This is a genomic window from Mucilaginibacter defluvii, assembly GCF_039543225.1.
GTDB classification, from domain to species: Bacteria; Bacteroidota; Bacteroidia; order Sphingobacteriales; family Sphingobacteriaceae; genus Mucilaginibacter; species Mucilaginibacter defluvii.
The window spans coordinates 1959108-2384554 of the sequence record NZ_BAABJI010000002.1 but is presented as its reverse complement, the minus strand read 5'-3'; the positions used below and the strand labels follow the sequence as shown (position 1 = coordinate 2384554).

General features: G+C 44.5%; 381 protein-coding genes, 8 tRNA genes and 1 riboswitch (1 of these 390 only partly in view). Of the genes, 236 read left to right on the top strand and 153 right to left on the bottom strand.

The genetic code is table 11. The features are described from left to right. The first annotated feature begins 151 nt into the window (after positions 1 to 151). Genes ABD960_RS16870 through ABD960_RS16860 form a run of 3 tightly spaced genes read left to right on the top strand, consistent with a single transcriptional unit; the run spans position 152 to position 3826 of the window. Positions 152 to 1870 (top strand): carbamoyltransferase family protein, encoded by a 1719-nt coding sequence (locus ABD960_RS16870; RefSeq protein ID WP_345332786.1) that lies wholly within the window; start codon positions 152 to 154, stop codon positions 1868 to 1870. After that, entirely contained in the window at positions 1867 to 2838 is a 972-nt protein-coding gene (locus ABD960_RS16865) for a glycosyltransferase family 2 protein (protein ID WP_345332783.1), read from the top strand. The genes ABD960_RS16870 and ABD960_RS16865 overlap by 4 nt, the downstream gene beginning before the upstream one ends. 4 nt (positions 2839 to 2842) lie before the next feature. After that, complete coding sequence (locus ABD960_RS16860) at positions 2843 to 3826, top strand: glycosyltransferase family 9 protein (RefSeq protein ID WP_345332780.1); 984 nt, start codon at positions 2843 to 2845, stop codon at positions 3824 to 3826. 10 nt (positions 3827 to 3836) lie between these two features. Here the strand turns inward: ABD960_RS16860 and ABD960_RS16855 are convergent, their stop codons facing one another. Then, a complete protein-coding gene (locus tag ABD960_RS16855) occupies positions 3837 to 4799 on the bottom strand; it encodes an SDR family oxidoreductase (RefSeq protein ID WP_345332778.1) in 963 nt (320 codons plus the stop codon). Between the two features lie 249 nt (positions 4800 to 5048). Between ABD960_RS16855 and ABD960_RS16850 the strand changes: the two genes are divergently transcribed. The 5 genes from ABD960_RS16850 to ABD960_RS16830 all read left to right on the top strand — a co-directional run bounded on the left by ABD960_RS16850 (position 5049) and on the right by ABD960_RS16830 (position 12389). Next, the gene (locus tag ABD960_RS16850; RefSeq protein WP_345332775.1) at positions 5049 to 5603 is read left to right on the top strand and encodes an RNA polymerase sigma-70 factor; all 555 of its coding nucleotides are present in this window, start codon (positions 5049 to 5051) and stop codon (positions 5601 to 5603) included. Between the two features lie 40 nt (positions 5604 to 5643). Further along, positions 5644 to 6705 carry a FecR domain-containing protein gene (locus ABD960_RS16845; protein ID WP_345332773.1) on the top strand — a complete coding sequence of 354 codons (1062 nt, stop codon included), beginning with the start codon at positions 5644 to 5646 and terminating at the stop codon, positions 6703 to 6705. Positions 6706 to 6731: 26 nt separating this feature from the next. Continuing rightward, positions 6732 to 9737 (top strand): SusC/RagA family TonB-linked outer membrane protein, encoded by a 3006-nt coding sequence (locus ABD960_RS16840; RefSeq protein WP_345332771.1) that lies wholly within the window; start codon positions 6732 to 6734, stop codon positions 9735 to 9737. Between the two features lie 12 nt (positions 9738 to 9749). Further along, complete coding sequence (locus tag ABD960_RS16835; protein ID WP_345332768.1) at positions 9750 to 11342, top strand: RagB/SusD family nutrient uptake outer membrane protein; 1593 nt, start codon at positions 9750 to 9752, stop codon at positions 11340 to 11342. Positions 11343 to 11408: 66 nt separating this feature from the next. Next, entirely contained in the window at positions 11409 to 12389 is a 981-nt protein-coding gene (locus ABD960_RS16830) for a metallophosphoesterase (protein ID WP_345332766.1), read from the top strand. Between the two features lie 85 nt (positions 12390 to 12474). Here the strand turns inward: ABD960_RS16830 and ABD960_RS16825 are convergent, their stop codons facing one another. Next, positions 12475 to 13014, bottom strand: coding sequence for a lipocalin family protein (locus tag ABD960_RS16825; protein WP_345332764.1), 540 nt, complete (start codon positions 13012 to 13014; stop codon positions 12475 to 12477). A gap of 276 nt (positions 13015 to 13290) precedes the next feature. Continuing rightward, the gene (locus ABD960_RS16820; protein WP_345332762.1) at positions 13291 to 14535 is read right to left on the bottom strand and encodes a cation:proton antiporter; all 1245 of its coding nucleotides are present in this window, start codon (positions 14533 to 14535) and stop codon (positions 13291 to 13293) included. 235 nt (positions 14536 to 14770) lie between these two features. On the opposite strand from ABD960_RS16820, the gene ABD960_RS16815 reads away from it, so the two are divergent. Further along, complete coding sequence (locus ABD960_RS16815) at positions 14771 to 16306, top strand: PAS domain-containing sensor histidine kinase (RefSeq protein WP_345332760.1); 1536 nt, start codon at positions 14771 to 14773, stop codon at positions 16304 to 16306. A gap of 7 nt (positions 16307 to 16313) precedes the next feature. Further along, positions 16314 to 16685 carry a response regulator gene (locus ABD960_RS16810; protein WP_345332758.1) on the top strand — a complete coding sequence of 124 codons (372 nt, stop codon included), beginning with the start codon at positions 16314 to 16316 and terminating at the stop codon, positions 16683 to 16685. 10 nt (positions 16686 to 16695) lie between these two features. Here ABD960_RS16810 and ABD960_RS16805 read toward each other — a convergent pair whose 3' ends face one another. Continuing rightward, positions 16696 to 17943: an arsenic transporter gene (locus tag ABD960_RS16805; protein WP_345332755.1), complete on the bottom strand. Its 1248-nt coding sequence runs from the start codon at positions 17941 to 17943 to the stop codon at positions 16696 to 16698. A gap of 178 nt (positions 17944 to 18121) precedes the next feature. Beyond that, positions 18122 to 18769 (bottom strand): flavin reductase family protein, encoded by a 648-nt coding sequence (locus ABD960_RS16800; protein WP_345332753.1) that lies wholly within the window; start codon positions 18767 to 18769, stop codon positions 18122 to 18124. Between the two features lie 143 nt (positions 18770 to 18912). Between ABD960_RS16800 and ABD960_RS16795 the strand changes: the two genes are divergently transcribed. Further along, on the top strand, positions 18913 to 19977 hold the full coding sequence (locus ABD960_RS16795) for a GNAT family N-acetyltransferase (protein WP_345332750.1): 1065 nt from the start codon (positions 18913 to 18915) through the stop codon (positions 19975 to 19977). Positions 19978 to 20003: 26 nt separating this feature from the next. Further along, positions 20004 to 20741, top strand: coding sequence for a hypothetical protein (locus ABD960_RS16790; RefSeq protein WP_345332747.1), 738 nt, complete (start codon positions 20004 to 20006; stop codon positions 20739 to 20741). A gap of 17 nt (positions 20742 to 20758) precedes the next feature. Here the strand turns inward: ABD960_RS16790 and ABD960_RS16785 are convergent, their stop codons facing one another. The 3 genes from ABD960_RS16785 to ABD960_RS16775 form a co-directional block, all read right to left on the bottom strand. Beyond that, a complete protein-coding gene (locus tag ABD960_RS16785) occupies positions 20759 to 21367 on the bottom strand; it encodes a DinB family protein (RefSeq protein WP_345332745.1) in 609 nt (202 codons plus the stop codon). Between the two features lie 98 nt (positions 21368 to 21465). Next, positions 21466 to 22380: a helix-turn-helix domain-containing protein gene (locus tag ABD960_RS16780; protein ID WP_345332742.1), complete on the bottom strand. Its 915-nt coding sequence runs from the start codon at positions 22378 to 22380 to the stop codon at positions 21466 to 21468. A gap of 61 nt (positions 22381 to 22441) precedes the next feature. Further along, positions 22442 to 23443 (bottom strand): aldo/keto reductase, encoded by a 1002-nt coding sequence (locus ABD960_RS16775; RefSeq protein ID WP_345332739.1) that lies wholly within the window; start codon positions 23441 to 23443, stop codon positions 22442 to 22444. Positions 23444 to 23628: 185 nt separating this feature from the next. On the opposite strand from ABD960_RS16775, the gene ABD960_RS16770 reads away from it, so the two are divergent. The 7 genes from ABD960_RS16770 (at position 23629) to ABD960_RS16740 (ending at position 33778) form a co-directional block, all read left to right on the top strand. Continuing rightward, positions 23629 to 24651, top strand: a complete 1023-nt coding sequence (locus ABD960_RS16770; protein WP_345332737.1) for a sensor histidine kinase — start codon at positions 23629 to 23631, stop codon at positions 24649 to 24651. Next, a complete protein-coding gene (locus ABD960_RS16765; protein ID WP_345332735.1) occupies positions 24648 to 25409 on the top strand; it encodes a LytR/AlgR family response regulator transcription factor in 762 nt (253 codons plus the stop codon). Before ABD960_RS16770 ends, ABD960_RS16765 begins: the two co-directional genes overlap by 4 nt. 196 nt (positions 25410 to 25605) lie before the next feature. Beyond that, positions 25606 to 26943: a TolC family protein gene (locus tag ABD960_RS16760; protein WP_345332732.1), complete on the top strand. Its 1338-nt coding sequence runs from the start codon at positions 25606 to 25608 to the stop codon at positions 26941 to 26943. A gap of 5 nt (positions 26944 to 26948) precedes the next feature. Beyond that, positions 26949 to 28007, top strand: coding sequence for an efflux RND transporter periplasmic adaptor subunit (locus tag ABD960_RS16755; RefSeq protein WP_345332729.1), 1059 nt, complete (start codon positions 26949 to 26951; stop codon positions 28005 to 28007). A gap of 10 nt (positions 28008 to 28017) precedes the next feature. Continuing rightward, positions 28018 to 31143 (top strand): efflux RND transporter permease subunit, encoded by a 3126-nt coding sequence (locus ABD960_RS16750; protein WP_345332726.1) that lies wholly within the window; start codon positions 28018 to 28020, stop codon positions 31141 to 31143. A 100-nt stretch (positions 31144 to 31243) separates the two neighbouring features. Beyond that, on the top strand, positions 31244 to 32266 hold the full coding sequence (locus ABD960_RS16745; protein ID WP_345332723.1) for a DUF6268 family outer membrane beta-barrel protein: 1023 nt from the start codon (positions 31244 to 31246) through the stop codon (positions 32264 to 32266). A gap of 210 nt (positions 32267 to 32476) precedes the next feature. Then, entirely contained in the window at positions 32477 to 33778 is a 1302-nt protein-coding gene (locus tag ABD960_RS16740) for a DEAD/DEAH box helicase (protein ID WP_345332720.1), read from the top strand. A 9-nt stretch (positions 33779 to 33787) separates the two neighbouring features. On the opposite strand, the gene ABD960_RS16735 is transcribed toward ABD960_RS16740, so the two are convergent. Then, complete coding sequence (locus ABD960_RS16735) at positions 33788 to 34015, bottom strand: VF530 family protein (RefSeq protein WP_345332717.1); 228 nt, start codon at positions 34013 to 34015, stop codon at positions 33788 to 33790. Between the two features lie 329 nt (positions 34016 to 34344). Between ABD960_RS16735 and ABD960_RS16730 the strand changes: the two genes are divergently transcribed. Beyond that, the gene (locus tag ABD960_RS16730) at positions 34345 to 35022 is read left to right on the top strand and encodes a MarR family winged helix-turn-helix transcriptional regulator (RefSeq protein WP_345332715.1); all 678 of its coding nucleotides are present in this window, start codon (positions 34345 to 34347) and stop codon (positions 35020 to 35022) included. 168 nt (positions 35023 to 35190) lie between these two features. Here ABD960_RS16730 and ABD960_RS16725 read toward each other — a convergent pair whose 3' ends face one another. Then, positions 35191 to 35994 (bottom strand): alpha/beta fold hydrolase, encoded by an 804-nt coding sequence (locus tag ABD960_RS16725; RefSeq protein ID WP_345332713.1) that lies wholly within the window; start codon positions 35992 to 35994, stop codon positions 35191 to 35193. A gap of 21 nt (positions 35995 to 36015) precedes the next feature. Next, positions 36016 to 37197, bottom strand: coding sequence for an FAD-dependent monooxygenase (locus ABD960_RS16720; protein ID WP_345332710.1), 1182 nt, complete (start codon positions 37195 to 37197; stop codon positions 36016 to 36018). Positions 37198 to 37683: 486 nt separating this feature from the next. Between ABD960_RS16720 and ABD960_RS16715 the strand changes: the two genes are divergently transcribed. The 4 genes from ABD960_RS16715 (at position 37684) to ABD960_RS16700 (ending at position 43838) form a co-directional block, all read left to right on the top strand. After that, positions 37684 to 38031 carry a hypothetical protein gene (locus tag ABD960_RS16715; RefSeq protein WP_345332707.1) on the top strand — a complete coding sequence of 116 codons (348 nt, stop codon included), beginning with the start codon at positions 37684 to 37686 and terminating at the stop codon, positions 38029 to 38031. Beyond that, positions 38028 to 40535, top strand: coding sequence for a 3-keto-alpha-glucoside-1,2-lyase-like domain-containing protein (locus tag ABD960_RS16710; protein ID WP_345332705.1), 2508 nt, complete (start codon positions 38028 to 38030; stop codon positions 40533 to 40535). The genes ABD960_RS16715 and ABD960_RS16710 overlap by 4 nt, the downstream gene beginning before the upstream one ends. 200 nt (positions 40536 to 40735) lie before the next feature. Next, positions 40736 to 42778: a glycoside hydrolase family 127 protein gene (locus ABD960_RS16705; RefSeq protein ID WP_345332702.1), complete on the top strand. Its 2043-nt coding sequence runs from the start codon at positions 40736 to 40738 to the stop codon at positions 42776 to 42778. Between the two features lie 190 nt (positions 42779 to 42968). Beyond that, complete coding sequence (locus tag ABD960_RS16700) at positions 42969 to 43838, top strand: AraC family transcriptional regulator (protein WP_345332700.1); 870 nt, start codon at positions 42969 to 42971, stop codon at positions 43836 to 43838. A 546-nt stretch (positions 43839 to 44384) separates the two neighbouring features. Here the strand turns inward: ABD960_RS16700 and ABD960_RS21030 are convergent. From ABD960_RS21030 to arr, 20 genes are all read right to left on the bottom strand, one after another. Then, positions 44385 to 44600 carry an Arm DNA-binding domain-containing protein gene (locus ABD960_RS21030; protein ID WP_425563476.1) on the bottom strand — a complete coding sequence of 72 codons (216 nt, stop codon included), beginning with the start codon at positions 44598 to 44600 and terminating at the stop codon, positions 44385 to 44387. 687 nt (positions 44601 to 45287) lie between these two features. Continuing rightward, entirely contained in the window at positions 45288 to 46148 is an 861-nt protein-coding gene (locus tag ABD960_RS16695) for an SDR family oxidoreductase (RefSeq protein WP_345332698.1), read from the bottom strand. A gap of 79 nt (positions 46149 to 46227) precedes the next feature. Further along, positions 46228 to 46797 carry a Crp/Fnr family transcriptional regulator gene (locus ABD960_RS16690; protein WP_345332696.1) on the bottom strand — a complete coding sequence of 190 codons (570 nt, stop codon included), beginning with the start codon at positions 46795 to 46797 and terminating at the stop codon, positions 46228 to 46230. Positions 46798 to 46913: 116 nt separating this feature from the next. Further along, complete coding sequence (locus ABD960_RS16685; RefSeq protein ID WP_345332693.1) at positions 46914 to 47741, bottom strand: NAD-dependent epimerase/dehydratase family protein; 828 nt, start codon at positions 47739 to 47741, stop codon at positions 46914 to 46916. A gap of 63 nt (positions 47742 to 47804) precedes the next feature. Then, on the bottom strand, positions 47805 to 48269 hold the full coding sequence (locus ABD960_RS16680) for a helix-turn-helix domain-containing protein (protein WP_345332690.1): 465 nt from the start codon (positions 48267 to 48269) through the stop codon (positions 47805 to 47807). A 44-nt stretch (positions 48270 to 48313) separates the two neighbouring features. After that, on the bottom strand, positions 48314 to 48658 hold the full coding sequence (locus ABD960_RS16675; RefSeq protein ID WP_345332687.1) for a hypothetical protein: 345 nt from the start codon (positions 48656 to 48658) through the stop codon (positions 48314 to 48316). A 43-nt stretch (positions 48659 to 48701) separates the two neighbouring features. Continuing rightward, positions 48702 to 49481, bottom strand: coding sequence for a helix-turn-helix domain-containing protein (locus tag ABD960_RS16670; protein ID WP_345332684.1), 780 nt, complete (start codon positions 49479 to 49481; stop codon positions 48702 to 48704). A 20-nt stretch (positions 49482 to 49501) separates the two neighbouring features. Next, on the bottom strand, positions 49502 to 49855 hold the full coding sequence (locus tag ABD960_RS16665; protein ID WP_345332682.1) for a hypothetical protein: 354 nt from the start codon (positions 49853 to 49855) through the stop codon (positions 49502 to 49504). Position 49856: 1 nt separating this feature from the next. Continuing rightward, positions 49857 to 50900 carry an SDR family oxidoreductase gene (locus ABD960_RS16660; RefSeq protein WP_345332680.1) on the bottom strand — a complete coding sequence of 348 codons (1044 nt, stop codon included), beginning with the start codon at positions 50898 to 50900 and terminating at the stop codon, positions 49857 to 49859. A gap of 177 nt (positions 50901 to 51077) precedes the next feature. Then, positions 51078 to 51986 (bottom strand): helix-turn-helix domain-containing protein, encoded by a 909-nt coding sequence (locus tag ABD960_RS16655; protein ID WP_345332677.1) that lies wholly within the window; start codon positions 51984 to 51986, stop codon positions 51078 to 51080. 6 nt (positions 51987 to 51992) lie between these two features. Beyond that, the gene (locus ABD960_RS16650) at positions 51993 to 52349 is read right to left on the bottom strand and encodes a hypothetical protein (protein ID WP_345332675.1); all 357 of its coding nucleotides are present in this window, start codon (positions 52347 to 52349) and stop codon (positions 51993 to 51995) included. A gap of 220 nt (positions 52350 to 52569) precedes the next feature. Next, positions 52570 to 53004: a DUF2147 domain-containing protein gene (locus ABD960_RS16645; RefSeq protein WP_345332672.1), complete on the bottom strand. Its 435-nt coding sequence runs from the start codon at positions 53002 to 53004 to the stop codon at positions 52570 to 52572. A 71-nt stretch (positions 53005 to 53075) separates the two neighbouring features. Further along, on the bottom strand, positions 53076 to 54059 hold the full coding sequence (locus ABD960_RS16640) for an SDR family oxidoreductase (protein WP_345332669.1): 984 nt from the start codon (positions 54057 to 54059) through the stop codon (positions 53076 to 53078). Between the two features lie 60 nt (positions 54060 to 54119). Further along, positions 54120 to 55163 carry a DUF6268 family outer membrane beta-barrel protein gene (locus ABD960_RS16635; RefSeq protein WP_345332666.1) on the bottom strand — a complete coding sequence of 348 codons (1044 nt, stop codon included), beginning with the start codon at positions 55161 to 55163 and terminating at the stop codon, positions 54120 to 54122. Positions 55164 to 55187: 24 nt separating this feature from the next. Next, on the bottom strand, positions 55188 to 55709 hold the full coding sequence (locus ABD960_RS16630) for a hypothetical protein (protein WP_345332664.1): 522 nt from the start codon (positions 55707 to 55709) through the stop codon (positions 55188 to 55190). Positions 55710 to 55815: 106 nt separating this feature from the next. After that, complete coding sequence (locus ABD960_RS16625; protein WP_345332661.1) at positions 55816 to 57132, bottom strand: MFS transporter; 1317 nt, start codon at positions 57130 to 57132, stop codon at positions 55816 to 55818. Between the two features lie 40 nt (positions 57133 to 57172). Beyond that, a complete protein-coding gene (locus ABD960_RS16620) occupies positions 57173 to 57949 on the bottom strand; it encodes an SDR family oxidoreductase (RefSeq protein ID WP_345332658.1) in 777 nt (258 codons plus the stop codon). Positions 57950 to 58040: 91 nt separating this feature from the next. Then, positions 58041 to 58970: a helix-turn-helix domain-containing protein gene (locus tag ABD960_RS16615; protein WP_345332656.1), complete on the bottom strand. Its 930-nt coding sequence runs from the start codon at positions 58968 to 58970 to the stop codon at positions 58041 to 58043. Between the two features lie 164 nt (positions 58971 to 59134). Continuing rightward, positions 59135 to 59593, bottom strand: a complete 459-nt coding sequence (locus ABD960_RS16610; protein ID WP_345332653.1) for a hypothetical protein — start codon at positions 59591 to 59593, stop codon at positions 59135 to 59137. A 150-nt stretch (positions 59594 to 59743) separates the two neighbouring features. Beyond that, positions 59744 to 60142, bottom strand: a complete 399-nt coding sequence (gene arr, locus ABD960_RS16605; RefSeq protein WP_345332855.1) for an NAD(+)--rifampin ADP-ribosyltransferase — start codon at positions 60140 to 60142, stop codon at positions 59744 to 59746. Between the two features lie 659 nt (positions 60143 to 60801). Here arr and ABD960_RS16600 point away from each other — a divergent pair. The 5 genes from ABD960_RS16600 (at position 60802) to ABD960_RS16580 (ending at position 68080) form a co-directional block, all read left to right on the top strand. After that, positions 60802 to 61293, top strand: a complete 492-nt coding sequence (locus ABD960_RS16600) for a GNAT family N-acetyltransferase (protein WP_345332650.1) — start codon at positions 60802 to 60804, stop codon at positions 61291 to 61293. A 176-nt stretch (positions 61294 to 61469) separates the two neighbouring features. Beyond that, positions 61470 to 63911: a PAS domain-containing protein gene (locus ABD960_RS16595; protein WP_345332648.1), complete on the top strand. Its 2442-nt coding sequence runs from the start codon at positions 61470 to 61472 to the stop codon at positions 63909 to 63911. A gap of 510 nt (positions 63912 to 64421) precedes the next feature. Continuing rightward, positions 64422 to 65906, top strand: coding sequence for a sensor histidine kinase (locus tag ABD960_RS16590; RefSeq protein WP_345332646.1), 1485 nt, complete (start codon positions 64422 to 64424; stop codon positions 65904 to 65906). Next, positions 65903 to 67405, top strand: a complete 1503-nt coding sequence (locus ABD960_RS16585) for a TlpA family protein disulfide reductase (protein WP_345332643.1) — start codon at positions 65903 to 65905, stop codon at positions 67403 to 67405. The genes ABD960_RS16590 and ABD960_RS16585 overlap by 4 nt, the downstream gene beginning before the upstream one ends. Next, entirely contained in the window at positions 67406 to 68080 is a 675-nt protein-coding gene (locus tag ABD960_RS16580; RefSeq protein WP_345332640.1) for a LytR/AlgR family response regulator transcription factor, read from the top strand. Positions 68081 to 69690: 1610 nt separating this feature from the next. Here ABD960_RS16580 and ABD960_RS21025 read toward each other — a convergent pair. Together ABD960_RS21025 and ABD960_RS16575 are read right to left on the bottom strand one after the other, a co-directional pair. Continuing rightward, on the bottom strand, positions 69691 to 69834 hold the full coding sequence (locus ABD960_RS21025) for an Arm DNA-binding domain-containing protein (RefSeq protein ID WP_425563475.1): 144 nt from the start codon (positions 69832 to 69834) through the stop codon (positions 69691 to 69693). A 721-nt stretch (positions 69835 to 70555) separates the two neighbouring features. Then, on the bottom strand, positions 70556 to 71620 hold the full coding sequence (locus tag ABD960_RS16575) for a helix-turn-helix transcriptional regulator (protein WP_345332637.1): 1065 nt from the start codon (positions 71618 to 71620) through the stop codon (positions 70556 to 70558). A 162-nt stretch (positions 71621 to 71782) separates the two neighbouring features. On the opposite strand from ABD960_RS16575, the gene ABD960_RS16570 reads away from it, so the two are divergent. The 11 genes from ABD960_RS16570 (at position 71783) to ABD960_RS16520 (ending at position 84317) form a co-directional block, all read left to right on the top strand. Next, entirely contained in the window at positions 71783 to 73210 is a 1428-nt protein-coding gene (locus ABD960_RS16570) for a 3' terminal RNA ribose 2'-O-methyltransferase Hen1 (protein ID WP_345332635.1), read from the top strand. A 17-nt stretch (positions 73211 to 73227) separates the two neighbouring features. Beyond that, on the top strand, positions 73228 to 75789 hold the full coding sequence (locus ABD960_RS16565; RefSeq protein ID WP_345332632.1) for a polynucleotide kinase-phosphatase: 2562 nt from the start codon (positions 73228 to 73230) through the stop codon (positions 75787 to 75789). A gap of 17 nt (positions 75790 to 75806) precedes the next feature. Continuing rightward, the gene (locus ABD960_RS16560; RefSeq protein ID WP_345332629.1) at positions 75807 to 76562 is read left to right on the top strand and encodes a nucleotidyltransferase domain-containing protein; all 756 of its coding nucleotides are present in this window, start codon (positions 75807 to 75809) and stop codon (positions 76560 to 76562) included. Beyond that, on the top strand, positions 76559 to 77629 hold the full coding sequence (locus ABD960_RS16555; RefSeq protein ID WP_345332626.1) for a DNA polymerase beta superfamily protein: 1071 nt from the start codon (positions 76559 to 76561) through the stop codon (positions 77627 to 77629). The genes ABD960_RS16560 and ABD960_RS16555 overlap by 4 nt, the downstream gene beginning before the upstream one ends. 382 nt (positions 77630 to 78011) lie before the next feature. Continuing rightward, positions 78012 to 78365: an S-adenosylmethionine decarboxylase family protein gene (locus tag ABD960_RS16550; RefSeq protein WP_345332624.1), complete on the top strand. Its 354-nt coding sequence runs from the start codon at positions 78012 to 78014 to the stop codon at positions 78363 to 78365. Between the two features lie 3 nt (positions 78366 to 78368). Beyond that, a complete protein-coding gene (locus tag ABD960_RS16545) occupies positions 78369 to 79691 on the top strand; it encodes a DUF4178 domain-containing protein (RefSeq protein ID WP_345332621.1) in 1323 nt (440 codons plus the stop codon). Continuing rightward, the gene (locus ABD960_RS16540) at positions 79691 to 79861 is read left to right on the top strand and encodes a hypothetical protein (protein ID WP_345332619.1); all 171 of its coding nucleotides are present in this window, start codon (positions 79691 to 79693) and stop codon (positions 79859 to 79861) included. Before ABD960_RS16545 ends, ABD960_RS16540 begins: the two co-directional genes overlap by 1 nt. A 10-nt stretch (positions 79862 to 79871) precedes the next feature. Beyond that, on the top strand, positions 79872 to 80096 hold the full coding sequence (locus ABD960_RS16535; protein WP_345332617.1) for a DUF350 domain-containing protein: 225 nt from the start codon (positions 79872 to 79874) through the stop codon (positions 80094 to 80096). Position 80097: 1 nt separating this feature from the next. Beyond that, positions 80098 to 81606 carry a polyamine aminopropyltransferase gene (locus ABD960_RS16530; protein ID WP_345332614.1) on the top strand — a complete coding sequence of 503 codons (1509 nt, stop codon included), beginning with the start codon at positions 80098 to 80100 and terminating at the stop codon, positions 81604 to 81606. Next, a complete protein-coding gene (locus tag ABD960_RS16525; protein WP_345332612.1) occupies positions 81584 to 83266 on the top strand; it encodes an FAD-dependent oxidoreductase in 1683 nt (560 codons plus the stop codon). The genes ABD960_RS16530 and ABD960_RS16525 overlap by 23 nt, the downstream gene beginning before the upstream one ends. Positions 83267 to 83336: 70 nt before the next feature. After that, complete coding sequence (locus ABD960_RS16520; protein ID WP_345332609.1) at positions 83337 to 84317, top strand: hypothetical protein; 981 nt, start codon at positions 83337 to 83339, stop codon at positions 84315 to 84317. Between the two features lie 261 nt (positions 84318 to 84578). Here ABD960_RS16520 and ABD960_RS16515 read toward each other — a convergent pair whose 3' ends face one another. Further along, positions 84579 to 85445 carry a hypothetical protein gene (locus ABD960_RS16515; RefSeq protein ID WP_345332607.1) on the bottom strand — a complete coding sequence of 289 codons (867 nt, stop codon included), beginning with the start codon at positions 85443 to 85445 and terminating at the stop codon, positions 84579 to 84581. Positions 85446 to 85842: 397 nt separating this feature from the next. Between ABD960_RS16515 and ABD960_RS16510 the strand changes: the two genes are divergently transcribed. The 5 genes from ABD960_RS16510 to ABD960_RS16490 all read left to right on the top strand — a co-directional run bounded on the left by ABD960_RS16510 (position 85843) and on the right by ABD960_RS16490 (position 92820). Beyond that, on the top strand, positions 85843 to 87633 hold the full coding sequence (locus tag ABD960_RS16510) for an ATP-dependent nuclease (protein ID WP_345332604.1): 1791 nt from the start codon (positions 85843 to 85845) through the stop codon (positions 87631 to 87633). Between the two features lie 516 nt (positions 87634 to 88149). Next, positions 88150 to 88506, top strand: a complete 357-nt coding sequence (locus ABD960_RS16505) for a MobC family plasmid mobilization relaxosome protein (protein WP_345332601.1) — start codon at positions 88150 to 88152, stop codon at positions 88504 to 88506. Then, the gene (locus ABD960_RS16500; RefSeq protein ID WP_345332598.1) at positions 88481 to 89821 is read left to right on the top strand and encodes a relaxase/mobilization nuclease domain-containing protein; all 1341 of its coding nucleotides are present in this window, start codon (positions 88481 to 88483) and stop codon (positions 89819 to 89821) included. Before ABD960_RS16505 ends, ABD960_RS16500 begins: the two co-directional genes overlap by 26 nt. A 688-nt stretch (positions 89822 to 90509) precedes the next feature. Next, positions 90510 to 91319 (top strand): SDR family oxidoreductase, encoded by an 810-nt coding sequence (locus ABD960_RS16495; protein WP_345332595.1) that lies wholly within the window; start codon positions 90510 to 90512, stop codon positions 91317 to 91319. A gap of 151 nt (positions 91320 to 91470) precedes the next feature. Then, complete coding sequence (locus ABD960_RS16490) at positions 91471 to 92820, top strand: glycosyltransferase (protein WP_345332593.1); 1350 nt, start codon at positions 91471 to 91473, stop codon at positions 92818 to 92820. A 473-nt stretch (positions 92821 to 93293) separates the two neighbouring features. On the opposite strand, the gene ABD960_RS16485 is transcribed toward ABD960_RS16490, so the two are convergent. From ABD960_RS16485 to ABD960_RS16475, 3 genes are read right to left on the bottom strand one after another with little or no spacing between them, the layout of a single operon-like run. Continuing rightward, the gene (locus tag ABD960_RS16485; protein WP_345332590.1) at positions 93294 to 93998 is read right to left on the bottom strand and encodes a TonB-dependent receptor domain-containing protein; all 705 of its coding nucleotides are present in this window, start codon (positions 93996 to 93998) and stop codon (positions 93294 to 93296) included. Positions 93999 to 94000: 2 nt separating this feature from the next. After that, on the bottom strand, positions 94001 to 95275 hold the full coding sequence (locus ABD960_RS16480; protein WP_345332588.1) for a hypothetical protein: 1275 nt from the start codon (positions 95273 to 95275) through the stop codon (positions 94001 to 94003). Further along, positions 95269 to 95967, bottom strand: coding sequence for a carboxypeptidase-like regulatory domain-containing protein (locus ABD960_RS16475; protein ID WP_345332585.1), 699 nt, complete (start codon positions 95965 to 95967; stop codon positions 95269 to 95271). The genes ABD960_RS16480 and ABD960_RS16475 overlap by 7 nt, the downstream gene beginning before the upstream one ends. 202 nt (positions 95968 to 96169) lie before the next feature. Between ABD960_RS16475 and ABD960_RS16470 the strand changes: the two genes are divergently transcribed. From ABD960_RS16470 to ABD960_RS16450, 5 genes are all read left to right on the top strand, one after another. Next, entirely contained in the window at positions 96170 to 97195 is a 1026-nt protein-coding gene (locus ABD960_RS16470) for a carotenoid biosynthesis protein (RefSeq protein ID WP_345332582.1), read from the top strand. A 144-nt stretch (positions 97196 to 97339) separates the two neighbouring features. Then, complete coding sequence (locus tag ABD960_RS16465) at positions 97340 to 97870, top strand: isoprenylcysteine carboxylmethyltransferase family protein (protein ID WP_345332579.1); 531 nt, start codon at positions 97340 to 97342, stop codon at positions 97868 to 97870. 22 nt (positions 97871 to 97892) lie between these two features. Next, positions 97893 to 98873, top strand: a complete 981-nt coding sequence (locus tag ABD960_RS16460) for an EamA family transporter (protein WP_345332577.1) — start codon at positions 97893 to 97895, stop codon at positions 98871 to 98873. 110 nt (positions 98874 to 98983) lie between these two features. Beyond that, complete coding sequence (locus ABD960_RS16455) at positions 98984 to 99538, top strand: hypothetical protein (RefSeq protein WP_345332575.1); 555 nt, start codon at positions 98984 to 98986, stop codon at positions 99536 to 99538. Positions 99539 to 99626: 88 nt separating this feature from the next. Then, on the top strand, positions 99627 to 100865 hold the full coding sequence (locus tag ABD960_RS16450) for an MFS transporter (RefSeq protein WP_345332573.1): 1239 nt from the start codon (positions 99627 to 99629) through the stop codon (positions 100863 to 100865). 351 nt (positions 100866 to 101216) lie between these two features. Here ABD960_RS16450 and ABD960_RS16445 read toward each other — a convergent pair whose 3' ends face one another. The 3 genes from ABD960_RS16445 to ABD960_RS16435 all read right to left on the bottom strand — a co-directional run bounded on the left by ABD960_RS16445 (position 101217) and on the right by ABD960_RS16435 (position 103640). Continuing rightward, positions 101217 to 101990 carry a DUF5602 domain-containing protein gene (locus ABD960_RS16445; RefSeq protein ID WP_345332570.1) on the bottom strand — a complete coding sequence of 258 codons (774 nt, stop codon included), beginning with the start codon at positions 101988 to 101990 and terminating at the stop codon, positions 101217 to 101219. Positions 101991 to 102008: 18 nt separating this feature from the next. Continuing rightward, positions 102009 to 102779: a glycosyltransferase family 61 protein gene (locus ABD960_RS16440; protein WP_345332567.1), complete on the bottom strand. Its 771-nt coding sequence runs from the start codon at positions 102777 to 102779 to the stop codon at positions 102009 to 102011. Positions 102780 to 103259: 480 nt separating this feature from the next. Further along, positions 103260 to 103640 (bottom strand): phosphatase PAP2 family protein, encoded by a 381-nt coding sequence (locus tag ABD960_RS16435; protein ID WP_345332565.1) that lies wholly within the window; start codon positions 103638 to 103640, stop codon positions 103260 to 103262. A gap of 196 nt (positions 103641 to 103836) precedes the next feature. Here ABD960_RS16435 and ABD960_RS16430 point away from each other — a divergent pair, with 196 nt between their 5' ends. The 4 genes from ABD960_RS16430 to ABD960_RS16415 all read left to right on the top strand — a co-directional run bounded on the left by ABD960_RS16430 (position 103837) and on the right by ABD960_RS16415 (position 108652). Beyond that, entirely contained in the window at positions 103837 to 104175 is a 339-nt protein-coding gene (locus ABD960_RS16430) for a hypothetical protein (protein ID WP_345332563.1), read from the top strand. 59 nt (positions 104176 to 104234) lie between these two features. Continuing rightward, on the top strand, positions 104235 to 104654 hold the full coding sequence (locus ABD960_RS16425) for a hypothetical protein (RefSeq protein ID WP_345332560.1): 420 nt from the start codon (positions 104235 to 104237) through the stop codon (positions 104652 to 104654). Positions 104655 to 104954: 300 nt separating this feature from the next. After that, on the top strand, positions 104955 to 108002 hold the full coding sequence (locus ABD960_RS16420; protein ID WP_345332558.1) for a sensor histidine kinase: 3048 nt from the start codon (positions 104955 to 104957) through the stop codon (positions 108000 to 108002). Positions 108003 to 108010: 8 nt separating this feature from the next. After that, on the top strand, positions 108011 to 108652 hold the full coding sequence (locus ABD960_RS16415) for a response regulator (protein WP_345332555.1): 642 nt from the start codon (positions 108011 to 108013) through the stop codon (positions 108650 to 108652). Between the two features lie 99 nt (positions 108653 to 108751). Here the strand turns inward: ABD960_RS16415 and ABD960_RS16410 are convergent, their stop codons facing one another. Then, positions 108752 to 109201, bottom strand: a complete 450-nt coding sequence (locus ABD960_RS16410) for a cupin domain-containing protein (protein ID WP_345332552.1) — start codon at positions 109199 to 109201, stop codon at positions 108752 to 108754. Positions 109202 to 109348: 147 nt separating this feature from the next. Here ABD960_RS16410 and ABD960_RS16405 point away from each other — a divergent pair, with 147 nt between their 5' ends. Beyond that, the gene (locus ABD960_RS16405; protein WP_345332550.1) at positions 109349 to 109939 is read left to right on the top strand and encodes a c-type cytochrome; all 591 of its coding nucleotides are present in this window, start codon (positions 109349 to 109351) and stop codon (positions 109937 to 109939) included. An 81-nt stretch (positions 109940 to 110020) separates the two neighbouring features. Here ABD960_RS16405 and ABD960_RS16400 read toward each other — a convergent pair whose 3' ends face one another. Next, a complete protein-coding gene (locus ABD960_RS16400; RefSeq protein ID WP_345332548.1) occupies positions 110021 to 110278 on the bottom strand; it encodes a hypothetical protein in 258 nt (85 codons plus the stop codon). A gap of 217 nt (positions 110279 to 110495) precedes the next feature. Here ABD960_RS16400 and ABD960_RS16395 point away from each other — a divergent pair, with 217 nt between their 5' ends. Together ABD960_RS16395 and ABD960_RS16390 are read left to right on the top strand one after the other, a co-directional pair. Next, positions 110496 to 111362, top strand: coding sequence for a glycoside hydrolase family 16 protein (locus tag ABD960_RS16395; RefSeq protein WP_345332546.1), 867 nt, complete (start codon positions 110496 to 110498; stop codon positions 111360 to 111362). 125 nt (positions 111363 to 111487) lie between these two features. Further along, on the top strand, positions 111488 to 112132 hold the full coding sequence (locus ABD960_RS16390) for an isochorismatase family protein (RefSeq protein ID WP_345332544.1): 645 nt from the start codon (positions 111488 to 111490) through the stop codon (positions 112130 to 112132). A gap of 171 nt (positions 112133 to 112303) precedes the next feature. Here ABD960_RS16390 and ABD960_RS16385 read toward each other — a convergent pair whose 3' ends face one another. After that, entirely contained in the window at positions 112304 to 112735 is a 432-nt protein-coding gene (locus tag ABD960_RS16385) for a helix-turn-helix transcriptional regulator (RefSeq protein WP_345332542.1), read from the bottom strand. A gap of 193 nt (positions 112736 to 112928) precedes the next feature. Here ABD960_RS16385 and ABD960_RS16380 point away from each other — a divergent pair, with 193 nt between their 5' ends. Further along, a complete protein-coding gene (locus ABD960_RS16380) occupies positions 112929 to 114380 on the top strand; it encodes a HEPN domain-containing protein (protein ID WP_345332539.1) in 1452 nt (483 codons plus the stop codon). Positions 114381 to 115070: 690 nt separating this feature from the next. Here the strand turns inward: ABD960_RS16380 and ABD960_RS16375 are convergent. Next, positions 115071 to 115343: a helix-turn-helix domain-containing protein gene (locus ABD960_RS16375; protein ID WP_345332536.1), complete on the bottom strand. Its 273-nt coding sequence runs from the start codon at positions 115341 to 115343 to the stop codon at positions 115071 to 115073. Positions 115344 to 115987: 644 nt separating this feature from the next. On the opposite strand from ABD960_RS16375, the gene ABD960_RS21020 reads away from it, so the two are divergent. The 5 genes from ABD960_RS21020 to ABD960_RS16355 are packed head-to-tail and all read left to right on the top strand — an operon-like array spanning position 115988 to position 118362. Beyond that, positions 115988 to 116434 carry an Arm DNA-binding domain-containing protein gene (locus tag ABD960_RS21020; RefSeq protein ID WP_425563474.1) on the top strand — a complete coding sequence of 149 codons (447 nt, stop codon included), beginning with the start codon at positions 115988 to 115990 and terminating at the stop codon, positions 116432 to 116434. Then, the gene (locus tag ABD960_RS16370) at positions 116356 to 117156 is read left to right on the top strand and encodes a site-specific integrase (protein WP_425563473.1); all 801 of its coding nucleotides are present in this window, start codon (positions 116356 to 116358) and stop codon (positions 117154 to 117156) included. Before ABD960_RS21020 ends, ABD960_RS16370 begins: the two co-directional genes overlap by 79 nt. A gap of 45 nt (positions 117157 to 117201) precedes the next feature. Continuing rightward, complete coding sequence (locus tag ABD960_RS16365) at positions 117202 to 117699, top strand: helix-turn-helix transcriptional regulator (protein WP_345332530.1); 498 nt, start codon at positions 117202 to 117204, stop codon at positions 117697 to 117699. A 1-nt stretch (position 117700) separates the two neighbouring features. Beyond that, a complete protein-coding gene (locus ABD960_RS16360; protein ID WP_345332527.1) occupies positions 117701 to 118081 on the top strand; it encodes a nucleotidyl transferase AbiEii/AbiGii toxin family protein in 381 nt (126 codons plus the stop codon). Then, a complete protein-coding gene (locus ABD960_RS16355; protein ID WP_345332524.1) occupies positions 118060 to 118362 on the top strand; it encodes a nucleotidyl transferase AbiEii/AbiGii toxin family protein in 303 nt (100 codons plus the stop codon). Before ABD960_RS16360 ends, ABD960_RS16355 begins: the two co-directional genes overlap by 22 nt. A 172-nt stretch (positions 118363 to 118534) precedes the next feature. Here the strand turns inward: ABD960_RS16355 and ABD960_RS16350 are convergent, their stop codons facing one another. The 3 genes from ABD960_RS16350 to ABD960_RS16340 all read right to left on the bottom strand — a co-directional run bounded on the left by ABD960_RS16350 (position 118535) and on the right by ABD960_RS16340 (position 120138). After that, positions 118535 to 119521, bottom strand: a complete 987-nt coding sequence (locus tag ABD960_RS16350; protein WP_345332521.1) for a site-specific integrase — start codon at positions 119519 to 119521, stop codon at positions 118535 to 118537. Next, positions 119497 to 119772, bottom strand: coding sequence for a hypothetical protein (locus ABD960_RS16345; protein WP_345332518.1), 276 nt, complete (start codon positions 119770 to 119772; stop codon positions 119497 to 119499). Before ABD960_RS16345 ends, ABD960_RS16350 begins: the two co-directional genes overlap by 25 nt. Before the next feature lie 291 nt (positions 119773 to 120063). After that, a tRNA-Val gene (locus ABD960_RS16340) sits at positions 120064 to 120138 on the bottom strand. A gap of 634 nt (positions 120139 to 120772) precedes the next feature. On the opposite strand from ABD960_RS16340, the gene ABD960_RS16335 reads away from it, so the two are divergent. Continuing rightward, positions 120773 to 121006 carry a hypothetical protein gene (locus ABD960_RS16335; RefSeq protein WP_232177416.1) on the top strand — a complete coding sequence of 78 codons (234 nt, stop codon included), beginning with the start codon at positions 120773 to 120775 and terminating at the stop codon, positions 121004 to 121006. A 38-nt stretch (positions 121007 to 121044) separates the two neighbouring features. Here the strand turns inward: ABD960_RS16335 and recO are convergent, their stop codons facing one another. Then, positions 121045 to 121770: a DNA repair protein RecO gene (recO, locus tag ABD960_RS16330; RefSeq protein ID WP_345332512.1), complete on the bottom strand. Its 726-nt coding sequence runs from the start codon at positions 121768 to 121770 to the stop codon at positions 121045 to 121047. Then, positions 121760 to 122128 carry a diacylglycerol kinase family protein gene (locus ABD960_RS16325; protein WP_345332509.1) on the bottom strand — a complete coding sequence of 123 codons (369 nt, stop codon included), beginning with the start codon at positions 122126 to 122128 and terminating at the stop codon, positions 121760 to 121762. Before ABD960_RS16325 ends, recO begins: the two co-directional genes overlap by 11 nt. 104 nt (positions 122129 to 122232) lie before the next feature. Here ABD960_RS16325 and ileS point away from each other — a divergent pair, with 104 nt between their 5' ends. The 4 genes from ileS to ABD960_RS16305 all read left to right on the top strand — a co-directional run bounded on the left by ileS (position 122233) and on the right by ABD960_RS16305 (position 127035). After that, positions 122233 to 125634 carry an isoleucine--tRNA ligase gene (gene ileS, locus ABD960_RS16320; protein ID WP_345332505.1) on the top strand — a complete coding sequence of 1134 codons (3402 nt, stop codon included), beginning with the start codon at positions 122233 to 122235 and terminating at the stop codon, positions 125632 to 125634. Beyond that, positions 125634 to 126020, top strand: a complete 387-nt coding sequence (locus ABD960_RS16315; RefSeq protein WP_345332502.1) for a TraR/DksA family transcriptional regulator — start codon at positions 125634 to 125636, stop codon at positions 126018 to 126020. Before ileS ends, ABD960_RS16315 begins: the two co-directional genes overlap by 1 nt. Then, a complete protein-coding gene (locus ABD960_RS16310) occupies positions 126020 to 126625 on the top strand; it encodes a lipoprotein signal peptidase (protein ID WP_345332499.1) in 606 nt (201 codons plus the stop codon). Before ABD960_RS16315 ends, ABD960_RS16310 begins: the two co-directional genes overlap by 1 nt. Positions 126626 to 126714: 89 nt before the next feature. Continuing rightward, on the top strand, positions 126715 to 127035 hold the full coding sequence (locus ABD960_RS16305; RefSeq protein ID WP_345332496.1) for a GNAT family N-acetyltransferase: 321 nt from the start codon (positions 126715 to 126717) through the stop codon (positions 127033 to 127035). 1 nt (position 127036) lies between these two features. Here ABD960_RS16305 and ABD960_RS16300 read toward each other — a convergent pair whose 3' ends face one another. The 8 genes from ABD960_RS16300 to ABD960_RS16265 all read right to left on the bottom strand — a co-directional run bounded on the left by ABD960_RS16300 (position 127037) and on the right by ABD960_RS16265 (position 136385). Next, the gene (locus ABD960_RS16300) at positions 127037 to 129526 is read right to left on the bottom strand and encodes an AsmA family protein (protein WP_345332493.1); all 2490 of its coding nucleotides are present in this window, start codon (positions 129524 to 129526) and stop codon (positions 127037 to 127039) included. An 81-nt stretch (positions 129527 to 129607) separates the two neighbouring features. Further along, the gene (locus ABD960_RS16295) at positions 129608 to 130957 is read right to left on the bottom strand and encodes an alkaline phosphatase family protein (protein ID WP_345332491.1); all 1350 of its coding nucleotides are present in this window, start codon (positions 130955 to 130957) and stop codon (positions 129608 to 129610) included. Between the two features lie 12 nt (positions 130958 to 130969). After that, complete coding sequence (gene eboE, locus ABD960_RS16290) at positions 130970 to 132175, bottom strand: metabolite traffic protein EboE (RefSeq protein ID WP_345332489.1); 1206 nt, start codon at positions 132173 to 132175, stop codon at positions 130970 to 130972. 13 nt (positions 132176 to 132188) lie between these two features. Continuing rightward, positions 132189 to 133352 (bottom strand): 3-dehydroquinate synthase, encoded by a 1164-nt coding sequence (locus ABD960_RS16285; protein ID WP_345332487.1) that lies wholly within the window; start codon positions 133350 to 133352, stop codon positions 132189 to 132191. Positions 133353 to 133387: 35 nt separating this feature from the next. Continuing rightward, the gene (gene eboC / locus ABD960_RS16280; protein WP_345332485.1) at positions 133388 to 134284 is read right to left on the bottom strand and encodes a UbiA-like protein EboC; all 897 of its coding nucleotides are present in this window, start codon (positions 134282 to 134284) and stop codon (positions 133388 to 133390) included. A gap of 5 nt (positions 134285 to 134289) precedes the next feature. Then, positions 134290 to 135270: a TatD family hydrolase gene (locus ABD960_RS16275; protein ID WP_345332483.1), complete on the bottom strand. Its 981-nt coding sequence runs from the start codon at positions 135268 to 135270 to the stop codon at positions 134290 to 134292. A gap of 6 nt (positions 135271 to 135276) precedes the next feature. Continuing rightward, positions 135277 to 136014 (bottom strand): EboA domain-containing protein, encoded by a 738-nt coding sequence (locus tag ABD960_RS16270; RefSeq protein WP_345332481.1) that lies wholly within the window; start codon positions 136012 to 136014, stop codon positions 135277 to 135279. A gap of 5 nt (positions 136015 to 136019) precedes the next feature. Continuing rightward, positions 136020 to 136385, bottom strand: a complete 366-nt coding sequence (locus ABD960_RS16265) for a transmembrane 220 family protein (RefSeq protein WP_345332479.1) — start codon at positions 136383 to 136385, stop codon at positions 136020 to 136022. Positions 136386 to 136516: 131 nt separating this feature from the next. On the opposite strand from ABD960_RS16265, the gene bla reads away from it, so the two are divergent. Together bla and ABD960_RS16255 are read left to right on the top strand one after the other, a co-directional pair. After that, positions 136517 to 137392 carry a subclass B3 metallo-beta-lactamase gene (gene bla, locus ABD960_RS16260; RefSeq protein WP_345332476.1) on the top strand — a complete coding sequence of 292 codons (876 nt, stop codon included), beginning with the start codon at positions 136517 to 136519 and terminating at the stop codon, positions 137390 to 137392. A gap of 134 nt (positions 137393 to 137526) precedes the next feature. Beyond that, positions 137527 to 138159 (top strand): NAD(P)H-dependent oxidoreductase, encoded by a 633-nt coding sequence (locus tag ABD960_RS16255; RefSeq protein ID WP_345332473.1) that lies wholly within the window; start codon positions 137527 to 137529, stop codon positions 138157 to 138159. Positions 138160 to 138231: 72 nt separating this feature from the next. On the opposite strand, the gene ABD960_RS16250 is transcribed toward ABD960_RS16255, so the two are convergent. The 7 genes from ABD960_RS16250 to metK form a co-directional block, all read right to left on the bottom strand. Further along, positions 138232 to 138759, bottom strand: coding sequence for an OmpA family protein (locus ABD960_RS16250; protein WP_345332470.1), 528 nt, complete (start codon positions 138757 to 138759; stop codon positions 138232 to 138234). A 96-nt stretch (positions 138760 to 138855) separates the two neighbouring features. After that, positions 138856 to 139815 (bottom strand): PorP/SprF family type IX secretion system membrane protein, encoded by a 960-nt coding sequence (locus ABD960_RS16245; RefSeq protein WP_345332466.1) that lies wholly within the window; start codon positions 139813 to 139815, stop codon positions 138856 to 138858. Positions 139816 to 139945: 130 nt separating this feature from the next. Next, positions 139946 to 140506, bottom strand: a complete 561-nt coding sequence (locus tag ABD960_RS16240) for an NUDIX domain-containing protein (RefSeq protein WP_345332463.1) — start codon at positions 140504 to 140506, stop codon at positions 139946 to 139948. A gap of 62 nt (positions 140507 to 140568) precedes the next feature. Continuing rightward, a complete protein-coding gene (locus ABD960_RS16235) occupies positions 140569 to 140871 on the bottom strand; it encodes a DUF3817 domain-containing protein (RefSeq protein ID WP_345332461.1) in 303 nt (100 codons plus the stop codon). 7 nt (positions 140872 to 140878) lie between these two features. Then, positions 140879 to 141343: a hypothetical protein gene (locus ABD960_RS16230; protein WP_345332459.1), complete on the bottom strand. Its 465-nt coding sequence runs from the start codon at positions 141341 to 141343 to the stop codon at positions 140879 to 140881. Positions 141344 to 141410: 67 nt separating this feature from the next. After that, positions 141411 to 142307: an AraC family transcriptional regulator gene (locus tag ABD960_RS16225; protein ID WP_345332455.1), complete on the bottom strand. Its 897-nt coding sequence runs from the start codon at positions 142305 to 142307 to the stop codon at positions 141411 to 141413. 74 nt (positions 142308 to 142381) lie between these two features. Then, positions 142382 to 143632: a methionine adenosyltransferase gene (gene metK, locus ABD960_RS16220; RefSeq protein ID WP_345332452.1), complete on the bottom strand. Its 1251-nt coding sequence runs from the start codon at positions 143630 to 143632 to the stop codon at positions 142382 to 142384. A 213-nt stretch (positions 143633 to 143845) separates the two neighbouring features. Here metK and ABD960_RS16215 point away from each other — a divergent pair, with 213 nt between their 5' ends. The 27 genes from ABD960_RS16215 (at position 143846) to ABD960_RS16085 (ending at position 168700) form a co-directional block, all read left to right on the top strand. After that, the gene (locus ABD960_RS16215) at positions 143846 to 144793 is read left to right on the top strand and encodes a diacylglycerol/lipid kinase family protein (RefSeq protein WP_345332450.1); all 948 of its coding nucleotides are present in this window, start codon (positions 143846 to 143848) and stop codon (positions 144791 to 144793) included. 50 nt (positions 144794 to 144843) lie between these two features. Then, a complete protein-coding gene (locus tag ABD960_RS16210; RefSeq protein ID WP_345332449.1) occupies positions 144844 to 145185 on the top strand; it encodes a translation initiation factor in 342 nt (113 codons plus the stop codon). A 430-nt stretch (positions 145186 to 145615) separates the two neighbouring features. Then, entirely contained in the window at positions 145616 to 146443 is an 828-nt protein-coding gene (locus ABD960_RS16205) for a MotA/TolQ/ExbB proton channel family protein (protein ID WP_345332447.1), read from the top strand. Between the two features lie 90 nt (positions 146444 to 146533). Then, a complete protein-coding gene (locus ABD960_RS16200) occupies positions 146534 to 147148 on the top strand; it encodes an ExbD/TolR family protein (RefSeq protein WP_345332444.1) in 615 nt (204 codons plus the stop codon). A gap of 5 nt (positions 147149 to 147153) precedes the next feature. Beyond that, positions 147154 to 147687, top strand: coding sequence for an ExbD/TolR family protein (locus ABD960_RS16195; RefSeq protein ID WP_345332441.1), 534 nt, complete (start codon positions 147154 to 147156; stop codon positions 147685 to 147687). A 36-nt stretch (positions 147688 to 147723) separates the two neighbouring features. Beyond that, complete coding sequence (locus tag ABD960_RS16190) at positions 147724 to 148551, top strand: energy transducer TonB (RefSeq protein WP_345332438.1); 828 nt, start codon at positions 147724 to 147726, stop codon at positions 148549 to 148551. Between the two features lie 275 nt (positions 148552 to 148826). Then, on the top strand, positions 148827 to 149699 hold the full coding sequence (locus tag ABD960_RS16185) for a PstS family phosphate ABC transporter substrate-binding protein (protein ID WP_345332436.1): 873 nt from the start codon (positions 148827 to 148829) through the stop codon (positions 149697 to 149699). Between the two features lie 15 nt (positions 149700 to 149714). Further along, positions 149715 to 151388, top strand: a complete 1674-nt coding sequence (locus ABD960_RS16180) for a tetratricopeptide repeat protein (protein WP_345332433.1) — start codon at positions 149715 to 149717, stop codon at positions 151386 to 151388. A gap of 85 nt (positions 151389 to 151473) precedes the next feature. Continuing rightward, complete coding sequence (locus tag ABD960_RS16175) at positions 151474 to 151845, top strand: NADH-quinone oxidoreductase subunit A (RefSeq protein ID WP_232177359.1); 372 nt, start codon at positions 151474 to 151476, stop codon at positions 151843 to 151845. A gap of 122 nt (positions 151846 to 151967) precedes the next feature. Next, a complete protein-coding gene (locus ABD960_RS16170; protein ID WP_232177357.1) occupies positions 151968 to 152510 on the top strand; it encodes an NADH-quinone oxidoreductase subunit B in 543 nt (180 codons plus the stop codon). Next, the gene (locus tag ABD960_RS16165) at positions 152510 to 153013 is read left to right on the top strand and encodes an NADH-quinone oxidoreductase subunit C (protein ID WP_345332428.1); all 504 of its coding nucleotides are present in this window, start codon (positions 152510 to 152512) and stop codon (positions 153011 to 153013) included. The genes ABD960_RS16170 and ABD960_RS16165 overlap by 1 nt, the downstream gene beginning before the upstream one ends. 5 nt (positions 153014 to 153018) lie before the next feature. Then, positions 153019 to 154230 carry an NADH-quinone oxidoreductase subunit D gene (locus tag ABD960_RS16160; protein WP_345332426.1) on the top strand — a complete coding sequence of 404 codons (1212 nt, stop codon included), beginning with the start codon at positions 153019 to 153021 and terminating at the stop codon, positions 154228 to 154230. Further along, complete coding sequence (locus ABD960_RS16155) at positions 154223 to 154750, top strand: NADH-quinone oxidoreductase subunit NuoE family protein (protein ID WP_345332423.1); 528 nt, start codon at positions 154223 to 154225, stop codon at positions 154748 to 154750. Before ABD960_RS16160 ends, ABD960_RS16155 begins: the two co-directional genes overlap by 8 nt. Continuing rightward, a complete protein-coding gene (gene nuoF / locus ABD960_RS16150) occupies positions 154750 to 156114 on the top strand; it encodes an NADH-quinone oxidoreductase subunit NuoF (protein WP_345332420.1) in 1365 nt (454 codons plus the stop codon). Before ABD960_RS16155 ends, nuoF begins: the two co-directional genes overlap by 1 nt. A 153-nt stretch (positions 156115 to 156267) precedes the next feature. After that, positions 156268 to 157260 carry an NADH-quinone oxidoreductase subunit G gene (locus ABD960_RS16145; RefSeq protein WP_228950839.1) on the top strand — a complete coding sequence of 331 codons (993 nt, stop codon included), beginning with the start codon at positions 156268 to 156270 and terminating at the stop codon, positions 157258 to 157260. Beyond that, entirely contained in the window at positions 157261 to 158322 is a 1062-nt protein-coding gene (gene nuoH, locus ABD960_RS16140) for an NADH-quinone oxidoreductase subunit NuoH (protein ID WP_345332416.1), read from the top strand. 16 nt (positions 158323 to 158338) lie between these two features. Continuing rightward, a complete protein-coding gene (locus tag ABD960_RS16135; protein WP_345332413.1) occupies positions 158339 to 158836 on the top strand; it encodes a NuoI/complex I 23 kDa subunit family protein in 498 nt (165 codons plus the stop codon). Positions 158837 to 158897: 61 nt separating this feature from the next. Further along, positions 158898 to 159401, top strand: coding sequence for an NADH-quinone oxidoreductase subunit J family protein (locus ABD960_RS16130; protein WP_345332409.1), 504 nt, complete (start codon positions 158898 to 158900; stop codon positions 159399 to 159401). Then, entirely contained in the window at positions 159401 to 159730 is a 330-nt protein-coding gene (gene nuoK / locus ABD960_RS16125; RefSeq protein ID WP_232177342.1) for an NADH-quinone oxidoreductase subunit NuoK, read from the top strand. Before ABD960_RS16130 ends, nuoK begins: the two co-directional genes overlap by 1 nt. A 150-nt stretch (positions 159731 to 159880) precedes the next feature. Beyond that, positions 159881 to 161791, top strand: a complete 1911-nt coding sequence (nuoL, locus tag ABD960_RS16120; RefSeq protein ID WP_345332404.1) for an NADH-quinone oxidoreductase subunit L — start codon at positions 159881 to 159883, stop codon at positions 161789 to 161791. 25 nt (positions 161792 to 161816) lie between these two features. Further along, the gene (locus tag ABD960_RS16115) at positions 161817 to 163286 is read left to right on the top strand and encodes a complex I subunit 4 family protein (RefSeq protein ID WP_345332400.1); all 1470 of its coding nucleotides are present in this window, start codon (positions 161817 to 161819) and stop codon (positions 163284 to 163286) included. 28 nt (positions 163287 to 163314) lie between these two features. Continuing rightward, positions 163315 to 164694, top strand: coding sequence for an NADH-quinone oxidoreductase subunit N (locus ABD960_RS16110; RefSeq protein ID WP_345332397.1), 1380 nt, complete (start codon positions 163315 to 163317; stop codon positions 164692 to 164694). 58 nt (positions 164695 to 164752) lie between these two features. Further along, on the top strand, positions 164753 to 165424 hold the full coding sequence (locus ABD960_RS16105; protein WP_345332394.1) for a DedA family protein: 672 nt from the start codon (positions 164753 to 164755) through the stop codon (positions 165422 to 165424). Beyond that, on the top strand, positions 165425 to 165970 hold the full coding sequence (locus ABD960_RS16100) for an inorganic diphosphatase (RefSeq protein WP_232177332.1): 546 nt from the start codon (positions 165425 to 165427) through the stop codon (positions 165968 to 165970). Positions 165971 to 165977: 7 nt separating this feature from the next. Further along, on the top strand, positions 165978 to 167321 hold the full coding sequence (locus tag ABD960_RS16095) for a hemolysin family protein (protein ID WP_345332388.1): 1344 nt from the start codon (positions 165978 to 165980) through the stop codon (positions 167319 to 167321). 9 nt (positions 167322 to 167330) lie between these two features. Continuing rightward, positions 167331 to 168041, top strand: a complete 711-nt coding sequence (locus ABD960_RS16090; RefSeq protein WP_345332385.1) for a 16S rRNA (uracil(1498)-N(3))-methyltransferase — start codon at positions 167331 to 167333, stop codon at positions 168039 to 168041. Continuing rightward, positions 168038 to 168700, top strand: a complete 663-nt coding sequence (locus tag ABD960_RS16085; RefSeq protein WP_345332382.1) for a DUF4159 domain-containing protein — start codon at positions 168038 to 168040, stop codon at positions 168698 to 168700. The genes ABD960_RS16090 and ABD960_RS16085 overlap by 4 nt, the downstream gene beginning before the upstream one ends. 325 nt (positions 168701 to 169025) lie before the next feature. Here ABD960_RS16085 and ABD960_RS16080 read toward each other — a convergent pair whose 3' ends face one another. Continuing rightward, entirely contained in the window at positions 169026 to 170636 is a 1611-nt protein-coding gene (locus ABD960_RS16080; protein ID WP_345332379.1) for an SUMF1/EgtB/PvdO family nonheme iron enzyme, read from the bottom strand. Positions 170637 to 170852: 216 nt separating this feature from the next. Here ABD960_RS16080 and porV point away from each other — a divergent pair, with 216 nt between their 5' ends. Together porV and ispF are read left to right on the top strand one after the other, a co-directional pair. Next, complete coding sequence (porV, locus tag ABD960_RS16075) at positions 170853 to 172004, top strand: type IX secretion system outer membrane channel protein PorV (RefSeq protein ID WP_345332377.1); 1152 nt, start codon at positions 170853 to 170855, stop codon at positions 172002 to 172004. A gap of 2 nt (positions 172005 to 172006) precedes the next feature. Next, positions 172007 to 172489: a 2-C-methyl-D-erythritol 2,4-cyclodiphosphate synthase gene (gene ispF / locus ABD960_RS16070; protein ID WP_345332374.1), complete on the top strand. Its 483-nt coding sequence runs from the start codon at positions 172007 to 172009 to the stop codon at positions 172487 to 172489. A 70-nt stretch (positions 172490 to 172559) separates the two neighbouring features. On the opposite strand, the gene der is transcribed toward ispF, so the two are convergent. Further along, entirely contained in the window at positions 172560 to 173861 is a 1302-nt protein-coding gene (gene der / locus ABD960_RS16065) for a ribosome biogenesis GTPase Der (protein WP_345332371.1), read from the bottom strand. Positions 173862 to 174031: 170 nt separating this feature from the next. Continuing rightward, positions 174032 to 174907, bottom strand: coding sequence for a GTPase Era (era, locus tag ABD960_RS16060; protein WP_345332369.1), 876 nt, complete (start codon positions 174905 to 174907; stop codon positions 174032 to 174034). Between the two features lie 141 nt (positions 174908 to 175048). On the opposite strand from era, the gene ABD960_RS16055 reads away from it, so the two are divergent. Further along, positions 175049 to 175121: transfer RNA gene (locus ABD960_RS16055), tRNA-Met, on the top strand. 106 nt (positions 175122 to 175227) lie between these two features. After that, positions 175228 to 175300: transfer RNA gene (locus tag ABD960_RS16050), tRNA-Met, on the top strand. Here ABD960_RS16050 and ABD960_RS16045 read toward each other — a convergent pair. The 4 genes from ABD960_RS16045 to ABD960_RS16030 form a co-directional block, all read right to left on the bottom strand. Next, entirely contained in the window at positions 175260 to 176813 is a 1554-nt protein-coding gene (locus tag ABD960_RS16045; RefSeq protein ID WP_345332853.1) for a recombinase family protein, read from the bottom strand. The genes ABD960_RS16050 and ABD960_RS16045 overlap by 41 nt on opposite strands. Then, positions 176800 to 177003, bottom strand: coding sequence for a hypothetical protein (locus tag ABD960_RS16040; RefSeq protein WP_345332367.1), 204 nt, complete (start codon positions 177001 to 177003; stop codon positions 176800 to 176802). The genes ABD960_RS16045 and ABD960_RS16040 overlap by 14 nt, the downstream gene beginning before the upstream one ends. A 679-nt stretch (positions 177004 to 177682) precedes the next feature. Next, positions 177683 to 178141 (bottom strand): HEPN domain-containing protein, encoded by a 459-nt coding sequence (locus ABD960_RS16035; protein ID WP_345332364.1) that lies wholly within the window; start codon positions 178139 to 178141, stop codon positions 177683 to 177685. Continuing rightward, positions 178134 to 179180 carry a hypothetical protein gene (locus ABD960_RS16030; protein ID WP_345332362.1) on the bottom strand — a complete coding sequence of 349 codons (1047 nt, stop codon included), beginning with the start codon at positions 179178 to 179180 and terminating at the stop codon, positions 178134 to 178136. Before ABD960_RS16030 ends, ABD960_RS16035 begins: the two co-directional genes overlap by 8 nt. Before the next feature lie 193 nt (positions 179181 to 179373). Here ABD960_RS16030 and ABD960_RS16025 point away from each other — a divergent pair, with 193 nt between their 5' ends. Beyond that, entirely contained in the window at positions 179374 to 179799 is a 426-nt protein-coding gene (locus tag ABD960_RS16025; RefSeq protein WP_345332360.1) for a helix-turn-helix transcriptional regulator, read from the top strand. 23 nt (positions 179800 to 179822) lie between these two features. Here ABD960_RS16025 and ABD960_RS16020 read toward each other — a convergent pair whose 3' ends face one another. The 4 genes from ABD960_RS16020 to ABD960_RS16005 all read right to left on the bottom strand — a co-directional run bounded on the left by ABD960_RS16020 (position 179823) and on the right by ABD960_RS16005 (position 183534). Continuing rightward, positions 179823 to 180878 (bottom strand): hypothetical protein, encoded by a 1056-nt coding sequence (locus ABD960_RS16020; RefSeq protein WP_345332358.1) that lies wholly within the window; start codon positions 180876 to 180878, stop codon positions 179823 to 179825. Next, entirely contained in the window at positions 180875 to 181771 is an 897-nt protein-coding gene (locus ABD960_RS16015; protein WP_345332355.1) for a tyrosine-type recombinase/integrase, read from the bottom strand. Before ABD960_RS16015 ends, ABD960_RS16020 begins: the two co-directional genes overlap by 4 nt. 219 nt (positions 181772 to 181990) lie before the next feature. Then, positions 181991 to 183202: a relaxase/mobilization nuclease domain-containing protein gene (locus ABD960_RS16010; protein ID WP_345332352.1), complete on the bottom strand. Its 1212-nt coding sequence runs from the start codon at positions 183200 to 183202 to the stop codon at positions 181991 to 181993. After that, entirely contained in the window at positions 183199 to 183534 is a 336-nt protein-coding gene (locus ABD960_RS16005; protein ID WP_345332349.1) for a plasmid mobilization protein, read from the bottom strand. Before ABD960_RS16005 ends, ABD960_RS16010 begins: the two co-directional genes overlap by 4 nt. Before the next feature lie 719 nt (positions 183535 to 184253). Between ABD960_RS16005 and ABD960_RS16000 the strand changes: the two genes are divergently transcribed. After that, positions 184254 to 184622, top strand: coding sequence for a hypothetical protein (locus ABD960_RS16000; RefSeq protein ID WP_345332346.1), 369 nt, complete (start codon positions 184254 to 184256; stop codon positions 184620 to 184622). Further along, positions 184615 to 185505 carry a putative phage abortive infection protein gene (locus tag ABD960_RS15995; protein ID WP_345332343.1) on the top strand — a complete coding sequence of 297 codons (891 nt, stop codon included), beginning with the start codon at positions 184615 to 184617 and terminating at the stop codon, positions 185503 to 185505. Before ABD960_RS16000 ends, ABD960_RS15995 begins: the two co-directional genes overlap by 8 nt. 399 nt (positions 185506 to 185904) lie before the next feature. Here ABD960_RS15995 and ABD960_RS15990 read toward each other — a convergent pair whose 3' ends face one another. The 3 genes from ABD960_RS15990 to ABD960_RS15980 are packed head-to-tail and all read right to left on the bottom strand — an operon-like array spanning position 185905 to position 188138. Continuing rightward, on the bottom strand, positions 185905 to 186342 hold the full coding sequence (locus ABD960_RS15990) for a ubiquitination-like system serine protease family protein (protein ID WP_345332341.1): 438 nt from the start codon (positions 186340 to 186342) through the stop codon (positions 185905 to 185907). Next, positions 186323 to 187501 (bottom strand): ThiF family adenylyltransferase, encoded by a 1179-nt coding sequence (locus ABD960_RS15985; protein ID WP_345332338.1) that lies wholly within the window; start codon positions 187499 to 187501, stop codon positions 186323 to 186325. Before ABD960_RS15985 ends, ABD960_RS15990 begins: the two co-directional genes overlap by 20 nt. Next, positions 187476 to 188138, bottom strand: coding sequence for a multiubiquitin domain-containing protein (locus ABD960_RS15980; RefSeq protein WP_345332335.1), 663 nt, complete (start codon positions 188136 to 188138; stop codon positions 187476 to 187478). Before ABD960_RS15980 ends, ABD960_RS15985 begins: the two co-directional genes overlap by 26 nt. Positions 188139 to 188636: 498 nt before the next feature. Here ABD960_RS15980 and ABD960_RS15975 point away from each other — a divergent pair, with 498 nt between their 5' ends. Genes ABD960_RS15975 through ABD960_RS15960 form a run of 4 tightly spaced genes read left to right on the top strand, consistent with a single transcriptional unit; the run spans position 188637 to position 192532 of the window. After that, entirely contained in the window at positions 188637 to 188993 is a 357-nt protein-coding gene (locus ABD960_RS15975) for a helix-turn-helix transcriptional regulator (protein ID WP_345332333.1), read from the top strand. A gap of 4 nt (positions 188994 to 188997) precedes the next feature. Beyond that, a complete protein-coding gene (locus ABD960_RS15970) occupies positions 188998 to 189519 on the top strand; it encodes an ImmA/IrrE family metallo-endopeptidase (protein WP_345332331.1) in 522 nt (173 codons plus the stop codon). Positions 189520 to 189540: 21 nt separating this feature from the next. Then, entirely contained in the window at positions 189541 to 190623 is a 1083-nt protein-coding gene (locus ABD960_RS15965; protein ID WP_345332329.1) for a DEAD/DEAH box helicase, read from the top strand. 1 nt (position 190624) lies between these two features. Further along, on the top strand, positions 190625 to 192532 hold the full coding sequence (locus tag ABD960_RS15960) for a hypothetical protein (protein ID WP_345332326.1): 1908 nt from the start codon (positions 190625 to 190627) through the stop codon (positions 192530 to 192532). Positions 192533 to 192601: 69 nt separating this feature from the next. On the opposite strand, the gene ABD960_RS15955 is transcribed toward ABD960_RS15960, so the two are convergent. Genes ABD960_RS15955 through ABD960_RS15935 form a run of 5 tightly spaced genes read right to left on the bottom strand, consistent with a single transcriptional unit; the run spans position 192602 to position 200432 of the window. Then, on the bottom strand, positions 192602 to 195703 hold the full coding sequence (locus ABD960_RS15955) for a type I restriction endonuclease subunit R (RefSeq protein WP_345332324.1): 3102 nt from the start codon (positions 195701 to 195703) through the stop codon (positions 192602 to 192604). 5 nt (positions 195704 to 195708) lie between these two features. Beyond that, positions 195709 to 196758, bottom strand: a complete 1050-nt coding sequence (locus ABD960_RS15950) for a hypothetical protein (RefSeq protein WP_345332321.1) — start codon at positions 196756 to 196758, stop codon at positions 195709 to 195711. Then, a complete protein-coding gene (locus ABD960_RS15945; protein ID WP_345332318.1) occupies positions 196748 to 197989 on the bottom strand; it encodes a restriction endonuclease subunit S in 1242 nt (413 codons plus the stop codon). Before ABD960_RS15945 ends, ABD960_RS15950 begins: the two co-directional genes overlap by 11 nt. Further along, positions 197979 to 199520, bottom strand: a complete 1542-nt coding sequence (locus tag ABD960_RS15940; protein WP_345332315.1) for a class I SAM-dependent DNA methyltransferase — start codon at positions 199518 to 199520, stop codon at positions 197979 to 197981. Before ABD960_RS15940 ends, ABD960_RS15945 begins: the two co-directional genes overlap by 11 nt. Positions 199521 to 199523: 3 nt before the next feature. Beyond that, positions 199524 to 200432 (bottom strand): DUF5655 domain-containing protein, encoded by a 909-nt coding sequence (locus tag ABD960_RS15935; protein ID WP_345332313.1) that lies wholly within the window; start codon positions 200430 to 200432, stop codon positions 199524 to 199526. Positions 200433 to 201268: 836 nt separating this feature from the next. On the opposite strand from ABD960_RS15935, the gene ABD960_RS15930 reads away from it, so the two are divergent. Beyond that, positions 201269 to 202018, top strand: a complete 750-nt coding sequence (locus tag ABD960_RS15930; protein WP_345332310.1) for a hypothetical protein — start codon at positions 201269 to 201271, stop codon at positions 202016 to 202018. A 209-nt stretch (positions 202019 to 202227) separates the two neighbouring features. Here the strand turns inward: ABD960_RS15930 and ABD960_RS15925 are convergent, their stop codons facing one another. Further along, positions 202228 to 202605: a winged helix-turn-helix transcriptional regulator gene (locus ABD960_RS15925; RefSeq protein WP_345332308.1), complete on the bottom strand. Its 378-nt coding sequence runs from the start codon at positions 202603 to 202605 to the stop codon at positions 202228 to 202230. A gap of 126 nt (positions 202606 to 202731) precedes the next feature. On the opposite strand from ABD960_RS15925, the gene ABD960_RS15920 reads away from it, so the two are divergent. From ABD960_RS15920 to ABD960_RS15905, 4 genes are all read left to right on the top strand, one after another. Then, on the top strand, positions 202732 to 203526 hold the full coding sequence (locus ABD960_RS15920) for an SDR family oxidoreductase (protein WP_345332305.1): 795 nt from the start codon (positions 202732 to 202734) through the stop codon (positions 203524 to 203526). A 17-nt stretch (positions 203527 to 203543) separates the two neighbouring features. Continuing rightward, positions 203544 to 203867, top strand: a complete 324-nt coding sequence (locus ABD960_RS15915) for a nuclear transport factor 2 family protein (RefSeq protein ID WP_345332303.1) — start codon at positions 203544 to 203546, stop codon at positions 203865 to 203867. Positions 203868 to 204064: 197 nt separating this feature from the next. Beyond that, on the top strand, positions 204065 to 204412 hold the full coding sequence (locus ABD960_RS15910) for a DUF1330 domain-containing protein (RefSeq protein WP_345332301.1): 348 nt from the start codon (positions 204065 to 204067) through the stop codon (positions 204410 to 204412). A gap of 46 nt (positions 204413 to 204458) precedes the next feature. Further along, on the top strand, positions 204459 to 205004 hold the full coding sequence (locus ABD960_RS15905; protein ID WP_345332298.1) for a Crp/Fnr family transcriptional regulator: 546 nt from the start codon (positions 204459 to 204461) through the stop codon (positions 205002 to 205004). A 1-nt stretch (position 205005) separates the two neighbouring features. On the opposite strand, the gene ABD960_RS15900 is transcribed toward ABD960_RS15905, so the two are convergent. Continuing rightward, positions 205006 to 206118, bottom strand: coding sequence for an acyltransferase family protein (locus tag ABD960_RS15900; protein WP_345332296.1), 1113 nt, complete (start codon positions 206116 to 206118; stop codon positions 205006 to 205008). Between the two features lie 691 nt (positions 206119 to 206809). Here ABD960_RS15900 and ABD960_RS15895 point away from each other — a divergent pair. Next, the gene (locus ABD960_RS15895; protein ID WP_345332293.1) at positions 206810 to 207091 is read left to right on the top strand and encodes a hypothetical protein; all 282 of its coding nucleotides are present in this window, start codon (positions 206810 to 206812) and stop codon (positions 207089 to 207091) included. Between the two features lie 100 nt (positions 207092 to 207191). On the opposite strand, the gene ABD960_RS15890 is transcribed toward ABD960_RS15895, so the two are convergent. Next, complete coding sequence (locus ABD960_RS15890) at positions 207192 to 208712, bottom strand: family 43 glycosylhydrolase (protein WP_345332290.1); 1521 nt, start codon at positions 208710 to 208712, stop codon at positions 207192 to 207194. A gap of 194 nt (positions 208713 to 208906) precedes the next feature. Between ABD960_RS15890 and uvrB the strand changes: the two genes are divergently transcribed. The 6 genes from uvrB (at position 208907) to ABD960_RS15860 (ending at position 215065) form a co-directional block, all read left to right on the top strand. Continuing rightward, positions 208907 to 210940, top strand: coding sequence for an excinuclease ABC subunit UvrB (uvrB, locus tag ABD960_RS15885; protein WP_345332288.1), 2034 nt, complete (start codon positions 208907 to 208909; stop codon positions 210938 to 210940). 48 nt (positions 210941 to 210988) lie between these two features. Further along, the gene (locus ABD960_RS15880; protein WP_345332286.1) at positions 210989 to 211450 is read left to right on the top strand and encodes a hypothetical protein; all 462 of its coding nucleotides are present in this window, start codon (positions 210989 to 210991) and stop codon (positions 211448 to 211450) included. Next, entirely contained in the window at positions 211407 to 211871 is a 465-nt protein-coding gene (locus ABD960_RS15875; protein ID WP_345332283.1) for a hypothetical protein, read from the top strand. Before ABD960_RS15880 ends, ABD960_RS15875 begins: the two co-directional genes overlap by 44 nt. 89 nt (positions 211872 to 211960) lie before the next feature. Further along, entirely contained in the window at positions 211961 to 212218 is a 258-nt protein-coding gene (locus tag ABD960_RS15870) for a DUF4834 family protein (RefSeq protein ID WP_345332281.1), read from the top strand. Positions 212219 to 212221: 3 nt separating this feature from the next. Next, positions 212222 to 212518 carry a hypothetical protein gene (locus ABD960_RS15865; RefSeq protein ID WP_345332278.1) on the top strand — a complete coding sequence of 99 codons (297 nt, stop codon included), beginning with the start codon at positions 212222 to 212224 and terminating at the stop codon, positions 212516 to 212518. A gap of 78 nt (positions 212519 to 212596) precedes the next feature. After that, positions 212597 to 215065: a YfhO family protein gene (locus tag ABD960_RS15860; protein WP_345332275.1), complete on the top strand. Its 2469-nt coding sequence runs from the start codon at positions 212597 to 212599 to the stop codon at positions 215063 to 215065. A 77-nt stretch (positions 215066 to 215142) separates the two neighbouring features. Here ABD960_RS15860 and ABD960_RS15855 read toward each other — a convergent pair whose 3' ends face one another. Genes ABD960_RS15855 through murQ form a run of 3 tightly spaced genes read right to left on the bottom strand, consistent with a single transcriptional unit; the run spans position 215143 to position 217334 of the window. After that, positions 215143 to 215883, bottom strand: a complete 741-nt coding sequence (locus tag ABD960_RS15855; RefSeq protein ID WP_345332272.1) for a Bax inhibitor-1/YccA family protein — start codon at positions 215881 to 215883, stop codon at positions 215143 to 215145. 54 nt (positions 215884 to 215937) lie between these two features. After that, positions 215938 to 216504, bottom strand: coding sequence for a hypothetical protein (locus ABD960_RS15850; RefSeq protein ID WP_345332270.1), 567 nt, complete (start codon positions 216502 to 216504; stop codon positions 215938 to 215940). A gap of 23 nt (positions 216505 to 216527) precedes the next feature. Next, positions 216528 to 217334 (bottom strand): N-acetylmuramic acid 6-phosphate etherase, encoded by an 807-nt coding sequence (murQ, locus tag ABD960_RS15845; RefSeq protein ID WP_345332268.1) that lies wholly within the window; start codon positions 217332 to 217334, stop codon positions 216528 to 216530. A gap of 108 nt (positions 217335 to 217442) precedes the next feature. Between murQ and ABD960_RS15840 the strand changes: the two genes are divergently transcribed. From ABD960_RS15840 to ABD960_RS15820, 5 genes are all read left to right on the top strand, one after another. Next, positions 217443 to 219047: a S41 family peptidase gene (locus ABD960_RS15840; protein ID WP_345332266.1), complete on the top strand. Its 1605-nt coding sequence runs from the start codon at positions 217443 to 217445 to the stop codon at positions 219045 to 219047. A gap of 40 nt (positions 219048 to 219087) precedes the next feature. After that, a riboswitch (SAM riboswitch) is annotated at positions 219088 to 219198 on the top strand. A gap of 200 nt (positions 219199 to 219398) precedes the next feature. Next, positions 219399 to 223073, top strand: coding sequence for a methionine synthase (metH, locus tag ABD960_RS15835; protein WP_345332264.1), 3675 nt, complete (start codon positions 219399 to 219401; stop codon positions 223071 to 223073). Positions 223074 to 223164: 91 nt separating this feature from the next. After that, the gene (metF, locus tag ABD960_RS15830; protein WP_345332262.1) at positions 223165 to 224121 is read left to right on the top strand and encodes a methylenetetrahydrofolate reductase [NAD(P)H]; all 957 of its coding nucleotides are present in this window, start codon (positions 223165 to 223167) and stop codon (positions 224119 to 224121) included. A 41-nt stretch (positions 224122 to 224162) separates the two neighbouring features. Then, positions 224163 to 225425 carry a hypothetical protein gene (locus ABD960_RS15825; RefSeq protein WP_345332260.1) on the top strand — a complete coding sequence of 421 codons (1263 nt, stop codon included), beginning with the start codon at positions 224163 to 224165 and terminating at the stop codon, positions 225423 to 225425. A 20-nt stretch (positions 225426 to 225445) separates the two neighbouring features. Then, the gene (locus ABD960_RS15820) at positions 225446 to 226672 is read left to right on the top strand and encodes a hypothetical protein (protein ID WP_345332258.1); all 1227 of its coding nucleotides are present in this window, start codon (positions 225446 to 225448) and stop codon (positions 226670 to 226672) included. Positions 226673 to 226695: 23 nt separating this feature from the next. On the opposite strand, the gene ABD960_RS15815 is transcribed toward ABD960_RS15820, so the two are convergent. Next, positions 226696 to 227301 carry an HAD family hydrolase gene (locus tag ABD960_RS15815; RefSeq protein ID WP_345332256.1) on the bottom strand — a complete coding sequence of 202 codons (606 nt, stop codon included), beginning with the start codon at positions 227299 to 227301 and terminating at the stop codon, positions 226696 to 226698. A gap of 118 nt (positions 227302 to 227419) precedes the next feature. Here ABD960_RS15815 and ABD960_RS15810 point away from each other — a divergent pair, with 118 nt between their 5' ends. Continuing rightward, positions 227420 to 229042: an NADP-dependent glyceraldehyde-3-phosphate dehydrogenase gene (locus ABD960_RS15810; RefSeq protein ID WP_345332254.1), complete on the top strand. Its 1623-nt coding sequence runs from the start codon at positions 227420 to 227422 to the stop codon at positions 229040 to 229042. A 202-nt stretch (positions 229043 to 229244) separates the two neighbouring features. After that, a complete protein-coding gene (locus ABD960_RS15805; protein ID WP_345332252.1) occupies positions 229245 to 230930 on the top strand; it encodes a sodium:solute symporter family transporter in 1686 nt (561 codons plus the stop codon). A gap of 55 nt (positions 230931 to 230985) precedes the next feature. On the opposite strand, the gene ABD960_RS15800 is transcribed toward ABD960_RS15805, so the two are convergent. The 4 genes from ABD960_RS15800 to ABD960_RS15785 all read right to left on the bottom strand — a co-directional run bounded on the left by ABD960_RS15800 (position 230986) and on the right by ABD960_RS15785 (position 238164). Further along, on the bottom strand, positions 230986 to 232680 hold the full coding sequence (locus ABD960_RS15800) for a sodium:solute symporter family transporter (RefSeq protein WP_345332250.1): 1695 nt from the start codon (positions 232678 to 232680) through the stop codon (positions 230986 to 230988). Positions 232681 to 232791: 111 nt separating this feature from the next. Next, on the bottom strand, positions 232792 to 232998 hold the full coding sequence (locus ABD960_RS15795; RefSeq protein WP_345332248.1) for a hypothetical protein: 207 nt from the start codon (positions 232996 to 232998) through the stop codon (positions 232792 to 232794). A gap of 112 nt (positions 232999 to 233110) precedes the next feature. Further along, a complete protein-coding gene (locus tag ABD960_RS15790; protein ID WP_345332246.1) occupies positions 233111 to 235516 on the bottom strand; it encodes an ABC transporter permease in 2406 nt (801 codons plus the stop codon). 149 nt (positions 235517 to 235665) lie between these two features. Then, positions 235666 to 238164, bottom strand: coding sequence for a PIG-L family deacetylase (locus ABD960_RS15785; protein ID WP_345332244.1), 2499 nt, complete (start codon positions 238162 to 238164; stop codon positions 235666 to 235668). Positions 238165 to 238358: 194 nt separating this feature from the next. Here ABD960_RS15785 and ABD960_RS15780 point away from each other — a divergent pair, with 194 nt between their 5' ends. The 4 genes from ABD960_RS15780 to ABD960_RS15765 are packed head-to-tail and all read left to right on the top strand — an operon-like array spanning position 238359 to position 242966. Next, positions 238359 to 238991 (top strand): TetR/AcrR family transcriptional regulator, encoded by a 633-nt coding sequence (locus ABD960_RS15780; protein WP_345332242.1) that lies wholly within the window; start codon positions 238359 to 238361, stop codon positions 238989 to 238991. Further along, positions 238988 to 240346, top strand: coding sequence for a TolC family protein (locus tag ABD960_RS15775; protein ID WP_345332240.1), 1359 nt, complete (start codon positions 238988 to 238990; stop codon positions 240344 to 240346). The genes ABD960_RS15780 and ABD960_RS15775 overlap by 4 nt, the downstream gene beginning before the upstream one ends. Positions 240347 to 240365: 19 nt before the next feature. Beyond that, entirely contained in the window at positions 240366 to 241418 is a 1053-nt protein-coding gene (locus tag ABD960_RS15770) for an HlyD family secretion protein (protein WP_345332238.1), read from the top strand. Between the two features lie 6 nt (positions 241419 to 241424). Then, positions 241425 to 242966: a DHA2 family efflux MFS transporter permease subunit gene (locus ABD960_RS15765; protein ID WP_345332236.1), complete on the top strand. Its 1542-nt coding sequence runs from the start codon at positions 241425 to 241427 to the stop codon at positions 242964 to 242966. 259 nt (positions 242967 to 243225) lie between these two features. Here ABD960_RS15765 and ABD960_RS15760 read toward each other — a convergent pair whose 3' ends face one another. From ABD960_RS15760 to ABD960_RS15740, 5 genes are all read right to left on the bottom strand, one after another. Continuing rightward, complete coding sequence (locus ABD960_RS15760) at positions 243226 to 243810, bottom strand: carboxymuconolactone decarboxylase family protein (RefSeq protein ID WP_345332234.1); 585 nt, start codon at positions 243808 to 243810, stop codon at positions 243226 to 243228. Between the two features lie 81 nt (positions 243811 to 243891). Further along, the gene (locus tag ABD960_RS15755; RefSeq protein ID WP_345332232.1) at positions 243892 to 244437 is read right to left on the bottom strand and encodes a peroxiredoxin; all 546 of its coding nucleotides are present in this window, start codon (positions 244435 to 244437) and stop codon (positions 243892 to 243894) included. A gap of 115 nt (positions 244438 to 244552) precedes the next feature. Continuing rightward, the gene (locus tag ABD960_RS15750; RefSeq protein ID WP_345332230.1) at positions 244553 to 245407 is read right to left on the bottom strand and encodes a DUF2911 domain-containing protein; all 855 of its coding nucleotides are present in this window, start codon (positions 245405 to 245407) and stop codon (positions 244553 to 244555) included. Between the two features lie 328 nt (positions 245408 to 245735). Continuing rightward, complete coding sequence (locus tag ABD960_RS15745; RefSeq protein ID WP_345332228.1) at positions 245736 to 246236, bottom strand: anti-sigma factor family protein; 501 nt, start codon at positions 246234 to 246236, stop codon at positions 245736 to 245738. Beyond that, entirely contained in the window at positions 246233 to 246814 is a 582-nt protein-coding gene (locus tag ABD960_RS15740) for an RNA polymerase sigma factor (RefSeq protein WP_345332226.1), read from the bottom strand. Before ABD960_RS15740 ends, ABD960_RS15745 begins: the two co-directional genes overlap by 4 nt. A gap of 280 nt (positions 246815 to 247094) precedes the next feature. Here ABD960_RS15740 and ABD960_RS15735 point away from each other — a divergent pair, with 280 nt between their 5' ends. After that, positions 247095 to 247439, top strand: coding sequence for a DUF6249 domain-containing protein (locus ABD960_RS15735; protein ID WP_345332224.1), 345 nt, complete (start codon positions 247095 to 247097; stop codon positions 247437 to 247439). 121 nt (positions 247440 to 247560) lie between these two features. Beyond that, on the top strand, positions 247561 to 248247 hold the full coding sequence (locus ABD960_RS15730) for a hypothetical protein (RefSeq protein ID WP_345332221.1): 687 nt from the start codon (positions 247561 to 247563) through the stop codon (positions 248245 to 248247). Here ABD960_RS15730 and ABD960_RS15725 read toward each other — a convergent pair. Beyond that, entirely contained in the window at positions 248244 to 248762 is a 519-nt protein-coding gene (locus tag ABD960_RS15725; RefSeq protein ID WP_345332219.1) for a DinB family protein, read from the bottom strand. The two genes, ABD960_RS15730 and ABD960_RS15725, sit on opposite strands and share 4 nt — an antisense overlap. Continuing rightward, the gene (locus tag ABD960_RS15720; protein WP_345332217.1) at positions 248740 to 249948 is read right to left on the bottom strand and encodes a sensor histidine kinase; all 1209 of its coding nucleotides are present in this window, start codon (positions 249946 to 249948) and stop codon (positions 248740 to 248742) included. The genes ABD960_RS15725 and ABD960_RS15720 overlap by 23 nt, the downstream gene beginning before the upstream one ends. 136 nt (positions 249949 to 250084) lie before the next feature. Between ABD960_RS15720 and gltX the strand changes: the two genes are divergently transcribed. The 5 genes from gltX (at position 250085) to ABD960_RS15695 (ending at position 256990) form a co-directional block, all read left to right on the top strand. Beyond that, positions 250085 to 251605 carry a glutamate--tRNA ligase gene (gene gltX / locus ABD960_RS15715; RefSeq protein WP_345332215.1) on the top strand — a complete coding sequence of 507 codons (1521 nt, stop codon included), beginning with the start codon at positions 250085 to 250087 and terminating at the stop codon, positions 251603 to 251605. A 152-nt stretch (positions 251606 to 251757) separates the two neighbouring features. Further along, complete coding sequence (lptB, locus tag ABD960_RS15710; RefSeq protein ID WP_345332213.1) at positions 251758 to 252498, top strand: LPS export ABC transporter ATP-binding protein; 741 nt, start codon at positions 251758 to 251760, stop codon at positions 252496 to 252498. Between the two features lie 16 nt (positions 252499 to 252514). Further along, entirely contained in the window at positions 252515 to 254032 is a 1518-nt protein-coding gene (locus ABD960_RS15705) for a GH3 auxin-responsive promoter family protein (protein WP_345332211.1), read from the top strand. Positions 254033 to 254232: 200 nt separating this feature from the next. Then, a complete protein-coding gene (locus ABD960_RS15700) occupies positions 254233 to 255612 on the top strand; it encodes a M20/M25/M40 family metallo-hydrolase (protein WP_345332209.1) in 1380 nt (459 codons plus the stop codon). An 88-nt stretch (positions 255613 to 255700) separates the two neighbouring features. Continuing rightward, complete coding sequence (locus ABD960_RS15695; RefSeq protein ID WP_345332206.1) at positions 255701 to 256990, top strand: MFS transporter; 1290 nt, start codon at positions 255701 to 255703, stop codon at positions 256988 to 256990. Here ABD960_RS15695 and ABD960_RS15690 read toward each other — a convergent pair. From ABD960_RS15690 to ABD960_RS15680, 3 genes are read right to left on the bottom strand one after another with little or no spacing between them, the layout of a single operon-like run. Then, positions 256983 to 257786: an ABC transporter permease gene (locus tag ABD960_RS15690; RefSeq protein ID WP_345332204.1), complete on the bottom strand. Its 804-nt coding sequence runs from the start codon at positions 257784 to 257786 to the stop codon at positions 256983 to 256985. The two genes, ABD960_RS15695 and ABD960_RS15690, sit on opposite strands and share 8 nt — an antisense overlap. Before the next feature lie 14 nt (positions 257787 to 257800). Beyond that, positions 257801 to 258700 (bottom strand): ABC transporter ATP-binding protein, encoded by a 900-nt coding sequence (locus tag ABD960_RS15685; protein ID WP_345332202.1) that lies wholly within the window; start codon positions 258698 to 258700, stop codon positions 257801 to 257803. After that, complete coding sequence (locus tag ABD960_RS15680; RefSeq protein WP_232177091.1) at positions 258694 to 258909, bottom strand: hypothetical protein; 216 nt, start codon at positions 258907 to 258909, stop codon at positions 258694 to 258696. The genes ABD960_RS15685 and ABD960_RS15680 overlap by 7 nt, the downstream gene beginning before the upstream one ends. A 241-nt stretch (positions 258910 to 259150) precedes the next feature. On the opposite strand from ABD960_RS15680, the gene ABD960_RS15675 reads away from it, so the two are divergent. Then, the gene (locus ABD960_RS15675; protein ID WP_345332198.1) at positions 259151 to 260164 is read left to right on the top strand and encodes a sensor histidine kinase; all 1014 of its coding nucleotides are present in this window, start codon (positions 259151 to 259153) and stop codon (positions 260162 to 260164) included. A gap of 36 nt (positions 260165 to 260200) precedes the next feature. On the opposite strand, the gene ABD960_RS15670 is transcribed toward ABD960_RS15675, so the two are convergent. Continuing rightward, the gene (locus ABD960_RS15670; RefSeq protein ID WP_345332196.1) at positions 260201 to 260479 is read right to left on the bottom strand and encodes a hypothetical protein; all 279 of its coding nucleotides are present in this window, start codon (positions 260477 to 260479) and stop codon (positions 260201 to 260203) included. A 156-nt stretch (positions 260480 to 260635) separates the two neighbouring features. Between ABD960_RS15670 and ABD960_RS15665 the strand changes: the two genes are divergently transcribed. Beyond that, positions 260636 to 261373 (top strand): LytR/AlgR family response regulator transcription factor, encoded by a 738-nt coding sequence (locus tag ABD960_RS15665; protein WP_345332194.1) that lies wholly within the window; start codon positions 260636 to 260638, stop codon positions 261371 to 261373. 58 nt (positions 261374 to 261431) lie between these two features. On the opposite strand, the gene ABD960_RS15660 is transcribed toward ABD960_RS15665, so the two are convergent. Both ABD960_RS15660 and ABD960_RS15655 read right to left on the bottom strand, forming a co-directional pair. Then, complete coding sequence (locus ABD960_RS15660) at positions 261432 to 262163, bottom strand: lysophospholipid acyltransferase family protein (protein WP_345332193.1); 732 nt, start codon at positions 262161 to 262163, stop codon at positions 261432 to 261434. 191 nt (positions 262164 to 262354) lie between these two features. Beyond that, positions 262355 to 262780 carry an SRPBCC family protein gene (locus ABD960_RS15655; RefSeq protein WP_345332191.1) on the bottom strand — a complete coding sequence of 142 codons (426 nt, stop codon included), beginning with the start codon at positions 262778 to 262780 and terminating at the stop codon, positions 262355 to 262357. Between the two features lie 264 nt (positions 262781 to 263044). Here ABD960_RS15655 and ABD960_RS15650 point away from each other — a divergent pair, with 264 nt between their 5' ends. The 6 genes from ABD960_RS15650 to ABD960_RS15625 all read left to right on the top strand — a co-directional run bounded on the left by ABD960_RS15650 (position 263045) and on the right by ABD960_RS15625 (position 273877). Further along, the gene (locus ABD960_RS15650; protein WP_345332188.1) at positions 263045 to 266299 is read left to right on the top strand and encodes a SusC/RagA family TonB-linked outer membrane protein; all 3255 of its coding nucleotides are present in this window, start codon (positions 263045 to 263047) and stop codon (positions 266297 to 266299) included. Between the two features lie 19 nt (positions 266300 to 266318). Then, complete coding sequence (locus ABD960_RS15645; protein ID WP_345332186.1) at positions 266319 to 268184, top strand: RagB/SusD family nutrient uptake outer membrane protein; 1866 nt, start codon at positions 266319 to 266321, stop codon at positions 268182 to 268184. Positions 268185 to 268204: 20 nt separating this feature from the next. Next, on the top strand, positions 268205 to 268903 hold the full coding sequence (locus tag ABD960_RS15640) for a DUF3823 domain-containing protein (protein ID WP_345332183.1): 699 nt from the start codon (positions 268205 to 268207) through the stop codon (positions 268901 to 268903). A gap of 87 nt (positions 268904 to 268990) precedes the next feature. Beyond that, positions 268991 to 270832, top strand: a complete 1842-nt coding sequence (locus ABD960_RS15635) for a glycoside hydrolase family 2 protein (protein WP_345332181.1) — start codon at positions 268991 to 268993, stop codon at positions 270830 to 270832. A 6-nt stretch (positions 270833 to 270838) separates the two neighbouring features. Further along, positions 270839 to 271855, top strand: coding sequence for a family 43 glycosylhydrolase (locus tag ABD960_RS15630; RefSeq protein ID WP_345332178.1), 1017 nt, complete (start codon positions 270839 to 270841; stop codon positions 271853 to 271855). Between the two features lie 12 nt (positions 271856 to 271867). After that, complete coding sequence (locus tag ABD960_RS15625) at positions 271868 to 273877, top strand: beta-L-arabinofuranosidase domain-containing protein (RefSeq protein ID WP_345332174.1); 2010 nt, start codon at positions 271868 to 271870, stop codon at positions 273875 to 273877. A 49-nt stretch (positions 273878 to 273926) separates the two neighbouring features. Here ABD960_RS15625 and ABD960_RS15620 read toward each other — a convergent pair whose 3' ends face one another. Further along, positions 273927 to 274931, bottom strand: a complete 1005-nt coding sequence (locus tag ABD960_RS15620; protein ID WP_345332171.1) for a LacI family DNA-binding transcriptional regulator — start codon at positions 274929 to 274931, stop codon at positions 273927 to 273929. Between the two features lie 167 nt (positions 274932 to 275098). Between ABD960_RS15620 and ABD960_RS15615 the strand changes: the two genes are divergently transcribed. Together ABD960_RS15615 and ABD960_RS15610 are read left to right on the top strand one after the other, a co-directional pair. Further along, the gene (locus tag ABD960_RS15615) at positions 275099 to 276247 is read left to right on the top strand and encodes a formylglycine-generating enzyme family protein (RefSeq protein ID WP_345332169.1); all 1149 of its coding nucleotides are present in this window, start codon (positions 275099 to 275101) and stop codon (positions 276245 to 276247) included. Between the two features lie 30 nt (positions 276248 to 276277). Beyond that, the gene (locus tag ABD960_RS15610) at positions 276278 to 277966 is read left to right on the top strand and encodes an arylsulfatase (RefSeq protein WP_345332167.1); all 1689 of its coding nucleotides are present in this window, start codon (positions 276278 to 276280) and stop codon (positions 277964 to 277966) included. 58 nt (positions 277967 to 278024) lie between these two features. On the opposite strand, the gene can is transcribed toward ABD960_RS15610, so the two are convergent. From can to ABD960_RS15595, 3 genes are all read right to left on the bottom strand, one after another. Next, positions 278025 to 278696: a carbonate dehydratase gene (can, locus tag ABD960_RS15605; RefSeq protein WP_345332165.1), complete on the bottom strand. Its 672-nt coding sequence runs from the start codon at positions 278694 to 278696 to the stop codon at positions 278025 to 278027. A 245-nt stretch (positions 278697 to 278941) separates the two neighbouring features. Next, positions 278942 to 280549, bottom strand: coding sequence for a SulP family inorganic anion transporter (locus tag ABD960_RS15600; protein WP_345332163.1), 1608 nt, complete (start codon positions 280547 to 280549; stop codon positions 278942 to 278944). A gap of 93 nt (positions 280550 to 280642) precedes the next feature. Further along, positions 280643 to 280972, bottom strand: a complete 330-nt coding sequence (locus tag ABD960_RS15595; protein WP_345332161.1) for a hypothetical protein — start codon at positions 280970 to 280972, stop codon at positions 280643 to 280645. 172 nt (positions 280973 to 281144) lie between these two features. Here ABD960_RS15595 and lpxK point away from each other — a divergent pair, with 172 nt between their 5' ends. From lpxK to ABD960_RS15580, 3 genes are read left to right on the top strand one after another with little or no spacing between them, the layout of a single operon-like run. After that, positions 281145 to 282206 carry a tetraacyldisaccharide 4'-kinase gene (lpxK, locus tag ABD960_RS15590; RefSeq protein WP_345332159.1) on the top strand — a complete coding sequence of 354 codons (1062 nt, stop codon included), beginning with the start codon at positions 281145 to 281147 and terminating at the stop codon, positions 282204 to 282206. Beyond that, positions 282169 to 282984, top strand: coding sequence for a purine-nucleoside phosphorylase (locus ABD960_RS15585; RefSeq protein ID WP_345332157.1), 816 nt, complete (start codon positions 282169 to 282171; stop codon positions 282982 to 282984). The genes lpxK and ABD960_RS15585 overlap by 38 nt, the downstream gene beginning before the upstream one ends. Further along, positions 282984 to 285092 (top strand): putative porin, encoded by a 2109-nt coding sequence (locus tag ABD960_RS15580; protein WP_345332155.1) that lies wholly within the window; start codon positions 282984 to 282986, stop codon positions 285090 to 285092. Before ABD960_RS15585 ends, ABD960_RS15580 begins: the two co-directional genes overlap by 1 nt. 96 nt (positions 285093 to 285188) lie before the next feature. On the opposite strand, the gene ABD960_RS15575 is transcribed toward ABD960_RS15580, so the two are convergent. Continuing rightward, positions 285189 to 286370: an asparagine synthetase B gene (locus tag ABD960_RS15575; RefSeq protein WP_345332851.1), complete on the bottom strand. Its 1182-nt coding sequence runs from the start codon at positions 286368 to 286370 to the stop codon at positions 285189 to 285191. 347 nt (positions 286371 to 286717) lie between these two features. Between ABD960_RS15575 and ABD960_RS15570 the strand changes: the two genes are divergently transcribed. Further along, a complete protein-coding gene (locus ABD960_RS15570) occupies positions 286718 to 287179 on the top strand; it encodes a peptidylprolyl isomerase (RefSeq protein ID WP_232177070.1) in 462 nt (153 codons plus the stop codon). Between the two features lie 100 nt (positions 287180 to 287279). Then, the gene (locus ABD960_RS15565) at positions 287280 to 287786 is read left to right on the top strand and encodes a DUF5606 family protein (RefSeq protein ID WP_345332152.1); all 507 of its coding nucleotides are present in this window, start codon (positions 287280 to 287282) and stop codon (positions 287784 to 287786) included. Positions 287787 to 287840: 54 nt separating this feature from the next. On the opposite strand, the gene ABD960_RS15560 is transcribed toward ABD960_RS15565, so the two are convergent. Further along, positions 287841 to 288761: a cation diffusion facilitator family transporter gene (locus tag ABD960_RS15560; protein WP_345332150.1), complete on the bottom strand. Its 921-nt coding sequence runs from the start codon at positions 288759 to 288761 to the stop codon at positions 287841 to 287843. 70 nt (positions 288762 to 288831) lie between these two features. Next, positions 288832 to 289305 carry a 23S rRNA (pseudouridine(1915)-N(3))-methyltransferase RlmH gene (gene rlmH / locus ABD960_RS15555; RefSeq protein WP_345332148.1) on the bottom strand — a complete coding sequence of 158 codons (474 nt, stop codon included), beginning with the start codon at positions 289303 to 289305 and terminating at the stop codon, positions 288832 to 288834. A 63-nt stretch (positions 289306 to 289368) separates the two neighbouring features. Here rlmH and ABD960_RS15550 point away from each other — a divergent pair, with 63 nt between their 5' ends. Then, a complete protein-coding gene (locus tag ABD960_RS15550; RefSeq protein WP_345332147.1) occupies positions 289369 to 291171 on the top strand; it encodes a MutS-related protein in 1803 nt (600 codons plus the stop codon). A 153-nt stretch (positions 291172 to 291324) separates the two neighbouring features. On the opposite strand, the gene leuS is transcribed toward ABD960_RS15550, so the two are convergent. After that, complete coding sequence (gene leuS, locus ABD960_RS15545; RefSeq protein ID WP_345332145.1) at positions 291325 to 294126, bottom strand: leucine--tRNA ligase; 2802 nt, start codon at positions 294124 to 294126, stop codon at positions 291325 to 291327. Between the two features lie 121 nt (positions 294127 to 294247). Between leuS and ABD960_RS15540 the strand changes: the two genes are divergently transcribed. Then, positions 294248 to 294412 carry a hypothetical protein gene (locus ABD960_RS15540; protein ID WP_345332143.1) on the top strand — a complete coding sequence of 55 codons (165 nt, stop codon included), beginning with the start codon at positions 294248 to 294250 and terminating at the stop codon, positions 294410 to 294412. 281 nt (positions 294413 to 294693) lie between these two features. On the opposite strand, the gene folP is transcribed toward ABD960_RS15540, so the two are convergent. Further along, positions 294694 to 295548 (bottom strand): dihydropteroate synthase, encoded by an 855-nt coding sequence (folP, locus tag ABD960_RS15535; RefSeq protein ID WP_345332141.1) that lies wholly within the window; start codon positions 295546 to 295548, stop codon positions 294694 to 294696. A gap of 154 nt (positions 295549 to 295702) precedes the next feature. On the opposite strand from folP, the gene ABD960_RS15530 reads away from it, so the two are divergent. From ABD960_RS15530 to ABD960_RS15465, 14 genes are all read left to right on the top strand, one after another. Beyond that, positions 295703 to 296260 (top strand): DUF1599 domain-containing protein, encoded by a 558-nt coding sequence (locus ABD960_RS15530; RefSeq protein ID WP_345332139.1) that lies wholly within the window; start codon positions 295703 to 295705, stop codon positions 296258 to 296260. Beyond that, entirely contained in the window at positions 296257 to 297405 is a 1149-nt protein-coding gene (locus tag ABD960_RS15525; RefSeq protein WP_345332137.1) for a BT_3928 family protein, read from the top strand. The genes ABD960_RS15530 and ABD960_RS15525 overlap by 4 nt, the downstream gene beginning before the upstream one ends. A gap of 5 nt (positions 297406 to 297410) precedes the next feature. Beyond that, positions 297411 to 298469 (top strand): ABC transporter permease, encoded by a 1059-nt coding sequence (locus ABD960_RS15520; protein ID WP_345332135.1) that lies wholly within the window; start codon positions 297411 to 297413, stop codon positions 298467 to 298469. 21 nt (positions 298470 to 298490) lie between these two features. After that, positions 298491 to 299030 carry a shikimate kinase gene (locus ABD960_RS15515; protein ID WP_345332133.1) on the top strand — a complete coding sequence of 180 codons (540 nt, stop codon included), beginning with the start codon at positions 298491 to 298493 and terminating at the stop codon, positions 299028 to 299030. A gap of 57 nt (positions 299031 to 299087) precedes the next feature. Beyond that, complete coding sequence (locus ABD960_RS15510) at positions 299088 to 299399, top strand: hypothetical protein (protein ID WP_345332131.1); 312 nt, start codon at positions 299088 to 299090, stop codon at positions 299397 to 299399. A 111-nt stretch (positions 299400 to 299510) separates the two neighbouring features. Further along, positions 299511 to 301070: an alpha,alpha-trehalase TreF gene (treF, locus tag ABD960_RS15505; RefSeq protein WP_345332129.1), complete on the top strand. Its 1560-nt coding sequence runs from the start codon at positions 299511 to 299513 to the stop codon at positions 301068 to 301070. Between the two features lie 229 nt (positions 301071 to 301299). Continuing rightward, positions 301300 to 303300: a transketolase gene (gene tkt / locus ABD960_RS15500; protein WP_345332127.1), complete on the top strand. Its 2001-nt coding sequence runs from the start codon at positions 301300 to 301302 to the stop codon at positions 303298 to 303300. 5 nt (positions 303301 to 303305) lie between these two features. Then, positions 303306 to 303752 carry an RpiB/LacA/LacB family sugar-phosphate isomerase gene (locus ABD960_RS15495; protein WP_345332125.1) on the top strand — a complete coding sequence of 149 codons (447 nt, stop codon included), beginning with the start codon at positions 303306 to 303308 and terminating at the stop codon, positions 303750 to 303752. A gap of 5 nt (positions 303753 to 303757) precedes the next feature. Beyond that, the gene (gene tal / locus ABD960_RS15490; protein WP_345332123.1) at positions 303758 to 304885 is read left to right on the top strand and encodes a transaldolase; all 1128 of its coding nucleotides are present in this window, start codon (positions 303758 to 303760) and stop codon (positions 304883 to 304885) included. After that, positions 304882 to 305505 carry an HAD family hydrolase gene (locus ABD960_RS15485; RefSeq protein WP_345332121.1) on the top strand — a complete coding sequence of 208 codons (624 nt, stop codon included), beginning with the start codon at positions 304882 to 304884 and terminating at the stop codon, positions 305503 to 305505. Before tal ends, ABD960_RS15485 begins: the two co-directional genes overlap by 4 nt. Before the next feature lie 31 nt (positions 305506 to 305536). After that, positions 305537 to 306946 carry an NADP-dependent phosphogluconate dehydrogenase gene (gndA, locus tag ABD960_RS15480; RefSeq protein WP_345332119.1) on the top strand — a complete coding sequence of 470 codons (1410 nt, stop codon included), beginning with the start codon at positions 305537 to 305539 and terminating at the stop codon, positions 306944 to 306946. Between the two features lie 35 nt (positions 306947 to 306981). Continuing rightward, positions 306982 to 308508, top strand: a complete 1527-nt coding sequence (gene zwf, locus ABD960_RS15475) for a glucose-6-phosphate dehydrogenase (protein ID WP_345332117.1) — start codon at positions 306982 to 306984, stop codon at positions 308506 to 308508. Position 308509: 1 nt separating this feature from the next. Beyond that, the gene (gene pgl / locus ABD960_RS15470; protein WP_345332115.1) at positions 308510 to 309253 is read left to right on the top strand and encodes a 6-phosphogluconolactonase; all 744 of its coding nucleotides are present in this window, start codon (positions 308510 to 308512) and stop codon (positions 309251 to 309253) included. Between the two features lie 18 nt (positions 309254 to 309271). After that, positions 309272 to 310267 (top strand): ROK family protein, encoded by a 996-nt coding sequence (locus ABD960_RS15465; RefSeq protein ID WP_345332113.1) that lies wholly within the window; start codon positions 309272 to 309274, stop codon positions 310265 to 310267. Here the strand turns inward: ABD960_RS15465 and ABD960_RS15460 are convergent. Next, a complete protein-coding gene (locus ABD960_RS15460; RefSeq protein ID WP_345332111.1) occupies positions 310228 to 312834 on the bottom strand; it encodes an MGH1-like glycoside hydrolase domain-containing protein in 2607 nt (868 codons plus the stop codon). The two genes, ABD960_RS15465 and ABD960_RS15460, sit on opposite strands and share 40 nt — an antisense overlap. A gap of 161 nt (positions 312835 to 312995) precedes the next feature. Between ABD960_RS15460 and ABD960_RS15455 the strand changes: the two genes are divergently transcribed. The 11 genes from ABD960_RS15455 (at position 312996) to ABD960_RS15405 (ending at position 326086) form a co-directional block, all read left to right on the top strand. Continuing rightward, positions 312996 to 313586: a TetR/AcrR family transcriptional regulator gene (locus tag ABD960_RS15455; protein WP_345332109.1), complete on the top strand. Its 591-nt coding sequence runs from the start codon at positions 312996 to 312998 to the stop codon at positions 313584 to 313586. Positions 313587 to 313674: 88 nt separating this feature from the next. Continuing rightward, entirely contained in the window at positions 313675 to 314844 is a 1170-nt protein-coding gene (locus ABD960_RS15450; RefSeq protein ID WP_345332107.1) for an efflux RND transporter periplasmic adaptor subunit, read from the top strand. A gap of 54 nt (positions 314845 to 314898) precedes the next feature. Next, on the top strand, positions 314899 to 318057 hold the full coding sequence (locus ABD960_RS15445) for an efflux RND transporter permease subunit (protein WP_345332105.1): 3159 nt from the start codon (positions 314899 to 314901) through the stop codon (positions 318055 to 318057). Positions 318058 to 318103: 46 nt separating this feature from the next. After that, positions 318104 to 319519, top strand: a complete 1416-nt coding sequence (locus tag ABD960_RS15440; RefSeq protein WP_345332103.1) for an efflux transporter outer membrane subunit — start codon at positions 318104 to 318106, stop codon at positions 319517 to 319519. A gap of 154 nt (positions 319520 to 319673) precedes the next feature. After that, entirely contained in the window at positions 319674 to 322238 is a 2565-nt protein-coding gene (locus ABD960_RS15435) for a DUF5686 and carboxypeptidase-like regulatory domain-containing protein (protein WP_345332101.1), read from the top strand. Positions 322239 to 322337: 99 nt separating this feature from the next. Then, positions 322338 to 322670, top strand: coding sequence for an ArsR/SmtB family transcription factor (locus ABD960_RS15430; protein WP_345332099.1), 333 nt, complete (start codon positions 322338 to 322340; stop codon positions 322668 to 322670). A gap of 59 nt (positions 322671 to 322729) precedes the next feature. Further along, positions 322730 to 323248 (top strand): DUF6428 family protein, encoded by a 519-nt coding sequence (locus ABD960_RS15425; RefSeq protein WP_345332097.1) that lies wholly within the window; start codon positions 322730 to 322732, stop codon positions 323246 to 323248. A gap of 14 nt (positions 323249 to 323262) precedes the next feature. After that, on the top strand, positions 323263 to 323682 hold the full coding sequence (locus ABD960_RS15420; protein WP_345332095.1) for an arsenate reductase ArsC: 420 nt from the start codon (positions 323263 to 323265) through the stop codon (positions 323680 to 323682). 2 nt (positions 323683 to 323684) lie between these two features. Next, positions 323685 to 324743: an ACR3 family arsenite efflux transporter gene (arsB, locus tag ABD960_RS15415; protein ID WP_345332093.1), complete on the top strand. Its 1059-nt coding sequence runs from the start codon at positions 323685 to 323687 to the stop codon at positions 324741 to 324743. 37 nt (positions 324744 to 324780) lie between these two features. Continuing rightward, the gene (locus ABD960_RS15410) at positions 324781 to 325377 is read left to right on the top strand and encodes a TetR/AcrR family transcriptional regulator (protein ID WP_345332091.1); all 597 of its coding nucleotides are present in this window, start codon (positions 324781 to 324783) and stop codon (positions 325375 to 325377) included. A gap of 97 nt (positions 325378 to 325474) precedes the next feature. Beyond that, a complete protein-coding gene (locus tag ABD960_RS15405) occupies positions 325475 to 326086 on the top strand; it encodes a TetR/AcrR family transcriptional regulator (RefSeq protein ID WP_345332089.1) in 612 nt (203 codons plus the stop codon). A 22-nt stretch (positions 326087 to 326108) separates the two neighbouring features. Here the strand turns inward: ABD960_RS15405 and ABD960_RS15400 are convergent, their stop codons facing one another. Beyond that, positions 326109 to 327509, bottom strand: coding sequence for an aminopeptidase P family protein (locus ABD960_RS15400; RefSeq protein WP_345332087.1), 1401 nt, complete (start codon positions 327507 to 327509; stop codon positions 326109 to 326111). 192 nt (positions 327510 to 327701) lie between these two features. On the opposite strand from ABD960_RS15400, the gene ABD960_RS15395 reads away from it, so the two are divergent. From ABD960_RS15395 to ABD960_RS15375, 5 genes are all read left to right on the top strand, one after another. Next, on the top strand, positions 327702 to 328793 hold the full coding sequence (locus ABD960_RS15395; RefSeq protein WP_345332085.1) for a GAF domain-containing protein: 1092 nt from the start codon (positions 327702 to 327704) through the stop codon (positions 328791 to 328793). 195 nt (positions 328794 to 328988) lie between these two features. Next, positions 328989 to 329062: transfer RNA gene (locus ABD960_RS15390), tRNA-Pro, on the top strand. A 12-nt stretch (positions 329063 to 329074) separates the two neighbouring features. Next, a tRNA-Ile gene (locus ABD960_RS15385) sits at positions 329075 to 329147 on the top strand. 9 nt (positions 329148 to 329156) lie between these two features. Further along, positions 329157 to 329228, top strand: a tRNA-Cys gene (locus ABD960_RS15380). Positions 329229 to 329239: 11 nt separating this feature from the next. After that, a tRNA-Gln gene (locus ABD960_RS15375) sits at positions 329240 to 329310 on the top strand. 92 nt (positions 329311 to 329402) lie between these two features. Here ABD960_RS15375 and ABD960_RS15370 read toward each other — a convergent pair. Next, positions 329403 to 330521, bottom strand: a complete 1119-nt coding sequence (locus tag ABD960_RS15370) for an acyltransferase family protein (protein WP_345332083.1) — start codon at positions 330519 to 330521, stop codon at positions 329403 to 329405. A gap of 355 nt (positions 330522 to 330876) precedes the next feature. On the opposite strand from ABD960_RS15370, the gene ABD960_RS15365 reads away from it, so the two are divergent. The 13 genes from ABD960_RS15365 to ABD960_RS15305 all read left to right on the top strand — a co-directional run bounded on the left by ABD960_RS15365 (position 330877) and on the right by ABD960_RS15305 (position 344801). Beyond that, positions 330877 to 331596, top strand: a complete 720-nt coding sequence (locus ABD960_RS15365) for an LOG family protein (protein WP_345332081.1) — start codon at positions 330877 to 330879, stop codon at positions 331594 to 331596. A 98-nt stretch (positions 331597 to 331694) separates the two neighbouring features. After that, positions 331695 to 333128 carry a L,D-transpeptidase family protein gene (locus ABD960_RS15360; protein WP_345332079.1) on the top strand — a complete coding sequence of 478 codons (1434 nt, stop codon included), beginning with the start codon at positions 331695 to 331697 and terminating at the stop codon, positions 333126 to 333128. Positions 333129 to 333149: 21 nt separating this feature from the next. After that, on the top strand, positions 333150 to 334019 hold the full coding sequence (locus ABD960_RS15355; protein WP_345332077.1) for a universal stress protein: 870 nt from the start codon (positions 333150 to 333152) through the stop codon (positions 334017 to 334019). A gap of 113 nt (positions 334020 to 334132) precedes the next feature. Beyond that, positions 334133 to 336517 (top strand): heavy metal translocating P-type ATPase, encoded by a 2385-nt coding sequence (locus ABD960_RS15350; RefSeq protein ID WP_345332075.1) that lies wholly within the window; start codon positions 334133 to 334135, stop codon positions 336515 to 336517. Further along, positions 336514 to 336675 carry a cbb3-type cytochrome oxidase assembly protein CcoS gene (ccoS, locus tag ABD960_RS15345; RefSeq protein WP_345332073.1) on the top strand — a complete coding sequence of 54 codons (162 nt, stop codon included), beginning with the start codon at positions 336514 to 336516 and terminating at the stop codon, positions 336673 to 336675. Before ABD960_RS15350 ends, ccoS begins: the two co-directional genes overlap by 4 nt. A 95-nt stretch (positions 336676 to 336770) precedes the next feature. After that, positions 336771 to 338903, top strand: a complete 2133-nt coding sequence (gene ccoN, locus ABD960_RS15340) for a cytochrome-c oxidase, cbb3-type subunit I (RefSeq protein WP_345332071.1) — start codon at positions 336771 to 336773, stop codon at positions 338901 to 338903. Between the two features lie 5 nt (positions 338904 to 338908). Continuing rightward, positions 338909 to 339100 carry a hypothetical protein gene (locus tag ABD960_RS15335; protein WP_345332070.1) on the top strand — a complete coding sequence of 64 codons (192 nt, stop codon included), beginning with the start codon at positions 338909 to 338911 and terminating at the stop codon, positions 339098 to 339100. Beyond that, entirely contained in the window at positions 339097 to 339990 is an 894-nt protein-coding gene (locus ABD960_RS15330) for a cbb3-type cytochrome c oxidase N-terminal domain-containing protein (RefSeq protein WP_345332068.1), read from the top strand. The genes ABD960_RS15335 and ABD960_RS15330 overlap by 4 nt, the downstream gene beginning before the upstream one ends. Before the next feature lie 11 nt (positions 339991 to 340001). Continuing rightward, a complete protein-coding gene (ccoG, locus tag ABD960_RS15325; RefSeq protein WP_345332066.1) occupies positions 340002 to 341393 on the top strand; it encodes a cytochrome c oxidase accessory protein CcoG in 1392 nt (463 codons plus the stop codon). Beyond that, positions 341380 to 341820, top strand: coding sequence for a FixH family protein (locus ABD960_RS15320; RefSeq protein ID WP_345332064.1), 441 nt, complete (start codon positions 341380 to 341382; stop codon positions 341818 to 341820). The genes ccoG and ABD960_RS15320 overlap by 14 nt, the downstream gene beginning before the upstream one ends. Beyond that, positions 341817 to 342503 (top strand): sulfite exporter TauE/SafE family protein, encoded by a 687-nt coding sequence (locus ABD960_RS15315; RefSeq protein WP_345332062.1) that lies wholly within the window; start codon positions 341817 to 341819, stop codon positions 342501 to 342503. Before ABD960_RS15320 ends, ABD960_RS15315 begins: the two co-directional genes overlap by 4 nt. A gap of 96 nt (positions 342504 to 342599) precedes the next feature. Then, positions 342600 to 342947 (top strand): hypothetical protein, encoded by a 348-nt coding sequence (locus ABD960_RS15310; protein WP_345332060.1) that lies wholly within the window; start codon positions 342600 to 342602, stop codon positions 342945 to 342947. 78 nt (positions 342948 to 343025) lie between these two features. Continuing rightward, on the top strand, positions 343026 to 344801 hold the full coding sequence (locus ABD960_RS15305) for a hypothetical protein (RefSeq protein WP_345332058.1): 1776 nt from the start codon (positions 343026 to 343028) through the stop codon (positions 344799 to 344801). A 71-nt stretch (positions 344802 to 344872) separates the two neighbouring features. Here the strand turns inward: ABD960_RS15305 and hemN are convergent, their stop codons facing one another. The 8 genes from hemN to ABD960_RS15265 form a co-directional block, all read right to left on the bottom strand. After that, entirely contained in the window at positions 344873 to 346240 is a 1368-nt protein-coding gene (gene hemN, locus ABD960_RS15300) for an oxygen-independent coproporphyrinogen III oxidase (protein WP_345332056.1), read from the bottom strand. A gap of 13 nt (positions 346241 to 346253) precedes the next feature. Continuing rightward, positions 346254 to 347282 (bottom strand): 2-hydroxyacid dehydrogenase, encoded by a 1029-nt coding sequence (locus ABD960_RS15295; protein ID WP_345332054.1) that lies wholly within the window; start codon positions 347280 to 347282, stop codon positions 346254 to 346256. Between the two features lie 80 nt (positions 347283 to 347362). Further along, positions 347363 to 348412 (bottom strand): response regulator, encoded by a 1050-nt coding sequence (locus ABD960_RS15290; protein WP_345332052.1) that lies wholly within the window; start codon positions 348410 to 348412, stop codon positions 347363 to 347365. After that, entirely contained in the window at positions 348409 to 349599 is a 1191-nt protein-coding gene (locus tag ABD960_RS15285; RefSeq protein ID WP_345332050.1) for a PAS domain-containing sensor histidine kinase, read from the bottom strand. Before ABD960_RS15285 ends, ABD960_RS15290 begins: the two co-directional genes overlap by 4 nt. A 115-nt stretch (positions 349600 to 349714) precedes the next feature. Continuing rightward, positions 349715 to 350641 (bottom strand): AraC family transcriptional regulator, encoded by a 927-nt coding sequence (locus tag ABD960_RS15280; protein WP_345332048.1) that lies wholly within the window; start codon positions 350639 to 350641, stop codon positions 349715 to 349717. Between the two features lie 684 nt (positions 350642 to 351325). Beyond that, positions 351326 to 351901: an outer membrane beta-barrel protein gene (locus ABD960_RS15275; RefSeq protein ID WP_345332046.1), complete on the bottom strand. Its 576-nt coding sequence runs from the start codon at positions 351899 to 351901 to the stop codon at positions 351326 to 351328. 302 nt (positions 351902 to 352203) lie between these two features. After that, positions 352204 to 353757 carry a right-handed parallel beta-helix repeat-containing protein gene (locus ABD960_RS15270; protein ID WP_345332044.1) on the bottom strand — a complete coding sequence of 518 codons (1554 nt, stop codon included), beginning with the start codon at positions 353755 to 353757 and terminating at the stop codon, positions 352204 to 352206. Between the two features lie 33 nt (positions 353758 to 353790). Next, positions 353791 to 355428 carry a glycoside hydrolase family 31 protein gene (locus tag ABD960_RS15265; RefSeq protein WP_345332042.1) on the bottom strand — a complete coding sequence of 546 codons (1638 nt, stop codon included), beginning with the start codon at positions 355426 to 355428 and terminating at the stop codon, positions 353791 to 353793. A gap of 291 nt (positions 355429 to 355719) precedes the next feature. Here ABD960_RS15265 and ABD960_RS15260 point away from each other — a divergent pair, with 291 nt between their 5' ends. After that, the gene (locus tag ABD960_RS15260) at positions 355720 to 357963 is read left to right on the top strand and encodes a GH92 family glycosyl hydrolase (RefSeq protein ID WP_345332040.1); all 2244 of its coding nucleotides are present in this window, start codon (positions 355720 to 355722) and stop codon (positions 357961 to 357963) included. A gap of 71 nt (positions 357964 to 358034) precedes the next feature. Here the strand turns inward: ABD960_RS15260 and ABD960_RS15255 are convergent, their stop codons facing one another. Then, on the bottom strand, positions 358035 to 358601 hold the full coding sequence (locus ABD960_RS15255; RefSeq protein ID WP_345332038.1) for a porin family protein: 567 nt from the start codon (positions 358599 to 358601) through the stop codon (positions 358035 to 358037). A gap of 181 nt (positions 358602 to 358782) precedes the next feature. Then, a complete protein-coding gene (locus tag ABD960_RS15250) occupies positions 358783 to 359178 on the bottom strand; it encodes a hypothetical protein (protein ID WP_345332036.1) in 396 nt (131 codons plus the stop codon). A gap of 229 nt (positions 359179 to 359407) precedes the next feature. On the opposite strand from ABD960_RS15250, the gene ABD960_RS15245 reads away from it, so the two are divergent. After that, a complete protein-coding gene (locus ABD960_RS15245; protein WP_345332034.1) occupies positions 359408 to 360232 on the top strand; it encodes a M12 family metallopeptidase in 825 nt (274 codons plus the stop codon). A 64-nt stretch (positions 360233 to 360296) separates the two neighbouring features. On the opposite strand, the gene ABD960_RS15240 is transcribed toward ABD960_RS15245, so the two are convergent. The 5 genes from ABD960_RS15240 to ABD960_RS15220 all read right to left on the bottom strand — a co-directional run bounded on the left by ABD960_RS15240 (position 360297) and on the right by ABD960_RS15220 (position 364722). Next, a complete protein-coding gene (locus ABD960_RS15240; protein WP_345332032.1) occupies positions 360297 to 360977 on the bottom strand; it encodes a PKD domain-containing protein in 681 nt (226 codons plus the stop codon). Between the two features lie 128 nt (positions 360978 to 361105). After that, entirely contained in the window at positions 361106 to 362152 is a 1047-nt protein-coding gene (locus tag ABD960_RS15235) for a hypothetical protein (protein WP_345332030.1), read from the bottom strand. A gap of 63 nt (positions 362153 to 362215) precedes the next feature. Beyond that, a complete protein-coding gene (locus ABD960_RS15230; RefSeq protein ID WP_345332028.1) occupies positions 362216 to 363103 on the bottom strand; it encodes a class I SAM-dependent methyltransferase in 888 nt (295 codons plus the stop codon). Positions 363104 to 363241: 138 nt separating this feature from the next. Beyond that, a complete protein-coding gene (locus ABD960_RS15225; RefSeq protein ID WP_345332026.1) occupies positions 363242 to 363994 on the bottom strand; it encodes an ABC transporter ATP-binding protein in 753 nt (250 codons plus the stop codon). Next, a complete protein-coding gene (locus tag ABD960_RS15220) occupies positions 363991 to 364722 on the bottom strand; it encodes an MlaE family ABC transporter permease (protein ID WP_345332024.1) in 732 nt (243 codons plus the stop codon). The genes ABD960_RS15225 and ABD960_RS15220 overlap by 4 nt, the downstream gene beginning before the upstream one ends. A gap of 204 nt (positions 364723 to 364926) precedes the next feature. Between ABD960_RS15220 and ABD960_RS15215 the strand changes: the two genes are divergently transcribed. After that, entirely contained in the window at positions 364927 to 365409 is a 483-nt protein-coding gene (locus ABD960_RS15215; protein ID WP_345332022.1) for a hypothetical protein, read from the top strand. A gap of 234 nt (positions 365410 to 365643) precedes the next feature. After that, complete coding sequence (locus ABD960_RS15210; protein WP_345332020.1) at positions 365644 to 366405, top strand: universal stress protein; 762 nt, start codon at positions 365644 to 365646, stop codon at positions 366403 to 366405. 1 nt (position 366406) lies between these two features. Here the strand turns inward: ABD960_RS15210 and ABD960_RS15205 are convergent, their stop codons facing one another. Together ABD960_RS15205 and ABD960_RS15200 are read right to left on the bottom strand one after the other, a co-directional pair. Then, the gene (locus ABD960_RS15205; RefSeq protein ID WP_345332018.1) at positions 366407 to 367291 is read right to left on the bottom strand and encodes a PfkB family carbohydrate kinase; all 885 of its coding nucleotides are present in this window, start codon (positions 367289 to 367291) and stop codon (positions 366407 to 366409) included. A 26-nt stretch (positions 367292 to 367317) separates the two neighbouring features. Beyond that, positions 367318 to 367839 (bottom strand): hypothetical protein, encoded by a 522-nt coding sequence (locus ABD960_RS15200; RefSeq protein WP_345332016.1) that lies wholly within the window; start codon positions 367837 to 367839, stop codon positions 367318 to 367320. A gap of 143 nt (positions 367840 to 367982) precedes the next feature. Between ABD960_RS15200 and ABD960_RS15195 the strand changes: the two genes are divergently transcribed. The 18 genes from ABD960_RS15195 (at position 367983) to ABD960_RS15110 (ending at position 391526) form a co-directional block, all read left to right on the top strand. Continuing rightward, on the top strand, positions 367983 to 368687 hold the full coding sequence (locus tag ABD960_RS15195) for an SDR family oxidoreductase (RefSeq protein WP_345332014.1): 705 nt from the start codon (positions 367983 to 367985) through the stop codon (positions 368685 to 368687). Positions 368688 to 368709: 22 nt separating this feature from the next. Next, the gene (locus ABD960_RS15190) at positions 368710 to 369306 is read left to right on the top strand and encodes a PspC domain-containing protein (protein ID WP_345332012.1); all 597 of its coding nucleotides are present in this window, start codon (positions 368710 to 368712) and stop codon (positions 369304 to 369306) included. Between the two features lie 3 nt (positions 369307 to 369309). Continuing rightward, positions 369310 to 370314: a LiaF transmembrane domain-containing protein gene (locus ABD960_RS15185; protein ID WP_345332010.1), complete on the top strand. Its 1005-nt coding sequence runs from the start codon at positions 369310 to 369312 to the stop codon at positions 370312 to 370314. Between the two features lie 73 nt (positions 370315 to 370387). Then, positions 370388 to 370843, top strand: a complete 456-nt coding sequence (locus ABD960_RS15180; protein WP_345332008.1) for an RDD family protein — start codon at positions 370388 to 370390, stop codon at positions 370841 to 370843. A gap of 67 nt (positions 370844 to 370910) precedes the next feature. Next, positions 370911 to 371207 carry an acylphosphatase gene (locus ABD960_RS15175; RefSeq protein ID WP_345332006.1) on the top strand — a complete coding sequence of 99 codons (297 nt, stop codon included), beginning with the start codon at positions 370911 to 370913 and terminating at the stop codon, positions 371205 to 371207. Between the two features lie 12 nt (positions 371208 to 371219). After that, positions 371220 to 372722 carry a lipopolysaccharide biosynthesis protein gene (locus ABD960_RS15170; RefSeq protein WP_345332004.1) on the top strand — a complete coding sequence of 501 codons (1503 nt, stop codon included), beginning with the start codon at positions 371220 to 371222 and terminating at the stop codon, positions 372720 to 372722. Further along, the gene (dut, locus tag ABD960_RS15165) at positions 372719 to 373153 is read left to right on the top strand and encodes a dUTP diphosphatase (protein WP_345332002.1); all 435 of its coding nucleotides are present in this window, start codon (positions 372719 to 372721) and stop codon (positions 373151 to 373153) included. Before ABD960_RS15170 ends, dut begins: the two co-directional genes overlap by 4 nt. 10 nt (positions 373154 to 373163) lie before the next feature. Further along, on the top strand, positions 373164 to 374894 hold the full coding sequence (locus ABD960_RS15160; protein WP_345332000.1) for a tetratricopeptide repeat protein: 1731 nt from the start codon (positions 373164 to 373166) through the stop codon (positions 374892 to 374894). After that, positions 374872 to 375669, top strand: coding sequence for a lipoprotein insertase outer membrane protein LolB1 (lolB1, locus tag ABD960_RS15155; RefSeq protein ID WP_345331998.1), 798 nt, complete (start codon positions 374872 to 374874; stop codon positions 375667 to 375669). The genes ABD960_RS15160 and lolB1 overlap by 23 nt, the downstream gene beginning before the upstream one ends. Positions 375670 to 375686: 17 nt before the next feature. Further along, positions 375687 to 376994: a murein hydrolase activator EnvC family protein gene (locus tag ABD960_RS15150; protein WP_345331996.1), complete on the top strand. Its 1308-nt coding sequence runs from the start codon at positions 375687 to 375689 to the stop codon at positions 376992 to 376994. 54 nt (positions 376995 to 377048) lie between these two features. Further along, positions 377049 to 377474, top strand: coding sequence for a Sec-independent protein translocase subunit TatA/TatB (locus tag ABD960_RS15145; protein WP_345331994.1), 426 nt, complete (start codon positions 377049 to 377051; stop codon positions 377472 to 377474). A 40-nt stretch (positions 377475 to 377514) separates the two neighbouring features. Continuing rightward, positions 377515 to 377715, top strand: a complete 201-nt coding sequence (locus tag ABD960_RS15140; RefSeq protein WP_232176893.1) for a Sec-independent protein translocase subunit TatA/TatB — start codon at positions 377515 to 377517, stop codon at positions 377713 to 377715. A gap of 99 nt (positions 377716 to 377814) precedes the next feature. After that, positions 377815 to 379236: an Asp-tRNA(Asn)/Glu-tRNA(Gln) amidotransferase subunit GatA gene (gene gatA / locus ABD960_RS15135; protein ID WP_345331990.1), complete on the top strand. Its 1422-nt coding sequence runs from the start codon at positions 377815 to 377817 to the stop codon at positions 379234 to 379236. Between the two features lie 66 nt (positions 379237 to 379302). After that, positions 379303 to 380709: a lytic transglycosylase domain-containing protein gene (locus ABD960_RS15130; RefSeq protein WP_345331988.1), complete on the top strand. Its 1407-nt coding sequence runs from the start codon at positions 379303 to 379305 to the stop codon at positions 380707 to 380709. A gap of 94 nt (positions 380710 to 380803) precedes the next feature. Beyond that, a complete protein-coding gene (locus ABD960_RS15125) occupies positions 380804 to 383107 on the top strand; it encodes an NADP-dependent malic enzyme (protein WP_345332849.1) in 2304 nt (767 codons plus the stop codon). Beyond that, positions 383108 to 383689, top strand: a complete 582-nt coding sequence (ruvA, locus tag ABD960_RS15120) for a Holliday junction branch migration protein RuvA (RefSeq protein ID WP_345331986.1) — start codon at positions 383108 to 383110, stop codon at positions 383687 to 383689. It begins immediately after the preceding gene. Positions 383690 to 383835: 146 nt separating this feature from the next. Then, entirely contained in the window at positions 383836 to 390855 is a 7020-nt protein-coding gene (sov, locus tag ABD960_RS15115) for a T9SS outer membrane translocon Sov/SprA (protein ID WP_345331984.1), read from the top strand. Between the two features lie 65 nt (positions 390856 to 390920). Further along, positions 390921 to 391526: a hypothetical protein gene (locus ABD960_RS15110; RefSeq protein ID WP_345331983.1), complete on the top strand. Its 606-nt coding sequence runs from the start codon at positions 390921 to 390923 to the stop codon at positions 391524 to 391526. 56 nt (positions 391527 to 391582) lie between these two features. On the opposite strand, the gene infB is transcribed toward ABD960_RS15110, so the two are convergent. The 5 genes from infB to ABD960_RS15085 form a co-directional block, all read right to left on the bottom strand. After that, positions 391583 to 394498: a translation initiation factor IF-2 gene (gene infB / locus ABD960_RS15105; protein ID WP_345331982.1), complete on the bottom strand. Its 2916-nt coding sequence runs from the start codon at positions 394496 to 394498 to the stop codon at positions 391583 to 391585. A gap of 63 nt (positions 394499 to 394561) precedes the next feature. Beyond that, complete coding sequence (gene nusA, locus ABD960_RS15100) at positions 394562 to 395797, bottom strand: transcription termination factor NusA (protein WP_345331981.1); 1236 nt, start codon at positions 395795 to 395797, stop codon at positions 394562 to 394564. Positions 395798 to 395801: 4 nt separating this feature from the next. Further along, entirely contained in the window at positions 395802 to 396266 is a 465-nt protein-coding gene (gene rimP, locus ABD960_RS15095; RefSeq protein ID WP_345331980.1) for a ribosome assembly cofactor RimP, read from the bottom strand. A gap of 107 nt (positions 396267 to 396373) precedes the next feature. Continuing rightward, positions 396374 to 396787 (bottom strand): hypothetical protein, encoded by a 414-nt coding sequence (locus ABD960_RS15090; RefSeq protein ID WP_345331979.1) that lies wholly within the window; start codon positions 396785 to 396787, stop codon positions 396374 to 396376. A 5-nt stretch (positions 396788 to 396792) separates the two neighbouring features. Next, positions 396793 to 398607, bottom strand: coding sequence for an FAD-dependent oxidoreductase (locus tag ABD960_RS15085; protein WP_345331978.1), 1815 nt, complete (start codon positions 398605 to 398607; stop codon positions 396793 to 396795). A gap of 83 nt (positions 398608 to 398690) precedes the next feature. Here ABD960_RS15085 and ABD960_RS15080 point away from each other — a divergent pair, with 83 nt between their 5' ends. Further along, on the top strand, positions 398691 to 399425 hold the full coding sequence (locus ABD960_RS15080; protein WP_345331977.1) for a YfiT family bacillithiol transferase: 735 nt from the start codon (positions 398691 to 398693) through the stop codon (positions 399423 to 399425). Here ABD960_RS15080 and ABD960_RS15075 read toward each other — a convergent pair. The 5 genes from ABD960_RS15075 to ABD960_RS15055 form a co-directional block, all read right to left on the bottom strand. Continuing rightward, the gene (locus tag ABD960_RS15075; protein WP_345331976.1) at positions 399310 to 400110 is read right to left on the bottom strand and encodes a hypothetical protein; all 801 of its coding nucleotides are present in this window, start codon (positions 400108 to 400110) and stop codon (positions 399310 to 399312) included. The two genes, ABD960_RS15080 and ABD960_RS15075, sit on opposite strands and share 116 nt — an antisense overlap. A 559-nt stretch (positions 400111 to 400669) precedes the next feature. Next, positions 400670 to 401167, bottom strand: coding sequence for a heavy-metal-associated domain-containing protein (locus ABD960_RS15070; protein WP_345331975.1), 498 nt, complete (start codon positions 401165 to 401167; stop codon positions 400670 to 400672). 84 nt (positions 401168 to 401251) lie between these two features. Continuing rightward, a complete protein-coding gene (locus ABD960_RS15065) occupies positions 401252 to 401647 on the bottom strand; it encodes an HYC_CC_PP family protein (RefSeq protein WP_345331974.1) in 396 nt (131 codons plus the stop codon). A gap of 90 nt (positions 401648 to 401737) precedes the next feature. Then, the gene (gene prfA, locus ABD960_RS15060; protein WP_345331973.1) at positions 401738 to 402811 is read right to left on the bottom strand and encodes a peptide chain release factor 1; all 1074 of its coding nucleotides are present in this window, start codon (positions 402809 to 402811) and stop codon (positions 401738 to 401740) included. A 94-nt stretch (positions 402812 to 402905) separates the two neighbouring features. Next, positions 402906 to 403670 carry a UDP-2,3-diacylglucosamine diphosphatase gene (locus ABD960_RS15055; RefSeq protein ID WP_345331972.1) on the bottom strand — a complete coding sequence of 255 codons (765 nt, stop codon included), beginning with the start codon at positions 403668 to 403670 and terminating at the stop codon, positions 402906 to 402908. Positions 403671 to 403829: 159 nt separating this feature from the next. Here ABD960_RS15055 and ABD960_RS15050 point away from each other — a divergent pair, with 159 nt between their 5' ends. The 7 genes from ABD960_RS15050 to ABD960_RS15020 all read left to right on the top strand — a co-directional run bounded on the left by ABD960_RS15050 (position 403830) and on the right by ABD960_RS15020 (position 409569). Beyond that, positions 403830 to 404708, top strand: coding sequence for an FAD:protein FMN transferase (locus ABD960_RS15050; RefSeq protein WP_345331971.1), 879 nt, complete (start codon positions 403830 to 403832; stop codon positions 404706 to 404708). Between the two features lie 137 nt (positions 404709 to 404845). Then, complete coding sequence (locus ABD960_RS15045; protein ID WP_345331970.1) at positions 404846 to 405181, top strand: hypothetical protein; 336 nt, start codon at positions 404846 to 404848, stop codon at positions 405179 to 405181. A gap of 14 nt (positions 405182 to 405195) precedes the next feature. Beyond that, positions 405196 to 406071, top strand: coding sequence for a hypothetical protein (locus ABD960_RS15040; protein ID WP_345331969.1), 876 nt, complete (start codon positions 405196 to 405198; stop codon positions 406069 to 406071). 5 nt (positions 406072 to 406076) lie between these two features. Beyond that, entirely contained in the window at positions 406077 to 406760 is a 684-nt protein-coding gene (locus tag ABD960_RS15035; protein ID WP_345331968.1) for a response regulator transcription factor, read from the top strand. 11 nt (positions 406761 to 406771) lie between these two features. Further along, positions 406772 to 408097 (top strand): sensor histidine kinase, encoded by a 1326-nt coding sequence (locus ABD960_RS15030; protein ID WP_345331967.1) that lies wholly within the window; start codon positions 406772 to 406774, stop codon positions 408095 to 408097. A 208-nt stretch (positions 408098 to 408305) separates the two neighbouring features. Beyond that, on the top strand, positions 408306 to 408986 hold the full coding sequence (locus ABD960_RS15025) for a YiaD family glycine zipper/OmpA-like lipoprotein (RefSeq protein ID WP_345331966.1): 681 nt from the start codon (positions 408306 to 408308) through the stop codon (positions 408984 to 408986). A gap of 145 nt (positions 408987 to 409131) precedes the next feature. Beyond that, positions 409132 to 409569, top strand: a complete 438-nt coding sequence (locus tag ABD960_RS15020; protein ID WP_345331965.1) for a hypothetical protein — start codon at positions 409132 to 409134, stop codon at positions 409567 to 409569. 107 nt (positions 409570 to 409676) lie between these two features. On the opposite strand, the gene pdeM is transcribed toward ABD960_RS15020, so the two are convergent. Next, a complete protein-coding gene (pdeM, locus tag ABD960_RS15015; protein WP_345331964.1) occupies positions 409677 to 410342 on the bottom strand; it encodes a ligase-associated DNA damage response endonuclease PdeM in 666 nt (221 codons plus the stop codon). 75 nt (positions 410343 to 410417) lie between these two features. Then, entirely contained in the window at positions 410418 to 412154 is a 1737-nt protein-coding gene (locus tag ABD960_RS15010; RefSeq protein WP_345331963.1) for a thiamine pyrophosphate-dependent enzyme, read from the bottom strand. Between the two features lie 589 nt (positions 412155 to 412743). On the opposite strand from ABD960_RS15010, the gene ABD960_RS15005 reads away from it, so the two are divergent. The 3 genes from ABD960_RS15005 to ABD960_RS14995 are packed head-to-tail and all read left to right on the top strand — an operon-like array spanning position 412744 to position 414960. Further along, positions 412744 to 413232, top strand: a complete 489-nt coding sequence (locus ABD960_RS15005; RefSeq protein WP_345331962.1) for a cytidine deaminase — start codon at positions 412744 to 412746, stop codon at positions 413230 to 413232. 3 nt (positions 413233 to 413235) lie between these two features. Beyond that, a complete protein-coding gene (locus ABD960_RS15000; RefSeq protein ID WP_345331961.1) occupies positions 413236 to 413895 on the top strand; it encodes a GDSL-type esterase/lipase family protein in 660 nt (219 codons plus the stop codon). Positions 413896 to 413910: 15 nt separating this feature from the next. Next, positions 413911 to 414960 carry a sialidase family protein gene (locus ABD960_RS14995; protein WP_345331960.1) on the top strand — a complete coding sequence of 350 codons (1050 nt, stop codon included), beginning with the start codon at positions 413911 to 413913 and terminating at the stop codon, positions 414958 to 414960. Between the two features lie 18 nt (positions 414961 to 414978). Here ABD960_RS14995 and ABD960_RS14990 read toward each other — a convergent pair whose 3' ends face one another. After that, positions 414979 to 415629 (bottom strand): metal-dependent transcriptional regulator, encoded by a 651-nt coding sequence (locus ABD960_RS14990; protein ID WP_345331959.1) that lies wholly within the window; start codon positions 415627 to 415629, stop codon positions 414979 to 414981. A gap of 118 nt (positions 415630 to 415747) precedes the next feature. Between ABD960_RS14990 and ABD960_RS14985 the strand changes: the two genes are divergently transcribed. From ABD960_RS14985 to ABD960_RS14975, 3 genes are all read left to right on the top strand, one after another. Next, positions 415748 to 418201: a TonB-dependent receptor gene (locus ABD960_RS14985; RefSeq protein ID WP_345331958.1), complete on the top strand. Its 2454-nt coding sequence runs from the start codon at positions 415748 to 415750 to the stop codon at positions 418199 to 418201. 83 nt (positions 418202 to 418284) lie between these two features. Continuing rightward, entirely contained in the window at positions 418285 to 418806 is a 522-nt protein-coding gene (locus tag ABD960_RS14980; protein ID WP_345331957.1) for a protease, read from the top strand. A gap of 107 nt (positions 418807 to 418913) precedes the next feature. Continuing rightward, complete coding sequence (locus ABD960_RS14975) at positions 418914 to 421160, top strand: Tex family protein (protein ID WP_345331956.1); 2247 nt, start codon at positions 418914 to 418916, stop codon at positions 421158 to 421160. Between the two features lie 5 nt (positions 421161 to 421165). On the opposite strand, the gene ABD960_RS14970 is transcribed toward ABD960_RS14975, so the two are convergent. Further along, the gene (locus ABD960_RS14970; protein WP_345331955.1) at positions 421166 to 421642 is read right to left on the bottom strand and encodes an Lrp/AsnC ligand binding domain-containing protein; all 477 of its coding nucleotides are present in this window, start codon (positions 421640 to 421642) and stop codon (positions 421166 to 421168) included. Positions 421643 to 421794: 152 nt separating this feature from the next. Between ABD960_RS14970 and ABD960_RS14965 the strand changes: the two genes are divergently transcribed. Further along, positions 421795 to 421906, top strand: a tRNA-Asp gene (locus ABD960_RS14965). Between the two features lie 428 nt (positions 421907 to 422334). On the opposite strand, the gene ABD960_RS14960 is transcribed toward ABD960_RS14965, so the two are convergent. The 3 genes from ABD960_RS14960 to ABD960_RS14950 all read right to left on the bottom strand — a co-directional run bounded on the left by ABD960_RS14960 (position 422335) and on the right by ABD960_RS14950 (position 425296). Further along, the gene (locus tag ABD960_RS14960; protein WP_345331954.1) at positions 422335 to 423354 is read right to left on the bottom strand and encodes an LLM class flavin-dependent oxidoreductase; all 1020 of its coding nucleotides are present in this window, start codon (positions 423352 to 423354) and stop codon (positions 422335 to 422337) included. A gap of 85 nt (positions 423355 to 423439) precedes the next feature. Continuing rightward, on the bottom strand, positions 423440 to 424120 hold the full coding sequence (locus ABD960_RS14955; protein WP_345331953.1) for a hypothetical protein: 681 nt from the start codon (positions 424118 to 424120) through the stop codon (positions 423440 to 423442). 120 nt (positions 424121 to 424240) lie between these two features. Then, positions 424241 to 425296 carry a pyruvate dehydrogenase complex E1 component subunit beta gene (locus ABD960_RS14950; protein WP_345332846.1) on the bottom strand — a complete coding sequence of 352 codons (1056 nt, stop codon included), beginning with the start codon at positions 425294 to 425296 and terminating at the stop codon, positions 424241 to 424243. A gap of 69 nt (positions 425297 to 425365) precedes the next feature. On the opposite strand from ABD960_RS14950, the gene ABD960_RS14945 reads away from it, so the two are divergent. Next, on the top strand, positions 425366 to 425447 hold the beginning of the coding sequence (locus tag ABD960_RS14945) for a DUF4153 domain-containing protein (protein WP_345331952.1). 1802 nt of this gene lie beyond the right edge of the window; only the first 82 of its 1884 coding nucleotides appear in the window; its start codon is at positions 425366 to 425368; the stop codon falls past the right edge of the window.

The window sequence follows — 425447 nt, the reverse complement described above, 5'->3', positions numbered from 1 at the left end:
TATTGTACAATACCGGCTTTTGCTTTTAATATATTTTTATAATAAATTAATAATAATTAAAATTTTTAAATTAAAATATAAACAAGGCGTTCAATTTATTGTAATAGTATAACATCTAACAAAAGTTAAACATCAATTACACTTTATCGCAATGTATGTACTGGGCATCAATGCTGTATTTCACGACTCGGCTGCGTGTATCATAAAAGACGGTATTTTATTAGCCGCTACCGAGGAGGAGCGCTTTACTCATTTTAAGCATGGCAAAAGGCCTGTTCCGTTTTCAACATGGGAGCTGCCTTTTCATGCTATAGATTATTGCCTTAAAATAGCAGGCATTCACATTAACGATGTTGACCACATTGCTTATTCGTTTGATCCTTATTTGCTGATAGGCGAAAAATACCGTGGCAAATCAACCATCGAGATACCTTTTGAAGAAGGTTCGTCAGCATTAGACGACGATTTTCGCAACGTATGGGATCCTTTGTTCCTGTCGTCAATCATCAATGCGCCGGGCCAGTTACGCGATGGCTATCCGCATCATTTGCAAAAACGCTTTATAGGCTGCAATATTCAGCGCGATAAATGGCACTTTGTAGAACATCACGTATCGCACGCGGCAAGCGCGTTCAATTGTTCGCCATACGCTAACGCTGCCGTAATGACGGTTGACGGCCGTGGGGAGCTGGCTACTACCACTTACAACGTTGGTGCCGGGCAGCAGCTCAACCGCATCGGGCAGGTAAATATGCCGCACTCGTTAGGTTTGTTGTATGAGGATGTAACTACACACCTGGGTTTCCTGCACTCCTCTGACGAATATAAGGTAATGGCGCTGGCATCATACGGTAAACCTGAGTTTGTCAATGATTTTAGGGAGATTGTTCAAATAGGAGAAAAAGGTCAATATACCATCAACAATCAAAATTTGGAGGAACGTTTTGGCCCGAAACGCTTACGCCATGAGGAATTTACGTCGTTCCATTTCAATATTGCGCATTCGCTGCAATTGGTTATTGAAGAAAGCATGCTTGAGCTTACCGGCTGGCTGCAAAAAGAAACGCAGGAAGAAAACCTTTGTCTTGCAGGTGGTGTGGCGCTTAACTGCGTAGCCAATGCCCGCATTCGCGACAGGGGAGCTTTTAAAAATGTTTGGGTACAACCGGCTTCGGGCGATGATGGTACCGCATTAGGTGCAGCCCTTTGGGTAGATGCGCAACAGCGTAACACCAACGAGCGCAGCTTTGAAATGACGCACTGCTATTGGGGGCCTGAATATACTGATGAAGAGATTGAAAAGTCAATGAAATTGTGGAAGGTACCGTACCGCAAACTGAATAATATTGCCGAAGAAACCGCCGATATTTTGGCGCAGGATAAAATTATCGGCTGGTACCAGGGGCGTATGGAATTTGGTCCGCGTGCATTAGGGAGCCGTTCTATATTGGCATCACCTATCAATCCGCAAATGCAGGCGAGACTAAATGAAGTGAAGGACCGTGAGGATTTCAGGCCGGTAGCGCCTGTGGTGCTGGAAGAAAAGGCCGCCGAATGGTTTGAGAATGCCCGTTACTCACCGTTTATGTTATTTATTTATGATGTTAAGCCCGATAAAGCCGACAAGATACCTGCTGTAAGGCACACTGATGGTACGGCCCGTATACAAACCATCAATGACAATCAGCATAAAAATTATTACGATCTGTTAAAGGCCTTTGAGCGTAAAACCGGTGTGCCGGTATTGGTTAACACCTCGTTCAATACACTCGGCAAGCCCATTGTTTGCACCCCGCGCGACGCCATCGAATGCTTCTGGACATCGCCTTTTGACGCATTGATTATCGGATCATTTGTAATCGAAAAATGAGCATAGCTATATCTGTAATAATTCCCACCTATAAACGCACCCAGTTATTGGTGCGCTGCCTTAAAGCGTTGTTACAGCAGCGTTTTGAGAAGGACAGGTATGAGATTATTGTGGTAAGCGATGGCCCTGACGATGAGACCCAACGCATATTTAACGGATTTGCCGGGTATGAATATCCGGCGTTGCGCTACTTACCGCTGTCTACAAAGAAAGGACCTGCCGCCGCGCGTAACTGCGGTTGGCTGAATGCTAAAGGATCTATTATTGCTTTTACGGATGATGATTGCGTGCCGGATATTCATTGGCTTGATCAGTTATACCAACATTTAAAGGATCAGGAATACGCCGCCATTACCGGTAAGGTGATAGTCCCGGTGAACAAGCGCCCTACAGATTTTGAAAAAAATACCGCAGGCCTGCAGTTTGCTGATTTTATTACGGCTAACTGCGCCTGCACCAAAGCCGCACTGGTTAAAACCGGCGGTTTTGATGAGGATTTCAGCATGGCCTGGCGGGAAGATAGCGATCTTGAGTTTAAGCTCATTGCTAACCACATTCCGGTAACGCGCGTAAATACAGCAATAGTAACCCATCCCGTAAGGCATGCCGCGTGGGGTGTAAGCATCCGCGAGCAAAAAAAGACCATGTTTAACGCTTTGCTATATAAAAAATATCCTGGGTTGTATCGCCAAAAAATACAGCCTGCACCACCGGTATTGTATTATGGCATCATAACCGCCGTTTTAGTAATGCTGGCGGGAGTGTTATTAACCGATACCTTAATGGCACTGGCAGGCGCTGCCATGTGGCTGGTGCTTACCCTTTATTTTATTTACAAGCGGTTGCAAACAACCAGCCTGGCGCTAGCCCATGTTGCCGAAATGATTGTTACCTCTTTGGTAATTCCGTTTGCATCCATATACTGGCAATGGTATGGCGCCGTTAAATACCGTGTATTATTTATATGAATTAATGAAGTTACCAGTAACCGAAATAAAGAGCATTGCCATATTCAGGGCGCTTCAATTGGGCGATATGTTATGCGCTGTACCGGCCTTCAGGGCGCTGCGCGCGGCATATCCGCAGGCCAAGATCACATTGGTAGGTTTGCCCTGGGGCAAATCATTCACCCAGCGGTTTCATAAATATTTTGACGATTTTATCCATTTCCCGGGCTATCCGGGTTTACCCGAGCAAAAGTTTGAACCGGTTGATTTTACCGGCTTTTTAGCCGAAATGCAAGTGCGCGAGTTTGATCTGGCCATTCAAATGCAGGGTAATGGGTCTGTTGTTAACCCGATGGTTGAATTATTTGGTGCCCGGTATACGGCCGGATATAAAATTGACGGGCATTACGCGCCGGGCAACAGTTTGTTTATGCTCTATCCGGACGAAGGCCATGAAATTGAGCGCCATGTAAAGCTGATGGAATTTTTAGGCATCCCATCGCAAGGTACCTCGCTTGAATTTCCGCTGACTGCCGATGATGAAAGTGCTTTCGCTCAGTTAAACCTGAATATCGAACCACAAAAATACATTTGCGTGCATCCGGGTTCGCGCGGTTCCTGGCGTCAGTGGCCCGTACAATACTTCGCTGCCCTGGCTGATTATTGCGCCGAGCAAGGTTATAAAGTAGTAATTACCGGAACAGCCGAGGAGCAGGAGATAATTGACCAGGTAAAGGAGCATATGCGCACCGACGCTATTGATCTGGCAGGCAAAACCAGTATGGGCGCTGTAGCTGTGTTGATTAAAGATGCCGCCATGCTCATATCAAATTGTACGGGCGTATCACACATCGCGTCGGCGTTTAAAACACCAAGTATCGTGATCAGTATGGATGGCGAACCGCAAAGGTGGGGGCCGCTTGACAGCCGCATTCACCGAACTATCGACTGGCTGCAAAATCCCGATTTTCATTTAGTGTTCAGAGAAACAGTAGAAATGGTGGCCTGAGCCGCCATTTCTACTTTCGGAGTAATAGCCAGGTGGCCGCGAAACCGGCTAAAGCCGCGCCCGCTATCAGGTTTCGTTTTTGTTTTGGAGCCATAGGCAAATTAAATCCCCCGTGTATGCCGGTACCAAAATCAACGGTGTTATAGGTATTACCATCTGTTAAAGCCACATCATCAGCAACCTTAAAATACCTGCGCATTACCCACCCGGTAATGTTGGCGGTGGCTTCGGGGGCTATGGCATGGGCAAACTTTAGTAACAACGAAGTGCCGCCTACATAGGTGTTTGATTTTGGCTGATTGCTCAACTGAACCATGGCTCGCGCTACTTTAACCGGATCGTAAACAGGTGGAGCAGGTTTTAGCATTTTACCGGTATAGTTGGCGGCGTGGTATATGCCCGGGGTATCTAAAAACGCGGGAAACAGGTCACAAACGTGGATACCAGGCCATGCTTTCAGTTCCGCTTTTAGTGATTCTGAAAATCCCCTCAAGCCAAATTTGCTTGCCGTGTAGCCTGCTCCGTAGGGTACAGGCAAGTATCCGCCTATGGATATATTGTTGATGATGGTGCCATAGCCCTGCGCTTTAAAAACCGGCAGTACGGCATGCGCGCCGTTCATGTAACCAATTAAATTGGTGCGGATGATCTGCTCATGCGTTTCCATTGGGGTAACATCAAAATCACCTGCGCCAAGTACGCCGGCGTTATTGATCCACACATCTACATGCCCGTAATGATCATTGGCCTTATTTGCCAGATTGATCATCGCTTTGGTATCGGTAACATCAGTAACCACTACCAGGGCTTTGGCGCCCAACGCGCGGCATTCATCGGCCACTTTTTCTAAGGCATTTTCGTTTCGCGCGGCCAATACCAATTGCGTTTTATAGGTTGCAAATTCCAGTGCGGCTGCCGCACCTACACCACTTGAGGCACCGGTTATTATTACTACTTTTCGTGACGTTTTCATAATCAATCATTCATTTTAACTATCACAACCCGCCGGTTTTCATTATTGCAGATTAGTTGTGATATTTGTTTCGATATTTTAACATGTGGCGGTAAAAACGGTTTCCTTTTGATGGATAATTATTAAGCCGCAACCATATCATCAAGCCTGAATTATATTACTGTAGTAACCAATTATAATCGCGTGAATTAATGATTACCTAACAAACAGGTAGCACGCAAGTAATACTTATCTGAAAATTTTGCACTGATGGAAAATGTGCACGCAATTAAGCTGGGTTGTATTACCACTTTTAAGATGATATACTACCAGTATCATCAAAAAATTTATGCTTATATCGCCCATAAAACCTCGTCAACCTACCTGGCCGAAGAGGTTACTCAACTCACGTTTATCAAGTTTTGGGAAAAGCGGCATCTCATTTCTGAGGTGTATGATTTAGATGTGCAATTGTTTCGCATTGCGCGTACGGCCATGATCGATGAATTGCGTAAAGATGCGGTTCGCAATAACATGATCAATGAATTGGAGCGCGATTTCAATCAGCCGGTTGATGATAAACTTTCCGACAAAGAAACACTTAAGCAGGTGCACAATGCCATCGAACTATTACCACCCACGCGTAAAATGGTATTTAAACTAAGCCGGTTCAATCATTTCACCAATGCCGAAATTGCGGAGATGCTGTCCATATCTACCAAGACAGTTGAAAACCACATTACGCTCGCAATAAAGCAACTCCGTAAGGCCGCCCTAAGCGTTGCAGTAACTGTGTTATTAGATGCATTGTTAAATAATTGTTAAGCATTAGGGGTTAAGTGCGCGGCTCCCGTATTGGGAGTATATGCATCCAACCGACGAACTTATACGGAAGTATTTTAACAGGCAGTGCACTGCTGAAGAAGCCGAACAGGTTTATCAGTATTTACAGCGGCACCCCGAAATAATTGAGCGTTTGCTCAGCGAGAAGGAGTGGACGCAGTTTGACGGCGGCAAACACCCTCATCCGCAAAAGTCGGCACAAATGCTGGATGCCGTACTCGTTCAAATTGAACATCAGCCCGTACCCGGAAAAAAATCGTTCAGGTTATGGCGGTACGTAAGTGTGGCGGCAAGCCTGCTGTTATTTGCCGGTCTCTTTATATTTCAGTTAACGTGGCCTATACCGGTAAGCAAACATTATGTATCAGTTCCGGCACGTGTAGTAAACTGGCAAAACACTACAAACCACGGAAACCGTGTTCAGCATATTTTGCTTGATGATGGATCTGACGTTGCTTTGTACCCGGGTTCATCTGTAAAATACAAGCTGCCGTTTAAAAGCCGTACACGCGATATTTACCTTACCGGTGTAGCAAAGTTTAAAGTAGCAAAGGACAAAACGCGGCCCTTCACCGTATTTTCAGGCGAGGTAGCCACCACCGCGCTCGGGACAGTTTTTACCATAACCGCATGGCCTGCCGAGCAGATTACTAAGGTCAAGTTGCACTCGGGTAAAGTCAGGGTTATTAACACAAATAATAAGTTTAAGCCGCAATACCTGCTGCCGGGTAAACAATTGGTGTTTAATAAAACAACCGGTGATGTAACCTTAAAGCGCTTGGATGAAAATCCGGTTATCAATAAACCGGCTGTTGTTGCAGGCTCGGTAAAAATCAGCGGAGACACGCTGCGGTTTATGAACCAGCCTTTGCCCAATGTATTCAGCAAGCTACAGGAGTTATACGGTATTTCTATCACCGTTAACGTCGATTTGAAAAAATACCGGTTTACCGGCGATTTCAACATGGCTGCCGACTCGCTGCCATCAATGCTTACCACCATCGGTACGCTCAATAAACTTACTATAAGTAAAGCGGATACTGCTTACATCATAACGCCTCAAAATCTTAAAAAGAAAAAATAATTATTCAACACGTAAACCAACTTACTATGCTCAAAAACTACAAATTACGCTTTAAGGTGAGCCTGAAAACAGCGATGCTGCTTTTAGCCTGCCTGGTAAGCTTTGCAACCGCCCGTGCGCAAACCGCGCCGTCGGCTACCGGTATCGTTAAAGATTCAACCGGGGTAGCGTTACCCGGCGTAACGGTTAACGCCCAAAACATCTCATCAGGTAAAGCCATCAGCTCGGTTACTGATAAGGATGGTATGTTTAATATCAATAACCTCGAAAACGGAGGAAATTACAGCTTTACCTTCACTTATGTAGGTTACTTAAGCAAAACCTTAACCGGGTATACGGCTACCGCCGGCAATAAAATATCGCTTGCCGTGGTGCTTAAAGAGGGCGCAACCGCGCTTTCGCAGGTAGTGGTAACCGGTTACGGCCGCTCGAGCAAAGCCGAGGTTACGGGCGCCATTACTTCGGTACAGGCAGAGGATTTTAACCGCGGGGTGATCAGTTCTCCGGCGCAATTACTACAGGGTAAAGTAGCGGGACTTAACGTTACCCGCAGCGGTAACCCTAACGAAACCGGTGCCATTATTTTGCGTGGCCCATCAACATTACGTAGCGGCGCGCAGGAACCATTTTATGTAATTGATGGTGTGCCTGGTGCTTCAATAGCCTTGCTGGCACCTGAGGATATCATGACGATGGATGTGTTGAAAGACGCGTCATCAACGGCTATTTACGGTTCTCGCGCAGCCAATGGCGTTATCATGGTAACCACACGTAAGGCAAAACCTGGCGAGCCCCGTTTAAGCTACAGCGCGTATGCCGGCTTTGAAAAGGTATCAAACCAGATTGAAGTATTAAGCGGCGACGAATTGCGCAAATACCTGGCGGATAACAACCGTAGCCTTAACCCGGTTGACAATAACGAAGGTGCTAACACGGATTGGCAGAAGGAACTTACCCGTAGTGCTTTTTCGCATAACCACAACCTGTCGTTAAGCGGTAACAGTGGTAAAACAGCATATAACGTAAGCATGAACTACCTGAAAAATCAGGGTATCATCAAGGATTCGGAACTGGAACGCTTTATACTTCGTGCCAATATTGATCAGAAATATTTTAACGACCGCCTGCGCCTGAATGTATCAGCGGTGAACAGCGTTACTTCAACCAGTAACATACCTAACGAGGTTTACCTGAATATGCTTACTTATTTGCCTACGGTTAATGTGAGGCAACCCGACGGCAGCTTTACTGAAAACTTTACGCGTACCCGCGGTTACCTAAACCCGGTATCGTTAGTTGAAAATTCAATGTTGGATGGTAAAGTAAAAACCTTTTTGGGTAACGCTATGGCAGAGGCTAAGTTGTTTGATGGCTTGAAGTATACCTTAAGCGTGTCGTACCAGGATGAGCAGAACAACAATAATACCTATTATACCCGTGCATCGGGCCTGGCGCAAGGTTATAACGGTTATGCCTTACGCAATAGCTATACAAATAACAAAAAGGTATTGGAGTCATTTTTTAATTATGACAAAGCCTTTGGGGATCATGATGTGAAATTACTGGCTGGTTACTCATGGCAGGAGGATAGAAATAACGATGGTTTTAGTACCTCAAACAGAAATTTTGTTACCGATGTGCTTGGCTATCAGAATTTAGGTTTAGGTGATCCGTTAAGCGGCGTTGTGCCTGACTATAACACGCTGCAGCCTATCTCTACTTTAAGGTTGATATCTTTTTACGGAAGGGCGCAGTATAATTATAAGTATAAATATCTTTTCCAGGCATCTCTTCGTCGCGACGGTTCTTCGGCGTTTGGTATCAACAACAGATGGGGTTACTTCCCGGCTGTATCGCTCGGATGGAACATCAGCAAAGAAAGCTTTATGGAAAATGTGCGTTTTGTAAATGACCTAAAGCTTCGCGCCGGCTACGGAAGTTCCGGTAACACACAGGGCTTTAATGCATTTACCCGTTGGTTTTTATACCGGGCAGCGTCAAGGTTTTATTATAATGGCAGATATATCAACGCTATCGGTCCGTACCAGAATGATAACCCGGATCTTAAATGGGAACGTACTAATATGGCCAACATAGGTGTTGACTTTGCTTTATTCAATAACATATTAACCGGTTCGGTTGATGTTTATGATAAACGCACAAAGGATTTGATATGGGATTATCCGGTATCTACTACTCAATACTATGTGCCTTACTTAACAGCTAATGCCGGCGAAGTAAGCAACAAAGGTGTTGAGGTAATATTAACTGCTAAACCTTTCAGCGGTAAAAACTTTAAATGGACAACAACACTTAACTTCTCACATAACACAAATAAGCTGGTATCGCTATCTAATGATGTATTTACATTGCCATATGTTCGTACAGCATTTTTAGGTGGTAAAGGCCAGTCCGCCAATCCATCGCAAATTGTACAGGAGGGTAGTCCGATAGGGTCATTCCTGCTAGCCCGTTATGCCGGTAAAGACGCAAATGGCATATCGCAATTTTATAAGGCTGATGGCACTATAAGTAACCAACCGCCGGTTGTGGCCGATTTTTCAGTAGCCGGCAGTGCGCAACCTAAACTGCTATATGGTTGGAACAACAGTCTTGTTTACAAAGATTTTGACTTCAGCTTCTTTTTACGCGGCGTTTACGGAAATAAGGTGCTTAATGCCACGCTTGCTAATCTAAACAGCCCATCAGATGCGACTAACGTTAACATCCCCAAGTTTACCTTGGGCGAAACTCCTACAGATAATAATGCATACATTCTTTCAGATAGATATCTGGAAAGCGGATCATATCTGCGCTTAGATAATGCCACGTTGGGGTATACTTTAAAGCTGAAAACAAACGCTGTTAAAAGCCTTCGTTTTTATGCAACCGGCAATAACCTGTTCATCATAACCAATTACAGAGGTATTGATCCTGAAATAAATATTGGTGGCCAGACGCCGGGTATTGATAACAATAATTTTTATCCAAAAACACAATCATACCTGTTAGGCATGACAGTAAATTTTTAAACAGCAATAAACATGAAAAAAATATATGTATTTACCGCGCTATTAGCTGTTGCTATTACCGGTTGTAAGTTGGATACAGAAGTTGAATCAGAGTTAACCCGCGACAACTTTCCGCAAAACCCGGAAAGTTACATCGCTGCAACCGGCCCGGTTTACACGCAGTTGCGCTCCATTTACGCGGTAGATTACTGGCGCATGCAGGAGTTATCAACAGATGAAGCCATCATCCCAGCCCGTGATGGTAACTATGACGATGGCGGGCAGTACCGTTTTCTGCACCTCCATACCTGGGGGCCTGATCACCCGAACGTTCGATCTAACTGGGAGTGGGGTTTTGGTGGTATAAACACCTGCAACCGTGTATTGAATTTATTTGCGGCTACTCCCGAAAGTGATACCAAGCGCCAGGTAATGGCTGAGATGCGTACTATGCGCGCCCTTTATTATTTTTTTATGATGGATTTATACGGAAACATACCCCTGATAACAAGTTTTCCGGTTACAAGTCCGCCTAAAACGACAGCACGTGCTGAGATATTTGCTTTTATTGAGAAGGAGTTGAAAGAAGCGATCCCTAACCTGAGTACTACAGCCGGGCAGTTAAACTACGGCCGCCCAACCAAGTGGATGGCGTTTACCCTATTAGAAAAATTATATTTGAACGCTCAGTACTACACGGGCCAGTCTAAATATACTGAAACCGTTGCCATGGCTGATAGTGTTTTAAACGGCGCGAAAAGTATTTACTCTTTAGATGCCGATTACATGACCTTATTCGCGCCTAACAATGGCCCGCAAATAAAGGAGACCATATTCGCCATTCCGTATGATCCGAACGTGGCCGAGGGTAATCACTTTACTCGATTTGGCTTGCATACCGCCTTACAGGCTAAATACAGTATCCCCTTCCGCCCGAGTATCGCGTTGAGCACCATTAAAGATTTTTATGAGAAATTTAACCTTGCCGGCGACGTGCGTAATACTACCTGGCTGGCCGGTAAGCAATATGAAAATAATGGCTCGCCGGTAATCATTAAATCAACCAAAAAAGGTGTTGATGCGAGTTATACAGGCGCTGATGGTTCGGCAGCGGTTGATTACCATCTGGATTTTACGCCCGAAATGCCATTGGTGCGGCCCGCTACCATGGATGTTGGTAACGATGAATTAGGTAAAGCAAGAGGTGTGCGCTCTATCAAATTTTACCCGGATCCGAATGCTAACTCAAGCACCCGTTATCAGGGTAACGATATGCCGGTGCTAAGGCTGGCCGATGTGATGATGATGAAAGCCGAAGCTATTTTGAGGGGGGCAACTGCAACCACCGTAAACGGCGAACTGCAAACGCCTGATGTATTGGTGAATAAAATACGCGCCCGTGCCAAAGCTCCGCTGGTAAGCGGCATTACGCTCGATCAATTGCTTGACGAACGTGGACGTGAATTTGCCTGGGAAGGCTGGCGCCGTAATGATTTAATACGTTTTGGTAAGTTTGAAGCTGCCTGGGGCTTTAAAACCAATACCGATGTAAATAAACGTATTTACCCGGTACCAACCAGCGAAAAGGCGCTTAACCCTAACCTGGTACAAAATCCCGGTTATTAATTAAATTAAATATTTAAATTATAGCCCTGCTGCATTGTAGCGGGGCTATTATATTTCAGGTAGTTTATGAAGATAAAATTATGCGTTGTGTTGCTTGCCTTAGCCGGTCAGGCGTTGTGCCAAACTAAAGATTATAAGGCCGAATATATAAAAGGTTACCGTGGTGGCCATATTAAAGGGCAGGAGAGTGTTGACGGCGCCCTTGAATTTGCAGCCGTTGGCGATTTTGGCCGCGGAGGCGAATATTTTCAGAAGGATATGGCAGCTAACCTGGCCAAAGCGGTAACCGGTGTAAATGCCGAATTTATTGTTGCTACAGGTGATAATATTTACCCCGACGGGGTGCAAAGTGTGCACGATCCGCTTTGGAACCTATCATTTGAGAATGTTTTCTACCAGTACCCGCTGCACCGCCCCTGGTATGCCGTGCTGGGTAATCATGATTATCATCAAAACCCGCAGGCCGAGGTGGATTATTCGCAGGTAAGCGGCCGCTGGAATATGCCTGCGCGGTATTACTCATTTAAACGCCGTGTAGGCAAAAATGCTGAGGCTTTGTTTGTATTTATTGATACCAACCCGCTGGAGCCATCATCGTATAAAAGCGCATACCGCGACGAACTGATAAAGCAGGATAGTGCCAAACAAAAGCAATGGCTTGAAACGGTTTTGGCTGATACCAGCTCAACCATCAAATGGAAGATAGTTATTGGTCATCATCCGTTATATACAGCCGGTAACCGGGCACTTAACAAGCCGGAGATGCGCTACTCACTCGAGGGTTTGTTTGAGAAGTATAATGTAAATGTATACCTATCCGGCCACGAGCATCATTTACAGTATTATCATCCGCCGCAAAAATTTACCCACCACTTTATTTCAGGCGCGGGCAGCGAAGCCAATGAAGAGCTGATACCACGCGGCCCGGTTGATTTCTTTGCACCCATTCAAGGCTTCATGATTTTTTCCCTCACTGATAAGTCATTACTCATGCAGGCTATTGACCGCAAGGGCAAGGTTTTAAAAAAGATATCTATCAGCAATTAAGATTATATAAAGTCCGGCAAGGATGAGCGTTGGTACGCGCACCATGCCGGACTTTCCTTCCAGATCAACGAGGCGATATTTCGTCTTACTGTTTTGTCCAAACCAGCTTATCCGTATCATAACCCAGTGCCCTGGCTTTTTCCAGGTAGTTTTGCTTCACCGCCTCGGGCATTGTTTTCTCGCGCGATAGCAGCCAAAGGTACTTGAGGTTATTACCTGCAATCAGCGCATATTGATAATCCGGATCGATAGCTATTATATTATAACCGGCATAAATCGGGCCGAAGAATGATACCTTTAATCTGCCCTCGGTTGGCTCGCCCGCTGGTTTGGCTTTACCTATGCTTTGTTTCCACTTGCCATCTTTGGTTTTGTAACCTTTATTATCAACGCGGATGGTTTCGTCATCAATTAACGAATAGGTGGCGGTAACCTGTTCCAAGCCCTTCTCAAACTTAAAATCCATACGTGCAATTTCGTACCAGGTACCCAGGTATTTGTTTTTATTAAAAGGCGTAACCGCCCGGGCACCTTTCGGTATTGATACGCATGACGAAAGGCTAAGCGCTATTGCGGCTGCCGCCGCACCGGCTAAGCCGAGTATAATGAAGTGTTTGTTTTTCATAGATCCGTTTAATGGTGTGATCTATATAAAACCCTTGTAACTTAAATATGTGTGATGAATGGCGAAAATCATCGTTTGTTATTGATAAAAGCTAAGTTAACCGCTTGTAGTATGCGTTAAGCTCATGGCTTTTAATAACTGCTGGGTTTTGGTGTTTTTTTATGCTCGAGCTTTTAACACGTGCAGCGTGGGGGCCTTGGGTTAGCGTTAATGCCATCGATGTTTATGATCATATACGTAACACCGTTTATTATTATATTGATCTTTGCCGTTGAACTATCCCGGGTTTTTTACCAGCATATTGATAAACTTATTAAGCGTGAGCCCCTGTACAACTATAGAGAATACCACAATTACAAACCCGGCTGTAAGTATCAACGGTTTGTAGGGTGAATCAGGTAGCGAGAGGGCAAGCGCTACCGAAATGCCACCCCGTAAACCGCCCCAGGTAAGTATTGCTACACTGCTATATTGAAGGGAAAGCGTTCGCCGTAAAAAAGCTATTGGTAGCACAATGCTGAGCGCACGTGCGGCAAGTAGTATAACAATAGCCGCTACGCCGATGAGCAAATAATCTGGCCGAACTGCTATAGATACCAGTTGCAGGCCAATTAATACAAAAAGTACCGTGTTGAGCAATTCATCAGCCAGCGACCATATGCGCTCCAGGTTTTCACTATGGCTTATAGATTCGTGCTGATTAAAGCTGTGGCTACCTATAAGCAGACCCGCGGCTACTACAGCCAACGGCGCCGAAACATGGAATATACCTGCTATCGCCGCTATGCTAAGCACCAACGTAACCGATATCATTACGATGGTTTGAAAATCCTGTATTAACCGCATCATGCGGTAGGCGGCTAAGCCCAGTATACCACCCAGCAGCAATCCGCCAAAAACTTCCTGACCAAAAAGTTTGGCTGCCTCTGTGACCGAAAAATTCTTTTCAGGGATGCTGGCCACTTCCGAAAAGCTGACGAACAGCACGATGCCGATGCCATCATTAAATAGTGACTCGCCGGAGATGATAGTTTTTAACCTTTCGGGCATTTTTGATTTGGTGAGCAATGCGGCTACAGCAACAGCATCAGTTGGTGATATCAGCGCGCCAAATACCAGGCAATAAATAAATGGTATATCCATACTGCACAAATGCAGTAGCCCATAAAACAAGCCGGCAAAAATTATGGTTGAAAGTATAACACCTATAGTGCTGATCAGCAGTACACCGCGCAGGTTTTCACGTAATTTGTTAACATCAAAATGCAGTGCGCTGGCAAAAAGTAAAAAGCCCAGCATTACATCCAGCAGCGTTTTTGAAAAATCAATGGAATTGGTAAGTTCCAGTATAAACTTGGTGAAACCGGACACAGCCGATCCGGCTACTACCGTAATGAAAGCGGCTACAATGGCTAAAACCATCACCCCGATAACGCCGGGGAGTTTTATCCAGCGGGCGTTTATAAAACTAAAAATTGTACTGATTGCTAACAGAGCGGTAATAATAATGATTAAATCCATAGCCGTTTTATTAAGGGAAAACCAGCTCACTTTAACTGCAAACCAGTATTTTATAAGCGCATTAAGCGCAGTTTTGTTTAAAGTTTTGCGGATTGCCGGAATTTAAGTGCCTCTGGCGCAGTCGCAGATAAGATGGAATAATCATACTGGAACGTTTTTTGATATTGATGCACAAACCAGCAGTTGGGCAAACACTTATTCCTAAACTCGCATCTGGGAATATTATTTGTCGAATATGGAAAATACGTTTAAAGCCGATCAGTTACCCCGCGATTCAGATAATTCAATAAGCCTCACGCTTATTAAAGCGGCATTAGATGCCAGCGTATCAGGTATTATCATAACTGATAACCAATTGCCCGACAATCCCATTATTTATTGTAACAGCTCATTTGAGAAGATGACCGGTTACGAAAAGAATGATATTATTGGACACAATTGTCGGTTTTTGCAGGCAGATGACCGGCAGCAGCCTGAACGGGAAAAATTACGGGAGGCTGTTAAAAACGGGCAAAACGTATCGGTAGAGATAAGGAATTACCGCAAGGATGGCGAACTGTTTTGGAATGAACTTTACGTATCGCCCATAAAATCGCCAGAGGGTAAGGTTACCCATTTTGTAGGCGTACAGCATAATGTTACCCGGCGCAAAAAAGCCGAAGAGGATCTGCGGCACGAAAAGCGGTTGCGCGAAGAAAAGATAGCGGAGCGTACTGATGAATTAAACGCCAGCAGGGAGTATTTGCAAAGTATAGTTCAAACAGTAAGGGAGAGTTTGCTGGTGCTTGATCCGGGCCTGAAAGTAGTCAGTGCGAATCAGCATTTTTTAAACACTTTCAAGGTAAGTCTTTCCGAAACCGAGGATAAAAGCCTTTATGATCTGGGTAACGGGCAATGGAACATACCTAAGCTTAAAGAGCTGTTAGAAAAAATATTGCCTACAAATAACCCGGTGCTCGATTTTGAAGTGGAACACAATTTTCCGCACATCGGCAAAAAGCTGATGCTGCTGAACGCGCACAGGATAGAGTTGGAAGGGGAGTATAAGGACCGCATACTTTTAGCTATAGAAGATATTACCGAACGTCGGGCAATTGAGCAACGCAAAGACGATTTCTTGTCCGTTGCCAGCCATGAACTAAAAACGCCTTTAACCACTATTAAGGGCTACATCCAGATTATGGAGCGTCTGCTGCCACCTGAGTCAAGCGAAAAGTTGAAGGATATCATCAAAAAAACAGCAAGGCATGCCGATAAGCTTAATAATTTGATACAGGAGTTGTTAGAAGTATCGCGCATTCAAACCGGCAACATCACCCTGGTTAAAGAAGAGTTTGATTTGGACGAAATGGTGACTGAAATGGTTGACAGCCTGCAGGCGGCATCATCCAACCACTGCATTCGCGTTAGCGGAAAAACCGGAATAAAATACCGCGGCGATGAATCGCAACTGAGCCAGGTGGTGAGTAACCTGCTGTCAAACGCGATAAAATATTCTCCGGATTCTACAAGTATTGATGTGCATCTGGCAGTGTTGGGCGATTATGTAAAATTTTCGGTTACTGATTACGGGCTGGGCATTAGTCCGGCCGATCAGAAAAAGATATTCGAGCGTTTCTACCGTTCGTCAGAAACGCAAAAAAGCTTTCCGGGCATGGGTATTGGGCTTTATATATGCGAGCAGATCATCAAAAACCATGGCGGCGGCCTTTGGGTTGACAGTGAGTACGGAAAAGGATCGACCTTTAATTTTACGCTCCCCCTGAATTAATTGGACTATGAAGAAAAAGATACTTATTTGTGACGATGACGAAGGCATTCTGGAAATGCTGGAAATGGTGCTCGAAGCGGAGGAATACGAAGTAACCACTGAGCAAAATAGTTTAAAGGTGTTTGACAGGATGGCGAAGGTACAACCCGATATACTGATACTTGATCTGTGGATGCCCGTGCTTTCAGGCGATCAGATCATCTCGAAAGTACGTTCAACATCTGCGTATGCACATTTGCCTGTGCTTATAATATCAGCCAGCCGCGATGGCGCTGAGATTGCCAAAAATGCCGGTGCGAGCGCTTACCTGGCCAAACCTTTTGATATTGGCGATTTTATGGACGCAGTAGATAAACTGAATACGCAATCAGCTGCTTAGTTAAGTTTAATTAGATATAAGGCAATAGTAATAATATCACCAGCATGGGCAGCAGCATAACGAACAGGCCTGTCTTTAAAAACTGTGCGGCACTTATGGTAACGCCCTCGCGGCGCAAAGCCTGCAACCACAGTATGGTTGCAAGCGAACCTGTAACCGAAAGGTTGGGGCCAAGGTCAATGCCAATCAGCATAGCTTTTCTTACTAAATCAGGTATCACAGCGGTTTGTGCAATCTCGCCAGCTATTAATCCGGCAGGTAAATTATTCATCAGGTTGCAGGCTATGCCAATTATTCCGCCGGTAGCTATTGCCGCGTTGTTAACGTTTTGCTTCGCGGCGGTTGCAAGTACGGTAGCCAGGTGAAGCGTAATGCCGGTTTGTGTTAGCCCTTCAACTATTATGAACAATCCGGCCACCAGTATTAACACGCTCCATGATACGTGGCCAAAAGCTTTCAGGATTGATTTTTTATCGATGATGCTGATGATTACTGTACATAGAAAACCTGTAATAAAAGTAGGCCAGCCAAGCGGAACAGAATAGGCTGAGCAGATAAGCAACACAAATACTGTAAATATGATGCCGTAAAGCGCCAGTCTGCCGGTTGTGCTCAAGGCAACTACCGGGCTATCGGTGCTAAATCTTTCTGATAAAGCTTTCCGTTGCGAGAGCTTCAGGATAAAATAAGTGAGGGCGATAACGATAACTGAAGGCAGCAGGAATTGCGCGAACCAACTGCCCAATGACGGTAACCGGGTTTGATATATCACCAGGTTTGCCGGGTTTGATATGGGTAAAACAAACGATGCGGCGTTGGCAATAAAAGCGCAGATCAACAAGTATGGCAAATTATTTTTTACGTCTGATGCCCGGGTGGCGGCTATTACGGCAGGGGTTAACACTACCGCGGTTGCATCATTTGACAGGAGCGCCGTTACGACGACACCCGACAGAAAGATCAAAAGAAACAGCCGGTTTGCCGAACCTCGCGATGCTTTTACAGCATGGGCTGCTATCCAGTCGAATAACTTCTCCTCGCGGGCGGCTTCTGAGAGTAGCATCATTCCCGCTAAAAACAGGTAAACACCTGTCCCCTTTTCAACCCCGGCAATAGCTGCTTTGACCGGTATAAGCCCGAAGATTAGGAGCAGGGAAGCGCCGCTTGTTGCCCAAACAGCTTCAGGTAATTTAAACGGCCTGATGATGACACCGGCTATGGCTAACAGCGAAATAAACCAGATAAGGTAATTGTTCATGCTTTAATAACAGGTAATGATCAGCCCGCGTATCTGTCTAAAAAAAATCAGGGCCTCTAACGAAGCCCTGAAACTCATAATCATTATTTCTAATGAGTGCGGAACGGCTAAATCTGGCATCGGACGTATCTAAAAATACATAAACTGATTTGTATCGAAAATGTTGCAGGCGAAGTGGTTATTTCTGGTCAAAATTTAAGCTTTGCGGCGTAGTGCCGGGCTTGGCATAAGTAAGCCGCTCTAAAAGCCGGGGCAACAAGTAACTGTCCAGCCCGGAGCCTGCAACGGTTTGGGCGCTGATATGATCAATGCTGCCATCCGGCTGAATTACGTGGTCATCAACTATAATACGTGTTATTTTACCGATTACGATAGTTGTTCCGTTCAGCGGTACATCCATAATTTCGGCAAGTTCCAGGCCGATCTTTATGGTTGATTCGGCTACGAAAGGCGGTTTAAAGCCATCCTGATAATAAGCGGTGAAGCCACATTCCTCAAATTCAGAAACACCGGAAGGGTAACTTGCGCTGGTTTGGTGCGCGTTACGGTAGGTGTCGGTTTGTACGTTGCTGAGCGTATACTTGCCAACGTTGCGGATGTTATTCAAACTATCGTTATGTGGCCAAACCGGGCGGATAACCATACCCAAAAGCGGCGGGTTAGAGCCAAGATGAAAAACCGAACTTACAATGCATAAATTTGGTTTGCCCTCGCTGCTGATGGTACCTAAAAGGTTCAGCGGTTTATAGCCGCTTACGCTGTTCATCAGCGCGGTGCGGTAAGGCTTATCCATATCCGCTATTTGTTGGGCGTTAATTACCTTCATGTTTTAATATCTGTATCGCATCCCGGTGTTTCATTTACCTCGCGGATGAAATGGCTGAACAAATCTGCGCCCGGCAATGTTTGTTTACTATGTTTTGATGTGTGTTAACTTTGTCAGCTAATCTTAATCAGCAAACCCATATCATGGATGATATAACAATTACCAGGGCAAACCCTAATGATGTATATACCTTGCAGCAAATAGGCCGGCAAACGTTTGCCGAGACTTTTACAAATAGTAATAGCAAAAAAACCATTGCCTTATACCTTGATGAGAGCTTTGCAGTAGATAAACTTACCCGCGAAATAAGCAATGAAGATTCACAATTTTATTTTGCTTCGCATAAAAGCGAGGTAATAGGTTACTTAAAGCTCAATACCGGAAACGCCCAAACAGAGCCTGAAGATATTTCCGCGCTTGAGATAGAACGTATTTATGTACTCGCGGCTTATCATGGCAAAAAGGTAGGGCAATTGTTGTATAACAAAGCCATGCAGGTTGCCGATGAACTGAAATGCAATTATGTATGGCTCGGCGTTTGGGAGAAAAATTCGCGGGCCATCCACTTTTACGAGAAAAACGGCTTTGTGCCTTTTAATAAGCATATATTCAGATTAGGCGGCGAGGAGCAGACCGATATCATGATGAAAAAGGCACTGAAAGCCAATATTAACCTGCAGCCCTTGCTCGAGAAAGAAAAGATTATACTCTACCCTTTAAAGCAGGATGATTTCGGATTGCTTTATGACGTAGCTGCTGATCCGGCTATATGGGCGCAGCACCCTAATAAGGACAGGTGGAAGGAAGATGTTTTCCGCAACTTTTTCGAAGGCGCATTGCAAAGCGGCGGTGCTTTTCGTGTAGTTGATAAAGCCACGGGCAATACCATTGGCAGCACCCGCTTTTACGATTATAATGAGTATGACAATAGCATATTTATAGGCTATACCTTTTACGCTACCGCATACTGGGGCAAAGGCATTAACGGGCAGGTAAAGACCTTAATGCTGGATTATGCTTTTCAATTTGCAGAAAGCGTGTTTTTCCACATAGGCGCACAGAACATCCGTTCGCAAATAGCCATTGGCCGCCTCGGCGCCGTTAAAACCGGTGAGCAGGAAGTATGTTACTTTGGTGAGGCGCCTAAGCAAAACTTTGTTTACCGTATAACCGGGGCAGAGTGGCTGGCCAAAAAAGATAAAGCTTAAAGCCGCAGGATATTGAACTTATACCGATGAAGATGATCAGACTTGCTACCGTATGCTTACTGCTTTTAAGTGCTGTTGCCTGCAAACAAAAGGCAGGTAATAACACCGGCATTAACGCTACAGATACGGTTAAAAAAGCAATAATAAAGCCGGATTCGTCACCTAAAGAAAATACAACCCGACAGAAAAAAGATGTCAACGCAAAGTTTTTGACATACAATGATGATGGAGATTACTATTTACTTTTAGCGCAGCATGGCGACAGTACAATATCATTTATAAATGATGATGCAGACCGCAGCCTAAACCGCGGCGACTCCATTAAGATTTTTTGGAAAGATGATACCATCACCATGGCCGGGGATGATGAAATGCCTGTTAGCGCAAAACGGATCACCTCGATCCGGAAAATTGCCGACGGGCCGGTAACCCTATTCAAAAAAAGCTATGGCAGGCAGATGAAATATACCTGGGCGCCTGAAGAAAACTTTTCAGATTATTATCTCGACAAAATTTATAAGCTGGTAGAGTACTATTTGGCTACCACTAAAACAGAGCTGCTGCTTCGCTCCATAAAAGCGAAGGAAGCCATAAATTATTCCCTCGAATCGCAGGAACGCGACGGCCGGCGGTATACCATGATCGGCATAGCTGTACCCGGCACGCACGGCAGCAACATCGTACAATGGCTGTATGTTGATGACGAGACGAGTCAGCTATTTGAATACGATCTGGGCAATGATAAATTGATGCCGGTGAGATAGCGGTTCAAACACCCCCGCTATTTTTTAGGAAATGCCGGGTTCGCCATTACTTCCTTTATTTGTGATGTATGCCTTTTGCTATGCGCGGCTATCAGTAAAATCAGCTGCTGCGCATCGTAAGTGCCTAAAGGCAATGTTGATACGTGGTTGCGCAAATTATCTTCCGAAGCGCTTTGCATAAAGGCGATCAGTTTTTCACGGTTCTCTTTAAACGCAGCGATCGCTTCGGGCACTGTTTTATAAGGCGAGTTGGCCGGCTCAAGCGCGGCGAATGTTTTTGCTTTGTGAGAACGGTCTTCAACGGCTTTAACCAGGGCCGAGTCAGTCGATTTTATATTTGCCCTTAGTGCCGGGTTAGCAGGTGCTTTCAAGGCGCCATCCACCATTGCCCAAAGCTCTTTTTCAGACGCGGCAATATGTTTTATACACTCCTCAATGCTCCATGCGCTGTCGGGCTTAAAGCTTAGTTGCGCCTTACTTAACCCTTTTACGGAATTTAGTACATCCGTTTCAGTTTGTTTGAGATAATTAATCGCGAAAGTTTTGTTTTTTGATGCATTTGGTTGCGCCAGGCATGCAAATGTGCATAACCACAGGAGCGACAGGAAGGTGATGGTGCTTTTCATATACCAAACATACATCATATCAACCGCCGGCGTGCGGTGTTAACAGGACGAGTTAAAGGGTAAATCGCGACAGGCGCGGCAGCGTCAGCAACCTCGGGTCAGTTAAGTGATTGCCGGTAAACAAGCGGCGTTTTATTTGTTTTGCGCCTGAAGAGTTTATTGAATGATTGCGGATAATCAAACCCCAGCATATAAGCTATCTCGGCAACGGTGAGGTTGCTGCTTATAAGCAAAGTTTTTGCCTTTTCAAGCAAATGATCCTGGATATATTGTTGCGCGCTGCGGCCCGAAACGCTTCGGAGCAGGTCGCTTAAGTACTTAGGGGATCGGTTAAGCCGTTCGGCCAGGTAGGCAACGGTAGGTACGCCCTGCGCAACAAGCAGGTTATCATCATTAAAATAGACATTTAACAGGTTCTCTACTTCGCTAACCAAATTGTGATGTGCTGTTTTGCGTGTTTGAAATTGCCGCAGGTAAAAGCGCTGGCTGTAATGCAGCAGCAGTTCCAGTTGCGAAATGAGCACCTCTTGCGTCAGTCCGTCAATAGATGTCTGCAGTTCCTGCCGGATGTTATCGGCTATGCCGTTCATCAGGGTTTCTTCTTTCTCTGAGAGGAAAAGCGCCTCATTAATAGCATAGGAGAAAAAATTGTAACCTTCGATTTTTCGCGCCAGCGGATGTCCCTTCAAAAAATCTGGATGAAAGACCACGCACCAGCCTTCCAGCCGGTGATTTTCGGGTACTGACGCCACTATTTGCCCGGGTGAAAAGAAGGACATCAGCCCTTCATCATAGTCATAATAGCCCTGGCCGTATTTTACCTTACCCTGCACCTTCTTTTTAAGTGAAATGCAATAAACGTTAAGCATTAACGTGCGGTAACGCTTATCAGGGTTATGCTTTACATCTTCCATGCGGAAAACATCAATCAACGGATGTTCAGGCCCCGGCAACGAAAGCACACGGCGATGATCGGTAATGGAATTAACCTCGTATGCTTTATAATGATCCATGAATGGTAAATTTAGTTAATAAACCGCAGGATATGCATAAACATATCCCGCTGTAAAATAATTATCGGTCAATGCCCGCCATTGAGTTGGCATCGTAACGGTCGCCGGTGCTGGTGCCTAATGGTACAATTGATTCCAGTCGGTCAATCTCCCGGGCGCTTAAGACAATATCAGCCGCGGCAATATTTTGTTCGACGTATTTAACACGTTTAGTACCCGGTATAGGCACGTGCCCCTTTGCTAACACCCAGGCAATGGCCAGTTGTGAAGGGGTAACGTTCTTTTCGGCAGCTATGTCGTTAATGGCATTTACCAGCTCCAGGTTTTTATAGAACTGGTCTCCCTGGAAACGCGGAATGTTTCTCCGGAAATCATCTGCCGCGAAATCATCCGGGCTTTTCAGGTCGCCGGTCAGGAAACCCCTGCCCAGCGGAGAGTAGGCGATCAGGCTGATGCCAAGTTCTGCTAACGTATCGGTTATGCCGGCCGCTTCCACGTCGCGTTCAAATAACGAATATTCTGTTTGTACAGCGGTTAACGGATGTACCGCGTGTGCCTTGCGTATAGTGGCTGATGACACTTCGGAAAGGCCAATATACTTTATTTTCCCTTCTTTTACCAGTTCGGCCATGGCTTCAACCGTTTCCTCTATCGGGGTGTTGGGGTCAATCCTGTGCAGGTAATACAGGTCGATATGGTCCGTATTCAAATTTTTAAGCGAGCGTTCGGCTGCTTTTTTAACGTAAGCTTTTGATCCGTTGTAATTCCAGGTAAGTTGCTCGTTATCATCAACCTCGTACCCGAACTTGGTGGCGATTATATATTTATCACGCTGGCCGCTGATGGCTTTGGCGATCAGTCTTTCATTCAATAAGGGCCCGTATAAATCGGCCGTGTCTAAAAAGTTACCGCCCAATTCAAGCGAACGATGTATAGTCGAGATGGCTTCAGCTTCGTTGGCTTTCCCATAAATGTCCCAGCCGTTCAAAGAGGTCATGCCCATACAGCCCAGGCCTATTTGCGGCACCGTTAACCCCTGGCTACCTAAATTAACTGTTTTCATAATTCGTATCTGTTTATGGTACAAAGTTCTGCCATCTTTCATGCATCAATGTGTCCATAAAGCGGATTGTAGTATCCAATCTGGCGGAAAGAATAACTTTTCGATCGCTGTCCATTTCATTACATAATTTGTCCAAAATGAGTATGATAGTGGCCATCAGTTTGTATTTATAATATCTTTACCTAATGTTCAAAAGCTACTTTTTTAAATGGTACTTTATCCTTACCGGAGTATTGACCAGTGCTACCATGCTGGCGTTGCTGCTTCGTAACGAGCGATTGTACGATGTACGGTGGTGGGAATATCTGCTATATGTATGCCAGCTTGGCTTAACGCTTTTGGTTTGCTGGCTTATACAAGGTTATTTTTTGTTGAATGAGCATAAATGGATTAATGCACGGTTTAAGCATGTGGTTGGTATTTTTTTAGCTTCTTTACTTACTGCTATTTTCGCTTACATCTATTACCTGATTTTTCCTTTAAGTAAGCTTAATGATACACAAGTTGGGTATAATTCCGCGTCTGATTTCGCTATCCATTACATCGGGGCTTTTTTGGCCAGCCTGATATCGTACGTGGTATTTTATAGCGTATACACCAACAGCGCGCTGCAAAACACACGTCTGCAAAACGAGATATTGGAGCAGGCTCATCTGCGGGCGCAGCTACTGTCGTTGCAACAGCAGATCAGCCCGCACTTTCTGTTCAACTCGTTAAGTACCTTAAAAACTTTAACGAGTGAAAAACCGACCAAGGACTATATTATACAGCTATCAGCCGTTTACCGTTATGTGCTGAATTATAACCGGCATTATTTAACCCCGCTGAAAGAGGAGTTGGGTTTTATCCGCTCGTACCTTTATATCATGACGACGCGGTACGAGGAGTCGTTACAGGTGAGTATAAACGTTCCGGATGAGTTTTTAGAACTAATGATACCCCCGCTATCTGTACAATTGCTGATCGAGAATGCCATCAAGCATAATTCCGTTTCGGCAGAGCGGCCCCTGCAAATTAATATTCAGGTAAACGATACTCCCGCGCTGGTTATCACCAATAACCTGCAGCTTAAAAAAGTACCTGAAGAGGGCACCGGTACAGGCATCAATAATATACGCGAACGCTACAAACTGCTGATGCAAAAAACCGTTGAGGTTGATAATAACAAAGAGCGATTTAGCGTAACCTTACCGCTGCTGAGATCATGAAAGTAATTATTATTGAAGATGAGATAAAAACAGCCCGTGAGCTGGAACGCATGTTGCAAAATCTGGATGATGCCATACAGATAGGGGCTACACTTACTTCGGTTGCGGCGGCTATTGCCTGGTTAAAAGGGAACCCTGCGCCTGAGCTTATTTTTTCTGACATTCAATTAGGTGATGGTTTAAGCTTCGAGATATTTCGGGAGGTAAAAACCGAGGCGCCTGTAATTTTTTGTACCGCTTTTGATGAATATGCCATCCGAGCTTTCGAGTCAAACAGTATTGACTACCTGTTAAAGCCGGTTGAAGAGGAAACACTGGCCCGCAGCCTCGAAAAATATGCCCGTTTTAAAGAACACCTGATCGCAAGCGCCACTTACACGCAAAACCTGAACCGGGTGCTTAATCAAATGGACCCAGCGTACAAGCAGAACTTGTTAGTACACTACCGCGATCAGATCATCCCCGTAAAAGTTTCGGATATCCATTTTATTTATGCTTCAGGCAGATCGGTACAGATTTATGTTGGTAATGATAAAAGCTACCCCGTGCAATACACCATTGAGCAGCTTGAACTGATGCTTAACCCGGCGCAATTTTTCAGGGCTAACCGGCAATTTATCATCAATCGGAATACGGTACAAAATATTGAGCATTATTTTAACCGGAAGCTTTATGTTGTACCGGAGATTGCACCACCGGAAAAGATCATCATAGGCAAGGTAAAGGCACAATCTTTCCTCAAATGGATTGAGCAATAGCGCGTTGTTGGCGTCCTGCGTTAAAAAAAGAACAAAACTGATTGCGCCCGGCATTGTAGTAGTTCATGGTGTCCATTTCATTTACGTTTTTGTCCATTTCATTCGCCCGTAAGCCGTTCTGTAAAAAAAGGCGATAGTTTTGCAGCAAAATGTTCAGGAATGCCCGCAACAGGCAGGCACTTGTAATTGATGCAGCATGACGAAAAAAAATATTTTACTCGCTTTAATCTGCTTCTTACCGCTTCAATTGCTCGCGCAGCAATTATGGAGTTTAAAAGAATGCCTTGATTATGGTTTAAAAAACAACCGGAGTAATACCGTTTACGAAAATGAAAAGCGGGCCGCCGATGCGCAGGCTAAAGAAGCTTTGGCAGATTACCTCCCCAAGGTAAGTGTTACCGGCACCCTGGATGATAACCTGAAGGTGCAGCAATCCATCATCCCGGCAGGTATATTTGGCCCGGAGCCGCTGCGTGTAGCTTTTACGCAAAAGTATAACACAAACGGGGTAGCACAGCTCGATCAGACCATTTACGATCAGTCGCTGCTTACCGGTTTAAAGGCTAATAAATTTAACCGGCAGCAAGCCGAACTAAACCTGCAGCAAAACCAGGAACTGATCATTTACAACATCAGCAATGCCTACTACCAGATATTTGTGTACCGCGAGCAGTTGCGTTTGCTGCGGGAGAATTTGCAAACGTACCGTAAACAGATGGATATTACCGGCTTGCAAGTGCAAAAAGGCGTCACCCTGAAAAAGGACCTCGACAAGGTAACGGTTAATTATAATAATGCCGTTTCGCAAATAAGGGTTGCCGAGAGCAGCCTTACCTTATCTGAAAATCAGCTGAAGTACAACATGGGATATCCTATTAACGGGCAGCTTTTAATTGATTCTACTAACCGCGCGGATATTACTGTTCCGGCAGATCTGAATACCAACAATCAGCAGTTCGCTGCTACCAACCGTACTGATTACCGCCTCTCAGAAATCAATGCCAAGTTACTGGATATCGATCAGCAGCGCATAAAGGCCGGCGCATTGCCTAAGCTAACCGGTTATGCCCGCTATGGCGCAGTGGGTTTCGGTAGCTCGCTCGGCCCGGCTTTAACTGATTTGAACCCTTATTCGGCTATCGGTATAAAACTCACTATACCGCTGTTTGATTTTTTTAAACGCAACGCGCAGGTGTCGCAGGCAAAATATAAAAGCCTTAACGCTGCCGAAAACCTGAAATTGGATGAAGGCAAATATCAGTTAGAATATGAAAATGCACGCACCAAGCTAATTAAAGCCCAAAGTAACCTGGAAAGCGATAAACGTAACATTGAACTGGCGCAATCGGTGTTTCGTACCACCGACCTGCAATTTCAAAAAGGCGTTACCGACCTCACTGATTGGCTGAACGCGCAGAACTCCATAAAAGAAGCACAAAACAACTACCTCAATTCGCTATACAGCTTTTACCAGGCACGCCTGGATATGGAGAAAGCAGGCGGCACTTTAAAAACCTTTTACAACGGATTATAACCTATATGAAACGTAAATACATCATCGGCCTTATTGTACTTGTTTTGTTAGCGCTGATCGTTTTCAGGCTTGCATCAAACAAAAAGGCACTTAACGAAAAAAATAAACCTGTACAGGATAGCGTAGTGCGCATACCGGTTAAAGTAGCGCAGGCTAAGGAACTATTACAGGCAATAAACCTGGTTAAAACGGGCTCGCTGGCACCTTTTAAGGAAGCGCAGGTACTATCAACCACCAATGGCACTATACAGCAGTTGCGTTTTAACCTGGGCGACCATGTTACCGAAGGGCAGGTGTTGGCGGTGATGGATACCCGTATTGCACAGCTTGACCTGCAAAAAGCGCAAAGCAACGCGGCCAAACTGCGCCGCGACCTGGAAACCTATACCGAACTGTTACAGGGGCAGGCCGCGACCCAGGAAAAGGTGAACGAAATCAATCAGAATTACCTGGACGCGGTGAACCAGGTAAACCAGATAAAAAAGCAAATTGCCGATGCGGCCGTAAAGGCACCCACCAGCGGTACCATTTCTGAAAAACTGGTAGAACAAGGGGTGTACGCTAACACCGGTACGCAGATCGCAACAATCGTTAATCTGTCGCAGGCTAAGGTGCAGATAAATCTTACCGAGGCAGAGGTATACCAGGTAAAGCAGGGCCAAGCGGTTAAGATCAGTACTGACGTTAATCCGGACAATGTATTCATGGGCAAAATCACTTTTATAAGTCCGCAGGCGGATGAAACGCACAACTACCGTGTTGAGGTTACCGCTACAAATAATGAAAACAACCCGCTACGCTCCGGAACATTTGTTACTGCTGATTTTTCAAGAAAAACAACGCAAAACGTACTGTTTATTCCGAGGGATGCCATTACACAAAGCGTAAAGGACGCCTCGGTATATGTAGTTGAAAACAATGTAGCGCATTTGAAACCAGTACGAACCGGTATTGAACAAAATGGTATGATACAGATCATCAGCGGCATCAAGGCCGGTGAAACCGTTGTTACATCCGGACAGATAAATTTAAAAGACGGCTCTCCGGTATCTATCTCAAAATAATACAGTAACCATGTCAATAACAGAAATAGCCGTTAAACGGCCCCTGCTAATCATTGTAATATTTACGGTGCTGTTTATTTTCGGTGCGCGGTCATACTTCAGCCTTAACTATAACCTGCTGCCCAAAATAGAGGTGCCAACGGTATCCGTGAGCACGATCTATCCCGGAGCCGCGGCTGCCGAGGTGGAAACATCGGTAACAAAAAAACTGGAAGACGCCTTTTCATCGGTAGAAGGCCTGGATAAAATTAATTCTACTTCTCAGGAAGGATTTTCGAGCGTGGTTATACAACTAAAGGCAGGTACGGATATAGATGAGGCCGAGCGGAATATACAGCGCAAGGCCGATCAGATACAGAACGAACTGCCTGACAATATTGACAAGCCGATTGTAAACAAAATAAACCTGGAAGATGCCCCCGTTATAAAGGCCGGGGTTACATCTAAGCAATCACCCAAAGAATTGTATGATTTTGTTGACAAGCAACTATTGCCATTGCTGCAAAACGTAGCCGGGGTTGGCCAGGTTAATATCATCGGCGGAGATGAGCGCGAGATACAGGTTAACATCGATCAGGATAAAATGAAGGCCTATGGCCTGGGAATAGCGCAATTAACCAATGCCATTAACAATGCCAACCAGTCGTTTCCTGCGGGCAGTATTGAAACGCAGAACGAACAGCAATCCATTCGTTTTGATGCCAATGTTACTACAACTGAGCAAATACGTAACCTTATTGTTCAGCAACGGCCTGGTGGCGGTAGTGTTTATGTAAGGGATGTTGCCGAGGTGGTAGATGCTACTTCAAAAACAACTGCTATAAACCATATTAATGGCATACCTTCTATTGGTGTACAGATAATCAAGCAAACCGATGCCAACGCCGTAGATGTGAGCGAACTGGTAAAAAAGGAGTTTGCGCAGATTGAGACGCAGTACAAAAACGCGGGATTAAAGTTCACCGTATCGTCAGATCAAAGTGTTTACACCCTTAAATCTGCCGACGCGGTAATGGAAGACCTGGGCCTTGCCGTTGTAATTGTAGGCATTGTAATGCTTGCATTTCTGCACAGTTTCCGCAGTTCCATGTTTGTGCTGGTGGCATTGCCATCGTCCATCATCCCCACCTTTATTGCCATGTACGCCCTGGGCTTTTCGCTTAACCTGATGACGCTGATGGCTATGTCGCTGGTGGTAGGTATTTTAGTTGATGATTCCATTGTGGTGCTCGAAAACATCTACCGTCACCTCGAAATGGGTTCGGATAAAGAAAAAGCCGCGCTTGAGGGACGCTCCGAAATTGGCTTTACCGCTCTGGCCATTACCCTGGTTGACGTTGTAGTGTTCCTGCCCATCTCTTTTGCCGGTGGTATCATCGGTTCGTTGCTGCAGGAGTTCTCGCTGGTGGTAGTTTTTTCAACGCTGATGAGCTTATTCGTGTCATTCACGGTAACACCGATGCTTGCTTCTAAATTTGGTAAAATTGAGGAGCTCAATAAGAACACGCTATGGGGGCGGTTGAATTTAGGTTTCGAACATTTTATTGATGTATTGAAAGAGGACTATGCCAAACTGCTAAAAGTTGTTCTGGTTAAAAAGCGCTGGTTATTGTCGGGAGTGATGGTGTTGATTATCGGATCCATAGCCTTAGTGCCCACTGGTTTTATCGGCGCAGCGTTCATTCCATCTGCCGATCAGGGCGAGCTGCTCATTAACCTTGAACTTGCGCCCTCAGCATCTATCTACCAAACCAATATGGTTACCCAGGAAGCTGAAAAGATGATTATGAAGCAGCCGGAAGTTACCCGGGTTTTCTCAAGCATTGGTTTTGTGAGCGGTAGTGTGGCCGGTACATCAAACAACAGCAACCTGGCCGAAATTACCGTGACCATGGTTGATAAAAAGGAGCGTAAAGTTACTGCCGAGGAGTTTGGCGGTATTTTACAAAAAAAATTAAGTGCGGTTATCCCGGGTGTAAAAGTAACGTCGGCGCCAACATCCATTACCGGCGGGCCTAACCAGGCGCCTATCCAGATTGCTGTAAAAGGTGTTGACCTTAAAAAGGTAAGGCAGGTGGCCGAAGATTATAAAAAAATTGTAGCTACTGTGCCGGGCACCCGCTTTGTTGAGCTTTCTGTTAAAGACCAGAAACCCCAGGTAGAGGTAAATCTGAACCGGGATAAGATGACCTTGTTAGGTATTGATGCCAGCCAGGTAGGCGCGGCTTTGCAAAACGCCTTTTCAGGTAATGATAACGGTAAGTTTAAGGAGAATGGCAATGAGTACGATATTCTGATTAGTTTAGATAAATATGACCGGTCGGACATTAATAATGTGCGCAACCTGGCTTTTACCAATGCTAACGGACAAACATTTGTTTTAAGCCAGTTTGCCGATGTTAAAGAAGGCCTGGGCGAAAGCGCGCTTCAGCGTATTGACAGGTTGGGCTCAATCACCGTAAATTCTTACGTGGCCGGCAGGCCATCGGGCTCGGTTACTGATGACATAAAGAAGAAACTAACGCAGGTAAAACTGCCGGAGGGCGTATCGGTAGAGTTTTTAGGTGATGCCAAGAACCAGGCCGATGCTTTTGGAAGCTTGTTTTTTGCCCTGGGCGTTGCTATTGTACTGGTTTATCTCATCATGGTGGCTTTGTATGAAAATGCCGTTTATCCCTTTGTGGTACTGTTCTCTATACCGGTTGCATTGGTAGGGGCATTGCTGGCGCTGGCGCTTACTATGCAAACGCTTAATATTTTCTCATTAATAGGGGTAATTATGCTGTTGGGTTTGGTTGCTAAAAACGCAATTCTGATAGTAGATTTTACCAACCAGCTTAAAGCCGAAGGCCGCCCGGTTAAAGAGGCCCTGGTTGAGGCAGGTAAAGAAAGGTTACGGCCGATATTAATGACCACCCTGGCCATGATATTGGGTATGCTGCCCATAGCCATAGCCAGCGGATCGGGCGCCGAAATAAAAAACGGCATGGCCTGGGTTATCATCGGCGGCCTTACCAGCTCCATGGTACTCACGCTTTTTGTTGTACCGGCTATGTACCTTATTATCGAGAATCTTTTGCTCCGGTTTAAAAAGAAGAAACCCGATAACGGGCAATTACTTTTAGAAGCCCATTAATTAACAATTTAATATTAACAGCTGACGCATGTGCCTGCGGAAAAAAATAACCGTAGGCCTGCACATGGCTACGCTTTGACCTTTTTTGCCACAACTCACAATGGAAATTCAACGCTTTCTGCTCATCATTTTTGCCTGTCTCATTTTTAAACCGTCACTTGCGCAATCGCCTGAAGAGGCGGTGATGAAACGAAAGATCGACTCGATAAAACTCGCGGCTTTGGCAGACTATGCCACCAAATATCCAATGCTAAGGCAGGGAGCATTCGCGGTTGATATGATAGGCAGCCGGCGCGTAAAGGGCGAACTTAATGGCAGTGATCTGTTTGAAGGAAAGACAAGTGTTACCAGGATACGCTCGAATTTCACTATCCCGCTAGTACAGTTTGGTAAAAACGTAGTTACCGGAACCATTAGCTACCAGCAAATTCATTTTGCAACAAGTGAGGTTAAAAGCTATCAACCTGCTTTTGCCGCTGTTGATCAAAGCCTGAACAAACAGACCGTTGGTTTTACTGTATCGTTTACCCGGCTGGATAGTTTGTTTAATCGTCCGATCAGCTATTCAGGTAGTTTGTCTGGATTGACAAATGAGTTCTCGTCAATTAAAAGGCTTAATTATATCGGTAACGTCATTTACTCGCTTAGCAGAACGCCTACCTCATCATGGGCGGTTGGCCTTGCCGTAGTTGTCGATCCTTCATCGGTTGCGCCGGTTGTGCCTTTTGTAAGTTACTGGCATCATTACAAAAACAGCAACCTCGATTTGTTTATTGATATGCCGAGCCGTATCGCGCTCAGAAAACAACTGTCCAGCAAAAGCTGGGCATCCGTAGGCAGCGAACTTGGTGGTAACCTTTATTTTTTTGACATCAAGCAGGCATCGCTGCCGGAAAATTCCGTTTACTCTACTATTGATTTGCGAACCGGCCTTACATTGGAGTACATGCTGACAAAAAAGATTGTTGTTGGTGTCAGCGGCGGAATGTATACCCTGGCCCGCTCCACCATGTTTGAACATAACGCCAAAACTAGCGATTACTTTTTCAAAACTAATGGCGGAACGGTTCCTTATTTAACCGTAAGTATGTCGCTTTTGCCTTTCATTAAAAGCTGGAAATAAGTATATGTGAGTAGAATGAATTTAGCTTGAGTTTCAAACTGTGTACAGGACTTTGTTCATAGTTGATTACTTTTGCGCTAAGTAATCGCTATATATAACAAGCTAATTTGATGTCTTCATTTGATATTTAAATCAAATTAGGCAATTAACTACTAAAGCGCCTTAAAATGGATAAATTTGTCACCTCCTCCGGGATTTTAAATAAAAGGTATGGCGTGGTCAGATAAATTTAAACTTAAAAAAGGATTGGTACAAGCTTTAAACGAAGCGGGTTTTACAGCTCCTAAAAAAATTCAGCAGAAAACACTGGCACGTATCAACGGCGGCCAGGATGTGATAGCTGTTGGCCCTGAAGGTTGCGGCAAAACCACTACCTATATATTAGCCGCGCTTAGCAAATTTAACTATACGCCGGATGGCGTGCCGAAGGTTTTGATATTAGTACCTGATAAAGAGAAAGTAGAAGAGGTTATTGCGAAGATCGGCCAGCTCAACAAAAACAAAACGCTTTCGATAGTGCCGCTGTATGTTACCCCCGGTACCGAAGCCCAGATGGACGCCTTGGCAGATGGTGCCGATATAGTAGTTGCCACGCCCGACAGGGCACGTGCTATTTACCTTAAGCTTGGCCTTGATGTAAATAAAATTGAGTTGCTGGTTATTGATGATGCTGAACTGATTGTTAAGCAAGGTTTGCAGTTACCGGTTACTGAACTGGCCGATAGCATTCCTAAATGCCAGCACCTTGTTTTTACTGAGGTGTTGCATGAGCGTTTAAACAAAATGATAGCACCTTTTATGAAGCAACCGGCCATTGTAGAGGTAGAAGAAATAGGCGAGCCGCAGTTTAATACACACCCGCAGATGCTATACCTGCTGCCTAATTTTGGCACCAAGGTAAATTTGCTAAACCTGTTTATTCAGGATGAAGAGCTGTTTACTAAAGTAGTGCTTTTTGTAAACACGCGCCTAACGGCTGAGAAATTATACAAAGGCCTACATGATAAAAAAAGTACGGTTGCTTTATTAAACCCATGGTTACCGGGTGTGGATGGCTTTACATCGTTGCCTGAGTTTAAAAATGCCCAGACTCGTGTACTGATCGTGGTCAATGACGCAGAACAGGAATCAGATCTGCGTGATATTCCATTCCTTATTCATTTTGAATTACCGGTTGAAAAGGAAACTTACATTCGCCGGATGATTAGTGACGCACCGGATGTTGAAAATGAAACCATGGCCATAACGTTCGCCACAGACCTTGAACTATCCGCGGTAAAAAAAATTGAGCAAGCTACCGGCCAGAAAATTCTGTCCGGAGAATTGCCGGAAGATCTGATTATTGAAACGGAACGCAGAATTACCGGTTCTGCTGAAAGAAAGGACGCCTTGGCAAAGGCGGATGATAATGCGCCCGGAGCCGCTTTTCACGAGAAGAAGGCAAGTAATGCTAAAACCTATAATTACAGGGCAGGCTTAAAAGCCAAAATGAATAAAAAGAAGAACCATTAGCAGGCTATGCTATTTAGTATCAAACGAGGTGGAGACGTAAAGGTCTTCCACCTTTTTTCTTGCCCAGTCGGTTTTACGGAGAAACTTGAGGCTTGAGTTGATGCTCGGGTTATCGTTAAAGCAATTTATGCGAATGCGGGCTCCCAGTTGAGGCCAGCCATAATGCGCCACCAGTTCGTTTAAAATACTTTCTAAGGTTTTACCATGAAGGGGATTATTTGCTTGTTGTTGCTTCACTTTTTATTATTTGAGCGCGTATCACCCGGTTTTTCCCATGTAAACGTTTACTTACATTCTATCGGGTGTCAGGGTGTAAAGTTCAAATAATTTTCCATACAATCGTAAGCTTTAATCAATACAGCAATATGGTCAAATTAAAACCAACCTGAACAATGCTGAAAAATGTCGATCAGTCATCAAATACGGATGAACTTTTTGTTGTAAGGATTTAAGTTTAACAAAGTTACTCAGCAAATCAAGTTGAGGCCGCCGTTAAAAACGTTAAACACCGATAATGTGGGTATCAGTAATTGAGCGATTAAATATATTTGCTATATTTTTGGTTTATGGATAGGAAAGAGATGTTATTGAGGCTGGTTTCAAACTTTTGTGATTATGAAGAGCAAAATACTTCAGGAGCCGAGCTTTCTTTTTCTGATTTCATTGGTTACCTCAATGCACAATATAATGCTGATACAAGGCCGCTCCGCGATGTTGCCGGACCGGAAGAGGCATGGTTACAGGAAGATCGCACTACCAATATAGAGATCTCTGTACTTTTCATTTTTCTTTACCGGTATGCGGTTTTTTACGGTAAAAAAGCGCTTGATGATAGTCCGCTTGCAACGCTTGACGAATTTTCATTTATGATTGTTTTGATGACTTACAAGCAACTGTCAAAAACGGAACTGATTAACAAACTGATCATTGAAAAAACATCGGGTATTGAGGTCATTAAAAGATTGGTTAAGAGCGGCATGCTTGAGGAACAGAAAAACCCTCATGATAAACGTAGCATTTTAGTAGCGCTTACGCCCAAAGGCAAGCGAACGGTTACAGACCTGCTGCCTAAGATGAAGTTGGTTGGCGAAGCGGTTATCGGTAACTTGTCGGAACTTGAAGTAGCATCCCTATCATATCTACTTAGAAAGCTTGACCATTTTCATAATGAGAATTATACCCAGCACCGGGAAACAGGATTAGAAGAAATTCTGGAAGTGAGAAGCAAAAAGATTAAGGATTAAAAAAGCTCGTGATTTCCCGCACAAAAAAGGCCTTAAATCGGGAATTGCTTAACGCTTCAATAGGCACCTAGAAACGTTATAACAATTTTATTAGTGCAATAATATATAGTAGTCTCAACTTGTTTCTGACAGTTGGATTTTTTAAACTTTAAATATAAAACTGATCAATTAGTGCTGCAAAAAATGGATCAAACGCTCATTTACTTTTTCGGCCGAATCAACGTTAACCATGTGCCTTCCGCCGGGAATGACGAAGTGTTTAGCTCTTGGCAATTGATGTTCCAAAGCTTTCATCGCTTCTGAAGCCGGGTCATCGCCACCGCTGATCATGAGTATGGGCGACCTGATCTCGCTCAGATCACCGGTCAGGTCGACGCCGCTGACGCTGTCAAGAACTGTCGCAACAGATCTGCCGTCACTCATCGCGGCATTGCCGAGGAAAATCTGGAAGGTTTGCACCCCAAGAGCTGACGATGAAAAGGCATCATTAACCAACATTTTCCAACCTTCATTAAACCATTTGGTGGTTCCTGGCCCGCTAGTTAGTTTTTCCTTCCACGCGGGTAAAAACTTTTTAAAAGCTTCGGTATCCGTATTCCATGACGAATTGATCAGAACGGCTTTTTTTACTCGTTGCGTTCTGTTAACAGCTGCCTTTAGCGTAATCATACCGCCCATTGAAAGGCCAACAAAATTCGCGTCAGATATTTCGAGCGCGTCAAGCAGTCCCCATACATCTTTTACAAGGTCCTTCAATGTGATCTCATCGCTTGTGAGTTTGGTAGCTCCGTGACCGGCGATATCCGGAATTATTACCCTGAAACCGGCATTTACAAGTGCGGAGGTCTGAAAGATAAAGTCGCGCCCTGATCCACCCGTGCTATGCAACAGCACCACTGGCGTGCCACGGCCAAAATCTACATAAAAAATATCCCGGCCGTTTACGTTCTTAAAGTTAGTTGTATTTTCCATTGTTATTTGATCTGATTGTACTTATTTGTATTCCGGCAGTTCAAAGTCATCCTCGTCATTTTTTTCTGAGGTGAATAATCCGGCGATCGTTTGAAACGCTTTGGACGCGATTATCGATTCCAATTTATTAATCAGGTATACACCTAACTCGCTTGATGGATAAGCGAGCTTAATGAAACCGGTAGGGAGTTTTTGAGTCTTCTCTACATAGCCTCTTAATTTTTTATCATACGCCTGAAATGCCGCTTCATGATCGGTATTCACGCTTAATTCTTTAGCCAGTATGTACGCGCCGATCATGGCCAACGCCGTGCCTTTACCTGTAAGCGGCGTTGGGCAGTAAGCTGCGTCTCCTACTAATGCTACCCGTCCCTTGTACCATTTGGGCATCCTTACTTGTGTTACGGAGTCTAAGTAAACGTCGTTGCTCTCTTTCAGGTCGTTAATTATTCTTTTACTTTCCCAGCCCGCATCAGCAAAAACCTTTTCCAGTAAAACTTTTTTTTCTTGCTGGGTTAGCCTGCCGTATTGGCGGTCGGGAGACAGAAAATTTAGCGATGCCCTTGTTGTGCCCTTGTTATCCGGGCGGAGTAAGATATTCCTTGATTTGGATGCCAGGTACCACCTTGCCCAATCTGAATCAGTGGGGTCTTTGCGTATGGTAACATAGCTGGTATAAATTCCCAGGTATTTCAGTTCAGCCTCGTCAGTAAAAACGCATTCCCTTGTCGCCGAGCGTTGTCCGTCTGCACCAAACACCAGTGCAAAATCTTCCTGCTTACCGCTTTTAAAGATTACATGAACTTTATCGCCTTCATCCGCTATCTTCTCTATCTCGTCCCCAAAACGATACTCCACATGGTCTTTGGTATGATTATATAAGATGTTGACCAGGTCGCCCCTCAGTATTTCCATGTTGGTAGTCATCCCACCCAACTGGCCTTTTTCAAAAGTAGCTACGAAATTATTGTCTGGATCCACGAAATGGGTGCCGGCCTCACCGGTACCTGATTTTTCGATCTCCTCATAAATCCCCATTTTTTTTGTGACCTCTTTCGCGGCCCCTTTGACGTCGATATTTTGACCGCCCAGTCGTAGTTCTTTAGCGCGTTCAACAATGGTTACCTTGTAACCGGCTTTGTTGAGCCAGTAGGCCAGGGTTGGGCCAGCTATGCTGGCCCCGGAAATGAGTGCGTTTTTCATAGGTAGAAATTTTGATATCTTTTTAATTCAGAAAAGGTTATTAAAACATAACCCAATCATAAAAATGGTTATACTTATATGTATTCGTAATTTAAAATAAAATAATAGTACGAAAACATAATAAAATACGAATTGTTTTAAACTTGCATATTTTAATAGTATCGAAGATGATTTTGAACAAATTGATACTGCAATTATTTATGAAACCGAAATGTCTACTTAATCATGTCAAATTTGTTCAAGTTTTTGTTAATTGAGTATCAGGCCTTGTACTTGAATTCCGTCATTTTTGTATTCCTGCTTTTATAAATTCAAGGTGTTTTGTAAAATTTTAAATGGCATATCATAAGCAATTAAAACGAAACTTGACGGTACATTAGCTGCTCTGACTAATACATTGCCAATTAAACATTAAATCATATCTCACCGATTGATATACATCTTTGTATGAAATTAACCCTTAAATCGCTGCTTATTTTACGCTTAATGATCGGGCGCGATATTTACAAAAAGGACAATGAAAACCGGCCTTATCACGAACAGGGAAAACAGTTACAGATCGCAAAGCCACAGGACGCGGTTGCAGAGGGTATAATTTTAATCCCGGAAGACAGGCGAAACCAAGGTGTTGTTACTGCGATGGACATTGTAGAAAATGTCAGTCTGCCCAGCTTGGCCGATCATGCTTCGTACGGTTTAATCCGCCGGCGCAAGGAAATTGAATTGGCGTCAAAAACCGGTGCCGATCTGCATATTAAAGCGCCGGCATTGCAAACACAACTGATCAATCTCAGCGGAGGAAACCAACAAAAAATTCTCTGTTTCTTTTTATGACACGCAAACTTTTAGCGATACTGCTTGCCTTGTTCTCAGTCAACATGGCTTATGCGCAATCAAATAAAATTGATGTTGACGCAGCAACTGTTTTAAATAAAATACCTTCAACGCTTTATGGCTCATGTATTGAGGACGTAAACCACGAAATTTATGGTGGATTGTATGGTCAGCTGCTTATGGGCGAAAGTTTTGAAGAGCCTGCATCAGCTGTAAACTACACGTATTGGAAAAAATCGGGTGGATATTGGGCAGCCGATTACGAATACAGCAATCCGGGTATTTCCATAGTGCCGGGGCGCCGCACCCGGAGGATGGTTGCCAGAAACGACCTGGATGTTGAACCTGATGGAAGCGCCCGGTTGATTTACGATGCAAGGGAGATCAATAACGGTAGTATTGACGTCGATATGCTGTTGTTGCAGGAAAGAGGGCGTGGGGCAAGCGTTTACGTGCGGACATCAAAAGTGGGCATAGGAGAGAATTCGCTAAACGGCTACGAAATCAGGCTAAACAGAGAGTCGGGTAAGCTGCAATTGCTGAAGCACAGGTGGAATGAGGAGTTGCTAGCCGAGAAAAGCGTCCGTTTTTCAGGTGATGGCTGGAACCATCTGAGCATCGTATTTAAAGGCAATGTTATTTATGTAGCGCTTAACGCTGAAAAACAAGTAATTAATTTTATGGATACCAATTTGCCGTTAACAACCGGAAAGGTGGCTTTGGGTACCGCGGGCTCGCCTGTACGTTTCAGAAACGTAACAGTGGCCGCCGATGGAAGCAGAGAAACGCTTTCGCTTACATATCCTGCCGATCAAAAAGTAAGCGACCGCTGGGATGCTTTACAAAGTAAAACAGTTAATGCAAAGTTTACACTTGAGCAGGATGGGGCTTACAACGGTAAGGCTGCACAATCGGTTGAAATTATTTCAGGAACGGGTAGGGCGGGTGTTTCAAACCGGGGCTTAAACCGGTGGGGAGTATCTGTAGTGAAAAATGAAGTTTTAACCGGCACCTGCCACTTTCAAACCCCTGATGGTACTTTACCGGTAACACTGGCGTTAGAAAGCGCTGACGGAAAAACGGTTTATGCACGCCAGGAAATACTTGTTAACGGGGCAAACTGGAATAGTTACAAATTCTCGCTAAAACCAATCGGCACAGACACAAATGCCAGGTTTTCCATTTTTTTTGAGCGGAAAGGAAAACTGAATATCGACCAGGTGACCTTATTCCAATCCGGCGAAAGAAGCTACAAAGGCTTACCCCTACGGGCTGACATCGGCAATGCGATCGTATCAGAAGGCCTTACCTTTTTGCGTTATGCCGGTACAATGGTTAACGCGCATGGTTACCGTTTTAAAAAGATGATTGGCGAGCGAAGTTTAAGGCCGCCTTTTACGGGCCATTGGAACGAGTACAGCAGCAACGGCTTCGGAATTGAAGATTTTATTCAGTTTTGTGAAGCCGCTAAAATTACTTCGGCTTTTGCCATCAATATTGAAGAAACGGCTGATGATGCCGCCGATATGGTTGAATATTTAAACGGCGATGAAACTACCGCATGGGGCAAAAAACGCGCTCAAAACGGGCATCCTAAACCTTACGCAGTTAAATATATTGAAATTGGCAATGAGGAAATTCTTTTTGAAGGAGATAATGAAAGGGTAACAGACCATTACATCGAGCGTTTTTTGGTGCTCTACGATGCTATTCATCATAAAGATCCATCCATAAACGTGGTGTGTTCTGCCTGGTGGCGCCCCGACTCAAAAAATACTGAAAAGGTTTTCAAAGCGCTGGATGGTAAAGCCGCTTACTGGGACTATCATGTTGGCGGCGATGACCCAAAATCAGGCTTAGAAGTGGATAAGCAACTCACAAGAATGAAACAGCTTTTTCAAACCTGGAATCCGGATACGAAAATGAAATGCGCAATTTTTGAAGAGAATGGCGGGCTACACAACATGAGCCGAGCCTTGGGGCATGCCACCAATTTAAACGCGGTTAGAAGGCATGGCGACTTTCTTTTAACCTCTTGCCCGGCAAATGCCCTGCAACCTTACCTGCAAAATGATAATGGCTGGGATCAGGGGCAGATTTTCTTTACCCCGAAGCAGGTGTGGGGTATGCCGCCGTGTCATGTTCAGCAGTTGGCTTCAAAAAATCATCTGCCATTGCGTGTGAAAGATAAAGTTGAAGGAAACCTGGATGTAACATCAACCAAGAGAGAGGATGGTAAAACATTGATTTTGCATGTGGTCAATATTGACACGACAGAAAAATTGACCGAATTATCACTGAATAACTTTGCCGGGCTGAAAAATGAAGCCGAAGTATGGACGATCAGCGGAGCATTAAAAGATGAAAATACGCCCGGAAATCCGGCAGCTGTTTCGGCTAAAAGCGCTTCTGCCAGTATAAATGGTAATAAGATGAGCTATAGGTTTCCGGCTAACTCCTATACGGTTATAAAATTTCAAAGAGATAAGTCGAATTCCCAGTGATAGTAAAATAAAAATAATGCTTTGGTGCGGCGAATAAAAATAAAGCCTTATTTGATAAAACATGTCAAGCCAGTACAATAAAAAGGCAATACGGTGCAAAAATAGTATCAGTTTTCAATCTACATTTTAATTTCAATTAAAAGTATTGCGGGCGGTTGTTGTTCAGCTACTTGCATCTAAATTTCAAGAAATATCAGCTTATGACTTTTTTTAACCGCCTTTTGGCCGTGTCTGTTGGCTTTGCCAGTTTATTTTCTTATAATTCTTTTGCACAACCGGTAAAGCGAATTGTACACCCGCTCGAATTTTCTCAGGTAAAAATAGATGACGGCTTTTGGAGCCCTAAGTTAAAGGTATGGACAAAAGTAACGGTTTACGATGTATTTGATAAACTGGAAGGGCATTATGAGCCGGACCGTCCGGATATTATTGCCGAAAAGAAGAAATTAGGTCGTACGCGTAACGCGTTTATGAATTTTGACCTTGTTGCTCAAGGAAAAAAAAACATTGGCGTTCATGACGGTCCGCCATGGTATGACGGGCTTGTTTACGAAACGATCAGGGGAGCGGCAGATTTGCTTGCAGAGCACCCGGATCCGGAGTTGGAAAAGAAAATAGACGGATATATTGACCGCATAGCTGCTGCGCAGAATGCGGACCCGGATGGGTATCTGAATACCTATACCACACTTACTTATACAAACAAGCGGTGGGGCGCTAACGGCGGGAATGACAGGTGGCAGCATGATCTGTACAATGCCGGAATGCTGGTTGAAGCAGCTGTGCACTACTACAAGGCAACCGGTAAAACCAAATTGCTTGACGTAGCGGTAAGGTTTAGTAATTATATGGCGAAGGAGATGGGTCCGAGCCCTAAGAAAAATATTATTCCCGGTCATGGTGGGCCGGAAGAGGCGCTGATCAAGCTTTACTGGCTGTTTAAGGAAAAACCGGAACTTAAAAAGAAAATGTCTGTTAAGGTTGATGAGAAGGAATATTTCCGGCTGGCCAAGTTCTGGATTGAAAATCGCGGTATTCACAGTGACCCGGACGGCAGCAATAAGAGAGAAAATTTGGGTGCCTACAACCAGGATAGCGTTCAGGTATTTGATCAGCCAACTATTGAAGGGCATGCCGTAAGGGCAACATTATTAGCAACCGGCGTGGCATCAGCTGCGCTTGAAAGTAAGGACCCGCGGTATATACAAACAGCTAACCGGTTTTGGGATAACATGGCCGGAAAAAAGATGTTTATTACAGGGGGGGAAGGGGCCATTTCATATGATGAGAAGTTTGGACCTGACTACTATCTTCCTGAATCTGCATACGGTGAAACGTGTGCGGCTATAAGCGCCGGTTTTTTTAGTACCCGGATGAATGAACTGGAAGGCGATGGAAAATACATTGATGAGTTTGAAAGGGTGCTTTACAATAATTTTCTTTCGGGCGTTTCGCTTTCGGGCGATCATTTTTTCTATGAAAACCCGCTGATAGGCAACGGTAATAAGCGCTGGGCATGGCATGATTGCCCTTGCTGCCCGCCTATGATTTTAAAAATGATCGGCATATTACCGCAGTATATCTATGGCGACGATGGAGAACAGCTTTACGTCAATCTGTTTATAGGCAGCGAGGCTGATCTGAAAATTAAGGGCCAGCAGGTGATGATCAAGCAAACAACCGGTTATCCTTGGAAAGGAAATGTTCGCCTGGAAATAAACCCGCAAGGGAACAAGAGCTTCGCTATTAAAGTGCGCATCCCGGGATGGGCCGAAAAAAAAGAAAATGCTTACGATCTGTACCACTCAAATGTAGACGGAAAACCAATGCTAAAAGTTAATGGTACACTTGTACCACTAACAACAACCGACGGATATGCCACGATAACACGCAAGTGGAAAAAAGGCGACGTGGTTGAATTAAGCTTGCCAATGGCGCCTCGCCTGGTTAGCCCTAATGAGGCAGTTAAAACCATAGAAAATAAGTTGTCAATAGCCTCGGGGCCGATAGTTTACGGCTTTGAAACTATTGATAATCCTGATCTGGGTGATTATAGATTAAATCCGGGTATCCCGTTAACGTTAACTTATAAGCCCGCGCTCCTGAACGGTGTTAACGTAATTAGCGGGCAGCTAACGGGTAAGCAAGGGAAACCCGTTAATTTCACTGCCATCCCATTTTTTGCATTGGGTAACAGGGAGCCGGGGTCGCCCTACAGAATTTGGCTACAGCAAAAAAACTGAACGGAAGGGCAAAGTGAGTGAAAACTACTTTGCAGTTGATAGGCATGCAAGGCTGTAGTTTTACGGCGACAGCCTTTTTAATTCATTTTGATTATTAAGTACCTTTTGCGATAAAGGCGACAAAAGCTGACAGGTTTGATATAACTTCTTTATTTCTTAATTTTAAATACGCTATTCATATTTGGCTGTTATGAGGGTATTCCGGGAAAATATTGTTAATGCCGAAAACTTGATCGTTATAAAAGAGGAATCATTCCCGTATAATGAGTTCCCGTTTCATAACCATCCCGAATATGAAATAATATTTATTATGGAGAGCAGCGGCCGAAGGATTGTTGGCGATAGCATCACCGAGTTTTCAGCGGTTGACCTGTGTATGTTTGGGAGCAACCTGCCTCATACATTTTACACCAAGGGCTTAAGCGCTGATAAGGAAGCCGTGAAACAGGTAGTTATTCAATTCCATGAAAATTTTCTTGGCCCCGGTTTTTTTGAAAGGCCAACCTTTGCAGGTATAAAAGATTTATTTTCACGTTCAGCACGTGGTATTGTATTTGGCGACGAAACAATAGCAAACCTGAGCGTCATTATCCAAAAGCTTGTTTATAAAGATCCGGCCGGCCAGATTATAGGCCTGTTAAACATATTACACGCTTTGTCGCAAGCGTCAGATATTACACTGTTAAGCAGTCCCGGTTTTGTTAATCAGATCAATTCCTCTGAATCCACAAGAATGGGGAATGTATATGATTATGTATTGCAAAATTTTAAGCGGGAAATTTCTTTAGACGAAGTGGCAACGATTGCTTATTTATCCCCGGCTGCGTTTTGCCGGTATTTTAAAAAGTTTACCCGGAAAACCTTATCAGAATTTATCCTCGACCTGCGCATAGGGTATGCCTGCAAGTTATTGCAGAGCCAGAGCTATCCGGGTATCTCTTGGGTGAGTGTAGAGTCCGGCTTTAACAATATTTCGTATTTCAACCGCAAATTTAAAGTTCTTAAAGGCGAAACGCCTATGCAGTATAAGCGGCGTTTTGCCATGAAAAAGGCCTGGTAGTTTGCCTTTCTGATTTCATTCTTCATTTAAACCTTCGGGCACCAAAGTGCTTGCCGAAAGGCAATATCTCCAATTTATACAAAAGCAATTGTAATCCGCCTCGCAGAGAAAATCAGGATTTATTTATCCTTAATTAACTCGGGTATTGCATAAATGTCCGGTTGATTGGCTCAACCTCGTCAGATCGGTTCAAAACTTGGTTAATCATGTGTTAATAACGCGGTGCTTATTAAGAGACTTTTGGTAAAAAACCCGCTTCTTTTTTAATCGGAATAAAACGACGGACGACGTACCTGCAATGAGTTTACGCATGCGGTAAACGTCATCTTTGATGTTTGTAATCAAATGCAATTACTTATCTGGTTTTATTTAGCGGAGTTGAAATGGCCGGTTTTTAACTGATCATCAACCTTTAAATACTTCTACCGGCTTAAAACGGATCTTTTTTAATTAAACTTTGTGTTGATTTGCGATAGTAAGGCGTGCTGTTATAAAAACATGCCGCCTGAAACTTCTATCCGCTGAGCATTTACCCATCGGTTATCTTCAGAAAGTAAGGAGGCAATCATTTCTGTTTAAAAGTTGAGCGTTCGGATGAGAGGGTGAAACATTAAGCTGCTCCTTGTTCCAAAACTTTTCTTTAATAAATACGCCAGTGTTAACAGTACTTGTTGTGCGGTTGTAAGTAATTATGATTTGAACAGCGTAAGTGCCATCGGATTTTACTCGCCTGGTATCAAGCAATACTTTGTAAGTAACCATTATGTTTGTATTGTGGCTGCCTGTTTGTGCAAACAGTGTGTAAACAAATCACATATGGGTTGCGCTTTTCTAAACCTTTTAAGATAGGTACTAAAACAAAAAGCCCTTCAGAGATACTCTGAAGGCTTTTATGTGGGAGCAACAGGATTCGAACCTGTTTATGTAAATGACTTAATTTCAAATCAATACGACCTCCTTGTTATCAGAGGTAGTCGGCCGGGTAACACGCCTTAACGACATTAATCAAATATATGTTTATTGCTATTATTTAACTAAAATTCTTTTCACTTTTCGTTCGCTTAGCGCGAATGAAAGGTCCGGTTGCTTGGCGTGCACTGGGGATCAACTGCGATCAAAACGTAATTTACTTAGGTCATCTTCCGCCATCTCAGTTAATATCACCCTTACATCAGTTTTCAAAAGGTAAAGGTGGAGCAATTAGATCGGTATCGCCGAAGCGGAAGCTGTTTTTGCTGCCAAAAATCGGACACTTCCAAAAGGTACTAATAGGGTTTAAGTAGCTGAAGCAGCGAATAATACTTTTGGCTTTCTTCCAACTTTACATTCGACCATTTGCTAAAGCAATAAGGGTTTTTAGAGTAAACCTTATCACACAGGGCTTGGTGCAAACCAAAAAAAAACGGCAGTAGCGTTCGCCACTGTCGTTCGCATAAATCTCTCTTCGACTTACAACAGCTCACCCATTCCAAACACTGTCAAGCCTTTGGCAAATTGTTCGGTTATGGCCTGGTTGGCGGCATCAATGTATTGCCCGGTTATGGGGTCAACCACAGTGCGTAACGGACGCGTGCCTTTAGCAGTGTCGATCAATTGAACGATCGCGTCGGCAACCTGCTGCGGGCTGGGATTCTTAGCTTGCATTTCAGCGGTCAGCGCAGCCACCATTTTGTTGGGTATTTCTGCAATAGCGCCATAACCCTCAAATACCCCCTGGTCAGATGCGGGGTTGTTCTTTTGCTGCATTTCTGTAGGAAAAGCACCAGGTTCCACAATGGCCACATCGATGCCTAAACGCTTTACCTCATAATGCAGGCCTTCACTTATGCCTTCCAGTGCAAATTTGGAAGCTGCATAAATAGTAGCGAAGGGGAACGATACCCGCCCAAAGCCGCTGGACACGTTAATGATCAGTCCATCGGCCTGCTTGCGCATGGCGGGCAGCACCTGTTTTGTCAACCGCCACGGAGCATAAACATTGATATCAAAAGTGGTGTGCACATCAGCGATGGTAAAGCTCTCCGCTACACCGGTCATGCCGTAGCCGGCATTGTTAACCAGCACATCAATAGTGCCTTCCTTAGCTAAAATAGTTTCAACAGCCTGCTTAACGCTTTCGTCGTCGGTCAGGGTGACGTCCAAAACGGTTACGTTCTCCACAACTCCAAGTGCCGCGGCTTTGTCGGCATTGCGGCCATTTGTATCGCGCATGGTAGCGTACACCTTGTGCCCTAAGGCGGCTACGCTATGGGCGGTAAGCCATCCAAAACCACTGTTAGTTCCGGTTATCAATACGATCTTTTTGCTCATCTTTTTAAATTGTTTAAATGAATAAGCAAATGTTGAGAATGCTTACAACATAACTTTTACCATTTGGTAAAAAGTAATCTCAACGAATATTTTTTCGGATACGGCTCAGCGATTGCTGGGTAATCCCCAAGTAGGAGGCCACGTAAGAAAGCGGAATGCGGTTGGTGAGGTTGGGGAATGCCTCAATAAATGAAAGGTAACGCGTGGTTGCATCTTCAGACACCAGGGACCCGCGCCGTTCCATAGCCAGCATCAGACATTTTTTTACCATGTTGGCCTTCGTCATATCCCAGCCCACAATGGTATTGGATATATCGTCCCAATCTTTTTTATTAAAAACAAGCACTTTGCAGTTGGTAACCGCCTGTACATATTCGGATGCGACGATCTGTGACTCGAACTTCTCGTTATCAACCACGAAATTGCCTTCGTCAACAAAATAATTAGTGATCTCTTCTCCTTTGTTGTTATAATAACAAAAGCGGAACACGCCTTCCAGCACAAATGCCACATAGCGGGGCACCTTCCCGGCTTCGGACAGGTAATCGTCTTTTTTGAGTTCAAGCATTTTCACCTTGCTCAGCAAAAAGTCGATCTGTTGTTTGTTGAGGTCACCAAATTGCAGGATAAGATTGATCATGTCTTCCATCCGGTAAAGATAGCGTACTGCGCAAAGCAGTTATTTACCATTTGGTAAAAAATGATGTGCATCGGAGAATAAACGCATAAAGCCCCTGCAATATAAGGGGCTGTTATCCTGTAGTTTCAGAGCAGGTTTTCCTGCGCCGCCTGATAGATGGTCCGCACTGAAGCCTGAAAGCCCAAACTGCGGGCCAGCGATGCATCGGCATGCAGGTACCACGGGTTAGTCAGCGGCTCGGCGGATGGGGCCATCGGCTGGCCAATAAGCTGTAACAGTTCGTATAAGGTCGTTGGCGCCTCATCTGCGATATTGACCACCCGGCCATCCATGGTGCCTTGCAAAGCCAGGTTGACAGCGGTATATATATCACGATGGTGGACGGTGCTCATACGCATAGCCGGATGAAAATTGGCAGCAACTATATGTTTCGGCAATTCTTCCAGGTGGCCGTCACCATCCCCGTAAACAAACGGGAAGCGAAGAACCGACCAGTTCAGCCCGCTTTCGCGTAGTTTCTTTTCCGCAGCCACTTTACTGGCCGGATAGGCGTGCTGCGGATTGAGCGCATCATCCTCACGGCCGGGATGCGGATTGCTTTTGTCATATACATGGCTGGTGCTTGCAAAAATGAAGCGGGCATCCGGAGCAGTAATCTTTACAGCATCAATCAGGTTGCGCGTACCTTCCAGGTTGCTTTTCCAGATCAGTTCCGTGTCCGGTGAACGGAACACCGCTGCCAGGTGAATGACTGCCTTTACATCTCTAACCGCTGCTTCCAGGGACGCAGGATCGAACAGGTTACCCTCTACAGCTGTTACTCCAGAAGCCACTTTTTTGCCTCGTACCAATGCAGCACACTCACATCCTGCTTCAACAAGGCGGGGCAAAAGCCTTGAACCCACCAGACCGGTTGCACCAGTTACTAATATTTTACCAAATTGTCTTTCCATAATTAATTTATTTTAGACAAAGGTGGGGCTAATGCGATGATAAGGTTCGGACAAAAACCGCTTTTACAAGGACAAATCCTGATAAAAGCCGGCTATCGTTTTACCGGTTATTTTTTTAAACAAACGCGAAAAATAACTCGGGTCGTTAAAGCCGAGCTCAAATGCCAGTTCTTTTACCGATGTAGTTTGGTTATGATATATTCTGCGCCTGGCTTCGGTAATCAGGCGGTCCGTAATAAATTCCTTAGGTGAAAGGCCTGATTGCTGTTTCACGACCCTGTACAAACAATCTGTGCTTACGGCCAGCTTTGCTGCAATCTCCGTTATGGCAGGCTGATCAGTAAGATGTTCGTCCACAAATAGCTTGAAACCTAAAAATGTATCGAGTCCTTCCAGAGTGCGTTTTTTTTCCGATGCAAAATAAGCGGTATTAATTTCTGTAAGCAGGCTGTTCAGGTACGCCAGGACCAGTTCCGGATCAGTATCAGCAGTGCGCAGCAGCTCATGTAAAGTTTTATATGCGTTCAAAAGCCTTCGGGCTGCATCGTGCTGAAAACTTATTTTTTGCCGGTTCAAGGGGTTAAGCAAAAAGGGGAACTTTTTCGGCAACCGGGATAGGCACTTATCGTCAAACCCAGCTTATAATAGTTTGCGTCATGACCGGCTGAAGCCAGTTGCCTGATCTGGTGGGGCAAGGCAAATAGTAGCTCATTTTTACTTACCGCTATCGTTACTCCATCAATAATTTCCTGGCTGCTTCCTTCCAGCACAAACAGAAAGAAATAGTAAGGCAGCCGCTGGGCAGAACTGTATTGGGCTGCTGACTCCGGCGACAGGCGCCCGAACTCGGGAGAGACAACACGTATAGGGAGGATTTTGTTCTGGCTCAGGTTTTCGGGGAAAGTGTTGCTACGCATAATTCCTAATGATCCTTATTAGGCGAAGTTAACCAATTTGCCCTTATCTACGTGCTAAAAGCGTGGTGGGAGTTACACCAAACTCTTTCTTAAACGCCACAGAAAAATGCGATAAGGATTCAAAACCGAGGTCAAGATAAATTTCAGAAGGTTTCCTGCCTTGGTTTTGCACAAGAATGTGGGCCTCATGCAAACGCTTGCGCACCAGCCAACGGCTTGGGGATTCCTTAAATACCGATTTAAAGTCGCGCTTGAATGCAGAAAGGCTCCTCCCGGTGAGCAAAGCGAACCGTTCGAGGCTGACATTGAACCTAAATTTCCGGTTCATATACGCTTCCAAGTTAATTTTTTGCGGGATATCGAAATTAAAGAATATACAGGTAAGATCAGGCTGAAGCCTCAGCAGGATGATCAGGAGTTCCTCATACTTGATATCTTCGAAAGCGGCATCCAGTTCCATCGCACCCCTGTAATAAGGTTTTACCGATTGGATAAAGCTGTCGATCAATCCACTATTAGGCAGTTCTATAATAGCATGGTCGAATGAAAATGCTACTGCGCTGCTTTGGTGCTTTTGCTGAAACTCGCGGAGAAACTCCTCGTCAAAACAAAAGAGTATCGGCTCAAAATCTTCCGTTGTACTGTTGAGTATGAATTTAACCAGGTGGTTCCTACGGGCTATACAGCAATCCCCGGACCTGAAGGTATACGTTTCATTGCCGTCAAAAAAGCTGACGCTACCATTGAGAATATATAAAAACAGGTGGTCGGGAACGAACTGTTCTTTCAGTATATTACGCTCTACCTGGTTTATCGCTCTCATCTTTATCGTATTCAATATTGCTAAACCGTTTCGCCTTTAAAAGGATGCCCTAAATAGATCAGCAACAAAGGCATAATCAAAAAGGGTACTTCTATCAACGCGAACTTAAAATTGCCTGCCTTCAGTGCCAGGGACATCATAAGGACGAGCTGTAGGGCCCGTAGCGTATTTCCCCAAAAGAATGTTCTAGGGAAAAGAATCAAAATGGCCGTGGTAATCGCCCAAAAGCCAATTATCATGCGCGTTGTATCCGTTATGCCCAGGGCCGACATCATACGGATGTATTCCTCGGATGGTTTCTTGAATGCACGGCTACCATGGCTGATACCCAAATATAAGGATATCAGCAGTAATGCCCCACTTGCTATCTTCATCTTATTTCGCGTTAATGAGGTTATATTTGGCCATGCTGTCCACCGAGGCCAGCAGCGTATCTTTCTGTGAGGCAATAGGGTGCCAGCCTAAAACTGTCCTGGCTTTTTGATTGCTTACGTTCCGGTTCATCCGGATGAACAACAATGCTTCTTTAGCCTGATCATTGAACAATGCCCCTAATCTAAGTATCCAGGTCGGTAGTCGCCTTGTAGCAACCAGTCCTGAAACACCCGGTCGTTCTTTTTTCAATAATGCTGCAATTTCAGGCAATGAAATTTGTCCGTCTGCACTGGCAATGAAGCGTTGCCCTTTAGCCTCTGGGCTTAGCATTGCCCGAATATGCAGATCTGCCACGTCCCTGACATCTATTACGTTCAGCGCAATATCTGGAATGGCTTTCATCGATCCGTACAGCAGGTTTTTAAGCAAGTGAAAGCTACCGCTGATATGTGCGTCGAGCGTTGGCCCCCATATGGCAACGGCATTGATAGTAACAAATTCCAGCCCACCACCTTCAGATCTTATGAAATCCCAGGCAGCACTTTCGGCCAATGTTTTTGACTTTTCGTAAACCGATAACCCCTTTGCTGTCGTATCTGTCCAGTCCGATTCGGTGGTTTCCCTGCTTTTATCGGTTTGCGTAAAGCCGACGGCACCGAAATTGGAAGTCATGACTACCCGCTGTACACCGGCGCGCTTCGCAAACTTCAGGATACGTAAGATACCTTCCACCGCGGGCCGGATGGCTTCCTGCTCATTTTTAGGCTTCTCAAAGAACACCGGTGATGCTACGCTCAACACATAGCGGCAGCCTTCCATCACCTTTTGCCAGTTATCATCTGTAGTCAGTTCTGCTACCGCAAATGAGAGGTGATCGATAGCCGCCACACCCTGGTCTATCAGCGTCTTTTTCAATTCCGTTGTGCTTGCCAGGTTGCGGACCGTTGTCCTTACCCGGTAGCCCTTTTGTAACAATTGCAGTATAACCTGCCGGGCCACGAAACCTGTCCCGCCTGTTACTAAAACAGTTGCTTTGTCTTCCATTGTTTAAGATTAAAATAGACAACAAAGGTCCGGGTAAAAATAAATGGGAGGTTTTCTGAAAAGTCCAATTTGCTTTATTGAACGGGCCAGGTATCAGCGTTCAAAATAATTTTTTCTGTTTGCAATGTATGACCGACGCTTGCTTTAGGGCCACTTTACCAAACTAGTCAGCGTATCTTAGTTGAAGGACTGCCGAAAATTCAACGGACTTTGTTTTGTCTTGCTCTTAAATAATTTATTAAACGATTGAGGATGTTCAAATCCTAATTGATAAGCGATCTCGCTTACAGACATCCGGGTGGTAGACAATTTTTCTTTCGCCTTCTCGATCAGTTTCTCGTGGATGATCTGTTGCATAGTCTGGCCGGTCAGTTGTTTCAGCAAGCTGCTTAAATACTTGGCGGAGATGTTTAGTGCATCCGCAAAGTATTGTACAGTTGGTAGCCCTTTCGCCAGCAGCGCTTCGTTCTTCAGATACGTTGTTAAAAGCACTTCCACCTGATCTAAGATTTGATGGTTCGTGATCTTTCGGGTAATGAACTGTCGCTGGTAAAAACGTTCAGCGTAGTTGAGTAAGGTTTCCAGATGAGAGATGATAATGTCCTGGCTGAACTTATCTATATTGCCAGCATATTCCGTTTTGATATTTTTGACCAATTCGTTGATCAACACTTCTTCCTTATCCGAGAGAAATAGGGCTTCATGGGTGGCGTAACTGAAGTACTCGTATCGCCTGATCTTGGTAGCAAGTGATGTGTTCCATAGAAAATCCGGGTGTACAAAAAGCATCCAGCCTTGTAAATTGGAAGGTACGCCGTTCTCTTCCCCACGCAGGACCTGGCCTGGAGACATAAAAGCCATGAGCCCTTCGTCAAAGTCGTATTTCTGTTGCCCGTAATGTAAGCCATCACAGCCTCTTTTCATGGATATCACATATAAGTCGAATATGACCGCGTCTATATCGGTATCATTTCGCAGACCTTTTAAATCCACGATACTGATCAGCGGGTGATGAGGTTTAGGAAGTCCCATCAAACGGTGTATTTCTGTGACGGAACTGATCCGGTAGGGCTTGCTGTTAGCCATGAGCTTTTATTTAAATTTAAACGGATACTTCAGCCATATCATGATCAATGGCATGACTAAAAATGGGATCTCTATCAACGCCATGCGATAGTTACCGGCCCGCAGTGCAAATCCCATGATCATAACGATCAGGAATGCATTTAGCATATTGCCTAAAAAGTAGGTGCCGGGCAGAAGCAACAGTACGCCGACCGCTACTCCAACAGCAGCCAGATATGGAATGAACGTTTCCTTGATCCCAAAACTTTCCATCATTTTAACCGACTCCGGATTGTTTTTGTAATGCATCGTATCCCAGGCGTGTTTAAAGCTAAGGCTTACCGAAATAAGCAGCAGTACTGCGGAAATAATATTTTTTAACATGATTGATTAAGGACAAAAGTGTTCATGATATAACCAGCGATTATGGCTATCGGCACGCCAATGATTGCGCTTGTCAGAGCTCTTCTGGCCTTAACCGGATATGCCTTTCTGTGCCTGAAATATAGGAAGAAACCTATTGGAGGAAGGGCATTGGAAACAATGAACCAAAACCGCGACAGTTGATCTTTATTGTCTTTCATGAGTATTGATCTTAAAACTATTATTGAACTCTTTTCCATTTAAATGATTTGCCCATCAGGGGGATGCCTTTGTAGCCGCGGGTCTCCAGGTCATTCGGGCCTTTCAATTTACCTTTAAAGCCATAGGTGTTCCCATCCTGTACGCTATACAGTTTACCTTCCACGTATTCACCGTCCTGATAGACCAGACCGGTGATATGGGTAAGGCCTTGCACGGGCCTGCTACGGAGCTTTTCATTGGGATTTTTAACATCCTTCTTTGATGTTTTGCCGTCTGCTTCAAACATTTCCTTAGACCACAAGAGTTTAGCGGAGTAGGTATTGCCGACTTTAAACATCTCGATCTTGTAATCCTCACATTGCCATACGCCGGTGATCTGATCCGCAGGTAATTTCTGGGCTAATGACGCCAATGATAAGAGCAGTGCAAACACTGCTAAAATTGTTTTTTTCATAAATGATCGTTTATTGTTGATTTTTCAATTTTTTGATTTTCAAATTCTTTGTGCTTAACTTGATCTGCCTGTTAAAATGCCACCTTAGCTAATTCTTGCGATATCTTCCATAATTTTGCAGCAGTATTTACATCTTGTGCCTGTGCAGGTATTTTCGCAATGGCTGGATACCCCCGGGTTTCCATCATTTTGTCTGGTCCATAATACAAACCTCCTTTGGCCTCCGGAGAGGTCGCTGCATATAATGTTGGCAAGGCCCCTTGTGCAGATGGCTGGAACAAAAACGGAAGAAGAGTTCTCATCATCCCTGCAACACTCCATCGCCCCGCGCCGGTAATCAACAGATTGGTCCGGGAAACACCCGGATGGGCAGCGACACTCATGATACCCCAACCGTGCTTTTCACTTTGTCGCTGAAGTTCCAAAGCAAACATCAGGTTCGCAAGTTTTGACTGACTATATGCTTTCCCTGGAGCATAAGAAGATCTTGATTGGAGGTCATCGAAATTGATCATCCCTTCACGATTTGCAATACTTGAAACGGTAACAACGCGTGCACCTGGTGATTTGCGTAACAGTGGAAGAAGCTGAGCTGTCAATGCAACGTGACCGATATGGTTTGTCCCGAACTGCAACTCAAAGCCATCGGCCGTTTCTAGTCGTTTTGGTGGTGTCATTACTCCTGCATTATTTATCAGGAGATCGATGGCATGCCCTTTTGCGATCATTCCGGAAGCAAAGGCTTTGATCGAGGACAGGTCCGCAAGATCTATTTTTTCAAAACTTACTTTTGCGTTCCTGTTAACTCTTTGAATCTTAGCAATTGACTCAGCGCCTTTTTGTGCGTTACGCCCCATCATGATCACACTCCATCCTGCCGATGATAGCGCTAATGCATCTTCATATCCAATACCTTCTGTACTACCAGTAATCAGCGCCACACCATTGTTCCTAAAAGGAATCTGAGATGCTGTCCAATTTTTAGTTCTGTTTTGCATTTTAGATCTTTTTTGTATTGCAAAGTTCAGAAGTTGGAAGCAGGCAGATGTATCCAAAAGTCGCGAGGTTGTAGTAAAAAGGAAGATTGGCTGCTTTTATGACAGGAAGGGCGAAACCTACTTCTTCGGCTTAGCAAATGGGTTAAAGGAAAATCCGATGTTCACGTAAGGTGCCGCGTCAGCCCTGCCTTCCCAGGTATAATCAGTGAACGAACGGTCTTTCTCAAATGTCCTGGCATACGGATATAGACGAACGCCGGCGCGTAAAGAAAGGGTAATGCTTCCCGGTAAAATGTGCTCATAAAGCAACCCGGTGTTCACATCAACCTGGCGATACTGATAGGTTGTGCGGTTCTCGTCAAGGTCGTTCAGAAAAAAGGTCGTTTGCGGGTCCAGTTCCCAACCTGCGGAAAGCCTGCCATTGCCAAACATTTTTTTTCGCAGGTAGGCATACCGTGGCAGAAAGATATCCGCCGTCAGGCTTTCATTGAACTTATGCTCCAGCAGGAATGTAGGGATCACGCGGATGAATGTACCCGGATCGGTGGTATACAGAATTCCCACATTGATCTTTGTCCTGTTGTTTGCTTTGAGAACTATAGCGCCGGTAAACAGCCCGCGAACCCTCTCCAGCGAACGTTCACTCCAATCAACATTAATACTCCCGCTGTAGATGACGGTCTTGCCAAAGAGTTTAGAGAAGTAGGTCAAGTTCAGACCTTCTGTATGATAATGAAGGTCCCTGCTGACCGTCTGTGATGTAGCGGCTGTGGATTCCGGAAAGTTATATTCGGCCGAAACATACCGGTAAAAACCGTTGACTTGGACTAACCACCGCCTGTTTTGAAAAAGATTGATGTTGGCGCTTGCACTCAGTTGTGAGTACTTGGTAAACTCTCCATCCGGAAGGTCCTGGCCTCTGAGGGTAGACGAGGAATTATAATTGCCATATTGCTTGTAGTCTATGCTGAACGGCCTGCGTTCGGCGAACTTATCCACGACATATTCAACGGCTTTTTTAGGTAGGCTATCCTGGCTTTGCGCTTTGATAGTTAGCGGCAGCATAGCAATTACCATAAAGCCGGTCAGTGTTTGAATAAGGGTTAGAACTTTTCGTATGCTATGAAAAGTGCCATAAATTGAAAAATTGTGATCGAACATAATTGTTGAGTTTAATGGTATATATTATTGTTTATTAGGACTGAGTTTGATCCTGGCCAGCATGTCGATGCCGCAGGTAGTCAGGCGGACATAGCGTATCGGTGACCTGACAATATTTATTTGTTGCAGGTTAATTTTGATGGCGATATGGATGATCTGGAAAATGTAGGTCCGCACCAGATCGTACCTGTAGCGATAGGTCGACTCCAGGCTGGCGCATAGCTTATCAAAAATTGGCGCCAGGGTCAGCATCTCCTCTTCATCCAATTCAATGCTTATGGGATCGCCCGCTCTGAAAAGATCGATGGCTTCGAAATTGCACCAAACGCCTTTATCAAAAAAAGCCTCTTTAAACGAGGTGATGTAACCCATATCCTGGTCTACCCATTCCAGATCATCCGATTTGCAAAAGACAAGGGTTGGACGCACCGCTAAGGCTGTGCTCACTTTCAGATAGATATAAAACGTATCCTCATAGGGAAGCAACCTGCCTCTTCCACTTTGGCCCGACGGCCACCATACGGCATCAAATTGATCGCTTTCCATTTTTGAAGTATTACAAGGTATGTAGCCGGGATCAGGCAATAGCAGTCCACCCGGCCTTACCATCCGTTATTGCAAACCCGCAGGTTTGTGTTAGTTAATTTTTGTGTTACTTAATGAGTGAGAGGTGATTGTCGGTATCGTTATAGGTGTACCTTGCTGTTGCAGATAAGTGTTCCCTGATCTTTTTGCTGGCAATGAATAAAGCAATGCTGCTCAGGGCACCGGCAACAGGAACAACCATCAATCCCCAGCGCAAACCGTTTGCTTCATACGCCGTACTAACCCCGTCACTGATAACCCCCACGAGCAGCGGCGATAGTGCCGGGCCCAACAGCCCGGAAGCGATCATCAGCAGACTGGAAGACAGCGCGTGTTTCCCGGGACCGGCTATCAGATGGCCTGCACTGAATGCAAAGGGCAGCAGGAACGCAAAAGCCAGCATAACGGGCACAAAAAGCGCAATGGACATCCAGCCTTCGGGCGCCAGGAGCCCTGCAACCGTTGTAAGTGCCGCAATACTGAAAACAACGGCTGGCGGGTGTAGTAAACGGTTTGCCCCACGTTTTACCGCGCTGTCAAATAACCGGCCACCGACCACTGTGCCGATGATGCCCATTAGCCCTTGCAGCAAGCCGAAAGATAGTCCCACCTGGCTGGCGCTCAGCCCATGTGTGCGTATCAGGAAAGGAGCAGCAAAGGCATAAAACGGGGCAGCGGCAAAACCCAGGAAGTTCGCGCCAATAAACATCCACAGGAACGCCGGTTTTGACAGCAGCCCACGCCCGGCGGAAAAGATGTTTTCCGTCTGATCTACTGGTTTTACAGCAATCGCCGTCTTAGCTGTAAACGCCAGGATAAGGATAACCAGTAGCAGCCCAACACCTCCCGCAGCAAATAGTGCTACGCGCCAGCCGATATGATCACTCGCCCAGCCACCAACACCAAACCCTATCATCGTCCCCAGAGGGATGCCCATTGAATAGATGCCGAGCGCACGGCCGTGGCGATGTTCAGGAATATTGCCTGCGATCAGCGCATGGCTGGCGGGGGTTCCTCCGGCTTCTCCCAGGGCCACCCCAAAGCGTGAAAGCGCCATCGTCAGGAAACCAACCGACAGACCTCCAAGCCCGGTCATCAGGCTCCAGATGAGTACACACCAGAGCAGAACCTGCCTGGATGCGCCGCGGTCGGCCAAACGGGCCAGCGGCAGGGACGCCAGTGAATAGATCACAGCAAAGGCGATCCCGTTGATCAGCCCCAGCTGCGTATCACTGAGGTGTAATTCTCTTTTAATGGATTCCGCAAGAATAAAGGGTAATATGCGATCGATCTGGCTGAAGGCGCTTACCAAAAATAAGGAGATGATGAAAGCCCCGCTGCGCCAATGGCTCAACTGAGTTGTTGAAATCGTTTGATCGTTCATAGCCATGAGTTTGATTGTGATAGAATTCTTTCAAAGAAGATTATTTGCCTGACATGGCTTGCTCGCCGGTTTTGGTCGCTTGTGAAAGCAAGAATTTAGGAGCGAGTCTGCTGAGAATGCGCATGATCTTGGCACTGCCGGGAAAGATCTCGTTCCGATTGCTCATCATCCCCTTGATCGCTTCATCCACTATTTTTTCAGGAGAAACTAACATTCTGGTATTTACTTCGGCGCCATTCCGAAACTTGGCATTCAAAGGGGTTGTAGAGCCCGGCGCGATCAGTTCGAATACTTTGACGCCAGTAGATCTGAGCTGTACCCGTAAGCATTGGGTGAAGGATCGCAGTCCTGATTTGCTGGCGCTATAGATAGGAGCAATTGGAAATGCACCCAGGGCGATACCCGAGGTGACATTCAGGATAGCAGCGTCCTTTTGGTTTTTGAGATGCGGTAGAAATTCCTGGACCATACGAATAGGTCCCATCAGGTTGATCTCTATTTCGCGGGTGATATCATACAGATCGTGTTCATCTTGAAGTGCGATCTTCCGCATTTCCCCGGCATTGTTGATGAGCATATTCAGCTCGGGAAATCTTTTAGTGGCCTCCTCAAACAAAGCGCTGATGTCGTCAACCTTGCTGACATCGCTCTTTATGGTGTGTATACCGGGAAGAATTTGCTTCGTTTCCTCGAGTTTCTGTTCGTTCCTGCCGGTAATGATCACGGTATTGCCCTTGTCGAGTAACCTTCGGGCAAACTCAAAACCAAAGCCGCTGGTTCCGCCGGTGATCAGGATGGTGTTCTTGCTTAATTCCATGTTCTATTCATTTGATAGAACAAAATTGGCAAGAACGGATCACAAGGCCTTTGCGAGAATCAAAACAATGTTTGCAAAAACGAAACCATTTTTAATTTCTAAAGGCTAATGGAGAAGTGTCAGTCTGTTTCTTGAAAAAGTTTGAGAAATGGGCAACCTCTTCAAATCCTAAACTAAGGGCAATCTCGGACACGTTCCATTCCGTCTGCCTGAGCAATATCTTGGCTTCCTGAATGATCCGGTTACTGATCAGGTTCCTGGTTGTCTGCCCGGTCTGTTGTTTCAGCACCCGGTTCAGGTAGTTGACATGGATAGACAACTGATCGGCATAGTCTTTAGGTGTCCGTAATTGGAGTCCCTGAAAAGGTGAAGCAATGGGAAACTGGCGCTCTAGAAGTTCGGCGAATAAGGAGGACACCCGTGCCGCGGCGTTGTGCTCCTGGTAGAGGTCGGTAGCAGGCTGCAACTTTTGGCCGTAATGGATCAGCTCCAATAAATAGTTGCGTATCAGGTCATACTTATAAGCATAATCGGAATTGATCTCTTTATGCATCTTTCTGAAGATCGTTTTGATCTCTTCCTTTTCCTGCTCGTTGATATGGAAGCAGGGATAGCCCCCAGGCTTAAATATGGGCAGTTCATCAAGGACAACACCGCTTTTGGACTGCGCCAGGAAATCAGCGCTGAAAAGGCAGAAATAGCCACGCTGGTCCATGTCCTTTGCGATCCAATTATAAGGCACCTTCGGAGTAGTAAACATCAGTGCCTGCGTCTCGATATCAATTACCTTGTCGGCGTATTCCGCACGGTTGCGCCCGTCGATCAGGTTGATCTTATAATAAGCACGCCGGTTGTAGGTCATATTAGGCTTAACCTTGACCAGCTTAGCCAACTCACTTACATCGAATACATTGAAATGGCCTATTTCTTTGGTGAGCCCATGTGGTAGTAATTGGCTGATGTCTTTATTCAGATTATCGGCAGCTGTCTTATAAAAACCTTCAAGGGTCGTGATTTCCATATTTATCAATTTGCAATAATCAAATATAATTATTCTATGGATATTCTGATCTTGTTAGGGAACTTCTGAACACTGATGGCGAAAGTTTAGTCGTGGTCTTTAAGCGTTTCCTTAATAATTAAGCGTGTGCAATCCTAAACTATTCTAATATCAATGGCGTGATTTCATTTTTTTAAAACATAGAGGTCTTCGCTGGCAACCGGCTTACCCTTAAAGGTCACCTCACTGATGTCCCAGGGATGGCAGGCGTCCGCCGGCTGACTTAACTTAAAGGTCAATGTATCAGGTGCCATAGCGGCAATGCGAACAAGGATCGTATCTCTTGTCTTAATGCTTGGATAAATAATGAACCCTTGTCTGGTAGAGTTGATAAGCCGAATGACCGGGATCGAATCCTTTTCACCCGTGTAATTCTCTGGAAAAAGCTTGAGTTCGGACGGCTTATATTTTGCAGATGCACCAAAGAACAGATCTGCATTCGTAGCCCCGTCCTTGATCTGGAAGGGAAATGCCGTAACAGCAGGGTCACAACCTATCGGAGCTTCGTCTGTCTTTTTCAGACATCCAGATAGTAGAAAAGTGACCGTTATCACCGACGCGAATTGAACAAGCAAGTTTTTCATAGGAATTTACTTTAGATGCATACGCTATATATGACGGATGTTATTGCTGCTTTGCTACATCAGGCATAATCTATTTTAGCTTCGGTCCAAGGTAAGCTCGACTTACTTTGGCGCTATGTTGAATGAACGGTTCATTGCAATGTCGCAGGATCAATTAATGATCTCACCTCTGTTGTTAGCCAGCTTTTCACGCCATTGCTGTAATTGTTCGGGCGATTGCCTTACCCATTCGATCATCTCACCAATGATCTTCAATGGTTCTTTCGTTCGGTAAGAACGGGTCGGGTTTCCGGGAAATTTTTTGTTAGTAACGTTCGGGTCATCCTCAAAACTTCCGGTCGGCTCAACGATATAGACACGTTCCGGTCCGTCACCCTTTGCTAAGGCCGCAGCCAAGCCCGCACCATTGATCAGGGCGGTGAAGTAGATGTGATTCATTACGAGTTCTGCCTGGTAGTTGGACATGCGGCCGGTAATCAATAGATCCCCCTCCTTTAGGTTTGCCTTTGTACCATGGTAAAAGGGTCCTTTATCAGCTGGCTTGTTCACCGACGCTGCCGCTAACTCAAGTTGCGTTCTTGCGTTATCAAAGTCGCCCAATACTTCGTAACATTCAGCCATATTGGAATAGAGCGCTGGCAATGCGCTTTGGACAGCATCGATATCGATCTTCAAAGCCAACTTTAATGCACTTTCATACCACATCAATTTGTCAGCCTGGGTTGACTGACGCCGGGCAACGTACCAGGCAGCTATAAACTTTTCAAAGTCGTTTGTTGCTTCGCTCCAAGCCTGAAAAAACAGATCAAGCGCCTTTTGCAGATCGCCGGCTTCTTCCATTTGCATGCCCTGCATACACAACTGTACAATATGATTATGGGGATTAAATTCCATTACTGTTCACTTAAAAATGTTTTTGTATCTCGAAAATAGTCCGCTTAACCGGTAACGGAGAAGGAATTCCAGTATATTTTTTACTGCGTACCAAGCGCTTGATCTTTGCGTTATCCTACAAATACCTTCCGTTTGGGATCATGCTTTTTCATAGTTTTCCTATAGAAAAATGCGGTTCGCCGTGATCATATTCAGTTAATGAAATAATTTTAAGAGATTTGGTCCCGACGATGCGGATGGCGGCCAATACCGCTATTACTGGTAATTAAAATATCACGTGTAAACGGTCCAAAATATCGCGTAAAAATTTAAACATGATACTTAAAGAATACTCGAACGATAAGATCATGCTAAGGCAATTGTCGATAGATGATGCCAATTTCCTTTATGACATTTATTCTCACCCTCAACTGACTGCAAATTTTGAAGAAAGTCCCTTCCTGCCTGATGAAACGCCTACAGCTTTTACAGAGCGGATCGTTTCGCTGTGTGCGTGTATTTTTACGATAAGGTTATCTCACAAAAGTCACCGGATCATCGGGGATTGTGCCCTGCATCACTGGAATAAAGAGACTAAAGAGATAGTTATCGGTGGATCATTATTTCCTGAATATTGGGGCAAGGGTATCATGCGATCAGCCTTTGAGATCCTAACCAATATTGCGAAAGAGGAATTCAGTGTGCAAATTTTGCTCGGCCCAACAAAAACAAGAAACGTAAAGGCGATAAGATTGGTTGAAAAGATGGGTTTCAAAAAATATAAAGTAGATGAAAATGATACCGTAATGCGGAAATTTTTATTATGACCCCAAAAAACGTTGACACCCGAACGGATAAATGATCAAGCATTCGGTGGCATCGAAGAAGACAGCTATTTCTGGGTGAATCCCGTAATTTGCAGTTAAAGCCACTGTGTGGATGCCATAACGAAACAATGATGCCTTTTTTGTAGTTTAGTCATGACTTACCAAGCTCCTACTGCATGTTACTTTCCGGAGAAAAAGACTTACAGAAAACAATACTTACTGCGCCTATCGGTATCTGTATTTTGAATGCCGAGACCTTTGTTGCTGAATTATTAAATGACAAATTTTTGGAAGTCGCCGGGATCCCCCGCGAAGCCATCCTGGGGCACTGGTTCTGGGAACCATTTGCAGAATACAGGCATCTTTATGAGGACGTGCTGAGCAATGTCGTCCGAACCGGACATCCTTTCCAGGCAGACGATGTGTCCATCCGAATAATGCGAAACGGTATTGAAGAAGAAGTCATAGTTTCTTTTTTGTACGTTCCTGTAAGTGGTGATGACGGTAAGGTCACCAAAGTCGCTGTATGGGTGCAGGAAAATACGCAGCAGGTCAAAGCCAGGCAGGAAATTCATCGCCTGAACGAAGAACTTTGGAGATCTAATGAGACGCTGGCAGCGAGCAATGTCCGCCTGCAGGAATCAGAGACCCATTTCAAACGCCTGGTCGAGCAGGCCCCTGTTGCTATCCTTGTCTTTAAAGGTGCCGATATGGTCATCGACCAGGCCAACCGGGCGATGCTGGAATTGCTGGGTAAAGATGCAGCGATCATTGGCATGCCATTACTGGAAGGCCTGCCCGAGATCAAAGGCGCACCGGCCGTTGAGCAGCTTTTCCAGGTCTACCGGACCGGTGAAGCCATTGACGGCCAGGAAGAGGCCGTGCCGATCCTTACCAACGGCGAAGTGAGGACCCGTTACTTTAATTTCAGCTACCGCCCCCTTTTAGCTGACGGGCAGGTGATCGGGGTAATGGATGTCGCTGTGGAGGTCACCACGCAGGTGCTTGCTCGTGAACAGGCAGATCAACAGAAACGGGTTTATGAAACGATCACTTCCGGCACGCCGGACCTGATGTATGTCTGGGACCTGGAATATAAATTCACTTACGTCAACAAGGCGCTGTTAACCATGTGGGGCAAGACCTGGGATACGGCTGTCGGAAAGGGACTGCGCGAGAACGGCTATGAGGAATGGCATGCAGCGATGCACGAGCGGGAAATCGACCAGGTGGTGGCCACCAAAAAGCCGGTACGGGGCGAAGTGGCATTTCCGCACGCCGTGCTTGGTAAACGGATATATGATTACATCCTCATCCCGGTGATCGGCGAAAATGGAGAGGTAGAAGCCGTTGCCGGCACGACCCGCGACGTCACCGATCGAAAGCATATGGAGCAGGAACTCACCAAAACCAGCGATGAGTTGCAGGCGATCAACGAGGAACTGGCCGCAACGAACGAGGAACTGGCCTCTGCTAATGAAGAGTTGACCTCGGCTAACGAAGAGCTTTCGGCGACGAACAATGAACTGGCTACGGTCAATCAGGCCTTAGCAGATGCACAGGTGCTCATTGAAGAGAAGCAAACAGCCTTAAAACTAGCCATTGAAGCCGCTAATTTTGGGACATGGTTCATCCATTCAGTTACCCGGGAATTTATAACCGACGCGCGTCTGAAAGAACTTTTTGGCTACTATCCCGACGAAGACCTGTCGATCGAACAGGCGCTGGCCCAGATCACCGATGAGTACAGGGGATTTGTCTCCGATAAGTTGGAGAAAGCGATCTATCAGGGCGGGGACTACGATGTCACATACCCGGTGGTCGGCCTGCACGATAACCGCTTGCGCTGGCTGCGGGCTATCGGCAACCTAAAGGCAGATCCTTCAGGTAGCTTTTCCGCTTTCACCGGCGTAGTGATGGATGTGACCGAACAACACGCTAATGAACAGCGCAAGAACGATTTTATCGGTATGGTCAGCCACGAGCTGAAAACGCCGCTGACCTCATTGTCTGGTATGATCCAGGTTTCGGCATCCAAGCTCAAGAACAGCGACGACCGCTTTTTAGCCGGCGTAATGGAAAGCGCAAGTAAACAGGTCAAGCGGATGGGAAATATGATCAATGGGTTCTTAAACATTTCCCGACTGGAATCGGCTAAGCTTTTAATTGACAAGACAACTTTTGATCTTTGTGAACTGATCACGGAGGTAGCTGGGGAAACCCAACTGGTCACATCTTCACATACCATACATACCCACAACTGCGAACATATTACCGTCCATGCCGATCATGACAAGATCGCTTCAGTGCTGACCAACCTGTTAAGCAATGCGGTCAAATATTCGCCGAAGGGTACCGTCGTTCAGATCGCCTGTCGCGTCATGGAAGGCGAGGTGCAGGTCAGTGTTAAAGATGAAGGGCCGGGTTTAAATGCTGCGGACAAGGAAAAAGTATTTGACCGTTATTTTAGGGTGGAAAGCGCAGCATCCAGGCATATTTCCGGTTTCGGGATCGGGCTTTACTTGAGCTCGGAGATCATCAAAAGGCATAACGGGCAGATATGGGTGGAAAGCGAACCTGGAAAAGGTGCAACCTTTTATTTTACGTTGCCGTTGTAACGGCTCTGAAATAATTTCTTTTGGCTGATCTCAATCAGGGAAATGCCTTCTAAAATTTGATAAAACGTTTTAATAAAATTTGCTTATAAAGTGCAAACTTGGACGGGACCGCTCCATCTTAAATTTTAAACCTTATATTCAACGAGTTAATTTCTCGCAATCATTTGTTAACCGTTGTGTTAACCGAATAATTTGCTCTCTATTAATTGAGATTATGTTGATTCTAATATAAGAAATATTTGATAGAATATGGAGTTTATTCAGGCTTAAGTTGCTGTAAAAATAAGATTCCATAATTACATTTTTGACGAGTTCAATCTCGCTACGGAATAGTGGAATTTACTGGACTTTTCTCGAAGTATTTTTTGATAGAGTTACGTTAGTTGGCTTTTTAACAACAGAGTACATCCATTAATCGATGTTAGACCGTGAAATTATATTTCGTCACATTTTTCAGCACTTCCGTCACATTTATTTTCTAAGCAGGCAAGGCAAACGTAAGCTTGCAGCATGAAAATTAAACACGCTGAAATTTTTATTACGACAATGCTAATGCTGATCTGTATTTATCAGCCCATTAATATCACTATACTTTACTACAGTCAACCTGATTTTGCAGGAAATTTCGGTGCCGAATTTCGGTCGCATGGACTGTATTTTGACATTCTTATCAATTATTTTATACCCGAAGTTTGCTGGTATTTGTGCTTATACTTGTCATTTTTATATGCAGCCACAGGTTTGCCAAACCGTTTAATTAACGAGAGGAAAGTTGGCAAGGCGATATTAACCGTTCTGCCGGTTTTTATTGTGGTATGGATAGCGCTGGTATTTATCAGCTGGTATAAAGAGCCTTACAAAAGCACCGTTGTAATGACGGCGATATTCGAACAGTTTAAAACAACTGTGAATATTTTCGGATTGCTGGCAGCATACCAGGTGATTAAACGCGTAGTTTCTTGGTATCAAACAAATCATCAATCCAATCTTTCGCGAGATAAAAAACTCATTTATAACGATATATTTTATTTCATATTCTTCTGGCTGCTGTTACTGGTACCGGCAGTGTTGTTTCATGTAACCGACGCGGTTGGCTTTTTCTTTTTGCTGATAGTACCGGGGGCTTTCATTAATCATGCGGTTTTAGTGCATTGGTTACTTAAAAGCAAATTAAAAAGCCCACTATTCTGGACGCAACTGTTCATTGTTTCCTTATTAGTTAGCGCTCCGCTTATAGGCATTTTTACTTTCAAGGGTACTAACGGCGGCAATAACTGGCCGGCTATGTTTATGGCATTTTGCCTGGGGCAGCAATTACTGATTGTTCCGCTGTCATTAGCTGTGCATTCGCATCGTAAAAGCCGTGAAACCGAATTGAGTGATTTGCGCAGCGGACTGAGTACTTCAACGGCCAACCTGCAATTTCTACGGTCGCAAATAAACCCGCATTTCCTGTTCAACGCGCTGAATACACTGTATGGCACCGCGCTTAGCGAACAGGCCGAAAAAACAGGCGAAGGCATACAGAAACTGGGCGACATGATGCGCTTTATGCTGCACGAAAATACACAGGACAAAATAGCGCTTAGCCGCGAGCTCGATTACCTGAAAAATTATATTGACTTGCAAAACCTGCGTATCTCCACATCGCCCGTTATCAGCATCGATGTTGCCATACCCGACATTGAAGGCTACTACCAGGTAGCGCCCATGTTGCTGATACCTTTTGTAGAGAACGCTTATAAGCACGGTATCAGCCTTCGCGAACGCTCATGGATCAATATCAGCGTAAGTCTTAGCAACGATGAATTACAGCTTGATGTGTACAACAGCGTCCACGCGCATTCGTCTATCGACCCTGAGCGTGAACGCTCAGGCATCGGGCTGGAAAATGTGAAACAACGGCTGCATCATCTGTACCCGCAACGGCACGAACTGGTGATACGCCAAACCACAAAAGAATTTTTTATCCACCTAACCATAAAATTACTATGAAAAAACTAATAATACTTTGCCTTGTACTGTTAACCGCCTTTAACTGCATGGCCCAGTTCAGGCTCAGCGGCAGCGTACCCGGCGCGGCCGGGGCCGATTCCATTACTATTAACATACCGTTCGTATATGGTTATTATCGCGAAAATAACATCATCATTAATGTTGATAATAAAGGGAATTTCAGCAAGCTGATTGATGTGTCTGAACAAAAGTTTGCTACGTTTGAATATCATGGCATAAAAACTACGTTGCTGCTTACACCTGGTAAAGCGGTATCCTTCCGCATCAATTTAAGAGATACTGTTTTGAGCCATTTTAAAGGGAGCGCCTCAGTTGAGAACCAGTTGCTGTATGAACTAAAAATGGATGAAATACCATTTTTTGGCAAAGGTTTCGGGAAAGATAACCCTTTTGCAAAATACAGTAACGAAGACCAACAGGAAAGGGTGATTAAGCCATGGTTTGCTATCCGTGATGAAAAACTCGCTAAAATAAACGCCGCGAAAATACCCCCGGCCACAAAAGCGCTGATTGCACAGGAAGTAAAATCTGAAGCCATAGTACAGTTAGTGCACTTTGGCCGCTCAACCGGTAAAAACAGGGAAACCCTTGCCCAATTTTTTCTGACGATTTATGAACATGTCTCCATGACGCCCGAAGTTTTTCCGGCAGGGCCGATGTTTTACCAAATGGCCAACGCTAATGGAGCGCGGATGGAAGGGGAGACATACCTGCAAATTGAGGCCGACAAAGCCACCGGCAAAAAAAGCGTACTAAAATATTATAATATTACAGCTGACAGCGGAATAAACCTTGCAAAAAGAAATGGAACTATGTTTTTGCATTGGTTACCCGTACGCAACACTTATGATAAACGGGTAGCCGAATCGTGGCTTGCACAGGCCATTGTAGTTCAATGTTATGAAAAAGATATAACATACACTTTACCGCTAATGAACGAGATGACGACGAATTTCCCGAATAGTAAATATCTGCCTAAACTTACAGGTATGGTAAACAATCTGCGCGCTGCGCTGGCCGCCAACCAGGGTAACGGTGATATTCATATTATTGACGGGTTTGAAAAAATGACCTCTATCAATCAGGTGATAGCATCGCTTAAAGGCAAAGTGGTATACCTGGACGTTTGGGGTACTTGGTGCGGGCCTTGTAAAGAAGAAATTAAACACAACCCGGCGCTGAAACAACATTTTAAAGGCAAGGATGTTGTTTTTGTATACATGGATATGGACAATGATATTCAAGATAAGCGATGGCGTGAATTTATTGCCGTAAATGGTATAACGGGCTACCATTTACGTAAAAATAATGAACAGATTTTACTATTTTGGGAGGAATTGCTGCCCGGCCAAAAAGATAAACAGAATTTCTATCCTACATATTTTATATTTGACAAAAACGGCAAGCTTGTTGAACCCCTGGCCAAACGGCCAAGTGACGGCGTTGAACTTTACCGCCAGATTGAAAAATACCTGTAAATGTTAAAAGCCATAGCTATTGATGATGAGCCCTTTGCCCTCGAGGTGATACGATCGCACGCGGGCAAAGTGCCATTTTTGCAGATGAATGGCTATTTTACCAATCCGTTTGAGGCGATAGATTACCTGGCAAAGAACAGCGTACAGCTGCTGTTTCTGGATATTAAAATGCCCGACATTACCGGGATGGAACTGATGCAAAGCCTGAAGCAAAAGCCCATGGTGATATTTACTACCGCCTATGCCGAACACGCCGTGCAAAGCTATGAGCTTGACGCGGTTGATTACCTGCTTAAGCCATTCGCTTTCCCCCGGTTTTTGAAAGCCTGCCATAAAGCGAACGACCAATTGAAGCACCAACACGAAACGATTATACCTAACCATATTTTTATCCGATCGGGATATGAGCAAATACGCCTGATGTTTGATGAGGTCTTGTACCTCGAGAGTGCGGGCAATTATATGCGCTTTGTACTGAGTGACGACCGCGCCATATTATCGCGCCTCACAATGACTGACGCGATTGCACTATTACCGTCTGACCAATTTATCCGCGTGCACCGCTCATTCATAATAAACCGGCTTAAAGTACAACGTGCCGAACGCCACCAGTTGCACCTTGGAGCACAGGTAATCCCTCTGTCAGCAGCGTATACACGTACTTTTAAGCTATAATCCATGAATCCTCAGGGATGCTTTCTCAATACATGTAATCCGACCGTTTAAAGACCTTACCGCCATTTTGCAAGATTTACTTGCTTTTGCATTTTGAATAAACGGTTCGAACACCAAAGGGTTCACGAAGTCAAGGAGAACCCCATGGGACTTTCTTCGAACCAATTTATTGCGAATTCAAGAGAGTTAAGCCATCTGTTTGAAATGGTTCGTGTCCAGTTTGGGATTTATTTACGGCACAAGGCTACGTGCTCGAACCGCCCATAACGCGAAAACCTTTGTTTTCAGCAGGAAGTTAATTAAGAATTATACGATTGTAACCTATCATTCACTCCTAAAGGTCGGACTGTTTAAAGGCCAAAATTAACTTTGAAAAGCCAATCTAATAGGTATCTTATTTAGATACTCGATTTAAATTGTAACCATTGCCCAATTTTTCGTATTCGTAACCTACTGAAATTGAATGCTCTGTTTCGTCTTTTAGAATAATAAAAGTTTGATAAAAAAGTATAGGTTGTTCTATAAAATAAGGATTGGCCACATACTTTAATTTTAGTTGTGTTATGTTTTTCAAGGAAGTGCAACAATGGCATTTTAGGCAGAAAGTGTGCTGATGTCTCAAATTTGTTGTTTCCCGTTTCAAAAATGATGAATAAATTACAATATTTTTGATCGCCTTACCATTAATACAAATGTAACGGTAGACCATAACAGTGCTTCCATTGGGGAGAATGTTAATTTTACTATATGGAACGCTTATATTAAATATAAGCTTCTTAAAGATAAAAGCACAGAATTGAAATTTTCAGCTTTAGATTTACTTCATCAAAATTCTAGCGTTATTAATTATGCTGGTGGTAATTATATCACAAGAGGAAATCAATCAGTATTGCGGCGATATTTTATGGTATCTCTTTCATACTACCCAAGATTTTTTGGTAAAAAATAGAAGCTAAAAGCCACAAGTATAGTTCTGATGACAATGAGGACACCGATGCAACTAGTAATAAATAAAATCGTTTGTGAAAAACGATGATACTACAGCAGCAAGTTAAGTTACAACCATATTGATCAGTCGATTGATGTGATAAATTATAGCGCAATCAAGACAATTCGTACTTATATTCAATTGTTTTCAATAGTCTTCAAATTATTAAGAAGGTGGTTCGAAAAAGTCCAATGAGGTTTCACACTTTATGAAGAACCCCATTGGACTTTTTCGAACCACCTCATTTTAAATTTGCAACAATTTGCCGCTACTTTTTAATTGGTTCGAGTCCTATTCGGGCTCGCTTAGAAAGGTAGCCCCGACAGGACTAAACTCGAACCATTTCATGGTTGATATGCAACAACTCGTTACTAACTGTTAATAGTTTGATCTTGCTTCGGGCTATTTAATCACGTAGCCCTTACTGGTTCTGGAACTATTTTCTGCAAAATTTAAGAGCTTTCGCATTTTAAATAGTTGGTTCGAGACCATTAAGGTGCTGTTAATATAGCTCCCTAACGGGCGATTCGGAAGCCCGCCAACCCGAAAGGGAAGAAACAGAAGCCTGTCACCGACCTGGGCCGTTGCCAGTTGGAGAAGCTTGCTATAAAACTTGAAACTGTTAAGCATGAACAGGAATATCTGTTAAAAATACTCCTGTGTTGAAGGTAGTATTCTTCCTGTCGTGGATAATTCTGATCATCACTGAATAGGTGCCATCTGATTTGGCTCGTCTTGTATCTAACAAGATTTTGTAGGTAACCATAGGGTTTGAGTTTCTTGGTCACCTCATGCGCTAACGTTGTGCGAACAATGCGCGAACATTCTGAAAGGATAAAGGCGTTTTACAAAACCTTCATTCAACAAAAAAGCCCCTCAGACTTCTCTGAAGGGCTTTATATTGTGGGAGCAACAGGATTCGAACCTTCTGCTGTATATAGCTAATTATCAATACAATTCAATTTTCAAAAAAGACTTGGTACTCAGTTTGGTACTTAGTTTTGCTTGACATTCAAATATAATGAAAATACTATGTTTAGATAGAATCGTCCGCGTTTTTGAGTAATTTAGTTTGAAATGTTGTGTTCTTATCCATTCGAGAAAGTTGAATAAATAAGGATAGTTAGTATATGAAAGTTTAAATTCTGTCAGACTTGCTTTGGCACTACTTGACTGCTAAGTTCAAAGATGGACGGAACCGTATCGGCTTAACATTTTAACCTTATATTCAACGAGTTATATTTCTCTCAATCATCTGTTAACCGTTGTGTTAACCGAATATTTTGCTGTCAATTAATCGAGTTTATATAGATACCAAAATAACAAATTAAGTCCTAACGACCAAATTTATTATGCTTTCGCTTTGTTTCCCAAAATGATTATTACTGTTAAATTCGGTATTGAATATCTTCTAACCGAGCTACCATATAACAATTATTTCGCTGCTTGATACGTGCCAATGCTAGTTTACTTCGTTTGCTAAACACTTAAGTAGTGAGGTCTTCGGGCCTAACTTGAGAAGCCACCATTGATTGTTCCTGCAAATGATACCGGTCAAGCGTTTTTTGCAGTTGCGCTTTTAATTGCTTGACTAGGATTCTCGGACGAAGAACTTTGATTTTCGAACCAAACCCTAATAGTTCTCGTTCTAACTCGAAATTAAGGATCACTTTGATACTAAAAACCTTACCCTCATTTTCTTCACCTAATAGCTTTTGCGTATGATGCAGCGGCTTGGTTATTACATAAGGTGCGTTGGCATTATCGATCCAGAAAACTACTTCACAATCACGTTGTCCAGGGGATTTAGTAACGCCGATCACATCATTGTAATAAATAGTCAAGTCTATAATTCTATTCTCCCTATATTTTTCATCATGCTCTTCTATGGATCGTATCCGGTCAAGCGCAAGGTTTAACAGATGCCCTCTGTTTTTATGCGGTACTCCCAACACAAACCAGCGGTTGCGGTATTCCTTTAACAAATAAGCACTAAAACAAAATGTACTGGCTTCCCGTGCTTTGAAAGATTGGTAGGTTAAGCAAAGCGTTTTCTTAGCCACGATGGCCTTACGGATACCTTCAATGTATTCTAATCCTTTTAAGTTATTATTTTTTTCAAAGTCGATCACCGGCGGACTATGCGTTTTTTGAGAATAGATCTTGTCTTCCAGCTTACTCACCATTTCGTTCAGATCTGTAAAATGGTTAAAGCCTTTAAATTGCTTCAGCAAACCGGATACTTCGCTTAGTACCTGCATGTCTTGCTGGCTGATAGGACTGTTGGTGATGCTGTAATTTTTGTCAGCATAGGTATAATATTTCCGGTCCACCACAATAATGGGCGCCTCATAACCCAATTTGTTACTGCGCATCATTTCAATATCCGCTTGTACAGACCGTCGGCTCACGCCCTTATCGATGCCCTCAAATTCATACAAGGCATCCGAGCAGGCATCTATCAGATCATCAAGCGTCCATTTACGGTAATGGTTCTGTAAGCAGTTGTCTATGGTACGATAGCGGATAAGAGCGTTACGGTTAACAGGCATCGGAAAATATTTTAATAAATATGGTAATTATTTTTTCACTGCGCAAAAAGGCTGCGCACTTGCGCCTCAGCTTTGTGGTGTTGAAAGCGTGCATTGCTAATAAAGAGGGCATGCACGCCACATTGATGAGAATAATTATTTTAACGGTTTAAACTTAAACTAATGTTACTAACCATATCTACTACACACTTCCCGGCTGATGATCTGAGCTATTTATTGCACAAGCATCCGGGTAAAATTCAATCAGTTGATATATCGGCAGGCAAAGTGCATATTTTTTACCCTGAAGTAAACCAGCTTAAATGCACAGCCGCTTTATTGCTGGATATTGACCCTGTGGGATTGGTAAGAAGCGCCGGTCCTAAAGGCAACGATTTTGCGCTGGAGCAATATGTTAACGACAGACCATACGTGGCAAGTTCTTTTATGAGTGCTGCTATTGCCAAAGCCTATTCATCGGCCCTTAATGGCAGATGTAAGGATAAACCGGAACTGGGAGATGTAGCCATGCACTTTACTGTCAAATTATCTGTATTACCGGTAAAGGGTGGCGAGGATATACTAAGATCATTGTTTGAGCCCTTGGGTTACCAGGTGAGTGCCACACAACATCCGCTTGACCCAGCTTTTCCTGAATGGGGCAATAGCCGATACTTTACAGTGGAGTTAAGCAACAGGCTTACTTTACAGCAACTGCTTTCACACTTGTACGTGCTTATACCTGTATGCGATAACGACAAGCATTATTGGGTTAACCAGGAAGAAGTGGAGAAGTTATTTGCCAAGGGTAAAGACTGGCTGGAGATGCATCCGGCTAAAGAAATAATAGTTCGCAGGTATTTAAAAAACCAACGGTCGCTGGCTAATCAGGCTTTGGGTATATTATTAAGCAAGGATGAGGCTGAAGAAGCAGTAGAAAATGAAACTACGACCGAAATAGCTACAGATGTTGAAGAGCCGCAATTACGAATACACGAATTACGCTTGCACGCGGCTAAAGATGAGCTGTTGTTGGCCGGTGCTAAGCGGGTTGCCGATTTAGGTTATGGTGAAGGTAAGCTCATTAAGCTGTTATTAGCTGAAAAGCAGTTTGAGTTTGTTTTGGGCATGGATGTTAGTTATCGTTCCCTGGAGATCGCTAAAGAAAGATTGAAGCTTGAACGCTTGCCGGAAAAACAATTGCAAAGAGTAAGGTTGATTCAAGGCTCATTAACATACAGGGACAAACGGCTGGATGGCTTTGATGGAGCTGCATTGGTCGAAGTGATAGAACATCTGGATGAGCCCCGGTTAGCTGCACTGGAAAGATCGGTATTTGAGTTTGCGAAACCTACCACTATAGTCATTACCACGCCTAATGCTGAATACAACGTTCGTTTTGCAGATTACCAGGAAGGTAAAATGCGCCATAACGATCACCGCTTTGAGTGGACAAGAAAGGAGTTTGAAAGCTGGGGTACTGATCTGGCCGTAAAATACAATTACAACGTGATCTTTAAACCAGTTGGAGAAGTTGACCCCGAAGTTGGCGCATTAAGCCAGATGGCAGTATTTAGCCGCCGCGATGTGACAGTTGAAAAATTAGTGTAATCATTAAAAAAGAAATAATGTCAACTAATAAAACTATACAAATACCCGAATTATCTTTAGTGGTACTTATAGGCGCTACCGGATCGGGAAAATCCTCATTTGCAAAAAAACATTTCAAGGCCACGGAGATCGTATCTTCAGATACTTGTAGAGCCATTGTAAGTGATGACGAGAACAATCAATCGGCATCTGCAGATGCTTTTGCACTGGCCAGATATATTGCCGGTATACGATTAAAGAATGGGCTGGTAACCGTAATAGATGCCACCAATGTGCAGGAAGAAGCCCGTAAAGATTGGGTAAAACTGGCAAGGGAATACCATTGCCTGCCGGTGGCCATTATACTGAATATGCCCGAAAAGGTTTGCGCGCAGCGTAACGCTTTACGGCCCGACCGCAACTTCGGCGCACATGTGATTCCGCAGCACATCTCGCAATTAAAACGAAGCTTTAAAAAGTTGAAACATGAAGGCTTTCGCCATATCATTGAGTTACGCTCGCCAGAGGAAGTTGATGCGATAACCGGTATTGTACGTGATCCTTTATACAACAACAAAAAGGAAGAAACAGGACCATTTGATATCATTGGCGACGTACATGGTTGCTACGACGAACTTACCGAGCTATTAGCAAACTTAGGCTACAGTAACAACGGAGAAACATGGGCTCATCCACACGGACGGAAGGCTGTATTTGCCGGTGACCTGGTTGATCGCGGACCTAAAACGCCCGAAGTATTAAAGTTGGTTATGAGTATGACTGCTACGGGAAATGCTTATTGTGTTCCCGGCAACCACGATATTAAGCTGATGCGCTGGCTGAGCGGCAAGAACGTGCAGGCTAAACACGGTTTACAGGAATCCATTGATCAGTTAAGTGTAGAAACACAAGAGTTCAGGGATCAGGCCAGGAAGTTTTTAGATGGGCTCATCAGTCATTATGTATTTGATAATGGGAAGTTGGTTGTTGCCCATGCAGGGCTGAAAGAGAGTATGCAAGGGCGCGGTTCCGGCGCGGTGCGTGAGTTTTGCCTGTACGGAGAAACTACCGGTGAGATAGATGAATTTGGTTTACCTGTTAGGCTTAACTGGGCGGCTGAATATAAAGGTAGGGCCATGGTGGTTTACGGGCATACGCCTGTTCCTAAAGCGCAGTGGCTCAATAACACTATCGACATAGACACCGGCTGTGTGTTTGGCGGATCATTAACTGCCTTGCGCTATCCTGAACGCGAATTGGTTGCGGTAAAAGCGGCTAAAGTTTACTGTGAGCCGGTAAGACCTTTGCAGCATAGTAAAGACAAAATGGCCAACTTAACCATACAACAGGAAAACGACAATGTGTTGGACATAGCTGAGTTTACCGGGAAACAGATTGTAGAAACGCGCTTAGGGAGCAACATCACCATAAGGGAAGAAAACGCGATTGCAGCATTAGAATTGATGAGCCGGTTTGCTATCAATCCCAAATGGCTGATTTATTTGCCGCCTACGATGAGCCCGTCGAAAACCAGCATGCTGGACGATTATTTGGAGTTTCCGACCGAAGCTTTTGACTATTACAAAACAGCCGGAATAAGTAAAGTGGTATGCCAGGAAAAGCACATGGGTTCGAGGGCGGTAGTCATCGTGGGTAAAAATGAAGAAGCTATCAGCAAGGCATTTGGTATTACAGGTGAAGGCATAGGTACGGTTTATACCCGTACAGGTCGCGCCTTCTTCAACGACAAAGTAACCGAACAGGCGTTGTTAGCACGTTTGAATGCGGCGCTCATCACTTCAGGATTTTATGATACTTTTCATACAGATTGGGTTTGTTTAGATACGGAACTAATGCCGTGGAGCGCTAAAGCGCAAGCCTTACTACAAACGCAATATGCGGCTGTAGGCAGCGCGGCAAGGCACGCCCTGAACGATGTAATAGATGCGCTGAAACAATTAACTCAAAGAGATGCAAACGGAGAAGCGCTGTTAGCCGAATACAGCGAGAGGCAAAAAGAAAGTAAGCAGTTTATTACTGCATATCAGCAGTATTGCTGGCCAGTAAACAGCCTGGACGATTATAAACTGGCGCCATTCCACATCTTAGCTTCCGAAAGCAAACTTTGGACAAGCGAGAACCATGAGTGGCATATGGAGCAGATTAAAAAGGTTTGCGAGGCAGATCCGGGAATATTGTTAGCTACGCCTTACAAAATAGTAGAACTAAATAATGAAGCAAGCATTAATGAGGCAACCGAATGGTGGTTAGCTTTAACCGATAAAGGCGGAGAAGGAATGGTGGTTAAGCCTTATAACTTTATTGAAAGAGACGGTAAAGGATTGATACAGCCAGCTATCAAGATCAGGGGAAAAGAGTATTTACGGATCATTTATGGCCCGGAATACACTGCTCCTGAAAACATCATCCGCCTAAAGTCACGCGGATTAAATGCCAAAAGAGGATTAGCCATGCGCGAGTTTGCTTTGGGCATAGAAGGCTTGCAGCGCTTTACTGATAAAGAACCGTTAAGGCGTGTGCATCAATGTGTATTTGGGGTACTGGCTATGGAAAGTGAGCCGGTAGATCCAAGACTATAAATGAATAATTTACGAACATGAAAGAGATCATCCTGCAAAAGTTAGCGGAACTTGAGCAATCGGAAAATATAAGGATACTGTACGCTTGCGAATCGGGCAGTCGGGCATGGGGCTTTGCCTCGCCCGATAGTGACTTTGATGTTCGTTTTATTTACGCCCGGAATGTCAACCATTATCTGAGCATTGCAGAAATGCCAGATGTGGTTGGCCTCCCGGTTAACGAGGTATTGGATATCGGCGGCTGGGATTTGAAGAAAGCTTTAAAGCTGTTTCTCAAATCTAATGGCCCTTTATATGAGTGGCTGCAATCTCCTATCGTTTATCATCAGGATAATATTTTTACTAATGAACTACGAGGCTTAATGCCGGCGTATTTTTCGTTACGTTCAGGTGGCAATCATTATTTATCCATGGCTAACAATACGCTTAGGGATGATCTGCAGAGCGACATTGTAAAGCTGAAGCGTTACTTTTATGCGCTGCGACCTGCCTTGGCCTGCCAATGGATAGTAGAAAAACAGACAGTGCCTCCAATGGAGTTTGATAAACTGCGGGTATTGATAAGCGATCAAAAAGTTCAAAAGAGCATAGATGATTTGCTGGATCAAAAGAAAACAGCAGATGAAAAGGCGTTCATAAAGCCAGTTGCATTGCTTAACGAGTGGTTAACTGATATCCTGAATAATTGCCAGGAACAAATGCCGCTTATGCCATCAGATAAAAAAGATGCGGATGAATTGAATGAAGTTTTTAGAAAGTATTTAAAGCCATGACTTACGAGCAGCTAAAGCAGCAAAAGCAGCTGATATTATTAGATTGTGTTAGCGGCAGCACGGCTTATAACCTGAATGTGGCTGGCTCTGACATCGATAAGAAAGGGATATTTATTATGCCTCAAAAGCAGTTATATGGTTTTGAGCGGCAAGATCAAATAGCTAATGCATCTAACGATGAAGTTTATTTTGAGGTAGGCCGTTTCCTGGAACTGCTAACGAAGAACAACCCTAACATACTGGAATTGTTAAGCACACCAAAGGAGCATGTGTTATTTCGTCACCCATTAATAGATTTGATCAAACCTGTGGATTTTCTGTCGAAACTTTGCCTGGAAACATTCGCAGGATATGCTCAAACACAGATCAGAAAAGCCCGAGGATTAAATAAAAAGATAAACAAACCGCTAGACGCCGAACGTAAATCTGTACTAGATTTTTGCTTTGTGATCTACAATAATGGCAGTATCCCGTTAAAAGAATGGCTAAAAAAACATGGCTTCAGCCAGGAAGAATGTGGCTTAGTGAATCTGGATCATTTTAGAAACGTTTACTTGCTGTACCATCAATCGCAGTTAACAGTGGGGCGGCTTAAAGGAATTTCATCTGGCCCGGATGCTGATGACGTGCAATTAAGTTCTATACCTAAAGAAGTAGGAAATATTGCCGTGATGAACTTTAATAAGGATAGTTATTCTATTTACTGCCGTGAATATAAGGAGTATGTGGAATGGCAAGAGAAGCGGAACGAACAACGATATCAAAGTACATTATCACATGGCAAAAGTTATGATGCCAAGAATATGATGCACACCTTTCGGCTTTTGAGCATGGCTGAAGAAATTGCCTTGTATCAACGGGTAGTCGTCAAACGCGGTGACCGTGATTTTCTGCTTAAAATTCGCAGTGGGGAGTTTGAATTCGATGATCTAATGCAGATGGTCGAAGATAAGATGGAAAAGATTACAGACTTATATAACAAAGCTGATTTGCCTGACAATCCGGATGTTGAAAAAACTGATGAATTATTAGTTCGAATACGAACTGAATTCTATCAGAGTGATTAGACCTTACTGGACACTTCTCGGATTACTTCCTTAGAGATTTACGCCAATTTGCATTTTAGATTTTGGTTCGAACACCAAAGGGTTCTCTTTGGCTTCGTGAACCCCATTGGACTTTCTTCGAACCACCTCATTTTAAATTTGCAACAATTTGCCGCTTCTCTTTAGTTGGTTCGAGTCCTATTCGGGCTCGCTGTGAACGGTAGCCCCAACAGGACTAAACTCGAACCATTTGAAGGAAGATTTACAGGCACTCTCACTTAGTTATGGTCTATCTCGTTGAGAAGACATTTTGATGTTCTACTAAGAATATCCCAATAACATCTAACTTCAATATAATGATGTAAGAATTGAATTAATTCATATTTTTGAGGTATATACTAAAATGCCTTATCAACCCGGATTACATATTTTAGCTGAATTTACTACAGCAAAAACCGAGTACCTCTCGGCATGCTCACCATGCAGGTTTTTGTTTAATAAACTGATAGATAAACTGTCTCTAAGCAAGGTCGGCGAGGTTTATCACGAGTTTGACGGCGGCGGCTTTACGGCTGTAATCTGCTTAACAGAATCGCATTTGTCAATACATACCTGGCCCGAATTTGGGCTGGCAACCTTTGATATTTTTCTGTCGAATTATCAGAAAGACAACTCGGATAAAGTGAAACAATTTTATGCGGAAGTGTTGGCCTTTTTTGACGGTGTGGAACACCAAAAAAACGAAATAACCAGGTAACAGATGGCAACAACTAACTTGAAAGCTTTTCCTGAGCCTGAAGAAGTGTCTTGCCCAAATTGCCGTAAGATACGGACATTGTATGATCCCGCCGGAAGTGAGTTTTATGTTTGTACCTCCTGTCAATCATTTAACCGGTTTATCACTGATACTACAGCCCTTACGCAAAAGCAGGCTAATAAAATAACTATCCAGCCGGTTATACCCTTGGGCAGCGAAGGGGTATTAAAAGGTATCCCCTTTAAGATTATCGCGTTTCTTCAAAAAAAGGAAAAAGATACTATATATGGCTGGCGCGAATATATATTATACAATTATGAAAAGGGTTATGCAACGCTGGCCGAATACGACGGGCATTGGAATTTTGTAGCCGGAAAGGAGTTTTATCCGGAGCTTGATAAATTAGGAAAGAACAATTGGAACTTTATTGAATACAACAACATAGAGTATGGGCTGTTTAATAAATACACGGCTGTTGTAACTAACCTGATAGGGGAATTTGATTGGGACCCGTTACACGAAAAAATTAAGACTGCTGAGTTCGTTGCCCCGCCCTTTATAATCTTCAAGGAGCAGGATAAACCCGGTACCAGTTTGGCTGACCATTACTTGGGTGAATATACCGAGCCGGCGGAAATTGCTACAGCGTTTAATATAGACGTAAAGCTATTCCCCGAGAAAATTGGTATTGGCGCCAACCAGTTTTCAAAACATTATAGCCGATGGTACACCGTGTCGCGGTTTACAGGTATATTAATCGCGCTGCTGCTTATAATTCAGGTAATATCCATGACCATGAAGCCCGAGAATGTAGTTATGGATGAAACTTTCAGTATTGCACGCGATACTACTAAAACCGGCGATGACTTTAAGCCTTTTGCCACACCGGCGTTTAATATTGATGAAAAATCGGCAGCTGTCGAGTTCGACATTGAATCTTTTGTTGATAACAACTGGCTTGAAGCGACCATAGTACTGGTGAACGAAAAATCAAATCAAACATGGGAGGTAACTGAGGGAATAGAATATTATCACGGATATGAAGGTGGCGAAAGCTGGAGCGAAGGTTCGCAAAACGCTACTGTTCTGCTTTCTTCCATTCCCCAGGGTAAATATCATTTAAATATATATCCGGCGTCAGGTAACCCATTAGAAAACAGTTTGCGGATAAGGATCACTACTAATATAGCCACATGGATGAACTTTATCATCACCTGCCTGGTACTTTGCCTGTATCCACTTTATTGCTGGTACCGGATGAGGAATTATGAAAAACAGCGCTGGTTGAACAGCGATTATTCACCTTATGAGGAGGGCGGAGAATAATGGAATTTAAAACTATACGGTTTTACGTGGTTATTGCCTTGCTGATTGTAGGCTATTTTGCGTATGCCCGTTATACCGGTTTGGTATACTGGGAAAGCAGAGTGGAGAAAAACACCGATAACAGTAACAGCCACACAAGTAGCGGCGGAAGAAGATTTTATCATAAATAAACTAAATATCATGAGCTTACACGAATTAATCAATTTCAAGTACATAGTGGCCTCGATAGTATACTCGGTAATAGGCATCCTTATATTATTGATCGCCTTTTGGATCATTGAAAAAATCACTCCTGAAAATTTATGGAAAGAGATTATTGAAAAACATAACATTGCATTAGCCATTGTATGCGCATCATTTATGATAGCGGTGGCTATTATCATCAGCTCTGCAATACACGGTTAATATGAATAAAAAGCTGCATGTATTGCTGCTGCTGTCGGTTTTTGTTGTAGCCACCTGCGGGTTAATATACGAACTGATTGCCGGGACGCTTGCCAGTTACCTGTTGGGCGATTCGGTGACGCAGTTCTCAACCATTATTGGCGCGTATCTTTTTTCCATGGGTATTGGTTCATGGATATCTAAGTATTTTGAAAAGAATATTGTATACTGGTTTATCCAGTTAGAGATACTGGTAGGTATAGTTGGCGGCACCAGCTCAACCATTTTATTTTTGGTATTTGAAAATGCCGCTTCGTTCCGCATTATTTTATACAGCCTGGTCGGCATAACAGGCATATTGGTGGGGCTTGAAATCCCTCTGTTAATGCGCATCCTGAAAGACAGGTATGAGTTTAAAGATCTTGTTTCAAGGGTTTTTACCTTCGACTATATCGGCGCATTACTCGCATCATTAGTCTTCCCGCTGCTGCTGATACCCTACCTTGGCCTTGTAAAAACATCGTACCTGGTTGGTATTTTAAATGTTACGGTGGCCCTTATAGTTTGTATTAACTTTAAAAACGAAGTAAAGGCAGCCGGTTACTTACAAACCAGCGCTATTATAAGTATTTTGGGTTTGCTGATAGGTTTTGTCTATGCCAACACCATTACCAGTTATGCCGAGAGCATGACGTATAGTGATACCATCATTTACTCAAAAAGCACATCCTATCAGCGTATTGTACTTACTAAAAAAGGCAAAGTACTGCGCCTGTTTCTTAATGGTAATCTACAGTTCAGTTCTGATGATGAATACCGCTATCACGAAGCTTTGGTACATCCCGGTTTGCAGGCATTGCCCAATGCTAAGAACGTCCTTGTAATGGGTGGTGGCGATGGTCTAGCCGTTCGGGAAATATTACGTTACCCGCAAGTACGTTCGATTACACTTGTCGATCTTGATAAAGGTATGACTGCGTTGTTTAAATCGAATACCATGCTTTTGAACCTTAACAAAAGATCGTTATTATCGCCTAAAGTAAAAGTTACTAATGCTGATGCTTTTAGCTGGATACGTAAGCAAAACAGGAAATTCGATTTTATTGTCATAGATTTTCCCGATCCATCAAATTTTTCGGTAGGTAAATTATATACCAACACATTTTATAGCTTGGTAAAAAGCATATTGGCGCCCAATGGCATTATGGTAGTACAATCAACCTCGCCGTACGTAGCGCCCAAGTCATTCTGGACAGTTGATAAAACATTGCACTCGGTAGGTTTGCATACCATTCCATACCACAATTACGTCCCTTCATTTGGCGATTGGGGTTATATAATGGCCACAGAAAACCATACCTATAAAAAGCCCACCCGGTACTTACCTGGTATGCGCTTTATTTCAGTGGGCAGCCTTAATCAAATGCTGTATTTTCCGCATGATATGGCCCGAGTTGAGACAGAGGTTAATAAACTGAACAACCAGGTACTGGTAAAGTATTTTGAGGATGAGTGGGCCGCGGTACTATAAGAAAAAAGATTTGCTTGAAAGCATCAGCCGCAGATCCTTTCTTTTGAAGGCTGGCCTTGTTACATCAGGTATTCTGCTAACCGGCTGTCTTAAAAAAATCAAACCTGGTAATAGATATGAACATATCAAGGGTAGCTTAAGAGGCCCTAATGCGAAAGCTGGACATGTTCTGCGTGATAAAACGCCGCTGCCTGAACCGACAGCGGTGCGTCAAATTAAAACGCTTATTATAGGGAGCGGTATTTCCGGCTTATCTGCCGCGCGCTGGCTAAAGAAGCATGGGCACCACGATTTTGAACTAGTTGAGCTGGAAGATCATATGGGTGGTAATTCTCATTGTGGCAATAATGCTGTTTCATCTTATCCGCTGGGAGCACATTACATTACCATAGCGAATAACGACGACAGTTTGCTATTGGATTTTTTGCAGGACATCGGCGTTATAACCCATTATGAAAATGCCCAGCCTGTTTACAACGATTATTACTTGTGTTTTGACCCTGAAGAGCGGCTGCTTATTAACGGGCAATGGCAGGAGGGTTTAGTGCCTGATTTTGGTATTGGAGATAATGACCGGGAACAAATCAAAAAGTTCTTTACGCTAATAAATGAATTGAAAAAATCAAAGGGCGAAGACGGAAAATTTGGTTTTGATATTCCATTGGATAATAGTTCAACTGATCAGAAATACCGGCAACTGGATAAAATATCATTTAAAGCATATCTAACACAAAATGGATATACCTCGCCCTACCTGCTTTGGTATTTAAATTATTGCTGTAAAGACGACTACGGGCAAAAAGCCGATGACGTATCTGCCTGGGCAGGCCTACATTATTTTGCCGCACGACGCGGCACCGCAGCAAATGCTGAAGAAAACGCGGTACTTACCTGGCCTGAAGGTAATGGCTGGCTGATGAATATCCTTGCCCGCGATGTGAAAGAGCATATACATATAGGGACGATGTGTTCCCAAATATCACTCAAAAGCGGAGGAGGAATTTCTGCAGAAATTTTAGATATTAAGAAGAATATCACCTACACCATTGAGGCAGAAAAAGTAATTATGGCAAGCCCGCAATTTGTTAATCAAAAAATATTCGCAGGTAGTGAGAAGCGTCAGTTGGACCTGAATAAGCTTAATTACTCGCCCTGGTTCGTAGCAAATATTACGGTAAATGATTTGCCGCAAAATAAAGGGGCTGGTTTATGCTGGGACAATGTTGCTTACAACATGGCATCGGTAGGTTATGTGAATGCTAGTCATCAGCATGTAAATAATATCGAAAAGAAAAGAGTAATTACTTATTACCTGCCGCTTTGCGACTACGAGCCACGTATTGCCCGGCTGGCCGCTTATACGCGCACCTATCAGCAATGGCTGGATATTATAATACCCGAGTTGGAGTATATGCATCCTGGTATAACCCCCTGCATTGAGCAGGTAGATGGCTGGGTATGGGGCCATGGTATGATATCGCCTCAGATAAACTACATTTGGGGTGCCGATCGAAAAAATGCGCAGCAAGCTGTTAATGACAGCCTGTTTTTTGCACATACCGATCTGAGTGGTATATCTATATTTGAAGAAGCATTTCACCAGGGAATAAAAGCGGCAAATGATGTTTTAGCAAGCTATGAACAACACGGCAACAAATAAGCAACCATGGCTTCATTCAACAATAACCGATAGTGTTTTCATACTATCACCACCCTTTATTGCTTTATTGTTGGTTGTATTATTCCCACAGCAGCTGCAAATTTCATCAACCCTGCCGGTAGTGTACTGGCTGGTACTTATTGTGTTTATTGATGTTGCGCATGTATATAGCACCCTGTACCGCACTTATTTTAATCCGGATAAATCATTACGGCGCGGGTTGTTATTAACCGTCCCGCTTATATGTTATGTTGTAGGTGTTGTATTGCATAGCTTTGATGCGATAGCCTTTTGGCGTGTGCTGGCATACCTGGCAGTATATCATTTTATTAGGCAACAATATGGTTTTATGCGCCTGTATTCGCGCAAGGAGAGCAGCGGATACTATGCCATGCTTATTGATAAGATAGCCATATATACTGCAACTATTTACCCGATACTATACTGGCATGCCGAGGGCAACAGGCAATTCAATTGGTTTGTTGAGAATGATTTTTTTATTTTACCCGCTTTGGGCTGGCTGCTTGATATCGGCAATTGCTTATATATCGTAATTATATTAGCATACTTAATTAAAGAAGTAGTTTTATATAACCGAACAAGGCAATTTAACTTACCACGTAACATTCTTATTGCGGGCACATTCCTGTCGTGGTATTTCGGTATCATTTATTTTAATGGCGATCTGGCATTCACAACCCTCAATGTTATATCGCATGGTATTCCGTATATGGCCCTTATCTGGATAGCAGAAAGGAAAAAACCTAACCCAAGCGCTCGTGGTAAAAACGTATTATGGCGGGCAATTTTCAATAAATATGGTCTGCTTTACTTTTTAACAGTACTGGTAGTGTTGGCCTACCTTGAAGAGGGTTTATGGGACGGACTGGTTTGGAAAGAGCATAAAAGCATTTTCCAGGTATTTAATCAGCTGCCCAAAGTTGAAGATAAACAGTTATTATCACTAATTGTACCACTGTTGGCGTTGCCCCAATCTACTCATTATGTATTGGATGGGTTTATCTGGAAAAACAGGTCAGCTAAAATTTAAATAAATACTTAGAAGGGCTCATCCCGACTATTGCTTTAAGTTTAAATAGTTCGATCCTGTTCCGCGCTACACATTGTAAAAGCCGTCAGTAGAGTGGAGGCTTTTATCATTATAGTTAATGTTTATCATTTCAGACACAGATTGATCATACCTTCGTGAAGGTTAAAAGGTGTTAAAACTTCAATTTCCTTAATTGATTTTATAGTAATCTGTTTTGCTTTCCGATTAAAGATAAATACCTATGTTCCGGTATCGAAATATTTATGCCTCCTTACTTTTTCGCCCTTGGTATAAATTACCAATAACTTCAAAATCCTTCGAATCAAAAGAATTTATAACAGGAAAGGATTTTTCTTTACCGATTCCCCAAGGCCATAATGGATTAGAGCGGTTCTCGCTTGCATGAGCATCGTAAAAGAACTGGAGCATTAGCAAGCCACTGTCCACTATTTTAAAGATCTGATCCATAAAATAATCTTTATAAAATTCGGTGCGGTCAATTGATTTTTGATGGATGATATTGTGACGTAGTTTTTCTAAGGACTTAAAATTACTCCAAAACTTTTCGGACTCAATCTTCCGCGTTTTATAGATCACCGTAAGAATGTTTGCCAATTTATCATTCAGAGAAATCCAACGCTCGATAGCCGTTTTATTGTAAATCTCTGTTATTCCTTTATTTTTAATGTGTACCTCATACTTATAATCATCGGGTATACTTAAATTGACAAAAGATTCGACTGCAGTATAAGCAAAAACTACAGCGATTTGAATTAACTCAATGTAGTTTGCTGCTTCTTTAGATTTTTCCTGTAGAAATTTCTTTTTATCAATTTTCGCGTTGGTTACTGAATGATCATGAAGTTTGGGGTCGATAGCGGAGGTATAGAGCTCTTTGGCCTGATCCCGATATTTTTGGGAAATAGAAAGAAGCATTCCTACATTGTTTGGTGCAAAGAATTCGAAGGGATTTTTTGAGTAAGGAATTATATCTAATTCTTGAAGCACCATAGATCCAACCTCCACCCCATTTTCTAGCTTTCGATGCCATACTGGTTTGTTGATACGGGTATCAAAGACATCATATTGTTCAGGGTGAATACAATACACTAGTTGGTTCTTGCTCATTTGGTAAAGTTATAAAAAGCGATGGATACGTCTGTAGGTTACAACGTAGGGAAATCTATTCAGTAATCTAAAAAGCTACTTTCCTTAAGTCTGCTAACAAATAGTTCGAGAAATGCCCAGTTTGGGCTATTTAAATAACTAGACCTTACTGGCATTTATCGAATTACTTTCTGGTAAGCCTAAGCAACTTGCTTTCTAACTACTCGGTTCGAACATCGACAGGATCATGAGGTCAGCACTTTAGTAGGGAAAACCCAAAGAGATTCTACCCGACCATCTCACATATAGTTTGCAACAGCTAGCCACAACTTTTTATATTATTAGTTTGGGGCAAGACGAATTGAAAAAATGATGGAAATGTCTGTATATTAGAACTCTTCTAAACCTGTTAATTTGAATGGTAACAATCACAGCAGTTAAGTTTACTAATTACAAAACGTTCAAAAAATTCTCCGTTTCACTTACTGATTTCAACATTATTGTAGGCCCAAATAATGCTGGTAAATCCACTGTGATTGGCGCTTTGAAGTTGCTTTCTGAAGGTATCAAAAAAGCAAATGCCAAAAAGCCAAATCCAATTAGAGACATTGATGACAAATTAGTATTTGGATATGAACTTGACTTAAGCCAAGCTCCTATCGCGACTGAGAACGTTTTTTATAATTACGACGATACAACTCCTGCCATCATTAGGTTTACCTTGTCTAATAATGCATTCATTACGATATTTTTCCCATCTGTTGGTAGTTGTTTAATGTATGTAGAATCAGAAGAATTTGCTATCAGGTCTCCAAAAGATTTCAAGCAATACGTGTCTATAAATATTGGTTTCGTCCCTATTCTCTCACCTGTGGAAAACCATGAACAATTATTTCAAAAGGAAGCGGCACGTTTAGCCATTAGTTCGCCAAAGGCGTCAAGGAATTTCAGAAATATTTGGTTTCACTACGGTGACGATTTCGATGAGTTTAAGGAGTTAATTAATTCTACTTGGCCGGGTATGGACATTCAAAGACCTGAGCCTGATTTTACTCAAACTCCGACGGTGTTAAACATGTTTTGTCCAGAAGATCGCATTCTTAGAGAAATTTTTTGGGCTGGTTATGGTTTTCAAATCTGGTGTCAAATGTTGACCTATATAATCAAGAATAAGGATGCAACATTATTTATTATTGATGAACCGGATATCTATCTTCACTCAGATTTACAAAGACAATTGTTAGGGATTTTGAAGGAACTTGGTCCAGCCATTGTGATTGCCACTCACTCGACTGAAATAATCACTGAAGCAGACCTTAGTGACATTTTAATCATTAATAAAACTTTTGCGTCTGCACGACGAATCAAAGATCCATCACAATTGAGAGAGCTTTTCAAAGTCTTAGGTTCAAGTTTGAATCCAGTGTTGACGCAAATTGCGAAAACAAAAAGAGTACTATTTGTAGAAGGTAAAGACTTTGCTATTTTATCAAAATTGGCTAGAATATTAGGTTTCAAAGATGTCGCGAATAGAACACATTTTGCAGTAGTTCCAGTTGAGGGTTTCAATCCAGCTAAATTAAGATCATTTAAGGAGGGAATTGAGAAAACAATGGGCTATCCTATTGTTTCTGCCGTAATTTTTGATCGAGACTACAGATCGGACAATGAAGTTATACATGAGCTAAACGATTTAAATCGTGGAAATTTCTTTGCTCATATTCATTCCTTTAAGGAATTGGAGAACATATTATTAATTCCAGCTGCTATTCAAAAAGCCATCGAAAAAAAAATTAAGAACTCCAACGAGCGAACTGGCGATTGTAAGACCTTTGATATTGGGATGAATGAATTGTTGACAACTCTTACAGACGAATTTAAGTCAAATATCTTCGGCCAGCTGTCCTCTCATCAATTAAAATTTGAAAGATCAAACAATAAAGGAGTCGATGATTCTTCGATGCTGCAGCAAATAAATAGAACCTTTGATGATAAATGGAAGTCTTTAGATGATCGATTAAAGATGGTTCCGGGTAAAGAGTTTATAACAGCGATTAATAAGTATTTACAAGAAAACTATCAAATTAGCCTAACTCATTCTAACATAGTTGATCAAATTAGCAAACAGATGCTGTCAACGGAAATAGTTGCCCTAATGACCCAGTTGAATGAATTGAGACGTCAGCATTCAAATGATGAAGATACCTAAATTTCAATCCTTCTTATCCATAAGCGCTTGTGCGAAACTCTTTATTAGGTTAATCTACTAAAAACGTGTTAATAGCTATAAGAAATCTAATTCACTTTAAACTCAGTAGAAATTGCGGAGAGCTTTATAACACACGATAAGATTGTTTTGTCTTCGGCAATTCAAATGAAAGGCAAGCTTATAACAAATGATGAGGAAATAAGAACTTATGTCGAAGCAACAAGAGCTGTCGAAATCGTTTTTTAAAATCGCAACTACCTAAATGTTAAAGTGTGCATTTTTTATGTAGTGTTTGCTGCCGCCTTTTTGCTTATAAAGCAAAGCAAGCCATGTTTTGGGCTGCCCAAAACGTCTTGCCGGGGTACCCGGACCCGATCTACCTCACTTCGTTCCGCATATCAAAACTGTATAATGCTATTCAAACCGCTTTTTAGCCTGTAACAAACAAGCTGCCTGATGCGCTTAATAATTACGGCGATGTTTGTAGTAACGTCGCAGCGATAGCATTTAGAGAACATGGCACGACCAAAGGTATCGGAAGAAAACAAACGAACGTACAAGATAACTATCCGGCTGAACAGCCGGGAGCGGCTTCGCATTGAGGAAGCAGCCAAAAGTTACGGAATATCGACCTACCGGCTGGTACGTGATAAATTATTAAAAGGCAAATTTCCCGAACCAAAGATTGCTAAAACAGATATCGGGGTTTACATCGAACTGAAGCGGATCGGGAACAACATCAACCAGCTTGCGAAACACGCCAATTCTGGCAAGTTTCCGCTGGACGTACGATCATCGCTATTGCAGCTCCGTGAGCAGCAGCAACTCATCTTAAAACTTTTATTGTATGATAGCGAGTCAAAAGATCGGTAAAAGCTTCATGGGGGCTTTTCGATACAATGAAAAAAAAGCGCATAACCCGGATAAAAGCAAACGGGCTATACTGCTGGACAGCAATTTTACGGCTGTTGACCATTGGGGAATTCAGCGTGAAGTGGAAATAGTTAAAAGCCTGCGGCCCTCGCTTAACCGTTATGTGTACCATACCAGCCTAAATTTCCACAAAGATGACCGCCTTGACAACAAAACACTATTGGCGATTGCGCACGAATACCTGTTAGCTAACGGTTTCGGCGATAACCAGTATATGATCTACCGCCATTTTGATGCTGATCACCCACACTTACACCTCTTAGTTAATCGAATTCGTTTCGATGGCAGCGTTGTTTCAGATAGCAATAACTACCGGAAAAGTGAGGCGATAATTAGGAAGCTGGAAGAACGCTATAATCTCGTAACGGTAGAATCAGCACATTGTGTAACCAGTAAGCGGCACAGCAGTAAATCCACAAATTTAAATAACTATAAAAAGAGCGATCACGGTAACATGCATATTGGTCATCGCGATAATCATTTATCTGTTGAACCGGGTAGCGATCTACCGACGGACAGATATAACATTGAAACATTATATCAAGATAACAATCTATCTCTTGAACGACGCAACTTAATAACCAGGCGTGCGCCAACAAAGGATGAACTGGAAATGATAAACCGGACCGGCTTGGCATCTGAAAAGCTTTTGCTCCAGGAGAAGCTATCGCTTTTACTGCCCGCCCGCCGCGTCAGCATACAGGAGATCATCGAGCGTTGCGAGCGGTATGGCATCTCATTGCTATTCAACCAGGCATCAACGGGCAGGGTAAGCGGCATTACCTATTTCCACAACGAGTTTAAGATACGCGGACAGGCATTGGGTAACCGCTTCAAATGGAATGAGATATTAAAACACATTGACTATGAACAAGGCAGAGACAGCGCGGCGATTAGCGCAGCAAACGATAGGACAAGAGCAAAGTACGACCATCGGCAACCCGCAGCAACCTTCGGCAATGGACACCGCATTGAACGACTTCCTGCAAACGATAAAGGAACTCACAGAAAAGACGGCTATCACCCAACCGCTTTTGCGGGAGATCATACAGCGGCAGGAAACGATAGAACGGGAGTTGAAGAAAAGCAAAGCCAATCACCGGGTGCTGATTTACATCATAGTATTGACAGCCATCCTGAATCTTATAGGCTGGATACTGCTTTGAACATTAGTATCAGCGACGATGTGGATGATGAGGCAATTTATGGAAGAGATCGGCATAGGCAGAAAAAGGCAAGAATTAATAGAAGATAACAAAAAAGATATGTTAGCTCTTACTACTTTAAATATCGACTTAGTTTTACTACATACCAATGGGGTAGTTGAAATAAACGCTATTATCTGTTTTTAATTCAATGTGGGCAGGAATACTCAGTTGATTTTAAACGGACGCAATCTGTTAATTTTTGGAGCGGAGTCGCTGGAGCAAATTGAAAGGAGCATTTCATTTAAACATTTGGCTGGTCGGATGAATGGGAGGCGCAATTGCAACAGGCTAAAGCAGATTTTCCTGCTGTTACCTATAAATAATTGATGTCCGCAATTGTAAATTCAAGGGAGGCGATGTTAAACATTGCCTTCTTTGTTTTAACGAAAACCGTCTATAAAGTTTTCTGCCAATATTATCTTATTGATGGGGTCAAATGGGAAGAATATAGTCAAAAACATCGCCGGAACATCGTCTAGAGGATGATCAACTTTTTAGGCTGGTAATTTACAATCAAGTCATCTCGTAGATATTTATTTTGCCCATATTCAAAGCAAGGTTTTATTACCTAAGCCAAGAATTTCGTTCTATCATGTCAATATATTTTATAGAATTAAGTTAGAAAAACCCCCAATTTCGGTTACTACAAATCTCCCTTTCAGCAATCAATTTTGCATGGCATTTGACAGCCGTATATGGTAATACGGTTTGGCAATATGCATAAATCACTTTATAATGAGAAAAATTGTATTACTAACCGGAGCTTCTTCCGGTATCGGGTTGGCCTGCGCTAATAAGTTGAGTCAGGAGGGATATAGGGTCTATGGTAGTTCAAGAGAAGTGGAAAGTCTACAGGATGTGCACTTCAGGCCAATTGAATTAAATGTGACGGACGACAGATCTGTATCTGAAGCCTGCGATTATATTTTAGATATTGAGGGGAGAATAGACATTCTTATTAATAATGCAGGTAACGGCGTTGCCGGACCCGCTTATCAAATGCCTATCGCTTTAGCAAAAAAACAATTTGAAGTAAATTTTTTTGGCGCGGTCAGGATGTGCAACGCTGTACTGCCAGGTATGATTGCCAGAAACGAGGGGCTTATTGTTAACATTGGTTCGCTAGCAGGGCTGTTTGGGCTACCTTATCAAAGCATGTATAGCGCCTCAAAATTCGCAATTGAAGGTTTTTCTCAAAGTCTGAGAATGGAGCTGCGCAATACTGGTGTAAACGTCACAGTTATTAATCCCGGTGATTTCCGCTCCTCTTTCAGTCAAAACCGAGACAAATGTTCTTTTTCAATTAAAAATGAGAATCTGCAGCAGGAGTACGAGGCGGCTTTAAAAAGCATGGAAAGGGATGAAATGATAGCGCCGTATCCTGATCAATTGGCCGAACGACTGCTTCAAATATTAAATGCTGAAAAGCCCAAGCATAGGTATTTGGTCGGACAGTTAGGTCAAACCATTGTCCCCACCCTTAAGCGAGTTCTGCCATGCTCGGTTTTTGAAAAATTAATGAACCGTCATTACGGCATCAAGTAGACCTGTAATCAATGGTAAACCTTTAACATTGATAATGAAATTAACGGCCGGATAATTAGGTAAATAGGTGATTATTTTCCCCTGAACCGGTTAGGTATTGCCCGAAGAGCTAACGGTAATTTTGGTTGGACAATTAAGAAAGAATTAACTTATGAACAACCAATTGAAAATGTTTTTAAAAGGGCGGAAAATTTTGTTCGCCACAGTACCCGCTGATGGTCATATTAACCCGCTTACAGGCCTTGCCAAGTTCCTTCAGGAGGAAGCGGAATGCGATGTTAGATGGTACACAGCTTCGATTTACGAACAAAAGATGAACAGGCTCGGTATCCCTCACTATCCCTTTGCGAAAGCAAGGGAAATAACCGGCGAAAACTTGTTGGAAGCACTTCCGGAGAGGGAGTTGATTACTGATCCAATCAAAAAAATAAACTTCGATATGATCCACATCTTTGGTGAGCGCGGTCCGGAGTATTACCAGGAAATCAAAGATATCTACGAGAATTTTCCATTTGAGATCATGGTAGCAGATAATCTTTTTACGGGCATTCCATTTGTCAAAAACCTGATGAATATACCGGTTATCGCTATAGGTATTATACCGTTAATAGAAAGGTCAGCAGATGTTGCACCGTATGGTAGCGGCCTGTACCCGCCAACGACCATTGAAGAGTGCGAAAATAATGCAAAGATGTACGCTTCTTTTGGTGAGATGATGCAAGAGTCTACACATGTATTTGATACTATTCTTGCCGCACATGGTTTAGAAGCGCCGGAGGGTGGTATTGGAGATAAACTATTGCAAACATCAGATGCTTACCTTCAAATTGGCGTCCCATCATTCGAATATCCAAGACAGAATTTGGGAAAGAACATTCAATTTATCGGTGCATTAATGCCCTATCTTAAAAAAACCGGTAGTGCTACCTGGGCCGACGAACGTTTAAATACCTACAAAGAGGTGATCCTGGTAACGCAAGGCACAGTGGAAAGGGATATAAACAAATTAATAGTACCTACACTCGACGCATTTGCTGGAAGCAACATTCTTGTTGTGGCTACTACCGGCGGTAATGGTACCGCAGAATTGCGTGAAAGGTTCAACGCACCAAATCTAATCATTGAAGATTATATACCTTTCCAGGATATTATGCCTTATTCAGATGTTTTTGTGACGAATGGCGGATACAGTGGTACCTTGCTGGGGATTCAGCATCAGTTGCCTGTTGTTGCAGCGGGTATACACGAAGGTAAAAATGAAGTATGTGCTCGGATCGGCTATTTCGAATACGGTATTAACCTGCAAACAGATACGCCTACTGCCGATGCCATACGAACGGCCGTAGAAGAGGTGCTGAACAATGATAAATACAGGAAAAATGTGAGTAAGCTACTCGAAGACTTTAAGTCTTATCCTTCTGAGACACTATGTGCTGAAGCGATTGCCAAATTACTTTATACGAAATCGTCAAATAGCCAAAAATCAGCAGTTCTAAATTAAGTGTAATTACCAGTTCAAAAACTACAAAAGCCTTCCACAGAAGGCTTTTGTAGTTTAGTAGAATTCATCTGTCAACAAAGGATGATGTGGCGACGTTTCTTATTTAAAAAGGCTTCTGCATGATTTAGCACACGGCATCTCATGCCATAAATCCACGGTTTAGAATAGGTTTTTCTGACATGATGCTGTTCATATCATGCCAACTACTTAAAGCTTTTATGATAGTGAAATTCCGACGCTTTTACACCCATTATGGAATAATAGGCTAAGCGTCATCATGTAAATCTCATGATGACGCCTTAAATGTTGTTAAACGTTATAACCAAAGGATATATAGTAGACAGCACCAACTGCCGGATTGCCATAAGCCGTATAGTAGTATTTGTTTAATATATTTGAACCAGCAAGTTTAACAACGGATTTAATTGTTGGTATCTTATAATTTACCTGACCATCTAAGGTTCCAAAACTATTTACCTTCCCGGCTGCGAAAGGTGTTGCCCAATCAAAACCATTTTGCCACCTGAAATGGAGGTCATCCCCACATTTTTAAAAAGATCCGGTTTGCTAATACCTAAATTTAGCCGGAATTTTGGGGTATTGAAACCGTATTCATTTGCGAGACGAGCAGGGAGATGGCTGATGTCGTTATAGGACAAATTGCCCTTTAATAGGTAACCTCTATGCCGGTAGTCAATCCCGGCAGCCGCACCATAAGTCTTTACGTCACCGGGAACATTGACCGGAACGTTATATGCTATAAAATCATCACTTCGGCGCTGGTAGACGCTGGTTTCTGAAATGAAGTTATGGTAAATCGAATAATAAGCATAAGCATCAAGTAGTAGATCGTCGGAAATTAAAATTTTGTCGCCGGCTTCAAACAACTGTATACTTTCAGGCTGCACCCCATTCAGGGAAAATTGATGAGTTTTTAAAATGGACACATCGGGCTTACCCACCGCCAGTGAGCGTTGATAGAGATAGTAACTATCAGCTGTAAATGGCTTGTTGTCATAAAGGTCATATTTTATGATCATCTCAGGTAGCCCGCCTATCATACGGAATGACCCTCCACCGGCCGCCAGGTCCAAATATTGGTTTTGGTTGGTCGGATTTCGGTAGCCTGTTTGGTAGGAGAAACGGAGATGATGGGCAGCTGATAAACGGTATACCATTGTTAATCTCGGAGTAAATCTTCCTTTAAAATTCTCATTTTTATCATAACGCCCGGCAAAGTCATCTTTAAGCGGTTGTCAAGAAAGCCTCGGTCTGCAATGATAAAAGCTCCGAACTCACCGGTGTTCAGGCTACGGTCGGCATCATCAAATATCGTCCCTGCCGATCTTAGCTGGTATGCCCGATAGGAACCGCCTGCCTGAAGCCCTATCGTTTTGGACATGAGATCAGAAAAATCGTAGAACCATTCATAATGATAAAGATTGGATTTGTCGTTGAAGCGAGCGCCATTGCCTGAGCTTATTGTGTTGTCGCGAATCTTATCCTTTGCTACCTTAAATGAAGAATCACCTGTACGCAGCCAGCCATCGTCGGCTGCTGCCCTCGCTGCTGCGTGGGCTTGCGCTTCGTTGGTTCCCGGTGTTAAGCGTGCAGCAATAAAGTTGCCGACATATTCAGGAAACCATTGTTGAGAGGGTTTGGCGGTTTCATTAAGATAGCTTGCCAATATGGAAGTAACGTAAGAATCGCCGGAGCGCTCTCTTGTGGTGTAAGCTCTAACATAAAACCGATCACCTTTGAGTTCTAATTTGTACTGACCTACAGTGAAGTTGGTAAGTGCATAACGGTCGGAACCCGTATACATAGTTGAGCCTTTTCCCCATATCGCTTCGGCAACCGCCTGAATGTTTCTGCTCAGATTGTAATACAAAGCACCTGTTGTCTTGAAGGATTGTGCGTTACCGTCAGCCAGGTTTTCTTCTTTATACCCCGTTCTTGATATTGATTGGTCCGGCAAAAGACCCGGTAGATTCAAACCTGCGTAAAATGCAGCCGTTTGCGGGTTGTTTTTCAGGAACATATTGATCACGTCACGAGAAGGTACCTTACCACCGTTCGCTTCCTTGTATTCTTTGATAAAACTTGTTTCACCAAAGCTTACTACCGCTTGTGCTACATTTTTCATATTTTGGCTAATCTCATCACCATAAACATTTACGCCGTCATAATTCGGGTTAGATTGTCTGTCGCCTTTCTTTATGCTTCTTCCTACGCGATCAAAATTTTGTTCGTTACCGGCTATCCAGTCGTTGGCCCGTAAAAAAGAGTACGTCGCCTTTATCCCAAATTTGTTGTTCCAGCTTTTTGCAATCCGGAGATCTGCCTGATAGTAAGGTTTTACGCTGGAAAGCGGGTCATTGATGTGATTAATGCCGCTTGAATATTGAAAGCTGATGCTTGGGTATCTGAATGGATCTTTAGATTTGATCAGCAAAGTTCCGTTAGTGCCTCCCGCACCATAAAGAACAGATGCCGCTCCCGGCAGTAGCTCAGCACTTTCAATATCGAGGTCGGAAAGGCCGGCGATTTTCCAACTGCAAAATTCAACCCTGGTACCATGTTATCCATCCCGTCAACAAATTGATTAAAACGGTGGTTGGCGTCGGTCGCGAAACCACGTGTACTAACCGAGCGGAACGTGATGCTTTGGGTATTCATATCGACACCTTTCAAATATTGTAAGGCATCATAGAATCCAGTGCCAGGTATATCTTTTATAGCAGAACCATTGACCTTTTCAATGGTTACAGGCGATTCCAGTATTCGTTCAGGGACACGCGACGCTGATATTATAACTTCACGCCCCATGACGGACTTCCCCTCAAGAAAAATATTGATCAACGAATCCCCTGAACGAAAGTCCTTCTTGGAAATTAGGTAACTGATAGCGGATACGCTGATTGATCCGTAAGGATTTTTGGTGTCCATTATCAGACTGAATTTTCCATATTTATCTGTTGCTGTAGAAAAGCCGCCAGTTTCCAGGGTAACTGAAGCGCCAATCACGGGGTCTCCTGTTGTCTTATCGCTTACTTGACCATGTAAACGCACATTTTGAGCAGATGCGGTGGTAATTGCCAATCCCACTAGTGAAAGCATCACTGCGTTGCGTAATTTTTTTTTCATTGTTTGTTGCTTTTTTGGCAAACATAGCCGTCGAATGATTGGGCTTGGCTCCCCTAAACCGGGTACTCTCTTTAGGTAAATTCCGTATACGTATGGAGTGAAAAGTGGTGCCTCAGTGCCCACTTTTGGGGATGATGGCAATCGCCCGGCGTGCCTATCTTCGGCCAAAAGACCAGCAAAATATTGGGGTGAATAATTCAGCATGGCGCAACTAAACAGAACAGATATCATAGCATTCACGGCCCTGTCGCTTGACGCTAATCAACATCAAGGATTGCCTTACGGCATCCCGCCATGGTGGTGCTACTCCATTGCGGAAGTCAGTATGTTTACTTTGTTTTTTATGTGCCTGGTACACGCCAGTGGAAAAGGTCTTCGTGACGTCATGTATCTTACCGGCGGGCTTGTATTCGGTATTTTATTGGAGTATCTGGAGGTGATGCTTGGCAACTATCGTTATGGAACTTTTGCCTTAATGATCGGCAATGCTCCGTTTCAGGTGCCGCTTTGTATCGGTGCCGGATGGGGTATTATCATGTATACAGCACGACTGTATACAGATCATATACAACTTCCTCTACTCGGCGCGGCAGCTGCGGACACGCTGATAGCGCTTTGTATAGATATTAGCATGGATGTCGTGGCCTACCGTACGCATATGTGGCATTGGGATTGGACGCCCATGCAGTTAAATCCTTTGACAGCACAATGGTTCGGTATACCCTTTGGTAATTTTGTTGGCTGGCAAGTGGTTGTTTTCAGCTATTCATCACTTAGTAGGTACTTTGAAAATCGCATCTGTAAACGAGGAAGCTGGAGCTGTAGTTATGTCTGGATAGCTTTAATATCAGTATGCTGTTCTATCACTGTGCTGTTTTTTTCAACAGGCGCTTTTCATTGGTTAAGTAAACATGTGCGGTTTTTATCAGTCCACCGCTTTATTGGCATTACTCTTATGCTGTTTGCTTTGGTCGTTAATAGCTGGCAAAAGCGCTTGGTGCCCCAAACATCATTACCCAAAATTACTATGTGGGTGCCTGGATGGTTCCACTTATATTTCCTTAGTTGCTTTTTTGTGTTGGGTTTTTACCGTGAAAATATTTGGATGACGGTTGCTGCAATTGCCAACGGGCTTACCGGATGCGTTTTTCATTTGCATTTAAGAAAGCTGACAAAAAACGTTGAAGGGCTGGTTGATCACCCATTACCTGATAAAAAAGAAATCTAAGGTTCAATATTTCGGGACAGGTAATCACCATTTTCAGGTAAGCGTACAACATATATGGGGATTGGTCCACTTTCATGATCACGCGAACTTTGTATCAGTAAGCCCTTGTTTCAAATCGAAAAAGGGTTAGATAAATAGCGTGTTATGAACACTTTTCTCTTCACCACTTTTTTTGCTGCTATTTCGTTCAGGATCGCATCAATGATCATTTCGATTATAAATGAACGCCGCTTATTATCCTTAGGTGCCCGTGAGTTCGATCAGCGTAATTCAAGGAGATTAATTTTCCTGCATCTTCTGTTTTATATAGTCTGCGCTTTTGACGGCTGGTATACTGGCCACTTCCTCGAAACAAACATTGGGTTGGCTGGACTGTGTCTATATTGCTTTTCTATAATAGCGCTTTACTACGTTATATACACCCTGGGCCATATATGGACAGTTAAGCTGATTATAGCACCCGAATATCTTCATCACCTAAACACAGGAAGATTCTTTCGCTTTTTCAGGCATCCCAACTATTATTTGAGCGTAATACCCGAGTTGATAGCAATAGCCATGATCTTTCATGCCTATTGGTCATTTTTAGCTGTTTTCCCTTTATACATGGCAACCCTCATTACACGCATCAGACGGGAGGAGAATGTGATGAAGCAATTTTTTCCTAATTACTGAGCGTTAGCTAACATCATTTGACATGAAAAAGATCAAAACTGTATTAGCGTTTGGTGGCATATACTTTATTTGGGGAACCACATTTCTTGCTATTGCTTACGGGCTTAGAGGTTTCCCGCCATTTATACTTTCATCTATACGCTTTCTCGCTGCTGGGTTGTTGCTGATGGCCTATCAGTTACTACGGGGGGAGCGACCCTTTTCCATAATTGATTGGCTAAAAAACGCAGTTTCGGGAATTTTGATCTTAAGTTTCGGAACAGGACTATTGGCTTGGGGCGAGCAATATATCAGTTCAACAGAAGGTTGTATCATCCAGGCCGCCGCTCCTTTTATATTTATTGCAGCAGACAGGCCGCAATGGAAAACGCATTTCTCAAACAAGAAGATTATTGCCGGACTGGTAATAGGTTTTATCGGTTTGGTATTATTTCTGAGCGGCGGTTTGTTAGCGTCCGGAGCAGTGAGCCACGCAAAATTAATCGGTTCGGCAATGGTAATTGTCAGCTTATTCTTTTGGGTAGGCGGGTCACTTTTTACTAAGAAGCAACCAGCAGCTTATTCAATTGCTACGAACACCGCCCAGCAGTTAATTTGTGCAGGAATTTTCAGCTTGCTGTTGGCTACGGGCAATGGTGAATTTAAATCGTTCAAAGCTTTTCGAGTACCTGACCAGGCCTGGTACGGGCTGGGATATCTGATCTTGTTCGGTTCATTAATGGCTTATTTCTCCTACCAATACCTGTTATCGGTTGAGCGACCGGTTATCGTCAGCACGCATACTTATATCAACCCTTTAGTCGCGGTGTTTGCCGGATGGCTACTTGCCGGGGAAAAGATTACAGCACTTCAAGTTGCCGGCCTCATAATTACACTTGCCGGTGTTTTTATTACCAATATGGACAAATACAAGTCCAAAAAGAAATCTCCAAAATCGGTCGTGGTCAACATCAAGGGTCGCAAACATTCACTTCGGCTGATTACTTCCGAGACTAACCGTTAAATAGATTGATCAGATGCTTAACATCGGTCATGTATACCCGATGTTCGGGGATTTCCTTCATGGTCTTGCCAATGGATATTTGGAAAATACAATCCACTTAAAACATAACAATGAAACTAGTTAAGATCACCGTTATCCTCTATCTAACTTTATTTGGCGGTTTAACAAAAGCAAAGTGCCAGTACCTTATTCAGCTTACTGAAAAAGCAGTTAACCCCAAAGACTTCAAGAGCAATCAGAATCTCACTTTAACCTACTACGACAAGCACCTCGCTTATTACAGCGATACTATTTTACAAATCCGGTGCAAGAATTTTATAAACGACCTGTCTGCGGTGTGCAACTTTCTTGAAAGAAAATATGCCGGCCAGGAAAATACCAGTCGTGTACACGTGGTTTGCATGATGAAGAAAGACGGAGACAGGTGCTTCCAGCTATTTGCTGAAAACTTAGCGGGAAGAAAAGTATTGGTTCAGCCACTACCTGGGGCCGATGATGACGAAATCTTTTGCGATCTGGTTGCAGGAGTAATCGCACTAAATGAGCCACAACTGTACGGCACAATGGATGTGATAAGGCCTGTTGTTTTACACAACAGCGTTGAGAATATCGTCAAAGAGGTACTCATTACGAAAAAGCTAAGGTACAAGGGTCGTATCGATTAATACCCAATCGCTAAGAAACCTACAAGGTCAATTATCAACAATTACTTACCAATAGCGGTAACACGAACCGTGATTATACCAATTTAAAATGCAGTTACAAAAGACTAATTTACTCAGCAGCGGAATTCCGTTTGCAGCTATTCTTCTTGCCGCACTGGGCTATTTTGTAGATGTTTATGACTTGCTGCTATTTAGCATCATACGCGTTAACAGCCTTCAATCACTTGGACTCACTGAAAAACAGATCACTGAAAAGGGTATTGTTTTACTCAATATGCAAATGACAGGACTGATGATTGGAGGTGTGCTGTGGGGCATATTAGGCGATAAAAAAGGACGGCTCACCGTCTTGTTCGGCTCCATATTTATCTACTCGGCTGCAAATATTGCTAACGGCTTTGTCAGTACGGTCGAGGCATACGCCCTATGTCGATTTATTGCGGGTTTGGGTCTTGCAGGTGAGTTGGGCGCAGGCATAACTTTGGTTGCCGAGTTAATGCCCGCAAGATACCGTGGTTACGCTACTTGCTTTGTCGCCGTGATCGGTATCAGCGGGGCTGTGGTGGCTTTTTTTACCGCGAAGCTGTTTGACTGGCGTATGTCCTATTACATAGGCGGAGCGCTTGGAGTAGTACTGTTACTCATGCGTATTAGTGTCGCCGAGTCAGCAATGTTTGTAGAGGCGCGAGGCAAAGATGTCAAACGGGGCAGCGTCCTCATGATAATCGGTGAAAGGAAGCGATTGCTGAAATACGTTCGCTGTATCCTGATAGGCTTGCCCCTGTGGTATGTTGTCGGGGTTTTAATTTCCCTGTCGCCTGAATTTGGTAAGGCACTTAAGGTAAACGGTATAGTGAACGCAGGTATCGCTGTCGCATTATGCTATGGCGGGTCAGTACTTGGCGGAACCCTCAGTGGTTTGATCAGTCAATACCTTCAAAGCCGCATTAAGGCGGCTATCGCTTTTACCTTGCTATCAGGTGCTACTGTGATTGTGTTTTTTGCACAGCGGCAGATTTCATTATACGCATTTTATACCATTACAGCACTTATGGGTATAGCGTCTGGCTACTGGGCGTTGTTTGTTACCATGGTAACCGAACAATTTGGTACCAATGTCAGGGCAACCGTATCTACAACCGTACCCAACTTTGTGAGGGGTGCGGTAGTGCCGATGATGTTATTGCTTAACTTTTCTACCCAATTTTTCAACTCCCTGGTTGCCGCAGGAATCTTGGTTGGAGTGATCTGCTTCGGCCTGGCCCTATTGTCGCTCGCCAGGCTCAAAGACACTTTCTGGCAAAATCTGAACTACCTGGAAAAATAATTGGCAAGCAGCTGTCTCTCTACCAATAGTTAACATCAATTTAAGTACTGCTTATTTATATGAAACTACTCCGTTGGTTAAAGACTAATTTAGCGCCTGTTTTGAAGGAGCTTTGGCGCGATTCAGGCTGGTTCCGCTAAGTTCAAATATAGTAAGTACGATAGCATCATAAGTCCATGCCGGCCGTAACGGTACTGTAAACCTCTATAATCATACATTTTCGGGTGTGTATATTATGCAGCATGGGTACGCTATATTTATTGTATCAATCATTTATCAACCGAGTAAAAAACAAGAAAGCGCCGGCCATTGGCCGAGCGCTTCCCTCTCAATTATATTCAGGTTTGGTGTTTATTGTTGGCGCAACTTCAGGTCATTAAGACTGATAGTATATTCGCGGCGGTCTTTTTGCCATTCAATGGCATATTGCTGCGGCACAAGCGCGATTTGCTGAATTTTAGCACCTTGAGCAATAGGTAAGGTCACGTTAGGCTTGGTCTTCAAATAATCCAACGCGATCATCGGTTCTAAAAAGATAAACTTGCCGTTGTATGAGCCATAAATAAACGTTTTTTCGAACTTCTTTCCATGAAATTCAGCGGCGGTGGTATCTGCCCAATGTTTGCCCATCTTTGGTTCATTGGCGCCGGGTATGTAGTTCTTAGGTATAAATTGAGCTGCAGGCAATATATCAATCTTAGGGTCGGTTTCGCTAGTGCCTATAGCGTCTTTTTCGCTTTCGGATATCATGTAATAATGCACGTCAAAATGCGGTACATTATAAACACCCTCTGGGCCATGCCCATGAACGGTATAATCAAAAGATATATGGTTAATAATAGACTTATTATCGGCGGGCATAGGGAGTACGTAAGCCGTGTTATGCTCAGGTAAGCCGCTCAGTGCATCTTCGGTAAAGTTAAAGCCGATCTCGGCCGGGCTGCCATCAGCATTTTTTACAATATATGATCGCGCCTGGCCATTGCCTACCTTAACAAAACTGCCATAGCTTATGCTGGTTGCAGGTGTTTGATTCGAATTATCATCTTTGCTGCACGCTGCTAAAAGCAGCAAGGCGCTGCCCATTGTAAGGGTTTTGAGTTGTTTTAAAAATCGCTTATTCATTATCAAATAATTAAAAGTTTATTTCTTTAACGCTACTGGTTCGCTGTAAATCAAATCATCCAGTACTACAAGGTCTTTTTGGGGGCCATCCTGTATGTTTGGTGCGAGGGCGGTATTGCCTGAGGTGATCTTTATACGGGTGATTTTATATTTATGAGTGTGTAACCCCACAAATGAAAAACCTTTATTGGCTACCGATGCCTTGTAGCGGCCAAGTAATTTGTCGTCCTGGTAAGCATCAATGTAGGTCGACTCCGCATGATCCACATCGGCAAAGATGACCCCGAACGAAGTTACATACGCCGGCGTGTTAGTACCCGGAAGCATGAAAATTATCTCGCTTACGTTGGTGCCTTTTGGAGAAAATAGTTTTGCCTTACTGAACGCCTTGAACTGACTTTTGAAAGTGGTATCTATTTCAGCAAAGTTTGTTTCGCTAACAAGTAGTGAGGTATTTGCAGGTTGGTATATCAGGCCGCGTTTTCTACCGTCGGGTGCATCCTTCTCGGTAGCGTTAAAAAAAGTAGCCGGAAACGCTTTTGGGCTGGTAAAATCAGCAGGTACGCCATCCCAATTGATTTCGCGGCGCCCGCCGTTTGTTATCGGAGTACTATTTAACGGATTGCCCGCATGTTCACGGAATTGGTTTATCTTACCTATTATGGCCGCACTATCTCCCGAAGCAGATGTTACTTCTATAGCTACATCCATGTCTTTGCCCGGAGACTGAGCATCATCGTTTTCCTTGTCGCAACCTGCCAGCATAAATGCACAAGCTGCAATCATCATTGTTTTTTTAGATATTGACTTCATATGAATTTAATTATGAAGCAAAAGTGCCCCTCCTAAGCTTGTGAAAAAATCACCTAATACGTGTAATGTATCCCCGCGTTTCGTAATTAAATAATCGGTCAATCGCCATAATAATAGCAGTCAAGGGCAATAACGATTATTTTTTACTCCCCAGAGATAGCATACAGCTAACCCATCTAGTTCAAGTAACAGCCCGGGCCAGGTATAACCAGGTTTGTATATAGTCAGCATAATGCGAAACAAAGTGCCGCTAGTATATGAAGGGCCGGAATGTACGGCAACCATAAACTTCATACGTTCACTCCGCAGGTAGTCGTTTCTTTTTGAATGTTAATTGCATGATGATACACTATACATCCAACAACCAGCAAAGTGCTTCGAATAGTTTGTGCGCTCCGCCCTACAAATAGTATTATCTTGTTTCCTGTATCTTTCTTTATAAGCTCTTTAGTAAAGTTATTTGCAGGGTTTTATAGCACGGCACTTATGGTAGAAGAAACATACCGGTAAAAGCAATAACAAGCCAAGCACTGCACCCCCTACAACATCGGTGAACCAATGTGCACCCACATATATTCGTGCTATTGGTACGGTCAAAATCATGAATATGCCAACCAACCAGACTGTTGACTTAGTGAGAAAGCTCATGCGTGACAGGTAGCAAGTAAGGAAAATATTGAAGCCAAAAAAGAGTATAACCATTACTACTGTACTGCTGGGATAACTCGCCGAACCGTTTTCTATCAGTATCCGCGCGTATTCGCTTTGCGGACGTAAACGATATATCCATAGTTTGATAAGTGAAGCGACTAAACCACCCACAAGGGGAAATAACATCAAGACCGATTCAAACCGGTAGCCATGGCAGTAATAAACTAAAGCGGTTAACGCTACAAGAACTATAAAGGGTAATGTGCGACCATTAAAACTGATGCAACTCATAACTTGGTCAAAAAAAACGGAGGTTCTGTGTTGGATAATCCGCGTCACCCAAAGGTCAAGTGAATTTAACGGATGATCCCTGACAAATACTGTGAGTAAAAGGAAAAAGGCAGCAATCAACGTGAGTGAAAGTAAAAAGGTAAGCGTGGTTGGAGAGGGAATGCGCATAAGTCGTTTTCTTTTAAGCCCGTTATACAAAAAGGCAACCGGCTGTGAATACAGGCAAACTTACCGGCTCACTTTATGCTCTACTATTACCTCTTTTGTTGTTACACTCACCAACAGCGGGCATCATGCTGGTATAATTTGGCTTTTTATAGGTTTCAGTGCAGCGCCCTGCATCACCTTAAACGGTAGTAATACGCACAGTTTTGGTTATGTTTTCTCAACAAATGGCAGGGTATTTTTGCCACGCAAACCGGGCAATTAATTAACTAATAACATTGAAGCAGGTATCATCATTAAATCCGGTACGCAATTATTAACAATATGAAATTAAAAGTATTTAAGGCCTCAATACTTGTAGGGCTGTTGACCTTTCAGTGGGCCCATGCCCAATCCGTAAAAGACACGACCAGTCACATTGTAAGCCCGGTTTACGATGGCCTGGCCATTATCGAAAAAATCCATCCTGTAGTGATTCATAACCATGAATCTTCGTCAGGAAATTACACTAAACGCTGCTTTAACAGGTTGAGCTTTTTAAATGACGAGATCAAGCGTGTATGTCCGTCACTTATGATAACAGAAACTAAAATGGTGCCTTCAGGTAAAAATAACTTTCGAAGTGTGACAATAGAACGGGTAGATACAGAGCAACTGTTACCCATACTTGTAAATGCAGTACAAGAACTTCAAAGAATAATTAAAACAAACAAACAGTACAGCACTTCCGAATCGCCTCGTTGATATAAATAATTTCACCTTTCAGGCAACTTTAAAAAAGAAGGGGACGTAATCGATTATATAAATCCAGGTGGGAATTCATATCCCCAAATTTGGGGAGATGAATTGGCAGTTAATGGGGGGCTAGGCAAAGGATAATTAAGTATTTTCGCGAATGGTTTTGTAATCAGTGAGTTGCATCTTCTATCAAAGCACTAAGGCACGCTGATAAGCTTACCTCCAAACCAGGGGTGTTATAAAGAAATGAATTGCAGAGCTGCCATAACAATAACCTTGTATTCGATAGTCTTCCTACTCCGGGGGATGGCTTTCGGTATAACGCCGGATATTTTCTTTAAAAAAATCGGTGTAGAACAGGGGCTTTCCCACCGTAAAGTAAATTGCATTATTCAGGACCGCAGAGGATTTCTCTGGTTTGGGACAGATGACGGCCTGAACCGCTTTGATGGCAAGTATTTTGTCAGCTTTCGTTATCAGCATCATAACAAAGGTTGTATTTCCGGAAACATCATCAGTGACATCTACGAGGACAAAGACGGGCTGCTCTGGATTGCTACGCAGGATGGTGGAATGTCCCGATACGATTACCGGCTACCCGCAGCCCGGCAGTTCAAGCAATTTCGACATAATCCGCACAACCCTGACGGTATACCTGAAAATACGATCAATAAAATTGCTGAGGATGCCTCCGGTAATCTTTGGCTTGGTACGAGCAGCCACTTCACAGTCAGGTTTAATAAGAAAACCGAGCGCTTTGATATACCGGTGAAAAAAGGAACCCGCTGCGTATATGCGTTAGCGATGACTGACCATGACACCTTGCTTATCGGTCGTGCAGGCGGTGGGTTGATGAAGATAAATACCCGTACCTTGGAAGTCAATACCAATCCCAAGTACGATGACCTTTATGCAAAACTTCCACATGTTACAATCACTACCATCTTTAAGGATCAAGGCAACAACATATGGCTTGGCTCATGGGACAAGGCAGTATATCGCTTGGATGCTGCAACTGGCGAAGAACAAGTTATCGGCCGGCAACTTCATCAGAAAAGTATACCGCCCGATGACTACGTGTCTTTCGCAAACAGTGGTGATAGCGGTATCTGGATGGCCGGAAAGAATACCGGCCTGGTACGCTATGAACCACGCACACAAAACATAACACGCTACCGGCACGAAGATGCAGAAGAAGGAAGCATTGCTGACGATCATGTTAACGTAGTATACCGGGACTTCAAAGGTGTGCTTTGGGTGGGTACCAATAATGGTATCAGTATGTATAATCCGCTATTTAAACCTTTTGTACAATATCAGTTACCTGATGCGGCCACAGATGTAATTACATATGATTTCTATCAGTTAGACAATGGCCGGCTATTAATTGGAACCAGCAATGGCTTGTATTATAAACATGAAAAAACCGGGAAGCTGACCCACTTACCGTTGAAATACAGGGGACAGCGCTTAGCTGTTACGAAGTTTTATATGGACGTTGATCAGCGTTTTTACATCGGCACCGACTATACACTTTTTCGATTTGATCCGTATGAACTAAAACTCTGGCCACTGCCTCACACCGACGAAGATCCGGTAATGAAAAAACTTATCAGTTCAAGGATTGTGTCCATCGTACGTGATACCCTGGAACATCATCCTGTCCTGTGGGTATCTCCTTACGGACATTTTCTTGCCTATTACGATCTGCATGATCAAAGATGGGTTTCCAGGGCAGATTCTGGCAGGACCATACTCAAACGATACAATATCGCAGATAATCTGATCCGTAAAATTATAAAAGACAGGAAGGGCAACCTGCTTCTTGCGACTTTCAAAACAGGTATGGGCTTGTTTGAAGGCGGGAAAAAACCCATTCGTTATTTTATGAATGATACGGAGAACAGATATACGTTAAGCAGCAATGATGTATTTGACATTCAGGAAGACTACAGTGGTAACTTATGGGTGAGCACCTTCGGTGGAGGGGTGAATTTTTACAGCTACAGAAGACATAAATTTTATCATTTGTCAGAATCAAGTAACCTTACCGAAGGAATGCAACTGGATCAGCAGGATAACCTGTGGATGCTCTGTAACGGTCACATACATAAGTATGACCCGTTGACTCGGGTTTATAGTTGTTATGATCTTCCTCGCCTGCAACATACAGGGGGGGTTACAGGCTATATTTTCAGAGACAGGCAAGGGACATTCTATGCGGCAGGTGTAAATTATTATATCACCTTCAGGCCAGAGGCAGTGGCAAAAATACGGCCGGACCCCATGATCTATTTCACGGACTTCCGGGTGCATAATAAGTCTTTTAACCAGTTCCTTTATCAGAAAAAGGTGGAACTTAATTATACAGAGAACCAGATCAGCATTGAGTATGCAGCGCCTGAATATAGCGGTGATAATCTTCAATACGCCTATATGCTTGAAGGATTTGACAAGGATTGGGTTATAGCCGGAAAAAAGAATATTGCTGAATATGCTAATTTAAAGGGGGGGAATTATAAATTCAAGGTACGGGCAACCAACTGGAAGGGATCTTTTACTGAAAAGCAAAGCGAGATATTTATCATTATTACACCGCCTTACTGGCAGCGATCTTGGTTTTTCATACTGATGATCTTCCTTGTCGGCGGACTGATCTACCTTATTTATCGTTATCGAATAAATGTGCTCCTTGAGCAGCAGGCAATAAGAAATGGTATTGCCCAGGACCTTCATGATCAGGTTGGTGCAACTTTAAGTAGTATTTCACTTTACAGTGAGGTAGCCCGTAAACACCAGGAACACGGTAACCAAACACAGTTAAACCAGGTGCTCAATATCATCAGCAATACGGCAAATGAAATGGTTTCGGAAATGGGCGATATTGTTTGGGCCATCAATCCCGGAAACGATCATATTGAAAGTGTATTTAACCGGATACGGCAGTACGCTGAACCACTATGTGCTGTAAAAAAAATAGACTTCAAATTAAGGTATGATCCGGGTATTGTTTCCGGCACCGTGGATATGCGGGTGCGCAAAAATTTGTATCTCATCATTAAGGAAGGTATCAACAACGCTATAAAACACTCACAATGCCGGCACCTGATGGTTAGTCTGTTACGCAACGGTGAGATAGTTGAATTGATGATATGCGATGATGGCATTGGCTTCAATTTGGAACAGGCGCTTATTCAAAATTCGGGGATGAACGGTAATGGAGTTAAAAATATATGGAGCCGTGCCGAAGATATGAAAGCGGATATTAAAATTGATTCCGGGCGCAGTGCCGGAACGAGCATCTGCATTTGTTTCAATACCATACGTTGTAAATCCTTTAAAGCAATAAAATAATAAAGCCCATGAGTATCAAGGTCGCTATTTTTGATGATAATAAGAATATACGCAACAGTATTGTTCTTTTACTGAACACTGATCCGGAATTTGAACTGGTAGGTACATTTACAGATGCCAAGAACTGTGTAGAAAAAGTGTTGTCATGCCGTCCGGATGTAGTTCTTATGGATATTGAAATGCCAGGCGTCAACGGTATAGAAGCAGTAAAAATGCTGCGGCAGGAAGTGCCGAACATTTCGGTGATCATTCAAACTGTTTTTGAGGACGAGGACAGGATATTTGATTCATTGAAAGCGGGTGCATCAGGGTACATCCTCAAAACCTGTTTAAAAGATCTTGGCAATGCTATCCGGGAAACAGTAGCAGGTGGATCCCCCATGACACCGTGGGTAGCCCGCAAGGTGCTTAATATGATTTATAATTCAAAGGAATCTAAGCGGGCACCTAACATGGAATACAACCTTACTGTGAAAGAAAAAGAGGTGCTTACACATATTGTAAATGGTTTAAGTTATAAGATGATTGGCGGGGAAATGAACATCAGCTATGAAACAGTACGCAGCCACGTCAAAAAAATATATGAAAAATTACACGTTGCCTCTCTTACTGAGGCAGTGGCGAAGGCCATCAATCAACAGATCGTTTAATCTAGTACCTGTTAGCCAGACAACAGGCCACACCATTGTTGATGCAGCGGTGTGACCCGTTATTACTCCGATGAAGCTCATTTAACACCTATTAAAGAACTACAACGGTGATCCCGGAGGACCAATGGTCTCGTCGCCTAAAGCAGTTGAAAGGCTATTGAATATTTCCATATTAGCCGCTTTGACCGGTGCTCCGTCTTGTATAGTACCTGCAAAGCCGGCTGCCCGAATTACTTCGGCAAATCCTGCCGGTGCGAACACGGTGATAATATGAGCAGGTTCATCACCCGTAGCTATCAGCGCGTGGGGCATTCCTTTAGGTATGGTATAACCTTCGCCCGCTTGCAGTAGTATTGTACCTGTAGGGGTCTGAATACTTAACTCGCCTTTTATAACATACTCTGTTTCGATATATTGGTGATGGATGTGCGGAGGTGTTTTTATACCAGGTGGCACATAGCCAGCAACCAGGTCATACGTACCGTTTGTATCGGTACCGCTGGCAATAATTTTGCGATGAATGCCTAACAGCCAAAAGTTTTGATCCATGAGTTTTTGCTTTCAAATATCGGCGGGCTTTTAATATGCAGATATCCCCTAATGTGGTGATTGTTAGTAAAAAGCGGGGATTGCCCGGCCGGAGAAAGCCTGCTTATTTTGCACCCGTTCCGGTCAAGTTCGGAGTAATAAAAATATATGAAAACAACGATTTATCTGTTCGTGCCCGCATTAGTGCTGGTTGTAGCCATGCTGTACGCCTGTGGCGAACCCGCAAAGGGCAATAATGAACAAACGGCTGTGAGTGCTTACCCTGACAGCATTGTAAAAAAAGGCGAATATCTGGTCACGATAATGGGCTGCAATGATTGTCATTCGCCGAAGCAAATGGGGCCTAAAGGTCCGGAATTGGTGCCTGGCCGCATGCTGTCGGGGTACCGGGAAAGCCAGCCCTTACCTGATTTCCCGGCTGATGCATTAAAAAAAGGCTTTGTTGTAGTTGGAGGCGACATGACGATAGCGGCAGGGCCCTGGGGAATATCATTTGCAGCCAACCTTACACCCGACGAAACCGGCATAGGTAACTGGACCGAGGCTCAATTTAAAAATGCCCTTACGCATGGCAAATATAAAGGCCTTGACGGTGGCCGTCCACTTATGCCGCCAATGCCCTGGCAAAACTATACCCGCATGCGAAATGATGATGTAAAAGCGGTGTTTGCCTATCTTAAATCTATACCGGCGGTAAAAAATTTAGTACCTGCTTATCGCCCTGCAAAACGGTCCTGAATTAATAGCCGCATTACTCTTATCAAAGCATAAAAGCCGCGGTATTAACCGCGGCTTTTATCGTAATAAATGTTCTAAATGCTAAAGTTCTACCCAGTAATTTCGGGTAGTTATTTCACCCCTGCTGTGTGCTGCAACCAGAAAATCGGCGGTTTGACCTTTTTCGGGCCTTTCGTTGTCGGATATCTTAATGTTTATTTTGTGTGGCTTTTCATCTGAAGTAAAATCCTGTAGGATTTCCTCTATCTTGTTACATATGGCTCCAATATCAGTAGCCTGCGGCTGACCTTGTGCTCCAGTTTGCGCATCTATAGTCATCTGTAATGTTAGTCCTTTCATATTTTTTTTTAGTACAAAGAACCGTCAAATATACAGGCTTTTAAATCCCCGAAAGCGGTCGGTTACATCCCCGTTTAATGTATGCGCTAACTTGGTACACTTAAACATTTTAGGGGAATTAATTACCAGATAATGGTGATGTGGGCGGCCAGAACTTACTTGTTCATTTGTACATGCTAACAACCTGCAGGTGTAAGGCGTAATTAAATCTTATAATATGCAAACTATCAATTATCAAAAACTTAAACTCATGGCTGTAGTAGCCATGGCTGTCGCCACGCTATCTTCTTGCCGTAAGGACGTTGCCAATCATCAGGTGACAGATGAAGCCGGCTCAAGGGAACGCCAAACGAAAACTGCAGCCAACGGTGGCTACGAAATAATTTGGGCAGACGATTTCGAAAACGGGCTCGATTCTACGAAATGGACGATAAGCACGGGAAGTCCGGCCATTCGTCACGAATTGCAGGCATATGCAAAATCCAACGTTAGGGTTAGCAATGGGTTTCTTGTGCTTACAGCAGAAAAGAAGGCCACAGATGGGCAACAATACATGTCAGGAAAAATCAGCACATCAAACAAGTTCACTACACGTTATGGACGTATTGAAGCGCGGCTTAAAGTACCTAACGCGCTGGGCCTGGCGGCTGAATTCAGCATGTTTGGACAAACACCTGACGGTACGGGTATACCCGAAAGCGGTGAAATTGACATCATGCAGCACATTAACCGTGAAAGGCAGGTTTTAGGTGGTATACAATGGGCAAATGAGGGGCACGCTATTTATCGAGGAAACTCCCCGGACGGTTATTATTTCGATTATCATATTTACGCCGTGGAGTGGGATCCGCAGGAGATACGTTGGTATATAGATGGAAAGCAATACTTTAAGGCAAACATTGCCGATGGTATAAATGGAACCGACGAATTCCACAAGCCGTTTTTCATCAACTTTAATCTCGCGGTTGGTGGAGATCTGGCGGGTATGACCATCGATCGTAACCTTCCTACCAGCATGGTGATTGATTATGTGAAGGTGTTTCGTTTGATAGCACCTGATTCAAGAAACCATATAACCGCATAATATGTATGCTGCTTAAATGTGCTGTTTGGTATTAAGGATAAGCTGCTCACCTATTGTGTGAGCAGCTTGTTTATAAATCAGCTGTGAGCGGTCAGTTACAAGTATTTAATAGACGTACTAACATCATGAACAAGCTACAAACACAATCTTACAATTTCACAAATCTTGCAGATCCTACAGACGCTGCCTTCCTCTTCATTGATCATCAAAGTGGATTTTTACAGACGATTACGCACGTTTCATTAGCGGAACTCCGGAATAATGTACGCACCCTTGCTAAGCTTGCTAATACAGTGAAGGCTCCGGTGATCTTAACGGGGATTGACCCTTCAGGGGCTAGCGGGCCGATAATTCCTGAAATTATGATTGAAGCGCCGGATGCTATTTTGGTTGAACGGGCATTCGAAATCAATGCCTGGAACAACCAGGATTTCATTAACGCAGTGAAGGCTACAGGAAGAAGAACCTTGGTAATTAGCGGTATTTGGACGAGTGTTTGTGCTACTTTCCCGGCGTTATCTGCATTAGATGATGGATACACTGTATATGCGGTGGCCGATGCTTGCGGGGATATAAGCCTCCAGGCGCATGAAACAGCTGTTAAGCGCTGGCAGCAGGCGGGTATCATACCTGTAAGCGTGAATAGCATTGCGGCGGAAATGCAACAAACCTGGAACAGAGATGACGCAAATACATTCAGAAATATGTATGCCGCCATTGCACCACATTACCGTGCGCTTATTGAATCGCTCGAAGGCTTTAATACTTGATAGCCTATCAATGAGTAAACTAAAATTCTAAAGATGATTCCAATGCCCCAACTGCATTTAACTGTTTGGGGCATTGGTTATTTTGCAAAGATTTTTCTTGACATTATAATTCACTTGGAAAAGTGATCAGTTTTTAGACTTTATTAGAAATTTATCTATTTACGTTGCAAATCAAGCGCCCTTACCCTTGTAAATCTCCAGCTTTTCACGTTCGCTTTCAAGCAAACGCTCTAATAGAACGATTTTTTCATCGTATAGTTCAACGATTTTTTCAATAGGATTGAAACTACAATGGTAATTCATAACTGCAACCGACGTAGCACCACTGTTTGAGCCGTCATAATTATTTTGAATATTGTAAACTGCCTTTTCTTCGTCGAAGTTTTTAATCGCTTCAACAGGCACTTTCAAAATGGCCGCTACTTGTGCAAGTATATCTTCCTCGATAGTTTCTTTTGCTTCCAGCAGGGAAACCCTTTTTTGGCTCCAGTCTTCGCCCAACTCGAAAGCAAGCGCTTCCTGCTTCAGCCCCAGCATTTCGCGAAAGCGTTTAACGTTGCGGCCATGGTGGATTTGGTTGGGTTTTTCTGCTGTTGTGCTCATCGGGTATAAACGTAAGGCTTAAACAAATATAGTAAAAAATGCCCTTTTTGCCTATTGCGGCTTAAAGGACTATCGCAAAACTAATTTATCCCAGTGCCATTCTTCGATAGAATATTCAGGAATAGTTTAGAAAACACCTGCTTTTGAAATTTGATAGGCTTGCCAATACAGACAGGCATTAAACTCAAATTCTATGCAAGCAGATAAGCAGAATGATTGGGGCAGCCCCATAAAATACCTTACCCTGAAAGAGATCGGCGACCCGGTGGCAGCCATGGACGCATTCTTCGACGATGACTGGCTGCCCGACCAAATGGCTCGTTTAAAGTCATGGCGGGAGGCAATATTCAGTAAGACCTATTATACCGACAGAAACGGCAATCCCGGCAGCCTGTTAAGTTTCCACGAATCGAACATCAGTCTGGTTGAAGCCGCGTGGGTGCTTTGGAAACGCGGCCAGACTATCGGAGTGATAAACGCAGAGCTTATTCCCAGCGAACGTGATACATGGCGGGATTACCCGCAAAACCTGAGCGAAGCGGAACTGTGTGACCCGTTTTCGGTTATCGGCAAAATCTTTAACAAATACAGCCTGCCGGACTACCGGGTTCAGCTATATGAATGGCTGGAACATGGCCTGTCCCGTATCAGCGGCGAAGGCTGGGTCGTTACAGGTGATTTCATTGCCGTTTACGAGAACCTGCAGAAACTGTATTCGGCTTCATGGCTGATCTACCAGCGTAGCAAAGCGGTACCGCACTTAAAGAATAGCGGCGGCTTTGAGGTAACTGCCGAACAAGTTACCGAAATAACAAGCAATCAAGCGAACGGCGTAACCCTATACCAGTTGAATACTGTAATCCCATTGGTCTATAACGATATACTCAAAGAAGTAGTTAATATAATACTGAATAAGGTGCCGACCGTGCAAGCCATCATCTATCTTGGCGTGAGACCGGATTTCGCTGATAAGATATTTCTGTTGGTGTTGACATCAGACGATGAGCAGCGGCAGGCACAGCATCTTAATGGCAACATCGAACAGAGTTGTGAAGCAATCGCGAAGGTGACTGTGTTGGTACATTACGCCAGCGCTTTTAATACTGCTGTTGCCAAAGGCAACCCTTTTTTCTGCCGGTCATTATCATCCCCTATAATCTATTTATCGGGTGGTCTGCTGTTGCCGGTGCCTCCCGTTGCGAAAGCTTCTCCGGATGCCTTAAAGCAGGCCGACTACTGGCACCGCTGGTACCAGCAGGGCAAACAGTTCTATGATACCGCCGATTGGTGCATCCGGCAAAAATCGGCTAATGCAGCGCTGTTCCTCTTGCACCAATCAACTGAATGTTTATTGGTCGCTATCGTCCGTGTGGCACTTGGTTACGAGATCAATAGTCATAATCTTTCGCGACTGCTCGCCATCACGGAAATGTTCACTATGGATTTTACTGGCGTATTCAATCTTGAAGATGCGAACGACAAGGAGCTGTATCAGGTCTTAAAGAATGCTTATATCGATGTGCGGTACAGTGACAACTATGCCGCCAATAATGCAACGACAGCAGCGGTAAAAACTAAAGTACAGCAGCTTATTGAAACGACTCAGCGCATTTACAATAAATTCCTGTTGACAACCGATCTGTAGCTGAACTGTAATTAGTTTGCGGTTGCGGCAAGCTACGGCTCTCCAGCGCATACGTGCAGGGCAATTGTAGCCAGCCTCACCGCTTTTGCAGTAATACCGTTCGTACCTCTCCGTATAACTGCTTCGTCAGTTACATGGTTACTCTGTTCTGTGATAACAAGATACTGACTTGCGGTATATTTCAATTGTAGGCACAGGGAGCCACAAAAACGTAGCGTAACGATCAGTGAAGAACATAACGTTCTGCAGAATCGCTTTGGTGACAAATCCTATGACTGGTCATTATATTTTACAACCTGTGAGAGTGCCATTGAGAAGCATGCAATTAAATCTGTTAAGAGAAGGAACTTACTTTTTTTGCAATTCGCGATTTGCGAATTGGTCTATATTACTATCTCCCGGTATGATTAAAGGCATGCCGGCTGCGCACAGCGCACCGGTGTTAAGTGCAAAAACGTGATTGTGGTTGCCAAGGAATCTGAAGGTCTTTGCATTCCATCGCTTTTACAAAATTAGCAACGCAGGAAACTCGTAAAGGGTATATGAATGGCACAGATCGTACTGTTACCTTCCGCTGCGCCACCCTTGACAAGTTCCCTGCTTACGCTTCCGGTTGTTTAAGCGTTGTAATGCCTCGTTGTATGGACTGCCTTGGATGAAAATGCGGGCTTACCCGGGCCGGTTTCATGATTACTGTTTCCCCTTTTGCCTTCCCTCCAGTAGCTTTAATATGTCTTCCTGTTTATAGTAAAGGATGCCGCCGATCTTAGTGTAGGAAAGGGTGCCGTTCACACGCAGGGTTTGCAGGGTACCAGGCGATATCCTGAGCATGTTCTTTACCTGGTAGCTTTTGAGCCATTTCTTGGGTTCTGGGGTATTGCCGCCCAACACTTGTTCTATCTTCTGGAAGAGCCGCTGCTCGAACGCTTCCAGATCTTCTTTGGTGATGATTTCTGTTGCCATAGTTTTAATTTTTTTCAAAGCTAAAGCGTGTCAGAATTTATTATTCGGTAGTTCTTCGTACTACCGAACGATTTATTTTTTGACCTCAAAAGGGTATAAACGGGGTGTTTTGAATGTAATTCGAGCCTAAATAGGTGAGAATACCGAAAACGTTCAATTTTTTCGGTAGTTGTTCGGTAGTACGAAAAAGTTAAATCGATCATATACCGGGATAAATTAGAACGCTGCCGTTTTTTTATCCTGACTCCGGACGGTATGTTCGCCGAAAACAATTCATTGTGACCCCGAACGATCTGCTTACAAAACAGGATTTAGAGAAATTCAAAAAGGAACTGTTTGACCTGCTCACCCTTAACAGAATCAAGACAAGCCAGCACCCAAAAATAGCTGCGCAGCAAGGATGTCCGTGAGCTGTTAAATATCTCCAACGGTACGCTACACCATCTTCGGGTTACCGGCGCGTTGGCTGCCCGCAAAATGGGGAGTATTTATTTTTACAGCGCGGAAGACATTGACAAGGAACTGAACAAGGCTGAAAAAAAAAGCCCGAAGAGCTGATCGAGGTTAAAAGAGGTGTCCCTTTCAGTGTTCTTTTTTATCCAAAGTCAAGGCCGGGACAGGTAAAGCCGCAGCGTCCTATTTACATGCGTATTACAGTAGACGGCCTGCGTACAGAATGGTCGACCGGGCGACATTGTGATCCGGCAGAATGGGACAAGCATACCAAACGGGTACGTGGGACCAAAGAACAGGCCCGCTCCATCAACAGCTGGCTGGATGTATTATACTCCCGGGCGCACGCCTGCAGGCAGGAACTCTATCTTGCGGGAAAGCGTTTCACCCCACAGCACATCCGCAAAATGATGCAGGGGGAAGAGCTGGAACCACCGAAAATGCTGTCGGACGTCTGGAACTACCATACCAACCAGATCGCTGGCCTGCTGGGCAAAGGTTACACACCGGCAACACTACAAAAGTACAGGTCAGTGTTCCGAATCCTACGAAGTTCCTTTTGTCGCGGAACAAGCAGGACGATATCAAACTGGACGATATCGACTTCCAGCTGGTCAGGGATTTCGATTATTACCTGAAGACAGAACATAAGGTAAAAATCAACACCGCCGTGCAGATTGTAAAAAAGCTAAGAACGGTAATGAAGCTTGCCAACGAGATCAGCTGGGTCAAGCGCAATCCCTTTGCCGCCTACCGGGCAAAAAAGGAAGAAGTCCACCGGGAGTTTCTGACCACCGTGGAACTGAACGACCTGGCGGTAAAAAAACTGAAAAAGCGGCTGGTGTTAACGCGTGATCTTTTTCTTTTCAGCTGTTATACAGGCCTGTCGTACTCCGATATCGTCAGCTTGAAAGCGAAGGACATCCGCAAAGGAGAGGACGGCGGCATCTGGCTGGAAACGCACCGGATCAAGAACAACAACCGCGTGCGTGTGCCCCTGCTGTCGCCAGCGCTCCGTTTGATCGAGCATTATAAAAAATATCCGCGCATATTGGACGAAGATTTTCTGCTGCCGAAGATCAGTAATGCGAGGGCGAACTATTACTTAAAAGAAATCATGAAAGAGATGGGCTGGACGAAGTGGCTCACGTTCCATTGCGCAAGACATACCTTCGCGACAACGGTTACGCTGACCAACGGCGTTCCCATTGAAACCGTCGGACAAATGCTTGGCCATATAGAATATCCGGTCTACGCAGATCTATGCACGTGTGACCGATACCAAGGTCAGCCAGGATATGAAGCCCCTGAAAAAAAAATTTGCCCGGCAGGAGTTGACATTGACACAAAAGGAAGATAATTTAAATAAACTTTTTTAGATAAACAAAATTGTTTATTTTAGAGCATGCGAAATATTTTTGAAAGTTATTATGGGATACATCCGGGAAGAGTATTGGAAAGGGAGCTGAAGAAAAGGCACTTAAAAAAAGGCCCTTTTGCCATATCCATTGGTGAATATCCACAGGTGATCAACGAGGTGACAAAAGCCAGGCGCGGTTTATCGCCGCTGCTTTCGCTTAAGATAGATCAGGCGCTAGGATTGGAGAATGGCGCTTTTTATCTGTTACAAGCGCATTACGACATTGACCAGGCTCAGAAAAGATTAAATAAGCAGGATGCGCCCGCATTCCGCAAGGAATTGTTTTGGGATACTGACATGAAAAAGATCGACTGGTCGATACAATATAAAGCGGTTATACAACGGGTATTCGAGAGAGGGAATGAAGACGAAAAACAAGCCGCTTTAAATTATTATGGTAAAGATAAGATCCTGGAAGTGACTGGAAGAGACAATATAGAGGGCAATTCTTTAAAAATTATGGCTCACACACAACCTGATTGATATGCTTTACTGGAATACCGTGTCGCCGGCTTTAAAAAACAATCTCCTTACAATCATGCAAGGACAACCATTTAATGAGTTTCGATTGGTTGGTGGCACTGCCCTAAGTTTATATTGGGGACATCGGATGTCAATTGATATCGATTTATTTACCGATGCACCATACGGCAGCGTTGACTTTACTTCAATTGAAGCTTATCTGAAGCAGACTTTTCGCTTTGTTCAAGGCGATTTCGGTGCCAACCCGGCTATAGGCAAATCTTACCTGATTGGTGACAAAGAAAATGAGCTGATAAGCTGGATGTTTACTATTCGATGGATCCTTTTTTATGGCCATCCAATATGGTGGAAGCGGTACGAATGGCAACAGTGGAGGAAATAATTGCGATGAAAGTGGATGTTGTTCAACGAGGGGGAAGAAAGAAAGACTTTTGGGATTTACATCAGGCCATGCGGATTTATACGATTGACCAAATGATAAGCCTGCATCAGCAGCGCTATGAATGGACGCATAACAGCGAGTTGATAAAACGTAACTTTATTGACTTTTCATTGGCTGATAATGACTTTGACCCTATCGCTTTGACTAATAATGAGTGGATTTTTATCAAAGAGGATATAGTCGCTGCGATTGACCCTCCACGAAGAAGGCGTGGGCGCTAGCTTGTTAAGATTATGAAATACAAATTGGATGGTCCCGTTTAATATAGCAAGCATTATATGGAAAGCCTTATATCGCTGTAGTTAACTTAAAATCCATGAACCAGGCATCGTTATTTTAATTTTAAGCGAAGAACTAAAATAAGCAAGAAGCTTATTTTAGTTCCTAATGCATTTATTCAACTTGCTTCAGTTTGCCTCTAAGTCGCATCATATCCTCGCTTATTTTTTTATCCAGCACCCTTGCATAAATTTGCGTAGTGGCAAGCTTAGTATGGCCAAGCATCTTACTGACCGTTTCTATGGGTACACCATTAGAGAGCGTAATAGTCGTGGCGAAAGTATGACGCGCAACGTGAAAAGTAAGGTTTTTTTGAATTCCCGCATGGTCTGCTATTTCCTTTAAGTAGCTGTTCAGCTTTTGATTGGAAATAATGGGAAAGATGGTTCCGTTCGCTTCCGCGCGTATATTGTTTCTGTAACGCTCAATTATTTGCATAGCTTTTGGTAAGATAGGTGTGTTTACCGGAACCAAAGTCTTTTGGCGAAAGGTTTTGATCCATCGCTCTCCGTTTGACCCGACGACAATGTTTTCCGGTTTCAGATTCACCATATCCACATATGCGAGTCCGGTGTAGCATGAGAAGATGAAGATGTCTTTGACAATATTTAGGCGTTCTATGTCGAACTCTTTCGTTTCAATAGCATTCAGTTCCCATTCATTCAAAAACTCTTTGTCTACTTTTTTACGGCTCATTTTGAAGCCAACGAAAGGATTGGCAGGAAGCCAATTTAGATTCACTGCTAGATTAACCATCTTTTTAAGCCGGATCAGGTGTTTGAGAACACCGTTAGTATCCATTGGCTTCTGATGATCCTTCGGCTTATGGTTATATAAAAACAGTTCGAAGTCGGCGATGAATTTGTAATTTAAATCGCATAGATTGATGTTGTCGCTGTTAAACTTTTGATCGAAGAATTTGACAAGGTACCGCTGGGTTACGTAATAGTGCTTCATTGTGCCCTGACTGAGCAATGTATTCGCTTGCTCGTTATGATAGGTAATCAAATCTTTGAATGTTATCTTTTTTTCTTCTTTAACATTTCCCAAAAAAGCATCCCGTAATGTTTCTATGGTTATCCTGTGACCTTTAATCTCCAATTGCCGGTAATGTTCCCTGATAATAAGACGAACGTCATCCAGATATTCGTTGATCTTTCTGCCTTGCCTCGTGATTTTTTGCCGCACCCATTGGAAATATCCCAATGTAGAAGATCAACAACAACGCCTTTAAGCGCCAAATAGCATTTTGTGCCATTTACCGTTAGTCCTAAATAAACCGGTGCCTTGCCGTTTTTTTCCCTTTCTACACGCACTTTAAAGTGAATGCTCAATCTGTTTGTTGTTTTCATGCTTAATTTGTTTTGATACGTTTTCTATTCAGTCGGCATCAGGCATCGAAATGAGCCTTAAAATACCGTATCAAACAGACCCAAAAAGCACCAAAATTATTGATTTAAAAGATTGTAAATCAACATTTTACATACTAACTGAGTACCACAAATGTAAGCAACCTGACTTGGTACTCACTTTGGTGTCATAAACATTGAGAAACTTTAAATTGAATTGATATGGGTTTAAACAAAAAACCCTGCAAATCAGCTGATTTACAGGGTTTTGGTGGTTTCTGATGATCCACTTAGTGGGAGCAACAGGATTCGAACCTGTGACCCTCTGCTTGTAAGGCAGATGCTCTGAACCAGCTGAGCTATGCTCCCTTTTGTTTTGGTTCGCTTTAGTAGCGTTCCTTTGTTTTGGGACTGCAAACATAGGGCGTTTTTTTATTTTTTCAAAAATATTTTTTCAAAAAATATTTACTCGTTGATTGCCAGCATATTATTTTTTCGATCCCAATTTTCAATATTGATAAGTTATAGCATTTAGCGATTGAAATGGACGCAAATCATATTTACGCTTTAAAATGTTGAAAAGCTGATTTGTGTGGAAAACTATATTATTTTATCTTTTTTTAAGATTTTTGCAAAAAAAACTTAAAAAAATTGGTGATTATTACGAAAAGTTGATTTTAAAAGCCATAAAAAGGATATTTGAAAAATATTAATCAAAAAAGATGACTTTTTTGTGCTTTGTGTGTTAAATACATGTTAAAACTCAAATAAAAATTAGTTTTTTTCAATTCCTAAAATGTATATTTGATCCGTATAATTTATCGTCCTAACACAATACGTTCTTTATGGTAAATTTTATGAGGTCAGTTAATATATGAAAGAGAAAGTTGCTGCTTTCTCTTTTTTTATGCGAAAGCAATTTATGTGTTTGAACATTTATAATTTCCGATTTTGATTAAACATATCGGCTATTTCAGGCGTTAACAGTAAAAAACCAATAGTTATGACTGATATCACACCAGCCGAAAAAGACGGCAGATACCATTTTACCATTTCCTACTCCGAGCGTGAACTGTCATGCGAGGTGGAAAAAGAGCAGGATATATTGCGTGTTACCATCGATAAAACATTGCATTCTGATCTCAAGATCAATAAGGACGGCTCAGTAGAGCAGGTGCAGGGAGCGCCAATACCTGCTTCAACCATTGAATACATCAAAAAGAGGGTGCTGGGCTAGATCTTTACTGTGTTGATTTTCGGGTTTATTCCCGGAAATCAACTTAATACTTCTTCCAGTATCTCGTTCGATTTAATGTTGCCGAAACCTTCAACATGCAACGCGTAATATTCCAGTATTTTATCTATCAGATAGCGCCGCTCCGAATTGTCAATCTTTAGTTGCTCCGGTTTGGCAATGTTGATTTTCAACAGGATGGCAAAGTTTTGTGTGTGCGGGGCAGAAAGGTATAGCGTACTTTCAGGCTTCCAGTTGGTAAATACGCCGTTCTTCATGTCAAAATATGCTGAGCTATCCGCATTGGCTCTGTCCGGATAAAAGCCCAGGTATCGCGTAAGCTGCACCAGAAAAAGCAGATGGAAATTAGCCAGGCCAGACGTTTGGTGGTCCAACCATTCAATAGCGTTAAATATAAAACCGAATAATTGCTCATCCGGCGATTGTTGCCTTACAGCCTTATACAGCACTTCGTTCAAAAAAATGGCGATGCAGCTTTTAATAACATCATAAGGGATAGTTTGCAAAACCGGCGTCGCTTTTAGTTCTGATATGCGCTGTACGCTGCCGTTATTTTTGTGGTAAACTACCATATCAACCAAATGCAGCGGCTGCAGCATGTTGCGTGGTATTTTGGCCTTCGGTTTTTTTACGCCGTTGATGATGTAAGATTGCAGGCCGAATTTTTCCGTAAAAATTTGCACAATTACACTACTTTCGCTGTAATCGGTCGTCCTGAAAATTATGCCCCGGGTTTTATGCAGCATGTGTAGCCAGTAAATATAATTTGGGCAAAAATATGATCGCCCCGGTAATAACGGCAAATACGGCGGCAATAACTACGCATCCCGCGCTTATATCCTTCACATGTCCGGCTTTGGTGTTGTATTCGGGCGAAGCCAGGTCGGTAAGCAATTCAATGGCGGTGTTCAGCATTTCTGTAATAATAACCAGGGTTATCGTCAACGATATCCACAACCATTCGCCGGCGTTAACGCCTAAAAGCAGGCCCAATGCGACAGCTGTAACAGTAGCGCCAATGTGAATCCTGAAATTCAGTTGCGTAGCATACGCATAACTTATCCCCTTAAAAGCGTAACCAAAGCTGCGTATAACCTTTTTCATGTAAAAACGAACTACTTAATAGCTATTTAACCTGTAATGTATAACTTTCTAAACTAAAAATTCCGTATTTTTGCAACCTCTAAAAATTGAGGTAGAACACATTGATGTACAACGAATATAAACAGTTAAACTTATCCGAAACAGGTAAACAGATATTGGAGTTTTGGAAAGAGAACAACATATTTGAAAAAAGTATCAGCAGCCGCCCTGCCGATAACCCGTATACTTTTTATGAAGGCCCGCCATCAGCCAACGGTATGCCCGGCATTCACCACGTAATGGCACGCTCAATTAAAGATATTTTTTGCCGGTACAAAACCCTGAAGGGCTACCGCGTAGAGCGTAAAGGTGGTTGGGATACCCATGGCCTTCCTATCGAGCTGGCGGTTGAAAAATCATTGGGCATCACTAAAGATGATATTGGCAAAAGTATTTCGGTAGAGGATTACAACGAGGCCTGCCGTAAGGAAGTGATGCGTTATACCGACATTTGGAACGACCTTACTCTTAAAATGGGTTATTGGGTAGATCTGAATGACCCCTACATCACCTATAAAAACGAGTATATAGAATCGTTATGGTGGATACTGAAGCAGCTGTACAATAAAGGCTGGTTGTATAAAGGTTATACCGTGCAGCCATATTCACCAAAATCGGGCACCGGCTTGAGCTCGCATGAGCTGAACCAGCCGGGTACCTATAAAATGGTGAAAGATACCACCATCACCGCTCAGTTTTTTCTGAAGAATGATCAGCAGCATCCGCTGATGTCGTCACTATTCAGCAAGCCGGGTGAAGAAACCGCTATTTTAGCCTGGACGACTACACCATGGACGCTTCCATCAAACTGCGCCCTGGCTGTTGGCGAGGATATTGAATATGTAAAGATCGCTACTTTAAACCCTTATACCTTTAAACCGGTAAGCGTGGTGCTGGCCAAGGCTTTGGTAAGCAAATATTTTAAGCCGGAAGGAGAGAACGCCTCTTTTGACGATTATAAAGAAGGCGACAAGGTAATTCCGTGGAGTTTTGAAACTTCGTTTAAAGGTTCTGATCTTATCGGCCTGCGCTATCACCAGTTGATGCCGTATGTAACCAATGCCGACCTGGAGCAGAACGCTTTCCGCGTTATTCCGGCTGATTTTGTAACTACAGGTGATGGTACCGGTATTGTGCACACCGCATCAGTATTTGGTGCGGATGACTTCAGGGCCTGTAAAGAGAATAATGTACCATCAGTAATGGTGCTGGATGAAACAGGCAAGGAAGTACCGCTGGTAAACAAGCAAGGCCGCTTTGTTGATGAAGTGACTGACTTTGCCGGCCGATATGTAAAAGAAGAATACTACAGCAAGGAAGAGCGCGAGGAGCCAGGATTTAAACCGACTGACGTGCTTATATCCATCAAGCTGAAAGAAGATAACAAGGCGTTCAACGTACAGAAATATGAGCACAGCTATCCGCACTCGTGGCGTACGGACGAACCGATTTTGTATTACCCATTAGACAGCTGGTTTATTAAAACCACCGCCGTTAAGGATAAACTGGTTGGCCTGAACAAAACCATCAACTGGAAGCCGGAATCAACCGGTACCGGGCGTTTTGGCAACTGGCTGGAAAACCTGGTAGACTGGAACCTTTCGCGTTCGCGTTACTGGGGTACTCCGCTGCCTATATGGCGCGAAGAGAACGGCAGCGAAGAAAAATGCATCGGCTCGATAGAGGAACTAAACCAGGAAATAGAAAGATCTATCGCTGCGGGGCACATGCCTCAAGGCTTTAAGCTGGATGATATGCACCGCCCTTATGTTGACGATGTGGTATTAACGTCATCAACCGGTAACAAAATGCTGCGCGAGCCGGATCTGATTGATGTTTGGTTTGACTCAGGCGCTATGCCTTACGCGCAATGGCATTTTCCGTTCGAGAATAAGGACGAGTTTAAAAACGCTTATCCGGCTGATTTTATAGCCGAAGGTGTTGACCAAACCCGCGGCTGGTTCTTTACCCTGCATGCCATAGCGGTAATGCTAAGCGAAAGCAGCGACGAGATCAAAGCCATAAACGAGGCGGTTGGCAATGCAGGTATCGCGTTTAAAAACGTTGTATCAAACGGTTTGGTGCTCGATAAGAATGGCAACAAAATGTCAAAGCGTTTAGGTAATGCTACCGACCCTTTCGAAACAATTGAAAAATACAGTGCCGATGCCACCCGCTGGTACATGATCAGCAATGCATCGCCCTGGGATAACCTGAAGTTTAACATTGAGGGTTTGGATGAGGTGCGCCGTAAATTCTTCGGTACGTTATACAACACTTATTCATTCTTCGCGCTGTATGCCAACATAGATAAGTTTACTTACAGTGAGCCTGAAATAGCATTAAGCGAAAGGCCGGAGATTGACCGCTGGATCATATCGCTATTAAATACCTTAACCAAAGAGGTTGATGAGTTTTATGCTGACTTTGAGCCCACCCGTGCTACACGTGCCATACAGGATTTTGTTGACGCGCATTTTAGCAACTGGTACATCCGTTTAAGCCGCAGGCGTTTCTGGAAATCAGAAAACTCTGAGGATAAATTATCGGCCTACCAAACGCTTTACACTTGCCTGGTAACCATAGCCAAACTGATATCGCCGGTAGCGCCGTTCTTTGCGGAGCGTTTGTATAACGATTTGAACAAGGTTACCGGTAAAGAGCAATTTGAATCGGTGCACCTGGCTTATTTTCCTGAATACAACGCCAAGCTGGTGAACAAGGAGCTGGAAGAACGCATGCAGCTGGCGCAGGATGTATCATCGCTGGTACTGTCGTTGCGTAAAAAGATCAGCATTAACGTGCGCCAACCTTTGAGCAAGATATTATTGCCGATACTGGACAGGAACTTTGAGCATCAGGTAGAGCAGGTTAAAGAGCTGATACTTTCTGAGACGAATATCAAAAATATTGAATATATTACCGACGCTGCCGGGTTTATTAAAAAGAAGATAAAGCCTAACTTTAAAGCATTAGGCCCTAAAGCGGGTAAACACATGAAAGCCGTTGCCGATGCAATTGTTAACCTGGATCAGCAGGCGTTGGCGAAGTTTGAACAGGAAGGCAAAACAACTTTTGAGATCAACGGTTCGGTTTTTGAGATCGCGGTAACCGATGTTGAGATCATTGCCGAGGACGTACCGGGCTGGCAGGTTGCAAATTTAGGCAAACTAACCGTTGCTTTAGATGTTACAGTGACTGACGAACTGAAGAAGGAAGGTATATCGCGCGAGCTGATAAACCGGATCCAAAACCTCCGCAAGAGCAAGGATTTTGAAGTGACCGATAAAATTAACGTGCGCATCAAGACTGACAGTACCGCGCTTACCGATGCCGTGAACGCTAATATGGCGTACATAAAGGCCGAGATACTTGCTGATACCATTGTGTTTGACAATGAGCTGAGCGAAGGGGAGTTGACAACTATTGACGAAAACGAATTATTGATTTCTATAAGTAAAATATAATGGCAAACGAAACCACAAAGACCAGATATTCTGACGCGGAACTACAGGAATTCAAAGAGATTATACTTGAAAAAATGCGTACCGCTAAGGAAGAGCTTAACGCCCTTGCTTCATCATTAAGTTCTCCAAACGCTAACGGTACTGATGACACTGCAGGTACTTACAAAACTTTAGAAGATGGCTCGGCTACTTTAGAAAAAGAGCAGATAAACCAGCTTGCTGCAAGGCAAAAAAAGTTTATTGAGCAGCTTGATGCCGCACTGGTACGTATTGAAAACAAAACTTACGGTGTTTGCCGCGAAACCGGCAAGCTGATTCAGAAAGAGCGTTTGCGCGCTGTGCCGCATACAACGCTTAGCATGGAAGCTAAACTTCGACAGAATTAATGAAGGCATCGTACGTTAAACCTTTCCTTGTTGCCACGTTAGTGGTATTGGCCGACCAGGCAATCAAGATCTGGGTGAAGACCAATATGTACATTGGCGAGGAGATTCACTTTTTAGGTGACCGGGGCATGCTGCGCTTTATCGAAAATAACGGTATGGCGTTTGGCATGGAGCTGGGTGGAGAAATGGGTAAGCTTGCTTTAACCCTCTTCCGTATTGTAGCGGTTATAGCCATCGGTTACGGCTTGGTATATTTAATTAAGCATAAAAACCACCGCGGCCTTATTATGAATGTGGCCCTGATATTAGCCGGCGCACTGGGTAATATTATCGACTGTGTTTTTTACGGCAAGGTTTTTAATTATGCCCCCTGGTTTCACGGCCGTGTGGTTGACATGTTCTATTTCCCTTTAATCAGGGGTAACTTTCCGCAGTGGTTCCCGGTATGGGGTGGTGAGGACTTTGAGTTCTTCCGCCCGATATTTAACCTTGCCGATGCTGCAATATCAGTAGGTGTTATTATGATTCTGATATTCCAAAAGCGTTATTTTAAACAGGAAACGCCCGAACCGGTGAGCACTAACAGCGAAGTTGTAGAGGAGTAAAAAAACATTTTATATAAACAGAACAGGCCTTGCTAAAAATGCAAGGCCTGTTCTGTTTAATGCATACAAGCCTTGCTTTTCAGCGTAACATGCTTAAATTTGATTACACCAACACATCTGCTATGTCATCATACACCGATATCGAACTCATTAACAACGAGCCTATCCACAATTTTGAACTGCATGTTGACGGGCACCGCGCTTTTGTTGACTACCTGAAAAAGAACGATAAGTATTACCTCATACATACCGAAGTTCCGCAGGAACTGGAAGGTAAGGGTATAGCGTCAGCGCTGGTTGAAAAGGTTTTTGAATATATAGAGCAGCACAACAGTAAGATTGTGCCACTATGCGTTTATGTACAAAGCTTTTTAAAAAGGCACACGGAATGGAACAGGGTAGTAGCCTGATCTATTTAGCTTCTTTCTCTTTGTTGTCCTCGTCGTCTTTATCCTTGTCTTTCTTACGGTTTTTGTTCAGTTTGATCTTGATCTTGCCGTCGTCGCCGTCAGTTGCCAGCAGGTGCAGCACAATGCCCTTCATGCGTTTTTTACGTCGCTCTTCCGGATCGGTTATTTTGTAATCGTCCTTAGGGTTACGCAAGGGCACCTCAATGGCAATGTTTGTACCCGTACCCAGTGAGTAAACACCTGCTAAGTCGATATTTAATACGCTCGAACTGATCTGCATCGGCCGGATGTTAATCTTTTCGCCCCGCAGATCAAACGTGCCGTTCAGCTGTTGAAAGGTAATGTTATCCAGATCGCGGAACGGGAACGCAAATTTACCCACACTTTTTATGGGCGCGAATGATTTTAAAGCGCCATTTTTAAGATCAAAGGCCAGAGTGCCAAACATTGATCGTGGTACCAAGCTACCGTCATTAGTAATACGCCCGGTTACACTTGCGTTTGAAGATAAGTAACCGGTAAGGTTTTTATTGGTAAGGCTGCTTAGCCCAAAGTTATCAAACGAGTAAAAGAAGGTGCTGATATTTACATTGTACACCTTGCTTTTAATATCGAATGAATTGTATGGGCCGTTTTGTGTTACATGCCCGCTGATATTAAGTGAGCCACCCGCATGTTTAAGGCTGATGCTGTTAATGGTAACGCCATTGTCGGTAAGTTCGGCACTGGCAATGGCATCCGTCGCCAAAAATTTCTTGTAATATACCTTTTCAACCAGCATGTGCAGCTCGGCACTGGCTTTTTCAAAAACGTCATTTAACTGGTCGGCCAGGTTGCCGTTGTTGGTGCGCTTTACAGGCTTTTTGCGCACGTTGACCTTTTTATTTAAAAAGCTCAAAAACTCGCCCAGGTACATTTGCGGACTGCGCACATACCAGGTCAGCACCATCTTTTCCGGGTCTTTATAATACAGGTTCAAAAAGTTTTTTACCCGTCCATCCATATTCACAATACTGCGCCCGCTTTGCAAACGAATGTTTTTGAAAAGCAAATCGTTATCAGTAAAGTATAATGACAAGGAAGAGTTTTTGAAATTAAGGCCACGCGGCACATACGTCAGGTCGGCATTCTTTACATTGATGGCTCCTCTGAATACAGGTTTATTAAGCTGATAATCTACAATATCTGCCTTATAATGTAAATTCAGGTCGGCAGTACCTTTATTAAATCTAAGCGGATCACCATCAAACACATTGTTCAGCTTAGCCACATCAAACTTTGAGCGGAATGCTCCCGAGGCTATTGGCTTAATTAGGTTTACAATGGTAGCCGTATCCATAGTAAAAGGCATTCCCTTATAATTGCCGGTAAAATTGTATAAGCCGATGGCTGAATTTTCGTCGCCTAACTCTTTAGCCTTTTCGTAGCCATTAGTAAACATGCCGTTAAAACTGCAATTATTCATTACACCGCCCGGTGTTTTTAATGTAGCATCACTAACCTTACAGCGTACGTTAATGGCCGGATCACCGCCACCGCCAAAATCACCAACCAATGATGTAGTCACTTCCAATGGTTTTGATATAGCAAACATATTAAGCTTGGCTGAAATGTTAGGAGCCAGCAGGTCGGCTGCGTGTTTCCACAGCAGTTCATCAACCTTTATGTTGATCGTGAATTTAACCGGATCTTTAGCCGTTTCAAACTTTGCACCGATGATAAAAGGGTCTTCACCAATATTTAAAGTGTTGGGTGCTACATTTATAACGCCATCCTTTTCAGTGTACTGAATATCGAACGGTCCGCGCAATTGTTTGTCCTTTAAAAAGCTACCCCGTTTGGTGTTAAAGGCCAGGCTTTTTACTTTGGTATCCAGGTTAATCTTAGCTTTCCAGCCCTCGCTCGGATAGTCAACTTTACCTTTTAGGGAGTTGACGTAAAAACTAAATAATTTGTTGGCTTTTTGATTGTTAAGCGCAAAGGCTACGTTATTCAGGTCAATCCGTTTAATGATTGCCGCCGCACCTTCATCGTCATCTTTTTCTTTTTTAACATCCTCAGGTTTAGGCTTGCCTTTTTTAAACACTGCGGTATTGCTATAGCCGGTGCTATCAGTAAAAAAGTCTATTGAGGCATTGTTTATGCTGATTTTCTGAATATTAACGCTGCCGCCAATCAGTGACAAGGCGTTTACTGCCACTTCAACATCGCCCGCCTGTAGCAGCGTATGCTTATGCTTTTGCCATTGATTATCTTTCAGGGATACATTCTTTAATGACACTGCAACATTAGGAAACGCCGAAAAAAAAGTTGGGTCGAGCTCACCAATTACCAGCTTGCCATCAATGCTTTTATTAACGGTTTGGGTAATAAGCGTTAAAACCTTTTGCTTGTTAAAGGTGATATAAAGGGTGGCGGCAATAAATAAAAGCAATATAAGCGCTATTATTCCGCCCGCTACTTTCAGGGTGATTTTAAACCATTTAGGCATATATTCAGGTGATTAGAAAATATTACACCTTGTAAATGCAAAAGGTATTCCAATCAACCTGCCTAAACCATTCAGGAATGCTTACTGCTTCAGATGCTGCCAGATGATATCGAAAACATCGGGCGCGTTTACAGTGCCTTGCACAGCGCTGTCGGTTATCAAAACCGGCTTGAACTCATTAGCAACATTAACCCTGCCATGCGAACCTTTGATCAGCGTGGCATCCAACGGTATCACATCCATCACGTAGCGGAAACCGGCTTTTTTTCGCAGCAGTTTATAACCGGCGCGAGCCTTTGAGGTCATGAACATTTCAACGGGATCATACCCCGGCTTCTTGTGAATATCAACAACCCGGGCATAGTCGGGCGCTACAGCATCATCCAGCCAAAAATAGTAGGTAAACCAGCTATCCTTATCGGCCATTACCACGAGGTCACCGGCGCGTTCATGGTCAATATGGTATTTGGCCTGTTCCTCACGGTCAAGCACCAGTTCAACGCCTTTAACCGATTTAATGAGGCTTTTTACCTTTTCAGTAACCGACGGATCATTAATATAGATATGCGCGATCTGATGATCAGCCACGGCAAACGCTTTTGATGCGCCCGCGTCCAGTAGTTCCAAGCCACACTCAACGCGTATGCCCAACATATCGTGCTGGCGCAGCAGGCGATTTAAATGTATAGGATTATTTACGGGGGCGATGCCGTATTCAGATAGCAGGATGATCTTCGCGCCTTTCTTTTCGTAAAAAGTAACCAGGTCTTTTACTACCTCATCTATTTCCTTTAATTCAGGGGCGATCTTCGCGGTATCAGGTCCGAACTTTTGCAGGCAGTAATCCAGATGCGGCAGGTAGATTAGTGTAAGGGTAGGGTTATGCAGGTCATCGGTATGCATGGATGCATCGGCTATCCAGCGGGTTGATTTAATATTAGCACCCGGTCCCCAGAATTGAAACAGCGGGAACTGGCCCAGCTTGGTTTGTAATACATCGCGCAGTTCGGCCGGGTGCGAATAGCAATCGGGCATTTTACGGCCATCCGCCAAATAATTAGGGCGGGGCGTAACAGAATAATCGGCATTAGAGTACATATTGTACCACCAAAACATCATGGAGGTGGTGAAGGATGGGTCTTCCTTTTTGGCTTTGTCCCATATCTTTTCACCGTTAACCAGTTTGTTCGATTGTTTCCAGAATTTTATTTCGCTATCTACACGGTCATACCAGCCGTTGCCTACAATGCCGTTATCTGCTGGCCACTTGCCGGTTAGGTAAGCCGATTGTGCCGCTGTGGTAACCGCGGGTAAAAGCGGCTCAATGGTAGTGAGGTTTTTTTTAGCGATGTATTGTTTCAGGAAAGGGGTATGCTCGCCTATAACCGAGGTAGAGAGGCCAACAATATCAATAACAACCGTTTTATTCATAAGTACGATGTATTAAATGCTTAGTTTGTTTTTTACCCAGACCAGTTCGCGACTGATAGATTGTGCCATGGGTACTTTTAATTCCTGTGGCAATACGCCCCATGTATAAGTTTCAGCTTCAAGGTGTTTGGTGAATGGTTTGTTCTTCCAGATTTCCAGCACCTCGCTTATGTCACTTTGGGTTGATTGCAGCAGGCCAAAATCTTCCAGAAATATTGGCACGTGAAAATGCGCGCGCCATTCTGCGGCGTCATCTTTCAGCAGCAGGGCATCTGTCAGGTCAGGGTAGCGGGCAAGTTGCCCGTCATGCAACCGGGCAATTACCTGGTGCAGGTAGGTGGGCTCATCAAATTTGGCAAACTCATCTAATATGGCTTGTTTGTTATCCGGTTCGCCTGTAAAGGTTGCCTTGAGGGCAGCGCTGATCTGTATCTTGCCCGTAACAATGCCTTTAGCCTCTAATTCATCTATCACAGCCTGATGCGGCTCGTAACCAATGGCGAAGTGGCAAACATCATAACATAAGGTGATATGTCGCTTTATCAGTGCTTCGGCTTCATGGGCTAACAGGTCGCGCTTCTCCGCAAAATGGGAAATGCCATGAGGCAGCAAAACATGCTCGTACCAATCGATAAATTCACGGCCGGTTTCAAGCACACCGTCAGGCTCCGGTTCAATATCCAGGTGCAGTAAAATACCCGTTTGCTCATAAATGTTGCTTAACTCCTCGGCCACCAACAATATTTTTTTTGTGGCGACAAGTTTGGCATCTTCCATTTCAACGCCGGTATCAAACCAATGCTTGTAGCTTAATGGCGAGGTAGATATACCACCTTCCATACCCTCGGGGATCAATGCGGTTAGAATATGGAATAAACGCAGCGTGTAGGCCAAACGTTCCGTTGTTGTCCAATCGGGTGCGTGTACCTGGTCTTTCACCACCGTATCATGAAAGCCGCCGTACGGAAAGCCGTTCATGGTAAATACGTATGCATTATTATCAAACAGCCATTGCTTAAATTGATGCATATTATCGCCCATCAATATCTCCACACTGGCCTGGTTTGATAACCGCAGGCCGATACCCATTGGCTTGTTAGGAGATAACTGCGCCTTAACCTCCGGAAAGTTTTGTTTTAAGGCAGCGAAATGATCGGCCCAGCTCTCGCCGGGATGTATGTTGGTGCAGTAGGTTAAATCCGCGTTATTGATCTGCATAGGTAGATAACGTTTATTGCAACTGGTGTTGCTGGGTATCTGTTAAAATATGGCCGGCCTGTTCAAGCAGGGCGGCATCCATTTCGTGAACTTCCTGCCCCTGGCCTATAGCGGTAAGCAGCATAATGGTAAGCTGTCCGCCCAGGTGTTCCCTGAACTCCTCGAGGCCATTCAATATCGGGCTATTGCCCTCGTCGTTTACCTGCAATAGCGGATGGGTAACCTCAAAGCCTAAATTAAGCAGCAGTTGAATTACCCTTTGGCTTTCAGCCGATGTAAGGCGACCTGAAAGGTTTGAATAAACCGTATCCAACGCTATGCCCATGGCAACGGCTTCGCCGTGCCTTACCTCAAAATTGCTCAGATACTCCAGCTTATGGGCACTCCAGTGGCCAAAATCCAGCGGGCGCGATGAGCCGCTCTCGAACGGGTCGGCACCGGCAATATGCTCCATGTGCAGCTTGGCGCAGCGCCAAACCAGTTGGTTCATTATGGTCATGTCGCGCTCAACCAGGGCTTGCGCGTTGGCTTCTATCCAGTTAAAAAAGTCAGCATCCTTTATAAGGGCCACCTTAATGGCTTCGGATATGCCCGAACGCCAGTCGCGATCGCTAAGCGTTGTCAAAAACTGCTCATCGTTAAACACCGCTACCGGCGGAACGAACGTGCCCAGAAAATTCTTTTTATTAAAGTAATTGATACCGTTTTTTACGCCGATGCCCGAGTCGTTTTGCGAGAGCACCGTAGTAGGTATGCGGATATGCTTAATGCCACGGTGTGATATCGCGGCGGCATAACCCACCATATCCAGCACCGAACCGCCGCCAATGGCCGCTATATACGAGTGACGGTCGATGCCGTAAGTATTTACCGCTTCAACCACCTGGTCGAAATAAGTGGTATCATTTTTTACCTGCTCGCCACCGGGAATGATCAGGATATGATCAACCAGTTTTACAGTGTTGTTAGCGGCAAAATAGGCTTTGATGTTCGCTGTTAATTGCGGATGCGCTTCGGCCACACCCTGGTCAATCACAAAAAATATTTTACGTTGTACGGCAGTGTTTATCTGCGACAAAAAGTAGTTAAAGATGCTATTGCCGGCCTCAAAAAGCCCGGCGGTGAAAAGTACTTTATATTCAAATTTTACAGTGAACGACTGTTTTAAATGCTCCATTACAGCTCCGAATCAAAAACGTTAAAAATAAAAAATCAGGTGACGGCGAATATTTTTGCCAGCCACATGGATAAGGGTAGCAAGCAGGCTATCAATAAAGCTACGAAAAATGTGCTGAATGTTGCCGCCCACGCCGCATCCATCAGGATGAGCGATATTACACCTGCCTTTACGGCCGCGCCTATATTTTTACCAACCGGTTGTTGAATAGCCTTTAATAACGGACGGAAAATCATCCAGATGAAAGGTATCAGAAAAACCGAGGTTAATAATAGCGTTCCGTTACGGTAACCAAAATAGGCGATAATACCTGCTACAATGCCGTATAAGCCAGACGCGATGTACAAATTGCCCTTGCTGCCCCCATGCACCTCCCCACGACTGATCATAGTAATACAGAATATGTAGATGATGGGCACCACGGCCAGCATATACCAATGCTGCAAAACATCAGGCAATATGCTGATGCCTAACAGCAGGTTTAAGCCACGGCAAAGCCCCATATTAAGCGGCCCGAAAAAAGGGTGGTGTTTGCTGATCCTGTTATAAAGCAAAGCGAAAAACGCAATGCCCACAGCTAACATACCCGACAGGCTTCCGCAAACAACAGCGGCTGCAATACCTGTTATAAGTAACACACTACCTAATGTTGCGGCAGATGCCTTGCTGATAATGCCGCTTGGTATGGCGCGCTCGGGGCGTTCAATTTTATCAAGTTCGGCATCAAAAACATCGTTAAATACGATGCCGCCGCCATATAGGCAGGCGGTTGAAAAGCATAGCAGCAGTGTGGTTGACAGATAGCCCTGCATCATAAAAGCGCCCGAATCGGCAAAAATACCGGTGATGGCTATGCCTGCCAGCACATCAGCTACCGAAGTAACTATGTTGGCAGGGCGCATCATGCGCAGGTAACTGATGGTTTTACTCAAAACAATTAACTGATTATGATGGACGATTTATCTACCCTTGGCTGCTGGCCGCCGCGTAAAATACTGTTACCTTCAAATTTGGCGCTTTGGTCAATGTTTACGCCAAAGTCAGCCTCGTCAATTTGTCCGCTTTGGGCAAATGCGGTTATGGCGTTGCGGTACGTTACCAATTCAATATCTTCGGCACTGATGCCGTTCAGTTTCATTAACGCGGCAGTTTTTGGTACAGCCAGCGGATCGCTGATGCCCCAATCGGCAGCAGAATTGATCATGATGCGTTCAGAACCATATTGCTTTACCACTTCAACCATGCGCTGGTTGCCCATTTTTGTGAAAGGGTAAATGGTAAATGCCGCCCAAAAACCACGATCGAGCACTTCTTTCACCGTTTCCTCATTATTATGGTCGATGATAACGGTGTAGGGGTCGAGGCCATGCTCCAAAGCGATATCCATGCTACGTTGCGTGCCATGTTTTTTATCACGGTGCGGGGTGTGTACCTGTACAGGCAAACCAGCTTCTTTAGCCAGATCCAGTTGCAGGCGGTAATATTTTTCTTCGGCAGCGGTTTGGTCGTCAAAGCCGATCTCGCCAACGCCAACCACGCCATCTTTATAAACAAACAGTGGTAGTATCTCCATCACCTGCTCGGCCAAAGCCTCATTGTTAGCCTCACGAGAGTTCAGGCCGATGGTGCAATAATGCTTTATACCGAATTGCGATGAACGGAAACGCTCCCAACCAACAAGGCTGCTATAATAATCTCTAAAGCTATCTATCCCCGTGCGTGGCTGACCCAACCAAAATGCAGGCTCTATCAAGGCTACTACACCGGCATCCGCCATGGCCTGGTAATCATCCGTAGTGCGCGATGTCATGTGCACATGCGGATCAAAAAACTTCATGCCTTTAACGGCGCTTATATCAAATGCCTCGGGTTTTTGGCCCGGTAGCGGTTTATCTTCAAATGAATGGCTGCAGCACATAATCTGTCAATTTATTGTGTTAATAGTACTATATTGTTGTTTAACGGCGTTCACAATGCCGGCATCGGTAAACGGCGAAGCCAGATGCCAAAGCTCGGGCACAACGCTACGGCCTGCGGCACCGCGCTCACGGGCAAAATCCATCAGTATGCGGGCAAGTTCGGGGTTGTTGCGCTCGTTAAGGCCGGTTATCAAATCCAGTTGCTTGTCGGTAAAAATGGCTTTCATCACCAGTTGATTCCAGGCGGCTTCGGGCAGGTATTCGGCCGGGTAGGGGTTATAGTACATAATAGCCTCAAGCACGCTGCCAATATTGCTGCGGATACCCTCGGCACAACGTTTTACCCATAGCTCGGGATATGCCAGTATGGGTAGCGCTGAATACAAGGCCACCAACTCATTCATCTCGGCTGCTAAAAACAGATTCTCTATCACGGCGAAATATCGCTCTTGGTCAATAGCGTCAGCCTGCAACATCAGGTACACTCGTCCAAGCCGGTCGGCCGTCCAGCCCTCAATGGTAAAACCTGGGCGTATGGTATTTAGTTGTTCTGCCTGTTCAGGCGCAATATGGATGAGGCCCTTACCCGTTTTACGGGGCATCATGGCAAAGGTCGCATTAAATGAGGCTGTGTTGGTTATATCGCCTTGCTGGCTAAGCCAGGCCCAGGCATCAGTAGTAATATTATTTTGAATAATGGTGGCAAGCTCACCCTGCAACGCTTCTCTATCGTACCCAAACATATTTGTTAAACAGCCAAAAAGTTAATTAATAAAGCCCCGGCAATAATCAGCAGCCCAAAAAACTCACGTGTTTTTTCGATGTAAGGCTTTTCGGCCTGCATGCTTTCAACCAGGCTTGGTTTGTTGTATTTGCTTATCCAATCGCGTACGCCGTCTTTCTGAAAAAACAGCAGCGCCGCGTAAACGAGGTAGAATGCAATCAGCAGCAAATAAATAGATGGGTAATACGTGCCCGCGGCCGCAAGCCCGCAACAGGCGGCAGCGCTCAGGTAAATAGGTACCCACAAGTACCAATCGACATCGTTGAAATTGAGATAAGCAAAGCCAATAAAAGCAATGCAGAATATTATGTTCAATATTATTAAAAGCATACTCAAATGGGGGAACCGATAACGTTTAAATTAAAATGCTATTATCGATTGCAATAAAGCTAAATTATAGAATATTAAGTTTTCCCAATGTAATTATTCATAAATGTTACAAGGCCTTGTATCTTTGGAGCATGCAACGCTACCTATCTAAATTCATCCGTCTAACATTGTTTTTTACCGTAATTTTTACCGCAGCTAACGCACAAAAAGTTGTTGAACCTACGGATGTGCCGGCGGAGTGGTCAAAACCGTACCAGCCCTTCCGGATAGCCGGTAACTTATATTACGTAGGTACTTACGATTTAGCGAGTTACCTGATCGTTACGCCTAAAGGTAATATCCTGATCAACACCGGGCTGGCTAATTCTGCCGGAATCATTAAACAAAACGTTGAAAAACTTGGCTTTAAGTTTAAGGATATTAAAATATTGCTCACTACCCAGGCGCACTACGACCATATGGGTGCCATGGCAGCTATAAAAAAGCAAACCGGCGCTAAAATGATGGTCGACGAAGCCGATGCGCAGGTAGTTGCCGATGGCGGCAGCAGTGATTATGCTTTAGGCAATGGCGTGAGTACCTATGCACCTGTGAAAGCTGATAAGTTATTACACAACCAAGATAGTATTGTACTTGGTGGCACTAAACTGGTAATGCTGCACCACCCCGGGCATACTAAGGGCTCGTGCAGTTATTTGTTTAATGTAAAGGATGCCGTGCGTACCTACCGCGTGCTGATTGCCAATATGCCAAGCATTGTTATTGAAAAGGCTTTTGACGAGGTTGCCGCTTATCCCGAGATTGAGAAGGATTACGCTTACACTTTTGACGCTATGAAAAAGCTGACTTTTGATATATGGTTATCATCGCATGCCAGTCAGTTTGATCTGCAAACCAAGCATAAGCCGGGCGATACCTATAACCCTGAAGCTTATATTGACCGCAAAGGTTATGATGAAGCACTCGCCGATTTGGAGAAGGAATTTGAAGGCAAACGTAAAAGATAATAATGGGTGCTTTTTGCCTCTTCGACGTTTAACACATCTCTTTAATTATCAAGCGTTATATATATAAATGTTTGTTTTATGACAAAATTAAATGTTTAACCATTTAATTTTGCGTATCATAGACAAAATTTATTATGAGCTTGATTGAAGATCTAAACTGGCGCTATGCCACTAAAAAAATGAACGGAGCTGTTGTTCCGCAAGATAAACTGGATTATATATTGGAGGCTGCCCGTTTGGCACCATCATCATCAGGGTTACAGCCTTACAGGATTATTGTAGTATCCGATAAAGACGTGCTGGAAAAAATTAAAGGTATCGCTTTTGATCAAAGCCAGATTGTTGACTGCTCACACCTGTTGGTTTTCGCTGCCTGGGATGGTTATACTTATGAGAAAATTGGTGAGGTGTTTAAACGTACAACACAAGAGCGTGGATTACCGGATGATGCTATGAGCGCTTATCATGATAGGTTATGGAGTATGTATGAGCCGCTTGGCCAGCAATTTCACACTAGTCATGCCGCTAAGCAAGCTTACATAGCCTTAGGCATTGCAGTATCTGCAGCCGCCGAGCAACGTGTTGATGCCACGCCAATGGAAGGCTTTATTCCTGAAAAGCTCGATGAAATTTTAGGCCTGGCCGAAAAAGGGTTGAAAAGTGCCGCTATATTACCGCTTGGATACCGCGACGAAGCTAACGATTGGTTGGTGAACCAAAAAAAGGTACGTACACCAAAAGAGGAATTTGTTATCGAGGTAAAATAAACTCCTTAATAAATAACAAAAAATGAGCGCTTATAATTATAAGCGCTCATTTTTTGTTATAGGGTATAATTATTATTGTTTTTTGATCTCCACCCTGCGGTTAAGCGCGCGGCTGGCCTCGTCAGTATTGTTTGAGATCGGCTTGCTCTCACCATAACCCTTTACCGTTAGCCTGTCGGCACTAACGCCGCTGTTGGTTAGGTAAGTTTTTACGGCGTTAGCACGTTCAACCGAAAGGTCCATATTGTGTTTTTCGGAGCCTTCAGCAGATGAGTGGCCATCCAGCATAAATTTTACCGAATCATCTTTTTTCATCTCAGCTACGGCTTTATCAAGCAGCGCGTATGAATCGGTTTTTAATATGCCCGAGTTAAACTCGAACTGAATATTGCTAAAGTTGTAGTTAGGCGCTGCCGGTGGAGGTGGCGGAGCCGGGGTTTCCTCTTTAACCGGTGGCGGTGGCGGAGGTGTAGCCGGAGCTGCAGCCGGTGGTTTTGGCGGCGGCGGCGCTACAACGGCTTTCTTTGATTTACAGGCCGGCATTGCTGCTACCGAAGCGGCAATAAGCAACATGCTGCCATATTGTTTTAGTGACTTCATTTTTCAAAAAAATAGTTTAAAGTTGAAAACGGGTTTTATACGGCATTTATTGCCGTGGCCGAAGTTAAAGGTTTTGCGCAAAGTATGTATAAACCGCTAAAAACTTCTTTGCGGGCATTTTACGCTATAGGTATTGTTAAGCAAAATGCCAATTACAATTTCGTGCGAGCCGCGGCTGACGGTGTTAAGGTTAGAGGTCGTGATATCGTACGAATAACCGACGTTAATAAGTGAGCTCAGGTTAAACCCAGCCAATATGCCAAACGAGTCGTTTCTGCGATAGGAACCGCCTATCCAAAAATCATCCCTGAAAGCAAGCTTCATATTTACATCATAAGTCGTCGGTGCAGGATCAATAACTTTTACCAGGAAGGAGGGCATTAGCGTAAGGTCATCGGTCATGTAAAGTTTCAATCCGCCTGTAAGCAAAAAATGCGGTACGCTTTTGCTTTGGTTATAGTTGGTTGAAAATATACTTTGTGATAACACCTGCTGTACCGAAATGCCCGTGTAATAGTTAGGGCCATATAGTAGTGCGCCTACCGTAACATCGGGGCTCCATTTGCTGTTGTTGCCGTTATTCAGGGCGGGGTCAATCGGGTTTTCAACGGTTATGGCTGAAGTATTGATGGCATACTGGCTTACGCCCGCGGTTAAGCCAACAGCCAGATTGGAGGTTGGTGACAAGCCCAAGTGGTAGGCATAACTGCCCGCTATGGTGTTTTGAGATATGAGACCAGCTTTATCTGTAATAACCTGCAAACCCACGCCATGGTGCGGTTCGGCAGCCATGTAAGTACGGAGGTAAGAGCGCTCGTTTGGGTTGCCGCTTCCGGCACCACCGTTTAAAAAATTTTCGCCTATTGGCGCATTTATGGTGAAATAAGTAGTTTTGGGAGCTCCTTCAAGGCCCGTCCACTGACTACGATGCCCGAGCTTGAGGTCGATATAGTTTTCGATACCCGCAAATGCAGGATTAACAAGGTAATTATTGAATGGGTATTGCGTATACTGTGGTTTTTGCTGCGCCTGCAGGTTTACCGTTGCAATAAGCAAAATGCCGGTTAATAGCCGGAATAAGTGTTTTGATAAAGCCGACAAGCAGTTTAACTGAAAATTGGTAAATAAAAGGTGTTGACCAATTTAGCAATTTATACTTGATGCCTGCAAATTATCCAACAGTTTGTTACAAAGTACCTTCAAACATCATCAGTTTAATTTTTAAAACTGCTGCTACCGTCATACTATCGGTTATTTCACCGCGGCAAACCATCTGGTAAACATCCTCGAAGGGCAGTTTTTTTATTACCAGTTGTTCGGTTTCTTCGGGCTCTGGTTCAAACTGTTCCAGGTTGCGGGCAAGGTATATAATGGCCAGTTCGTCGCTTACTGAGTTTGAGAGGTGCATCCGCTGTATCTCGATCCATTCAGATGCTTTTAGCCCGGTTTCTTCCAACAGTTCCCGCTTAGCCGAATCAAGCGGATCGATACCGATAGGGCCACCACCTTCGGGCATCTCCCAGCTGTATTGTTCTAACGGAAAACGGTACTGGCCTACCAGGTAAGTGTTTCCGTCGGCATCAAGCGGTAAAACGCCTATAGCCAGGTTTTTAAAGCTCACTTTACCATAAATACCCGGATTGCCGGCCGGGTTAAGCACTTTATACTCGGTAACATTAATCCAGGGGTTATCGTATTTTTCGTGTTCCCCGGTTATCGTCCAAGGGTTTAGGGTAGGGTTTGTCATTAAGGGTAAATATACGCCATTATGCCTTTAACCCCACAAACCATGTTAATGATAGCATTAATTTAATAGCGGCTCAATATCTTTTTATCTACATAAAAGGTACCGAAAGGTATAATGCAGGCTAACAAAACTTTCCAGGTGGTCTCGCTGAATTTCCAGCGCAGCTCAATACCCGCGCTAATGGTGTTCACTACAAACAGTAAAAACAACACACCATGCACCGGGCCTATTGCCTTAACCCACGATGGATCGTTAAAAATGTATTTAACAGGCATGGCTATAAAAACCAGTGCAATTAACGACAGGCCTTCAAGCAGAGCAAGCAGCCTTAAACGGCCAATGTTTGTATTTAATTGTTTAAGCATAATTTTATTAAAATGTACGTAAAAACGGGCGTTGTGCCAATGGCGAAAAAGGCCAGGGTATACTAATAAAAATAATAAGCAGTGCAATGATGAACCAAATGGCCATCGTCTTAAATTTTTGCTCGTCAGTTTTGCAGCGCTTGGCTACTGATGAGCCGATGGTGATTAAAACAACGGCAACCGTCATCATCCCGATATGTATTATGCCGAAAAATAAATAGGGCAACTGCTTTACCGCCTCGTGGTAATGCTGCCTGAAATAGAGCACAAACGGACTGTTAAAATACAATACGAAACCAATAGCCAGCTGCACATGCGCTATGGTAGCGGTTATGTGACGCACTTTGTCATCGCTGCGGGTAAAGTGCCGCCCGGAGAGCCAGCCTCGCAACGCGTTAAATATGGCATAAACTAAGGAAGCTAAAACCAGCCAGCGCGTAACGGAATGGAGAAAAATTAATATGGCGTACATAAGCAAAATTTACGGCAGCAAATTTCAGGATTGCAGCATCAGTTGGATAGGATACATCAAGCCATTATTAGCACTTATCAATCGTGCGGTAGGCTGAAGGGGTAATGCCTTCATGCCGTTTAAACAAGCGGGTAAAATACGACGGATCATCCAGCCCTAAGGCATGTGATATCTCGCTTACCGTATAATTGGTTTGTATCAACAGCACTCTTGCCTCGGCAATAATGGCCTCATCTATCCATGCCGATGGCGATTTTTGTGTGGCGTTTTTAACAATTTTGTTTAAATGGTTAGGGGAGATGCTGAGCATTTCTGCGTAATCAGCGACCCGTTTATCGATGCGGAATTTTGCAAAAACCAGCTCCTTAAATTTATTGATAAGAATGTTTGATTGCACATTCCCGTTTGCTAACAAGGGAACGTATGCCCTGTTTATTTCGCTGAGCAAGCTTAAAAGGTAAGGCTGCAATACATCAATGTTACGGAGTTTGTTTTTACTATATTCAATTACCAGGCGTCGGAATAACTGACCTATATAACCACCTGTTTCGGCATCAGGCTCAATCAGCGGATTACCCCATACCTTTAAAAATTCAAAGCTGTGCAGTAATTCGGCACTGCCAAATTTTGCCGTGATCAAACCGTCGCTAAAGTTGCAGATAAATCCTTTGTTAACATCACCGGTTGCAAATGAAAATACCTGCCCGGCGGCAACCACCAGCATTTGGTTAGGGCCGATGGTATAATTGGTATTGCCTACGCCCATACGGGCTTCGCCTTCGGTAATATATAATATGGAGTGCGATGTAGCACGTGATGCCGGTACCGGGCGTTTCAGGTGACAGTACATATCCTCAACAGGCAGAACAAAAAAGTCTCCCGCAAGGGCTTTCATCTCCTCAGCCGGCATAAAGCGTGATGTAAATGCCAGTGGGTTATATGTATTTATTTTGTTTAATCCCATATGCTACGGTATAAAACAAAAATAGCGGCGGGTAACACCCACCGCTATCACTATAAAATTTTATTGCAGGTAAATTACAGTCCGAAGGCTGTTTTTACCGCGTCAACATGGTCAAGTTTTTCCCAGGTAAACAGCTCAACCTCTTTAGTTACCGAATTGCCATCGTGGCTAATGAAGGTTTTGCTAACGGTTTTGCTCTCCTTGCCAAAGTGGCCGTAGGCCGCTGTTTCGCTATATATCGGGTTACGCAGTTTAAAACGGGTTTCAATGGCGTAAGGGCGCATATCAAAAATAGCTTTAACTTTTTTGGCGATCTCGCCATCATTTAAGCCAACTTTGCTGGTTCCGTAAGTGTTTACGTAAATACCCATAGGTTGCGCCACACCAATAGCGTATGATACTTGTACCAGTACCTCACTGCAAACACCAGCTGCTACAAGGTTTTTGGCGATGTGGCGGGTGGCGTAAGCCGCAGAGCGGTCAACCTTTGACGGATCTTTGCCTGAAAAAGCACCACCACCGTGAGCGCCTTTACCGCCATAGGTATCAACTATGATTTTGCGGCCGGTTAAACCGGTATCGCCATGCGGGCCGCCGATAACGAATTTGCCTGTAGGGTTAATGTGGAACTTGATGCCATCATTAAACAGGTGCGCGTATTTAGGGTACTTGGCTTTAACCCGCGGAATTAAAATACCAATGATATCCTCGCGTATTTTGGCCAGCATGGCTTCTTCGCTGTCAAAATCATCATGCTGGGTTGATATTACGATGGAGTCGATACGTATTGGCTGGTTATCGTCACTATATTCCAGCGTTACCTGCGATTTTGCATCAGGCCTTAAATATTTTATTTCATTGTTTTCGCGACGGATAGCGGCAAGCTCGATCAGTAAAGCATGAGCCAGATCAAGCGCTAAAGGCATGTAGTTGTCGGTTTCGCTGGTAGCATAGCCAAACATCATACCCTGATCACCCGCGCCCTGGTCTTCTTTGTTCTGGCGCTCAACGCCCTGGTTAATATCCGGCGATTGCTCGTGAATAGCCGAGAATACACCGCATGAATTACCATCAAACATGTACTCACCCTTCGTATAGCCAATCTGGTTAATTACGTCGCGCGCAATTTTCTGTACATCAAGATAAGCTTTTGATTTAACCTCGCCGGCAAGTACTACCTGGCCTGTAGTTACCAGGGTTTCGCAGGCAACCTTTGATTCGGCATCAAAAGCCAGGAATTGATCGATCAGCGCGTCTGATATCTGGTCAGCAACTTTATCAGGGTGTCCTTCTGATACGGATTCTGAAGTGAATAAGTATGGCATAAAAATCTTTAAATTAAAATATGTATAACCGGAAAGAGGGGGCGATAAAAAAGAAACACGGTAAAAAAAGGAGCAAACTTTAGCACTTTATTTACGTGGTTGCAATTCGCCGCGCTGAGGCAGCTTAAATCAGTCCACTTTCGGGCGGCTAAAATAAAACAATTTTTACAAAGCCGAAAATAACTTACTTTTGACCCGCTTAAACACAGGTGATTGAAAAAGAAAGTTTTATTTATTGTAAACCCGGTTTCGGGCGGTAAAAGTAAGGATGGGGTGCCGAAACTGATAGGCAATTACCTGGATACAGCGCAGTTTGACGCCACATTTAACTTTAGCCAAGGCGTAACCCATGCGCGAGAGCTGGCTAAACAAGCTATTGTAAATTACGATGTAGTTGTAGCCGTAGGCGGCGATGGCACGGTTAACGAGGTAGCTTCAGCTATAGTAAACAGCAATACAGCTTTGGGTATAATCCCATTCGGATCGGGCAATGGCCTGGCCCGTTTTTTAGGTATACCCATGAATGTACGCGGAGCCGTGGAAACCTTTAATAAAATGAGGCTGGAAACTATTGACTCGGCTTTGTTTAACGGACAGCCATTCTTCAACATGGCCGGTTTAGGGTTTGACGCGCACATCAGTAACGTTTTTTCTCAAGGTAAAAACGCAAAAAAGCGCGGGTTTTACAGTTATTTAAAATCATCAGTACAGGAAATACTGAATTATAAATCGCACGCTTACCATATTAATATCGATGGTAAGGAGTACGATCGGGAAGCCTTTATGCTGAGTTTCGCCAATTCATCGCAGTTTGGCAACAACGCCCATGTTTCGCCCAAAGCATCCGTGCAGGATGGCATGCTGGATGTGTGCGTAGTTAAGCCGTTCCCTTTATACCGCTTTCCGGAGATGGCTTTGCGTATGTTCAATAAAACAGCCGATAAATCAGCATATGTAGAAATAATCCGTGGCAGGCACATACGGGTAATCCGTAAAAATAACGGCCCCGCACACCTTGATGGCGAGCCACAATTAATTGGTACCAACGTTGAAATAAATATTATACCACACTCGTTAAATGTAATAGTGGGCGAGGGCTTTGAGCGCGGCGAGGATACCAAAAACGCATGGGGCAGTTTAGTTGCCAGTGATAACGATTAGCCGGTGAGCCACGTATTATTCGGCTATTATTAATATTTAACCTTACATATATGTCCAGGAAGAACCAAAAGTATACCGGGGTTGTATATTCTACCGATCCGGGTTTCCAATATAGCGGGGATGCGAATGATGACAAGGAAACGCCCGCTCCGCAACAACAAAATCTAAAAATACATCTCGACCGTAAAGGCGGCGGCAAATTGGTTACTCGTATAGCGGGGTTTGCCGGGCTTAATGAGGATTTAGAGGCTTTAGGTAAAAAGCTCAAAACCAAATGCGGCGTTGGCGGCTCGGCAAAAGATGGCGAAATATTAATTCAGGGAGATTTTAGGGATAAGGTAATGGATATATTAATTGCCGATGGTTACAAGGCCAAAAAGGCGGGCGGCTAACCGTTTTATGCCATCGATTGCAATTTTGTTAAAAAAAGATATTATTTGTTTTTAAAGCGCTAAACGTAGTAGTTATAATTAATTTCTTAGTTAATATACTAATTATCAATAGTCAACGTATATAATTATTACTTGAAAGCGGGTAAATCACCCAAAATCTATCAGTTTAGTTACATACTTTTTGTAGGATAATTTTTGCTATTATTGAAAAAAATAATTTTCATTGTAAAAAATTATAGTTGTAACAAACAATATTTGGTGTTGCAAACGTTATTACATTCCGCTGATGTTTCAGGCGAAATGTTAAATTATTATTAAGAATAGTCGATTTTGATTTTTTTCCGTTGTGAAAATTTTAATTTTGTTATTCGCTTAGCAGGCATATTAAACATAAAAAATAAACATAAACTAAAAACTAAATTTTACTGTAATGGCTAACGTACCATCAAAACCAAGTACTCCTGTTAAAAAAGAAAGCTCAAGCTCATCGGGCATTTTCGCAACACTGGCAATTCCGTTGTGTATTGTTGTTGCTATCTGTATATTTATTTTCATACTGGGTGATGGCAGTCACTACAAAGGCGGTAACCCTGATAACGATCCGGTGGATATCTATGGTACAGTTCACAAAGGTGGTCCTATCGTACCGGTGATCATCAGCTTCCTGTTGATGGTTATCGTGTTCTCTATCGAGCGTTTCATCGTTATCGGTAAAGCTTCAGGTTCAGGCAATGTTGATGCCTTCGTTCGTAAAGTACAAGGTTTCCTTAACGCTGGTAACATCGAAGCCGCAAGCGCTGAATGCGACAAGCAAAAAGGTTCTGTAGCTAACGTTATCAAATCAGGCCTGAAAAAATACCGCGAAGTTGAGGCTGATCCAAGCATGGATAGCGAACAAAAAGCTTTAGCTATTCAAAAAGATATTGAAGAGGCTACTGCACTTGAAATGCCAATGCTTGAGCAAAACCTTACTATCATTGCTACCCTGGTATCAATCGGTACACTTGTGGGTCTGTTAGGTACGGTTGTTGGTATGATCGGTGCGTTCGCTGAGCTTGCATCATCAGGCGCTCCAAACCAGTCAGCTCTTTCAACACACATTTCTGAGGCCTTGATCAATACGGCATTAGGTATCAGTACCTCTGCGCTTTCGATCATCATGTACAACGTGTTTACCTCAAAAATTGATAAATTGACTTACGCTATTGACGAGACTGGTTTCAGCATCGTTCAAACGTTCGCGTCATCACACAGATAATAAATATTTAGCGCTTAGTTTCGGCTGGCCTCAGTCAGCCGAAATGTTTAATAAATAACAACAAGCCTTAATATTTAACAGATTAAAATTATGCCAAAAGTAAAAGTTGCACGAAAAAGTACATCGATAGACATGACCGCAATGTGTGATGTGGCGTTTCTATTGCTTACCTTTTTCATATTGACCGCGAAGCCTCGTATCGAGGATCCAGTTCCCGTGGATGTTCCGGGCTCAGTGAAGGACATAAAGCTACCCGAAGAAAACATAGCGGTTATCACCGTAGGTGAAAAAAAGGCTTTCTTCAGCGTAGAAGGTAACGATGTACGCAAAGCGGTTTTAGAGCAGATGGGTGGGCTTTACAATATCCAGTTTACCCCTCAGGAAATGAATAAGTTTGCCGCATTACCTGTGTTTGGAGTGCCAATTCAATCATTAAAGCAGTTTTTAGCTTTGGATGTTGAACAAAGGCAACGCTATCCGCAGCCTGGCATCCCGCGCGATTCAGTTAGCGATGAGCTTTTTAACTGGATCAGGGAATCACGTAAAGCGGTAAAAGCTTTGCACAACCAGGAAATGCGTGTGTCTATCAAAGGCGACAGTAAAGAAGAATATCCAACAATTAAGGATGTTATTGCCATACTGCAGCGCCAAAAAGTTAATAAATTTAGTTTAATAACATCCCTTAGAGGAGCATCAAAAGATTAAGATAGATGGCAGAATTAGATACCTCCGGCGGGGGTGGGAAAAAAGGTGGAAAGGTAAGAAGTAAAAAGCAATCAACCCGCGTTGACTTAACAGCGATGGTGGATTTGGCTTTCCTTCTGATCACTTTCTTCATCATGACGACCACCCTGTCAAAACCAAAGGCGATGGACGTTGCCATGCCGGATAAGGACGAAAAGCAGGATAATCAGCTTGATGTAGCTGCATCGCGTACCATGACTTTACTTTTAGGTAAAGACAATAAGCTGATGTGGTATATCGGTGAGCCTGGCAAAACAGCTCCTGAAGTTGAAGGTTACGGTAAAAAAGGTCTGCGCCAAACCCTGCTTGATAAGAGCAAGGAGGTGCAGGAAAAAACCGGTAAGTTCATGTTCGTGATCATTAAACCAAGTAATAAATCAGTTTATAAAAACATGGTTGACGCGCTTGACGAAATTGCGATCACTAACATTCAATCGTACGGTTTTGCCGAAATTTTACCTGTAGAAACGAAACTGTTACAAGAACAGGGTTTATATTAATTAACTGTTTAATACATTAAAGTAAAGCCTAAAATAATGTTAGGATCAAAATTAGATATATTAAAACAGGAATGGATTGATGTAGTATTCAGCGATCGTAATAAAGCATACGGTGCCTATGAATTAAGAAAGTCTAACTCGAAACGTACGGGGCAGGCGCTATTAATAGGCATTACGGTGTTTGTGGTTGTCGTGTCAATGCCTACTATCATCAATAAGATAAAAGGGTTCATTCCGAAAGCGCCGGAGAAGGTTAAAATAACCGATGTGGTGCTTACCCCTCCGCCACCGGTGGATCAAACTAAAAAACCACCTCCGCCGGCACCTGAGCCGCCGAAACCGAAGGTTGACCAGATAAAATTTCCGCCTCCGGTGGTAAAGCCTGACGACCAGGTAGTGGAAAAAGATCCGCCAACTGTTAAGGAGCTTGAGGTTGCTGACCCTGGTCAGAAAGACCAGAAAGGTGACCCGAACGCCGAAATACGTATTGACGAGCCGGTAGGTAACTCTGACGTAAAACAGGTGATTGAGAGCGACCCGAACGAGATATTTACCGCGGTTGAAACCCAGCCCGCTTTTCCGGGTGGTTTAGCTGCTTTCGGTAACTATCTGACCAAAAACATCCGTTACCCGGCAGTTGCCCGCGAAAACAACGTTCAAGGCCGTGTGTTCGTGCAGTTCGTTGTTGAACGAGACGGATCATTAACTGATATTACGGTATTGCGTGGTATTGGTAGCGGTTGCGACGAAGAAGCTGTGCGTGTATTAAAAAAATCACCGAAATGGACCCCTGGTATCCAGAATGGCCGTCCGGTACGTGTACAATACACCGTTCCAATCGCGTTTAACTTAGCAAGCGAATAATTGCATATAAATGTCATTTAATTCAAATTCAAAGCAAAAATCGCCCAAAAGGCGATTTTTGCTTATTTTAGGGGTTATTACGTTCATAAGCGTTACTGCGCTTGGGCTAATGATCATGTTTTGGGATGCCATGAATTTGCCCTTGGCCGATTGGCAACGGTATTTGTGTGGCGCCTTTTTTATTTTTTATGGGATACTCAGGTTTTCACGTTTATTAAAAAAGGATGATGACGAAAGCTAATATTAAGTTCAGTTGCTTATGTGGGATCGTATTTTTGTTAACAGCCTGCGGGTCAGGTACTGATAAGGCGACCAAGCCGCTTGACGGATTCGCCGAAGGGGAAATCAAAGTATTGGCCGATGAGTCGTTCGAGCCCATTGTGGCTGAAGAGCAGGTGGTGTTTGAAAGTTTATATAGCAAAGCCAAGCTGGATATACACTACATGTCAGAAAATGAGCTGCTCAACCTTTTTTTAAACGACAGCATAAGCGTGGCCATTATGTCGCGCGAGCTTACGCCGGTTGAAAAAAAAATATTTGACGAGCGTAAATTACCGCCCGATGTTAACAAGTTCGCTGTAGACGCAGTAGCATTAATCGTCAGTAAAAAATCGGCCGATACGCTTATCACCGTATCTGAAATAAAAAAAATGTTGAACGGGGGTACTAAAACCGACCAAAACATCGTTTTTGATAATCCGAACTCCAGTATAGTACGGTACCTGAAAAACTTATCAGGCAATAAAGATCTTAAACAAAAGAATATTTATGCCCTCAAATCAAACAAAGAGGTTATCAAATATGTAAGTGAACATGAGGGCGCGATAGGAATAGTTGGTTTCAGTTGGTTAAATGATCCCGATGATGACTATGCCCCGTACGTACGCAAAGTGCAGATTATGGGTGTGCGCGATGATACTAACAAAAAGTACTCTAACGATTACTTTAAACCATCACAGACTTCGCTTGTCTTAAAACAGTACCCGCTAAGCAGAGAGCTGTATATATTAAACAGTACCGGCAGGGTAGGATTGGGCACGGGATTTGCATCATTTTTGGCAAGCGAACGAGGACAGCGTATAATACTGAAGTCGGGCTTATTGCCTGATTCAATCCCGCGCAGGGAAATAAACATAAAGAAAGAGTAAATTAAAATTAATTAGATGAAAGAGATCAGTAAAATTGCCACCGCAGCATTACCACTGATGCTTATGGGTTCATCAGTTTTTTCGCAAAGTTTAGACGACGCCAAAAAAGCTATTGACGCCGAGCAGTATCAGAAAGCAAAATCAATGCTTAAAAACCTTACCCAAACTCAGGCCGATAAGGATGAGAACTATTTTTACCTGGGTTGGGTGTATATATTGCAGGATTATCCTGATTCAGCTAAGGCCGTGTTTACACAAGGCATAGCTAAAAACCCCAAATCAGCGTTAAATTATGCCGGTTTGGGCGCTGTAGCCCGTTTAGAGAAAAACTCCGCGGGCGCTACTACTAATTTTAATCAGGCCATCAGCCAGGCCGGTAAAAACAGCACGCCGTATTTGTACGTAGGTGAAGCCTATTTACTCGATCCGGCTGATGCTAAAGCTGCCGCCGATGTTTTGGCCAAAGGTAAAGCCGTTAACGCTAAAGATGCCGCTTTGCTGGTTGAGTTAGGTAACGCAAACCGTTTGCTGGTAAAAAGCAGCGATGCTTTAACCAATTATCAAGAAGCTTTGGCTGTCGATCCAAAATCAGCCGCTGCTACCGTTGCTAAGGGCGTGCTTTGGAGATATGCTAATAACTTTGAGCAATCAGAAGCTGAATATAAAGCTGCGTTAGCCATTAACCCTAACTACGGTCCTGCTTACCGTGAGTGGGCGGAAACTGACCTGCGTTGGGCGTTTAATGACCCCAAAATGGCATCGGTTAAAGTTAAAGAAGGCGTTGAGAACTATAAAAAATACCTGAGCTTAACTGACCGTTCTATAGAATCGCGTATGCGTTATGCCGACTTTTTATTAGCAGCAGGTGATTATCCGACATTACAGGCTGAAGTTGCTGAATTAGAAAAGCTTCCTGGCGCTAACACGAATCTTAAAATCTATCGTTATAAAGCCTATGCTGCTTACGAGAATAAGGATTACCCAGCCGCATTAGCCGGTATGAAAAAATTCATGGCCGAAGCTGGTGAAAAACGTATTATACCGCGCGATTATTTGTATTTAGGGCGTATTCAAATTGCTTCAGGAGATGATTCATCAGGTATCAATAACCTGAAGAAAGCGGTAGAGTTAGACACTACGCAGGCAGAGCTTTATGCCGAAATTGCTAAAACTCTTTACCAAAAGAAAAAGTATGTTGAAGCCGGTGACGCTTATAACGAGTTCACCCAAAAAGGTGGTCGCGCTGTTAAACTTACCGATTATTTTTATGAGGGTTTAAGTTACTATTTTGGTTACGACGCTAAAAAAGGTAACGAAGAAGTGTTGACTAAAGCCGATAGCGCGTTTAGCTATATCATTCAGAAAACTGCTAATCAGCCGTTTGCTGATGCGTATCTTTACCGTGCACGTGTAAACGAGATGAAGGAAAAAGACCGTAACAACATAGTAGGTTACGCTAAACCTTTCTACGAAAAATATATTGAGGTAGTAACTGCTAAAGGTGCTCCTGATGATAAAGCCAAAAAAGGCTTAAGTGAAGCTTATGTTTACTTAGGCAACTACGCTGCTTACAAAGAAAAGGATAACGCCAAGGCTACTGAAAACTTTACTAAAGCCAGAGAGTTGGATCCAACCAATAAATCGGTATTAGCATTTTTCTCTAAAAAGGGCGGAGCAACCGGTAAATAACCGGAGCTCAAACCATAAAAACTATTAAAGGTCTCATTAAAAAATGAGACCTTTTTTATTTGAAACCCATCATTATATTTGCAATATGGAAGCACAAAGTTTACCGATCAACTTCTTGCCTATCATTTTTCAAATGGTAGTGGCACTTGGTTTTGTATTTACCACCATGTTTGTAACCCACAAAATTGGCCCTAAACGCAAAACCAATGATAAGCTTACGCCCTTTGAGTCAGGTATAGAAGTAGTAGGTAACGCGCGTACGCCTATTTCCATCAAATACTTCCTGGTAGCCATTCTGTTTGTGCTGTTTGATGTTGAGGTGATCTTTATGTACCCATGGGCTATAAACTTTAAAGAGCTGGGCAAAACCGGCATGATCGAGATGTTTATTTTCATGGGCACCTTACTGCTCGGCTTTATCTACATTATCCGCAAACGCGCCCTTGAGTGGGATTGAGTTTAGATTGATTCTAAATACCTCATACGTAGCCTTTCTGGTGGTTTTAGCTGGTATTTTATTATAAATTTGTGGTGTAAGGCGGTCTTTTTGCCTGCAAGCCTAAGTTTATAATTTGATTCATGAGTGATATTCAAATAGTTAACGCCCCTCCGGGTGTTGAAGGTTCAGGGTTCTTTGCTACATCGCTTGATAAAGCTATCGGGTTGGCCCGTTCACACTCGTTATGGCCCCTTCCGTTCGCCACATCATGCTGCGGCATTGAGTTTATGGCTACAATGGGCTCACATTATGACCTTTCCCGTTTCGGTGCCGAGCGTTTAAGCTTTTCGCCACGCCAGGCCGACCTGCTGATGGTGATGGGTACCATATCTAAAAAAATGGCCCCGGTACTGCGCCAGGTGTACCTGCAAATGGCTGAACCTCGTTGGGTGATGGCCGTAGGTGCATGCGCTTCAAGCGGTGGTATATTTGATACTTATTCGGTATTGCAGGGTATTGACGAGGTGATACCCGTTGATGTTTATGTGCCTGGTTGCCCGCCACGCCCCGAAGCCATTATTGATGGTTTTATGAATATTCAGAAACTGGTACAAACCGAGTCGCTGCGCCGCCGTAACGAACCGAAGTACCAGGAACTTTTAGCTAAATACGGAATTCAGTAATGGGTAAAATAACCAATCAGGAAGTTTTAGATAAGATAGCCGCTAAGTTTGGCGACCAGGTAAGCGTAATTGGCGAACCACATAGTTTGCTTACTGTTGAAACCGGCCGCGAGCAGATCATCGATCTGCTGACTTTTTTAAAGAATGATGCTACGCTGCAATTTATTTTTTTAACAGACATTACGGCTATCCACTATCCTGAACAGGAAAAACCTATCGGCATTATATATCATCTGCACAGCTTGGTAAATAATGTACGCATCCGCATAAAGGTATTTGTGGCCGATGGTGATGTGCACATGCCAACCGCTACGGTGTTATGGGATGGTGCTAACTGGATGGAACGCGAAACCTACGACTTTTTTGGCGTTGTGTTTGACGGCCACCCCGACCTGCGCCGCATACTAAATGTTGACGATATGACGGTTTTCCCGATGCGTAAGGAGTACCCATTGGAAGACCCGAACCGTGTAGATAAGAAAGATTACTTTTTTGGAAGATAATAAGCATGCAGAATCCTCCTGTATTTTTTGATAACGATCCGCAGAGCGAACTCTCAACCCTTAACCTGGGGCCAACGCACCCGGCTACGCATGGCGTTTTTCAAAACGTGTTGCAAATGGACGGTGAGCGCATTGTAAGCGGCGTATCAACCATTGGCTATATACATCGCGCGTTTGAAAAAATTGCCGAGCACAGGCCATTTTACCAGATCACCCCGCTTACCGACAGGCTGAACTATTGCTCATCACCTATAAATAACATGGGCTGGCACATGACGGTTGAAAAGCTGGCCGGTATTACCACGCCTAAGCGTGTGGACTACATGCGCGTGATCATCATGGAACTTGCCCGTATTGCCGACCACATTATTTGTAATGGTGTATTGGGCGTTGATACCGGCGCTTTCACAGGCTTTTTGTACATGATGGAATACCGTGAGGAGATCTACGAAATCTATGAGGAGATCTGCGGTTCGCGCCTTACTACTAATATTGGCCGTATAGGCGGGTTTGAACGCAACTTTAATACCATCGCGTTTAACAAGATCCGCAAGTTTGTAAAAGCATTTCCGGCGGTATTAAAGGAGTTTGAGAATCTATTTAACCGCAACCGTATATTTATTGACCGTACCAAAGGCGTTGCCCCGGTAACTGCCGAAACGGCGCTAAGCTACAGCTGGAGCGGCCCTTTATTGCGTGCTACCGGTATTGACTACGACGTGCGCGTCATGGAGCCTTACTCATCGTATGAGGAATTTGATTTCGAGATTCCGGTAGGTGAAAACGGCGATGTTTACAGCCGCTTTTTGGTACGTAACGAAGAGATGAAGCAAAGCCTGCGCATTATTGAGCAAGCTTTAAACAAGATAGAAAAGGAACCTGCGGATATATTCCATGCCAACGTGCCGGAATTTTACCTGCCTCCCAAAGAGGAAGTGTATAACAACATGGAAGCTTTGATCTACCACTTTAAAATAGTGATGGGTGAGGTAGAAACGCCGGTTACCGAGGTATATCACGCGGTTGAAGGCGCTAACGGCGAGTTGGGTTTTTACCTGGTTAACGATGGTGGCCGCTCGCCTTACCGTTTGCACTTCCGCAGGCCGAGCTTTATAAATTACCAGATGTACGCGCCCATGAGCCAGGGCATGTTACTGTCTGACGCGATAATTAACATGAGTAGTTTAAACGTTATAGCGGGAGAATTAGATGCTTAGGGTTGAAGATACCGAGCAGGCACCTGTTGAGTTTTCAGCAGCGCTGATCGCTAAGTTTGATGATATAAAAAGCCGTTATCCGGAAGGAAAGCAAAAATCGGCCTTGCTGCCTATTTTGCACGAAACACAGGCCGAGTTTGGCTGGTTGAGCACCCCTGCCATGGATAAGGTAGCCGCTTACCTGGATATTTTACCTATTGAGGTTTATGAGGTGGCTACATTTTACACCATGTACTTTATGCGCCCGCAAGGCAAATATGTACTGGAGGTTTGCCGTACAGGCCCTTGCTGCCTGGTAGGTGCCGAAAAAATAATGGATTATATTGAGCAGCAGTTAGGTGTTAAAGAAGGCGAAGTTACTGCCGACGGTTTATTTAGCTGGAGAGGAGTGGAGTGTTTGGCAGCTTGCGGCTTTGGCCCGGTACTGCAAATAGGCCCTGAATATACCTTTTACGAGAACCTGACCACCCAATCGGTTGATACTTTAATAGCGGACTTGAAAGCAAAGGCAAATAACTAATGGGACGCAAATTATTATTAGAACATATTAACGTACCCGGCATCAACACGCTGGAGGTATACCGCCAAAAGGGCGGTTACGCCGCTGTTGAAAAAGCGCTGAAAACACTGACTCCTGACGAGGTTGTGGAGGAAGTAAAAAAATCGGGCTTGCGTGGCCGTGGTGGTGCAGGTTTTCCTACCGGGATGAAGTGGAGTTTTTTGGCCAAGCCTGAAGGCGTGCCCCGTTACCTGGTTTGTAATGCCGATGAATCAGAACCCGGTACTTTTAAAGACCGTTACCTGATGACGTACATCCCTCACTTATTAATTGAGGGAATGATTGCGGCCAGTTACGCCCTTGGTGCCAATACATCATACATCTACGTTCGCGGCGAAATGATGCCGCAGATACGCATACTGGAAAGAGCCATTGCCGAAGCTAAAAACGCGGGCTTATTAGGCAAAAATATATTCGGTACCGGTTACAATCTGGAGCTGTACGTGCAGCCCGGGGGCGGTGCCTACATCTGCGGTGAAGAAACCGCTCTGCTGGAATCATTGGAAGGTAAGCGTGGTAACCCGCGTATTAAGCCGCCATTCCCGGCTATCGCGGGTTTGTATGGTTGCCCAACGGTGGTTAATAACGTGGAATCAATTGCTGCCGTAGTGCCAATTATCAACGAGGGTGGCGACGAGTATGCCAAAATAGGCATCGGCCGCAGTACAGGCACTAAACTGATCTCGGCATCGGGCAACCTTAAAAAGCCGGGTGTTTATGAAATTGAGCTGGGCGTACCGGTTGAAGAATTTATTTACAGCGATGAATATTGCGGCGGTATAGCCAACGGCAAACGCCTTAAAGCGGTAGTAGCGGGCGGTTCATCAGTGCCGATATTACCAGCTAACCTGATCTTAAAAACCATCAACAACGAAGCAAGGCTGATGAGCTATGAGTCATTGTCTGACGGTGGTTTTGCTACCGGCTCCATGATGGGTTCGGGTGGTTTTATTGCCTTTGATGAAGATCAGTGCATTGTACGTAACACCTGGAATTTCTCCCGTTTTTACCACCACGAAAGCTGCGGACAATGTTCGCCATGCCGTGAAGGTACAGGCTGGATGGAAAAGGTTTTGCACCGCCTGGAATATGGCCACGGCAAAATGAGCGATATGGATTTGCTGGTTGATGTCTCTAAAAAAATTGAAGGTAATACGATTTGTCCGCTGGGTGACGCGGCAGCCTGGCCGGTAGCCAGTGCCATACGCCACTTTAGGGATGAGTTTGAGTGGCATGTTACCAATGCTGCCGAAGCTACATCACGCAATTACGGTTTGGCTAACTATGCCGATCCGTTGCCGAAGGTGGAAAAGGCGGAAGCATAACAAGGATTAAAAAGGTTGTCCCCCTGAGCCTGTCGAAGGGATAAACGCCGGACAGAGTCGGCCAATGCTTCGACAAGCTCAACAAGACAAGGAAATAAAGAAAAAGTCTTAAAAGTCCATCATCAATGAGATGGGGATTTGTGAGGAATAAAAATGAAAGTAACGATAGACGGAATCACTGTTGACGTAGAACCCGGAACAAGCATCCTGAATGCCGCGAGGCAGATAGGTGGCGATATTGTTCCGCCTGCTATGTGTTATTACTCAAAGCTTGAGGGCAGCGGCGGTAAATGCCGTACCTGTTTGGTTAAGGTAAGCAAAGGCTCTGAAAAAGACCCACGCCCTATGCCCAAGCTGGTAGCATCATGCCGTACCACGGTAATGGATGGCATGGAGGTGCAAAACATTACTTCGCCTGAGGTTATTGAAGCGCGTAAAGGCGTAGTAGAGATGCTGCTGATCAACCACCCGCTGGATTGCCCGGTGTGCGACCAGGCCGGAGAATGCCACCTGCAGGATCTGGGTTATGAGCATGGCGCCGCAAAAACCCGTTACGAGTTTGACCGCCGTACGTTTGAAAAGATTGACATTGGCGATAAGATACAATTGCACATGACGCGCTGCATACTTTGCTACCGCTGCGTGTTCACGGCTGACCAGATTACCAATACCCGCCTGCACGGTATACTTAACCGTGGCGATCACTCTGAAATATCTACCTATATACAAAAAGCGGTTGATAACGATTTTTCAGGAAACGTGATTGATGTGTGCCCGGTAGGCGCGTTAACCGATAAAACCTTCCGTTTCAAAAATAGGGTATGGTTTACCAAGCCGGTTGAAGCACACCGCGATTGCGATAAATGCTGTGGAAAGGTAACGCTTTGGTACAAAGGTGAGGACGTGATCAGGGTAACAGGCCGTAAAGATGTTTATGGTGAGGTAGAGGAATTTATTTGCAACACCTGCCGTTTTGATAAAAAGAAAACAGCCGACTGGACAATAGAAGGCCCACGCAAGGTATCGCATAAATCAGTGATTAGCGCTAACCATTACGAAACCATGAAGCCGCTGCCGGTGGTAAAAACTAACCCGCTGTTGCAGGAAGCCAATAAAGAACAATTTGAACGCGAAACACGCCTGTAAATGGAATTGACAGACATTATAGTAAAGTTTATACTAATCGTAATTGTATTTGCTATCAGCCTGGTGGTAGCCATGTACTCTACTTATGCCGAGCGTAAAATAGCCGCCTTTTTTCAGGATCGGGTGGGCCCTAACCGTGCCGGTCCGTTCGGTATGTTACAACCACTGGCTGATGGTGCCAAAATGTTTTTAAAGGAGGAGATCATCCCCACAAGGGCAAGCGGATTACTGTTTATCGTAGGGCCATCGCTAGCAATATTAACGGCCTGTATTGGTTCGGCGGTTATTCCATGGGGGCAAAAGCTTACCATCGGTTCAACGATAATTGATCTGCAGGTTACTGATATTAACGTGGGCATCCTGTACATTTTTGGTGTGGTATCATTAGGTGTTTACGGCATCATGATAGGTGGCTGGGCATCAAATAATAAATACTCACTGCTGGGCGCTATCCGTGCGGCATCACAAAATATCAGCTACGAAATTTCAATGGGGCTTTCTATTATCGCCCTATTACTGGTAACCGGCTCGTTAAGCCTACGCGAGATCGCGGAGCAGCAACATAGCTTTTGGCAAGGTGGTTTACCCTGGGAGGGTGGCTGGTTTACCTGGAACTTTTTTAAGCAGCCGCTGGGTTTCATGATCTTCATCGTATGTGCTTTTGCCGAAACTAACCGTACCCCATTTGACTTACCGGAATGCGAAACGGAGCTGGTAGGTGGTTATCATACCGAATATTCATCCATGAAACTGGGCTTTTACCTATTTGCCGAATACATCAACATGTTCGTTTCGTCAGCAGTAATGGCTACACTTTATTTTGGCGGTTACAATTTTCCGTTTATGGATAGCCTGGGCCTGTCGGCCAACTGGATCGCCATTATTGGTGTGATCGTGCTGTTTGCTAAAATATTCGCGTTCATCTTCTTCTTCATGTGGATTCGCTGGACCATCCCGCGTTTCCGTTACGATCAATTGATGAACCTGGGCTGGAAAACCCTGATACCGTTGGCCATTGCCAATATTGTGATAACAGGTATTGTTGTTACGCTTTTAAATTAATGTGGAGTTTGTATAAATGGAATCATTAAGCAATAGAAAAAAAGTACTTGAAGTAAAGCCGCTCAATATTTGGGAGCGCGCTTATTTGCCTGCTATTTTTAAAGGGCTGGCAATTACGATGAAGCACTTTTTTAAGAAACCGGTGACCATCAAATACCCGGAGCAAAAACGTGAGTTCTCTGAAAACTTCAGGGGTATGCACTCGCTAAAGCGTGATGAGGATGGTCGTGAGCGTTGTACAGCCTGTGGTTTGTGCGCGCTATCATGCCCGGCAGAGGCTATCACCATGACGGCTGCCGAACGCCAGAAAGGTGAGGAGAACCTTTATCGTGAAGAAAAGTACGCTGCCGTTTACGAGATCAATATGCTGCGCTGTATTTTTTGCGGATTATGCGAGGAGGCCTGCCCTAAAGAAGCTATCTACCTGGATGGTGATATTGTACCGGCCGATTACCTGCGCAAGGATTTTATTTATGGTAAGGATAAATTAGTGGAAGCGCCCTTAAACCAATAAAAAGAAGTTTTATACCTTAGCCTGCGGATTACGGCGGGCAAGGTGTTTTTCAATACTAAACATGAGTACATTTTACTTCATCGCATTCCTGTCCATATTTTTTGCGATACTGGTTATTACAGCACGTAACCCCGTGCACAGTATATTATACCTGGTATTAACCTTTTTTACGTTCACTGTACATTACATTTTGTTGAACGCGCAATTTTTGGCCATTGTGAATTTTATTGTTTACATGGGGGCCATACTGGTACTTTTCCTGTACACGCTCATGCTCATGAACCTGAACAAGGATAATGAGCCCATGAAATCAAACATCGTAAAAATAGCGGCCGTGTTTGGCGGCGGCTGCCTGCTGGTAACCGTTGTGGCATCGCTAAAAACAATGGCGGTGTCTCAGCCGGTAGTACTGCAAAACCCTGACCTCGGTTTGGTAAAAAACCTGGGCAAGGTGCTGTTTAATGAGTTTTTATTGCCGTTCGAGGTATCGTCGCTACTGCTGCTGTCAGCAATGGTGGGCGCTGTTCTGTTGGCAACCAAGGATAAACAACCTAAAACAATCTGATGGAAAGCTTTACTAACGCTATACAATCAGTGCCGCTTAACCATTATATTTTGTTAAGCGCCATCATATTTACCATAGGGGTAATTGGCGTATTACTGCGCCGCAATGCCATCATCATTTTTATGTCGGTTGAGCTGATGCTTAACGCGGTTAACCTGCTGCTTACCGCATTCTCGGTGTACCGGGGTGATGCTGCAGGGCAGGTGTTCGTATTTTTTATTATGGCGCTGGCCGCTGCCGAGGTAGCTATCGGGCTGGCCATCATCGTAATGATCTACCGTAACACCAACTCACTGGATATTAATGTGCTGAACAGGCTGAAATGGTAATAGCCCCTCCCGGCCTCCCCTAAAGGGGAGGAGATACGAGGTTAGTATTAGAATAAATATAATTGAACTAAGATATACGTCATTGCGAGGTACGAAGCAATCTCCGGATAAGCGAACTCCACAAATGACAGTTAAGAGATACACTTAAACATGGACAAATACATCTGGCTTATTCCTTTACTACCGTTAGCCGGTTTTGTTATAAACGGGCTTGGGCGTAATGCTTTGCCTAAAAATTTAATCGGCGCTATCGGCAGCCTGTTGGTGCTGGTATCATTTGGGTTAAGCGTGACTACCTTTTTCCAGATCAAGTCATCAGGTGTACCTATTAATGTGGAACTGTACAATTGGTTCACGGTAGGCAACCTGAATGTATCGTTCGCTTTTCTGATCGACCAATTGAGCGCCATTATGCTGCTCATCATCACGGGTGTAGGCTTTTTGATCCATTTATATTCTATCGGCTATATGCACCATGATAAAGGCTTTGGTAAGTTTTTCGCTTACTTAAACTTATTCGTGTTTTTTATGCTGTTGCTGGTAATGGGCTCCAACTACTTGGTTATGTTTATCGGCTGGGAAGGCGTGGGCTTGTGCTCATACCTACTGATCGGTTTCTGGTTCAATAACCCAAGCTATGCCGATGCCGCTAAAAAAGCGTTTGTAATGAACCGCATTGGCGATTTGGGTTTCCTAATCGCAGTGTTCCTGATATTCAATACGTTTGGCAGCATCAGCTTCGCGGATGTATTCAGCAAGGCTGCTGCCATGCAGTCGGGTGATAGTACCATTCTACTAATTACGTTGCTGCTGTTTGTAGGCGCTACCGGCAAATCGGCACAAATACCCTTATTTACCTGGCTGCCAGACGCGATGGCCGGTCCAACCCCAGTATCGGCGCTGATTCACGCCGCGACAATGGTTACTGCAGGTATCTATATGATAGCCCGCTCAAATATTTTGTTTACGCTGGCGCCGGTGACTTTAGAAGTCATCTCTATTGTTGGTATGGCAACCGCTGCATTCGCCGCGCTTATAGCCCTTACACAAACCGATATAAAAAAGGTACTGGCTTATTCAACCGTATCGCAATTGGGTTATATGTTTTTAGGTTTAGGCGTTGGTGCTTATACCGGTGCTTTTTTCCACGTGTTAACGCACGCTTTCTTCAAAGCATTGTTGTTCCTTGGTGCCGGTTCGGTTATCCACGGCATGAGCAACGAGCAGGATATGCGTAAAATGGGCGGATTGCGCGGGAAACTACCGGTTACGTTTTACACCATGCTTATTGGTACTATCGCTATAGCGGGTATACCGCCGTTCGCGGGTTTCTTTTCAAAGGACGAAATACTGGCGCATGCTTTTGAGCATAGCACCACATTATATGTTTTAGGCGTTATCACTGCAGGGTTAACCTCATTCTATATGTTCCGTATGATGTTTCTTACGTTCTACGGAAAATTCCGCGGCACGCATGAACAGGAGCACCATTTGCATGAGTCACCCGCTACCATGACCATCCCGCTTATAGTATTAGCTATCCTTTCAATAGTAGGTGGGTTTATCGGCGTGCCTGAAGTATTGGGCGGTCACCATGAACTGGGCGCATTTCTGGCACCGGTTTTTGAGCCATCAGCAAAACTTACCGGCGAGGCGCATCATCTGTCGCACAACATCGAGTATATCTTGATGGGGGTGTCAGTTGGTGCGGCTTTAATTGCATTGCTGTATGCGTATACTAAGTATTTAAGCGGTAAGCATGTTCCGGTTGCTGATAACGAGGAACGCCATGTGCTGGCAAAACTGTCATACCATAAATTCTATGTTGATGAGTTATATGACTTCCTGGTTCGCCGTCCATTGGATGCTCTTTCGGTATTCTTTTACAAGGTTGTTGATCTGCTGGGTATTGATGGCCTGGTAAACGGCCTCGGCAAAGGCTCAGTTGAAGCAAGTAAAGGCCTGCGCCTGTTGCAAACGGGCAATGTAGGTTTCTATATATTTATGATGGTTATAGGTATTGTGGCAGTGCTGCTATACGGTTACACCTTAATTAATTAAAAAACGCAAGCGTTAAGTTGATAAAATGACGGTTAGTATTCTACTTTTTTTACCTGTAATTGCCGCTGTAATTACCGCCTTTATTAAAAATGGCGCGGCCAAGCATGTGGCGTTATTTTTTGCTGTTGCCGAGCTGGCTGTAGCGTTATTGCTTTTAACCCGTTTTGTGCCTGATGCTTCTGTACAGTTCAGCGTTAGCTATCCCTGGTTACCTAAATTTGGTATTTATTTTACGGCAGGTATTGATGGCATTAGCATGATTATGGTGTTACTCACCACCGTACTTGTTCCGCTTATTATACTCACTACGTATCAGCATCAATATAAAAACGCAGGTGCTTTTTATGCGCTTATCCTGTTTATGCAAGCTGGTATGTTAACAGTATTCACTGCGCTTAACGGCTTTTTATTTTATGTGGGCTGGGAAGCGGCATTGATACCCATCTACTTTATCTGCGGTTTGTGGGGCGGCGAAAACCGCATTCGTATCACTATCAAGTTCTTTATTTACACCTTCGCGGGTTCGCTGTTCATGCTGTTAGGCCTTATCTATTTGTACATGCACAGTCCGGCAAAAACATACGAGCTGAGCAATTTAACCAGTATGGGTTTAACTAACCTGCAGCAGGCCTGGTTATTCTGGGCGTTCTTTATTGCTTTTGCAATCAAAATGCCGGTATTCCCATTCCATACCTGGCAGCCTGATACCTATACCGTATCGCCATCAGCCGGCACTATGTTGCTTTCGGGTATTATGTTAAAAATGGGTATATACGGCGTTATCCGCTGGTTGCTGCCTAACGTGCCAGTAGGCTTTTTAATATGGCAGAACATCGTGATCATATTAGCGGTGATCGGTATTGTTTATGCCTCGCTGATTGCGTTTAATCAAAAAGATGGTAAACGCCTGGTGGCATATTCATCAATAGCACACGTTGGTCTAATAGCGGCGGGCATCTTTGCATACAATACCCAGGGTATGCAAGGCGCATTGATCCAAATGATAAACCACGGTGTTAACGTAGTCGGGTTGTTCTTTGTGTGGGACATCATCAGCCGCAGGTTAAACACGCGCGATATCAGTTTGATGGGCGGCATTGCCAAGGTGGCGCCTCAGTTTGCTATAGCATTTTTGATTATCACCCTCGGAACAGTTGCCCTGCCATTAACCAATGGTTTTATCGGTGAGTTTTTATTGTTAAAGGCGGTATTTAATTACAATATATGGATAGCTGCTGTTGCTGGCTTGACCATCATATTCGGAGCGGTGTATATGCTGCGCATGTACAAGCAGGTAATGCATGGCGAAACCAATGAATTGACTGCCCTGTTTACGGATATTACAGGTACCGAAAAACTGGTTTTAGGAATTATATGTACGCTCATCATTGTGTTGGGCGTATATCCGCAACCATTATTACACATATCCGAAGCAGCAGTTAACACCCTGCTTGCCGATATTAGTCAGAAAGTATCGGCAATGACGAGTAAGTAATTTAGAATTTAGAGTTTCAAATTATAAGATGACCACCTTAATAATAATATCTGTTTTAGCCCTTGTGGTTTTATACTTAGGACTTTTCAAGGCGAACAATGTAATATTACCGGTAACGGTGTTAGTACTGCTTTCGGCTTTTTGCACAGCAGCGGCCGAATGGAATACTAACGCTCAGCCTATATTTTCGGGCATGATGTTGTTTGACAGGTTCGCTGTTGCCTTCTCTGGGATCACCATACTTTCCACAATATTGATTTTACTGCTTTCAAAAGGTTACTTTGAAAAGATTAGCAGCCACGTGGCAGAGTATTACGCTATTATATTATTTGCTTTGGCAGGTATCATCGTAATGGTATCATTCCACAATATGGTGATGCTGTTTATCGGTATCGAGATCATGTCCGTAAGTTTATATATTCTGGCAGGTATCCGTAAAAACGACTTTGCATCCAACGAGGCAGCTTTAAAATATTTCCTGATGGGAGCCTTTTCAACCGGTTTCCTGTTGTTTGGTATAACGTTGATCTACGGCGCTTCAGGTTCATTCAACCTGGAAGCGATCCGCAATTATGTTATTGAAAACCCGAGACAGATCAGTCCGCTGTTTTATACCGGCCTGTTGCTGGTTATAGTAGGTATGTGCTTCAAGGTGGGTGCCGCGCCTTTTCATTTCTGGACTCCGGACGTATACGAAGGCGCACCTACGCTGATTACCACCTTTATGTCGACCGTGGTGAAAACAGCCGGGTTCGCCGCATTCCTGCGTTTGTTTTCTGCATGCTTCGCCACCCTGTCTGATTTTTGGACGCCAGTGTTATTGGGTATCACTATTCTTACACTATTTATAGGCAATATAACTGCCCTTTATCAGCAGAGCTTTAAGCGTATGCTGGCATTTTCCAGCATCTCGCATGCCGGTTACCTGCTGTTTGCTATCGTAGCATTGGGCTCGGCGTCTGCAAGCTCCGTATTTGTTTACGCGTCGGCTTACTCGGTAGCCTCAATCATCGCTTTCGCCGCGTTAATACTGGTGCACCGCCAAAGCGGTTCAGATAGTTTTGACAGCTTTAACGGGCTGGCCTCAAAAAATCCGTTTTTGGCGTTTACGCTAACCGTAGCCATGTTATCATTGGCAGGTATTCCTTTAACCGCGGGCTTCATCGGTAAATTTTTTATGTTTTCTGAAGCATTGAATAAATACCAGATATGGCTGGTGGTGCTTGCGGTTGTTAACGCCATAATCAGTATCTTCTATTATTTCAGGGTTATTATAGCGATGTATTTCCGTACAACCGACAGGAGCGAGGTAGCCGTACCGGCTTACTATACCTTTGTTTTGGGCTTATCTGCGGTAATCACTATCGTGATAGGGGTTTATCCGGCGTTGATATCTGATCTGATTTGATAACAAAACAGGCCGTCACAACTTCAGATAATTATTTGTAGTTTTATGGCCTAACCGCATGGAAAACATTTGGGATAACCTGCAAAGTTTAACTGATGCCAATACCATAATCGGTTTTGGCTTTTACGTTTTACTTGTAGTGGTTTTTGCCGAAACGGGCCTGTTCTTCGGTTTCTTTCTGCCCGGCGATTACCTGTTGTTTATGGCAGGTATATTTTGCGCGGCGGGTAAGTTACCTGTTGATATCAGCATGCTGGTTTTATCATTGGCAATTGCGGGTATTTTAGGCAACTACGTAGGCTACTGGTTTGGCTACCGAACGGGGCCTTTATTGTACAAACGCAAGGATTCATGGTTCTTTAAAAAGCGTTATGTAAAGGTTGCCGAGGATTTTTATCATAAATATGGCGGTACTGCGCTTATTTTAGGCAGATTTTTTCCGATAATCAGAACTTTTGCGCCTATCTTTGCAGGAGTTGTTAAGGTAAGTTTTAAACAGTTCACCCTATACAATATAACGGGCAGCGTTTTATGGGTGAGCACACTTACATTGGCAGGTTATTTTTTAGGCAGGAATTATCCTGAAATAGAAAATTATTTGCAGTATGTTATTTTAGCATTCCTGGTAATAACAACGGCCCCCCTGATATTTGCTTTCGTGAAAAAGAAACTTATTAGCGGTAAAAGCGTTAAAGAAAACGAAATTGATAATAAAGATATACAAGAATAAATGAGTACTCAACACCCATGGCACCAGGTATCAGCTGGTAAAAATGTTCCGGAAGTAGTAAGCGCGATCATCGAGATACCAAAAGGCTCGAAAGCGAAATACGAAATAGATAAAGATTCAGGTTTGTTAAAGCTTGACCGTGTACTGTTTTCATCAGTAATGTACCCTGCTAATTACGGCTTTATTCCACAAACTTATTGTGATGATAAAGATCCGCTGGATATATTGGTAATTTGCTCTGTTGACGTTTACCCGATGTCGATCATCGAGGCTAAAGTTATCGGTGTAATGCACATGGTTGATAATGGCGAGCAGGATGACAAGATCATAGCCGTTGCCGCTAACGATATGTCGGTAAACTACATCAACGATATTTCTGAACTGCCGCCGCATACTATGAAAGAGATCGTTCGTTTCTTCCAGGATTACAAAACCCTTGAAGGCAAAAACGTAACCATCGAAAAATGGCTTGGCGTAAGTTATGCACATAAGGTAATAACGGAAAGCATTGAGCTTTACCAGAGTACCTTTCCTGTTTACCAATAATTAATACATGGACCCCGGACTCGAACTTGAAATTAGCGGTTTTAAAATAATCTTTACCTTTTTCCTGGTATTGTTAAACGGATTTTTTGTTGCAGCAGAATTTGCAATGGTAAGAGTCCGTGGTTCACAAATTGAAATAAAAGCTAAGTCAGGCAGCCAGGCGGCAAAAGTAGCCCGTGGCATTATGCACAATCTCGATGGTTACTTAGCAGCCACACAGTTAGGTATTACCTTAGCTTCTTTAGGTTTAGGCTGGGCCGGTGAATCAGTAATGACGGCTGTAATGTTAAACCTCTTTTCGTGGTTAGGCTTCACCATTACTTCATCCTGGATCATTAATTCGAGCCATGTAGCTGCTTTTGCTATAATTACAATATTGCATATAGTTTTTGGTGAACTTGCGCCCAAATCGTTAGCAATACAAAAATCGGTTCGCACGGTAATGGCTATATCATGGCCGTTAAGATTTTTTTACGTTTTCTTCAGGCCATTGATATGGCTGCTTAATGGCTTCGCTAATTTTATACTGCGTTTGTTAGGTATTATAACAGTACATGGCGAAAGCCATCACAGCTCTGAAGAATTACAATACCTGCTTGAACAAGGCAAGGAGTCAGGCGCCTTGGATAGTAATGAGCATGAGCTGATCCAGAATGTGTTCGAGTTTAACGAGCGTGTGGTTAAGAACATCATGGTGCCCCGTACCAAAATATCAGGTATCGATATTGAGACAGATCGTCAGGAACTACTCGAAACCCTTATTGAAGAAGGTTACTCACGCATGCCGGTGTACGAGGAAGTGATTGACAAGATTGTGGGCATTGTTCACACCAAAGATATATTGCCCTTGCTGGTGAAGGGTGAGGATATCAACCTTAAGGAAATTATACGTAAGCCATACTTTGTTCCGGAAACCAAGAAGATCAATGATCTGATGGCCGAGCTGCAGCAAAAGCGTATGCAAATAGCCATTGTGCTCGACGAGTTTGGCGGTACCGCCGGTATGGTTACACTTGAGGACATCGTAGAGGAGCTGGTAGGAGAGATACAGGACGAGTACGACGAAGAAAAACCTATAGTTGAGGAAGTGAACGAACGGGAATTTATTGTAAATGCCCTTGCTTCTATATACGATGTTAACGAACACTTGCCGCATGATTTGCCTGAGGACGGCGATTATGATACGGTTTCAGGCTGGCTGGGCGACTTGTTTGGTAAAATACCGGATGTGGGCGAACAGAAAGAAGCGAATGGCTATAACATCACCGTACTCAAAAAATCCGACCAGAACATTGAGTCGGTAAAGCTTGAACTGCTGATAAATGATGAAGATACCGTAGATTTGCATTAATTTGCGTCTATGCATCTGTTCTATACACCCGATATTCAGCCTTCGGTAAAGCAATACTTTTTAAACGAAGAGGAAAGCAAGCATTGCGCACGTGTGCTACGTCTTAACGTTGGCGATGAGATACAGTTGATTGATGGCCGGGGCGGGTTTTATGTAGCCCGTATTAAGGATGCACACCCTAAGCGTACCATACTGGATATAGTTTCGGTAAACGAAAAATACCAGCAGCGCAATCATTACCTGCATATCGCGGTAGCTCCCACAAAGAATATTGAGCGGCTGGAATGGTTCCTTGAGAAAGCCACAGAAATAGGAATTGATGAAATATCGCTCATCATCTGCCAGCGCTCCGAGCGTAAAGAAGCACGGGTTGACCGGCTTAACCGCATCATTACTTCAGCAGTAAAGCAATCCATCAAAGCCTATCACCCGGTTTTAAATGAGCCCATTCCTTTTGCTAAATTCATCTCCGCTGGATTAAGCGGACATGGTTTTATTGCGCACTGTAACCCCGGCGCTAAAGCGTCGCTTAAGTCGGTACTTGAAACCGGTAGTAAAAACACCATCCTGATTGGCCCGGAAGGTGACTTTACCGAAAACGAGGTGGTTGCCGCTTTAAATGCCGGTTATAAAGCCATAACTTTAGGTGAGAGCCGCCTGCGTACCGAGACGGCTGCTTTAGAAGCCTGCTTTGAGGTGAACTTTTTGAACCGACTATGAAAAAGGGATTGCTATGGTTGGGTGTTATAAGTGGTGTGGCATTGCTTGCAGCTTTTAACGCGCCTACTTATAAAATAGGGCGTGTAAAGTATAACGGTGGCGGCGATTGGTATGGCGACCGTACAGCTTTGCAAAACCTCATCAAATTTTGCAACACAAATCTTAAAACCAATTTTCAGGCTGAAGAGGAAATTGTAGAAGTAGGTAGTGCGCAATTGTTTGATTACCCCTTCGTATTCCTGACCGGGCACGGCAACGTGATCTTTTCGGCACAGGAAGCACAAAACATGCGCAAATATTTAACCGGCGGCGGCTTTTTGCATATTGATGATAATTACGGGCTTGACAAATTTATCCGTCCGCAAATGAAAAAGGTTTTCCCCGAGCTGGATTTTGTAGAGTTGCCCTTAAATCACCCGGTATTTCACCAGAAATATGAACTGCCTAACGGCTTGCCTAAGGTACATGAACACGACAATAAAAGACCGCAGGCATTCGGCCTGATCTACAAAGGCAAACTTGTGTGTTTTTACTCCTACGAAAGCGATTTAGGCAACGGCTGGGAGGATTATGGAACGTACCCCGGCGATAGCCAGGAAACGCGCCTGAAAGCGCTTAAAATGGGCGCTAACCTGGTGCAGTATGCCTTCACTAAGTAGATACCGCTACGTTACAATTATAAAGGTTGCCATTTCAAACCGTATTAAGAAACCTCTCTATCATACTACTCAGAGTGATTAATACTTAAAGTAGAAATCTCTCATATTCGAGTTTCCGGCCTTTTAATTTTCGGGTAGCACTAAAAAAAATACTAACGTTATAAGAAAATTAAACAGCCGGTGATTTTTGTTTCTTTTGATCACTCAGAAGAAATTGAGGACAAGTAACGAATGTTAACCAATACTCGTATAAAGAAATTTAGGTTTCATAAAACAGAGAAAGCCGCAATTACTCGCGGCTTTTCTGTTTTATCTCTTCAAGATATTATCTCGAATTTTTTGGTTTTTTAACCCTGATGTGTGGTTTGCCTTGCGGATTGATCTCAGGCGCGCCAACCATCGTCATGGCGCAGCGGAAGCCAACTTCGGCGCTCGAATTGTCCTGATCCATAAAGCGGCGGGTTGCTGGGTTTAACCAGTAGGCCATATCGTTCCACGAGCCGCCTTTGTAAACCTTTGAGCGGTTGCTTACCAATGTAGTAGTGCCATATAAGGCAGCATCAACGGTATCTATATAATCGCGATAGTCGTTTGTGTAGGGTTTGCCCGCTATGGAGCTTGGCGTAGCGGTAGCTGTAACGCCCGTGCTATCGGTTGCGGCAGGTGCCTGTGCGTCGCCTGTACTGTTTTGCGCATTACCGCCTTGTTGCAAGGCGATAAACTCGCTGTATTTCATTTTGCGGTTTGATTTCGCCGGGTCCTTTATCGGCCTGCCGTATTTATCCTTAGCATAAACACCCTTTGTCGGATCGGCCATACGTTTGTTGGTAAACTCGTTACCACGGAAAGGGTTAAAATCCTCCACGTCTTCAAATGACATTTGGCGATAAGTATCCGCCACCCATTCGTTTACGTTGCCCGCCATGTTGTATAAACCAAAATCATTGGGTTCGTATGAACGTACCGGCGCGGTAATGTCAGCCTTATCATTCAGGTAACCACCAACACCGGCGTTATCGCCGTTACCACGTTTAAAGTTAGCCAGCATTAAGCCACGGGTAGCTTTTTTGGGAGAACGGACGCCGAGGCCATTCCATGGGTAAACTTTACCATCATTTATGTTTTCAAATTCGGTGTTACCTGCAAGCGAAAGCGCGGCGTATTCCCACTCCGCTTCAGATGGTAAACGATAGCCCTGTTTTAGTATACCATCTTCCATACGTACCGGGCGTACTGCTTTTGTTCCCTGCGCGTTCGGATTTAGGTCGGGCATCATTTTTTTACCATCTATGCCCGGGCCACGGTATTGGTTGTTAGTATAAATATCGGTGTTAAAAGGCTCTTTACCTTTACGGGCGGCATTGTCTTTCCAATTAGCCAAATAGCCGCGTTCGCGTAAAATATTTTCGTTTGTACGGTCGGTACGCCATGCACAGTAATCCTGTGCCTGCTCCCAGGTAACACCTACAACCGGATAATCCTGAAAAGCCGGGTGCCTTAGGTAGTTATCAACATAAGGTTCGTTGTATGATAGTGGCCTGCGCCAAACCAGTGTATCTGGCGTTGCATTGTAATAAAGCTCCCGATCGTCAGGGAAAGTGATATTTATCCAGTGCAGGTAATCCAGCCAATCCTGGTTAGATACCTCAGTTTCGTCCATATAAAAAGATGGTACTGTAACCCGGCGCCTGGTGTTATTATTATCAAACATCACGTCCTGATCGGCACTGCCGCCCATTACAAACGTACCACCCTCAATAGGCACCAGCCCGGGGCCGGGGCTTGGGTGGGTTTGCCTGAAACGCATATAACCGCCGTTGGATCTGTCGTTATAAACAAGGCCTGTTTTTTGCGACCGCTGTTTTTTTGAGCAGCCTGCCACGGCCACACCCAACATTAGTAACGCCAAAGCAGTTCTTGTAAAAGTTATCTTCATGTTATTTTAAGCAATTATCAAGTGGTAAAAGTAACAACTTCACCATCTAATACAATAATGAAGTTGGTTTTGTTTCCCGCTTTTTTAACGTAAATAAGGCCAATTTAGTTACAACCTATTTAAAGCTATTACGTATTATCATTTGTTTGTTTTTTGATGATACCCCCGGCATCAAAATTTATATATTTGACAATTAACAATCACCCACCCAGCTAAATGAAGCTTAGTTTATTCAGAGCATCGGTTTACGCAGCACTTTTGTTGCCAGGAATGGCGTATGCGCAAACCAATTTAAATGGTAGTACAGGCTCAGCCATCCGCACGGAGGTGCCGTTTCTGAACATTACGCCCGACTCGCGTTCAGGCGCTATGGGTGATGCCGGCGTTGCTTTATCGCCCGATGCTAATGCCACCTACTGGAACCCGTCAAAACTTGCTTTTTTAGAGGAAAACCACACGGTTTCATTATCATACAGCCCCTGGCTACGCCGCCTGGTGCCTGATGTAAGCTTGTCTTACCTAAGCTACGCGCACAAACTGGACGACCGGAATAGCATCGGTGCTTCTCTGCGTTATTTTAACCTGGGCGCTATATCTTTAGCTGATGAAAGCGGCACTAACCAGGGATTGTACACGCCTAACGAGTTTGCTATTGACGGATCATTCGCGCGTAAGTTCGGCGATAACCTTTCATTAGGCTTAACCCTGAGCTACATTCGCTCCAACCTGTCAAATGTTTCATTCGTGTCAGGCTCGGGGCAAACTTCGCGTGCGGCTAACGCGGTGGCTGCGGGTGTTTCTATGTATTATAAAAATCCCACACAGCAATTTGGCAAGGATGCCTTGTTCGCGTTCGGGGCTAACATATCCAACATTGGTACCAAAATAGGCTATACCGATAACGGCCCGCGCTACTTTCTACCCACCAACATGAAGCTGGGCATAGCCAATACCTGGTATTTAGATGAAACCAACGAACTTACCTTTGCTTTTGATGTGAACAAATTGCTGGTGCCAACAACTACCGTAAATCCGGACGGCAGCGTTAATAATGGCGACGACGTATCGGTGCCGGCTGGTATCTTTCAATCGTTTACGGATGCGCCCGGTGGCTTTAGCGAGGAGATTAAAGAGATCACCGTATCGCCGGCTTTAGAGTATTGGTACAATAAACAGTTCGCTTTGCGCACGGGTTACTTTTATGAAGCTGCCTCAAAGGGGGGCCGTAAATACCTTTCAATGGGGGTGGGGTTCAAGTACCAGGATTTTACGTTTGATTTCTCATACCTCGCGGCAAACCAGCAAAACAGCGCGCTGGCAAATACGCTGCGTTTCACATTATCTGCTAACTTTGGCGGCAAAAAATAATTGTGGCTAAAATTAAAGTAGGTTTCGGGTTTGATGTTCACCAGCTGCGTGAGCAACATCCGTTTGTTTTGGGTGGAGTAAAGTTAGATCATCATGCAGGCGCTTACGGGCACTCTGATGCCGATGTGATGCTGCACGCCATTTGCGATGCACTGTTGGGCGCAGCCAACCTGCGCGATATCGGGTTTCATTTTTCTAACAAAGACGACCGCTGGAAAGGCATCAGCAGCCTGATACTGCTGCAGCACGTGGTTAAATTACTGGCGGACAAAGGCTGGGCAATAGGTAATATAGATGCCATGGTATGTTTAGAGGCACCCAAAATAAACCCGCACATACCGGCCATGCAAAAAAACATAGCCGAAGCTGCAGGTATCAGCGAGGATGATATATCAATAAAAGCGACAACTAACGAGCAACTGGGCTTTATTGGCCGTGAAGAAGGGGTGGTAGCTTACGCTGTTTGTTTGATAGAGAAGATATAAGATAGTTAGACAATATAAAACAGAAAAGGCGCTTATTGAGCGCCTTTGTTTTTATACGAACATAAAATGTTTATTTCTGCCTGAACCATACCTGTACCGGTGCGCCAGAGAAATCAAAGTTTTCGCGCAGTTTGTTTTCAATAAACCTGTAGTATGGTTCCTTTACATACTGCGGCAGGTTGCAAAAGAATGCGAACATAGGCGACACGCCGTTAATCTGCGTAGCATATTTAATTTTTACATACTTACCCTTAATTGAAGGCGGCGGGAAATTTTCGATTATCGGCAGCATCACATCATTCAGTTTTGAGGTTGATATTTTGCGGGCCCTGTTTTCATAAACCTTATTAGCTACATCAATCACCTTAAGTACGCGTTGTTTTTCGGTAACAGAAGTGAAAATGATGGGCACATCGGTAAACGGCGCTATTTTTTGCTTGATCTGCTCCTCAAATACCTTAACGGTTTTGCTGTTCTTCTCAATCAAATCCCATTTATTTACCACGATGACGATGCCTTTCTTGTTCTTTTCGGCCAGGTGGAAAATATTGATGTCCTGGGCTTCCAAACCCTCAACGGCATCAACCATCAGGATCACCACATCAGCCTCTTCAAGGGCTTTGATGGTACGCATTACCGAGTAAAATTCAATGTTCTCCTTAACCTTGGTTTTTTTACGCAAACCGGCGGTGTCTATCAGCATAAAATCGTGCCCGTACTGGTTATAGCGGATGTGTATCGAATCGCGGGTGGTGCCGGCTATCGGTGTAACTATATTGCGTTGTTCGCCAAGCAAGGCATTAATGATGGATGATTTACCCACGTTAGGACGGCCAACTATGGCATATCTCGGCAAGCTGTTTTCTTCCGGCAGTTCGTCGTCAAAGTGTTTAATTACTTCGTCCAGCAGTTCGCCGGTGCCTGATCCCGTCATGGATGAAATGTTGTAGATCTCGCCCAGGCCAAGACTGTAAAATATCGTCGCGTCCGACTGTAGCATGGTGTTATCTACCTTGTTAACAACCACAAATACAGGTTTATTGCCTTTGCGTAACAAGGTTGCGATCTCGTCGTCAAGGTCGGTTACGCCGGTGGTAACATCAACCATAAAAATAATTACGGTAGCCTCTTCAATGGCTATTACCACCTGCTCGCGTATGGCGGCTTCAAATACGTCTTCTGACCGGGCTACATAGCCACCGGTATCAATCACGGTGAACGTGCGGTCGGTCCACTCAGCTACACCGTAGTGCCTGTCGCGCGTAACGCCGCTAAAATCGTCAACAATAGCCTTACGGGTTTCTGTTAAACGGTTATAAAGGGTTGACTTGCCAACGTTGGGCCTGCCTACTATAGCTACTATATTACTCATTCTGTTTTTAGATTATAGATTTGAGATATGAGATTTGAGACAAAATAAGTTAAACAATATCTTATCTCAAACTAATAGCTAAATCCCTTATTTAATTGCAGATGTTGATTTTGAGAGCTTAAAGATCAATAATCTAAAATCTCATATCTAACATCTCAAATCTTAATTATTTATTCGTATCCAAATTTCTTTAAATAGTTCTTTTTGCTGCGCCAGTCGGGTATAACCTTTACAAACATTTCCAGGAATACCTTGCGCTGAAAAAATTCTTCCATATCCAGGCGGGCATATTTGCCTACTATCTTCAGCATTTCACCGTTTTTGCCGATCAGGATATTCTTTTGAGAATCGCGTTCCACAATAATTTCGGCACTGATGCGGTGGAGTGTTTCGCCCTCAACAAATGCCGTTACAATTACTTCGGTGCTGTATGGTATTTCCTTTTTATATTGTTTAAATACCTGGGCGCGTATCATTTCGGATGCGAAAAAACGGTCGTTACGGTCAGTCAATGCATCTTTTTCGTAATAGGGCGGATGCTCGGGCAGGTGCTCTAATATGAAATCCATAATGGCCTTCAGGTTATGCTCATGCAGGGCTGATATAGCGAAAACGGCTTTAGGGTTAAGTTTTTGCTGCCAGTATTCAACCTTTTGTTTAACAACTTCGGCGTCGGACTGATCGATTTTATTGATTAATACAGCCAGTGGCGCCAATGATCCCTGCAGTTTTCTAACCACATCATCCTCATCGTGTTTCTCATTAATATCAGTAACCAGGAGTATCAGGTCGGCGTCTACTATAGATCCTTCTACCTGGTGCATCATGCTTTCGTGCAGGGCGTAATGCGGTTTAATAATACCCGGCGTGTCTGAAAACACGATCTGGTAATCATCCGTATTAACAATACCCAAAATACGATGGCGTGTGGTTTGCGCCTTTGGGGTGATGATAGACATTTTTTCGCCAACGAGGTGGTTCATCAGCGTTGATTTACCTGCGTTGGGTTTACCTATAATGCTAACAAAACCTGCCCTGTGACTCATAAAAACTTTTTTAAAATATTTTTGGACTGCAAAGAAACGAATTATATCTTTGCAGTCCAATTCAAAACAAATCTTAATTTTGATTTAGGTATTGAAAAGGCTTTTTCGGGGTTATGGCGAAAAAGAAAATAAGCACAATAGTGCGGGATGGAGCAGTTGGTAGCTCGTCGGGCTCATAACCCGAAGGTCATAGGTTCGAGTCCTGTTCCCGCTACCTAAAAATTAGAGGCCTTAAGTATTAACCACTTAAGGCCTTAATTTTCAAATCAGAAAACATTACGGAGTTATGCCCGTTATGTATGATACCAAAAACAAAATAGTGCGGGATGGAGCAGTTGGTAGCTCGTCGGGCTCATAACCCGAAGGTCATAGGTTCGAGTCCTGTTCCCGCTACCGAAGCGGACAAGCTTGAGAAATCAAGTTTTGTCCGCTTTTTTGTTTCATCTAACTTGCTGTTTATCAAATAGATTAAGCGAGCTGCCTCGTTGACTTTAGCGGTTCGATATTCATTTCCGTCAAAACACAGTTTTTCAGGGTACATCGAACCAATCAATTGCCGCTTCTTTGATGTATCTCCCTCTAAATAACGGACTTGTAGCGATTTTAAGGCAATTAAAGCCTTGTCAAGACACTCCTCAAGGTCATACGCCGGTTTGCTGAAATCTGTTAGTTTACTTTCCAATGTCAACAATTTCCTCTCGCATTCATCTTTGATGGATTTGTAATCTACGGTGTCTATTGCATCATCAAGCAACAGCCTTCGCGCCTTAGTAAGCCTGTCATTCTCCAATTGTATTTTGGCAAGCAATTCCTTCCGCTCCCCGGACTGCGAACCGTTTTGCTGGGTAAATAAGTCTTTTACGACCAATCTGAACACTTCCGCAACACCCTGCCTTGGCACGTAACGCTGTAACTCTGTAACAAAAGAACTATTCACATCCTGAGCTTTGTATCTTACACCACAACTGCTTTCGCAATGATAATAATAGTAATAATTGTTGCGCCCTTTCGAGCCGCTGCCAGTTAGTAGTTTACCGCATGACGGGCAAATCAGGAAGCCGCGCAATGGCAAGCTATCAACTGTCGTCATTTTAACGAGTTGGATGCGCTGCCTGCCATCGAGTACATCCTGCACCTGTTGAAAAAGCCTTTCCGATATTATAGCCTCATGCTGCCCATCGACCAACCGCCTAGGTTCGTCACGGTAAGCAGGAACGACAATTTTACCACAATAGGTATAGTTCCTCAACAAATGATAAAAATGGCTCTTACTGCACTGAAAGTCTTCGCTAACCAGCTTTTGCCTTATGCTGTCAACGTGGTGTATTCCTTTTGCCATTTCCTCGAAAGCCCACTTGACTATTGATGCTTGCGGCTCCCTTGGTATGATACTCTTTTTCCCATCTAAGGTGCGGTTGACATAACCATACGGAGCTGTAGTGAGGTATCGGCCTTCCTTACGTGCACGGCGCATACCGTAGAAGGTATTTAGCGCCCTTCGGTCATTTTCGACTTCAGGCGCTGCAAGATAAAAAGCAAGCATCATTTTGTTTTCCGGGATAGATAAGTCAAGCGGTTGTTCAACTGCTTGCGGTTCGATACCCACCTTTCTCAGAACGTTAATCATTTGATAGGCATCACCGGCGTTGCGGCTAAACCTATCCCATTTAGTGAACAGCAGTAAGTCGGCGGTGCGCCTTTTTTCTTTTTTATAAGCAGCGAGCATTTTTGACCATGCAGGACGGTTAAAAGTTTTTGCGGAGTAATCCTCGTAAATAACGTTTATAACGGTTATCTGCTGTATGCTGCAATATTTACGCAATACTTCTTCCTGGCTGCGGATTGAGTAACCTTTATCGGCTTGCTCATCGGTACTTACTCTAACATATAGATCAGCTTGTTTCATTTGTTTGCTCCTTCGTTGTTTCTTGTTGCTTGTTTTTAAAATATTGATCGACACTCAGCTTGCCTAAAAAGTACAGGAAGTCCAATATCTGTGTAGCTTGTTCTTCTGTTACTTCGTAACCTTGTTCTCTAAGCAGCTTGATAGCCTGCTCTGTTGTTACATTCCTCTTTTCGCACGATTCAAACTTCATTAATTAATCCTTAAACACGTTCCGTCTGATCGGGCCGACAAACCGCTTGCAAACGATGAAACGCACCGCCCGACGATAACGGGCGGGTACTGCGCGGTACCTGCCGCCGCTGGAGTCGAACGCTTGCCGTTCTTGCCAGCAGATAGCAAAGCCCATCATCGAAAGGAAATACCACGCGCACTAAGTATCGCCTTTACGCCCTGAAGGGCTCATAGTATGGTATTCTCATCGCTTAAACAACCGGGAGAGCAAGCAGGATAAACTGTCAAGGGTGGCGAATTTAGATGCAACTCAATCGCCATTCACATGCCCTTGACTATTTTTCCTGCGGAGCTAATTTTGTGTCCGCGATAGGATACCGTCAAACACAACAGTACAAAACAGGAGCAAGAATAGGTAGCAGGTTTAGTGGTAAGATATTACCGTAGGTTATAGAGAATGTCACATAAAACAGTTATGTAAACCATGGAACAGCCGGACAATATCGCTATAACCGCAAATCAGTAAGGCCTGTTATCACAGAACGGTATAACTATGTAACTGACAAAGCAGTTATACGAGAGGTACGAAACGTATTACTGCAAAGGCGGCGAGGCTGGCTACGGCTGGCCTGCGCGTATGCGCTGGAGAGCCGTAGCTTGCCGGAACCGCGAACTAATAATAGTTCAAGCCATGTATGCTACAGATCGGCTGTCAACAGGAATTTATTATAAATGCGCTTAGTCAGTTCAATAAGCTGATATACTTTCGTTTTTACCGCTGCTGCCTTCGCATTGTTGGCGGCATAGTTGTCCCTATACCGCACATCGATATAAGCATTCTTTAACACCTGAAACAGCTCCTCGTCCTTCGCATCTTCAAGATTAAATACGCCAGTAAAATCCGTAGTGAACATCTCCGTGATAGCGAGCAGTCGTGATAGGTTATGATTATTGATCTCGTAGCCAAGCACAACCCGGATGATAGCGACCAATAAACATTCTGCTGATTGGTGCAGCAGAAACAGCGCTGCATTAGTTGATTTTTGTTTAAGGCACCAATCAGCGGTATTGTAAAACTCTTTACCTTGCTGATACCAGCGATTCCAGTATTCTGCGTGTTTAAAGCCGTCAGAAAAGCAATCGGCAATGCTATGCACTGGCAAGCAACCCGCCCGATAAATAGATTACAGGGCAGGATAATACCTGACAAAAGAAAAAATTACCTTTCGCCACGGCAGTTTTAAAAGCGCCTGCGTAATGGACTAACACGGTCACCTTAGCAATTGCTTCACAACTTTGTTCGATGATACTATTGAGGTGCTGTGCCTGCCGCTGTTCATCGTCCGAAGTCAACACCAACAGGAATAGCTTATCAGCCGAATCCGGCCTCACGCCAAGATAGATAATGGCTTGCACTGTGGGCACCTTGTTCTGAATAACGCTAACTAAGTCTCTAAGTACATCGTTACAGATGGTTGGGATTACAGTGTTCAAACGATATAGCGATATTTCGCTCGGGTGTTCTTTTGCTATTTCGTTAGCCTGCTCTGTAGCTATCCCGTTCGGCTGCTCAACAATTATAGCGTTAATCTGTTCGGCAGTTACATTGTGATCCTTCTTATCCTTTAGGTGTGGCACCACCTTGCTGCGCTGATAGATCAGCCATGACGCCGAATACAGTTTTTGCAGGTTCTCGAAAATGGCGATGAAATCACCTGTAACGACCCAACCTTCGCCGCTAATACATGATAAACCATGTTCCAGCCATTCATATAGCTGAACCCGGTAGTCCGGCAGGCTGTATTTGCTAAAGATGTGGCCGATAACCGAAAACGGGTCACATAGTTCCGCGTCGCTCAGGTTTTGTGGATAATCCCGCCATATGTCACGCTCACCTGGAATAAGGTCTGCGGTTATCACTCCAACATTTTCGCCACGTTTCCACAGCACCCATGCCGCTTCGATCAGACTGATATTTGATTCGTGAAAACTTAACAGGCTGCCGGGATTGCCGTTCCTGTCAGTATAATAGGTCTTACTGAATATAGCCTCCCGCCATGACGCTAAGCGAGCCAATTGGTCGGGCAACCAGTCATCGTCGAAGAATGCGTCCATGGCAGTTACCGGGTCGCCGATCTCTTTCAGGGTAAGGTATTTTATGGGGCTGCCCCAATCATTTTGCTTATCTGCTTGCATAGAATTTGAGTTTAATGCCTGTCTGTATTGGCAAGCCTATCAAATTTCAAAAGCAAGTGTTTTCTAAACTATTCCTGAATATTCTATCGAAGAATGGCACTGGGATAAATTAGTTTTGCGATAGTCCTTTAAGCCGCAATAGGCAAAAAGGGCATTTTTTACTATATTTGTTTAAGCCTTACATTTATACCCGATGAGCACAACAGCAGAAAAACCCAACCAAATCCACCATGGCCGCAACGTTAAACGCTTTCGCGAAATGCTGGGGCTGAAGCAGGAAGCGCTTGCTTTCGAGTTGGGCGAAGACTGGAGCCAAAAAAGGGTTTCCCTGCTGGAAGCAAAAGAAACCATCGAGGAAGAATTACTGGCGCAAGTAGCGGCTATCTTGAAAGTGCCTGTTGAAGCTATAAAGAACTTCGACGAGGAAAAGGCGATTAACAATATTCAAAACAACTATGATAATTCTGTTATACATGGTGGACCCAGCGTAAATTATGGTTGTACTTTCAATCCCATCGAAAAGATTGTGGAACTTTACGACGAAAAAATTGCACTGTTAGAGCGTCTGCTTGCAAGTGAACGTGAAAAGATGGAGTTTTTCAAAGGAAAAGACGCTTAGAGCCCCACATATTGCACACAATACTATAGTTCGCTTTTATCACTCGGTAGTAACCAATCATCCTCAGAGTCGTTCAGCGGATCAATCCAATCAGCTTTCTGATGTGCCCACCGAAACCATTCATCGTTTGGATGCTCCATCGCGCCTATATATTCACGAAGTAGTTGCGCTTTTTTCCAAAGTTTCGCTTCAGACAGTAACTGTTTAATATCTCTTAATTCCTGTCGCCTTCGTGTTTCGCGTTCCGCTTGTGCTTTGCGCTCTTTTTCCCAAGCTATCTGCCATAATCTTGTTTTCTCCTGGTACTCCTCTTCCTGCTTAGCGACCAGCTCCAACTTCGCCAAAATCTTTGGTAGCTGGTCTTCCAAGTTTCTCGTCTTTAAATCCTGCCATTCTGCTCTGAGCCTGCCGTCAAGTTTAAAAGCCAGTTTACCGTTGGGCAGCCATTCAAAATCCTGGTAAGGTTTATGAGTTATCTTGTGCCTGGTGGTCTTTTCGCGGAAACATACCTTTAAGGATGTATCCCGAATGATGATATAGCAACCGGAAGCATTTGATTCAAACCGGTGCCTTCGGGCGCGAATCAATTTGATTAAGGTGTCCATAAATCGAAGCGCCCTTGTGATATTTACAGGTGCAACACGAATATCCAGCTCGCCTGTTGCTGTTACAGCCATTCCGGGATGATTTACATCTGTCTTTTTGTATAAGCTTTCCTTTGCTGCGATAATTAAAGGGTCAGGATTGCTTAACCTGTTCGGAACCCTGAAAGGCAGTTTTTCCTTTGCAATTTGCTTGGTTAACAAATCCAATTCGGAAACTTTTTTGACGGGTTGTTCCGGTGGTCGTTCTTCCAGATCGACATATGGTTGGCCTTTGCATTTTAGCGGTAAAGCTGGTTTCTTTAATTGTTGCCCGGCATATGTCTTAGCCCAATGTCCTGCTTTCGGTATGGGAATATTTAAGCGCAAACAGGCTTTACGAAGCCCCACATCCGATATGGCATATTGTTTAGCTATCTCTGTCATCGGCTTTTCCCAAACCAGCCGGTAAAGATCTTCCCTTTCTAATCGTATCATAATACAGGTGCTGCTTCGCGCATTTCCTCGGTGTTAAACTCGCCCAAACTTCTGAGATATTTTAATGTAACCGTTACCGATGAATGCCCCATCATCTTTTGAACGAGATAAACATCTTTCGTCCTGCGGAATACATCTATAGCGGCGGAATGCCTGAAAGAGTAAAGCGTTTGATTGGGATAGATCAGGCCGTAATTCAGCAAACCCTTCTTTTGCCTGCTCCACTGCTTACTGAAGTAAGCTTCGTTAAAGGGTGTCTTGCACAGGCTGAAAATATTATCATCCCGCTTTATGCCGTCCAATACCGGTTCTAATTCTTGCCTTACATAATCAGGCACGTAAACGACCCGCACCTTACCGCCCTTATTTTCATCGCCCGCCAAATGAATTTCTGTATTACCTGCTTTGAAGTGTTTTTTAGTCAGCAGGCGTATTTCTTCATGCGGACGGAGAAAGCAACCGTAGGTTAGCAAGCAGCAAAGATATAAATTGTCATGGTTTGCCTTAACGAAATTCAGGATCGGCTTCAACTGCTCTTTTTCATAAGCCAGGTTAAGTTTGGCCTTTATCCTTCTCGGCTCCGTTCTTTTAACCGTCAGCAGTTTTTCGTCGATCAGCCTGGCGGCAGTATTAAAAAGGACGCTTAGTTCCCGGCGCTTGTTCATATAGTGGGTGCTTGACGAATCGTAGCGATGCAGAAACGCTTCTATCTGCGCGGTCGTTAAATCCCGGATCGGAATTTCCCGCCCTTCGTCACCTAAGAAAAGCATAAAATGATTGTAAAGGTGTCGAAGGTTGTCCTTGTGCTTTCGGCTCAGGTCAGATGTCATTTTCTTTTCAAGGGCCTGCCGGAAAAGCGACCCTACGGATTGATCATGGTTTGTTTCTTTCATCAGGTAAAAATCACCGTTACAGGGCTAAACAGGCAGCTAATTCCGCGAATTCCTTCTCGCGAAAGAATAAGTATTCCGTTACCTCACTTCAGTAGCCGACAGCGCGTAGGACGGCAAAATAGGGGAACAATCATGTTCTATGCAATACTGAATAGGGATATTGCAGAAGCAAGTGCGGATAATTTACTACCAGAGGAACAAGTTAAGGCGATAGCGTCACTATCGCCTGTTAGTTCTGGCCTTTCGCTGCCTTTGGCGGTCTTTCCCATAAATCGCCTCGTCATCCACGTCGTCGCTAATACTGATGTTCAAAGCAGTGTCCAGCCTATCAAATTCAGGATGGCTGTCAGCCCTATGAAGTAAATCTGCACTCGGTGATTGGCTTTGCTTTTCTTCAATTCCCGTTCTATCGATTCCTGCCGCTGTATGATCTCCCGCAAAAGCGGCTGGTTGATAGCCGTCTTTTCGGTCAGTTCCTTTATCGTTTGCAGGAAGTCCTTCAATGCGGTGTCCATTGCCGATGTTTGCTGCGGGTTCCCGCTGGCCGTACTTTGCTCTTGTCCTATCGTTTGCTGCGCTAATCGCCGCGCTGTCTCTGCCTTGTTCATAGTCGATGTGTTTTAATATCTCATTCCATTTAAAGCGGTTCCCCAATGCCTGTCCGCGTATCTTGAAATCGTTGTGGAAATAGGTAATGCCGCTTACCCTGCCTGTCGATGCCTGGTTAAAAAGCAAAGAAATGCCATGCCGCTCGCAACGCTCAATAAACTCCTGTATGCTGATACGGCGGGATGGCAGTAAAAGCGATAGCTTCTCCTGGAGTAAAAGCTTTTCAGATACGCCGCCAGTCCTCTCCATCATTTCCAGTTCACCCTTAGTCGGTGCTTTTAAAGGGCGTTTATTTTTGGAGATGATGTTGCCTGGGTTTTTAGTTCTGCCATTATTCAGTTCAGTCGATTGCCCGATATGCGGCTCTACCGTTATAAGGTTATACTGCTGTTCCAGTTCCCTTAGTATGGCTTCGCTCTTTTTGAAGTTTTGGCTGTCGGAAACAACGGTACCGTCAAAACGGATGCGGTTTACCAATAAATGAAGGTGTAAATGGTCGGCATCATTATGCCTGAAAATAAAATACTGATTGTCATCGTAACCACTTTTGCGTAAATAATCATGCGCTATAGCTAACAACTGTTTATTTTCCAGCACGTCTTCTTTAGCAAAGTTCAGGCTGGTATGATAAACGTACCTGTTCAGAGCAGGCCGGAAGCTGCGCACCAAATCCACTTCCTGTTTGATAATACGTAAATCAGCAGATGCGAAATTTGTGTCGAGTATGGTTGCCCGTTTGCTCTTATCAGGATGTATTACCTTATTCAAGTTATACTGCAAAGCACCCATAAAACTTTTACCGATCTTTTGGCTGGCTATCAATTGAGCAATATTTTAATGATGAGCTGTAGTTGTTCGGATAAGTCACGCAAAGCTGAACTTATACCGAAAGGAAACCGGCCGGAATTGGTCTGCCTGGCAAGCTGATTGATATTGGTGCCGATCTTTTTCAGTTCGACGTATGTGTCGATGTCGATACGAGCCAACTTGGGCTCAGGTGCGCGCCCTTTGAGTAGTTTCTCCCGCACATACAAGTAGTTGGACAGACCTGCCGCTTTTGCGGCTTGCTGTACTTGTAAGCGCTCAATGGCAGTTAACCGGATTGTTATCCTGAATATTCGCTTCTCGTCTTTATGTACTGTCGGCCTTGCCATAAACTTTATTTATGGCGGCAAATGTTACTACTTTATTTAAGATTTTTTCGGTAGTTACTCGTACTGACGAACGATTTATTTTAAAGCTGTATTAGCACTTCAGGAGTGTAACAGGAAGACAAGCAACCACAGAATGAACAGTCCAATCGCCGCTTTATCGTTCGTCGTCAAATTTTTCATATGGTGGTATATTGATTTAATCGCAATTGTCTTTTCAAGATACATAAGTTCCCGTTATTTAGTTACAAAGCTACAAATAGCTTTTCTTCTGAACTAAGCCCAATGAAATCTGTGCATTCAAGTGCTATGTTATATGCTGAACATAGTGAAGTATATCGGGTTCGGGTGTCCCGACAAGACGTTTTGGGCTGCCCAAAACATGGCTTGCTTTATTAACTTTATTAAACTTTAGCTGGTGTTGTTTAAAAGCAGCAAATATTCGGCTCAATTCTATAAAGAACGTAATTCGCATAATAATATGAGTACGCTACAGCTGCCTGGCGACAAGCAGTTGCTGCATTCTTTATTACAGATATCAACTCAAATTGTATATTTAATTTGACGGCTAAAATATTTCTATCATAGTTCTAATTCGTCTACAATCAATGTGTCATCTTTTATATATTTAATACGAGATGATTCATGGAGTATTTTTAGTTGCTACAGAGACTGCATTATGACCGAAATTTGTATCTTCGGGCAACCTGAATCTGAAAGCTATGGTGTTTTTTTTTGTACGGGCATGGGTGTGGTTACGCCGTAACCCAATTCTTTTTATCGCATTGCTCATTACCCTTGCCGGTCTCATTATCGGAGGAATGTTCTTTTACCGTTTGACGAAGAGCTATACAGTATGGGGCTCCGGTGAGGTCGAAGTAACTAAGACAGGGGCGGTAGGAGATTTTATCGCGGGAGTGGTTGGCACCCTGTTTTCGCTGGCTGGCTTTGTTATGGTATTGCTCACTTACCGAGAACAGAAGATTGCGACAGAAAAGGATAAAAAGGAGGCCCGGATCTTTACGCTGATACAGATCCACGTCGATAACTCGAACCATATCAGCTACAACAACCCTTACCGCAATGGCTAAAGTACCTAACCACCAGGGCAAGGTCACGTTCGAGTTTATCCTCACACAGTTCGAAACCTGCATTCATGACCTTCGGCCATTCTTCCAGTTGTTTACGTATGAAAAGATATGCTTGCCAGCGGAAACTGCGAAGATAGGCTGTATTTTAAAACAGCGTCCGGACATCAAACCCTTACAACTAATCCTTTGCGATATAGCTTACTCGGTGGTTTTTTTCGGCCTAAACAAGTGGGATCGTGAAGCCATCAAAAATCTATATCAGTCGGTATACCACCCTATGTTTCTTAAGTACGTACTTGATTATTTAAGCCGTAAACCGCACCGAGATTCCGAAGAGTATAATCAATGGCGTGAGCTTCAATTTCCTCTGCGCACAGCTTACTTAGAGCAGTTGACAGCAAACATGGCTGAAAATGCTGACCATTTAAATGTATTTAGCGAAACATTAGATCGGGACAGTAAATTTCGACACCTTTCGTTCAGTCGTCCTTATAAATTTTATGGCGGACACCAGTTCAAGCTCGGGCACTACTACCGACATCTGTTTCAAACAGTCAAATACATCAACGAACAGTCAATCTTTTCATACCCAGAAAAATATGAGTATAGCAAAACACTTCGCGCACAATTGTCAACACCGGAGCAATATCTTCTTCTCTTCAACAGCATATCACGGATCGGCAGGGACTGGGAACTCAACAAACTGGTTGCAGACGCTACCTGTATCGATGAACAACTCATCACCAAATACAACTTGGTCAGGAACGTTCCCTCCGTAACTTTTTTGGATTTTCTAGATATGAGAGACTATTATCCGTTGGTCACTTTTGAATTTCAGCCGGAGCCGGAAGGCAGAGATAAGCTCGAAAAAAAGTACCATTAACCAACACCCACGTTCGAGGTACGCAAGATAGTTAATCGCAATGTTAATAAGTAAATGGCACCGATGCATTGACTACCCGTCATGATAAAGAGCACCATTTTTTTCAGAGCATCTTGGCAGTTTTGAATACGTAAAATCGCAGGTTAAACTATTCCTTAGTCACACAACTACATGCTCAATGTTATAAACCATGCGAGCGTCAGTTAAGCCGCGCCAATATGGCACGGCTTACTAACACAAATGTCTTATGTTATTTAGACTTCTTTACGGTCTGAACATAAGTCGTTTTTGGACTTCTTTTAACTTGGGTGTTACTAACGAACCTCCCGGTTATCGCACTCTTATTTACCTTTGTTGCTTTACTCACGGTTAATACCTCCTTTCTCTTTCTTAAGTATTTCAAAAATTAAAAAAGCTGAAGAATGATTTGAAGCGTTGAAAACGCGACTTTTTCTTCTTCTTGCTCTTCATAGTAATACCCCCTTTTGTTTTCGCCGAAACCTCGCCGAAATATTTGTCTTTGCGCCTGCGCTCGTCTGCTCTTCCACTTGCCACTTTTTCGTCGCTCCAGTTTCCAGAATATTTGACCTTGTTATCTATGATCCAGTAATGGGACCGGCATTCAAAGTTCCAGTTCCCAATAGAAGGGCTCAAAGAGATTGTCTTGCCATTAAACTTCAGCTGCCAATCTACAGGCGAGATGGGTGTTACAACCTCATTGCCACAGCCACATACACACAAGTGCATGGCTGTGCAATAAGGGATCGAAACATACAGTATGTTCGGTTCCATAACATCAGGGACGTGCTCGACGAATTTATGATGTAGCGTCATCATTGATTATTTTTGAAGTTGTTACCAGGTACGATGAATGATGTTCTCCGCCGACATCTGCATAGATGCCGCTAAGTTTTTTCCACTTGATCACCGCTAACATGGCGTTCATCGCATTAAGCTCGGCGATCTGGATATTGGTCGCATACTCGTTATCATCATCATCAGTGCCAGGTAGTTTACCTGACAAGTGATCATGCTTTTCTGGAGTTGCTGTGGTAACCCTTAGCGTACCTATCAAACGTTCATCAACAATATTTACACCCAGGCCAACATCAATAAAGTTGACATTCATTCCAACAAGGTGTTCTGTGATCAACTTACGTGGCCTGCTCTTATCAATAGCAATGAATACATGTGTCATATTATTGAGTTCATCAACATTTCTAGCGTCTACATAGTAGCAATGTTTTATGATGTGCTTGTGCATGCGTGAGTATATTTCAGCGTAATATTCCACTTTGTTCAATTGCTGATCAAGTTGCTCAATAGAGGCGGCTCCCGGGGATCTGAACGCATTATGCTGCAAAAGAACATCGCCATCGTAAATGTGTATCTCGCCCACTGGAGTTTTGGCCAACATATCTAAAATATAAGCACCGGTACCGCCCAGGCCAATGATAGCTACTTTTTGCCCCTCTAATCTGGCGTTGATTTGCAAGATCTCGGCTCTGCTCGAGTTTGTATCAACATATTGAAAAACGGAACCTTCAGCAACAACAGGTACTACTTTAAATGTTTTAGCAGTTACTTGGTCATCAATCGCTTGTGCTGGCCCGGATATTACCCTTATATATGTAGTCAACTTTTCATAATAGTCGGGGTAGCCGTTAGCCGGTTTGTTTGAGAAGAGATGATTAGTGGTTACACCTTCCCGGATCAACATTATAGGGTTGCTATTTTTTATCGCCGTAATTTCACTTCCATCCTGGTTGCACGGATTTTCCCCCATAAAATAAATGATATGCGGGGGATTGGGTGCCGTAGTGGTGGGATTTGCAAGTGTTAGCTGACTTACCAAGGTGCCGTATTTAATCTCCAACTTGTTGTTCAAATAGGGTACATGGTGGATAATTAAATATCCACCATGTACTTCTACTTCATAGCCTTCGTCTCTAAGACGTTTGAGATCGGGGCTATGATTGATTAGTTGCAGAGACATCGAAATTCATCTTATCTTTAACGAGTACAACTGATCCCTTCACCATAGAGCCTTCGGGTTTTGGTTCTGGCCCGCCGCTATAGTTTACGGTATAAACCTTCTGCGGATTCGGGTCATAACTACCAAAGGCTAAAATAACCACTTCTTCAAAAGTGACTGTTCTTTTCGCCCATGGCTTGCGGCGTGTATTAACTAAAATAACGACACTGAACGGTTTGGAGATGAAATGCTCTTTGCCCGGCAGCGCAAGGTCGACCTGTCTGCCATCAACAATCAACTCGTCCTCATAAGGTTCGGGCACTTTTAAAAACAATTCATCGGTTCCCGGTACCTTACCAAGCTCTCTGATTTTCTCTGCAGAGATGTACTGCTCATATGAGAAGAACGGCTCACCGTTAATAGTGAATTTTAGTTTATCTTCAACGTAAAAGTGCTCAACATCTGTGCGCGCCAGGTCGACCTGTTCGTCATTCTTGATTAGGTCGGGCTCATATCCCTCTTGTACAGCGAGGTACATTTTAATGTGTAACGGAATCCCTGCCAGCTTTTTCAAAGCGGCACCGGTCATAAATTGTTCAAAAGTTTCAAATCGCTTGTTGTCTATATAGAACACCAAGGCTTCTTTATTTTTTTTCATCTTGTTTCTAAATTTGTAATACCAAAAATTTTAAGGTGCTGCTTATCATTTCGGCAGCACGCCGGATCGTATCCGGTAGTAAATCAGCTTTTTTAAATCGTTTTTATTTAAAGTTCAACCTTTCAGGCCCAGAAAAACGGCTTAAACGCCTTAAATTTTGGTTTAGAACCTATCGAGAGCTTGCAGAATTGCAAAAAAGAAAGTAAGTTTGATCACCACAATCTGTACTTACTTAGGAGCCAAGAAGCTTTTAAGGCTATTGGTCTTTTTTGAATTTACATGCCAGGTAGTTTCTGCCTGGTTTTTTTATATCCTTTCCTCCGGGACAAATATAACTCCATATTTTCAAAATGCAAGGTTTTAACGTAATTAATTTTTTTGTATAGTTTTATAAAACAAAATGTTAAATTTTGCTAAGTTTTATAAAAATATGATGTAAAGTATCATAAACATTTTTTATCTTTGTCTAATTATTTACATTTGCTAATAATTTTAGTAATGGAGCTGCCGAGTATAGAGGATTTCTACAATGAGTTAGGTGAGAAAATTAAGGTTGAAAGATTGCGCCAGCGCATTAGCCAAGAAGAACTTGCTGAATATCTTAATCTTACAAGGTCGTCCATTATTAATTTGGAGAAAGGCAGACACAGGCCATCAGTGTATCAAATTCTTCAAATAGCGGCCATGTTAAATATCGAATACATCAAACTTATCCCTGTAACATTAAAAGTTGATAAAAACACAACTACTAATGAACAGTTGAAAGAAAAAGTACAATCGGAGCTTGACCCTAATGAATTTGATCACAAAGACAAAAATGCTGTGTTAGACTTTCTGTCGTTATTAAACAAGTAAAGTTATGTCAGTAAACATCAAATTAATAAACAGCCGGGTAAATGCCATACTCAAGTCACTGCCCGAACTCAAACTACCCATTGACGTGAAAGCTATTGCGAAGTCGCTTGGCCTTAACGTCATGGAATATGATCTAGGCGATGGGGTCTCAGGTTTGCTCGCCATACAAGAAGGCGTTGGTACCATTGGTATAAATCCTACCGAAGCACCCGTTCGCATCAGATATACTATCGCTCACGAGATCGGGCACTTTGATCTTCACCGGGACAAAAGTGACCTGTTCGTCGACAAACAGATGATTTACCGAAGTGTTAGTTCTGGTGATACACCTGAAAAGCAGCAGATGGAGCAAGAAGCGAATGTTTTTGCCTCCGCGCTACTTATGCCAAGCAATTTGTTGAGAAAAGAAGTGGAGAAAGCAAAGCTTGACCTGGCCAGTGGCGATGCTATAGAAGCACTGGCAAGAAAATTTGATGTTAGTACCACTGCTATGGCTATCAGGATCTCAAGCCTTGGACTGATTTGACGCTCAATTATAACGTTACGCATGCCACGAGAAAAATGGTTGATCGACCCCAGTGAATTAGATGAATTCCAACGAAAGATCCGTGGATTGAGTATTAATGAAAGCTATGTGATTAAGGGTTGTCCAGGAAGTGGAAAAACACTGCTGGCGTTATACCGGGCATTGGACATCTATATTGAGTCGCTTGCAGAGGACGAGGACGATCCTGCAAGCTTCACCCTGGTGGTTTATACCAAGGCGTTGAAAGGATTTTTGCGGTCTGGGATCATTGAACTTAAAATACCGATACACCAGATAATACACTTTGATAAATGGGATGGCGCAGATGTCGATTACATCATCGTAGATGAGGCGCAGGATTTTACACAAAGCGAAATCGATGAGCTATCTAATGCCAGTATGAAATCCATCATGCTTTACGGAGATAGTGAGCAGCAGCTTTACAAAGAGAAAAAGAATAAGGAAACAGAAGTTTACGAAAGTACGCTTACCATAGAGCAAATCGCTGACCATCTTAAATTAGATCATTTCGAGTTACTGAAAAACTATCGTCTACCTAATACAATTGCCGCGCTCGCTGAACATATATCAGCAGACAAAACCCTAGAAGCGAAATGTGTCAAAACCGGCATGGATAAACCGAGGTTGAAGAAATTTGTCGACTGGAAAAAAGAACTTGATTACATTATGAATGAGATCAAGACACGCAACTATACGGATGTAGCGATCCTTGTTCCGTTTACGCATCGGGGTAAGGCGCCCAAAAATAATTATCACCGAAACATACCAGATGTAAACGGGTATTTCGATGAAAAAGGCTTTGCGCATGAATATAAAGTGAGTTCTTATGGCGAAAATGGATTAGAGATCGATTTTGAGTCCAACCTCCCTAAATTGTTGACCTACCACGCCTCTAAGGGCCTACAGTTCGAAACGGTGTTTATCCCGTTCTGTGATTATCCGGGACATGATGATTGGTTCATCGAACGCTACCAAGCCGCTTTGTTCGTCGGGTTGACACGCAGTTACAGGAATTTATATATCACCCATTCAGACGGAATAACACCGTTCTTCGACGGGTTATCACCATCAAAATATCAGTAATATGGCACATTATTATTACCCGTTATCGACCAGAGATTTCGCTTTTGAAAATATATTTTCAAGTGAATCGGTTTCGCCTGCCAGTTACTATGCAAAGAGAGCATTCGGGTTCGACTATTTTCCTGTCTTGCCGGCCGTGAATAACGACGAGGCAATTTTGCTTTTTAGCAAACCGCCGGCTTACGAGGATCCGAACAACGCTAAATTCATTTTAAAGATAGCGGAAGGCGCGCTCAACCCGGCTGAGCTTGTGTTCATTGCTGAAGGTGTTTTTGCTTATTATAATACGATATATTTAGACAAAGGGTTAGCTAGTATTTTATTCTTTTCGGCAAAGGACATCAGAATGGCGATATTAAAAGCGAACACCTCTCTTCCAACGAAAGTTGCCGAGAAATATATTGCTTCATTTGAGATCATTAGCAATGCCGACTGCCGCGTCTTTCCGCCTGTCCTACCTGGTGTGGTCAGAACAGATGAGGATGCCTCCTTAAAGATCATCTTGGATAAACGGTTCAATCATTTTAAAGGCTTTATTTATGGCTTAGTGATCGGTCATATCGCGAACGACCGAAAAAAAGAGAGGGGTCTAAAAATGCGCTTTCAGGAGATAACCAATGCTTTTGCCGAGTTGAAAAGCCGTATCGATAGTCAGCAAACCGTCAAAGGCAAAGGAGAAATTCATCTATATATTGAAAAACTATTTAGGGCGGTAAACATAGCGGAAATAGAACACGACCAGTTCCAGTATGGCAGCGATGTTGACGAGGATTTGCTAGTTGAATATCTATTAAGTAAACTTTCAAGGTTAAAAACTGCAAAAGATGTAAATCATTACCTTGATATCGTCATCAGCAACGATGAACTGTTGGGCAGTTCAAACTATAAAACCATTCTTGATGACTATCTACTTAACCGTCGTTCTAGCGTGGGGCACTTTATAGAGCTAAGACGGAATATTCAGCAGTTCATTGATGTTTTCCAGTCAGCCACGAGATCTGTTCACAGCGCTGATGAAATCAACAATCGGATCAAGCTATTGCTGAAAAATACGGCTGATACCCATCAGGAACAATTATCTGCACGAACTTATGATCTTAGGTTGGACCTGACCAGCATTTCTTATGACATCGTTGAAAATAAAGTTACATTCAATATGAGCCAGAGCTATCTAAACGCCACGCCGGACAATGAATTTACTTTCATCATCAATGCCATCTTAAAATTCGCCAAGTCTAATAAAGGTCCAGCAAGAAAAGAGATGATCTTGAAGATCGTGGAAGAGGTAGGGAGTAGCTACACGAAGGGCGGTAAGGAGACTTTATTGTACCAATATCTTGAGAACAGGATAGATGTCTATTCTTTGGAGAAAGCATCAAACCTTATAATGAAAAATTTTGTAGCATTCACTTTTAACCCGGATAGCCTGGAAAAGCTGGATGACTTTCTGATGAGTAAGTCAGTTGAAGAGCGCTGGATGGCATATACTTTCTGGGGCGCCTATAACGGGTTCGCTAATATTAGCCGAAATTACACGGCAGATATTTTTAGCTCACAAAATCTCGAATTGCAAGAACAGATAGATCAATATTTAAGACAATTTATTTTAACTGTGGTTAACACTAAACCTTCTGTTAGCGACACGATAAAGGTGGTTGAAGTTGCTGACCCGGTATTAGTAATTCCTGATCAAGCGGGACTAGAGGATAGCTTGGTCGGGTTTTTTAATCTACAGGTAGCTAATCATTACAAGCTTAGTCTGGAGGAGTTCGCTCAAGTTGTAAAGCTAACACAGCAAAAAGATTTTCAGGACGAGCTAAAATCAAAATATCAGATTGCAAAAAAAGAATCGTTAAAGCTTTTCAATGCAGTCAAAAAATATTTTGACCCCAATGCGTTGTTTCGTTAAAACGAGTTTAGTGAATAATTCGTTGTCTGCCGTTTGGGTTTCGATACTTTTAATTATCTAATAAGCATTTTAATTCACATTGGAAAGGGCGTCGCCAATAAGTTTTGCTTGTTCCAAAATTGTTTTAATTGCTTGCTCTTGCTTTTCTGGAGGGTATCCGTATTTTTTTAAAATCCGTTTTATCATAACACGCATCTTGGCTTGAACACTTTCTTTCTTTTCCCAATCAATTGTAACAGAGCTTTTTACACTGGCGACTAATTCGCGTGCAATAGATTTTAAAACCTCATCACCTAAAATTTGTACAGCACTATCACTGACTTCCAAAGCGTCATAAAATGCCAGTTCTCTAAAATCCAGATTTAAACTTTCACCTCTCTTATCAGCTTCTTTAATTTGCTTGGCAAGTCGAATAAGTTCATCAATGATTTCAGCTGCTGTGAGAGCATTATTTTGATAGCGTTTTATCGCGTCAGCAAGCATTTCTGAAAACTTTTTACTCTGAATAATATTTTTTTTAGATCGTGATTTAATTTCATCGTTCAGCAGACGTTTCAACAGTTCTAAAGCGAGGTTCTTTCGAGGCATGTCCTTCACTTCAGCCATAAATTCGTCAGAAAGAATGTTAAGCCCGGATATTTCAGGATTTTGTAATCCGGCAGCTTGGAAGATGTCAACTACTTCAGTTGATATTAAAGCGTCTGAAATTATTTGCCTTATAGCAGTCTCGACTTCCTCGTCACTTCTCCTTTTACTACTTTCCCTTAGCTTAGAAATTCTTGCTTTAATCGCCTGAAAAAAGCTCAAATCGTCTCTTATGGCCAGAGCTTTGGGATGTGGTACGGATATAGCAAATGCTTTAGAAAGGTTTGATACATTCGTGCTGAACCGTTCTTGTCCTTTATCCAATTTTAAAATAAAGTCGGTGGCATCTAACAAGAAGGTTAGTTTTTCTCTTGGTTGTAAATCGAAGAAATGTTTGTATTCGAAGCCATGAAACAAGTCTACCACAACTCCATATAGTTCCTCCATCTTCGCCACTGCTTCTTCCTGGTCGAACTCAATTTTTCCTTTGCCACCACTTGACGTATAAATGTTTAGTGCTCTTTTTAGGTCCTGCGCAATTCCTAAATAGTCGACAATTAGTCCACCTTCTTTGTCTTTAAAAACCCGATTCACCCTTGCAATAGCCTGCATAAGGTTATGGCCGGTCATAGGTTTATCTACATACAAAGTATGTAAACAAGGTGCGTCGAACCCCGTTAACCACATATCACGAACCAATACAAGTTTTAACGGATCGCTCGAGTCTCGCAATCTATCCCCAATGGCTTTTCTTCTTGGCTTGTTTCGTATATGTTCCTGCCAATCCAATGGGTCAGATGAAGAACCTGTCATTATCACCTTGATAACACCTTTGTCATCATCGCCGCTGTACCACTCTGGACGGATTTTAACAATTTCATCATGCAAAGCCACACAAATTCTGCGGCTCATGTTAACAATCATTCCCTTACCATCAAAAGCTTCACAACGTTGTTCAAAGTGTTTTACTAAGTCGGCAGCAACTTGCTTTAGCCGTTTATCGCTACCAACAATAGCTTCTTGTTGTGTCCACTTGGCAAACCGCTGCTGCCTTTCTGTAAGCTCATCTTCTTCAGTTACTTCTTCTATTCTTTGGTCTATAACCTCTTGCTCTTCAGGGGCCAGTTCGATTTTTGCTAAACGACTTTCATAAAAAATTCTTACAGTTGCACCATCTTCAACCGCTTGTTGTATATCATATATGTCTACATATTCGCCAAAAATTGCTTTAGTATTTTTGTCTTCACTTTCAATAGGTGTTCCGGTGAAGCCAATAAAAGAAGCATTAGGTAAAGCATCGCGCATATGCCTGGCATAACCGTCTATAAAATCATACTGACTTCGATGCGCTTCATCTGCAATTACCACGATATTTCTTCGGTCAGATAGCTTTGGATAAGTTGCACCTTTCTCTTCGGGCATGAATTTTTGTATAGTTGTGAAAACCACACCACCAGACGCAACTGAAAGCAGACTTTGTAAATGGCTGCGGCTTTCTGCCTGTACTGGTGTCTGCCGTATTAATTGCTGGCAATTGCTGAAGGTTTCAAATAACTGCTGATCTAAGTCATTACGGTCTGTTAAAACAACTATAGTAGGATTGTTCAATTGTGGAGTTACTACCATTTTACCGGCATAAAACACCATACTCAAACTCTTACCACTGCCTTGTGTATGCCATACCACGCCAGCTCGTTGGTCTCCGGAAAGTGATGACGCTTTTACCGTTGACTGAATTGCTTTATTTACAGCGTAGTACTGATGATAGGCTGCTATCTTCTTTACCGTTTTGTCTTTCGTTTTTTCAAAGACAATAAAGTAGCGCAATAAATCTATTAGCGTTTTTTTATTGAGCATTCCACTGAAAACCACATCCATTTCAACATTTCCGCTTGATGAAGGAAAGATGGTTGTCTGGTATTTTTCTTCAGGTTCGGAAAATGTGTTTTCAAACTGTGCCTCCGGAGTTTTCCAGCCACTAAATCTGCTATAATCGCTGGTTATGGTGCCCGCCTTAGCAAACCATCCATCTGTAACTATTAAAAAGCTATTATAATTGAATAATGTTGGTATTGCTTGCTTATATGTTTGAAGCTGATTGTATGCCGCCTTTAAATCGGCTTTTTCGTTGATTGCATTTTTTATTTCTATAACTACTAAAGGCAAGCCATTGACAAATACAATAATATCCGGCCGCTTATTGTCATGATTTTCAACAATTGTAAGCTGGTTAACTGCGGTGAAATCGTTGTTTTCGCAATTCTGGAAATCAATCAACCAAACTTTAAAGGTTTTAATTTGGTCGCCATCTCTACCTTTTACGTCAACGCCTTCGGTCATGAGTTTATGAATTGCCTCGTTGTTGGCCAATAAATTGGTGAAAGGAACTCTCGCCACATTTCTTGCCGCTTCTTCTCGTATATCGGCAGGAATTTCAGGATTAATTTTATCAATAGCCGCTTGCAAACGGTTGGTTAAAACCACTTCATTGTAAGCCCGCTCAATGCTTGCACCATTTAGTATCTCGTAGCCTTGCTTTTGCAAAGTTTGAAGAGCCATTTGTTCTATTTCTTCTTCTGTTAACATGGTCATTATGGCACAATTAAATTGATTAACGTTGCTTGTTCTGCATCAAAGCGAGCTTGCAAATGATCAAATGAAATTTCATCACGTTTAGTAATTGGCTCAAACCAATATTTACCTTCTTTTTTGCCTTTGAAAAAGCTCAAATAGGTCTCTCTACCTACTCCGTCTTTCAGAAAATGTAGGAAAGGCGAAAGACTGAAAATTTCATTATCCCATTTTATAAAAAGTTGCTCTTGTCCAAGACCTAATACAAAAGCCTGATTATTTGCAAAGTCAAAATCACCAAATTCCTTGTTCAGATAGTGTCCGTTAAATTCTTCGCATCTGCATCTTACAGCAAAACTTTCAAATCTTAAAATTTTGCATTCTGCTAAAAACTCTGTCATCATCAACATTTCTTTGAAAAGTGGAATGACTTGTAAAAGTTCTGCTTCAGCTTCTTCTCTTGTCGGTGCAGTATGATGCGAGATATCATTTCTTATGTCTTGCAAAGCCAAAAGTTTGTCCAACAAATTAGGCACTATTTCTTCACACTTTAAACCTAATCCATTGGCCCTGGAGTATTCAACAACTGCTTTTAGGTTTTGAATTTTGGGTTTTAGTGCATCAGAAATCAGGCGGTCGGTATGGAAGTTTCTATAAATAGGACCTGTTGAGCTTGTGCCAACCAAAATCTGTGAAGCTTTAAGGTCAATTCCTTTGTGGCGTATTTCACCCCAAACAATCGCATACAGAACAAATGCAATAGACTCCCAAGTGTCTTTCAGGTGCAATAGTTTTCTAACCGGGTCTGATGCTCCCTCACCTTTTTCAGAAAGTCTGAAATTGTAAGCTATGCAAGATGGATACTGATTGTAAACCATATCTTTCAACCGCTCATATTCTATATCTTGAAATTCTTGGTAAGCTTCAACATAGCCTATCGGCTCCATTTCAAAAAGAACGCGACTCGGGTAAAACATCACGCCTGCAATGTCAATCTGACCCGCCTCATCTAACGACTCGTTAAATCGTAAAAATTGCGGATCTTCATATGGAGTTACATTAATAGCCATTTACTTTTATTTCACCCGACATAAGTTTTGGCAATAAAGAATTTCTAGTTGCCGCTAATTGTTGATTTTCAATTATTTTATGAAATCTGGTTTCCAAGATTGGCCTAACTGTCTTTTCAAAACTTTTTAAAATTTCATCATCAGGAATTAATATTTCTAACTCAAAGAGATCTGTTGGTTTGATCCGCTGATGACTATTACTCGTGCCTGTAGCGATATTTGTTAATTTTCTAATTAGCTCAGGCTGTTTTAATAAGTAATTCAGATATGAATAATAATACTTACGCTTGGGAACAAAGCCAATAAACTCTGTTGAACAAACTGATGAATCTTCATCTATAGTCCCAATCGACCAAATTCTTGGTATTCTAGGATTAAGCTTTGAGAATAATACAGAATAAGCTTTAACCGCTGTTTTGTTGCTTAAAATATTGCTACCCAAATCTTTGCTGGGCAACTCGTCAGTATCAAATGCTGGCAAACTGTAATGATAAAATTCTTTTTCAGGGTATTTCGACGGATTTATATTTTCCCTTACCTGATCAGCAATGTCAAACAACGATCCAACTTCCCAACTCACGGGAATATCGCCAACCTCGCTATGTTTTAAATTGCCGTCAGCGCCAGGATAGTTGAAATTGACAAACCATTCTTTAAAGAGCGCACAGGTTATTTCTTCAAGCGTTTGGTTTGTGGCAAGGTTATTTTCGATTTTATCGTCAAGCGAAGATAAAATAGTAGCAATTTGATTCTGAATGTTTCCAGATGGTAATGAAATCTGGATTTCTCTCAATTCTTTTAAGTTTAATGTTGATTGAACAGTGTGCGTAGCATAATAATCGAATGCTTTTTGTACATGAGGCTGTTTTAAAGCCCAATAAATAAAGTCCCTGTTGATGCCTTCCTTTATCGGCAAGACGCCTATTGCTCTAACGACATTCCACCCGATTTGCTGGTTAGTTACTTTAAAGACAAATCCTAAACTACCAACCAAACTAACTAGTATTTCATTTCCTTGTAATCTTGTTCTGGAATATTTGCTTTCAATTTCAGGCTTAACTTGAGAGACGTCTTTCAAATCAAATCTTCTTTCAGTCAAGTTATTGACTTTTAAAATAGGAATGCCTCCACTATTAATAAATTCACCTGGCTGGACTATGCCATATGATATACCTCTGTTCTCATCAACAAGTGACTCAATTGTTACCTTATTCCATTCATCAAAACTCATATCCAATTTCTTTTAGGCTTCTACGAATGGCTATTTCTAGTTCAGTATCTTTAGCAAATTGCTCGGCTAACTTCGCAGTAAGGACTTGCATTTTTTCTTCAAAAGGCATTGCGTCTATTTGCTCGTCTTCCGTACCAACATATCGGCTGGGTGTTAACACATAATTGTTTAAGCGTACTTCGTCTAAAGTTGCAGCTTTGCAAAAGCCTGGCGTGTCGGCATAACCATCGTTTACATTTCGCCACTTATGGTAAGTGTCGGTAATAGTTTTAATTTCGTTTATATCGTCATTACTGCCATCACGCAGAACTCGATTCCGTCTGTTAATCATCTTGCCCATTTTGCGGGCATCAATAAACAAAATTTCGTTTTCACGCTTGCGGAATCCATTATTGGTTTTGTTTTTTGTTAAAAACCATAATGAAGCGGCAATGGTGGTATTGTAAAACAAGTTGGCTGGTAGTGTAACCATACAATCTACTAATCCGGCTTCAATCATATTTTTCCTAATCTCACCTTCGCTGCCGGTATTGCTGTTCATGCTCCCATTTGCCAAAACTATACCTGCGGTACCATTAGGGCTTAGTTTATGAATAAAGTGTTGCAGCCAAGCATAGTTAGCATTACCTACGGGAGGTGTGCCGTATTTCCAACGTACATCATCACGTAGCTGCTCGCCCTTCCAGTCGGAGATATTAAACGGCGGGTTGGCAATAATATAATCAGCTTTTAGGTCGGGGTGTAAATCGTTTGTAAATGTATCTCCAAATTGAATATTTGCGTCGATCCCTCGTATCGCCAAGTTCATCTTCGCCAGCTTTACGGTAGTAGGGTTGCTTTCTTGTCCGTAAATACTTAAGTCGCCTATTTTGCCCTGATGATTTTCAATAAATTTTTCACTTTGCACGAACATGCCACCACTGCCACAACATCCATCATAAATTCTTCCTTTATAAGGCTCAAGCATTTCAACTAAAAGTTTTACAATACTTTGTGGCGTATAAAACTGCCCTCCGTTTTTACCTTCAGCATCTGCAAACATTCCTAAGAAATACTCATACACCTGGCCAAGCAGATCCTTGCCTTGATGTCCTTCACCCCCAAAGCCAATTTTACTAATTAAGTCAATAAGTTCCCCTAAACGTTGTTTGTCAAGATCAGGATCTGCATAATTTTTAGGTAATACTCCTTTTAAGCTATCATTGATCTTCTCAATACTATCCATAGCCTGGTCAATCAGAACTCCGATTTCAGGTTGTTTAGCATTGTCTCTTAAAAAAGTCCATCGGGCTTTTTCAGGCACATAAAAAACATTGTAGGCTAAGTATTCGTCAGAATCTTCAGGGTCAGCACCTTCAAACTCACCCTGTCCATCATTTAGTTTTTGATGCAGTTCTGCAAAGGCGTCAGATATATATTTTAGAAAAATTAATCCTAACACAATGTGCTTATATTCCGCAGCATCCATATTGCTTCTTAGCTTATCAGCTGCTGCCCATAGGGTTTTTTCAATTTCGTTTATATCGCTCATATTTTATTTTATAAGAGCTTGTTTTACCAAACTCATTATGTATTCCAGATCAAAATCATTTTCAACAATAACTTCATAATCTCCATTACCCCAATGCCCAATCTCTGAGACATCTCTCATCAGATTTTTGGGGTCGTCCAAACTACCCTTTTTTAAGTTGATCCACATTTTTAGGTATCGTTTTAAAAGCGTTATGTCAATTATATTCGTTCCTTTTTTGAATGCTATGTAGTCCTTTTTTGCTTGAATCTCAATGTCGGGATTTAGGTTTAATATCGCAGTCTTAAAGGTGTTATACAGTTCAGCTATATCTTCCGGTACCCGTGCAATGTGTTCTTCTTCGGTAAACGTTTTTATTTCCTTACTTACTTTCTCCAACTGTTTGTTCTGTTCTGCAATTGGCTTAATACTCGGTGCTGATGCCGATTTTTTTATGGGATTAATAACGATTATATCGCCATTAAATCTTTTTACTTCCCATAGCTCAATTGAAAGGTCTTTAAAATTAGTGGACTGTTTTTGGAAATCAGTAAAAGCATTAGAAACAAACACAACCTTACTTTGACTCCAATCAATTTGGTCACGCTTTAGATTTTTCTGTTTGCTTTCATTATACTCAATGATAAAATCAGCTTTGTATTCGAGCATCAAATTCAGATACGATACTCCCTGGTCAACCACGCTATAGTTTCGATCCCTCTTATACTCAATTATCACAAATGCATTGTTTTCGCTATCAAAAGCAAGCGTATCTATCCGGCTATTTTTAATAATGAATTCAGATTTAATAAACTCAAGCCCTGTTATGTCGGGAAGGTTCTGTTCAAAGACTCTTTGCAGGTCACGTTCTAATTTAAAAGGTAAATCCTTTAATGGGCTTAATTTATTATTTTGGGTTGAGTATATAATCATTAGGAATAGGCTTAAATCTGCACAAAGCAGTAGCACCCTCAAATATATCGAATATCATCATTACTTGCGAACCGACAATCAACCTAATCAAATCACTTACCAAGAAAGAACTTGAGGCGGATGACTTCAATATTGTAAAAGTAGTGCACTGCTGAACTGCGTGTATTCGAAGAAAATTTAACGAATTAGCCTCAGCAAGCTAATGAAAGATACGGGATAGGTTCAATCAGTAAACCTCTCCTAATAAAGTCGCTCGGAAAGGGATCAAATAAGCAAATCAAGCTATTCGCAAATCGTTAAAATCTTCGATTGTTCCACCAAGTGGTACGAGTTATGTCCAGTCTGCGAAGAAAAAACCCAATAGAAACTAAGTTGATTTCTTTTAGGTTAATCATGAGACTGTATAATCTATTGTTTCTTTTGCTACTTTTCTTTGCAAAGAAAAGTAGTCGGGGCAATGTTTATCTTCGATAATCTACCGTTTTCTACATTAGGTTGACGACAATGATGTCGTCAACCTTTATACATTAATCAGCTTACAAGCAGACTTAAATCATCCAAAAAGCGGTTGGATATTTTTCCCCTACTGGTTCATAACAATAGGTTTACGCAGCCCATAGTTGAATCGAATCTTTATTTTAGGCAACTTTTAATTCATTTAAAACCTTTAGTTGTTCCACCAAATGGTTCGAATTATGTCCAGTCTGGGGAGCAATGCCTTCATCCCCTGATTAGGCATAATTTGATTCAATCCGTGTATTAAGCTTCAATACGATATCATACAGGTTTATGTGAACCGGAATTTATTATTAAACTTGTCTAAAAAGTGGATTAAGATGTCAAAAATTTACCGTGTAAGGCCTGCTAATGAGAAGACAGTCGAGGAAATAAAAGAGCACTATCTATGGTTTTCCCGCCCCAGCGCATTTAAAGATACCAATGATGCTAATGTATTTGCCTTTATCAAAGAAAACGAATCCATAAATAGTGCTTTTACGAGGCTATTTAAGGATAATGTTGATGTTGCAGAAGAATCTGCAATAGCCGGAATCTGCTGTTTTACGGAAGATATGCCATCACCTGCAACCTTGGGTAAATTCCCCAATGCGAAAAACGGCCTTGTAATGGAATTTGATAGGAATATTTTGGAGGAACATTTTGTCAAGAATTACGGGCTCGGTGATTGTTTTAAAAAAGTGGAATACTTAAATGATCCCACGCTTTTTAAATCCACCAACGAATATGATATCTTATGGGAAAAAACTGAAGATGGGGAAATCTATAAGACCATCAATGAAATAAGCCTAAGCGAGAAATGTATGGACCAACTCTTTTTAAAGATGTTCACTAGGATTGGAGAACAATTTAGTAAACAAAACGAATCTAGGGTGATATTAGCGGGGAGAAATACACCAGATCGCAGCAAAGATGTCGCGGGCTATAAAATTGAATTCCCGAAGGAAGCTATAAAAGCAGTCTATATCCATGAGAATGCTCAGCAGTCTATAGTTGAAGCCATTGGCAAACTGGGGCATAACATAATAATTGTCAGTAGCTCAAAAAAGGAAAAAGATCAAAATAAATAATAGTTACCATCCATAGCTCTGCCATTCAATATGGATTTGATTCAATTTCATCTTTTTACTGCTCAGTGTGTAACCTCCCGAAACTGGGCTCGAACCAATATTAGACATTTGATAAAGCTTGCAAGTCTTGCATTAAGCGGTTCGATTTTAGTCCTATTGGGGCTACCTAATCGGGCAAACTTAATTTAAGTTTGCCCGATTTTTTTTATTCATATCCCAGGTTTATTTAATAATGCGCTTTGTTGTAAAATGACCCTGCGTAAACGCTCTTGATGTTCGTCGCCCCAAAGGCCGATTGATTGTACAAGCGGGATCAGCGTTTTTCCAAATTCAGTCAAGTTGTATTCTACTTTTGGGGGCATTACCGGATAGATGGTTCGCGTCACTAATTCATGATCCTCAAGCTCTTTTAACTGCACGTTTAGTACCCGTCTGGTTGCGTCGGGTATCTTACGCTGTAATTCGCTTGGCCTTAAGTGACCCTGATATATGAACCACAGGATGCGAATTTTCCATTTGCCGTACAAAACTTCACCAACCAGGTCAAGGCCGCAATTAAGAGACGGCGCAATCTTTTTTATGTACATAATTACAAATATACATCGGGTTCAATAAGTGAGCAATACGGACAAATTTATCCCTATTTGATTCGTAAGTCCGTAATTGTATGGTATCGATATACTGCTGAGATTTGCATAAAGATCACAACATTTATGAAAGAGCAAATCAATTACAGTAACGAATTATCGGGTAAAATAGCCCTGGTAACAGGTGGCACAAAGGGTGCCGGTAAAGCAATAGCCGGGCGTTTAAAAGCGGCGGGCGCAATAGTGGTAATAGCAGCCAGAAACAAGCCCGATCAGGAAGACCCTGACATGCACTTTATCCCGGCCGACCTTAGCCTGCGCGGTACTGCAGACTCGGTAGCCAATGCCATTTTGGATAAGTATGGACGGCTGGACATTTTAATTAATAACCTTGGTGCATCTGAAACGCCCGCTGGCGGTTTCGCAGTGTTGAATGATGAGCATTGGGAAAGCGCCATCAACACGAACTTATTTGCACCGGTAAGGTTAGACAGGGCTTTTCTACCCCAAATGATTGAGCGCGGTAATGGCGTAATCATTCATATCGCCTCTATTCAGGGAAGTCTTCCTTTATATGATGCAACGCTACCGTATGCGGCTGCAAAGGCCGGTCTCATAAATTATAGTAAAGGGCTATCGAAAGAAGTGACAGCTAAAGGGGTGCGCGTATTAACCGTTTCGCCAGGTTGGATCAAGACTGAAAATGTGAAATACTTTTTAGAACGGATAGCGAAAAGTTCAAATAGCAGCATTGAAGAGGCCGAACAAAGTGTTATAACAGCCCTGGGTGGGATACCTGCCGGAAGGCCTGCCGAACCTGAAGAAGTGGCGGAACTCGTCGGCTTTCTGGCCTCGCCGAGAGCCAATTACCTGAGTGGTACTGAATTTATTATTGACGGAGGAACAATACCAACAATTTAAAATCAATATACGATATTATGGAATTACCTAAACTGATAGAGCGTTTTGTAGCAACGCAAAATAATTTTGATAGTAAGGCTTTTGTGGAATGTTTCATGGATACGGCTATTGTTCATGACGAAGGCAAGACCTACACAGGCAAAGAAGAAATTCGCCAATGGATTGAAGATGCGAATGAGAAATATCAAACTGTTACCAAGCCGCTAAATTATGAGGAGGTTGGATCGGAGGGAACACTGACGGCAGAAGTCTCGGGCACTTTCACCGGAAGCCCGATAGTGCTGCAATTTCATTTGGGGTTAAAAAATAATCTAATAGACTCTTTTAGGGTGACGGGATAAAAGCATGTTTTCCGCCTGTTAACAAGGGAAAGGTTTAATATAACTTTTCCCTTTTTCTGTCGAATATTGTAGGAGGTCTATTACTATTTTAAAATCTTCAACCAGTTGAACTTTTTTGCGGTGCCCGCTGCAGATTTTTGTGGTGTACAAAAAGATATCCACTTTGCTGATATTTTATTCATCATAAAACATACACTATGAAACTACCTGATTTTGAAAATGTGCAAGGACCTGTGCTGATGCTGAATATGTTAAAGTTTAAAGATAGGGCGCATTATTTCGAGGTTTATCTCCCGGCCTTCCAAAAAGTAACTGAACAACTGGGCATTAAAAATGTAAAGCCCCGGTTGTTGAGTAATGTGGTAGCCAATATACTGGCGCCGGAAACCGAAACCTGGGATGCTATTTTACTGGTAGAATATCCCAGCGCGCAGGCGTTTAAAACAATCGCTGAAAGCGAGGCATATCAGCAAATCGCCAATCCGCACCGCCTTGAGGCCACAGCCGAACTGCGTTTGTACATGACTACACCATTCGAGCTGTAAATGCTTACCTTGGTCTATGCATCAGTTGATACTATCAAATTTTGCTATGCACATAGCGCTCTCTGCTGATGAAGAGAAGCGCGTGCTTGCTTTATTTGAGCAAAAGAATTTAGCCAGGCGTACTTTACTATTGCAGCCCGGCGAAACAGACCGGCATCTTTATTTTGTGAAAAGTGGTTGCCTGCGCATGTTTTATACGGATAAGGAGGGCCAGGAACACAATATTGGCTTTTATCCTGAAAACTGGTGGGCTTGCGATATTGTAAGTTTTTTTAAGCAAAAACCGACAGTTAATGCCATACAGGCATTGGAAGACAGCGAGGTATATTATATATCATTATCCCGGTTGGAAGAACTGTTTGCTGAAATTCCAAAGTTCGAGCGCTTCTTTCGTACTCTTATTCAAAACGGTTTCGATCTGTACCAGAAGCGTATCACATCCAACCTGTCTAAAACGGCCGAGCAACGCTATCTGGAGTTCCGGAAACGCTATCCCGGCCTGGAAAGCCGCATCGCGCAAAAGCAAATAGCGGCTTACCTGGGCATTACGCCGGCGTTTTTAAGTATGATGCGTAAAGAAAAGCAGCTATAGTTTAAATAGTCTGCCGTTTACTCCTCAACCATCTCCGTACCGGTTCATCGTACCATTTCAAAGCGATATAAGCCAAAATAATGGCGCCTACCAATATAGCCAGTGCATAAGGCCAGGCCTGTGCTACGGTTACGCCTTTATTGTTGCTTATCCAGGCCACATAGAAATATACCAGCGGGTAATGCACCAGGTATAACGGGTAGGATATATCGCCCAAAAACCGGCATATTTTACGCTCGGCCTGCGTTTGCACAACGCCGCTGGCTCCGAGGTAAACAATCAGCGGGAAAAGTATAATAATACAAAATGATTCATAAAGCCCGTTCCTCCACAGGTGTTCGGCACCGCCAATACGTGGCATGTAAAGCGCGGCGGCTACCAGTATACTGCATAAAAGAAAGGCGTGTTTGATATGCGTTGGCTTGGCAACGCGCGACAGCAGCAGGCCCGCGAAAAAAGGGTACATGGTTCGGGTAAGGCCTATGCGTACCTGTTCTGTGTTCAAAGTCCAGCCGCCGCTTACATCGCCGTAGGATATGGCAAGTTGCGCAAGCGCAATAGCAGATATCGCGACCAGGACGCTTAATGCCGTATTTGAAAATTTCCTGATCCATAAGCCATATAAAATATTGGCTATGTATTCGAAAAACAACGACCAGCCAACGCTGTTCAATGGATGCATTTCCTGCCAGCCGCGTATATCCATTGATAGCGGGATGGGCAATATAGTGTAACCAATAAGCATCACCAGCAGCATTCTCCAAATCGGTACCGTGTGGATCAATGGCCAGAGCGTTGAATCTGTAAAATAAAAGCCGATAGCGCCCAAAGTCATGCCCAATATTACGAGTGGCTGAAGACGCTCTACACGGAGCCTGAAAAAAATACCGAACGTCATTTTAGGCCAGCGATCATCGTATGCATAGCCGATTACAAACCCGGATAGCAGGAAAAAGAAATCGACAGCCAGGTAGCCGTGGTTAACTATAATATCCAGATGACCCGTGCCCAGCGGCTCGGCCAGGTGAAAGGTAACTACGATAATTGCCGCCACACCGCGTAAGCCGTCCAGTATAGGATAATGCGGTTTGGAGCTCAGGGTAATATTGTTCATGTATTAATCGGGGGATTAGCAATATTTCAGCCCGTAAAAATAGATAAATGCACAAGCGTTGCATCTCCGTATTGTATCAATGTTGCTGCATATCCTCTCATTATGATGTAAAGGCATTGTCCCGGCCAAGCAAATTTTGTATTTCTACAGCCATTAAAAAAGGCTTGCGTATACATATTGCGAGGATTAATTTAAAACACAAAAGCCGCTGTAATGCGGCTCTTTGCGTTTAATAGGGGTTGTCATATCGTATAATAACCGTGCTTCTAAATATCTACCATATGCAACGGTTAACGGTATCAAAATAATAAAGCAAAAAGCAGGTAGGCAATAAAACCTACCTGCTGGCCCACCTCACAAACCAACTTCTAAATCTCTTTCTCCGGTACGTGATTCTTTGACAGAAGCACCAGCACATTCGCTATTACCAAAACTGAAATTAAAGCTAACATACCAACTGTTTTTAATGTGATTAAGCTAATGCAACACCTGTACCAAACGCATATTAAGCTAAGGTTGAGGAATGTTTGGGGAATTTGAGGTTAAACACTGGGGTTGTATCGCAATGTAGTGTATTTGCTTCCCCGTTTTGAGCAAGCGCAATTATGCAGGTTTGCTTATTGCGCTGATAATTCACTTTAATTAAAGCTGGCAGGGTTTTAGGTTGTATGTATGCAAACAACATTACCCAATGAGAGTACAATGGAGCGATAAGAAGGAAACGTATAATCTGCCTGACTTTATCCCGAATGAATTATTGAACGAAGAGCGGGCTAAAAAATGCTATGGCCAATGCCTTGAAACGATTGATGAACGCGGCGGAATGCGTGTTGATGAAATTGTATGCAACATCCTCGGCCTATCGTTAGAAGTACGCCTGGTGATGACTGAAAGTACCTTCGCGGAGTTGTTGAGAAATTATCTGCTGCTTAAAGGCTTGCTTAACCCGGAAGAGCGGCTTAAAGTAGGTTAAGTATAATTTGTGATGGTTTATGTTCTCAAATATCGACGTATAATACGAAAGCCTTTCTGCTAATGCGAAAGGCTTTCGTATTATACGTCAATCAGGTGGGTTACGGTATTATCTGCCACAATTCGGCGTCGTACTGATTTTCAAACCATTGTTCCAGCTTGGTGCCGGGCGTTTGGTTACTTTGCGGTACATTAAGCGCAAACAGGCTGCGGCGATTGATGAGCTTAAAGTAGCCGTTGCCCATATCCTGCACACGCCATTGCTGGGCTATGTTGTTGTTATCTGTCCATTGTATCATGATGTTGCCTGCCGATAACGATCCGCCGGCATTATCAAGGCACAGGTTGGATGCGGCCGATTTGATCTTGTAATAGCCATTCCCCAGGCTGGTAAATACCCATTTCTGTGCGATGTTGCCGTTATCCGTGTATTGCTGTATTTGCAATCCCGGGGTATTGCTGCCGCTGGGTACATCAACACATTGCGAGGTTACTTTTGATTTAATGCGATAAGTGCCGTTAGCAATAGGCATGGCGTACGCCGAACCTATAGACGGCGACGGAATAGGTATACCTTTTTCAATCGGAATGCCGAAGTAGGGGATATCTCCATCCCATGAAAATTGCTGTGCCATAACACGCCTGTCCCAACCCGAGCCGTCTGAATTGGCGGAGTGGTAAACAATCCACCACTGAATATTGTCGGGCGATTTTACAAACGAGGCATGGCCCGGCCCGTATACGTTGCCAAAGCGCGAAAATGCCGCGGTTGATTGTTTTACCCATGATGATTTGGCCATCAGATTGCCGTTGGTGCAGGTAATGCGGCCCAGGCAATAGTCGTTGGTCCAGCTGCCGCTGGCTGAGTAAATAATATTTACGGTGCTGCCGCTGATGAGCGAAGTAGGCCCTTCGTTCACGGTTGGTGTGCCTACCTTTTCCCAGGCATAATCCGGGCGCGATATTTCAACCCGCTCGCCACTTATGGTATAGGGGTTGCTCATTTTAGCGATGTACAGGTATTGCGAAACGTTGGTGGTACCTTCCCAGCCCGACCATACAAAATATTGCTCGCCGTTATAATCAAAGGGGTGGCCGTCAATAGCCCAGCGGTCGGTAGTTGGGGTAAGTTTGGCTTTATAGGCGTAACCACCCGCCAGCGGGTCGCTGGCATTGGTGCCGCCCTCAAGCACATACATGCGGTGATTATCGTTATTGCCGTTATCGGCGGCAAAGTAAACATACCAGCGGCCACCGCGATAATGCAACTCGGGCGCCCACAGGTTTGATGAGTAGCCGGTACCTGCCGGTGGCGTAAAAATATACGTTTTGGTTTGCTGTAACAGGCTTTGCAGCGTGGCGGATTTGGTGATGTAAAGCCGCCCGCCGTCTGACCCGCAGTAGTAATAAAAACCGCCTATGTGTATAACCCAGGGGTCGTAATAGCTGCCATTATCAATAGAGGGCAGCGCGTTTGTGAAAATTGGTGACGCGGCGTGCGTGGTTTTGCCCGGACCAGGGTTTGATTGATTGGTTACCGGCGCCTCTTGTTTCTTACATCCGGAAAGAAGAATAGTGGCGCTTGCCCATAGCATGAGCATGAGGTTTAAAGCTTTTTTCATAAGATAGATAGGTATAGTTTGTAAATTGGTTACTGGTTAAACGGCGTGATTGCTAATTGGGTTTCAGTTATTTGTGGTTGGATTTTCCAACAACTGTTTGTTAATGTGTAGTCAATGTAAGTTTTAAGGTTATTGTGGCTCCACGCAACATCCCCGCCTTTTTGCTGTTAAACTTATTCGTATTTTTGTTATAGATGGATTTTAAACTTACCTCTGAATATCAACCTACGGGCGATCAGCCTACAGCTATAAAACAACTGGTTGAAGGTGTTAACAACGGCGATCAGTACCAAACCCTGCTGGGTGTTACCGGTTCGGGTAAAACGTTTACCGTAGCCAATGTTATCGCCCAAACGCAACGCCCTACGCTGATATTGAGCCACAATAAAACCCTTGCCGCGCAATTGTACGGCGAGTTTAAGCAGTTCTTTCCCGAAAACGCGGTGAACTACTTCGTATCGTATTATGATTACTATCAGCCGGAAGCGTTTATTCCCACAACAAATACTTATATAGAAAAGGATCTGCAGATAAACGACGAGATCGAGAAGCTGCGTCTGCGCACTACCTCGGCCTTAATGTCGGGCAGGCGGGATGTGATTGTGGTATCATCCATATCGTGCATTTACGGTATGGGTAACCCGGAGGATTTTGCCAATTCAGTATTTAAGTTCGCGGTGGGTACGCGCATCAGTCGTAATGCGTTTTTGCATCGTTTGGTAGAAATATTGTATGCCCGCACCACGGCCGATTTTAAGCGTGGTACCTTCAGGGTAAAGGGTGATGTGGTTGATATTTTTCCGGCCTATATGGATCATGCTTATCGTGTTTCGTTTTTCGGGGATGATATTGAGGAGTTAAGTACTTTTGATATCACCACCGGGAAAACCATCGAGAAGATGACGCACATGGTATTGTACCCAGCCAACCTGTACGTTGCCCCGCGCGAACGCTTTCAGCAATCGGTATGGGCCATACAGGAGGAACTTGAAACCCGTAAGAAACAGTTTATAGATGATGGTCGCTTTTTAGAGGCAAAGCGCCTCGAGGAAAGGGTGAATTACGACCTGGAGATGATACGTGAGCTGGGTTACTGCTCAGGTATCGAGAATTATTCGCGCTTTTTTGATGGCCGCCAGCCCGGTGCAAGGCCATTCTGCTTGCTGGATTATTTTCCGGATGATTACCTGATGGTGATCGATGAAAGCCACGTTACCGTACCGCAGATACGTGCCATGTATGGTGGTGACCGTTCGCGTAAAGTATCGCTTGTTGATTATGGCTTCCGCCTGCCTGCGGCCATGGATAACCGTCCGCTAAACTTCCAGGAGTTTGAAAGATTGGCACCACAGACCATATATGTAAGCGCTACGCCGGGCGATTACGAACTCGAAAAATCGGAAGGCGTGGTGGTGGAGCAGGTGATACGCCCGACAGGTTTGCTTGACCCGGTGATTGATATACGCCCGATCATCAACCAGGTGGATGATCTGCTGGAAGAAGTTGATCAAACCATAAAGAAAGGCGACCGTGTGCTGGTTACCACGCTTACCAAACGCATGGCCGAGGAATTGGCAAAATACATGGATAAACTCGGCATCAAATGCCGCTATATACACTCCGAAGTTAAAACGCTTGAACGCGTGGAAATACTTCGCGGCCTGCGCCTGGGTGAGTTTGATGTATTGATCGGTATCAACTTATTGCGTGAGGGTTTGGATTTACCCGAAGTATCGTTGGTGGCTATTCTGGATGCGGATAAGGAAGGTTTCCTGCGATCGGAGCGTTCGCTGATACAAACCATTGGCCGTGCCGCGCGTAATGACCGTGGCCGGGTAATTATGTATGCCGATACCATTACCGACTCCATGCAGATCACAATGGATGAAACCAATCGCCGCCGCGAAAAGCAAATAGCCTATAACACAGAGCATGGTATTGTACCGCGCACGGTAGGTAAATCAAAAGAAGCCATTATTGAGCAAACTTCGGTGGTCGACTTTAAGGGTGGGGTGCAGAAAGCTTATGTGGAACAGGACACCGTTAGCCTGGCTGCCGACCCGATAGTACAATACATGAGCAAGCCCGATCTTAAAAAATCAATCGACAATACCCGCAAGGACATGCTTGCCGCCGCCAAGAACATGGACTTTTTATTAGCCGCCAAGCTGCGCGACGAAATGTTCGCCCTGGAGAAAATGATGGAAGAAAGGTTTGGGGGGAAATAGCCAGTGGTCATTAGGCGTTGGTCATTGATAATTGCATTGGTGTTGATAGTGAGTTTTGCTAAAGCACAATCATCTAAAGTGTATAATGGTATTTATAACGATGGGCATGGTAGCAAGATAGAGCTTAGATCTGATTCAACCTTTTTATATACTTATCGGTTTGATATGATTTCAACCTGGTCATCTGGCAAGTGGTCGGTAAATAATGATACCATTTTCCTAACAATGATACCGGTTTATGATACCGTAAAGGTTTATAATAAAAACGGAGCCTTTATGCATTATGATAAGGCGAAGGCCGATGAACCTATACCGAAAATGCAGGAAAGATATGATGGGACTGTAACAGCAAATACCGGTAAACGGCAAAATTATCTACCAAATCCACAAAAGCTATATATTTCACAAGGACGATTGTATACGATTGATCTTAAAGGAAATCCTTTCAAAAGGAAAAGTTTGAATAATGCAACTGGGATTAGAAAATACACTTATTACACAAAAGATTAATATGGGTAGTTGGCCTTTGGTTAGTATGTGTATGCTAATGTTATTTGGCAATATAGCCAGCGGGCAAACAAACAAAAAATACATCGGGATATATAAAAATCAGATTGGCGAGAAAATAGAAATTCGTGCCGATTCCTCCTACTCATATAGTCGCCACGTTCACATGGCGTATCGTTGGTCATCGGGAAAATGGTCAGTGAAAAATGATACTATCTTTTTAAAATTGATCGCAGCTTCTGATACCATCAAGGCTACCGACTTACACAATATCCAACCTCAAAATTATCGGCTTTATCCTTTAAAATTGTTTTTTAAAAGTGGGCGGGTCTATGACGTATCTTCACACGGAATCATCTATAAAGGAAAAGTACAAAGCAGCTTTTCGAGAAAGAAGTATAGTGTCGTTTACAAAAGAGCATAAACTCACTGCAATGTCAAAAACCTGCCTTCAATCATAACCAAACATTTTTAGCGTTATTAAATTATATTTGTACGCCAATATTAATTCTCATGGGATTATTACGTTTCTTATTCATAGCCATTGCAGTATTGTACGCCGTTCGTTTGATAGCGCGTTTGCTGTTGCCTATGTTTTTTAAAAGTATCCTTAACAAAGCACAGCAACAGGCTAACAGCCAGTATCAGCAGCAACAGCAACCTCCGCGTAAACCTGAGGGCAGCATCCGGGTTGACTATGTTCCGCACGAAAAGCGTTCATCAGTGCCCGACAGCGAAGGCGAATACGTAAGCTACGAGGAAGTAAAATAGCTTATGGTACCAGAGCAGCTGTTTAAGCGTCGCCCCCAGCATAACAATACGCCCGAAACGGTTATGCTCATTATTGTAAACTTTATAGTGTTCGCTGTATCTGTGCAGGTATTCGCTATGTGCAGCAAAATAAATTCATTTTTTTGGGTGGTATTAGGCTGCCTGGCCTTGTACAATTTTTATATTATCCGCCGTAACCTCGAGGAGCTTGATCGGGTGCGCATCATAGCTTACGTAGTAAGCTTAATTGTGATGGTGGCATTGTTTTTTCTGTTCCGTACCAGGGCAACCACTTGTTAAACATTCGTTTCTAACTTTAATTTACAATCCGGGTCAAATTTTTATTTTTGAGCATTCATACTCATTTAAACTATATTGATGAACAACTGGTTTAAGCGCAATGGCGTGCATTTGGCTGTAATAGCAGCTTTCTTAGTTATCTCGTTTGCCTATTTCTTTAGTCCGCTGGTACAGGGCAAAATGCTTTACCAGGGCGATGTGTCGCAGGCGCAGGCCATGCAGCGGGAGATAATGGCTGTAAAAGAAAAAACCGGTCATGCCCCTTTATGGACCAACCAGATGTTTGGCGGTATGCCCTCATACCAAATTTGGGCGCCTTACGCATCAAATATTACCACACACGTTATAAACGTGCTTAAAACGGTATTTCCTAACCCGGTAGATACGGTGTTGCTGTACCTGCTGGGAGGTTACCTGCTGTTCAGTGTATTGCGCTTCAAGCCGATTATGGCTGCGGCTGGTGCTATTGCCTTCGCTTTTTCATCGTACAATTTTATTTATATAATGGCCGGGCACGCTAACCAGGCCTATGCCATAGCGTTCTTTGCACCGCTGTTGGCGGGTATACTGCTTGTTTTGCGCGGAAAATATTTGTGGGGCGGCGTTATTACGGCATTTTTTATGGCGATGGAAGTACGCTCAAACCACGTACAGATGACGTATTACCTGATGCTGTCGCTGGTGATATTGGTAGCAATCGAGGCCTATCATGCCATTAAAGCAAAACAAACCAGGCCGTTCCTCAAATCAATAGGGGTTTTGGCTGCCTCGTTTGTACTGGCCATACTAATTAACGCCGGTACTTTGTGGACTACTTATGAATATAGCCAATATACTATACGCGGTAAAGCAAATCTTACAGCCAAAAACGATGGTAGCGAGGCCGATCATGGTCTGGATAAGGGTTATGCCTACAACTGGAGCCAGGGCGTTAGCGAGATTATTACCTTTCTGGTACCAAATGCCTACGGCGGCGGCGACCATACCCCGCTCGGTGAGGATTCAAAAGTAGTTAAAACGCTTACCGAGAAAGGTGTTGATGCCGGGCAGGCGCAAGGCTTTGCGCAGCAATTGCCCGTTTACTGGGGTGACAAGCCGGGTACAGCAGGCCCCTGGTATTTCGGCGCCATTGTGTGCTTCCTGTTCGTATTCGGTTTGCTGGTGGTTAAAAACCGCATTAAGTGGTGGATAGTGGGCGCTACCCTGTTAAGCATCCTGCTGTCATACGGTAAAAACCTAATCGGCTTCTCTGATATATTTTTTGATTACTTCCCGCTGTACAACAAGTTCCGCGCGGTGGAGTCGATACTGGTTATTGCCAGCTTATGCTTCCCGATACTGGCTTTCCTGGCTATAAACGAACTCGTAACCGCTCAGGATAAAAAACCGCTATTCAACAAACTTAAAATAGCGCTTTACATTACCGGCGGCATCTGCCTGATTATGGCTGTAGCCCCGGATATTTTCTTCAGCTTTAAATCAAGCAATCACGAAACGCTGATCAGCAGCCTGGCACAAGCCTTTGGCGGCGATAATGGAATGGCTAATACCGTGGCCTCGGCCCTGGTGCAGGATAGGATATCGCTTGCCAAAACAGATGCCATCCGCTCACTGATCTTTATACTCATAACCTTCGGTATACTTTGGGCATATATCAAAGGCAAGTTGAATACTACAGTGCTGGCCTTTGCCTTTGTAGCGGTAATAATGGCTGACATGTGGACGGTTGATAAACGTTACCTGAATGAGCGGAATTTTAGGGACAAATCAGACTACGATAATATTTACAAGGCACGCGAAGTGGATAACATTATTTCTCGCGATACCACTTATTATAGGGTAATGGATTTGAGCCTATCTCTGCCATTTAGTGATTCATACGCATCATATTTCCACAAAACGGTGGGCGGTTTCCATTCTGCGCGTTTGCGCCGTTTTGATGAGCTGATGAATAACCAGTTTAGCAAAAGCATTAACTCTGATGTGCTGGATATGCTGAACACTAAATACATCATCACCGCCGACCCGAAAACCGGCCAAACTGGTATGCGTACCAATGCCGACGCCTGTGGCAATGCCTGGTTTGTAAAAAGCATTAAATATGCGGATAACGCCGACCAGGAGATGCAGGCCATCAGCAGTTTTAACCCGAAAGAGGAAGCCATAGTTGATAAACAATATAAATCGTTTATCAACGAGAAGGAAGTAGGTATTGATCCTAATGCTACCATCAAACTGGTAAGCTACGCACCGGAGCACCTGGTTTACGAGAGCGGTTCAACTTCGGCACAGGTGGCTGTATTTTCGGAGATTTACTATGACAAAGGCTGGAAAATGCTGATTGATGGTGAGGAAAAACCATATTTTAGGGCTGATTACCTGCTGCGTGCCGCGCAGATACCTATTGGTAACCATAAGATTGAATTTATCTTCCACCCGACTTCGTACTATACCGGTGAAACCATTTCACTTGCCGGGTCGATACTGTTGGTGCTGGCTATAGGCGGTGCGGTATTCGCCGGAACCCGTAAAAAGAAAACAGCCTGATTGTAAACGTCGGCTTATAAAAGCAGAAAGGGCGGCAATATTTATTGCCGCCCTTTCTATTTGTTAAATGTTTAGACTTAATTGCTGCGTCTGCCGCCGCCGAATAAACGGAGCAGTAACAGAAACAGGTTAATAAAATCAAGGTACAAAGTTAACGCGCCCATTACAGCCATTTTTTTGGTAGATGCCTGTCCATATTCCATACCCGAGCCGATGCGTTTAAGCTTTTGCACATCGTAAGCGGTTAGGCCTACAAAAACAGCAACGCCAACATAGGTAATTATTTGGCTAAGGCCTTCGCTACGCATAAACCAGTTCACTAATGAAGCTACCACCACGCCAACAAGAAGCATAGTAAGTATTGAGCCAAATTTGGTCAGGTCCTGGTTTGTAATATAGCCTGCAACTGCCATTACGCCAAACACAACAGACGTCGTTATAAACACGCCCGCGATAGTAGTTTCGGCATAAGCGGCAAAAATAAAGCTAAGGCTTAAGCCCATAGCCAAAGCAAAGGCCACGAACAGCACAATAAGTAAGGGGTAGTTCAACTTATTCATGCCGAAAGACATTACAAGCACGAAAGCCAAAGGTAAAAACATAACTACTGTACCCAAACCCGTGCGCTGCCCGGTTTCTAAGTCCACTAATAATTTAAACAGCGTAATGTCATGTCCGAATATCCAGGCCAATCCGGCCGAGAGGCCAAGCGCCACGAACATCCACATAAATACATTAGCAATAAATCTTCGAGATGCTGCGGCATCTTCAATTTCAATTACGTTGTTATAAACGTAAGGTTGCGTGTTGTCCTGCATTGTTTTATTTGTTTTAGGTTGTTTTCCTGATTATATAGATTGAATACTGTTGACTTAGTTTAATCGCTTGGTCAACTGTTCTTCTACCTTTTTAAATACCTGTATAGGTTTTAGTCCGCGCCAAACCAATTCGTCAAGCTCGCCGCCGAAGTTAATGTAATAATCGATGTTGTTGCGCCTAAATTCCTCGATAACGTGCTCCCTGAAGTTAACGCCCGCAATCCAGCCGTCCTCCACATCCTGAAACCATTCTTCGTAATAACAATCGTCAGATGAATGATAGTTCAATATGTTTTCGCCTATCAGGATGAATTTATTAATCCCTTCGTCCATCATAAGCTCCAGCAATTCCCGCTTAAGCATCATAATGTCGTTACCTATGGCGTCGTTCCATTCGCCAATAAATTCAATAATGGCATATTGCTTGTCATAATCCACAAAAAGCACCTTCAGGTACAAGGTGTTTGAGCCGAAGGTGTCCCACTGCGGATGCAGCAGGTAGTTGTATATCTGCTTATCAAATTCAAATTCGCTGTATTGGGTAGCATAAAAGGGCGAATGCTGATCCTCCGCCGCTATGTAGTCATCGCGCCATTTGTAATATGGTTCTATCTCGTGCATTTGTGTATTCCTGTAATTCTTGTTTATCTGCCGGCGGCTTCAACAGCCTTGCGTACGCTGCCGTGCGTTTTCAGCAGGTTTGCAGCGGTAGCCTCATCAAGCCCGGTCTCGCTCATCACCATGCGGGTTCCGCGGTCAATCAGCTTATAATTTGATAACTGCATATCCACCATCTTATTACCTTTTACATGCCCTAACTGTATCATAACACTGGTAGTAAGCATGTTTAATACCAGTTTTTGAGCCGTGCCTGCCTTCATTCGGGTCGATCCGGTAACAAACTCGGGGCCGGTAATCACTTCAACCGGATATTGCGCTTCGGCGGCAACCGGGCTGCCGCTGTTGCAAACTATACAGCCGGTAAGGCAACCGTTGGTATTGGCTGTTTTTAAGCCCCCGATAACATAAGGCGTTCTGCCCGATGCGGCTATGCCCACCACAACATCCTTAGCGGTAATGTTGTAGGCCAGCATGTCCTGCCAGGCTTGTTCGGCATCATCCTCGGCAAACTCAACGGCTTTACGGATGGCGCCGTTGCCACCGGCAATAATACCGATCACCATATCAAAAGGCACACCGTAGGTAGGCGGACACTCTGATGCATCAACCACGCCCAAACGGCCGCTGGTGCCCGCGCCAATGTAAAAAAGGCGGCCGCCATTGCGCATACGCTCCGCAACGCCTTTAACCAGCGCCTCAATTTGCGGCAGGGCCTTTTCAACGGCTAAGGGTACGGTTTTGTCTTCGTTATTTATATTTTGCAGCAACTCGCCAACGCTCATCTTTTCCAGATTATTGTAGTGCGAGCTTTGCTCGGTAGTAGCTTCCATTTATTATAGATTTTAGATTAACAAAATTCGGTAAAATTCATCAAATACAGTAATAGTCGAATTATACGCAGAACTTAATTTAATTATCTTTGTGTTAACATAATACTAATGAAAAAAACTGCTTCCATCATATTCCGCTCTGCCTTTTTACTCATACTAGGGGTGGTTTTGGGTGTTTACCTGGGGAGGGGCGGTGCAGGTTCTGAGCCTTTTGGCTTGTCGTTACAACATAACGATAAAATGTCGAAAGTATTGGAGCTGGTGCAGTATAACTATGTTGACTCGGTTAATGTGGACAGCATTGAGGGCGCTACGGTAAACGAATTACTGCAAAAGCTTGATCCGCATTCATTATATCTGCCGCCTAAGCAGGCCAGTGCTGTAAATGAACGCCTCGAAGGTGGTTTTAACGGTTTGGGTATTGAATACACGCTGCTGCGTGATACCTTGGTGATTACGCAGGTATACCCCGGCGGCCCGGCGGCTAAAGCCGGCATTGTTGGCGGCACCCGGGTAATAGCCGTTAACGGTAAAATATTTGCCGGAACAGGCATAACCGACAGCGCTGCATCAGCGGTACTGTTGAAAAAAGAAAAGCAGGCGCAAAGTGTAGTTATAACGGCGTTGTTGCCTGATGATGCTTCGGCTGAAAAAAGTTTTTCCATAAAACCCGGGCGCGTGCCTTTGAGTAGCCTGGACGCGGCTTATGTTGAGAGGAACGATGTCGGCTACATCAAGATCAGTAAGTTCGCGGCAACCACCAATGCAGATTTTAAAAAAGCTATTGCCCGGCTTAAAGTGCAGGGCATGAAAAAACTGGTGCTTGACCTGCGCGGCAATGGCGGCGGTTATCTTACCGCGGCTACCGAAATGGCCGACGAGTTTTTGCCCAAGAATAAGCTGATCGTTTACACAAAGGGCGTGCACGAGCCGCGTACCGATTACTTCGCTACAGATTCAGGAAGTTTTCAGGAAGGCAGCATGGCGGTGTTGATCGATGAGTATTCGGCTTCAGCCAGCGAGATTTTATCAGGCGCTTTGCAGGACCTGGATCGTGCTGTGATTGTTGGCCGCCGCTCATTCGGCAAGGGTTTGGTGCAGCAGCAATTCCCGTTCGAGGATGGCTCGGCAGTAAACCTCACCGTAGCCAGATATTACACGCCTTCAGGCAGATCGATACAAAAATCATACAGCCGTGGCGTGGCCAGCTATCGTAATGAACTGGCTGAGCGTATGCGTAAAGGAGAACTTTTTTCGGCGGAAATGAGTTTGAACGATAGCGCTATCAATAAAAAGTCGCCTTACCGTACCAGCAGCGGCAAGCCGGTGTTCAGCGGCGGCGGTATAATGCCCGATATTTTTGTTCCGGCGGATACTGCTCAATCCACACCGGTAATTATAGCGCTTACAGATGTGCAGCTGTTCACATCTTACGTGCTCGATAGGATGCAGCCGCTACTACATGCATATCCCCTGGCTGATAAGTTTGTTAATAGCTACTCACCAACCGATGCAGAACTGAATGATTTTATGCAATATGCATCAGTTGTAACCAGGCGTTTCCCTAAGGAAGAGCTGAAAGCGAGTGCGCCTGCAATAAAAACCTTGCTGAAGGCCTACGCCGCGCGTTTTAAATGGGGCGACAGCGCGTATTTTCATGTGGTTAACAAGGATGACCATGCTTTCAACCAGGCCTTCGCGGCTATCCGCTAAAAACAGTTGCACATTATAAACTTATTGTGCAATTTTGCAACGCTTATGGAGAAAGACGGAGGGATTAGACCCTGCGATGTCTTAGCAACCTGTGCTTACAAGGTGCTACATTCTACTTAACTGCAAACTAAGTGGTTAGGAAAGATAAGCGAAAGTCAGATAACAACGCCCGACTTTTCGAGATAAGCTGTATTTAGATTTGAGCTATTAGACATGAAATTTGAGATGCTTTGCCATTTCGATCTGATGATTAAACAACTCAAGTTTTGATATGGGGTTTTTGATGTAGGTAGATGTCCAATTATGGCATCCTGTCTCATATCTCAAATCTCACATCTCATATCTTAACAAATGGACATTAGAGAAGAACTTAAAAAACGCATACTGGTTATTGACGGGGCAATGGGTACCATGATACAGCGGTACCAGCTTACCGAGGCTGATTTTCGTGGCGAGCGTTTCGCAGCGCATCCGTCGGACTTAAAAGGTAGTAACGACCTGCTTAACCTTACGCGCCCCGATATTATTAAGGCCATACATGTAGAGTACCTGGACGCGGGTGCCGATATTATTGAAACCAACACCTTCAGTACCCAGCGTATATCACTGGCTGACTACCACATGGAGGAGCTGGCTTATGAGATGAGCTATGAAGGCGCACGCCTTGCCCGTGAGGTTGCCGACGAGTATAATAAAAAAACACCTGAAAAGCCTCGCTTTGTGGCAGGCGCAGTCGGACCTACAAACCGCACGGCATCCATATCGCCGGATGTGAATGATCCCGGGTACCGTGCCGTGAGCTTTGACGATCTGGCCGAAGCTTATTATGAGCAGGTGCGTGGATTGGTTGATGGCGGCTCAGACTTGTTACTGGTTGAAACCATATTTGATACCCTGAATGCCAAGGCTGCCCTATTTGCCATCCAGCGTTATGCAGAGGAAAGCGGCAAGCAACTGCCGATCATGATCTCGGGTACCATAACCGATGCTTCGGGCCGTACCCTTTCGGGGCAAACAGTTGAGGCGTTCTGGAATTCTATCCGCCATGCCAATTTGCTGTCGGTAGGTTTGAACTGCGCTTTGGGTGCTAAAGAGATGCGGCCATACCTGGAAGAGCTATCTAACAAGGCTGATGTATATATTTCCGCTTATCCTAACGCAGGCTTACCCAACGAGTTTGGCGCGTATGATGAAACTCCGCACGAAACCGCACACCAGGTTGATGATTTTATAAAAGCCGGACTGGTAAATATAGTCGGCGGCTGCTGCGGCACCACGCCCGATCACATCAGTTGCATTGCCGAGCGGGCAGCAAAATTTCCGCCACGCCAGTTACCGCAGATTGAACCCTATTTGCGCCTGAGTGGCTTGGAGGCGGTAACACTGACCCCCGAAACCAACTTTGTAAACGTAGGTGAGCGTACCAATATAACCGGGTCGCCAAAATTCTCGAAGCTGATATTGGCTGAAGATTACGAGGCTGCCTTAACTGTTGCCCGTCAGCAGGTAGAGGGTGGTGCCCAGGTGATCGACATTAACATGGACGAGGGCATGATCGACTCGGAAGCCGTGATGGTGAAGTTCCTGAATCTCGTAGCTTCTGAACCGGATATTGCCAAGTTGCCCATCATGATCGACTCCTCAAAATGGACAGTGATCGAGGCAGGTTTAAAATGTTTGCAGGGGAAAGGCATCGTGAACTCCATCTCGCTAAAAGAAGGCGAAGAAAAGTTTAAAGAATATGCCCGCAAAATATTAAGCTACGGCGCGGCGGTGGTAGTAATGGCGTTTGATGAAACCGGCCAGGCCGATTCATTGGAACGCCGTATCGAAATTTGCCAACGATCATACAATATACTGGTTAACGAGGTTGGTTTTCCACCGCAGGATATCATCTTCGACCCAAATATCCTCACCGTAGCTACCGGCTTAGAGGAGCATAACAACTACGCGGTTGATTTTATTGAAGCTACCCGCTGGATAAAACAAAACCTGCCGCACGCTAAAGTTAGCGGTGGGGTAAGTAATATATCGTTCTCGTTCCGTGGAAATAACGTGGTACGCGAGGCTATGCACTCGGCATTTTTATACCATGCTATCAGTGCCGGGCTGGATATGGGCATTGTTAACGCCGGTATGCTGGAAGTTTATGAAGAGATCCCTAAAGACCTGTTGGTACTGGTAGAGGATGTACTGCTTAACCGTCGCCCGGATGCTACCGAGCGTTTGGTTGAGTTTGCCGATACCATAAAAAGTAAAGGCAAGGAGATTATTAAAGATGAGGAATGGCGCAAGGAGCCGGTTGAAAAGCGCCTGTCGCATGCACTGGTAAAGGGCATAATTGAGTACCTGGATGCTGACGTGGAAGAGGCACGCCAGCAATATGCCCGTCCGCTGGAGGTGATTGAGGGGCCGCTAATGGATGGCATGAATATCGTAGGCGACCTGTTTGGCGCCGGTAAAATGTTTTTACCGCAGGTGGTAAAATCAGCCAGGGTGATGAAAAAGGCCGTAGCTTATTTGCTGCCATTTATTGAGGCCGAAAAAGCCAAGAACGCCACGGGCAACGAACGCAGCAATGCCGGCAAAGTGCTGATGGCCACTGTAAAAGGCGACGTGCACGATATAGGGAAAAATATAGTTGGCGTAGTATTGGCCTGTAACAACTTCGAGGTGATTGACCTGGGGGTGATGGTGCCTGCCCAACGCATTATTGAAGAAGCTAAAAAACAACAGGTAGATATTATAGGCCTGAGCGGATTAATCACCCCATCGCTGGATGAAATGGTGCATTTTGCCAAGGAGATGGAGCGTGAGGGCTTTACCATTCCGCTTATTATTGGTGGGGCAACCACTTCACGCATACATGCCGCGGTAAAGGTAGCGCCAAACTATTCGGGAGCTGCCATACATGTGCTGGACGCATCGCGCAGCGTAACCGTGTGCAGCAACCTGATGAACGCCAGTGTAAAGGACGATTATATTCAGGGTATAAAGGATGAATATGCCAAAGCCCGCGAGGCGCATTTAAACAAGCGTAACGATAAGCGCTTTGTGAGTATTGAGGATGCCCGCCGCATGAAATGCAACATCAACCTGAATGGCGCTATCCCTAATAAACCAACATTTACGGGTACAAAAGTTATCGAATCATACCCTTTGGAGCAGTTGTTGCCTTATATCGATTGGACACCGTTTTTTCATACCTGGGAGCTACGTGGCAGTTACCCCAAAATATTTGAGGATAAATTTGTAGGGCAGGAAGCGAAAAAACTATTTGATGATGCGCAGGTATTGCTTAAACGTATTGTTGACGAAAAGCTGCTGCATGCCAACGGGGTGATCGGTTTTTGGCCGGCCAACAGCATAGGTGATGATATTGAATTATATACCGATGAAACTCGCCAGCACGTCATTACTAAAATACATACCCTGCGCCAGCAAGCCGAAAAAGCCAAGGACGAACCATATTACGCCCTTGCGGATTTTATCGCGCCAAAGGATAGTGGCATTATTGACTACTGGGGTGGCTTTGCCGTAACTGCCGGTATTGGCTGCGACGAACTGGTAGCCGAATTTGAAAAGGATCATGACGATTACAATAGCATTATGGCCAAGGCCCTTGCCGACCGTTTAGCCGAGGCGTTTGCCGAAAAAATGCACGAGCTGGTACGCAAGGAATACTGGGGTTATGCCAAGGATGAGAATTTGGATAATATCGACCTCATCAAAGAACAATACCAGGGCATTCGCCCGGCACCGGGTTACCCCGCCTGTCCGGATCATACGGAGAAAACAACCTTGTTTGAATTGCTAAAGGCCGAAGACAACGCGCATATGCACCTTACCGAGAGTTTGGCTATGATGCCGGCCGCATCAGTAAGTGGTTTTTACTTCGCGCACCCGCAGGCAAGGTACTTTGGCTTGGGCAAAATAGGCAAAGATCAAGTTACTGACTACGCACACCGCAAAGGTATGACCATTGAAGATGCTGAAAGATGGCTGGGACCGAATCTTAATTATTGATCCCCCCGGCCCCCTGAAGGGAGCTTTATATTATATTTGACAACTAACAGAATCTATATCCAAAAAATCCCCCTTTAGGGGTAGGGGCTCCATGAAGATCACCGAACATATTAAAAATGCCAACGGCAAAACACTTTTTTCATTTGAGTTGATACCGCCCTTAAAGGGGCAAAGTATACAGGGTATCTATAACGCCATCGATCCGTTGATGGAGTTTAACCCACCGTTTATTGATGTTACCTCGCTGCGCGAAGATTATATCTATAAACAGCATGATAACGGCCTGCTCGAAAAGCTAAGTTATCGCAAACGCCCGGGTACCATAGCCATTTGCGCGGCTATCATGAACAAGTATAAGGTTGATACTGTGCCCCACATGCTTTGTGGTGGTTTTACTAAGGATGAAACCGAGAACGCGCTGATTGACCTTCAGTTTTTAGGCATTGATAACGTACTGGTTTTACGTGGTGATGCCCGCCGTGGCGATGCGGCGTTTGTACCTACACCCAACGGCCATTGTTACGCTACAGAGTTGCTGCAACAGGTGGTTGACATGAACAACGGCAAATACCTGCACGAAGATTATGGCGACATTGCACGTACCGACTTTTGCATCGGCGTGGCTGGTTATCCCGAAAAACACTTTGAGGCACCTAACCTTAAATCTGACTTTCAATACCTGAAACAAAAAGTAGATATGGGGGCGGAGTTCATTGTAACGCAAATGTTTTTTGACAATAAAAAATATTTTGAGTTTGTGAACAAGTGCCGCGAGCATGGTATAAACGTACCGATCATTCCGGGACTGAAACCTATCACCGCGTCAAAGCAATTGGTGAGTCTTTCAAAAACATTCTTTATTGATATGCCCGAAGATTTGGTGGATGCCATACAAGGTTGTAAAGACGAAAAGGATGTAAAAGATGTGGGTATTGAATGGATGATAAACCAATGCAAAGAATTGGTTAACTTTGGTGCGCCGGTACTGCACTTTTATACCATGGGTAACCCTGGCCCTACAAAGCGCATTGCCGAGGCTATATTTTAATTGATTTATCTTACTATTTGATCTAAACCTTACATAATTTAATGAAAATCTACGCCTTATTGCTCGGCATGTTAATGCCATTTACTTTGCTTGCGCAATCAAACTTCAAGGATGGTTATGTAATTAAAAATAATGGCGATACCATCCGCGGAAAGATAGATCTCAGGGAGTGGACTATTAACCCTGAGTATATTGATTTTAAAGCTGCAGACGGTGCATTGCAACGCTACAATCCTGCTGATATGCGCGGTTTTTATGTGCAGCCCGATTTTAATTATATCAGTTACTCAGGCCGTATCAGTAATAACCGTAACCAATTTCCAAACGTTGACAAGGATCGGGACACAACCACCAGGCTGGCCAATGTTTTTTTGAAAGAGCTCGATAATGGCGACAAGTTATCGTTATACGCGCTTGCAGATAACATAAAACCCCGCTTCTTTTACAAAGCAGCCGGCGCGCAGCCTGTTGAACTAAATTACTACCGCTATTACTATAGTGATAACAACGAAGAGGCATCGCTACATGGCAGTAATGTTTTGCGTGATGAAAAGTTTTACGTTCAGCAGTTGTTAAATCTTACGCGTCAGCATCCGGATTGGGGCACCTACAACTTGCAGGATATTGAAAAAACAGCTTACAACGAGCATGACCTGTTGCGCCTGGTGCGTAAAATAAACGGCCAAAAGGAAGTTAAAGGAGCGAACAGGCAACCAACAGCCCAATTTTATGTTGGCGCAGGGGTAGTGCTGGCCCGAACTACTTTCAGAACGGTTTCATCAATAGTGTTTGATGACGTATCTTCAAAACCGGGACTTAAAATTGTTACCGGGTTGAATTTCTTTAATAATCCGGTTACCCAAAAAATAATATTCAGGGCTGAACTTAGCGCGGAGTTTTTGCAGGGCGAGGCTTTTCGCAATGCGCTTAACGCCGCTAATCAGCCCGAAACCCAGGTGTATCAAATCAAGCGGAATTTTATTAGCTTGGCGCCGCAGGTAATATATAACCTTTACAATGCCAATAAGGTAAAAATAAATGTTGGAGGCGGCGTAGCCTTCAGCTATAACAATTACACTAAAAACGGCGTAAGCGACGAGGCGATATTAAATGGCTCGGCTTATTATCCAACTTATGAGCTTTCAAAATTTATAGTTATGATGCCTTTGCAGCTTGGGGTAATTTTAAACAAAAAAGTTGAGGCAGCATTGAGTTATACTATACCTCACCGCATTAATGCCGAACAGCTTACCGGCCTTAAAATGTCGACTACCGCGCTTACTATCAGATACGCAATCAACTAACCTGAATCTTAAAATAAACAATGAAAACCTTAGTTACAATTTTAGCGACGTTAATATGCCCTGTGATTTGTATTGCCCAATCCAATTATCGAGAGGGTTACGTTATTCAAATTAACGGCGATACGGTTAAAGGCTATATTAATGTAAAGGAGTGGGACACTAATCCGCAGTCTATAAGTTTTAAAAAAAGCCAGGCAGACAGGGAAGAAACTAAATACACTCCGCTTACCATTAAAAGTTTTGCCGCCGGCGATTATGCGTACCTGGCCTATATAGGGCGTGTTAGCAACAACAAAAATGTGTTTCCTGATATGGATAACTATCGGGACACTACAACAAGCACTGATACCGTTTTTTTGCATGAGCTGATCAGCGGGTCGAAGGTTTCGTTATATGATAAATTCAAGGATAACAAACGCAGCTTCTTTTTTAAGGAAGCCAATCAGGCTCCTGTCGAACTGGTTTACTATAATTATTACGAAGACGGGACAACCATACGAACTTTGCCGGTTTACATTTCGCAGGTTTTTGAGCTACAAAAAAAATATGGTGAAGGAAGCGTGCGCCTTGCTGATTTTGACAGGCTGAACTACCGGCGGGATGACCTGGTCCGGGTTTTCGAAAAAATGAACGGCGATGGTAAACGTGTTCATAAATCTACCGGCGGGCACCAGTTTTTTGTAGGGCTGGGCGGTGTAGTATCACAAAACCGTTTCGTAGGCGATAACCAGTTTACAGCGGCGGGTACGGTTAATAGCTTTTCGCCAAGGATACACGCGGGCGTGGATATTTTTAATAACGTTGTCACTAAAAAGTTAATATTAAGGGCAGAAGTGTCGTTTTCATACAATAAGCCCACTTTTTCCGGGATTGACCCATTATATACCGGGGCTAAAAACAGGCAGTTCTACCAGTTTGAGCAATATAACGCATCGTTAACTCCGCAGGCTCTTTTTAGCTTTTACAGCGACGAGGCGGTACGGTTGTTTGCGTCGGCAGGCATTGGCCTGAATTTTTCGTTTTACAAAAACAATCGTTTTTATGCGGATAATAACACCGCATCGTACTTGGTCGTTCCTTACAAGTTAGAAAGTTATTGGGCAAATTTTCCCTTACAAGCCGGGGCCGTAATAGCCAAACGGTATGAGGTAGCATTTACTTACGTGCCACGCGCCGCGTACACCAACTATGTGTTATTCGGTATATCATCAAGGGTGCTGGGGGTAAATTTGCGATACCACTTATAACACAAAACAGAGAGAGCCGTACCTCAAAGTATGGCTCTTTCTTTTAGTTCCCTTTTTAAATCCTCTGCCGAGGTAAATTGTATGCCGTCTATCCCCAGGTCAACAGCTGCCTTAACATTGCGCAGGTTATCATCTATAAATACGGTTTCATCGGCTTTTAAATTATACCTGTTCAATAAAATATTGTAAAATTCAGGGTGCGGTTTCCTTGTTTTCTCAACGCCTGATACTACTACACCATCAAACTGTTTTAAAAAAGGGTATTCCTGTTCGGCACTCACAAAGGTTTCGGCGCTCCAGTTGGTGAGGGCGTATAGCTTATACCGCTCATCATTTCTTAGCTGATTGAACAACTCAACGGTTCCTTTTATCTCGCCGCCAAGCATTTCCGTCCACCGGCCATAAAAGGCGCGTATGTTAGCTTCGTGGTCGGGGTGTTGCTTTACCAGCAGTTCGGTACCATCTGCCAGGCTGCGGCCGGCATCCTGTTCCTCGTTCCAGTCGGGGGTGCAAACGTTATCCAAAAAGTAGGTTATCTGCTCTTCGTTACTGAATATCTTGCGGTACAAAAGGCGTGGGTTCCAGTCGATCAAAACGCCGCCTAAATCAAATATTATGGCTTTTATCATGTCAATATAAAGTTGCAAGTGGCGCGTAAATGTAAGCTTATTAATTTTTACCTTGCGTTAAGTGAAAGCGATTATGTGCGGTTGAGCATCTAATGATAAAACAACTAAACAACACACCATGAGTTTTCAAGATCAGCTCCGTTCACTTTTTGTTGATGAAAGCCAGATACCTGACGAGTTCAGGATTGAGGAAGTGCATCAGCGTGAATACCTCAGCAATGGCGAAATGAAGCCTTGGGATGGCGATGTTACCGAAGTGTACTCGCCTGTTTGCCTCCCAACTCCCAACGGACTTAAGCGTAAATTAATTGGCACCTACCCGGTTTGTACCGAAAAGGAAGCCATGGAAGCCCTTGATGCGGCCATCGCCGCTTATGACAATGGCCGTGGTGAATGGCCCACCATGAGCCTTGACCAACGTATTAAGTGCATGGAGAAATTTGTGTACAAAATGATTGAGCAGCGCACGCTGGTGGTTAAACTGCTGATGTGGGAGATCGGCAAATCATACGCCGACTCGGCCAAGGAGTTTGACCGCACGGTGGAATACATCAACGCTACTATCGATGGGTTGAAGGATATCGACCGCCAGTCGTCGCGCTTTGAAATGGCCGAAGGCATCATCGCCCAGATACGCCGCTCGCCTATAGGTGTGGTGCTTTGCATGGGGCCATTTAACTATCCGCTTAACGAAACCTTTACCACGCTGATACCGGCGTTGATTATGGGCAATACCCTGCTGTTTAAACCGCCTAAACACGGCACGCTGTTGCACTACCCGCTGTTAAGGGCTTTCCAGGAAGCTTTTCCGAAGGGAGTAGTGAATACGATCTATGGCCGTGGTGCTGATGTTACGCCCGGACTGATGCAAACCGGCAAGATCAATGTGCTGGCCTTTATTGGCTCAAGCAAGGTAGCAAACGGTTTAAAAAAGAGCCATCCTAAAATTAACCGTCTACGTGCTGTTTTAAGTTTGGATGCCAAGAACGCCGCCATTGTTACCAAACATGCCGACCTGAAACTGGCCGTGAGCGAGTGTATATTAGGCTCATTATCTTTTAACGGGCAGCGCTGTACCGCTATTAAAATGATATTTGTACATAAAGAGGTGGCCGATGAGTTTTTACGTTTGCTTGGCGAGAGCGTATCTAACCTTAAAATAGGCCTGCCTTGGGAAAAGGATGTAAAGATAACCCCGCTGCCCGAGCCGCATAAGCCTGATTACCTGAAGGAGTGCATTGATGATGCAGCCGCCAACGGTGCCAGGGTAATGAATGAGAACGGTGGCGTAACATCCGAATCATTTGTGTTTCCGGCGGTAATTTACCCGGTGAATGATAAGATGAAGCTGTACCGTGAGGAGCAGTTTGGTCCGGTGATACCGGTGGTGCCGTACGAGTCGATAGAAGAACCGATACAGTACCAGATTGATTCGCCGCATGGTATGCAGGTAAGTATTTTTAGTAACGATGCCAGGGAGATATCCTCATTAATAGATCCCTTTGTGAACCTGGTGAGCCGTGTTAACATCAACGCCCAATGCCAGCGCGGGCCGGATGTATTCCCTTTTACCGGCCGTAAGGATAGTGCGGAGGGTACATTATCCGTACATGATGCCTTGCGCTCGTTCTCCATCCGCTCGCTGGTAGCTACTAAACTGAATGATACCAACAAGCAGATCATCAACGAAATTGTACATGATAACGACTCCAATTTTTTAAGTACAAAGTTCATCCTGTAACGCCGGTATGTAAGCTTTGCAAAGCCTCCGTAAAAACGGGGGCTTTTTTTTGTAATAAATTTATGATTGGTGTATTTGTTAACATTGCGCGCTTATATTTATGAACTTGAAAAATTTGAACAACAAATTGTTTATGCTATTGCCAAACCAATAATTATAAACTATAATTGTCAAACAGACATATTAAACCTAAAAATAAATAATGAAAACACTTTCTACCGGTGACTACACCGTGTTTTTTGTGTACCTGATTATCGTATCGCTGTACGGATTTTGGGTATACAAGCGCAAGCATAACGCTGATGCGACTTCAAAAGACTACTTTTTGGCCGAAGGATCACTTACATGGTGGGCGATTGGCGCTTCGTTGATCGCCTCTAATATTTCGGCCGAGCAGTTCATCGGTATGAGTGGTTCGGGCTTTAAAATGGGTTTGGCCATTTCAACTTACGAGTGGATGGCAGCTGCAACGCTTATTATTGTGGCTATATTCTTTATCCCGGTTTACCTGCGTAATAAAATATTTACCATGCCGCAGTTTTTGCACCAGCGGTATAACGGTACGGTTGCCATGATTATGGCTGTGTTCTGGCTGTTGCTGTATATCGTAGTAAACCTCATGTCTATCCTTTACCTGGGCGCACTTGCGGTTAGCGGTATCTCAGGCTTAAACCTGGAGTTGTGTATCGGTTTGTTAGCGGTATTCTCCATCATTATTACCCTGGGTGGTATGAAGGTAATTGGTTATACCGATGTTATACAAGTTTTTGTATTGATATTAGGTGGTGTGGTAGCAACATACCTGGCTATCGGGCAAATCAACAATATATCGGGCACTACCGGTATATTGGGTGGTTTAAGCGTATTGCATACCGAGGTGAACGATCACTTCCACATGATATTCAATAAGGAAAATTCAAACTATATGGATTTGCCGGGCCTATCTGTATTAATCGGCGGTATGTGGATCGTAAACCTTAATTATTGGGGTTGTAACCAGTATATCACGCAGCGTGCATTAGGTGCTAACCTTAATACAGCACGTGGCGGTTTGCTGTTCGCGGCATTTCTTAAACTGTTAATGCCGGTTATCGTGGTGTTGCCGGGTATAGCGGCTTATTACCTTTACCAAAAAGGTATGTTCCAGCAGGAAATGCTGAGCGCTAAAGGTGTGATTGACGTAAACAAGGCTTATCCATCATTGCTGAACTTATTGCCATCAGGATTAAAAGGCCTGTCGTTCGCGGCATTGACTGCGGCTATAGTGGCTTCATTGGCTGGCAAAGCCAACAGTATCGCTACCATCTTTACGTTGGATATTTACAAAAAAGCCATCAAGCCTGACGCCACGGATAAACAACTGGTATCATTAGGTAAATGGTCGGTAGTAGTGTCTATGGTATTGGGTGTGATATTATCACTCCTGATCGGCGATGCGCTGATGGGCGAAGGCAAGCAGGGCTTCCAGTACATCCAGGAATATACCGGCTTTGTATCTCCAGGTATTTTCGCCATGTTCATCCTCGGCTTTTTCTGGAAAAAAGCGACATCGAACGCGGCATTATTCTCCACTATCGGGGGTTTTATCTTTTCGGTAATATTCAAATTCTTACCGCAATGGACTGATCTTTCGTTCATGGCGCCTTACGGCTTTTCAAAAGATAATGGTACCGGCGTGTACGAGATACCTTTCCTTGACCGTATGGGCTTCGTATTCCTTATTTGTATCATCGGTATGTACATCATCTCAAAAATTGATGCAGCCAAAGGTGTTAAAACTAACGGATTGGAAATTGAATCATCTATGTTCCGTACCTCAAGGGCATTCACTGCCGGTGCTGTACTGATAGGTGGCATACTGGTAGCCTTGTACAGTATTTTTTGGTAGTATAAATTATTTAATGTGATATAAGCGCCTGTATTAATAATGCAGGCGCTTTTTTTTAAGTAGTGGGTTGTGATCTTTTAAATAAATCAAATACCATCGCAATCGCCACCACTGTCAAACACCCTATTGCGTTCAACCATAAATATGCAACCACCTGGTAATAGCCCATCAGGCATATAATGGCCTCGGTAATTATTGCTGCCCAAAATACCGCCGGGCCTTTAATACGTTTAAAGTAAAAGGCCACCACAAAAACGCCTAATATAGTACCGTACAAATAAGAGCCTAACTGGTTTACCGCCTCCAGTAGGTTGCCAAGCTTGCTGGCATACAGCGCCATGCCGATGCTGGCCACACCCCAGATCACGGTTGCCAGGCGCGAGGCGTTCAGGTAATTCCTGTCGCTTGCCGTGGGGTTAATTACCCGCTTATAAATATCAACCACACTGGTTGATGCCAGCGAGTTTAGCGCGCTGGCCGTTGAGCCCATCGAAGCTAAAAACACAATGGCGATCAATAAGCCGATCAATCCATGCGGCAGGTAGCGGGTAACAAAGCTTAAAAAAACATAGTTGGTATCATTAACATCGGCGGTGGCATTATTCTTTTTCATTAGCGCCACGGCCTGCCGGCGTAGCTTGCCGGCATCTGCATCCGCTTTTTTTAATTCGGTTTTCGCGGCGGCCAGCTTACCGGCATCATCGCCATCAAAAGCCGATACCAGGTTTTGCGCGGCAGCTTTGCGCTTTTCAAACACCCGGGCGTGTTGCTGCTCAATAGCAGTATATAGTGGTGCATAGCTGCTGCTTTTTATACGGTCAACCTCGTAACTGTTAAAAAATACCGGTGGTTTATTAAACTGGTAAAAAGCAAATACCAGCACGCCGATAAGCAATATCAAAAACTGCATAGGTATCTTGATCAATCCATTCATAATCAAACCTATGCGGCTTTGCGCTACCGAACTGCCGGTTAAATACCGGCCTACCTGGCTTTGGTCGGTACCAAAATAAGAGAGCTGTAAAAAGAAACCGCCGATCAAACCGCTCCATACATTATAGCTATTGTCTGGGTCAAACTTCCAGTCAATCACGTTCATGCGGCCAAGTTTGCCGCTTAGTTTCAGCGCGTCAACAAAGCTTACATTTTCAGGCAGTAGCTTTACTACCATCACCCCGGCAAAAAACATCCCTAAAAATATAATGCTCATTTGCAGCATCTGGGTGTACGATACCGCCTTGGTGCCACCATAAACCGTATAAAAAATAACCAGTCCGCCTATGGCCAGGGTAGTGTAGGTGGTATCGATATGTAAAATGGTTGACAGGATGATGGACGGTGCGTAAATGGTAATACCCGTTGAAAGGCCGCGTTGTATTAGGAACAGGAACGAGGTAAGCACGCGTGTTTTCAGGTCAAACCGTTGCTCCAGGTACTCGTAAGCGGTATAAACTTTCAGGCGGTGAAATATGGGTACAAAGGTGATGCACAGCACGATCATGGCCAAGGGCAGCCCGAAGTAGAATTGCACAAAGCGCATCCCGTCGCTATAAGCCTGCCCGGGTGCTGAAAGAAAGGTGATAGCACTGGCCTGTGTAGCCATTACCGAAAGCCCTACGGCGTACCATGGCAACGAGCGGTTGCCTACTAAAAACTGGTCGACATTTTTATTACTGCCGCTTTTCCACAGGCCATAGCCAATAATGGCAAGCAGGGTAACGGCAAGTACTATCCAGTCGGTAAAACTCATTCAAATATTTTGGTAGTGAGCCAAAATACAGAAATAAGAAGAACCAGCCAAACACCTACCAAGATGTAAAACTGGTTCCAGTTACCTATAAAGGAGGGTAGTCCGTCGTTATCAGACGTTTTCACGGCCTCTAACCAGGAATTTTATAAACAGCGCGGCGGTTAATAAACCTAAAACACCACCTACCGGAATATAGATCAGGCCTCTGTCAACAATAGCGCCAACAAACATGCCGCTGATCAGTGCTACAACAAAATAGATGTAGTCGTTCTTTTTTGCTTCTTCCTCTTGTTTATGTGAGTGGTGATGATGTGACATAATATTTTATCTCCGTTTGTTTACCCGCAAAAATATCGATTATATTTTCATTGGCAACATTAATTAACCTTTACCATGCGTTTAACCCGCAATAGTTTACAATGTTTTACATCTACTCGGTACGCAGGCTTTTTATCGGGTTGGCAATAGCTGCTTTTATCGATTGAAAGCTGATGGTTACCAGCGCTATAATAACCGAAAGCAATGCTACTACAGCAAAAACATACCATTCAATATTGATGCGGAAGGCAAAATCTTCGAGCCAGTTGTGCATGGCATACCAGGCCAGTGGCCAGGCAATAATGTTGGCCAATAAAACCAGTTTCAGGAAATGGCCTGATAGCAGCAGCACAATATTTTGTACCGACGCGCCTAACACCTTGCGTACGCCGATCTCCTTAATGCGCTTTTCGGCGGAGTAGGAGGCAAGGCCCAGCAGGCCAAGGCAGGATATGAAAATGGCCAGCCCGGTTAATATACTTACTACCTGGCTTACCTGCGCGTCCGCACGGTAAACCTCCCTAAAATGCTCATCTACAAACTGGTACTCAAAAGGCTGATCGGGGAAGAGTTTTGCCCATTTGGTCTTGATCAAAGTAAGCGCCTCGGCAGTTTTGCCCGGATTGATCTTTACTGACATCCGGCTGTAGCCCCACTCTTTAACATTGAACATAAACATGGTTTCAATTTTATGGTGCATCGAGTTAAAATTGAAATCTTTAGCGATACCGGTGATCACACCCAGCGAATCGAACCCGAATTGCTGACCGAGTAGGGAGCTTGGTTTTGCCTTTGGCGTGTCCTTCAAAAGTTCTTTGGCCAGGGCCTCATTAATGATATACTCCCTGCCATAGCCTTCGGTACTAAAGTTTTTGCCCGCAACCAGCTTAATATTGTAAAGGTCGAGGAAGTTATTATCGACAATGAGCCTGGTGGTAGCCAGTTCGCGCATGGCGCCGTTTGCGGGTTTATATTGCACGCCCGATTGATCCATGTGGCTACCCAATACATCCTGTGCGCCGGTAATATCCGCAATAGCGGTATTGCCAGATAGGTGCTGCTTCAGCTGATCGTATTTTTGACTGGTAACATTATCAAGCGGGATGGTCACAATTTGCTCGCGGTTAAAACCGGGATCGCGCTGCTGCATATAGCGCAGTTGTTTCACCACAAAAACAGTGGCAATCATTAAAAACACCGCGCTGCCAAACTGGCCCACTACCAACGCGTTGCGTAAACCCGCCTTACTTTGCCCTGATGAGGACATAACACCCTTGAGCACCTTAACCGGTTGAAAAGAGGAAAGGAATAACGCCGGGTATAATCCCGATAATAATCCTACTAAAACCGCTAACCCGGTAATAGCTAATAATAGTTCTGGATTAGTAAATAAGGATAATTCCAGATTACGCTGACTAAGCTGATTTATAAATGGCAGGCTTAGCTTTGCCATAATAAGGGCAAGCACCAATGCCAGCAGAGACAGCATTACAGTTTCGCCTAAAAACTGAGCGGCCAACTGGTTACGCTGCGCGCCGATGGATTTGCGGATCCCCACTTCCTTCGATCGCTCGGCAGAGCGCGCGGTGGTGAGGTTCATGAAATTTACGCAGGCAATTATAAGCACTACTACAGCGATAAGCGCAAACAGATTGGTTGATTTACCATCGAATTTTTGGTAGTTTAGATAATCCAGCCCAACGTCGGTAGTTGAGGCATGTACATCCTTTAGCGGCGTATAAAAAAGCTCATAATATTTCCAGCCTTCGCCATCGCCCATATATTTTTTAAGAAAAGCCGGCATTTTACGCTGTAGGTTGGCAACATCAGTACCCGGAGCGAGTTCTACATATGTGTTGAGCCAATTGCCGCCCCAGCTATTCATCCTGCCCTGCCATTGCTTGTACATGCTACTCAGGCTAAACACACATTCAAATTGCAACTGCGAATTTTGCGGAACATCGGCTAATATGCCGGTAACCGCGTAACTCACCGTGTCCGATCCGTAGTGGGTAATGGTTTTGCCTATCGGGTCATCATCGCCAAATAACTTTTGGGCCGTTTGTTGCGTAAGCAATACGCTGTTCGGTTTTTCAAGCGCTGTGCGTTTATCGCCCTTAACTAACGGAAAATTAAATATCTCCAGAAAAGTTGAATCAACCAATACGCCTTGCTGAATAAACAATTTTTTTGACTGACTGGTAAGCTGGTACTTGTTAGTCCATCTTACACGGGTATAATTTTTTATTTCGGGATAATCGTTTTTTAAGCTTCGACCCATTGGCGCCATGGAAAGCGCCACCTTTTGAGAGGCTGCCATGCCCGGAAATTTCTGGACTTCGCTTAAGCGATATATGTTTTTAGTATGAAAGCTATCAAAGCTCTTTTCATAAAAAACAAAAAGCATAATAGCAATGCACGCTGCCATGCCAATTGATAAACCTACGATGTTTATGGCCGAAAAGAACTTACTTTTCCAGAGGTTACGCCATGCGGTTTTAAAATAGCTTTTTATCATGGTTAGGATGATTGTGTTGTTGAGCTATTTTAAAACTGCATACGCTGTGCCTTTTGTTTATTTATCTGATAATGAGGTTTTTAAATATGTTTTATCGGCATTCATTTGTTCGCATACGATACAATAATCGTTCGGTTTTGATACAGCTGTTAAGGTTGTTGCGCCGGTGGTTGGGGCTTGCTTAACAGGTTGATAAACAGTCTGTACGCGCCCGGCACCCCGGCAGGTAACTCCCGAAAGAATGATAGTGAAGTATATACAAACCTGCCCTTGCCATAATCAGCCGTAATAAGAGAGCCTTTGTTGGGCGACATTTTGGTATCGTTCATCAATAACGGTGCGCTGTAGCGCTTATCAATACCGGCGGCAAAGTAAAGGCCGCGTTCCTGTATCCAGCCATCAAAATCCGCAGTGGTTATTTTGTTAGGATAATTTAGCACGGGGTTGGCCGGATCTGCAAACGTTACTTTGGCGTCCTCCTCGGTTACACGTTGGTTAACCACATCAAAAGGATAGGGGCCAATGCTGTCTGTAACCATGCGGCCTGCCGTATTGTATTGTACTACTAGGTTGCCACCGTTTTTTACATAATCCAGCAGTCGGGGCTGCTCAAAAACCAGGCGCGGATTTACGTTAAATGAGCGTACACCGGTTATAATTGCATCATACACCGCCAGGTCGGAGTTCATTACTTCATCCTCTGTTAAAATATGCACGTTATAGCCTAATTGCTTTAACGCTTCGGGTATTTTATCGCCAGCGCCTGGCAGGTAGGCAATGTTTTTTCCGGCTGTTTTTATGTCTAGGTTAACCAATCTCGCTTCAGCTTTCGGGAATAGCGTGATGTTTGGGATATGATCATATTTTATACGGTGCAAACCTAACGACCATTCTTTACCCCCTGTGTTAACCACAGCCTGTAGCTTGCTCACAACAGGATCGGCACTTGTTGGTGTAATAGTAAATGTTACCGACCACTCGTCGTTTAGTTTTTTATCTACAAAGTCAAATTTTTCAGGGCTGATAGTCCAGCCGGTAACCGGTTTTATGCTTACGGTGCCCTCACCGTCCGGCGTAAAGTTTTTAAGTTTTATGCGCACCTGCTGCGGCTGCTGCCCGCTGAACAGGTAAACCGGATTTTCAACATTGGCCGTAACCGGCGGAACTACCTCAACGGGCTGATAAACCTCGCCTCGCACCGGATCGGTGTATTTGTATATAACCGGCGAATCATACCTGATCTTTTTATTATTTATGGTGAACTCAAAGCTAACCGCTGGTATATTCGGATTTTCAGGATTACCGGCAAGCGTATCATTCGGCAAAGTGTATAAACCAATGCCATGATCGGTAGCCAACCAGTAAGGCTGCGAAGTTGATTTAAACGGAATACGGTTCTTTACCGCATCAAAAGCTACGGTGCGCAGCTCATTGACAGGTAAATTAGGCGTGCGTATGCCGGTGCTTACACTACGCATACGTCCGTTATCAATGGCTACAGAAGTAACCTGCACAGGGTTACGGATGATAAACTGGTTGATAACGCCCATGCTGTCGCCCACAGCGAAGGTTGGGTCGGTAGCGTAGCTTTCAAACCAAAGGCCTGAGCAGGCAGCTATCAAATGTTTAACCTGCTTTACTTTCTCGTTACGCCAGTAAGCATCGCTTATACCCTCAACCCGTACTAACAGGTCAACCAGTGCGTTTACGGATAATTCCGGATGTACCGGGTTAAAGTTTTTTTGGATGGCCGTGATGGCTGTATTTATTTCGGCAGGTGCTTTTACGCGTGCCCAGGTAGTATCAACACCATCAAGTAAGTTGCGTTTTGGCGCTTCGCCTGCAATGGTTTTAAAGTATTCAAACGACTCGCCGCGCTGACTTGCCGCGCCAAAGCCCTGCGATTTATGGTTCGAGCGGCTTTGAGCGGCAATTTCGCCATAGCTTTTACCCATAAATACATTGTAAGCGCCCGCATCCACCTTAAACTGGTTAGGGTTAATGGTGTTGGTATTGCCAAAGTTAAAGGTATTCCAAAGCAGGCGTTTGGCTTGCCATACCTGCACGTATTTTAATTGTTCAGGGAAACGTTTCGGGTCGGCGGCGGCTGCGAACGCCTCTTGCGCCAATATAGCCGAGGTGGTATGATGCCCGTGCCCGCCCTCGCCGGTGGTAGGAAAACGGCAGATCATCACATCCGGCCTGAATTTTCGGATTACCCAAACCACATCGCCCAACACTTTTTCCTTGTCCCATATCTTCAGCGTTTCTTCGGGAGTTTTTGAGAAGCCGAAGTCATTAGCGCGGGTAAAAAATTGTTCGGCGCCATCGTAACGGCGTGCCGCCAGTAATTCCTGTGTGCGTACCAATCCCAACAGTTCACCTTGCTCTGTGCCGATCAGGTTTTGGCCGCCATCTCCGCGGGTTAACGAGAGGTAACCCGTACGGTAATGCTTTTCGCGCGCCAGCCAGGCTAAAAGGCGGGTGTTCTCATCATCAGGATGCGCGGCTACGTACAACACACTGCCCAGTGTATTCAATCCTTGCAAATTTTGCTCAATGGAGGCAACGTTAGTCGAGGGGGATGATTGCGAATAGCTATATATAGATAATAATAGTAATGAGGCAGATAAAAGAATTCTCTTCATGGCGGTAAAAATATATAAAGATGTACAGCTTTTATATTGATAACCATAACAATCATGTTAAAATTCATGTCAAATTTTAATTAATTAATCGATTGATTAATTTTATATTATTGAAAATCAATTAGTTATTGTTAGTTTACAATTTGATTACATTATTTAATCAATCGCTTGATTAATTTTGTGCCATCAAAAACATGGAAAAGGAAAAAACCGATAAGAAAGATCATATACTCGACGTAGCCGAAAGGGTTTTCGCCGATGTGGGTTATGATGCCGCTTCTACCCGGATGATCTCCGGCGAAGCCGGTGTGAATATGGCCATGCTTAATTATTATTTCGGATCAAAGGAAGGATTATTCCTGGCCGTGTTCGAGCGTAAAATTGAGCACTTTCGCACCCTGATCAATAACATAGGGAACGACGAAAGCATGAATGCGCTGCACAAGCTCGAAAAATGTATTGACAGCTTTATTGATAAGGTAGTGATAAACAGCTGCTTTTCAAGGCTGATGAACCGTGAAATGTGGCTTGGGCGCCGCGGTGAGCTCACCGATAAGCTGAGCGATATTATCATGAACAACGTAAATGAGTTCAAGCGCATTTTTGAAGAAGGTATCTCCACCGGCCTCTTTCATCATGACACCGATATCGAGTTGGCTATCGCTACCATCTTCGGCACAAAAAATTATATCACCAATAGTCCGCATGTAGCATCAAAATTGCTTAAGCACGATGTTAATGATGCCGAGTACATGGAAAATGAACTTAAGCCTCGCATAAAAAAATACCTTAAACAACTACTTAATGCCTACTTACTCATAAAATGACAACACATAACAACACCACCAACCCGCACTTTTTACACCGGCAGCTTTTTGTTTATGCCATCTTTGCGGCACTGCTGGCCCTGCTGATATCAACCACGGCAAACGCACAGGAGAAAGTGCTAACGCTCGATGAGGCTATAAACCTGGGCGTAGCCAACAGTAAACAGTTAAAACTATCAAAATCAAAAATTGATCAGGCTGTAGAACAATACAACCAGGCTAAAGATCAGTCATTGCCTACCGGTAATGTAAGCTTTGGTTACAACCGCGCGCAAATACCGGCAAACCGCCTGCAATTTGGCGAGGAAAGCCTTTCGCTGCCAAAACATGCCGACGCATGGTTGGGTATCGCCTCGCTTAATCAAACCATCTTCTCGGGCAACAAGCTAAAATACGCACGTGAGTCGACTGAATTGTTAAGCCAGATAGCGCGTTTGGATGAAGTGAACGATAAGGATCAGATCGTTTATAACATCATCAACTCTTACTACAACCTGTATAAGGTATTGCAAAGCAAAAAAGTAGTAGAGCAAAACTTAACTACCGTTGATCAGCAGATTAAACAATCACAACGCTTTTTTGAGCAGGGCCTGGTTACCAAGAATGATGTGTTGCAGTTTCAATTGCAACGTTCAAATATTGAACTGAATGGCATCGATCTGGAAAACAACCGCAAGATTGTTAACTATAACCTTGATATACTACTTGGCTTGCCCGAAACTACCGAGATCAAGATAGACCAGATTGATACTACGCAACGCGCGGTAAATATGTTGGCCAGTTATATTGATACAGCCATCAGCAATCGCCCCGAATTAAAACAGGCCGACCTGCAGGCTCAGGTAGCTGATAAAAATATCGGCTCTATCAAAGGTAACCTGTTGCCAAACCTTAATGCGGCGGCAAGCGCGTATTATGTTGATGTGGCTGCTAATCCGCTTCCTCGTTCGGGTAATTTTATTACCCCTATATCAGTCGGCCTTACCGCTTCATGGAACTTTGGCGCGCTGTGGACCAACAAACATAAAGTAGCCGAAGCTAAAATTCAACGTACGCAGGTAGATATCAATAAAAGCCTTGAAATCGATCGTATTAAGAACGAGGTTAACCAAAGCTACCAGGGATATGTGGCGGCACTTTCAAAAATAAAGCTGCTGCAAACATCAATAGCCCAGGCGGGTGAGAACAATAAGATCTTACAATCAAAATACCGCAGCAACATCGCTTCGGCTGTTGACCGTGCCGACGCGCAAACCTTGCTTTACCAGGCGCAAATTAACCTGGAACTGGCTAAAGCCGATGCAAGCCTTGCTTATTATACGCTCCTTAAATCAACCGGAACACTAAACAAATAATATAACACCACCCAAAAAAATGGAACAGAATACAGAAATCCAAGAACCTAAAAAGAAATCGAAAGTAGTACCTATTATTTTAGGCATTGTATTACTTGGCGGTATCATATTCGGTATCAAAGAATATATCTATTTCAGCGCACATGAGGATACTGATGACGCGCAGATAGATGCCGACATCAGCCCGGTTGTGGCCAGAGTTGGCGGCTATGTTGACAGCATTTTGTTTGAGGAGAATACCCACGTTAACAAAGGTCAGCTACTGGTTAAGATAGATGACCGTGATCTTAAAGTACGTTTAGAGCAGGCGCAGGCGGCCCAAAAAGGTGCAAGCGCAGGCATTGGCGTAAGCGAATCGCAGATATTCTCAACCGCTGCAAACTCAGCCAGCGCTAAGGCCGAAGTAACATCAGCCGCTGCAAGGTTAGAGAAAGTGCAGAAGGATTATCAGCGTTATGCCAACCTGGTAAAAGACGGATCAGTTACACAACAACAATTTGATCAGGCGAAATCAGACCTTGATGTTGCCCGTGCTACATACCGTGCCGCTCAGGAGCAGTACAAAGCCGCTTCGCAACAAGTGGGTACTACACGTAACCAGTTAAAGGTTACCAACAGCGGTGTTGATCAGCGCCAGGTTGATATTGATTATGCCAAGCTGCAATTAAGCTACGCCCAGGTAAAATCGCCGGCAAGTGGTACTGCTGCCAAAAAGAATGTACAGGTGGGGCAACTAGTGCAGCCGGGGCAAACCCTGTTCGCTATTGTGAATGATAACAGCTTGTATGTTACCGCTAACTTTAAAGAAACTCAGTTAAACGACATCCGCAATGGCCAAAAAGTAAATATTGAGGTTGATGCTTACCCGGATATGGAACTGGAAGGTACAGTGTACAACTTCTCCCCCGCTACAGGCGCTAAATTCTCATTACTGCCACCGGATAATGCTACAGGTAACTTTGTAAAGGTTGTACAACGCGTACCGGTTAAAATTAAAATAAACGCAACTCCTGAACAATTAGCCAAACTGCGCCCCGGCATGAGCGTGAATGCTTCGGTTAATATAAAATAATAAACCATGGCTGAAACAGGCTTTAAAAAATGGATAATTACCATTACGGTAATTATGGCCTCGCTGCTTGAGCTGATAGATACCACGATTGTGAACGTGGCTATCCCGCACATTCAGGGTAACCTGGGTGCTACGCTTGAGGATATAGCCTGGGTAGTAACCGGCTATGCGGTGGCCAACGTAATTGTACTGCCCATGTCGGGCTGGCTGGGCGATACGTTTGGCCGTAAAAACTATTTTCTTACATCAATCATTGTGTTTACCATCGCATCGTTTTTATGTGGTAATGCAACTACGCTGAACGAGCTGATCGCCTTCCGTATATTACAGGGTATTGCAGGTGGTGGTTTGATATCAACAGCACAGGCTATTTTAATAGAAACGTGGCCACGTGAACAAATAGGTACCGCAACAGCTCTGTTTGGTTTAGGCGCGGTAGTAGGACCAACAGTTGGCCCGACCATTGGCGGCTGGATCACTGAAAATTACTCATGGCCCTGGATATTTTATGTAAACATTCCGGTAGGTGCATTGGCGGCCTTCCTGACGATAACTTACATTAAGGAAACGCCCAAGGTCGTCGGCCGGCCGGTGGACTGGTGGGGTATATTGCTCCTTGCCATATCAGTAGGTAGCTTGCAAACTATTTTGGAGAAGGGTGAGAGCGAGGATTGGTTTGCTACAACGTATATAACCGTACTTACCGTAACCGCAATATTGGGCGCCATACTGTTTGTATGGCGCGAGCTAAGTACTGACCACCCGGTGGTGAACTTCAACATTATGCGGCATCGAAGTTTTGCCGTGGGGATGTTTACCTCCTTTATATTAGGTTTTGGTTTATACGGTTCGGTATTCGTGTTCCCGGTGTTTTGCCAAAATTTGCTCGGTTTCAATGCACAGCAAACGGGCGAGCTGTTGTTTCCGGGCGGTGTATGCACCATTGTAATGATGCCGTTTATAGGTAAAATGCTTAACAAAGGCGTACCTGCCCAATTTATGGCTACTGTGGGTATGTTCCTGTTCTTTGTATTTACCTGGATGCTGAGCAACTCTACCCTTGCTACAGGCGAAAAGGATGTAATGATACCATTACTGATACGTGGTGTGGGTATGGCCTTATTATTTGTGCCGTTAACCACACTGGCTATGGCCGATTTGAAAGGTCCTGAAATTGGCCAAGGGTCAGGCTTGAATAACATGATGCGCCAGTTGGGTGGTTCGTTTGGTATCGCGGCCTTAACCACTATTATACACATCAGGCAGGGTTTTCACCGTAGTACGTTGCTGGAGAACATTAACCAGTACAACCCACAATTTAACGAGCGTTTGCAGATGCTTACACAAGGCTTTATGGCCAAAGGTAAATCAATGCTCGATGCTACGGAGATGGCGTACCGGGCAATTGAAGGCACAGTAATACGGCAAACCATGTTATTAACGTATGATGATGCTTACTGGATATCAGGTTTGATCATGCTGTTCTCGATACCGTTGCTATACTTACAGCCCTTTAAAAAGTTGAAGGCCGCAACGGATGCGCACTAAACAAGGTGAACTAAAAACAAAAGCCGTTCCTGTACTTAAATACGGAACGGCTTCCCCAAAAAATTAACAATTAAATTAATTTCACCCCAGCAGCACAGTCGCAAGTATATAATGAAACCGAGGTTAGTTTAATCTTGCCATAAAATTAGTTTTTTTCGCTAGAAACACAAATTTATTTTATGCACAAAACAGTTTGTAAAATAAAAATGCCGCGAACCTAAAATTCGCGGCATTTTTGTTTGATTAACTGGCTTAACGCTTAAAATATTATTTTACCGGTTGCTGTAACAAGTGAAGCAATACGTACCGCGTCAAAAATACGCTCCTCTGTTGTACCGAGTTTAATCAGCGAATCCTCGTGCGCGTTAACACACATTTCGCAACCGTTTACTGCTGATACAGCAAGGCTCAACAACTCAAAAAACTCTTTACCGGTTACAGGTTTCATCATCAGCTGCATACGTATGCGGGCAGGTATCTGGGTGTATTTTTCCTTTTGGGTAAAGTGCCTGAAACGGTAAAACACATTGTTTGATGCTAATAATGATGCACAGCCAACAGCTTCGGCAATTTCGGCATCGGTTGCGCCTTGCTGCTCACTGTATTGGGTGTAATACTTTATAAGCGGGGTGTTATTGTTATTAGCGGCAATGCTCAAGCCAATTAAACCACACTCTTTGGTGCTTAAGTGGTCGCTGGTAAGGGTGCTGGTAAAGTTTAATTTTAAATCGCGTAGGTAGCGTGATTCGCCCTTTTCAAGTAGGATAAGGCTTTCGGTACGGTAACCTGTTTCCAGGCCTACAGTCTGTAATAATTCATTGATTATTTCGGTGCTTTCGCTCATGGTGTTATGAATTTATAGGGTCAAAAAAATCCCCGCATTATTCCTAACGATAGTGCGGGGACATTATGTAGTGTCAGTGTGTTACGCTGTAAGGGTTTCCTGACCTTTTTCCCAGTTACAAGGGCAAAGTTCGTCAGTTTGCAAACCGTCAAGTACACGCAGTACTTCTTTTACGTTACGGCCTACGTTCAGGTCGTTAACACATACCCAACGTACAATGCCGGTAGGGTCAATAATAAAAGTAGCGCGGTAAGCGATTTTTTCGTTAGGTTCTAAAATACCCAGGTCTTCAGCTAATGATTTTGAGGTATCGGCAAGCATCGGGAATTTAAGGTCACGCAAATCGTCGTGGTTCATTCTCCAGGCATGGTGAACAAACTCAGAGTCGGTTGAAGCACCGATCAAACGGGTTTCGCGGTCACGAAATTCGCCGTAGTTTTTATTGAACTCAGCAATCTCGGTAGGGCAAACAAAAGTAAAGTCTTTTGGCCACCAGAAAATCACAGTCCATACGTTATCATCATTAACAAGATAGTCAGAAGTTAATGTTTCAAACTCTTTACCTTTTTCAAGGCTAACTACTGCTGTTTTAGAAAATGCAGGGAATTTCTGTCCTATGGTTATCATATTTGATGTTTTTATTTTGATGCAAATGTAGCCTTATTGGCTCCCTAATCAAAATATGAAATATTTATAGGATATAGATTTTGTTTATGGCTAAAAGTTATTCTATAATTAATGCTTATTGCTTTGTTGCCTGATCCAAAACACCCTGGTTAAGCCTTACGTATTCATCATCATTAGCGCTTTCGGCATATGCTATACCTTGTTTAGCGGCTTTTATAGCGGCGTCCTTTTTGCCCTGTTTTAGTAATATTCGCGCTTCCCAAAGTTTAAACCAGGGCGCTTTAGGCTCCGCTTTTTGCGCTTCATAAACCCATTTCAAAGCCTTGTTCAGATCCTGATCATTCTCGTAATAATATTGTATAGCATTGAAGTATGGCTTTTTGGCGCTCATCATCAACTTATCAATATTTGCAAGAATTTTCGCGTTATCATTTGTTTGCAGCTTTATGGCTATGGCAGTATAACCCCATAATAAATACAGGTCGGCATTTTTGGTGTTCACATTGGCGAAGGCAACCGTAAAAGTCTCACGTTTTTCTTTTAACGCGATCATTGGCACTTTGAATCGCACCAGGTCATCTTCCTGTTTATAATCGTAGGCGCCCCACTGTTTAACCGTTTTGTTCAGTATTACTGTCCATTCCTTTTCTCCGGGTATAGTGAACAGGGAATAAGTACCTGCGGGCACTTTGTTGCCTTCAACCAGCACCTCCTCGGTAAAACTAATGGTTGTAGCCCAGTTAGCGCCAGTGCGCCAAACCTGGCCAAAGGGTTGTATGCCACCGAATATTTTACGGTCCTTAACGTTAGGGCGGGAGTAAGTAAGCGTGATTTTACCCAGGCCAAAATCCTGTATAATAGTTTGCGTAGAACTGGCTTCGGGTATGCGGGGCTGTTGCTGAGCCTTTAAACTGATGTTAAAACACGTAATTAATACAAACGTAGCTATGCAAGCCGATATAAATTTCATGGTGGCGAATTAATAAATGATATTGTGATTAACGCAAAAGTTGCCAACTAAGGTATGTATTAGAAATGAAAAGTAAATGAAGGTTTAATCACAGCAGCGTGAATATAAAAATAAAAAGCCCCCCAGACTTGCTCCGGGGGACTTTCAACCTAAACCTTATCACAATTAAACCGGTAAGTTTACCAGTTCGGTTATGTTATAACAATTACTGTACCAAAATGATATTGTGCTGTTTTAGTTGTCAGAACATGCTTTTTTTGTTTTTTGTGCTCGTTAGTGTGTATTCATGTGCACAATGTGTCAGCATTTTTGTACAGTCGCAAGTCATTTAAGCTGTTTTCGCAGTGCGTTTGCGGCGCAAAAGATAATCGGCCAGGTATAAGCACAATACAGCGTCGAAAAATAAAAAGGCTTTGATAACACCACTGTTCAGCAACCCGGATACCTGAATTTGCGGCATTTTAAAATTCGGCAGTTTCCATTCAATATTACTCATGCTCCAGTTAACGCTAAACAACGCATAAAGTATTATTGCCGATATAGTTACGATGAAGAAAGCGGCAATACCCTTTATTATTCGCTGGTCAATAGTAGCCTTTAACGGTTTTAAAGCCTGCTCGGCGCGTATCTGTTCCATTACGTTAAAGGTAAAGGCCATCGGCGGTTCATCAAGCTCAATGTTGCTAAACTCGGCATTCAGCGCTAAAAGCTCATTATATTTACGGCGATAAACCTCGTCCTGCTCAATAAGGCGGGCAATAGCGTCCCGCTCTGCCGGGGTGCAGGTGCCATCAATATAGCTCCACAATTTTTCTTCTATACTGTTCATATCAACTCCTTTGCTTCGTGCTTTAACAGACGCTCCAGTTTATCTTTTAAACGCTGTCGCGCCCTGAATAGTTTAACCTTCACCGCGTTAGCTTCCATGTTTAGAGCTAAGGCAATTTCTTCTAACGACTGCTCGCCTTTGTAAAATAAAGTTATAACGGCGGCATCATCAGGTAAAAGCTGCTCAATAGCCATATTTAAATAAAACGACCGCGACCGGTTCTCCGCATTATTACTGTCATAGCCTGACGGTTTTTGCTCAATCTGGATAAATGTACTTTCATCGTCAATGGAGTCCGTCGCTATCCTTTTTTTGCGCAAATGCGTCATGGCCGTGGTATATACTATACTATAAAGCCAGGTACTGAACTTTGCCTGACCCTGAAAATTTTGCAGACTGCGGTATGCTTTAACAAAGCAGTCCTGCGCAATCTCCTCTGCGTCTTCGCGGTTTTTTGCAAAGCGCAGCGCAAGGGTAAACACAAAGCGCTGGTACCGTTTGATCAGTTCGGCATAAGCTGCCTGATCGCCTGCAAGGCTTCGCGTTATAAGTTCAATATCGGTTGGCTTGTGTTGCATGTATAACAACTACTCTGACGCAGGCTGGCAAAGCCAGGTTACAGCTTTTTTAAATTTAGTTTATATTAGCCAATAAAGATCATTCGTATTTATTGAAAATAATATTGCTGCGGCATATGTATTTAGCAAATGGCGCAAGTAGCATTTGGAATTTAAAATTTAGAATTTTTTTTAAAATTGGGTGTAACCTGCTTTAAATTGATGTGGTCATAGCTTGCAAATACACTGTACAGGTGGTTTGATAAATAACAAAATTATAACACATTATTAAATACAAATTATGGCACCAGCATTAGCATTAACATTAGTAGCAATCAGCTTATTAGCAATGATATTTGGCATAGTTTACCTCGGTAACAAAGAAAAAATGGCGATGATTGAACGAGGCATGGATCCCCGGAGTTATAAAGCGCAACCAGCACCCTATAGGTACCTGAAATGGGGGCTATTAATGATGGGTGCCGGCACCGGGTTGTTTTTAGCTAACATATTAACTCGCACAATTTTAACGGGCGACGAAGACGAAAATGTTGCTATTTACTTTGGCTTAATATCCATTTGCGGCGGGTTAGGCCTATTCATTTCATACCTTATCGAGAAAAAAGAAGTGTTGGATAAGGAATAAATTAGAATGCCTTTTAAAAAGGCACACGCAGAAGAACTGAGTGTGCCGATTTTATTAATTAAACTTTTAGTTGGTTTTTAATTAAGCCGTTTGTTAACTTTATGTGCTAATTTAAAAATCAATGAAAAATCTAATCCTATCTGCCTTGTTATTGAGCGCTTGCACCGCCTTTGCTCAAAAAGAAAAAAAACATCAAATAACTGAAAATACCCAAGCTGTATACGCTGTCGCTGATGACGGTAAAACCAAAGAAGGTTTGTATGCTGTACGCAGCATGAAGGATGACGCGGCAATAGTTCAGGGTTATTATAAAAATGATGCGCGCGCGGGCACCTGGTATTTTTTTGATAGTCAAAAAAAACTTTCCCTACGTTATAACTATGATACCAAAAAGATACTGTATTACGATAAAACGCAGTTGGATAACGTAGAAGTTAAAATACTGAAGGGCACCGAAGATGAAAAAAAGAATGCCTCAGCCCCTTTGCCGCTTTGCTCAACTGATTACCTCGCAACTTTATTGCTAAGTAGAATGCCGCAGATAATAAATGCGCCGGGTGGCGAAATGGATGTGGTTATTGATGCGCGCGTGGATGCTGACGGTAAAGCCCGTTACACTGTAGGTTATAAAACTGATAAAGGTGATTACGAAAAGCAGGTGATTAAATTGGATAACGATAGTGACAAGTTTTTAGTGAATTGGATACCTGCTGCTTACAATGGTAAAAGCCTCGATGCTGATTTTATATTAGTGGCAAAGTATAATAACGACCCCAATACGCAGCGCCGTACGCGTTGGTATAACTAACCCAAATTATAGCGCTCTTTGAGCAAATTTACATGATACCTTACGTGCCCTGCTGTTGCATAAACCAGGGCACGTACGGTTATCAGGTTGCCGCTGGCAATACCATGCCTGGTTTGCTGCTCATCAGTAACTGAACGGAAAAAATATAAGTTGGCCTCGCGCACGGCTTTGAATTCATTAGCTAAATCCTGAATGTTACGCGCGTTAAAGCCGGCGTTTTCTACGTACTCATCCTGTTCAAACCCCGGTAGTTCCCGCTGACCGCGCGCAAAGCAAAACGCCCTGAAACCAAACACTCTCTCGGTATCAATTATATGGCCGAGCACCTGCTTTAGCGTCCATTTTCCATCGGCATAAGCGTACATGGCTCGTTCATCGTCAAGGTTACAGAAAAGTTGATGGATAACCTCTTTTTGAGCTTCGAGTATCGCTAATACGTTCTCATTATCCCTGATAAGATTGATGTATCCGCCCGGCTGGGGGGCGTATTCCTCAGGCTGTGGCTTGCTGATCATTTTTTATCGCTTTTAAAACTATTCTGAAGGTAGTGCCCTTACCCACTTCCGAATCCTTTACGTAGATGTGCCCGTTGTGGTAATTTTCAATCATCCTCTTTGTTAACGAGAGGCCTAAGCCCCATCCGCGTTTCCTGGTAGTATACCCCGGTTGAAAAACAGTGTCAAATTTGGAGCGCGGAATACCTTTACCGGTGTCGGTCACATCAATAAATACCTGCTTTTTACTTTCGGTTATCTCAATGCTGATTGTGCCTTTTTCGGCTATGGCGTTAACGGCGTTCTTCAGCAGGTTTTCCAGTACCCAATCAAATAACGGGATGTTGAGGCCGGCTTTTACATCGGTGTTCCCATTCATTTTAAAGGTGATACGGTCGCTTACCCGTACCCTGAAGTAGTCCATAAAATCCTTTACTACATAAAATACCACATGCTCTTCCAGTACCGGGCGCGAGCCGATCTTGGAAAACCTGTCGGCCACAATCTCCAGCCGCTTCACATCGTTTTCCATTTCAGCAATCAGCGGATCATCTTCAGCATTGAATTTGTCTTTCATCAGTTCAATCCAGGCCATGAGTGATGATATAGGCGTACCCAGCTGATGCGCAGTTTCTTTAGCCAAACCCACCCAAACCTGATTCTGTTCCGACTTTCGGGATGAGCTAAATGCTGTGTAGGCCGTTAGCAGGAATATGGCGATAACCGATAGCTGCACATACGGAAAAAATTTGAGCTGCGTAAGCAAAGCCGAATCCTTATAATAAACCAGCCATTGCGAGCCGAAAACCTCGAGCCTGATCGGGTCGTGCTGCTCCTTCATGTAGTTGAGTTCCTGTCTGAAATAAGCTGTATCGTACTGAATGCTTTTGTTTTCCTCGGCTTCAAGCTTGATAAAAGTCTTGGTACTGTCCAGTCCCTTCTTGTACTTGAATTCGCCCTTATCATCAACCACAAGGGCGGGCACGGTAAGGCTGTCGCGCACGGCGAAAACATAGTTCAGAAAGTCGTTATCGTCGCTCAAAAATATCTGACGCATGCTTAACGCCCATACTTGTGCGCGGGTGCGCTCGCTTTGGGCAATGTTTTTAACCAGGTAATTGGTGTATAGTAACGATCCGCTGGCTATCACCACGGCAAAGGCAAGTAACAGGTATTTCCAGCGGCGTTTTTGTTGATACGGATTCATATATAAGAAGGTGCACAAAGTACACAAATGGGTTGAAACGTAAAAGGGCGTATTTATATCAGCCTATAGCCATATTAAACGTGGCTTGGCATCAACTGTTCGCTTAATCGCGCATTAAAATTATCTTTGCGGCATCATGGCTGACAATAAAGTAAGAGTAAGATTTGCGCCCAGCCCAACGGGCGGTTTACATTTAGGCGGTGTACGTACCGTATTGTTTAATTATTTGTTTGCCAAAAAACACGGCGGCGAATTTATTTTACGTATTGAGGATACCGATCAAACACGCTACGTTGAAGGCGCGGAGCAATATATAATGGATTGCCTGCAATGGTGTGGCCTCACGCCTGATGAAAGCCCGGTAGTAGGCGGTCCGTATGCCCCTTACCGCCAAAGTGAGCGCAAGCCTTTGTACCGTGAATACGCCGAAAAGCTGGTTGCCGAAGGCCATGCTTACTATGCTTTTGACACCCCTGAAGAACTGGCTAAAAAACGCGAAGACGTACCCAACTTTCAATATGGCCATGGTCACCGTTATGATATGCGTAACTCGCTTACTTTACCTTTACACGAGGTAGAGAAGTTATTACATGATGGTACGCCGCACGTTATCCGCATAAAAATGCCCGAGGATGACAGTATCAGTTTTAAGGACATGATACGCGGCTACGTAAGTTTTGAAACCAACCAGGTTGATGATAAAGTATTGCTAAAGGCTGATGGTATGCCGACCTACCACCTTGCTGTGGTGGTTGATGATTACCTGATGAAGATAACCCATGCCCTGCGTGGCGAGGAATGGCTGCCATCAGCACCGGTACACCTGCTGCTGTGGGAATATTTAGGCTGGAAAGACAGCATGCCGCAATGGGCGCATTTGCCATTGATATTAAAACCCGACGGCCACGGCAAGCTGAGCAAGCGCGATGGTGCAAGGTTAGGCTTCCCGGTATATGCTATGAATTGGGAAGATCAAAAGAGCGGCGAATTAACGCCGGGTTTCCGTGAACTGGGCTTTTTGCCCGAGGCTTTTTTAAACCTGCTGGCTATGCTGGGCTGGAATGATGGCACCGATCAGGAAGTTTTCTCGCTGGATGAACTGGTTGAAAAATTCAGCATGGAGCGGGTAAGTAAAGCCGGAGCTAAGTTTGATTTTGACAAAGCCAAATGGTTCAACGCCGAGTGGATTAAGAAACTTAATGCTGAAAGCTTAAAGCAGAAAGTTAAAGAAATATTTGCCAGCAATGCAGTAGCGGTTAACGATGATACCAGGCTGCTGAAAGTGATAGAACTGATTAAAGATCGTTGCGTATTGCTAACCGACTTTTACACGCAGGGCGCTTACTTTTTTGAACAGCCAAAGGAGTACGACCTCAACGCGGTTAAACCAAAATGGACCGACGCCAAAACCGATTTTTTTAATGAGTTAAAAGCCAAATATACTACTGCCGCTGCATGGGGTGCTGCCGGTCTGGAAACAGAGTTTAAAGAGTTCACTACCGAGAAAGGCTTTAAGATAGGCGATGTAATGCTGCCTTTCCGCATTATGCTGGTAGGTGGTAAATTCGGTCCGCATGTTTTTGATATTGCCGAGATGCTGGGCAGGGATGAAACCGTTGTGAGGATTGAAAAGGCTTTGGAGGCGTTCACGGCGTAACCCATCCCAACCCTCCCCGGAGGGGAGGGCTTTGAAAAGCATTAATAAAACAAATCGCAATAAATTAATCTTGTTTAGAGTTAGGTATTAGCATTTGTATAAAGTCGTTAGAATTTAGATTTTAGCGTTTAGAATTTATAGCTTCATCCACTATGATCCTGCAGGCAGAGCATTTAATAAAGAAATATAAGCAGCGTACTGTTGTTAATGATGTATCGTTCAATGTGGCGCAGGGCGAAATTGTGGGTTTGCTTGGGCCAAACGGTGCGGGTAAAACCACGTCGTTTTATATGATAGTGGGTTTGATAAAACCTAACGAAGGCCGTATCATCCTGGATGATAGCGAAATAACCGGCGACCCGATGTATCGCCGTGCGCAAAAAGGTATTGGTTACCTGGCACAGGAGGCATCGGTGTTTCGCAAGCTTTCTGTAGAAGATAATATCAAGGCCGTGCTCGAGATGGGGCAGATGAGTAAGGAGCAACAGCGCGATAAGCTGGAAGAACTGATTGATGAGTTCAGCCTGCATAAAGTGCGCAAAAACCGTGGCGACCTGCTGTCAGGCGGTGAACGCCGCCGTACCGAAATTGCACGCGCCCTTGCTGCTGAGCCAAACTTTATATTGCTTGATGAACCCTTTGCCGGTGTCGATCCCATAGCTGTTGAAGAGATACAGGCGATGGTGTACAAACTCAAACACCGCAACATCGGTATCCTTATTACTGACCACAATGTACAGGAAACGTTGTCAATTACGGACAGGGCTTATTTGCTGTTTGAAGGAAAAATATTAGAGTCGGGCGTACCCGAAGTATTAGCTGAAAATGAAATGGTAAGAAAAGTGTATCTTGGTGCGAACTTTGTGCTTAAACGCAAGAGTTTTGCCATTTAACCTAAGATAGACACCCATGTCCATTTTTAATTCTGTTATATCCTGGTTCATGAAAAAGCGTATCCACCAGATAGAGCTTTTTATGAAATACCCCAATGAAGTGCAGGAAGAGTGGTTTGAGAACCTGATAATGGGCGCTGAAAATACCGAATGGGGTAAAAAGCATCATTATAAATCCATTGAAAACCTTAATGATTACCGCGAGCGCGTACCCATCCAAACGTATGACAGCCTGAAGCCTTATATCGAGCGTATGCTCAAAGGCGAGCAGAATGTGTTGTGGCAATCGGAGGTGCGCTGGTTCGCCAAATCATCAGGTACTACCAGCGACAGGAGCAAGTTTATTCCCGTAAGTGAAGAAGCGCTGGAAGAATGCCACTTTAAAGGCGGTAAAGATGCGTTGACCATCTATTATAACAACCGGCCTGACGCTAAACTCTTCAGCGGTAAATCGCTCACCATTGGCGGCAGCCAGCAGGTAAGCCAGTTCAGTCCTGAAACCTCTTTTGGTGATCTATCGGCGGTTATCATGAAAAACCTGCCTTTTTGGGCGGAGTTTGGCCGCACTCCAAACCTGGATATCGCGCTATTGGATAATTTTGAAGAAAAGATAGAAAAGATAGCCAAAACCACGCTCGATGTAAACGTTACCGGTATTGGCGGCGTACCTACCTGGAATATTGTGCTTTTCAATCGCATACTTGAACTTACCGGTAAGGATAACATGCTCGAAATATGGCCTAACCTGGAGTTCTGCTTTCATGGCGGGGTAAGCTTTACGCCATACCGAGAGCAATTTAAAAAACTGATCCCAACGGATAGGATGTATTACCTGGAAAGCTATAATGCCTCCGAAGGTTATTTCGGCATACAGGACCAGGTACAGCATGGCGATATGCTGCTGATGTTGGATTACGGTATTTTTTACGAGTTTTTACCCGTAGAGCACATGCACGATGAAAACCCCAAAACCCTTACGCTTGATGAGGTGGAGTTGGGTAAAAACTATGCGCTGATTATTACCACTAATGCCGGGCTATGGCGGTACATGATAGGGGATACTGTGAAATTTACCAGCCTGTCACCGTACCGTATACAGATATCAGGGCGTACCAAGCATTACATTAACACCTTTGGCGAGGAAGTAATTATTGATAACGCCGAGCGCGCGCTTGAGGAAGCCTGCAAAAATACAGGCGCCATTATTCGCGATTATACCGCTGCCCCCGTTTATTTCGACGGACGGCAGTGCGGCGCGCACGAGTGGCTGATAGAATTTGTGAAACCCCCGGCCGAGTTCGAGCGTTTTGTAGATATACTGGACGAAACCCTGCGCCAGATCAACTCTGACTATGACGCCAAGCGCTTTAAGGACATGGCCCTGCGCCGCCCGATAGTACGCCGCGTAGCCGAAGGTACCTTTTTTAACTGGCTTAAAGAAAAAGGTAAACTTGGCGGCCAAAACAAAGTGCCCCGCCTGGCTAATGACCGTGAGTATGTTGATGCTATTTTGCGGATGCTGGAACCAGCGTAAAACCTCACTCCGACCCTCTCCTTTAGGAGAAGGAGTTAAAAAATACCTCGCAACGACGTGATTAACTGAAATTTAAAGTGCAAACCTTAGATATTTATTTCCATCGGCACAATTTAACTCATATTAAAGGTGGATAATCTTCACCTCAACGGCTTAAAATCTCTGTTAAAATTTATCTTTGTTGAAACTGACTTCAACAAATGAAAAAACTCTTACTCTCTGCTGCCATACTGTTCAGCGGCTTGTCGCTACAGGCACAGGATTCGCTGATGATGCGTAATATTTACGACGAAGCCCTGGTTAACGGCCAGGGGTATGAAAACCTGCGTTACCTGTGTAAAAAGATCGGTCCGCGTTTAAGTGGTTCACCCAATGCTCAAAAAGCTGTAGAGTGGGGCAAAAAACTAATGGAAGATTACGGTTTCGACCGTGTTTACCTGCAGGAAGTAATGGTGCCCCATTGGGTACGCGGCGCTAAGGAGCAGGGTGCTATTATTGATGGCAATAAAAAAATTCCGGTGCCTATCTGCGCGTTGGGTATGTCTATTGCCACACCTGCAGCCGGCATCACGGCCAATGTTATCGAGGTGAAGAGCATTAAAGAAATGCAGGATTTGGGTGAGAGCGTTATAAAAGGTAAGATCGTTTTCTTTAACCGCCCGTTTGATCCGCGTTACATCGAGACAGGCCAGGGTTACGGTGCGGCCGGCGATCAGCGGTTTGTTGGCCCGGCCGAGGCCGCTAAGCTGGGCGCGGTCGGCGCTATTGTCCGTTCGTTAAGCCCGGCGCTGGATAACTATCCGCATACCGGTGGCACTTTAAGCGCTCCGGGTACAAAGATGATACCGGCAGCGGCTATATCAACCATGGCTGCCGATAAACTAAGCGGCATGTTAAGGCTGCGTAAACTGCCGCTGATAAAGTTCTGGTTTAAGCAAAGCTGCCAAACACTGCCCGAAGTAAAATCATACAACGTTATTGGTGAACTTACCGGAACAGATCATCCTAAAAAAGTGATCACCGTGGGCGGTCACCTCGATTCGTGGGACCTGGCCGAGGGCGCGCATGATGATGGTACGGGCATTGTACAATCAGCTGAAGCATTACGCATTTTGAAAGCGCTGAAATATAAGCCTAAGAATTCGGTGCGTGCGGTATTTTTTATGAATGAGGAGAACGGTACCCGCGGCGGTTTAAAATACGCCGAGCTGGCCGCTAAAAATAAGGAAGACCATATTGCCGCAATTGAAACAGATGAAGGTGGCTTTGTGCCGCGCGGCTTTGGCTTTGATGCTTCGCCCGAAGTGGTTGCGAAAATTAATAAGAACTGGAAAAAACTGTTTGAACCTTACGAGGCCGACCGGCTGGTAAAAGGCGAAGGCGGGACAGATATTGAACCATTAAAGGAAACAGTGCCGAATATTACGCTGATCAGCTTTTTGCCCGACTCGCAGCGTTATTTTGATTTGCACCATACAGCAGCCGATGTATTTGAAAAAGTGCACAAGCGCGAGTTGGAATTAGGCACGGCAGCGATGGCTTCGTTGATTTATCTGATAGATCAGCATGGGTTGAAATAGGATATACCATAACAATATTACAAAGGCAGAGCATTTTACAGGTTCTGCCTTTTTCATTTATCGTTATTTTTGCGCAAAGTAAAATCAAGTGCCCGAAGCCGACAGTACCACACCCACGAAAACCGACGCGTTTGCCGCCCTGCGGTTTAAAGATTTCCGTTCATATATTACCATGCGTTTCTTTTTTACGTTTGCTTATCAAATGCAGAACGTAGTGCTGAGTATCTACATTTATGATGTTACGCACGATAAATTCGCTCTCGGTCTTATAGGCCTGTATGAAGCCATACCGGCAATAGGGTTATCGCTTTATGGTGGTTACATTGCCGATAAGCTGGAGAAACGCAAAATGCTGCTACTCATATTCGGTACCATATTTTTCTCATCGCTGGTGATGATGGCCGCCACGCACAAAGGCGCGGGCGATTATTTGCACATGCGCACCGTAGTGCCCATAATTTACGGTATGCTTTTCGTTAACGGGCTGGCCAGAGCGTTTTATGCCCCGGCGGCTTTTTCAGTACTGGCCAACAGCGTACCGCGCGAGGTATACCCCAACTCCAGCACCTGGAACAGCTCGAGCTGGCAGATCGCCTCTATCATAGCGCCGGTGGTGGGCAGCTTTATTTATGCTTACCTGGGTATTACAGGCGCGTTTATTACTATCGTAATCTTTTTAGCAGTGGCCTTTGTATCGGTATGCCTGCTTAAAAAAGTACCGCCGGTGTTTATGCCTAAAGAGGGAATCTGGAAAAGCCTGTCTGAAGGTATACGTTTTGTTTTTAATACCAAGATGCTTGTTGGCGCGCTTAGTTTGGATATGTTCTCCGTGTTTTTTGGTGGCGCGGTGGCTTTGCTGCCCGTGTTTGCCAAGGATATTCTGCACGTTGGCCCCGAGGGTGTAGGGGTAATGCGGGGCGCAACCTCATTAGGCGCGGTGCTGACCATGCTGAGCATGACACGTTTTTCGCCGATGGGGAAGCCCTGGCGCAATTTGCTTATCGCGGTAGCTGGCTTTGGCTTATCCATAATTTGTTTTGGCTTGTCGCGAAATTTCTATCTGTCGCTGGTTTTCCTGTTTCTTGAGGGTGGGTTTGATAGTGTCAGTGTGCTAATACGCGGCACTATTATGCAAATGCTTACGCCTGATGAAATGCGTGGCAGGGTATCGGCCGTGAACCAAATGTTCATCGGCTCATCTAACGAGATAGGGGAGTTTGAATCGGGCGTTGCGGCCAAGTTACTGGATACCGTCCCGGCGGTAATATTCGGCGGCACCATGACCTTGATTGTGGTTACTATTACCTATTTTAAAACCAAAAAGCTGGTACCGCTTACCCTTACGGATATCAATAAAAAACCCGAGGTGGCTACTTAATGCTGCGTTTTTGTAAGATGAAGAATCCTGCAAAAAATACGACCACAGCCACTGCAAGGCTCACGTAAACATCATCGGTAAATATGTTTATAACCAATTGCCTTGACTGGGCTGGAGCTTTGGTACGCGGCATCATATTGGTTAGTGCCAGCATGGGGTGTGAATAAGGGAACAGATAAGCATACTTCCATCCTGCCGATGCCATGATAATGCCTGATATGGTGCCTACAAAGCCAATACCCATCGGTTTTAGAAAATCCTTCCACAAAAGGCTGAACAAAAATTGTAATGAAAGAATGCCTAACGCTGAAAGAAATAATTTAAAATATATCTGCATCAGCGTAAATTCCATGTGGTACTCATTAAACCTTAATTCTGGTTTAATTACAGATAGCAGGTTAGCAAAGCCAATAGTGAACAGTACAAACAAAGCCAGGCTTATAAATATCAGCAATAAAGCATAAATATACTTTGCGCTATATACCGCGAACTTTGGCAGCGGCAGGCTGAAAAGCATTTTCCAGGTATCGGCCCGGTGTTCAATGTTGTTTATTGAATAGGCTGTAAAAACTGTAAACATAGGCAGCAGTAAAACGCCCATAACGTTTAAAACATTGCCAACAAACCTTATCCACAGTAACTCGCCCGGCCAACTTGCCATTTTTTCGGCATTGGTTAAAAAGCCAATGGTCATTAACAGGCAAATAAGCAGGGGCAGCAGTATAGCGCACCAAAAAGCCAGTGTTTTGCGGGTTTTATAAAATTCAGACCGTAGGGAGAGTAAAAATGCTTTCATAAGGATGTAAGGCTTCAGGCTTGTTTGGTGATGGATAAGAAGAGCGTTTCAAGATCTTGCTGTTGTTTACCGATGCTGTAAACGGTATAACCGTTGTTTACCAGCAGGGTATTGATTTCGCCGCTTTGCTGTTTTGACAGGTAGGACAAACCAACCAATGTTTCGGTAACCTGGGCAACCTCATACTGATGCCGCTTTAACAGGTTGGCCGCATCAACCGTATTATTAACCTCAATAAGTAACAAGGCCTGGTTAAGCGCTTCCAGCTCGGCAATACTACCCTGAAAAAGCATGCTGCCGTTATTGATAATGCCCACATGGGTGGCCATACGCTCAATTTCTGAAAGCAGGTGACTGCTGATAAAAACTGTTTTGCCATGCTGACGGGTTAAGTTGATGAGCAACTCACGTATTTCGATGATACCGTTCGGGTCGAGCCCGTTGGTTGGTTCATCCAGTATCAAAAGCTCAGGATCGCTTAACAGTGCGAGGGCGATGCCCAGCCGTTGTTTCATACCCAGCGAATACTGTCCGGCTTTTTTGTTGGCAGCATGTTTAAGCTGTACCAGTTCGAGCATTTCATCAACCCGGCGGATTGGCAGCTGCAACAAGCCTGCGCGGTTTACCAGGTTTTCGCGCCCGGTAAGGTGCAGGTAAATGGCCGGTTGCTCTATCAGCGAGCCTGTTTTTGAAAGTATTTCGATACGGTTGCTTTTCAGGTCTTTCCCAAAAACAGAAATGCTGCCTTCATCCGTTTTTAACAGATTAAGCAGCAATTTTATAGTGGTGGTTTTACCGGCGCCGTTCGGCCCTAAAAAACCATATATGCTTCCTTGCGGAACTTGTAACGATAAGGAGTTGACAACCTTTTGATTGCCGAAGTTAAAGGTTAGGTTTTGCGTGCTGATTACCATACGTTTTCCTGGCTAATACCGCACACTGTTTTTACAAGGCTTACGCCTTTTACAAATAGTGAAGTGGCCTGTTTAGCTTTAACGCCGGCATCTTTTATATTTAAATTTTGTTGTTGGTTAAACTGGTAAGCAACACCCATCACCAGGGCAAACATTACTGGTACCAGTAGCATTACAAAAGGGTTTGAGTATTTGATTAACTTTTTCATTGCGATTGATTTGATGAAACAAAGAAATAGCAAATAATCAAGCCCCTAAAATGTATTAGACCAACGGGTTTTATTTATAGATAAACGCCCGCATCCGGCTATAAACCCGTTCGTCGAAGAAAAAGGGCAGTTCATCGAAAAAACATCACCCTCTATATAATACATCTCGCGATAAGCCGCTAAAACACTACATTAGAAGTCGGAACAAATAAATAATTTAATGCACAGTGCATACTAAAGGATGAAAAAACAGTGGCAATTTTTCTGGCATGTATTTGTGTGGGTGTGCCTGATATCCTTCTTCTTTTTCATCGGCAAAACCAACAGCAAGCTTTCCATCGAGGCTTTGCTGGTGCTGTTTGTTTTGTTTGGGCTGGTAAACATCAGCTTGTTTTATATCAATTACCTGCTGCTTATACCCAAACTGCTTGACCGTAAACGATATGGCACCTACATCATCATCGCTTTAGGCGTGATACTGGCCTACGGCTTTTTAAAATACGGTTTAGCGCTTGTTTACAAAGAGTATGCGCTTGTAAAGCAAAAGGGACAAATGATAGGCTTTGTATCCTATTATCTAAGCGCTTTTTTTACCAGCCTGATTTTTGTATTTCTGAGTATTGTACTCAAATTTTCTACAGATTGGTTTTTGAACGAGCGCATTCAACGCGACCTGGAAAATCAGCGTTTAACAGCCGAGCTATCATTCCTGAAATCGCAGGTAAACCCGCACTTTTTGTTCAACTCACTCAATAGTATCTACTCGCTGGCTTACCAGCGGTCAGAAACCACGCCCGAGGCCATCCTGAAGCTGTCGGAAATTATGCGGTACATGTTGTATGAGAGTAATGATAACAAGGTTGACCTGGAAAAGGAGATCCATTACCTGCAAAATTATATCGACCTGCAAAAAATACGATTCGGTTATAAAGCCTTTGTGGAGTTCGAGGTAAAGGGCGATGTAACTACGCAGCGTATTGCGCCGCTATTACTCATATCATTTATTGAAAACGCCTTTAAACATGGTGTTGCCAATGATCCGGAAACGCCTATAAAAATGAATTTGACGGTGGATAACGGCACGCTCGACTTCCATATCGAAAATAAAAAACACACCAATAATCGCGATGCTTCGGGCGGTATTGGTTTAAGTAATGTTAAACGCAGGCTTAATCTGCTTTATCCTAAAAAATATACCCTGGATATTGACGATACGGAAACCTGTTATGTTTGTAACCTGAAGCTCGTTCTTTAACAAAAAAGCCATTCAGATTTGAACGGCTTTGTAGTGCTATTTCCTTTTCTGCTTTGATTTGGTTGTACCGCTTTTGGTACTATCAGTAGTGGGCGATGTTAAAAAAGTAGAGTTGTCTTTCTTTTTATCGGCATCGCTTTTTAACCAGTCGGGCGTTGAGGCGGGCTGCACCGGGTTAGCCGGTGATGACTGCGTGGTAGCGCCCGGCTGGCCTTTGCTAACGGTATCTTTTTTTGCCGGGCTTGTTTGGGCACTGGCGTTTTGCAAAACGCAGGCGAATATCATGGCAACAATAGCTGCACTAAGTTTTTTCATGGGTAGCTAAGTGTTATGGTTAATATTATTTAGTTAACGTTGAATTTGGTTAACTTGTTTTGCTTAAAATTGCTTTTTTGGAAATGTGTTGTGTTGACGAGTAGCGGTGCGGATATTAAATTGTTTATTTTAGCCTTTTAAAACTGATTATAGAAGATGATACGGTGCCTGGTTGTTGATGACGAGCCTTTGGCTTTAAACATACTTGAGGATTATATTGCTAAAATGCCTTTTTTACAATTGGTAAAGGCCACTACCAATCCTATTGAAGCGCTTACGCTGGTACAAAGCGGTGAGGCCGACCTGGTTTTTCTGGACGTGCAAATGCCTGAACTTACCGGTATACAGTTTTTAAAGATTGCCAATGGCAAGGCTAAGGTGATTTTGACTACGGCTTACCCGCAATACGCATTAGAGGGCTACGAATTGGACGTGGTTGACTACCTGTTAAAACCCATCGCTTTCGACCGTTTTTACAAGGCGGTACAAAAGGCCCAGGGTATTATTAACCCTGCCGCAGCGACAAGTACACCGGTGCCCGCGGCAGCGCCGGTACAGCAGCAGCCTGACTTTTTAAGCGATTTCATCTTTGTAAAAACCGAGCATAAAATACAGAAGCTATACCTGCACGATATTTTGTTTATTGAGGGGTTGAAGGATTATATCTCCATCTTTACTACCAACGAGCGTATTATCACCCTGCAAAATATGAAGAAGATGGAGGATGCCTTGCCTGAAAAGCATTTTATACGTGTGCATCGCTCATACATCGTATCGTTAGATAAAATTGACAGCATCGAGCGTAGTCGTATCTTCATCGGCGATAAGATCATCCCGGTGGGAGATACTTACCGTGACGATTTTTTCAGGATAATTGACGGGAAGAACGTTTAATTGCAGGTAACCCATAAAAGGGGATTATATTCTGAAACTTTTCTTTAGGTGCCGGGGCTTAGCCCACCTTTTGTCTTATACGTTCCTCCGCAAGCTTTACCAACTCATCAACGGGTGCGGTGCCGGGTTCAATGGGTTCAAGTACTTCCCACGTCATGGGGGTAAAGGTATTTAAAGGGAACAGTCCATAACGCACCATCTCCCACGATTTATTGATGGCTACAGGTACCAATAACGCGTTCGGGCATTTTTTTAATAAGGTTGCTATACCTGCGGATTGAAAAGTTTTTACATGGCCATCCTTTGAGCGTGTGCCTTCAGGGAATATCATGGCCGACCAGCCTTTTTCTTTCATGCGGGTACCCAGCTTCACCAGCTCGGTGATGGATTGCCGCGGATCCTTACGGTCAATATTTGCGCCGCCACCTACCCGCAGGTTGTATGATATGGATGGTATCCCCTTAGCCAGCTCAATTTTGGAGATAAATTTAGCGTGATGCTTCCTGAAGAAGTAGATCATCGGCGGTATATCGATTAAACTTTGGTGATTGGCCATAATGATCATTGGCCGGCCTTGCGGCAGGTTTTGCTTATTGACAAATTTTACCGAATTGAACAATATATAATAAGTGCTCAGTAAACAAAAGTTAAGCGCGTCAACAGATTTTTTATGAGCTGAATAGCCAAATACCTTATAGTTTATCCATTGGATTGGCTGAAAAATGACCAGCACCAGAAAAAACGCGGTAATGGCAAAGGGTGAAAGGATGTATCCTAAAAACTTTCTCATAACAGGATGACAAAGTTAATAAAAGCCTGTAAATGTAAGCGGTGGTGATGGATTGTTTGATGCCTGCCTAATACTTCACAGTAAAACATTTGACACTTGTCATTCCGAAAGAAAGAGAGGAATCTGCCGACGTACATTATTAAGCGACAGATTTCTCCTCGTACTTCGTTCGAAATGACAACCGGGATCAGTTAATTCTCCTCCGCATATTGCTTAAAGTTATCTAAAATAGCCTGCCAGCCGCCACGTTGCATTTCAATAGGATTAGTATTTTCCGGATCAAAGGTTTCAGTTACCGTAGTGGTATTATCTTTTTCGTCAAACTCAACAGTAACCATACGTCCGTCGGCCATCGTGTAACTGATCAGTTTGTAAGGCTCGACTTCGGTATAGACGCCCTCAAAGTCGAAACTGAAACTGCCGTCCTTTGCTGCCATGGTGGTTTTGAATTTGCCATCCGGGCGCAGGTCATTCTCGGCATAAGGCGCATGCCAGTCTGCCGATGCCTGGCACCATTTAGTAATATGTTCAGGAGCATTCCAGTATGTCCAAACTTTTTCGGCAGGCGCGTTAGTGGTGGCCTGTACGGTAATCGCGTTGCTGTTTGTGTTTTTCATGTTGATAATTGTAAGTGATTTTGAGCAAAGTTAGTACCATCAACCATATTTGGATGTATTACAACGGACATATAAAGAGGGAAATTCGGCCATTTTAATAAAGTTGATGTTGTTTTTTGAAGAGACGTGCAGTTATGATTGATACGATTTAGCGAAGTATTGATACAAATAAGCGAATAGGCTGAACAAAAAAACACCGTCATTTACTTCTCAATATTAAACGTCTTATTGACGCTTAAAAACCAATTAAATAACTATCATCTTATGAGGAAAAATTTACTCTTGAAACAGGGTACACCATCCGTTTCAAACTGCCCGCCGGGTAGCTTGCGGCTTCTCAAAGCCATGTTCGTTTTTTTTCTTGTAGCTTTTTTTATCAACACGACAACTGTATTTGCGCAAACGCAAATTACCGGTACCGTTGTTGATGAAACTAACCAGCCCTTGCCAGGTGTTGCTGTTAGAGTTAAGGGCACAACTATTGGAACAGCTACCGACGGCCAGGGAAAATTTACGCTTACGGTACCGGCAAACGCCGTGATTGAGGCAACATTTGTAGGTTACGCCGCGCAGCAGGTAACCGTAGGTACACAAACAAACATTAAAATTTCACTTAAGTCGGCTAATGAAAGCCTGCAGGAAGTGGTGGTAACCGGCTACGGTACGCAAAAGCGTGAATCTATAACGGGTTCAATCGCATCGGTAACAGCTAAGGATATTGACCGTGTACATGGCGGCGCTACAGTTAGTACCACCCTGGCCGGTAAAATTCCGGGTGTAACATTCCGTATGGCTGATGGCCGTCCGGGTGCGAGCGCCAACATCCAGATCCGTAATATGGGTGCGCCGTTATACGTTATTGATGGTGTTCAGCAGGATGCAGGTCAATTTAATAACCTGGCGCCGAATGACATTGAAAGCATCTCCGTGTTAAAAGATGCCTCGGCGGCAATTTACGGTGTACGTGCGGCAAACGGCGTTGTGGTGGTAACCACCAAAAAGGGATCGGGCGAAAGCCGTATCAATGTTGATGCCTATATGGGCTTTCAAAACTGGTTCCGTTTTCCGGATGTGGTGCGTAACTCATATGACTACGCGCGTTATAAGGCTGATGCGCAAATGAACACCTCAGGTACAACTTCTTTTACTAAAGAAGAAGTTGAAAAATACCGTATTGGTACGGAGCGCGGCTATCAAAGTTTTGACTGGCGCGATTATGTTTTAAACAGCAACCGCAACGCGCCGCAAAACTCCATAAACGTAAACTTTACCGGCGGAACGGATAAGGTAAATTATTATGTATCGGCAACCAACTTTTACCAAAATTCAAACATTGGTAAGGAGTATGAATTTGGCCGTACCAACATTCAATCGAACATTAGCGCTAAGGTAGCTAACGGCTTACGTGTCGGCGTAAATATTAACGGACGTGTAGAAAGCCGCGAAAACCCGGGCGTACCGGGTGGTGATGACTACTTTTTAGCCCGTTTCGCCGTTTTACGTAACACGCCTATTGAAAGGCCTTACGCTAACGACAATCCTAATTACCTGAATGCTATTAACAATATTGAGTCAAACTATGCTTTTCTCAACAAGAAAATTTCAGGCACTTACCGTAGCGACTGGAGGGTATTGCAAACCAACTTTAATGCTGAATACCAAATACCTGGCGTAAAAGGCTTAACGCTTAAAGGTGTATACTCTTACTATATAGCCGACAACGTTTTGAATAACCACGAATATACGTATGACGTTTACAGGTACAAACCGGAAACAGATACTTACGAAAGGGCTGGTGGAGCTACTAACCCATGGCGAGAGCGCGATCAGCGTAAGGAGTTTAACACCAATATGCAGGCGCAGTTGAACTATAGCAACACCTTTGGCAAGCACAACGTTTCGGGTACTTTAGTTGCTGAGCGTATTAAAACCCGCAGTCTGCGTAATTGGTTACACGCTATACCAAAATCAAATAGCCTACCGCTAATCGAGTTCTCCACTATGGACCGTTATGATGATTACGATCTGGCGACTGCGCGGGTAGGGTATATCGGCCGTTTTAACTACAATTATGCTAATAAGTATTATTTAGAGGTTTCAGCAAGGCGCGATGCGTCATCATTATTTATCACTAATAAACGTGTAGGCTATTTCCCGGCTGTATCAGCCGGCTGGCGTATCACCGAAGAATCATTCATGAAGAATTTGCTCGGTGACAACAGCATACTGAATGATTTAAAATTTAGAGGATCATATGGTTTAATGGGTGATGACAGGTATCCTACTGATGCAGGTCGTCCCATTGTGCCATATTTTGCTTATCTGACTGGTTATAATTACGCTATACGTGACGGTGATAATCCTATTCTGGCTATTCTTGATGATTATGACACAGGTAACGATCAAACCCTAAGCGTTTCTAGGGATAAAGGAATACCAGTTACAACTATTACCTGGTCAAAAAGTAAAACTTTAAACGTTGCCGCTGATTTTAGTTTACTAAATAACAAGTTAAACGGTTCCGTAGAGTATTTTCGCCGTGTACGCAGTGGGTTGCTAATAGCACAGGAAGATGTGCTTTTGCCTTCAGAACTGGGATATAACTTGCCCGAGGCGAACTTGGAAAGTGATCTGCAATATGGCCAGGAATTATCGCTTAATTACAGCAATAAAATTGGTAAGGTAAATTATACTGTTGGTGGTAACGTTGCCTACACTCGTGCAAAATGGAAAGATACCTATAAAGAGCGCTTCTTTAACTCATGGGATCAGTATCGCAACCAACGTGAAGGTCGGTATAAAAGTTTAGATTGGGGACATGAGGCTATTGGCCAATTTGAATCGTTTGATCAAATCAATAATTACCCTGTGAACATTGATGGCAAGGGTAACAAAACACTTATCCCTGGCGATATCATTTATAAAGATCAAAATGGCGATGGCAGGATCGATCAATATGATGAGAGACCGATTGGCTTTGGTTATGGTACGCAACCCAATATTAACTTCGGTTTTAACATCGCTTTAGGATACAAAGAGTTTGATTTTCACGCTGATTTTTCAGGCGCATCAGGCTATACCTGGTTCCAGAACTGGGAAACCCGTTGGGCATTCCAGAATAATGGCAACCTTAACACCATATTCGAGGATAGATGGCACAGGGCTGATCCGTATGATCTGAATAGCCAATGGATTCCGGGTAAATACCCTGCAAACCGCGATAACCCGGGCCACTCGGGCAGTAGCAACTATGAAGTTTCCGGTCAGCGTAATTCAACATTCTGGTTACATAACGTAAAACAGTTACGGGTACGTACGCTTGAATTAGGTTACAGCCTACCAGCGGCTGTGCTTTCAAAAATTAAAATTAAAAGAGCAAGGTTTTATGTGAACGCCTACAATTTATTCTCATTTGATAATCTCAAAGAGTTTGGAATTGACCCGGAGGTTGTAGACGACAATGGTTTGCAGTTTCCGCAAAGTAAAGTGTTCAATTTCGGTGTTAACCTAACCTTTTAACTGAATTAACTTATACAAGATGAAAAAGATATTGATAATGAGTATAAGTGCTGTACTGTTGATTACGGCATCGTGTAAAGACAATAATTACCTCGACATTGAACCCAGGGATGTTGTTCCGACAGATAAAATGTTTTCTGACCCCGCATTGGTATTGTCGGTGGTTGCAGATCTATACCAACGGCAACTTGATTTTTCGAGCTTAGACAATGGTTGGGCAAGCTTTGCTGATTTTAGTGAGGCATTCCCGTCCGAGAACGGAAGCTCATTTTTTGTGCAGCGTACCAGCTGGGGCTGGGGTGAGTGGGGTACATGGGATTACGGCTATATACGTGATATAAATTTGTTTATAGAGCGAGCCACGGCATCAACACTTAAGGAAGAAGATAAAAAGATATTCATAGCCGAGGGGCGGTTTTTACGGGCCGCTTATTACTTTGAATTGGTTAAACGAATGGGTGGCGTGCCCCTTATCACCAAGTCGTTAACATACGAAGGAGATGCGCTGAGTTTGCAAACCCCGAGATCAAAGGAATCTGAAGTTTATGATTTTATAATAAGTGAACTGGAAGCAATAAAAAGCGATCTGCCGGCGCTGGTTAACATTAAATCCAGGGCTACCAGAGCAGCAGCTCTTGCGATGGAGTCGAGAGCCGCACTATATGCAGCCTCTATTGCAAAGTATGGAGCACAAAGAACACCTAACGTTACCTTGCCGGGTGATGAGGTTGGCATACCTGCAACAATGGCTAACGCATATTATCAAAAAGCATTAGCCGCTGCTGAAGCCATTATTAGTGGCGAAGCTGGGGCTTACTCGTTATACAGAGCTAATTCCATTGATTTATCAGATAATTTCGCTGCAATTTTTACTGATAAAAGTGATGCTAACAAAGAAAGTATATTTATTGAGGATTTTAAGGTCGGCACTAATAAGGTACATAGCTTCACCGTTAATAACCAGCCTTACTCACGTTCTGAAGAAGGCGCTGATGCGGGCCGTTTAAATCCGTCACTTAACATAGTACAGGCCTTCGAAAAACTGGATAACACCTATGCGCCGATACCTACAGTTAATGCGAGCGGCGATCCGATCTATTATACCAACCAACAAGACATATTTGCCGGCCGCGACGCGCGTTTAGCAGGTACAGTCATGTTACCAGGTTCGGTATTTAAAGGCGCTGCCATTGATGTGAGAGCCGGTTACCAAAATGCTGCCGGAGATTTTATCTCAACCGGAACGCTGCCGGGTTCGTCTACACCTGCGGTTGGTTTAGACGGTCCTGCAGATGGTTTGGAGTTCCGTACACAAACCGGTTTTTATATTCGGAAGTATCTTGATCCGGTTACCGGTTCGGGCCGTCGTGGTCGTAGAAGCGATGTGCCTTTTATACGCTACCGTTATGCGGAAGTATTATTAAACGCAAGTGAGGCCGCTTTTGAGCTTGGAGATAAGGGAAAAGCGCTTGGTTACATTAATCAGGTACGCAACCGTGCCGGTTTAACAACTCCGCTCAATGATCTTACTTTTGACCGTATAGTGCACGAACGCCGGGTTGAACTGGTGTTTGAAGGCCACACTTTGTTTGATATGAAACGTTGGAGGCTGGCACACATTGTATGGGATGGCGCTAACATGACGGTTGCTGATTTAAAAAGCGACATCGGCTCAGCAACCAAGCATAATACACAACCATTTAGCTTGTGGCCTTACCTGTACCAAAATCCGGGTAGTCCAAACCATAATAAATGGATGTTCAGGGAAGTTAAACTGGGTAGGGTAACTGGTGCCAACAGGTTTCAATCAGGTAATTATTATTCGCAAATAAATGATGATATATTATCGCGAAACCCTAAGATTGTTAAACAGCCGAATCAATAAGTTTTTAAAGCTATATAGTTATGAGATTTAATTTCAAATATATCATGTTGGTGGCACTCACCGTAATGGTTGCAGCATGTAAAAAGGACACTAAAGAAGCGCCTAAGGCAAGCTTTAAAGGCAGGCTTGTTTATAACGGCACGCCGATAAATGTTGAGCAAAACCAGGTTCCGGTGGAGCTATATCAAAGTGGTTTTGGCAAGCGTGGCGCTATTGTGGGTAACGTTACGCAGGATGGTGCCTTTTCTTTTCTTTTGTTTGATGGCGATTATAAGCTGATCATCCCCGGAGTGCAAGGTCCTTTCAGGTGGAACCAAACCGGCGCCACCCGCGATTCGATGAGCGTTAATATAAGCGGTGATAAAACCATGGATCTGGAGGTAACGCCTTATTACCTGATAAATGATGTTCAATATACTGTTAACGGCAGGGCGGTTACCGCGGCTTTCTCGGTTAATAAAATAATAACCGATGCTAACGCGCGCGACATTGAAAGAGTTACATTGTATGTAAACAAAACCCAGTTCGTATCAAGCAATGGCGATGAGAACGTAGCAAATAACGGTATTGCGGGCAGCGCTGTTACCGGTGCTGTAAATTTAACGGCTACAGTGCCTACCCTTACGCCAACGCAGGGCTACGTGTTTGCCCGCATAGGGTTAAAAATTGCGGGTGTTGATGACATGATTTACTCGCCATTACAAAAAATAACACTTTAAATTTACAAGGTAGGGGTTTCTGCTGCAAGAGCAGTGCCCCTTTAACTGTAAAGCACAGCAACAAATTCTTAATTCAATACATACTAAATGAGAAAATTTTTATCCGCAGCGGTAATTACCTTATCGGCTTGCGTAACGGCTAATGCCCAGCAGGGGCAATGGCATCTGATTAAAGATCGCATTGTTACCCCCTGGGCCGAAAAGGTTGACCCTAAAAACCCGCTGCCTGAGTACCCACGCCCTATGCTGGTACGCAGCAACAACTGGAAAAACCTTAACGGCCTTTGGAGTTATGCCATTACGCCTAAAAACGCATCGACCCCAACCAAGTACGAAGGCAGTATTTTGGTGCCGTTCGCTGCCGAGTCGGCATTGTCAGGCGTTGGCCGTACCGTGGGTAAAGATAGTTTGCTGTGGTATAAAAATACGATCAACGTGCCATCATCAATGAAGGGCAAAGAGGTGCTGCTGCACTTTGGCGCGGTTGACTGGCGAACCGAGGTGTTTGTGAACGGCAAAAGCGCCGGCAAGCATGAGGGTGGTTTTGATCCGTTCTCATTCAACATTACACCATTCCTGAAAGGTGGCTCAAAGCAGGATATCGTGGTACGCGTGTGGGACCCAACCAATGACGGCCCCCAGCCAACCGGCAAGCAAATGAAAAAGCCCGAAGGTATATGGTACACTCCGGTAACCGGTATCTGGCAAACGGTTTGGCTGGAAGCTGTGCCAAAATCATACATCGTATCAACCAAGCAAACACCTGATATTGATGCGCATACCATCACCATATCGGCTGATATTGCCGGTAAGCAAGCCGGTGATAACCTGAAGATAGAAGTATTGGATGGTAAAACCGTTGTAGCTCAAAAGCAGCAAAACGCGGGCGAAGCAGCCGTTATCACGCTGAAGAATGAAAAGCTTTGGTCGCCGGAGAGCCCTAACCTGTATAACTTAAAGATCACCCTGCTACGTAATAACAAAGCAGTTGACGCGATCACCAGCTATTTTGCCATGCGCAAAATATCAATGGCGCCCGATGCCAATGGCATTCAACGTATGATGCTGAACAATAAATTTGTGTTTCAGTATGGCCCGCTTGACCAGGGCTGGTGGCCTGATGGCTTGTATACGCCGCCAACTTACGAGGCGATGATATACGATATCGATCAGCTTAAAAAAATGGGCTTTAACATGATACGTAAGCACATTAAGGTTGAGCCTGCTACTTATTACACTTATTGCGATAAAGTAGGTATGCTGCTATGGCAGGATATGCCAAGCGGCGACCTTGGTAACGGCTGGGAAAACCGTCCGGGTGTGCTGGATCATGGGAGTGATAAGCAACGTACGCCTGAATCAGAAGGCTATTATCGTAAGGAGTGGACCGCCATTATGGACGTGCTGCATAACTACCCGAGCATAGTGGTATGGACGCCATTCAACGAGGCGTGGGGCCAGTTTAAAACCGTTGAAATTACCGAATGGACGATGAAGAAAGATCCTTCACGTCTGGTGAACAGCGCCAGCGGTGGTAACTTCTATCAAACCGGTCATATTATCGATTTACATAACTACCCGCACCCGGCTATGCCTGCGCCTGATGTTTTCGGACAGAAACGCATTTTGGTTTTGGGCGAGTTTGGCGGTCTGGGTTTACCGCTTGATGGCCATACCTGGCAGAAAAAGAACTGGGGTTATCAAACCTTCAAAAACTCTGATGAGATGTTCGAGAAATATGCTTCGTTTACTAAGCGTATTGCCGAGTTGATTCCCCTGGGTCTTTCAGCAGCGGTATACACCCAAACAACCGATGTTGAGGGCGAAACCAATGGCTTTATGACTTATGACCGCGCGGTTGATAAAATGCCGGTTAATAAGTTGCACGAAGTAAACACTAAGCTATATGACCCTTCGCTGGTTAAATAAACTTTGATGGTGTTAAAAAAAATAATTTATTATTTGGCAGGCCTGTTCGCATTATGCGGGCAGGCTTTTGCGCAAAATAATGGGGTGGCGCACAAAGCACCGTCGCCCCTGTACCGCGACCCAATATATGACGGCGCGGCCGACCCTATTGTAGTTTATAACAAGGATGAAAAGCAATGGATGATGCTGTACACCCAGCGCAGGGCCAATGCCCAAACGCAGGATGTGGCTTATTGCTATGGTACGGCCATAGGCGTGGCTACCTCAAAAGATCATGGGCAAACATGGGCATACCGCGGTACGCTTAAGTTGGATTTTGAGCGCGGCACCAATACATTTTGGGCACCCGAGGTTATTTATGATAAGGGAACTTACCACATGTTTGTCACCTACATTCAGGGGGTGTACAGCCACTGGGGCGGCAATGCGCGACTGGTACATTACACCAGCAAAAACCTGTGGGACTGGAAATTTCTGGGAGATTTGAAACTCGACGGCAGTATCATCGATCCAACGCTGATGAAATTGCCCGACGGTAAATGGCACATTTGGTACAAAGGCCCTAATGCCAATACCTACACTGCCGAAAGCACTGACCTGATAAGCTGGAAAGCCGACCCGAGAGTAGCCATTGGCGGCCCGGAGCATGAGGGGCCTAAGATATTCAGGTTTAAAAATTATTACTGGATGATAACCGACGAATGGCACGGCCAGCGTGTATACCGTTCAAAGGATGCTAAAACCTGGGAGCGCCAAGGTATGGTGTTGGATAAGCCCAGCCACCGACCTGAAGATACGCCTACCGGTGCACATGCCGATGTGGTAGTAACCGGCGATCATGCCTATATCGTTTACTTTACGCATCCCGGCCGTAAATCGCATCAAAATGATGGCGGCCACGATGCTGACGATGCCTTTACTTATTCAACCAAACGCACATCAATACATGTGGCCGAGCTGGAATACAATGATGGTACATTGATATGCGATAGGGATAAACCATTTGATTTTTATCTGCCTTAAAATATTATTAGTATGAAATTTAAGTTATTGCTGGCTTTGGTATTCATGTTAGGTATCAATACCACTGCAAACAGCCAGCAGGCCAATTACACAAGCAGCCGTGCGCCGCTGCGTCAAAATCCTTACATCGAGCTACCGCTTGGTGCCATTAAGCCGCAGGGCTGGCTGCGCGAAATGCTTATCCGCCAAAAAAATGGCGCTACCGGTAAGCTGGATGAGCTTTACCCGCTGGTGATGAACCAACGAAATGGCTGGCTGGGTGGCGATGGCGACCAGTGGGAGCGTGGCCCGTACTGGATAGACGGTTTGCTGCCGCTGGCTTATATTTTGCAGGATAAGGCACTTATTGCCAAGGTGAAGCCCTGGGTGGAGTGGTCTATAAAAAGTCAGCAGCCTGACGGATACTTCGGCCCCTCTAAAGATTACCCTTATGAGGCAGGCATACAGCGTGATAACAGCCGTGACTGGTGGCCAAAGATGGTGATGCTCAAAGTGCTGAAACAATACTACATGGCAACCAACGATAAGCGGGTGATTAGTTTGCTGACTAACTATTTTAAATATCAGCTTAAGGAATTGCCTGCCAAACCGCTTGACCATTGGACGTTTTGGGCGCGCCTGCGCGGCGGCGATAACCTGATGGTGGTGTACTGGCTGTACAATATTACCGGTGATAAATTCCTGCTTGATCTGGCCGACCTGCTGCACAAGCAAACCCATAATTTTACAGGTGAATTTTTAGATACCGACATGCTTACCCGCATGGGCAGCATACATGGGGTTAACCTGGCGCAGGGGATGAAAGAGCCGTTGATCTATTACCAGCATCACCCCGAACAAAAATACTTAGAGGCCATGAAGAAAGGTTTTCATGATCTGACCAAATACAACGGCATGGCGCATGGCCTGTATGGCGGCGATGAGTCTTTACATGGCAACAACCCGACTCAGGGTTCGGAGTTATGCTCGGCGGTGGAGATGATGTTCACGCTGGAAAGCTCGCTCGAAATTACCGGCGATGTAGATTATGCCGACCGATTGGAGAAGATAGCCTTTAACGCCCTGCCAACCCAAACTACGGAGGATTACATGAATCGCCAGTATTTTCAGCAGGCCAACCAGGTAATGCTTACCCGCCATGTGCATAATTTTGATGTTAACCACGCCGGTACTGATGTGGTTTATGGTTTGCTATCAGGCTTTCCGTGCTGTACCTCAAACATGCACCAGGGTTGGCCCAAATTCGCGCAAAACTTGTGGTATGCTACTGCCGACAGGGGCATAGCCGCGTTGGTTTATTCGGCAAGCGAGGTAACGGCAAAAGTGGCCGATGGTAAAGAGGTGACTTTTAAAGAGGAAACCAATTATCCGTTTGATGAAAACGTAAAGTTCACGCTCACCAGCAAAAAGGCAAAAGTACTCTCATTCCCGTTCCACCTGCGCATACCGGCGTGGTGCAAAAGCGCGGTAGTAAAAGTGAACGGACAGGAACTGCAACAAGCCAAATGCAATCAGATAATTAAGATAGACCGTCAATGGAAAAACGGCGATGTGGTTGAGCTGCAACTGCCGATGCACATCTACAAAAACTTCTGGTACGAAAATTCGGTATCTGTCGAGCGCGGTCCGCTGGTGTACGCCCTTAAAGTTGGCGAGGAAACCAAACTGGTAAAGAATGATAAAGACCCTATTGCCTACGGCAAAGAATATATCGAGGTTAGGCCAACCACCCCGTGGAATTATGGTTTGATAGCTTTGGATGACAAAAAATTTCAGCAAAGCATCTCGATAGATAAGAAGGCGATACCAGTTTACCCCTGGACACCGGACAACGCGCCGTTAATACTAAAGGCCAAAGCCAAACGCATACCCAGCTGGACTTTATATAACGATATGACGGGCCCTATACCGTTCAGCGTGATTTATAATGAAGGTATGCCCAACCAACCCGAAGAAGTAATTACGCTGATACCTTACGGTTGCAGCAGGTTACGTATCTCGCAGTTTCCGCAAGTTAGGTAATCCCTTGTCGTTAATAATTGGAAAGGCAGGCTGTAAATGGCCTGCTTTTTTATTGCCAGATGATCTCGGCATCCAGCAAACGGGTTTCAAACTCGTAAACCGGGTAGGTGCTTTCAATCAGTTTAATAAGCATTTGCGTGGCTATCTGCCCCATCGCGAATGCGGGTTGCCGGATGTAGGAGATGCGTGGTGTAAGCAGATCAATAACATCGGCGTTTGAATAGCCAACAATAACCAGGTTTTCCGGGTAGCTGATGCGGTTTAGGGCACGTATGCTGGCAGTGCTTACCAGGTCACTTGCTATAAAAAGGGCATCAGGTTTGTTGCCGGCATTAAACAGGGCGATTAAGGCCTGGGTTATTTCGTCCGCATCACGGCCGCCACGGTAGCAGTATTTAATCAGGCTTTCATCAACGCTGATGTTATTATCAGCAAGTGCCTGCTTATAGCCATTTACCCTTTCGGTTGTAATGGATATCTGCGGTGTACTGGCCAGTATAGCTATGCGTTGATATCCCTTATCTGTGAGCTGTTTTATTACGTTGTACGATGTTTTAAAATTGTCGCTGCTTACGCGGTGCGTTTCTATTTCATCCAGTATGCGATCAAAGAAAACAATGGGTAGCCCTTGCTGGTGGAGTTCTCGGATGTGCGCGTAGTCGGTCGTTTGCGCTGATAACGACATCAGCAAGCCATCAACCGAACGGTTGGCCAGGTGCTGCATATTGGCCTTTTCGCGCTCATATTCTTCATGGCTTTGCGATATAATGATGTTGTATCCGCTTTCATAAGCTACCGACTCGATACCGTTTATAACCTGTGAAAAAAAGCTGTTAGCTACATCGGCCACCAAAACACCAATGGAATTACTGCGCTTGTTACGCAGGCTTTGCGCTACCGGGTTGCCCTGGTAGTTGATCTGGCGGGCATAATCGATTACCTTTTTTTTGGTTTCGGCGCTGATTTCGTAACTGTCGCTTAAGGCCCGCGACACGGTGGACGGTGAAATACCGAGTGCCTTAGCAATATCTTTTATGGTAGCTGCCCTGAACATTCGATCTTAAAACTACAAATAAAAACTACTCCAGCGAACAAGCGTATAACGTGTTGGTGCACGTAACAGCATAAATACACATTTTGAAGCTGTAACCATACATAGTTTTATATATTAGTGGTGCGACAATTTAATTGCCGTTAACCATTTAAGCAAAACTATACGAATTGAATAAAGCGAAAAAGCAATTTTTTGCAGTTGCCCTTGCTATTTGTTTGTTTTTTCTGGAAGGCTGTATCTCCAAGCCGCAAAATAAGCAAGTTAATAAAAAGGCATCTCCAAAAAAAAAGGCGTTATGCTGCCAATCAAACATGCCATCGAGGTTTGGTATAGCTGGTATGGGCAGCCAAAAAATTGCCGATACAGGAGTGTTAAAAAGCCATGCCGGTATGGTGTTCATTAAAGGCGGAACCTTTAGCATGGGCGGTGATAACAACCAGGCTGCTGATGATGAATATCCCAAACACAAGGTAACGGTTAGCGGCTTTTGGATGGATGCCACCGAGGTAACCAACGCGCAGTTTGCCTGGTTTGTAAAAGCTACCGGTTACATTACAACCGCCGAACGCAAACCCGACTGGAACGAGCTGAAAAAGCAACTGCCACCCAGTACGCCCAAACCCGATGAAAGTATGCTGGTGCCGGCATCTCTGGTATTTACCCCGCCCAGTTATCCGGTACAGCTGGACAACTATGCCCAATGGTGGGCCTGGGTGCCCGGTGCCGACTGGAAACACCCGCAAGGGCCTAAGAGCAATATTACAGGCAAGGATACTTACCCTGTGGTGCAGATAAGCTATTACGATGCACAGGCCTACTGTAAATGGGCCGGAAAGCGTTTACCTACCGAAGCAGAGTGGGAGTGGGCGGCAAGGGGTGGCAGGCAAAACAACATCTATCCCTGGGGTAACGAGCCGGTAGATAAAGGGAAGCCAAAAACTAACAGCTGGCAGGGCGAGTTTCCCTGGAAGAACACCGTAGCTGATAAGTTTGAGCGCCTGGCACCGGTGAGCAGCTTTGCGCCAAACCCTTATAAGCTATTTGATATGGCAGGCAATGTGTGGGAGTGGTGTGCCGATCTGTACAACAACACCTACTATCAAACCATAAATAAACCTGCCGGTGTAGGTAACCCAAAGGGACCCGCCAAAAGCTACGATCCTGATGAACCTTATGCGGTTAAGCGTGTAATACGCGGCGGATCATTTTTATGCAACGATAGTTATTGCTCGGGCTATCGCGTTGCACGACGGATGAAGAACACCGAAGATAGCAGTACCGAGCATGTGGGCTTTAGATGTGTGCGTGATAAATAACAGAATATTGTTCAACTCTAACATTATACTATGAAATGGTTTTTTGGATCGGCCTTGCTGATAGGGCTGGCATCAACCCTCATTTTTTTTAAACCGGCGCCTTCGTTGGTAAGTACCGCTGCTAACGATCGGCCAAATATTGTGGTGATCCTGGCCGATGACTTGGGTTATTCAGATATCGGCTGTTACGGCTCTGAGATCAGCACGCCCAATATTGATTTTTTGGCGAAGAATGGCATACGGTACACAAGGTTTTACAATACTTCCAGGTGCTGCCCTACGCGTGCCTCGTTGCTTACAGGTTTGTATAATCAACGTGCGGGCATTGGCAACATGACGGAAGCAGAAGATGAACCGGGCTATCTCGGCCATTTGTCAGACAACGCCGTAACTATTGCCGAGGTATTAAAACAGGCGGGCTACCAAACGGCCATGTCGGGCAAGTGGCATGTATCGAACACGCCGGGATTAAAAGACCCGAAAGAGCAGATGAAATGGCTGAATCATCAAACCTATCAACCCACATTTTCGCCTATTGAACAATACCCAATCAGCAGGGGGTTTGATAAGTTTTATGGCACAATTTGGGGTGTGGTTGATTTTTTTGACCCTTTCAGTTTGGTAAACGGTACCGAGCCGGTTAGGAAGGTGCCAAAAAACTATTACCATACCGATGCCATTAACGATACGGCGGCATCATACGTAAGGCAGATGGCTAAAAATAAAAAGCCATTCTTTTTATACCTTGCTGAAAATGCGCCACACTGGCCGCTGATGGCGTTGCCTGAAGATATAGCTAAATACAAGGATACTTATAAAGTAGGTTGGGATGCCATCCGTAAAGCGCGATACGATAAGATGGTAAAAGCTGGATTGATCGACCCGAAAACAACACCACTCTCACCGCGCTGGGATAACAATTTGAAGTGGGAGAACAACCCGGATAAAGAATGGGATGCCGCCGCTATGGCCGTACATGCCGCCATGATAGACCGGATGGATCAGGGTATAGGCCGGGTGATACAGGCACTGAAGGAGACCGGACAGTTGGAAAATACATTGATCGTGTTTTTGAGCGATAACGGCGCAAGCAACGAAAACTGTACTGCCTACGGCCCGGGGTTTGACCGCCCCGACCAAACCCGCACCGGCCAGCCTATAGTTTACGATATGAAAAAGACCATCATCCCCGGCAAACAAACATCGTATGCGTCTATAGGACAGCGCTGGGCTAATGTTGCCAATACGCCCTACCAATTTTGGAAAGCACAATCATACGAAGGCGGAGTGCGCACGCCGATGGTATCCTACTGGCCAAAAGGCATAAAAATGAAGGGTGGCAGCATATCGGCGCAAATGGGGCATGTAAAGGATTTTATGGCTACGTTTATGGATTTGGCCAAGGCAAAATATCCTAAAACATACAAAGGGCATAATGTATTGCCAACGCAAAGCCACAGTTTTGCCACCTCGTTCAAAGGTAAGCCTACTGCAGACGAACCATTGTTTAATGAGCATTTTGGAGCACGGTATGTACGATATAAAGATTGGAAACTCGTATCGCACAGCGGAAACGATACGACCTGGCATCTGTATGCTATTAATAAAGATGAAGCGGAACTGAATGACCTTGCCGCTTTACACCCGGCAGAAGTTGCCCGGCTAAGCAGTCAATGGCATAAATGGGCGAAAGATAACTATGTATATCCTAAGCCATAACGCATAAAAAACGTCATTGCAATAAACAAGCAATGACGTTTTTTAAGGTGATTCCAGTTTATAAAACAAACTTAAACACTTCTTCCAAGTTTGAGTTTGAGCTTTGGCTCACCTTTAAATCGGTAATTAAGCCGGTGTTCAGAGCGTAAACCCAGCCGTGTACGCTCAGGTCCTGCCCGTTTTTCCAGGCGTTTTGTACTATCGAGGTTTTGCAAAGGTTGCTTACGTTCTCAATAACGTTTAATTCAACCAGCCTGTCGCCGCGTTTATTCTCGTCTTCAATAGCGTTAAGTTCTGAAGCATGCAAGCGGTAAACATCCTTAATGTGGCGCAGCCAATTATCAATAATACCTACAGAAGTATTGCCCATAGCGGCCAAAACACCACCGCAGCCGTAGTGGCCGGTAACAATTACATGCTTAATTTTAAGTACGTTAACGGCATAGTCGAGCACGCTGAGCATATTCATATCTGTATGTATTACCATATTGGCAATGTTACGATGAACAAATATTTCGCCCGGCTGGGTATGCGTTATCTGGTTTGCTGGTACGCGGCTATCGGCACAGCCAATCCAAAGTACCGGCGGCTTTTGGCCGTTGGCCAGCTTGTCAAAATATTCCGGGTCAAGTTTAAGCGTATCGGCTACAAATTGTTTATTGCCTTCAAGCAAGCCTTCGTAGGTTATATGGCTTGTGTCGTGTAGTTCTGATGATTTGTGTGCACACATGGTTTTTTTATTAATTAGTTTAAGATGTTGCTTTGTTTATTTTTTATTGACGGTAATAGTATAAAATTGAAAAGCGTTGCAGGCCTGGTGCCCAAACACTCCATTGTTGTTGCTAACGATAGCATCAACGGTTTTTGTATACGTATTCTTGCTTGTTTTAGTGGCATCGCCATAAATCTAAATATGGTGAGTATTGAACAGTTACGTGCTTTAAAATGTTTACTACAGCTTTCAAATTGTTAGTCTCAGGGTTTATAAATCAGCTCCTTCAGCTTAGGTACGTCATATCTTTCCTTAATATCCTGCAATTGCACTATAATGCCTTTTGTGTAGGCGTTGTGCTTAAAGTTGTGTATGGTTTCAAGCACGTCCGGATCAATATATCTCGAGTTTGATCCGTCTATCAATACATCGCTGCCTTCGGGCAAACTGGTGAGGGTTACTTGTATGGCTGCCTTGTTTAAAAAGGACACCTCTTCGGCCAGGCGGATGTGGATGGTTTTTTTGCCTTCGTTATTCTTAATTATTCGATAAAAGTAAGGGTTGCGCAGGTTGGTGCGCAATATATAAAATATACCTATCAGCATACCAATACCAACACCTTTAAGCAAATCGGTAAATACTACGGCTATAATAGTAACCACAAAGGGGATGAATTGCGAAAGCCCCTTGCGCCACACGTGCCTGAAGAGTTCGACACGGGTGAGTTTATAACCTGTCATCAGCAGGATCGCGGCCAGGCACGACAGCGGTATCATGTTGATCAGCCTCGGGATAAACAGTAATGACAGCAGCAGTAAAACGCCATGCACTATAGCGCTAACTTTGGTACGCGCACCCGAATTTACGTTGGCTGATGAGCGCACGATTACAGCCGTCATGGGCATACCGCCCAACATACCGCTTACCACGTTACCAATCCCTTGCGCTACCAGCTCGCGATTGGTAGGCGATACGCGCTTTATCGGGTCTATCTTATCAACAGCTTCCAGGCTTAGTAGGCTCTCCAGGCTGGCGACAATGGCAATAGTGGCGGCTACTATCCAAACGTTTTTATTGGCCAGGTCGCTAAAGTTGGGCGATTTGAAAAGACTAAAAAACTCACCGCCGCTTTTTACAATGGGGATGTTAACAAATTGCTTATCGAGCAGGGCAAAGCCGGTTCCTGCAAATGCTGCGGTAAAGGCGATCCCGATAATTACTACCAGCAGCGGCGCGGGTACAATGGCCAGTTTTTTAAATTTTGGCCAGTAAATGAGTATCAGTAATGATACTACGCTGATGATTACCGCGCCGTAATTGATTTTTGATACCGCCAGCATCATTTCTGAAAAAGTATTATGCTGATCGGCTTGTGAAAAGCTTTCGTCGCCTTCGTAATCCGCGTCGTAACCAACCGCGTGCGGAAACTGTTTCATGATCAGGATGATGCCGATAGCCGCCAGCATACCCTCAATTACAGCTGACGGAAAATAGTTGCCTATGGTGCCGGCCTTTATCAACCCGAGCATGATTTGCATGCATCCGGCAATAACAATGCTTAACAAAAAGGTTTCGTAAGAGCCGAGTGTGGCAATGGCGTTAAGCACAATAACGGTAAGCCCGGCGGCTGGCCCGGCAACGCTAAGTTGCGAGCCGCTGGCTATGCCCACTACTATGCCGCCGATGATGCCGGTTAGCAAACCCGCGAAAAGTGGCGCGCCCGATGCCAGCGCTATACCCAGGCACAAGGGCAGGGCAACTAAAAATACAACGATACTGGCAGGCAGGTCCCGCTTCAGGTTTTTAGCTAAAAAATACTTGTGCAGATCAAAAATGCCTGCAGCGCCAGCGGTGTGTTCATGCTGATTCATAAATGGTAAAACTGGGTTGTGGTGTGTTATAAAAGAAAAGGTTTGCCGTACTTACCTAAAAGCATAGCGCACCCATAGAAATTGCATCGCTGCTTAAGCGTTTGGCGGGGGAGTAAGTATTACAGGGGCGTAAGCGTAATGGTATATCAGGGTTTCCTGATTATGAAGAATGTTAAGCTCAAATACATGCAGCTTTAAGCGAACCAGTTGGGTATAGTACTCGTCGAACGATTTTTTTTCTTTACAGAGATCTTTCTCGGCGGTGTCTTTTTCCTTGCTTTCGTCTTCTAACTGCATAATCACCGCTTTTACAACCTTATTGTCAAGATGGAAAATAACCGGCGCTACTGATATCACCATCTTTGAAAAAAAGATAGCGATGAAAAGCATTGCGGTTAAAATCTTGAACTCCTTGACTTTCATGCTGTAATAAAATGTAAACAACGGAGGGTTTTACTCAATTGGTTAGGTGTTATAAACGCAATTATACATTAAAAAATTATTAAAATGTCAGGCTTTGGCAGGATAAATCTTTACCGGCGCAATCAGCTTACTTATATTAAGCAACGCCTTTTAATTATCTTTACGGCTTAGTATGAAATATTTGCGCTGGTTATTATTTCCGTTATCGCTTATTTACGGGCTGGTGGTAAGCATACGTAACTGGTTTTACGATGCCGGCTTGTTAAAAAGCACGTTGTTCAACTTTCCGGTTATTTGTGTGGGCAACCTGGATGTAGGCGGCGCCGGTAAAAGCCCGATGACGGAGTATCTGATCCGTTTATTAAAGCACGAATACAAAGTTGCCACTCTGAGCCGGGGCTATGGCCGCTCAACGCAGGGCTACCTGGAGGCAAGCCCGGATGCAACCGCTACAGCAGTAGGAGATGAGCCTGCCCAGTTTAAAAATAAGTTTGCTGATGTTACCGTGGCGGTTTGTGCCGACAGGGTAACGGGCATTAAAAAGCTGATGCCGGCGCATGATCTGGTTATACTGGATGATGCTTACCAGCACCGCGCGGTAAAGCCGGGCTTCAGCATTTTGTTGTTTGATTATACCCGGATCAACGAGCCCCGTTTAATGTTGCCCGCGGGTAACCTGCGCGAACCGTTTGTTGGCCGCTGGCGTGCTGATGTATTGATAGTGAGCAAATGCCCGCACACGCTTACCCTGAATGACAGGGAACAACTTGTGGAACGCTTAAAGCCCTTCGCATTTCAAAAGGTTTATTTTACATCCATAGCTTACCAGTCGCTGCAAACGCTAGGTGGTGCGATAGCTGCTGATGTTATAGATGCGCATACAACGGTGTTTTTGTTGAGTGGCATTGCTAATACTACACCGCTTTTACAGCATCTGCAAGGCATTACTACAAAAATAATTCATCATAAATATGCTGACCATCATCAGTTCAGCTTAAAAAATATAAGTAAACTTGCTGATGAATTTAAGGCATGCACGGCAGAAAAAAAGCTGCTTATCACAACAGAAAAGGATGCGCAACGTTTAGGTGAACAGCAACTGCTGCCGCTGGTTAACCAACTGCCATTTTTAGTGTTGCCCATAGGTGTTAAATTTATTGATGGCGAACAGGAATTTGCCGGCCTTATAAAAAATTATGTTAGAGAATATTCATCGCACAACAGCATACATTAAAAGCCGTATTGGCGATTTTGTACCCGAGGCAGGTATTATTTTAGGTACCGGCTTAGGTGGTTTGGTAAACGAGATTGCGGTTGAAAAACAACTGATGTACGCCAATATACCCGACTTCCCGATATCAACCGTAGAATTTCATTCGGGCAAACTGATATTTGGTAAACTGGGTGGCGTTAACGTGGTGGCCATGCAGGGCAGGCTGCACTATTACGAAGGGTATAATATGCAGCAGATCACCTTCCCGGTAAGAGTGATGAAAATGCTGGGTATTAAAACCCTGTACGTATCAAACGCCAGCGGCTCGTTAAACCCAGGCTTTAAAAAAGGCGACCTGATGGTGATTGAAGATCACATTAACCTTCAGCCGCAAAACCCGCTGATCGGGCGTAATGATTCTGATCTTGGCCCGCGTTTTCCGGATATGAGCCAGCCTTACCGTATCGATCTGATTGAGAAAGCACTCAACATTGCGTCGGCCAACAATATTATATGCCATAAGGGAGTTTATGTTGCGGTAACCGGCCCTAACCTGGAAACCCGTGCCGAATACCGTTACCTGCGTATTATTGGCGGCGATGCTGTAGGTATGAGTACTGTGCCCGAAGTAATTGTAGCCCGCCACATGGATCTGCCGGTGTTTGCCATATCCGTTTTAACTGATGAGGGCTTTCCGGAAGTGCTTACGCCGGTATCATTAGAAGAGATCATCGCTGTGGCGCAGGAGTCTGAACCGAAACTTACGCTGATATTAAAAGAACTGATAGCAGGGAACTAATGCTTGCAAAGCTGAGATACATACTGATTTTATTGTTCAGCCTGAGCGTTCAGGCCGTGTTTGCGCAATTCCCCACCAATGGAAACGGCAATACCCAATACCCAGGCCAGCGTACGCCTAATTACATGCGCGATACCAGCAACCGCGCTCCGCAAAAACAACTCAGCGGCGATGCATTGCTTGATACCCTGCGTAAACGTGAAGAGGAAAAAGAAGATTCGATAGTATTTGATGCCTCATGGATACGTGTAAGCGCAGAGCGTTTTATGGGTGATAGCACACAGGATTTCGCGCTGGACACCAGTTTACGCAACTTTGAAAACTATGGCCCGCTAAACCAGCCGCGCAGTCCGCGTATCAGTTTGGGCGGTTATACCGGCATTCAGCAACGCTCTTTGTTGTTTGAGCCTGCAAAAACCATAGGCTTTGATGTGGGTTTACATTCGCTCGATCCTTACATGATCAAGCCTGAGGATATTAATTACTACCGTGCAAGGGTGCAGTACACTAACCTGTTTTATGTAAGCGGAGGCTCTAAAGAGCAGTTTGTTAAAATAACGCATGCGCAAAACGTTAATCCACGTTTGAATGTAGGCTTCAACCTCAATTTTAACGGCTCAAAAGGGTTTTACAGCAGCAACAGCGTGCTTCGGCAAAACGTAAGCGATGTTAACGCCGCATTTTTTACATGGTACGAATCAAAGAGCAAGCGGTACAACATGCTGGCCAATATTATTTATAATAACTTAAAAGCACCGGAAAGCGGCGCTATCATAAAAAATGATATCATATTTACAGATCCCAATGCTACGTTTGATAAAACGCTGGAGCAGGTACGCCTTCCCCAAAGCTTTACGCAATGGAAAACAGCCGGATTCCATTTAAAGCAATCATACTTTATTGGCCGTATTGACAGCGTAAAAACCAAGGGCAAAGCAACCGTGCTGCCCACGCAGCGTGTTACGCATACATTTAGTTACACCCGCAGCAAGTACCAGTTTTTGCAGGATGACATTGACACTTATAACGTATTCCCGGATTATTATTTCAGCTCACGCCGCTCAAACGACTCGCTGACGGTTAACCGTTTGCATAATGATTTTGCGTACAGCTTTTACCTGCGTGGCAAATCGGCCAAAAACGAAGCTAAGCTGGATTTGGGCCTGGAGCACGATTTGTATAACTATACCCAGCATGTGCTTGATACCGGTACCAACGAATTTGGTAACCTGTACATCCGTAAAAATAAAATGCAGAATGAGCTTTTTCAGAACATTACGGTTAAAGGCCGTATTGGTTATAGCTTAAGCGACCGTATTTTGCTGGAAGGTAACGTGAGGCAAATAGTGGCCGGGCGCGATTTTGGTAACTTTTTATATGATGCCAAGCTGATGATCGGCGGCAGCAATAAAGTAGGCCGTATAATTTTAGGCGCTTACCAACAAAACGCTTCGCCACCGCTTACGGCGACGCGATGGGTATCCAACCATTACATTTTTAACAACAGCTTCAATAACGTAAAAACCACTAACCTGTCGTTCAATTACGTAAATAAGCCGCTGCAGCTTGACCTTAAAGCGGAATACTTCCTGATTAACGACTATATTTATTTCATAGCGCCATCCGGGGGTAATGATGTACAACCTGCACAATTAAGTACGCCGATCAACATGATTAAGGTGAGCCTGGGTAAAAATCTCAGCTGGCGAAAATGGCATCTGGATGCTTATGGCGTTTACCAGAAAACCGATTATCAGGATCTGTTACGTACGCCTGAAATTTACGCCTACGGTAGCCTTTACTTTACGTCTACCTGGTTTAAAGTGCTGTATAATAACCTGGGTGTAAGTGTGCGATATAATACGCGCTACGTAGCGCCATCATACGCGGTAGGATTAGGCCAGTTTTACAACGGGCCTGACGTGACTTTTAGCTCGTACCCAATAGCCACCGCCTTTTTCAAAGGCACTATTGACCATGTAAACATATTTGTACAGTACGATTACGTAAACCAGGGACTGTTCAGCAAAGGTTTTTATACCGTTAACCGCTACCCAATGCAGGATGCGTTGCTGAAGCTGGGTGTTAGCTGGACGTTCTTTCAATAGATTTTCTTAAGATTCAAGAATTAAGAATCAAAAGTTAAGAAGATTTAATGAATATTTGTCTTAACTCTTACTTCTTAACTCCTGACTCTCACTCCACTATGTCTTTTGCTTCTTCTTATTCGCTGCCGGAAATAGCACATTATTCAGGATTAATCGGTAACCTGGCGAGTTAGGATGTAGTTTCAGGTCGGTTGGTGGGTCACCTACGGCGTGCTGGTAATCTTCCGGATCGTGGCCACCGTAAAATGTCCATTGGCCTTTGCCATATTCGCCGTGTATGTAGCGGGCTTCGTTAGCGGTTTTCATTTCGCCCATAATGGTAACGCCGGGCTTTAGCACACCTTTGTTGTAAGCGGTAGTGAGGCCCATAAAGCCTTTGATCACTTTATCATGGTTTTGCGTCAGCATGCTGGGAACCACATCATACTTTGCCGAAAAATCAAATAAAGTAAAAAAGTCCTTGCTCCGCTCAACCATCCGCGTTTGGCTCACATCAATATTGCTGAACTGGTGCGAGATCGGGTTCATATCCAGCCTGAAATTCTGAAAGGCGAAAGTTTTGCTGAAATCCAGCTTGCTTTGTGCGGCTCGGTCAGCACCGTCGCCATCAAACATCGCCTCGCAAATATCTGTCCCGGCGGCAGATAGCGCTATGTCGAATGTATCGGTACCGGCGCACATGGCAAATAAAAAACCGCCACCGGCGCAAAAGTTCTGTATATTTTGCGCCACGGCCAGCTTCATTTTGGACACTTTGTTAAAGCCCAGCTTTTTCGCCGTGGCCTGCTGCGTGGTTACATCATTAACGTACCATTGCTCATACCGGTAGGCGCCGTAAAATTTGCTGAACTGACCGGTGAAGTCCTCGTGGTGCAGGTGAAGCCAGTCATACTTGGGCAGCTCGCCTTTAATAACCTCCTCATCATAAATAACGGTATAGGGTATCTCGGCATATTTAAGCACCATGGTAACGGCATCATCCCACGGTAGTTTACTCTTGGGCGAGTACACCGCTATCTTGGGTGGCTTTTGCAGCTTAACCACATCCATATTGACTGATGGATCGCTCACCTCGCTAAGTATGCCGGTTGCTGCTGCATCGGCAATAACTTGGTAGCTTACGCCGCGAATTTTGCATTCAGCCTCGGTTTTCTGGCTGTAAGCCATCATAAAACTGCCGCCACGGTAATTAAGCAACCAGTTAACCTCGCCGCCGTTTTGCAAAATCCAAAAAGCTATTCCGTATGATTTTAGATGATCCTTCTGCTCCTCATCCATCGGTATAAGCAATGATGACGCCTTGGCTATGTTTAAGCTGAAATCAGAAAGCAGAAATACGATTATAGCAGAAAACTTAAAGATGAAAGGCGAAAGGCGAAGGGTGAAAGCTGAAAGGGGAAAGCAGAAAGGTGAAAGCTTTTTTTGGCGTGCGTTCATATTCAAATGTAACGAATAATTTGATTGTCAATTGTTGGTGGTCATTAGTCATTGGGCAATAGTCATTGTATTTGTTTTGGTCTTTCCGCTTTTGCCTTTCAGCTTTCGCCTTTAACAACCACCTTTCCGTTTTCACCTCTTTACCCTTCCCCCTTTTTTACTACCTTTGCAAACTATTTAGTAAAGAGATGAGTAAAGCGATAATTAAAACCGAAAAGGGTAACATGACCGTAGAGTTTTACGACAATGATGCACCTAATACAGTAGCTAATTTTAAAAAACTGGCCAAAGAGGGCTTTTATGATGGTATAGCCTTTCACCGTGTTATCCCTAACTTTGTGGTACAGGGTGGCTGCCCGTTCTCAAAAGACGCAGCAACAGCTAACAGGGCAGGTACCGGCGGTGCAGGTTACCATATTGATTGCGAATTGACCGGCGAAAATCAATACCATGATCGTGGTGTACTTTCAATGGCACACGCGGGCCGTAACACCGGCAGCTCACAATTTTTTATCTGCCACAGCCGCACAAACACCGCGCACCTTGATCGTAACCATACCTGCTTTGGTAAAGTTATAGAGAACGTTGACGTAGTTGACGACATCCGCCAGGGCGATAAAATAACAACTATTGAAGTAATAGAGGAATAATTTAGTGATCAGAGGTTAGTGGTCAGTGATCAGTAATTAAAGTACAAACTACCAATCTCCAACTACTAATCACTAATCTCCGATCTCCAATCACCAACATATGAATTTATACGGAATAGTAGCGGTATCAGGCAAGCCGGGTTTATGGAAAGCCCTGGCGCAAAACAAAACCGGTTTTATACTGGAAAGCCTTGATGCGCAAAAAACTAAACTGGTAGCCAACCTATCAACCGCTAAACTGGCGGCTTTAGAGGAGATTACCGTTTTTGGTTTGGATGATGATATTAAGCTTAAAGATATTTTTGAGCGTATGAAAACGGCGGGAACTCCGCCGGATGCAAAGGCCGATGGTAAAAAGCTGCGCGAATATTTCAGAGAAGTAGCGCCTGATCATGATGAGGATAAGGTTTATGCTTCAGATATGAAAAAGATCGTATCATGGTTTAACCTCCTGAAAGATCTGCCGCAATTCAACGAGGCTGAGCCAACCGCCGCAGAACCGGTTACTGAAGAAGCGCCCGTAGCTGAAGCAGAAAACGAAGGTGTTGAGGCTGCCGCAGAAGAAAAACCAAAAGTCAAAAAAGCAAAAGCAAAAAAGGCTGAGTAATTGATAACTTATTAAAATAGCCGCTGCTGATAATATCGGCGGCGGCTATTTAATTTAGCAGCATTGCGGTTCGTCGCATTTCTTTTCGCTAAACTCCGGCTCAAAGGTGCTGTGGTTTATGTCCAGGTGCTCCAGCCGGTGCCGCAGGTCATGTTTAATTTTATCAAAACGGTCAACAGCTTCCGGGGTAATAACCAGGTGGGCGGTCAACGCATTTTCTGTAGTACTTAAGGCCCACACATGTACGTGGTGAATATCTACTACACCATCGGCTTTTAACAGTTCGGCCTTAATAGCAGTAAGATCCATATCCTTGGGTACGCCATCCATCTCTAAACGCAAGCTATCTTTAAACAGTCCCCAGGTACCAACCAATATTACTATAGCGATAATAATGCTGACGGCGCTATCCAGCCAAAACCAGCCGGTATAAGCAATTACAACGCCCGATAGCACAACACCTAATGATACCAATGCATCAATCGCCATATGCATATAGGCGCCTTTTACGTTGAGATCTTTTTCCTTATCCTTCATAAAAAGCCAGGCGGTAAAGCCGTTAATGGCTATGCCGGTAAGCGCTACCCAAATAATGGTATCGCCGGCTATGGCTTGCGGTTGGGTAAAGCGCTCAATGGCCTCGTAAACAATAACGCCGATGGCCGCAAATAATATTACCGCGTTAAAAAAGGAAACCAGTATGGTTGAACGCTTGTAGCCGTAAGTATACACCTTGTTACTGTTAACTTTTGTAAGTTTATATGCCAGTAAGGCCAATGCTAAACTGGCAACATCGCTCAGGTTGTGGCCGGCATCTGTCAATAAAGCTAAAGAGCCGCTGTACAAACCCGCTATAGCCTCAACCACAACAAAGGTTATGTTAAGGGCTATACCCCAAATGAATGCCTTATTCAGATGATCAAGCTTTACGCTATGATCGTGATGATGATGCGAATGATCGTGCCCTGCGCCCATGTTTCTGCAAATTAATGGTCTCTGAATTTATTTTTTAATACTCAAACGGCCTCAAATGTTTCAGTTATACTTATTCATGATGATATGGCTCTCCCTTGATAATTGTAAAAGCCCGGTACAGTTGTTCAATAAAAAACAAGCGTACCATCTGGTGCGAAAACGTCATCCGCGATAGCGATAGTTTATCATTAGCGCGCTGGTATACCGAACTATCGAAACCGTAAGGCCCGCCAACAATAAATACCAGGTGACTTGCCGCGCCTATCATGTGCTTGTTTATGGTATTGGCAAACTGGGTTGAGGTAAGCTCGCTGCCTTTTTCATCCAGTAGGATTACATAATCAAGCGGGGTGATTTTTTTAAGGATCATCTCCGCCTCGCGCGCCTTTTGCTGGTCTTGCGACAAGGCTTTGGTGTTCTTCAGTTCCGCAAGGTCGAGCAGTTCCAGTTTGATGTAATGCTTAAGGCGCTTTACATATTTTTCGATGCCCTCCCGTAAATAGGAGTCTTCAGTTTTGCCGACAGTTAAAAGCGTTATCTTCATAAAACGGCACAAATAACGTTATTTTTAAAATAAAGCCTTTACTTTACCGCTTTGTTTTCAACCATGATGCAGGATATACTGAACACCTATCGCAAAAATGCCGCTATTGCCCAGGCGGAGGCCGACCGTTTTAAAAAGCTGGCTAATAAATATTCGCTTATGCGGTTGGGCATTTTCGCCTTGTTTATTGCAGGCATTAGTGTTGGCGTAGCTATAGATAATTTTGCGGTTATAGCCATTACATCCATCCTGCTGATATTGGTATTTGTAGCACTGGTAAAACGACAAAGCGAATTTGAGCGTGAACGCGATTATTATACCGACCTGGTGCGCATTAATGAAAATGAAGTAGCGAGCATAGCGCATTACGACAACCTGTATGACGACGGCGACCGCTTTGGTAACGATAAGCATTTTTACACTTCCGATCTGGATATATTCGGTAAAGCGTCATTATTTAATCTGATTAATCGTGCGGCTACGGTGCCTGGCAATAACAAACTCGCAAGCTGGCTAAGTGCGCCTGCTGATAAACAAACTATGTTACAACGTCAGGAAGCCGTGCGCGAGCTATCGCGCAAAAGTAACTGGAAGCTGGAACTGCAGGCCCTGCTGCTGTTTGCCAAAACTACCGACCTGTCCCAGCTGAGTAACCTGGTAAAATACCTGGGTATACCGCTTGATCTGCCGGGCGAAGGCTGGATAAAAAAGTATTGCCGCGTGGCTCCGTTTGTAACGGTTGCGGCCATCGCGTTATCTGCTTATTTTGGAGTGAAGCTGTTGTGGCTTATCGCCGTGTTTGGGCATTTGGGACTGGTTGCATCACGTGCAGCACAGATAAAAAAGGCGGACCTGGTGATTGGCAAAATAGGGGCTACTCTGGGCAAATACGTGCAGGCTTTTAAAAAGGCCGAGGATGAACAATGGCAATCAGCCTATTGTGCAGGCTTATCAAACCAGCTGAAGGAGAAACAAACCTCGGCAGAAATAAAGGAACTTTCCATACTGATAAATAAGTTTAACAGCAGGTTGAACATGCTGGTAGGGGCGGTGCTGAACATCTTTTTTCTGTGGGATTTAAAACAGATCATCGCCATTGAGGAATGGAAGCGTGCCAACAAGCAAAATCTGGCCGACGCCTTTGAGGTACTGGCTGATTATGAAGCACTCATCAGCCTGGCGAGCCTGCATATTAATTATACGCACTGGGCCATGCCCCAGATTGCCGATGGAGAGGCATACACGTTAGCCGCTAAAAATATTGGCCATCCGCTTATTCAGCCAGGCAAAAGGGTAGTGAACAGTTATGAGCTGCTCGATACGTTTAAGGTTGACATCATCACCGGATCAAACATGGCTGGTAAAAGCACCTTTTTACGTACCATAGGTATCAATACGGTGCTGGCGCTATGCGGCGCGCCGGTTTGCGCGGATGTTATGGAAGTATCGGTAGCAAATATCTTCAGCTATATGCGTATTAAGGATTCGCTGAACGAAAGTACCTCTACCTTTAAGGCCGAACTGGACAGGCTACAAATGCTGCTTAAAGCGGTAGGCACCGTACCCAAAGTTTTCTTTTTGGTAGATGAGATGTTGCGGGGTACCAACTCGGTAGATAAATACCTGGGCTCGAAAGCGGTAATTGAGCAGCTGATAGCCAAAAACGCGGTAGGCATGGTGGCAACGCATGATTTGCAGATTGCAAGGCTCGAAGATAAGTACCCTGCTTACGTGCGCAACTATTATTTCGACATACAGGTAATTGAGGGCGAAATGTTGTTTGATTACAAGCTTAAGCACGGCGAATGCAAAACCTTTAACGCATCGTTATTGCTCAAACAGATCGGGATTAACGTAGCGGGTTGAGTAGGATAAACTTATTTTCCTAAAAAAAATGTCATTACGACGAAGGAGAAATCTGTCCGCTTACAATAGCAAAGCGATAGATTTCTCCTTCGTCGAAATGACACAAATTTTCTTTCAAAAGCCCCTCTCTTTTAGGAGAGCTTGGGTGAGGCTTTACACCACAATATTTACTATTCTTCCTTTTACTACGATGAGCTTTTTAGGCGTTTTACCGTCAAGGTATTTCTGAACATCGGCGTTTGCAAGCACAAAGGCTTCCACGTCCTTTTGATCCAAACTAAGCGATATGTTCAGGTTCATCTTTGTTTTACCGTTTATGGATATCGGGTAAGCAAATTCATCCTCAACAAGATATTCCGGGTTGAACACCGGGTAAGCGGCGTATGATAAGGAGCCGGCCGGATTACCCAGCAACGCCCAAAGCTCTTCGGTGATATGCGGAGCGTATGGCGCCAGTATAATCACCAGATCCTGCAAAATAGCACGCTTACTGCATTTCAGGTCGGTAAGTTCGTTAACGGCTATCATGAAGCTGGATACCGATGTGTTGAACGAGAAGCGCTCAATATCTTCTTCAACCTTGCGGATGATCTTATGTAACGCTTTCAGCTCGGGCTTGCTCGGCGCTTCATCCGTTACGCGAAAATTCCACTGCTCATCGTGAAACAAGCGCCAGAATTTACGCAGGAACTTGAACACACCTTCAATACCGTTGGTGTTCCATGGCTTGCTCTGCTCCAGCGGACCGAGGAACATTTCGTACATACGCAGTGTGTCGGCACCGTATTGAGTGGCTATATCATCAGGATTAACAACGTTATAATAACGTTTCGACATCTTTTCTACCTCGTGTCCGCACACGTATTTGTTATTCTCTAATATAAATTCTGCATCCGCAAATTCAGGTCGCCACGCTTTAAATTTATCTAAGTCTAAAATGTCGTTCTTAACAATATTCACATCCACGTGCAGTGGCGATGTTTTATACTGATCCAACAATCCGTGCGACACAAAGGTGTTTGTGCCACGGCCTTCTTCGTCAATTAAACGATATACAAAGTTACTACGGCCTTGTATCATCCCCTGGTTTATCAGCTTTTTAAAAGGCTCTTCTTCAACCACAAACCCCAGGTCCTTTAAAAATTTGTTCCAAAAGCGGCTGTATAGCAAGTGGCCTGTGGCATGCTCGCTGCCGCCAATGTACAGGTCAACGTCTTTCCAGTATTCAATTGCTTCTTTTGAGGCGAATACCTGATTGTTGTGGGTATCCATATATCGGTACCAGTACCAGCTTGAACCTGCCCAGCCCGGCATGGTGCTAAGTTCATATTCACCTTCCGGATGTTTCCAATCCGTTGCACGGCCTAATGGTGGCTCGCCTGTTTCGGTAGGCAGGTATTTGTCAATTTCAGGTAATAGCAACGGTAATTCAGCTTCGCTGATCAGGTATGGCAAACCATCCTTAAAGTATACCGGCACCGGCTCACCCCAGTAACGCTGGCGGCCAAAAATGGCATCCCGCATCCTGAAGTTTACCTTTGCTTTGCCTGCGCCCGCTTCTTCCAATTTGGTCACCACGGCAGCCGTAGCTTCCTTATAGGTTAACCCGTTTATGAAATCCGAGTTGATGTATTTGCCCTCCTTGGTTGGGTCGGCTTCGGTTTCAACATTTTGTATATCGATAATGGGTACTATCGGCAGGTTAAAGTGCTTAGCGAATAAGTAATCCCGTTGGTCGCCGGATGGCACCGCCATTACCGCGCCGGTACCGTAACCGGCCAACACGTAATCAGCTATCCAAACCGGTATTTTCTCGCCGTTCAATGGGTTAAGTACATAGCTGCCCGTAAATGCGCCCGATACGGTTTTGGTATCGGCCATACGGTCAAGCTCACTTTTCTTTTTGGTTTGGGTGATGTAGGCATCAATGTCTGCCTTTTGCGCAGGCGTGGTCAAGGCATCAACCAATTCATGCTCCGGTGCGATCACCAAAAAGGTAACACCAAAAATGGTATCAACACGGGTGGTGAAAACCTCAATATAGTCGGCAGTGATTGGTGATTTGAGCGTAGTTTTATCTATACCAAATCTCACACTCGCTCCTGTGCTTTTACCGATCCAGTTGCGCTGCATTTCTTTAAGTGGTTCAGGCCAGTCGATGGTATCCAAACCTTGCAACAGGCGGTCGGCATAGGCGGTAATACGCATGCTCCACTGCATCATTTTCTTTTGTTCAACAGGGTAACCACCACGCTCGCTAAAGCCATCCTTTACCTCGTCGTTCGCCAAAACAGTACCCAGGGCGGCACACCAGTTCACGGTGCTTTCGCGCAGGTAGGTAAGGCGGTATTTTAACAATTCTTCCTGCTGTGTTTTGTGGGGCAGGGCCTTCCACTCGTCGGCAGTAAAAGTTAAGATATCTTCATCGCTTACGGCATCAATGCCTTTGGAGCCGGATGTTTCAAAATGCTGAACCAGCTTTTCGATACTTTCGGCCTTGTCGGCAGATTTGTTATACCAGGAGTTGAACAACTGCATAAATATCCACTGCGTCCATTTATAATAATCGGGCGAACTGGTGCGTACCTCGCGGCTCCAGTCGAACGAGAAACCGATCTGGTCCAATTGCCTGCGGTAGGTAGCAATGTTATCTTCGGTAGTAACAGAGGGATGCTGCCCGGTTTGTATGGCATACTGCTCGGCAGGTAAGCCAAACGAATCGTAACCCATCGGGTGCAATACGTTAAAACCGCGCAGGCGTTTGTAGCGCGCAAAAATGTCCGACGCGATGTAACCCAGCGGGTGCCCAACATGCAGGCCCGCCCCTGACGGGTAAGGGAACATGTCCATTACATAATACTTAGGCTTCGCACTGTTGTTTTCAACCTTAAATGTTTGATTTTCGGCCCAAAACTGCTGCCATTTCTGCTCAATATCTTTAAATTGATAATCCATATACCTTATAAAACGATTGCGGTGCGAAAATAGCAAAGTTTAAAGATAACCGCCTACTAAATGGCTGATTAAGTTGATTGATTGAGTAGAGATTAGACTTTTTATCCCTTAAATTTGATATATGAGCAACGATCATAAAAACTGCGGCCCGTTACGCACCGAATGGGTGCCATCTGCCTATCGTGATGAGAAGGGTAAGGATAGATCCTCGCCAGGTATATCTAAACCGGTTACCTACGGGTTTGCAAAGAAGACGTTGAAGATGGAGTTGGGTAAGCGAAAGTAACCTTTCCGCAGCCCTCTCAAAAGGGGAGCAAATTGTAATAAATAAAAATGTTTGTCATTCCTAAAAAAGCACAAGCATTAATAATCTCAACAACCGGCGTCAGTAATGCCCGGAGTAGCACAAGCGTAGCCAAAGCATAACCTTTCACCGGGCAGGACGTAGCCGGCGAGTTATTCGCGGTTTTTTATTTTTATTGGTGCTCATGAGATCGCTAACGCTAAGTTTTGCTTCTTTTGTTCGCACAAAAGAAGTTTAGGACAAGTACTTTTGTGGTTTATTAATTACCCATTCACGGCCTGCCACAACTTCACCACTTCCACCGCCTCCTTAACATCATGCACCCGCAAAATAGAAGCGCCTTTTTGTAAAGCGATGGTATTTAATACGGTAGTGCCATTCAATGCCTCGGCAGCGGTATTGCCGAGCAGGCCGTAGATCATGCGCTTGCGCGATACGCCTGCCAATACGGGTAATTCAAGCGTGGCAAATTCATGCATACGGTTAAGCAGGGCATAACTTTGTTCGGCTTTTTTGGCGAAGCCGAAGCCGGGGTCTAAAATCACATCTTTAACACCCAGTTGTTTCAGCTCATGGTATTTGCTGACAAAGTAATCGAACACTTCGCCAAACACGTCCTCATACTCAGTAAGGGTAGTCATATTTTGCGGATTGCCGCGCATGTGCATCAAAATGTAAGGCACCTGCAAGCGGGCAACGGTAGCAAACATATCAGCATCTAATTGCCCGCCCGATATATCATTAATAATATGCGCCCCTGCTTTTATGGCCGCCTCGGCGACCGGCGCCCGGAAGGTATCAATAGATAAAATAGCTTGCGGCAGCGCGGAAGCAATGGCTTCAACAACAGGTATCAGGCGGTCGGTTTCTTCCGGTACGCTAATATCCGCAGCGCCCGGGCGCGAGGAGTAAGCGCCAAGGTCCAGAAAAGTAGCGCCATCGGCCAGCATACTTTCGGCCTGTTGCAAGGCATCGGCAACGGCGGGTTTGCGGCTGTCCGCAAAAAATGAGTCGGGTGTAAGGTTAATAATGCCCATCACCTTTGGCGTGCTCAGGTCAATAAGCCTTCCGCCCGCGTTGAGGCTTTCCTTTTTATTAAAAAATGTATCTTTTAACATTATTTTTGGTGAGTAGGTCAAACATTAGAGGATGTAAAGTTACTTTATATCTTTGCAAATAGTATTTATCCGTTAATTGATAGACAGCTTATATGGGGCAACTATATAAGTGCAATGTGAGAACGGTGCGCTCTGCAATCTATCAGTATCAACAATGCACCATTACATCACCTTGGCTAACACCGCAGCAGAATACGACGCAGTTATCACCCTTTGCCGGGATCTTTTTATTAAAAAAACACGCGACTACGGCACTGCCTGGCGCATATTACGTATTTCATCCATTACTGACCAGATATTTATCAAGGCGCAGCGCATCCGCACGCTCGAAGAAAAAAAGGTATCAAAGGTGGGTGATGATATTACCGGCGAATACATCGGCATCGTAAATTATTGTGTTATCGCCATGATGCAACTGGATTGTACTGATGACACCCCGCTTGAGTTGCCTGCCGAACAGGTGAGCGTTTTGTTTGACGAGCATGTAAACGAAACCAAGAACTTGATGTTTGCCAAGAACCATGATTACGGAGAGGCTTGGCGTGACATGCGCATTAGCTCGCTAACCGACCTGATTTTGATGAAACTGCTGCGTGTAAAACAGATAGAGGACAACCAGGGCGAAACGCTGGCATCCGAAGGGGTGAAGGCCAATTACCAGGATATGTTGAACTATTCGGTATTCGCGCTGATAAAACTGGGAGTAAAATGAAGAACGCGTTAGTTTGGATATGCCGCATACTGGTTGGCCTGCTGTTTATATTTTCAGGACTAATCAAGGCGAATGACCCACTGGGCTTTTCCTATAAGCTGGTTGAATACTTCGAGGTATTTCACATTACTTTTCTGGATAGCCTGGCTGTAGGCATCGCCATTATACTTTGCGCGCTCGAAATGATCATGGGTTTTGCCCTGCTGATAGGCGCACGTGCCCGGACTACCGTTTGGGGGCTGCTGCTGCTGATCATCTTCTTCGCGTTCCTTACCTTTTACTCGGCGTTTTTTAAGGTAGTACAAACCTGCGGCTGCTTTGGCGATGCCATTCCGCTTACCCCGTGGGAGTCGTTCGGTAAGGATCTGGTGTTGCTGTTGTTAACGCTGGTATTATTTTTTAATCCTGATAAAATAAAACCTTTATTTAGCCGCAAGCCCGGCGATGTGGCTTTAGCAATTGCTACTGTGGTGGCGTTAGGCGTTGGCTTTTATACCTATAACTTTTTACCGGTGATCGATTTTCTGCCGTATAAAATAGGTGCTAACCTGCCCGATGAAATGAAGGTGCCGCCCGGTGCCAAGCCCGATGAGTACGAGCTTACGTACAATCTGAAAAATAAAGCTACCGGCGAAACCAAAACCATGACGGATAAGGAGTACATGAAAACCGGCATCTGGAAAGATAGTAACTGGGAAGTAGTGGGTAACCCTGAAAGCCGCCTGGTTAAAAAAGGCTTTACCCCCAAAATTGTCGACCTGAACATTACTGATATGCAGGGTAATGATTATACGCAGGAGGTTATCAGCAACCCGTTTTATAACCTCATTATTGTAGCGTACGATTTGAACCATACCAATGACGAAGCCCTGCGAACGCTGAATACCATCGCGCTTAACCTTACCGAAAACTATAACGTGCGCAGCATACTGCTTACCTCAAACTCGGCGCAGGATGTGTTGGCGCTTGAGAAAAGGTATAAACTATATACCGAGGTTTTCTTTGCCGATGGGGTGCCGCTGAAAAGCATGGTACGCGCCAATCCGGGTGTGTTGTTGTTAAAAAACGGTACTGTAATTAATAAATGGCATTACCACACCATGCCAACGTATGATGAATTGGTAAAAGCGTACTTTCAGGAATAATAATAATGATCAATTACCTCCTCCGCAAAACAGGTTATGCCCTGGCTGTAATGCTGGGTATTGTGGTGGTGGTATTTTTTCTGTTTAATATTTTACCGGTTGATCCTGCCCGAATGACGCAGGGGCAGCGTGCTGATGTGCAATCGCTGGAGGCCGTGCGCAAGGAGTTCGGGTTAGACAAGCCGGTGCCCATGCAGTTTGTTTATTACCTGAATGATCTTTCGCCTTTGGGCATACACGCAAACAGCCATGCCGAGCAGCAGCGCTACGGCTACGTTAAGCTGATTCCCGTTTGGGGTAACAAGGTACTGGCGTTAAAATGGCCTTATCTGCGCCGGTCTTACCAAACCCATAAGGATGTATCGGCGCTGTTGATGGATGTGCTGCCCAATACCCTGCTGCTGGCGGCAGTGGCCATGCTATTCGCTATTGTTTTTGGTGTGTTTTTAGGGGTGTTATGCGCGCTGCATCAAAATTCCTGGGTCGACCGTATGCTCATAAGCCTTTCCACGCTGGGTATCTCGGCACCATCATTTTTCGCGGGTATCATTATTGCCTGGCTGTTCGGCTTTGTGCTGAATAAATATACCGGCCTCAACATGTCGGGCAGTTTGTATAGTTACGATCCCTTCAGGGGAGAAGTGATCACCCTTAAAAATCTCCTGTTGCCCGCGCTTACCCTGGGTTTACGCCCGCTGGCCATTATTGTACAGCTTACCCGCAATGCCATGCTCGATGTTTTGGGCCAGGATTACATCCGCACCGCCCGCGCCAAAGGCCTTGGCCATAACGCGGTGGTTTATCGTCATGCCTTAAAAAACGCACTTAATCCGGTAATTACAGCCATCGCCAACTGGTTTGCCTCACTGCTGGCCGGATCATTCTTTGTTGAATACGTGTTTGGCTATAATGGCTTGGGTAAGGTAACGGTGGATGCGCTCGAAATGTCGGACTTCCCCGTCATCATGGGTTCCATATTATTTATCGCCTTTATTTTTGTGGTAATTAATATTTTGGTAGATATTCTATATGTTTGGATAGATCCGCGTGTAACCATCGCCTGATCAATTTTTTTGTTTTTATAGATGAGCCAATCTACAACTGATAATATAGCATACAATCCGCACCGCATATTTTTCACGGGCTTTATGGGCTGTGGTAAAACCACCTGGGGCCGCAAACTTGCCGCGCACCTGGGCTATGATTTCATCGATCTTGACCATGCCCTTGAAGAAAAGGCGGGGATGCGCATTGCCGAATACTTTTCATCCTTTGGTGAGGATGCCTTTCGTAAGCTGGAATCAGCCATGCTGAAAGAAATAGATTATCCCGAAAAGGTGATCGTATCTACCGGTGGCGGCCTGCCATGTTTTTTTGATAATATGGATTGGATGAACGCTCACGGCAAAACCCTGTATGTAAAGCTATCGCCAAAAACGCTGGCAGACCGGCTGGAGAACAGCAAAACCGTTCGCCCGGTACTGCAAGGCAAAAAAGGGGATGAACTGGTAGAGTTTATTACCGGCAAACTGGCCGAGCGGGAAGGTTTTTATATGCAAGCCCAATACATTATTGAAGGAATTTCGCTTTCGGTAGAAACGCTTGAAGCTGCATTATACAAATAAAGTCTGACGTTTAAAATTCCCGAAACTATCCCCGATTTGCTTTGTTAACAGAATATTATGGACCACAACGTATATTTGTTAGCTACCGATCCGAACGACCCTTGCCGAGATATTATCCACTCGAGAGATACCGGCCTCAAGGTTCGTGTTTTTTGCCTGAGCAGTGATCCATTCACCCCGAATAAGAATGAGATACAGCTATATGGTTACGCGCATAATAAGCTTTATGCTTTTGAAACTATCAATATAACATCTGAGGACGCGCTTGATGTAGTAAGCGCCATACAATGGTATGCCGACTATGTTGACTATCCGCAGATGGAGATACTACCTGATGACCCACGACCGGGGCACGAAATAGCAATGTAATAACGCCGGCAATGCCCGGCGTTAGTTGTTTTTATAGGGCGATATTAGCTGTTTGACCATGCGATTTTGATTTTTTGCCTTACAATTTCAAATTTTAACCGTTACAGTTATATGAGGAAGCTACTATTCTTATGGTTTGCCGTTTGCTCATTAACAGCGGCAGCCCAGGTTAAAACTCCCGCACAACTATACCCGGATTTATTTAAGCGGGTGCAGATGGAACGTGTTTATGCCGATGGCAAAACCTTTCCGGATGCCGTGCCGCTTGCAAGTGCTGATGTAATTAATAAAGCATACGCCTCGCAAAAGGACGAGGACGGATTTAATTTAAAAGCCTTTGTTGCCAAATACTTTCAGGAGCCGGTTGCTAATACGGATGTGTTTAAAAGCGATCAATCAAAAGGCATTGTTAAACACATCGACACGTTATGGACGGTGTTGCAACGCAGTCCGGATACCGCAAAAGGTACTTCACTATTGGCGTTACCTCACCCATACATAGTACCCGGCGGCAGGTTCAGGGAAGTGTATTACTGGGATTCATACTTCACCATGTTGGGCTTACAGCAGGCCGGCAAGGTAAACGTAATCGAGGACATGGTAGATAACTTTGCCTTTTTAATTGACAAATATGGGCATATATCCAATGGTAACCGTACTTATTATTTAACCCGCTCGCAGCCGCCCTTTTTTGCCATGATGGTGAAGCTGCTGGCCGACGCCAAGGGTAATAACGTTTACAAAAAATATCAGCCGCAGTTATTAAAGGAATACGCTTTTTGGATGGATGGCGCCATCGGCCTGAAACCCGGGCAAGCGCACCGGCGTGTGGTTAAGCTATCCGGCGGTGAGGTTTTAAACCGTTACTGGGACGATAGTGATCAGCCGCGCGAGGAATCATACCGCGAAGATGTACTGGAAGCCGCAAAGAGCAAACAGCCGAAAGCTCAGTTTTACCGTAACATCCGCGCGGCTGCCGAGTCGGGCTGGGATTTTAGCAGCCGTTGGTTTGCTGATGGTAAAAACCTGCATAGCATACAAACCACTAAACTGGTTCCGGTTGATCTGAACAGCTTATTATATAACCTGGAATTGGTGATTGCGCGTAGCTACCGTGAAGGTGGAAAGGCAGAACAGGCCGAAGTTTACTCGGCCAAAGCACAAAAACGCCGCCTGTCCATTATTAAGTATTGTTGGGATGCTAAGCAAGGATTTTATGTGGATTATAACTGGAAAACCAAAAAGCGATCAGCCGAGTTAACCATAGCTGCGGCATTTCCACTATTCTTTAATATAGCTACTGATGCCCAGGCCAGGCAGGTATCGGCCAAAATAAAAAACAGCTTTGTGCATACCGGTGGTGTGTCAACAACCTTAAAAAATACCGGCCAGCAGTGGGACAGGCCTAACGGCTGGGCACCGCTGCAATACGTTACAATAATGGGCCTGCGCAATTATAAGCAGACCGCATTGGCCAGCACAATTGCTATGGACTGGCTCCATCAAAACGTTACAGCCTTTAAGCAAACCGGAAAATTGCTCGAAAAATATAATATTGAGCTTAAAGGCAATGCAGCCAAAGCCGGCGGTGGTGAATACCCTTTACAGGATGGTTTTGGCTGGACAAATGGCGTGCTGCTTAAGCTTCTCGCATTGTATCCGCTTGATTAAAGCTATTTTATTGCAGGTATTAGTAAAATATGTGATTCGCATCTGTCAATTATTAAAAAATAATTAAAATTAATCGCGTTTTATCATATCTCCGTCACGTACTAAACGTTTCTCAAACCTTTTTTGCAACGATTAGGTATTTATCTAATACGTTTGATGTAAAGAATTGAATTTAACATACATCTTACAATACAAGTTGTAACTTTATATTTAACAGACAGCTACTACTATGAAAGACAACACAATTGAACAATTAAGTGTAAACACTATCCGTTTCCTGTCAACCGATATGGTTGAGAAAGCCAACTCCGGGCACCCCGGTTTGCCGTTAGGCGCCGCGCCTATGGCTTATGTGCTTTGGAGCAAGTTTTTAAGATTTAACCCCACCGACCCAAAATGGCCAAACCGCGACAGGTTCGTGCTGTCAGCAGGTCATGGTTCGGCATTATTATATAGTCTGCTGCATTTATATGGTTACGATCTGCCGTTGGATGAGCTGAAAAAATTCAGGCAGTTAGGTTCAAAAACCCCCGGTCACCCCGAATCAGTGCTAACACCAGGTATCGAGGTAACCACCGGGCCGCTGGGCCAGGGTTTTGGTAATGGCGTAGGTATCGCTATTGCCGAAGCGTTTATTGGTGCCACTTACAACAAACCCGATCATAAACTAACCGATCATTACACCTACGCTATTGTGAGCGATGGCGATTTGATGGAAGGTGTAGCATCAGAGGCTGCATCATTGGCCGGTCACCTGCAATTAGGTAAGCTCATTTACTTGTATGATGATAATAAGATCTCGTTAGATGGATCAACCGAGCTGGCATTTACTGAAAATGTACCCGCCCGTTTCGAAGCCTACGGCTGGCATACCATTACCGTTGAGGATGGTAACGACCTGAAAGCGATTGAAGAAGCTATTTTAGCCTCGCAGGCGGTTACTGATAAGCCATCGCTGATATCGGTAAAAACAATAATTGGTTATGGTAGCCCGCAACAGGGTACTAATAAAGTTCACGGTAACCCGCTGGGTGCTGATAACCTGAAAAAAACCAAAGAGTTTTTTGGCTGGGACCCTGAACAAACTTTTGTAATCCCCGAAGAAGTAAAAACCCACTTAGCCGAAGCTGGTAAAAAAGGTGCCGAACTGCATAAAGAATGGGAGAGCCTGTTCAGCAAATATGGCGAGGCTTATCCGGAAGAAAAAAAACAATTGCAATTGGCTGTTAAGGGCGACTTGCCCGAAGGCTGGGATAAAGAACTGCCTGAATATAAAGCAGGCGAAGCCTTAGCTACCCGTCAGGCATCCGGCAAGGCGCTTGATGCTTTGCGCAGCAGCATTCCGTGGTTAATAGGTGGTTCTGCCGACTTGGCCAGCTCTAACGAAACGCCAAAAGATGGCGCGTTAAGTTTTCAGCCGGGCCGTTACCAGGATGCCAACATCTGGTTTGGTGTACGTGAACACGGTATGGGCTCGGCCTTAAACGGGCTGGCATCATACGGCGGTATCCGTACTTATGGCGCCACCTTCTTAACTTTCTCTGATTACATGCGCGGTTCTATCCGCCTGGCCGCGCTTACTGAAGCACCGGTTACTTATATTTTTACGCATGATAGTGTCGCCCTGGGCGAGGATGGCCCTACTCACCAATCGGTTGAGCAGGTAACCTCATTGCGTACCACGCCGAACTTAACGGTTATCCGTCCGGCTGATGCTAACGAAACTGTAGCCGCGTGGCGCATTGCCATACAACGTAAACATGGTCCGGTAGCATTGATCCTGTCAAGGCAAAAACTGCCGGTTATTGATACCGCAAAATACGCCCCTGCCAGCAATGTGGAAAAAGGTGCTTATGTACTGGCCAGCACATCAGATACGCCGGAGGTTATCCTGATGGCTACAGGATCAGAAGTTCAGTTGGTTATTGGCGCTTACGAAAAATTGGTTGCCGAAGGTGTTAACGCACGTGTAGTAAGCATGCCATCATGGGAATTATTTGAAAAGCAGGATAATGCCTATCGCGATGGCGTATTGCCGCCAACTGTACACAAACGTTTGGCCGTCGAAGCTGGTGTTACCTTAGGATGGTACAAATACATTACCGCCGAAGGCGATGTGATCGGTTTAGACCGCTTTGGCGAATCAGGGCCTGGCGAGGAAGTACTGGCGCACTTTGGTTTTACCATTGATAATGTTTACAACAGGGCAAAAGCACTCCTTAATAAATAATAACTATGAAAATTGGAATAGCGGCCGATCACGCCGGTTTTGATCAAAAACAATCGCTGGTAAAACAGCTGCAAAGTGAAGGTTACGAAATTGTTGACTATGGCGCTCACGAGTACGACGCTGTTGATGATTATCCGGATATTGTGGTGCCCCTTGCAAAAGCCATTGTAGATGGTGAGGTTGAAAAAGGCATTGCCGTTTGCGGCAGCGGTGTAGGCGTATCGGTAGCGGCCAATAAAATAAAGGGCATCCGCGCGGCATTAATTACCGAAAGTTACTCGGCACACCAGGGCGTTGAACACGACGACATGAACCTGATGTGCATTGGCGGCCGTGTATTGGGCGCATCGCTTATTACTGAACTGGCGCACGCGTTTATTAACGCGAAGTATGATGGTGGCGAGCGTTTTCAGCGCCGTTTAGATAAAGTTCTCGCATTAGAAAAAAACTAAAGTATATGAAAAATCCACTGCAAAGAGTATCAGATTATGGCCAGAGCATCTGGCTTGATTATATCAGAAGAAAGTTTGTACAATCAGGCGAACTAAAAAAATTAATTGACGATGGCGAGCTGAAAGGCTTAACCTCAAACCCGGCTATTTTTGAAGAAGCCATTGCCAAAAGCGATGACTACAATGAGTCGATCTCCGAGTTAACCAAACAAGGCAAAACGCCCGAAGAAATATTTTTATCGATAGCCGTTGAGGATGTTCGCGCTGCCGCGGATTTGTTTCAGGGTGTTTACCAGGAAACCAACGGCCTTGATGGTTATGTAAGCCTGGAAGTATCGCCAAGCCTGGCGCTGAATACCGAAGGTACTATTGCCGAAGCGCGTTCATCATGGAAATTATTGGATCGCAAAAACGTAATGATCAAAGTACCGGGAACTAAAGAGGGCTTACCGGTTATTGAGCAATTAATCAGCGAAGGTATTAACGTTAATGTTACCCTGCTGTTCAGTCTGGATCGTTACCGTGAGGTAGCTGAGGCTTATGTAGCCGGTATCGAAAAGCGTTTAGCCAATGGCGAATCTGTTGATAAGGTAGCCTCAGTGGCCAGTTTCTTTTTAAGCCGTATCGATAGCCTGGTTGATCCAATGCTGGAAGCCATAATTAAGGATAACCCGGATAAAGCCGGTCCTGCACGTAAGGTGTTAGGCAAGGTGGCCATTTCAAGCGCGCAGGCTGCTTATCAAATTTATAAGGACATATTTAAAAGCGACCGCTTTAAAGCGCTTGAGGTAAAAGGTGCCAAACCGCAGCGTTTATTATGGGCAAGTACCAGCGCTAAAAACCCGGCATTCAGCGATATTATTTATGTCGAATCATTGATCGGGCCTGAAACTGTTAATACAGTGCCTGTTGATACGCTGAACGCTTACCGTGATCATGGCAACCCGGAATCTCGCCTGGATGGTACTTATGAGGAGGCGCGGTATGTGCTTTATCAACTGGAAGATGTGGTAGAGATCAGCCTGCCCGAAGTTACCCAGAAATTGGAGGATGAGGGCATCCAGAAATTCATCAAACCTTTTGATAGCCTTATGAAAACCATAGCCGATAAAAAAGGGGAGGTTTCTGCATGAGCCAGCCCGCTGTAAAGGCACTCTTTCTTGACCTCGGCGGTGTGTTCCTGACCAATGGTTGGGACCGCAATTCCAGACAAAAAGCCGCCGAGGTTTTTAACCTCGACTTTGCTGATATGAACGAGCGCCACCGTATTATTTTCGATGCGTATGAGGCCGGTAAAATGACGCTTAGTGAGTATGTTAACCTGCTGGTATTTCACCAGGAGCGTAGCTTTACCCCGGATGATTTCACCAATTTTATGTACAACGAATCAGCTCCGTATCAGGAAATGATCGACCTGGTTTGTCGTATAAAGAAAAAATATAATCTCAGAACGGTGGCCGTCAACAATGAAGGGCGAGAATTGAACGAATACCGCATACATAAATTTGGTCTTACGGGATGGATCGATATTTTTGCTTCGTCGTGCTTTGTACATACCCGCAAACCGGATAAAGATATTTATCTTTCCGCGCTCGATTTGTCGCAAGTAAAAGCGGAAGAGGTATTATACATTGACGACCGTAAGGTTTTTACGGAAGCTGCCGCGGCACAAGGTATCAAAGGCATTCATCATGTAAATGTTGATGCTACCAGGCAGGCACTTGCCGGGTTTGGTTTAACTGAAACACTATAATCTGAAACACAATATAATAAAACAAAAAACTATGGCTCAATATGATTTTGGCATTGTTGGTTTAGGCGTAATGGGCAGAAATTTGCTGCTTAACGTTGCCGACCATGGCTTTGCCGCCGCAGGCTTGGACGTTGACGGTGAAAAGGCAAGCGCTTTTGAAAAGGCTGCTAAAGAAGGTCAGCAGGTAAAAGGCACCACATCTGCCGAGGAATTTGCTGGTTCAATAAAAACGCCGAGAGCGATTATGCTGCTGGTGCCTGCCGGCAAGCCGGTTGATGCCGCTATACAAACCCTGTTACCCTTCCTTGAAAAAGGCGATATCGTAATTGATGGTGGTAACAGCTATTTTCCTGATACCGACCGCCGCGTGGCTGAATTGGAAGAAAAAGGCATCCACTTTTTCGGCATGGGTATTTCAGGTGGTGAAAAAGGTGCCCGTTTTGGCCCGAGCATGATGCCGGGTGGCGATAAAAACGCTTACGAGCGCCTGCGCCCTGTGTTTGAAGCTATTGCCGCCAAAGTTGATGGCGAGCCATGTGTAGCCTATCTGGGTAACGGCTCGGCCGGTAACTATGTAAAAATGGCGCACAACGGTATTGAGTACGCGCTGATGCAGTTGATATCTGAAAGCTATGACCTGTTAAAACGCGGTCTGGGTTTTGAGGATGCCGAGCTGCAGCCCATATTTGAGGAGTGGAACAACACGGAACTTAAATCATTCCTGATCGAGATCACATCAGATATCCTGAAGAAAAAAGATGAAGGTAGTGATGAACTGCTGGTAAACTTTGTATCTGACCGCGCGCGTTCAAAAGGTACAGGTAAATGGACATCGCAGGATGCCATGAACCTGCAGGTACCCGTTCCGGTTATTGATGCCGCCGTTACCATGCGCGATCTGTCGGCCTACAAAACCGAGCGCGTAAAAGCTGCCGAATTATTAAAAGTAGCCCCAACTGAAATTGGCGCTGTTGATAAGCAAAAATTTGTAGCCCAGCTAAAAAATGCCTACTACTTTGCCATGATCAATACATATGCGCAAGGTTTGGCTCAATTATTTGTAGCCTCAAAAGAGTATAACTACGAGCTTAAACTTGAGGAGGTAGCCAAAATATGGCGTGGTGGCTGTATCATCCGCGCGTTATGTTTAGAGGATTTCCGCAAGGCATTCCAAAAGCAACCTGATCTGCCAAACATCCTGTTGGATGAAGAGATTGGCGCTACCTTGCTGGCAAAACAGGGCGACACCCGCGATATTATTAAAATAGCGATTGATAAAGGTATTCCGCTACCGGCGTTTATGGCCTCATTAAGCTATTTTGATGGTTACCGCAGTGCAACCCTGCCAACTAATTTGGTACAGGCGCAGCGCGATTATTTTGGCGCGCACCAGTACGAACGTACCGATCGCGAAGGTGTATTCCACACCGAGTGGAAATAGTACGATAACAAATTCATACCAAACAATCGCAAAAGATGAAAACGGTTAATAAAAATGACCATCCGGTAATTATGGTGATATTTGGCGGTACAGGTGACCTTGCCAAACGTAAGCTGATACCGGCATTATATAATTTATACCTCGAAAACTGGCTGCCTGAAAATTTTGCCATCATTGGCCTGGGCCGTACCGAACTAACGGACGACCAGTTCAGGGAGCGCCTGCATGAAGGCTTGGATGAGTTTTCGCGTAGCGGGGCTCCTGACCCTGAAAAATGGGGAGTTTTCAAGGAATCTATCTCTTATTTTCAATCTAACATCAACGATGAACAATCGTATGTTGATTTGAATACCAAGATGGAAGAACAGAGCAATACCTGGGGCATACGTGCCAACAGATTGTTTTACCTTTCGGTAGCGCCGCAATTTATTGAGGCGGTTACGGTTAATATTAAAAGAGCAGGTTTGGCGGCTGACATTGAGCGCGACCGCATGGTGATTGAAAAACCATTCGGCCATAACAAGGAAACCGCTATCGAGCTGAACAAGCTGCTTACCCGTACTTTTAATGAGGAGCAGATATACCGTATCGATCATTACCTGGGTAAGGAAACCGTACAGAATATATTAGCTTTCCGTTTTGCCAATTCGCTTTTTGAGCCGCTATGGAACCGTAATTATATTGATTATGTGCAAATAACCGTGGCCGAGCAGGTAGGCGTTGAGGATCGTGGTGGTTACTACGAAGGTTCGGGCGCTTTGCGCGATATGATCCAGAACCACCTGTTGCAGATACTGTGTATGGTGGCTATGGAACCTCCGGCATCTTTCAAGGCAGAGGAAGTACGTAACCGAAAGGTTGATGTTATGCGCGCCGTTCGACGCATGAAGCATGATGAGGTAAATAAATATGCCGTTCGCGGCCAGTACGGCGAAGGTTGGCTGCAAGGCAAAAAAGTGCCGGGCTATCGCCATGAACAAGGCGTTAATCCGCATTCAAATACCGAAACTTTTGCCGCTATCAAATTTTATATTGATAACTGGCGCTGGCAGGATGTGCCGTTTTACCTGCGTACCGGCAAACGCATGCAGGAGAAAACATCGTCCATTACCATACAGTTTAAACCGGTACCGCACTCAACCTTCCACGAGCGCCAGTCGGACAACCTGATGGCGAATCGTCTAACCATCAACATTCAGCCGCAGATGGATATCCGTTTACGTTTTATGGCCAAAAAAACCGGTCTTGAAATGGAGCTGAACCCTGCAGATATGATCTTTGATTACGATACCTGCTCAACCCAAACGCCTGAAGCATACGAAACCTTGTTGCTTGATGCCATGAGGGGCGATGCTACATTGTTTATGAGATCTGACCAGGTGGAGGAAGCGTGGGATGTAATTACGCCGATACTGGAGGTATGGGAATCAAGGGAATCACTGGATTTCGCAAACTATGCTGCCGGATCATGGGGCCCTGAAACCTCAGAGGCGCTTATTGCCCGCGAAGGCCATATCTGGGCGTTTAACATACATGGTAACGACCGTAAAAAAGACTGCTAACATGATAAGTATATTTAAAGATAACGTAGAGCTTTGCACCGCCCTTGCCGATCTGTTTATCAGCACCGGTACATCAGCAATCGCTAAAAATGGCCGTTTTATCGTAGCACTTACCGGTGGTTCATCACCGGTAACGCTGCACAAAATACTGGCACAGCCCGAATACCAAAGCCAGCTTGACTGGAGCAAGGTATTTGTGTTTTGGGGTGATGAGCGCTGGGTGCCGTTAACAGACGAGAAAAGCAATGCTAAAATGGCTTTTGAAACCCTGCTAAACCATGTGCCCATCCCAAAGCAAAACATTTTTCCGATGTGGAGCGATGATAAGGATGCCAAGGCTTACGCTGCCGATTATGAGCAGATATTAAGAGGCTTTTTTGGTGAAGATGAAGCTAATTTTGACTTGCTGATATTAGGTATGGGCGAGGACGGGCACACCGCCTCACTGTTCCCGCATACCGAGGTGCTGCACGAGCGTACCAAATGGGTAGATGCTTACTACCTGGAGCCACAGCAAATGTACCGTATAACCCTTACCGAGCCGTTTATTAATAAAGCGCAAAAGGTAGCGGTATTGGTATTTGGTGCCAACAAGGCATCGGCATTGCATGAGGTTTTAGAGGGAGAGCGTAATTTTGAACAGTACCCGTCGCAACTGCTTGCCCCGGCAAGCGGCAAACTGACGTGGATGGTTGACGAAGGCGCGGCCTCAAAACTCACTGACGAAGCAAAGGCATCTAAATAAAAACGGTAATTTATACTAATGGCAGCAAGCAGTAACGAGATAGTTATAGGGATAGATGTTGGCGGGACCAACACAAAATTTGGTTTGGTTGATAGCGCAGGTAATATACTTGACGAAGGCCGCATAAAAACTACCGATTACACTACAGTTGAATTGTTTGTTGACGCTTTGTATGAAAATGTAAGTCCGCTGATAAAAAAACATACCGATAAAACCGTAAAAGGCATTGGTATGGGCGCGCCCAACGGTAACTTTTACACCGGCTGTATTGACCATGCGCCAAACCTGCCCTGGGGCAAGGATGAAGTGCCGCTGGCCAAGCTGATGACGGATAAGTTTGATCTGCCCTGCATATTGACCAATGATGCCAACGCCGCCGCCGCAGGCGAAATGCAGTATGGCATAGCCAAAGGTATGCAGCACTTTATTGAGATTACGTTGGGTACAGGTGTAGGCAGTGGTATCGTGGTTGATGGTAAACTGCTTTATGGCTGTAACGGTATAGCCGGTGAGCTTGGGCATACCATCATCAGGCCGGGCGGGCGTAAACACTGGTCAACCGGCTCACGTGGTTCGGTCGAGGCCTATTGCTCAGCAACGGGTATTGTGATCACCGCTAAGGAGCAGTTGCAAAAGAAAGCATATCCTGATAGTAAATTACGCCAGATAAAGGTTGATGATATTACCGCTAAGGTAATTAACGAGTGTGCCCTGCAAGGCGATAAGCTGGCCCAAAAGGTATACCAGATCACCGGGCGCATATTGGGTGAGGCTTTGGCCAACTTTGTGATGTTTTCATCCCCGCAGGCTATTGTGCTGTTTGGCGGCGTTATAAAGGCGGGCGATTACTTATTGAAGCCAGCTAAAAAGTATATGGAACTTAACCTGCTCCCTGCTTTCAGGGGGCGGGTTAAGTTACTTTTGAGCGATTTAAAGGAAGCCGACGCCGCTATATTAGGCGCAAGCTCGCTGGTTCAAAAAAGTAAGGCTACCAGGGCTGTCCACCCTGTTTGATGGCTGGCGCCTAAACCTTTGCCCGTTTCCGGGTTAAAATATTCATAAAACGGAATGTAGGATTCAAAATGCTCGTCGGCGTTAAACTTAACGCGGCCGCCGTTTGCCGGGCGTTCCCCCATTCCATTTGTCAGGAATAAATTCTGCAAGCGCTTGCTCAGTTCATCCGCTATTTGCGAAAGCGTGAGGTAATCGCCTGATCCTGTTGGATATTCTACCTTAAAATCATCGGTATAATATTCGTGAAAATGCCTTAACGAGCAAATAATCAGGTAATTTAATGGGAACCATATAGGCCCGCGCCAGTTGCTGTTGCCGCCAAACATATTCGAGTCACTTTCACCCGGAATATATTTAACCGAATAATCGGCACCGTTAAGTATATATTTATAAGGTTGCTGCTCGTATATTTTTGATAGCGAGCGTATACCGTAGTCTGATAAAAACTCTTCCGGGTCAAGCATCCGTTTCAGCAGCAGCTTCATGCGGTGGCCCCGTAGTAACGAAAACAAATGCTGATCGCCGTTTACATCGCGCCAGCGGCTCACCAGAGCTACCAAATCAGGGCGCTGCTCCTTGAACCACTCTAACCGGTGTATCAATTCAGGCAGTTGCTGCCACTGGTTTTCTTTAAATACGCTCACGGCAAATAGCGGTATCAGCCCGACTATTGATCGTAACTTTAACCGTTCCCAGCTGCAATTGGGCTTTTTGAGCAGATCATAATAAAAACCATCCTCATCATCCCACAACCCTTCAGTTTCTTCACCCATATTGGCGATAGAACCCGCTATATACATAAAGTGTTCAGCGAATTTTATGGCCATGCTTTCGTAAGCCTTGTTGGTTACGGCCAGTTCCATAGCCATGCGCATCATGTTGAGGGCGTACATGGCCATCCAGCTGGTGCCGTCGGCCTGCTCTAAAAAGCCGCCGCCCGGTACCGGCTGGCTGCGGTTAAATATGCCAATGTTATCCAGCCCCAAAAAACCGCCTTCAAATATGTTATTGCCCTCGCTATCCTTACGGTTAACCCACCAGGTAAAGTTGAGCAGCAGTTTTTGAAAAACAGTCTCCAGGAAAAGCTGATCTCCTTTACCGGTCGCCGCTTTGTCCATTTCGTAAACCTGTAGTGCAGCAATGGCCTGTACCGGTGGGTTAGTATCATTAAAATCCCACTCATAGGCCGGTATTTGCCCGTTGGGATGCATGTGATTAACACCGATCAGTATCTGTAATTCCTTTTTGGCCAGGTTGGCATCAACAGGCGCAACGGCAATACAATGGAAGGCGTGGTCCCAGGCGGCAAACCATGGGTATTCCCATTTATCGGGCATCAGCAAAATATCCTCGGCTACAAAGTGTTTCCAGTTAGCGTTGCGGCCCCTGCGCCTGCTTGAGGGTGGTACTGGTTTACCCGCATCGCCATCAAGCCAGCGTTTTACATTAAATTTATAGTATTGTTTGCTCCAAAGCAATCCGGCCCAAGCCTGGCGCTGTACCAGCTTTGCGTCGGCAGATTGTATCTTGCTTTGTTTAGCTGCATAAAATTCGTCAGCTTCGGCCAGCCTTACCGCCATCGTATCATCAAAGCTTATATAGGGGGAGTTGGTGGCCACCCGGCTCAATCGTAGTCGAACGATGGCCTTGCCGCCTGCTTCAATCTCGATATGATGCCATACGGCAGCCTTGGTGCCGGTTTTATCAGGATTAACAGCGTTACCGTTTTTGTTAACGAGATACTCATTAAAGCCATCCTTAACATAAGGCAATTCATTAGCAACTTTGTAAAGACGGGTGCGATTGGTTTCGTTATCGGTGAAAAGTGTATCAGTAGGCTGCTCGAAGTATAGGTAATAGGTGCCCGTTTTGGCTGATGTTAACTCAAAAGCGTTTTTGCCGCTTTGCCTTATAACCGGTTTCTCATCTTTACCCAGCCATATTTTACGAAACCATACTTGTGGCAGCACATCAATGGCGCTTTTTTGGCTGCCGCGATTGTAAATGGTGTATTGCACCAGTATGTCGTCAGTATCAGCTTTTGCGTATTCCGTAAAAACGTCAAAATAGGCGTTGTTGTCAAAAATGCCTGAATCTATTAGCTCGTATTCAGGTTTGTCTTTCCCGGCGGCGGCATTTTTTTTAACCAACAAATCATACGGAAACGCTTGCTGCGGATATTTATATAGCATTTTCATGTACGAATGCGTAGGCGTATTATCCAGGTAATAATACAGTTCCTTTACATCCTCACCATGATTGCCTTCATGGTTAGTCAATCCGAATAAACGCTCCTTTAATATGGCATCCTTACCGTTCCATAGTGCAAGGCTCAGGCAGATGTGTTGTTTATCGTCGCTAATGCCGGCTATGCCATCCTCGCCCCAGCGGTAGGCTTTGCTGCGAGACATGTCGTGTGTAACATAATTCCAGGCATCTCCATTAGCGCTGTAGTCTTCACGCACGGTGCCCCATTGTCGTTCAGAGAGGTAAGGCCCCCATTTCGTCCACTCGGCTTTTCCGTTATAATTATCTGCAAGTCGTTTTTCTTCGGTAGTATCTGACATATTAAATTAATAAGCGAGGTTGATGGACAAGTATAGCCATCCTTCAAGTAATAATAACGTCGGTGTGGAGTGCCAAATATCACAAAGTTGTCAAATAAGTCAAAAATTAAGATTAAAATTTCTGTTTAAATCTAATGTTTAACAAATTTGTCAAACATTTTATGGCGACAAGAGATACTGGTACTGAACAACTTATAAAGGACACCGCTAAACGTGTGTTCTTTGCAGAAGGGCGTTTGCATGCCACCACACAGGATATAGCCGACGCGGCGGGCGTAAACCGTACGCTTGTAAATTATTATTTCCGCTCTAAGGATTCATTAATAAAGCAGGTTTATGAGGAAGGAATGAATGATTTGAGCACGCGCCTGGTGCAGGTTATGGAAGCCGAAAAGCCTTTTAGAAAAAAGGTAGAGGAATTTATAGATGTGTTTATGGCCGACTCAATGGAGTACCCTTATCAGGAGACTTTTTTGATTACTGAGATGAATACGCATGGTAATCTTTATCATAAAGAGAACATGAGCGAAAAGGTAGAGAATTTTTCGAGGCAGATACAGGCGGAAATGGATGCAGGTAGACTCGAGCAAATGGATCCTATACATTTTTCTATGAATATGTTTTCGATGATGATTTATCCGCTGATTATGAAACCCATGTACAAGCAATTTTATAACCTGGACGAGGAGCAGTTTAATAAGCTAATGCTTGAGCGGAAGGAAATAACCTGCAACATGCTTTTTAAAAAATAAAAATAGTAGTTAACAAAATTCAACCAAACTTATCAAATAACAAAAGTCACTAAATATCATGCACATATATCAATTTTCAAACATTACCATGAAAACCAAAGCGTTTATAGTTGCCGGTTTAGGTTCGGCAATGCTGTTGTTAGTGGCCTGTGGCGGCGGCGGGCAGCAGCAAGGACAGGCAGGTGCCGGCGCTCCGCCACCGCAAAGTTTCCCGGTGTTTAATGTCACCCCGCAAAATACGGTGATCAATGCCACTTATCCGGCCACGCTTGAAGGGCAGCAAAATATCGAGATACGTCCAAAAATTGACGGTTACATCGAGCAAATTTATATTGACGAGGGCAGCGTGGTTAAAAAAGGCCAGTTGCTTTTCCGCATAAACGCGCCGCAATATGCTCAGGAAGTAGCCACTGCATCTGCCGCTATAAGTAGTGCCGAGGCTGACGTTAACGCTGCCGAACTTCAGGTTAAGAAAACTCGTCCGCTGGTTGATAAAGGTATTATCAGCAAATTCGAACTGGAATCGGCTGAGTTAACACTTCAATCGCGCAAAGCGGCATTAAAACAGGCTAAAGCAAGCTTGTCAAACGCCCGTACCAATTTAGGTTATACTACGGTTACCAGTCCGGTTAATGGTGTGGTTGGCGCTATTCCGTATAAATTAGGTAGCCTGGTGAGCAGCACAACCGCACAGCCACTTACTACCGTATCAAACATTGGCAAGGTATACGCTTACTTCTCGTTAAACGAGAAACAACTGCTTGATTTTTCGAGGCATAACAAAGGGAAAACGCTTGACGACAAACTGAAACAACTGCCACCGGTAACACTAACCCTGGCCGATGGTACAGAGTATCCTGAAAAAGGTAAAGTTGAAACCGCTAATGGTTTGATCAATACTTCAACCGGTTCGTCGCAGTTAAGGGCAACTTTCCCTAACCCGGTAGGGCTTATCCGCAGTGGCGGAAGCGCAACCATCAGTATACCGCAAAATATTACGGATGGTATATTGGTTCCGCAAAAATCAACCTTTGAATTGCAGGGCAAGCGTTTTGTATACGTGGTTGATAAGGCAGGTAAAGTAAAAAGCACCGAGATAACCACTGTTGAGGCACCGGCAGGCCAGTACTTTGTAGTTACCGAGGGTTTAAAGGCCGGTGAAACCGTAGTGTTTGACGGCGTTGCCAACCTGCAGGATGGCATGACCATACAGCCTGATTCCAAAGGTGGCGAAGCTGCTTACAAAGACGTAAAGTAATAACGAATTTTTAAAGGGCATTGATTATGCCCTTGCAACCTCAGCAAACAAAATATGTTACGCAAATTTATTGAAAGGCCGGTACTCTCTACCGTTATATCGGTCATCATCGTTATACTGGGTATATTGGGGCTAACCACGCTGCCAATATCTCAATACCCCGAAATTGCGCCGCCAACGGTGCAGGTTTCGGCATCATACACCGGTGCGAACGCCGAGGTGGTGATGAACAGTGTTATTGTACCGCTCGAAGAGCAGATCAACGGTGTGGAGAACATGACCTACATGACCTCTAAAGCCAGTAATGATGGTACCGCAACTATAACCGTTTACTTTAAACTGGGTACAGACCCTGACCTTGCCGCGGTTAACGTGCAGAACAGGGTATCAAAAGCAACACCTTTATTACCCGCCGAGGTTACCAAGGCCGGTGTAACCACCAGCAAGCAGCAAAGCAGTATGGTGATGGTGTTCGCGCTGCAAAGCTCAAACAAATCATTCGACCAGACTTTTTTGCAGAACTACGCCGCTATTAACGTGTTGCCGCAGGTAAAGCGTATCAATGGTGTGGGCGATGCGATCTCTTTCGGGTCGCAGGATTACTCGATGCGTATCTGGCTTAAGCCGGATGTAATGGCTACTTATGGCCTGATACCTGCCGATGTTAACGCAGCCCTTGCGGAGCAGAACATTGAGGCCGCGCCGGGTAAAGTTGGTGAAAACAGCAACCAGACATTTGAGTATGTACTGAAATATAAAGGCCGATTAAAAAAGCCGGCTGAATTTGAGAACATCGTGATCCGATCTGCGGGTAACGGGCAATTTCTTCGTTTAAAGGATATTGCACGTGTTGAACTGGGCGCTTTAAGCTATAGCGTTACTACCGAAACTAATGGCGAGCCATCCATAGCGCTTGCTGTGTACCAGGCTGCCGGCTCAAACGCGCACGAAATGATTGAGCAGATCGAGAAAACACTTGACGATGCTTCAAAAACTTTCCCACGCGGTGTAACCGTAACGCCTATCTTTAGCGCTAACGATTTCCTTGACGTATCTATCGAAAAGGTAATTCACACGCTTATCGAGGCTTTTATCCTCGTGTTCATTGTAGTATTCGTTTTCCTGCAGGATTTCCGCTCGACGCTTATCCCGGCCATCGCCGTACCGGTAGCTATCGTGGGTACCTTCTTCTTTCTGCAACTATTTGGCTTTACCATCAACCTGTTAACCCTGTTCGCGTTGGTGCTGGCTATCGGTATTGTGGTAGATGATGCCATTGTGGTGGTTGAGGCAGTACACGCCAAGCTGGATAATGGTGCAAAATCAGCCAAGAAAGCAACCGTAACCGCCATGAGCGAGATCAGCGGCGCGGTAATATCTATCACACTGGTAATGGCTGCGGTGTTTATCCCGGTTACATTTATTACCGGTTCTTCAGGCGTATTTTATAAGCAATTTGGTTTAACGCTGGCGATATCTATTATTATATCGGCTGTTAACGCGTTGACGTTGAGCCCGGCCTTATGCGCCCTGCTGTTAAAACCGCATCCGGAAGGCGAACATCATAAAACAGGTTTACTGAACCGCTTTTATGCCGCTTTTAATGCCGGGTTTGATGCTGTTACCGATAAATACAAACGCTCAGTAGGCTTCCTTTCAGTAAAAAAATGGATAGCTGTAGTCGGTATCGCGGTATTCGCAGTGTTATTCTGGTTCCTGCTAAAAACTACGCCAAGCGGTTTTGTGCCAGATGAGGATCAGAGCTTTATTATGGCCGATATCAGCTTGCCGCCGGCAGCATCGCTGGAGCGCAGTATCGAGGTGTCAAACCAGGTTGGTAAAATGGTACAGGCGCTGCCAGAGGTTGAATCGGTTACGCGTGTTGCGGGTACCGGTTTGTTAAGCGGCGCCGGTGGTTCATACAGTATCTTGTTCATCAAACTGAAAGATTGGTCGTTACGCGAAGGTGCCGAGCACAGTGTTGCCGCGGTTACCGGTAAAATGTTTGGCATGACGGCAGGTATCAAATCGGCCAAGATCATCTTCTTCGCACCGCCATCATTACAGGGTTTTGGTAACAGTAGTGGTTTCGAGCTGCAGTTGCAGGATCGTACGAGCGGTAGCATAGCCGATTTTATGGCCGTGAACGGTAAGTTCCTGGGTGCATTAAATCAGCGTCCTGAAATTCAATATGGCGCTACTTTCTTCAATACCAACTTCCCGCAGTATGAGGTGGATGTAAACGTAGCCAAATGTAAAGACGCTAACATTGGTGTTGATGCCGTACTGGGTACATTGCAGGGCTATTTTGGTGGTTTGTATGCGTCAAACTTTAACGAGTTTGGTAAACAATACCGTGTAATGATACAGGCTGATGCCGGTTTCCGTGGCAGCCCCGAGAGCATGACCAAGATATTTGTGCGCACCAACGATAATGTAATGGCGCCGATATCAGAGTTTGTTACTTTGAAAAAAGTATATGGTCCGGAATCTATTAGCCGTTTCAACCTGTTCACCTCAATTTCAATTACCGGTGCGCCTAAGCCTGGCTTTAGTACCGGTGATGCCATTAAGGCTGTACAGGAAGTGGCCGCGCAAACTTTACCTACCGGTTACGGATATGAATTTTCGGGCCTGAGCCGTGAGGAGATATCAAGCGGTAGTCAAACGCTGTTCATCTTCGGACTGTGTTTAATATTCGTGTACTTTTTATTAAGTGCGCAGTACGAGAGCTACATTTTACCCTTCGCGGTATTGTTATCGCTGCCTGTAGGTTTGGCCGGAGCATTTTTATTCGCCAAAATATTTGGTGTACAGAACAACATCTATTTACAGATCACGCTTATCATGCTCATCGGTTTGTTGGCCAAAAACGCCATCCTTATTGTTGAGTTCGCGGTAATGCGCCGCCGTGCAGGGTTGAGCATTGTTGAGGCCGCTATTGACGGTGCGGTAGCTCGTTTACGCCCGATCCTGATGACCTCGTTCGCGTTCATCCTGGGCCTGGTTCCGCTTATGTTGGCATCAGGTGCAGGTGCCGAGGGTAACCGTTCAATCGGTACCGGCGCGGTAGGTGGTATGCTAATCGGTACGGTGTTCGGTGTATTTGTTATTCCGACGCTGTTTGTCATATTCCAAACGTTGCAGGAACGTATTAGCGGAAACAAGGCGAAGGAAGAAGATGATGAGGACGATGAAGTTGTAGTAGCATAATACCGTATTGAAATTTATTGAATAAAAGATAATAATCATCATAACAATGATCAAGAGATATAAATGGCCGGTACTTGCAGCGCTTTCAGCGGCGATGATCGTCTCATCGTGCGTCACCAAAAAGTACCAGCGGCCTGACCTTAACGTACAAACGGATAAGTTGTATCGTGATACCACTATCAATGATACCACATCAATAGCCACGGTGCCCGTTGAGCAGCTGTTTGCTGATACCGTTTTGCAGGGGCTTATAAAAGAGGGTATACAAAATAACCTCGACCTTAAAACGGCTATGCAGCGCATTAACGAGGCTTACGCTACCGTGCAGCAAACCAAAGCGGCGTTTTTCCCGAGCCTTTCAGGCAATGCAACTATTACACGTAACAAGCAATCATTAGCCGGGTTGAATTTTCCGCCGGAGTTCGCCAACTCGTTTATATTAACCACCACTACCCACCAACTGGGCTTAAGCACCAGTTGGGAGGCTGATATATGGGGTAAGCTAAGCAGTTCGAAACGTTCGGCGCTGGCTAACTTTTTCGCGAGTGATGCAGGCAAGCGTGCTGTGCAAACGCAGTTGGTAGCTAATATCGCCAACAACTATTATAGCCTGCTCGCGCTGGATAAGCAACTGGCGATTACCGAGCAAACCCTGAAGAACCGCATTACCGATGTGGAAACCATGAAGGCTTTGAAGGAAAGCGCCATAGTTACCGGCGCTGCCGTAGTGCAGAGCGAGGCCAACCGCTATGCTGCCGAGGTTACCATACCCGATTTAAAACGCAGCATCCGCGAAACGGAGAATGCCCTGAGCATACTGCTTGCCCGTGCACCTGGCGCTATAAAGCGTACATCGCTTGACGAGCAGAAGCCTTATGCTGATATGCAGATGGGCGTCCCTTCGCAACTGTTAAAAAACAGGCCAGATGTACAGCAGGCAGAGTTTGCATTCCGCAGCGCATTTGAGAATACTAATGTGGCGCGTACCTACTTCTACCCGGCTTTAACTATTACAGCGCAGGGTGGTGTATCGTCACTAAAGATCAAAAACCTGTTTGATAATTCTATTTTCTACAACATTGTTGGCGGCTTAACACAGCCAATATTTGCAAAGGGAGAAAACCGCGCAAGGTTACGTACAGCTAAAGCACAGCAGGAGCAGGCTTACTACGCCTTTCAACAAAGCGTACTCACTGCCGGCTCTGAAGTATCGAACGCTTTATATGCTTATCAAACCGCAGTTGAGAAGCAAACATCACGCGCTAAACAGTTAGAGGCGCTACAAAAATCTGTTGATTTTACCAAAGAGTTGCTGCGTTACAGCTCGGCAACAAATTATACGGATGTGTTAACATCCGAACAAAGCCTGCTTGCCGCGCAGCTTAACAGCGTAGGCGATAAGCTGCAGCAGCTACAGGCCATTGTTAACCTGTACCGGTCGCTTGGCGGCGGTTGGAAATAAACACGGCATTGTCAAAAACATTGCAATAATTAATATCTCATTAAAATATTGCAAAGCGATGTTCGTCTGCAATACCGTGCGGTAAATATCCGTGCGGTATTGTATTTATCTTTGAGCGCCCTTTTGCCGGGAGGTAAATTGAGTGAATAATAAAATGAATATACTGATTAAAGTAAATAAGAAATTAAGTTTGTTAGCACTGTTTATGTTGCTGACAGTTACCGCTTTTGCGCAGAATACGGTTGTGCAGGGCACCGTGCGCGACGCCAAAACTAAAGAAACGTTGCCTTATGTTTCGATAGCGGTAGTGGGTGCTTCGCAAGGGGTTAATACCGATATGAACGGCCATTACAAAATCACTGTAAATGGTACTTACACCCAGTTGCAAGCATCATATGTAGGGTACCGAACCGTAATGAAAAATATACTGCCCGGCCGCGAGCAAACCATTGATATTGTAATGGGCAACGATGCCAAGTTGCTTACGGAAGTAGTGGTAAAGGGCGGTAAAAAGAAGAAATATACCAACAAGAACAATCCGGCGGTTGAACTTATCCGCAAGGTGATTGCCAACAAGGACAAGAACCGTTCAGAGGCTTACGATTTTACGCAGTATAAGCAGTATGAAAAGATGTTCTTTTCGTTAAGCAACCTGTCCGACAAGTTCAAGAACCGTAAGATGTTCCGCAATTACCAGTTCCTTTTCCAGGAGCAGGACTCTACTGCCATCGGCGGTAAAAACCTGCTGCCGATGTATATGGAAGAAAAACTGTCTGACAATTTTTACCGTAAGGATCCGGAAAGCAAAAAGCAGGTAGTTACTGCTCATAAACAGGTTAAGTTTGATGAGAACTTCATCGATAACGAAGGTTTGCAGCAGTACTTTAACCGGATGTACCAGGACATCGAGATATACGATAATAATATCTCGCTGTTAAGTAACCAGATATTAAGCCCTATAGCTAACTCAGCGCCGGCATTCTACAAGTTCTTTATTACGGATACGCTAAAGGATCAAAGTCCGCAACTGGTTGAGCTAAGCTTTACGCCGCGCAACACTACGGATATGTTGTTTGAGGGCAGGCTTTATGTTACGCTGGATGGTAACTACGCGGTTGAGAACGCTGTGCTTACTGTTAATAAGAACATCAACCTTAATTTTGTGCGTAAAATGATGGCGACGCTGTCATTCGAGAAAAATCCTGACGGCCGTTACCACCTGAGCGGCAGCGACCTGAAAATGGATTTTGGTATCAACAAAAACAAAGGCGGCGGTATTTTTGGCCAGCGAACCGTTACCATTCAGGATTTTACGGTTAACCAGCCGCTACCAAAAACTACATACGAGGGTTCGGCGGTAGTTTTCGCGAAGGATGCCGAAGAAAAAAGCGATATGTTCTGGCAATCAAACCGCCTGGACACGCTTTCAATACAGCAGCGTGATATTTATAAGAATATTGACAGCCTGCAAACCATCCCGTCATTTAAGCGCACTATGGATTTAATTACCCTGTTTATTGCGGGGTATAAAAACTTCGGGCCGTTTGAAGTAGGTCCGGTAAATACTTTTTACAGTTTCAACCCTGTTGAAGGTTTTAGGTTACGCTTAGGTGGCCGTACTACTACCGCGCTTAGCGAGCGTTACTATTTTGAAACATATGGCGCTTACGGCTTTAAGGATGAAAAATTCAAGTACTTTTTAAGCGCTACCTATTCGCTAAACAATAAGTCGATATACCGTTTCCCGCAAAACTACATCAGGGCAAGCTTTCAGCACGATACCAAAATTCCGGGTCAGGAATTACAGTTCGTGCAGGAGAGCAGCTTCCTGCTATCATTCAAGCGTGGTAACAATGATATGTGGCTGTATAACGACATATTCCGGTTAGATTATGTGCATGAGTTCCGCAATCACTTCTCGTACAACCTGGGCTTTAAAACCTGGTCGCAAAGCCCGGCAGGTGCCTTGTATTTCCAGAACACCGTAAACGGGCAGCCTAATAATATACGCACGCTGAAAACTACCGAACTCTCGCTTCAATTGCGTTATGCGCCTTACGAAAAATTCTATCAGGGTAAATTATACCGTACACCAATACCTGATAAGTACCCGATATTTACGCTTCAGTATAATCAGGGTGTGAAGGATTTGTTTGGCGGCGATTACAATTATCAAAGCATCACCGCAAACATTACTAAGCGTTTCTACTGGTCGCAATTCGGTTATACGGATATCGGTCTTGAAGGTAATAACATATTTGGCCAGGCGCCATTCCCGCTGTTGGATATTCACCGCGCGAACCAGTCGTACGCGTTCCAGTTCCAGTCATATAACTTGATGAACTTTTTGGAATTTGTGAGCGATCATTACGCGGCTATCAACATAGATCATAGTTTTAACGGCTTTATCTTTAACAAAGTGCCATTGCTTAAAAAGCTGAAGTGGCGTGAGGTGATCGACTTTAAAAGCCTTTGGGGCGGTATACGTAACGAGAATAATCCGGCGCTGAACCCGCAGCTGTATAACTTCCCGATAAGTACCGAAACCGGCGCACCTATTACCTACTCGCTAAACAACGGGCCGTATATGGAGGGCAGCGTAGGTATATCTAACATATTTAAAATTTTACGGGTTGACTATGTTAAGCGTTTCTCTTATCTCGATCATCCGGGTATAGCCAAAAACGGTGTACGCTTTTTTGTGAAGTTCGATTTTTAAAATTCTTAACTCCATATATATCTAAGAGGCTCGTATTTGTTACGGGCCTTTTTTTTGCGATTTGCTTTTATAAATATTAATCGTAATATTGCGATGTATATGGGCATCACCAAAACAGAGATATTTACTAACGAGCAGAATAAACTGGCTGTGCTTTTAAAAGCTATTGCACACCCTGCACGTATCGCCATCTTAGAGCATATTATCAAGGCTAACGCCTGTATATGCGGCGATTTGGTAGAGGAATTAGGATTGGCTCAAGCCACCATCTCGCAGCACTTAAAGGAACTTAAAAATGCCGGCCTCATCCAGGGTAATATTGATGGGGCAAGTGTTTGCTACTGTATTGAGCCAAAAGCGTGGAAAATGTTAAATGAAACATTAAAGGCATTCTTTGGCTCATATAAGGGCGGGGCAGAAAGCTGTTGCTAATCTATTTTTTTGACTATAATCATCGTAATATTGCAATAATATAATTAAAGAAAAACAGAATGAACTGGGAAGTATTCAAAGCGCAATTAACGGCCAATACCGGGCTAAAGTTACAGTTTCAGTATGCTGAGGGGCAACGGGTTGATGCATCATACCACATTACCGAGATCAAACAGGCGCCCATAACCTCGGTTGACTGTGGCGGGGTAATGAACGCGTGGACGGAGATTATTATACAATTATGGGAACCTGTAAGCGAGGGCAATCGCGAAGCGATGAAGGTGGAAAAGGCTTTATCGATTATTAACGTGGTTGAAAAAGCTATGCCCCTGCACCCGGCGGCTACGGTGAAAATTGAGTTTGGCAACCAGCAATTTGATACGCGCCAGCTCATACCAAAAAGTATAATTATAGCAGATACTAATTTGATAATAGACCTGCGGCCTGATACCGTACAATGCAAGGCTATCGAACGTGGCGGCAATTGTGGTACGCCTGAAGTTGAATCTGTTAAAAAAGGCGAAATGCAAAATTTAGCATCGGCTTCGTGCTGTACGCCGGGTTCGGGCTGTTGTTAATATTTTATAATTTGATGAAAAAAGTATTAGTATTATGCACCGGCAACAGTTGCCGTAGCCAGATAGCACATGGTTATCTTGAATTATTTAGCGCCGGTAAGGCAAAAATTTACAGCGCAGGTATTGAAACGCATGGCGTTAATCCCAGGGCTATCCGGGTAATGGCCGAGGACGGAGTTGACATATCGGCCCATACATCAAACCATGTGGATGAATACCGGGATATTAACTTTGATTACGTAATAACCGTTTGCGACAATGCCAACGAAGCATGCCCTTACTTTGCGGGTAATGTTCAACGTTTTCACCACAATTTTCCCGATCCGGCAAAGGCAACAGGCACTGATTCGGAAATAATGCAGCAATTTGAAATGGTGAGGGATATGATTAAAGCATATACCCGTGACTTTGCTGATAAATACCTGGGTAGCTAAACATGATGGAATATAAACTGCCTGTTGTGCCAAAAAAGCGTCTGAGTTTTATAGACAGGTATTTAACGCTGTGGATATTTGCTGCGATGGGTACAGGTTTATTGCTCGGTAACGCAATACCGTCCATATCAGTAACTATAAGCAACTATGCGTCCGGAACAATCAATATTCCGCTCGCTGTGGGATTGATACTGATGATGTATCCGCCTTTGGCTAACGTTAGGTACAGGTATCTGGGTGCCATTTTTAAAGATTTATCGCTCTTGAGCTTGTCCGTAATACTTAACTGGGTTGTTGGGCCCCTGCTGATGTTTGTGCTGGCCATCGTGTTTTTGCCGGACAAGCCTGATTATATGACAGGCTTGATCCTGATCGGGCTGGCACGTTGTATAGCCATGGTTTTGGTGTGGAACGATATGGCAGATGGCAACCGTGAATATGCAGCCGGGCTTGTGGCTTTAAACAGTATTTTTCAGCTTATATTTTACAGCGCTTATGCATATTTGTTTATAACGGTACTATTGCCGTTGTTAGGCTTTAAGGCGCAGCATGTAAATGTAAACGTTGCTGATGTAACCAAGTCAACACTGATATATCTGGGTATACCTTTTGCTGCCGGATTTTTGAGCCGTTACCTTCTGGTAAAGTTTAAAACTGAACAATGGTATGAACAGCGTTTTATTCCGGCTATATCACCGCTCACGCTTATCGCTTTGTTATGTACAGTAGTTATCATGTTCAGTATAAAAGCTGATGTTATGGTTAAACTGCCATCAGACGTTATGCGCATAGCACTGCCATTGTTCATCTATTTCGCGCTGATGTTTGCGCTAAGTTTTTTCATGGCAAAGCATCTAAAGGCGGCCTATCCGCGAAATGCTGCTATCGCTTTTACCGCTACGGGTAATAATTTTGAGCTGGCAATAGCCGTAGCTGTTGGGGTATTCGGTATCAATTCAGGTCAGGCGCTTGCCGGTGTTGTAGGGCCGCTTGTCGAAGTGCCCGCGTTGATAATGCTGGTTAAATTAGTCACCCGTTTAAGGGCAAAATATTATTATTAAATTTTTATATTTTCGACAAATTGTGTATAATTGTCTAATGATTAAAGCGGAAGCTATAGATAAGGTACGTGAGGACATTATTACCGCTGCTGAAGAGGTATTTAAAAAGTATGGTTACCTGCGGGTAAGCATGCAGGATATATCAAAAGCAAGCGGTAAGGGCAGGAGTACGCTTTATTATTACTTCCGTAACAAGATGGAAGTTTTCGATGCCGTATCGCACCGCTTATTTAGTCAGTTATTAAAGGAGTGCCAAAAGGTAATAAGTCCCGAAGCAACGTTTGTAGAAAACATTGAGCGTTACTATACTGTGAAGTTGCGTAATCTTAAAAAAATGATAACGCAGTATGAGTTAGTGGCTGAGGATTTAAGACAAGATCCATCCCTTTTAGCTGCCAAAACAACGCACAAGTTACAGGATAACGAGATTGCCCTGCTTAATAATATTATTCAATGGGCGCAGGCTAATAACGAGATTGCGCAGCTGAGCACCGAAGATAGCATGTTCCTGTCGGAGATATTTGTAACCGCGTTTAAAAGCTTTGAACAGGAAATAGTTATTTATAATAAACTACAGAATTTTGAAGAAAAAATAAATTGGTTAGTCCAGATTTTACATAAAGGTTTAACGTAAAATTTTTTTATTGTTATTTCGACACAAATACGCAAAGTGTCTAATTGATAAAGCGTTTATAATTCCTTACTATCACAAAACATCAAATCAACCGGTCATGATAACAAGAACCACGCAAAGGCAAACATCAAAAAGCAAGGAGCAAATTGTTGACAGCGCCATCAGGCTGATCAGCAAATACGGGTTTGAGCAATTAACGCTCGATCAGGTAGGTGTGGCAGCCAATGCCAAACGCTACGCTATTGTAGCCAAGTATGGCAACCTGGGTAATTTAATGCAGGTGTGCCTGCAATCAAGCCTTGATAGTTTGGCGCTCTTTTTATCCTTACGCTCGTACCGCAATGATTATCGTGAACATAAAACCGAAGACTTTTGGGCTTTGCTGGTTGCCTTTAATACCCATAATGCTGAAAAAGCCAGTGTAATTTGCCGTTACCTGCGCTCGCCATCAATTTTTCAGGCGCAGGATTTCCGTATAGAACTAATCAACCTGCTTAACCCGATATATAATAATTTTGAACAGGGTTTGCTGCAAAACAGCAATGTGCATATCCGGTTCATATCGTTTAAATACCTGTATCAATCGGCCTGTACTTATGCTGAAAACAGAACAAGTGGGCAGTTAAGTCATACCGCGCCTATAAGTGTTTATTACAACAACAAGGTGGCGCCGGAGCTGGAGCGGATATTAAGGCTGCCTATTAATTAAGCAGCCGTAATTCTACAGGATATTATTTTAAACCCTCAATTTCGTGCAGGGTTTTGGGCAGGTATTTACCTAATAACTGATGTCCGGTTTCGGTTATTAAAAAGTTATCTTCAATACGGATGCCGCCAAAATCGCGGTAGGTATTCAGTACGTTGTAATCAATAAAGTCAGCATACTTATTTTCGGCCTGCCAGCGATCTATTAATTCCGGAATTATATAGATGCCCGGCTCAACCGTAAGCACAAAACCGGCCTGCAGCTCGCGCCCCAGGCGTAATGATTTAAGTCCGAAAATGCCGGTCTCTTTCTTCAATTCATCGGTATAACCAACAAACTGCTCGCCGAGGTCTTCCATGTCGTGCGTATCCATACCCAGCATGTGTCCTAATCCGCATTGAAAAAACATGGTATGCGCGCCTGCGGCCACAGCCTCAGCCGGATCGCCTTTCATTATCCCTACACTCACCAGGCCTTCAACCAGTTTCTCGCAGGCGGCAAAGTGAATATCCCGGTACCTTACACCCGGTTTCAGCATGCTGATGGCATGATCCATCGAGTTCAATACCGTATTGTAAAGCTCGGCCTGCCTGGTGGTGAACTTTTTACCTGCCGGGAAGGTGCGCGTTAAATCGCCACCGTAGTGCATGGCATTTTCAGCACCAATGTCGCTCAATACCATATCGCCTTCCTTTAGTTCGTGACCATAATAATGGGTATGTAGTGTTTGCCCTTGCGTAGTAATAATAGCCGGATAACCCAACCGCGCGTTATTGGCGATAGCCACCTGATGTGCTTGCGATACCAGTTCGTAACATTTTACACCGGGACGGGCGTTTTTAATAACGGCCAGCTCCATATCAATGCTGATGTTTACGGCTTTCTCCAGCTCTGCAACTTCCAGCGGTGATTTGATGACACGTTGGCCAACCACCGTGCGGATCAGTTTTTCAGAAACCAGACTTTTAACCTCGGCTGTATTTTTGCCGAACCAGGTAGCCAGCTTGATCACATTCTCAGGGCGATAGGGTGGCAATATATGTACCGTACGGCCCTTGCTGATGGCGTTTTGTATATAGTCGGCAACCGCATTGTAAGGCCTGGTATGGGTTATACCCACCAGGTTAGCCATCTCACTAACGGTGGGCAGGGTGCCTGTCCACACAATATCGTCAATAGTAAGCTCGTTTCCGTAAATGATCTCCTCGCCTGTCTCGGTATCAATGGTAGCAACCAGCGATGGAACATCGAGCCCGAAATAATATAAAAAGCTGCTGTCCTGACGGAAAAGATAAGTATTATCCTTGTAGTTCATGCTGCTTTCCTCGTTGCCCATAAACAGCAAAATGCCATCGTTACCAAAACGTTGCTTCAGTACTTCGCGGCGGTTGGTATAAACCTGCTTTTCAAATAGGTTAATCTCCATGTTGAAATAAATTTAGTATGTGCAAAGCAAAACAAAATAATCTAAAGCCGTTTCCAGCTTTTTAGCTTTTTACAGCAGGATGCTAAATTTTAGTACTTAATGTTATTTTTTCTACAACCAAAGGCTATTAAAAATCGTAATGTAATAAAGGAATAATCTTTTAAACGATATTCCTTGTACAATTCATACAATATGCCCCTTAAAGAACTTGAACGATTGCAAACGGTACGAAGGTTTTTGCAATTGCCCATGGATTATGAACATCAACTGCAGGAAATTACCCGGCTTGCCGCCTACATTTGCGGACAGCCAACGGCGCTAATTACCTTTATTGATGAGGATATTCAGCACATTAAGGTAAAGCACAATTTTGAGTTTAGTGAAACACCCAGGTGCGATGCCTTTTGCGATCATGTTATTGGTAAAAAGGGCGGTATGATAGTTAAGGACGCCACGCTTGATGACAGGTTTGCTGCCAATCCGTTGGTATTAAATAACCCGCACATACGCTTTTATGCCGGCGTGCCATTAACCACACACGATGGCCATGATCTGGGAAGTTTATGTGTGATTGGAAAACGACCTGCGGATCTGTCGTCCAGGCAGGCCGAAATGCTGAATGTACTATCAAGGCAGGTAATCAAAATATTAGAGTTTGAGGCCAGTGTTATATTGCTGAGAGAAAAGCAAGCCGAATTACAGCGTACTGAAATTGAGCTTCGCGCTTTTTTTGAAAGCTCGGTAGAGCAACATTTATTGTTGAACAGAGATTTTGAAATTATAGCATTCAATAAAGCCTGGGATAACCATGTGCGTTCGGCTTACGGCCGGAGTTTGGAGCGCGGAAAAAAAATGACGGATTATGTACACCTCGATCATTTAGCGCAATTTTACCGGGATTATAATACCGCACTGCGCGGCACCGCCGTGTTTGATGAGCGCAAACTAAAAAGCAATGGCGCAGATGCCTGGTTTTTAGTAAAATTTGAACCTGCTTTTGACGCAGACGGACAGATTATCGGTGTATCAGTAAATATTGTTGATGTAACCCGCCGCATTAAAAATGAAGAAACGGTAAAGGTGCAAAAGCAATCGTTACAAAATATTGCATTTATTCAATCGCACGAGTTGCGCAGGCCGGTAGCTTCAATATTGGGTTTGATGAATCTTCTAAATGCCGATGACAATGCGCCCTCAACAATTGAGTGGCAATACCTGCAGGCATCAGTTAAGGAGCTTGACAGCATGATCAAGCTGATCATTGATGAAACGGATCATCGGTAGATAAAAAATAAAGAAAAAATCTTGATTTGATAAATATTAGTTGTATACTTGCAGCATGAAAACAATAACAGTACAATGTGCTATACCCCAACTGAGTGATCAGAGAGGATAGGCTATGTATTGACTAAACAATAAGAAAATACTTAAATCCTCTTAGATCATCTAAGGGGATTTTTTGTTTTAAGGAGATTTTTCAGGGTAGTATATCAATTGGTCAGATTACCACATTTGGGATGTGGAGGCTCCCGGTTCGAGTCCGGGTTACCCTACAGTAAGTAAATGGAAATGTAGCTCAATGGTGAGAGTAACATCCTTATACGGTGTCGGTCACAGGTTAAAGTCCTGTTATTTCCACAAGTAAAAGGCCGGTGTCCCGGGTGGTAAGGGCATCCTCTGCAAAAGGATTGTTTGCAAGTTCGAATCTTGTACCGGCCTCGATTTTTTTCTTTCCTGTGGTGCAATGGCAGCACGTCTGATTTTGGTTCAGAAGATCGTGGTTCGAGTCCATGCAGGAAAACTTTTATATTCATCCCGCTACCGCCGCTTATAGTTAACAGGCGGGTAGGGGGAGGTGTTTTTTATAAAGATATTTCTTTATAACGATGTATTTTATGCCTTTACCGCCCGTCGTTTTAACCAGGCCCTTACCGGTTCGTCATACCATTTTAACGCTGCATAAGCTACCGATACCGATACCACGAAAGTAAGCAGGGCATATGGCAGTGCATGGCCGAAGCCCATACCCTTGTCGCGACTGACCCAGCCGGTATAAACATAAATAAAAGGGTAGTGGGTGATATATAACGGGTACGACAGATCGCCCAGGAACTTACTAAGCTGTTTGCCTTTTGCGCTATGGATCTGTCCGCTGGCACCCATATACACAATTAGCGGAAATATCAGGATGATGACCAATGATTCGTACAAACCATTCGTCCATACATTATCCGGGCCGCCAATGCGCGGTATGGCCAGTACAATAACCAGGATAATCGTACACCATAAAAAAGCGTTTTTAATATAAGCAGGTCTGGTAATGCGCGATAGCAGTAAACCGCCAAAGAACGGGAACAGCATTCGGGTAAAGCCAATGCGTGTATGTTCAAGGTTGGGTGTCCATCCGCCTATAACGTCTCCGTTAGGTCCGGTTAAAAGGTAGTGTACCAACAGCGCTGCCGATGCTAATACCAACGCCCACAAAGCGCCCTTGGGCAGCTTGCGTACGCCAAGAGCGTATAATATATTGGCAATATATTCAAAATATAACGACCAGCCCGGCCCGTCCAGCGGGTGCATTTCCTGCCAGCCACGGATGTCCCATGACGCAGGTACCGGTATCAGCGTAAAGCCAACCAGCATTACTATCAGCAGCTTCCAGACTGGTACGGTATGTATGTTGGGCCACAGGGGAGAATCAGAATAATAAAAACAGATGGCACCGATAACCATGCCCACGATAACCATCGGTTGCAGCCTTGCCAGCCTGCGCCTGAAGAAACCGCCGATGGTAAGCTTGCCCCACCGGTCATCATAGGCATAGCCGATTACATAACCCGAAAGCAGGAAAAAGAAATCAACCGCCAGGTAACCGTGGTTGATCATCATATCAAACTTACTGGTGGCATGTGCCTCGCAAATATGAAAGGTAACTACAATAAGCGCCGCTACGCCGCGCAGCCCGTCAAGTATTTGGTAATGGGGTTTAGCATTTAATTGGTTAGATAGCATGGTGCTAAAGATAGCAGAATATATAAAAAAGAGAATGGCCTGTCACCCTGAGCTTGTCGAAGCGCTGAGCAGATGCTAAAACCGGCGGCGGGTGTGTCGAAAAGCATGACAAAGATGCGGGAGCAAAACAAAATAAGAATGCTGATGAAGCTGATTGGTCGACGTTTGCATATAGATTTAAAGGTGCTGTAATTTATGAATAAAGCGTTTGATAACTTCTTTATCAGTTACAGATGTCAGGTGATACGGCAATCCATGCTTCTCATCACCAATCCCCGTGACCATTGTCACTTCCTATTAAGTTCATCGTCATAATATTTGTAAGCGGCATATAGTGCCGGTAAAACAGTCAGTAATGAGCAAGTCAGAAATTGTGTTTCTTGATGGACCGCAGTCGCGGTGGCGGGAGTTTAAGTTTGCTGTCAAAACTTTGTTCGAGCTTATCCACGGGTTCAGGGCGCTGCATTTTGTGGGCCCGTGTATCACGGTATTTGGCTCGGCCCGTTTTAAGGAGGATCATCCGTATTATGATGTTGCCCGCCGTGCTTCTGCCGCTTTTGCGCGGCTGGGGTTTACCATACTTACGGGCGGCGGTCCCGGCCTGATGGAAGCCGCTAACCGTGGCGCTAAGGATGTAAACGGCCGCTCGGTAGGCTGTAATATACAGTTACCCGTTGAGCAAATGCCCAATCCCTATCTGGATAAATGGGTGTACCTCGATCATTTTTTTGTGCGCAAGGTGCTGCTGGTAAAATATTCGTTCGCTTTTGTGGTGATGCCCGGCGGGTATGGTACGCTGGATGAGTTTTTTGAGGCGCTCACCCTTATCCAAACCCATAAAATAAAGGATTTCCCGATCATCATTATGGGTAAGGTCTATCATGCCGAACTGCTCAGCTACATCGAAAAAATGAAGAGCGAGGCCACCATCGGCGCAAAGGATGATCACCTGTTTTTAGTGACTGATAGTATTGAAGAGGCCGTGCAACTCATCACCGAGAAAAGCATTAAACAGTACGGCCTCAAGCCCAAACAAAAATACAAACCCTTTGCCTGGCTGTTTGAGCGGCGTTAACATTAGGTTAAACTTGCGTAGCATCAGCGTATAATGTGATGGCCGTCACATTTTAATCGCCCAGCCTTACCGACCTTTACACCGTAAACAGCAAAGTCATGAAAAAGCTTGATTATCAATATGTAAAGTCGGTAATGTTGGGTGTTATATTACTTATAAGTGGTATAAATGCAAGCCTTGCCAATACCCGGCAGGATAGCCTGATCGCCATCCAAATAAAAACATGGCTTAACGGTGCCGGTGCGCCTTTGCAGTTCCCTAACTCGGTAACCCGTTTTTACAAACAGGGCGATTATATGCCCATCTGGATAAAGCCATTAACCAACCCGCGCCCTACCTGGAATGCCATGATGCTGCTTGATTGTGTAAAGCAGTACGGTTTAACGCATGATGATTATCATCCGCAACAACTGAGTTATGACAGGCTGCACACCATGCTCGAAACTCCCGAAAATATTACTGATGCCGACAAAGCGTATTTTGAAATACTACTTACCGACGCGCTGATAACCCTTACCAACCACCTGCATTATGGCAAACTTAACCCTGTACAAACCCCGACGGTTATTGATGCAAAGGCCAATGCCGTTTTTGATGCCGGGCTGGTGCTGCGCAAAGCCATCCGTTTTGAAGATCCGTCAGCAGTGATACTGGGCGTGCAACCCGCGTTTACTGAATATGCCGACCTGCAAAGTATGCTACGGCTGATGACCGGGCAATATGTAGGTGATTGTTACGAAACGCCCGGTGCCGAAGTGCAAAAGGTAGCCATTAACCTGGAACGCCTGCGCTGGGTTAATGCCGATGACAAGGCCTATCTGCTTGTTAATATACCATCGTATACACTGCAATATCATCTGCCTGATACGGCTTACCGGTTCAGGGTAGTGGTGGGTAAACCATTAACCCCAACCCCTGCGCTGCAAAGTATGGTAAAGTACTTTACCACCGCACCGGACTGGCGTGTGCCCAATAAAATATTTATAAAGGAGCTGATGCCAAAAGCCCTGCGCGATACAAGTTACTTAACCCGTAACCAGTTTGCACTGTTCAACAGCAAAGGCCAGTACGTAGCGGCCACGCCGGCAATGCTTAAACAGATCAGTAATAACCCGGCGGGGTATAGCGCAAGGCAGTCATCAGGTTGTGATAACGCGTTGGGGCTTATTGTTTTTAGGTTTGATAACCCGTACAGCATTTACTTGCACGATACGCCCGAGAAAAGTTTGTTCGCCCAAACTCAACGTGCCCTTAGCCATGGCTGTGTACGGGTTGAAAATGCCGATAAACTGGCCGCCCTGTTATTGGTAAATGATAGGGCGGCAGGCAAGGTGCCTATACTCAAAAAGGCGCTGCTCAACTATCAAACCAATACGTTTACCCTTAAGCGTGGCGTAGCCATCAAGATCACCTACCTCACCTGCATGGTTACCAATGGTGTGCTGACTGATTATCCGGACATATATAACCAAGACAAAGCCCTTATAGCCGCTTTATATAATGCTGATACTACACTGGCTGTTCAAAAATAATCATTTTTTAAACTGAAAATAATGAAAACCATATTCGTCCCTACCGATTTTTCGGCCGTTGCCGAAAACGCCGCACAATATGCTGTTAAGATAGCCGGAGCTATCGGCGCGCGTGTAAAGCTGTTCAACAGTTTCCGCATCGCGGCTGAATCGCCCCTGGCGCCGCAGGTGGCCTGGCCGCTGTATGATTATAATGCCGTGGTTGAAAACACCACCGCCGCGCTAAACAAGCTGGCCGGCCAACTCACCCATGCCGACGAAACCCGCCGCGTTGAGGTGCTTACCGCCTGCGAAAGCTCCGCCGGTAACGTAGCCGAAATGGTAAACGAAAAAGCGGTTGAGGACAGGGTTTGCCTAACCGTAATAGGCACATCCGGCGCCGGCGACGTGCAGAAATTCTTTCTGGGCAGTACCAGTAACGATATGATAGGCAAAACAACGGTGCCGCTGCTGCTGGTACCGCCAAAGCATGCCTATAAACCCATCAGGCGCATAGCCATCGCTACTGACCTGAGCGATCAGGAAATTGAAGTCGTGCAGTCGGTAGCCAGCCTGGCACGTTACTTTAAGGCTGAGCTGGTATTGTTTCATGTAACCAAAAACAATTATCAGTATGAAGGCAAGGTTGACGCCTACCTGCGCGATGTTACCAATCGTATAAACTACAACAACGTATTTTACCGCCACGTGCAAAACACTGATGTTAACCGTGGTTTGGAATGGATAGCGGAACATGGCATGATTGATATGCTGGCTATTATACACCGTGAGCATAACTTTTTTGACCAGTTGTTCAGCCGCAGCCATACCCACCATGCGGCAAAGCACATTGATATTCCGCTGCTGGTTTACCCATGCGCGAGCAAGCGCTTCATCGCGCCTAATTTCTAAAGTGTAATATTTAAAGGCCTTAAAATGTGATGCACGTCACTTTTGAGGCCTCTTTGCATCATTTAACCGGTGGGGTGGTAATCACACCTTTGTATTAACTAAAGCGAGCCATTATGTTAGTTAATACCACTACAAAATCAACATGTTACCACTGCGGGCAGGATTGTGAGGAAACCACCTATCAGTTTGACGAAAAGGAGTTTTGCTGCGTAGGCTGCCGTGGGGTGTATCAGGTACTATCGCAAAGCGGGTTGTGTAATTACTATAATTATAACGAGCATCCCGGTGCCAACCGCGCCCGTACCGATAAACGCTTTGAATACCTGGATGAACCCAGGATCATCAGCGACCTGGTTGATTTTACGGATGGCGGTATCACCATCGTTACCTTTTATATCCCTTACATCCATTGCAGCTCGTGCATCTGGTTGCTGGAGCAGTTACACCGGCTTAACCCCGCTATTTATTACAGTCGGATAGATTTTTTGAAGAAACAGGTAAACATCCGTTTCGATAATAGTAAGATAACCCTGCGCCAGGTGGTTGAGCTGTTGTTTGATATTGGCTACGAGCCACATATTAACCTGCAGGATGTGGTCAAAAAACAATCTGCCGGTCAAAAAGATAACCTGGTGCGTAAGATTGCCGTAGCCGGTTTTTGCTTTGGCAACGTAATGCTGCTGAGTTTCCCAGAATATTTAGGCCTTTCGGGACAAGAAGAAAGTTTCCGCCAGTTTTTTGGCTGGTTGAACATCGTGTTCTCGCTGCCGGTAGCATTTTACAGCGGCACCGAATACTTTACATCGGCTTATCACAATCTTAAAAATAAGGTGCTGAATATTGATTTCCCGTTGGCGCTGGGTATTGCCGTGCTGTTTATACGCACCGTTGCCGAGATACTCACCCATAGCGGTCCTGGTTTTGCCGATACGCTTTGCGGGTTAGTATTCTTTCTGCTGGTCGGTAAATTTGTTCAACGTAAAACCTATTACCATATTTCTTTTGAGCGCGATTACCGGTCGTTCTTTCCCGTGGCGGTTCAGGTGATAAGTGATGAAGGAGAAAAGCCCTTACCATTGAGCGACCTGAAAGTGGGTCAGCGCATCCGTATCCGTAATAACGAGATCATTCCTGCCGATGCCATCTTATTAAAAGGCAACGCCATGATCGATTTTAGTTTTGTAACAGGCGAATCGGCACCGGTAAATAAAACTTTGGGCGAAATTATTTATGCCGGCGGCCGCCAAATGGGCGAGGCTTTGGAGATGGAGATTGTAAAACCCGTATCGCAAAGTTACCTTACGCAGTTATGGAATAACGAGGCCTTTACCCGCCAGCAGGATAACCGGATGCAAACCTTTAACGAGCGGGTGAGCAAGCATTTTACCATCGTGCTGCTGGTAATCGCTTTTGGTTCGCTGTTTTTTTGGTTGCCTTTCGATTGGCAGCGGGGGCTTTCTGCGTTTACCGCCGTGCTGATTGTGGCCTGTCCCTGCGCTTTGGCGCTGAGCACGCCGTTCACCATGTCGGCCGCTTTGAGCGTGTTCGACCGTAACTTTTTTTACCTCAAAAATACCGCAGTGGTTGAGCAGTTAGCCCGCATTAATACCCTGGTGTTTGATAAAACAGGCACCATCACCAACAACAATAATAAAGTACTTACCGACCATACCACGCTTTCGGCCACGCAAAGGCAGTTGGTGCAAAGCGTGTGTATCAACTCCGGGCATCCTCTTAGCAGGCAGATCTGCGCTTATTTAGGAGCGGGTACAGTTTTGCCTGTATCGGCTTATAACGAAGTGCCGGGCAAGGGCATCCGTGCCGTAATAGGCGATCATCTGGTGGCCATTGGCAGCAGCGAATTTGTAGTGGATGGTGGTTACGAGTTAGGCAACACCACTATGGTACACGTCACTATTGATGACTTTTATTGCGGTTATTACAGCTTTAACCACCAATACCGTGAGGGTTTGCAGGACGTGGCCGCCTTATCGCCTGATTACAATCTCTACCTTTTATCCGGCGATCAGGATCATGAGCGCCGGGAGTTGCTGCCTTACTTTAACAACACAAACATGCTGTTCAGGCAATCGCCGCAGCAAAAGCTGGATTTTATAAAAGAATTGCAAAGCCGGGGCAAAAAAGTAAGTATGCTGGGCGACGGGTTGAATGACGCCGGCGCATTAAAGCAAAGCGACCTGGGTATTGCCATTACCGATAACGTGAACAACTTTTCGCCGGGCAGTGATGCCATTCTGGACGGGCGGTCGTTAAAAAGTTTTCCGCGGTTTTTAAAATTCGCTAAGGATACTGTAAAGGTTATCCATATTTCCTTTTTTATATCGCTTACCTATAACCTCATCGGTTTAAGTTTCGCGGTAACGGGCAAACTATCACCGCTTACCGCGGCTATCCTGATGCCGCTAAGCACGGCCACCATCATATCATTCACCAGTATTGCCACCCATGTGGCAGCCAAAAAGCGCCAATTGTTATGAGCATAATTTATTTTTTGATAGGGTGCAGCATACTGCTGGCCCTGGGCTTTTTATGTGCCTTTTTTTGGGCGCAGCGCAAAGGCCAGCACGATGACCTTTATACCCCCTCCGTGCGCATCCTGCTGGATGATGATACCTCCGGCGAAGCCGAAAAATGATCTGTATCATGTTTTTGGCCAACGGGCATCACGTGCCGGGCACGTCAGTCCGGGTAATTTTACACCATTAATTTATTTGAACTAACCGCAATATTATGCAACCCGAAAAATTTTACTACGATAACAAGATTGTACGAAATTTTGGAATTGCCACCATTGTTTGGGGAATTATAGGGATGACGGTAGGGCTACTGGTAGCCATGCAGTTATTTAAACCCGGCATGAACATGGGCAACCAGTACACCACCTTTGGCCGCATACGCCCGCTGCATACCAATGCGGTGATCTTCGCGTTTGTGGGCAACGCCATTTTTATGGGCGTTTACTACTCGCTGCAACGGCTGTTAAAGGCCCGCATGTTCAGCGATGCCCTGAGCAAGATCCACTTTTGGGGATGGCAGCTTATTATTTTATCAGCTGTTATAACACTGCCGCTGGGTTTCACCACGTCGCATGAGTATGCCGAATTGGAATGGCCTATAGATATCGCCATTACGCTGATATGGGTAGTGTTTGGTATCAACATGTTCGGTACTATCATTAAACGCCGCGAGCGGCACCTGTACGTGGCCATCTGGTTTTACATTGCCACATTTGTAACCATAGCGGTGCTGCATATCGTTAACTCGTTCGAGCTGCCTATATCAGGTTTAAAAAGCTATTACCTGTATGCCGGCGTGCAGGATGCGCTGGTGCAATGGTGGTACGGGCATAACGCGGTGGCTTTCTTTTTAACTACACCATACCTGGGCATGATGTATTACTTTTTGCCTAAAATGGCCAACCGCCCGGTGTATTCATACAAGCTGAGTATCCTTCACTTTTGGGCGCTGATATTTATTTATATATGGGCAGGGCCGCACCACCTGTTGTACACCACCTTACCGGGTTGGGCACAATCACTGGGCATCGTATTCTCTATTATGCTGATAGCGCCAAGCTGGGGCGGCATGATCAACGGGTTGCTTACCCTGCGTGGCGCCTGGGATAAGGTGCGCGATGATGTGGTGCTTAAATTTATGGTGGTTGGTTTAACCGCTTATGGTATGGCCACCTTTGAGGGGCCGCTGTTATCATTAAAGCAGGTAAACGCCATTGGCCACTTTACCGATTGGATAGTAGCCCACGTACACGTAGGCGCTTTAGGCTGGAACGGTTTTTTAACCTTTGCCATACTGTACTGGCTGATACCGAGAATTTACCGTACGCAGCTTTACTCAACCAAACTGGCCTCATTCCATTTCTGGATAGGTACGCTGGGTATCTTGTTCTATGCCGTGCCGATGTATTGGGCCGGTTTTACCCAGGGGCTGATGCTTAAAGAATTTACACCCGAAGGCATCCTGAAATACCCCACCTTTTTAGAAACCACGCTGCGCATCATCCCGATGCATGTTATGCGTGCTGTTGGCGGGGGGCTGTATTTGGTTGGTGTAATTGTAATGGCTTATAACCTGGCACGCACCATGGCCATAGGCAAGCTGGTAGCGCAGGAACCCGCCGAAGCGATGCCGTTGGAAAAAGTTTTTGTAGCCCATAACGAGGGCGACAACTTTTGGCACCGTGTGCTGGAGCGTAAGCCGATACAACTCATGGTACTTTCATTACTGGTGATACTGATAGGCAGTATCATTGAGCTGATCCCAACCATGACCATCTCCTCAAACGTACCCACCATTGCCAGTGTAAAACCTTATACCCCGCTGGAGTTGCAGGGGCGTGATATATACATCCGCGAGGGTTGCGTTAACTGTCACTCGCAAACGGTAAGGCCTTTCCGGTCTGAAACGGAGCGTTACGGTGAGTACAGCAAGGCCGGTGAGTTTGTGTATGATCACCCTTTTCTTTGGGGATCAAAACGTACCGGGCCCGATCTGCAACGAGAAGGGGGTAAGTACAGCAACGCCTGGCACTATAACCACATGCTCGATCCACGGCTGATGTCGCCGGGCAGTATTATGCCGAATTACGATTGGCTCATCAACCAAAAGCTGGACACCACCACCACGGCATCAAAAATAAACGCCATGCGCACATTGGGTGTACCGTATGCCGCCGGTTACGACAAGCTGGCCAATACCGAGCTGGATAAACAGGCCAAAGGCATTGCCGATAACCTGGCCAAAGACAAGATCAAGGTACAAAGCGACCGCGAGATAGTAGCCCTGATAGCCTATCTGCAACGCCTGGGTACTGATATTAAAGTAACTAAAACCGCTAATAACTAAGCGCCATGTTTAAACAATTTGTACAGGGTATTGATGGTAACCAGGTTTACCTCATCACCTCGTTAGCCATATTCCTACTGTTCTTCATCGTGGTAACGGTAATGCTTATCCGCATAAAAAAGCCACACGCCGACTACATGAGCGATATACCCCTGAGCGATAATCAACCTACACACTTAAACATACAAGAGCTATGAAAAAGCTATTGACCGCGTTGGTGCTGATAACAACTTTAGGCACTGCCCCTGTAATGGCAGCCGATGATACGTTGATGCCTGTTGATACCATGAACTACATTGGCTACGGTGCCATTATGCTGATGCTGGTATTATTTGTAGTAACCATGCTGGTGCTGCTGCGTACGTTTAAAGTACTTACCCGCCTGCTGCTGGGTGCGGAGGCTAAAATTGCGCCTGCCGAGCCTGAAGCCGAGGTAGTACCCGCTAAACCAAAGAACAGCCTGGTAAATAAGCTGCTCTCTTTACGCCCGATGGCCGAGGAAGAGTCGCTGCTTACCGAACATGATTTTGACGGCATTAAGGAGCTGAACAACCCAACGCCTGCCTGGTTTATGGGCTTGTTCTACATTACCATTGTGTTTGCTGTTGGTTACCTGCTTGTTTACCATGTATTTGGCATAGGGCAATTGCAGGATCAGGAATATCAAACTGAAATGACCATCGCCAATAAGGAAAAGGAAGTCTTTTTGTCAAAATCAGCTAACCGGGTTGATGAAAATACGGTCACCCTGTCAAAGGATGGCGCGGTGCTGCAATCGGGCGCTACGGTATTTAAAACCCATTGTGCCGCCTGCCATGGCGAGAACGGGCAGGGTGTAGTAGGCCCCAACCTCACAGACGAGTACTGGCTGCATGGCGGCAAAATAAACGATGTGTTTAAAACCATTAAATATGGCGTGCAGGCCAAGGGTATGCCTAACTGGGAGAAACAGCTTACCCCTAAACAAATTGCCGATGTAGCCAACTACATCAAATCAATATACGGAACAAAACCTGCCGGTGCCAAAGAGGCGCAGGGCGATATATACAAGGATGATGATGCCGCCGCTAAAACGGCATCTATTTAAAAACTAAGAAAATGCTTACCACTGATATTAACGCACAACCTAATACTACCAATGGCGGTGGCCGTAAATGGATGTACCCGGTTGTGCGCAAAGGTAAGCTGTACCGCTACCGCAGCCTGTTAAGTTATGTTTACCTGCTGCTGTTTTTCGCGGGGCCATTCATCAGCATAAACGGGCACCCATTGTTACTGCTTAATGTGCTGGAGCGCCGCTTTGTAATACTGGGGCAGGTATTTTGGCCGCAGGATTTCTTTTTGTTTGTGCTGGCTATGCTGGCAGGGTTGGTGTGCATCATACTGTTCACCATAGCGTTCGGCAGGGTATTTTGTGGGTGGATATGCCCGCAAACCATTTTTATGGAGATGGTTTTTCGTAAAATAGAGATCTGGATTGAGGGCGATGCCAAAAAGCGCCGCAAGCTGGATGAAGGCCCGCTAACCCGCGAAAAACTGGTCAAGAAAACATCAAAGCATATCATCTTCATCGTGCTATCGTTTTTGATAGCCAATACTTTCCTGGCCTACATTATCGGTAAAGAAACACTGATCGGTATTATAACCGAGCCGGTTGATATGCACTGGTCGGGCTTTATCAGTATTTGTGTATTTACAGTAGTGTTTTACTTGGTGTATAGTCAAATACGCGAGATAGTGTGTACCGTGATCTGCCCGTACGGGCGCTTGCAGGGTGTGCTGATTGATAAGAGCACGCTGGTGGTAGCCTACAATTTTTTGCGTGGCGAACCGCGGGGTAAGATCTCTAAGAAAGAAGATCAAACTAAAAAAGGCGATTGTGTGGATTGCGGCTTGTGTGTGGATGTTTGCCCTACAGGCATTGATATACGCAAAGGCACCCAACTGGAGTGTATTAACTGCACCGCTTGTATTGATGCCTGTAACCAGGTGATGGAAAAGATCAACAAGCCGCTTAACCTCATCGGTTTTTACTCCGAAGAAAGCATCGCCCAAAAGGAACGGCCAAAGTTTAACGGGCGCATGGTTGCTTACAGCGCGGTAATTGTGGTGCTGCTGGGTGTGCTTACCTCCTTTGTGCTTAAACGCAGTGCGGTTGATGTTACCATACTGCGGTCGGCAGGGATGCTTTACCAGGAGCAGCCGGGCGGTTACATCAGCAATATATATAATGCCGATCTGATCAATAAAACCAGCACTCCGCAACAGATCACCTTGATTACTGATGACCCTGCTATCCAAGTAAAATACATACAAGCCCCGGGTAATTTAAAGGCCGAAAGCGAGGGTAAGGCGGTTTTCTTTTTAATGATACCCGCCAGCAAAATTAAAAGCGCTAAAACAGATATTGAAATTAAAGTGATGCGGGGCCATGAAACGCTCAGCACCATATCAACAGCATTTATAGGACCGGTTTATGGAAGCAATTAAAAATTGGAATTGGGGCAAATGGCTGGTTACCGGTATGGTAACCTTTATGCTCTTTATTATCTGCATGGCGGTTTACATGTTAATGCAGCCTGCCGATGATTATGATAACAGCTATTATGAAAAAGGCCTGGCCTACAACAGTGAATACTCGCAGCAAAAAAATGTACAGCAGGATAATGCACAGCCTGTAATTAAGGTAGCAGGCAACACCCTGAACATTCAGTTTACCGGCGAGGCAAACGGCAAACTCACCTTCCTCCGCCCGTCAGGGCAACGGTTTGATAAAGCTATGGATCTGGCTACCGGCACGGGTGGTTTGTTCAGCGTACCGTTAACTGATTTTAAGCAAGGACGGTGGCAACTGGTTATCAACTGGCAGCAGGGCAGCAGTCAATACTTATATAAACAAGAGATCACCTTACCATGAGCGACTGGCAGGTAGCGTTTTTTATCGGCCTTTTCGGCAGTGTACATTGTATTGGCATGTGCGGGCCGTTAATGCTGGCCGTGCCCTTTAGCGGGCGCTCGGCGTGGCTGCTTGCTTTTGATAAACTGCTGTACCAGTTTGGTCGCACCATAAGCTATGTGATACTCGGTTTGATCATCGGGTTGATAGGCAAGCAAATATGGCTGGCCAACGTCCAGAACGGGTTAAGCATTGTAAGCGGAGTGCTCATAATCCTGGCGGCTTTATCCCGCTTAATTAAACACTCTTTTAAAAGTACGGGCATCGCTGTAAAGTTGATGCAGCCGTTTAATAATATGCTGGTATGGGCGTTAAAAAACCGTGCCGGGCATTTAATTACCGGTATGCTCAACGGCTTGCTGCCCTGCGGTTTTGTTTACCTGGCACTAATTGGCGCAGTAAATACAGGTACGGTGTCGGGTTCGGCCGGGTTTATGTTTTGGTTTGGAATGGGCACGCTGCCGCTGATGTTCGCCGCCGCGCTTGGCAGTGGCTTTTTTACCGTATCGCTCAGGCGAAAGCTGAATATAGTGGTGCCTTATTTTATGCTATGCCTGGGGGGGTGGTTTGTGCTGCGGGGCCTGGCGCTTAATGTGCCCTATCTCAGTCCGGCGGGTATGGATGCACCCGCGTTATGCAAATAAAAAATGTGCGTAAGGTCACTTTTTGTAATGATGGCTGTCATGGTGCAGGTTAGCGTTTATCCGCAATTTTGAATTGTAAACAAAACGATAAATGTTATGGCAACTATAAAAACAATAACCCCGCATTTCGTAAGTGATAACCAACCGGCAACCCTGCATTTTAACTTGTGGGACAAGTTTAATGAGTTTGCCGACGCGCAAAAAAGCAACCAAACCCTATGGTTCTTTTTAGTACTGATGGTGCATGGCGTAGTATTTTTACCCATCCCGGCAGTATTGAGCTACTACTTTGACGGCTCTGCCGCGGTGTTAGCCGTAACCATGATCTGCTTTTTTGCAAACCTGATCGCCAATATGGCCGGAGCCGGTATCCGTACCGTACTTAAGCTATTCGCGGCCAGTATTTTAATTCACGTGGCAATGATCATCATTGTAATAGTTTAACAACAGGATTAGTGTGGTATGAATAAAAAAGCGGTTATCAGCCGCTTTTTTTATTGAATAAAATTGATTTAAATAACGATGCATAATTTTCATATCCCCGTTTTAGGGCTGGCCTTTTCTATTGATACCCCGCTTAAAGTAGCGCGCTATGGCATATCATCAGTAGTTTCAATTGTTGATGATGAGCTGGTAGAGCGTATGCGAGAATTTCATACGCGTGAGCATAATGACGAATATATCCCGATCAAAAAAAATGAGCACGATTATCGTGCAAGGCGCATCAGGGCATATCTTGATATGCTGAATACCTATGTTACCAAACAGATGTTAGCGCTAAAGCAGCAGCCATTTAGCCAGGGTTACGATATTGACCGCTATTTTGAAATGCTGCCCGATGGCTCGCCATTAAAACAAAAATACGTACTAATGCAAAACACCGGTGATGCCGAACTGAAACACAAACTGGAGCAGCAACTGCGTAACGAGATGCAGCCCGGCAGTATCGATGTAAATATTATGGCCAAGGTTGATAAAATGAACTTTGACAAGGATGGCCACAGCACCGGCGAGATCAACACCGATGCCTTAGCCGCGTTGCGTGGTTTTGCACAAAGTGGCCTGAATGCCTCGGTCATACTATCAGCCGGTATGAACCCGCGGTTGTATAGTTACCTTGAGGAGTTCAGCGATTTTTTTCCGGATGCTGATGGAAATACTCGGAAGCGGGTGATACTGAAGGTGAGCGATTACCGGTCGGCATTGATACAGGCAAAATTTTTGGCTAAAAAAGGCATCTGGGTACATGAGTTCCGTATTGAATCGGGCCTGAACTGCGGTGGTCATGCTTTTGCCACTGATGGCCTGTTGCTTGGTCCCATATTGCAGGAATTCAATGAAAAACGCCAGGAAATGTTTAATGAGTTGCAAGCTATGTACTTGCAGGCATTAAATGGAAAGGGATATAGCGTTGTCAATAACCCGTCAACGCGCATCAGTGTGCAAGGAGGCATAGGCACCGCTGCCGAAAATAGCTTTTTGCTGGAGCACTACGCGCTGGATGCCACCGGCTGGGGGAGTCCGTTTTTACTGGTGCCCGAAGCTACCAATGTTGATGAAGAAACACTGCACCAGTTAACCGAGGCAAAGCCGGATGATTTTTACGTAAGCGCTGCATCTCCGCTGGGTGTGCTGTTTAACAACTTTAAACCTGCAAGCATACAGCAGTTGCGGTTAAAGCGTATTATGGCACATCGCCCTGGCAGCCCCTGTACTAAAAAATATTTGTGTACCAATACCGAGTTTACGGCCGAGCCCATCTGTACGGCATCACGTCAGTATCAGCATTTAAAAATTGAACAGCTTATGGCAGCTAATCTGCCCGTAGATGAGTTATACCGGCAGATACACGAAGTAACCGAAAAAATATGCCTTTGCGAAGGATTGGCCGTGTCAGCCTATATTAAAAATAATCTGTTAAAACCCCGCGAAAATAAGGCTGTAGCCATTTGCCCCGGCCCTAACCTGGCTTATTTTAAGGCTACATACTCGTTAGATGAAATGGTAAATCATATATACGGTAAGCTTAACCTGCTTAAAAATGTGAGCCGCCCTAACCTGTTCATTAACGAGCTTAACCTTTACCTGGAGTACCTGAACAAAGAGGTTGCCCGCTCGGTAAACAACATGAACACCAAAAAGGAAAAATATCTCGACAAATTTAGGCAGCAGCTACAGCAGGGTATTGATTATTATAAGGCGCTGATACCCCAGATAAGCAACCAAACCCGCGAGTATTTGCAGGAAATGCAAACCATGCTGCAAACCTGCGAAGCGCAACTGAATGCCATAGCATAAGCACAAAAAAAGCGGCCAAAAGCCGCTTTTTTTAATTGTTAATTGATTGGGTTCGGGTTTGATTATGTGTTTTATCCGTTCATGCTGAATAATTGCGTTGCAGGCTTGTTTTGCCATAGCTTTTCATCAAACGCCATACATATATTACGTAAAAAGCGTTTGCCAAGCGGTGTAACTTTCAGGCACCGGGAATTTAGTTCTATCAGGCCGTCATCCATTAATGGCTCAAGCCGTTCAATGCTTTTTAACAGCCCGGCAGATGTTTGGGCATCATGATCCCAGCAGGTTTGGCCCTTGCACATAATATTCAGTATATGTCGGCGCAGCAGCATATCCTCGTTGGTAGATTGATGAAGCTTGATAAGTGACAACCGGCCAGCGTTGATCAGATTCAGGTACTCATCTATCTTTTTAGCATTCTGCGCGTAAGCGTACCATGAATCGCTGATGGACGATACGCCAAGGCCAATAAGCAACTGGGTATACTGATGGGTATAACCCATAAAGTTGCGGTGTAAACGGCCACCCTGTTCCGCCTGGTAAAGAGAGTCGGTACTTAATGAAAAATGGTCCATACCAATATCATGGTAACCGATATTTTGAAACAGCTCGCAGCCCAGGTCATACAGCTTACGTTTCAGAAACGCGTTGGGCAGATCCTTTTCGGTATAGCGGCGCTGGCCGGGTTTTATCCAGGGTACATGGGCGTAGCTGTAAAAGGCGATACGGTCAGGCATCAGCAAGGCAACCTGTTGCAGGGTATCCGCCATGCTCTCTACGGTTTGCAGTGGCAGGCCATAGATCAGGTCGTAATTTATAGAGGTGTAGCCAATGGCACGCGCCTCGTCGGTTACTTTTTTAACCTGTTCAAAACTCTGAATCCGGTTAATGATGAATTGCACCTTCGGGTCAAAATCCTGAATGCCGAGGCTTAACCGGCGAAAACCCAGATCGTACAGGGTTTGCAAATGCTCCGTAGTTGTATTACCCGGATGCGCCTCGAAACCAAATTCAGCATTTAGGTGAATGGCGGTATCATCGAGTAATCCTTCAATCAGTACCTGTAAATTTTGCGCGCTAAAAAAGGTTGGTGTGCCGCCGCCCAAATGTATCTCCCGTATCACGCGCTGCTCATTAAAGATGGCTTTATACATGCCCCATTCCTTCAGTACAGCCTCAATATAGGGTTGCTCTACGCTGTGGTTTTTGGTAATGCGGGTGTTGCAGCCGCAATAGGTGCACAGGCTTTCGCAGTAGGGCAGGTGAATATACAGGCTGATGCCATCGGTATTGTTGGTTTGCGTAAATGATGCCTTTACGGCGCGTTCCCAGTCTGCGGTATCAAAAGGGGTATTATCCCAATAAGGTACAGTAGGGTAGCTGGTATAGCGCGGCGCGGCAACATTATATTTTTCTGTAAGTGCTTCTAGTATGGGCATGGTTTTGGGCTATTTAGGCGATGATTTTAACAGGCACAACTTCGGTGCGGCAACTGTTGGCGCAGGCACACGCATTGCCGGTACATTTGTTTTGCTGCCACAGATCGAGGTTTTTGATAGTTTGATCACAGATCTGCTGCAAAGCCTCGTTGGTTAAAAATGCCTGGTGCGGGGTAACAATCACATTCGGGTGAGCCATTAAACGGGTAAGCAAATCATCCTTTTGCGCATCATGGGTATGATCCTGAAAGAACAGGCCTTTCTCATTCTCGTAAACATCCAAACCTAAATAGCCTATCTGTCCCGCGTTTATTGCTAATAAGGCCGATTCTGTATCGATCAACCCACCACGTGATGTGTTAAGCAGCATAACACCCTGTTTCATTTTGGCGATGCTTTCATTGTTGATAATATGGAAGGTATCGGGCGTAAGCGGCGCGTGTAGGGATATTACATCTGATTGTGCCAGCAATTCATCCAGCGTAACCAGTTCGATACCCTGTAAACGGTCGGGTTTGTGTACGTCATAACCAATAACACGGCAGCCAAGCCCTTTAAAAACGGCGGCTGTCGCCAGGCCGATATGCCCCAAACCGATCAACCCGACGGTTTTACCGTAAAAATTGAAACCGATCAGCTCATCCAGCTTAAAATCAAAGTTAAGGCCATGCTGATGCGCCGTAATTAAACGCCTGCTGAGCGCAAGGGCTAAGGCTACAGTATGTTCGGCAATGGCTTGTGGTGAGTAGATAGGCACGTTGGCCAGCTTAATGCCACGTTTACCTGCGGCGACTTTGTCAATATGATCGGTACCTACGGAGCGTGTGGCAATGAATTTAATACCCATATCAGCCAGTTTATTAATCACCGGGGCTGAGGCATCATCATTGGTAAATATCACTACTGCATCTTTACCTTGCGCGTAAGCGGCCGTTTCAATACTTAACGGGTTTGATATAAGGGTTATATCATGTTTCTTTTGATTGGACTTTGCCAGGAATTCCTTTTCAAAAGCTTTTATACTGTAGGCTACAACTTTCATCTGTTAATTGCTTTGCTACAAAGGTAGGCCTGCGATTACAGCTAAAACATGCGTGCCGTCAGCACAAAAAATGATATTCGTCAGTTTTTCATTTTTATCAGTCGGTTCATATCCAGTATGTTTATCTGGCTGCCTTTTTTTTCTATTGATCCCTCTTCCTTAAAATCGGTTAAGGTACGGCTAACGGTTTCTGTAGCCATGCCTGCCATGGCGGCCAGCTCATCGCGTGATACTTTAAACTGCGACGGATCAGCCGATTGCTTGCTCAGGCGGATAAGTACCTGCGCCAAACGCTTACGTACCGAATTGTAAGCAAGTTCAATTAACTGTTCTTCCTTTTCGCGCACGTTGTTGGCCAGTATACGGATGAATTGCTGCCCCACATCCGGGTATTTGTTCAACAGGTTGATGGTCATGTCCTTTGGTAACAAACACACGGCTGAATCTTCTACTGCCTCGGCGGTATCGGTGTAGCTTTCGTCCAACAGCAGGGCATGTATACCCAGGTAATCTTCAGCCCGGTACATTCCGGTCAGCAGTTCACGACCGTCCTCGGCCATTTTTATGGTTTTTACGCTGCCCTCCAGCACCAGGTACAGGCCTTGCGGGGTATCGCCATCGTAATAAAGGATCTGCTTTTTCTTGATCTGCCGTACTTTACGCCCGGCTATCATCTCCCTTAATTCAGCCAGTCCCTGGCCGTTTCCGCTGGCCAGTTTCTCCAGTTTATCTATTGATTGATTGTAGTACTCCTCCTGCCGCTGTTTCTTCTTCAGTCGCGATTCAATGGCGTTCAGTAACTCGATATCGTCAAAGGGCTTGGTCAAGTAATCATCAGCACCCATCTCCATGCCCTTTCTAAAGTCTATCCGCTCGGCCTTTGCGGTCAGGAAAATAAAGGGCGTGCCTGCGGTTTCTGCGTTTTTGCCCAGCATGTACAGTACGCCGTAGCCATCCAACTCGGGCATCATAATATCGCATAATATTAAGTCAGGCTTATGCTGAAAAGCCAGGTCGACACCCGCTTTGCCGTTGTTAGCCTGTAAAACCTTGTAGCCGCTAAGCTCTAAAATCTCGGCGGTGCTTTCCCTGATGTCGTTATTATCTTCTATGATCAATATGGTTGTCATGCCTGTACCGGAAATGCTAAAGTGAATGATGTACCCTGGTTTATTTTGCTTTCAAATGCTATCCGCCCGTTCATTAAAGTCGCATAACGGGCAACAATGTTTAGCCCTAAACCGGTGCCCGGTATATTGCCGGTATTATGCGCCCTGAAAAACGCCTCGAACAAATGTTTCTGGTCGCTTTCGGGTATGCCAATGCCGTTGTCTTTTATAACGATGGTAAGCTGATAATCAGTAAGTTCAGTATTAAACTCAATAAAAGTATGTTCGCCGCTATACTTTATAGCGTTGCTGATGAGGTTGATAATGCAGTTGCGCAGTAAGCCCTGGTCAAGCCTTACCATACTGGTTGTACCGGTATGCTGGTAAACAATATTTTGTGCCTCCTTGGCTATCATCTGCATTTCCTCAGTTATCTCTTCGGCAAATTTTACAATATCAAAAGGGGTAAAAACAGGCTCTACCTTGCCTGCCTCCAGGCGCTCTAACGACAAAAAATCATTCAGAATGCTGGTTAAATTACCTATTGATGCTTTTATTTTGTTGATGTGCTTGGTAATGTTGGGATTCTCGAACTGCGAGGCATATTTCTCTATCAGCACGGCCGAAAGCTGGATAGCACTCAATGGCGTACGGAACTCATGCGAGGCCATGGATACGAAGCGGCTTTTTAACTGGCCGAGTTCCTTTTCCTTTTCCAGCGAAAGGCTGACCTCTTCTTTAGCTATTTGCAGGGCATCAACGGTTTTTTTGAGAGATAAGGTGCGCTCTTCAACCTGTTGCTCCAGGTTAGCGGCATACTCGCGCAGGCGGTCTTCGGCTTCTTTTTCGCGGCTCAGATCGTGTATAAAGCCCGTGTATATTTTCCTGCCTGAATACTGCACCTCGCTTACCCCCAGCCTGAACGGAAATACCGTACCATTTTTGCGCAAACCCTGCACTTCGCGGCCAATACCTATAATGTGTGGTTGCCCGGTACGTTGGTATCTGTTTATATAGCCGTCGTGCTGCTCCCTGTCAGGCGGGGGCATCAGCATGGAGATGTTATGCCCTACAACTTCTTCGGGCTCGTACTGAAACAGCTTACACGCTGATGGATTAATGGACTCGACCCGGCCGCGCTCATCAATGGTGATGATACCATCAATGGCATTCTCAATAATTGCGTTTAGCAGTGCGGCTTTGTCCATGCGGTTAAAATATGATATTGCGCACAAATATCATAATAAGCAAGGTTATCCTGAAATGATAACACACAGCCCGAAAAGTGACCGGGATCATTTTCAGGCCTGCTCAAGGGCGATTTTATATCGCTACCGCGTGTATCAACTGATATGATGTTGGGTTGTGGCCGGTATACTGTTTAAAAAAGCGGCTAAAATGCGAGGGTGTATCAAACCTTAATTTATCAGCCACCTCTTTTATAGATAAGTTTGCCGATATTAACCAATGCCTTGCCTCGTTAAATAACCGCTGGTGAATATGATGCAGCGGTGCCAGGCCTGTTTCACTTTTCACCACCTCGCTCAGGTACTTGGCGCTTACGGCTAACTCGTCGGCATACTCCTGTACTGTACGTTTGGTTAAATAGTGCTCGTCCGCCAGTTCCAAAAATTGTTGGGTTAATTGCACAGCCCGGTTGTTAGCGTGGCTTATCACAGTCGGCTCGGTACAAACGCGGTAACCTTGAAGCATCAGTTCAATAAAGGTGAGATATGCCATCTGCTCGTGGAAGATGCGGGTACCATAGAGTTCTTTTTCCAGCTTATCAAAAAGCTCACGCATTACTCTTAGCCGGTCAGCAGATAATTCGCAAAAGGGCGTAACCCTTTCCCCCGGGGTAATTATTTCGAGTATGCCTGCCTGTTTGATCAGGCTGCTGCTCAATAGTTTTTTATGGAATGACAGTATGGTGAGCTGCAATCCGTTAGAACTATTTTGATAATCAGGTATTTGTCCTGGTAATAGTAAAAACATGCTGCCCGCGTTAAAGTTATGTATCAGGTTGCCGGCAATAATCTCGGTATAACCTTGTTTGCCTAAAAGCAGGTGGTAATGTGTATCGTGGTAGTGGTGCTGTGCGTTTTCATTAGTATGGTGATGTATGGTCATCAACTCATCCAGGTGGCCTTTTGCGTTAACAGCCTGATTGCTGCCGGAGGCTATAATGGCTTGGGCAGATTCAGGTAGCCGGGTGTCAACAAAGTGATCTGTAAGGTAGCTTTGTTTCATATATAATATTTAGCTCAGCAAAAGAAGGAGTAATACGCATATAAGTGGTAAGCGAATTCTCATAATAAGGTAAGCCAAATGTCATACTGATAGAAATGACGACCATTGAAATGAGTTAACTCTTGCTAAAAATTCTTATATTTAAACGACTGAAAAGCCTGATTTGCAGATAATGAAAGCAAACTTAATTGCCCGCTTGGGTATAGAATTAGTGATTATAAGTTTAATAATAGCTATAACAAGTTATGCTGTGGATTTGATATTGAGTTTTAGGCGGGCAGTAAACAATGTAGTTTATATACCATTATACTTCATCGATGCGCTGATTTTTCGTACCTGGATAATTGCGCTTGGTATAATCGTATTTTATTTAGTATTTAGAAGAGTAAGCTATAACAGGTATATATTTCTAAAATGTTTTCAGGTATGTTTATTGGATACATCATTTCACCAATTGTATTTAAAGATGAAATGTCAGTAACTATAGCCAATAAAGAATTAAAGGTTGCTTTAACTTATATATTATCAGGGCTTTTTTCGGTTTTAGTAATTCAGTTGTTAATCATACCTAAATGGTTTCAAAAGAGGTATAATATTTAATGATTGTTTAGCCCCAATAGCAAAAAACAGCGCCTGCGATAAACATCGCAGGCGCTGTTACTATATTATTAAACACTATTTATATTATAAACCAAAGCTGTAAGCTACACGCAGGGCGAGCAGGTTATTGCTTTTGCCATTGTCGGTAAATTTTGAGTTACCTTCAAAGCGTACACCGGCATCAATGTAGTTGTTGCCGCCTACGTTAAACAGGTAACCTACCTGCGGCGCGTAAACAAACGCTGCTGATTTGGTTGCGCCTACATCGCTTTTGTTGGTCAGGAAAGCGGCACCGGCTTCGCCTTGTACATAAAAGTTTTGTACCGGAAAGTATTTTAAACCTGCTTTTGCCGGTATTAATTGCAAATTTTCGCCTTTAACGCCATTAATTTCTTTAGCGAAGTAGTTTTGGTAACCACCGTTAACGGTAACATATAACTGATCTTGCAGGATCGGGAAGTCAGCCTGAACTGATCCGCCTACGCTCCAGTTGTAGCTGTCTTTAAAGCTGCCTACAGGCAAACCAAAATCAGGGCCTACACTTAAACGGATACCTGAACCTGTAGTAGTTGTTTTGCCGCCATCTTGTGCGTTAGCGTTAATTGAGAATAAAGATACTATTGCAAGTGTCAGTGCACTTAATTTGATTAAAGTTTTCATCTTGATATTATGATATTAGTTGCTGTTTCAAATATTGAAACAGGTTGTTTTTTGGCAGAATCATGGAGCCGGCTTCACAATCTCCTGCCTGTTATGCTATGGCTTTTTACTTCCATAGTTTTAACATCACAAAAGTACCTCGCGATTATGGGGTGGGCAATCCCCAAACTTCGGCAGATGTAACCAATTTTTCGGTTAAGTGTCAGTAATCAGCAAGTAATAGCCATTTTGGATATAATGCATAAAAAACGCCCTGCAGTTTGATTAACCGGCAGGGCATTTCTTTATGGTATTTGATAATATCAGTAGGCCGATTCGTCGGCGCCTATATCAACCCGATTATTTACTTTGCGGGCGCCGCCGTCAATATCAAACTCACCTGTTTGTACCACATAGGTAGGCAGCCCTGCGTTTACTGATGCCGAAGTGCTGCTTAAATGCAGGTTCGGAGTCGGTAAAGTGCCTGATACGTAACCCGGGATACCATAGGTTGAATTGGCATCTAATCCGGTAGCAGTTTTAAAGGCCGCCAGGCTTGAGTAAGTGGTGCCGTTGATGCCGCCCCAGTCAAACGTTACGTTTGAAGCCGATGCCGACAGCGAATAATATTTATTATAGTTAAAGCTAAGCCCGGTTGAGGTGTAGCCTAATGATGCGATCACAACAATATTGCTGCGCGAGTGGATTATGTTGTTGATGAAGGATACGTTTGCCATATTCTGCATATGAATTTCTCCACCCCAGCCGCCTTTAGAGTAATTTTGATAAAGGGTATTATTGCTCACGGTTGAATTGATCACCTTACCGTTTGATTGGTTGGAGCCGATAAGCAACCCGGCCTCAATATTATTATAAACAAAGTTGCTGCGTATGTTTATGCCTTCGGCATTGTTATTATTGTTTTCACAGCCAACGCTAATACCGGCGTAATTTTCATAACTGGTGTTGCCCTCAATGTTAATCCATTTACCGCCATCAACATAAATACCGCCCGAGGTGGCCACCGGCGATACGCAGCGGTAAACGGTGTTATATTTTACATTGCCGTTGCGTGCAAAGTTTACGTTTGCAGGTGCGCCTGTCCATGCGTAATGCCCGGTCATGTCAATACCTATATTTTTAATATCATGTACAACGTTGCGCTCTATCAAGAAGTTCTCCACGTTGCCACCCAGGGTAAGGCCTTCGCTATAGCCGGTGTTGCAATTATAAATCTCGTTGCCGCCTACGTAAATTTGATTATAAGAGGTGGATGTGGTGCCAATTAGTACTAAAGGGTTGGCATTATCGGTACTGGTAGGTATGGCTGATGCGTTGGTAGTCCAGCCGATGTTATAAATTTTACAATTGGTGATATGCACATCAGTGCCCGAGCCGGAAATATAGATACCCGAAGCAAAGCTGCGAATGTTATTAGCTATGCGGATGTTATCTATCTTAATGTGGCTTTTGCTTGCAATGCCTATCATGGAGTTTTGCGCATCGTTGGTGGCATTTACGCCATCCAGTGTAACAATGCCGCCATTGTAATTGGTGAGCGTAATTTTTTCGCTGGCGGATGCGCCTGAGTTTGGCCAGTAAAGCCGCTCTTTGTAGGTGCCTGCCGCCACATAAATGTTGCTGCCGGCACCGTTAGTGGTTTTGTACAGCGCAGCCTGTATGGTTTTTAGCGCTGCTGCTGCTGTTAATCCGGTGTTGGCATCGTTGCCTGACGCTCCGTTAACGTAATAATTGGTAACCGCGAAAGTCGCCTTTTTTGAATCTGCTTTGGCTTCAGCCGCAGCCGGGCTTTCACTGTTCTTTTTACACCCTCCCAGAGCGATGAGTAAAACTAATAGTACTCGTAAATTTTTCATAATGGTTTATATGGTTAATTGATGAATTTAACGTTACTTACTCACCAGCTCAAAAACGGGCAGCCGGTTAAGCGGAACATCCTGCGCAATTTTTGTTGGTCCCTTTATGGTTTTTCCACGGTCGTCGCGCCATTTGCCTTTGGGCAGGTAGATGGTTTTAACACGGTTTTTATCCAGTGCCGGGGCTACCAGCAGTTTATCGCCTAACATAAACTGGCTTTTTACCTCCGCATATCCCTGAGCCGGAAACTGGTATTCCATGCTGCGTACAATGGGCTGCCCTGTTGTTGCGGATTGTTTGGCCAATTGCATAATGTACGCGGTATGCTTTGCGCGGATTATTACCGCTTGCTTAACCAGTGCCTGGTTATCTTTGCTTAATACCCGCCACGGCGCCACCGAAAACTGCATCATTGGCATCAGCGCCGAGCATTGCGCCGAGCGCACAACCAACTCCTCATCCAATTTATCCCGGCCGATAAACGAGCCGTATTCGCCGCCGCCTATCATATCGGGGCAGGTGAAGTTGTAGCCCAGCAAGCCGGCCACGGTAATATGCGGAATGAGTTTTTGCAGGTCGGCCCAGGTATGCTGCTTATCGCGCAGGCGCTGCACCAGCGGTTGGCCGGCCATTTTCCACATGGCGCGGTATTCGTTAAGCGGGTAATCCAGCCCGATTTCGCCCCACAGGCGGCTATGGTCGTTAGGCGTCGCTTTTTTAAAGGAAATAGCATCCCTGGGGTAAAAATCAGCATCACCGGCGTCAAACTTAAAACCATCTAAATGATAGGTGCTCACCATGTGGTCGAGCCTGCTTTTAAACCAGGCTTTTGCCTGCGGATTGGTAAAATCAAGTACGGCGCTGTAGCCATTCCACCAACTGATAATGGCGGGATTGACAGCTTTATCCCAATTATTCTTTTCTTTTTGATCCGCACTGTATAACAGAAGCTTTTTGGCCAACAGTTCGCGGTAAACCTCGGTGTCCGGCGATACGAACGGACTAATCCAAAGCATCACCTTAAAGCCCATTTTGTGCAGACTGTCAACCATCGCGGTAGCGTTGCTGAACCTGTCCTTCCTGAAATCAAACCTGCCGTAATAATCGGCCCAGTTATCATCTATCATCAGCACACCAGTAGGGAAACCGTTGGCCACAATATCATTGGCGTACTTTAATATGTCGGTTTGGTTTTGATTGTATACCAATTCAATCCAGGTATTGTATTGCGGGCGGCTGAACAAAAGCGTGTCGGGCAGTTTATCCTTTGTCGTGAAATGCTTCTTACTCGCATTGCTGAAGGCATCCTTCAGGTCACGGCCGGTAGAATCAATATCCAAAGCTTGGCTATCGTCTGATATAATCAGCTGATTGCCGTTTATAGTAAATTTAAAAGGTTCATCGCTCCAAATGTATCTGCCCTTTGTTGATAGCAGCAGGGGGCTGGCCTGGTTTGTACCAGTATTGGCAAATAAATCGAAAGTGTAGCCATCTTTAAAAGGCATGGTATGCGCTTCATTCACCGCCCCACCATACCAGTATTCCCCGTTTTTTATGATAATGGTGGTGTTTTGTGCAAACATGGCGTTGAACGATAACAAAAATGGAATTGCAACAATCAATTTATTCCATGATTTTTTCAGGCGGATAGACAGGTAATTATTCGTCATATAAAAAAAGGATGATGTAGAAGTATTGATTTGTTGTTCAGGGCGTAACATAAAATTGAACTAAATCCGTGGCTAAAAAAAGCGGCCGCAGTTACTGCTGCCAAAAAAGCTGTTGTGCAAACGTTTGCACTGGCTACGCAAACGTTTGTTCTATTTTAATTAAAATGGATAAACTCGCTCCGTCACAAAATTTATATACAATAAAGCTTTGGCATATCGGTACAGATTATAACTTTGGTTAATCGTTTAAGCAAGTTATTATTTGCTTAATAACCAATACAAACAATATCCATGATCAAAAAAATTAAGCGTTACGTTTCGGCATTAACTTTACTGTCCGCTTGTAGTTTGCCGGGGCTGGCCCAGCAAAATTCAGGCGAGGGAAACCTGAAATACGTTGATACCCGCATTGGCAATGTTGGCGCTTTGCTTGAGCCTACCCGGCCAACGGTACAGTTGCCCAACCAGATGATGCGCATGTTCCCGATACGTAAAGATTACCTTGACGACCAGATCAGCAGCTTCCCGTTACTGATCGTATCGCACCGTATGGGCGAGGCTTTCAGCATCAAACCAACTACCGGGGCAGTTACGGCCAAAGCATTTAATGAGCGCATGACGTACGATCATGATCTCGAGATCATTCGCCCCTGGTACTATAAAACCTACCTGATCGATCAGGATATCACGGTGGAGTATGTGCCGGGTATAAAAACGGGTATCTATAAATTCGAATTCCCGGCAAAAGGGGAGAAGAACCTGCTGCTTGGAACTTACAATGGCGATGCATCAGCCTGGAACATCAACGGAAACGAGATAACCGGAATGGAAACCTATCATGGCGACATTAAAATTTATACTTATGGCATATTCAGTCAAACGGGTACTCCGGGCATCCTGAATAATGGTATACCTGCGGCTGGCACATCAGTTAACGGCAAAAACATCAAAGCCTTTATTAGCTTTAATAATGCTGCAGGCAGTACGGTAGAGCTGAAATACGCTGTTTCATTTGTGAGCGCGGAGCAGGCAAAGGCAAATTTTGAAACAGAGTTTAAAGGCGACCGCGGATTTGACCAATTGAAGCAATCCGGCGAGCAGGCCTGGAGCAAGGTTATAAATCAGATTGACGTTAAAGGCGGTACCGAAGCGCAAAAGCGTAGCTTTTACTCAGCATTGTACCGTTGTTATGAGCGGCCTGTTAATATCTCCGAAGGGAATAAATATTATAGCGGTTATGATAAAAAGATACATGAGAGCAAACGTGCCTTTTATGTAGATGACTGGACCTGGGACACCTACCTGGCGCATCACCCGCTGCGCACCATACTTGACCCTGCGCAGGAAGAGGATATCCTGAACTCCTACGTAAACATGTATCAGCAAAGTGGTTGGGTACCTACATTCCCGGTTCTGTTTGGCGATCATGCCTGTATGAACGGTTTCCACTCAACCGTAAGTTTTTTGGATGCCTACAACAAAGGTTTGCGTAATTACGATACCAAAGTAGCTTACGAGGGGATGCGCAAAAATGCTACCCAGGCTACCATGATGCCTTGGATGAACGGCCCGAAGGGTCCGTTTTTAGAAGATTTTTATTATGCAAACGGCTACATTCCGGCCCTGCATCCGGGCGAAAAGGAAACCATACCCGGTGTACATGGTTTTGAAAAGCGCCAGGCCGTAGCGGTAACGCTTGGCGCCAGTTATGACGATTGGGCGCTGGCACAATATGCCAAAAATATAGGCAAAACAGCCGATTATAACCTGTTTATCAAGCGTGCCGATAACTACAAAAAGCTGTGGAGCGATAAGGATATGCTGTTTATGCCCAAGGATGACAAGGGCAAGTTCATCAATATCGATCCTAAGTTTGATGGTGGTATGGGGGGGCGCGATTATTATGACGAGAACAACGGCTGGACCTACCAATGGCAGGTACAGCATGATGTACCCGGATTAGTAAGTCTGATGGGAGGTAAAGAAAAGTTCGAAGCCCGTTTAGATCAGCTTTTCCGTGAGGGTTTGGGCCGCAGCAAGTATGAGCTGCAGGCTAAGTTCCCGGATTTTACCGGTATAGTAGGCCAGTTTTCGATGGGTAACGAGCCGAGCTTCCACATACCATACCTGTATAATTTTACTGATGCGCCATGGAAAACACAGAAACGTATCCGCTTTTTGCTTGATGTATGGTACAAGGATAATATTTTCGGTATCCCGGGCGATGAGGACGGCGGTGGGATGACGGCTTTTGTTGTATTTTCGTCAATGGGTTTTTACCCGGTTACGCCCGGTAAACCGGTTTATACTATTGGCAGCCCGATGTTTGAAAACGTTACGGTTGATTTGCCGAACGGAAAAAAATTCAGGCTGATTGCCAACAATGCCTCAGTTGAAAACAAATATATACAGAGCGCTAAATTAAACGGAAAGGCGCTAAACACACCGTGGTTTACACATGCTGACCTTGTTAGCGGTGGCACACTTGAACTGGAGATGGGGCCTAAACCTAACAAGCAGTGGGGAGTACAATAGTTATAAGATGATTAAAACAAGAAGTGCCGAAATGTTTTACATTTCGGCACTTCTTGTTTAGGTGTTGATTGTTAAAAGAATTTAAAGCCAACGCTTAATGCCCAAAGGCTCTGGCGCTGATCAAAGTAATTGCTTACTTTGCTTAAACCGCCTTCGTAACGCAGGTCAACAGTAATGTTGCCCACGTCAACACCGCCACCGGCCTGGAAACCAAGGGTGCTGCTTTTGTAGTTACGGAAAGCCTCGTTTACATTGTCGCCAAAGCTGCGGCTGTCGCTTAAAATAGCCGAGTAAATAGGGCCTGCAGCTAAGTGAAAGTTCAAATCTTCCTGGCCAAAGCTTTTGCCTACCAGTACCGGAATGTTCAGCGTTGTAAAACGTACTTTACCACTGTAGGTATTGTCGTCGCTTTTAAATTTACCGCCGCTGCTGCCCAGGTATAGCTCGGGTTGTAAAAACCAGTCAGAACCGAAACGCGCGAAACCACCAACCTGGTAACCCGTAATACTTGATTCATCCAGGTTATCCGCATTAATTTTTGAGAAGGTAATACCTGCCTTGGCGCCAACGGATACCTGCGCTTTTGCGCCGATGACACCAGCCACCAGCAAGGCAATTGATAATAGATACTTTTTCATTTTGTGTAAAAATTTGGTTCAACATCGATTTAGATGTTTGGTACTTAACAATAGTTTAACTGCTTTGTGTTAAATTTAACATGCGTTAACAGCAGCGTTTGTTGTTAATGATATTTTAAACACAAAAATAAATACTCACACAGCCGCGAAGATTTATCGCGCATTCATTTAATGGCGCAGCTTACTGCTGTACAAAATTGGCCAGCTCAACGGATGTTTCATAACTGGCATTTTTGTAACGGGTTATTTTGTCGTCCAGGCAAACGGTATCAATGCCGCCATCAGTGTTAGTCAGTAACAGTTTTACCCGTACGTCAGGTTCATAGGCGTTGTCGGTTTTTCGCAAGCTCTCAAGCAAGTTATTCAGGGTGTCGAGCCGGGCTTTATCGTTTATAGTTTTACTGCGCCATTTATCGGCATAGTAAGTATCAAATTTTTCGCAGCTGATTTGGAACATGGTTTCAGTTTGAAAAGATATCGCTTCAACCGTAGCGGCTTTTATTGTGTTCGCGGGTTTTGAATTTTGGCATGTGCTGAACAAAATTATAAAGGCAAGGGCTGCAATCAATCTTTTCATACTTATGGCTTATTATTTATGGCGAAAGCAATTTATCAATTTCAATAAATATTAAAAACCAGTCATCGTTAAAATGCCGGTCTGCATTTTCAAATGGATAATTTTCAGAGGAATAATATGCTTATATATTATATTTATTTCTCTAAAGTAAAATTTTCTTCTCAAAAATGCGTTTATGATGCATCTAACTAACCAAAATTAAATTACTCATTTTCTAAAATCATCACTTATGCGTTTAAAACATTTAACACCGGCATTGGCGCTGATTGTACTTGCGGCATGTAACAAATCAACACAGAATGAAGTGGCGCCTGAGTCTGCCGCCAATATTGTTGATAGCACAAATACGGAAACAGATTACTTTGCTGACGGCTACATACCGCAGGCTTGTATTGATATGACCGATACAACCGATGATAGCCGCCTGCAAACGGATGCCGTATATGAAGGAAATCATAAATGGGCGAATGGCAAAACACTTAAGATATTTTTTATTAATGGTGGCGACTATCTACAGGGCAAGGTGATGAAGTATGCCCGCAAATGGGCCGAGCATGCTAACCTGCATTTTGTAAAAACGGACAATAAGGCCGCGTCAGACCTGCGTGTTGGCTTCAAGGTGAATAATAATAAAGGTTCATGGTCATATGTCGGCACCGATGCGAATAACCACAAAGGCGAGCAAACCATGAATTTTGGCTGGTTTGACGGCAAGACCGAAGAAAAGGAGTTTAGCCGTACCGTAACCCATGAGTTTGGCCATGCCATAGGCCTTGTACATGAGCAAAGCAGCCCGGTAGCCGAAATTAAGTGGAACAAAGAAAAGGTATACGCGTACTACAAGAAGTACTACGGCTGGGGCAAGAAAAAGGTAGATCAGAACGTACTCTATAAATATCCTAAATCGGATGTACGGAATACCAAATTTGATCCGAAATCGATCATGCAATATCCTGTAGATTCAGCGTTAACGCGCGATGGTATGTCAATCGGGTACAACTATTATTTGTCTGCCAAAGACAAAGATTTTATAGGCCGCATTTACCCGGATTAAGTTTTTTAAGCAACAAAGGCGGATTATGTAAATTATCCGCCTTTGTTGCTTAATTAAAAGCTATTTATCTCGCTGGCTTGAGATAGATCATTGGCCTGCTCCCTGCTTTTGTTTTTAAAATGCTTCTGTAATGGTTAGCGGTTTGCGTTACGCCCGGGTTTGATTTTCCGTTCGTGCCCTGCTCGTCACCAAAATATACCTGTGTTTCGTTATTAATTGTCAGGTCGTTGTGTTTAAATTTATTGATATTGTACCCGTTTATAACAATGAATATCCGATTATTAACCGCACCACCCAGATGGATGGTGTTGCGTGAAGTGTAAACCGTATCAGAACTGCTGGAAATAGCTAGTGGGCCATGTTCTACAAAGTCAAGCAATTCATTATTAGCGTTAACGTAGTAGGACACCGCTTCAAAGGCAAGTGAAGTATTGTTTTTTACAACATAACTTGAGGTGCCGTTACCTACCTTAATAGCATGTGTACTTACCGAGCTGCCCGCAGTGAGCTTTACCGTATAGTTACCGGCTTTAGTGTATGCGTGCGTAGGATTAGCCTCTGTTGATGTTGAGCCGTCACCAAAATCCCAGGAATAGCTGCCGCCGTTTTTCGAGGTGTTGTTAAACGTTACCGATTCCGTTAAATAGAAGCTTGTTCTTTCAGTTGAAAAGCCGGCTACCGGATCTTTTTTACATGATGATGCCGCGATAAGCACTACGGCCAGCAAAGAGCAGATTTTTTTCATATCAGTGATAAGGATTAAATAATGCTTACAATATAGCCAAATTAATTGCAGTTTAAAGCTTTATTTTTCAGAGTATAATTTGACTTTAAAACAAAAAATGCCGCTTGATTGGAGCGGCATTTTTGTTCTTACTGATATTGAATGTAAATCGGTATCGGTTTATATTTCATAAGTTCAGCAGGGGTAAGCATACGCTTAGGCTCCTTTTTGATGTCGTTTTTGTAAAACAGCTTAAAGCCTGTAAACTGTACCGGCTCCGGGTATATCCAGTGGCGGTAGGTGCCCAGTTTAAGCGATGGTTCGCCCCAGCCATCCATATCCATCACCACTTGTACCTCAGGGCGGGTTTTAATATCTTTAGTGTTGGTAACCATTTTACGGGTAAAGCGGTGTATCACTAATATCTTAGGCGGCAGGTTATTCTTTTTAACCAAATCAGCCAAGTAATTGCTCACATAGTTGATGTCCGCCGCATCATAAGTGCCAATGCGTTTGCCCGGTTTGCTGCCATCCTTCATAGAGAATTCAGGGTCCATACCAAAGTGTACGTTAGGCATGGCCAGGTATTTCTCCAGCAAGGGCAGTTCTATCTTGATATCGCTTAGTGCTACCTGTACATCTAAAAATACCAGCGCGTCTATCTTCTTCGCCAGATAAAGTACCGTGTCAATCTGTTTAAATGGCATACGGTAACGGTATTTGCCATCCTTGCCGCCGTCACCTTGCGCTACTACAGCTATGTAGTGTAAGGCAGGTACAACCGGTGTTTTGGGGTCGGCTTTTTCCCAGTTCTTTACTTCGGTTTTTAGTTTGGCCAGCATTTGGTCGGCAGGCAGCTCGCCCAGAATGCCCATTTTTTTAGAGAACAGGTTTCCGTAAAAAGCAACTACGCGCTTAAACGGCAATACAGCTCCGGGCAGGGGATAAGCAGCCTTTTTTACCGGCCAGTAACCATTGGTATCGCCGTTAGCCAGGCGTACGTTAAGCGAATCGTACAGGGCGGTATCCAGCGGTGGGTAGGTCGATTTCTTGGTGGTATCGCCATCCTCGTTTTCGCCTTTGGCGGCTGTCAGCGAGGTTTTTGAAGCCGATTTGCCGTTACCGGTGCAGTTAGATAATAAAGTTAAAGTTGATAAACAGCATAACAATAACAGGAAGATGTGCTTTGTTCTCATGGCAGATTTAAAGGCAGTTTTATAGTTCAATTAAGTTGTAAATATAATGGAATGGTTTACCTGTTAAGCTTTTATTTTACAAAACTTGCCAAATACGCCAAGCGGCAGTTTCGGACCGGCGGTGGCCTGAAGGTACAGCTCGCCTGTTTCAAAGTTCTCCACCTGCGGATAAGCGCTTTTAACCAGATTTTCAATAATTACCGATGAAAAACCCAATGAATAGGTGTTCAGTATCAGGAAGTGTTCTTCCGGGTCGAGCAGTTGCACTACATCACGCATCATCTCTTTAATATGGTCTTCCAGTTTCCATTTCTCGCCGTTTGGGCCATGGCCGTATGCCGGTGGGTCGAGAATAATGCCATTATATTTTTTGCCGCGCTTAAGTTCGCGCTTTACAAACTTTAATGCGTCCTCAACTACCCAGCGTATATTGTTCAGGCCTGATATTTCCTGGTTCTCGTTCGCCCAGGTAACTACCTGTTTAATCGAGTCAACGTGCGTGGTTTCTGCCCCCGCGGCATTGGCAATAAGCGACGCGCCACCGGTATATGCAAACAGGTTAAGCACCTTCGGATTAGGCGTTTTAAACTTTTTAACATTGCTGCTGATGTAATCCCAGTTAACGGCTTGCTCCGGGAATATACCTACGTGTTTAAAAGACGTTAACCCGAGGCGGAATTTAATAGCCGCGTCAGGGTTTTTATATTCAATATGCCAGCGGTCGGGCGTTTTTGTATTTTTTTTTACCCACTCACCGGTGGTTGCCGAGCGGCCTTTGAATTTAATATGGTGGCGTTTTTGCCATTCGCTTTCGGGCAATGCCTTATCCCATACCGCCTGCGGTTCGGGGCGTATCAGTATCAGTTCGCCAAAGCGCTCCAGCTTCTCAAAGTCGCCGCAATCAATCAGTTCGTAATCTTTCCAGTGCGTAGGCGTAAGTAGTTGGATCATTATTAGCGATTAGAAATTTGTGATCAAAGATCAATATTAACTTTAGCCTGCAAAGGTAATGAATAGTTAATTGATTAGGCACGGTAGCGTGTTAGTTAAAATAATTGATAACTATTCACCAATCACCGCTCACTAAACTTACAACTTCTCTTTTGCCGCTTCCATAAATTTGCTGGCGAACACAAAGTCGTTTAGTTCCTGATTATCCGTATGGGCAATTTCTTTGTTTGACCCTTCCCACCATTTTTGCCCCTGGTGCAGAAACAGGATGTGATCACCAATACCCATCACGGAGTTCATATCGTGCGTTACCACTACGGTAGTGATTTCATATTCTTGGGTTAGTTCCGCAATAAGTTCATCAATCAGGATGGACGTTTTTGGGTCGAGACCGGAGTTAGGCTCATCCACAAACAAATATTTAGGTTGCATGGATATTGCACGTGCAATACCCACACGCTTTTTCATACCGCCCGAAAGCTCGGCAGGGTACAACTTATTCTTGCCTTTCAGATTTACCCTTTCCAGACAGAAGTTGGCGCGGTCAAGCTTCTCGCTTTTTGATTTATTGGTGAACAGGTTAAGCGGGAACATGATGTTCTCTTCAACCGTCATACTATCAAACAAAGCTGAGTTCTGGAAAAGCATACCTATTTCGGTACGTATCGGCACACGCTCCTCAAAACTCATTTCGGTAAAATTCTGTTCGTTAAAAAACACCTGGCCTTTGGTTGGCTCGTGCAAACCAACAATACATTTAAGCAGGGTAGTTTTACCGGAGCCTGAACCACCTATGATCAGATTATTTTTGCCCGGTAAAAATTTAGCGCTGATGCCTTTAAGTACCTCGTTGTCGCCGAATGTTTTAAAAATATCCTTTATCTCGATCATAACATTACGCGGGATATAATAAGGTCAGCAAAAAGTATCATAATACAGCTCCAAACTACGCCCTGCGTAGCCGATTGTCCAACTTCTAAAGCGCCGCCCGAGGTATAAAAGCCCTGATACGCGCAAACTGAAGTAATGATGAAACCAAAGGTGAATGATTTTACCAGCGATGCCTGTAAGGTGATGGGTAAAAAGCCATCGCGCAAGCCCAAAACGTAGTCGGCAGGCGCAATGTCGCCCGATGCGGCGCAAGCAATGTAACCACCGGCCAGGCCAAGGCATATTGATAATATATTGAGCATGGGCACCATGGTAATTCCCGCAAATATTTTAGGGGATATCAAGTAGCCCGGCGCGTTCACGCCCATAATTTCAAGGGCGTCAATTTGTTCGGTAACGCGCATGGTGCCAATCTGTGAGGCGATGCTTGAACCTACACGACCGGCCAACACCAATGCTGATATGGTTGGGCTGAACTCAAGGATGGTTGAATCGCGCGAGATGCTGCCCGCTATGGTTGCCGGCACCAGCGGACTGGTTAGCTGAAAAGCTACCTGTATAACCGCAACGGCACCAATAAATAATGATATTACGCTGATGATGCCCAGTGAACCAAGGCCTATGGAAACCATTTCGCGCATGATCTCGGCCCAGTACACACTGAACTTTTCGGGCTTTCTAAAACTTAATCGGAGTAGAAGTATATATCTGCCTAAACTGGTAAACATTAGTATCTCGGATAAATCGGGTTAAAAGTACATTTTTAATAGCAAACTGTTTTGATAACCCATTTATGGCGGCGGGATTTATGCAGTTGTACTAAAATTATGTATTAAAGCTGAAGAATGTAAAAATTGTTTTGCGCGCTTATAAATTATACCGATATACGTAAACTTACCAGGAATACAGGTATCAACAATAAGGCATCAACTATGGAAACGGATTTTAACAATATACATCATTCAATTATCAACATAGAGGATTTCTCGCTTTACTGGCGCTTTGAAGGCGAGCCATTTCCCGAACGAGACCTTAAAATGATTGAACCGCTGAGTATGCAAGGCGCTAAATTTTTAAGTGACTTTTTAAAAAACGCTGATTTACACGCAGAAGAACCCTTTAAGACGGGCTTCTTTAAAACAGTGAATTATACCAATATAACAGACGACAATGCCGTTTTTATAAAAGAATGGTTGTATGGCAAGGGAATTTCACCCGATAAAAAAGTTTATTTGATTTGGGATATGGAAACCGCAGCTATAGTTCCATTCAGGGTACTTGTTGAATACTTTGAAGATTTTTATTATCCTTCATCAGATGATTTGACGGTTTTTGATGAAGGGTTGAACTGGGCTTTACTTTTTCACCACGCGGATATATTGTTTTGGGGTGAGGGCCGATTAAATATATCATAATACTGACCTATTAGGTAATTATATAGGATTTGTAATCCCTGTTTAATCTTTACTTATTTTTTAACTTTTCATAAAACCATTTCAAAAACGGCTTGTTGCTATATTTAGAAGGCGAACCCACCACACGCTAATCAACCTTACAAATTTTTAGAAGTTCCTGTTCCGATTTAAGTTGATGCACCCTGTGAGGCGTGTTTTTTTTTGTTTGCGTTTTTTTTACAACATCTACCGTATATGAAAGAAGTATTATTGTTAAGTGATGGCTCGATCCATAGTGACCGCGCCCTGCGTGTGGCTGCCGAAGTTTCGCGGCTTGCCGGAGTGCCTTTAGTAGTGGCCAACGTGGCCGATGTTAAGGCTGGTGTTAAAGTGTTGATTTCGGGCAGGTTTGAGGAGGCGACGGAATCGCAGGAGCCGGAAAATAATGTTTATGGTGAGGAGGTGGATGCCCACGGCTTAAATGAGCAGGAACTTGCCCAACTGGTTAATCAAAGGGCGTCATCATTATTAATAAGCGGCCTTGGCAATAGTGCTACCCTGTGTTTACACAAAATACTTAGCCGTATTACCTGCCCTATGTTAGTGTTGCCAGAATACCATACGTTTAATGGTTTTAAACGGATAACCTATATGGCCGATTTACGTTATTGCCAGCTGCCTATTGTGCGGTACCTTGCTAATATGGCTAAGGATAAAGGCGCCAGCGTACACATTGCGCATTTACCAGCCAGCGGCCTGCCGCGTATGGATGAAAGTTATGCACTTGATGTATTTAACAGTGGCATACGCCGGTATGTTAATTACGAAAACCTGAAATTTAGCAACACTACCGAGCGCGACCTGCAAAAAGCAACGGATGTGATTATCAATACCATGAAAACCGACCTCCTGGCATTGGCCAACCATCAGTATCATTTCAGGGAAGTGCTACAGGGCCAACTTAGCCCGGGCGCATTGAACGCGCTGCATGTTCCGGTGCTGGTATTTCCTGGATAGGTTACCGATTCATAAAAGCAAGTATATCCGCCTCGTTACCCATAAATGCGCCGGATATACCTGCCTTTAACCCGGCCATTGCCGATGCAAAATGCCCGGCTTCTTCAATTGTAGATCCTTTGGCGCGTTTGTACAGGTAGCCGGCCATATAGGTATCGCCGCAACCGGTGGCATCTTTAAACTCCATTGGTTTATAAACCGGGATATTATGAAATTTGCCGTCGGCATAAATTACGGAGCCCTGTGTGCCCAGGGTAATCACCACTTCTTTAACGCCCATTTCGGCTAATTGCTTCGCGCCTTCATGTATATTGGTAGTGCCGGTAAGTACGGCAACCTCGTGCTCATTCACTTTTAGTATGTGTACATAGGGTAGCAACGTTGCTTTGTCCGCCCAGTCTATAGCGATCACTTTATCACCCGCCACCTCACGCAGCAAACCCTGTGCATCCAGCGAAAGGGTACCTTTGGCTGATAGCGCCTTGAATATATCCCCATCCATATCGTCAGCGAGTAAAGGACCTAAATGGTAATAGCGGGCGTTCGTATCAGCTAAATCAGCCACGGTAAAAGCATCGGCCTTTTGTAGCACCCGCTGGGTACGATGATCGGAGTTTTCGGCGTAGCTGTTCTCAAAGTAAACGGTATTCCGGCTGGGCAGCGCTGTAAGGTCGATGCCCGCTTGTTGCAAGCCTTCGGCATAAGCCATTTGCTCCTGCGCCAGGGCGGTGATCAGCTTATAGCTAACCGGCATTTGCCTTACGGCGTGCGAAAAGTAAAAGGCTGTACCGCCGGGCATATAAACCTCTTGTTGTGGGGTAACCACCTTATCGTGCGTAATGTGGCCAATGCAGCATATATCGTAGACCTTTGGATCCGTACTCATGCTATAAAGGTAAAAATAAGGTTAAATTATTGTTGCCCTACATTGTTGCATTTTCGGTAACTCTCTCTCATTTCTTTTATTGATTCATAGTTGGTTGAAATGATCTCAATATATTTCCCTGTTTTAGAATTTTTAATTTTTACCGACCTTATCTGGTTAGCCGAGGTTAACATTGTTTCCGGATGATCCATTATCTCGTCATCAAACCTTACCGTTAATTTTCGGTACTGTTTAGGTATCTTGTATCTGTTGTACAGGTCGCTCAACGTCAATGGTTGTGTGCCGGGTTTTAGTTTGATTATCGATACAATCTTTGCATTTAGGTGTTCAAACGCGTTGTAATCAGTTCTTTCTTTCAAAAACGATTGATATTCTTCATTCTTACGGTCCACAAGAAAATATCTCGTTAAAACAGGTTCACGGCCATCGCTAAAATTAACTATCCATAAAATTGGTGCTTTATACCTTGCAGTGTCTGATTGTGTTTGTTTGGCAAAGATTATAACTGGCGTGAGTAACAGCCAGAAGAGGACTAAATGCTTTATCATAATGATTAGTTTAGGTTGATTATTTATATAACTGTTAAAACAGGCCAATAGTATTGATTCCGTGTATTAAACCCTTTGATACAAGTATAATGTTTTAAGCTATATCTTAGCCAAACTATTCAACCGCAAATATAAAATCAGTCATGAAAAACGCCATCATTACCGGCGGCACCAAGGGTATGGGCCGCGCCATTACTATAGCATTGGTTAAGCAAAATATCAACGTATCCATCTGCTCGCGTAACGCTGCCGAACTGGATGCGTTTAAGACCGAATTGCTTGTCGTCAACCCCCAAATAAAGGTATTTACTACCGTTGCCGATTGCAGCATTCTCGCTGAACTGAAAAATTTTGCCGAATTCACCGAGAAAAACATGGGCTTCGTCGATATTTTAGTGAATAATGTGGGTATGTTCAAGCCTGCCGCTATACTTGATGATGATGACGAATCGTACCAAAAACAGATGGACACCAACCTGCGCCCGGCCTATGAATTATACCGTTTCTTCGGTAAAAGCATGGTTTCTGTCGGTAAAGGGCACATCTTCAACATATGCTCGGTAGCGGGGCTGCACCCCATACCCGAGGCGGGGGTGTACAGCGTAACAAAGTATGCTTTGGTAGGTCTTAATGAGGTAATGAAGCTCGAGATGCAGCCACACGGTGTAAAGGTCACCGCAGTAATTCCGGGGTCAACGTATACCGACTCATGGAAAGGCGCAGCGGTTGATACCAACCGGATGGTTTTACCCGAAGACGTTGCATCAGCCATTACAAACATATTAAACATGAGTAATGGCGCGAACGTTGACGAGATCATCATCAAACCAACCTTCGGCCAGATTTAGAGACAAACTAACTGACAAAGCAATGGAAAAGAAACTTTATCGCGATGAGCTCCGCAAAAAAATTGGCGGTGTTTGCGCTGGCTTAGCCGACTACTTCGGCGTTGATGTATCAATAATCAGGGTGTTATTTGTAATCACCTTTGTGGTAAAAGGCTTTGGCGGCCTGTTATATGTAATACTTTGGATAGTATTGCCAAAACGGAACGAGTTTTTTGATCCGACGGTAAATTACAACATACCTCCGCAGGATCCTTTTAATCCTTTTAAAACCGCCCCTGAGCCTAACTTTACCATGCCAAACTTTGATGCCGGCAAGCCATTCGGCAGCGCGCCGCCGGTAAAGAAAAGCTCAAGTGTAGGCGTTATAACCGGCGCTATATTGATCATCATCGGCGGTGCCTTTTTGCTTGATGAATTTAATCTGATACCTGAAGTTGATTTTGATGTGCTTTGGCCATTGCTGCTGGTAGGTGCCGGTGTTGCCTTCATACTGTCGGGCGCTAAAAAACAGCCTTGGGAGCAAAAGGACTGGAACCAGCCTGCCGCTGAGCAGTCTGCCACCGCCGAGCCGGAAAAGAAAGCTGAACAAAATACTAACGATAACCCTCCAACTGTATAAGCCATGAGAAGCGATAAACTGATGACAGGCTTAGTGCTTGTTTTAATAGGCGTAGCCTATTTGTTGGCACACTTTGGATATGCCGATATACACTGGATGAACTTTTGGCGCCTTTGGCCTATATTCCTGGTAATTGCAGGTGTTAACCTGATTTTTGCCAACAATAAATCGGGCATGGCAACGGCCATAAAAGCCATTGTTTTGGTAGGTGGTTTAGCGGTTATATTATTTGCCGATACAGGCAGCCGTTATTTTTGGGAACCACGTAACTTCCGTTATAACCTGGACGAAAAGGGCTGGCACCGTAATGATAACGACGACGATGATGACGACGGCGACGATAATGGTCGCGACATTGTTAAGGTAGAAGGTAACAGCAACTTTAAATACAATTATTCGCCGGATATTAAGATAGCGCAATTGAATATAAGTGGTGGAGCGGCTACTTATAAGTTAGAGGACTCCACGTCATCAGCTGAATTGTTTAGCGCTTCAACCAAAGAGTTTTTAAACCGATATGAATTTACCAACAGCAAAACAGATTCTCTCGCCGTTTTAAACTTCAAAATGCGAGATGGTAAAGGTAGAAATGGTTTTAAGTGGGATAGCGATCATGCAAATCAGGCCAATTTTCGTTTAAGCACACTGCCGGTGTGGGATATCAATATAAATAGCGGAGCTTCTGAGATCAATTTTGATTTGTCAAAATTTAAAGTACGTAAGTTAGACATCAACGCCGGAGCGGCATCATGTGAAATTAAATTAGGTATGCCACTGGCTACTACAAATGTTGATGTTTCCGCAGCCGCCTCCGAAGTTAAATTTAGAGTTCCCGAAGGCGCTGCTTGTAGCATTATTACGCAGTCAGGTCTATCTCAAAATAATATTGATGGCTTTACCAAGGTTGGTGATAACCGCTACGAAACGCCCGGCTTTGCATCAGCCAAAAACAAGATGTACATCAAAATGAAAGGCGGTATATCCGACTTTAACGTGAGCAAATATTAATTCCTTTTCACAATTGCTATATAACAATCGCTAAGCCGGCCTAAATAGGTCGGCTTTTTTGTATTTTTGACTGATGAACCTTGAACCAATTCCATTAAAACCTTATCTGGCCAAACGCATAGCCGCTACGCTAATTGATTATGTAATTTTCTCCCTTATCACGGGCGTTTACGTTTGGGCATTCAATGAAAATCCGGATTCCGGTGGTTTGCGGGTAACGGGCGCGGCAGTTATACCTGTCATTATAATGTGGTTTTTATATTTCCCCCTAACCGAAGGGCTTAGCGGCGCTACTCCGGGGCATGATTTTATGAAACTGAAAGTGGTGTGTGCCAACGGTCGCCCCATATCATTCTCAACCGCCCTCAAAAGGCGGATATGCGATATTATCGATCTGTCCACGTACGGTGTTGTGGCGATCATCTTAATATTAAAAACATCGAAGCATCAACGCCTGGGCGATTTACTGGCAAATACTATCGTTATCAGAAAAGCGGATTTCAAAATATCACCAAAACCTGTATTTTGATTCCTCAATGTGTAATGCCGTTACTTAAAGCTTTGTTATTACCTTTGCGAGGGTATAGCATCACACTATGAAAAAACACTTCGATATAACCGTCAGCGGTAAAGTGCAGCATGTTTTCTACAGGGCATCAACCAAGGCCGTGGCCGATCAGTTGGGCGTTAAGGGCTTTGTGAAGAACCAACCCGACGGTAGTGTTTTTATTGAGGCCGAGGCGGATACACTTACACTTGATATGTTTGTTGACTGGTGCAAAGAAGGCCCTGAGGATGCCACCGTTACCGCCATTGAAACCCATGAGGGTGAATTAAAAAACTATCGTAATTTTGAGGTTGTAAAAAAATCGGGCGCGCAGGCGCAGGATTAAAAGCCATAGTCATTGTCAACTGCTAAAAAATTTGCCGGGCAAACCGCCGTTTATGGTTTAACCACCATACTGCCACGCATACTCACGTTCTTTTTAACGCCTGTATACGTAAAAACGTTCACTACCAGTACCTATGGTATTTTAAATACCATGTACAACTGGACCACGCTGCTTAACCCGCTGCTGGCCTTCGGCATGGAGACGACCTATTTCAGGTATCTGAACAAGCATCCCGAAAAAAAACAAAGTGTGTATGATAACTCCTTCGGGGTTATTTTGCTGATGATTGGCGTGTTGCTGTTTGTAACACTGCCCTGGGTAAACCACCTGGCGGCATGGATAGCCATTGATGATAAAACTCCGGTATCTGAATACGCGCTTTATATAAAACTATTCATCACCGTAATGGCGCTTGATGCCATTTGTGTGGTGCCTTTTGCCAAGATACGCGGCGAAGGCCGGCCGGGTAGGTATGGCTTTATAAAGGTTGCCAACATCCTCATATTTGTTGGGCTTAACCTGTTCCTGATTTTTGGCATACCGTTTATAATTGATAACGGCTTGCCCGGCGCAAACTGGATGGCTGGCTGGTATCGGCAGCATTGGCTGGGTTATGTGTTCATCTCAAACCTGGTAGCCAGCAGCGTAACCGTGCTGATGGTGCTGCCCGAGCTGCTTAATTTTAAACTGCGTTTTGATAAGCAGATGCTGGGCGAAATGTTAAGCTATAGCTGGCCGGTTTTAATTGCCAACTTTTCTTTCATCATTAATGAGAATCTGGATAAGTTGCTGTTAGGCAAACTGCTGCCTATTGATACAGCCAGCGAACAGGTGGGTATTTACACGGCATGTGCTAAAATATCAGTGTTCCTGAACATCTTTATCCAGGCGTTCAGGCTGGGGGCGGAGCCTTTCTTTTTCAGCAGCGCTAAAAACAAAAATTCGGGGCAGATATACGCCCGCATCATGAATTATTTTGTGATCGCTATTTGTATCATCTTTATCGGCATTATAGCTAATATTGAACTACTTAAGTATTTTATTAAGGCGAAAGGCATTGTGCAGCGCGATCTGTACTGGTCGGGCCTGCGGGTAGTACCCATACTATTGTTTGGTTACCTGAGTTTGGGTATCTACATGAACCTTTCCGTATGGTATAAACTGTCTGACCAAACTAAATACGGCTTGTACATATCAGGTATAGGCGCTATTGTAACCATAGTTTTAAATGTGATCTTCATTCCATCATACAGCTACATGGCCTCAGCATGGATATCGTTACTGGCCTATACGCTGATGGCTGTGTTATCCTACGTATGGGGGCAAAAAAATTATCCCATCCCGTATAACCTCAAAAAAAATCTGGCTTACATATTAACTTCGGCGGTAATTGTTTACCTGTCGTTCGTGGTATTTAGCCGTAACATTTTTGTGGGTAACGCCCTTTTGATTGTTTATGGCGCAACCGCCATTTATTTTGAACGTAAAGAATTATTGAGCATATTTAAGAGATGATCGTACGAGTAATTAACAAGTCGGCCAACGCGTTGCCGGCTTACGAAACTTTGCATGCCGCCGGTATGGACCTCCGTGCCGACCTGCAGGAGCCTGTAACATTAAAACCATTAGAGCGTCAGCTGATACCGACAGGTTTGCACATTGAGCTGCCCGAAGGTTTTGAGGCGCAGATACGCCCGCGCAGCGGTTTGGCGTTTAAGTATGGCATCAGCATAGTAAACTCTCCTGGTACGGTTGATGCCGATTATCGCGGCGAGATCAAGGTGCTGCTGGTAAACCTGTCCAACCAGGATTTTGTGGTAAACGCCGGTGAGCGCATAGCCCAGATGGTGGTTGCCCGTCACGAAAAAGTAGAATGGCAGGAAGTAGAGCTGCTGAATGAAACAAGCCGCGGTACCGGCGGTTATGGGCATACCGGTATAGGTTAGGCAATAATCAATGAAGAAGCTTTTTATTATCATACTGCTGTTGCCCGTTGCGGCTATTGCCCAAAGTAAAAAAGGGGCAAAGGCTAATGGCGTGGTAATGGTTGTGGGCAAACCCATGACCTCGTTAGACAGTATAATGGTGAAACAGCTTTTTTTTTCAGCCATCCGCGAAAAAACTATCGAGAACTTTACCCTTGCGGCAGATCTGTTTAACCGCTGTTTACAGATAGACCCGGCGAATGATGCCGCGATGTATGAGCTTGCCGCGTTGCGTAAAACCCAGAAACGTGAAGGCGATGCAAAGGTATTACTGGAGCGCGCCGTTACCGTTAACCGCGAAAACGAATGGTACTGGGTCGCCTTGGCTGATAGCTATCAAAAAACCAATGACCTGGGTAAACTGGAGAACGTGTATAACGAGCTGATCCGCATTAATCAAAAGCCCGATTATTATTTTGATAAGGCCAATGCGTATTTTCTGTTAAAAAAATACAACGACGCATTGGCAGTGTATAACCAATTGGAAGGATTGACCGGTTTAACCGATGACCTGCTGATTAATCGCCAAAAGGTCTATCTCAAGCAAAATAAGCTGGATAAGGCCACAGCAGAACTGGATACCATGATAGCGGCTAACCCTAACGAGCTGCGTTATTACCTGCTTCAGGCTGAATTGTATAATTCAAACGGTTTTAGCGATAAGGCGCTTAAGGTGTTGGAGCAGGCGGCCAAGGTTAACCCTAACAATGGCATGCTGCACTTAGCGCTGGCCGAAATTTATCGGGATAAAAAGGATATTGACGGCAGTTTTAAGCAATTATCAGTTGCGTTTGCCAGCGCCGATGTGGACGTTAACCAAAAGATCAAGATCATTCTGAGTTATCTGCCCAAGCTGCAGGAACCTGCCGCCCGTGCCAGCGCCCTCGAATTGAGCCGCATATTGGCCAATACCCATCCTGACGATGCCAAGGCCCAAGCGCTTTATGCCGATATGCTGGTGCAGAACGAAAAATACGCCGATGCCAAGCCATTATTTCGCAAGGCTATCCAATTAAGTAAGGATAATTATGCCGCGTTTGAACAGTTGGTGCGTATCGAGCTATCAGAAAATAAGTTAGATGATGCCATACGCGACGGCGAAGAGGCCATGAGCTACTTCCCTAACCAAGCCTGGATGAATTACCTGCTGGGCTCGGCTTATTATCAAAAGCAGAATTACTCTAAAGCGTTAAGTTATTTAAAAAATGCCGCCGCGCTTAATACGGACGATAATAACCTGGCTGCTTATGTATATTCTGTTTTGGGCGATTGCTTTCACGAATTAAAAAACAGTAAAGCATCGGATGACGCATATACCAAATCGCTCACCTATAACCCGGATAATGCGTACACGCTGAACAATTATGCGTACTATTTATCGTTAAGAGGAGAACAGTTGGATAAGGCCGCTCAAATGGCCAGGCGTGCCAACGAGTTGCAACCCAATACCGCCTCGTTTGAAGATACTTATGCCTGGATACTGTTTAAACAAAAAAAGTATGCCGAGGCAAAGGTGTGGATAGAGAAGGCGCTGGTGCACGATAAAAATAATAGTGCGGCACAAACAGAACATTATGGCGATATAATGTTTTATTTAGGCGATACCGAAGCTGCTGTGCAAAACTGGAAAAAAGCGAAACAGAATGGCAGCAGATCGGCAGTGTTAGAGCGAAAGATCAATGAAAAAAAATACGTGGAATAAAATATTAGTAGTAGCCTTTGGTTTGCTGGTTTTTGCAAGCTGTAAGTCTAAAAAGCAGGTGGTGGTAAACCGTAATGCAACAGCAACGGTGAAACCCGCGAGTGATGTAGAAACAAGGCTGGCTGCCATCCGTTCAAGGCAGCTTACCTTCAATACCTTTTCGGCCAAGGCCAAAACGCAGCTGAACATTAACGGTAACAATCAGGATGTAACCCTCAACATCCGCATCAATCGCGATAAAAAGATATGGGTATCGGTAACCGCGCTGTTAGGCGTTGAGGTTGCCCGTGCATTGATAACGCCTGATAGTATACAGGTGCTGAACAAGTTTCAGGGCGTGTATCTGAAAAAGCCGTTCAGCTACATACATAAGTTTGCCAGCAGGCAAATTGATTATACTACGCTGCAATCACTGCTGGTGGGTAATGCCATACCAAAACTCCTTAATGAAGATATTACATTTGAACCTTCGGCAAATAACATAACCGGATCGGGCAAACTGGGTGAGTTGGTGTATAAGCTTGTTTTAGGGTCTGATATGCGGGTAACGCAAACCAGTTTGGCTAATGAGCAATTGCAGCAATCGTTACAGGTAACCAACAACGTTTTCATCCAAACAGCCGATAATAAAGTGGTGCCATCGCAAATTGATATCGCATCTGTTGTGAAAAAACAAAAAATACAGGTTAATTTGCGTTACAATAAAGTTGAGTTTGACCAGCAGCTCGATTATCCTTTCAGCATTCCTGACAAGTATTCGCCCGCTGCCGATTGATCCTTTAAATAAGCTTAATGAAATTATTCAGACTATTATTAATCTTTATCAGTACCTGTGTAGCGGTAAATTCGTTTGCGCAAAGCAGTGCCGAACTAAAGCGACGCAAAGAAAAGCTTAATGACGAGCTTGCCGAGCTAAACCGCGAATATGATAAGGTAAGGAAGGATAAAAGCGTTTCCATTAAGCAACTGAACATCCTGAGGGCACAAATAAACCTGCGCGAGGATAAGATCAAAACGATCAACAGTGAGGTGCGCAACCTGGATAACCAGATATCAGAAAACACAAACACCGTACATACCCTGCAAGGCCAGCTGGATCAGCTGAAAAAGGATTACGCCGGCATGGTGCTGTTTGCTTATCATAATAAAAGCGCCTACAACAAACTGATGTTTGTTTTTGCCGCTAATGATTTTAACCAGGCTTATAAACGGCTTAAATATTTACAGCAATTTGGTAACTATCGCCAAAGGCAGGCCGAGTCAATACAAGGCACGCAAAAGGATCTGGGCATCAAGATCAATGAGCTTGACCGTACCAAAAAAGAAAAACGCACGTTGCTGCAGGATCAGGAAAGGGAAAAGCAAAACCTGGACAAGCAGCGCTCAGATCAGGCTGTAGTAGTAAGTAAATTATCAAAGCAGCAAGGTTACCTTAAACAGCAGCAGCGTACCAAGAGCAAGCAGATCAGCGCGATAAACAGGCAGATATCGTCGGCCATTCGCCGGGAAATTGCGGAGGCAAGGCGTAAGGCCGAAGCTGAAGCCCGCGAACGCGCCGCGGCAGAGCGTGCCCGTGCAGCGGCAGCCGAAAGGGATAATAAACCCGCGCCTGTTGCAGCCAATAAGCCTAAAGAAATTACCAAAAGCTCCAGCAATAGTGAGGTGTTGAACTCCACACCGGAAGCGGCCCGCCTTTCAAACGACTTTTTAGGTAACCGCGGAAGTTTGCCATGGCCTGTAGCCAACGGCACAATAACACAGGGCTTTGGTACGTATTATATAGAAGGCATTAAAACCGAGAACACCGGTTTGGAGATACGCACTGCCGGCGGCGCTGCGGCAAGAGCGGTGTTTAGTGGTGAAGTAACTACAGTAGGTAACATAAGCGGAACTTATGTAGTTATTATTAGGCACGGTGAGTATTTTACGGCATATTCTAATTTACGCTCTGTAAGCGTGGCGAAGGGTCAAAAGGTAAGCACTAAGCAAGCTGTTGGGGTTGTAGCCACAGATGGTGCTACCGGCGAAACGGTATTGCACTTCGATTTATACAAAGGCCAAACTCCGGTGAACCCTAAAATATGGCTTGCGCCTGATTAAATAGGAAATTATATAAGATAGTAATTGTATATATTTGTACGCTAATTGAATATCATGCACAATTCAGTTTTTTTGTTTTTGAATATTGGTACGGGCGAACTGATGCTGATATTTTTTGTGGCGCTGCTTTTATTCGGCGGCGATAAATTACCGGGCCTGGCCAAAAGCCTGGGCAGGGGCATCCGCGATTTTAAGGATGCATCGGAAGATGTGAAGCGAGAGATAAATAAGCAGATCAATAACTTTGACGATGATAAGCCGGTAAAACCAAAACAACTTGCTGCTACCGAGCCCAACGAAGAAAATACTACAGTTGCCGAAATAACTGAAACTACTAACAACCATAAACCTGAAAATAACGTAGATACTGAAACAGAAGTTGCTGCCAACCATGCTGATGATAACAGCGCGGATGAGCAACCCGAGGTTAAAACGCCTGATTTTAGCAGGCCGGCCAATACGTTTGAATACAAAGGTTAATTACACAGAATTATTTATCATACTATAAAAATTAAAGATCATGGGATTAGGAACACCGGAAATTATTGTAATCGTTGTGGTGATCTTGTTACTGTTCGGGGGTAAAAAAATTCCTGAACTTATGCGAGGTTTAGGCAAGGGTGTTAAGGAGTTTAAAGATGCGAGCAACAATCCATCTGATGACAATGTTACCGCTACGCATACCAATGAGCATACTAACACTACCAAAGCTAACTCATAACGTTTGCTAAAGTTGTTCGCCCACATGGCGAGAAAAGGTATTTAAAACTTATCTGTTGATAATTGCATATTCAACGGATAAGTTTTTTATTTTAGCCCCATGGCTAATTTCTATTCCTCTTTAACTGAAATAAAAAGTAAGTTGAAAAGCGGAGGGGTAACAGTTGAAAAACTTGTTGCCGGGTATCTTGATCAGATTAAAACTTACGCGCACCTTAACGCCTTTAATGAGGTGTTTGCTGATGAAGCCGCTGCGCAGGCCAAACAGGTTGATGAACGTATAAAGCAGGGTGTAGCAGGCAAGTTGGCCGGTATGGTTATCGCCATAAAAGATAACATCTGTTACGAAGGCCATAAGGTTTCGGCCTCTTCAAAAATCCTTTCTGATTTTACTTCTATCTTCTCGTCAACCATAGTTAAGCGTCTGCTTGCTGAGGATGCGGTAATTATTGGCCGTTGCAATTGCGATGAATTTGCCATGGGTGCCGCTAACGAGAATTCATACTACGGCCCTGTTCATAACTTTGCCGATACTACCCGTGTTTCGGGTGGATCTTCAGGCGGTTCGGCTGTGGCTGTGCAGGCTAACATGTGCCATGCCGCTATCGGTACCGATACGGGTGGCTCGGTAAGGCAGCCTGCTTCATTTTGTGGCATGATAGGCTTTAAGCCTACCTACGGCCGTATATCCCGTCATGGCATCATCGCGTACGCGTCATCGTTTGATCAGGTGGGGCCTATCACCCGTTCGGTTGAAGATGCTGCCCTGCTATATGAGATTATGGCCGGTGCCGACGAGTATGACAGCACACTGTCGCGCAAAGCGGTAAACGCCGCGCCGGTAGTTGCCGATTCATCAAAAAAACGCATAGCATACCTACAGGAGGCGGTATCAAGCAGGGGAGTAGACACTGAGGTTAAAGCCGCGCTGGTAAATACCATCGATAAACTGCGCGCCGACGGCCATACCGTTGAGCCCATCAGCTTTGAATACCTGGATTACCTGGTACCTACCTATTATATATTGGCCACGGCCGAGGCATCATCAAACCTGGCGCGTTATGACGGCGTGCACTATGGCTACCGTAGTCCGGAAGCCACTGATTTGCAATCCACCTACAAAAAATCACGCTCCGAAGGTTTTGGCAAAGAGGTAAAACGCCGCATTATGCTGGGTACCTTTGTACTAAGTGCGGGCTATTACGATGCTTATTATGCCAAGGCACAAAAAGTACGAAAACTTATCCGCACTAAAACTGAGGAGATACTTAACCAGTACGACTTTTTATTAGTGCCTACCGCGCCTGAACCTGCGTTTGAGATAGGTAAGGGCGAAACAGACCCGGTGCGCTCATACCTGGCTGATATATTTACAGTACAGGCCTCACTGGCAGGTGTACCGGCGATATCATTACCCGTGGGCAATAATAGTAAAGGATTGCCGTTAGGTTTACAATTGTTAGCCAAGCATTTTGCAGAGCAGGAGCTATTCAACTTCGCTGAATATTTCCTCAAGCTATAAAAAATTAATACTTTAGTAAATTGCGTAACTGTGCGCCATTACTAACCGTATAAAAATCCCTAACGAATGAAGAGATTATTTACGTTTTTTATCTGCGTTTTATCCATACAGCTTGTAAAAGCTAATTCCCTCGACTCCGGCAGGTATAAATTTTTAAGCATAGCTTCTACAGGCTATCATCAACAACGAGACACTATTATTGTGCCAATAGCGGCACAGGTGATCCCGCCCGCCAACCAGGAGTTCAGCATATTTAAACGCCGCCTCGATTCCGTTCAGAAAGATATACAGCTTGATTACAACGAGTATGTGCAAAGCTACATTGATGCCTATACCCGCCGCAGGGGTGGTATGGCTGATGTAATTGGCAAATCTCAATACTATTTCCCTATCTACGAAAAGGCTTTCCGTGATATGGGGGTACCCGAGGAGATGAAATTTCTTTCTATCGTAGAGTCGGAGCTTAACCCCAATGCGGTTTCGCGTGTAGGCGCTACAGGGCCATGGCAGTTCATGTTCGCTACAGCCCGCCTGTACGGTTTGTCAATGGATAATTATGTGGACGATCGTAAAGACCCTATACAGGCCAGCTATGCAGCGGCAGCTTATCTGCGCGATGCCTACCAGGAGTTTGGCGACTGGCTGCTTGCTATAGCTTCATACAATTGCGGCAAGGGCGCGGTAACCCGTGCCATTGAGAAAGCAGGGGCTAATGATTTTTGGTCGATACGCCCGTATCTGCCTGCCGAAACCCGTGGCTACGTACCCGCGTTTATTGCCATGGCCTATGTAATGAATTATTATAAACACCACAATATAACACCGCAAGCCTGCAACTTTTCCATAAAAACCGATACTGTAATGGTTAACAAGTTTGTACCGCTGCAAGGTATTGCCAAAGTGCTTGACGTGGATATGAGAGAGCTTTGCCTGCTTAACCCGGCTTATAAAAAGCAGATTGTAAACGGTACAGCGCAGGCACCGCGCCGTTTGGTGATACCGCAGGCGGCAAAAGAAAATTATGCCGCTTTATATGAAGCCCTGAACGGCGCGGGCTTTAACGCCCCGGTTAAGGTACGTTATGCTGGCAATACAGCTAATGAGGGCGGCGAAGATGCAGAAGCTTCACCGGTTAAAGCCACCCGCCATAAAGTACGCCGCGGTGAAACGTTAGGCGCCATTGCTGACCGTTATGGCGTAGAGGTGCAGGATATCAAGGTATGGAACAATTTGCGCAGTAACCGTGCGGTAACAGGCCAGGTGTTGCGTTTAACCGCACCCGAGCAGGCTGCCCCAATAAAGTCGTCAAAAAAAATAAAGGAATTTGTAACCTACAAAGTAAAGCGTGGCGATACCCTCAGCGAAATTGCCGCTAAGTTTGAAGGAGCCTCAGTTGAAAAAATAAAAGAACTTAACGGTTTAAACAAGGGCCGTATACAACCCGGAATGACGCTTAAGATAAGCGGTGTTTAAATATAAAGCTCTCATTATCAATCGCTCAAAATAATACTTGCGGCGCTCGCTAAAAGTATTGTAATTTTGGCCCATTGACCTTCAATTTGAGATGATGAAAAAACCCAACCGTAAACAGGATGCCCTGGATTACCATGCCAAGGGCCGTCCCGGTAAAATTCAGGTAGTTCCAACCAAGCCAACCAATTCTCAACGCGATTTAACAATGGCTTACTCGCCCGGAGTAGCTGAGCCATGCTTGCGTATAGCCGATAATACCGAAGATGTTTATAAATATACCGCCAAGGGTAACCTGGTAGCGGTGATAAGTAACGGTACCGCCGTTTTGGGTTTGGGTAACATTGGGCCTGAAGCCAGCAAGCCGGTTATGGAAGGTAAAGGCCTGCTGTTTAAAATTTATGCCGATATTGATGTGTTTGACCTGGAGCTGAACGCCAAATCGGTTGATGACTTTGTTAATATAGTAAAAGCGCTTGAGCCAACCTTTGGCGGTGTTAACCTGGAAGATATATCGGCGCCCACCTGTTTTGAGATAGAGCGCAGGCTGAAAGCCGAGATGAATATCCCCGTTATGCACGATGATCAGCACGGCACGGCCATCATATCCGGCGCGGCATTGATGAACGCTTGCGAGATACAAGGTAAAAAACTCGATAAAATAAAGATGGTAGTAAACGGCGCAGGTGCCGCTGCCATATCATGTTCTAAAATGTACCTTTCATTAGGCGTTAAAAAAGAGAACCTGGTGATGTTTGACATCAATGGTTTGCTCACGCCTGAGCGTACTGACCTGGATGATATCCGCCTTGAGTTTGCTACCAACCGTACCGATATTAAAACTTTGGCCGAAGCCATGAAAGGTGCCGACGTTTTCGTAGGCCTATCGGCAGGTAACGTGGTGACGCCGGATATGCTGAAGGCGATGGCTAAAAACCCTATCGTGTTCGCCATGGCCAACCCTGAGCCGGAGATCAATTATGATCTGGCTGTTGCCGCCCGCAAGGATATTATTATGGCTACCGGCCGTAGTGATTTTCCTAATCAGGTAAATAATGTATTGGGTTTCCCTTATATCTTCCGCGGCGCGCTTGATGTGCGCGCAACCGCCATTAACGAGGAAATGAAGATTGCCGCGGTACACGCTATTGCCGAAATGGCTAAAAAGCCGGTGCCCGAAGAGGTTAATCTGGCTTATAACTTAACTAACCTTAAATTCGGTAAGGATTATATCATCCCTAAACCGATGGATCAGCGTTTGATCACTGAGGTATCTGCCGCGGTGGCGAAGGCCGCTATTGAGTCGGGTGTAGCCCGTGCGGTAATAACCGACTGGGACGCCTATGCTGAAGAATTACGTAACCGCTTAGGCGGTAACGACAAGGTGCTGCGTAACCTTACCAGCAAGGCCAAGCAAAACCCTAAACGCGTGGTATTTGCCGAAGCGGATACTTATAAAATATTGCGTGCCGCGCAAATTGTTAAGGACGATGGTGTTGCACAGCCTATTTTATTGGGTAATGCTGACAAGATAAAACAGATCATTCGTGATAATGACCTTGATTTGGACGATGTACAGATCATCGATCCGCGCGAAGGTAAGTGCGAGAGATTTGAAGAATATGCCCAGTATCTCTACAAAAAACGCCAGCGCCGTGGCATAACCTTGCTGGAAGCGCGCAAAGCCATAACCGACCGTAATTATTACGGTGCCTGCATGGTACAGTTTGGTGAAGCGGATGCGCTGATCTCAGGCCTGACAAAAAACTATGCGACCACTATAAAGCCTGCACTGCAAATTATCGGTATTGAGGATGGTGTTAACCGCGTAGCGGGCATGTACCTGATGGTTACCCCTAAAGGCCCGGTTTTCTTTGGTGATACCACCGTAAACGTCGATCCAACGGTTGAGGAGCTGGTTGATATTACCGTGCTGATTGAGCGTACGGTACGCCAGTTTAGTGTCGAGCCAAGGGTAGCCCTGCTTTCATATTCCAACTTTGGTTCAAATGATGGCGAAGTGCCTGAAAAGAGTCGCAAGGCAGTGAAGATGCTGCATCAAAAATATCCGGATATGATAGTGGATGGCGATGTACAGGCGAACTTTGCCCTGAATGCCGACTTGTTAGCGGATAACTTTCCGTTCTCTACCCTGAACGGTAAGCCGGCCAATACGCTGATATTCCCTAACCTGGAGTCGGGTAACATTGCTTATAAATTACTGCAGGAGCTTGGTGGCGCAGAGGCTGTTGGGCCTATATTGCTGGGCATGAAAAAACCGGTACACGTGCTGCAACTGGGCAGCTCGGTTCGTGAGATTGTAAATATGATTACCATAGCGGTTATTGACGCGCAGGAGAAAGAAAAAACGGCCGCCCAAACCTTATCAAAACGCAAATAAATGTACGCTTACATAAGTGGAAAGCTCACTTTTAAAAATCCGGCTTACGTAGTGGTTGAAGCAGGTGGTGTGGGTTATCACATCAACATTTCGCTGCATACTTTTTCGCAATTGGAGCACGAAAGCATTAAACTTTTTACGTGGCTGCACGTAAAAGAGGATGCCCATACATTGTATGGTTTTGCTGAAGAAGGAGAAAGGCGTTTGTTTCTGCATTTAATTTCTATATCGGGCATCGGGCCTAACACGGCACGCATGATGCTGTCATCCATCACCCCGGATGAAATACAGGCAGCAATTGTTAACGGTGATGTATCGCTTATTCAACGCATTAAAGGCATAGGCCCAAAATCGGCGCAGCGTATTGTGCTCGAGTTGCAGGATAAGCTGCGTAAAGAAGGCCCGGATACTTTAACCCGTGTAGTAGTGAATAAAACCGTTAAGGACGAAGCCCTTACAGCGTTGGTGACGCTTGGTTTTGCGCGTAATGCTGCCGAAAAGGTGATCGATCAGGAACTGAAACGTACAAGTGACGAACTTACAGTGGAGCAGCTTATAAAGTTTGCTTTAAAAAGTTTATAATTGACCGGCGCAGGCTTACTAATTAAAAGCCTGCCCGGTTTTTTTTCTTTTCTCCCTTAATAAGTTAAAGCTGAAGATTTTTTATGGGCATTGCTATTTAGTGAGTGTAAAAAGTGCATAAATTACCGATTATTTAAGCGTTACTTTTGAAAGGGACTTTTACCGGAAAATTTTTTCTATGCGTTGCTTTGTGCTGCCTTTTTGGCGGGCTTGGTAATGTATTTGCCCAGCAGAAACCGGTAAAAAAAGATAGCGCTAAAGTACGTGTACCTATCAAGGCACCGCAATCCCGTTCAAAAAGATCGCGTGAGGGCTATTTCCTGCCCGATCCGCCTAACCTGGACCGCAGTGTGGAGTATGATCCGGTAAGTAATCAGTATGTACTTATTGAGCGGGTTGGTAATTTGCTGCTGCGCCCGCCGCGTTATATCAGCTTTGCTGAATACCTGCGTCTTACGCAAAAGGAATCTATCCGTCAAAACTTCCGTTCGTCTGCTGATCAGTATGCTTACGATTCGCAGCAGGAAGGCTTTGTGCCACGTATAAAAGTACGCGGCCGAACGTTTGAAAAAATATTTGGCAGTAACGAGATCAGTATTAAACCGCAAGGTTCGGCGGAGATGATCATGGCCGGGCAGATCAACAAAAATCAAAATCCATTATTCAATTCGCGCCAACGCAGCCAGTTTAATTTTAATTTCGATCAGCGCATACAACTCAACGTAACCGGTAATATTGGCGACAGGCTCAAAATTACCACCAATTATAATACCGATGCCCAGTTTCAGTTTGATAACCAGTTTAAGCTGGATTATACCGGGCGTGAAGATGATATTATCCAAAAAATAGAGGCCGGTAACGTTAGCATGCCGCTCAATACCTCGTTGATCACGGGCAGCCAGGCCTTGTTCGGCGTAAAAACCAAGCTGCGTTTTGGGCGGTTAGATGTTACGAGCATTTTTTCGCAGCAGCGCTCGCAATCGCGTACCATCACCATCACCAACGGGCAGCAGCAGGGCGAGTTCAGGGTAACGGCTGCGGATTATGAGGCTAATAAGCACTATTTTTTGGCGCAATATTTCCGTAGTAATTATAATAACGCGTTGCGCAATCTGCCGCTCATCAGCTCAAACATCAACATTACCAAAATTGAGGTTTGGACAACCAACCGTACCAACAACACCACCGACTCACGTGACATTTTGGCTTTCCTTGATTTGGGTGAGAACCGGCCATACAACACTACCGTTGTGCGGGGCGGCACATCGGATTTACCTGCAGCTTTTACCGGGCCCGGTTTTCCGCAGCAATCAAACAACCTGTTGAGCCAGTTGCCTGCATCGGCAAGGCAAACCAATTCCAACGCGGTAAACAGCTTGTTTGCCGGTACCGGCAATACCGATAACTACGCTAAGCTCACCTACGCCCGTAAACTAACCGACAGGGAATTTACGCTGCATTCGCAGTTAGGCTATATATCGCTCAACTACCCTTTAAATAACGATGAGGTGCTGGCCGTAGCCTATCAGTATACTTACAACGGGCAAACCTACCAGGTGGGCGAATTTTCCAGCGATGTATCTGTTGACCCGAATACACCGCGGGTATTATATGTAAAGCTGTTAAAGAACGAGTTGCTAAAGCCCCGGTTGCCATCATGGGATTTGATGATGAAGAACATTTACTCGCTGGGCGCTTTCCAGATCAGTCCAACGGATTTCAGGCTGCGAATTGCCCGATTAGATGATAAAAGCAGCGTTGAGGAGTATATGGCCGATGAGGGGCAAAACCTGAACCAAAAATTGTGGCTGAGCATTACCGGCCTGGACAACCTGAACATACAGAACGACCGCGAGCCGGATGGCTATTTTGATTTTATCGAAGGTGTTACCATTGATTCGCAGCAGGGGCGGGTAATGTTTCCGCAGGTAGAGCCTTTTGGTAGCGACCTGAACGCTAAAATACTTCCCGGCGAAACAGATATTTCCCGGCGTTACGTTTATCAACCTTTGTATGATTCAACCAAAGCCATCGCGCAACAGTATTTTCCGCAGCTTAATCGCTACGTTATAAAAGGTACCTACAGTTCGCAGGGCGGATCAGAGTATTTGCTGAATGCCACCAATATTCCGCAAGGGTCGGTAGTGGTAACGGCCGGTACGCTGGTACTTACCGAGGGTACTGATTATACGGTTGATTACAGTGCAGGCCGTTTACGGATGATTAACCAGGCCTTACTGTCGTCGGGGCAGCCTATCAACATTAAGCTGGAAAATAATGAACTTTTCGGCGTACAGCAAAAAACACTGTTTGGTACCCGTTTGGATTATTTTGCCAGTGAGAAACTGGTTTTGGGCGCTACCATGATGCACCTTACCGAGCAGCCCATATCGCAAAACGAGGCGGTGGGGTCAGAGTCCATATCCAATACCATCTGGGGTTTTGATGGTAATTACTCGTCTAAGTCGCGCCTGTTAACACGGTGGGTAGATAAAATACCGTTCATCAATACCAAAGAGGAATCATCATTTAATGTGAGCGGAGAGTTTGCCCAATTAATGCCCGGTACACCGGGAGCGCTAACCTATGCGGGTTCTAAAAATGGCACTTCGTATTTGGATGATTTTGAGAACAGCAAGTCGGTAATTGATGTAAAAAGCTACATCAACTGGCAGATATCCGGCACGCCCCAGCTATTTGAAGAGTCGGCACTTACGGATGATCTGCGCTACGGCTATAACCGGGCAAGGCTGGCATTTTATAATATTGATCCGATATTTTATAACAGCGCGGGCACGCTCAATGTTACCCGTGCCGAGCTATCCAACCACTATGTAAGGCAGGTTTTAGAAACGGAAGTTTTTCCATATCGGCAATCAGTAACCGGGCAGCCGTTGTTGCTGCCAACCTTTAACCTGGCATTTTACCCTAACCTGCGCGGGCAGTATAATTATACCACAACCGGTATTAATAACGATGGTACGCTGCAAAACCCGCGCTCGCGCTGGGGTGGTATATTCCGCAAATTGGAAACTAACGATTTTGAATCGCTCAATGTAGGCTATATCGAATTTTGGATGCTCGATCCGTTTATCTATAAGCCCAACTCCCCCGGCGGCGATTTGTACTTTAACCTCGGCAGTGTCTCCGAAGATATATTAAAGGATGGCCGCAAAAGTTTAGAGAACGGTTTGCCTGTAGATAATGATTTTAGTAAAGTTGATGAAACCGCTTGGGGGCGTGTAACCCGCCTGCAACCGGTAATTAACGCCTTTGATACCGACCCTGCCGCCCGTACCCGCCAGGATGTAGGTTTGGATGGATTAAACGATGGCGACGAGCGTAATAAGTTTGCCACCGTAGTACAGCAGGTAAACGGTCAATTAAGTACCCCGGCCGCTACCCAATACGCTGCCGACCCGTCATCAGATAACTTTCAGTACTACCAGGGGCCGGAGTTTAACCAGGCATCGGTACCGATTATGGATCGTTACCTGAAGTTTAACGGTACAGAGGGTAACTCTAAAACCACCGAGCAATCGCAAAGCGAGCTGGGAGTTACCACCTCAGCATCAACCCCGCTGCCTGACGGGGAGGATATTAACCGGGATAACAACATGAGCCAAACGGATGAGTACTTCCAGTACCGGGTATCATTACGCCCGGCGGATATGCTGGTGGGCCAGAATTTTATAACCGATAAGGTAACCTCGCAGGTAAAGTTGGTTGATGGTAATACGCAGTCGGTAACCTGGTACCAATTCCGTATACCGATCAATGAGTATGAGCAGGCCGTAGGTAACATCCAGGATTTTAAGGCCATCCGCTTTATGCGTATGTTCCTTACCAATTTTGCCGATACCGCGGTAATGCGTTTTGCTACCCTGCAATTGGTGCGCGGCGAGTGGCGGGCCTTTAACCGCGAAAATAATCCGCTGAACATTATAGCCGACCCCGGCATCGCCAACCCAACCCCGGATAACTGGATTATTGATGTACAGGCCGTAAACCTGGAAGAAAATGGTAACCGTACGCCCATACCTTATGTTGTGCCGCCGGGTATCAACCGCCAGCGTAATTATAATAACTTAAAAACCAATACGCTGCTGAACGAGCAGTCGTTATCCTTACATGTTGACCGATTGCGGGATGGTTATTCAAAAGCGGCGTTTAAAACTTTTTATAATGATCTGCGGTCATACAAAAAACTGCAGGCCTTTGTACACGCCGAGGGCGATCAGTTAAGGGATAATGACATCAGTGCTTTCATCCGTTTAGGCGTTGATTACCAGGATAATTATTATGAGTACGAAGTGCCGCTTAAAATTACCCAGCCCGGCACCCGCGACCCTGGTACCATATGGCCCGAGCAAAACCAGATAGACCTGGAGCTGGCCCTGCTTACCCGTGCCAAGCTGGCGCGTAATAATGCCGGGGTGCCACTTAATACTATTTATACTTATGTGGAGAACGGCAAAAAGGTGTTGATCAAAGGCCAGCCGGATTTGAGCCGCCTGCGTACCATTATGCTGGGTGTGCGCAATCCGTTAAAGACTAATGACAATGACGACGGGCTTGATAAAAGCGCTACTTTATGGTATGACGAGTTGCGTTTAACCGATTTTGACCAGCGCGGGGGATGGGCGGCAGCTGTACGCTTTAACGCCAAACTGGCCGACTTTGCCGATGTAACCGTATCGGGCAGTAAAAGTACAGTAGGTTTTGGCGCATTGGATTCGCGGGTGAGCGAACGCAGCCGCAGCGATAACCAGTTGCTTGATGTAGCCGCTAATGCCGAGCTCGGCAAGTTCTTCCCGGGTAAAAGCGGTATACGCATACCGGCCTACATCAATGTATCTACCCAAAAAGGCACACCGCAATTTGACCCGGCTATGGGTGACGTAGAGCTAAAGGACAGGTTGGCCGCTGCCAGGAGCGAACAGCAACGGGACTCGATACGCAAGGTGTCCGAAAATTATACCGTTCGTAAAAGCTTTAACTTTACTAACGTACATAAGGCACGTACTAACCCATCGGCGCCGGTACATATTTGGGATGTAGAGAATTTTAGCGTGAGCTATGCTTATACCGAGTATCAGCATCATGATTATGTTACCGAGCTCGACCTGCAGAAAACCTACCGGTTTGGCCTGGCTTATAATTACAGTAATCAGCCTAAATATTACGCGCCGTTTGAGAAACGTATCAAGAGCAACCTGTTGGCCCTGTTTCGCGATATTAACTTTAGTTTACTGCCGTCAAGGTTGAACTTCAGCATCAATTTCGATAGGTTTTATTCAGAGAATACGCTACGCCTGAACAACGATCCGCTGAACGCTATCGCTATACCGGCAAGTACCATCCCGACCACGTTTAACAAAAATTTCAACATTACCCGGGTTTACGGTATCGGCTGGAACATCTCCAAATCATTACAGATGGATATTGATGCTACCAACCTCTCGGTCGTGGATGAACCTGCTGGGCGTATAAACGGATTAAAGCGTGACACCCTTTGGGAAAACCTGAAGAGCCTGGGCCGTACCACCAACTACAGCCACACATTAAACTTTAATTATACCACGCCAATAAGCAAGATACCGGGCCTGAACTGGACATCGGCCATATTACGTTACAGTACACACTTTAACTGGCAATCGCAACCGGAGTTTTCCCTGCGCGATCCGCAGTTGGAGGTGGGTAATAGCATACAAAACGCCCGTACCATACAGCTTAATCCAACGCTGAACTTTGTAAGCCTGTATAATAAGTTTCCGTTCATCCGCAAGGCTAATAACCCGAATAACAAGGGTAACTTTTGGATTGGGTTGCTTACAAGCCTGAAAAACCTGAGCGGTACGCTAACCCGTACGGAGGGCACCTTTTTGCCCGGATACTTACCTATTACCGATGTGTTCGGGCAGGATTTGGGGTATGGCGCGCCGGGGCTGGCCTTTGTGCTGGGCAGTCAGGCGGATATACGCGCCAAGGCCGTCGCCAACGGATGGCTCTCTACCGACTCGCTGCAAAACCAGCTTTACGTGAAAACATTTAATGAGGATATCAGGCTAAAGGGCACCATTGAGCCGATAAAGGATCTGCGTATCGAGCTGATCGCCTTCCGTACCAAAGACAGAAACTTCCAGACCAACTATAAGTTCCAGCAATCATCCAACCAGTTTGAGGAATTGAGTCCGGTTACTACGGGCAGCTATAGCGTATCGTTTCTGTCGCTGGCTACGGCTTTTAAGGGTACCAGTGGTATTGATAATGTATCGGGCGTGTTCCAGCAGTTCCTGCAAAACAGGTCGGTGGTGTCGCAGCGTTTGGGCAGGGCAAATCCAAACTCAGCGGGTGTTACAGGTGGTTATGCTGATGGTTACGGGCCAAACTCGCAGGATGTATTGGTTACCTCGTTCCTGGCGGCTTATACCGGTAGAAACGCGTCAAGCTATAATCTTAACCCGTTCCCATCAACGCCGATACCTAACTGGCAGATCAATTACAGCGGATTAAGCCGTGTGCCGCTGCTTTCGGATGTGTTCGATTCGTTTGATCTGCGGCATGGTTACCGTTCGTCATACAACGTAAATGGCTATACCACGCTGCTGCAATACCAGGAGCAGAACGGCGCGGTATCGTCAAGGGATGTGGATGCCGACTTTTTACCTTATTACCAGTTTTCGCAGGTAACTATATTTGAGCAATTTGTGCCGCTGGTAGGTATGGATGTGCGCTTTAAAAACAGCATGACCGCCAATTTTGAATACCGCAAAAGCCGCACGCTAAGCCTAAGCTTACTCAACAGTCAGCTGGCGCAGCTCAACGAAAATATTGTGGTGCTGGGCTTTGGCTACCGTACCACCAAATTCAAATTTCCGTTCGGGCTTTTCGGTAACTCGCGCAATAATAACGATGTGAACTTTAAGCTGGATGTGGCGCTTCGTGATAATAAAACGCTGATCTATCGTGCTGATGTGCAGTCGGCCGAGGTATCATCAGGGGCGCAAAACATTACCCTGCGTCCGGCAATTGATTATGTGATTAACCAGCGCTTTAACCTTAATATTTTTTACGACTCGAACATTACCCGCCCCTACACTTCGCAAAGCTTTAATACCTCGTTCACCAACTTTGGCATCAATTTAAAACTGCTGTTGCAATAGCAAGTTATAATTAAGATTTTATCGAACACCGCCGCCATAGTTTTGTTATCACTAAAAGCTATAATATGGAGGCTACCGCTAAATTTATTCCAGAGCAAACCGAGGGCGAGCATAATGATGTTGTGGAGTACGTCGGCCAAAGCTCGTATGCCGAGGCACACAAGCATTTTATGCTGGTGAAAAACCGGCTTAAAGATGTAGGCAACTGGCATGAGTTTGTAGGGCAGGCGGGATCAACGTTCGCTATTACCGATGCACAGGGTAGTGTAACCTATAAGGCAGCTGAGAAAGGAGATGTTTTTTACATTGATATGCCGGGCCCCGGTCCGGCGGGGGGCGATGGTTATGATTGGGTGCGCATTGAGGAAGTACACGAGCATGAAGATGAAACGGGCGATAGCGAATATTATGTAATGACCGTACGCCCGGTAGCGAACCCCCATACGCAGGGCGAAGTAGCGCATTTTTTCGGCCATGGTTCAACCAATACCTTTATTGTGGAGCGCAGCGGCAACAAGCTCAGCGCTGAAGTGCATGGCCGTAACGAAAAGCCCAATACTGATGGTAGCCTTTTAGACAAAGCCCGCAATTTTGTGGTAGGGCTAACCGCCCGGCATGCCTTGTCAGCCCCGCACTGGAAAATTTTTGCTGAAAATATATTGAAGGCTTAAAACAAAAAAGGCTTGCCAATCGGCAAGCCTCGAATATATATCAGTGTATTTTACTGTTATAGTTTACGTTTTACTTCAACGTTCTCGTAAGCTTCAACAATGTCGCCTACTTCAATATTGTTAAAGTTCTGGATGTTCAAACCGCACTCGTAACCCGCGTTCACTTCTTTCACGTCATCTTTATAACGTTTTAGGGATGCCAGTTCGCCGGTGTAAATTACCACACCCTCGCGGATGATGCGTATCTTGCTGTTACGGGTGATCTTGCCGTCCAGTACCATACAACCTGCAATGGTACCCACTTTGCTGATCTTGAAGGTTTCGCGTATCTCTACGTTGGCCACAATCTTCTCTTCAAAGGTTGGCGCGAGCATACCTTCCATCGCCGCCTTGATCTCATTGATCGCGTCGTAAATGATAGAGTACAGCCTGATGTCGATCTGCTCCTGCTCGGCCAGTTTACGGGCACCGCCTGATGGGCGTACCTGGAAACCGATGATGATCGCATCAGATGCTGAAGCCAGCAATACGTCAGACTCTGAGATCTGACCAACGGCTTTAGAGATGATGTTCACCTGTATCTGCTCGGTAGACAGTTTCAGCAATGAGTCAGACAATGCCTCGATTGAACCATCCACGTCACCTTTAACAATGATATTAAGCTCCTTGAAGTTACCCACTGCCAAACGACGGCCGATCTCATCAAGTGTGATGTGCTTCTGCGTACGTAAACCTTGTTCACGTTGTAATTGCAAACGTTTGTTGGCAATTTCACGTGCTTCCGGCTCGCTGTCCATCGCGTTGAACTTATCACCAGCGGTAGGGGCGCCCTGCATACCCAATACCTGTACCGGTGTTGACGGGCCTGCTGATTCCACACGCATACCGCGCTCGTTGGTTAACGCCTTAACACGGCCGCTGTAACAGCCGGCCAGTATAGGGTCGCCCACTTTTAAACGACCAGCCTGTACAAGCACTGTAGTAACAATACCACGGCCTTTATCAAGGGCAGCCTCGATAACGGTACCTACGGCACGCTTGTTAGGGTTAGCTTTCAGCTCAAGCAACTCGGCTTCAAGCAATATTTTTTCAAGCAGCTTGTCAACATTCAGGCCTGATTTGGCTGAAATTTCCTGCGACTGGTATTTACCGCCCCATTCTTCAACCAGTATGTTCATCCCAGCCAGTTGCTCACGTACCTTATCGGCATTGGCGCCCGGTTTATCAATTTTATTGAAAGCGAAGATGATTGGAGCACCTGCAGCCTGCGCGTGGTTTATAGCCTCGCGGGTTTGCGGCATCACGCTATCGTCAGCAGCTATCACAATAATAACGATATCTGTTACCTGGGCACCACGTGCACGCATCGCCGTAAAAGCTTCGTGACCCGGCGTATCCAGGAAGGTAATCTTACCTTTATTTTCGGGCAATGTAACCTCGTAGGCTCCAATGTGCTGGGTTATGCCACCCGCCTCACCGCCAATTACGTTGGTGTTGCGTATAAAGTCGAGCAATGATGTTTTACCGTGGTCAACGTGCCCCATGATCGTAACAATCGGTGCACGCGGGATCAGGTCTGCCGGATCGTCGATTTCTTCCAGGTTGGCTTCCTCGTCTTCCGGTTTAACAAACTCAACCTGGTAGCCAAACTCATCAGCCACAATGGTAAGCGTTTCCGCATCCAGCCTTTGGTTGATGGATACAAACATGCCCAGGCTCATACAGGTAGAGATGATCTGCGTAACCTGTACGTCCATCATGGAGGCCAGCTCGTTAGCCGTTACAAACTCGGTTACTTTAAGTACCCTTGATTGTGCTTCCTGCTCCATTGCCAGTTCCTCGGCATTGGCAGCAACGTCATCACGTTTTTGACGGCGGAATTTAGCCCGCTGCGCAAATTTACCTGACTTACCTGCACCGCTAAGGCGGGCAAGTGTTGCCTTAATTTGATCTTGTATATCCTTTTCAGACGGTTCTTCTTTCGGAGCACCCGGCTGCGCGTTGCGATTACGATTGTCGGGCCTGTTACCCCCTGGATGATTACCACCACGGTTCCTGAAATCCGGACGACCGCCTTGCTGGCCTTGTCCTTGTCCCGGACCTTGCTGGCCACCGGGTTGGTTAGGGCCTCCGCCTTCTTTACGTTTTCTTTTACGTTTATGGTCGGCTGCGCCAGGGTTTGATGATGAAGCCACCGGATTACGTTTCGGCTCGTTAACCGGCAGTTGTATCTTACCTACAATGTTTGGCCCTGTCAGGCGTTGTGCCTTGGCGCGAATAACGTCGTCGCCCTCTGCTGCCGGCTGTTCCGGTGCAGGTTGCGCTTCCGGTTTTGGCTGCTGTGGCTGCGCCGGTTTGTTTTCGGCTACTACAGGCGCCTGTTTAGGCTGTTCCGGAGCGGCTGGTTTTTCTTCCTTCACAGGAGCTGCGGCAGGTGCTTCCGGTTTAACCTCAGGTTTTACTTCGGCCTTAACTTCTGGTGCCGGTGCCGGTTTAGGCTGCTCTACCGGTTTTGGCGCTGCAGGCTGTGGCTTGTTCAGGCTGTCAAGGTCAATTTTACCTACAACCTTTACACCCGGCAGGTTATCGCTGCGCTCTTCTGTTTTTTCAGGAGCAGCAGGTTCAGCAGTTTTTGTCTTTTCTGGTTGTGCAGTAAAGTTGCCCGCGTTTTTAATCAATATCTCTTCGTTGTCGAACTCCTTAGAGCGACGCGGTTCGGCAGGCTTTTCAGGCGACGCCGGCGTCTCCTCTTTCCTGATCTTGCCGATACTGATCTGCTTGGCTTCTTCCTTAATGATCTTGTCAGCAGCAAATTCCTTTAACAAGGTGGTATACATGTCGCTATCCAGCTTTGCCATAGGTTGTTTTTCAACTTTAAACCCTTTGCTAGCAAGAAAATCGACAATGGTACCCATACCAATGTTCAGTTCCTTTACGGCTTTAATTAATTTTATGCTTTTGTCTTCTGACATTTATTATTCTTTCTCTGCTTATAATATTTGCAAAAATACGATTTTATATCGGCTTAATTGATTTTATTCAAATTCCGCTTGCAATATTGACAGTACTTCTTTTATGGTTTCCTCTTCAAGGTCAGTGCGTTTAACCAGTTCGCCAACGCTAAGGGCTAAAACTGATTTGGCGGTATCTAAACCAACGCGTTTAAACTCGTCGAGTATCCAGCTGTCAATCTCGTCTGAGAATTCTTCAATATCAACGTCCTCTTCCAATTCATCAGCTTCGCGGTAAACATCAATCTCGTAACCGGTAAGCTTACCGGCCAGTTTAATGTTGTGGCCGCCGCGGCCAATGGCTAATGAAACCTGATCAGGCTTCAGGTACACAGCAGCGGTTTTCTTCTCATCGTCAAGCTTAATCGAAGTTATCTTGGCCGGTGAAAGGGCACGCTGTATATATAACTGAATGTTGTTGGTAAAGTTGATCACGTCGATGTTCTCGTTCTTCAACTCGCGAACGATACCATGTATACGTGAACCTTTCATACCTACGCAGGCGCCTACAGGATCAATACGGTCGTCATATGATTCTACGGCAACCTTGGCGCGCTCGCCCGGTTCGCGAACAATCTTTTTGATGGTGATCAAACCGTCGAATATCTCCGGTACTTCTTGCTCAAACAAGCGTTGTAAAAACTCGGGGGCAGTACGCGAGATGATGATCTTCGGGTTGCTGTTCATCATATCAACCTTTAAAACCACCGCTTTTACGTTGTCGCCTTTTTTAAAGTAGTCGGCAGGTATCTGCTCTGTTTTAGGTAATAAAAGCTCGTTGCCTTCATCGTCTAAAATCAGGGTTTCTTTTTTCCAAACCTGGTAAACTTCGCCGGTTACAATTTCGCCTACGCGGTCTTTATATTTTTTGAATATCTCGTCTTTTTCAAGCTCCAGTATTTTTGATACCAGTGTTTGGCGTGCGGCTAAAATAGCGCGGCGCCCAAAGCTTTCCAGCGTGATCTGTTCTACATGCTCATCACCAACTTCGTAATCCTCGTCAATCAGCTTTGCTTCGGCAAGCTCAATCTCCAGGTCATCATCTTCACTAAAACCATCCTCAACTATCTGGCGTGTGCGCCATATTTCCAGGTCACCATTATCGGTGTTAACAATTACGTCGCAATTTTCGTCGGTGCCATACTTCTTTTTGATCATGCTTCTGAAAACGTCTTCAAGCACGCTCATCATGGTAGGGCGGTCAATGTTCTTAAAATCTTTGAACTCCTGAAAAGAGTCAATTAAATTAATATTGCTCATTTATTTATTTGAATGATATTAAAACCTTAGCTTCATTTATTTCATTTACCGGGATAACGGCTTCAACCAGTTCGGCCTTTTTCCCTTTTTCTTTTACTTTTTCCTCTATGGTCACCGTGTTTTCATCAGCGGCCAGTAGTTTGCCTTCGCGCTTGTTACCTGCGGTTGTTTTGACAGATAACTGCCTGCCTATGTTTTTGGCATATTGCCTTGGCAAGGTAAGCGGCATATCAATTCCCGGTGATGATACTTCAAGGTTATATGCCGTTTCAATGGTGTTTTCTTCTTCCAGGTGGAAGCCAACATGGCGGCTTATCTTTACACAATCATCAATGCCGATGCCATTATCACCATCAACCAGTATCATCAGTTTCCTGTTCGAGTGAAACTTGATGCTTACAATGAACAGGTCAGGGCGGTCGGCTATCTTCTCTTCAACAAGTTCTGTAACCCTTTGCTCAATATTCATGTACTTGTATTCCGTTTTTATCGGTAAAATAAAAGAGGGGGCTACCCAGCCCCCTCCGTATTTCAAATGCAAATATAAGTATTTTTATTTGTATTTCAAGTACTTTCTTATAGTTTAAAAGGTATATCATTGTACGGATGGCTGCCCGGCTTGTTACGCTTACTTACAATATCCCAAAGGCTTCCGCCTTCGGCATAATAATAGTAACGAACAACATACTTTTGCCCTTTTACAAAGGCTGTATCAGGCATAAAAAGTACATCACCGTTTACAATTTTATACTTTCCGGGTTGTTGGGGCTGGTCGTCTATCAAGTCCTCATCGGCAGGCAGCTTATATACCGGTAATAAACTTTGCCATACCGTGCCGGATGTATCAGCCGCTATATGTTTTAATGCTTCGGCGGGTACGCCATGTATACTGATCTCGTTTTTGCCGCTTACCGTTACCTCGATTTGATCTTTAGTAACAGCAGTACATCCGCAAAGCAATACCAACAGTATTAACCTTAAATTCTTCATACCAATTAATTGATTACACGGCCGGTAAGGTCAACCCGGCGGGCAAACGGGTTAATGAATTTGTTGGCCAGCGCCGCAAACTCGTAGCGGGTAACGGGGCGGTTCATATCAAACGTTGTTTTAAGTTTGTAGGCGGTCCGCCAGTTTTTTTGCATAATCTTTTTAAGCGTCTCCGGGTCGGTCAGGGTAACATCGCTGATGAACGACATCAGGTTGCCAACCGTAAATTTTTCTCCCGGTTTATTTTGGTTGAACCAAATGAACGCGCGTGTATAATATTCGTTTAGTAAAGGTTTTATATCGGCTGTGTTGATGGTGGAATCAGGCTGAAAGATCATGGCCACGCGGTTACCTTCGGTTTTAAAAATGCCTTGCAGCAAACCTGTAGCGCATACCTGCTGTACAGCCCTGAAATAAGGATCGCTGAAAGGAATATCGCTGATTGGAAAAATGTATCCTTTATGATCCAACACTTCACCCTGAATAACGCGTGCATGCAGGTTTTTAGTAGTGGTTTTAAAAAACGCCAGGAAAGCGGCAGTGGCCCCGGCACTTTGCCCCAGCGTCATCTGCACGGCAGGGTCGGCGGTTGTGGCATTGGCCAGGTGACTTACGGATAAGCCTTTTTCCGTAACTACCAGATTCTCCGCATCACGTGCTACAAAAGCGGTAAGCGGAATACCATAAGCCGGAAACGGCGGATAGTTCACCTTGTTCTTATCGTCATTATAAGCCTGCATCGGCAAGGCATCACCTACGGTTATATAGGTACGATATAATTTATTTGGCCGCGAATATGGCTGATAAATATCATCAACGGTAAACTTTAAGATGCCGTTTGCCCGCTGGTATTCGCGGATAAAGGGAATGTACGGCAATTTATCGGGCGTATTATATTCCTCTAAACTAAAGCTTTTGTAACCCAGTACCGTTTGCAGATAATAAATCAGTCCTAATGTATGCAACCGCGCTTTTTTAAATGTCTGGGCACGGTTTTCGGGCGTAAGCTGCTCTACCGAAACGGTGTATTGGTTAGCGCACCAGTTGATCAGATATTTATCATTCGGCAGTTTGCTTGTGGCCAATAGTTTTTTTACGTCCGTGCCTTTAAGGCAACTGTACGCCGCGGGATTATAACCCTCCGGTTTTTTTATGGTTCGATCAGCCGCCCGGCCGTTGTCCTTTACTATCGCGGCAAAGCTTATATCCTGAATTTCAGATGTGGCGTTAGCCGGGGCCAGCGCTTCACCGGTTTGGGCGCGGCTGTCAGTACCGGCATCAAACTTTACGCCCACAACTGTGGCAGCATCAGCCAGTTCGGTAGCGTCAATCAGTACACGGGCCTTGATGGTAATGGGTTCATTTTTTTCGGTGATGGTAACTTCCCAGCCGGTACCATCTTTTTTAAGATTGGTGTAGGGCATGTTAAGTTTATAAGTAAGATTTTTAACCGTATCGGCAATTTTTTTCAGGATGGCCGCGCCGGTATAGGGCTCGTAACGGAGTACGGTGTTTAGCGTGGTATCGTACCCGGGTGTTTTTTTGTAGAAACTTGTGATATGCCTGCGAAACTCCGCCCAAATGCCTGATTGGAAGTTCCTATTCGCGTCGAGCACGCAAATGCCCCCCGCCGTCATGCTGCCGCCCAGCCAGGGGCCGGTTTCAATCAGCATGGTTTTTACGTTGCTGCGCGCGCATTGTATGGCCGCTGCTGTTCCGCTGGCGCTGCCGCCTATCACAAGAACATCCGTTTTAATGGTTTCGGCAAAACAAACAGTACATTGAAGGGAAACACAAAGCAGCAGTAACTTTTTTATCATCAGGCTTAAATAACAAAATACAAAACGCTAATTTGGGCAAAACCTTGTTGAACTGAAAAATTAATACATAATATATTCTGCCCATGCTTACCGACGAACAAATGCGCTACCCAATAGGGAAATTTCAGCCTCCGGCATCGTACACGGATGATGACCTTTACCGTTGGATGAACGATATACGTATGTTGCCCGGACAATTGCGGCAGGCGGTTATCGGTTTAAATGACGATGACCTGAACACCCCTTACCGCAAAGGCGGCTGGACACTTAGGCAGGTGGTGCACCATGTAGCCGACAGCCACATGAACTCCATTACCCGCATTAAACTCGCCCTTACCGAGGATAGCCCGACCATAAAACCTTACGAGGAAGCCTACTGGGCCCTGCAAGCCGACTATCACCTACCTGTAGAGCCATCATTAAAAATGCTGGAAGGCATCCACCAGCGCATGATCGTGCTGTTTGAAAGTTTCACCGAAAAAGAATGGGAGCGTACCTTCATCCACCCCGAAACCGGTGCCGCTAACTCGCTGAAAAAAACTTTGGCTACCTACTCATGGCATGGCAGGCATCACCTGGCACATATTACTGAAACAAGGAAGAAGTATGGGTTTAATAAACCAATAAACCAAGCTTTCTACATAAAAAGCTTGGTTTATTACTCCCCCTTTAGGGAGCTGGGGGGCTCGGCTTGCTGTTGCCTTATAGCCCGAAGATATTATACTCAAACCTCAGCAAATACATATTCTTGCTCATGCGTGTCATATCATTATATAAAGGGGTGCGATAGCTCAGATCTAATCGGCAAACGCTGTTAAATATGAGCTGTACGGCTGGGGCTATATCCAGATAGCTTTGCGCATGGCCCGGGTTGGTTTTACCCAGCAGTTCCACATACAGGTTGAGGTTTACCTGATCGTAATTTTTATACTTTTTAGGTAATAACAAATAGCCTACCGATAGGGTATAGCCGATGCTGTTGCGTGCATAGCCGTCAGCAAATTTGTAGCCGCCGCGGTTATCAAATCCGCGCAGGTAACTTGCCGAGCCGGATAAGGCCAGCTTGTGCATTAGTTGCGTAAACACCAGTCCGCTTTGCAGGCCGGAGTTATCGCCCTCCAGGGAGATTTCCTGGTTGACCAACGGATTTTTAATGCTGGATGCCTTAACGAACATCGCCCCCCTAAAATGCCGCTGCACGCTATCGAATGATAAAAAGCGGTACTTGGCATACAGGCTGCCGCCCTCAAAGTGCTGCCCCTGCTGGTAAAAGTTCGATATATAGGCCGAGCCATGAAACATAAAGTATTTGCTCGCGCCGTACATCAGTTCAAGGGTGCTGCGGTTTTTGTATTCAGGCTCAAAAAAGCCCTGGTTTTCTACCCGTATGCCTAATGATCGCGCCGCCATGTTGCTGGCCGGCTCGGTGTTCACATAAAGCTCCTGGGCATAGGTTGTTATGGTGACCGCCATTAGTATGGCGATGAATAGTATTTTTTTCATGAACCCCTCCTGAATCCTCCGCAAAGGGGAGGACTTTGATTGTGTTGTTAATTATTGCCATTTCGAACGATAGTGAGAAATCTATCGCTTGGTTATTAACTCGTACAGATTTCTCCTACGTCGAAATGACAGGATTAAAAAGAAGACCGATCATAAGCTAATCCTCCGGCCTCTTAATTTTCGGGTTGCAGGTGGATGCACTGCCTTTGATAGAAAATTAAACAGCCGGCGACTTTTGCTTCTTTTGTTCGCACAAAAGAAGTTAAGGACAGGTAATGAACTGTGCTTTGATTAGCAGTAAGTGCTGTAACTATCGTCACTCTGCTCTTGGCCGCAGAGGCCAGTTACTTTACCTTAGATGCAAAGTAACCAAACATCAAGGCAGAAAAAACCTTCATCCGCACATGGCCATACTCCTAGGCCCGGTTTTCTGCCAGGCCTACGCTCTTTTCTTTTCTCAATTTTATTGTCATTTCGAACGAGGTACCAGTAGAAATCTGTTGCTTAATTACGAACGTGTGCAGATCTCTCGCTATCGCTCGAAATGAACAAGTGCGTGCTATATCGCTACACAATAAACCTTCTTACCATCAGGCGCGGCGGGTTTTTGCGGGGCGTACTTTTTGTTGGTGGCAACCGGGGCAAAGCCCTTGTCTAAAAAGGTGATGGCTACCGGGCCATTAATGTCTTTGTCGCCGGCGTTTACCAGGTGGAAGTGTTTGCCCGAGTACTCGAACATGTTGTTACTGAGTTTGGTGCCGGCAAAGTTATAAGTAGCTTTCAGGCTGTTTACCGAGAAGCCTGCACTTTGTACTTTGCTGCTCAGTCTATCAAAATCAACAGCGGCATCTTTTTTAAAGGTGATGACGAATACGTTGCGGTTCAGATCAGGCTTTACGTCATCAACGAAGCTTAATGTACGGAGTGATTTTTCGGTTGCTTTTGAGCACATGGAGCAGGTGAGGCCACTTACCTGTACTTCGGCTTTAGTGAATTGGGCTTTGGCAATGCCAACAGATATAGCCATAATGGCTATGAATATTTTTAAGGTTTTCATATCGTTATCAAAAAATTAATTAAAAGAACAATGGCACGCGCTTATAAAACACATGTCTAATCGGTTTCAAATTAATTTTTTGAATCAGATACGCAGATTGCAGTTGATCAGGAAGATGGAATTTTTGGACTTGGGCTCGTCCTGAGGCGGACCGCGGTCAAAAAGTTTTTCAAACAACGCTCTTTGTGCCGACAGGAAGAACTCCTCGAATGGTAGCGCGGCAATGTCAAATGAAAATACTTTGCTTAAAAGGGATTGCGGTTTTTCGGCCTGGTGGGCATCCTTAACCTTAACGTCTATCTTTTTGTCCTTACAGCACTTCATTTTTGAAGCCGCTGTTTCTGTATGGCATTTTTTAGCGGGTTGCTCTATTTTAACAGAGGCTACCGTTTTACCGCAATAATGAAAATTCAGGGCAAACCCGGATACTGTAGCAAAGTACAGCAGCAGTAAAGTTATGACACCTGTTTTTTTCAGCATAACACAAATCTATGTGCTTTTATGGTGATATGCAAGTGTTTAACAATTTATAACACTTGCATACTTTATAATATGAGTTGAGGCGCAGCCTTATGCAGTTGTGCCTTCTTTTAGTTTTTCAGCGTTCTCGGCAAATTGCAGGGCTTCCATGATATCCTGAATGCCGCCGTTCATTACTTCGGGCAGATTGTAAATGGTAAGGCCGATGCGGTGTTCGGTTAAACGGCCCTGCGGAAAGTTGTAGGTACGCACTTTAGCTGAACGGTCGCCGGTGGCCACCATGGTCTTGCGTTTCTTAGAGGTTTCTTCCAGGTGCTTTTGCAGCTCCATTTCGTACACGCGTGATCGTAGTACCTGTAAAGCCTTATCAAAGTTCTTTAACTGTGATTTCTGATCCTGGCACTGGGCAACAATACCGGTTGGTATGTGTGTTAACCTTACAGCCGAGTAAGTGGTATTGACCGACTGGCCACCCGGACCTGATGCGCAGAACAGATCCTTGCGAATGTCATTCATGTTCAGATCAATGTCAAACTCATCAACCTCTGGCAATACCACTACTGATGCTGCCGATGTGTGTACACGACCCTGGGTTTCAGTATCAGGTACGCGTTGTACACGGTGTACGCCCGATTCAAATTTCAGCGTACCATAAGCATCCTCTGCCAGTACGTTGAAAACAATCTCCTTGTACCCGCCTGATGTGCCTTCGGTATAATCAACCAGTTCGGTACGCCAGCCGCGTTTTTCGCAAAAGCGCATGTACATGCGGTAAAGATCGCCTGCAAAAAGCGAGGCTTCATCACCACCTGTACCGCCGCGTATCTCAATAATGGCGTTTTTGGTATCTTCCGGATCTTTAGGGATCAGCATCAAACGGATCTGCTCCTCTTTTTCCTCCTGTTGTATCAATAAGGTGTCCAGCTCTTCTTTAGCCATTTCGCGAAACTCGGCATCCTTTTCAGTTGCCAAAATCTCCTTATTGGTATCAATGTTACTCATGATGTTGCGGTAGATAAAATACTCGTCAACAATCTTGTTCAAATCCTTGTATTCTTTATTAAGCTGGGCAAAACGCTTCATGTCAGCCATGGCGTCAGGGCTGCTCAGTTCACCTTCCACTGTTTTCCAGCGTTGGTGTATAGCTTCTAATTTATCTAACATAAAATTATCAGTCAGTTAGCAAGGCAAAGGGCCTCGCTAAAAGTGCACAAAAGTACAGTTTTTTTGGCGGATTTTATTCAGCGAAAGGTAAACGTTAAGGGCGGATTATGGGGTTGTCAAAATATTCAAGCCGCAGGCGTTCGCCATCAAAAACAGCGTACGAGTTATAGTTGAACCACTCGCCCAGATTTATATAGCGGCTGCCCTTGTTCAGTTGCACATCCATCGGCAGGTGGCGGTGCCCGAACAAAAAATAATCATAGTAAGTATGTTCAAGCACCTCATTACTAAAAGTTACCAGCCACTCATGCTCACCGGGTTTCAGGTTGGGTTGTTTTAAATTGGTATCGCGACTATGCTGCGACCATGAGCCGGCAATGCCGATACCCAGGTTAGGGTGCAGGCGGGCAAACAGCCATTGGCATAATTTACTGCGAAAAACCTTTTTCAGTATTTTATAGCTGCCATCGCCGGGGCCGAGGCCGTCGCCATGGTGCAGATAGAATTTTTTGCCGCCGCGCTCAATAACCAGTTCATTGCTGATAATGGTGGCGCCCAACTCTTCAGTGAAATAGCTGAACATCCACATATCGTGGTTGCCTTTAAACATGTACAGTTTTACACCGGCATCAGTTAGTTCGGCCAGTTTACCTAAAAAGCGGATGTAACCTTTGGGTACCACGGTTTTATATTCAAACCAAAACTCAAATACATCGCCCATTAAAAAGAGTTCGGCGGCATCATGCTTAATACCGTCCAGCCAGCGGATGATGCGTGCCTCACGATCGCGGCTGGGGCCGTAACTATCGGTACCTAAATGAAAGTCAGACGCGAAGTAGAGTTTATTGCGTATAGCCATGCCTCGCAAAAGTAAGTTATTATGTCGATTTTAAGTAGCTATACCTTAATAGGCCAAATTGTTTTAATGGTTGAATTGACATTTCATTTTAATTTCATGTAGCGCAATTACTTTAGCCTGCGTATTAGCATAATAAGTTTCACTTAAAACCGGATTAATATGCTGGCCATAAAGAATTTAGTAAGCAAATCATCTATATACAGGCATTCAACCATGCTGATGGGCACCCGTTTTGAGATCACCGTTGTTGGTGAAAATCCGGGCTGGGCCACCGAGCGTATTAACGAGGCCATTGCAGAGATAAATCGTGTTGACAAACTGCTGAGCACCTTTGGCGATGACAGCACCGTAAACCAGGTTAACCGTAACGCCGGTGTTGCGCCCGTAAAGGTTAATGGCGAATTGTTCAGGTTGATCGACCGCTCGTTACAAATAGCTGAACTTACTTACGGTACCTTTGACATTACTTACAGTGCCGGGCAAAAAACCGTAGCCGGTGTTAGTTATAAAGATGTAATGCTTAACACTGCTGAGCAAACTGTGTTTTTATTACAGGAAGGTATGCGCATAAGCTTTGCCGCAAGCGGTAAGGGCTATGCTGCCGACAGGGCAAAATTTATATTGCAGATGAGCGGCGTAAACAGCGGCGTTATTAATGCCGGCGGCGATATGATTGCCTGGGGAACACAGCCGGATAGAGAACCATGGACGGTTGCCGCTGCCGACCCTGAGCAGGCGGATAAGCCTTATGCTCAACTGAACATCAGCAACCAGGCATTAGCCACTTCGGTTAATGTTGATGCTGTAACTGCTAAAAAGAATGTTACCGCCGTAACCAATAAAGGTTTTGAAGTGAGCGCTATAAAAAGTGTAACCATTATGAGCCCAACCGCTGAACTGGCCGATGCAATGGCCGCGCCGGTTATCAGTATAGGTGTTAACGCTGGCTTGTACCTGATTAACAGGCTTAACCAGGTAGCTTGCGTAATAGTTGATGACCACGATAGGGTTTACACATCAAAAAGCATTACGCTTTAAAAAGCAATTTCAACCAAACAATTTATATACAATTAAATTAATTAACCGCTGTATTAATTATAGCGGTTTTATGTTTTTTATGCACCGGTAAATTGTTATTGTGTGATATTGCGAATATTTTTACTATTCTCCGTTAAATGATAAAGTGGCTATATATAATACTGTTGTTCCTGGCAGTTCCGCTATTATCATCTGCTGCGAAAAACTACCGGCAAAATTCATCCAACAATAATATTGTACAGGCACCCGTTGCTACTTTTTACCAAACCCGCGGCGATACAATTATCAACAAGCGGTCAAAAAAACAACAAGACGAGGAGGAAAAGAATAAAATAAAGGAAATTGCGCGAGCAAAAAAGCAACTTAAACCTGAAAAGGTAGGCCAAGATACCGGGCAGACTAAAAAGCGCAAGCAACGCAGGCCTGACGGTATGGAGCGCCCACCTGAAATTATCAGGCGTAACGGCGGTTAATTGAAAAGCGGCAAATGAGGTATTTAAGCTTATTTATTTTTTCGTTTTTATTTGCTGTGGCCAATGCCGCTGCAACCGAGCCGCGCTTTTTTTTACCACCGGCAACCACAGCCGCTGCTGACAGTGACAGTGTCCCGGTACGAAAACGTTCAGTATCAGTAGGTATAAATTATGGTAACGATGCTATATTTTTTGGCCGTGTTGGTCCGGTCAAATATCCTTATGTAGCAACTGATGTGGTGTATAATGATAAATCGGGCTTTTTTATCTACGGCTCGGCGCTGAAGGTTTTGGGGTACGACCCGCTGTTTGATGAGGTCGATCTTGGCGCAGGATACTATTTTAAATCAAAAAATAAAAAGTACTCCAGCAACATCAGCTACACCCGTTTTATATTTAATAATGATGCGCGCATTATAAAATCGGCATCAACAAACGATATCAACTTCAAGAACTCGTACGATTGGAAAATCCTGAAAACGAGTGCCACGGCCGATTTCCTGTTCGGTAAATCAAACGACTTCTTTTTAACTGTAAGCCAGTCTAAATATATTGAGCCAGACTGGAGCGTTTTTACCGATAACGATTATATCACCATCAATCCATCGGTAAACGTAATATTTGGTACACAAAACTTTGTAAACCGTTACTCAGAAGACAGGTTTTACGCTCATAACCGTGATAAGATATTTAACGCGGCCATGCTTACACGTAACAACGGCCGCTTTACGGTGCTCAATTACTATTTAAAAGTTCCGGTAGCATATAATACGCCGCATTACACCCTTGAGGCAGCATACCGGTACTCTATCCCGGTAAATGTTGAAAACGCATTGCAGAACAGACACGCATCTTTTTTTAATTTAACGTTTTATTACCTGTTTTATTAAAACTGATGAATGTACTCATTATAGAGGATGAACGCTCGCTGGCCCGTGAAGTAGATATTTTTTTGACCAACAACAATTATGTTTGCGAGGTGGCGTACAACGGCCGCTCGGCTTCCGAAAAAATATCGGTAAACCTGTACGATTTTATATTGATTGATCTCGGCCTGCCTGATTATGATGGTTTGGATCTGCTTAAAGAAGCCAAACGCAACAACCCCGAAGCCGCCTGCATTATACTTACCGCTCGTGCCGAGGTGAATGACCGTATCACCGGGCTCGACCTGGGAGCTGATGATTATGTGCCCAAGCCATTCTCGCTGCTCGAATTGCAAAGTCGTATGCAGGCCATTACCCGCCGAAAATTTGGGTTAAAACAGAATACGGTAACATTGGGCGACTTTTTGATCAACCTGACCGAGCGTACCATCAGCCATGAGGGTAACGTAATAAATACCATCACCAAAAAAGAATTTGACCTAATAGCCTACATGCTGCTGCACAAAAACCGCACGCTTACCCGTACGCAATTAAGTGAACACATTTGGGGTAGTGTGGTTAACGACGATTACGATTCGAACTATATTGACGCCCACATTAAAAATATACGTAAAAAGCTCAATGCCTTCGCATCGCCAAACTGGCTTGAAACGGTACGGGGACTGGGCTACAAAATTGTTGTTAACAGTTAATCATTATCCTGTTGAAGCTTAATACAAAACTCACCTTATTCAATACCATCTCCAAACTGGTAATTGTGGTGTTTTTTGTGCTGTTGTTACCGCTGCTTATTAATTATATAAGCCTGGGTTATACTGATGGCAAGCTGGTGGAGCAGAAGGATAAGGTATTACAGATAGTAAAGACACTTGGTATAGGTAATTACATAACCGACGGCGAAAGCTATGGTAGTTATACATTATTAAAAGAGGAATACATCAGCCTTGACGAAGTGCCAGCGGATGAGTACCTCGACACCATTATGAACGAGCGGCGGATTGTGGAAGGGGATACCATTGAGTACCGCATATTAAGCCACACCTTTAAAGCGGATAAAAAGAATTACCTGTTAGAGGTTGGCAAAAGCGTAAGCACCTTGGATGATACCACCGGCCCGCTTCAAAAAATCGCTTTCCTGGTTTTGGTGGGGATGATATTGCTTACCATTCTGGCCGATCAGGTTTACTCCAACTACGTGTTGCGCCCGCTGCGGCAAATAATTAAAACGAGGTTGAACAGCAGCCGTTTTCCGTATACAGACAGTTACAATAAGGTGCGCACCTCAACAGTCGATTTTCAGTATCTCGATATAAGCATACACCGCATGATGGAGACGATCACCAATAAGTTTCAAAAGGAGCGGGAGTTTATATCAAATGCATCGCATGAGTTGATGACGCCTATATCTATCCTGCAAACAAAAATTGAGAACATGTTTGTGGAGGAGGATATAGCCGATGAACTAAAGGTTCGCCTGCTGGAAATGCAGCGCATACTCAACCGCCTTAAAAGTATTACGAAAACGTTGTTACTGATATCGCAGATTGAGAACGAGCAGTTTATTAAGCAGGACGAGGTAAACCTGAGCGAAATGTTGCATGATGTGCAGGACGAAATATCCATCAGGCTGGAACAAAAGGACGTTGCGCTTACTATCGAGGTGCCGGCAGATATCGTGCTGCATAAGGTTAACAAGTTTTTGCTGTTTAACCTGTTTTTCAACCTGGTTAATAATGCTATTAAGTATAACATAGCCGGTGGCAGTATAAATATTACCGCGCGTAAAAATATTTCGGGCTTAATATTAAATATTGCTGATACCGGTATTGGTATAGGTGAGGATGAACTGCCCTTTATATTTGACCGGTTTAAAAAACTGAAGCGGGCCTTACAGCAGGAAAGTTTCGGCCTCGGCCTGCCCATCGTAAAATCCATAGCCGATTTTCATGGTATAGTTATAGAGGTAACATCTGAAAAAGGGCGGGGGAGTACCTTTAGCCTGATTATTCCGGATGAGATATTGAAGTAAACGCACGGTTACGCTTGTACTAAAAAAAGTGCAATAGTGTAAATATGGCAGGCGTACTGTACAGCGCGGCATGCCTTTGTTTTCTTAAATATTAAAAAATTATTGTAATGGTATTTGCAGAAGCCTGATTGTTACAATAAATATTATTAAACCTTTTTGGCACTGCCTTTGTCATAACAGCATAACCAAGATCATACATATACACAAAATGAAAACGTTAAAATTACAAATAGCCAAATTTAGTATAGCCGTAGCTGTAGTAGGTGTTGTAGCATCGGGTTGCGATTCGATGACCAAAACTCAAAAAGGTGCCGCTATTGGTGCAGGTGCCGGTGGTACCATTGGTGCTTTTATAGGTAAAGCTGCGGGCAACACTGCCTTAGGCGCTGTTATTGGTGGTGCTGTAGGTGGTACTGCAGGTGCTTTTATAGGCCGTAAAATGGACCGCCAGGCTGCAGAAATAAAGCAAACTGTACCGGGCGCTACCGTAACCCGCGAAGGTGAGGGTATCATCGTTAAATTCGATTCAGGTATTTTATTCGATGTGGATAAAACTGATTTAAAATCAGCAGCCCGCACCAATCTGGAAAACCTGGCTACTTCTTTAAAAAATAATCCGCAAACCAATATATCTATCATTGGGCATACGGATAGTACCGGTACCGCAAGCTATAACCAAACATTGTCCGAGCGTCGTGCGGCATCAGTAAAATCGTACCTGGTTACTAACGGTGTGTCGGGTTCACGTTTAAGCACTACCGGTAAAGGTAAAAACGAGCCTATCGCCTCAAATGCGACTGCTGACGGCCGTGCGCAAAACCGCCGTGTAGAGATTGTAATTGTAGCTAACGATGCTATGAAACAAGAGGCCAAGCAGGCGAGCAATTAAGCAAGCTCCGCTTAAAAGGGTAAATAAGATTAATAGTGAATAGATTGAAGCCCTGCCCGTATACGGCAGGGTTTTTTGTTTGACCTTTGGTGTCATGTTAAAATATTTCTTACCTTACACCTATAAACCAACTACACTATCACTTATGAAAACCAATCTTAATCAAAATATCCCTTTAATTTTATTTACGCTGTTAATAGCTCCTGTTTTATTGATGTCTTCCGGTTTTAAGCAAGCCGCTTATGGTATAATTGATACCACTAAAAATGATAATGCCCCGCGTGAAGTTTTGACCAGTCAGCAGATGTTTGTTGTAGAAGTGCAACCTGTTAAAAAAGGCAAATACAAAAATAAACGGGTCAACTTTCGTGCGGAGCTACGGGATGTGTTTCAAGTATTTAAGTACACTAAAGACACGTCAATTGTAGAATTGGATTGGGTAATGTGCCCCGATGGTAAATGCCCGGAAGCAAAATATTATGAACCCGGAACGCCGGAATATGCGCAACTTAATGTTCTTGTCAAAAATGCTAAGGCTATGTTGGCAAAGCAAGAGCGTGTCCGTAAAAAGTCTGTTAAGTAAGTTGCGTTAATTAATTGTCATTTCGACAAGGTACGAGGAGAAATCTGTCGGCCTGCTATGAACACGTGCAAATTTCTTGCTATGACTTTGGTAAAATAATTAAATTCCTACGCTATCGCGATCACCTTATCTTTCAGTACACCAAATATCCTGTCCGTTTTTTGGTTGCGTATGGCTACCTTACCCGTAAATCTACCGAAAGAGGGTAATATACCTTGTTTAGCGCCAAAGGCAAAACATGGAAGGGTGATGTGCTGCCTGCCCAGCCCGATTAATAATACGCCCGGATGTATGTGCCCGCAAAAGGCATAGGTGGTAGCTTGCTCCATTTGTTTAGTAGTCAATGGATGATGCAGCATTAGGAAGGGGCCTACCTGCAATTCGTCGTGTAGTTCAATATCCAGTTCGGTGTAGTGCCTGTCGTGAATAATATCGTGATTGCCTTTTATCAGTGTGATTTTAATTTTGGCATGGCGGCGGCGCCATAGGGTAAACCAATCCCAGTCGGCATTCATATCGCTGTGAAACAGGTCGCCTAAAAACAGGATTTTCTCCGGGCGGTGTTCATCAATCAAATCTGACAGTATGGCCAGATCGTCCTGCTCCATATCTCGCGGAACGGCAATGCCCGCTTTACGGAAGTGGCCCACTTTACCGAGGTGCACATCGGCGGCAATTAATGTTTTTTGCTGTTGCCAGTAGATGGCACGCTGAGGCAGTAAAATCAGATCTTCGCCTAAAAGGTTAAAAGGCAATCCCGCACAAATCGTCATACAGGTGCAAAGATAAACAATTCCCTAAATGCAAAAAGCCGGACAAACGTCCGGCTGTCTATTTGAAATTAATGTTTACAAAATGTCTTTTATATGCTTGTAGTTGGCTTTAATAGTATCGAGCACTTCGTCCATTTGCCCGCTTAATACCAGCTTGCTCATGGATAGCGCCATACCTTTAACCTGTTTAAACTCAATTTTGGGCGGCATGGCCAAGGCGTTAGGGTCGGTCATCACGTTGATCAGTGCCGGGCCATCATGGGTAAAAGCCGCTTGTATTGCCGCTTTTACACCTGTTGGCTCATTAACAGTTAAGCCCTTCATACCCATAGCTTGCGCAACTAACATAAAATCCGGGTTGTGCATGTCGGTTTGCCAGTCGGGCAGGCCGGCTACTTCCATTTCCAGCTTTACCATACCCAACGAGCGGTTGTTAAATACGATGATCTTCACCGGTAATTTATATTGTGTGATGGTTGCCAGATCGCCCAATAACATAGACAGGCCACCATCTCCGCATAGCGCAACCACCTGTCTGCCCGGAAACGCCAGCGACGCGCCAATGGCCTGCGGCATGGCATTAGCCATGGAGCCATGATTGAACGAACCCAGCATTTTGCGCTTACCGGTAGCATTAATATACCGCGCACCCCACACGCATGACATGCCGGTATCTACTGTAAAAATGGCATCATCATCGGCCATCTCATCAATGCAGTGCGATACATATTCCGGGTGAATTTTGTCAGTTTCGCCGGTATCTTCTACGTAGGTATGCATCTTCTTTTTTACCTCGCCATAAAACTCCAGTTGCTCTTTCAGAAATTTATCATCGGTACTTTGATTAACCAGCGGAAGCAAGGCTTGCAGGGTGTCTTTTACCGATCCGCATAAACCAATATCCACATTAGCGCGACGACCGATACGCTCAGGTTTGGTATCTACCTGCACAATGGTGCAGTCAGACGGTATAAAGTTAGCGTAAGGGAAATCAGTGCCCAGCAACAATATCAGATCCGAATGGTGCATGCTTTGATAGGCCGATGGTAAGCCAAGTAAACCCGTCATGCCCACTTCGTTGGGGTTATGGTGCTGTATATCCATCTTAGCGCGGAAGGAGTAGGCTACCGTAGCATGTAATTTTTGCGATAGTGCCACCACCTCATCGTGCGCGTCGGCAGCACCGATGCCGCAAAATATGGTGATCTTTTTATGCTGGCCAAGTACCGATGCCAAATTGCTCAAATCAGCATCCGACGGTTTGATAACCGGTACAGGGTTAAAGTTTTGTGTAGCAGTAGTTATTTCTTCGGCATCCATGCCGGTAATATCGCCGGGCAGGCCTAACACCGCAACGCCTTTTTTATGTAATGCGGCCTGTATGGCACCTTGCAGCATACGCGGCAATTGTTTAGGCGTGGTGGCTATCTGGTTGTAATGGCTACAATCGGCAAACAGTTTCAACGTATTGGTTTCCTGAAAATACTCGGTACCAAACTCTGTAGTGGCAATGGTTGAGGCAATGGCAATAACCGGTGCCCCAGAGCGGTGCGCATCATACAAACCATTGATGAGGTGCACGTGCCCTGGTCCGCTGCTGCCCGCGCAACAGGCAATACCGGTCAGTTCCGCTTCAGCCGCGGCGGCGTAAGCACCCGCTTCCTCATGGCGTACGTGAACCCACTGTATCTTTCCTGATCGCCTAACGGCATCGTTCACCTCGTTCAAACTATCGCCTGTAACGGCGTATATGCGTTTTATGCCCGCATTTATCAGCATTTCAACCAATTGGTCGGCTACTGTTTTTGCCATAGTTGTAATTGTTAATGTTTAAACATTTATATAGCAACCAACGGGTTGTGTATGAGTTTTAAAAAAGGTTGAAAAAGCTTTAATGGTTTATTCTTTTATTAAGAGGCTGTGCTCGTAATCATTGTCAGTCTGCTCTTGGCCGCAGAGGCCAGTTACTTTGTCTTAGACACAAAGTAACCAAACTTAGCGTAGCGATCTCATGAATACCTTAAAAAACAAATAATAATGTGAATAACGTCAAGCCGGAAAAAACCTTCATCCGCACAGGCAATACTCCCTGGCCCGGTTTTCCGGCAGGCCCACGCTCATTTTGGTAACTAAATAATAACGTTTAAAAAAAACTATAAATACTAAAGCACAAACCGTAAATAACCTCAATAACCGGCATCAGTAATGCCCGGAGCAGCACAGACCCTGCCAAAGCACAAATTTTCACCGGGCAGGACGTAGCCGGCGACTTTTGCTTCTTTTGTTCGCACAAAAGAAGTTGAGGACAAGTAACAAAGCGAATACTAATCGTTAATATCACTTTGCTTTTAATCACCTAAACCACTATATTGTATTCCCTTCAAAATAAGGGCATCTATCAATGATTGATAAACAAATTAATATAGCCTTTAAAGAATACACTTCTATTAATGAACTACCAGATGCTGATAAGGCATTATGCAATGAAGCTGTAAAAGCGCTCGATACTTCACACTCGCCCTATTCGCACTTTAAGGTAGGCGCGGCGCTGCAATTGAAAAGCGGCACTATACTGCGTGCCAGCAACCAGGAAAATGTGGCCTATCCATCCGGCTTATGTGCCGAGCGTGTGGCGCTGTTTAACTGGGGTGCTAACCATGCCGATGATGCTATTATAACCATGGCGGTTACCGCGCAAACCAATGATTTTGATCTGCTGAAACCCATCACCTCGTGCGGGGCCTGCCTGCAGGTTATGGCCGAATGCGAAAAAATCCAAAACACGCCCATGCGCGTACTGTTATATTGTATAAACGGCCCGGTTTGGGTGGTTGATGGAGTGCAGAGCTTTTTGCCATTCCTGTTTTTTGAAGATCGTTTAACACATTAACTAATGAAAATTAAACTACTATTAGTAATAGTTGTCACTCTGTTTACTGTTAACGCCAGCGCCCAAAAAGGGTTTCCGTTTGATGCCGAGGTGCGACAGTTTAAACACCAGGATAGTTTGCAGATGCCTGCGCCGGACGGGATATTATTCGTCGGTAGTTCATCTATCCGTTTGTGGGATGACCTGGAGAAACGCTTTGAGGGTAAGCCGGTTATAAAACGCGGACTTGGCGGCTCGGAACTTTGGCAATGGGTAGATTATTATACGCCTTATGTGCTGTTCCCTTATCAGCCTAAAAAGGTATTTATATACGCGGGTGAGAATGATATCGCCTCAGGCCGTACGGCTCAAAATGTGGCCGGTAGCTTTGAAAAGCTTTGGACGATGATCCACGATAAATTACCCAATGCCGAAATCTACTTCCTGTCTATAAAGCCAAGCCCAAGCCGAGCTAAATTTTTAAACGAGGTAATACTGGCTAATAACCTGATCAAGGCTTACGCGGATAGTAAACCTAAAACCCGGTTTATTGACGTAGCTACACCTATCCTCAACGAAAAAAACATGCGGCCCGATTCATCTCTGTTCAAAGGTGATTACCTGCACCTGAACAGCAAGGGGTATGACAAGTGGGAAAAAGTTTTGAAGAAATATGTGAAATAGCCTTAGTTTAGGCAGATGATGAAAAATCGCATCCTGCTGTTAGCTATTTTAGTAATTGTGTTGCCCGGTGTTACTAAGGCACAGGCCTTCAAAAAATTATCAACTGACCTGGTTCTTGTCGATGCGCCGTTTAAGCAATGCCATGCTTCAACTATTGTACAAAATAACGCAGGCGAATTACTACTGGCATGTTTCGGCGGCACGCAGGAGGGTAGGGATGATGTTTCTATATGGATAACCAAGCTCAATAACGGTAAGGCTACATCAGTAACAAAAGTAGCCGATGGTGTTGTGAACGATACCTCACGTTACCCGGCATGGAACCCGGTGCTGTTTAAAGATAAAACCGGTACCATTACCCTGTTTTACAAAGTTGGCCCAAACCCACGCGAGTGGTGGGGCATGTTCAAAACTTCAGTTGACGATGGCAAAACATGGTCTGCCGCCGTAAAATTACCTGCCGGTATTTTAGGGCCTATAAAAAATAAACCCGTTCAGCTTAAAAACGGCGTAATACTGTCGCTATCGAGCATTGAGGAAATGGGCGAGAATGGCCGCTGGAAAGTGCACATCGAGCGTTCTACAGATGAAGGAAAAACCTGGGCTAACATTCCGGTTGATACTGCCGGAAAATTAGATGTGATACAACCCAGCGTATTGACTTATCCCGGTGGCCGGTTGCAGATACTCTGCCGTAGCAGGCAGGGTAAGGTAGTGCAGGCCTGGTCAACCGATGGCGGTAAAACCTGGGGCAAGCTTTCCGCTACAACACTGCTCAACCCCAATTCGGGCACAGATGCGGTTACCCTGAAAAGCGGCAGGCAACTGATCGTTTATAATCCTGATGTGCCTGGTAAGGACTGGTTTAACGGTCGCGGTAAGCTGCGTGTTGCCATGAGCACGGACGGCCAAAAATGGACGGATGTTGCAGAACTGGAGAACGGCGACAAAGAGGAATATAGCTATCCAGCCATTATACAAACCAAAGACGGCTTGATACACATTACCTATACGTACGACCGGAAGAACATAAAGCATGTAGTGCTTCAGGAGAACAGTAAGTAATAAAATTAATTCGGATACTTACTCCACCAAAATATTATCACCAAATTTTTGCGAAACGGTAGTATGTTCCTTGCCGTCGATACTTATCACCAGCGAATTATCAAAAGAGATTTTCTCTACCAACTGTATTTTGGTGCCGATGCCGATGTTGAGCTTAGCCAGGTATTGCAAAAAGGCGCTGCTGGTATCGCGCACGGCCGCTACGTGGCAGGTGCTGCCGGCTTTCATGGCTGCAAGCGTAACCGAGTAGGGTTTGGCCATTTTACCATTGGCTTTGGGTATTGGGTCGCCATGCGGGTCATACTCCGGAAAACCCAGGAACTTGTCTAAACGGTCGGCCAGGGTTTCATTGTTTATATGCTCCAGTTCTTCGGCTATATCGTGTATCTCGTCCCAGTGGTAGCCCAGTTTCTCTAATAAAAACACTTCCCATAAACGGTGCCGCCTGACTATCAGCACCGCGTCCTTTAAACCCTGCGCAGTTAATTTTACACCTTTTTTCTTGTCGTATTCTATCAGTTGCTTTTCGGTCAGTTTGCGTATCATATCAACCACTGAGGCGGGGTTGTTGCCTAATGATTCGGCTATGGCAGTGGGCGTTATCTTGCCGCCAGCCTGCGCTAAACGATAAATGGCCTTTAAGTAATTTTCTTCTGATAGTGTATACATCGCTCAAACAACAAGTACACAAACATAGTTATTAGTTTAAACAAATAAAATTAGCCTTGTCTAATTTTATTTGTATCGTAAATTGAATTTTATGTATATGTTTGTACAAAATAAATCTATGAGATATACTTTGTTGTTCTTTATGCTGATAGCTGTACCTGTAGCACTTAAAGCGCAAACGGGCGAAGTAAAAGGCCGGGTAACTGCCGATACTACAGGTCTCTCTTACGCCTCGGTAACGGTAAGCGGCACAAAGTTGGGTACCCGTGCTGATGCTAATGGCTATTTTGAATTGAAAGGCATCCCGTCAGGTAGCCGCAGTATCAATTTTTCGAGCGTAACCTTTAAGAGTAAGAGCGTTAAGTTGAATATAATCGACGGGCAGCCGCAAATCATCAACGTAAACCTTAAACCGCTTGAAACTAAGTTGAACGAGGTGGTGGTAACCGGTGTATCTCGTGCAACGCAACTGCGTAAAAACCCTGTGCCGGTGGCGGTACTCTCAAAAAGCACCTTGGAGCGGCAGGTGAGTACAAATATTATTGAAAGCGTGGTAAAAGGCGTGCCGGGCGTTAATGCGGTTACTACCGGGCCCAATATTTCCAAGCCTTTTATCCGGGGGCTGGGCTATAACCGCGTGCTTACCTTATACGATGGCATCCGCCAGGAAGGCCAGCAATGGGGCGATGAACATGGTATTGAGATCGATGCTTACGGCCTGGGCAGGGTTGAGGTGGTAAAAGGCCCGGCAAGCCTTACTTATGGGTCTGACGCGTTAGCGGGCGTAATCAACATGATACCTTACATTCAGTCTGATAGTACCGGTTTCAGGGGAGATGTTACTACCGAGTATCATACTAATAATGGCATGGCGGCCACCTCAATAGGCCTAAATTATAGCAAAAACGACTGGAAATACAACTTGCGTGGCACCTACAAAATGGCGCACGATTATCGCAACCAAAACGACGGTTATGTATATAATAGCGGCTTCCGCGAATTGAATTTTACAGGGATAGCCCGTGCCGATAAAAAATGGGGTTACACGCAGATCGCCGCCACGCTATACCATAATCTGCAGGAGATACCCGATGGCAGCCGCGATTCGCTTACCCGCAGATTTACCAAACAGGTGGCTGAAAACGATGATATTAAAAACCGCCCGCTGGTTAGTGATGAGGAGTTACGCACTTACGCCATAGCGCCTTTGCATCAAAATATCAGGCATTACCGCGTTTACTCGCAAAGCCGGTTTAAGGTAGGCAAAGGGAGTATTAACGCTTTGTTGGGCGTTCAGCAAAACATCAGGCAGGAGTACACGCACCCTACCGCGCTTAAACAAGCCGCGCTGTATATTGTGCTCAATACTCTTAATTACGAAGCCCGCTATAACCTGCCGGTTTTTGCCGGGATAGAAAGCACTATTGGCGCTAATGGCTTTTACCAAACCAACCGCAATAAAAACGCTACCGATTTCCCGATACCTGATTATAACCTGTTTGATATCGGTACCTACATCTTTGCCAAAAAAAGCTGGGGTAAGGTTGATGTTTCGGGCGGTGTCAGGTATGATAACAGGCATATCAAATGGAATGATTTTTATGTAGGTACCGATGTGCAAACCGGCTTTGGTAAACAAGTGCAGGCCAGTACGCCAAATGCGTTGCTGCAATTTCCGGAGTTTGATAAAAACTATACCGGCATTTCGGGCAGTTTAGGTTTAACTTATAACATTACCGAGCGACTCCTTATCAAAGCAAACGTGGCACGCGGCTACCGAGCGCCAAACATTACCGAGATCGGCTCGAACGGGCTTGACCCGGGCGCGCATATTGTTTACCTGGGTAACCGTACCTTTAAGCCTGAATTCAGTTTGCAGCAGGATGTGGGCTTTATTGCCTACCTGCGCCACATGGATATTATGGCTGAGTTTTTCAATAATAATATCGACAATTACATTTATCAAGCCCGCCTTACTGATGCCAACGGCAACCCGGTAGTAATCGTCGAGGGTAACAGTACTTATCAGTATCAGCAATCGAAAGCCCGACTTTATGGTGCCGAGTTTACGCTCAACCTGCATCCCGAAGGGTTAAAATGGCTGAGCTTTAACAATAGTTTGGCTTACGTGCGGGGTATAAATAAAAACGAAGCGTTGGTACAACAATCAAACGGCGCGGCAAAGTACCTGCCCTTTATTCCGCCGCTGCATGTACGGTCGCAATTACGGTTTAAGCTGGATGGTGAGTATGGCGTGTTCTCTAAAATTTATGCAGGTGTTGAGGCTAATATTTACTCGGAACAGGATAAATTTTACGCCCTTGATAATACCGAAACCTACACGCCAGGCTACACGCTCATCAACCTAAGCGCGGGCACCACCATCAAAACCCGAACCGACAAAAAATGCCTCGAGTTGTTTTTGCAGGCTGATAACTTGTTCGATAAGGTTTATCAATCCAACCTTAACCGTTTAAAATACTTTGAGTACTACCAATCGTCACCCAATGGCCGGTTGGGTATTTATAATATGGGCCGTAACGTGAGCGTGAAAGCGATCTGGCATTTTTAGCATTCAGAATAATGCATTACGACTCATCTCATCAAACCTTAAAATATGATTAGTGTTTAAGAAGGAGAACGTATTTTTACACCATGAAAAACTATAAAATATTATTATCTGCCGCGGCTTTAGCACTTGCCTCGTGCGGTGCCGGTAACAGCAATTCGGGCAATGCCGATTCAACTGCAAACAATGCCGATAGCACTGTACAACAGGATGCCCCGAAAACCATCTACGCCACCATGCAAATAGCCGATACGGTGAAAATGGGCGAGCCGGTTAATTTGAAATTTACGGTTTATAACCCTGCGGATACGGCATCAAAGTTTTTGAAATGGCATACCCCTTTCGAACCACCTTTAAGCAAATATGTCGACGTTAAAGGCGAGAACGGGCAGGAAGCCAATTATAAAGGCGCCATGGCAAAACGCATGATGCCGCCACCTGCCGATAGCTACATTAAACTTGCCCCCGGCGACAGCACTTCAGCTACAGTCGATTTGGCAAAAACATACGCTATAGAAAAACCGGGCAAATATACCGTGGTTTACAACAGCGCCGGCGTAAGCGGACTAACCGTGAAGGATAGTGTAAGCTTTATGTATGTAAAATAACCCGGGTAAAGTTTATAAGATAAGCTTCTCTGAAATTTTTTAGGGGGGCTTTTTCTTTGATAATTCCGTAAAGAAACCCAACTTCGCAGTCCGAAAAAACGATGCTTATGGTAACTCATTTCAAAAAAATTGCCACCGAACTTGCTATTGCCGAAAAACAGGTAAGCGCTACCGCTAACCTGTTGGATGAAGGGGCTACCGTGCCCTTTATATCGCGATATCGTAAAGAGCTGACGGGCAGTTTGGACGAAGTACAGGTTGCCGCCGTGCGCGACCGCTTGCAGCAACTGCGTGACCTGGACAAGCGCCGGGAAGCCATACTGAAATCATTAGCCGATATGGGTAAGTTAACACCCGAATTGGAAGCCAAAGTAAACGAAGCTGAAACCATGGTTTCGTTAGAGGATATTTACCTGCCCTACCGCCCTAAGCGTAAAACCCGTGCTACCGCCGCCCGTGAAAAGGGGTTGCAGACACTGGCTGATGCCCTGCTTGAGCAAAACAGGTTTGATGTAGAGGCCGAGGCTGAAAAATATATCGATAAGGAAAAAGGTGTAGCAGACAGTAACGAAGCGCTTGCAGCTGCCCGCGATATTATTGCGGAGTACATCAGCGAGCACGCCGATACCCGCACCAAAATGCGCGAGCTGTTCGTCCAAAAAGGCACCATACAAAGTAAGGTGGTTGATGGTAAGGAGCAGGAAGGCATTAAATATAAGGATTATTTTGATTGGAGCGAACCCGTGAAAACTGTCCCGTCGCACCGTTTACTGGCCATGCGCAGGGGAGAAAAAGAAGAGATACTTTGGCTGGATATTAAGCCTGCTGATGAAGATGCCATAAGCTTGTTAGAAAAGGCTTTTATAAAAGGCAATAACCCGGCATCGCAACAAGTACAACTGGCCTTGCTGGATAGCTACAAACGCCTGCTCAAACCATCTATGGAAACGGAGGTGCGCCTGTTTACCAAAAAGCAGGCAGATGACGAAGCCATCCGTGTATTTGCAGAGAATGCCCGACAGTTATTGCTGAGCGCGCCGCTTGGTCAAAAACGTGTAATGGCTATTGATCCCGGTTTCCGTACGGGTTGTAAGGTGGTTTGTTTGGACGAACAGGGCAAGCTATTGGAGAATGCCACCATCTATCCGCATACCGGCGCGGGTAATGTTCGCGAAGCCGAGAAAACAGTTAAACATTTAGTAGCGCAGTATCAAATACAAGCTATAGCCATCGGTAATGGCACCGCAGGCCGCGAGACAGAGGTTTTTGTGCGTGGGTTAAACCTGCCGGGTGTTACTATCGTGATGGTGAACGAGAGCGGGGCATCGATCTACTCCGCGTCGGAAGTGGCGCGTGAGGAGTTTCCGGATAAGGATGTTACTGTGCGTGGCGCCGTATCTATCGGCCGCAGGCTGATGGACCCCTTGGCCGAATTGGTAAAGATCGATCCGAAGTCAATTGGCGTAGGGCAGTACCAGCACGATGTGGATCAGAATAAACTGCAAACGTCATTGGATGATACCGTGATCAGTTGCGTAAATGCCGTGGGGGTTGAGCTGAATACCGCATCAAAGCAGATACTGGCCTATATATCGGGCCTCGGGCCACAATTAGCGCAAAATATTGTTACCTATCGTGATCAGAATGGTGCCTTCAAGCGCCGCAACGAACTACGGAAAGTTGCCCGTTTAGGCGATAAGGCTTATGAACAGGCTGCCGGTTTTTTGCGCATCCGCGATGCCGTAAACCCGCTTGATGCAAGTGCGGTACACCCTGAGCGGTATGCACTGGTTGAGCAAATGGCAAAAGATCACGGCTGCTCCGTAAAGGAATTAATGACCGATGAGAAGCTACGTAAAAGCATCAACCTGCAAAAGTACGTGTCTGATACCGTGGGCCTGCCAACCCTGAATGATATTATAGCCGAGCTGGCCAAGCCGGGACGTGACCCGCGCGAGCAGTTTGAGGCCTTTAGCTTTACCGATGGCGTTAACGTGATTGACGATTTAAAGATAGGCATGAAGCTGCCGGGTATAGTAACCAATATTACGGCCTTCGGCGCCTTTGTTGATATCGGCGTGCACCAGGATGGTTTAGTGCACCTGAGCCAGATCACTAACCGGTTTATAAAGGATCCGAATGAAGTGTTAAAAGTGCATCAAAAAGTGGAGGTGCGCGTTACCGAGGTGGATGTTAACCGCAAGCGGATATCACTAACCATGAAGGATGATAAAAAACCTTCCGCGCCGCGCCGTGTCGATAATAACAGAGGGGTATCAAACCAAAAAAATAAGCCACACCCGGAAACGGATATGGCTGCTAAGCTTGCTGCTTTAAAAAGTAAGTTTAAGTAAACGTGTTATTCCAGCGTTATCTGTCGTTTAATGCTTTCTTCCAAAGAAATGAATGTCTCGGTGCGCTGAATACCGCTTACGCTTTGTATATTTTCGTTCAATACTTCGCGTAGGTGGTTAGTATCATGGCATACTATTTTAGCGAAAATGCTCCAGCTGCCGGTAGTGTAATGCAGCTCAACAATCTCGTTGATCTTTTTTAGCTGTGCTACGGCCTCCTGGTATTGTGAGCCCTTTTCAAGGTAAATACCCAGGAACGCGGTTATATCATATCCTAATTTTTGCGGGTCAACCTCCAGGCTGGCACCTTTTATAACGCCCATCTCTTCAAGTTTTTTCATACGTACGTGTATGGTACCGCCTGATACGATAAGTTCCTTTGCAATCTCCGTATAGGGAGTAGTTGCATTTTTCATTAAGATCGATAATATCTGTATATCGAGATTATCAATTTCTAAATTTTGGGCTTTTCTGTGGGGCATAAATTAGAAAATCTATATTTTATTACAAGTTTAATTAAAATCTGAATAAAAATAAAATTATTTTATTGAAATATTTGCAAGAATTTAAGTTGTCGCTTAAATTTGTATTAAGCAAATGAGAAATGCTTACCGTTCTTTAAAACAAAAAATACTGTTGGGTGGTGAAATTTTTGGCAGACACACCTCCTTGTCCCGGTGGCGGAGATTATGGGAAACCCGAAGCGGGCTAACCACTCTGTGGAGGTTCGAATCCTTCCCCAACAGCATCCGATGGCTCGGATAATTACTGTAGGATGGTGAAATTTTGGCAGACACACCTCCTTGTCCCGGTGGCGGAGAACCTGGGAAACTCTTAGCAATAAGAATAACCACTCCGTGGAGGTTCGACTCCTTCTCCTACAGCTCTTCTCATAATTTAGGTTTATAATTGGTTAGTAAAGGCCCCTGCCCATCAGGGGCCTTGCTTTTTATAAGATTTTTGACTTGCCCCGTCTTCGCTTCGCTGGACGATCCTCTCTGCAAGGGCGTAAAGAGGGAGAGAAGCAGATAAGAATATTTTTATAGCATATTAACTATCTCTCTTTGCCACTAAAAGAGAGATGGGGGTATTTACAATTTCTAGTACTAAAAATCCCCTTTTGCTCGTGCAAAGAGGGACGCCGAACGTATTAATGGCAGGTGAGTAAATACTGTTACCGTCCGTCCAACCCAAACACTTCCGCCAGCAACTCGTACGATCTTAACCTGTCTTCAAAATGTTCGCAAATGGTTATCGCGATTATTTCGTCAACTTTATATTCATCAGCCAATGCAGTAAGCTTTTGTTTGATCTCGTTAGGTTTGCCGGTTACTATGCGTTTACTGTGGTGGATGAGCCTGGCCACCTCTGGCTCGTTGTATACCACATCCTTTACATCATCATAGGTTAGCGGACCGATGGGGCCGCCTTTTTCAAATTGTAAAAAGCGGTGCTCCATTACCGCGCGGTGCTGCATTAGCTTCTCCTCATCTTGTGAACAGAAAACAAACAGCGCCATGTTTGCTTGTGGTTCCGGCATATCTTCGGATGGCTGAAAACGCTCGCGATAAAGCTGAACTGCCGCCGCGCCACCATTAGGATTAATAAAGCGGGCGTAAGACAGGCCCATGCCGAAGTGTGCGGCAAATAAACCGCTTTGCCCGCTGGAGCTTAGCAGCCACATGCCCGGTACGGTTTGCACCTGCGGTATAGCGCGTATGCGGGCTTTAATGGTTCCCGGTTCGCCGCGGTCATGAAAATAATCAACCAGGTCGGCAAGCTGCTCAATAAAATCCTGCTCACGGAATTGGTTTGATGGATTAAGTATGCCGGCCGTAATACGGTCGGTACCCGGCGCGCGACCCATCCCCAGGTCGATCCGGCCAGGAAACAAGGCTTCCAGCATCCTGAAATTCTCCGCAACCTTTAGTGTGCTGTGGTTAGGCATCATAATACCGCCGGAGCCAATGCGCAAGTGTTTGGTAACGCCCGCAAGGTGTGCCATTAATACTTCGGGAGTTGAGCCGGCCAGTATACCGGTATTATGATGTTCTGATACCCAAAAGCGGTGATAGCCCAGTTTATCAGTAAGTTGTGCCAATGCTATAGTTTCCTGAACGGCCTGCTTGGCGGTAGCGCCTTTGCGAACGGGCGATTGATCAAGAACACTCAGCGTTATTTTATTCGTACTCATAGAATAGCTTATACTATACAAAACTATAATGTGCGCAACAAAATCGAGGTTTGAAAACCGTTTATGGCATTGCTATTACTAATGGTTATTTGCCTTTGTTTTGCGCGGATCCATTATCATAATGCTTAAACATCCCTAGGCCATAAACAATTCCAAGTGCCAGGTACGGATTTTTTGACACATTGCCGTGCAGTTTAAAGCCAATGCTGGCGCCAAAAGCCGTAGGCTCACCAACCGGTATAATATGATATATGCGAAAGCGCCGTTTTCGGCCTTTAAACCAATTAACATTCAATTCAAATGGCAAACCTGGATAATAGTCATAAGTTATAGTTTTACTACCGCCGGCATTGGGGTATTTACGTACCCGGTAATTGAATGATGCACCGGCCGAAAAACTCAAGCCACGTGTATTGGTAAGGTATCGTCGGCCATATAGCATGCCGTATTCCTGATAATGTCCCTGATCTTCAATGGCAATTATTTGTAATTTCCTTAATTGCGGGTCTCCTCCGGCCAAATCAGCAATGGCATTGTATCTGAGGGTGAACAGATTTTTTTTGTATTGGTAATTGATATTAAAACCACCGTATAAGCCATCGGCTCCTAAAAATGCCCATCCGAAATGAAGGTCACTATAAATAATCGGGTTGGTTTTTGTCTGATTTAATCGGCGGGCAGTGTCAACGTTTAAACTATCCTGCGCAATAGCATTTAAAGTAAGGTAAAATAATGCAAATAAGATAAAGGTAGCTTTAGGTTGCATATAAATGTGATATGCGTTAAATATAAAGGTTGTTTTAAGTTGCTCTATAAAAGTTGTTGCACAAAAAAGCCTGCTTAAAAAGCAGGCTTTGAAAATTGTATTTAGTTTGGTTTGGAGGTCTTATTTGGTAACATACATTACCTGTTTAACCGCCTTAACCACTCTGTCGGCATTTGGCAGGTACTCCTGTATCAGGGTAGGAGCGTACGGCAGGGGCACATCGCCACCCATAATACGTTGAATAGGCGCGTCTAAGTAATCAAACGCATCTTTTTGTACTTTAAAAGCAACCTCAGTTGCGATAGAACCCAATGGCCAGCTCTCTTCAACTATTACTAAGCGGTTGGTTTTCTTAACCGACTCAATAACGGTAGCATAGTCAATAGGGCGAACGGTGCGCAGGTCAATAACCTCGGCGTTGATGCCTTCTTTAGCAAGTTCTTCAGCAGCGGCGTTAACCACTTTCATTATTTTACCAAAACCTACTAAGGTTACATCGGTACCTTCTTTAACTACTTTAGCTTTACCTATTTCAATGTAGTAGGTTTCTTCAGGCACTTCGCCTTTATCGCCGTACATTAATTCCGACTCCATAAAGATAACCGGATCCGGATCAAGGATAGCTGATTTCAACAGACCTTTAGCATCGTAAGGGTTTGATGGAACAACCACTTTTAAGCCCGGGCAGTTGGCATACCAGTTTTCGAAACACTGGCTGTGTTGTGAGCTAAGCATACCCGCGTTACCGGTTGGGCCACGGAAAACGATAGGCACAGAAAACTGGCCACCGCTCATGCTCATCATTTTTGCTGCCGCGTTGATTACCTGGTCAATAGCTACAAGCGAGAAGTTGAACGTCATGAACTCGATGATCGGTTTTAAGCCGTTCATGGCCGAGCCGATGCCGATACCCGCAAAACCCAATTCAGAGATAGGCGTGTCAATAACGCGTTTTGCGCCAAACTCATCAAGCATACCCTGGCTTACTTTGTAGGCACCATTATATTCGGCAACCTCTTCGCCCATCAGGTATATGGTATCGTCATTGCGCATCTCTTCCTGCATGGCCTCGCGAAGCGCTTCTCTGAATTGTATTTCTCTCATTGTACTTTGAAAAATGATTTTTTTACGGACGCAAATATAATCGATAATGTTTGAAATGCAATCTGCCCGCATTTTAATAAAGTCATTTTTACCGGGCATGTTTATAAGTTTGTTACATTAGTCAAACAAAACTTCATCTGAATGAAATTCCCTTCGTTGAAAAATCTGGCTGAAAGTGCTGCAAAAACCGCAAAGCGTTTCCCATTTGAAATGCTTTTCGCGC

Bases quoted from the DNA above. Each gene is read 5' to 3' on its own strand.
- ABD960_RS16870 (WP_345332786.1), top strand. From the start codon at position 152: ATGTATGTACTGGGCATCAATGCTGTATTTCACGACTCGGCTGCGTGT.
- ABD960_RS16865 (WP_345332783.1), top strand. From the start codon at position 1,867: ATGAGCATAGCTATATCTGTAATAATTCCCACCTATAAACGCACCCAG.
- ABD960_RS16860 (WP_345332780.1), top strand. From the start codon at position 2,843: ATGAAGTTACCAGTAACCGAAATAAAGAGCATTGCCATATTCAGGGCG.
- ABD960_RS16855 (WP_345332778.1), bottom strand. From the start codon at position 4,799: ATGAAAACGTCACGAAAAGTAGTAATAATAACCGGTGCCTCAAGTGGT.
- ABD960_RS16850 (WP_345332775.1), top strand. From the start codon at position 5,049: ATGGAAAATGTGCACGCAATTAAGCTGGGTTGTATTACCACTTTTAAG.
- ABD960_RS16845 (WP_345332773.1), top strand. From the start codon at position 5,644: ATGCATCCAACCGACGAACTTATACGGAAGTATTTTAACAGGCAGTGC.
- ABD960_RS16840 (WP_345332771.1), top strand. From the start codon at position 6,732: ATGCTCAAAAACTACAAATTACGCTTTAAGGTGAGCCTGAAAACAGCG.
- ABD960_RS16835 (WP_345332768.1), top strand. From the start codon at position 9,750: ATGAAAAAAATATATGTATTTACCGCGCTATTAGCTGTTGCTATTACC.
- ABD960_RS16830 (WP_345332766.1), top strand. From the start codon at position 11,409: ATGAAGATAAAATTATGCGTTGTGTTGCTTGCCTTAGCCGGTCAGGCG.
- ABD960_RS16825 (WP_345332764.1), bottom strand. From the start codon at position 13,014: ATGAAAAACAAACACTTCATTATACTCGGCTTAGCCGGTGCGGCGGCA.
- ABD960_RS16820 (WP_345332762.1), bottom strand. From the start codon at position 14,535: ATGGATTTAATCATTATTATTACCGCTCTGTTAGCAATCAGTACAATT.
- ABD960_RS16815 (WP_345332760.1), top strand. From the start codon at position 14,771: ATGGAAAATACGTTTAAAGCCGATCAGTTACCCCGCGATTCAGATAAT.
- ABD960_RS16810 (WP_345332758.1), top strand. From the start codon at position 16,314: ATGAAGAAAAAGATACTTATTTGTGACGATGACGAAGGCATTCTGGAA.
- ABD960_RS16805 (WP_345332755.1), bottom strand. From the start codon at position 17,943: ATGAACAATTACCTTATCTGGTTTATTTCGCTGTTAGCCATAGCCGGT.
- ABD960_RS16800 (WP_345332753.1), bottom strand. From the start codon at position 18,769: ATGAAGGTAATTAACGCCCAACAAATAGCGGATATGGATAAGCCTTAC.
- ABD960_RS16795 (WP_345332750.1), top strand. From the start codon at position 18,913: ATGGATGATATAACAATTACCAGGGCAAACCCTAATGATGTATATACC.
- ABD960_RS16790 (WP_345332747.1), top strand. From the start codon at position 20,004: ATGAAGATGATCAGACTTGCTACCGTATGCTTACTGCTTTTAAGTGCT.
- ABD960_RS16785 (WP_345332745.1), bottom strand. From the start codon at position 21,367: ATGAAAAGCACCATCACCTTCCTGTCGCTCCTGTGGTTATGCACATTT.
- ABD960_RS16780 (WP_345332742.1), bottom strand. From the start codon at position 22,380: ATGGATCATTATAAAGCATACGAGGTTAATTCCATTACCGATCATCGC.
- ABD960_RS16775 (WP_345332739.1), bottom strand. From the start codon at position 23,443: ATGAAAACAGTTAATTTAGGTAGCCAGGGGTTAACGGTGCCGCAAATA.
- ABD960_RS16770 (WP_345332737.1), top strand. From the start codon at position 23,629: ATGTTCAAAAGCTACTTTTTTAAATGGTACTTTATCCTTACCGGAGTA.
- ABD960_RS16765 (WP_345332735.1), top strand. From the start codon at position 24,648: ATGAAAGTAATTATTATTGAAGATGAGATAAAAACAGCCCGTGAGCTG.
- ABD960_RS16760 (WP_345332732.1), top strand. From the start codon at position 25,606: ATGACGAAAAAAAATATTTTACTCGCTTTAATCTGCTTCTTACCGCTT.
- ABD960_RS16755 (WP_345332729.1), top strand. From the start codon at position 26,949: ATGAAACGTAAATACATCATCGGCCTTATTGTACTTGTTTTGTTAGCG.
- ABD960_RS16750 (WP_345332726.1), top strand. From the start codon at position 28,018: ATGTCAATAACAGAAATAGCCGTTAAACGGCCCCTGCTAATCATTGTA.
- ABD960_RS16745 (WP_345332723.1), top strand. From the start codon at position 31,244: ATGGAAATTCAACGCTTTCTGCTCATCATTTTTGCCTGTCTCATTTTT.
- ABD960_RS16740 (WP_345332720.1), top strand. From the start codon at position 32,477: ATGGCGTGGTCAGATAAATTTAAACTTAAAAAAGGATTGGTACAAGCT.
- ABD960_RS16730 (WP_345332715.1), top strand. From the start codon at position 34,345: ATGGATAGGAAAGAGATGTTATTGAGGCTGGTTTCAAACTTTTGTGAT.
- ABD960_RS16725 (WP_345332713.1), bottom strand. From the start codon at position 35,994: ATGGAAAATACAACTAACTTTAAGAACGTAAACGGCCGGGATATTTTT.
- ABD960_RS16720 (WP_345332710.1), bottom strand. From the start codon at position 37,197: ATGAAAAACGCACTCATTTCCGGGGCCAGCATAGCTGGCCCAACCCTG.
- ABD960_RS16715 (WP_345332707.1), top strand. From the start codon at position 37,684: ATGATCGGGCGCGATATTTACAAAAAGGACAATGAAAACCGGCCTTAT.
- ABD960_RS16710 (WP_345332705.1), top strand. From the start codon at position 38,028: ATGACACGCAAACTTTTAGCGATACTGCTTGCCTTGTTCTCAGTCAAC.
- ABD960_RS16705 (WP_345332702.1), top strand. From the start codon at position 40,736: ATGACTTTTTTTAACCGCCTTTTGGCCGTGTCTGTTGGCTTTGCCAGT.
- ABD960_RS16700 (WP_345332700.1), top strand. From the start codon at position 42,969: ATGAGGGTATTCCGGGAAAATATTGTTAATGCCGAAAACTTGATCGTT.
- ABD960_RS21030 (WP_425563476.1), bottom strand. From the start codon at position 44,600: ATGGTTACTTACAAAGTATTGCTTGATACCAGGCGAGTAAAATCCGAT.
- ABD960_RS16695 (WP_345332698.1), bottom strand. From the start codon at position 46,148: ATGAGCAAAAAGATCGTATTGATAACCGGAACTAACAGTGGTTTTGGA.
- ABD960_RS16690 (WP_345332696.1), bottom strand. From the start codon at position 46,797: ATGGAAGACATGATCAATCTTATCCTGCAATTTGGTGACCTCAACAAA.
- ABD960_RS16685 (WP_345332693.1), bottom strand. From the start codon at position 47,741: ATGGAAAGACAATTTGGTAAAATATTAGTAACTGGTGCAACCGGTCTG.
- ABD960_RS16675 (WP_345332687.1), bottom strand. From the start codon at position 48,658: ATGCGTAGCAACACTTTCCCCGAAAACCTGAGCCAGAACAAAATCCTC.
- ABD960_RS16670 (WP_345332684.1), bottom strand. From the start codon at position 49,481: ATGAGAGCGATAAACCAGGTAGAGCGTAATATACTGAAAGAACAGTTC.
- ABD960_RS16665 (WP_345332682.1), bottom strand. From the start codon at position 49,855: ATGAAGATAGCAAGTGGGGCATTACTGCTGATATCCTTATATTTGGGT.
- ABD960_RS16660 (WP_345332680.1), bottom strand. From the start codon at position 50,900: ATGGAAGACAAAGCAACTGTTTTAGTAACAGGCGGGACAGGTTTCGTG.
- ABD960_RS16655 (WP_345332677.1), bottom strand. From the start codon at position 51,986: ATGGCTAACAGCAAGCCCTACCGGATCAGTTCCGTCACAGAAATACAC.
- ABD960_RS16650 (WP_345332675.1), bottom strand. From the start codon at position 52,349: ATGTTAAAAAATATTATTTCCGCAGTACTGCTGCTTATTTCGGTAAGC.
- ABD960_RS16645 (WP_345332672.1), bottom strand. From the start codon at position 53,004: ATGAAAAAAACAATTTTAGCAGTGTTTGCACTGCTCTTATCATTGGCG.
- ABD960_RS16635 (WP_345332666.1), bottom strand. From the start codon at position 55,163: ATGTTCGATCACAATTTTTCAATTTATGGCACTTTTCATAGCATACGA.
- ABD960_RS16630 (WP_345332664.1), bottom strand. From the start codon at position 55,709: ATGGAAAGCGATCAATTTGATGCCGTATGGTGGCCGTCGGGCCAAAGT.
- ABD960_RS16625 (WP_345332661.1), bottom strand. From the start codon at position 57,132: ATGAACGATCAAACGATTTCAACAACTCAGTTGAGCCATTGGCGCAGC.
- ABD960_RS16620 (WP_345332658.1), bottom strand. From the start codon at position 57,949: ATGGAATTAAGCAAGAACACCATCCTGATCACCGGCGGAACCAGCGGC.
- ABD960_RS16615 (WP_345332656.1), bottom strand. From the start codon at position 58,970: ATGGAAATCACGACCCTTGAAGGTTTTTATAAGACAGCTGCCGATAAT.
- ABD960_RS16610 (WP_345332653.1), bottom strand. From the start codon at position 59,593: ATGAAAAACTTGCTTGTTCAATTCGCGTCGGTGATAACGGTCACTTTT.
- ABD960_RS16600 (WP_345332650.1), top strand. From the start codon at position 60,802: ATGATACTTAAAGAATACTCGAACGATAAGATCATGCTAAGGCAATTG.
- ABD960_RS16595 (WP_345332648.1), top strand. From the start codon at position 61,470: ATGTTACTTTCCGGAGAAAAAGACTTACAGAAAACAATACTTACTGCG.
- ABD960_RS16590 (WP_345332646.1), top strand. From the start codon at position 64,422: ATGAAAATTAAACACGCTGAAATTTTTATTACGACAATGCTAATGCTG.
- ABD960_RS16585 (WP_345332643.1), top strand. From the start codon at position 65,903: ATGAAAAAACTAATAATACTTTGCCTTGTACTGTTAACCGCCTTTAAC.
- ABD960_RS16580 (WP_345332640.1), top strand. From the start codon at position 67,406: ATGTTAAAAGCCATAGCTATTGATGATGAGCCCTTTGCCCTCGAGGTG.
- ABD960_RS21025 (WP_425563475.1), bottom strand. From the start codon at position 69,834: ATGGTTACCTACAAAATCTTGTTAGATACAAGACGAGCCAAATCAGAT.
- ABD960_RS16575 (WP_345332637.1), bottom strand. From the start codon at position 71,620: ATGCCTGTTAACCGTAACGCTCTTATCCGCTATCGTACCATAGACAAC.
- ABD960_RS16570 (WP_345332635.1), top strand. From the start codon at position 71,783: ATGTTACTAACCATATCTACTACACACTTCCCGGCTGATGATCTGAGC.
- ABD960_RS16565 (WP_345332632.1), top strand. From the start codon at position 73,228: ATGTCAACTAATAAAACTATACAAATACCCGAATTATCTTTAGTGGTA.
- ABD960_RS16560 (WP_345332629.1), top strand. From the start codon at position 75,807: ATGAAAGAGATCATCCTGCAAAAGTTAGCGGAACTTGAGCAATCGGAA.
- ABD960_RS16555 (WP_345332626.1), top strand. From the start codon at position 76,559: ATGACTTACGAGCAGCTAAAGCAGCAAAAGCAGCTGATATTATTAGAT.
- ABD960_RS16550 (WP_345332624.1), top strand. From the start codon at position 78,012: ATGCCTTATCAACCCGGATTACATATTTTAGCTGAATTTACTACAGCA.
- ABD960_RS16545 (WP_345332621.1), top strand. From the start codon at position 78,369: ATGGCAACAACTAACTTGAAAGCTTTTCCTGAGCCTGAAGAAGTGTCT.
- ABD960_RS16540 (WP_345332619.1), top strand. From the start codon at position 79,691: ATGGAATTTAAAACTATACGGTTTTACGTGGTTATTGCCTTGCTGATT.
- ABD960_RS16535 (WP_345332617.1), top strand. From the start codon at position 79,872: ATGAGCTTACACGAATTAATCAATTTCAAGTACATAGTGGCCTCGATA.
- ABD960_RS16530 (WP_345332614.1), top strand. From the start codon at position 80,098: ATGAATAAAAAGCTGCATGTATTGCTGCTGCTGTCGGTTTTTGTTGTA.
- ABD960_RS16525 (WP_345332612.1), top strand. From the start codon at position 81,584: ATGAGTGGGCCGCGGTACTATAAGAAAAAAGATTTGCTTGAAAGCATC.
- ABD960_RS16515 (WP_345332607.1), bottom strand. From the start codon at position 85,445: ATGAGCAAGAACCAACTAGTGTATTGTATTCACCCTGAACAATATGAT.
- ABD960_RS16510 (WP_345332604.1), top strand. From the start codon at position 85,843: ATGGTAACAATCACAGCAGTTAAGTTTACTAATTACAAAACGTTCAAA.
- ABD960_RS16505 (WP_345332601.1), top strand. From the start codon at position 88,150: ATGGCACGACCAAAGGTATCGGAAGAAAACAAACGAACGTACAAGATA.
- ABD960_RS16500 (WP_345332598.1), top strand. From the start codon at position 88,481: ATGATAGCGAGTCAAAAGATCGGTAAAAGCTTCATGGGGGCTTTTCGA.
- ABD960_RS16495 (WP_345332595.1), top strand. From the start codon at position 90,510: ATGAGAAAAATTGTATTACTAACCGGAGCTTCTTCCGGTATCGGGTTG.
- ABD960_RS16490 (WP_345332593.1), top strand. From the start codon at position 91,471: ATGAACAACCAATTGAAAATGTTTTTAAAAGGGCGGAAAATTTTGTTC.
- ABD960_RS16485 (WP_345332590.1), bottom strand. From the start codon at position 93,998: ATGGTATACCGTTTATCAGCTGCCCATCATCTCCGTTTCTCCTACCAA.
- ABD960_RS16475 (WP_345332585.1), bottom strand. From the start codon at position 95,967: ATGAAAAAAAAATTACGCAACGCAGTGATGCTTTCACTAGTGGGATTG.
- ABD960_RS16470 (WP_345332582.1), top strand. From the start codon at position 96,170: ATGGCGCAACTAAACAGAACAGATATCATAGCATTCACGGCCCTGTCG.
- ABD960_RS16465 (WP_345332579.1), top strand. From the start codon at position 97,340: ATGAACACTTTTCTCTTCACCACTTTTTTTGCTGCTATTTCGTTCAGG.
- ABD960_RS16460 (WP_345332577.1), top strand. From the start codon at position 97,893: ATGAAAAAGATCAAAACTGTATTAGCGTTTGGTGGCATATACTTTATT.
- ABD960_RS16455 (WP_345332575.1), top strand. From the start codon at position 98,984: ATGAAACTAGTTAAGATCACCGTTATCCTCTATCTAACTTTATTTGGC.
- ABD960_RS16450 (WP_345332573.1), top strand. From the start codon at position 99,627: ATGCAGTTACAAAAGACTAATTTACTCAGCAGCGGAATTCCGTTTGCA.
- ABD960_RS16445 (WP_345332570.1), bottom strand. From the start codon at position 101,990: ATGAATAAGCGATTTTTAAAACAACTCAAAACCCTTACAATGGGCAGC.
- ABD960_RS16440 (WP_345332567.1), bottom strand. From the start codon at position 102,779: ATGATGATTGCAGCTTGTGCATTTATGCTGGCAGGTTGCGACAAGGAA.
- ABD960_RS16435 (WP_345332565.1), bottom strand. From the start codon at position 103,640: ATGTTATTTCCCCTTGTGGGTGGTTTAGTCGCTTCACTTATCAAACTA.
- ABD960_RS16425 (WP_345332560.1), top strand. From the start codon at position 104,235: ATGAAATTAAAAGTATTTAAGGCCTCAATACTTGTAGGGCTGTTGACC.
- ABD960_RS16420 (WP_345332558.1), top strand. From the start codon at position 104,955: ATGGCTTTCGGTATAACGCCGGATATTTTCTTTAAAAAAATCGGTGTA.
- ABD960_RS16415 (WP_345332555.1), top strand. From the start codon at position 108,011: ATGAGTATCAAGGTCGCTATTTTTGATGATAATAAGAATATACGCAAC.
- ABD960_RS16410 (WP_345332552.1), bottom strand. From the start codon at position 109,201: ATGGATCAAAACTTTTGGCTGTTAGGCATTCATCGCAAAATTATTGCC.
- ABD960_RS16405 (WP_345332550.1), top strand. From the start codon at position 109,349: ATGAAAACAACGATTTATCTGTTCGTGCCCGCATTAGTGCTGGTTGTA.
- ABD960_RS16400 (WP_345332548.1), bottom strand. From the start codon at position 110,278: ATGAAAGGACTAACATTACAGATGACTATAGATGCGCAAACTGGAGCA.
- ABD960_RS16395 (WP_345332546.1), top strand. From the start codon at position 110,496: ATGCAAACTATCAATTATCAAAAACTTAAACTCATGGCTGTAGTAGCC.
- ABD960_RS16390 (WP_345332544.1), top strand. From the start codon at position 111,488: ATGAACAAGCTACAAACACAATCTTACAATTTCACAAATCTTGCAGAT.
- ABD960_RS16385 (WP_345332542.1), bottom strand. From the start codon at position 112,735: ATGAGCACAACAGCAGAAAAACCCAACCAAATCCACCATGGCCGCAAC.
- ABD960_RS16380 (WP_345332539.1), top strand. From the start codon at position 112,929: ATGCAAGCAGATAAGCAGAATGATTGGGGCAGCCCCATAAAATACCTT.
- ABD960_RS16375 (WP_345332536.1), bottom strand. From the start codon at position 115,343: ATGGCAACAGAAATCATCACCAAAGAAGATCTGGAAGCGTTCGAGCAG.
- ABD960_RS21020 (WP_425563474.1), top strand. From the start codon at position 115,988: ATGCGTATTACAGTAGACGGCCTGCGTACAGAATGGTCGACCGGGCGA.
- ABD960_RS16365 (WP_345332530.1), top strand. From the start codon at position 117,202: ATGCGAAATATTTTTGAAAGTTATTATGGGATACATCCGGGAAGAGTA.
- ABD960_RS16360 (WP_345332527.1), top strand. From the start codon at position 117,701: ATGCTTTACTGGAATACCGTGTCGCCGGCTTTAAAAAACAATCTCCTT.
- ABD960_RS16355 (WP_345332524.1), top strand. From the start codon at position 118,060: ATGGCAACAGTGGAGGAAATAATTGCGATGAAAGTGGATGTTGTTCAA.
- ABD960_RS16345 (WP_345332518.1), bottom strand. From the start codon at position 119,772: ATGAAAACAACAAACAGATTGAGCATTCACTTTAAAGTGCGTGTAGAA.
- ABD960_RS16335 (WP_232177416.1), top strand. From the start codon at position 120,773: ATGACTGATATCACACCAGCCGAAAAAGACGGCAGATACCATTTTACC.
- recO (WP_345332512.1), bottom strand. From the start codon at position 121,770: ATGCTGCATAAAACCCGGGGCATAATTTTCAGGACGACCGATTACAGC.
- ABD960_RS16325 (WP_345332509.1), bottom strand. From the start codon at position 122,128: ATGAAAAAGGTTATACGCAGCTTTGGTTACGCTTTTAAGGGGATAAGT.
- ileS (WP_345332505.1), top strand. From the start codon at position 122,233: ATGTACAACGAATATAAACAGTTAAACTTATCCGAAACAGGTAAACAG.
- ABD960_RS16315 (WP_345332502.1), top strand. From the start codon at position 125,634: ATGGCAAACGAAACCACAAAGACCAGATATTCTGACGCGGAACTACAG.
- ABD960_RS16310 (WP_345332499.1), top strand. From the start codon at position 126,020: ATGAAGGCATCGTACGTTAAACCTTTCCTTGTTGCCACGTTAGTGGTA.
- ABD960_RS16305 (WP_345332496.1), top strand. From the start codon at position 126,715: ATGCTTAAATTTGATTACACCAACACATCTGCTATGTCATCATACACC.
- ABD960_RS16300 (WP_345332493.1), bottom strand. From the start codon at position 129,526: ATGCCTAAATGGTTTAAAATCACCCTGAAAGTAGCGGGCGGAATAATA.
- ABD960_RS16295 (WP_345332491.1), bottom strand. From the start codon at position 130,957: ATGAATAAAACGGTTGTTATTGATATTGTTGGCCTCTCTACCTCGGTT.
- eboE (WP_345332489.1), bottom strand. From the start codon at position 132,175: ATGCAGATCAATAACGCGGATTTAACCTACTGCACCAACATACATCCC.
- ABD960_RS16285 (WP_345332487.1), bottom strand. From the start codon at position 133,352: ATGGAGCATTTAAAACAGTCGTTCACTGTAAAATTTGAATATAAAGTA.
- ABD960_RS16275 (WP_345332483.1), bottom strand. From the start codon at position 135,270: ATGTGCTGCAGCCATTCATTTGAAGATAAACCGCTACCGGGCCAAAAA.
- ABD960_RS16270 (WP_345332481.1), bottom strand. From the start codon at position 136,014: ATGTTTGGGTACGATAGAGAAGCGTTGCAGGGTGAGCTTGCCACCATT.
- ABD960_RS16265 (WP_345332479.1), bottom strand. From the start codon at position 136,385: ATGCTTTTAATAATATTGAACATAATATTCTGCATTGCTTTTATTGGC.
- bla (WP_345332476.1), top strand. From the start codon at position 136,517: ATGCAACGCTACCTATCTAAATTCATCCGTCTAACATTGTTTTTTACC.
- ABD960_RS16255 (WP_345332473.1), top strand. From the start codon at position 137,527: ATGAGCTTGATTGAAGATCTAAACTGGCGCTATGCCACTAAAAAAATG.
- ABD960_RS16250 (WP_345332470.1), bottom strand. From the start codon at position 138,759: ATGAAGTCACTAAAACAATATGGCAGCATGTTGCTTATTGCCGCTTCG.
- ABD960_RS16240 (WP_345332463.1), bottom strand. From the start codon at position 140,506: ATGACAAACCCTACCCTAAACCCTTGGACGATAACCGGGGAACACGAA.
- ABD960_RS16235 (WP_345332461.1), bottom strand. From the start codon at position 140,871: ATGCTTAAACAATTAAATACAAACATTGGCCGTTTAAGGCTGCTTGCT.
- ABD960_RS16230 (WP_345332459.1), bottom strand. From the start codon at position 141,343: ATGTACGCCATATTAATTTTTCTCCATTCCGTTACGCGCTGGCTGGTT.
- ABD960_RS16225 (WP_345332455.1), bottom strand. From the start codon at position 142,307: ATGGGATTAAACAAAATAAATACATATAACCCACTGGCATTTACATCA.
- metK (WP_345332452.1), bottom strand. From the start codon at position 143,632: ATGCCATACTTATTCACTTCAGAATCCGTATCAGAAGGACACCCTGAT.
- ABD960_RS16210 (WP_345332449.1), top strand. From the start codon at position 144,844: ATGTCCAGGAAGAACCAAAAGTATACCGGGGTTGTATATTCTACCGAT.
- ABD960_RS16205 (WP_345332447.1), top strand. From the start codon at position 145,616: ATGGCTAACGTACCATCAAAACCAAGTACTCCTGTTAAAAAAGAAAGC.
- ABD960_RS16200 (WP_345332444.1), top strand. From the start codon at position 146,534: ATGCCAAAAGTAAAAGTTGCACGAAAAAGTACATCGATAGACATGACC.
- ABD960_RS16195 (WP_345332441.1), top strand. From the start codon at position 147,154: ATGGCAGAATTAGATACCTCCGGCGGGGGTGGGAAAAAAGGTGGAAAG.
- ABD960_RS16190 (WP_345332438.1), top strand. From the start codon at position 147,724: ATGTTAGGATCAAAATTAGATATATTAAAACAGGAATGGATTGATGTA.
- ABD960_RS16180 (WP_345332433.1), top strand. From the start codon at position 149,715: ATGAAAGAGATCAGTAAAATTGCCACCGCAGCATTACCACTGATGCTT.
- ABD960_RS16175 (WP_232177359.1), top strand. From the start codon at position 151,474: ATGGAAGCACAAAGTTTACCGATCAACTTCTTGCCTATCATTTTTCAA.
- ABD960_RS16170 (WP_232177357.1), top strand. From the start codon at position 151,968: ATGAGTGATATTCAAATAGTTAACGCCCCTCCGGGTGTTGAAGGTTCA.
- ABD960_RS16165 (WP_345332428.1), top strand. From the start codon at position 152,510: ATGGGTAAAATAACCAATCAGGAAGTTTTAGATAAGATAGCCGCTAAG.
- ABD960_RS16160 (WP_345332426.1), top strand. From the start codon at position 153,019: ATGCAGAATCCTCCTGTATTTTTTGATAACGATCCGCAGAGCGAACTC.
- ABD960_RS16155 (WP_345332423.1), top strand. From the start codon at position 154,223: ATGCTTAGGGTTGAAGATACCGAGCAGGCACCTGTTGAGTTTTCAGCA.
- nuoF (WP_345332420.1), top strand. From the start codon at position 154,750: ATGGGACGCAAATTATTATTAGAACATATTAACGTACCCGGCATCAAC.
- ABD960_RS16145 (WP_228950839.1), top strand. From the start codon at position 156,268: ATGAAAGTAACGATAGACGGAATCACTGTTGACGTAGAACCCGGAACA.
- nuoH (WP_345332416.1), top strand. From the start codon at position 157,261: ATGGAATTGACAGACATTATAGTAAAGTTTATACTAATCGTAATTGTA.
- ABD960_RS16135 (WP_345332413.1), top strand. From the start codon at position 158,339: ATGGAATCATTAAGCAATAGAAAAAAAGTACTTGAAGTAAAGCCGCTC.
- ABD960_RS16130 (WP_345332409.1), top strand. From the start codon at position 158,898: ATGAGTACATTTTACTTCATCGCATTCCTGTCCATATTTTTTGCGATA.
- nuoK (WP_232177342.1), top strand. From the start codon at position 159,401: ATGGAAAGCTTTACTAACGCTATACAATCAGTGCCGCTTAACCATTAT.
- nuoL (WP_345332404.1), top strand. From the start codon at position 159,881: ATGGACAAATACATCTGGCTTATTCCTTTACTACCGTTAGCCGGTTTT.
- ABD960_RS16115 (WP_345332400.1), top strand. From the start codon at position 161,817: ATGACGGTTAGTATTCTACTTTTTTTACCTGTAATTGCCGCTGTAATT.
- ABD960_RS16110 (WP_345332397.1), top strand. From the start codon at position 163,315: ATGACCACCTTAATAATAATATCTGTTTTAGCCCTTGTGGTTTTATAC.
- ABD960_RS16105 (WP_345332394.1), top strand. From the start codon at position 164,753: ATGGAAAACATTTGGGATAACCTGCAAAGTTTAACTGATGCCAATACC.
- ABD960_RS16100 (WP_232177332.1), top strand. From the start codon at position 165,425: ATGAGTACTCAACACCCATGGCACCAGGTATCAGCTGGTAAAAATGTT.
- ABD960_RS16095 (WP_345332388.1), top strand. From the start codon at position 165,978: ATGGACCCCGGACTCGAACTTGAAATTAGCGGTTTTAAAATAATCTTT.
- ABD960_RS16090 (WP_345332385.1), top strand. From the start codon at position 167,331: ATGCATCTGTTCTATACACCCGATATTCAGCCTTCGGTAAAGCAATAC.
- ABD960_RS16085 (WP_345332382.1), top strand. From the start codon at position 168,038: ATGAAAAAGGGATTGCTATGGTTGGGTGTTATAAGTGGTGTGGCATTG.
- ABD960_RS16080 (WP_345332379.1), bottom strand. From the start codon at position 170,636: ATGAAGATAACTTTTACAAGAACTGCTTTGGCGTTACTAATGTTGGGT.
- porV (WP_345332377.1), top strand. From the start codon at position 170,853: ATGAAGCTTAGTTTATTCAGAGCATCGGTTTACGCAGCACTTTTGTTG.
- der (WP_345332371.1), bottom strand. From the start codon at position 173,861: ATGAGTAATATAGTAGCTATAGTAGGCAGGCCCAACGTTGGCAAGTCA.
- era (WP_345332369.1), bottom strand. From the start codon at position 174,907: ATGAGTCACAGGGCAGGTTTTGTTAGCATTATAGGTAAACCCAACGCA.
- ABD960_RS16045 (WP_345332853.1), bottom strand. From the start codon at position 176,813: ATGAAACAAGCTGATCTATATGTTAGAGTAAGTACCGATGAGCAAGCC.
- ABD960_RS16040 (WP_345332367.1), bottom strand. From the start codon at position 177,003: ATGAAGTTTGAATCGTGCGAAAAGAGGAATGTAACAACAGAGCAGGCT.
- ABD960_RS16030 (WP_345332362.1), bottom strand. From the start codon at position 179,180: ATGCAAGCAGATAAGCAAAATGATTGGGGCAGCCCCATAAAATACCTT.
- ABD960_RS16025 (WP_345332360.1), top strand. From the start codon at position 179,374: ATGAGCACAACAGCAGAAAAACCCAACCAAATCCACCATGGCCGCAAC.
- ABD960_RS16020 (WP_345332358.1), bottom strand. From the start codon at position 180,878: ATGATACGATTAGAAAGGGAAGATCTTTACCGGCTGGTTTGGGAAAAG.
- ABD960_RS16015 (WP_345332355.1), bottom strand. From the start codon at position 181,771: ATGAAAGAAACAAACCATGATCAATCCGTAGGGTCGCTTTTCCGGCAG.
- ABD960_RS16005 (WP_345332349.1), bottom strand. From the start codon at position 183,534: ATGGCAAGGCCGACAGTACATAAAGACGAGAAGCGAATATTCAGGATA.
- ABD960_RS16000 (WP_345332346.1), top strand. From the start codon at position 184,254: ATGGTGTTTTTTTTTGTACGGGCATGGGTGTGGTTACGCCGTAACCCA.
- ABD960_RS15995 (WP_345332343.1), top strand. From the start codon at position 184,615: ATGGCTAAAGTACCTAACCACCAGGGCAAGGTCACGTTCGAGTTTATC.
- ABD960_RS15990 (WP_345332341.1), bottom strand. From the start codon at position 186,342: ATGATGACGCTACATCATAAATTCGTCGAGCACGTCCCTGATGTTATG.
- ABD960_RS15985 (WP_345332338.1), bottom strand. From the start codon at position 187,501: ATGTCTCTGCAACTAATCAATCATAGCCCCGATCTCAAACGTCTTAGA.
- ABD960_RS15980 (WP_345332335.1), bottom strand. From the start codon at position 188,138: ATGAAAAAAAATAAAGAAGCCTTGGTGTTCTATATAGACAACAAGCGA.
- ABD960_RS15975 (WP_345332333.1), top strand. From the start codon at position 188,637: ATGGAGCTGCCGAGTATAGAGGATTTCTACAATGAGTTAGGTGAGAAA.
- ABD960_RS15970 (WP_345332331.1), top strand. From the start codon at position 188,998: ATGTCAGTAAACATCAAATTAATAAACAGCCGGGTAAATGCCATACTC.
- ABD960_RS15965 (WP_345332329.1), top strand. From the start codon at position 189,541: ATGCCACGAGAAAAATGGTTGATCGACCCCAGTGAATTAGATGAATTC.
- ABD960_RS15960 (WP_345332326.1), top strand. From the start codon at position 190,625: ATGGCACATTATTATTACCCGTTATCGACCAGAGATTTCGCTTTTGAA.
- ABD960_RS15955 (WP_345332324.1), bottom strand. From the start codon at position 195,703: ATGTTAACAGAAGAAGAAATAGAACAAATGGCTCTTCAAACTTTGCAA.
- ABD960_RS15950 (WP_345332321.1), bottom strand. From the start codon at position 196,758: ATGGCTATTAATGTAACTCCATATGAAGATCCGCAATTTTTACGATTT.
- ABD960_RS15945 (WP_345332318.1), bottom strand. From the start codon at position 197,989: ATGAGTTTTGATGAATGGAATAAGGTAACAATTGAGTCACTTGTTGAT.
- ABD960_RS15940 (WP_345332315.1), bottom strand. From the start codon at position 199,520: ATGAGCGATATAAACGAAATTGAAAAAACCCTATGGGCAGCAGCTGAT.
- ABD960_RS15935 (WP_345332313.1), bottom strand. From the start codon at position 200,432: ATGATTATATACTCAACCCAAAATAATAAATTAAGCCCATTAAAGGAT.
- ABD960_RS15930 (WP_345332310.1), top strand. From the start codon at position 201,269: ATGTCAAAAATTTACCGTGTAAGGCCTGCTAATGAGAAGACAGTCGAG.
- ABD960_RS15925 (WP_345332308.1), bottom strand. From the start codon at position 202,605: ATGTACATAAAAAAGATTGCGCCGTCTCTTAATTGCGGCCTTGACCTG.
- ABD960_RS15920 (WP_345332305.1), top strand. From the start codon at position 202,732: ATGAAAGAGCAAATCAATTACAGTAACGAATTATCGGGTAAAATAGCC.
- ABD960_RS15915 (WP_345332303.1), top strand. From the start codon at position 203,544: ATGGAATTACCTAAACTGATAGAGCGTTTTGTAGCAACGCAAAATAAT.
- ABD960_RS15910 (WP_345332301.1), top strand. From the start codon at position 204,065: ATGAAACTACCTGATTTTGAAAATGTGCAAGGACCTGTGCTGATGCTG.
- ABD960_RS15905 (WP_345332298.1), top strand. From the start codon at position 204,459: ATGCACATAGCGCTCTCTGCTGATGAAGAGAAGCGCGTGCTTGCTTTA.
- ABD960_RS15900 (WP_345332296.1), bottom strand. From the start codon at position 206,118: ATGAACAATATTACCCTGAGCTCCAAACCGCATTATCCTATACTGGAC.
- ABD960_RS15895 (WP_345332293.1), top strand. From the start codon at position 206,810: ATGAGAGTACAATGGAGCGATAAGAAGGAAACGTATAATCTGCCTGAC.
- ABD960_RS15890 (WP_345332290.1), bottom strand. From the start codon at position 208,712: ATGAAAAAAGCTTTAAACCTCATGCTCATGCTATGGGCAAGCGCCACT.
- uvrB (WP_345332288.1), top strand. From the start codon at position 208,907: ATGGATTTTAAACTTACCTCTGAATATCAACCTACGGGCGATCAGCCT.
- ABD960_RS15875 (WP_345332283.1), top strand. From the start codon at position 211,407: ATGCAACTGGGATTAGAAAATACACTTATTACACAAAAGATTAATATG.
- ABD960_RS15870 (WP_345332281.1), top strand. From the start codon at position 211,961: ATGGGATTATTACGTTTCTTATTCATAGCCATTGCAGTATTGTACGCC.
- ABD960_RS15865 (WP_345332278.1), top strand. From the start codon at position 212,222: ATGGTACCAGAGCAGCTGTTTAAGCGTCGCCCCCAGCATAACAATACG.
- ABD960_RS15860 (WP_345332275.1), top strand. From the start codon at position 212,597: ATGAACAACTGGTTTAAGCGCAATGGCGTGCATTTGGCTGTAATAGCA.
- ABD960_RS15855 (WP_345332272.1), bottom strand. From the start codon at position 215,883: ATGCAGGACAACACGCAACCTTACGTTTATAACAACGTAATTGAAATT.
- ABD960_RS15850 (WP_345332270.1), bottom strand. From the start codon at position 216,504: ATGCACGAGATAGAACCATATTACAAATGGCGCGATGACTACATAGCG.
- murQ (WP_345332268.1), bottom strand. From the start codon at position 217,334: ATGGAAGCTACTACCGAGCAAAGCTCGCACTACAATAATCTGGAAAAG.
- ABD960_RS15840 (WP_345332266.1), top strand. From the start codon at position 217,443: ATGAAAAAAACTGCTTCCATCATATTCCGCTCTGCCTTTTTACTCATA.
- metH (WP_345332264.1), top strand. From the start codon at position 219,399: ATGGACATTAGAGAAGAACTTAAAAAACGCATACTGGTTATTGACGGG.
- metF (WP_345332262.1), top strand. From the start codon at position 223,165: ATGAAGATCACCGAACATATTAAAAATGCCAACGGCAAAACACTTTTT.
- ABD960_RS15825 (WP_345332260.1), top strand. From the start codon at position 224,163: ATGAAAATCTACGCCTTATTGCTCGGCATGTTAATGCCATTTACTTTG.
- ABD960_RS15820 (WP_345332258.1), top strand. From the start codon at position 225,446: ATGAAAACCTTAGTTACAATTTTAGCGACGTTAATATGCCCTGTGATT.
- ABD960_RS15815 (WP_345332256.1), bottom strand. From the start codon at position 227,301: ATGATAAAAGCCATAATATTTGATTTAGGCGGCGTTTTGATCGACTGG.
- ABD960_RS15810 (WP_345332254.1), top strand. From the start codon at position 227,420: ATGAGTTTTCAAGATCAGCTCCGTTCACTTTTTGTTGATGAAAGCCAG.
- ABD960_RS15805 (WP_345332252.1), top strand. From the start codon at position 229,245: ATGAAAACACTTTCTACCGGTGACTACACCGTGTTTTTTGTGTACCTG.
- ABD960_RS15800 (WP_345332250.1), bottom strand. From the start codon at position 232,680: ATGAGTTTTACCGACTGGATAGTACTTGCCGTTACCCTGCTTGCCATT.
- ABD960_RS15795 (WP_345332248.1), bottom strand. From the start codon at position 232,998: ATGTCACATCATCACCACTCACATAAACAAGAGGAAGAAGCAAAAAAG.
- ABD960_RS15790 (WP_345332246.1), bottom strand. From the start codon at position 235,516: ATGATAAAAAGCTATTTTAAAACCGCATGGCGTAACCTCTGGAAAAGT.
- ABD960_RS15785 (WP_345332244.1), bottom strand. From the start codon at position 238,164: ATGAAGAGAATTCTTTTATCTGCCTCATTACTATTATTATCTATATAT.
- ABD960_RS15780 (WP_345332242.1), top strand. From the start codon at position 238,359: ATGGAAAAGGAAAAAACCGATAAGAAAGATCATATACTCGACGTAGCC.
- ABD960_RS15775 (WP_345332240.1), top strand. From the start codon at position 238,988: ATGACAACACATAACAACACCACCAACCCGCACTTTTTACACCGGCAG.
- ABD960_RS15770 (WP_345332238.1), top strand. From the start codon at position 240,366: ATGGAACAGAATACAGAAATCCAAGAACCTAAAAAGAAATCGAAAGTA.
- ABD960_RS15765 (WP_345332236.1), top strand. From the start codon at position 241,425: ATGGCTGAAACAGGCTTTAAAAAATGGATAATTACCATTACGGTAATT.
- ABD960_RS15760 (WP_345332234.1), bottom strand. From the start codon at position 243,810: ATGAGCGAAAGCACCGAAATAATCAATGAATTATTACAGACTGTAGGC.
- ABD960_RS15755 (WP_345332232.1), bottom strand. From the start codon at position 244,437: ATGATAACCATAGGACAGAAATTCCCTGCATTTTCTAAAACAGCAGTA.
- ABD960_RS15750 (WP_345332230.1), bottom strand. From the start codon at position 245,407: ATGAAATTTATATCGGCTTGCATAGCTACGTTTGTATTAATTACGTGT.
- ABD960_RS15745 (WP_345332228.1), bottom strand. From the start codon at position 246,236: ATGAACAGTATAGAAGAAAAATTGTGGAGCTATATTGATGGCACCTGC.
- ABD960_RS15740 (WP_345332226.1), bottom strand. From the start codon at position 246,814: ATGCAACACAAGCCAACCGATATTGAACTTATAACGCGAAGCCTTGCA.
- ABD960_RS15735 (WP_345332224.1), top strand. From the start codon at position 247,095: ATGGCACCAGCATTAGCATTAACATTAGTAGCAATCAGCTTATTAGCA.
- ABD960_RS15730 (WP_345332221.1), top strand. From the start codon at position 247,561: ATGAAAAATCTAATCCTATCTGCCTTGTTATTGAGCGCTTGCACCGCC.
- ABD960_RS15725 (WP_345332219.1), bottom strand. From the start codon at position 248,762: ATGATCAGCAAGCCACAGCCTGAGGAATACGCCCCCCAGCCGGGCGGA.
- ABD960_RS15720 (WP_345332217.1), bottom strand. From the start codon at position 249,948: ATGAATCCGTATCAACAAAAACGCCGCTGGAAATACCTGTTACTTGCC.
- gltX (WP_345332215.1), top strand. From the start codon at position 250,085: ATGGCTGACAATAAAGTAAGAGTAAGATTTGCGCCCAGCCCAACGGGC.
- lptB (WP_345332213.1), top strand. From the start codon at position 251,758: ATGATCCTGCAGGCAGAGCATTTAATAAAGAAATATAAGCAGCGTACT.
- ABD960_RS15705 (WP_345332211.1), top strand. From the start codon at position 252,515: ATGTCCATTTTTAATTCTGTTATATCCTGGTTCATGAAAAAGCGTATC.
- ABD960_RS15700 (WP_345332209.1), top strand. From the start codon at position 254,233: ATGAAAAAACTCTTACTCTCTGCTGCCATACTGTTCAGCGGCTTGTCG.
- ABD960_RS15690 (WP_345332204.1), bottom strand. From the start codon at position 257,786: ATGAAAGCATTTTTACTCTCCCTACGGTCTGAATTTTATAAAACCCGC.
- ABD960_RS15685 (WP_345332202.1), bottom strand. From the start codon at position 258,700: ATGGTAATCAGCACGCAAAACCTAACCTTTAACTTCGGCAATCAAAAG.
- ABD960_RS15680 (WP_232177091.1), bottom strand. From the start codon at position 258,909: ATGAAAAAGTTAATCAAATACTCAAACCCTTTTGTAATGCTACTGGTA.
- ABD960_RS15675 (WP_345332198.1), top strand. From the start codon at position 259,151: ATGAAAAAACAGTGGCAATTTTTCTGGCATGTATTTGTGTGGGTGTGC.
- ABD960_RS15670 (WP_345332196.1), bottom strand. From the start codon at position 260,479: ATGAAAAAACTTAGTGCAGCTATTGTTGCCATGATATTCGCCTGCGTT.
- ABD960_RS15665 (WP_345332194.1), top strand. From the start codon at position 260,636: ATGATACGGTGCCTGGTTGTTGATGACGAGCCTTTGGCTTTAAACATA.
- ABD960_RS15660 (WP_345332193.1), bottom strand. From the start codon at position 262,163: ATGAGAAAGTTTTTAGGATACATCCTTTCACCCTTTGCCATTACCGCG.
- ABD960_RS15655 (WP_345332191.1), bottom strand. From the start codon at position 262,780: ATGAAAAACACAAACAGCAACGCGATTACCGTACAGGCCACCACTAAC.
- ABD960_RS15650 (WP_345332188.1), top strand. From the start codon at position 263,045: ATGAGGAAAAATTTACTCTTGAAACAGGGTACACCATCCGTTTCAAAC.
- ABD960_RS15645 (WP_345332186.1), top strand. From the start codon at position 266,319: ATGAAAAAGATATTGATAATGAGTATAAGTGCTGTACTGTTGATTACG.
- ABD960_RS15640 (WP_345332183.1), top strand. From the start codon at position 268,205: ATGAGATTTAATTTCAAATATATCATGTTGGTGGCACTCACCGTAATG.
- ABD960_RS15635 (WP_345332181.1), top strand. From the start codon at position 268,991: ATGAGAAAATTTTTATCCGCAGCGGTAATTACCTTATCGGCTTGCGTA.
- ABD960_RS15630 (WP_345332178.1), top strand. From the start codon at position 270,839: ATGGTGTTAAAAAAAATAATTTATTATTTGGCAGGCCTGTTCGCATTA.
- ABD960_RS15625 (WP_345332174.1), top strand. From the start codon at position 271,868: ATGAAATTTAAGTTATTGCTGGCTTTGGTATTCATGTTAGGTATCAAT.
- ABD960_RS15620 (WP_345332171.1), bottom strand. From the start codon at position 274,931: ATGTTCAGGGCAGCTACCATAAAAGATATTGCTAAGGCACTCGGTATT.
- ABD960_RS15610 (WP_345332167.1), top strand. From the start codon at position 276,278: ATGAAATGGTTTTTTGGATCGGCCTTGCTGATAGGGCTGGCATCAACC.
- can (WP_345332165.1), bottom strand. From the start codon at position 278,696: ATGTGTGCACACAAATCATCAGAACTACACGACACAAGCCATATAACC.
- ABD960_RS15600 (WP_345332163.1), bottom strand. From the start codon at position 280,549: ATGAATCAGCATGAACACACCGCTGGCGCTGCAGGCATTTTTGATCTG.
- ABD960_RS15595 (WP_345332161.1), bottom strand. From the start codon at position 280,972: ATGAAAGTCAAGGAGTTCAAGATTTTAACCGCAATGCTTTTCATCGCT.
- lpxK (WP_345332159.1), top strand. From the start codon at position 281,145: ATGAAATATTTGCGCTGGTTATTATTTCCGTTATCGCTTATTTACGGG.
- ABD960_RS15585 (WP_345332157.1), top strand. From the start codon at position 282,169: ATGTTAGAGAATATTCATCGCACAACAGCATACATTAAAAGCCGTATT.
- ABD960_RS15580 (WP_345332155.1), top strand. From the start codon at position 282,984: ATGCTTGCAAAGCTGAGATACATACTGATTTTATTGTTCAGCCTGAGC.
- ABD960_RS15575 (WP_345332851.1), bottom strand. From the start codon at position 286,370: ATGGATGAGGAGCAGAAGGATCATCTAAAATCATACGGAATAGCTTTT.
- ABD960_RS15570 (WP_232177070.1), top strand. From the start codon at position 286,718: ATGAGTAAAGCGATAATTAAAACCGAAAAGGGTAACATGACCGTAGAG.
- ABD960_RS15565 (WP_345332152.1), top strand. From the start codon at position 287,280: ATGAATTTATACGGAATAGTAGCGGTATCAGGCAAGCCGGGTTTATGG.
- ABD960_RS15560 (WP_345332150.1), bottom strand. From the start codon at position 288,761: ATGGGCGCAGGGCACGATCATTCGCATCATCATCACGATCATAGCGTA.
- rlmH (WP_345332148.1), bottom strand. From the start codon at position 289,305: ATGAAGATAACGCTTTTAACTGTCGGCAAAACTGAAGACTCCTATTTA.
- ABD960_RS15550 (WP_345332147.1), top strand. From the start codon at position 289,369: ATGATGCAGGATATACTGAACACCTATCGCAAAAATGCCGCTATTGCC.
- leuS (WP_345332145.1), bottom strand. From the start codon at position 294,126: ATGGATTATCAATTTAAAGATATTGAGCAGAAATGGCAGCAGTTTTGG.
- ABD960_RS15540 (WP_345332143.1), top strand. From the start codon at position 294,248: ATGAGCAACGATCATAAAAACTGCGGCCCGTTACGCACCGAATGGGTG.
- folP (WP_345332141.1), bottom strand. From the start codon at position 295,548: ATGTTAAAAGATACATTTTTTAATAAAAAGGAAAGCCTCAACGCGGGC.
- ABD960_RS15530 (WP_345332139.1), top strand. From the start codon at position 295,703: ATGCACCATTACATCACCTTGGCTAACACCGCAGCAGAATACGACGCA.
- ABD960_RS15525 (WP_345332137.1), top strand. From the start codon at position 296,257: ATGAAGAACGCGTTAGTTTGGATATGCCGCATACTGGTTGGCCTGCTG.
- ABD960_RS15520 (WP_345332135.1), top strand. From the start codon at position 297,411: ATGATCAATTACCTCCTCCGCAAAACAGGTTATGCCCTGGCTGTAATG.
- ABD960_RS15515 (WP_345332133.1), top strand. From the start codon at position 298,491: ATGAGCCAATCTACAACTGATAATATAGCATACAATCCGCACCGCATA.
- ABD960_RS15510 (WP_345332131.1), top strand. From the start codon at position 299,088: ATGGACCACAACGTATATTTGTTAGCTACCGATCCGAACGACCCTTGC.
- treF (WP_345332129.1), top strand. From the start codon at position 299,511: ATGAGGAAGCTACTATTCTTATGGTTTGCCGTTTGCTCATTAACAGCG.
- tkt (WP_345332127.1), top strand. From the start codon at position 301,300: ATGAAAGACAACACAATTGAACAATTAAGTGTAAACACTATCCGTTTC.
- ABD960_RS15495 (WP_345332125.1), top strand. From the start codon at position 303,306: ATGAAAATTGGAATAGCGGCCGATCACGCCGGTTTTGATCAAAAACAA.
- tal (WP_345332123.1), top strand. From the start codon at position 303,758: ATGAAAAATCCACTGCAAAGAGTATCAGATTATGGCCAGAGCATCTGG.
- ABD960_RS15485 (WP_345332121.1), top strand. From the start codon at position 304,882: ATGAGCCAGCCCGCTGTAAAGGCACTCTTTCTTGACCTCGGCGGTGTG.
- gndA (WP_345332119.1), top strand. From the start codon at position 305,537: ATGGCTCAATATGATTTTGGCATTGTTGGTTTAGGCGTAATGGGCAGA.
- zwf (WP_345332117.1), top strand. From the start codon at position 306,982: ATGAAAACGGTTAATAAAAATGACCATCCGGTAATTATGGTGATATTT.
- pgl (WP_345332115.1), top strand. From the start codon at position 308,510: ATGATAAGTATATTTAAAGATAACGTAGAGCTTTGCACCGCCCTTGCC.
- ABD960_RS15465 (WP_345332113.1), top strand. From the start codon at position 309,272: ATGGCAGCAAGCAGTAACGAGATAGTTATAGGGATAGATGTTGGCGGG.
- ABD960_RS15460 (WP_345332111.1), bottom strand. From the start codon at position 312,834: ATGTCAGATACTACCGAAGAAAAACGACTTGCAGATAATTATAACGGA.
- ABD960_RS15455 (WP_345332109.1), top strand. From the start codon at position 312,996: ATGGCGACAAGAGATACTGGTACTGAACAACTTATAAAGGACACCGCT.
- ABD960_RS15450 (WP_345332107.1), top strand. From the start codon at position 313,675: ATGAAAACCAAAGCGTTTATAGTTGCCGGTTTAGGTTCGGCAATGCTG.
- ABD960_RS15445 (WP_345332105.1), top strand. From the start codon at position 314,899: ATGTTACGCAAATTTATTGAAAGGCCGGTACTCTCTACCGTTATATCG.
- ABD960_RS15440 (WP_345332103.1), top strand. From the start codon at position 318,104: ATGATCAAGAGATATAAATGGCCGGTACTTGCAGCGCTTTCAGCGGCG.
- ABD960_RS15435 (WP_345332101.1), top strand. From the start codon at position 319,674: ATGAATATACTGATTAAAGTAAATAAGAAATTAAGTTTGTTAGCACTG.
- ABD960_RS15430 (WP_345332099.1), top strand. From the start codon at position 322,338: ATGGGCATCACCAAAACAGAGATATTTACTAACGAGCAGAATAAACTG.
- ABD960_RS15425 (WP_345332097.1), top strand. From the start codon at position 322,730: ATGAACTGGGAAGTATTCAAAGCGCAATTAACGGCCAATACCGGGCTA.
- ABD960_RS15420 (WP_345332095.1), top strand. From the start codon at position 323,263: ATGAAAAAAGTATTAGTATTATGCACCGGCAACAGTTGCCGTAGCCAG.
- arsB (WP_345332093.1), top strand. From the start codon at position 323,685: ATGATGGAATATAAACTGCCTGTTGTGCCAAAAAAGCGTCTGAGTTTT.
- ABD960_RS15410 (WP_345332091.1), top strand. From the start codon at position 324,781: ATGATTAAAGCGGAAGCTATAGATAAGGTACGTGAGGACATTATTACC.
- ABD960_RS15405 (WP_345332089.1), top strand. From the start codon at position 325,475: ATGATAACAAGAACCACGCAAAGGCAAACATCAAAAAGCAAGGAGCAA.
- ABD960_RS15400 (WP_345332087.1), bottom strand. From the start codon at position 327,509: ATGGAGATTAACCTATTTGAAAAGCAGGTTTATACCAACCGCCGCGAA.
- ABD960_RS15395 (WP_345332085.1), top strand. From the start codon at position 327,702: ATGCCCCTTAAAGAACTTGAACGATTGCAAACGGTACGAAGGTTTTTG.
- ABD960_RS15370 (WP_345332083.1), bottom strand. From the start codon at position 330,521: ATGCTATCTAACCAATTAAATGCTAAACCCCATTACCAAATACTTGAC.
- ABD960_RS15365 (WP_345332081.1), top strand. From the start codon at position 330,877: ATGAGCAAGTCAGAAATTGTGTTTCTTGATGGACCGCAGTCGCGGTGG.
- ABD960_RS15360 (WP_345332079.1), top strand. From the start codon at position 331,695: ATGAAAAAGCTTGATTATCAATATGTAAAGTCGGTAATGTTGGGTGTT.
- ABD960_RS15355 (WP_345332077.1), top strand. From the start codon at position 333,150: ATGAAAACCATATTCGTCCCTACCGATTTTTCGGCCGTTGCCGAAAAC.
- ABD960_RS15350 (WP_345332075.1), top strand. From the start codon at position 334,133: ATGTTAGTTAATACCACTACAAAATCAACATGTTACCACTGCGGGCAG.
- ccoS (WP_345332073.1), top strand. From the start codon at position 336,514: ATGAGCATAATTTATTTTTTGATAGGGTGCAGCATACTGCTGGCCCTG.
- ccoN (WP_345332071.1), top strand. From the start codon at position 336,771: ATGCAACCCGAAAAATTTTACTACGATAACAAGATTGTACGAAATTTT.
- ABD960_RS15335 (WP_345332070.1), top strand. From the start codon at position 338,909: ATGTTTAAACAATTTGTACAGGGTATTGATGGTAACCAGGTTTACCTC.
- ABD960_RS15330 (WP_345332068.1), top strand. From the start codon at position 339,097: ATGAAAAAGCTATTGACCGCGTTGGTGCTGATAACAACTTTAGGCACT.
- ccoG (WP_345332066.1), top strand. From the start codon at position 340,002: ATGCTTACCACTGATATTAACGCACAACCTAATACTACCAATGGCGGT.
- ABD960_RS15320 (WP_345332064.1), top strand. From the start codon at position 341,380: ATGGAAGCAATTAAAAATTGGAATTGGGGCAAATGGCTGGTTACCGGT.
- ABD960_RS15315 (WP_345332062.1), top strand. From the start codon at position 341,817: ATGAGCGACTGGCAGGTAGCGTTTTTTATCGGCCTTTTCGGCAGTGTA.
- ABD960_RS15310 (WP_345332060.1), top strand. From the start codon at position 342,600: ATGGCAACTATAAAAACAATAACCCCGCATTTCGTAAGTGATAACCAA.
- ABD960_RS15305 (WP_345332058.1), top strand. From the start codon at position 343,026: ATGCATAATTTTCATATCCCCGTTTTAGGGCTGGCCTTTTCTATTGAT.
- hemN (WP_345332056.1), bottom strand. From the start codon at position 346,240: ATGCCCATACTAGAAGCACTTACAGAAAAATATAATGTTGCCGCGCCG.
- ABD960_RS15295 (WP_345332054.1), bottom strand. From the start codon at position 347,282: ATGAAAGTTGTAGCCTACAGTATAAAAGCTTTTGAAAAGGAATTCCTG.
- ABD960_RS15290 (WP_345332052.1), bottom strand. From the start codon at position 348,412: ATGACAACCATATTGATCATAGAAGATAATAACGACATCAGGGAAAGC.
- ABD960_RS15285 (WP_345332050.1), bottom strand. From the start codon at position 349,599: ATGGACAAAGCCGCACTGCTAAACGCAATTATTGAGAATGCCATTGAT.
- ABD960_RS15280 (WP_345332048.1), bottom strand. From the start codon at position 350,641: ATGAAACAAAGCTACCTTACAGATCACTTTGTTGACACCCGGCTACCT.
- ABD960_RS15275 (WP_345332046.1), bottom strand. From the start codon at position 351,901: ATGAAAACTTTAATCAAATTAAGTGCACTGACACTTGCAATAGTATCT.
- ABD960_RS15270 (WP_345332044.1), bottom strand. From the start codon at position 353,757: ATGAAAAATTTACGAGTACTATTAGTTTTACTCATCGCTCTGGGAGGG.
- ABD960_RS15265 (WP_345332042.1), bottom strand. From the start codon at position 355,428: ATGACGAATAATTACCTGTCTATCCGCCTGAAAAAATCATGGAATAAA.
- ABD960_RS15260 (WP_345332040.1), top strand. From the start codon at position 355,720: ATGATCAAAAAAATTAAGCGTTACGTTTCGGCATTAACTTTACTGTCC.
- ABD960_RS15255 (WP_345332038.1), bottom strand. From the start codon at position 358,601: ATGAAAAAGTATCTATTATCAATTGCCTTGCTGGTGGCTGGTGTCATC.
- ABD960_RS15250 (WP_345332036.1), bottom strand. From the start codon at position 359,178: ATGAAAAGATTGATTGCAGCCCTTGCCTTTATAATTTTGTTCAGCACA.
- ABD960_RS15245 (WP_345332034.1), top strand. From the start codon at position 359,408: ATGCGTTTAAAACATTTAACACCGGCATTGGCGCTGATTGTACTTGCG.
- ABD960_RS15240 (WP_345332032.1), bottom strand. From the start codon at position 360,977: ATGAAAAAAATCTGCTCTTTGCTGGCCGTAGTGCTTATCGCGGCATCA.
- ABD960_RS15235 (WP_345332030.1), bottom strand. From the start codon at position 362,152: ATGAGAACAAAGCACATCTTCCTGTTATTGTTATGCTGTTTATCAACT.
- ABD960_RS15230 (WP_345332028.1), bottom strand. From the start codon at position 363,103: ATGATCCAACTACTTACGCCTACGCACTGGAAAGATTACGAACTGATT.
- ABD960_RS15225 (WP_345332026.1), bottom strand. From the start codon at position 363,994: ATGATCGAGATAAAGGATATTTTTAAAACATTCGGCGACAACGAGGTA.
- ABD960_RS15220 (WP_345332024.1), bottom strand. From the start codon at position 364,722: ATGTTTACCAGTTTAGGCAGATATATACTTCTACTCCGATTAAGTTTT.
- ABD960_RS15215 (WP_345332022.1), top strand. From the start codon at position 364,927: ATGGAAACGGATTTTAACAATATACATCATTCAATTATCAACATAGAG.
- ABD960_RS15210 (WP_345332020.1), top strand. From the start codon at position 365,644: ATGAAAGAAGTATTATTGTTAAGTGATGGCTCGATCCATAGTGACCGC.
- ABD960_RS15205 (WP_345332018.1), bottom strand. From the start codon at position 367,291: ATGAGTACGGATCCAAAGGTCTACGATATATGCTGCATTGGCCACATT.
- ABD960_RS15200 (WP_345332016.1), bottom strand. From the start codon at position 367,839: ATGATAAAGCATTTAGTCCTCTTCTGGCTGTTACTCACGCCAGTTATA.
- ABD960_RS15195 (WP_345332014.1), top strand. From the start codon at position 367,983: ATGAAAAACGCCATCATTACCGGCGGCACCAAGGGTATGGGCCGCGCC.
- ABD960_RS15190 (WP_345332012.1), top strand. From the start codon at position 368,710: ATGGAAAAGAAACTTTATCGCGATGAGCTCCGCAAAAAAATTGGCGGT.
- ABD960_RS15185 (WP_345332010.1), top strand. From the start codon at position 369,310: ATGAGAAGCGATAAACTGATGACAGGCTTAGTGCTTGTTTTAATAGGC.
- ABD960_RS15180 (WP_345332008.1), top strand. From the start codon at position 370,388: ATGAACCTTGAACCAATTCCATTAAAACCTTATCTGGCCAAACGCATA.
- ABD960_RS15175 (WP_345332006.1), top strand. From the start codon at position 370,911: ATGAAAAAACACTTCGATATAACCGTCAGCGGTAAAGTGCAGCATGTT.
- dut (WP_345332002.1), top strand. From the start codon at position 372,719: ATGATCGTACGAGTAATTAACAAGTCGGCCAACGCGTTGCCGGCTTAC.
- ABD960_RS15160 (WP_345332000.1), top strand. From the start codon at position 373,164: ATGAAGAAGCTTTTTATTATCATACTGCTGTTGCCCGTTGCGGCTATT.
- lolB1 (WP_345331998.1), top strand. From the start codon at position 374,872: ATGAAAAAAAATACGTGGAATAAAATATTAGTAGTAGCCTTTGGTTTG.
- ABD960_RS15150 (WP_345331996.1), top strand. From the start codon at position 375,687: ATGAAATTATTCAGACTATTATTAATCTTTATCAGTACCTGTGTAGCG.
- ABD960_RS15145 (WP_345331994.1), top strand. From the start codon at position 377,049: ATGCACAATTCAGTTTTTTTGTTTTTGAATATTGGTACGGGCGAACTG.
- ABD960_RS15140 (WP_232176893.1), top strand. From the start codon at position 377,515: ATGGGATTAGGAACACCGGAAATTATTGTAATCGTTGTGGTGATCTTG.
- gatA (WP_345331990.1), top strand. From the start codon at position 377,815: ATGGCTAATTTCTATTCCTCTTTAACTGAAATAAAAAGTAAGTTGAAA.
- ABD960_RS15130 (WP_345331988.1), top strand. From the start codon at position 379,303: ATGAAGAGATTATTTACGTTTTTTATCTGCGTTTTATCCATACAGCTT.
- ABD960_RS15125 (WP_345332849.1), top strand. From the start codon at position 380,804: ATGAAAAAACCCAACCGTAAACAGGATGCCCTGGATTACCATGCCAAG.
- ruvA (WP_345331986.1), top strand. From the start codon at position 383,108: ATGTACGCTTACATAAGTGGAAAGCTCACTTTTAAAAATCCGGCTTAC.
- ABD960_RS15110 (WP_345331983.1), top strand. From the start codon at position 390,921: ATGGAGGCTACCGCTAAATTTATTCCAGAGCAAACCGAGGGCGAGCAT.
- infB (WP_345331982.1), bottom strand. From the start codon at position 394,498: ATGTCAGAAGACAAAAGCATAAAATTAATTAAAGCCGTAAAGGAACTG.
- nusA (WP_345331981.1), bottom strand. From the start codon at position 395,797: ATGAGCAATATTAATTTAATTGACTCTTTTCAGGAGTTCAAAGATTTT.
- rimP (WP_345331980.1), bottom strand. From the start codon at position 396,266: ATGAATATTGAGCAAAGGGTTACAGAACTTGTTGAAGAGAAGATAGCC.
- ABD960_RS15090 (WP_345331979.1), bottom strand. From the start codon at position 396,787: ATGAAGAATTTAAGGTTAATACTGTTGGTATTGCTTTGCGGATGTACT.
- ABD960_RS15085 (WP_345331978.1), bottom strand. From the start codon at position 398,607: ATGATAAAAAAGTTACTGCTGCTTTGTGTTTCCCTTCAATGTACTGTT.
- ABD960_RS15080 (WP_345331977.1), top strand. From the start codon at position 398,691: ATGCTTACCGACGAACAAATGCGCTACCCAATAGGGAAATTTCAGCCT.
- ABD960_RS15075 (WP_345331976.1), bottom strand. From the start codon at position 400,110: ATGAAAAAAATACTATTCATCGCCATACTAATGGCGGTCACCATAACA.
- ABD960_RS15070 (WP_345331975.1), bottom strand. From the start codon at position 401,167: ATGAAAACCTTAAAAATATTCATAGCCATTATGGCTATATCTGTTGGC.
- ABD960_RS15065 (WP_345331974.1), bottom strand. From the start codon at position 401,647: ATGCTGAAAAAAACAGGTGTCATAACTTTACTGCTGCTGTACTTTGCT.
- prfA (WP_345331973.1), bottom strand. From the start codon at position 402,811: ATGTTAGATAAATTAGAAGCTATACACCAACGCTGGAAAACAGTGGAA.
- ABD960_RS15055 (WP_345331972.1), bottom strand. From the start codon at position 403,670: ATGGCTATACGCAATAAACTCTACTTCGCGTCTGACTTTCATTTAGGT.
- ABD960_RS15050 (WP_345331971.1), top strand. From the start codon at position 403,830: ATGCTGGCCATAAAGAATTTAGTAAGCAAATCATCTATATACAGGCAT.
- ABD960_RS15045 (WP_345331970.1), top strand. From the start codon at position 404,846: ATGATAAAGTGGCTATATATAATACTGTTGTTCCTGGCAGTTCCGCTA.
- ABD960_RS15040 (WP_345331969.1), top strand. From the start codon at position 405,196: ATGAGGTATTTAAGCTTATTTATTTTTTCGTTTTTATTTGCTGTGGCC.
- ABD960_RS15035 (WP_345331968.1), top strand. From the start codon at position 406,077: ATGAATGTACTCATTATAGAGGATGAACGCTCGCTGGCCCGTGAAGTA.
- ABD960_RS15025 (WP_345331966.1), top strand. From the start codon at position 408,306: ATGAAAACGTTAAAATTACAAATAGCCAAATTTAGTATAGCCGTAGCT.
- ABD960_RS15020 (WP_345331965.1), top strand. From the start codon at position 409,132: ATGAAAACCAATCTTAATCAAAATATCCCTTTAATTTTATTTACGCTG.
- pdeM (WP_345331964.1), bottom strand. From the start codon at position 410,342: ATGACGATTTGTGCGGGATTGCCTTTTAACCTTTTAGGCGAAGATCTG.
- ABD960_RS15010 (WP_345331963.1), bottom strand. From the start codon at position 412,154: ATGGCAAAAACAGTAGCCGACCAATTGGTTGAAATGCTGATAAATGCG.
- ABD960_RS15005 (WP_345331962.1), top strand. From the start codon at position 412,744: ATGATTGATAAACAAATTAATATAGCCTTTAAAGAATACACTTCTATT.
- ABD960_RS15000 (WP_345331961.1), top strand. From the start codon at position 413,236: ATGAAAATTAAACTACTATTAGTAATAGTTGTCACTCTGTTTACTGTT.
- ABD960_RS14995 (WP_345331960.1), top strand. From the start codon at position 413,911: ATGATGAAAAATCGCATCCTGCTGTTAGCTATTTTAGTAATTGTGTTG.
- ABD960_RS14990 (WP_345331959.1), bottom strand. From the start codon at position 415,629: ATGTATACACTATCAGAAGAAAATTACTTAAAGGCCATTTATCGTTTA.
- ABD960_RS14985 (WP_345331958.1), top strand. From the start codon at position 415,748: ATGAGATATACTTTGTTGTTCTTTATGCTGATAGCTGTACCTGTAGCA.
- ABD960_RS14980 (WP_345331957.1), top strand. From the start codon at position 418,285: ATGAAAAACTATAAAATATTATTATCTGCCGCGGCTTTAGCACTTGCC.
- ABD960_RS14975 (WP_345331956.1), top strand. From the start codon at position 418,914: ATGGTAACTCATTTCAAAAAAATTGCCACCGAACTTGCTATTGCCGAA.
- ABD960_RS14970 (WP_345331955.1), bottom strand. From the start codon at position 421,642: ATGCCCCACAGAAAAGCCCAAAATTTAGAAATTGATAATCTCGATATA.
- ABD960_RS14960 (WP_345331954.1), bottom strand. From the start codon at position 423,354: ATGAGTACGAATAAAATAACGCTGAGTGTTCTTGATCAATCGCCCGTT.
- ABD960_RS14955 (WP_345331953.1), bottom strand. From the start codon at position 424,120: ATGCAACCTAAAGCTACCTTTATCTTATTTGCATTATTTTACCTTACT.
- ABD960_RS14950 (WP_345332846.1), bottom strand. From the start codon at position 425,296: ATGCGGGCAGATTGCATTTCAAACATTATCGATTATATTTGCGTCCGT.